This window comes from Methanolapillus ohkumae (assembly GCF_032594355.1).
Taxonomy (GTDB): Archaea; Halobacteriota; Methanosarcinia; order Methanosarcinales; family Methanosarcinaceae; genus Methanolapillus; species Methanolapillus ohkumae.
The window spans coordinates 1,038,085-1,499,457 of sequence record NZ_CP131061.1; the positions used below are offsets into that span (position 1 = coordinate 1,038,085).

The 461,373-nt window shown below is 41.2% G+C and carries 395 protein-coding genes, 13 tRNA genes, 1 other RNA gene and 1 pseudogene (1 of these 410 only partly in view); 161 read left to right on the plus strand and 249 right to left on the minus strand.

What is annotated here, in order from left to right:
- Window positions 1-2 carry a 2-nt sliver of a sensor histidine kinase gene (locus MsAm2_RS04485; RefSeq protein ID WP_338097071.1) on the minus strand. 727 nt of this gene lie to the left of the window's left edge, so only 2 of the gene's 729 nt are visible here; its start codon straddles the left edge of the window (only 2 of its three bases are visible, at window positions 1-2); the stop codon falls past the left edge of the window.
- A 617-nt stretch (window positions 3-619) separates the two neighbouring features.
- Between MsAm2_RS04485 and MsAm2_RS04490 the strand changes: the two genes are divergently transcribed.
- Window positions 620-2,125, plus strand: a complete 1,506-nt coding sequence (locus MsAm2_RS04490; protein WP_338097072.1) for a homocysteine biosynthesis protein — start codon at window positions 620-622, stop codon at window positions 2,123-2,125.
- Window positions 2,122-2,517: a 4Fe-4S binding protein gene (locus MsAm2_RS04495; RefSeq protein WP_338097073.1), complete on the plus strand. Its 396-nt coding sequence runs from the start codon at window positions 2,122-2,124 to the stop codon at window positions 2,515-2,517. The genes MsAm2_RS04490 and MsAm2_RS04495 overlap by 4 nt, the downstream gene beginning before the upstream one ends.
- 113 nt (window positions 2,518-2,630) lie before the next feature.
- On the opposite strand, the gene MsAm2_RS04500 is transcribed toward MsAm2_RS04495, so the two are convergent.
- The 3 genes from MsAm2_RS04500 to MsAm2_RS04510 form a co-directional block, all read right to left on the minus strand.
- Window positions 2,631-3,137, minus strand: coding sequence for a 3-isopropylmalate dehydratase small subunit (locus MsAm2_RS04500; protein ID WP_338097074.1), 507 nt, complete (start codon window positions 3,135-3,137; stop codon window positions 2,631-2,633).
- Between the two features lies 1 nt (window position 3,138).
- Window positions 3,139-4,401, minus strand: coding sequence for a 3-isopropylmalate dehydratase large subunit (locus MsAm2_RS04505; protein WP_338097075.1), 1,263 nt, complete (start codon window positions 4,399-4,401; stop codon window positions 3,139-3,141).
- 285 nt (window positions 4,402-4,686) lie between these two features.
- Complete coding sequence (locus MsAm2_RS04510) at window positions 4,687-5,685, minus strand: cation diffusion facilitator family transporter (protein ID WP_338097076.1); 999 nt, start codon at window positions 5,683-5,685, stop codon at window positions 4,687-4,689.
- Between the two features lie 359 nt (window positions 5,686-6,044).
- Between MsAm2_RS04510 and MsAm2_RS04515 the strand changes: the two genes are divergently transcribed.
- Window positions 6,045-6,128, plus strand: a tRNA-Leu gene (locus MsAm2_RS04515).
- A gap of 311 nt (window positions 6,129-6,439) precedes the next feature.
- Window positions 6,440-7,381 carry a hypothetical protein gene (locus tag MsAm2_RS04520; protein WP_338097077.1) on the plus strand — a complete coding sequence of 314 codons (942 nt, stop codon included), beginning with the start codon at window positions 6,440-6,442 and terminating at the stop codon, window positions 7,379-7,381.
- 856 nt (window positions 7,382-8,237) lie between these two features.
- Here the strand turns inward: MsAm2_RS04520 and MsAm2_RS04525 are convergent.
- Window positions 8,238-8,366, minus strand: coding sequence for a hypothetical protein (locus tag MsAm2_RS04525; RefSeq protein WP_338097078.1), 129 nt, complete (start codon window positions 8,364-8,366; stop codon window positions 8,238-8,240).
- A 184-nt stretch (window positions 8,367-8,550) separates the two neighbouring features.
- On the opposite strand from MsAm2_RS04525, the gene MsAm2_RS04530 reads away from it, so the two are divergent.
- Window positions 8,551-9,078, plus strand: a complete 528-nt coding sequence (locus MsAm2_RS04530) for a type IV pilin domain-containing protein (RefSeq protein ID WP_338098511.1) — start codon at window positions 8,551-8,553, stop codon at window positions 9,076-9,078.
- A gap of 93 nt (window positions 9,079-9,171) precedes the next feature.
- Here the strand turns inward: MsAm2_RS04530 and hypF are convergent, their stop codons facing one another.
- From hypF to MsAm2_RS04570, 8 genes are all read right to left on the minus strand, one after another.
- Window positions 9,172-11,793, minus strand: a complete 2,622-nt coding sequence (gene hypF, locus MsAm2_RS04535) for a carbamoyltransferase HypF (protein ID WP_338097079.1) — start codon at window positions 11,791-11,793, stop codon at window positions 9,172-9,174.
- Between the two features lie 240 nt (window positions 11,794-12,033).
- Window positions 12,034-12,531, minus strand: a complete 498-nt coding sequence (locus MsAm2_RS04540; RefSeq protein WP_338097080.1) for a hydrogenase maturation protease — start codon at window positions 12,529-12,531, stop codon at window positions 12,034-12,036.
- Window positions 12,532-12,778: 247 nt separating this feature from the next.
- Window positions 12,779-13,579, minus strand: a complete 801-nt coding sequence (locus MsAm2_RS04545; RefSeq protein ID WP_338097081.1) for a cytochrome B — start codon at window positions 13,577-13,579, stop codon at window positions 12,779-12,781.
- 13 nt (window positions 13,580-13,592) lie between these two features.
- Window positions 13,593-15,389, minus strand: coding sequence for a nickel-dependent hydrogenase large subunit (locus tag MsAm2_RS04550; protein ID WP_338097082.1), 1,797 nt, complete (start codon window positions 15,387-15,389; stop codon window positions 13,593-13,595).
- A 6-nt stretch (window positions 15,390-15,395) separates the two neighbouring features.
- A complete protein-coding gene (locus tag MsAm2_RS04555; protein WP_338097083.1) occupies window positions 15,396-16,541 on the minus strand; it encodes a hydrogenase small subunit in 1,146 nt (381 codons plus the stop codon).
- Between the two features lie 534 nt (window positions 16,542-17,075).
- Window positions 17,076-17,588: a hypothetical protein gene (locus tag MsAm2_RS04560; RefSeq protein WP_338097084.1), complete on the minus strand. Its 513-nt coding sequence runs from the start codon at window positions 17,586-17,588 to the stop codon at window positions 17,076-17,078.
- A gap of 409 nt (window positions 17,589-17,997) precedes the next feature.
- Entirely contained in the window at window positions 17,998-18,354 is a 357-nt protein-coding gene (locus tag MsAm2_RS04565) for a DUF2073 domain-containing protein (protein ID WP_338097085.1), read from the minus strand.
- 5 nt (window positions 18,355-18,359) lie between these two features.
- Window positions 18,360-19,004: an Era-like GTP-binding protein gene (locus tag MsAm2_RS04570; RefSeq protein WP_338097086.1), complete on the minus strand. Its 645-nt coding sequence runs from the start codon at window positions 19,002-19,004 to the stop codon at window positions 18,360-18,362.
- A 331-nt stretch (window positions 19,005-19,335) separates the two neighbouring features.
- On the opposite strand from MsAm2_RS04570, the gene MsAm2_RS04575 reads away from it, so the two are divergent.
- The 6 genes from MsAm2_RS04575 to MsAm2_RS04600 all read left to right on the plus strand — a co-directional run bounded on the left by MsAm2_RS04575 (window position 19,336) and on the right by MsAm2_RS04600 (window position 25,275).
- Window positions 19,336-19,629, plus strand: coding sequence for a chorismate mutase (locus MsAm2_RS04575; RefSeq protein ID WP_338097087.1), 294 nt, complete (start codon window positions 19,336-19,338; stop codon window positions 19,627-19,629).
- Between the two features lie 400 nt (window positions 19,630-20,029).
- On the plus strand, window positions 20,030-21,208 hold the full coding sequence (locus tag MsAm2_RS04580; protein ID WP_338097088.1) for a hypothetical protein: 1,179 nt from the start codon (window positions 20,030-20,032) through the stop codon (window positions 21,206-21,208).
- A gap of 325 nt (window positions 21,209-21,533) precedes the next feature.
- The gene (locus tag MsAm2_RS04585; RefSeq protein WP_338097089.1) at window positions 21,534-21,947 is read left to right on the plus strand and encodes a Mov34/MPN/PAD-1 family protein; all 414 of its coding nucleotides are present in this window, start codon (window positions 21,534-21,536) and stop codon (window positions 21,945-21,947) included.
- Between the two features lie 43 nt (window positions 21,948-21,990).
- Window positions 21,991-23,754, plus strand: coding sequence for an excinuclease ABC subunit UvrC (gene uvrC / locus MsAm2_RS04590; protein ID WP_338097090.1), 1,764 nt, complete (start codon window positions 21,991-21,993; stop codon window positions 23,752-23,754).
- Window positions 23,755-23,932: 178 nt separating this feature from the next.
- Window positions 23,933-24,442, plus strand: a complete 510-nt coding sequence (locus tag MsAm2_RS04595) for a methylated-DNA--[protein]-cysteine S-methyltransferase (RefSeq protein ID WP_338097091.1) — start codon at window positions 23,933-23,935, stop codon at window positions 24,440-24,442.
- A gap of 14 nt (window positions 24,443-24,456) precedes the next feature.
- Window positions 24,457-25,275 carry a DNA alkylation repair protein gene (locus MsAm2_RS04600; protein WP_338097092.1) on the plus strand — a complete coding sequence of 273 codons (819 nt, stop codon included), beginning with the start codon at window positions 24,457-24,459 and terminating at the stop codon, window positions 25,273-25,275.
- Between the two features lie 18 nt (window positions 25,276-25,293).
- Here the strand turns inward: MsAm2_RS04600 and MsAm2_RS04605 are convergent.
- The 4 genes from MsAm2_RS04605 to trkA all read right to left on the minus strand — a co-directional run bounded on the left by MsAm2_RS04605 (window position 25,294) and on the right by trkA (window position 28,535).
- Window positions 25,294-25,367: transfer RNA gene (locus MsAm2_RS04605), tRNA-Val, on the minus strand.
- A gap of 81 nt (window positions 25,368-25,448) precedes the next feature.
- A tRNA-Val gene (locus MsAm2_RS04610) sits at window positions 25,449-25,522 on the minus strand.
- A gap of 149 nt (window positions 25,523-25,671) precedes the next feature.
- Window positions 25,672-27,108, minus strand: coding sequence for a TrkH family potassium uptake protein (locus tag MsAm2_RS04615; RefSeq protein ID WP_338097093.1), 1,437 nt, complete (start codon window positions 27,106-27,108; stop codon window positions 25,672-25,674).
- Window positions 27,109-27,188: 80 nt separating this feature from the next.
- On the minus strand, window positions 27,189-28,535 hold the full coding sequence (gene trkA / locus MsAm2_RS04620; RefSeq protein ID WP_338097094.1) for a Trk system potassium transporter TrkA: 1,347 nt from the start codon (window positions 28,533-28,535) through the stop codon (window positions 27,189-27,191).
- A gap of 130 nt (window positions 28,536-28,665) precedes the next feature.
- On the opposite strand from trkA, the gene MsAm2_RS04625 reads away from it, so the two are divergent.
- Entirely contained in the window at window positions 28,666-29,379 is a 714-nt protein-coding gene (locus MsAm2_RS04625; RefSeq protein ID WP_338097095.1) for a uracil-DNA glycosylase, read from the plus strand.
- A 131-nt stretch (window positions 29,380-29,510) separates the two neighbouring features.
- Here MsAm2_RS04625 and MsAm2_RS04630 read toward each other — a convergent pair whose 3' ends face one another.
- From MsAm2_RS04630 to MsAm2_RS04645, 4 genes are all read right to left on the minus strand, one after another.
- On the minus strand, window positions 29,511-30,893 hold the full coding sequence (locus MsAm2_RS04630; protein ID WP_338097096.1) for an MBL fold metallo-hydrolase: 1,383 nt from the start codon (window positions 30,891-30,893) through the stop codon (window positions 29,511-29,513).
- A gap of 483 nt (window positions 30,894-31,376) precedes the next feature.
- A complete protein-coding gene (locus MsAm2_RS04635; RefSeq protein WP_338097097.1) occupies window positions 31,377-33,902 on the minus strand; it encodes a DNA topoisomerase I in 2,526 nt (841 codons plus the stop codon).
- Window positions 33,903-34,300: 398 nt separating this feature from the next.
- A tRNA-Gln gene (locus MsAm2_RS04640) sits at window positions 34,301-34,373 on the minus strand.
- Between the two features lie 103 nt (window positions 34,374-34,476).
- Window positions 34,477-34,884: a hypothetical protein gene (locus MsAm2_RS04645; RefSeq protein WP_338097098.1), complete on the minus strand. Its 408-nt coding sequence runs from the start codon at window positions 34,882-34,884 to the stop codon at window positions 34,477-34,479.
- A 318-nt stretch (window positions 34,885-35,202) separates the two neighbouring features.
- Here MsAm2_RS04645 and MsAm2_RS04650 point away from each other — a divergent pair, with 318 nt between their 5' ends.
- From MsAm2_RS04650 to MsAm2_RS04670, 5 genes are all read left to right on the plus strand, one after another.
- Window positions 35,203-35,706: a TrpY family transcription regulator gene (locus MsAm2_RS04650; RefSeq protein ID WP_338097099.1), complete on the plus strand. Its 504-nt coding sequence runs from the start codon at window positions 35,203-35,205 to the stop codon at window positions 35,704-35,706.
- 172 nt (window positions 35,707-35,878) lie between these two features.
- Window positions 35,879-36,274 (plus strand): 5-(carboxyamino)imidazole ribonucleotide mutase, encoded by a 396-nt coding sequence (locus MsAm2_RS04655; RefSeq protein ID WP_338097100.1) that lies wholly within the window; start codon window positions 35,879-35,881, stop codon window positions 36,272-36,274.
- A gap of 31 nt (window positions 36,275-36,305) precedes the next feature.
- Window positions 36,306-37,169: an epoxyqueuosine reductase gene (locus MsAm2_RS04660; protein ID WP_338097101.1), complete on the plus strand. Its 864-nt coding sequence runs from the start codon at window positions 36,306-36,308 to the stop codon at window positions 37,167-37,169.
- 61 nt (window positions 37,170-37,230) lie between these two features.
- On the plus strand, window positions 37,231-37,452 hold the full coding sequence (locus MsAm2_RS04665; RefSeq protein WP_338097102.1) for a hypothetical protein: 222 nt from the start codon (window positions 37,231-37,233) through the stop codon (window positions 37,450-37,452).
- Window positions 37,453-37,919: 467 nt separating this feature from the next.
- Window positions 37,920-39,596, plus strand: coding sequence for a sulfatase-like hydrolase/transferase (locus MsAm2_RS04670; protein ID WP_338097103.1), 1,677 nt, complete (start codon window positions 37,920-37,922; stop codon window positions 39,594-39,596).
- A 64-nt stretch (window positions 39,597-39,660) separates the two neighbouring features.
- Here the strand turns inward: MsAm2_RS04670 and MsAm2_RS04675 are convergent, their stop codons facing one another.
- The 4 genes from MsAm2_RS04675 to MsAm2_RS04690 form a co-directional block, all read right to left on the minus strand.
- Window positions 39,661-40,200 (minus strand): DJ-1/PfpI family protein, encoded by a 540-nt coding sequence (locus tag MsAm2_RS04675; protein ID WP_338097104.1) that lies wholly within the window; start codon window positions 40,198-40,200, stop codon window positions 39,661-39,663.
- A 372-nt stretch (window positions 40,201-40,572) separates the two neighbouring features.
- Window positions 40,573-41,259, minus strand: coding sequence for a DUF2110 family protein (locus MsAm2_RS04680; RefSeq protein WP_338097105.1), 687 nt, complete (start codon window positions 41,257-41,259; stop codon window positions 40,573-40,575).
- Window positions 41,260-41,346: 87 nt separating this feature from the next.
- Window positions 41,347-42,033, minus strand: a complete 687-nt coding sequence (locus tag MsAm2_RS04685) for a hypothetical protein (RefSeq protein ID WP_338097106.1) — start codon at window positions 42,031-42,033, stop codon at window positions 41,347-41,349.
- A gap of 255 nt (window positions 42,034-42,288) precedes the next feature.
- Entirely contained in the window at window positions 42,289-42,783 is a 495-nt protein-coding gene (locus MsAm2_RS04690) for a hypothetical protein (protein WP_338097107.1), read from the minus strand.
- Between the two features lie 121 nt (window positions 42,784-42,904).
- Here MsAm2_RS04690 and MsAm2_RS04695 point away from each other — a divergent pair, with 121 nt between their 5' ends.
- On the plus strand, window positions 42,905-43,141 hold the full coding sequence (locus tag MsAm2_RS04695; RefSeq protein ID WP_338097108.1) for a hypothetical protein: 237 nt from the start codon (window positions 42,905-42,907) through the stop codon (window positions 43,139-43,141).
- A 360-nt stretch (window positions 43,142-43,501) separates the two neighbouring features.
- Window positions 43,502-43,633: a hypothetical protein gene (locus MsAm2_RS04700; protein WP_338097109.1), complete on the plus strand. Its 132-nt coding sequence runs from the start codon at window positions 43,502-43,504 to the stop codon at window positions 43,631-43,633.
- Window positions 43,634-43,745: 112 nt separating this feature from the next.
- Here MsAm2_RS04700 and MsAm2_RS04705 read toward each other — a convergent pair whose 3' ends face one another.
- The 6 genes from MsAm2_RS04705 to MsAm2_RS04730 all read right to left on the minus strand — a co-directional run bounded on the left by MsAm2_RS04705 (window position 43,746) and on the right by MsAm2_RS04730 (window position 48,612).
- Window positions 43,746-44,252, minus strand: a complete 507-nt coding sequence (locus MsAm2_RS04705; protein ID WP_338097110.1) for a cupredoxin domain-containing protein — start codon at window positions 44,250-44,252, stop codon at window positions 43,746-43,748.
- Between the two features lie 43 nt (window positions 44,253-44,295).
- Window positions 44,296-44,751, minus strand: a complete 456-nt coding sequence (locus tag MsAm2_RS04710; RefSeq protein WP_338097111.1) for a cupredoxin domain-containing protein — start codon at window positions 44,749-44,751, stop codon at window positions 44,296-44,298.
- A gap of 164 nt (window positions 44,752-44,915) precedes the next feature.
- Window positions 44,916-45,461, minus strand: coding sequence for a cupredoxin domain-containing protein (locus MsAm2_RS04715; protein WP_338097112.1), 546 nt, complete (start codon window positions 45,459-45,461; stop codon window positions 44,916-44,918).
- Window positions 45,462-45,854: 393 nt separating this feature from the next.
- Complete coding sequence (locus MsAm2_RS04720; protein ID WP_338097113.1) at window positions 45,855-47,021, minus strand: tRNA (guanine(10)-N(2))-dimethyltransferase; 1,167 nt, start codon at window positions 47,019-47,021, stop codon at window positions 45,855-45,857.
- A gap of 1 nt (window position 47,022) precedes the next feature.
- Window positions 47,023-48,249: a signal recognition particle-docking protein FtsY gene (ftsY, locus tag MsAm2_RS04725; RefSeq protein WP_338097114.1), complete on the minus strand. Its 1,227-nt coding sequence runs from the start codon at window positions 48,247-48,249 to the stop codon at window positions 47,023-47,025.
- A 219-nt stretch (window positions 48,250-48,468) separates the two neighbouring features.
- On the minus strand, window positions 48,469-48,612 hold the full coding sequence (locus MsAm2_RS04730) for a hypothetical protein (RefSeq protein ID WP_338097115.1): 144 nt from the start codon (window positions 48,610-48,612) through the stop codon (window positions 48,469-48,471).
- 96 nt (window positions 48,613-48,708) lie between these two features.
- On the opposite strand from MsAm2_RS04730, the gene MsAm2_RS04735 reads away from it, so the two are divergent.
- Window positions 48,709-49,782, plus strand: coding sequence for an immunity protein Imm33 domain-containing protein (locus MsAm2_RS04735; protein WP_338097116.1), 1,074 nt, complete (start codon window positions 48,709-48,711; stop codon window positions 49,780-49,782).
- Window positions 49,783-49,784: 2 nt separating this feature from the next.
- Here MsAm2_RS04735 and MsAm2_RS04740 read toward each other — a convergent pair whose 3' ends face one another.
- Both MsAm2_RS04740 and MsAm2_RS04745 read right to left on the minus strand, forming a co-directional pair.
- Entirely contained in the window at window positions 49,785-52,172 is a 2,388-nt protein-coding gene (locus MsAm2_RS04740; protein WP_338097117.1) for a DEAD/DEAH box helicase, read from the minus strand.
- Window positions 52,165-52,842, minus strand: a complete 678-nt coding sequence (locus MsAm2_RS04745) for a hypothetical protein (RefSeq protein ID WP_338097118.1) — start codon at window positions 52,840-52,842, stop codon at window positions 52,165-52,167. The genes MsAm2_RS04740 and MsAm2_RS04745 overlap by 8 nt, the downstream gene beginning before the upstream one ends.
- 246 nt (window positions 52,843-53,088) lie before the next feature.
- Here MsAm2_RS04745 and MsAm2_RS04750 point away from each other — a divergent pair, with 246 nt between their 5' ends.
- Window positions 53,089-54,954: a DUF2075 domain-containing protein gene (locus tag MsAm2_RS04750; RefSeq protein WP_338097119.1), complete on the plus strand. Its 1,866-nt coding sequence runs from the start codon at window positions 53,089-53,091 to the stop codon at window positions 54,952-54,954.
- Between the two features lie 10 nt (window positions 54,955-54,964).
- Here MsAm2_RS04750 and MsAm2_RS04755 read toward each other — a convergent pair whose 3' ends face one another.
- Window positions 54,965-56,773 (minus strand): ATP-dependent nuclease, encoded by a 1,809-nt coding sequence (locus MsAm2_RS04755; protein ID WP_338097120.1) that lies wholly within the window; start codon window positions 56,771-56,773, stop codon window positions 54,965-54,967.
- A 182-nt stretch (window positions 56,774-56,955) separates the two neighbouring features.
- Here MsAm2_RS04755 and MsAm2_RS04760 point away from each other — a divergent pair, with 182 nt between their 5' ends.
- The gene (locus MsAm2_RS04760) at window positions 56,956-57,342 is read left to right on the plus strand and encodes a hypothetical protein (RefSeq protein ID WP_338097121.1); all 387 of its coding nucleotides are present in this window, start codon (window positions 56,956-56,958) and stop codon (window positions 57,340-57,342) included.
- 18 nt (window positions 57,343-57,360) lie between these two features.
- Here MsAm2_RS04760 and MsAm2_RS04765 read toward each other — a convergent pair whose 3' ends face one another.
- From MsAm2_RS04765 to frhA, 11 genes are all read right to left on the minus strand, one after another.
- Window positions 57,361-57,945: a hypothetical protein gene (locus MsAm2_RS04765; RefSeq protein ID WP_338097122.1), complete on the minus strand. Its 585-nt coding sequence runs from the start codon at window positions 57,943-57,945 to the stop codon at window positions 57,361-57,363.
- 246 nt (window positions 57,946-58,191) lie between these two features.
- Window positions 58,192-58,458, minus strand: a complete 267-nt coding sequence (locus tag MsAm2_RS04770; protein WP_338097123.1) for a hypothetical protein — start codon at window positions 58,456-58,458, stop codon at window positions 58,192-58,194.
- Between the two features lie 583 nt (window positions 58,459-59,041).
- The gene (locus tag MsAm2_RS04775; protein ID WP_338097124.1) at window positions 59,042-60,241 is read right to left on the minus strand and encodes an NAD(P)/FAD-dependent oxidoreductase; all 1,200 of its coding nucleotides are present in this window, start codon (window positions 60,239-60,241) and stop codon (window positions 59,042-59,044) included.
- Complete coding sequence (locus MsAm2_RS04780) at window positions 60,238-60,414, minus strand: indolepyruvate ferredoxin oxidoreductase subunit alpha (RefSeq protein ID WP_338097125.1); 177 nt, start codon at window positions 60,412-60,414, stop codon at window positions 60,238-60,240. Before MsAm2_RS04780 ends, MsAm2_RS04775 begins: the two co-directional genes overlap by 4 nt.
- 291 nt (window positions 60,415-60,705) lie before the next feature.
- Window positions 60,706-61,425, minus strand: coding sequence for a 2-phospho-L-lactate guanylyltransferase (gene cofC / locus MsAm2_RS04785; RefSeq protein WP_338097126.1), 720 nt, complete (start codon window positions 61,423-61,425; stop codon window positions 60,706-60,708).
- Window positions 61,426-61,497: 72 nt separating this feature from the next.
- The gene (locus MsAm2_RS04790; protein ID WP_338097127.1) at window positions 61,498-62,286 is read right to left on the minus strand and encodes an ABC transporter permease; all 789 of its coding nucleotides are present in this window, start codon (window positions 62,284-62,286) and stop codon (window positions 61,498-61,500) included.
- Window positions 62,287-62,399: 113 nt separating this feature from the next.
- Complete coding sequence (locus tag MsAm2_RS04795) at window positions 62,400-63,530, minus strand: restriction endonuclease (RefSeq protein WP_338097128.1); 1,131 nt, start codon at window positions 63,528-63,530, stop codon at window positions 62,400-62,402.
- A gap of 925 nt (window positions 63,531-64,455) precedes the next feature.
- Window positions 64,456-65,313: a coenzyme F420 hydrogenase subunit beta gene (gene frhB, locus MsAm2_RS04800; protein WP_338097129.1), complete on the minus strand. Its 858-nt coding sequence runs from the start codon at window positions 65,311-65,313 to the stop codon at window positions 64,456-64,458.
- Between the two features lie 2 nt (window positions 65,314-65,315).
- Entirely contained in the window at window positions 65,316-66,044 is a 729-nt protein-coding gene (gene frhG / locus MsAm2_RS04805; RefSeq protein ID WP_338097130.1) for a coenzyme F420 hydrogenase subunit gamma, read from the minus strand.
- A gap of 30 nt (window positions 66,045-66,074) precedes the next feature.
- The gene (gene frhD, locus MsAm2_RS04810; RefSeq protein ID WP_338097131.1) at window positions 66,075-66,596 is read right to left on the minus strand and encodes a coenzyme F420-reducing hydrogenase, FrhD protein; all 522 of its coding nucleotides are present in this window, start codon (window positions 66,594-66,596) and stop codon (window positions 66,075-66,077) included.
- Window positions 66,597-66,671: 75 nt separating this feature from the next.
- A complete protein-coding gene (frhA, locus tag MsAm2_RS04815) occupies window positions 66,672-67,904 on the minus strand; it encodes a coenzyme F420 hydrogenase subunit alpha (RefSeq protein WP_338097132.1) in 1,233 nt (410 codons plus the stop codon).
- 675 nt (window positions 67,905-68,579) lie between these two features.
- Here frhA and MsAm2_RS04820 point away from each other — a divergent pair.
- Window positions 68,580-69,299 (plus strand): DUF169 domain-containing protein, encoded by a 720-nt coding sequence (locus tag MsAm2_RS04820; protein WP_420846958.1) that lies wholly within the window; start codon window positions 68,580-68,582, stop codon window positions 69,297-69,299.
- A gap of 413 nt (window positions 69,300-69,712) precedes the next feature.
- On the opposite strand, the gene eno is transcribed toward MsAm2_RS04820, so the two are convergent.
- The 7 genes from eno to dph5 all read right to left on the minus strand — a co-directional run bounded on the left by eno (window position 69,713) and on the right by dph5 (window position 76,390).
- On the minus strand, window positions 69,713-70,990 hold the full coding sequence (gene eno / locus MsAm2_RS04825) for a phosphopyruvate hydratase (RefSeq protein WP_338097134.1): 1,278 nt from the start codon (window positions 70,988-70,990) through the stop codon (window positions 69,713-69,715).
- Between the two features lie 362 nt (window positions 70,991-71,352).
- Complete coding sequence (gene amrS, locus MsAm2_RS04830; RefSeq protein WP_338097135.1) at window positions 71,353-72,444, minus strand: AmmeMemoRadiSam system radical SAM enzyme; 1,092 nt, start codon at window positions 72,442-72,444, stop codon at window positions 71,353-71,355.
- A gap of 122 nt (window positions 72,445-72,566) precedes the next feature.
- Entirely contained in the window at window positions 72,567-73,253 is a 687-nt protein-coding gene (locus MsAm2_RS04835; RefSeq protein WP_338097136.1) for a diphthine--ammonia ligase, read from the minus strand.
- Between the two features lie 108 nt (window positions 73,254-73,361).
- The gene (locus MsAm2_RS04840) at window positions 73,362-74,315 is read right to left on the minus strand and encodes a carbohydrate kinase family protein (protein WP_338097137.1); all 954 of its coding nucleotides are present in this window, start codon (window positions 74,313-74,315) and stop codon (window positions 73,362-73,364) included.
- A gap of 206 nt (window positions 74,316-74,521) precedes the next feature.
- Window positions 74,522-74,860 carry a DUF555 domain-containing protein gene (locus MsAm2_RS04845; RefSeq protein ID WP_338097138.1) on the minus strand — a complete coding sequence of 113 codons (339 nt, stop codon included), beginning with the start codon at window positions 74,858-74,860 and terminating at the stop codon, window positions 74,522-74,524.
- Between the two features lie 264 nt (window positions 74,861-75,124).
- A complete protein-coding gene (locus tag MsAm2_RS04850; RefSeq protein WP_338097139.1) occupies window positions 75,125-75,406 on the minus strand; it encodes a DUF357 domain-containing protein in 282 nt (93 codons plus the stop codon).
- A gap of 180 nt (window positions 75,407-75,586) precedes the next feature.
- A complete protein-coding gene (gene dph5, locus MsAm2_RS04855; protein WP_338097140.1) occupies window positions 75,587-76,390 on the minus strand; it encodes a diphthine synthase in 804 nt (267 codons plus the stop codon).
- Window positions 76,391-77,056: 666 nt separating this feature from the next.
- Here dph5 and MsAm2_RS04860 point away from each other — a divergent pair.
- Window positions 77,057-77,488, plus strand: coding sequence for a Fur family transcriptional regulator (locus MsAm2_RS04860; RefSeq protein ID WP_338097141.1), 432 nt, complete (start codon window positions 77,057-77,059; stop codon window positions 77,486-77,488).
- A gap of 374 nt (window positions 77,489-77,862) precedes the next feature.
- Window positions 77,863-78,381: a rubrerythrin gene (gene rbr, locus MsAm2_RS04865; RefSeq protein ID WP_338097142.1), complete on the plus strand. Its 519-nt coding sequence runs from the start codon at window positions 77,863-77,865 to the stop codon at window positions 78,379-78,381.
- Between the two features lie 375 nt (window positions 78,382-78,756).
- On the opposite strand, the gene ileS is transcribed toward rbr, so the two are convergent.
- The 8 genes from ileS to MsAm2_RS04905 all read right to left on the minus strand — a co-directional run bounded on the left by ileS (window position 78,757) and on the right by MsAm2_RS04905 (window position 91,371).
- Window positions 78,757-81,942: an isoleucine--tRNA ligase gene (gene ileS, locus MsAm2_RS04870; RefSeq protein ID WP_338097143.1), complete on the minus strand. Its 3,186-nt coding sequence runs from the start codon at window positions 81,940-81,942 to the stop codon at window positions 78,757-78,759.
- Window positions 81,943-82,437: 495 nt separating this feature from the next.
- Complete coding sequence (locus tag MsAm2_RS04875; RefSeq protein ID WP_338097144.1) at window positions 82,438-82,713, minus strand: hypothetical protein; 276 nt, start codon at window positions 82,711-82,713, stop codon at window positions 82,438-82,440.
- Window positions 82,714-82,733: 20 nt separating this feature from the next.
- Complete coding sequence (locus tag MsAm2_RS04880) at window positions 82,734-83,864, minus strand: AAA family ATPase (protein WP_338097145.1); 1,131 nt, start codon at window positions 83,862-83,864, stop codon at window positions 82,734-82,736.
- A 372-nt stretch (window positions 83,865-84,236) separates the two neighbouring features.
- On the minus strand, window positions 84,237-85,031 hold the full coding sequence (locus MsAm2_RS04885) for an MTAP family purine nucleoside phosphorylase (protein WP_338097146.1): 795 nt from the start codon (window positions 85,029-85,031) through the stop codon (window positions 84,237-84,239).
- Window positions 85,032-85,244: 213 nt separating this feature from the next.
- Entirely contained in the window at window positions 85,245-86,942 is a 1,698-nt protein-coding gene (locus tag MsAm2_RS04890; RefSeq protein ID WP_338097147.1) for a hypothetical protein, read from the minus strand.
- A gap of 477 nt (window positions 86,943-87,419) precedes the next feature.
- Window positions 87,420-87,683 (minus strand): DUF1294 domain-containing protein, encoded by a 264-nt coding sequence (locus tag MsAm2_RS04895; RefSeq protein ID WP_338097148.1) that lies wholly within the window; start codon window positions 87,681-87,683, stop codon window positions 87,420-87,422.
- Window positions 87,684-88,069: 386 nt separating this feature from the next.
- Window positions 88,070-88,432, minus strand: coding sequence for a DsrE family protein (locus MsAm2_RS04900; RefSeq protein ID WP_338097149.1), 363 nt, complete (start codon window positions 88,430-88,432; stop codon window positions 88,070-88,072).
- Window positions 88,433-88,746: 314 nt separating this feature from the next.
- Window positions 88,747-91,371 (minus strand): valine--tRNA ligase, encoded by a 2,625-nt coding sequence (locus MsAm2_RS04905; RefSeq protein ID WP_338097150.1) that lies wholly within the window; start codon window positions 91,369-91,371, stop codon window positions 88,747-88,749.
- Between the two features lie 162 nt (window positions 91,372-91,533).
- On the opposite strand from MsAm2_RS04905, the gene MsAm2_RS04910 reads away from it, so the two are divergent.
- Window positions 91,534-91,848 (plus strand): hypothetical protein, encoded by a 315-nt coding sequence (locus MsAm2_RS04910; protein ID WP_338097151.1) that lies wholly within the window; start codon window positions 91,534-91,536, stop codon window positions 91,846-91,848.
- A gap of 191 nt (window positions 91,849-92,039) precedes the next feature.
- On the opposite strand, the gene MsAm2_RS04915 is transcribed toward MsAm2_RS04910, so the two are convergent.
- Both MsAm2_RS04915 and MsAm2_RS04920 read right to left on the minus strand, forming a co-directional pair.
- The gene (locus MsAm2_RS04915) at window positions 92,040-93,989 is read right to left on the minus strand and encodes an ABC transporter ATP-binding protein (protein ID WP_338097152.1); all 1,950 of its coding nucleotides are present in this window, start codon (window positions 93,987-93,989) and stop codon (window positions 92,040-92,042) included.
- Window positions 93,986-95,827: an ABC transporter ATP-binding protein gene (locus tag MsAm2_RS04920; RefSeq protein WP_338097153.1), complete on the minus strand. Its 1,842-nt coding sequence runs from the start codon at window positions 95,825-95,827 to the stop codon at window positions 93,986-93,988. The genes MsAm2_RS04915 and MsAm2_RS04920 overlap by 4 nt, the downstream gene beginning before the upstream one ends.
- A gap of 435 nt (window positions 95,828-96,262) precedes the next feature.
- On the opposite strand from MsAm2_RS04920, the gene MsAm2_RS04925 reads away from it, so the two are divergent.
- From MsAm2_RS04925 to MsAm2_RS04935, 3 genes are all read left to right on the plus strand, one after another.
- Window positions 96,263-96,982 carry a 6-hydroxymethylpterin diphosphokinase MptE-like protein gene (locus MsAm2_RS04925; protein ID WP_338097154.1) on the plus strand — a complete coding sequence of 240 codons (720 nt, stop codon included), beginning with the start codon at window positions 96,263-96,265 and terminating at the stop codon, window positions 96,980-96,982.
- 203 nt (window positions 96,983-97,185) lie between these two features.
- Window positions 97,186-98,448, plus strand: a complete 1,263-nt coding sequence (locus tag MsAm2_RS04930) for a DUF373 family protein (protein ID WP_338097155.1) — start codon at window positions 97,186-97,188, stop codon at window positions 98,446-98,448.
- Between the two features lie 38 nt (window positions 98,449-98,486).
- Window positions 98,487-100,316 (plus strand): hypothetical protein, encoded by a 1,830-nt coding sequence (locus tag MsAm2_RS04935; RefSeq protein ID WP_338097156.1) that lies wholly within the window; start codon window positions 98,487-98,489, stop codon window positions 100,314-100,316.
- A 378-nt stretch (window positions 100,317-100,694) separates the two neighbouring features.
- Here MsAm2_RS04935 and MsAm2_RS04940 read toward each other — a convergent pair whose 3' ends face one another.
- Window positions 100,695-101,177: a hypothetical protein gene (locus tag MsAm2_RS04940; protein WP_338097157.1), complete on the minus strand. Its 483-nt coding sequence runs from the start codon at window positions 101,175-101,177 to the stop codon at window positions 100,695-100,697.
- A 623-nt stretch (window positions 101,178-101,800) separates the two neighbouring features.
- On the minus strand, window positions 101,801-102,301 hold the full coding sequence (locus tag MsAm2_RS04945; RefSeq protein WP_338097158.1) for a pyridoxamine 5'-phosphate oxidase family protein: 501 nt from the start codon (window positions 102,299-102,301) through the stop codon (window positions 101,801-101,803).
- A 125-nt stretch (window positions 102,302-102,426) separates the two neighbouring features.
- Here MsAm2_RS04945 and MsAm2_RS04950 point away from each other — a divergent pair, with 125 nt between their 5' ends.
- The 4 genes from MsAm2_RS04950 (at window position 102,427) to MsAm2_RS04965 (ending at window position 105,884) form a co-directional block, all read left to right on the plus strand.
- Window positions 102,427-103,041: a magnesium transporter gene (locus MsAm2_RS04950; RefSeq protein WP_338097159.1), complete on the plus strand. Its 615-nt coding sequence runs from the start codon at window positions 102,427-102,429 to the stop codon at window positions 103,039-103,041.
- Complete coding sequence (locus tag MsAm2_RS04955) at window positions 103,038-103,604, plus strand: magnesium transporter (RefSeq protein ID WP_338097160.1); 567 nt, start codon at window positions 103,038-103,040, stop codon at window positions 103,602-103,604. The genes MsAm2_RS04950 and MsAm2_RS04955 overlap by 4 nt, the downstream gene beginning before the upstream one ends.
- Before the next feature lie 140 nt (window positions 103,605-103,744).
- Complete coding sequence (locus MsAm2_RS04960; protein ID WP_338097161.1) at window positions 103,745-104,947, plus strand: potassium channel family protein; 1,203 nt, start codon at window positions 103,745-103,747, stop codon at window positions 104,945-104,947.
- A gap of 619 nt (window positions 104,948-105,566) precedes the next feature.
- On the plus strand, window positions 105,567-105,884 hold the full coding sequence (locus MsAm2_RS04965) for a hypothetical protein (protein ID WP_338097162.1): 318 nt from the start codon (window positions 105,567-105,569) through the stop codon (window positions 105,882-105,884).
- 107 nt (window positions 105,885-105,991) lie between these two features.
- Here MsAm2_RS04965 and MsAm2_RS04970 read toward each other — a convergent pair whose 3' ends face one another.
- Both MsAm2_RS04970 and MsAm2_RS04975 read right to left on the minus strand, forming a co-directional pair.
- Window positions 105,992-107,497: a geranylgeranyl reductase family protein gene (locus MsAm2_RS04970; protein ID WP_338097163.1), complete on the minus strand. Its 1,506-nt coding sequence runs from the start codon at window positions 107,495-107,497 to the stop codon at window positions 105,992-105,994.
- Window positions 107,498-107,535: 38 nt separating this feature from the next.
- Window positions 107,536-108,462, minus strand: coding sequence for a methanogenesis marker 8 protein (locus MsAm2_RS04975; protein WP_338097164.1), 927 nt, complete (start codon window positions 108,460-108,462; stop codon window positions 107,536-107,538).
- A 406-nt stretch (window positions 108,463-108,868) separates the two neighbouring features.
- Here MsAm2_RS04975 and MsAm2_RS04980 point away from each other — a divergent pair, with 406 nt between their 5' ends.
- From MsAm2_RS04980 to MsAm2_RS05010, 7 genes are all read left to right on the plus strand, one after another.
- Window positions 108,869-110,035, plus strand: coding sequence for an LL-diaminopimelate aminotransferase (locus MsAm2_RS04980; RefSeq protein ID WP_338097165.1), 1,167 nt, complete (start codon window positions 108,869-108,871; stop codon window positions 110,033-110,035).
- A 183-nt stretch (window positions 110,036-110,218) separates the two neighbouring features.
- Window positions 110,219-110,965, plus strand: coding sequence for a UPF0280 family protein (locus MsAm2_RS04985; protein ID WP_338097166.1), 747 nt, complete (start codon window positions 110,219-110,221; stop codon window positions 110,963-110,965).
- A 139-nt stretch (window positions 110,966-111,104) separates the two neighbouring features.
- On the plus strand, window positions 111,105-112,058 hold the full coding sequence (locus tag MsAm2_RS04990) for a mechanosensitive ion channel family protein (protein ID WP_338097167.1): 954 nt from the start codon (window positions 111,105-111,107) through the stop codon (window positions 112,056-112,058).
- Between the two features lie 271 nt (window positions 112,059-112,329).
- Complete coding sequence (locus MsAm2_RS04995) at window positions 112,330-112,644, plus strand: phenylacetate--CoA ligase family protein (RefSeq protein WP_338097168.1); 315 nt, start codon at window positions 112,330-112,332, stop codon at window positions 112,642-112,644.
- A 27-nt stretch (window positions 112,645-112,671) separates the two neighbouring features.
- Complete coding sequence (locus tag MsAm2_RS05000) at window positions 112,672-113,631, plus strand: phenylacetate--CoA ligase family protein (protein WP_338097169.1); 960 nt, start codon at window positions 112,672-112,674, stop codon at window positions 113,629-113,631.
- A gap of 211 nt (window positions 113,632-113,842) precedes the next feature.
- Complete coding sequence (locus tag MsAm2_RS05005; protein WP_338097170.1) at window positions 113,843-116,095, plus strand: monovalent cation:proton antiporter family protein; 2,253 nt, start codon at window positions 113,843-113,845, stop codon at window positions 116,093-116,095.
- Window positions 116,096-116,586: 491 nt separating this feature from the next.
- Complete coding sequence (locus MsAm2_RS05010) at window positions 116,587-117,195, plus strand: DUF308 domain-containing protein (protein WP_338097171.1); 609 nt, start codon at window positions 116,587-116,589, stop codon at window positions 117,193-117,195.
- A gap of 163 nt (window positions 117,196-117,358) precedes the next feature.
- Here MsAm2_RS05010 and MsAm2_RS05015 read toward each other — a convergent pair whose 3' ends face one another.
- The 8 genes from MsAm2_RS05015 to MsAm2_RS05050 all read right to left on the minus strand — a co-directional run bounded on the left by MsAm2_RS05015 (window position 117,359) and on the right by MsAm2_RS05050 (window position 139,586).
- Window positions 117,359-118,237, minus strand: coding sequence for an IS30 family transposase (locus tag MsAm2_RS05015; RefSeq protein ID WP_420846959.1), 879 nt, complete (start codon window positions 118,235-118,237; stop codon window positions 117,359-117,361).
- Window positions 118,238-118,861: 624 nt separating this feature from the next.
- Entirely contained in the window at window positions 118,862-119,728 is an 867-nt protein-coding gene (locus MsAm2_RS05020) for a hypothetical protein (protein WP_338097172.1), read from the minus strand.
- Window positions 119,729-119,815: 87 nt separating this feature from the next.
- Window positions 119,816-120,865, minus strand: coding sequence for a metallophosphoesterase family protein (locus tag MsAm2_RS05025; protein ID WP_338097173.1), 1,050 nt, complete (start codon window positions 120,863-120,865; stop codon window positions 119,816-119,818).
- Between the two features lie 248 nt (window positions 120,866-121,113).
- The gene (locus MsAm2_RS05030) at window positions 121,114-124,656 is read right to left on the minus strand and encodes a hypothetical protein (RefSeq protein WP_338097174.1); all 3,543 of its coding nucleotides are present in this window, start codon (window positions 124,654-124,656) and stop codon (window positions 121,114-121,116) included.
- 511 nt (window positions 124,657-125,167) lie between these two features.
- Window positions 125,168-126,970: a bifunctional fructose-bisphosphatase/inositol-phosphate phosphatase gene (locus MsAm2_RS05035; protein WP_338097175.1), complete on the minus strand. Its 1,803-nt coding sequence runs from the start codon at window positions 126,968-126,970 to the stop codon at window positions 125,168-125,170.
- A 268-nt stretch (window positions 126,971-127,238) separates the two neighbouring features.
- Entirely contained in the window at window positions 127,239-128,846 is a 1,608-nt protein-coding gene (locus MsAm2_RS05040; RefSeq protein ID WP_338097176.1) for a replication factor C large subunit, read from the minus strand.
- 352 nt (window positions 128,847-129,198) lie between these two features.
- Window positions 129,199-134,151 carry an SdrD B-like domain-containing protein gene (locus MsAm2_RS05045; RefSeq protein ID WP_338097177.1) on the minus strand — a complete coding sequence of 1,651 codons (4,953 nt, stop codon included), beginning with the start codon at window positions 134,149-134,151 and terminating at the stop codon, window positions 129,199-129,201.
- A gap of 419 nt (window positions 134,152-134,570) precedes the next feature.
- Window positions 134,571-139,586 (minus strand): SdrD B-like domain-containing protein, encoded by a 5,016-nt coding sequence (locus MsAm2_RS05050; RefSeq protein ID WP_338097178.1) that lies wholly within the window; start codon window positions 139,584-139,586, stop codon window positions 134,571-134,573.
- Window positions 139,587-140,262: 676 nt separating this feature from the next.
- On the opposite strand from MsAm2_RS05050, the gene MsAm2_RS05055 reads away from it, so the two are divergent.
- From MsAm2_RS05055 to MsAm2_RS05075, 5 genes are all read left to right on the plus strand, one after another.
- The gene (locus tag MsAm2_RS05055) at window positions 140,263-140,961 is read left to right on the plus strand and encodes an energy-coupling factor ABC transporter permease (RefSeq protein WP_338097179.1); all 699 of its coding nucleotides are present in this window, start codon (window positions 140,263-140,265) and stop codon (window positions 140,959-140,961) included.
- Window positions 140,962-141,033: 72 nt separating this feature from the next.
- The gene (locus tag MsAm2_RS05060; protein ID WP_338097180.1) at window positions 141,034-141,507 is read left to right on the plus strand and encodes a hypothetical protein; all 474 of its coding nucleotides are present in this window, start codon (window positions 141,034-141,036) and stop codon (window positions 141,505-141,507) included.
- 26 nt (window positions 141,508-141,533) lie between these two features.
- Window positions 141,534-142,328 carry a cobalt ECF transporter T component CbiQ gene (gene cbiQ / locus MsAm2_RS05065; RefSeq protein ID WP_338097181.1) on the plus strand — a complete coding sequence of 265 codons (795 nt, stop codon included), beginning with the start codon at window positions 141,534-141,536 and terminating at the stop codon, window positions 142,326-142,328.
- A 186-nt stretch (window positions 142,329-142,514) separates the two neighbouring features.
- Entirely contained in the window at window positions 142,515-143,459 is a 945-nt protein-coding gene (locus MsAm2_RS05070; protein WP_338097182.1) for an energy-coupling factor ABC transporter ATP-binding protein, read from the plus strand.
- A 624-nt stretch (window positions 143,460-144,083) separates the two neighbouring features.
- A complete protein-coding gene (locus tag MsAm2_RS05075) occupies window positions 144,084-145,934 on the plus strand; it encodes a thiamine pyrophosphate-dependent enzyme (RefSeq protein ID WP_338097183.1) in 1,851 nt (616 codons plus the stop codon).
- Window positions 145,935-146,185: 251 nt separating this feature from the next.
- On the opposite strand, the gene MsAm2_RS05080 is transcribed toward MsAm2_RS05075, so the two are convergent.
- Window positions 146,186-148,261: a beta-propeller domain-containing protein gene (locus tag MsAm2_RS05080; protein ID WP_338097184.1), complete on the minus strand. Its 2,076-nt coding sequence runs from the start codon at window positions 148,259-148,261 to the stop codon at window positions 146,186-146,188.
- 311 nt (window positions 148,262-148,572) lie between these two features.
- Between MsAm2_RS05080 and MsAm2_RS05085 the strand changes: the two genes are divergently transcribed.
- The gene (locus MsAm2_RS05085) at window positions 148,573-148,827 is read left to right on the plus strand and encodes a hypothetical protein (RefSeq protein ID WP_338097185.1); all 255 of its coding nucleotides are present in this window, start codon (window positions 148,573-148,575) and stop codon (window positions 148,825-148,827) included.
- A gap of 24 nt (window positions 148,828-148,851) precedes the next feature.
- Here the strand turns inward: MsAm2_RS05085 and MsAm2_RS05090 are convergent, their stop codons facing one another.
- Window positions 148,852-150,954, minus strand: coding sequence for a beta-propeller domain-containing protein (locus MsAm2_RS05090; RefSeq protein ID WP_338097186.1), 2,103 nt, complete (start codon window positions 150,952-150,954; stop codon window positions 148,852-148,854).
- A 279-nt stretch (window positions 150,955-151,233) separates the two neighbouring features.
- Window positions 151,234-151,305, minus strand: a tRNA-Arg gene (locus MsAm2_RS05095).
- A 221-nt stretch (window positions 151,306-151,526) separates the two neighbouring features.
- Here MsAm2_RS05095 and MsAm2_RS05100 point away from each other — a divergent pair.
- Window positions 151,527-152,465 (plus strand): damage-control phosphatase ARMT1 family protein, encoded by a 939-nt coding sequence (locus tag MsAm2_RS05100; RefSeq protein WP_338097187.1) that lies wholly within the window; start codon window positions 151,527-151,529, stop codon window positions 152,463-152,465.
- A 65-nt stretch (window positions 152,466-152,530) separates the two neighbouring features.
- Complete coding sequence (locus MsAm2_RS05105; RefSeq protein WP_338097188.1) at window positions 152,531-153,553, plus strand: type II glyceraldehyde-3-phosphate dehydrogenase; 1,023 nt, start codon at window positions 152,531-152,533, stop codon at window positions 153,551-153,553.
- A gap of 202 nt (window positions 153,554-153,755) precedes the next feature.
- Here the strand turns inward: MsAm2_RS05105 and MsAm2_RS05110 are convergent, their stop codons facing one another.
- The gene (locus MsAm2_RS05110) at window positions 153,756-154,559 is read right to left on the minus strand and encodes a DUF3307 domain-containing protein (protein ID WP_338097189.1); all 804 of its coding nucleotides are present in this window, start codon (window positions 154,557-154,559) and stop codon (window positions 153,756-153,758) included.
- 135 nt (window positions 154,560-154,694) lie between these two features.
- Entirely contained in the window at window positions 154,695-155,420 is a 726-nt protein-coding gene (locus tag MsAm2_RS05115; RefSeq protein ID WP_338097190.1) for a SatD family protein, read from the minus strand.
- Window positions 155,421-156,103: 683 nt separating this feature from the next.
- Between MsAm2_RS05115 and MsAm2_RS05120 the strand changes: the two genes are divergently transcribed.
- Complete coding sequence (locus tag MsAm2_RS05120) at window positions 156,104-158,131, plus strand: sodium-translocating pyrophosphatase (protein WP_338098512.1); 2,028 nt, start codon at window positions 156,104-156,106, stop codon at window positions 158,129-158,131.
- A gap of 309 nt (window positions 158,132-158,440) precedes the next feature.
- Here MsAm2_RS05120 and gatD read toward each other — a convergent pair whose 3' ends face one another.
- The 7 genes from gatD to MsAm2_RS05155 form a co-directional block, all read right to left on the minus strand.
- Window positions 158,441-159,715 (minus strand): Glu-tRNA(Gln) amidotransferase subunit GatD, encoded by a 1,275-nt coding sequence (gene gatD / locus MsAm2_RS05125; RefSeq protein ID WP_338097191.1) that lies wholly within the window; start codon window positions 159,713-159,715, stop codon window positions 158,441-158,443.
- A 274-nt stretch (window positions 159,716-159,989) separates the two neighbouring features.
- The gene (gene argH, locus MsAm2_RS05130; RefSeq protein WP_338097192.1) at window positions 159,990-161,462 is read right to left on the minus strand and encodes an argininosuccinate lyase; all 1,473 of its coding nucleotides are present in this window, start codon (window positions 161,460-161,462) and stop codon (window positions 159,990-159,992) included.
- Between the two features lie 547 nt (window positions 161,463-162,009).
- Window positions 162,010-162,651 carry a phosphate signaling complex protein PhoU gene (gene phoU / locus MsAm2_RS05135; RefSeq protein ID WP_338097193.1) on the minus strand — a complete coding sequence of 214 codons (642 nt, stop codon included), beginning with the start codon at window positions 162,649-162,651 and terminating at the stop codon, window positions 162,010-162,012.
- Between the two features lies 1 nt (window position 162,652).
- Window positions 162,653-163,441, minus strand: coding sequence for a phosphate ABC transporter ATP-binding protein PstB (gene pstB / locus MsAm2_RS05140; protein ID WP_338098513.1), 789 nt, complete (start codon window positions 163,439-163,441; stop codon window positions 162,653-162,655).
- A 219-nt stretch (window positions 163,442-163,660) separates the two neighbouring features.
- The gene (gene pstA / locus MsAm2_RS05145; protein WP_338097195.1) at window positions 163,661-164,737 is read right to left on the minus strand and encodes a phosphate ABC transporter permease PstA; all 1,077 of its coding nucleotides are present in this window, start codon (window positions 164,735-164,737) and stop codon (window positions 163,661-163,663) included.
- 2 nt (window positions 164,738-164,739) lie between these two features.
- Window positions 164,740-165,717, minus strand: coding sequence for a phosphate ABC transporter permease subunit PstC (gene pstC / locus MsAm2_RS05150; protein ID WP_420846960.1), 978 nt, complete (start codon window positions 165,715-165,717; stop codon window positions 164,740-164,742).
- The gene (locus MsAm2_RS05155) at window positions 165,717-166,574 is read right to left on the minus strand and encodes a PstS family phosphate ABC transporter substrate-binding protein (protein WP_338097196.1); all 858 of its coding nucleotides are present in this window, start codon (window positions 166,572-166,574) and stop codon (window positions 165,717-165,719) included. The genes pstC and MsAm2_RS05155 overlap by 1 nt, the downstream gene beginning before the upstream one ends.
- Window positions 166,575-167,324: 750 nt before the next feature.
- Between MsAm2_RS05155 and MsAm2_RS05160 the strand changes: the two genes are divergently transcribed.
- Together MsAm2_RS05160 and MsAm2_RS05165 are read left to right on the plus strand one after the other, a co-directional pair.
- Entirely contained in the window at window positions 167,325-168,188 is an 864-nt protein-coding gene (locus tag MsAm2_RS05160; RefSeq protein ID WP_338097197.1) for a CBS domain-containing protein, read from the plus strand.
- Window positions 168,189-168,335: 147 nt separating this feature from the next.
- A complete protein-coding gene (locus MsAm2_RS05165) occupies window positions 168,336-169,040 on the plus strand; it encodes a 2,5-diamino-6-(ribosylamino)-4(3H)-pyrimidinone 5'-phosphate reductase (protein WP_338097198.1) in 705 nt (234 codons plus the stop codon).
- 29 nt (window positions 169,041-169,069) lie between these two features.
- Here MsAm2_RS05165 and MsAm2_RS05170 read toward each other — a convergent pair whose 3' ends face one another.
- Window positions 169,070-169,792: a precorrin-8X methylmutase gene (locus MsAm2_RS05170; protein WP_338097199.1), complete on the minus strand. Its 723-nt coding sequence runs from the start codon at window positions 169,790-169,792 to the stop codon at window positions 169,070-169,072.
- A gap of 574 nt (window positions 169,793-170,366) precedes the next feature.
- Between MsAm2_RS05170 and MsAm2_RS05175 the strand changes: the two genes are divergently transcribed.
- Entirely contained in the window at window positions 170,367-171,638 is a 1,272-nt protein-coding gene (locus MsAm2_RS05175; RefSeq protein WP_338097200.1) for a homocitrate synthase/isopropylmalate synthase family protein, read from the plus strand.
- Window positions 171,639-172,412: 774 nt separating this feature from the next.
- Here the strand turns inward: MsAm2_RS05175 and pfdA are convergent.
- The 12 genes from pfdA to MsAm2_RS05235 all read right to left on the minus strand — a co-directional run bounded on the left by pfdA (window position 172,413) and on the right by MsAm2_RS05235 (window position 180,578).
- Window positions 172,413-172,826: a prefoldin subunit alpha gene (gene pfdA / locus MsAm2_RS05180; protein WP_338097201.1), complete on the minus strand. Its 414-nt coding sequence runs from the start codon at window positions 172,824-172,826 to the stop codon at window positions 172,413-172,415.
- Window positions 172,827-172,828: 2 nt separating this feature from the next.
- A complete protein-coding gene (gene rpl18a, locus MsAm2_RS05185; RefSeq protein WP_338097202.1) occupies window positions 172,829-173,005 on the minus strand; it encodes a 50S ribosomal protein L18Ae in 177 nt (58 codons plus the stop codon).
- 130 nt (window positions 173,006-173,135) lie between these two features.
- A complete protein-coding gene (locus MsAm2_RS05190; protein ID WP_338097203.1) occupies window positions 173,136-173,771 on the minus strand; it encodes a translation initiation factor IF-6 in 636 nt (211 codons plus the stop codon).
- A gap of 135 nt (window positions 173,772-173,906) precedes the next feature.
- On the minus strand, window positions 173,907-174,182 hold the full coding sequence (locus MsAm2_RS05195; RefSeq protein ID WP_338097204.1) for a 50S ribosomal protein L31e: 276 nt from the start codon (window positions 174,180-174,182) through the stop codon (window positions 173,907-173,909).
- Between the two features lie 114 nt (window positions 174,183-174,296).
- Window positions 174,297-174,452, minus strand: coding sequence for a 50S ribosomal protein L39e (locus MsAm2_RS05200; RefSeq protein WP_133517669.1), 156 nt, complete (start codon window positions 174,450-174,452; stop codon window positions 174,297-174,299).
- A gap of 100 nt (window positions 174,453-174,552) precedes the next feature.
- Window positions 174,553-175,164: a DUF7411 family protein gene (locus MsAm2_RS05205; protein ID WP_338097205.1), complete on the minus strand. Its 612-nt coding sequence runs from the start codon at window positions 175,162-175,164 to the stop codon at window positions 174,553-174,555.
- Between the two features lie 109 nt (window positions 175,165-175,273).
- Window positions 175,274-175,624: a DNA-binding protein gene (locus MsAm2_RS05210; protein ID WP_338097206.1), complete on the minus strand. Its 351-nt coding sequence runs from the start codon at window positions 175,622-175,624 to the stop codon at window positions 175,274-175,276.
- Between the two features lie 91 nt (window positions 175,625-175,715).
- Window positions 175,716-176,165: a 30S ribosomal protein S19e gene (locus tag MsAm2_RS05215; RefSeq protein WP_338097207.1), complete on the minus strand. Its 450-nt coding sequence runs from the start codon at window positions 176,163-176,165 to the stop codon at window positions 175,716-175,718.
- A 706-nt stretch (window positions 176,166-176,871) separates the two neighbouring features.
- Window positions 176,872-178,194: an adenylosuccinate synthase gene (locus MsAm2_RS05220; RefSeq protein WP_338097208.1), complete on the minus strand. Its 1,323-nt coding sequence runs from the start codon at window positions 178,192-178,194 to the stop codon at window positions 176,872-176,874.
- A 67-nt stretch (window positions 178,195-178,261) separates the two neighbouring features.
- Window positions 178,262-178,915, minus strand: coding sequence for a ZPR1 zinc finger domain-containing protein (locus tag MsAm2_RS05225; protein WP_338097209.1), 654 nt, complete (start codon window positions 178,913-178,915; stop codon window positions 178,262-178,264).
- A gap of 350 nt (window positions 178,916-179,265) precedes the next feature.
- A complete protein-coding gene (locus MsAm2_RS05230) occupies window positions 179,266-179,643 on the minus strand; it encodes a cell division protein SepF (protein WP_338098515.1) in 378 nt (125 codons plus the stop codon).
- Window positions 179,644-180,092: 449 nt separating this feature from the next.
- A complete protein-coding gene (locus MsAm2_RS05235; RefSeq protein ID WP_338097210.1) occupies window positions 180,093-180,578 on the minus strand; it encodes an RNA-binding protein in 486 nt (161 codons plus the stop codon).
- Window positions 180,579-180,982: 404 nt separating this feature from the next.
- On the opposite strand from MsAm2_RS05235, the gene MsAm2_RS05240 reads away from it, so the two are divergent.
- Complete coding sequence (locus MsAm2_RS05240) at window positions 180,983-181,315, plus strand: hypothetical protein (RefSeq protein ID WP_338097211.1); 333 nt, start codon at window positions 180,983-180,985, stop codon at window positions 181,313-181,315.
- Between the two features lie 143 nt (window positions 181,316-181,458).
- Here MsAm2_RS05240 and MsAm2_RS05245 read toward each other — a convergent pair whose 3' ends face one another.
- The 9 genes from MsAm2_RS05245 to MsAm2_RS05285 all read right to left on the minus strand — a co-directional run bounded on the left by MsAm2_RS05245 (window position 181,459) and on the right by MsAm2_RS05285 (window position 191,566).
- Complete coding sequence (locus tag MsAm2_RS05245; protein WP_338097212.1) at window positions 181,459-181,884, minus strand: hypothetical protein; 426 nt, start codon at window positions 181,882-181,884, stop codon at window positions 181,459-181,461.
- A gap of 175 nt (window positions 181,885-182,059) precedes the next feature.
- Window positions 182,060-182,578, minus strand: a complete 519-nt coding sequence (gene cyaB / locus MsAm2_RS05250; RefSeq protein ID WP_338097213.1) for a class IV adenylate cyclase — start codon at window positions 182,576-182,578, stop codon at window positions 182,060-182,062.
- A 35-nt stretch (window positions 182,579-182,613) separates the two neighbouring features.
- Window positions 182,614-182,886 (minus strand): hypothetical protein, encoded by a 273-nt coding sequence (locus MsAm2_RS05255; protein WP_338097214.1) that lies wholly within the window; start codon window positions 182,884-182,886, stop codon window positions 182,614-182,616.
- Window positions 182,887-182,913: 27 nt separating this feature from the next.
- Window positions 182,914-183,324 (minus strand): hypothetical protein, encoded by a 411-nt coding sequence (locus MsAm2_RS05260; RefSeq protein WP_338097215.1) that lies wholly within the window; start codon window positions 183,322-183,324, stop codon window positions 182,914-182,916.
- 113 nt (window positions 183,325-183,437) lie between these two features.
- A complete protein-coding gene (scpB, locus tag MsAm2_RS05265; protein ID WP_338097216.1) occupies window positions 183,438-184,769 on the minus strand; it encodes an SMC-Scp complex subunit ScpB in 1,332 nt (443 codons plus the stop codon).
- 163 nt (window positions 184,770-184,932) lie between these two features.
- Window positions 184,933-186,129, minus strand: a complete 1,197-nt coding sequence (locus tag MsAm2_RS05270; RefSeq protein WP_338097217.1) for a segregation/condensation protein A — start codon at window positions 186,127-186,129, stop codon at window positions 184,933-184,935.
- A complete protein-coding gene (gene smc / locus MsAm2_RS05275) occupies window positions 186,126-189,647 on the minus strand; it encodes a chromosome segregation protein SMC (protein WP_338097218.1) in 3,522 nt (1,173 codons plus the stop codon). The genes MsAm2_RS05270 and smc overlap by 4 nt, the downstream gene beginning before the upstream one ends.
- Window positions 189,648-189,743: 96 nt before the next feature.
- Entirely contained in the window at window positions 189,744-190,835 is a 1,092-nt protein-coding gene (locus tag MsAm2_RS05280; protein ID WP_338097219.1) for a hypothetical protein, read from the minus strand.
- Between the two features lie 218 nt (window positions 190,836-191,053).
- Window positions 191,054-191,566, minus strand: coding sequence for a YqaA family protein (locus tag MsAm2_RS05285; protein ID WP_338097220.1), 513 nt, complete (start codon window positions 191,564-191,566; stop codon window positions 191,054-191,056).
- 206 nt (window positions 191,567-191,772) lie between these two features.
- On the opposite strand from MsAm2_RS05285, the gene larAH6 reads away from it, so the two are divergent.
- Window positions 191,773-193,038, plus strand: coding sequence for a nickel-dependent malate racemase, LarAH6 family (larAH6, locus tag MsAm2_RS05290; RefSeq protein WP_338097221.1), 1,266 nt, complete (start codon window positions 191,773-191,775; stop codon window positions 193,036-193,038).
- Window positions 193,039-193,586: 548 nt separating this feature from the next.
- On the opposite strand, the gene MsAm2_RS05295 is transcribed toward larAH6, so the two are convergent.
- Both MsAm2_RS05295 and afpA read right to left on the minus strand, forming a co-directional pair.
- Complete coding sequence (locus MsAm2_RS05295) at window positions 193,587-193,844, minus strand: hypothetical protein (RefSeq protein ID WP_338097222.1); 258 nt, start codon at window positions 193,842-193,844, stop codon at window positions 193,587-193,589.
- 263 nt (window positions 193,845-194,107) lie between these two features.
- The gene (gene afpA / locus MsAm2_RS05300) at window positions 194,108-194,725 is read right to left on the minus strand and encodes an archaeoflavoprotein AfpA (RefSeq protein WP_338097223.1); all 618 of its coding nucleotides are present in this window, start codon (window positions 194,723-194,725) and stop codon (window positions 194,108-194,110) included.
- 303 nt (window positions 194,726-195,028) lie between these two features.
- On the opposite strand from afpA, the gene MsAm2_RS05305 reads away from it, so the two are divergent.
- The gene (locus tag MsAm2_RS05305; RefSeq protein ID WP_338097224.1) at window positions 195,029-195,178 is read left to right on the plus strand and encodes a hypothetical protein; all 150 of its coding nucleotides are present in this window, start codon (window positions 195,029-195,031) and stop codon (window positions 195,176-195,178) included.
- 87 nt (window positions 195,179-195,265) lie between these two features.
- Here MsAm2_RS05305 and MsAm2_RS05310 read toward each other — a convergent pair whose 3' ends face one another.
- From MsAm2_RS05310 to hisI, 4 genes are all read right to left on the minus strand, one after another.
- A complete protein-coding gene (locus MsAm2_RS05310) occupies window positions 195,266-195,634 on the minus strand; it encodes an MreA family transcriptional regulator (protein WP_338097225.1) in 369 nt (122 codons plus the stop codon).
- 740 nt (window positions 195,635-196,374) lie between these two features.
- On the minus strand, window positions 196,375-197,076 hold the full coding sequence (locus MsAm2_RS05315) for a hypothetical protein (protein ID WP_338097226.1): 702 nt from the start codon (window positions 197,074-197,076) through the stop codon (window positions 196,375-196,377).
- 587 nt (window positions 197,077-197,663) lie between these two features.
- Window positions 197,664-199,916, minus strand: coding sequence for a PINc/VapC family ATPase (locus MsAm2_RS05320; RefSeq protein ID WP_338097227.1), 2,253 nt, complete (start codon window positions 199,914-199,916; stop codon window positions 197,664-197,666).
- Between the two features lie 312 nt (window positions 199,917-200,228).
- On the minus strand, window positions 200,229-200,600 hold the full coding sequence (gene hisI / locus MsAm2_RS05325) for a phosphoribosyl-AMP cyclohydrolase (protein ID WP_338097228.1): 372 nt from the start codon (window positions 200,598-200,600) through the stop codon (window positions 200,229-200,231).
- Window positions 200,601-200,697: 97 nt separating this feature from the next.
- Between hisI and MsAm2_RS05330 the strand changes: the two genes are divergently transcribed.
- The 4 genes from MsAm2_RS05330 to MsAm2_RS05345 all read left to right on the plus strand — a co-directional run bounded on the left by MsAm2_RS05330 (window position 200,698) and on the right by MsAm2_RS05345 (window position 204,424).
- Window positions 200,698-201,429: a hypothetical protein gene (locus MsAm2_RS05330; RefSeq protein WP_338097229.1), complete on the plus strand. Its 732-nt coding sequence runs from the start codon at window positions 200,698-200,700 to the stop codon at window positions 201,427-201,429.
- Between the two features lie 117 nt (window positions 201,430-201,546).
- Window positions 201,547-202,716 (plus strand): methanogenesis marker 9 domain-containing protein, encoded by a 1,170-nt coding sequence (locus MsAm2_RS05335; protein WP_338097230.1) that lies wholly within the window; start codon window positions 201,547-201,549, stop codon window positions 202,714-202,716.
- Window positions 202,717-202,768: 52 nt separating this feature from the next.
- Complete coding sequence (locus MsAm2_RS05340) at window positions 202,769-203,773, plus strand: triphosphoribosyl-dephospho-CoA synthase (protein ID WP_338097231.1); 1,005 nt, start codon at window positions 202,769-202,771, stop codon at window positions 203,771-203,773.
- Window positions 203,774-203,818: 45 nt separating this feature from the next.
- On the plus strand, window positions 203,819-204,424 hold the full coding sequence (locus tag MsAm2_RS05345) for a DUF447 domain-containing protein (protein ID WP_338098516.1): 606 nt from the start codon (window positions 203,819-203,821) through the stop codon (window positions 204,422-204,424).
- A gap of 142 nt (window positions 204,425-204,566) precedes the next feature.
- Here the strand turns inward: MsAm2_RS05345 and MsAm2_RS05350 are convergent, their stop codons facing one another.
- Both MsAm2_RS05350 and nifB read right to left on the minus strand, forming a co-directional pair.
- Window positions 204,567-205,658, minus strand: a complete 1,092-nt coding sequence (locus MsAm2_RS05350; RefSeq protein WP_338097232.1) for a methanogenesis marker 2 protein — start codon at window positions 205,656-205,658, stop codon at window positions 204,567-204,569.
- 34 nt (window positions 205,659-205,692) lie between these two features.
- Window positions 205,693-206,688, minus strand: coding sequence for a nitrogenase cofactor biosynthesis protein NifB (gene nifB, locus MsAm2_RS05355; protein WP_338097233.1), 996 nt, complete (start codon window positions 206,686-206,688; stop codon window positions 205,693-205,695).
- 477 nt (window positions 206,689-207,165) lie between these two features.
- Here nifB and MsAm2_RS05360 point away from each other — a divergent pair, with 477 nt between their 5' ends.
- Complete coding sequence (locus tag MsAm2_RS05360; RefSeq protein ID WP_338097234.1) at window positions 207,166-208,236, plus strand: MBL fold metallo-hydrolase; 1,071 nt, start codon at window positions 207,166-207,168, stop codon at window positions 208,234-208,236.
- A 275-nt stretch (window positions 208,237-208,511) separates the two neighbouring features.
- Complete coding sequence (locus MsAm2_RS05365) at window positions 208,512-209,207, plus strand: HAD family hydrolase (RefSeq protein ID WP_338097235.1); 696 nt, start codon at window positions 208,512-208,514, stop codon at window positions 209,205-209,207.
- A gap of 154 nt (window positions 209,208-209,361) precedes the next feature.
- Here the strand turns inward: MsAm2_RS05365 and MsAm2_RS05370 are convergent, their stop codons facing one another.
- Together MsAm2_RS05370 and MsAm2_RS05375 are read right to left on the minus strand one after the other, a co-directional pair.
- Entirely contained in the window at window positions 209,362-209,529 is a 168-nt protein-coding gene (locus MsAm2_RS05370) for a hypothetical protein (RefSeq protein ID WP_338097236.1), read from the minus strand.
- A gap of 145 nt (window positions 209,530-209,674) precedes the next feature.
- Entirely contained in the window at window positions 209,675-209,977 is a 303-nt protein-coding gene (locus tag MsAm2_RS05375; RefSeq protein WP_338097237.1) for a hypothetical protein, read from the minus strand.
- A gap of 357 nt (window positions 209,978-210,334) precedes the next feature.
- Here MsAm2_RS05375 and MsAm2_RS05380 point away from each other — a divergent pair, with 357 nt between their 5' ends.
- Complete coding sequence (locus tag MsAm2_RS05380; protein ID WP_338097238.1) at window positions 210,335-211,198, plus strand: hypothetical protein; 864 nt, start codon at window positions 210,335-210,337, stop codon at window positions 211,196-211,198.
- Window positions 211,199-211,267: 69 nt separating this feature from the next.
- The gene (locus MsAm2_RS05385; protein ID WP_338097239.1) at window positions 211,268-211,693 is read left to right on the plus strand and encodes a DUF805 domain-containing protein; all 426 of its coding nucleotides are present in this window, start codon (window positions 211,268-211,270) and stop codon (window positions 211,691-211,693) included.
- Window positions 211,694-211,980: 287 nt separating this feature from the next.
- On the opposite strand, the gene MsAm2_RS05390 is transcribed toward MsAm2_RS05385, so the two are convergent.
- The 5 genes from MsAm2_RS05390 to MsAm2_RS05410 all read right to left on the minus strand — a co-directional run bounded on the left by MsAm2_RS05390 (window position 211,981) and on the right by MsAm2_RS05410 (window position 219,607).
- Window positions 211,981-214,656: a hypothetical protein gene (locus MsAm2_RS05390; RefSeq protein ID WP_338097240.1), complete on the minus strand. Its 2,676-nt coding sequence runs from the start codon at window positions 214,654-214,656 to the stop codon at window positions 211,981-211,983.
- 2 nt (window positions 214,657-214,658) lie between these two features.
- Window positions 214,659-216,566, minus strand: coding sequence for a DUF7408 domain-containing protein (locus MsAm2_RS05395; protein ID WP_338097241.1), 1,908 nt, complete (start codon window positions 216,564-216,566; stop codon window positions 214,659-214,661).
- Window position 216,567: 1 nt separating this feature from the next.
- Complete coding sequence (locus tag MsAm2_RS05400) at window positions 216,568-217,446, minus strand: DUF58 domain-containing protein (RefSeq protein WP_338097242.1); 879 nt, start codon at window positions 217,444-217,446, stop codon at window positions 216,568-216,570.
- A gap of 68 nt (window positions 217,447-217,514) precedes the next feature.
- The gene (locus MsAm2_RS05405; RefSeq protein WP_338097243.1) at window positions 217,515-218,555 is read right to left on the minus strand and encodes an AAA family ATPase; all 1,041 of its coding nucleotides are present in this window, start codon (window positions 218,553-218,555) and stop codon (window positions 217,515-217,517) included.
- A gap of 140 nt (window positions 218,556-218,695) precedes the next feature.
- A complete protein-coding gene (locus tag MsAm2_RS05410) occupies window positions 218,696-219,607 on the minus strand; it encodes a DUF7502 family protein (RefSeq protein WP_338097244.1) in 912 nt (303 codons plus the stop codon).
- Window positions 219,608-220,017: 410 nt separating this feature from the next.
- On the opposite strand from MsAm2_RS05410, the gene MsAm2_RS05415 reads away from it, so the two are divergent.
- The 3 genes from MsAm2_RS05415 to rnpB all read left to right on the plus strand — a co-directional run bounded on the left by MsAm2_RS05415 (window position 220,018) and on the right by rnpB (window position 221,325).
- Window positions 220,018-220,581 (plus strand): tRNA (cytidine(56)-2'-O)-methyltransferase, encoded by a 564-nt coding sequence (locus tag MsAm2_RS05415; protein WP_338098517.1) that lies wholly within the window; start codon window positions 220,018-220,020, stop codon window positions 220,579-220,581.
- A complete protein-coding gene (locus MsAm2_RS05420; RefSeq protein ID WP_338097245.1) occupies window positions 220,550-220,819 on the plus strand; it encodes a hypothetical protein in 270 nt (89 codons plus the stop codon). The genes MsAm2_RS05415 and MsAm2_RS05420 overlap by 32 nt, the downstream gene beginning before the upstream one ends.
- Window positions 220,820-220,962: 143 nt before the next feature.
- Window positions 220,963-221,325, plus strand: an RNA gene (gene rnpB, locus MsAm2_RS05425) — RNase P RNA component.
- A 143-nt stretch (window positions 221,326-221,468) separates the two neighbouring features.
- Here the strand turns inward: rnpB and MsAm2_RS05430 are convergent.
- Genes MsAm2_RS05430 through MsAm2_RS05440 form a run of 3 tightly spaced genes read right to left on the minus strand, consistent with a single transcriptional unit; the run spans window position 221,469 to window position 223,603 of the window.
- On the minus strand, window positions 221,469-221,984 hold the full coding sequence (locus MsAm2_RS05430) for a ribonuclease HepT family protein (protein WP_338097246.1): 516 nt from the start codon (window positions 221,982-221,984) through the stop codon (window positions 221,469-221,471).
- A 49-nt stretch (window positions 221,985-222,033) separates the two neighbouring features.
- On the minus strand, window positions 222,034-222,732 hold the full coding sequence (locus MsAm2_RS05435) for a DUF116 domain-containing protein (protein WP_338097247.1): 699 nt from the start codon (window positions 222,730-222,732) through the stop codon (window positions 222,034-222,036).
- The gene (locus MsAm2_RS05440; RefSeq protein ID WP_338097248.1) at window positions 222,722-223,603 is read right to left on the minus strand and encodes a DUF116 domain-containing protein; all 882 of its coding nucleotides are present in this window, start codon (window positions 223,601-223,603) and stop codon (window positions 222,722-222,724) included. Before MsAm2_RS05440 ends, MsAm2_RS05435 begins: the two co-directional genes overlap by 11 nt.
- A 420-nt stretch (window positions 223,604-224,023) precedes the next feature.
- Between MsAm2_RS05440 and MsAm2_RS05445 the strand changes: the two genes are divergently transcribed.
- From MsAm2_RS05445 to MsAm2_RS05470, 6 genes are all read left to right on the plus strand, one after another.
- Window positions 224,024-224,428: an ATP-binding protein gene (locus tag MsAm2_RS05445; RefSeq protein WP_338097249.1), complete on the plus strand. Its 405-nt coding sequence runs from the start codon at window positions 224,024-224,026 to the stop codon at window positions 224,426-224,428.
- A 158-nt stretch (window positions 224,429-224,586) separates the two neighbouring features.
- The gene (locus MsAm2_RS05450; protein WP_338097250.1) at window positions 224,587-225,870 is read left to right on the plus strand and encodes an anhydromevalonate phosphate decarboxylase; all 1,284 of its coding nucleotides are present in this window, start codon (window positions 224,587-224,589) and stop codon (window positions 225,868-225,870) included.
- Between the two features lie 105 nt (window positions 225,871-225,975).
- Complete coding sequence (locus tag MsAm2_RS05455; protein WP_338097251.1) at window positions 225,976-227,169, plus strand: phosphomevalonate dehydratase large subunit; 1,194 nt, start codon at window positions 225,976-225,978, stop codon at window positions 227,167-227,169.
- Entirely contained in the window at window positions 227,166-227,618 is a 453-nt protein-coding gene (locus tag MsAm2_RS05460) for a DUF126 domain-containing protein (protein WP_338097252.1), read from the plus strand. Before MsAm2_RS05455 ends, MsAm2_RS05460 begins: the two co-directional genes overlap by 4 nt.
- A 108-nt stretch (window positions 227,619-227,726) precedes the next feature.
- Window positions 227,727-229,013 carry a TIGR04013 family B12-binding domain/radical SAM domain-containing protein gene (locus MsAm2_RS05465; protein WP_338097253.1) on the plus strand — a complete coding sequence of 429 codons (1,287 nt, stop codon included), beginning with the start codon at window positions 227,727-227,729 and terminating at the stop codon, window positions 229,011-229,013.
- A 316-nt stretch (window positions 229,014-229,329) separates the two neighbouring features.
- Window positions 229,330-230,133 carry a hypothetical protein gene (locus tag MsAm2_RS05470; protein ID WP_338097254.1) on the plus strand — a complete coding sequence of 268 codons (804 nt, stop codon included), beginning with the start codon at window positions 229,330-229,332 and terminating at the stop codon, window positions 230,131-230,133.
- A 31-nt stretch (window positions 230,134-230,164) separates the two neighbouring features.
- Here MsAm2_RS05470 and MsAm2_RS05475 read toward each other — a convergent pair whose 3' ends face one another.
- Window positions 230,165-230,503 carry a hypothetical protein gene (locus MsAm2_RS05475; protein ID WP_338097255.1) on the minus strand — a complete coding sequence of 113 codons (339 nt, stop codon included), beginning with the start codon at window positions 230,501-230,503 and terminating at the stop codon, window positions 230,165-230,167.
- Window positions 230,504-230,847: 344 nt separating this feature from the next.
- Here MsAm2_RS05475 and MsAm2_RS05480 point away from each other — a divergent pair, with 344 nt between their 5' ends.
- The 3 genes from MsAm2_RS05480 (at window position 230,848) to MsAm2_RS05490 (ending at window position 232,991) form a co-directional block, all read left to right on the plus strand.
- Complete coding sequence (locus MsAm2_RS05480; RefSeq protein WP_338097256.1) at window positions 230,848-231,441, plus strand: hypothetical protein; 594 nt, start codon at window positions 230,848-230,850, stop codon at window positions 231,439-231,441.
- Window positions 231,442-231,565: 124 nt separating this feature from the next.
- A complete protein-coding gene (locus tag MsAm2_RS05485; RefSeq protein ID WP_338097257.1) occupies window positions 231,566-231,952 on the plus strand; it encodes a DUF5683 domain-containing protein in 387 nt (128 codons plus the stop codon).
- A gap of 166 nt (window positions 231,953-232,118) precedes the next feature.
- The gene (locus tag MsAm2_RS05490) at window positions 232,119-232,991 is read left to right on the plus strand and encodes a DUF7714 family protein (RefSeq protein WP_338097258.1); all 873 of its coding nucleotides are present in this window, start codon (window positions 232,119-232,121) and stop codon (window positions 232,989-232,991) included.
- A 102-nt stretch (window positions 232,992-233,093) separates the two neighbouring features.
- Here MsAm2_RS05490 and MsAm2_RS05495 read toward each other — a convergent pair whose 3' ends face one another.
- Window positions 233,094-233,696 (minus strand): shikimate kinase, encoded by a 603-nt coding sequence (locus tag MsAm2_RS05495; RefSeq protein ID WP_338097259.1) that lies wholly within the window; start codon window positions 233,694-233,696, stop codon window positions 233,094-233,096.
- A 351-nt stretch (window positions 233,697-234,047) separates the two neighbouring features.
- On the opposite strand from MsAm2_RS05495, the gene MsAm2_RS05500 reads away from it, so the two are divergent.
- Together MsAm2_RS05500 and MsAm2_RS05505 are read left to right on the plus strand one after the other, a co-directional pair.
- The gene (locus MsAm2_RS05500) at window positions 234,048-235,079 is read left to right on the plus strand and encodes an inorganic phosphate transporter (RefSeq protein WP_338097260.1); all 1,032 of its coding nucleotides are present in this window, start codon (window positions 234,048-234,050) and stop codon (window positions 235,077-235,079) included.
- A 393-nt stretch (window positions 235,080-235,472) separates the two neighbouring features.
- Window positions 235,473-236,174 carry a TIGR00153 family protein gene (locus tag MsAm2_RS05505; RefSeq protein ID WP_338097261.1) on the plus strand — a complete coding sequence of 234 codons (702 nt, stop codon included), beginning with the start codon at window positions 235,473-235,475 and terminating at the stop codon, window positions 236,172-236,174.
- Between the two features lie 392 nt (window positions 236,175-236,566).
- On the opposite strand, the gene MsAm2_RS05510 is transcribed toward MsAm2_RS05505, so the two are convergent.
- The 8 genes from MsAm2_RS05510 to MsAm2_RS05545 all read right to left on the minus strand — a co-directional run bounded on the left by MsAm2_RS05510 (window position 236,567) and on the right by MsAm2_RS05545 (window position 244,108).
- The gene (locus MsAm2_RS05510) at window positions 236,567-237,070 is read right to left on the minus strand and encodes a hypothetical protein (protein ID WP_338097262.1); all 504 of its coding nucleotides are present in this window, start codon (window positions 237,068-237,070) and stop codon (window positions 236,567-236,569) included.
- A 614-nt stretch (window positions 237,071-237,684) separates the two neighbouring features.
- On the minus strand, window positions 237,685-237,993 hold the full coding sequence (gene rpsJ, locus MsAm2_RS05515; RefSeq protein ID WP_338097263.1) for a 30S ribosomal protein S10: 309 nt from the start codon (window positions 237,991-237,993) through the stop codon (window positions 237,685-237,687).
- 40 nt (window positions 237,994-238,033) lie between these two features.
- Window positions 238,034-239,305, minus strand: coding sequence for a translation elongation factor EF-1 subunit alpha (tuf, locus tag MsAm2_RS05520; RefSeq protein WP_338097264.1), 1,272 nt, complete (start codon window positions 239,303-239,305; stop codon window positions 238,034-238,036).
- Between the two features lie 558 nt (window positions 239,306-239,863).
- Window positions 239,864-242,056: an elongation factor EF-2 gene (locus tag MsAm2_RS05525; protein ID WP_338097265.1), complete on the minus strand. Its 2,193-nt coding sequence runs from the start codon at window positions 242,054-242,056 to the stop codon at window positions 239,864-239,866.
- Window positions 242,057-242,221: 165 nt separating this feature from the next.
- Window positions 242,222-242,785, minus strand: coding sequence for a 30S ribosomal protein S7 (locus tag MsAm2_RS05530; protein ID WP_338097266.1), 564 nt, complete (start codon window positions 242,783-242,785; stop codon window positions 242,222-242,224).
- Between the two features lie 4 nt (window positions 242,786-242,789).
- Window positions 242,790-243,218: a 30S ribosomal protein S12 gene (locus MsAm2_RS05535; protein WP_338097267.1), complete on the minus strand. Its 429-nt coding sequence runs from the start codon at window positions 243,216-243,218 to the stop codon at window positions 242,790-242,792.
- A gap of 113 nt (window positions 243,219-243,331) precedes the next feature.
- Window positions 243,332-243,760 (minus strand): NusA-like transcription termination signal-binding factor, encoded by a 429-nt coding sequence (locus MsAm2_RS05540; protein WP_338097268.1) that lies wholly within the window; start codon window positions 243,758-243,760, stop codon window positions 243,332-243,334.
- Window positions 243,761-243,814: 54 nt separating this feature from the next.
- The gene (locus tag MsAm2_RS05545; protein ID WP_338097269.1) at window positions 243,815-244,108 is read right to left on the minus strand and encodes a 50S ribosomal protein L30e; all 294 of its coding nucleotides are present in this window, start codon (window positions 244,106-244,108) and stop codon (window positions 243,815-243,817) included.
- A 677-nt stretch (window positions 244,109-244,785) separates the two neighbouring features.
- Between MsAm2_RS05545 and MsAm2_RS05550 the strand changes: the two genes are divergently transcribed.
- Window positions 244,786-245,310, plus strand: coding sequence for a hypothetical protein (locus MsAm2_RS05550; protein WP_338097270.1), 525 nt, complete (start codon window positions 244,786-244,788; stop codon window positions 245,308-245,310).
- A gap of 113 nt (window positions 245,311-245,423) precedes the next feature.
- Here MsAm2_RS05550 and MsAm2_RS05555 read toward each other — a convergent pair whose 3' ends face one another.
- From MsAm2_RS05555 to MsAm2_RS05600, 10 genes are all read right to left on the minus strand, one after another.
- Window positions 245,424-245,573 carry a 30S ribosomal protein S27ae gene (locus MsAm2_RS05555; protein ID WP_338097271.1) on the minus strand — a complete coding sequence of 50 codons (150 nt, stop codon included), beginning with the start codon at window positions 245,571-245,573 and terminating at the stop codon, window positions 245,424-245,426.
- Between the two features lie 5 nt (window positions 245,574-245,578).
- Window positions 245,579-245,887 (minus strand): 30S ribosomal protein S24e, encoded by a 309-nt coding sequence (locus MsAm2_RS05560; protein ID WP_338097272.1) that lies wholly within the window; start codon window positions 245,885-245,887, stop codon window positions 245,579-245,581.
- Between the two features lie 208 nt (window positions 245,888-246,095).
- On the minus strand, window positions 246,096-246,716 hold the full coding sequence (locus MsAm2_RS05565) for a GTP-dependent dephospho-CoA kinase family protein (protein WP_338097273.1): 621 nt from the start codon (window positions 246,714-246,716) through the stop codon (window positions 246,096-246,098).
- A 1-nt stretch (window position 246,717) separates the two neighbouring features.
- The gene (spt4, locus tag MsAm2_RS05570) at window positions 246,718-246,906 is read right to left on the minus strand and encodes a transcription elongation factor subunit Spt4 (protein WP_338097274.1); all 189 of its coding nucleotides are present in this window, start codon (window positions 246,904-246,906) and stop codon (window positions 246,718-246,720) included.
- A gap of 71 nt (window positions 246,907-246,977) precedes the next feature.
- Complete coding sequence (locus MsAm2_RS05575) at window positions 246,978-247,580, minus strand: DNA-directed RNA polymerase (RefSeq protein ID WP_338097275.1); 603 nt, start codon at window positions 247,578-247,580, stop codon at window positions 246,978-246,980.
- Between the two features lie 213 nt (window positions 247,581-247,793).
- Window positions 247,794-248,243 carry a type II toxin-antitoxin system VapC family toxin gene (locus tag MsAm2_RS05580; protein WP_338097276.1) on the minus strand — a complete coding sequence of 150 codons (450 nt, stop codon included), beginning with the start codon at window positions 248,241-248,243 and terminating at the stop codon, window positions 247,794-247,796.
- The gene (locus MsAm2_RS05585) at window positions 248,221-249,447 is read right to left on the minus strand and encodes a translation initiation factor IF-2 subunit gamma (protein WP_338097277.1); all 1,227 of its coding nucleotides are present in this window, start codon (window positions 249,445-249,447) and stop codon (window positions 248,221-248,223) included. The genes MsAm2_RS05580 and MsAm2_RS05585 overlap by 23 nt, the downstream gene beginning before the upstream one ends.
- 626 nt (window positions 249,448-250,073) lie before the next feature.
- Window positions 250,074-251,237 carry a formate--phosphoribosylaminoimidazolecarboxamide ligase family protein gene (locus tag MsAm2_RS05590; RefSeq protein WP_338097278.1) on the minus strand — a complete coding sequence of 388 codons (1,164 nt, stop codon included), beginning with the start codon at window positions 251,235-251,237 and terminating at the stop codon, window positions 250,074-250,076.
- A 148-nt stretch (window positions 251,238-251,385) separates the two neighbouring features.
- Window positions 251,386-252,186, minus strand: coding sequence for a stage II sporulation protein M (locus tag MsAm2_RS05595; RefSeq protein WP_338097279.1), 801 nt, complete (start codon window positions 252,184-252,186; stop codon window positions 251,386-251,388).
- A 17-nt stretch (window positions 252,187-252,203) separates the two neighbouring features.
- Window positions 252,204-253,070: a DUF63 family protein gene (locus tag MsAm2_RS05600; protein ID WP_338097280.1), complete on the minus strand. Its 867-nt coding sequence runs from the start codon at window positions 253,068-253,070 to the stop codon at window positions 252,204-252,206.
- Between the two features lie 430 nt (window positions 253,071-253,500).
- Here MsAm2_RS05600 and MsAm2_RS05605 point away from each other — a divergent pair, with 430 nt between their 5' ends.
- The 4 genes from MsAm2_RS05605 to MsAm2_RS05620 all read left to right on the plus strand — a co-directional run bounded on the left by MsAm2_RS05605 (window position 253,501) and on the right by MsAm2_RS05620 (window position 257,509).
- Complete coding sequence (locus MsAm2_RS05605) at window positions 253,501-254,616, plus strand: NAD(P)-dependent glycerol-1-phosphate dehydrogenase (RefSeq protein WP_338097281.1); 1,116 nt, start codon at window positions 253,501-253,503, stop codon at window positions 254,614-254,616.
- Between the two features lie 160 nt (window positions 254,617-254,776).
- Window positions 254,777-255,223 carry a UPF0179 family protein gene (locus MsAm2_RS05610; RefSeq protein ID WP_338097282.1) on the plus strand — a complete coding sequence of 149 codons (447 nt, stop codon included), beginning with the start codon at window positions 254,777-254,779 and terminating at the stop codon, window positions 255,221-255,223.
- A 60-nt stretch (window positions 255,224-255,283) separates the two neighbouring features.
- Window positions 255,284-255,904, plus strand: coding sequence for a DUF2150 family protein (locus MsAm2_RS05615; protein ID WP_338097283.1), 621 nt, complete (start codon window positions 255,284-255,286; stop codon window positions 255,902-255,904).
- 252 nt (window positions 255,905-256,156) lie between these two features.
- Complete coding sequence (locus tag MsAm2_RS05620) at window positions 256,157-257,509, plus strand: urease accessory protein UreH domain-containing protein (RefSeq protein WP_338097284.1); 1,353 nt, start codon at window positions 256,157-256,159, stop codon at window positions 257,507-257,509.
- Between the two features lie 58 nt (window positions 257,510-257,567).
- Here MsAm2_RS05620 and MsAm2_RS05625 read toward each other — a convergent pair whose 3' ends face one another.
- Together MsAm2_RS05625 and thsA are read right to left on the minus strand one after the other, a co-directional pair.
- Window positions 257,568-257,723 (minus strand): hypothetical protein, encoded by a 156-nt coding sequence (locus tag MsAm2_RS05625; RefSeq protein WP_338097285.1) that lies wholly within the window; start codon window positions 257,721-257,723, stop codon window positions 257,568-257,570.
- A gap of 184 nt (window positions 257,724-257,907) precedes the next feature.
- Window positions 257,908-259,563, minus strand: coding sequence for a thermosome subunit alpha (thsA, locus tag MsAm2_RS05630; RefSeq protein ID WP_338097286.1), 1,656 nt, complete (start codon window positions 259,561-259,563; stop codon window positions 257,908-257,910).
- An 853-nt stretch (window positions 259,564-260,416) separates the two neighbouring features.
- On the opposite strand from thsA, the gene MsAm2_RS05635 reads away from it, so the two are divergent.
- On the plus strand, window positions 260,417-262,813 hold the full coding sequence (locus MsAm2_RS05635; RefSeq protein WP_338097287.1) for an autotransporter outer membrane beta-barrel domain-containing protein: 2,397 nt from the start codon (window positions 260,417-260,419) through the stop codon (window positions 262,811-262,813).
- 173 nt (window positions 262,814-262,986) lie between these two features.
- Here MsAm2_RS05635 and MsAm2_RS05640 read toward each other — a convergent pair whose 3' ends face one another.
- On the minus strand, window positions 262,987-265,158 hold the full coding sequence (locus MsAm2_RS05640; RefSeq protein WP_338097288.1) for a DHH family phosphoesterase: 2,172 nt from the start codon (window positions 265,156-265,158) through the stop codon (window positions 262,987-262,989).
- A gap of 202 nt (window positions 265,159-265,360) precedes the next feature.
- Here MsAm2_RS05640 and MsAm2_RS05645 point away from each other — a divergent pair, with 202 nt between their 5' ends.
- Window positions 265,361-266,065, plus strand: coding sequence for a slipin family protein (locus MsAm2_RS05645; RefSeq protein WP_338097289.1), 705 nt, complete (start codon window positions 265,361-265,363; stop codon window positions 266,063-266,065).
- 479 nt (window positions 266,066-266,544) lie between these two features.
- Here the strand turns inward: MsAm2_RS05645 and MsAm2_RS05650 are convergent.
- Window positions 266,545-266,742: transfer RNA gene (locus MsAm2_RS05650), tRNA-Trp, on the minus strand.
- Window positions 266,743-266,992: 250 nt separating this feature from the next.
- Here MsAm2_RS05650 and MsAm2_RS05655 point away from each other — a divergent pair.
- Window positions 266,993-267,217 (plus strand): hypothetical protein, encoded by a 225-nt coding sequence (locus MsAm2_RS05655; protein WP_338097290.1) that lies wholly within the window; start codon window positions 266,993-266,995, stop codon window positions 267,215-267,217.
- Window positions 267,218-267,508: 291 nt separating this feature from the next.
- Here MsAm2_RS05655 and purL read toward each other — a convergent pair whose 3' ends face one another.
- The gene (purL, locus tag MsAm2_RS05660) at window positions 267,509-269,698 is read right to left on the minus strand and encodes a phosphoribosylformylglycinamidine synthase subunit PurL (protein ID WP_338097291.1); all 2,190 of its coding nucleotides are present in this window, start codon (window positions 269,696-269,698) and stop codon (window positions 267,509-267,511) included.
- A gap of 293 nt (window positions 269,699-269,991) precedes the next feature.
- On the opposite strand from purL, the gene MsAm2_RS05665 reads away from it, so the two are divergent.
- The 3 genes from MsAm2_RS05665 (at window position 269,992) to larC (ending at window position 272,268) form a co-directional block, all read left to right on the plus strand.
- Window positions 269,992-270,147, plus strand: coding sequence for a hypothetical protein (locus tag MsAm2_RS05665; RefSeq protein WP_338097292.1), 156 nt, complete (start codon window positions 269,992-269,994; stop codon window positions 270,145-270,147).
- 40 nt (window positions 270,148-270,187) lie between these two features.
- Complete coding sequence (gene larB / locus MsAm2_RS05670) at window positions 270,188-270,958, plus strand: nickel pincer cofactor biosynthesis protein LarB (RefSeq protein ID WP_338097293.1); 771 nt, start codon at window positions 270,188-270,190, stop codon at window positions 270,956-270,958.
- Window positions 270,959-271,026: 68 nt separating this feature from the next.
- Window positions 271,027-272,268, plus strand: coding sequence for a nickel pincer cofactor biosynthesis protein LarC (gene larC / locus MsAm2_RS05675; protein WP_338097294.1), 1,242 nt, complete (start codon window positions 271,027-271,029; stop codon window positions 272,266-272,268).
- Between the two features lie 550 nt (window positions 272,269-272,818).
- Here larC and MsAm2_RS05680 read toward each other — a convergent pair.
- The 3 genes from MsAm2_RS05680 to ppdK form a co-directional block, all read right to left on the minus strand.
- Entirely contained in the window at window positions 272,819-273,256 is a 438-nt protein-coding gene (locus tag MsAm2_RS05680; RefSeq protein WP_338097295.1) for a PPC domain-containing DNA-binding protein, read from the minus strand.
- A gap of 188 nt (window positions 273,257-273,444) precedes the next feature.
- The gene (locus MsAm2_RS05685; protein ID WP_338097296.1) at window positions 273,445-276,135 is read right to left on the minus strand and encodes a calcium-translocating P-type ATPase, PMCA-type; all 2,691 of its coding nucleotides are present in this window, start codon (window positions 276,133-276,135) and stop codon (window positions 273,445-273,447) included.
- Window positions 276,136-276,404: 269 nt separating this feature from the next.
- Window positions 276,405-279,056 (minus strand): pyruvate, phosphate dikinase, encoded by a 2,652-nt coding sequence (gene ppdK, locus MsAm2_RS05690; protein WP_338097297.1) that lies wholly within the window; start codon window positions 279,054-279,056, stop codon window positions 276,405-276,407.
- An 862-nt stretch (window positions 279,057-279,918) separates the two neighbouring features.
- Here ppdK and MsAm2_RS05695 point away from each other — a divergent pair.
- Entirely contained in the window at window positions 279,919-280,173 is a 255-nt protein-coding gene (locus MsAm2_RS05695) for an H/ACA ribonucleoprotein complex subunit GAR1 (protein WP_338097298.1), read from the plus strand.
- Window positions 280,174-280,340: 167 nt separating this feature from the next.
- Window positions 280,341-281,348: a transcription initiation factor IIB gene (locus MsAm2_RS05700; protein ID WP_338097299.1), complete on the plus strand. Its 1,008-nt coding sequence runs from the start codon at window positions 280,341-280,343 to the stop codon at window positions 281,346-281,348.
- Here the strand turns inward: MsAm2_RS05700 and MsAm2_RS05705 are convergent.
- From MsAm2_RS05705 to MsAm2_RS05715, 3 genes are all read right to left on the minus strand, one after another.
- On the minus strand, window positions 281,338-281,514 hold the full coding sequence (locus tag MsAm2_RS05705) for a hypothetical protein (RefSeq protein ID WP_338097300.1): 177 nt from the start codon (window positions 281,512-281,514) through the stop codon (window positions 281,338-281,340). The genes MsAm2_RS05700 and MsAm2_RS05705 overlap by 11 nt on opposite strands.
- Window positions 281,515-281,738: 224 nt before the next feature.
- On the minus strand, window positions 281,739-282,758 hold the full coding sequence (gene cydB, locus MsAm2_RS05710) for a cytochrome d ubiquinol oxidase subunit II (protein WP_338097301.1): 1,020 nt from the start codon (window positions 282,756-282,758) through the stop codon (window positions 281,739-281,741).
- Window positions 282,751-284,091 carry a cytochrome ubiquinol oxidase subunit I gene (locus MsAm2_RS05715; protein ID WP_338097302.1) on the minus strand — a complete coding sequence of 447 codons (1,341 nt, stop codon included), beginning with the start codon at window positions 284,089-284,091 and terminating at the stop codon, window positions 282,751-282,753. Before MsAm2_RS05715 ends, cydB begins: the two co-directional genes overlap by 8 nt.
- 471 nt (window positions 284,092-284,562) lie before the next feature.
- On the opposite strand from MsAm2_RS05715, the gene MsAm2_RS05720 reads away from it, so the two are divergent.
- Both MsAm2_RS05720 and pheT read left to right on the plus strand, forming a co-directional pair.
- Window positions 284,563-284,841, plus strand: coding sequence for a hypothetical protein (locus MsAm2_RS05720; protein WP_338097303.1), 279 nt, complete (start codon window positions 284,563-284,565; stop codon window positions 284,839-284,841).
- Window positions 284,842-285,011: 170 nt separating this feature from the next.
- A complete protein-coding gene (gene pheT / locus MsAm2_RS05725; RefSeq protein WP_338097304.1) occupies window positions 285,012-286,643 on the plus strand; it encodes a phenylalanine--tRNA ligase subunit beta in 1,632 nt (543 codons plus the stop codon).
- Window positions 286,644-286,938: 295 nt separating this feature from the next.
- On the opposite strand, the gene MsAm2_RS05730 is transcribed toward pheT, so the two are convergent.
- The 4 genes from MsAm2_RS05730 to MsAm2_RS05745 form a co-directional block, all read right to left on the minus strand.
- On the minus strand, window positions 286,939-287,415 hold the full coding sequence (locus tag MsAm2_RS05730) for a peptidylprolyl isomerase (RefSeq protein WP_338097305.1): 477 nt from the start codon (window positions 287,413-287,415) through the stop codon (window positions 286,939-286,941).
- A gap of 79 nt (window positions 287,416-287,494) precedes the next feature.
- Window positions 287,495-287,579: transfer RNA gene (locus MsAm2_RS05735), tRNA-Ser, on the minus strand.
- 301 nt (window positions 287,580-287,880) lie between these two features.
- Window positions 287,881-288,591: an FKBP-type peptidyl-prolyl cis-trans isomerase gene (locus MsAm2_RS05740; RefSeq protein WP_338097306.1), complete on the minus strand. Its 711-nt coding sequence runs from the start codon at window positions 288,589-288,591 to the stop codon at window positions 287,881-287,883.
- A gap of 392 nt (window positions 288,592-288,983) precedes the next feature.
- Complete coding sequence (locus MsAm2_RS05745) at window positions 288,984-290,171, minus strand: argininosuccinate synthase (RefSeq protein ID WP_338097307.1); 1,188 nt, start codon at window positions 290,169-290,171, stop codon at window positions 288,984-288,986.
- 274 nt (window positions 290,172-290,445) lie between these two features.
- Between MsAm2_RS05745 and MsAm2_RS05750 the strand changes: the two genes are divergently transcribed.
- On the plus strand, window positions 290,446-290,580 hold the full coding sequence (locus MsAm2_RS05750; protein ID WP_338097308.1) for a hypothetical protein: 135 nt from the start codon (window positions 290,446-290,448) through the stop codon (window positions 290,578-290,580).
- A 30-nt stretch (window positions 290,581-290,610) separates the two neighbouring features.
- The gene (locus MsAm2_RS05755) at window positions 290,611-290,754 is read left to right on the plus strand and encodes a hypothetical protein (RefSeq protein WP_338097309.1); all 144 of its coding nucleotides are present in this window, start codon (window positions 290,611-290,613) and stop codon (window positions 290,752-290,754) included.
- Window positions 290,755-291,071: 317 nt separating this feature from the next.
- Here MsAm2_RS05755 and carB read toward each other — a convergent pair whose 3' ends face one another.
- Entirely contained in the window at window positions 291,072-294,293 is a 3,222-nt protein-coding gene (carB, locus tag MsAm2_RS05760) for a carbamoyl-phosphate synthase large subunit (RefSeq protein ID WP_338097310.1), read from the minus strand.
- A 2,010-nt stretch (window positions 294,294-296,303) separates the two neighbouring features.
- Here carB and MsAm2_RS05765 point away from each other — a divergent pair.
- Window positions 296,304-296,687 carry a hypothetical protein gene (locus tag MsAm2_RS05765; protein ID WP_338097311.1) on the plus strand — a complete coding sequence of 128 codons (384 nt, stop codon included), beginning with the start codon at window positions 296,304-296,306 and terminating at the stop codon, window positions 296,685-296,687.
- Window positions 296,688-297,046: 359 nt separating this feature from the next.
- On the opposite strand, the gene gatE is transcribed toward MsAm2_RS05765, so the two are convergent.
- Complete coding sequence (gatE, locus tag MsAm2_RS05770) at window positions 297,047-298,960, minus strand: Glu-tRNA(Gln) amidotransferase subunit GatE (protein ID WP_338097312.1); 1,914 nt, start codon at window positions 298,958-298,960, stop codon at window positions 297,047-297,049.
- Between the two features lie 930 nt (window positions 298,961-299,890).
- Between gatE and MsAm2_RS05775 the strand changes: the two genes are divergently transcribed.
- From MsAm2_RS05775 to MsAm2_RS05795, 5 genes are all read left to right on the plus strand, one after another.
- A complete protein-coding gene (locus MsAm2_RS05775) occupies window positions 299,891-301,699 on the plus strand; it encodes a PKD domain-containing protein (RefSeq protein ID WP_338097313.1) in 1,809 nt (602 codons plus the stop codon).
- Window positions 301,700-301,848: 149 nt separating this feature from the next.
- Window positions 301,849-302,127, plus strand: a complete 279-nt coding sequence (locus MsAm2_RS05780) for a ferredoxin-thioredoxin reductase catalytic domain-containing protein (protein WP_338097314.1) — start codon at window positions 301,849-301,851, stop codon at window positions 302,125-302,127.
- 157 nt (window positions 302,128-302,284) lie between these two features.
- Complete coding sequence (locus MsAm2_RS05785; RefSeq protein WP_338097315.1) at window positions 302,285-302,482, plus strand: hypothetical protein; 198 nt, start codon at window positions 302,285-302,287, stop codon at window positions 302,480-302,482.
- Between the two features lie 169 nt (window positions 302,483-302,651).
- A tRNA-His gene (locus MsAm2_RS05790) sits at window positions 302,652-302,723 on the plus strand.
- A 188-nt stretch (window positions 302,724-302,911) separates the two neighbouring features.
- Complete coding sequence (locus tag MsAm2_RS05795; RefSeq protein ID WP_338097316.1) at window positions 302,912-303,355, plus strand: universal stress protein; 444 nt, start codon at window positions 302,912-302,914, stop codon at window positions 303,353-303,355.
- A gap of 273 nt (window positions 303,356-303,628) precedes the next feature.
- On the opposite strand, the gene MsAm2_RS05800 is transcribed toward MsAm2_RS05795, so the two are convergent.
- Together MsAm2_RS05800 and MsAm2_RS05805 are read right to left on the minus strand one after the other, a co-directional pair.
- Entirely contained in the window at window positions 303,629-304,888 is a 1,260-nt protein-coding gene (locus MsAm2_RS05800; RefSeq protein ID WP_338097317.1) for an amidohydrolase family protein, read from the minus strand.
- 321 nt (window positions 304,889-305,209) lie between these two features.
- Window positions 305,210-306,031: a hypothetical protein gene (locus tag MsAm2_RS05805; protein ID WP_338097318.1), complete on the minus strand. Its 822-nt coding sequence runs from the start codon at window positions 306,029-306,031 to the stop codon at window positions 305,210-305,212.
- Between the two features lie 363 nt (window positions 306,032-306,394).
- On the opposite strand from MsAm2_RS05805, the gene MsAm2_RS05810 reads away from it, so the two are divergent.
- The 4 genes from MsAm2_RS05810 (at window position 306,395) to MsAm2_RS05825 (ending at window position 311,629) form a co-directional block, all read left to right on the plus strand.
- Window positions 306,395-306,712, plus strand: coding sequence for a DUF5611 family protein (locus tag MsAm2_RS05810; protein WP_338097319.1), 318 nt, complete (start codon window positions 306,395-306,397; stop codon window positions 306,710-306,712).
- Window positions 306,713-306,992: 280 nt separating this feature from the next.
- A tRNA-Thr gene (locus tag MsAm2_RS05815) sits at window positions 306,993-307,064 on the plus strand.
- Window positions 307,065-307,350: 286 nt separating this feature from the next.
- Window positions 307,351-308,994 carry a DNA-directed DNA polymerase II small subunit gene (locus tag MsAm2_RS05820; RefSeq protein ID WP_338097320.1) on the plus strand — a complete coding sequence of 548 codons (1,644 nt, stop codon included), beginning with the start codon at window positions 307,351-307,353 and terminating at the stop codon, window positions 308,992-308,994.
- Window positions 308,995-309,172: 178 nt separating this feature from the next.
- Window positions 309,173-311,629, plus strand: a complete 2,457-nt coding sequence (locus tag MsAm2_RS05825) for a DNA topoisomerase (RefSeq protein WP_338097321.1) — start codon at window positions 309,173-309,175, stop codon at window positions 311,627-311,629.
- A gap of 189 nt (window positions 311,630-311,818) precedes the next feature.
- On the opposite strand, the gene purB is transcribed toward MsAm2_RS05825, so the two are convergent.
- Window positions 311,819-313,171 carry an adenylosuccinate lyase gene (purB, locus tag MsAm2_RS05830; RefSeq protein ID WP_338097322.1) on the minus strand — a complete coding sequence of 451 codons (1,353 nt, stop codon included), beginning with the start codon at window positions 313,169-313,171 and terminating at the stop codon, window positions 311,819-311,821.
- 508 nt (window positions 313,172-313,679) lie between these two features.
- On the opposite strand from purB, the gene MsAm2_RS05835 reads away from it, so the two are divergent.
- The 3 genes from MsAm2_RS05835 to MsAm2_RS05845 all read left to right on the plus strand — a co-directional run bounded on the left by MsAm2_RS05835 (window position 313,680) and on the right by MsAm2_RS05845 (window position 316,638).
- Window positions 313,680-313,829 (plus strand): 50S ribosomal protein L40e, encoded by a 150-nt coding sequence (locus tag MsAm2_RS05835; protein WP_338097323.1) that lies wholly within the window; start codon window positions 313,680-313,682, stop codon window positions 313,827-313,829.
- A 7-nt stretch (window positions 313,830-313,836) separates the two neighbouring features.
- The gene (locus tag MsAm2_RS05840; protein ID WP_338097324.1) at window positions 313,837-314,592 is read left to right on the plus strand and encodes a phosphoglycerol geranylgeranyltransferase; all 756 of its coding nucleotides are present in this window, start codon (window positions 313,837-313,839) and stop codon (window positions 314,590-314,592) included.
- A 255-nt stretch (window positions 314,593-314,847) separates the two neighbouring features.
- Entirely contained in the window at window positions 314,848-316,638 is a 1,791-nt protein-coding gene (locus MsAm2_RS05845; protein ID WP_338097325.1) for an ATP-binding cassette domain-containing protein, read from the plus strand.
- A 95-nt stretch (window positions 316,639-316,733) separates the two neighbouring features.
- On the opposite strand, the gene MsAm2_RS05850 is transcribed toward MsAm2_RS05845, so the two are convergent.
- The 12 genes from MsAm2_RS05850 to MsAm2_RS05905 form a co-directional block, all read right to left on the minus strand.
- The gene (locus tag MsAm2_RS05850; RefSeq protein ID WP_338097326.1) at window positions 316,734-316,871 is read right to left on the minus strand and encodes a hypothetical protein; all 138 of its coding nucleotides are present in this window, start codon (window positions 316,869-316,871) and stop codon (window positions 316,734-316,736) included.
- Between the two features lie 521 nt (window positions 316,872-317,392).
- Window positions 317,393-317,875 (minus strand): hypothetical protein, encoded by a 483-nt coding sequence (locus tag MsAm2_RS05855; protein WP_338097327.1) that lies wholly within the window; start codon window positions 317,873-317,875, stop codon window positions 317,393-317,395.
- A 544-nt stretch (window positions 317,876-318,419) separates the two neighbouring features.
- On the minus strand, window positions 318,420-318,815 hold the full coding sequence (locus tag MsAm2_RS05860) for a DUF1699 family protein (RefSeq protein ID WP_338097328.1): 396 nt from the start codon (window positions 318,813-318,815) through the stop codon (window positions 318,420-318,422).
- A gap of 810 nt (window positions 318,816-319,625) precedes the next feature.
- The gene (locus tag MsAm2_RS05865) at window positions 319,626-320,405 is read right to left on the minus strand and encodes an ABC transporter ATP-binding protein (protein WP_338097329.1); all 780 of its coding nucleotides are present in this window, start codon (window positions 320,403-320,405) and stop codon (window positions 319,626-319,628) included.
- Entirely contained in the window at window positions 320,406-321,194 is a 789-nt protein-coding gene (locus tag MsAm2_RS05870) for an ABC transporter permease (protein WP_338097330.1), read from the minus strand.
- A gap of 393 nt (window positions 321,195-321,587) precedes the next feature.
- Window positions 321,588-322,487 carry a methanogenesis marker 12 protein gene (locus tag MsAm2_RS05875; protein ID WP_338097331.1) on the minus strand — a complete coding sequence of 300 codons (900 nt, stop codon included), beginning with the start codon at window positions 322,485-322,487 and terminating at the stop codon, window positions 321,588-321,590.
- A 35-nt stretch (window positions 322,488-322,522) separates the two neighbouring features.
- The gene (locus MsAm2_RS05880) at window positions 322,523-322,867 is read right to left on the minus strand and encodes a DUF2103 domain-containing protein (protein ID WP_338097332.1); all 345 of its coding nucleotides are present in this window, start codon (window positions 322,865-322,867) and stop codon (window positions 322,523-322,525) included.
- A gap of 168 nt (window positions 322,868-323,035) precedes the next feature.
- Window positions 323,036-323,464 (minus strand): ACT domain-containing protein, encoded by a 429-nt coding sequence (locus MsAm2_RS05885; RefSeq protein WP_338097333.1) that lies wholly within the window; start codon window positions 323,462-323,464, stop codon window positions 323,036-323,038.
- Between the two features lie 256 nt (window positions 323,465-323,720).
- Window positions 323,721-325,019 carry a phenylacetate--CoA ligase family protein gene (locus tag MsAm2_RS05890; RefSeq protein ID WP_338097334.1) on the minus strand — a complete coding sequence of 433 codons (1,299 nt, stop codon included), beginning with the start codon at window positions 325,017-325,019 and terminating at the stop codon, window positions 323,721-323,723.
- 147 nt (window positions 325,020-325,166) lie between these two features.
- Window positions 325,167-326,459 (minus strand): (Fe-S)-binding protein, encoded by a 1,293-nt coding sequence (locus MsAm2_RS05895; RefSeq protein ID WP_338097335.1) that lies wholly within the window; start codon window positions 326,457-326,459, stop codon window positions 325,167-325,169.
- Window positions 326,459-327,295: a respiratory nitrate reductase subunit gamma gene (locus MsAm2_RS05900; protein ID WP_338097336.1), complete on the minus strand. Its 837-nt coding sequence runs from the start codon at window positions 327,293-327,295 to the stop codon at window positions 326,459-326,461. The genes MsAm2_RS05895 and MsAm2_RS05900 overlap by 1 nt, the downstream gene beginning before the upstream one ends.
- Before the next feature lie 572 nt (window positions 327,296-327,867).
- On the minus strand, window positions 327,868-329,166 hold the full coding sequence (locus MsAm2_RS05905; protein WP_338097337.1) for a leucine-rich repeat domain-containing protein: 1,299 nt from the start codon (window positions 329,164-329,166) through the stop codon (window positions 327,868-327,870).
- A gap of 285 nt (window positions 329,167-329,451) precedes the next feature.
- Between MsAm2_RS05905 and MsAm2_RS05910 the strand changes: the two genes are divergently transcribed.
- The 3 genes from MsAm2_RS05910 to MsAm2_RS05920 all read left to right on the plus strand — a co-directional run bounded on the left by MsAm2_RS05910 (window position 329,452) and on the right by MsAm2_RS05920 (window position 331,898).
- A complete protein-coding gene (locus tag MsAm2_RS05910) occupies window positions 329,452-330,468 on the plus strand; it encodes an RNA methyltransferase (protein WP_338097338.1) in 1,017 nt (338 codons plus the stop codon).
- Window positions 330,469-331,220: 752 nt separating this feature from the next.
- Window positions 331,221-331,361: a hypothetical protein gene (locus MsAm2_RS05915; RefSeq protein WP_338097339.1), complete on the plus strand. Its 141-nt coding sequence runs from the start codon at window positions 331,221-331,223 to the stop codon at window positions 331,359-331,361.
- 123 nt (window positions 331,362-331,484) lie between these two features.
- Window positions 331,485-331,898: a hypothetical protein gene (locus MsAm2_RS05920; RefSeq protein ID WP_338097340.1), complete on the plus strand. Its 414-nt coding sequence runs from the start codon at window positions 331,485-331,487 to the stop codon at window positions 331,896-331,898.
- A 339-nt stretch (window positions 331,899-332,237) separates the two neighbouring features.
- Here the strand turns inward: MsAm2_RS05920 and MsAm2_RS05925 are convergent, their stop codons facing one another.
- From MsAm2_RS05925 to MsAm2_RS05945, 5 genes are all read right to left on the minus strand, one after another.
- Window positions 332,238-333,203 (minus strand): polyprenyl synthetase family protein, encoded by a 966-nt coding sequence (locus tag MsAm2_RS05925; protein WP_338097341.1) that lies wholly within the window; start codon window positions 333,201-333,203, stop codon window positions 332,238-332,240.
- A 161-nt stretch (window positions 333,204-333,364) separates the two neighbouring features.
- The gene (locus tag MsAm2_RS05930) at window positions 333,365-334,708 is read right to left on the minus strand and encodes an RNase J family beta-CASP ribonuclease (protein WP_338097342.1); all 1,344 of its coding nucleotides are present in this window, start codon (window positions 334,706-334,708) and stop codon (window positions 333,365-333,367) included.
- 239 nt (window positions 334,709-334,947) lie between these two features.
- Window positions 334,948-336,039, minus strand: coding sequence for a type 2 isopentenyl-diphosphate Delta-isomerase (gene fni / locus MsAm2_RS05935; RefSeq protein ID WP_338097343.1), 1,092 nt, complete (start codon window positions 336,037-336,039; stop codon window positions 334,948-334,950).
- A 357-nt stretch (window positions 336,040-336,396) separates the two neighbouring features.
- On the minus strand, window positions 336,397-337,191 hold the full coding sequence (locus tag MsAm2_RS05940) for an isopentenyl phosphate kinase (protein ID WP_338097344.1): 795 nt from the start codon (window positions 337,189-337,191) through the stop codon (window positions 336,397-336,399).
- 114 nt (window positions 337,192-337,305) lie between these two features.
- Window positions 337,306-338,256, minus strand: a complete 951-nt coding sequence (locus MsAm2_RS05945; RefSeq protein WP_338097345.1) for a mevalonate kinase — start codon at window positions 338,254-338,256, stop codon at window positions 337,306-337,308.
- A gap of 528 nt (window positions 338,257-338,784) precedes the next feature.
- On the opposite strand from MsAm2_RS05945, the gene MsAm2_RS05950 reads away from it, so the two are divergent.
- From MsAm2_RS05950 to trxA, 4 genes are all read left to right on the plus strand, one after another.
- Window positions 338,785-339,396 (plus strand): methylenetetrahydrofolate reductase C-terminal domain-containing protein, encoded by a 612-nt coding sequence (locus MsAm2_RS05950; protein ID WP_338097346.1) that lies wholly within the window; start codon window positions 338,785-338,787, stop codon window positions 339,394-339,396.
- Window positions 339,397-339,533: 137 nt separating this feature from the next.
- Window positions 339,534-340,427: a methylenetetrahydrofolate reductase gene (locus tag MsAm2_RS05955; protein WP_338097347.1), complete on the plus strand. Its 894-nt coding sequence runs from the start codon at window positions 339,534-339,536 to the stop codon at window positions 340,425-340,427.
- Window positions 340,428-340,585: 158 nt separating this feature from the next.
- Entirely contained in the window at window positions 340,586-341,380 is a 795-nt protein-coding gene (cofE, locus tag MsAm2_RS05960) for a coenzyme F420-0:L-glutamate ligase (protein ID WP_338097348.1), read from the plus strand.
- 149 nt (window positions 341,381-341,529) lie between these two features.
- A complete protein-coding gene (trxA, locus tag MsAm2_RS05965) occupies window positions 341,530-341,799 on the plus strand; it encodes a thioredoxin (RefSeq protein WP_338097349.1) in 270 nt (89 codons plus the stop codon).
- Between the two features lie 418 nt (window positions 341,800-342,217).
- Here the strand turns inward: trxA and MsAm2_RS05970 are convergent, their stop codons facing one another.
- A complete protein-coding gene (locus MsAm2_RS05970; RefSeq protein WP_338097350.1) occupies window positions 342,218-342,481 on the minus strand; it encodes a PRC-barrel domain-containing protein in 264 nt (87 codons plus the stop codon).
- 294 nt (window positions 342,482-342,775) lie between these two features.
- Window positions 342,776-345,343: a CDC48 family AAA ATPase gene (locus tag MsAm2_RS05975; protein WP_338097351.1), complete on the minus strand. Its 2,568-nt coding sequence runs from the start codon at window positions 345,341-345,343 to the stop codon at window positions 342,776-342,778.
- A gap of 234 nt (window positions 345,344-345,577) precedes the next feature.
- Here MsAm2_RS05975 and nadE point away from each other — a divergent pair, with 234 nt between their 5' ends.
- Window positions 345,578-346,498 (plus strand): NAD(+) synthase, encoded by a 921-nt coding sequence (gene nadE / locus MsAm2_RS05980; protein WP_338097352.1) that lies wholly within the window; start codon window positions 345,578-345,580, stop codon window positions 346,496-346,498.
- Window positions 346,499-346,610: 112 nt separating this feature from the next.
- Here nadE and MsAm2_RS05985 read toward each other — a convergent pair whose 3' ends face one another.
- The 5 genes from MsAm2_RS05985 to MsAm2_RS06005 all read right to left on the minus strand — a co-directional run bounded on the left by MsAm2_RS05985 (window position 346,611) and on the right by MsAm2_RS06005 (window position 352,751).
- Entirely contained in the window at window positions 346,611-347,114 is a 504-nt protein-coding gene (locus MsAm2_RS05985; protein WP_338097353.1) for a hypothetical protein, read from the minus strand.
- A 501-nt stretch (window positions 347,115-347,615) separates the two neighbouring features.
- On the minus strand, window positions 347,616-348,623 hold the full coding sequence (gene ilvC, locus MsAm2_RS05990) for a ketol-acid reductoisomerase (protein ID WP_338097354.1): 1,008 nt from the start codon (window positions 348,621-348,623) through the stop codon (window positions 347,616-347,618).
- A gap of 174 nt (window positions 348,624-348,797) precedes the next feature.
- Window positions 348,798-349,313 (minus strand): acetolactate synthase small subunit, encoded by a 516-nt coding sequence (gene ilvN, locus MsAm2_RS05995; RefSeq protein WP_338097355.1) that lies wholly within the window; start codon window positions 349,311-349,313, stop codon window positions 348,798-348,800.
- Window positions 349,314-351,026, minus strand: a complete 1,713-nt coding sequence (locus MsAm2_RS06000) for an acetolactate synthase large subunit (RefSeq protein ID WP_338097356.1) — start codon at window positions 351,024-351,026, stop codon at window positions 349,314-349,316.
- A gap of 207 nt (window positions 351,027-351,233) precedes the next feature.
- Window positions 351,234-352,751 carry a (R)-citramalate synthase gene (locus MsAm2_RS06005; RefSeq protein ID WP_338098518.1) on the minus strand — a complete coding sequence of 506 codons (1,518 nt, stop codon included), beginning with the start codon at window positions 352,749-352,751 and terminating at the stop codon, window positions 351,234-351,236.
- Between the two features lie 151 nt (window positions 352,752-352,902).
- Here MsAm2_RS06005 and MsAm2_RS06010 point away from each other — a divergent pair, with 151 nt between their 5' ends.
- Complete coding sequence (locus MsAm2_RS06010) at window positions 352,903-353,316, plus strand: acyl-CoA thioesterase (RefSeq protein ID WP_338097357.1); 414 nt, start codon at window positions 352,903-352,905, stop codon at window positions 353,314-353,316.
- Between the two features lie 40 nt (window positions 353,317-353,356).
- Here the strand turns inward: MsAm2_RS06010 and MsAm2_RS06015 are convergent, their stop codons facing one another.
- The 7 genes from MsAm2_RS06015 to dapA form a co-directional block, all read right to left on the minus strand.
- Window positions 353,357-353,755 carry an iron chaperone gene (locus MsAm2_RS06015; protein WP_338097358.1) on the minus strand — a complete coding sequence of 133 codons (399 nt, stop codon included), beginning with the start codon at window positions 353,753-353,755 and terminating at the stop codon, window positions 353,357-353,359.
- 36 nt (window positions 353,756-353,791) lie between these two features.
- The gene (locus MsAm2_RS06020; RefSeq protein ID WP_338097359.1) at window positions 353,792-354,232 is read right to left on the minus strand and encodes a VOC family protein; all 441 of its coding nucleotides are present in this window, start codon (window positions 354,230-354,232) and stop codon (window positions 353,792-353,794) included.
- Between the two features lie 44 nt (window positions 354,233-354,276).
- Window positions 354,277-354,876, minus strand: coding sequence for a TIGR00296 family protein (locus MsAm2_RS06025; protein ID WP_338097360.1), 600 nt, complete (start codon window positions 354,874-354,876; stop codon window positions 354,277-354,279).
- A 135-nt stretch (window positions 354,877-355,011) separates the two neighbouring features.
- Window positions 355,012-356,259: a phosphoglycerate kinase gene (locus MsAm2_RS06030; protein ID WP_420846961.1), complete on the minus strand. Its 1,248-nt coding sequence runs from the start codon at window positions 356,257-356,259 to the stop codon at window positions 355,012-355,014.
- 171 nt (window positions 356,260-356,430) lie between these two features.
- The gene (pheA, locus tag MsAm2_RS06035) at window positions 356,431-357,372 is read right to left on the minus strand and encodes a prephenate dehydratase (RefSeq protein ID WP_338097362.1); all 942 of its coding nucleotides are present in this window, start codon (window positions 357,370-357,372) and stop codon (window positions 356,431-356,433) included.
- 161 nt (window positions 357,373-357,533) lie between these two features.
- A complete protein-coding gene (gene dapB, locus MsAm2_RS06040) occupies window positions 357,534-358,340 on the minus strand; it encodes a 4-hydroxy-tetrahydrodipicolinate reductase (RefSeq protein ID WP_338097363.1) in 807 nt (268 codons plus the stop codon).
- 1 nt (window position 358,341) lies between these two features.
- The gene (gene dapA / locus MsAm2_RS06045; protein WP_338097364.1) at window positions 358,342-359,223 is read right to left on the minus strand and encodes a 4-hydroxy-tetrahydrodipicolinate synthase; all 882 of its coding nucleotides are present in this window, start codon (window positions 359,221-359,223) and stop codon (window positions 358,342-358,344) included.
- Window positions 359,224-360,046: 823 nt separating this feature from the next.
- Here dapA and MsAm2_RS06050 point away from each other — a divergent pair.
- Entirely contained in the window at window positions 360,047-360,859 is an 813-nt protein-coding gene (locus MsAm2_RS06050) for a helix-turn-helix transcriptional regulator (protein ID WP_338097365.1), read from the plus strand.
- A gap of 133 nt (window positions 360,860-360,992) precedes the next feature.
- Here the strand turns inward: MsAm2_RS06050 and MsAm2_RS06055 are convergent, their stop codons facing one another.
- The 5 genes from MsAm2_RS06055 to MsAm2_RS06075 form a co-directional block, all read right to left on the minus strand.
- A complete protein-coding gene (locus tag MsAm2_RS06055) occupies window positions 360,993-361,613 on the minus strand; it encodes an NTP transferase domain-containing protein (protein ID WP_338097366.1) in 621 nt (206 codons plus the stop codon).
- Window positions 361,601-362,518, minus strand: coding sequence for an adenosylcobinamide-GDP ribazoletransferase (locus MsAm2_RS06060; protein ID WP_338097367.1), 918 nt, complete (start codon window positions 362,516-362,518; stop codon window positions 361,601-361,603). The genes MsAm2_RS06055 and MsAm2_RS06060 overlap by 13 nt, the downstream gene beginning before the upstream one ends.
- The gene (gene cobZ, locus MsAm2_RS06065; RefSeq protein ID WP_338097368.1) at window positions 362,515-363,186 is read right to left on the minus strand and encodes an alpha-ribazole phosphatase CobZ; all 672 of its coding nucleotides are present in this window, start codon (window positions 363,184-363,186) and stop codon (window positions 362,515-362,517) included. Before cobZ ends, MsAm2_RS06060 begins: the two co-directional genes overlap by 4 nt.
- A gap of 83 nt (window positions 363,187-363,269) precedes the next feature.
- Window positions 363,270-364,364 carry a cobalamin biosynthesis protein gene (locus MsAm2_RS06070; RefSeq protein WP_338097369.1) on the minus strand — a complete coding sequence of 365 codons (1,095 nt, stop codon included), beginning with the start codon at window positions 364,362-364,364 and terminating at the stop codon, window positions 363,270-363,272.
- Window positions 364,365-364,577: 213 nt separating this feature from the next.
- A complete protein-coding gene (locus MsAm2_RS06075) occupies window positions 364,578-366,149 on the minus strand; it encodes an aminotransferase class I/II-fold pyridoxal phosphate-dependent enzyme (RefSeq protein WP_338097371.1) in 1,572 nt (523 codons plus the stop codon).
- 619 nt (window positions 366,150-366,768) lie between these two features.
- Here MsAm2_RS06075 and MsAm2_RS06080 point away from each other — a divergent pair.
- Window positions 366,769-367,533, plus strand: a complete 765-nt coding sequence (locus MsAm2_RS06080; protein ID WP_338097372.1) for a phosphoglycolate phosphatase — start codon at window positions 366,769-366,771, stop codon at window positions 367,531-367,533.
- Window positions 367,534-367,641: 108 nt separating this feature from the next.
- Here the strand turns inward: MsAm2_RS06080 and MsAm2_RS06085 are convergent, their stop codons facing one another.
- On the minus strand, window positions 367,642-368,310 hold the full coding sequence (locus tag MsAm2_RS06085) for a zinc-ribbon domain-containing protein (RefSeq protein WP_338097373.1): 669 nt from the start codon (window positions 368,308-368,310) through the stop codon (window positions 367,642-367,644).
- A 256-nt stretch (window positions 368,311-368,566) separates the two neighbouring features.
- On the opposite strand from MsAm2_RS06085, the gene MsAm2_RS06090 reads away from it, so the two are divergent.
- Window positions 368,567-369,103: a nitroreductase family protein gene (locus MsAm2_RS06090; RefSeq protein ID WP_338097374.1), complete on the plus strand. Its 537-nt coding sequence runs from the start codon at window positions 368,567-368,569 to the stop codon at window positions 369,101-369,103.
- A gap of 249 nt (window positions 369,104-369,352) precedes the next feature.
- Here the strand turns inward: MsAm2_RS06090 and MsAm2_RS06095 are convergent, their stop codons facing one another.
- From MsAm2_RS06095 to MsAm2_RS06105, 3 genes are all read right to left on the minus strand, one after another.
- Window positions 369,353-369,844: a ferritin gene (locus tag MsAm2_RS06095; RefSeq protein ID WP_338097375.1), complete on the minus strand. Its 492-nt coding sequence runs from the start codon at window positions 369,842-369,844 to the stop codon at window positions 369,353-369,355.
- A gap of 103 nt (window positions 369,845-369,947) precedes the next feature.
- The gene (locus MsAm2_RS06100) at window positions 369,948-371,204 is read right to left on the minus strand and encodes an ABC transporter permease (protein WP_338098519.1); all 1,257 of its coding nucleotides are present in this window, start codon (window positions 371,202-371,204) and stop codon (window positions 369,948-369,950) included.
- A 14-nt stretch (window positions 371,205-371,218) separates the two neighbouring features.
- Window positions 371,219-372,637: a COG1361 S-layer family protein gene (locus tag MsAm2_RS06105; RefSeq protein WP_338097376.1), complete on the minus strand. Its 1,419-nt coding sequence runs from the start codon at window positions 372,635-372,637 to the stop codon at window positions 371,219-371,221.
- Between the two features lie 306 nt (window positions 372,638-372,943).
- On the opposite strand from MsAm2_RS06105, the gene MsAm2_RS06110 reads away from it, so the two are divergent.
- Window positions 372,944-373,762 (plus strand): ABC transporter ATP-binding protein, encoded by an 819-nt coding sequence (locus MsAm2_RS06110; RefSeq protein ID WP_338097377.1) that lies wholly within the window; start codon window positions 372,944-372,946, stop codon window positions 373,760-373,762.
- Between the two features lie 281 nt (window positions 373,763-374,043).
- Here MsAm2_RS06110 and arsB read toward each other — a convergent pair whose 3' ends face one another.
- The 5 genes from arsB to MsAm2_RS06135 form a co-directional block, all read right to left on the minus strand.
- On the minus strand, window positions 374,044-375,306 hold the full coding sequence (gene arsB, locus MsAm2_RS06115; RefSeq protein WP_338097378.1) for an ACR3 family arsenite efflux transporter: 1,263 nt from the start codon (window positions 375,304-375,306) through the stop codon (window positions 374,044-374,046).
- A gap of 2 nt (window positions 375,307-375,308) precedes the next feature.
- Window positions 375,309-375,599: an ArsR/SmtB family transcription factor gene (locus MsAm2_RS06120; protein ID WP_338097379.1), complete on the minus strand. Its 291-nt coding sequence runs from the start codon at window positions 375,597-375,599 to the stop codon at window positions 375,309-375,311.
- A gap of 231 nt (window positions 375,600-375,830) precedes the next feature.
- On the minus strand, window positions 375,831-377,048 hold the full coding sequence (locus MsAm2_RS06125) for an ABC transporter permease (RefSeq protein ID WP_338097380.1): 1,218 nt from the start codon (window positions 377,046-377,048) through the stop codon (window positions 375,831-375,833).
- A gap of 114 nt (window positions 377,049-377,162) precedes the next feature.
- Complete coding sequence (locus MsAm2_RS06130) at window positions 377,163-378,383, minus strand: ABC transporter permease (RefSeq protein WP_338097381.1); 1,221 nt, start codon at window positions 378,381-378,383, stop codon at window positions 377,163-377,165.
- Between the two features lie 37 nt (window positions 378,384-378,420).
- A complete protein-coding gene (locus MsAm2_RS06135) occupies window positions 378,421-379,725 on the minus strand; it encodes a COG1361 S-layer family protein (RefSeq protein WP_338097382.1) in 1,305 nt (434 codons plus the stop codon).
- A gap of 359 nt (window positions 379,726-380,084) precedes the next feature.
- On the opposite strand from MsAm2_RS06135, the gene MsAm2_RS06140 reads away from it, so the two are divergent.
- Window positions 380,085-380,615 (plus strand): GNAT family N-acetyltransferase, encoded by a 531-nt coding sequence (locus tag MsAm2_RS06140; protein WP_338097383.1) that lies wholly within the window; start codon window positions 380,085-380,087, stop codon window positions 380,613-380,615.
- A 79-nt stretch (window positions 380,616-380,694) separates the two neighbouring features.
- On the opposite strand, the gene rnhB is transcribed toward MsAm2_RS06140, so the two are convergent.
- Complete coding sequence (gene rnhB / locus MsAm2_RS06145) at window positions 380,695-381,363, minus strand: ribonuclease HII (protein ID WP_338097384.1); 669 nt, start codon at window positions 381,361-381,363, stop codon at window positions 380,695-380,697.
- Between the two features lie 235 nt (window positions 381,364-381,598).
- Here rnhB and MsAm2_RS06150 point away from each other — a divergent pair, with 235 nt between their 5' ends.
- Window positions 381,599-382,162, plus strand: coding sequence for a bifunctional nuclease domain-containing protein (locus MsAm2_RS06150; RefSeq protein ID WP_338097385.1), 564 nt, complete (start codon window positions 381,599-381,601; stop codon window positions 382,160-382,162).
- Between the two features lie 147 nt (window positions 382,163-382,309).
- Here MsAm2_RS06150 and MsAm2_RS06155 read toward each other — a convergent pair whose 3' ends face one another.
- The 3 genes from MsAm2_RS06155 to MsAm2_RS06165 form a co-directional block, all read right to left on the minus strand.
- On the minus strand, window positions 382,310-382,765 hold the full coding sequence (locus tag MsAm2_RS06155; protein ID WP_338097386.1) for a hypothetical protein: 456 nt from the start codon (window positions 382,763-382,765) through the stop codon (window positions 382,310-382,312).
- A gap of 582 nt (window positions 382,766-383,347) precedes the next feature.
- Window positions 383,348-383,554 (minus strand): hypothetical protein, encoded by a 207-nt coding sequence (locus MsAm2_RS06160; RefSeq protein WP_338097387.1) that lies wholly within the window; start codon window positions 383,552-383,554, stop codon window positions 383,348-383,350.
- 4 nt (window positions 383,555-383,558) lie between these two features.
- The gene (locus MsAm2_RS06165) at window positions 383,559-384,164 is read right to left on the minus strand and encodes a hypothetical protein (protein ID WP_338097388.1); all 606 of its coding nucleotides are present in this window, start codon (window positions 384,162-384,164) and stop codon (window positions 383,559-383,561) included.
- Window positions 384,165-384,598: 434 nt separating this feature from the next.
- On the opposite strand from MsAm2_RS06165, the gene MsAm2_RS06170 reads away from it, so the two are divergent.
- Genes MsAm2_RS06170 through MsAm2_RS06180 form a run of 3 tightly spaced genes read left to right on the plus strand, consistent with a single transcriptional unit; the run spans window position 384,599 to window position 386,464 of the window.
- Window positions 384,599-385,297, plus strand: a complete 699-nt coding sequence (locus MsAm2_RS06170; RefSeq protein ID WP_338097389.1) for a phosphatidylserine decarboxylase — start codon at window positions 384,599-384,601, stop codon at window positions 385,295-385,297.
- Between the two features lie 50 nt (window positions 385,298-385,347).
- On the plus strand, window positions 385,348-386,055 hold the full coding sequence (pssA, locus tag MsAm2_RS06175) for a CDP-diacylglycerol--serine O-phosphatidyltransferase (protein WP_338097390.1): 708 nt from the start codon (window positions 385,348-385,350) through the stop codon (window positions 386,053-386,055).
- 49 nt (window positions 386,056-386,104) lie between these two features.
- Window positions 386,105-386,464: a dihydroneopterin aldolase family protein gene (locus tag MsAm2_RS06180; RefSeq protein ID WP_338097391.1), complete on the plus strand. Its 360-nt coding sequence runs from the start codon at window positions 386,105-386,107 to the stop codon at window positions 386,462-386,464.
- Window positions 386,465-386,513: 49 nt separating this feature from the next.
- Here MsAm2_RS06180 and hisC read toward each other — a convergent pair whose 3' ends face one another.
- The 3 genes from hisC to MsAm2_RS06195 are packed head-to-tail and all read right to left on the minus strand — an operon-like array spanning window position 386,514 to window position 389,509.
- Window positions 386,514-387,665, minus strand: coding sequence for a histidinol-phosphate transaminase (hisC, locus tag MsAm2_RS06185; protein WP_338097392.1), 1,152 nt, complete (start codon window positions 387,663-387,665; stop codon window positions 386,514-386,516).
- Window positions 387,640-388,812: an aspartate aminotransferase family protein gene (locus MsAm2_RS06190; RefSeq protein ID WP_338097393.1), complete on the minus strand. Its 1,173-nt coding sequence runs from the start codon at window positions 388,810-388,812 to the stop codon at window positions 387,640-387,642. The genes hisC and MsAm2_RS06190 overlap by 26 nt, the downstream gene beginning before the upstream one ends.
- A gap of 58 nt (window positions 388,813-388,870) precedes the next feature.
- On the minus strand, window positions 388,871-389,509 hold the full coding sequence (locus MsAm2_RS06195; RefSeq protein ID WP_338097394.1) for a flavin reductase family protein: 639 nt from the start codon (window positions 389,507-389,509) through the stop codon (window positions 388,871-388,873).
- Between the two features lie 267 nt (window positions 389,510-389,776).
- Here MsAm2_RS06195 and MsAm2_RS06200 point away from each other — a divergent pair.
- The 5 genes from MsAm2_RS06200 to MsAm2_RS06220 all read left to right on the plus strand — a co-directional run bounded on the left by MsAm2_RS06200 (window position 389,777) and on the right by MsAm2_RS06220 (window position 398,624).
- A tRNA-Thr gene (locus tag MsAm2_RS06200) sits at window positions 389,777-389,848 on the plus strand.
- A 414-nt stretch (window positions 389,849-390,262) separates the two neighbouring features.
- A complete protein-coding gene (locus tag MsAm2_RS06205) occupies window positions 390,263-391,930 on the plus strand; it encodes a SulP family inorganic anion transporter (RefSeq protein ID WP_338097395.1) in 1,668 nt (555 codons plus the stop codon).
- Between the two features lie 677 nt (window positions 391,931-392,607).
- Window positions 392,608-394,683: a DNA topoisomerase (ATP-hydrolyzing) subunit B gene (gyrB, locus tag MsAm2_RS06210; RefSeq protein WP_338097396.1), complete on the plus strand. Its 2,076-nt coding sequence runs from the start codon at window positions 392,608-392,610 to the stop codon at window positions 394,681-394,683.
- A 13-nt stretch (window positions 394,684-394,696) separates the two neighbouring features.
- Window positions 394,697-397,453 carry a DNA gyrase subunit A gene (gyrA, locus tag MsAm2_RS06215; protein ID WP_338097397.1) on the plus strand — a complete coding sequence of 919 codons (2,757 nt, stop codon included), beginning with the start codon at window positions 394,697-394,699 and terminating at the stop codon, window positions 397,451-397,453.
- Between the two features lie 301 nt (window positions 397,454-397,754).
- The gene (locus MsAm2_RS06220) at window positions 397,755-398,624 is read left to right on the plus strand and encodes a beta/alpha barrel domain-containing protein (protein ID WP_338097398.1); all 870 of its coding nucleotides are present in this window, start codon (window positions 397,755-397,757) and stop codon (window positions 398,622-398,624) included.
- A gap of 66 nt (window positions 398,625-398,690) precedes the next feature.
- Here MsAm2_RS06220 and MsAm2_RS06225 read toward each other — a convergent pair whose 3' ends face one another.
- The 5 genes from MsAm2_RS06225 to MsAm2_RS06245 all read right to left on the minus strand — a co-directional run bounded on the left by MsAm2_RS06225 (window position 398,691) and on the right by MsAm2_RS06245 (window position 401,188).
- A complete protein-coding gene (locus tag MsAm2_RS06225) occupies window positions 398,691-398,864 on the minus strand; it encodes a hypothetical protein (protein WP_338097399.1) in 174 nt (57 codons plus the stop codon).
- A 139-nt stretch (window positions 398,865-399,003) separates the two neighbouring features.
- Window positions 399,004-399,285, minus strand: coding sequence for a hypothetical protein (locus MsAm2_RS06230; protein WP_338097400.1), 282 nt, complete (start codon window positions 399,283-399,285; stop codon window positions 399,004-399,006).
- Window positions 399,282-399,617 (minus strand): hypothetical protein, encoded by a 336-nt coding sequence (locus MsAm2_RS06235; protein ID WP_338097401.1) that lies wholly within the window; start codon window positions 399,615-399,617, stop codon window positions 399,282-399,284. Before MsAm2_RS06235 ends, MsAm2_RS06230 begins: the two co-directional genes overlap by 4 nt.
- A 374-nt stretch (window positions 399,618-399,991) precedes the next feature.
- A complete protein-coding gene (locus tag MsAm2_RS06240) occupies window positions 399,992-400,645 on the minus strand; it encodes a hypothetical protein (protein WP_338097402.1) in 654 nt (217 codons plus the stop codon).
- Window positions 400,646-401,059: 414 nt separating this feature from the next.
- Complete coding sequence (locus tag MsAm2_RS06245) at window positions 401,060-401,188, minus strand: hypothetical protein (RefSeq protein ID WP_338097403.1); 129 nt, start codon at window positions 401,186-401,188, stop codon at window positions 401,060-401,062.
- A 25-nt stretch (window positions 401,189-401,213) separates the two neighbouring features.
- Between MsAm2_RS06245 and MsAm2_RS06250 the strand changes: the two genes are divergently transcribed.
- Entirely contained in the window at window positions 401,214-401,465 is a 252-nt protein-coding gene (locus MsAm2_RS06250; protein ID WP_338097404.1) for a hypothetical protein, read from the plus strand.
- Between the two features lie 24 nt (window positions 401,466-401,489).
- Here MsAm2_RS06250 and MsAm2_RS06255 read toward each other — a convergent pair.
- A tRNA-Leu gene (locus tag MsAm2_RS06255) sits at window positions 401,490-401,572 on the minus strand.
- Between the two features lie 175 nt (window positions 401,573-401,747).
- Window positions 401,748-403,241, minus strand: coding sequence for a DUF92 domain-containing protein (locus tag MsAm2_RS06260; protein WP_338097405.1), 1,494 nt, complete (start codon window positions 403,239-403,241; stop codon window positions 401,748-401,750).
- 317 nt (window positions 403,242-403,558) lie between these two features.
- On the opposite strand from MsAm2_RS06260, the gene MsAm2_RS06265 reads away from it, so the two are divergent.
- On the plus strand, window positions 403,559-406,465 hold the full coding sequence (locus MsAm2_RS06265; RefSeq protein ID WP_338097406.1) for a U32 family peptidase: 2,907 nt from the start codon (window positions 403,559-403,561) through the stop codon (window positions 406,463-406,465).
- A gap of 168 nt (window positions 406,466-406,633) precedes the next feature.
- Here MsAm2_RS06265 and ribB read toward each other — a convergent pair whose 3' ends face one another.
- Window positions 406,634-407,428: a 3,4-dihydroxy-2-butanone-4-phosphate synthase gene (gene ribB / locus MsAm2_RS06270; RefSeq protein ID WP_338097407.1), complete on the minus strand. Its 795-nt coding sequence runs from the start codon at window positions 407,426-407,428 to the stop codon at window positions 406,634-406,636.
- A gap of 77 nt (window positions 407,429-407,505) precedes the next feature.
- A complete protein-coding gene (locus tag MsAm2_RS06275; protein WP_338097408.1) occupies window positions 407,506-408,171 on the minus strand; it encodes a winged helix-turn-helix domain-containing protein/riboflavin kinase in 666 nt (221 codons plus the stop codon).
- A gap of 358 nt (window positions 408,172-408,529) precedes the next feature.
- Between MsAm2_RS06275 and MsAm2_RS06280 the strand changes: the two genes are divergently transcribed.
- Entirely contained in the window at window positions 408,530-409,267 is a 738-nt protein-coding gene (locus MsAm2_RS06280) for an HVO_0476 family zinc finger protein (RefSeq protein WP_338097409.1), read from the plus strand.
- Window positions 409,268-409,696: 429 nt separating this feature from the next.
- Here MsAm2_RS06280 and artA read toward each other — a convergent pair whose 3' ends face one another.
- The 3 genes from artA to hisF form a co-directional block, all read right to left on the minus strand.
- On the minus strand, window positions 409,697-410,557 hold the full coding sequence (gene artA, locus MsAm2_RS06285) for an archaeosortase A (protein WP_338097410.1): 861 nt from the start codon (window positions 410,555-410,557) through the stop codon (window positions 409,697-409,699).
- Window positions 410,558-410,586: 29 nt separating this feature from the next.
- Window positions 410,587-411,786, minus strand: a complete 1,200-nt coding sequence (gene pscS, locus MsAm2_RS06290) for an O-phospho-L-seryl-tRNA:Cys-tRNA synthase (RefSeq protein WP_338097411.1) — start codon at window positions 411,784-411,786, stop codon at window positions 410,587-410,589.
- A 331-nt stretch (window positions 411,787-412,117) separates the two neighbouring features.
- Window positions 412,118-412,936, minus strand: coding sequence for an imidazole glycerol phosphate synthase subunit HisF (hisF, locus tag MsAm2_RS06295; protein WP_338097412.1), 819 nt, complete (start codon window positions 412,934-412,936; stop codon window positions 412,118-412,120).
- A 520-nt stretch (window positions 412,937-413,456) separates the two neighbouring features.
- Here hisF and hemA point away from each other — a divergent pair.
- From hemA to MsAm2_RS06335, 8 genes are all read left to right on the plus strand, one after another.
- Entirely contained in the window at window positions 413,457-414,719 is a 1,263-nt protein-coding gene (gene hemA, locus MsAm2_RS06300) for a glutamyl-tRNA reductase (RefSeq protein WP_338097413.1), read from the plus strand.
- A gap of 154 nt (window positions 414,720-414,873) precedes the next feature.
- Window positions 414,874-415,272, plus strand: coding sequence for a hypothetical protein (locus MsAm2_RS06305; protein ID WP_338097414.1), 399 nt, complete (start codon window positions 414,874-414,876; stop codon window positions 415,270-415,272).
- Window positions 415,273-415,546: 274 nt separating this feature from the next.
- Window positions 415,547-416,539 (plus strand): porphobilinogen synthase, encoded by a 993-nt coding sequence (gene hemB, locus MsAm2_RS06310; RefSeq protein ID WP_338097415.1) that lies wholly within the window; start codon window positions 415,547-415,549, stop codon window positions 416,537-416,539.
- A gap of 12 nt (window positions 416,540-416,551) precedes the next feature.
- Window positions 416,552-417,826 (plus strand): glutamate-1-semialdehyde 2,1-aminomutase, encoded by a 1,275-nt coding sequence (hemL, locus tag MsAm2_RS06315; protein WP_338097416.1) that lies wholly within the window; start codon window positions 416,552-416,554, stop codon window positions 417,824-417,826.
- A gap of 107 nt (window positions 417,827-417,933) precedes the next feature.
- The gene (gene hemC, locus MsAm2_RS06320) at window positions 417,934-418,875 is read left to right on the plus strand and encodes a hydroxymethylbilane synthase (protein ID WP_338098520.1); all 942 of its coding nucleotides are present in this window, start codon (window positions 417,934-417,936) and stop codon (window positions 418,873-418,875) included.
- 11 nt (window positions 418,876-418,886) lie between these two features.
- Window positions 418,887-419,861 (plus strand): dihydroorotate dehydrogenase, encoded by a 975-nt coding sequence (locus MsAm2_RS06325; RefSeq protein ID WP_338097417.1) that lies wholly within the window; start codon window positions 418,887-418,889, stop codon window positions 419,859-419,861.
- A complete protein-coding gene (locus MsAm2_RS06330) occupies window positions 419,861-420,679 on the plus strand; it encodes a dihydroorotate dehydrogenase electron transfer subunit (protein WP_338097418.1) in 819 nt (272 codons plus the stop codon). Before MsAm2_RS06325 ends, MsAm2_RS06330 begins: the two co-directional genes overlap by 1 nt.
- 198 nt (window positions 420,680-420,877) lie before the next feature.
- The gene (locus MsAm2_RS06335; protein ID WP_338097419.1) at window positions 420,878-423,151 is read left to right on the plus strand and encodes a P-loop NTPase family protein; all 2,274 of its coding nucleotides are present in this window, start codon (window positions 420,878-420,880) and stop codon (window positions 423,149-423,151) included.
- A 494-nt stretch (window positions 423,152-423,645) separates the two neighbouring features.
- Here MsAm2_RS06335 and aglJ read toward each other — a convergent pair whose 3' ends face one another.
- Together aglJ and MsAm2_RS06345 are read right to left on the minus strand one after the other, a co-directional pair.
- Window positions 423,646-424,620 (minus strand): S-layer glycoprotein N-glycosyltransferase AglJ, encoded by a 975-nt coding sequence (gene aglJ, locus MsAm2_RS06340; protein ID WP_338097420.1) that lies wholly within the window; start codon window positions 424,618-424,620, stop codon window positions 423,646-423,648.
- Between the two features lie 319 nt (window positions 424,621-424,939).
- On the minus strand, window positions 424,940-425,491 hold the full coding sequence (locus MsAm2_RS06345) for a TATA-box-binding protein (RefSeq protein WP_338097421.1): 552 nt from the start codon (window positions 425,489-425,491) through the stop codon (window positions 424,940-424,942).
- 538 nt (window positions 425,492-426,029) lie between these two features.
- On the opposite strand from MsAm2_RS06345, the gene MsAm2_RS06350 reads away from it, so the two are divergent.
- Window positions 426,030-426,533 carry a hypothetical protein gene (locus MsAm2_RS06350; protein WP_338097422.1) on the plus strand — a complete coding sequence of 168 codons (504 nt, stop codon included), beginning with the start codon at window positions 426,030-426,032 and terminating at the stop codon, window positions 426,531-426,533.
- A gap of 14 nt (window positions 426,534-426,547) precedes the next feature.
- Here the strand turns inward: MsAm2_RS06350 and MsAm2_RS06355 are convergent, their stop codons facing one another.
- The 5 genes from MsAm2_RS06355 to aroC form a co-directional block, all read right to left on the minus strand.
- On the minus strand, window positions 426,548-427,240 hold the full coding sequence (locus MsAm2_RS06355; protein ID WP_338097423.1) for a precorrin-2 dehydrogenase/sirohydrochlorin ferrochelatase family protein: 693 nt from the start codon (window positions 427,238-427,240) through the stop codon (window positions 426,548-426,550).
- A gap of 76 nt (window positions 427,241-427,316) precedes the next feature.
- On the minus strand, window positions 427,317-427,775 hold the full coding sequence (ahbB, locus tag MsAm2_RS06360) for a siroheme decarboxylase subunit beta (protein WP_338098521.1): 459 nt from the start codon (window positions 427,773-427,775) through the stop codon (window positions 427,317-427,319).
- 262 nt (window positions 427,776-428,037) lie between these two features.
- Window positions 428,038-428,553, minus strand: coding sequence for a siroheme decarboxylase subunit alpha (gene ahbA / locus MsAm2_RS06365; protein WP_338097424.1), 516 nt, complete (start codon window positions 428,551-428,553; stop codon window positions 428,038-428,040).
- Window positions 428,554-428,673: 120 nt separating this feature from the next.
- On the minus strand, window positions 428,674-429,873 hold the full coding sequence (gene ahbD / locus MsAm2_RS06370) for a heme b synthase (RefSeq protein WP_338097425.1): 1,200 nt from the start codon (window positions 429,871-429,873) through the stop codon (window positions 428,674-428,676).
- A gap of 53 nt (window positions 429,874-429,926) precedes the next feature.
- Window positions 429,927-431,048 carry a chorismate synthase gene (gene aroC / locus MsAm2_RS06375; RefSeq protein ID WP_338098522.1) on the minus strand — a complete coding sequence of 374 codons (1,122 nt, stop codon included), beginning with the start codon at window positions 431,046-431,048 and terminating at the stop codon, window positions 429,927-429,929.
- Between the two features lie 108 nt (window positions 431,049-431,156).
- Between aroC and MsAm2_RS06380 the strand changes: the two genes are divergently transcribed.
- The 9 genes from MsAm2_RS06380 to MsAm2_RS06420 all read left to right on the plus strand — a co-directional run bounded on the left by MsAm2_RS06380 (window position 431,157) and on the right by MsAm2_RS06420 (window position 439,586).
- Complete coding sequence (locus MsAm2_RS06380) at window positions 431,157-431,666, plus strand: hypothetical protein (protein WP_338097426.1); 510 nt, start codon at window positions 431,157-431,159, stop codon at window positions 431,664-431,666.
- A gap of 332 nt (window positions 431,667-431,998) precedes the next feature.
- A complete protein-coding gene (locus tag MsAm2_RS06385) occupies window positions 431,999-433,219 on the plus strand; it encodes a (Fe-S)-binding protein (RefSeq protein WP_338097427.1) in 1,221 nt (406 codons plus the stop codon).
- A gap of 269 nt (window positions 433,220-433,488) precedes the next feature.
- Window positions 433,489-435,084 carry a lysine--tRNA ligase gene (gene lysS / locus MsAm2_RS06390; protein ID WP_338097428.1) on the plus strand — a complete coding sequence of 532 codons (1,596 nt, stop codon included), beginning with the start codon at window positions 433,489-433,491 and terminating at the stop codon, window positions 435,082-435,084.
- A 120-nt stretch (window positions 435,085-435,204) separates the two neighbouring features.
- Window positions 435,205-435,789 (plus strand): hypoxanthine/guanine phosphoribosyltransferase, encoded by a 585-nt coding sequence (gene hpt / locus MsAm2_RS06395; protein WP_338097429.1) that lies wholly within the window; start codon window positions 435,205-435,207, stop codon window positions 435,787-435,789.
- Window positions 435,786-435,950: a hypothetical protein gene (locus MsAm2_RS06400; RefSeq protein ID WP_338097430.1), complete on the plus strand. Its 165-nt coding sequence runs from the start codon at window positions 435,786-435,788 to the stop codon at window positions 435,948-435,950. The genes hpt and MsAm2_RS06400 overlap by 4 nt, the downstream gene beginning before the upstream one ends.
- A gap of 18 nt (window positions 435,951-435,968) precedes the next feature.
- The gene (dph2, locus tag MsAm2_RS06405) at window positions 435,969-436,991 is read left to right on the plus strand and encodes a diphthamide biosynthesis enzyme Dph2 (protein ID WP_338098523.1); all 1,023 of its coding nucleotides are present in this window, start codon (window positions 435,969-435,971) and stop codon (window positions 436,989-436,991) included.
- Window positions 436,992-437,020: 29 nt separating this feature from the next.
- Window positions 437,021-437,647, plus strand: a complete 627-nt coding sequence (locus MsAm2_RS06410) for an METTL5 family protein (protein WP_338097431.1) — start codon at window positions 437,021-437,023, stop codon at window positions 437,645-437,647.
- A 154-nt stretch (window positions 437,648-437,801) separates the two neighbouring features.
- On the plus strand, window positions 437,802-439,049 hold the full coding sequence (locus MsAm2_RS06415; protein ID WP_338097432.1) for an exosome complex RNA-binding protein Csl4: 1,248 nt from the start codon (window positions 437,802-437,804) through the stop codon (window positions 439,047-439,049).
- A 243-nt stretch (window positions 439,050-439,292) separates the two neighbouring features.
- Entirely contained in the window at window positions 439,293-439,586 is a 294-nt protein-coding gene (locus MsAm2_RS06420; protein WP_338097433.1) for a DNA-directed RNA polymerase subunit L, read from the plus strand.
- A gap of 195 nt (window positions 439,587-439,781) precedes the next feature.
- Here the strand turns inward: MsAm2_RS06420 and mutY are convergent, their stop codons facing one another.
- The 5 genes from mutY to MsAm2_RS06445 all read right to left on the minus strand — a co-directional run bounded on the left by mutY (window position 439,782) and on the right by MsAm2_RS06445 (window position 445,759).
- Window positions 439,782-441,074 carry an A/G-specific adenine glycosylase gene (gene mutY, locus MsAm2_RS06425; RefSeq protein WP_338097434.1) on the minus strand — a complete coding sequence of 431 codons (1,293 nt, stop codon included), beginning with the start codon at window positions 441,072-441,074 and terminating at the stop codon, window positions 439,782-439,784.
- 149 nt (window positions 441,075-441,223) lie between these two features.
- Window positions 441,224-442,303 carry a suppressor of fused domain protein gene (locus MsAm2_RS06430; protein ID WP_338097435.1) on the minus strand — a complete coding sequence of 360 codons (1,080 nt, stop codon included), beginning with the start codon at window positions 442,301-442,303 and terminating at the stop codon, window positions 441,224-441,226.
- Window positions 442,304-442,305: 2 nt separating this feature from the next.
- Window positions 442,306-442,863, minus strand: a complete 558-nt coding sequence (locus MsAm2_RS06435; protein WP_338097436.1) for a DUF4240 domain-containing protein — start codon at window positions 442,861-442,863, stop codon at window positions 442,306-442,308.
- A 368-nt stretch (window positions 442,864-443,231) separates the two neighbouring features.
- Complete coding sequence (locus MsAm2_RS06440) at window positions 443,232-444,554, minus strand: DUF1266 domain-containing protein (protein WP_338097437.1); 1,323 nt, start codon at window positions 444,552-444,554, stop codon at window positions 443,232-443,234.
- Between the two features lie 272 nt (window positions 444,555-444,826).
- A complete protein-coding gene (locus tag MsAm2_RS06445) occupies window positions 444,827-445,759 on the minus strand; it encodes a tetratricopeptide repeat protein (RefSeq protein WP_338097438.1) in 933 nt (310 codons plus the stop codon).
- Between the two features lie 297 nt (window positions 445,760-446,056).
- Here MsAm2_RS06445 and pyrH point away from each other — a divergent pair, with 297 nt between their 5' ends.
- The 4 genes and pseudogenes from pyrH (at window position 446,057) to amrB (ending at window position 449,338) form a co-directional block, all read left to right on the plus strand.
- Window positions 446,057-446,752 (plus strand): UMP kinase, encoded by a 696-nt coding sequence (gene pyrH / locus MsAm2_RS06450; RefSeq protein WP_338097439.1) that lies wholly within the window; start codon window positions 446,057-446,059, stop codon window positions 446,750-446,752.
- Window positions 446,753-446,890: 138 nt separating this feature from the next.
- Window positions 446,891-447,061 carry a hypothetical protein gene (locus tag MsAm2_RS06455; RefSeq protein ID WP_338097440.1) on the plus strand — a complete coding sequence of 57 codons (171 nt, stop codon included), beginning with the start codon at window positions 446,891-446,893 and terminating at the stop codon, window positions 447,059-447,061.
- Between the two features lie 44 nt (window positions 447,062-447,105).
- On the plus strand, window positions 447,106-448,221 hold the full coding sequence (locus tag MsAm2_RS06460) for a D-aminoacyl-tRNA deacylase (protein WP_338097441.1): 1,116 nt from the start codon (window positions 447,106-447,108) through the stop codon (window positions 448,219-448,221).
- Between the two features lie 244 nt (window positions 448,222-448,465).
- A pseudogene (gene amrB / locus MsAm2_RS06465) lies at window positions 448,466-449,338 on the plus strand (AmmeMemoRadiSam system protein B).
- A gap of 536 nt (window positions 449,339-449,874) precedes the next feature.
- Here amrB and MsAm2_RS06470 read toward each other — a convergent pair.
- Window positions 449,875-450,834 (minus strand): hypothetical protein, encoded by a 960-nt coding sequence (locus tag MsAm2_RS06470; protein ID WP_338097442.1) that lies wholly within the window; start codon window positions 450,832-450,834, stop codon window positions 449,875-449,877.
- 532 nt (window positions 450,835-451,366) lie between these two features.
- Between MsAm2_RS06470 and MsAm2_RS06475 the strand changes: the two genes are divergently transcribed.
- On the plus strand, window positions 451,367-452,059 hold the full coding sequence (locus tag MsAm2_RS06475; RefSeq protein ID WP_338097443.1) for a peroxiredoxin: 693 nt from the start codon (window positions 451,367-451,369) through the stop codon (window positions 452,057-452,059).
- A gap of 162 nt (window positions 452,060-452,221) precedes the next feature.
- On the opposite strand, the gene MsAm2_RS06480 is transcribed toward MsAm2_RS06475, so the two are convergent.
- The 5 genes from MsAm2_RS06480 to MsAm2_RS06500 all read right to left on the minus strand — a co-directional run bounded on the left by MsAm2_RS06480 (window position 452,222) and on the right by MsAm2_RS06500 (window position 455,278).
- Entirely contained in the window at window positions 452,222-452,656 is a 435-nt protein-coding gene (locus MsAm2_RS06480; RefSeq protein ID WP_338097444.1) for a hypothetical protein, read from the minus strand.
- 281 nt (window positions 452,657-452,937) lie between these two features.
- Window positions 452,938-453,780, minus strand: coding sequence for a TatD family hydrolase (locus tag MsAm2_RS06485; RefSeq protein ID WP_338097445.1), 843 nt, complete (start codon window positions 453,778-453,780; stop codon window positions 452,938-452,940).
- A 189-nt stretch (window positions 453,781-453,969) separates the two neighbouring features.
- Window positions 453,970-454,185, minus strand: a complete 216-nt coding sequence (locus MsAm2_RS06490; RefSeq protein ID WP_338097446.1) for a hypothetical protein — start codon at window positions 454,183-454,185, stop codon at window positions 453,970-453,972.
- The gene (locus MsAm2_RS06495; protein WP_338097447.1) at window positions 454,163-455,023 is read right to left on the minus strand and encodes a hypothetical protein; all 861 of its coding nucleotides are present in this window, start codon (window positions 455,021-455,023) and stop codon (window positions 454,163-454,165) included. Before MsAm2_RS06495 ends, MsAm2_RS06490 begins: the two co-directional genes overlap by 23 nt.
- A gap of 111 nt (window positions 455,024-455,134) precedes the next feature.
- Entirely contained in the window at window positions 455,135-455,278 is a 144-nt protein-coding gene (locus tag MsAm2_RS06500; protein ID WP_338097448.1) for a hypothetical protein, read from the minus strand.
- A gap of 231 nt (window positions 455,279-455,509) precedes the next feature.
- Between MsAm2_RS06500 and lpdD the strand changes: the two genes are divergently transcribed.
- From lpdD to MsAm2_RS06525, 5 genes are all read left to right on the plus strand, one after another.
- Complete coding sequence (lpdD, locus tag MsAm2_RS06505; protein ID WP_338097449.1) at window positions 455,510-455,896, plus strand: prenylated flavin chaperone LpdD; 387 nt, start codon at window positions 455,510-455,512, stop codon at window positions 455,894-455,896.
- A gap of 52 nt (window positions 455,897-455,948) precedes the next feature.
- Window positions 455,949-456,551: a UbiX family flavin prenyltransferase gene (locus MsAm2_RS06510; protein WP_338097450.1), complete on the plus strand. Its 603-nt coding sequence runs from the start codon at window positions 455,949-455,951 to the stop codon at window positions 456,549-456,551.
- A gap of 225 nt (window positions 456,552-456,776) precedes the next feature.
- A tRNA-Pro gene (locus tag MsAm2_RS06515) sits at window positions 456,777-456,851 on the plus strand.
- 67 nt (window positions 456,852-456,918) lie between these two features.
- Window positions 456,919-456,996 (plus strand) — tRNA-Pro (locus MsAm2_RS06520).
- A 362-nt stretch (window positions 456,997-457,358) separates the two neighbouring features.
- Entirely contained in the window at window positions 457,359-458,906 is a 1,548-nt protein-coding gene (locus MsAm2_RS06525; protein WP_338097451.1) for a class I adenylate-forming enzyme family protein, read from the plus strand.
- Between the two features lie 321 nt (window positions 458,907-459,227).
- Here the strand turns inward: MsAm2_RS06525 and MsAm2_RS06530 are convergent, their stop codons facing one another.
- Window positions 459,228-460,967, minus strand: a complete 1,740-nt coding sequence (locus tag MsAm2_RS06530; protein ID WP_338097452.1) for a right-handed parallel beta-helix repeat-containing protein — start codon at window positions 460,965-460,967, stop codon at window positions 459,228-459,230.
- Between the last annotated feature and the right edge of the window lie 406 nt (window positions 460,968-461,373).

The window sequence follows — 461,373 nt, forward strand, 5'->3', positions numbered from 1 at the left end:
ATGGGATCAACCTATGAAAATTATAGTTAATAAATAAATATATTTCGTTGAAAGAAAGTAAATTTTTTGTTTCTTTACATTTAGACGAAATATGAAACGAAATTTTAATTCCCAATCCGGTTAAATGACTTTATAATATTCATTATTTAAAAATGATTCATTGTTTAAAAATGATATGCTTCATCATTATTTAAAAATGATATGCTTCACAAATGTATTTTTTAAATAAATTTCAGAATTTTAAAGTTTGAATTATTGAAATATAACTATAAGTAATAATCAATAACCAAATTTATATAGAATAATAACATTTCAGATAAAATCCGGCTGAAATAAACGATGGTCAAATTCACAATGCTTAAATGAGTTCATTCCCTAGGAATGAATTAAAGAAAATTGAAATATTAAAATTGAAAAATGAACAATAATCGAAAAAAATAAAAAACCAAAAATAATTTAACAAAATAAAAAACCAAAAATAATTTAACAAAACAAAAAAATAAAAATAATTAAACAAATAAAAAATAAAAATAATTAAACAGAATAAAAGATTAAAAAATTAAAACAAATCAAAACGAAAAATAAAAAACGAAAAATCATATTGGGAGAATCAAAACTAATGGTTAAAACTATTGCTGAAATTAATCAAAAAATCGCTGCCGGGAATGTTTGTGTTGTGACGGCGGAGGAAATGTCGGACATTGTTGACGACATTGGCGCAGAAAAAGCGGCTAAAGAAGTGGATGTGGTCACCACCGGAACCTTTGGCGCCATGTGTTCCTCGGGAGTTTTTTTCAACTTCGGGCACTCCGAAACACCGATTAAAATCACCAAGATGTTTATGAACGATGTCGAAGCGTACGCCGGCGTGGCGGCGGTTGACGCGTACTTGGGAGCGACACAATTCTCTGAAAAAGAAGGATTAAAATACGGCGGCGCTCACGTTATTGAGGATTTGATTGCGGGAAAAGAAGTTACCATTTCAGCATATTCATACGGCACCGATTGTTATCCGAAAAAAGAATTAACGACAACCGTAACACTGAACGATTTGAATCAAGCCATCATGCTCAATCCAAGAAACGCTTACCAGCGGTATGACGCGGCGACAAACGGCTCGAAAAAGATTCTGCACACATATATGGGCGAACTTTTGCCGGACTTCAAAAACGTAACTTACTCCGGCGCCGGCATTTTGTCTCCGATTTCCAACGACCCGAACTACCGGACCATTGGCGCCGGCACCAAAATATTCCTCGGCGGTGCGCAAGGAATGATTGTCGGAGAAGGAACGCAATGCTCTACCGGTGGCGGTTACGCAACGTTGATGACCACCGGAAATCTCAAACACATGAAAAAAGAATACTTAAACGCCGCTTCATTTAACGGGTACGGTATTTCCTTGTATTTGGGACTTGGAATTCCAATTCCGATATTAGACGCCGACATGGCCAAATCCACGGCGGTCCGCGATGCCGATATTTCCGTCGGCATTAAAGATTATTCCATAGGAAGGCGCGACCGTCCGGTTTTAAGAACGGCAACTTACGAGGAACTCAAATCCGGAAGCATCGAACTCAACGGAAAGACTGTCCCGACGTCCCCCCTTTCTGTTTTTAAAACGGCAAGAAAAGTGGCGGAGGAACTGAAAAATTGGATTGCGAAAGGAACATTCACGCTCAGCGAACCGGTATTACCATTGCCGGCCGGGCAAAGTACGAAACCAATGAAGGAAACAAACAAAATCCCGCTTGTCAAGGACATCTTGGGAGATACACGCCTCGTATCAGTTGAAAAAAATCAAACGGTGGTGGACGCCGCCAAAATCATGCGGCAAAACGAGCGAAATCATCTGCCGGTCGTTTCCGATAAAAAATTGGCTGGAATTATCACCTCCTGGGACATTTCAAAAGCGGTCTCGGAAAATCATTTGGGAACAATTGAGGCATGTATGACCAAAAATGTGATCACGTGCAGCCTGAATGAGCCGGCCGATGTTGCCGCCAAAAGAATGGCGGAATATCATATTTCCGCAATGCCTGTGATTGATGAAAACAGAAATGTCATCGGAATTATTACCAGCGAACATATCAGCAAATTATTCACCCGGGGGAAATACGAATGAAACTTAAAATCACATTTCCGGAAGAGCGGGTCAGCTCACCGATTTTATCGGAAGTTATCCTCAAAACCGGCGTCTTAGTCAGCATTGTATCCTCTGTTGTGAATCCCAACGGCGGGGAAATGATTATCGAGGTCATTGACCAAAGTTTTGAGAATATCAAAAAAGAATTGTGCGCCAAGGGCGTCAAAGTCGTTCCGGTCTATGACCTGATTAAAAGAAAAGAAGATGAATGCGTGGAATGCGGCGGCTGTATTTCGGTTTGCCCGGCCAAAGTCTTTTCATTTGATCCGGATTGGAATTTAAAAACGGAAACGGACCGGTGCATTCGGTGCAAACTGTGCATCAGCATGTGTCCGCATCAGGCGCTTTTTATTGAAGGGCAAGAAGTATAAAGGACAAATGAGTCAAAAAAGATTTTAAAAAATAAAAACAGAAATGAGAGACATTTCTGTTTTTTATTATACTATTTTTTTATTATACTGTTTTTTTAATATCCATTTTTCAATTAATCAATATTAAATCCGCCGTTCTTTTCGATATGTGCCACAAGACCGCCGTCATTTAAAATTCGGATCATTGCATCCGGGAGCGGTGAAAAGGTGAGCGTGATTCCATTCGTTAAATCTCGAATGGTTCCGCCGGCCAAATCGACTTCTAACCGGTCACCGTCGCATATTTTATCCGTGTCACAAATCAGAACCGGAAGTCCGACATTGATTGCATTTCTGTAAAAAATACGGGCAAACGATTTCGCCAAAACCGCGCTCACACCAGCCATTTTAATAATGGTCGGAGCGTGTTCCCGAGACGAGCCGAGACCGAAATTGTTTCCGGCAACAACGAAATCGCCTTTTTGAACTTTTTTGGCAAATTCCGGATCCGCGTCTTCAAGAACGTGTTTGGCAAGTTCCGGTAAATTTGTTCTTAAGTGGAAAAGCCGGCCGGGAGCGATATGGTCCGTGCTGATGTCGTCGCCGAATTTGAATGCTTTTCCTTTGTAAATCGTATCCATTTTAAATCACCTTTCTTGGGTCGGTAATGACGCCGTAAATTGCGGTTGCGGCCGCGGTTGCAGGTGAGCCGAGGTAAATAAATCCTTCCGTGTTGCCCATCCGTCCTTGGAAATTGCGGTTCTGGGTGGCTAAGCACGCTTCGCCATCAGCGAGGGCACCTTCGTGAACGCCGACACATGGTCCGCATCCGGGCGCCATGATAATGGCACCGGCTTTGATAAATGTTTCAATATATCCTTTTTGAACAGCTTCTAAAAACACATCTTTAGATGCCGGAACAATAATTAACCGGGTGTCCTGGTGGCGCTTTTTACCGTCCAGAATTTTGGCGGCGATTTCGAGATCGTCAATCCGGCCGTTTGTGCAGGTTCCGATAAAGACCTGATCGATTTTCGTTCCTTCGATTTCTGTCACGACTGCCGTGTTGTCGACGGTGTGTGGCTTGGAAATTGTCGGCTGGAGTTGGGAGGCGTCAATGTCGATGACCCGTTCATAAGTGGCCCCTTTGTCGGCTTTGATTTCCAAATATTTGTCGCCGCGGCCATGTTCTTTGAGGTAAGCACGGGTTTTTTCGTCGGTTTCAAAAAGACCGGCTTTGGCACCGGCTTCCACAGCCATGTTGGCCAGCGTGAACCGTTCGGACATGGTCATGTTTTCAATGGTCGGCCCGCTGAATTCAAGCGCTTTATAGGTGGCGCCGTCGGCGCCGATGAGGCCGATCAAGTGAAGAATCAAGTCTTTGGCATAAACGCCTTTTTGGAATTTTCCGTTCACGTTGACGCGGAACGTTTCAGGAACCCTAAACCATGTTTTTCCAAGAGCGATACCGACCGCAACGTCGGTGGAACCCATTCCGGTTGAAAACGCGCCAAGAGCGCCCGACGTACAGGTGTGAGAGTCGGCACCGATGAGGACTTCTCCCGGGTTGACATATGTTTCCACGAGTCTTTGGTGGCAGACGCCTTCGCCGGCTTCCGAGAGCTGAGCGCCGGTCTTTTTAGAGAAGGTCCGAAGGATTTGGTGCGCGTTGGACAAGTCTTTTTGCGGGCTGGGTGCCGCGTGGTCAATAAAAAGAACGGTTCTTTCCGGGTTCGCCGCTTGAACAAGGTTCATTTTTTCAAGTTGCTGAACCGCGAGCGGTCCGGTTCCGTCCTGAACGGCGGTTACATCAACATTCACAAGCGTAATGTCGCCGGCATAGACATCTTTACCGGCGCGTCCGCTAATTATTTTTTCGGCTAAAGTCTGAGGTTTTTTTACCATAGTAATTCCCAAAAATACATTTTTTTAATTTATCAAACAATTCAGAAATCAATCAATGAACAAAATTATGAAATAATATAAATTATATATCCAATCCTCTTTTTTGAGATTTATTTTTCAAAAAAGTGAAAAGATAAAAATTGTCAAATAACAATGCGTTTACACAACTAATTTTAAATATAAAATATTATTGACAAAAAAACAAGTTTTAAAAAATTTCGTATTTAATTTTTGTTCAACATGATTTAAATCATTCATTGAGTTTAACCATTTGAGTTTAACCATTTAAAGCTCCGCCTTTTTATGTTCTTCTAAAACGGAATCATCCGGCAAGTATTTTTCGACTTTGATCATGACAAACGTGTTGGCGCCAAACCGGTCTTTAAGGCACTTTTCCACTTCCGTTTGGATGCTGTCGGCTTCTTCGACGCTTAAATTGCCGTCCAGCATAATATGAATATCAATGGCCTTTGAACTGCCGAGCTTTCTGGTTTTTAAGGAGTGACAATCCTGAACACCGTTTTGTCCGGAGACGATTTTTAAAATTTCTTCGTTCACATCCGGACTGAGTGACGCTTCCGCCAAATCATTCAGGTTGGAATAAATGATTTTAAAGGCGATGTAGAGAATGTAAAGCGCAAGTGTCACCGCCATAATCGGGTCTAAGATGACCCAAAAGCCGCCGAGTAAAACGGCGGCGCCGATTCCGGCGGCAACGCCAATGGATGAAAAGGCGTCAGAACGGTGGTGCCAGGCGTTGACTTCAATGAGTTCGCTGTCCAATTTTTTAGCGACACGGTGTGTGTATTGGTAAAGCAATTCTTTAATAATAATCGATGCCAACGCCACATAAAAAGTGAACATGGATGGGGATTCGATCGTGATTCCGTGAAGGAATTTGTAGATGGACACCGCACCTTCATAGAATATGAAAATGCCGGCGAAAAGAAGCATGAGTCCGACGACAACCGATGCCATAGTTTCTACTTTGCCGTGACCGTAATTGTGAGATTTATCTCCCGGTTTTGCGGAAATTTTGAGGCTGACAATGACCACAATATCGCTGAGCAGATCCGACATCGAGTGAATTCCGTCCGCAATCAACGCCTCACTGTTGCCGATAAATCCGGTCGTGATTTTAAAAATAGTCAGGATGATATTGACGGCCATTCCGATAACGGTGACACGGATTCCTTCTTTGGACAGAGAGGCCAAAGCGGAGGCTGATCCGGCATGATCATGGGAAGCGGCGTGCTGCGAATCGGGAGAGTGTTCTTGTGTCATAAATCATCCATCCAAAAGATTGATTGAACAATAAACAATAGGCTGTAATAGTATTTAAAAAACAAATCAAACCTTTTTGAAGAATATGAATAATTTTGAGTGGCACAAAAAACAAACGTAGAAACAAAATATAAAAATCTAAAAAACAAAAGAAGAAAAAAGCAAAAGCCAGGAAAAAATGAGAAAACAAAAAAATAAAAAAATGAGAAGCCCAATGAAAAAAAGCGTTTTTTAGAATAACCTTTAAATACAATCGTTATGATATTTCGATGCCGAATTTGGTTCTTCTCATTTTTTCATAATCGGGAAAATCAATCGACCGGACAAATTCCAACATATTTTTTCATTTTAAACATTGGGCGAGGGTTGTCGAGCTGGTCAAAGGCGTTGGACTTAAGATCCAATTTCGAAGGAATTCGTGGGTTCAAATCCCATCCCTCGCATCTCTATATATTTATTTTTGGGTATTTTTTCTTCTTTTTTCTTTTTAAAATTTAATTCAACCTAAAATTATATGATTGATTTTAACTGATCCTTATTCAATACTTTGATTAATTTTTAGTATTATTTTTATACATATATATATTAAATAAAATAGAAAGGCGTATATAATATTGAGTTTAACAAACTAATAGAGATGTCTGTAAGATGACATTTCTACTTTAAGAAGTTCATAAAATATTTACAATAAAATGAAAATTGAGGTGAAAAATTACATACTAAATTCATAATAAACAAATAAGGAGATAAAAAAATGATAAAAAAATATTTAATATTTTTCGTAGCTTTAACTCTCATTTCTACCTTGTTTATCCCAGGAGTTATGGCACAAGAAAACAAAAAAAATTCTTCCAACTATATAGTCAAACAACTTGATGACTCGGAAGCAACTTATCTTTCCCAGGAAGATTCATTAGAAATTGAAGAAATTGCTTATATGTTACTTGAATCTGATGGGATTATTATTGAAAATTTAGATTTAAGTAATATCAAAAAACTTGAAAAAAATGATGATTTAATACTAGCAGGTAAAATAACATATGATGTAAAATCTATAAATGGCAAGCCACATAATTTATCTTCTTTGAATTCACAAGAAATCGAGTTATATACTTGTTTCAATAAAACAGAAGGTACTTTTAAATTAGAGTCATCTTCAAATAATAACCAATATTATGGATTAAACCTCTACAAAGAAATAAGTTCTAACGGTGAAAGTAAGTATGTGTCCGAAGAAAAATACACCGTCAATGGTAACTTAAATGCAGCTAAAAATATAATTTTCGCTCCGGATTATTCTATATCTGATTCAAGTGATAATTTCATAACTTTAGCTTCCTCCGGATGGCAATACCCTCCAAGCAATCCTCCTTCCGGAAGTTTATTAGCTTATAGTGATGCAAAGCTAAGTGACATAATTGCAGCTACATCTATTGTTGCGGGTGTTGTGACAGCTATTATAACAACTGCAGCAGGTGCCGGAATTATTGCTTCTGCCACTTCAAGTTTGGTAATTTCTCTAGCAACACTTCTTATGACAAGTGTTTTGCCTGATGAAATTTCTGCGGACTATGTGTATGTGGATTTCTATTTCACAATCTACCCCCGTCCTTTTTATAATGCCAGCCCCGCTATAGGTTCTGCTCATCCGACAGCACCCATATACATAGAAGCTAATAGATACTATGTAATGTAAATTTAATTTTTTATAAATACCATAAAAATTTTCTTGAAAAAATTGGTTTTTAAAGGAGGGGTTTTATGAAAAATGATAAAAAATATGGTATTTTGTTTATTTTTTTAATTATTATTTTGTATTCTTTTGCATATGTTTTTTCCCGCTTAACCAATTATAACATATCTGATTCAATCATGTTTTTTGTGTCTTTTCCTTTAATAATTATAATAGCTTTAATTTCTCAAATACCAAAAATATGGAAAATCATTACTTTTCTATTTTCTCTTGCTTTATTGTATATTGTACTTTATGCGCCATTCGACTTATTATTCTTCAAATTTTTATTTTTCATTTTTTTAATAATATACATTATTTTAATTGCCTATTTCAGTGAAAAAAATCGGAAAAGAATGGATTGATGTACAGAATTTGGTATTTTGCATTTATATGTACCGTACAAATCTCATTCTCTGTTCTAACATATTTCATTCATGAGATAGCCTACTGCATACGCATATGACAGATAATTAAAAAAACAAAATCTAACCATTATTTTCATATTTATCTGTTTCTTTTTCATTAAATTCATTTTTTACTTCATTTCAATTCATTTTTATTTCACATTTTATTCCAAGCAAACCTTCCCGAAAATTTAGACGCGTACCCGCGTCCGAATTTCTCGGATTGTTATTATGAAGAGATGTTGGCGGAAAAAGATTGCAGCAATACTCAAAACAGTAAACGGGTGCAGCAATTCCAAAACAATTGCAGCAACACAAAAACTGTAAACAGTTGCAGCAGTTGCAAAATAGTAAATAGTTGCAGCAAATTGAAAAATGAATGCATCACCCGCCAAAAATAATATCATTATATTTTATGGATCTTTCACAAAATACAAACGTAAACGTTTGATTTGCGGAAGGGGATGCTTGTATTTTTTAATGGTTTTTGTTGTTTGCTGTTTGTTGTTTGCTGTTTGTTGTTTGCTGTTTGTTGTTTGCATTGCGCCGCCGCGCACGTTACGGCATCAAATTTTTTAAATAAACAATAAACCACCCTCTTGTTTTTGTTTTTATCATTATTTCAATTTTCATGACAATTTTATTTTTTCAAATAATAAACAATTCGAAATTATTTAAAAAGAACTTTAACCTTTGGCTGTTTTTCTTTCGCCGGAGGTTATTTTGATGAAATATATCGAATGGATAAAAAATCATTTTGTATCGCCCAAACTCAATTTCCTGTCCGACAAGCGCGGCATTTCTCCGGTCGTCGGCGTATTAATGCTGCTTGCGATCACGGTGGTTATGGCCGGCTATTTGGGGTCGGAAGTCTTGAGTTTTGAATTTGAAAAACCGGCACCGCCGGTCAGCATAAGCGCACAGTACGAAAAAACGGACAACGGGTCCGTTCAATACGGCACCGTCCGGCTGCAACACATCGGCGGGGCGACGCTGAACGCTTCCGACATAAAAATTTTGGCGAACGGCTCCGAAGTCAATCTGTCCTACTGGAAAAAAGATTCGTGGGGAATCGGCGAGTCCGTGATTTTGGCCAATATCGGAAATCAACCGGCAGCGCTGGATTATCCGGTGTCCAAAAGCACAAAAAAACCAAGCGCTCACCTTTTGTCCGCGGGAGAGGAAATCGAAATCACGGTCGTGAATGTGTCACACAACCAAATTTTATACAAAACAACCGTCCGATGCTATTGAATTAAAAAATAAAAGAATAAAATAAATGAAAAAAAGGAGTGAGAAAGAAGGTGAGAAAGAGTAAGAAAGAGTAAGAAAGAAGTGAGTAAAAATTTATTCATTTTTTTCTTTTTCAAGCATCAAAAGCCGTGCAGTCATGCTTGCCGTCTGTCCGTGAGAAATACATCCGTCGCCGGGCGGCAAATTTTTGTGCGTCAGAACATGGATACCGCGTTCTTTTAAAGTGGAAGAAATAACGGAAACGATATAATCGTTGTTCGCAACACCCCCGGAAATCCCGACGGTGGAAATGCCGGTTTTTTGGGAGGCGTCCAAGGCAAGCCTTGCGATTCCGACAGAAAATGAATGAACCGCCATTGCGGCCAATTCGTTGACGGAAAAACTTAGGGTTTGTGCCGATGGCGGCGCCGTCATTTCCCGGTAAACGGCATACAAAAGTGCGCTCGTATCGAAAACGTCCTTGCCGTCAACGGTTTTGAATTCAGGAACAAAACGCGTCAAATCCGGCGACTCCAAAAGACCGCAAGCAGCTGCGGATTCAAGAATCATGGATGGCTCGCCGTCATATGTCCGCTCCCGGCAAAGTCCCAAAAGGGTGGAAATCGCATCTAAGACACGTCCCGAACCGGTCGACAAAAAGAGATTGAAATTGTTTTCCAGCTGCGACAACACAGCTTTTTTTTCGGCGTCTCCATGCTTGAAATAAAGATCCAAAGCAAAAAGTTCCTCTTTTGAAATCAACCCTTGCCGAACATACGGAAAAAGCATGCCAAAAACCATTCGAGAGGGATAGTAAGACGCCAAATCGCCTCCGGGCATCGGCTGCGGCAAAAGCGATGCCAGCCGCGTGTAGGAAACATATCCGCACCGGAGAATTTCACCGCCCCAAACCGTTTGGTCGTCGCCGTAGCCGACCCCGTCAATCGCAATTCCCAAAATTTCAGACTCAAGCGGAAGCATGTTATCCGCCATAACGGAACAAATATGAGCATGATGATGCTGAATCCGAACCAAAGAATCAATATCGAATTCGGATTTCGGAATAGATTCATATTTTTGAACGGATTCGGATTTTTGAACAATTTCTTCCGCAATTTCTTCCGCAAATTTGGTCGTGTTAAATCCGGGATGCAAATCGCATGCAATCTTCTGAGGAGAAATACCGGTCAGTCGCCGGAGGGTCTCATAAGCCTCCGCATGATATTTTGCAGTTTTTAAGTGTTTGGTGTTTCCAATGTACTGGGACAAATACAGATTCCCGTCTTTGGCAAAGGAAATGGAGTTGTTCATTTCCGCACCGACCGCAGCCGTTTCAATGCCGGATGAAAACGGCAGCCGAATTCGTTCCGGAACAAACCCGCGGGAGCGGCGGAGAAAGATCGGATTTTGATTCACGAACCGAATGACTGTGTCATCTGTCCGGTTTTCAATCGTTCGGTTGTGGAACAAAAAATAATCGCAAACATGAGAAAGCTCCAGGACCGCCTCATCGTTGTCAATCACCATCGGAAGACCAGGAAGATTGGCCGACGTCATAACAATGCAGTCGGTTTTGAGGGACTCAAAAAGAACGTGATGCGTTCCCGAATACGCCAGCATGATTCCAATATTATGAAGGCGAGGAGCGACAGAGGGTGCCAGCGGATAAGAATCCGATTTGTCTAAAACGACTATCGGCCGCCGGATATTTTGAAGAAGAGCCAAAGCGTCCGCACCCCCGGATTTCAAGGAGGCGATTTTTTGAGCCGTCGCTTCATTTCGGACCATCACCGCAAACGGTTGACTCGGCCGGTTGAGCCGGCATCGAAGCGCGGAGACTGCATCCTCAGAAAAAGCATCGCACACCAGATGAAAACCGCCGTACCCTTTAAGCGCGACAATAAAACCGTTATCAATCGCTTTTGCGGCATCTTTGAGCGCATCGTTTCCAAACGATTGCGGCGGCAAAGGATTCACTGGGTTTTTGGAGCCGGATGATTTTTGAAAAGAATGACGAGGTCCGCAATCCGGACAGCAAACCGGTTGTGCGTGATAGCGGCGGTCGGCGACATTTGTGTATTCCGCGAGGCAAAAATCGCAAAGAGGAAAATCATCCATGGATGTGTTTTTCCGGTCATACGGCAATCCGCGGACCGTCGTATAGCGGGGACCGCAATTGGTGCAAACCGTAAACGGATACATATACCGCCGATTACTTTTGTCATGGATTTCAGACAGGCAATCGCTGCAAATCGCCGTATCCGGCGGAATAATGGAATTTCCCGCGCCGGACGCACCGGAATCCGCGCCGATTTGGCTTTCCAAAATAAAAAATTCATTTGAGACCGCCAAACACACGGATGTCGGATGAGAAGAATTTGTCGAATGTGTCGGATGGGATGAATTCAAAGGACATGAAACAGAAGATGAAGGCAGCGAAGAATTTTTGAATTTTTGGAACAAAATTTCAAATTCTTCCGATTCGGGAACAATGTCTGAAATTTCAAGCCCGTCGATTCTGGAAAGCGGCGGATTGAGCGTAATCAAATCCGTCACAAATGACTCAAAATCAAAAGCGTTTCCGGCAGCGGCAATTTCAACCAAATTTCCCAGATTAATCACATGTCCAAAAATTCCATAAGAGAGAGCAATCCGGTAAACAAACGGACGAAAACCGACACCTTGAACAACGCCTTTGATTCGTATTTTTTTCGCGATGAAATCAGTTCTAGTCATTTGAAAACTCCGCCTGATTGAAATGATTAAAAAATAACAACAACAATAACAACAACAATAACAACAACAATAACGACAACAAAAAAAATAATGACAAAAAATAACACAAATAACAAAAAACTGAGCTTTAATTATAAAAAGTTAATTTTAACAGGACGGTAAACGTTTTTAAAAAACTGTTTTGATTGTTTTTCCAATTGCTTGCTTTTTCAAATCTATCATTTGCGATCATATTTATTTTCAAAAGTTTTCAATTTCCAAAAGAATCAAAGAAATCACTTTATCAATTGCATTTTCAACCGCCGGATGCATATCCAACGTCAAATTGACTTCATCGCAATGTTTGTCAATTTCAACACCAAACACCACGATTTCCGGCAATTTTTGAATTTTTTCGGCAATTAAAAGAACAGTTGGAACTGAAACATCATGAGAGGACATCATTTTACCGACATCATCTCCCAAAAGTAAGTCTTCCCCTTTAACTTTTAAAATGCTGCCGGTATTCTCGCCGCTTTTAATCGCGTCAACAATAATGATTTTGTCGATTCCTTCCAAAAATCCAAGCATGTCCAATCCGGAAACACCGGCGTCAATGAGGTCCACGTCCTGAAGGAGAGAAAAACCGTCTTCTTTCATCTGCACCAATTTTTCAACGGTCCGGATGCCGACGCCATCATCGCCCATCCATAAATTGCCGCAGCCTATAACCCGAATTGATTTTTTTAAATGAGCCATTTTTGAAAAACCTGAGAAATGATTTTAATATTTTGAAAAAAAATGAAAAACAATAGGAATCAAAAACACAAATTATAACAATTAAAAATCATAACAATTAAAAACACAAATCATAACAATTGAAAAATCATAACAATTAAAAACACAAATCATAACAATTGAAAAATCTAAAATAAAAAAGAAAATGGTCAGAAAGAAAAGAAAAAATTGAGTTTTTTAAAACTCAATTTTTATTTTAAATCTTATTTTACTTGTGGTGCTTGTTTTCGACAATTTCCACAACCGGACCATCGAGATCTTCTTTTCCGTTGATGAAAATGGATTTCCAATACTTGAAAACCTTGGGATCGAATTCCAAGATAAAGACGTGGACAATCAATTCAAAGACGAAGAAGTACGTCAAAGCCAAGTGGAGCCAGCGGGCCAGTTCAAGCCCGTTCATGTTAAACCATTGTCCGATCCAGTTGAAGATGGAAATCAACCATTCTGCAATTGGAAGGCCAAGGATCGCCCAGTCCACTTTGTAGAGGACAATACCGGTGATAAAGATCAAGAAGATGCACATTCCTTCGATGACAATCAAGATCTTAAACATCGGGTGAAGCTTTGTAACGTAGTGGCCGGAAGTTTTGTCATAGACAGTAAACGGCGGATATTCGGCTTTCTTTCCGAAGAAGTTGAGAATCATACCTTTTAAACGGAGGTAGTCATCTTTTCCAAAGATGTAAGCGTTTTTAAAGTGGCTGATAACCCCTTTAATGCCGCCTTCAGCATATCCTTCGGAAAGGATTCCATAAGGAACCAAAATCCAGTTCGTCACAATCAAGACCGGAACCGCAACCATGTGCCAAGCTCTTGCGTTGTGAAACGTTATGAAGTCCCAGCGGAAATAAATCGCAAAGCCTGTAAAGAGAAGAATCAACATGGCAAGAGCGTGGAAAGTGTGTGTCCATCTGGAAACCCAGTTGTAACGCTCTACCGTTGCCTTTTCTTCAGCAGTTGCCTGAACTTTCTTGGCTGTTTTTGTATCCTTTACATTTTCGGTCATTTAAACAACCTCCTTAGAATAATTCGTATTCCTTTGGAGCATTCTTTCCGGTCGCATCAATGGTGTGAATCGCACAAGCGATACACGGGTCATAAGATCTGCCGACATGCATAATGGCGACAGGATTGGTGTAATCAGCACCAAGAACGTTGTCAATTCCGGAAATTGCATTTCCGATCAAAGCCTGTTCGACCGGGCTTGGAATTCCGTTTTCGTCTCTTGGGCCCAAGTTCCAGGTACTCGGAACAATCGCCTGATAGTTCTTGATTTTTCCGGAACCGTCACCGGAAACCCAGTGACCGAGCGCACCGCGCGGCGCTTCCCAAAGTCCCATTCCTTGTCCGTCTTTTGCGGCATTAAAGTCAAGGCTGGTTGCGAATTTGCGGTTGGCGGTATCAATGGATCCGAGCCAGTTCACGATTTCATTGGCCAAGATGGCGGTCTCGTGCATACGGGCCAACATCCGGGTGTAAACGTTTGCCGGGGACATTCCCGCGCCGGCGAATGCCTGAGCAAGACCGATAATTAACGGGTCTTGGGCGACAATCAAACGGGCCAGAGGTCCGACTTCAGCCGGAATGCCGTTGTAACGCGGAGCTTTAAGCCAGCTGTACTTGGAGGTGACCGGTCCTTCATAATTAATTAAAGCCGGGTCTTCCACCGGGACAGTGGTTCCGTCGTACGGGTGGCGGGAGGCGACATCGTCATTGTAGAAGGCACACTGAATGCTTTCCGTAATCTTGGACGGGTCGAGTTCTTCATATTTTAAGTTTCCGGAAACGACACCGGAGGTGAGGAAACGCTCGCCGGCTTTGCTTTCCGGAGTATATCCATCTTGTCCGCTCTTATAGTAAGCACCATAGGAGAGGAAACTGATTTTGCTCGGGTCGGTATAGCCGCCGATTTTATCGAGTCTTAAGCTGGCCGGGAGTCCGAGAATTTTTTCTCCGATTAATTCGGAACCAAACGCCGCAAAGAGTTCGACATCTTTCCAGCCGTTTGCACGGGAGAAGTCATTGTTTTTCGTCTTGCTGACCAAGTTTGCCAAGTGGTCGGCAACGAATTTAACGGCCGCTTCCGGGGATTTTGCTTTGGATGTGTTGGCCACCCATTGGTCCACCGGAACGCCGAGTGTGTAAGTGTTGACGAAGTCCATCACTTTTAAGTAGATCGCTGCGGCTTTTGTAATTTCCGCATCGGTTGGGGTACAAGTCACACCACCGGCACGGGTGACGGCTTGGTGAGGCATTTTACCGCCGAAGAGGGCGATGGCTTCTTGAAGTCTTTTCTTTTCCGGAATCGCATTAATGTAGCTGCTTCCGACCGGGACTGCTTTGCCGTCAATCTTGTAACTGATGGGCGCAAAACGACCGACCAATTCGCCCCAGACAGCTTGTCCGGTGGCACCAAGACCCAATGTGGAGCTGGTTAAAACATCTCTGTATCTTGGGTTGGCCAAGTCGGGACCGAATAAAATGTAGATGTGGGTTGCGTGGCTCGCAATCATGTTGGCGGCCTGGATGAAATTCCGGACAGCCAATGCGTTTGCCGGAATGCTCTCGGCGACACCGTAAAGGTCATCCAGCGCATTGGTTGCGGTCATGGAGTGAGAAATCGGACAAACACCGCAAATTCTGGCAACGTGAAGGGATGCGTCCCTGGGGTCTTTGCCTTGAAGCATGCGTTCGAATCCTCTAAAAAGCATGCCTGCACTTTGTGCGGATGAGATGTATCCTTTGCTGTCGACTTCAGCGGAAACCCTCATGTGTCCTTCAATTCTTGTTAACGGGTCAACTGTAACTTTTACCATTTTTCATCACTCCTTCTTCATTCTGCGAACAGCGTGAACACCGGCGGCGACAACGGCCGCTCCAATCACAAACGCTGCGACCATTCCCATGTTGACGCCGAATAAGATTTCGACGCGTTCCTTTTCTTCATAGAAGGGCATGGATCCGTTCGGGAAGATGGGTTCAACACAAGCGATACATGGTCCGCCGGCTTGCATACACAAGCTGGTTCCGTCGTTCCATTTACGAAGGGCGCAGTCCGAGTGGACGTACGGGGCCTTACAGCCGATTTTCCAGAGGCAGCCGCCTTGTGCGATGTCTTTGTCCAAAACTCCGCGGTCATAGTATCCGCGGCGCGGGCAGTTGTCGTGCAAAACAGCGTCTTGCGGGAAGAACATGAGCGGTCTTCCATCGGCATCCAGCCAGCTGGGGTCGGTTAAGTCCAATTTTCCGAGGAGAATTCCCGCGACGGTCAAGAAGAGCCAGTCAGGGTGGGAGGGACATCCCGGTAAGTTAACGCACGGTTTATTAATCTTAAGAAGTTGGAGCATACCATCATTGCGGTCTTGCTCGGTTTGCATGACACCTTTGAAGTCGCAGTATTTCTTGGTGGCCGCGTCGGTCACGGTAATTCCGCCGTAGGTGGCACAGGTTCCAAGAGCGATAATCGCGTTGGCGTTCTTTGCGGCGTGTTCGAACACGGATTTGAATGTGTTTCCGCCGTACATACAGATTTTTCCGGTTCCGTCCGGACCGTTTCCGATTGAGCCTTCCACAACCAAGATGTAGTTGCCGGCTTCAATCAAATCATGGAGAAGAATTTCGGCGTTTAAGTCGGATGTGTTGACGAGTTTTCCGTCGTTGAAAATACCCTGTTGCGCCAAAAGTGTTTCGTGGTAGGTCAAGCTGATGTTCAGTTCGCGAAGTGCGTCCGCAAATTCCGGTTTTTCACCGTTGAGCGCGGATTCTGAACAGCCGGTGCATTCTGCGCCGTGAAGCCACAAGACTTTGGTTTCCGAGAAAGTCAACGCGCTTGCGAGTTGATTTCCGTAAACGGAAACGAAACTTGTCGCTCCGAGGGCGGCAACCGCCTTTAAAAACGTCCGGCGGTCCATCTTGAGGACATCAAGATTTTTGAATTGTTCAATGATATTTAATTTTTCACTAGCCATTTGAAAACCCTCTACTGTAAACATTAATGAATAGTAGCTTGGAACTATATTTAACATGCTGTATATAAACGTTTTCCACTAATCGTAATTATAAAACGTGTTGAATTGGCGGATTTTCATGAATATTATACTCATGGAAATATAATAATCGCATTCATATTTTATAGGCGAAAAAGAGAATCCGTCGGATGAAAACGCATGAACAAAAAATAATTTGAGGCGGCGAAATATTTCGGTTAATCCTGAACATTTGTCGGAGGGATTAACTTGAATTTTACATTTTTTTCCGATTTTTTTCTTGATTTTTGCATTTTTTCGCTTGATTTTTAACTGTTTTTTGTTTTTATATTTAGATGGTTGAAAATTCAAAATTATAATGTTCAAAATTTAAAGAACAAAACATGAAATAAGCGATAAAATAAACGATAAAATAAACAACAACAAAATCGATGAGAAATCCGACAAAATCCCCAAAAAATAAGTGAAGCGAAGAAAATGAATTGAATTATTTCATTTTCTTTTTTCATACTCTTTTTACTGTTCTTTGTTTTTAATTAATTTAACATCCCAATTTTCGATGTCTTTTAATTTGAAAAAAAGCCGGACGATATCGCTGTCTTTTCCGTTCCAATAGAAGTCTTTTTTGAGTGATTTTTGCTTTTCCAATTCTTTGAAAAAAGAAACGGTCAAATTGTAAAGCGCTTTTTCGGAAGAGAACGGAATGTTAAAAGTAACCCGGTATTTTCCATTATACCGGCCGTACGTGACCAGTGTGTATCCCATGGTTTGATAGCCCGGAATTTCATCAAAATCACACAGGATTTCCATCTCGTGTGATGTTGAATTGTCCACGTCGGAAATGCCTTTGAGAATCCGCCCGATGTAGTAATCGGTCACATTTTTGTTGAGAACCAAGGAAATTTTCCCATAAGTACAAACAAGTGTGATGTTTTCATTTCCCATTTCAAAAGAAACCAAGTTCTGGGGAATAATACCGGGAATCTTGGTATCGGTTTTTTCCGGGAATGAGCTTTCTTTTTTGAGCAAAATAAACACCGTCGAAATGATGGTTAAAGCCAAACGCAATTTGTAATAATTGATCTGCAATCCATGCGAAACGTTAAGGTTGAAAATTATATGAAACGGGCAATGATAACGAAAGATAAAGGAGATTAAATTTGAGATTGAATTTGAGATTGAATTTGAGATTGAATTTGAAACGAATAATCAAACATTCATAACACCTTCATAGGACAAACGGATTTAAAAATATTACCGATAGGATCCTAACAGTTTTAAAAAATTGAGAGAAGTGGCGGGAGGAATAAACAAATAAGAATGTTTTGAAAAATCTGAAAATAAAAAATGGATGAAACAAAATAAAAAAGGGGTTGAAAGACAAGAAATAAAATGGAAAAAATAAAAAAGGGGTTAAAAAAATAATGCGTTTGACGCATTATTTCGTCGACACCAATGTGCTGATTAAAGAATTATCCTTCCGGAGCGTTTTAAGCCGATTGGCGGGACCGATAACGGTTAATTTTTGCTGGCCGGAATCTTTTTTCAATAATTTGCCAAAAAAGGATGCATTGCTCTCCCGCGGGTAGCTTTCGATTTCAAGGCCGACAAAATCATCATGGATTTCGCTCATAGTCATTTCAATCAGTTTGGCTTCTTCCATCGGGTCAAGTCCTTTTTCAAGAACCATAATTTTTCCTTTCCGAACCTCATCAATGATGTAGCGCACTTTTTCAGTGGACCCCATCTTGGAAAGTTTGGCGTCGGAAACTAAATCGAGTTGTATGTCGCTCATGTCAATCACCCGAATTGTTTGGCAACCGATTCATAAAACGTTTCCATATTGGTTCCATCAAGTGCGGAAATCGCAATGAACGGGTGTTGCGGGAACGCTTCCCGAATGGCATCCGGGTTAGAAGTCGGCAGGTCGATTTTGTTGGCGACAATTAAAAGCGGTAATTTGCGGGCTTCCATGTTTCCAATCACCGTGACGTTGACTTGGGTGTATGGGTTTTCCGTCGCGTCCATCACCAAGATGACGCCATCCAAATCGTCCAGCCATTTGACGGACTCAATCACGCCTTCCGTGGCTTCTTTGGAGCGTTGTTTGGATTCTTTTTCGGTCAAGCCTTCTTTCATAAAGTCGTGAAAATCAATTTTGGTCGCAAGACCCGGGGTGTCGACGACATCCAGGCAGATTTTATTGCCTTTGGATTCGATTTCTAATTTGTGGTGGCGCTGTGCTTTTCGGGTCTCGTGGGCAATGTGGGAAACAGATCCGAGCGGCTCATCGGAATTGTCACTCCAATCTTTAACAATACGGTTTGCCAATGTGGTTTTCCCGGCATTCGGCGGGCCGTAAATACCAATGCAGGCATTTTTTTTCTTGAATAATTTTCCAAAAAATTTTGAAAATCTACTTTTGACGCTGGTAACAACACTCATACTTTTCCTCCAATCGGAAAAATTGTGACTCAATAATTGCTTAAATATTTTTGAAGAAATGTTTGTAATTTGTTTGTTTTTGGCCCAATTTCAAAGAAACATAGAAATATAGACAATCAAAAATGTTAAACCTAGTATTTATAAATTTCATGAGAAACAGAAAATCTTTGAAAAAATATTTTTTTGATAATTTCATTTCAACCGGCTGAAAAATAAATGAAATGAATGTCAATGAATTTTATATAATATGCCGATTCATAGAAAAGAAGTAATGTTTTGATGTTGATTGATAATTGTTGATAATGTTTAAATCTGTAAAGAGATGGTAAAAATGGCAACCGGTAAATTGGAATCCGCCCGAGAAAAGATGAGATTAATTGACCGAGAGATCATGGATTTGATTGAACTCAGAACGAATTTGGCCGGCGAAATCCTGTCGTCCAAAAAAGAAATGAATAAGCCGATTCGGGATGAAGAGCAAATGCAAAAGGTGTTGGACCGGGCATCCAGCCTTGCCGTTGAAAAAAATCTGGATGTGGAATCGGTTCGAAAGATCTTTGAAATTCTCATTCAAATGAGCATCGACAAGCAAAACGAGTATAGTGGAAACACCATCTTAGTTTAATGTTTGATTTTTGAATTGATTTTTTTCTTTTTTCTTTTTTCTTTTTTTTCATTTGTGCGGCCGCTTGCGCGCATTAAAGCGACATATTTTTGAAATGAGTTCAATAAAACCAACCGGCTGTTTTTATTTATCAAATAAACGCTGTCTGTTTACGATCATTTCAGTATTGCTGCATATGTTTATTAATTTTCATAATAATCTGAGAAATTCGAAATGCGATGTGTGTCCGAATTTTTAAGGGGATTTACCGGGATTGGATAATTGCCGTCAATCATAATTTTTGAGATCAAAGAGAGTTATTTGGATAACAAAATTGATTGCGGATGTTTTCGGTCCTTTGAAAAATTCCGAAGCGAAGCGAAGGAATTTTTATATAGAAAAAGTGTCATCATTTCCGATTATGGAAACGATGACTATTGTATTGGGAATTTTAGGCTTTATTGTCCTCATGATTGTTGTTGCTGCTGTTTGTTGGTACATCGGCAAACGAAAATTCGACCGGATGAACGGTTTGGTTAAAGTGAAAACAAGCAAAAAGGAGAAAGCAAAGAACGAAAAAGCAAACAAAAAAGAAATGGCGGCTTCTAAAAAAGAGACTGCGGGTGCCTCCGGCGTAATTCCATCTATTTCCGAAGACCCAAAATCCGGATCAAAAGCCGAAGAATTGACAGAAGAAGATGAAAAAATTCCGGAATGGAAACCACCGAAACGTGAAGAAAAGCAAACATCGGTGTCGTCTTCCGAATCCGACCCAGGCACATTCGACGCTGCACCGGCTGCTTTAACTGCGTCTGCCGGTTCTGATGCTTCAAATTTACATGCACCGTCTTCGACATCGTCTTCTGATTTAGATTCATACGTTCCGCCGAAATCACGACAGAAACAATCATCGGCTTCCACATTAAGTTCATCCAACATTCCCCGGGACCCAAGCCGTCCGATGGATCCGGACGCAAAAATCGGAATTGTCGGGTCGACCATCACAAAAAAACCAGCTGTGGAAGAAGATTCCGAATTTATCGTCCCATTGAAGAAGGGAGAAAGTCAAAAACCAAAGCCGCCGGTTTATGATGAACCGGAAAAAGAAGTTTTTGAAACAAAAAATATGAATTCTTCACCGGTGCCGGCTGCGCCATCGACACCGCCTGCCCGACAGGAATCGACCCCGACGCCATCAAAACCGGCAACTTCTTCCCCTTCCGAAGAAAAGAAAAAATTCAATCACAAATATTCATATTTTGACACCGTCATGGCAACCGAGAAGGAAAGCGAACCAGCCGTAAAAGAGCAAGATGCCCCAAAAGATGCACCGGTTCCGCAAAAACCAAAAATGACCGAGCCGGCTGCTGCGATTGTCCATGAAACAAAAACAAGTGAAGAAGGACAAAAGAAGTTCATCGACATGAATGTGTTTGAAGACGATGGCGAGATTCAAAACGAAAGTGTTGCCGCAAAATACACATTTGAAGGCGATGCCGAAGAAGAATTGCCCAAAAGAAACGAGATGAGTTCTGATTCCGAAAAAGAAAAAACAGAAAAGAAAAAAGATATTTTCGATTACGAAGAGCCCGAATATTAATTCGGGCTTTTGAAGATTCAACCAAAAAACCGTTCAAACACTTTGTTTTAATTTATTTTTTATTTTGTTTTTATCTTTTTTTTCATTTTTGTTTATTTTGTATTTATAGTTTTTATTTTTTCATTTTTGTTTCATTTTCACGTCATTTTCGATTCATTTTCGATTCATTTTCGATTCATTTTCGATTCATTTTCGATTCATTTTGAATTTTTTCGGATTTCACATTCCGATTCCGAACTTTTGACCCGTTCCGGACGTTACAGCATTTATTTATAATAAAAAAACTTTTATTTTCTAAATCGACAGAATGATTGAGGAAAGAAAAATGACCGCCAAAAAAATTGCTTCCGAGACCTTAGATTTTATTTTAGCTTCCTGTAAAGCATCCCATCCCCACGAATTCGGCGCCCTTTTGGAAGCGGACGGCGATGTGATTACGAATATTATTTATTTGCCGGGTACCACCGCAACCGATGAAAGCGTCAGCCTCAACACATGGATGCTTCCGAATATGAAACATGCCGGATCTATTCACAGCCACCCAAACGGTGCCATTTACCCGTCCGAGGAAGACCTCATTTTTTTTCAAGCCGGAGACATCAATCTCATCGTCGGACATCCCTACAACCGAACTTCCTGGAAAGCATTTGACCGCAGCGGGAATAAAGTTTCAATTGAAATTGTGGATTATGATTTTCAAGACGATTTGATGGATGACGAAATGGATGATGATTTTTAAACTTTTTTAAGATTTCAAAATTAAAAGGATTTTCTGAGGCCCTATGTCCGCTATTGACCTTTCCGCCATCCCGCAGTCTCCCGGATGCTATATTTACCGCAACAAAGATCAAGAGATTATCTACATCGGCAAAGCAAAAAATTTAAAAAAACGGGTCTCCAGTTATTTTCAAAAACGAGATCATGATCCAAAAACCCGTCTTTTGGTGAAAAATATTGATTCCGCCGAATACATATTAACAGAAAACGAAGTGGAAGCACTGATCCTGGAAAACACACTCATTAAAAAGCATACGCCCAAATACAATATTGATTTAAAAGACGCCAAAAATTACGCTTTTATCTATTTGACAGATGACGAATTTCCCAGAATCGGAATTTTACGGAAAGCCACAACCCGCGGAAAATTGTACGGCCCGTTTGTCTCCGCCGCCGACCGAGATGTTGTTTTGGATGTTGTTAAAAAAACATTCAAACTCCGGTCCTGCCGAAATCTTCCCAAAAGACCTTGTTTACGGCATCACATCGGGCATTGCAGCGCGCCTTGCGTCCGAAACATCAGCCGCGAAGAGTACAAAAAAAGTATTGAAAAAGCGGATTTCGTGTTGCGTGGAAACACGGACGAACTGATTTTCGCCCTTCAAGAGGAAATGGAAAAGCATGCCAAAAATCAGGAATTCGAATTCGCGATGGAACTCAGGAATCAAATTTATTCGTTGGATTATTTGAAAAACCGGCATGCCGTTCGAAAAATTAAGCATGAGGAAGACGTGGTCAATTACATCATCCAAAAAAACAAGATCTATATCATGGTTTTTAATGTTGTCCAGGGAACGTTGGTCGGAAGGGAAGAATTCGCGTTTGATTACAGCCGAAATTTCCTGGAAGAATTTTTGGTTCAATATTATTCCGGGCATGAAACGCCGGCCGAACTTATTTTACCGGAAGAGTCCGAAATTTTGGAAGAGGAAGCTTACACGGAAAATGAAACGGACGCCCTCATGAATGAAAAACAAAATTCGGACGGGAATAAAAAGAAAGAGGAGAAGAAAGAGAACAAAAAAGAAAACAAAAACAAAGATAAAACGGGGACAGATGGTGAACCGCAGACAGACAACGAAATGTGGACGGAGGATGAAGCCGATGAAAAACCGACGCGAATCAGCCGGTCTCTTATTGATTTTTTGTCTCAGCGGCATGGAAAGCCTGTAAAAATCACGGTGCCCAAAAGAGGCGCAAAAAAAGAATTGCTCATTTTGGCGGAGAAAAACATTGAAAACGCGTTCTTCGGCTCTATTTCAAAAGCGGAAGAGCTCGGCCGACGCCTGATGCTTCCAAAAGCGCCAAGTGTCATTGAATGTTTTGATATATCTCATTTGTCCGGAACGAATACGGTGGCGTCCATGGTTCAATTCCGAGATGGAAAAGCCGATAAATCCAATTACCGGCGGTTTAAAATCAAAACCGTGGACGGAATCAATGACTTCGCCTCCATTGCCGAAGTTGTCCGCCGGCGGTATTCCCGGATTTTGGAGGAAGAAAAAGAACTCCCCGACCTCATTGTAATTGACGGCGGAAAAGGACAGCTTTCTTATGCCGTTGCCGAATTAAAAAAATTAGGAATTAAAACGCCGGTGATTTCCCTGGCGGAGCGTGAAGAAGAGGTTTTTGTCCCGGGAATAGCGGATCCGCTTCCGATAAAAAAAGATGAGAAAGCTTCTCTTTATTTGCAAGAAATCCGAGATGAAGCGCACCGCTTCGCAATTACGTACAACCGGCTGCTGCGTGAAAAAACGCTGAAAGATTAAAACAAATCATTTTTCACCATAATTTTTCGCCATAATTTTTCGCCATAATTTTCATTCATTTAAAATTTTTACTTTCACCCGGCTTGTCAAAGATTTATATGTTCGCATCTCTTTTTCTTTTAAAATATCAGATTGTTTTTAGTGTTAAAGTCACTTCAAATCAATGAATTTTTTAAAAATGAAAAGTAAGAAGAGGAGAGCGGAAATGATTTGTTTTAGGGAAACATCCATTGGAAGAATCGGAATTGGAGTTGATGATGGCGGTAACACTGTTACTCATCTGTTTTTTGAGAATTATTCTTATGATTTGTCAAAGGTGGCGGACAGTTCTTTGGAAACGCCGCTTCACAAATCCGCATTTTCCCAGCTGGAAGAATATTTGGACGGACGCCGGATGGAATTTGATTTGCCGCTGGCCCCAAAAGGATCCGAATTTATGACAAAGGTGTGGGATGCGCTTTTAAAAATCCCCTATGGAGAAACAGTATGTTATCAGGAAATCGCGGCGGCGGCCGGAAACATTAAAGCCGTTCGGGCGGCCGGAATGGCCAACAACAGAAACCCGATTCCGATATTTATTCCATGTCACCGCGTCATCGGCAAAAATGGAAAACTGGTCGGCTTTGGCGGCGGCCTGGATTTGAAACAAAAATTGCTGGATTTGGAAAAAAATGTCAACCAAAAATGAGAAGGGATGAAAGGATGGCTTCCAAAAAAAAGGATGTGACGGCGGAAGAAATAATTTCGGAAATGGAAAAAGATGCCGATCCAATAAAAGCGGTTCATCATCAACGTTTTTTCAGAACCGGACCCGGTGAATACGGAGAAGGCGACACTTTTATCGGGATTATTGTTCCCAAAGTCCGGGCCGCGGCAAAATCCTATTACAAAGACATCCGCTTCTCAGAGCTTGAAATACTTCTGACGTCGCCCGTTCATGAATTCCGGCAGGCGGCTCTTTTCATGATGGTGGAGAAGTATAACGCGGCTGAGCGGATGGAAAACACAAAAACAGATGCAACAGATGATGCAAAAATCAAAAAAGAAGCTGCCCGGGAAAAAAAAGAAATTGTGGCGCTTTACCTGGATCATTTGAAATACGTCAACAATTGGGATTTGGTCGACGGCTCCGCATCTTACATTTTAGGGAATTGGTTTTTAAAAACAGACCCGAAAAACCTGGGAAAAGAGACAATTTCAAAATTGTCCAAGTCCGATGATTTGTGGGAAAATCGGATTTCCATCCTAACAACGCATGCCTTTATCAAAGCCGGAATCTTCCAACCGACTTTGAAATTATGCGATTGCTTTTTGGACAGCGGGGAGAATTTGATTCACAAAGCCACCGGTTGGATGCTTCGGGAAATTGGTAAAAAGGATGAGGCGGTTTTAAAAAAATATTTGGATGAAAACGCGGCATTAATGCCCAGAACCATGTTGCGCTATTCGATTGAAAAACTGAGTCCGGAAGACAAGAAAAAATACATGGACGCGAAAAACAACAAAAAGAAAAAAGATTAATAAAAAAGATAAAAGAGATGGGCCCGCTGAGATTCGAACTCAGGACCTCCGCCATGTGAAAGCGACGTCATAACCGGCTAGACCACGAGCCCGCCTACCTCTTTTCTTTTGGTGTAAATATTCCTTTTTGTATAAAACTATGTTGCATACGAAAAGAAATGAAATGTTTCGGATGGGCCCGCTGAGATTCGAACTCAGGACCTTCGCCATGTAAAGGCGACGTCATAACCGGCTAGACCACGAGCCCTTCCTTGTGAAAGTGAAAAATAGAAAACTTACTATAAATATCTTTTTCTCATAAATATTATTATCCAATATCAAAAAACATAAAAATTGTGATGACAAAAACCGCGGACCGATTTTTGTTTGGAGTTGAGTCCGGTTATCTTTTCGGGGTTATCTTTTCCAAAATTCCGAGGTGAACAGCAACAAAACGGTATAGAGTTCCATACGTCCGATCCACATATTGGCGATGAGAATGATTCGGGAAAGCGGTGGCAAGACGCTGAAATTATCTAAGGGTCCGATCATCCCAAAACTTGGACCGACATTTCCAAGCGTCGTGATGGAAGACGTGACCGACGTTACAATATCAAGTCCCAAAATGCTGAGAAGAACGGAACTGATAATGAAAACAAACAAATAAAGTACCATGAATGACAAAACGGAATGGACAACATCTTCCGACAAGCTTTTTCCGTTGTATTTAATCGGTTTGACCGCGCTCGGATGCAAAACTTTAAAAATATCGCGGCGGGCGTGCCGGACAAAAATCAGCCACCGGACAATCGTCGGACCACCGGCGGTGGACCCCGAACATGCGCCGGTAAACATCGCAAGCAAAAGAATCATTTTGGCGGAATCCCCCCAAAGATTGTAATCAATACTGGAAAAGCCGGTTGTCGTCATAAGAGATGCAATTTGAAACGACGCATAGCGGAAAGATTCCAAGATGCCGTAATCCATATCCCGGATGAGAAGAATGGATAAAAACCCGACAATAATTGCGAAAAACAAAATATAAGCTTTAAATTCCTCATCCCGAATCAGCGATTTGACATTTTTCGTAAGCGCCTTATGGATGAGCGCAAAGTTGGTTCCGGCAATCAGCATAAAAATTGTCAAAACAATCTCGATTTTATGATTGGAAAAAATAATGATGCTGGAATTGTAAGGCGAAAAACCGCCGCTGGCCATGGTGGAAAAAGAATGAACGAGCGCATCGTAAAAGGACATTTTCATGACCAAAAGAAGAACAACCAAAATGACGGTCAACCCGATGTAAAGACCCCACAAAATTTTGGCGGTGTTGCTGATTTTCGGACTGATTTTATCTTCGGTCGGCCCGGAGAATTCCGTTTTGTAAAGCTGGCGTCCGCGCATATTGACTTTGGGAATGACCGCGATGAAAAGCGCGATAATTCCAAGACCGCCAAGCCATTGGGTAAAACTGCGCCAAAAAAGAAGACTTCGGGAATAAGATTCAATATCCGTCAAGATGGTGGCGCCAGTGGTTGTTATGCCCGACATGGATTCAAAAAAAGCGTTGATCGGAGAGAGACCTTCAAATAAAAAGGGAATCGCACAAAAAATCGCACAAAAAAACCAGCTAAAAGCAATGACGGCGTAACTTTCCCGAATTACCCATTCGTCATTATTGGGTTTTGAGAAGTGGTTCAGCATAAAACCAATGACCGCCGCCGCAAACATTGAAACAAAAAACGGAAGGAGCGGTTCCTGATAATAAACGGCAACAAGAAGCGGTATGAGTTGAACCCCGGCCAAAATCAACAGAACTTTGCCGAGAATGGAAAAAACGTTATTAAAATTCATTGTACCGTCGCCGATTGTTTAAATAAAATTATTATGTCATTTGAAAAATTGTTGCGATAATTGTTGATAATTGCTTGATGTTATTTGAATAAATTATTCAATTTGGAATAAGCTGCCGGTTTTGAAAATAGAATGACCCGGTCTTCCGGTTGAATGATTGTGTTTCCGTTGGGGACAATGAGTTCTTTGCCGCGGACAATCATACTGATAATAGCATCCGCGGGAAAATCCAAGTCCCGAAGAGGCTTTCCGACGATGTTGGATTTTTCGGTTGCATGATATTCCAAAACTTCAGATTTGGCTTGTGGTACCGCCCGAAGCGTTTCAATTCCGGTTCCGGCCGTCAGGCGCAACACTTCGTTGACGGTTGCGTTTCTGGTGCTGAGCGCAATGTCGACGCCAACCATTTCAAAAACAGGAATGTAATCCGGATGACTTGTCCGGGCAATGACTTTTTGAGCGCCGAAATGTTTGGCCATGAGACCGCATAGCAGATTTTTCTCATCGCTGTCGGTGACGGCGACCACCACATCGGAATCCCCCGCGCTTTCCTCCCGAAGGAGATCAATGTCGGTCGCATCTCCTTTAAGAATGAGGGAATTTGGAAGCATATCTACAATCTCAAGGCAACGGTCTTCGTTTTGCTCGATAATTTTCAAATCCACATTGGGATCTTTGTCAATCAGATTGGCCAAATACAAGCCAACATCACCGCAGCCGATCAACAATATTTTTTTCCGTTTTTTCTTTTTGTCGGATTCCGGATCTTCCGGCGCAAAACAAGATTGAATGAAGTCAATATCTTCGGTTTTACAGATAATGATTGCGTTGTCCCCGGGCATCAAAAAACTGTCGCCGTTGGGGATAATCACATCGCTTTGACGCATCAGCGCGCTGACAATGCAATTTTTGGAAATATCGAGTTCTTTGAAAGGTTTTCCAATCAGCGGGTTGTTTTCGGAAATTAAAAAAACGACCATTTCTACTTTTCCGTCCGCGAAAAGCTCGGCGTCGACGGCACCGCGCAAATACAAGAGTTCTGCAATTTCAGATGCGAGCGATAGTTCCGGGCAGACCATGACATCAATGCCGACTTCCGTTCGAGAGGAAATCGGTTTTTTGATGTAATCGGGATTGCTGACACGTGCGATTGTTTTGGCTTTTCCTTTGGAGACCGCTTTCGCGCCAAGGCAAGCTAAAATATTGATTTCGTCATTGTTGCTGACGGCAACAAACAAGTCAAACGCCGGCAGCTTTTTGATTAAATCGACATTTGCGCCATTTCCAACCACAACACCGACATCTAATTCATTTGCGCGCGCGGCTCGGTCCGAGTCTTTGTCAACAACAATCACGTCATTTTTTTCCGACATGATTTTGGCGATGTTGTAACCGACTTCACCGGCTCCGACAACAATCACTTTCAAATTAACACCTTTTGTATCTGTTTTTTATTAAAAAGAACGCAGAACATGAACCAAATATCACAAACAATATCACGACAATGCTTGAATATATTGCTCGAATATATATAACTTAATCACCTAATCAGGCAATATGAACCTTTCGCCTGTTGACAAAGACGATTTTGAGAAAAAAAAGCACAAAAACGATAGTGGAAAAATGAACAGATCCTTAAATGACTGGGTCCATGAAAAGCCGGATACGAAACAGAGTGAAAAGCCGGATACGAAACAGAATGAAAAACCGGATGTAAATACAAAAGAAACAATAATGGAAACGTTTCCCGGCATTGAAAAACTTATCTTGGATTGCAAGCGCTGTGATTTGCACAAAACGGTGACCAACAAAGTCATTTCAAAGGGATCGACGCATCCTAAAGTTGTTTTTATCGGCGAGGCGCCTGGGAAAAATGAAGATGAGACCGGTATTCCTTTTTGCGGGCGGGCGGGAAAGCTTTTGGACAAAATGATTGATTACATGAAACTCAAAGAGGAGGATTGGGCAGTCATTAATACGATTAAGTGCCGGCCGCCGGAAAATCGGACGCCGACCGTAAAAGAAATAGAGATTTGCCGTCCGTTTTTGACGGCACAGCTGAATTTAATGAATCCGGCCGTGATTATTTTGCTTGGAAATACCGCGGAAAAAGCATTTGGAGAAAGTGCCGGCTGGGGAGAAGTCAAAAAGACAAAAGACGGCAAAAATATTTTAAAAATATTCCATCCGGCCGCCATGATTTACAAACGGGAACGCGAACAAGAGCAATATGCATTTTTGGACAAATACAAATATTTGTGGGCAGATTAAGCCAACTCAATCCATTTTTTCTTTTTTTCATGATTTTTATTCAATTATTTTTTTCAATTATTTTTTTCAATTATTTTTTTCAATTATTTTTTTCAATTTTATTCATTTTTTTTCTGTTTCATATTTCAGGTTCAAATAGAGAAACGGTTGCCGATTTCCGGTGCGTACGCGTCCACGCCGACATTTTCAATAATCCATTCGGCAAATCCGGGCGTGTCATCCCCATGAATGCAAAAGACTTTTTCCACCCCGTTTTTGCAAAAACTTTTTGTGAATTTTTTTAAGTCCGAATCGCCGGAATGTGCGGAAAAGTCATACCGTTCTACTTGCATGCTCAGGCGGTGAATTCGGCCATCCTTTTCAAATGATTTGGATTCTAAAATCCGGCGCCCGTTTGTTCCTTCCGCCTGAAAGCCGGTTAGCATCAATCGGGAACGCGGGTCATTTTTTAATTTTTCCAAATAATAAAGCGCAGGTCCGCCTTCCAGCATGCCGGACGTGGTTAAAATGACGGAACCGTTCAGTGGCGCATGACGGATGTGTTGATGGCTTGCGTATCCGCCGGAACCGCCGTTTTTTCTGCTGCTGCCACTGTTTCTGCCGGTTCCGCAATTTCCGGCATTGCCGCCGGGTTTTCCTTGCGGCGATAAGCAAATCGAATTTTGAAAAGCGGAGACGAGTTCTTTTTTGCTTTTGTTTTTCAGATAGTCCGGAAATTGAATCAGCCGGCTGTAAGCTTCAACACCCATTCCTTCGATGTAGGGAGAAATGCCGTATGCGTGAAGCAGCAAAAGGATTTCTTGCGTCCGCCCGATTGCAAAAGCCGGAATGAGCGCACATCCGCCGCGATGGAGGGTGTCTAAGATGTCGTCGATAAACTTATTCTCCGTTTCGCCGCGTGGCGGATGGTCACGCCCGAAATAGGTACTTTCGATGATCAGCGCATCCGCATGAGCCGCTTGTGTGGCTTTCCCGACCAGCCGAGTGTCCTGTTGATTCAGGTCGCCTGTATAATAAACACTTTTTTTAGAAAAACGGTCTTTTAAAAAAATGGAAACTGCTCCCGGAATATGTCCAGCGTCAAATGTGCGTGCCGTGTAATTCAAGGATGAATCGTAATCCGACAAATCTATCGCTTCACCCGGCCGGATTTCCACGGTTTGGCGAAACATTTGAATCAAATCGTCTTCAGAAAACGGACAAAACCCGCAAGCATCCCGTCCCCGGTCAGCTCGTGCGATTTTAAGGGTATCCTTGGCAAGCATTTCCGAAAGAGAACGTGTTGGCGGCGTCATAAAAAGAAGCGGAGATTTCCCATATCCGAAAAGTCCCGGAACCGCCCCCGTGTGATCCAAATGCCCGTGAGAGACAAACACCGCTTTCGGGTCAACCGACCCTTCCGGGTATTCGGTCACCTCGCCGACTTGGATGCCGTAATCCAAAAGAACGGCCCCGTCCACCAAAACAGCGGAACGGCCGACATCCCGGCATGCGCCTAAAAATTGAAGTTCCATAACACTCCCGAAAAATAAATCTGAGACAAAAATAAAACAATATGAAATAAAACAATATGAAATAAAACAATATGAAATAAAACAATATGAAATAAAATAAAAACATGTTTACAAAGTACGGTTTTCAGATAAGAATTGACTGCACTTTTATTTTTGAGCCGCCGCCGTCGCGCGTTATGGCACAAGTTTTTGAATTGTATTCAACAAAACCGACCGGACGGCTTTATTTATAAGTTTACAAATAAGGGCATCTGTTTTTTAGTTTATGGTTTTACAGTTTGCTGCGTCTGCTTGCAAATTATCACTTGCTGCTGCATTTTGCTAACAAATCCTTTCCGGATGAACAATCCGAGAAATTCGGACGCGGGTACGCGTCCGAATTTTCGGGATGGTTTTCCAAGAATAATTATTGTCGAAACTGCTGCTGAAAACTGTTGCTGAAAATTGTTGCTGAAAATGATTTTCTGTCGCCAATGCCTTTATTCAGCTGACGGACTCTTTCCATTTCTCAATATTTTTGGCACTGATTCCTGTCTTTTTTGCCAATTTTTCCGTATCAGCAACTTTTAGATCATTGACCGTCTTGACCTTGGCTTCGTTTAACTTCTGCAATGAAACGTCACCCAGTCCTTTGATGTCGGAAAGCTCCCGGACGGAAGATTCCGACGCCGGCTTTGATTTTGAAGAAGAACTTGATTTTTCGGCTTTTGCTGTTGTTTTTTGTGCGGTTTTTGAAAGAGAAGATTTTGCTGCGGTTTTTGCGGTTTTTACGGTTTTTGCCGTCCTCACCGACTTTGTGGCTTTTGCCGCCACCGCCACGTCCGCTGTTTCCGAAATCTCTGCCGCTTTTGCTTTTCTTTCTTTGTCCTTTTCCTTCTTCTCTTCCTTCTTTGCTCGCTCTTTCGCTTTTTTTGCGGCTTCCGAATAAGAAATGATGGTCTGGCCGTTCTTTTCCGCCTCTTCCTTTTGGCGCTCCCAATCATTTAAATTACAGACCGGACAGCCGAATTCCCAGGGGCGTTTCCCTTCGGTAATGATCTTAATTTTGGCAATTTTGTGCTCGTCACACATCTTATCGGTCACAACCACCTGACCGGTTCTCGGAAGCGGGAGAGAATAACTGCACTCCGGATAACCGCTGCAACCGATGAAACGGGAACCTTTTTTCGATTTCCGGATAATCAAATCAGAATCACAAAGCTGACACCGGCCAACGATTTTGTCTTCCAAAAGACCGGACTGAAGTGACTTTGCGATTTCCTCATGATTCTTTTCCAAATCCTTAAAAATATTGTCAAGCATCTCCCGAGATTCCGCCAACACATCGCTTTCCTTAATTTTTCCGTCCGAAATCTTATCCATATCCTCTTCCAGCTGCCGGGTCATGTCGGGTTTCACAATGGTGGGCGTGTACCGCTCAAGCGTGTCCACGACGGCATACGCCATTTTTGTCGGCTGAAGCGGATTTCCGTGAACATAATATCGGGAAACAAGTTTGTTGATAATGTCGGCACGTGTCGCTTTTGTACCGATTCCCATATCATCCATCATCCGGATGAGACGGCCTTGACCATACCGGCTTGGCGGCTGGGTTTCTTTTTCAAAGAGTTCCTTGTGCGTCACGGAAAGGACATCCCCTTCCGCCATCGGCGGCAACAGGCGATCTTCCGGCTTATTGTACGGATAATACCAGCGCCAGCCTTCATTTTTTAAACGGGAACCGTTGACTTTGAAGTCCTCTTTGTTTTCCCCCTCATTGATATCGATTTCAATCCGGAGCGTATCCCATTCCGCCTCGCCCGCGAATGTCGCAAAAAAGCGGCGGACGACCAACTCATAAACTTTCCATTCATCTTCTTTGATGTCAGACCGCTTGGCCGGTGCCACCGGATGAATCGGCGGATGTGCCGGATCTTCCTTTTTTCCTTGCGTCGGCGTGAGCGTTTTTTGTTTCAGCAACTCTTTCGCGTAAGAATCAAATTCGGTACCGAGAAACATTTCAATCAAGGAACGAAGCTCCAAACTTTCCGGATAAATCGTGCTGTCTGTTCTTGGATAAGACAAATAACCGGCTTCGTAAAGCGTCTGATACATGCGTTTGGCGTTGTTTACGGAAATCCCAACCGCCGATGCCGCCACATAAAATTCGGTGGTGTTAAACGGAATCGGTGGATGTTCTTTTCGCTCTTTGGCTTCAACACTTGCGACTTTAGCCTTTCCGCCGACAATCACATTTTTAAAAATCCGGTCTGCCACTTCTTTTTCAAAGATTCGGTTCATATGGTATTCCGATACAAACGATTCTTTCTTTTGCGTCTCCAGTGTCGCTTCGATTTCCCAATAATCCACCGGAACAAACGCTTCCCGTTCTTTTTCGCGCTCGACGATCAAAGCCAATGTCGGGGATTGAACCCGGCCAACCGATAAAAAGAGTTTTCCAAGGCGGCCGGCGCAAAGAGAAATATAACGTGTCAAAGAAGCGCCCCAGACCAAATCAATGACTTCTCGGGAGTGTCCGGCATCAGCCAAATTGAAATTGACGGTCGTCAGGTTTTCAAACGCGTGGGTGATGTCTTTAGGAGTAATGGCGCTGTAAAGCGCCCGATTGTATTTCACATTCGGATTGACGGATTGAATCAGGGAAAGTGCTTCCACGCCAATGAGTTCTCCTTCCCGATCGTAGTCGGTGGCAATCGTGACCAAATCGGCATCTTTTCCAAGAACTTTCAGCGCTGTCACAATTTTTTTGTTGGTGGTGGTCACGATGATGTTGGCATCAATCAAATCCCGGGCTTCATTTTTCTGCCAGTTATTATATTCCTTCGGAAAATCAATGCCGACAACATGCCCGGAAAGTCCCATTACAACTGTCCGCTCATGTTTTTTGTAGGAAAACTCATACGTCTCAATCCCAAGTTTTGGATACCGTACTTTTTTGACTTTGTTTTCCGCCAAAATCGCCGCGATTCTTTTAGCCGCAGTTTCTTTTTCCGTAACAATCAGATACAAATTATAAACTCCGATTTTGATGATTTGTTGATAAATTGTTGATAAATTATTTTAAGATGTTGATTTTGAAGATGTTGTGTTAATGTGAAACTGTGTTATTTATATTTTTGTCCGATAAATTTCCAAAAAATTAAAAAAATAATCAGTATCCAGAAACTTTGTCATTTTTTCAAAATGTCCTCATGGGTGGCGAAAACATACGGTCTATCAAGAAATTAAAAAAAATTAAGATGTATCAAAAGAAAAACAGTATAAAAACAGTATAAAAACAGCATAAAAATTGTATAAAAACAGCATAAAAATCGTATAAAATTGAAAATATTAAGAACCATGAAGAAAAAAAAGAAAGAAAAAAAGAAATAGAATGAAATATAAAAAATGAAATGAAAAATAATAAGTAGCCCGGCACGGATTCGAACCGAGGTTACAGGATCCAGAGTCCCGTATGATTGACCACTACACTACCGGGCTTTGATGACCTTACCGCGTTTTAAGTACGAAAAACACGAAAATCAAGTCCTACAAGTGAAAAATGATATATATACTTTTCCGATAGACAACGATTTTTGAAAAATTACAAATCTCCCGAATCCTCTTCGTTTCCCAAAATCGCTGTCCACCACCAGCGGGCCATGTCGATTAAATCTTTGGAGAATTGTCCGGAAAGCCGATACTTTTGATTTTTAACAGAAATCAAACCAGCCCCCATGAGTTTGTTACGCATCGAATAAAAAGAAGCGCGGCTTGTGCCGAGTTGCTCAATAATCATTTCCCATTCATCGGTTCGAAGGGGATTGCCGGATTTATGACGTTCTTCAACCATGTTTAAAAACTTTTGGCCGCGAACGGCTGTCGCGTCTTCCTGAAAAACACGCCGCATTAAACTGTAATACGGATCTCTGGAATGACTGACACGCGCACTGGAATCCGAACGAATAACGATCGTAGTTGCGGTCCGGGGGGCATTTTTCACGGTAGACATATTCATTACAAAGACTTTATGAATAATAAATATTTCGGAAGATCTGCGGAGATGGATTTATATTTTTCATTCGACAAACTATAGGAAAAAACATTTACACCGAAATTTCAACAATTCAATAAAATAACGATGATATAAAAATGATATAAAAATGAAATAACGATGAAATAACGATGAAATAACGATGAAAATAACGATGAAATAACGATGAGATAAAATCGACCGTTTGAATCATTTAGAATCGTTTATATAATACATAAATGTACAACTATAATCATTTACTGCGGTTTTTGTACAGAGGAGTGCAGAGGGAAAATTATGTGGGAACCGATCCGTATTCAATTCGAAAAATATCCGGCTCAGGAAAAGGTTGTCAAGCTCCTTTTCGAACGTGGTTTTCAAGTCAATGACGCGGGAAAAGTCGTTTCCGGAAAAATTGAAATTCCACACGTTCAAATTGGAAAAGAAATTCATGTTGACCGCCGCGTGGTGGACGCTGCGACAAAACACATCCGAGAAGATGAAATGTTGTATGATATTTTTAAAAACGTCAAGTCGGTTCCGTTTTTGGCGGATGTGGCGCCACATTTGAATTTGGGAGTCGTTGTCATCACACCGGATGATGGTGCCGATATCGGAATTATTTCAAATGTCACTCGTATTATTGCGGATGCGGGACTCAGTATCCGGCAAGCCGTGTCGGACGACCCATATTTTACGGAAAATCCGAAGCTGACCATTATTACCAATGAAAAAATTCCGGGAAATTTGGTCGAGCGGATTTTAAAAGCGAAAGGTGTTCGTGGTGTCAGTATTTATTAAAATGTGAAAAATTAAAAATCGTCTGTTTTTTGCCGATTCAGACAAAAAATTAAATGTTATGAATCCATTTTTCTTTATCTATACTCAAGTTTTCTTGTCCCAGTAACTTTTTAATCAATGAAAAGCAAGATTTGAGCATCTTAATTTTTAATAAGTGACCGGTGGAATAAAATTGGTTCAAATTTCAATCATTATGGGATCCGAGTCGGATCGGGCAATTGCCGACCGAGCCGTATCTGTCCTTGAAAAAACAAATTATACGTATGAAGTTGTGGTCATTTCCGCGCACAGAAACCCGGATGACTTGGACGCTTACATCAAAAAAAGCGATGCTTTGGTTTACGTCACCATTGCCGGTCTTTCGGCAGCGCTTCCGGGTGTTGTTGCCTCTAAAACCAAAAAACCTGTCATCGGAATTCCGGTCAGTGCCAAACTTGGTGGATTGGACGCACTTTTGTCGATTGCGCAAATGCCGCCCGGCGTTCCTGTGGCCAGCGTCGGTGTCGACAATGGTGCTAATGGTGCTCATTTAGCGGTTCGCATCTTGGATTTGGTGACCGGCAAATAAAAGCGATCGATCAGACGACGGAAGGGGTCCAATGAAAACTTTGTATCAGTTTCTTTTGGAAAAACAAAAGAACCATCTTCTGCCGGTATTTGGTTTTGCCGAAACAAAACTCTGGGAGCTTGAAAAAAAGTATCCGATTCATCCGGATTTTTTCCCGGAAAATATTTTTCCTCTCGCAAAAACCGCAATTGTCATCGGGGTTCCGGTGAATTTGCCGATTTTGGAGACGACGCCATCTGTTTATTACAATGAGCATTATAAGACCCTCAACGCTTTTTTAGACCATCAGGCGTTGGAAATTTCTCTTTTCTTGAATGAAGAAAATATGCCAAGTATGCCGGTTTCGCGCGACGGGTACGCCGGAATTTCCGCGCTGCTAAAAAATCCGGTGGCGGCCTTTTCTCATAAACATGCCGCCTACCATGCCGGACTTGGGACATTTGGGCGCAACAACGTGATTTTAACCAAAAAATACGGACCCCGGATTCGATTCACGACGGTTTTGACCGCTGCCGCTTTGGACGAATTGGGTGTCGATCAATCGGGAGTCGGCCAAATACCTGCCCAACCGGAAATGGAATTGTGTATTGAATGCCTGCTCTGCGCGCGTTTATGCCCGAAAGGCGCGATTTGCGGCGATAAAGAAATCCCGTACCCCCAATCGAAAATTGACAAGCAAAAATGCACCGCCCAAAGTGAATATTTGGCAAACCGCGGGATTTCTCCGTGCGGTGTTTGTATCAAAGTTTGCCCAATTGGCGAGGATAGAAAGGCATTCGGGCGGACAAATATCCGTATTTATGATGATGAAAACGAAAATATCACAAAGACCGGCATGGATGAAAGCAAATGGATCCGGTCATGGAACCATATCCGAAAATACGGAAAAAAATGATCCTTTTAATACCTATTTTTTAAAAAAGAACGGCGGCCGGTTTTATTGGCATTCACAAAAAATGAGTTCTATAACGCACGCGGTGGGCGTCATCGGTTGCAAAATCCGAACAATTTATTCCAATCCCAGAAAAACGTTTGTCTGCAATTATCCAATTCAAACAAGCCTTTCGATTTTGGATTCAAAAGTTGAAGTACTGGAATCGTCTGTAATTATCCAATTCAAGCAAGCCTTCCCGAAAATTCGAGATGCTTTGCATCTCGAATTTCTCGGATATCATTAAAAGAAAGATATGTTGGTGAGAAGTACAGCAGATGGAATAGAAACAGATTGCAGTAATATTAAAACAGTTAACAGTAGCAGCAAACTAAAACCATAAACAGTCGCAGCAATACTCAAACCATAAACAGATTGCAGCAAACTAAAACCATAAACAGTCGCAGCAATACTCAAACCATAAACAGATTGCGGCAATTTTAAAACAGAAAAACGACACAGCAACTTGTAAAATAATGACCCGGACATGGAAAAACTTCAAAATTAAAATTAAAATTAAAAATATTTGAAATCAAATTATAAAACAGAAGTTTATGCCTGATTTTTTCAACGATAAAAAGTTTCTGTTTTAAAAAACGAATCGACTAATGATTTTGAAATATTTCTGCAGAAAAATTATGATTTGTCTTATTTAAATTGTTTGATTTTTAAAATTCCAAATTATTTATAAAGATGGGGATTCTGCTTTGTTTCATGTCACAAAAAAATCAATTTATTCACAAAAATACGTTTTTAGAAAACAAAACAAACAAAACAAATAAAACAAATAAAACAAATAAAACAAATAAAACAAACAAAAAAAGCAAATCGGAAAAACCAATTCGTTTGATTTTTCCGGCCTTGTTTTTGTTCGTGGTTTTGTTTCTATTTTTGCTTGCCATACCGTTTGCTTTGAATACCGCCGGTGCTGCCGCCTCTGACAGCTATTCCACCGATTTGTCCGGCTCCGCTCCACAAGGTGGCGTCCTACTCATTGTCGACGGAATGGGATCGTATTATATTTATCCGGAATTGACCGCCGGAACGCTCACCAATGAAACCGGAAACCACGCTCTTGTCAAAACCCTTCCCCGGATTTGGGGGGACGGGTATCGGATTTCGCTCATGAAATCCCCGCATCCGGTCACTGAACTCGGACACTCCACCATCGTTGCCGGAAATACAGCGGCCGACTCTGAAATGGTTGGGTACGCCGGTTCAACCTTGATGGACGTTTTTGCAGATGAAGGATTTTTGTGCATCGGTGTTATGCAGCGCGGCGATTTTGCATCCATGCGACAAAAATTCGATCTCATTCTGTATGATGAAACGAATTCCGTCAACAATATGAATTTCACGATTCAGCGGAATGACAAAGGCGAAGGAGGCGGAGACGGCGACAACTCAACCGCCGAAAAAGCGGTCCGGCAAAAAATGATTCGGGAAATCGAAGTTGAATTTGAAAAACTCAAAAACAACGCATCTTCTTACGTGTCTTCCAAAGACACAGGCGACAAATATGCCGGATACAACCGCCATGCGCTTGACGCCGCCTGCGCCGCTTTGTCGGTGATGGAAAAGTACCCCGGCCAAAAGTTTGTGATTGTCATCAGTGTCGGCGCGGTTGATTCCACCGGACATTACCGCGGATATTACGCATATTTGGATGCGGTGGAGCGTTTGGATAAGGATATGGAAAAATTGTTCAACCAATGCAAAAAAAACAATTTCATTTTAGCGATTACCGCCGACCATGGCATGTCTTTTGAAACATTGGACAAAAAGGGCGGCGGACACAGTTCCGGAAAGTATGCCAAAACCAAAGAAGCGACAAACATTCCGTTCATCATTTGGGGGCCGAATGTGAAATCCGGTGTCATCGACGCTGCCGAAACCGGACAAGAGGACATCACGCCGACCTTTTTGTCTTTGTTTGGAATCGGCACAGCTCCGCGTTTTTCCAAAGGAAAGGTTTTGCCGGCCAAAGAAAAACCAACGCTCACAATTGAATTTTCAAAACCGGAAAACGTCCGGATTTTAAAAGATGGTACTGAAATATTTACCGCATCGGGATACGCCAAATATTCGATTTCAGGACTGTCTCCCGGCAATTACAAGGTGATGTGGACCGCTCAAAATGAAAAATATACGCAAACGGAATGCCAAATATTCATGGAAAAAGATACGGTTTTGAATGCAACGCAATACGTTCAAAAATCCATTTTTTCAAAATCTGGAGTGGATTCTTCATCCGAGTCCGAACCAAACCCCTCGGGAACGGATTTTGGATGGAACAAAACGGTATTTACAAATAAATATGTGGTTGCCGCGTTGATCCTTCTGATCAATTTAACCGGCGGTGTTTTTGCTTACCGGATTTACAAAAAATAACAATCAGAAATGAAAAAACAGAAAAAAACAGAAAAAAACAAAAAATGAATCAACGGATTCATTTTTATGCGTTTTCCAAAATAGCTTTGATGATTTCTTCCCCGAAATCGTAAGAAGCCTCCGGACCGTCACCGGTAATGATTTTTCCATCCCGGACAACGTGTTCCGGATTTATTTTCGAACGGGCGGCGTTCATTTCGGCAATCGCGTCGGAATCATTAAAAACGGTTGCGTTTTTGCCGGACAAAAGACCCGCTTTGGCTAAAATCACCGGAGAAATACAAATCGCGGAGACAATTTTGTTTTTGGAGTAAGCGTCATTTAAAAGCGCATGAAGGGTTTTGTCGTTCCACAAATATGCTTTTGAGCCGGCACCGCCGGAAATCACAATCGCGTCATAGTCATCGGCTTTGACATCTTGAAGGGTTGCGTCCACTTTGTAAGAACCACCTTTGGCACCTTGGGCGACCCCAAGTTTTGTCGAAGCAACCGTCACCGCAAAGTTATTTTTTTCAAAAACCTCTTTAGGACGGAAAAATTCCTCATCCCGAAAACGCTCAGGCGCAATTACCATGAGAATTTTGTTCGTCTGATTTGTGTTCATTTGGAGACCTCCGATGGATTATGAATTTTGGCCGTATTTTATTTGCAACTGTGTTTTAAAATTTACAGTTTTCAGCTGTGTTTTAAAATTTACAATTTGCGGCTGTGTGCCACTCACTTCTTATCATAATTATTAATCCGAGAAAATCAGACGCGAAAGCGTCTGATTTTTCGGGATGGTTTGCATGTTTTAATCAATAAATGAAATCTGGGATTTCAATTCAAAAATTCAATTCAAAAATTCAATTCAAAAATTCAATTCAAAAATTCAATTCAAAAATTCAATTCAAAAATTCAATTCGGATTTCAATCCGATATCAATATTGATTGAATAATTTCATAATTTTTAAGCTTTATGTTATTTAACTTTTCGTTATTTCTTTGACCCGATCATGACGCCCATTTGCGATGACAACAGTTTTCCGATGGATGCGACAATTCCGGGACCGTCCGTTTTTTCCGTACAAACAATCACTGATTCCATGAGTCCCAACTTTTCCACGCCGTAAACATCCCGGCCGTGCTTTTTTTTCTTGATCGCCGCTTTTACTTGGGAACGCGTCGCGTTGTTCACAAAAATCCTGTCGGTCGACGATTTTTTCCACGTCCACCATTGGTCGATTTGCTCTTTTGAAAAAAGAGCAAATTTGGATTCTTCAGGAATTGTAAACGTGATGGAGAGATAGGGAATCATTCCAAACCGCGCCGCGATTTGCTCGGCGTTTCCGGTCCCAAGAACGCTCAACGCAGACGCCGGAATCACCGTTTCAAATCCGGCCTGGATGTGAATTTGTTCCGGTTCAATTTTGGAAATATAGCCTTTGTAAACTTCGCCGGGGACGATATCCGATTTTTGAAGCGGCTTTCCAAAAGCGTTGTACAAAAAATTCGCACAAACTTCTTCATCTTCGCCGGAAAGTGAAATTGAGAAATGCTTTCCCTTAGGAAGAATGTCATAAGAGACATCCAAATCTTTTAATTCGGTATCTATAAACGCTTTTAATGCGTTTTTCGCGTTTTCCGGATGACCGTAAACCGGCTGTAATAATTCAATAATCATATTTTAATCCTTCAGACATTGTTTTTAAGTTATTTTCGGATACTGTTTATTTCCCAATATTGTTTCCCAATATTGTTTATTTTTCCATTATTTTTCATATTCCTTTCCCAAGTAGAAAGAATATTTCATAACGGCAACCCTATATGTTTTTACCAATTTCGGGTCCGGATTTTCCATCTGTTCGATTTCTTTTCCAATCATTTTAAGTTCCCGGTCATAAGGTCCTAATTTTCGGAGAAGAACACCAGAATCGGCTTCCGCCATCGTTTGTTCCTCATAAATGTCTTGAATATTCCCGCAAAAAATCTCCAACCGGTCGTCTAATGTGAGCGGGCCGACATAAACCTTTTTTTCCCGAATCCCCCGGTTCTCTTTTTTATGAAAACTAACCGCCTCATACGTTATTCCTGTGTCGGTGTCCAAGGAATGAGCAGGCAACTCCATTGTTTTTTCTTCCGCTTTTCGCACCGGCGCGTATCCTTCCGGAAATTCAAAATATTCATTGGAAACAGCGATCTTGTAAGCGTTTGTCAAATGCTGCGCATAATAATAGCCTTTGGGTGTCAGTTTAAGAAAGCGCGTCCGCCCTTCGAAAAACGTGGAAATAAATCCGAGTTCATCCAATTTCTTGATGATTTTATTGGTATGGGAAAAAGTCGAATCAATATTTTCCGCCACTTCCGAAATGTATGTCACCTCTTTTTCATAAATAAAAAGAATGGAAAGACAGGTTTTTTCCTGAAATAATAATTTTTCCAAATCATTCAACATCATATGAAAATCCTCAAAATCAGTTTTGTTAAAGACAAAAGTGTTTCTCTGTTTAAATATGTTTCATGGAAAATATGTGTTTTGACAAACATAAATCGAGAAAAAAGAAAAAGAAAAAGAGAAAGAGAAAACCATTTATTATTTCTAAAATTTATTCCGGCAGCATGCGCGCGACGGCAACACTTTTTTGAATAAATTTTCAACTAAACCGCAGGCTGTTTAAAAAAAATAAAATATAAAAAGAGGAGGAGAGGGATTTTAGGTGACGGACACCGTCAAAACCCCGCCGTCCGGCATATAAAATGTTCCTGTGTCCGGGTTGTAAAGGTCAATATGGTAAACGCCGGGCTGGTTGAACGTGAAATAGATTTCGTATTTGGCATCCACTTTGACATCCTCAAAAGCATTTTCTTCCGAATGGTAAAGGTGGTTGTAAGGAATATCCATTTCCCGATTCCAAATGTGAAGAGTGTCTCCAACAGAGATGGAGGTGTTGTGCGTCAAAAATTCGCGGTTTTCCGCCAAAATCGTTTGCACAGGCGTTCCGGTAAATTCGCCGGGGCGAGAAACCGTGACCGAGCCGGGACCGGGACCGGGCGGTGCTGTGTTTGCGGGCGGTGTCGTATTGTTTGCAGGCGGCGTTGTGTTGTTAGCGGGCGTTGTGTTGTTGGCGGAATCGTCGACGCAACCGCAAATTCCAACAGCTACAGCAAAAATTATGAGTAAAAATGTGAAATATTTCATGCGTTTCATCATATCACCTTTATTATAAAAATTACAAAATTAAAATAAGTTTTATAGTATTTAAGGAATTGGATAGTTGTTAAAAATATTTTGAATTGATAGAAATTGACAGAAATTGACAGAGATAGATATGAAATTAAAAATCATACTTTTAGGAATCATAGTTCTTGCATCTGTTTTTGCACCCGGATGCGTCGACAATCCATCCAGTCAAAATGAAAAAACGGCAGCCTATCCGGTAAATAATAATGAAATGAGTTTATTGGAGGCAAATGAATCCGGTTTAATAATGGAACAAGAAAAACTTCAATATTCTTATTCAAAACCGACTGTGAAATATAATACCAATTCGGAAAAATTGCCATAGGGTGACACGATTATTTATTCCCGAGTTCAACATTTTGGTCCGATTGTCGATCCAGCATATTACACTCAAATAAATATTGAAGAAAAAGCCGATTTAATCGTCTATGCAACCATAAAAACAATAGAACCTTCCCAATGGTCAACACCGGATGGAAAAGAGCCGAAAAATGCCGAATATGGAACAGGAATAGCAGGAAACGAAACAGGAAGTTGTTATTATCCGATTCTCTTTACAAAAGGAGATTACATTTATACGGATGTCATTTTCACAACAGATGAATGGGTTAAAAATTGTGGTCCAAAAGAAATCAAAGTCCGATTATACAGCGGACAAGTTGAAAATGTTGTCATGTGCGATGAAATGATACCAAATTCCTGGGAATATGAAATTGGAGAACAAGTTCTTTTAGGACTGTTTAAGGATGAAAACGGCGGATATACAATTATGCCGGGAGAAGGCATTCGAAAAGTCGTTCTTGAAAAAAAAGATTAAAAGTTTAAAAAACGATTAGAGTCATACAATTATTAAGATAATGGCTTTTTATTGAAAAAACAAAAAGCCATTCTTCTTATTTATCCGTTTTATATTTTATTTAAAATCCATATCAGTTTGTCACCGTCACCGTCAACGTTCTGTTTCCGGTTGTGTCATAAAATTCAACGGTGTCCGGATTATACAGGTCAAAGTGATAAGTTCCCGGTTTGTTGAAAGTTATGTAGAGTTCATATCTCGGGTTAACTTGAACATCTTCAAAAAGGCCTTCTTGGGAGTGGTAGAGGTGTTTGTAAGGAGACACATCTTCCCGGTTCCACATGTGAAGAGTTTCACCGACTTTAACTGTTTTTTCGCCGGCCGCAAACTGGCGATTTTTGTTGAGCATGGTAATGGCTTTGTCCTTGTCGCCCGGGAATTCTTCCGGTTTTTGGACGGTAATCGCGCCGGTGTTGGTTGTATTTGTGGTGTTGGTTGTGTTCGTGGTATTGGTTGTGTTGGATGTGTTCGTTGCGTTGGTGTCATTGGTTTTGTCCACACAGCCGGACATGCCGACCGCGAGCACAAGAACCGCAAGCGTAAACAGAACCAACAAAGTTTTCGTTCCTGTCATTTTCATGAAGCTTAACTCCTTTTTAGAAAAATAAAATGATTCGTGTGATTTATTTGGTAACCGTCACCGTTAATGTGGTATTTCCGGTTGTACTGTAATAGGAATTGGTTGCCGGATTGTTCAAATCAATGTGATAAGTTCCGGGTTTGTTGAAAGTTAAAAAAGTATCTCCCAAAGCTTTCACATAAATGTCGTCAAAAGCATCTTCTTGCGAATGGTAAAGATGATCGTAGTGTGCTGAAACTTCTCGATTCCAGATACGAACGGTTTCACCGGATTGAATGGTGATGGACGTATCGACAAATTGCCGGCCTTTTGCCAAAACCGTTTGGTCCGGCTCTCCTTCAAAACCGGATGCAGACCAAACTTTCACCGAATCCCCGGTGATTTTATCGGAACCGGATGTGTCGGCATCATTGCCAACACAGCCGGAGAAGCCGGCAACGGAAAGGAAGAGAACAATTAAAAAAAGAAAGAGAAATGATTTTGAATAGATCATTTTCATGAAGGTTCCTCAATCGCTGCTGAAATATTTGTTTATTTTGTTTATTTTGTTTATTAGTTTATTTTCTATTGTTAATCTTTTTTCCATTTTTTTTCTGTTTTTGTTTTACACCTATTCCTGTTTTTGAGGTATTGTTATCGTTTTTTATTTATTTCGTGTTTTGTTTACGAGACTTTCACGGTCAAAACCGCGTTGGTCGGGTAGGGTTCTCCGGTGTTGGGATTGTAGATATCAATCTTGTAGGTTCCGGGTTCGTTAAATGTGAAATAAACATCGTATTTAATGTTGACTTTGGTGTCAGGAAAAGCGCCTTCTTCGGAGTGGTACATGTGCGCGAAGTTGACATCTTCTCTGTTCCAGATGCGGACGGTTTCACCTTTGCTGATGTTGACGCTGCTTACGGAAAATTTCCGGTCTTTGGCAACAACCAAGTGTTTGGCGGTTCCGTCAAATTCGGATTGGTTTTGAACAACCACTTTTTCGCCGGAGGAAACGTTGGCCGGCTCGGACGGGGTCACGTTCGTGGGCTCAGATGGGGTCACGTTTGTGGGTTCGGATGGGGTCACGTTTGCAGGTTCGGATGGCGTTTCATTTGTTTTATTGTCGGTTCCGTTGGCAGCCGGTTCATCATCGACACAGCCGGAAATTGCGACGGCGCCAACGAGCAAAACCAATGCCAAAAGAAGCATTAAAGTTTTTTTCATTTGCATAATAATTCCTCTTTGAAATGGACTGTCAGTTTACCGCAAATAAACGCAACAATAAACTGAGAGATAAGAAATAAATGAGACTTTTATATATAAACATTTTTCAATGGCATATTTTTTAAAAAAATGAGAGCAGAAGACTTAAAAGAAGAATAATAAAGGATTATTCATATTAAATAAAAATAGAGAGATAATATATAAAACATATAAAATTGGATGCAAAAAAATGGAACCATAAATAAAAACCGGTCGGCATTTTTGTTGAAAAATTAGAATTTTCAGTCATAATATGCGCTGTGGCGGCATAAAATACAATAAACAACAAACAATAAACAATAAACAACAAACAATAAACAATAAACAACAAACAATAAACAACAAAAAAATAAAAAGTAATTATTCCAGCAATTTCTTTTTGATTACGTCTGCCGGCGCGTCTGTTTTAAAGGAGGTTCCCGAAAAATGCGTCCGGGTCGCGATAAAACCGGCCGCTCTTAATTTTTCTAAAAAGGGATCAATTGGTGGCGCCGAAATTTTGAGTTCTTCGCAAAAGAGATGCTGGTCATAAAAAAACGCAAGGTCGGCTTCGTTTTTGCAGGTGACAACCAATTTTTTAGCGGCCTCTTTTTTATTCAGCGGGAGACGGTCTAGTTCCGCAACAACCGCGTCACAGAATTCTGTTTCCCGAAGCGGACCCAGCCAAACGGGACCGGCGATTTTACGGTTTTTGAAACAATTGGGACACTTCTCATCCAGAAAAACAGATAGGCCGGTTTTGGTTTCACGTGAGCCGCAGGCGGGACACCATGCCAAAAATCCAATGTGTTCGACGGTTTTGTCCGCGTTTTTCGCGCCGTGAAGAATTTCGGCGTAAACCCGCACATAATGGCGGGTCGCATGCGACAACAAGGGGCGGATTCCTTTGTCATATTTCGCGGTTTCGCGGGCAATGCTCCCGAGAAGAACACGAAGCCCCATTTCGCTGTGGAATTCGTTGTTCAGCGGAACGGATGAATACTTCCGGACGCCGGATTTCAAATGCGCGCCACATAGGGGCGCAGTGTCGGTCGCGGTCACGCCGAGCAAAAATGTGGCGGACGCGGCGGCAGCATCTAAAAATGGGGACGGGGTTCCAAACGGGTCAATATCAACAATCGCAAATTTTTCCCGGTGCAAAAGAATGTTGGCATTTTCGCAGATGGCGGCAGCGGTCCGGTCAAGATCATTGCGGGAAATGTTTTGCCGGATAAGTTCGACGGCTTCCGGTTTGATATCGTTGAGAACGACCGAAATTCCGGTTTCTTTGGAAACTCGAAGACCACGGATGCCGGAAGCGGAAAATGCGTCCAAATACCGGATGTTTTCCCGTTCGAATCCTTTTCGTTCAATTAATTTTTGAACAAAAACAGATGTCGCGGCGACGTTGATGTCGCGGTTCATTTCCATTTCCGGATTGTAAAAGACGGAGGCGGAAGCGGTCGGGATTGAATTATTTTCGTTTGGAACCAAAATGTCGGTCTGCCCTTCCAAAACCTGTAAAAACCGCTCCGGTGACGGAATCATTTTAATCCTCAAAAATTTTGTTCACGAACCATTCGGCGTCAAACTTCATCAAATCATCATAGTTTTGGCCGACACCGAAGAAGAGAATCGGCTTTTGCGTGATGTAGGCGATGGAAATCGCGGCGCCGCCTTTGGAGTCGGCGTCCAATTTTGTGAGAATGGTGCCGCTGATGGCGACAGCGTCGCTGTACTGCGACGCGCGCTCGACCGCATCGTTTCCGGCGGTCGCCTCGTCGACAAAAATGATGAGATCGGGAAGGCCGACCCGGCAGATTTTTTCAAGCTGCGCCATCAAATTGACATTGGTATGCATACGGCCGGCGGTATCCGAAAGGAGGACGTCGACTTTGTGGGCTTTGGAATACTGAAGCGCGTCATAAATGACGGCGGCCGGGTCGGATCCTTCCTGGTGCCGGATGACTTTAACGCCCAGGCGGTCGGCATGGATTTGGATTTGGTCAATGGCACCTGCGCGAAACGTGTCTCCGGCGGCGATCGTCACGGTTTTTCCTTGTTTTTGAAGGCGGTTTGCGATTTTTGCGATGCTGGTCGTTTTTCCGGTGCCGTTGATGCCGACAAAAACGATGTGTGCCGTCGTTCCTTTTTTAGACGCGATAAATTCGTCAAAGTCAAAAACGTTGGCGGACATGACTTCAAGGATGGCTGTCTTGAGCGCCTCTTCGACGATATTTCCGGTATTTTTCCCGAATTTTTTGCGTGTGCCCGACAGCTGGTCTTTAACGGATGCCACAATCGCTTCCGTAACGGACAGCGCGAGATCGCTTTCAAGCAGCGCGATTTCAAGGTCCATGAGCGGGCCTTCCAAGTCGTCGGCATCGAGAATGACTTCATGGTCAAAAATAAGGGCTTTGGCGCGTCCGAAAAAACCGACTTTTTCCTTTTCCTTCTCCTTTTCTTTTTTCACGTCTTTGCCGGTCTCATGTTTTTGGGGGTCGGCAACAACAATTTCATCCGTGATTGTCTCTTCAATAAAGACTTCTCCGGACTCCTCTTCTTCGATAATAATTTCTTCGATAATCGTTTCTGAAATGATTTCTTCTGGATTGTTGGGGACGGTTTTTGTGTCCGTTGTTGTATCCGTTGTCAAGAGGATTTGTTCCTCTGTTTTGACGACTTCGGGTTTGTCGAGCTCGACCGCCTTTTCGTCAATCGTTTTGTTCAGGGATTTTGTAAAACCTTGAAGCTTTTCTTTGAGTTTTCCAAACAAAAAAATGTCTCCTTAATTTGTGATTTTTTAAATTTACTTTGATTTGAAATATAAAGTAATGAGATTTGAAATATAAAGTAATGAGAAATCGAATATAAATAGAATCTTATTTTATCATACCACTTCAAATACAAAAAAGGTGAAAGATAGGGAAACATCATCCATTCTTGATTTACAATACTGAATTCTCAAAAATATCCATCCAAATCCACTTGAACTTTAACTTTTGGATTGCTTTCGTATTGAATTGTGAAGAATTAAATCAATCTTTCCGGCAGCAATTTCATACATTTTATTTTTTGATTGAATTCCTTTACCGGACGTTTTCTGATTCCTCCATTCACGACCGGCGAAGCCGGTCATGAAGGAGGAATGTTTTCGTTGAAAAAGAAAAAACAATCCTGTCAAAAAATCAAAAAAATAAAATAAATTAAATAGGTTGGGCTTATTGATTGGTTTATGACAAAGGAGATGAAGGGCGAAAAAAACGACGAATTCAGCGAATTTTCGCCCGAGCTTTACGAAGAAGATGAAATAAATGCGGTTGAAGCCCACATCGAACAATATTTCGGTCCGTTTGAATCTGTTTTTCATGAGATTGTCTCTCCCGACATTCACGTCGACATTTGCGTGATTCCGCCAGACAACGGTGCCGGCCGGGACTTTTACACGCTCGTCACAACCGGCATGGGCGCGCATCTCATGAATGTGCCCCAAGAACTCGACGACATGAAACTCAAGCGCGCGGAAATAATGGTCACCCTGCCGGCGGATTGGAACCTTCAAAGTGATGACGAGAAATGGTATTGGCCGCTGCGTTTTCTGAAAATTCTCGCCCGCCTGCCGATTGAAAGCGACACGTGGCTCGGTTGGGGACACACGGTCTCAAACGGCGGCCCGTTTGCCGAAAATACAAATCTTTCCGGCGTTCTTCTTTTAAATCCGTACACCGACAACGGCCATGTTTGCACGCTTCCAAACGGCGATGAAATTAATTTCTACCAGATGATTCCGATTTATGAAGACGAGATGATTTACAAAAACGAAAATGGGACAGAAGCGCTCACCGGTCTTTTTTGGGGCGATGACGTGAACGATGCGGACTTTTTTGATCATGTCGTCAACCTCAGCCGCCGCAATGTTTGCAAAGTTGAAAACCCAAAGGCGCCCGGAAGAAAAAAGAATTACAAAATTCCGGCATCCGAAATGAAAAAATTGTTGGATTTGGACGGTCCGATGGGCTGCATCGCAACTGACCGAATTGTGGTGGACGGTTTTCGTGTCGGGTTTATGTACCGCGAGGAATCGGGTGATTCGGAAGACAGCGGGTGGCGGTTTTTTGCAGGGGATGAAACTGATTCATATTTAGGGGATTCTTTGAATTTGGGGGTTTATTCGTTGAATACGATTGCGAATTATGATGTGGGGATTATTGAATTTCTTAGAGAGGAGGTTGGAGCGGCTTTTTTTAGGGGTGAGAGTGGTGGGTTTGTGAGGGATGAGAAGTGGAGGAAAGAAGAAGGAGAGAAATAAACTCATAATAATATTTTACTCAATTCAAATTTATAGAAATCATCAGCAAATTCAGCATATTTTAAAAAATCATCATTTCCACTAAAATTACCATTTTCATCACGAATTATATTTCCTAATTGGTTATCATTAATTAGTTTATTGATAATATCAATTGTTAGACCCATTTTAACTAAATTTAGTTTTTTGGGGTCATTGGTTCCATACAAAATTTCATTATATTCCGACTCTTGGATTATATCGTAATCAAATAACAATTGAACAAACATGTTTAATTTAAAACTTACAAAATCCTCCTCTATTTTTTGCTTAATAATTGAAATATTGACTAATTCTTTTTTTGTTTTTCCTTTCAAATCGATATACACCTCTTTACCCCCACCAAGAGATATTTCGCCAAAACTTTCCCCAATATATAAATAGGCTTTTTCTGTCAGTTGCCTTTTTTGAAAATAACTTACATTTTTATTAATTTTATAACTCAGTGGGTAATGCCTATTTTCCAGAAACATTTTATAATAATTAATTGCCGGATCATTATCTAATCGGCTAAATTCTTTGTCTTCTATTTTCAAATTGGAAACAAAAATTATTCTTATTTTATCCATTATATGAATTGAATCGCGCATATAATTATTTTTCATATTATGGATTCGGATATAAATATCATCACAGAGGGAATCAGTAATGATATATATGTTAAACATTCCTAATTCCAGCATTTTTTTCTTTAATTGTTCTTTCGGATCATTAGATTTTGAGAAAAATGATTCTTCGTTATCTATAATTATTTTATCTGTTTTATCCGGCTCTTTTTTAAGGATGGGATTTTTTACATCATCTGTAATTATATTTGTTTTTAATTCTTTAATTTTATTAGACATATTTCCTTTTTTTCGATTATATGCATCACTATTTACAAAATGTATTTGAGGATTTAATTTTTCTAAATTTATCGATTGAGAACCGAATATTTGGTCAAGACGATTTACTCGACCAATCAAATTTGTTAAATCTTTTTTATTCATATCCTTAACACTAAGAATAAAAAGAGAATCTATTGGCATGTTCATGCCTTCTAAAATGACATGATTGGCAACAAGAAATGTAATATTCGGAATTTGAATAAATTTAGAAACTAAGTATTCTTTTACATTATCTGGAATTTTTCCATGAAGGTATATTATTCCTTTTTTTAAATAATCAATAATATAAAAATCAGGATGTACATACTTTTGAAGGTTACCAACTACATCAAGTATTTGTTCAGATTTACTTACGTCCTCAATCTTGCCACATAATTCCTTTGAAAATTGTTCTATTTTTTGTGGCCTATATAAATATATAAAAGTTTTACTCGTTTTGTGCTTTAAAATGTATTCCCACATATTTTCTTGAGTTCCGATCTCATAAAATGTGTCTGTGAATCGATTATATTTATGAATTGATTTATCGGTCCTGTATTCAAAATATTCAGGTTCTTTAATATTAAAACGAATCCTATATTCTTTAGGTTCAGGGATTTCAGAATTATTAATTTTAAGATTAGAACTGTCAGAAATTAATGGTGACAAATAAATTATTTTTTGCTTTTTATTACGCATCTTATTTAATCTTAATAATCGAGACAAGAGGACAGATCTTGAGTCTTTATCCAACAAGAGATGAGCTTCATCTACATAAAGAATATCAAATGAGATTACTTCGGATTTTCCCATTAATCTTAGTGCACGTTCTTGAGTAAAAATTGCAATAAAACGTTCTTCTGAATTATACATATCATCATGAATCAGAATTTTATAATTTAATTTTGCCTCTTTAATTTTCCTATATGTCTGGATCAGTAGTGATTTTGTTGGAACAATAATCCCAATTTTATCATTATTTTTAGAATTTAAGATTATATGTTCAATAATGATAGTGCTCTTTCCAAACGAAGTTGGTGCTATATAACTAATCTCATTATTTGAAGATTCTAAAACTCCATTTCGAATTTTCTTTTGTTCAAAGGTTTCGATAATTCCTTCATGATCATACAAAGAATCAATTTGACTACGAATTAAATTATGGTTTATACTTTTTAAAAAAAATAAATCAGTTCTTGTTATTGATTGAGCAATAGGATAAAAGCCAAAATTAACAGAAAAATCATAAAGCGGCTCATAATCAGAATAATTTATAGAATACTTTAAAATTATGTAATATGCAAGCTCCATATAACTTGTATATCTGTTATCAAGTTGATATTTTTTGATCAAAAGAATAGCACAACTTAATAGGAATGTCTTTTCATTACTTGTCATATCGTTGTCGTTTAAAATCAATTTTTTAATTGATTTTTCATAAAACTTATTTTTTTTGAAGTCTTGAATGATGCTATTATTATCCATTGTTTAGCTCTGATAAATTTATGTATTCTAAAAAGATGTCTATTGATTTCTGATTTACACATATTACATGCAATCTGTTGCACTGCAATTTGGTGTTACAAACAGACTTGATTATATCTGCTTCACTTCTTGGAATGCCACCTCTATGATAAAATATTGTAGCACACGGAATAATATTAAATTGATCAATTGTAGAAAAACTTTTATTAATAAAAGAATCAGATAAAGATTTGATATTTTTCTTGATGTCTTCTGCAGTTCCTACATCGCAGTGACACGCATGATTGTATGCATTTTTCCAGGGATTGTTGGGGGTATTTCCAGAAACTTTATTTTTAATATCAGAATAAGCTTCTTTTATTTTATCATTGTGAGTTTTTTTGTGACTTCCAGATTTACTTTCCATAATCCATTCACTATTATTCAAAGAATAATAACCATCAAACCCTTTTTTTATGGATCCTTCTTCCATATTTAAATAAAGAAATTCTTGCTTAAAACCTACGTTATTGAGATACAAATGAATAAAAAATTCAGAAATTGCCCCACATCTCCATTTTTCATCTTTATTATGGAATAAATTTTTAACTTCTTTTTTTACAAATTCAAGATTAGAAGATGAATTTCCAGAACAAATTTGAACAAAATAATCATCAAAGCAGTTGCGCACCTAGCCATTCAAAGCACTTACTTCAATGATACTAAGTTTACCACCAGATAAATCAAACTATTTTTTTTGGAGTGACATTTTGCCCTCAAAAATAAAAGATAAATTAAATGTTAAAAATATATATGATTATAAAAAACTTTTTGTATAAATTCATTATAAATAAAATCAGATTCAATTCCAAATCATTTTATAAAATAAAAACAATTGAATGCAAAAATTGTTTTTATTTCCATAAAGTGATTCTTCATGATTTTATACAGCAGCAACGTCACCGGATTCAAAAAAGACATCAAAAGCTTCCAAATCGTCGACAAAATTGAAAATTCGTTTGTCGACTGTTTTGGAAAGAACCCGTCTCCTTCTGAAAAAAGATCATGGAATAACTCCATGCAATTCATGTCCCAAATTGTCGATGGATCAAACGTTGCCGATGACTGCGGTGTTTTGATTGAATACAATATTCCGACATCCAGTAAGCGCGTCGACTTCATTCTTTCCGGACAAAACAAAGAGGAAGAAGACAATTTTGTCATCATTGAATTAAAACAATGGGATTCGGCGGAGCCGACAGAGAAGGAAGATATTGTCAAAACTTTTGTCGGGCAAGCGGTGCGCGAAGCAGCACACCCCTCTTACCAAGCCTGGTCTTACCAACAAATGATTCACGACATGAACACGGCCGTTTATGAAGGAAACATCAAATCACATTCATGTTCCTACTTACATAACTACAAAGAAAAGAATCCCGAGCCGTTAAAATTGCCCCAATATGCGGAATGCATCCGCCAAGCCCCTGTTTTTTTAAGAGACGATTACAAAATGCTGGAAGATTTCCTTTATTGCCATGTCGGGCGGGGCAAAGGAATGGAGATTCTCTACCGAATTGAAAACGGCAAAATCAAGCCGTCAAAGAAATTAATCGACCACGTTTCCGGTTTGTTTCGGGGAAACAGCGAATTCATTTTGATTGACGAACAAAAGGTTGCTTTTGAAACAATCGTCAATGTCGCAAAAAAGGACGACAACAAGAAAAGAACAATTATTGTGACTGGCGGTCCGGGAACCGGCAAATCCGTCATTTCCATGAATGCTTTGGGAGAATTGTTGAAAAACGAAATGAATGTTCAATTCGTCGCTCCAAATGCTGCTTTTAGAAATGTTCTTTTGGAAATGCTGACCCAACAAATTCCCAAAAATAAAAACCGGATTCGAAATTTGTTTTCCGGTTCCGCCAAATTCTATAACACTCAAGAAAATGTGTTCGACGTTTTAATTGTGGATGAAGCACACCGCCTGAAAAAAGCCGGCGCGTATCAATATCAGGGAGAAAATCAAATCGAAGATATCATAAAAGCCTCCCGAATCAACGTGTTTTTTGTCGACGACTCCCAGCAAATTCGGCCGGAAGACATCGGTTCTGTTCAAGCGATTCGAGAAATCGCTCAAAAATATAATTCCGAAATTGAGGAAATCGAACTCAAAGCTCAATTCCGGTGTTCCGGCGCCGAAGGATTTATGAATTGGCTGACAACGGTTTTGCAAATTGAAGACACCGCCAATTTTGATGGCTGGGACAAAGCGGCTTTTGAATTCAAAATCGCAGACAATCCAAATGATTTGTTGGAAATGGTAAAAGCCAAAAATTATGAAGGATACAAAGCCCGCATGTTGGCCGGTTATGCTTGGAAATGGTCGTCTGAAAAAGAAGGAAACAAAAATGGAGAAATCGAAGACGTCATTATTTCAGAATGCGATTTTAAAATGCCGTGGAACAGCCGGTCCACAACGACATGGGCCATTGATGAAAACGGCGTCAACCAAATCGGTTGTGTTCACACATCACAAGGGCTTGAATTCGATTATGTCGGAATTATTGTCGGAAATGATTTGAAATTCAATCCGGAAACGAAAGAGATCTATGCATCCTATAACGATTACAAAGATATGGTTGGAAAAAAAGGATTAAAAGAAAAACCTTTGGAATTGACGCGTTTGGTTTCCAATGTTTATAAGATTTTAATGTCAAGGGGCATGAAAGGATGTTATGTTTATTGTCGTGATTCGGAATTGCAGGAATATTTGAAAGAGAGATTGGAAAGGACGAGAGAATGAAAAATAATTCTCATGCCCTTTCATATTTTTCAATATTTTCATCTAATTTGATCAATAAATCATAATATGAATCTTCAATATCCGAAATTGAAATGTTTGAATAAAGATTACTTTTGATTTCCGCCAAAATATCTTTTTTTACTTTACTATCCTTAGTATATTTAATAACCCATTTTTCAATAAATTCCAATCTCTTAAATCTGGTTGTTGAAAATGTTTGATAGTCGAATTTTTCTGTTAATTCTGGATGGTTTTTTATTGCATATTCAATTGAATTTTTAAAAGATTGAGGATATATGAAATCTTCAAGTGTATACATACCAGAAACCAAGTTTTCATATTCATACCATGCACCGAGACATTTTTGTTGTTCCTCATATTTTTTATGCGATTCTTTTGCCGGTTTATCAGAGTCACTAATTACAAAATAATTTCGATCTCCTAGTTCCAATATCTTTGCGATTGGCGCAATGTCTGAAACACCATTTGCAAAAGTTCTCCCATACTCCTTTAAATTGTCTGGTATTCTTGAGTCTTTGGAAGATAAAACAATATCGAATACTCTTTTATCCCACCAACCTTCAAAGATTAAATTATTCATTTTTAAAGTTTCAAAAACCGAATAACCCAATGCTCTGAAAATAACTTCATCCTCAGTGATGTTTGATTTATCCACTTGTTTTACGATTGTTTCTTCCTTGGATTTTTCGACAATAAAATGGCGGTTTGGTTGACTTTTATCAATCATAAAAATTGAATGAGTTGAATAGAATACAAGATTTTTTTCAGACATCTTTATAAGTTCTTCTGTCAGATATTTTTGACCAGAAATATGAAGACCGATGTCAGGTTCATCAACGATAATGATTGCATTTTGAATTTCTCCATGCTTTACCTTTGCTGATAATGCCAATAAGAAAGTAATAAATCTTTTGAAGCCGTCACTTCGTTGGTCACAATCATATTTATTTTCCTCATCTTGAATACGAATATTTAAATTGTCACCATCCATCGACAAAGAAAATTCTATATGTTTATAATCTCGCCAGATATCGTTTAAATATTTTGTACTTTTTTGTGCAACCTTTTTCAAAAGATTTTCTAATGCATTCCTACGACCATTTCGTGTATCTGCTAAAGCTTCATTTATATTTTTATATCCTGCTAAATAAAACATTGACTGGAGAGGGAGACAAATTGATGAATTTGCTTCAAATTGAGATAAATTGATACTACTTGGAAGCAAATATTTTTCATCATATTTCCAATAAATAATTTCAGGGACATTCTCAGAGACATATTTGGAAACTGAATCTGCCAATAAGCTGTAAAAATAAAGTACCAATTCTTTGAGTAATTCACCCTCTGTATTTTTTAGATAAGAAGAATTATAAAGAGTCGAATAATAGTTTATTTTTGTTTCAGAACTTTTTAAATCCCTACGAGCATAAGTATCTGTATTTAGCATTATTTCAATTATAGAATTTTCTTGATTTTTAATAACCTCTATTAAAGTTGAATCAAATGCATTAGACCCAACAGTCTTAGAAAGGGCATCTTTAAAATTTTTTTTTGCTGTGTTTATATTTAATTTGAAATAAAAACATATATAAGATTCATCGATAAGTTCGTCTTCCTTTTCATAACGAATATCATCATGATTTACATTCTTACTATTATCTAATAATGAAATTGCTTTTAAGATATTTGATTTACCACTTTCATTTATTCCAACAAAAACCTGACATCTTGGATTTGGAATTATAGTCAAATCTTTAATCGACCGGAAATTCTTAATTTCTATTTTTGAGAGTTGCATTTATTAATCTTCCATATTTATTTTATTGAAGAAAAGAACTATAATTATTTCAATCTTGTTAATCCCCAAAAACCATTTCTATTTTTTAATTCATATAAAGTCCAAAAGTTTTCACCATTATTGCCCATCATCCAAAAAAATTATATACAACACTTAAAATATAACAAAAGAGTTGGTCTATAATGAAAAATCTCCTCATAAAATCAATAATAACAGCTGGTTACTTCCTCGCCCTTTTCCTCATCGGCTCCCTTCTTACCGGAGGAATAACCTACCTCTTCATCCAAGTATTCCCCGAAAAAAATCCTCAAGAAATTACAACGATTGCAGGAATCCTCATCTTCTCCACATTAACGATCATCGACATGCTTCTCATTTACCACAAAAAGATTTCTCCAAGCATCATCGTCATGGCTCTCCCATTTATTATCGGAATCCTCATAAAGTCCTTCCTTCAAAAAACATCCAAGCCGGCCGCCGGAATTATCCAAGACACCTTCAAACACGTCGAAGACAAAATCCGCATGTACGGCATCCGCTCGATTGTAAAAGAGACCGGTCCGATTTGACCGGTTTTTTAAAAAATGTTAAAACAAATCCGACAATTCCGCATACGCCTTTAAAATTTCTTGATAAATCTTGTTGGAATTATTTTCGACCCACACCGTTTTAAACAATTCTTCGCCGGACTTGGAAGAACAGACGCGGGAAATCTCAAATTCAAAAGAAGGGGGATTTGGAAAGATATTTTTCATGACCGTTTCCAAATAAAATCCAATTTTTTCAACATCAGCGCCCGGCTTTAATTCGCCTCCGATGATTTGTTCCTCCGGGAAATAATAAAAATGAACGGCTTTGGATTTCTCAGATTCAAAAAAAGGATCTTCGAGATCAGACGGAATCTGAGGAGGAAAATCCGCTTCGCTCAAACAATAAAATTTGCCGCGAACATTGTCACCCCGATACGTATATTCTTTGAATTCGAGAAAAAGAATTTGACCAAAATGAGGCAAAGCAAATATTTTTTGAATCCTATCCGGATTGCTGAACCTCAACTCGTGACGATACTCATCAATGACGTCCATAAAAGGAAACGGCTCTTGATCTAATTCACACAAAACACGATAAAAACCAACCTGACGCTCTGCGAATTTCACATTTCCTTTTCCCATAAAAATCCCATTTGAATATTTTTGAATAAGACCCATTGGCAAGGAGTTCTATTATTAGTTTTGCCCGAACGTGCAGAAAATGTAAATGAAAACGAAAAACGAAGAAAAATAAAGAAAAACGAAGAAAAGCAAAGAAAAATAAAGTCAAAAAAGACAAAATGAAGAAAAATCAAATCAAAAAAGAATTTGCTGGAAATAAAAATTCAAATCCGGCAAAAACATTAGAATTCAAATCCGGCAAAAACGTTAGAATTCAAACCCGGCTTCTTCAAAAGTTGAATCGTTGGAAGAAGAATCGCCTTCGTTTAAATCAAAACTGCAATCCGTCACATAATAACTGTACTCGGTTGCGTTCGCAACCGTATTATTTTCCAGAGAATAAGAAGCAGCGGCATAAGTTTGCTTGTTTTTTTCACCGCATCCGTACACGTCGGAAGCAAAAATCGGAATGGAAAGCGCCGCAAGCAACAGAAGAGCCAAAACAGCCAGAAATGCGAACTTTCTCGTCTTCATTTATATTTGTCCCCATTTATTAATTCAAGATTATTTGCCGATATTTATTAAATGATATGTATTTTAAAGAATAACTTTTTAATATATATACTTTCTTATGTTTAGAATATTTTATTATACGATTCATAAAATAAATTATAATGGTCATTTTTCATTTAATTCAATCCTTATGATCCCGATTTTTTAGATAATTAAAAGATATTAACCCGAAAAGTATTGAAAAAACGTTTTTAAAAATAAAAACAGATATCAGAAAACTTTAAATTTTCAGCTGGCAGGATCCAAAAAACAAAAAAAATGTAAATAAAAAAGAAAAGTTATGATTTATTTAACAAGGAGATATAATAAATTCATAAATATAAATTTATAAAATAAAAATAAAATAGATAAAATAAAAATCGGGTTCAAGAGAATGAAAAGAAAGTCCGCCGTTTTTATCAAAATTCTCAAAAACGGGTGCCATAACGCGCGCGCATGCTGCCCGGATAGAAAAACAAAACAACAACAAAACAACAAAAACTAAAAAAAGAAAGAAAAAGAAAAGGAAAAAATAAAAAAAGAATGGAAAACGCCAAACCGGACATTAAAATCCGATATAGGCGGCTCCAAGCTTTAACAACAATTTCTTATCGACCGAAGATAAAACTTTGACCAATTCCGGAATTTCCATGACGCCCGTGAAATCCTTTTTCGCAAGCTCACGTGCCAATTTGTTAGCTTCCTCATCCGTCATGTCCACATAATAATCTTTCAAAATCAGATTTATACGCATGTAACGGCCATACATTTTGTCCCATTCGGTTTTGTATTTGGACAGCGCTTTTTCCGACCAGTCCCCGGAATTGACCGCGTTTGCCGCCACTTTTCCCGCAAATTCTCCGGAAAAGAGCGCGCATTTAATGCCGCCGCCCGTAATCGGATCAGTGAGTTGCGCCGCGTCCCCGACAATCATCACGCCTTTGCCGTAAATCGGAACATTTCCACCCGACACCGGAATTCCGCCAAAATTCATTTCTGCGATTTTGCCGTTCGGGAATCGTTCTTGGACAAACTTATTCAAATAATCAATCGGTCGCTCTTCTTTTATTTTGCTGGCCAAAAGACCGATTCCGACATTCGCCCGGTCTTTGCCTTTGGGGAAAATCCAAACATATCCGCCCGGAGCATACCGGTTTCCCATATACAATTCAATGTTGTCCGGATCAATATCAATGTCGGTCATCAAGTACTGAACACCGGATTCGATATCTTTTAATTTAATGGCGGACACAAGCCCCGCCCAGCGGGCGACTTTGGACTCTGTCCCATCCGCGCCAATCACAATTTTGCACCGGATTTCCTTTTCTTTGTCCATGCGAGACACCCGGACGCCGACAACCGTTCCTTTTTCAATGATCAGGCCCAAAGCCGACGTTTTGGTAAAAACGCTCGCTCCCGCACGGGCGGCTGCTTCCACAAGCGACCGGTCAAAGACTTTGCGTTCCAAAATGTAGCCGGCTACTTCATCATTTTTAGAGCGGAGCTTCATGGCGGTTCCGTCCGGCGCGTAAATGGTTGCGCCTTTAATCGGCTGGGAAATATGCCGGGGTTCCAAATCCAAAAACCGGTCCATATCTTTAAGACCGACACCTTCAGCGCAGCGGACCGGCGTTCCGATTTCCTGACGCTTTTCAATCAACAGAACGGATAAACCGCCGGCTGCCGCATATCGAGCCGCCATCGCACCGCCCGGACCCCCGCCAATCACGACAACATCGTATTCATCCATCATTTCGACACTCATCTTTTCACCTCAATCGCGCCGACCGGACACACTTTTTTACAAAAAGAGCAATGATTACAAAGTCCTTCATCCACTTCAATTCGGACTTCTTTCAATTCAAGAGCAAGCGTACTGCAAACCGCGACGCAGGCCCCGCAATAGCCGCACTTATTTCGGTTGATTGTGACTGTCACTGGTATTCACCTGGAATTTCGGGGGTTAAAAAACGGTTACCCGTCCTGAAAAAATATTCAATAATTTTTAAAAATGAAAACAAATAATTTATAAATGGAAAGAGATATAAAAGGTGTATAAATATCATCTGCTATATATGATTTATCCCTAAAAAGCCTTTGTTGCTTTTAATTTGCAAATTTGCTTTTGTACTTTTACAATTTTGTACTTTTACAATTTTGTGTTTTATTTGCACTTTTACTTTTGTGTTTTACACATTGAATCGTTTCTATCATTTCCACATTTGATTTTTACTTTTTATGTTCAAATCGGTTTCTTCCGTTGGTCTCCAAAAGACTCAGCGTTTTGTCGGCAAATTCCCGCAACGGCCCCTCCCCATGAATCAAAAGTTCCGTTAAATCCCCCGGCTCGTCAATGTCAATGGACGCATAAAATGAGTCATAAATTTCCAAACACAGCCCGAGATCTTGGGCTTCATCCACATGTTTTTTAAAACTTTGTCCGTGATATTTGACATCAAAAACATCCGGCGCGCCGATAAAAATCATATTCGTCCCCCCGCCTTTTCCGGGAGCGACGCGAATGAGCCGGCCATATACCTGCGATTTTTCCACAGGCGGACGAACCATTTGGAGAATGTTTTCAGGCCGAAGAAGCGCCAAGTCCGCCATCACAATAAGAATCGGTGCCGCCGATTTTTTTAAATAAGCGTTAACCGCCGAGTTCAAATCCCGCTCGTCGGTTAAGAAGGAAGCGAAACTGTCACCGTTACCGCCATCACTGCCGTTGCCGCTGTCACAAAAGAGAGACAAAACAGATGTTTCGATGGATTTGGAAAGAGCGGTGGTTGACAGCAAATCCAGCTGTGAAATTCCGGCACGCTTCAGAACAGAAACAACATGTTCAAGCATGAGTAAAAAAAGCGTTTGGCGTTCCTCTTCCGATAAGACCGGAGACAACCGCGATTTAGGATTGTCGGGGCGCAGCGGAATCAAAACTCTTGGAATCATGCCCGAGAATTACAAATGAAAAGCATATAAGAATAGCGGACAAAAAATGGATTGAGATGGATTTGGATGATTTTAAATAACTATTCCTTTTTGCCATTTTAAAATTCTGTTTGAAATGAAATGCCGGAATAGAAAATCCAAGAGAAGACCCAAAAGTCCCAACAGAAGCATGTAAACAACAACATAATCCATTCTTTGAAGATTGTAATAAAACCAAAGATTATACCCAATTCCAGAGTTACTGACCCCAAACATTTCAGCCGCTGCCAAACACATCCAACCAACTCCCATTGAAATCCGGATTCCGGAAAGAATCATGGGAGATGCGGCTGGAAAGGCAATGTAGCGGATCAATTGTTTATTTTCCGTGCAACCGAGAACTTTTGCGGCTTCAACATATACTTTCGGGACATTTTTAAATCCGGAATAAGTGTTTAAAACAATCGGAAAAAACATGCCTACAAAAATAATGAATGCTGCTGCAGCATGTGTCAATTTCAGCCAGATTATTGAGAAAGGAACCCAGGCCAGCGGAGGAATAGGGCGAAGAATTTCAACAAGAGGCGAAATGATCCTGTTTATCTTTGGAAACCACCCCATGCCGGCTCCGATTGGAAGACCAAACATAAGCGCCATAAAAAAACCGCCGGCAAAATGATAAAGACTAGTGGCGGTATCTTCGATGAGTGTTCCATTTTGAACTAATTGTACAAAAGCAAGAATAACTCCATGAAAGCTTGGCATATAAAATTGATTTTGAACAATAAAACCCGCGACCAGTTCCCAGATAAAAATAACAAAAAGCAGGGATAAAATCTCAATGTCTTTGGATTTTATTTTTTCATAAAAACGTTTTTCCATAATGAATCAATTTATTTCATTATTTTAAATTAAAAAATAATCTTAGTATTCTGTTGGATTTATATTAAAATTGAAAACAAAAAAATAAAAAATAAAAAAAAGAAATTCGGGGTTTACTTTCGAACCCCGGACGCCTCATTTAAGTCAATGATTTTAATTCCCTTTTGTTCGGCAAAATGGCGGACGTCGGCTGAGACATCGCCTTCGGACACCAAAACGCCGAAATCACACCGGTTAAAGTCACGTGCCTCCGCAATTTCTAAAACATCGGTGGTTGTGACCACGCGTTCTTTTCCAATGACTGATGCGGCATACCGCTGTCCGTCCCCGGAAAGAATCATATCGGCGCCTTTGCCGTTTTGAAGTGTCGTGATGTCAAATCCAAGTTCCGTGAATACGACTTTCACTTGGCTCATGAAATCACCGGCTTCGCCGCCCAATTGTTTGACTTCGGAAGCCGAAATTTGTCCGGTTTTGCCGCCGTCAATGGATTTTGCGGAACTGCCGGAAATGGTTTTGGCATTATTGCCGCCGATGCGTTGGGTTGAATCGCCGGAGAGCTGAGATTTTTGTTGAGAAGCCGCGTTGTTGAGCGCGAATTCGTAATTGGATTGGTTGAACAGAACCGAGCGCATCTTGTCAAAGTAGCGGTTTTCGGTTTCTTCCAAATACAAATCTTTGGCGTCTTGGACGGACATGCGGAATTCATCCATTTGGCTGCGGCGCCCGCGCAGCAAAAAGCGGTATTCTTTTCCGTCTTTGGTGGACATCATAAATGTGGTTCTTTTGTAAAAGAAGTAGGCGAAGATGTCATAAAGCGCACCCAAAATCAGAAGAGCGGCGATGATGTAGATGAAATAGCGGACAATATCCACATAAAATACGATTTCGGACGCATCGATGGAATAATTGCCGACCAAAAAGGAAGACAAGGAATCCACAAGTGCCGGCGTAAAGTAAAGTAAAACGGCGGCGATAATCAAATTGAGAAACATTCCAACGAGGCGTCCCCATTGCGGATGATATACCCAGCCGGTCGACACCACATCTTCCAAGCGGAATTCCCGCATGCTCAAGCCTCTTTTGCTGAGCGAAAAGAAACGTTTGTTGGTCAAAACAAGTGTCGTCCAACTTTTCCATTCGGCCGCTGCCGGGTTGTTGGATGTGTAAAGAGATTCATCTTTCATGTCAACGGAATTGAGCACACGCTCTTCCTTTCCTAAATATTTTGAAAAATCGGCCATCATATCACCTATTTTTAAAATTATTCATTGAATAAAAACTAAACCGACTAAAAATATAAAATAACGAATGTTAAAACAAAATCAAAGATTATAAAGTTATTTTATTCACTATATGATATTATATTCAAACTATTCTAAAATAGGATGAAGATAATCCATTTATAAATTATTAATGAGCCCAAAGCTGCTGAATTGTTATTGTCGCGACTGTATATTTAGATTTAGATTTGCCGCGACCGTTTACAGTCTCAAAATTACTGTAACTGCTTACAGTCTCAAAATTACTGTAACTGCTTACAGTCTCAAAATTACTGTAACTGCTTACAGTCTCAAAATTACTGTAACTGCTTACAGTCTCAAAATTACTGTAACTGCTTACGGTCTCAAAATTACTGCATTTTCCCACCATTTTCTGCGGTTTTGCTACATATTTTTGATCATACGCGTATTTTTTTTCCGAAAAATTCGGACGCGATGCGCGTCCGAGTTTTCCGGAGTTTGATTGAGTAGAATAATTTGTATTTTGTATTTTATGTTTTGCATTTATATTTTACATTTTACATTTTGCATTTATATTTTGCATTTATATTTTGCATTTATATTTTGCATTTATATTTTGCATTTTGCATTTTATGCTTTATAATTTTGTATTTTTTTGTGTTTTTTTACGTTTTTTGAAAAAAAATGCCCACCGTTTTTGCTGAAAAATAATCCAAAAATGTCGCTATAACGCAATGCTTGTGCCGCCACAGAAAGCAAAAAGAAAAAGCAAAAAACAAAAGCAAAAGATAAACAAAAAAATAAACCACCGACACTTTTTCCAAAAAGAAAGAGAAAATGATTAAATGATTTTCTCTTTTTTCCTTTTGAGGTGATTTTTGAAATGAATGCGTAAAACTTTGTCGCATTGAAAAAGTTTTTCCGTTTAATACGGAACCGGAAGCCCCATGGCAACTCTGTGCTCGATTTCCTTGGCGTTTCTGGTCTTTTTATCCACGGATAATTTTTCAAGAAGCGGGAAACCGACTTTTCCTTCCATGTCAATCGGCTTGGTTTCAAGCTTGCCGTCGGCAATCATTTTGTCAATGAAATCTTTACCGCGCTGGTTGCGGATAAGAACCGTGCTCCAGCCGTCCGGAGAGCCGACCGATCCGGTCGAAAAATCCGCATATTCCGATGTGTAATCCATACAGACGTGACAAGCTTTTTGCTCATACGGCATGGTTTCCTTAATCGGGATCGTACGCGGCTCACTGCCGTCTTTGGGATAGACAAAGAGCTTTCCTTTTCCGATATCGGTTTTTAAAACGTCGTTCATTTTCACATCAGCATACTGCTCGATCAAGGTTTTCATTCCTTCGTACGGGAAATTTTCCATACAGAAAATACCAATCACAAGACCGATATTTCCGGCGGTCAGACGGAATCCGGCGGGGTACTGCATCATTTTGCGCATGGCAATAATCTGACACGGCGTTCCGACAAATCCAACTTTTTCAAGCGCGTATTCACGAACGGCACTTTTAACCATCGACACATTCGGGCACAAGGAATATTTGGTTCCGCTCGCCGACAAAATTTCAGCTTTGGTCCGGGCGATTTTGGGTTTTGGAGAAAATCCGTCTTCGGTGTTGGCCACAATGACCCCGTCCAAAAGACCGTTTTCCAAACCATAAACATACGCGGCCGATACAATTCCGCCGTCTTGGGATCTCTTTAAGATTTCAGGATCCGTAGACCGGGCGGCAATAACGGAAATAAATTCTCCAACCGGTTTTGACATATTTAAACCCCCAAAATTCCCTTTGCCTTTGGCATTCTGATTCTCGGACATTGCATGATACAAGAGCCGCAGTTAATGCAAAGCTCCATCCGAACGTCCGGCTTTCCGTCAAACATTTCAATCGCACGCACTTGACAGGACGCGGAACACGAACCGCAGCCCATACAAAGACCCTGGCTGATGACGCGTTTCCACAAGTCATCTCCACTGGCATCTTTGTTTTTCACGAATTCGGCATATGGCTCCAAGTAGTCCGTATCGCCTTCAAGCGCCGCCACGACGAACTTCACAATCGCGTCGGTGGACGGCGGGCATCCCGGAATCGCAAAGTCCACCGGGACAACCGCAGAAATCGGCACGAACGCGGCATGTGTCGGCTGCGGATTTTGTCCACCGCGACTGAACCGGGTCACACACCCGGTCGTTGCACAACCTCCAAGAGCGACCACGATTTTTGTTTTCGCGCGCACATCTTGAATGAGTTCCACCGCATGATGATCATCCAAACAAACACTGCCTTCCACAAGCGCAATGTCAACATTTTCCGGATAAGCCCGCTCAATCGTCAGTTTATCCTCGCTTTCCGTGACCCGTGTGAATTCATCCGCCAAAGTCAGCGCATAAACCAAGTCAACCATTTGCAAAATATCCAAAAGTTTTTCATAAGTGTCTGCAAAAGAAATGAGACACCCCGTACATCCGCTTAAATGGACGTGTGAGACTCTTACCAATTTATCACCCAATTTTTTATCAATCAATCCTTAATCTTTCAAACAATTCAATTCTTCCAAAACCATGTCTGCCGCTTTTTCCACCGATAACGAAACTTCATCGGAAAGGTCCATGCAAATGTCCGGCGCCGGCATATTTTTGTACTGACAGCCGATGACCACGACATCAATTCCAAAATCACGATTCAAATCAACCAGCATTCCCGCAAGCGGCATATCATGCGCATCAATTTGATATTTCGGAATTTTTGGCAAATCTTTAGGATACAGCCGAATCATTTCCCCGGGAGCCAACCCGTAATCGACAATGTCGACAATGATTATTTTTCGAATCACTGTGTTTTCGTCAATCAAAGAGAGAATGAAATGAGACGCACCGGTTCCGGCATCAATAATTCCGAGTTGATCGGAACTTAACGGTAAAGCGTCTTTTTTGGTCGAATTTTTTATTTCGTTGAGCCGGTTGACGACATGAAAACCAAATCCGTCGTCTCCAAACAGGATGTTTCCACACCCCAGCACAAGAACTTCCTTTTCCAAATATTTTGGCAACTCTAAACCCTCTCTTTCATCCTTTAATTTTCATCTCTTTTTTGACGCGCGTTTTGGTAATGGATGGGTCAAACTTTACTGAAACACCTTTTCGTCAATGATTTTGTCATCTTGGTCTTTGACAATCATGTGAGTCGCACATGAAACGCAAGGGTCATAGGCCCGGGCAACGTGTTCAGCAAACTTGTAATGTTGTCCGATGGTTGCGGTTCCGATAATCGGAATGTTCCAAGTGGTTGCGACAATGGCGGTGTAGTCCACGATTCTTCCGGTCCGGTCAATGACCGCCGTGTGAACGTTGTGGCCGCGGGCGGCTTCAAAGGGTCCGACACCGACTTTTTCGCCGTCGCCGACAATCGGGCTTTCCGAACGTGGAGCGCCGTTTGTGTTGAGGGCGTCGAGAAGGTCAAGTGCGCGCGGGGCGTAGTGGCACATTTCAAGCGCGCGGGCTTTGTGAATGCCGAGCGTTCCTTTTTCTTTGAAACCTTCGAATTTTGCCATCCGGGCGCGAGGTCCGACTTCAACCAAACTGCCTTTGTATTTGGGAACGTTGGTGCAGGCATGGAGGGCGACTTCTTTGGGGAAAATTTCAAACGGCGACACTTCGACGGTGTCGGCGTGGTTATACAAGGAACGGTCACGGTAGGTCAAACTGGTGGCCAAGGTTGGGAAATTGTGGTAACCGAGTTTTTCGGGAATGTCTGTTCCGTCTGCCAACTTTCCTTTGTTAAAAAGATTCATCATGTATTCGGATTGTTCTTCCGCGAGCTTTTGGTAGGCTTTGCAGCGGTCAATCAATTTGTTTTTGGCTTCCGGTGTGATATTTTTAGCCATTCCGCCGATTTTGACGTTGGGCGGGTGAATCGCTTCGCCGCCGATCGTGTCCACGAAATATTGACCGATGCGTCTCATTTCCTGGATTCTTTTGATGACTTCCACGCGGTCTTTTTCCGGAACGTAGTCCGGAGAAATCAAGAACTGGTGAAGCGGGTGGGATTGCATTTTGTTTCCAATGCCGGTGAGTTCCCTTAAAATTAAACCGTCTTTTGTGGGTTCAATCCCGCAAGCATCTTCGATACATTCGACGGCGGAGACGGAGTGGGAAGTCGGGCAAATGCCGCAGAATCTGGAAACGGCAATCGGTGCGAATTCGGCAACTTTTCCGGTCAAAAACTTTTCAAAACCGCGAACCGGCGTTACGCTGTGGTAGGCACCGTATTCGACAATTCCTTCGTCGTCGACCGTTAAGACCAAATTGGTGTGTCCCTCATGTCTTGTTGTTGGTTTATACTCTACTGTTTTACTCATTCAATCACCTGAAAAAAAGCATCTGTCCTGCAAAAAGCATGACCGGATGTTTTTTGTTCGTTTTTTGAAAAATAATGATAATATGAAGCTCTTGAACCGTATTTTTACTTTTAAGATGTTTTTACAATACGATTATGTAGTTTTTACAATTTTATGTTTATACGGTATGTTTCTACATTTTTCTTGCATATTTCTCATGTATTATCATTAAAATCGGCTGATTCTCTTTTTGAAGGCCTTTTCTGTACTAAAACGAGGTATTATAAGAACATTATGGATGATTCCTATTTTTTTGAGGATTTCGGGACCGTTTTTTTAAAAAATCATACAATAAAAAACATAATGGGCCGACAATATTTTTAAGAACTGAAATGAGATTTCTAAAATCGGAGTCCTATGTCTGACTTTATATAATAATAGAAAAATATATATACATTTGGCAATTTTAATGAGGATTTCATTTTAAAAAAAGGAATAGAAATGATAATCTTTTTTCATTAAGTTTACAATTATTTCAAATAAAAGAATGTTAAAGGATATTAAAAAAGAATTTTGTTAAGAGATTAAAAAAGAATCCTGTAAAGGATATTAAAAAAGAATTTTGTTAAGAGATTAAAAAAGAATCCTGTGAGATTAAAAGATTTAATATACAATTGCAATGAAAACGGATTTGAGGTGGAAATTTTGAATCCAATCGATCAAAGAAAGTTAAATGACTATGGAAATGAACTGAAAAGCCTTTTGAATTTGAAAGGGTCTCCTGTCGGCGTTAAATTGATTTCTCCGGGAAAGGAATCCGAGATTCCCGCCGGTATGGAAAAAATAGACAAACAAATGCGTCACTGCCAAATGACAGATTATGTCCGGCGGACCAAAGAGAGTTTTTCAACCGGTTATGAAGATCATCAATGCAAAGGCGGCGCTGCCGCATTGGGTTTAGGAGAACTTCCGGACAAAGTCCGAAGCGGACAGTTTTATTGTGACGGCCTCCATCATTTTAAAACCGTGGAAAGTGCCAAAAAAACCGTGGATTTGATTACGTTTTTGGGTCCGAAGACCCGGATTTCTGCGCTTTACGCGCCCTTGGAATCCACAAAATTCATTCCGGACGTTGTGATTTTTATTTGCACGCCCAAACAAGCCATGTTGCTCACCCAAGGATATGAATTTGAGGACGGCGGGCGGATTGAAGCGGCTTTTTCCGGAAAACAAAGTGTCTGTTCCGATGCGGTTGCCCATGTGATGAAGACCGCAAAGCCAAATATGACGATTGGATGCAGCGGCAGCCGGGCATATACCAAAATCACCGACGACGAACTTTTGTTCTCCATTCCAACAAAAGACATCGAGAAAACGGTCATCGGATTGCGTTTGATTTTAAGCGACAAAACGTAACAAAAACCTCTCTGTGCGGGTTTTTCAAAGGATGAAAAAGGACAGAATGCCGCCAAAATTCATTGCGCAAACGCCACTTTCTTCGGTCGCGAAATTTTTGGAGGAGGGATTGAAATTATCCAATCCCAAGAAAATCCTCCCAAAAAATCGAGATGCTTTGCATTTCGATTTTTTCGGATTTTTCATATGAAACAGATGTCGTAGGGGATATTTTGGAAATATTTGGTTGAAAAATTCAGCAATGCCGGAAAAAAAATAGAAAAACGATGCGGCAAAAATCAAAAAATATGATAAAATCAATATGCTATTTTTACAGAATTGTTAAAAATTGTTGTCCTAATGCACATGGCAGCGGCATAAAAAAGAACAACAAATGGCAAAAAATTAAAAATTAAAAAAATAAAAATGCCGGCTTAAAGCCGGACATATTCAGCCGCGTCTCCCAATTCTTCTTCAATCCGGAGAAGTTGGTTGTATTTGGCGGTCCGCTCTCCGCGGGCCGGCGCTCCTGTTTTAATCATGTCGGCCCCAAGCGCGACCGCGAGGTCAGCAATCGTTGTGTCTTCCGTCTCAGCCGACCTGTGGCTGACAAATAAGGAGAATCCGTTTCGGGTGGCCAGCGTTGCGGCATCAATCGCTTCCGAAAGTGTTCCGATTTGGTTGACCTTTAACAAAAGACCATTTGCGGCACCGCATTCAATTCCTTTGGCAATTCTTTCCGGATTGGTGACAAATAAATCATCGCCGACGATAATGGTTTCCCAGAGTTCTCCGGTTAAGTTTTCAAAGTCCTCAAACGATTCTTCGTGGAACGGATCTTCAATGGACAAAATCGGATAGTTGTTCACAAGTTCAATATAAAAAGCGGTCAACTCTTCCGGGGTCATGACTTCGCCGTCGAGTTTGTAATTTTCGCCGTCAAAAAATTCAGAAGCTGCGGCATCTAAACCGATTTTAATGTCTTCTTCGGAATAACCGGCACGGTCAATCGCAATCATTAAAGCGTCCATGGCTTCGGTTGTTTTTTCCATTTTCGGGGCGTAACCGCCTTCAAAACCGACGTTTGCCGAGGATGCGCCATAGGATTCCTGAAGGTATTTTCCAAGTGCGTGATAGGTTTCGGCGCCCATTTGAATCGCCTCTTTAAAAGTTTCGGCGCCGACCGGCTGAATCATAAATTCTTGAATCGCCAAATCGTTTCCGGCATGTTTTCCGCCGTTCAGCACATTTAATGTCGGAACCGGAAGGCTAAACGAGTTGGAGCCGCCCAAATACCGGTAAAGCGGAACATTTAAGCTGTCCGCCGCGGCTTTTGCGACCGCCATGGAAACGCCCAAAATCGCATTTGCCCCCAGATTGGATTTGTTGTCGGTGCCATCCATTTCAAGCATCAACATATCGATTTCACGCTGCTTTCGGACATCCATGCCGATAAGAGTGGAGGAAATTTTTCCGACATTTTCCACCGCTTTTAAGACACCTTTCCCCATGAACCGGCTTTTGTCTCCGTCGCGCATTTCCAAAGCTTCATGCGTTCCGGTGGACGCGCCCGACGGAACGGCGGCCCGGCCGAATCCTTTGTCGGTAAAAATATCTACTTCCACAGTCGGATTGCCGCGTGAATCTAAAATTTCACGGGCGATAATTTTTCGAATCGCAAAGCGGTCTGAACTGTTTCCTGAATACTTCATAAAATCACCATGAAAAAAATGAATCCTACCAAGTCAAATAAAAAATAAAAGTTTTTAATTATTTTCTGGTAAAACAACTCAAACCTATAAAGCGTTTTTCAAAAAAATATTCAAAAAATAATGAACCTCAAAAAATGTCAAAAATAAAGAAAAAATCCTGAAAAATTTAAAAACACATGAAGAAGATTCCGAAAAATTTAAAAACACGTGAAGAAGATTCCGAAAAATTTAAAAACATATGACTAATTTTTCAAAAAAAATAAAAGAGTTGGCTTTTTTCAAAAAAAATAAAAGAACTGGCTTTTTTCAAAAAAAATAAAAGAGCTGGCTTTTTTGAAAATAATAAAAAAAATAATAAAAAATCAAGGGTCAAAAAGATAAATTTCCCGGCCGCATTTTTCACAAATATGCTTTCCATTATCCTTTTTTAAATTCACAAAATCCGCAAGCGAATAACTTCGATGAATCAGCAAGGTTTTGCAGTCCGGACAGTATGTGTTTCTGTATTTGGATTCGATGTTTCCGATGTAAACGTAGTCCAGTCCGGCATCGTTTAATATTTTTTTGGAATTCTCCAAAAGAGACAGCGGTGTGTGGGAAACATCGGTGAACCGGTAATCCGGATGAAACGCATTGAGGTGAACCGGCGTTTCTTTTCCGAGATTTTGAAAAATCCAATCCGCCATCTGTTTTATTTCTCGCGGGTCATCGTTTTGCCCCGGAATCAAAAGCGTGACAACTTCCACATGCAACCTCAATTCTTTAGCTTTTTTGGCGGACAGTAAAACCGGCTCCAAATCGGCTTGGGCGATTTTTGAATAGAAATTCGTGTTGAAGGCTTTGATGTCCACCCGGTAAACATCAATAAACGGCGCGAGTTTTAAAAGCGCCTCCGGTGTCATGTATCCGTTGGTCACCAAAATTACATAAAGGCCGTTTTCTTTGGCCAAAACAGCGGTATCGTAGATGAATTCGTACCAAAGAGTCGGCTCATTGTACGTAAAAGAAATGCTTTTGGATTCCAAAAAAAGAGCGCGGAAAATAACTTCTTCCGGCGTTATTTCTTCGTCATACTTCTCCGGACCATAACATAAAAAACCGGTGTCCGAATCCAAATCCGAATTGTTTTTATTTTCAAACAAAACTTGGGAAATCCGCCAATTTTGGCAGTGCAGGCATTTGAAATTGCAGCCGATGGTTCCCAAAGAATAGGTTGTGGTGCCCGGCAAAAAATGATAAACCGGTTTTTTTTCAACCGGATCGATGGCTTTGGAGGAAACCATCCCGTAATTTAAAGAATAAAGTTTCCCGCTTATGTTTTTTCGAATACGGCAAAACCCGGTTTTCCCCGGAAAAATCAGACAGCGGCGGGAACAAAGATGGCATTTGACTTTGTTGTCGGGCAACGGCTCAAAAAACATCGCCGGTTTTGGACCAACTCCGGATGAATTCACCTGTTTCTCCTCCTCTTCATTTCATACGAATTTCATAAGTTTCATGATTTCATGAGTTTCATGCAGATACGCGGATGTCATACTTTTCGCATGCCTCATCATATGTAACTTATTTCTGATTTTTACGGTTTGTCATCCAACCGTGTTTCCAAAATACGGAAACATCCGCGGTTTTTCAGCCAATATTTTTTCGTATTCACCGGAACGATTTTCTTTTTAAAAAAAGGGGCATCCAAAACAGCCGTTTCAAATTCGCCGCCCTCGCCGGCGATATGGACATATTTTAATTCATGCAGCCGCTTTAAATCCAAAAGAGCGTCCGCATTCAATTGCCGTCCCAGCCACTTTTCATCCAAGCCATCGGCGGCAACCGCCGCAAAAATAATTTCCATCCCGGAATGAATCATCTCCGAAATCAGTGTTTCCGGGTCGAATTTCCACAGCGGGGAAAAGGATTGCAAATCACATTTCCGGCAAGCGTCATCCACCCGCTTCTTTTGATATTCCGACTCAATCGCGCCCGAACATATTCCGGAAATTCCATATTTGGATTTCGCATCCATTAGCGCGCTTTTCAAGTCGTCCAATTCTTTTTCTTTGACACCGTTTGTGGATTGGTACAAAAGAGGAATTCCGGACGCGTCGGAAATGTCTTGGACCAAGCCCATATTGATGGAATGAAACATATAGGATTCTTTATTTTTTGGAACCAAACAAATCAGGCAGACAACATCATGTCCGGCCGCTAACATTTTCCAAACGGCAAAAACCGAATCTTTCCCGCCGGAAACCAGTGCGCCGAGTCTCATAAATCCCTCAAATTTTAAATGAATTGGTTTTTACTTTTAGTTTTGTTTTATTTTACTTTTAGTTTTGTTTTACTTTTATTTTACTTTTAGTTTTGTTTTATTTTACTTTTATTTTAAAACCAACTCTGATTCCAAAAAGTGTTCTTTGTACCGCTTTTCCATGGCAACCCAGTCCGGCAAATTGGTTTGGCATCCGATTTTTTCCACCACGAAAGATGCGGTGACGGCACCTATTTTTCCGCAGACCGGCAGGGAATATCCTTTGGTAAACGCGACAAGAAATCCGGCTTTGTACGCGTCCCCGGCTCCGGTCGGGTCGACCGATTGAACCAAAACCGGTGGGATTTTTATTTCCGTTTTTTCACGGCGCTGGCCGATTTTAATATTTTCCCCGTCAAACCCCACATTTCCGCAAGAATAAAGAATACTGCCTTCTTTGTCATAAGTCACAACAATGACATCAATCATGTTTTTGAGTTCCTCAAACGTATATCCGGAAATGTCGCAAACCATTTTGATTTCATGGCGGTTGGCGAAAAGAAGATTCGTATTTTTCAAAATCGTTTGCAACGGTTCTTTTTTGTAAGTGACCAAATCTTGTCCCGGGTCAAATGAAACAAATCCGGCCGACTCTGAAATTTTTGCGTTGAAAAAACAATCCGCCGTTGACATGTGGACAAAATCCACATTTGGCGGCTCCAAGCTGCTCAATTTTCCGGCGGCGCCCCAATAAAAATAAGTCGACTGATTGGAAAAGCGGTCGGTGATGACAAATGCTTTGGACAGCTGCTCGTTTTCCATCCGGTAAAGTCGGGATAAATCCACGCCCAGCTCCGACAGATGCTTTTCATACTCGGATGACACAAAATCATCCCCAACCGGTGAAATCAACTGAACCGCTCCCCCCAATTTTGCCATCCCGGCCGCAACATTTGCCGCACCGCCGCCAAAGTTGGTTTCACATTTTAAAATGGGAGAGGACTGATTCGGGCCGATGATTTTTTCCACCGTCAGCAAATAATCCAAAGAAGTGTGTCCGGTCACGGAGATGAGTTTTACCATTGAAAAACACCTGAAAAATTAAAAAAAATGAATATAAAGTAAAATGAAATGAATTAAAGTGAAATGAAGCGAAATAAAATAAATTGAAATGAAGCGAAATGAAATGAAGCGAAATGAAATGAAAAAACATCAATCATTTTAAAAATCAAAAATAAAAGGGATAAAGAATTGCCGGAGCCGGCAATTATCCGATAACCGAAAAATCGTTAAAACTCTTCGACTTCGACGACTTTAAGCGGAACATCCCGCAGCGCCTTTCCGATTACGGATTTGGCAATTCGAGACGCGTGTTCTTCCGTTTCGGCTTCATATACTTTCATTTGGAAAAGCAAGCCGACGATTGCGGTGTCCGCCACCAAATACGCACTCATGAATTCTTCACCACACGCTGCACAGCCCATGGTTCCGACCTCTACGTCTACATAATCCAATTTCGGATTTAAACGTTTTCCGGCTTCAGCCAGCGCAATTCCGATAGCGTCTTCACCGGTTGCGACATCTTTCACCAGCCAGGCTCCCTCAAGATAAACATTATAATTCGGCATTTTTTAAAGCTCCGTTGTATTAAATTTATTAATTGTACTTATGTTGTTATGTTGATTTTTATAGTTCGTTATAATTTTTTATAATTTTTTATAATTTAATAGTCGGCTCTATAATTTTAATTTTGTGAATTTTATAAGTTGAACATTATTGGATTTTTTGTGTAATTTGTAGAATTATTGTAGAATTATTGTAGAATTTATAACTGTTGTTGTCTTATTGAAGTTTTATAATCGGAGGAAATGCGGAAGCGCCGCATATTTTTATTAAATCGTGAAAAGGATATTGTCATCCACATCAAAGACGCCGAGTTTTGCGCCGGCATCTAACCAGGCATGACCGTAACTAAAAGATGCCAAAGCATTGACGTAATCTTTTTGGTCCATAAAATGAAGACCGTCTTTATGATAGGAATCCGCCATTCTTTTGAAGTCTTTGGCGACATTCATCATGTGAGAAGATTCAATCGGAGATGGAACCGCTTTTTCAAGAGCTGCGGATAAAAGCCGTTCATATCGGAAGGTTTTTTCTAAAAGATCGGCCGGCATAAAATCACCCAAAATTGTTTTCTAAAATATCCTTAATTTTTCCATATCTTTAATTTTTCCATATCCGTAATTTCCCCAAAGATTAGAAACTGCCCTTTAAATAGTTTCTTCTCTCTTTTTCTCTTCTTTTTCCCTTTCTTTTTCCCTATTTCATTCTTTTTTCATTTTTCGGATTCTTCTTTACTTTTCCGAATCTTTTTGGATAGACTTGGGAGCGCCCGCCAGTTTCACCAAGGCTTCCGCCTCCACAAAATGAAGATCCCCGGGAATGACTAATATTTGAAGCGGCCCGCCAAGTTCGAAATGATCATAATTATCTGCAAAATCCGCTTGGACGTAAACATCATCGGACCCGGCACGGGCAATTCCAACGGCAATTTGATGGGTCATAACCCCTTCTTTTCGCTTGTTTTCCACTTCCAAAAGCAAACACAGCGCATCAGACACTTTCATGTATCCGAGTTCGGCGTGAATATCTAAAAAAACTAAGGTATGAAGACCGTTTTCTTTGTTTTTGGAAATGGTATCGTACGGTGTTTCCGTAACAACACGGTTGCCGCGGGAACTGGTGTAGGGAAACGGAATACTGACCGATTTTCCGAACCGGTAATTTTGAAGGCCGGACAGGCCATAAACAGCGGAAATAATGGAAGATCCATGAATGAGCTTTGTTTCAATTCCGAGGTCAGCCGCTCGGATTCGAAGATCAATGTGGGTGGTTGACGTCATGGTGTCGCCGCCAGTTAAAAACACAATATTTTTATCACGGGCATTAAGAATCCAATCCGGATTTTGCTCCACATCTTCCCGCAAAAGCACATGAATCGGCTTTTTATAAAGCGCTTCCATTTTTTCAAGCGTTGTTCCCATCAGGCGGGAGGTGTAAAATTCCAGATAAATGAGGTCCGCCGCCAAAATCGCATCCAACCCCTTTAAAGAGATGTCTTTTTCATCAAAAAGGCCTAAGCCGACAAAAGTAAGCATAATCTTCTACATGCCGTCGGGAAGTATTTAAAAATTCCCAAACTCAAAATCCTAAATTAAAATCAAAATCCAATCAAAATCACTTAAGTCCAAATCAAAATCCAAGTTAAAATCACTTAAAATCCAAGTTAAAATCACTTAAAATCCAATCAAAAGTCCGTTTATAATTAAAATCCAATCAAAAGTTCTTTTAGATTTAAAATCCAATCAAAAGTCCGTTTATAATTAAAATCCAATCAAAAATAGTAATTTTATAAATTCCATTATATTATATTATATTTGCATATTAATATAAAAATATATTTAAATATGTGAAGGTTTATTATTTGATACCTAGTTTTAAAAAAGATACTTATTTTAGAGAAATTTGCTCTAAAAGAAATATCTTATATAAATACATTTAAAAAATATAAAAATAAGATGTCAATCTGTTTCAATGAGATATCAATTATTAAATTAATAATAGTTACTTTTAATAGATAATTTTTACTTAAAAAAATTAAAATGACTAATGTTAAATATGTTGAGTCTCTAAATGAAAGATATTATTACTAGCATAATGTTTGTAATAATTGTTTGCTTTTGCAAACAAAAAACGAGAAAGCAAATAAAATTTTTCAAAAACAGATTTTTATTTTTGGGTTTTTAAGGTTTTAAGGTTTTATCATGATTAAGAGAAATACTGTTCAGAAGATGAAAATTTTGGATTATCTGGTCAATACTAAATCGCATCCAACCGCAGAAGAAGTTTATGCGGAAGTTTCTAAGGATATTCCAACGATTAGTTTGTCAACCGTTTATCGAAATTTGAATATGATGGTTGATAGCAGCGAGATTGTAAAATTTGAAGTCGGAAATGAAGCACATTATGATGCTGATACCAGTTTCCACCACCATGCATTTTGCAAATCATGCAAATCCGTGTACGATATTTTTGATGCGGACATTTCAAATTACATTACGGAAAATGCCATTATTCCCAATTTCGAAATCGAAACCGCTCATTTAATATTCCAGGGCCGCTGTGCCAAATGTTCCCCAAAGATTGAGGTGGATGATTTTTCATTAGCAGCGACCGAAATTGAAGAATTAAATTAAAAATAAAAAGGCGTGTTGAACAAAAGACAATTTTTTCTTTTTTTTCAACAACCCCAATCATTTAAGATATGAGAACGGGTAGTGTTTCATATCTTAAATTTTAAAAACCAAAAATCAAAAACAAATCGAAAATGACTGAAAATAAAGAACGAAAAGAGTCAATTCAATATTATTTTTATGAGTTTTGAAAAATCTAAAACTCTATCCAACAAAAACATTTCAAATTGTTAAAAAACGAAATTTCAACCGAAAAACCAATCCAAAAAACATAAAAAATATTTAAAAAATATTAAAATATTTAAAAAATAAACTAAATTTAAAAATAAAAACGAGATGCTTTTTCAGTAACAAACATAAATGAGAGGGATATCTTTATGTCAAGAACAGAAGAAAATTTAAAAGCCGCATTTGCCGGTGAAAGTCAAGCCCGAAACAAATACGATTATTTCGCCAAAGTCGCCCGAGAAGAAGGTTACCATTATGTTGCCAAAATCTTTGAGGAAACCGCCTTAAATGAGATGCAACACGCCAAAGATGAATTTAAAAAATTAAACGGCATCGGAACCACCAAAGACAATTTAAAAGCTGCTATGGATGGCGAACAATACGAAACTTGCAGCATGTATCCGGAATTTGCCAAAGCGGCCGACGAAGAAGGATTCACCGATGTGGCCCGCCTCTTCCGTCAAATCGCAAAAGTTGAAGAACACCACCGAGTCCGGTATGAAAAACTTCTCCAAAGATTGGAAGCCGGAACACTTTACAAAAGAGATGAAGCCATTACCTGGAAATGCTTAAAATGCGGTTATGTCCATGTCGGAAAAGAACCGCCCGGAAACTGCCCGTCCTGTGGGCACGAAAGAAATTATTTCGAACCGGACGACATTTTTTAAATGAAGATTTGAAATAAAATGAAAAACAGGATTTTTCCTGTTTTTCATCTCTTGTATTCTTTTTTTACTTTTTTTTCGGGTCTTCTTTTACGTTTATTTTTCAATTCTTCTTTTATTTTTATTTTTCAATTCTTCTTTTACTTTTATTTTTCAATTCCGTGATTTCATTCTGCGTTTGTTCTTTGCAATGCCGCCCAAACCGCATTATGGCGTCCGTTTTTTAAAAAATTTAAATAAAACCGATGAGCAGTATTTTTTTTCAATAAAATGGATGCCCTGTTTGAAAAAAAATTCAAAATCCGCCCAACGATTTTGATTTATTTTTCTAAAAAGGTGTTGCTGTAACGCATGCGGCGGCGCATAAGAAAAAGAAAATCAGGAATTCGATTTCGAAATCCCAATCGTCATTAAAATGCCTTCGACATCCCACTCTTTTGAAAATTCTCCCTCCGCCGGTTTGCCGGAAATCAAACTTAATTTCTTGGAACGGACTTCCGATTGGATTTCATCTTTCATCTTTTCAACCAAGGCAAAAACCCGCTTATCCGCAATTTGAATTTGCGCATCAATTGGAGCATCCACCGCCAAATCCATCTCTTTTCGCATATCTTGGACCCGGCGAATGACTTCACGGCCATATCCTTCCGCTTCAAGTTCCGGCGTAAGGCGTGCGTCCACATACACCATTCCGGCAGTGGACTCGGCACCGGCAATTCCTTTCGGGATGAGTTCCTCAAAAATCACCATGTCTTTCGTGACGACCACCGTACTTTGATTTTCAAGCGTCAGCTCCATTTCATCCACGCAATCAAATGCTTCCTTTAACGATTTGGCACCGGCCTCAATAAGAGCGTCCGCCACACGTTTCGCATCCTGCTTAAACCGGGGACCGAGAACACTTTGGTTGGGCGTCATTTGAACGTCCAGTTCACCCCAGGATTCCGCTTCACCGATGACTTCCACATCTTTCGCGTTGGTCTGATCCAAAAAGACAGATCTCAGGCGCACAAGCGCCGTTTTTATGTCCTCATTTTTCGGAGCGACCACGATTTTTGAAATCGGCCATCTCAGCTTGCGGCCGGCTTTTTGGCGCGCGTTGGAGGACGCTTCCACAATCGTTCGGACAATATCCATGTGCTTTTCAAGAACCGGATCCATGAATTCTTTTTTGGGCGCCGGCCAGTCCATCATATGAACCGACAATTTCGCATCCGGATTGACATGCCGAACCAAATTCTGATACAATTCTTCCGCCAAATACGGCATAAACGGCGCGATTGCTTTGGAAAGCGTCACATACGTCTCATAAAGAACGCTGTACACCGCCAATTTGTCAGGATCATTTTTCTCCGTCCAGGTCCGGGGGCGGATGAGCTGAATGTACCAGCGGGAAAGGTCTTCCAAAATAAAATCCAAAGCGCAGCGAACCGCCTTGTGAAGCATTTTAGCATCCATCGCCTCTGTCATCTCCGCAACCATGGTTTGCAGCCGGGACAAAATCCATTTATCCTCTTCCCGCATGTGTTTAACCATAGATTCTGCCGGATATTTCGCCGGGTCAAAGTTGTCCAAAATCATATAGGGAAGCGGGAATTTATACACATTCCATAAAATGTTAAGCGTCCGGCTGACGGTTGCCACTTCTTCCCAATTGAATTTTAAATCATCCCACGGCGCGCTGGACGACAAAACATAAGCCCGAAGCGTGTCAGCACCGTATTTTTCAATGACTTCATCCGGCGTCACCACATTTCCCAAGCTCTTTGACATTTTTTTGCCGTTGGTATCCAAGGTAAACCCATGCATAAGAACGCTTTTATAGGGCGTTTTCCCAAAAGCAACGGTGGACGCGCCTAACTGAGAGTAGAACCACCCGCGAGTTTGGTCATGACCTTCCGCAATGAAATCCGCCGGCCAAAGCGCATCGAATTGATCCGTCCGCCCCGGAAAGCCCAGAGTTGCGAAAGAGGCCATCGCGGAGTCAAACCAAACATCAAAGACATCTTTCGTACGCGACATTTGACCGCCGCAGCCGCATGGAATTTTCACATCGTCCACATACGGGCGGTGAAGTTCGATGTCACCGGCAATTTTTGCTTTTTCCCTTAATTCTTCTTTGGTTCCAATCACCAATCGTCCATGGCAGTCACCACATGTCCAAATCGGAATCGGAATTCCCCAGTACCGCTGGCGAGAAACACACCAGTCACGGGCGCCTTCAATCCAATCCTTAAAACGGGCGGAACCGGCCCAATCCGGATACCATTCCACGTCATCGGAAACAGCGGAAAGCATTTGCCCTTTGATTTTTTCAATGTCGATAAACCACTGTTCCGTCGCCAAAAAGATGATTGGGGTTTTGCAGCGCCAGCAGTGACCGTATCGGTGATTGATTCTTCCGGATTGAAGCAACAAATTTTTGGCTTTTAAATCTTCAATTACAATCGGATTCGCGTCACGGATATTCATGCCCGCATATTTTCCCGCTTCTTTTGTGTAGGCGCCGGCTGGTCCGACCGGACAGAATACAGGCAATCCGTACTTGATGCCGACATTAAAGTCATCCATTCCGTGCCCGGGCGCAATGTGGACACATCCGGTATTGTCGGCCGTCACATAATCCGCCAAATAGACCGCGTGATTCATTTCCGATTGGATCGGAACTTCCCCCGCCAGCGGACTTAAGTATTCCATGCCGGAGACTTCCGTTCCTGTTTTTTTGTCCGTGATTTCAAAAGATTTGTATTTTCCTTTTTTCAGTACGGCCGATACGGTGTCCGCCGCAAGAATCAATGTTTCTGTTTCATCCGCCGGATTTATGGCTGACACGACCGCGTATTCAAAATCGGGATGAACGGCAACAGCGACGTTGGACGGAATGGTCCAGGGGGTTGTGGTCCAAATCACCAAATATGTTTTTTCAGCGCCTTTGATTGGGAATTTAACAAAAATGGAAGGGTCTTCCCGATCGGCGTATTCAACTTCGGAGTCGGCAATCGCCGTTTCACAGCGCGGGCACCAATTAACCACACGCTTTCCGACTTCCAAAAGGTCTTTCTCTTGCGCCTTTTTAGTAACCCACCAAGCCGATTCAATGTATTCGTCTTTGAGCGTCATGTAGGGGTTGTCCCAATCCATCCAAACTCCAAGGCTCTTAAATTGTTCCGTCATCGATCCTTTTTTCTCAATCGCGAAAGACTTGCATTCCTGAATGAAGTTTCCGACACCGAATTCCTCAATGTCTTTTTTCGACTTAAAACCAAGTTTTTCTTCCACTTTCACTTCAATCGGGAGGCCGTGCATGTCCCAACCCGGCCGGTCGGTAACGGCAAATCCGTTCATGGAATAATAACGCAATACCGTATCTTTAATCACTTTGTTCCAAGCCGTTCCCATGTGAATATGTCCGGTGGTGTATGGCGGACCATCCACGAAAAAGAATTTTTTCCCGGCTTTTCGTCCTTCCCGGGTTTTTAAATACGCATCATTTTCCCGCCAGAACTGATTGATCTCCTGCTCAATCTTTCCCGTATCGTATTTATCTGAAATTTCCTGAAACATAAACATCACCTGATAAATTGACAATTAAAAAATTAAAGATAATTAAAAGATGAACGATAAAATAATTGATTTTACAAATAACCTGTGGTTTAGCACACCAAAAAACATCAAACAAGTTCATAAAAGTTTATGCCTGTTTTTTAAAAAAATAACAAAACAAAATAACAAAACAAAATAACAAAAAAATAACAAAATAAAATAACAAAAAAATAACAAATCAAAAAAAAATTAGAATTCCAATCCAAAAAAAATCATCCCGATTCAATTAGATGCAAAAAGCATCTGATTGAATCGGATTATTATGAACGGAAATATTACGGAAAAGTACAGCAGCAATCTAAAACAGTAAACAGATGCAGAAAAGCTAAAACAATAAACAGCCGCAGAAAAACTAAATGAATTGCGGCTGAAAAGGAGCGGTTTTGCGTGAGCAAACTTTGGCGGCAAGTTGTCCCTGCCATTTAAAAAATTCCGATAGCGTTGCGTAGGAATTTTTTAGTAAATCAGTGTCCAGTCCAATTTCTTATCATTTTCGTCATAGAGGTAAACCTCCATGCTTCCTCGGGTTCGATCTTCCCCAAGTGGTTTTGCACCGATGTAAAGAACGTCGCCGATTTGTACGTCAAAGTCATTCGGCACTTTTCCGAAATACACCCGGCCGCCTGAAAAAGTATCTTCTACCGTGACACCTTTGTAATTCATCGTTTTAATCACGTTGACAACCACACAATCAAAGCGGTCGGTCTCTAAAAGTTCAACATTTTGGTCCATGTTTTTCCCTATGGCGTTCATTAAACATAAAGTCTTTGACAATCCGACGTCGGATCGGATTTTTTGAGTTCCGCCAAAGCTTCTTTAAAATTGGCGGCGGCTACGATTTTTTCATCTTCGATAATCGCACGGTGAAGTGCTGTTTTCAGGATTTTGTCTGTCAAATCCCGGCCGGAAAGACCTCTTGCCTCTTTGGCAAAATTCTTGACATTGAAATTCGGGTCAACCGGAAGCGGAAATGTCGCAAAATTGGACCGGATAATTTGTTCGATTTCATGCTCATCCGGCAGAACAAATTCAATTTCTTCTTCAAAACGGCTCCTTACGGCAGAATCCAAAGATTGCGCCCGGTTGGTAGAACCAATCGTACAAACCCCCTTTCGGTCCGACAAGCCGTCCATTTCCGTAATCAGAGCATTGACAATTTCAACAACGTCTCCCCGCAGTTCTTGGAATTTGCGGTCCAGCGCAATCGCGTCAATTTCATCAATAAATATGATGCAAGGAGCCATTTCTTCAGCGCGTTCATACAAATCATGAATTTGACGGGCGCCTTCGCCGACGAATTCCCCGATGAGTTGGGTGGCTTTGATCGGGATGATGGGAACTTTCACTTTCCCCGCAAGTGCTTTTGCAAGCATGGTTTTTCCGGTTCCGGACGGCCCGTAAAACAAAACGTTTCTTGGCGCCCACTTTCCGAAGGATTCCGGATCTTCCAAGTAACGCTCAATCAGCCGGCATTTCTTTTTGGCGGCGGACTGCCCGATAATGTCGTCAAATAAAACAGACGGATTTGTTTTTTCCGTGGCGGATTCCACCACATCTTTGGAAGGCGCAATAAGAATCCGGGTTTGCGGCCCAATCGCGAGACCATCGGGTTTTGCATCGATGACCCGGTAGGCAAATCCTTTGAACAAGTCGCGGTCAAAGAGATAGGTACCTTTTCGGACTTCAAACCCTTCCCACTGCTCGCGCACATAAGCTTCAAAAAGTTCCAAATCTTCAATAAACGGATCGTCATCAATCAGCCCGATGAGAGGATAACCGGCCGGCTTTAGCACAACTTCCCGTGTAAATTCAGTCCCGGACCCCTCAAGACCGGAATCGGATCCTTCTTTTATTTTTGAATTAGACTTTAAAACGGCACGCATATGACCATCTCGGAACTTTCAAATCGTTTTTGATTTAAATTATTTGAATTATTGAATATTATTGAATATTATTGAGAATATTATTGGTTATTGAATATTGGACAATATTTGAGATTATTTTGAATTATTGTTTGTTTTTGATTTTATCTTTTTGCGTATAATCAAAATCATAGATTTAAATCTTCTGAAATGAATCCGAATAAAATCAGAAATGTTACCTCGTCATTTTGCAATCTGTTTTTATATATTCAGTTTACTGCATCTGTTCACTGTCTTTAACTTGCTGCAATCTGTTCACTGTCTTTAACTTGCTGCAATCTGTTCACTGTCTTTAACTTGCTGCAATCTGTTCACTGTTTTTTGGTATTTGTTTTAAATTTCGCTATTTTGAACAGCTTCCCGACAGGAACAGGCTCCAAATCCATGATCGGATTCAGTATCATTTCCCAATACTTTAGCTAGCGCCGTCACCACCTCCAAAACCTCTTTTTGATTTTTTACCACACCCTCTTGAATTTCATCCACCGTCAGAATCTCCGGACACAATCCGGCCGCCGGGTTTGTAACCAAACACAAAGATGCGTAACAAAGTCCGGCCTCTTTGGCCAAAACAACTTCCGGAACACCGGTCATTCCAACGACATCCGCAAATTGAGAATACATACGGATTTCCGCTTTTGTTTCAAACCGCGGACCTTCCGTGCAAGCATAAACACCTTCGGTATAACATCTCTTCCGGCCTTCCAAGACAAATCCCAAAATCCGGCGGAGACGGCAGCAATACGGATTGGACATGTCGACATGGACTGCTCTTTTATCATAAAATGTATTTTCACGGGATTTGGTCAGATCCAAAAAATCATTCGGGATTACAAATTCTCCCGATAATATTTCCGGCTTCATCGACCCGACGGAATTGACGGACAGAACCGGCGCGCCTATTTTTTGAGCCGCGGCGATCAATGCTTTGTAATTGACTTGATGTGGCGGAACATGACGTTTTCCTTGATGCCGTGAAATCAAAACAATCTTTGCCGACTTTTCCGGATGAAGGATTTGAATTTCAACATTCCCATATTTTGTTTTGATTTGGATTGCGTCCGTATCCGAAATATTTCCATAGCCGACGCCACCGATTACGGTTAATGCGATTTTTTTGAGATTCATGCGCTCACCTAAAAAAAACACAAAATCAAAGGATAAAGAAAGAATTTAAAGAATTAAAGTAAGAATTTAAAGTAAAAATTTAAAGTAAGAATTTTTAAAGAATTAAAGTAAGAATTTAAAGTAAGAATTTAAAATATAAATAAGAACGGTTGAAATAAAAAAGACAAAAAAGAATAAAAAATTAACCGAAAAAAAAAACATGGAGAATTCATTTTAAAGAGATTTTCGGAGATAGTTCCACATGACCATTCCTGAAATTAAGACAACGAGAACGGAAAAGAGGGAAAAGTGTCCGTTGATTTTATGAAGGACCGTTTCAACTGTGCTTCTGACCGGATTATTCACAAGTGGGGTGATCGTTTGAGGCGGACGTTCTCCCGAAATGGAGGTATTTTCAACATATTGAACGGACCCGCTCGGCTCAAAAGACGAGGCTGCCGGTTTTTCAATGAGCATGGCAGCAAATGGTGAAAAACTTGTCGTGTAGGCGGTAACGATAAAATTGTCAGCATCGGATGTGCTATCAATTTCAAGTTCTAATTTTTCCATTCCGGACTCGGTTTTGTGGAAGATGGTAATTTCATCCCGGTTTACAAGTTCGCCATCCATGACTTTGGGAATTTTAAATATCAATCCGGCTTTAAGATTTTTTTCTCTTAAAGCGGAATTGATTTCGTTTCCGACCGATAAGTCAAAACAAGAAACAATCGTCGTGCCATCGTGAGACGCGCCTGTTATTAAAAATTCATGTTCATCCGATTCAAAATCAATCATCATTTGTTGTCCTCTGAAAATATCTCCCAATTCTTTGGGAAACGACAGGGAGGAGAGTTGTGCTTGGTAAGAGGATGAAATCGGCGTTGGGACCGATATGATATAGTTGTTGCCGACCAATTGAGTTTGCATCGGAATATCATTGCCAAGAATGAATTTAAATGGAACAGTGTACTGAGAATGATCATCCGGATAAAATTTCAATTCCAACTCAGGGGATGGCGCATTTATTAGATAGTGTTGAATTTGACTGATTGGCAATCGGGCAGCTGTAAAACGAGCGTTTACACTTTCAAAATAATCGTTATTACTTTGAGAAACACCATCCGTCGAAACATTTATTGCATTGAAAAAACTGCAACTGCTGTTAAAAGCAGGAATTCCGGTATCCTTTTCAAAATCATGATTCGAACAAAGAAAAACACAATTTAAATCCAAAAATTCCGGATATGACCGCTCCGAATTGATAACAAATTCCGGAATATAATTTTCAACATCTTCTCCGGTCAAAAGTGGTTTTGAGAAGATGATGTCCGGAATTTTATACCAATAATAAGATTGAAGTTGTTTATCGCCGTAGAAATAAATGGCATTAATCGGCCTGTTTTCGGTCAAAATTGATGAGAAATCCGAGGAAAAATAAAAATTATCCGCACGCATAACGACATCAGTGGGATAAAAAACAGATGAACTTTCCCACGGAATAAAGGTTACCGTATTTACAGCATCGTTGTGTTCAGACGTCACCGGTTTAAATGAAAATGTCTTTTTTTCAAGGCCATTGGAACCGTCATAATTAAGAGTGATGTTAATCCGGCTGCTCTCACTGTATGTAAAGTAATTTCCATAAAAAGTAGCGGAATTATCAGACGAATAAAATATTTTTTCCACATTCACCGGCAGTTGTCCGTCCGCCTCCGAAATATCATAACTGGCGCTGATAATGTGATAATTTGTCACAATGGATATTTGATCAAACCCGGAAGTGTATATCGTTTCTGTAAGATGGACCGAACCGGATCCCAGATCCGGAGTTGAATCCGAATTGGATGGGGGAGTCAACGGAAAAGCAACAGCTACCGGAATGATTCCGACAAGGAATATGCCGGTAATCAGAAGAAAAATGCAAAGCATCATGCATTTTTGAATGCTTTTTAGAGGGGTTGATTTTAACATATGTCGGGAAATGTTATTTTCGACTTTTATTTCTATTTTGTTGATTGGCACTTGAATGAACAATTGCATTTTTTAAAAAAACCAATCATCTGAAATGGATAAATCAAATGAATAAATTCATTTAAACTCATTATATTCATTAATTAATTTTTTTTATTGCATAACTTGTGGTTTAGTTTTATAGAATTATACTAATGAAATATCATCGGTAGTATATATCTTTTTTTATTCTATCTAAGTTATTATGCTTGAAATTATTTTTTAAACTTAAAATCAGAGTGAAGAGCTTTAAAATCATATATCGGAAAGAGTCTTATTTGATTATATTTCTTAAATATTATTTTTCAAATATAATGAATGAAACAGCATCCTCCGGAATGAAGGAAATCTCTAATCAAAATAAAAAATTAATGAATGAATTCCTCTGTAAAATAAAGATCAGAAGAATGCCAAAAAGGCAAAAACAACCACGTGAATAATCATGAAAAGCGGAACCATCCAAGTGAATGGTTTCTTTTGAGTTTTGTGCCGGAACACCAACATGCCGGCATAAGCGCCAAACGGCCCAAAGAAAGCCAATGCCAAAAGAGTGGCTTCCGGCGTTCGCCATTTATCCATTTTAGCTTTTTTCTTGTCGATTCCGTATGCTGCAAATGAAACAACATTTAACAACAAATATATTATCAAAAATACATTCTCCATGAAGAAAGGATTTGATTCAGAATATATATAGATTTTGATAAATCGCAAACAGAGGACATATTTAAATAATAATTATAATATAAAAGAAGAATAATTATAATAAAAAAATAAGAAAATAATTATAATACAAAAATGAGAATAATATGAATTAACTTTTTTTAAAAAATATATTTACTTACCCGATAAATTGAAAAATAACGAAAGGCAAAAAAATGGATTTCAATAAATAAAAAACAACATAAATAATTAATTATTTCCATCAAGCAATCCCTTTTCCAAAAATTAGAATCGAGCCATAACGCACACACATGCGCCCAAAAAATGAAAAAAAGATTTGAAAAAAAGAATTGTTGAAAAAAAGGAGGTTTTTTTATCTTTCTTTTAGATTACAAGTACATAATCAATTGACCTTCTTCCGTGTATTGCAAAAGCATATCGGTCAACTCTTTTGTGGTAATCATTTCGGTTCCGGGAATCATTTCATCTGGCGTCATTCCGATAATAGAGGCCGCAAGTTCGCAGCACTTGATTTTAACGCCCAAATCCAAACATTCCTGAACTTTCGCGTCATAATTTTGAGTTCCGGTTTTATTTTTCTTCATCAAAACCGCGCCCATCGGACCCCATGACAAAATTGTGGCTTCAAGGCCGCGTTTTCTGTAGCAACGCGCAAACCGAAGCGCATGCAACGGCGCCGTACTCTCATAAACCATGTCATTGAGCAACAACAACACCTTTGTTACTTTCAAATTTAAAACCTCGACATTTTTCCGCTTAATGATTATTCATTGAGAAATGAATGCAAGTTTACGTATGTATATTTAAAATTATCCCTTTTATGAAAAAGAATTATGATAAATATTTCATAAAAAATAAAGAAAATGAGGATAAAAATAAACATTTCAAACAAAAACAAATAAAAACAAATAAAAACCAAATAAAGATCAATGATTTTTAATATTTCTGCAAAAACCATCCCATCGATATTGAAAAATTAAAAATTGGACATTGTAACGCATGCGGCAGAATATCCCAAAAAATTATGAGTAAAATTCGGTTGTGATTATTTTATAATCACAACAACCGCATCACCGACATGAAGAATATCCACTTCACGTCCACCCGAAACCATTTCTTTTTTAATTTCAACGGCATTTTCGGGAAGTTCCAGCGTTTCACCGCCCACGTTCACAACGATTTTTCCGGACTGCTTCATTTGATCCGCCTCTTTGGGAGACAAAGCTTTAATCGCCGCGGAAACAGCACCGGCTTTTTCCCGGTAGGTCGGACCGATAAATCCTTGGTTCGGCTTGACTTCCACCGGAATCATGTCACATGAAAGTTCGCCCGTCATCAATTCCACCGGGGATGTGACGGCGCCGGAAATATCGGCCGTGTCGATTTGAACGTTGTAAATTTCAATCTTTTTGAGGGGGGCGTTAAGCGCCATTTTTCGGTCAGATTTGTAACTGCGAATCTCACCGGTTATGTTTTTGGGAATGTCTCCGGCTTTTTCCGCTTCTTCCGACAAGAACCGATTGTCGGCAACCGGCCAGCTCTGCTCATGAACACTTCCCATTCCGATTCTGGAATACATCTCTTCCGCCAAAAACGGTGTAAAGGGCGCGAGAAGCTTGGAAATTGTCAGAATGGCGGAATAAAGCGTGTACCGGGCAGCATTTTTGCCGTCAGCGTCGCTGCCGTAAAGGCGGCCTTTGACGAGTTCTAAATAATTATCGGCAAGGATTTCCCAGGCAAAAACACGAATGCTCTTAAAGGCTTCGTCAAACCGCGCATTTTCCATCATGTCTGTCGCATCCGCAATGAGCCGGTTGAGTTTGGACAGCAGCCATAAATCAATCAAACGAAGCTTTTTTGTATCATACGCTTTTTGATCAACTTCGGAGAAGGTATCCAAATTCATGAGGGAGAAGCGGTAAATGTTCCAAATCTTTTGAATCAAACGGGAAGCGGAAACCACATCTTTCCAGCGGAACATCACATCGGAGCCCACGCTGCCACCCAACGCCGCCCACTGCCTAAAAGCATCCGCGCTGTGTTCGACAAGCACATCTTCCGGAGAAATGACGTTGCCCAAAGATTTGCTCATTTTATGACCATCGGGTCCAAGAACCATGCCGTTAATCATGATCGATTCCCATGGAATTTTTTCTTCAAGCGCTATGGACCGCAGAATCGTGTAAAACGCCCAAGTCCGGATAATATCGTGTCCTTGCGGGCGGATTTGAGTCGGCAGGCGCAATTTTTTATCGCTGTCCCAACCACTGACGTGAAGCGCGGTGAGTGAGGAGTCCATCCAGGTGTCTAAGACATCGGTCTCCCCGAAAAACTCTTCCGAGCCGCAAGAACAAGCTTTTTGCGGCGGTTTTTGAGTCGGATCGATGGGAAGCCAGGATTCTTCCGCAATCATGATTTTTCCGCACTTTTGGCAGTACCAAACCGGAATCGGTGTCGCAAAAATACGCTGGCGGGAAATGCACCAATCCCATTCCATCGTACCGGTCCAGTTTTCCAAACGCACTTTCATATATTCCGGAATCCAATCGATTTTATCGGCGGCGGATAGGATTTCCTGCGGTTTTACTTGGACGAACCATTGCGGTTCGGACAAAATTTCAATCGGTGTTTTGCAGCGCCAGCACAGGCCGACGTTTTGGTCCAATTCTTTTTGGTCGTACAGGTAATTTTCGGATTTGAGGTCCTCGATGATTTTCTTTTTGCAGTCAAGAATCGTCATTCCGGCATACCGCCCGGCGGCGTCCGTCATTTTGCCATTCCTGTCGATTGCTTTTGTAATTTTCAGGTTATGAACTTTTGTCCAGCGGATATCTTGTTTGTCTCCAAACGTACAAATCATGACAACACCGGTTCCGAATTCCGCTTCAACCGCGCTGTCCGCGATAATCGGAACCAGCTGCCCGAATATCGGGACAATCAGATGCTTGCCGATGTATTTTTGGTAGCGTTCGTCTGCGGGACTCACGGCGACGGCGGCACACGCACACAAAAGTTCAGGGCGGGTGGTGGCAATGCTGAGCCGGACATTTTTGTCTTCCGCAAGTGAAAAGTGTAAGAAATTTAATTTCGTTTGGTTGAATTCGTATTCCACTTCCGCAAGCGCAATAGCGGTTTCGCAGCGGGGACACCAGTTGACGGGATGCTCTTCATGGTAAACATAATTCTTTTGGTGCATTTTCAGGAACGATTTCTGTGTTTTGACAAAGTAGGAAGGTTCCATCGTGATGAATTCGTTGCTCCAGTCGTTGGAAAATCCAAGGCGAAGCATTGTGTTTCTCATTTTCACGATGTTTCCACGGGTGTAATCTTCGCACATTTGGCGGAATTGTGTACGTGGAACTTGATTTTTCGTGATGTGATTCATTTCTTCGACTTTGACTTCGGTCGGAAGGCCGTGGCAGTCCCAGCCTTGCGGGAACATGACATTGTAGCCACACATGCGTTTGTAGCGGGCGACGAAGTCGATGTAACACCAGTTTAAGGCATTTCCGATGTGAAAATTTCCGGTCGGGTAGGGCGGCGGTGTGTCAATAATGTATTGCGGGCGCACGTGATCCGCCCAATCAAAATGATACATGGATAAATCCCATGTGTTCATCCATTTCGTTTCAATGTCATTTGCGATGTAATCTTTCGGAATTTCAGACATAATAACCCCAATTAAAAAGTTGAATCAGTAAATTTTAAATTCAGTAAATTTTAAATTCAGTAAATTTAAATGCGTTGGATTTTATGTAAAACATCAATTTGTTATAAAAATGTTTTACCACCGAAAAATACATCCGAAATAAAGTCGGGACAAACGAATACCATGAATTCCAAAATAGATGAGGAAGTGACCGCTGAAATCAGCCGGCGGGTCCGGGAACTCAAAGCCATCCGTGACGAAAAAGAGGAGCTAGAGGAACTTGAAGAAATTCAAAAAGGGGAACTGATTGAGCTTTTTAAGATTCACGGCTTGAATTCATATGAAGGCGCCGGCATTCAAGTGAATTTGGTGGAAACAAAACTCGTCAACCGGCTGGATACGAAAAAATTAAAAGAAAATGCGCCCGATTTGTACCAACGCTATTTGATATCAAGTGAACAGCGGGAACACTTAAGATTTAAAAAAATCGGAGAATAAAGTTTTAAATTCAACGAATAGGAATTTTTTCTTTCTTTTTTACTTTTTTAAAATATTTATGATTATTTTTAATTTTGTGATGCCGGCACGTCGTGAGAGCGGCACATTTTTGAAAAATTATTCAAAACCGGATGGAGTTTTCCAAAAATGTGTTGCCCTACGCACACCTGCTCCTTTTGCGCAAAAACCCCTCACAAAGCCGCTGCCGCGAATTTTTGTTCCACTTCCACAAACGTCTCATCCAAATTCGTATCAGTAAACTGGCTGTTGTACAACTCGTAATAAAAGCCCTTCTCCTCCATCAATTCCCGGTGGGTGCCCTTTTCGATAATCTTTCCTTTGTTGATCACCAAAATCAAATCCGCATTTTTAATCGTGGAAAGACGGTGCGCAATTACAAAACTGGTCCGGCCGCTCATGAGTGTCGTCATCGCTTCCCGGATTAAACTTTCCGTTCGCGTATCTACATTGCTGGTCGCCTCATCCAAAAGCAAAATCTCCGGGTCGGACAAAAAGGCACGCGCAATCGTCAAAAGCTGTTTTTGTCCTTCGGAAATGTTAGACGCTTCCTCATTAATGACCGTATCATACCCCTCCGGCAATGTCTGAATAAAACTATCCGCATGCGCCATTTCAGCCGCTTTTAGGATTTCCTCATCGGTTGCACTACTTCGACCATATGCGATATTGTCTCGAATCGTCCCGTTAAAGAGCCAGGCCGACTGAAGCACCATCCCAAAAAAATTTCTCAAATCCCCGCGGCGCATCGTCGAAATGTCAACACCGTCCACATAAATATGACCGCCGCCCACATCATAAAACCGCATGAGAAGATTCAAAATTGTTGTTTTACCGGCCCCTGTCGGACCAACAATCGCAATCATGTCCCCGCTGTTCGCACGCAGCGACAAATCTAAAATCACCGGAACCTTGGAATCATACCCAAACTCCACGTTCTCAAAAGAAACATTTCCTTCCGGTGCCGAAATTGTCTTAAAGTCAGCCGGGTCTGGCGTTTCCTCGTCCTCGTCCAAAAGCCGGAAAATGTGCTCTGCCGCCGCAATCGTTGCCTGAATGCTGTTGAGCACAGATGACAATTGAATAATCGGCTGGGTAAACTGTTTGGAATAAATAATGAACGACTGAATATTTCCAATCGACATGGTTCCTTCCAAGACAAAAATACAGCCCACAATACAAATGATCACATATCCGATATTTTGAACAAAATAAAGAACAGGCATGACAATTCCGGAAATGAATTGAGATTTTTGGCTGACCTGCGCCAAATCCGCATTCATTTTATCAAATGTGTCAATCGACGATTTTTCCTGTCCAAACGCCTTGATAATTTTGTGCCCCGTATACATTTCTTCCACGTGGCCGTTCATCCTTGCCGTATACTCTTGCTGTTTTTTGAAATATTTCTGAGACTTTGACGCGATGCCTTTGGTCAAAAGTGCGGAAAGCGGAATCGTAATCAAACACACCAGCGTCAAAATCGGATTGATGTACAACATTATGACTAGAATTCCGACCAATGTCACAACCGATGTAATCAATTGCGTCAGGCTTTGTTGAAGCGTATTGCTAATGGTGTCCACATCATTGATGATGCGGCTCATGGTTTCTCCGTGCGGGTGGGAATCGTAATATCTCAGCGGCAAACGGGATAATTTTCGGCCGACATCATTTCTCAAATCAAAAACGGTTTTTTGAGAAATTACCACCATCAGATATTGTTGAATATAACTAAAAAGACTGGACGCCAAATAAATAACCAGCATCAATCCCAATATCTGAAGTAACGCGCCAAAATCAATCGAACCGGTACCGTCATAAGCCGCCATTGCCCCATCATACAAAACGTTGACGGCGTCTCCGATAAAAAGAGGCGCCAAAACCGTAAAGATCGTACTTAAAACGGTTGCCAAAATGACAAAAATCAACTTGAACCGGTAAGGTTTCAAATATTTTAAAAGCCGGCGGAATGATTTTTTGAAATTTTTCGGTTTTTCATGAGGGATCCTCGCCCCCGGACCGCCTTTGTAAAACCCCTGCCGGTTGCGTCCCTCTTTGGTTTCTTGAACGGCTTTGTCCGATTTGCTCATGCTGCCACTACTCATACCATTTTCGCTCATGCCGTTCCCTCCTCAAGTTGTTGTGAAGCAACGATTTCTTGGTAGACGGTGCAGTTTTTCATCAATTCGGCATCCGGCCCGATTCCGGCAATTTTTCCATTATCCAAAACAATGATTTTGTCGGCATCTTTAATCGTGCTGACCCGCTGGGCAACAATTAAAATCGCCGCGGATCGGATCTCTTTTTTCAGCGCCCGCCGTAAATCGGCATCCGTTTTGTAGTCCAGCGCCGAAAAATTATCATCAAAAATATAAATTTCCGGATGCCGCACCACCGCCCGTGCAATCGTCAGCCGTTGTTTTTGGCCGCCCGATATGTTTGTCCCGCCTTGGGAAATGTAAGAATCCAGCCCATCATTCATTTTTTTGACAAACTCATCCGCTTGGGCGATTCTGAGCGCCTCCCAAATTTCATCCACAGTCGCTTCTTTTTTGCCGTACCGGATATTATCGGCCACCGTTCCGGAAAACAAAACCGCTGTTTGCGACACATATCCGATTTTTTGGCGCAAATCCGCTTGCGTCACATCCCGAACATCCCGTCCATTCACCAAAACCGTTCCCTCATTGACATCATAAAAACGCGGAACCAAATGAATTAAAGCGGTTTTTCCGGAGCCGGTTCCGCCGATGACGGCAACGGTTTCTCCCGGATTGACGGTAAATGAAATATTTTCCAAGATATTTTTGCCGGATTTTTCAAACCGGAAAGAAACCTCCTTAAATTCAATCGGAGGATACGACTTTTCAGAAACGGTCACTGGTAATTTTTCTGTTTTTTCTGTTTTTTCTGTTTTTTCTATTTTTTCTGTTTTTTCTGTTTTCCCCGCTTTTTTCGCCCATTCCGCATTATTTTCCATTTTTTGTTCGGCCGCCGGAATCGGGTCTTTAATTTTCGGGTCAACCCCCAAGACTTCGGTGATTCTTTCCGCCGATACTTTTGCGCGCGGCAGGAAGATAAAAATCATCGCCATCATCGCCAGTGAAAATAAGATCAATGTCACATACTGGATAAAAGCCATAATGTCGCCGACACTCAAATCCCCGCTTTGTATGCGGTATCCGCCAAACCATAAAACACCGATGATCGTAAGATCCATAATCAGCATCATTCCCGGCATGATGTAGGCCAGAATTTTGTTGACTTTTAAAGAAATGTCGGTTAAGTCCGCATTGGCGTCCAAATACGTTTGATTCGCCGCATCTTCTTTGTTAAAGGCCCGGATGACACGAACACCGGTCAGCCGTTCCCGAAGAGTCAAACTCAAATGGTCCAATTTGGTTTGGGTTTTCTGAAACAACGGCATGCTTTTTTTCATAATCCCGTAAATCAAAAGTCCCAAGAGTGGAATGGCGGCCAGAATAATGAGCGACAGAATCGGGTCTTTGGAAACCGTCATGATCACGCCACCTAAAAACATCAGCGGAGAAATGACAAAAATCCGAAGCATCATAATCAAAATGTTTTGGATTTGATTGACATCGTTTGTCGTCCGGGTGACCAAGGTAGATGTTTCAAAATTTTCGAATTCTTCCATGGACAGGTTTTCCACTTTGGTAAAAACATCCTGCCGCAGATTTTTGGAAAATCCGGCGGATGCTTTGGACGCGTAGTAGCCGGATGCGATCGAGCTGACCATGCTGACGGCCGATAAAATCATCATCAGAATACCTGTCCGGATGATAAAATCCATGTCTTTTCCGACAATTCCGACATCGACCATATCTCCCATCAACGTCGGCAAATAGAGCTGGGTCAAACACTGGACAAATGTCAAAAGAATCGAAACCGCAACAATGACGCGAAATGGTTTTAAGTATCGGCTGAGTTCTATCATTTCATCTCTCCCGGAAAAAAAGGCGGCTGCGCCCATTTTATGGGTATATTTTGAATAACGGACATATTTAGATTAATTTTGGAATTTGGACAAATTTGAGGTCGTATAATTTTTACATTTATTCGGAAAAAATGCCCATGTAAATATTTAAGTGATATCAAGTCATTTGATTTTTCCGTTATTTGAAATTAAATGAGCTATATAATGCTGTTGTTACTGCCTTGGTGACACATTTTTTATTTTGGCCGGCATTTTTTTTTTCAACCCATGCGGCAAATATATGAACCGAAAAATCATAAACCGGCAAATCATAACATATCTCAACAAATCAACTCAATTGATAATCAATTAATCAACCAATTTCCAACCAACCAATTAATCAACCAATTTCCAACCAACCAATTAATCAACGAATTAAAGTGACCGGGACCGGATATGAATTTTGAAGAATGGGCGCCTTATTATGAAAAAATTCTTACTGAATTTGGTTTTTCCAAAGAACGTGATGAAATGTCGGCCACCTATCTTTCCGCTTATTCTCTTCAAAATTTCGGTCCGGCTCTTTTGAATTTGGACCAAATCCGGGGACGAAATGTGCTGATTTGTGGCAATGCGCCGGCACTTGAATCGGAGCTTTTGTCATTTTTTTCAAAAAGCGAAAACAATCCGGATTTTTTTTCCTCTCCGATTTTTATTGCGGCCGACGGTGCGGCCTCTGTTTTAATGCAATTCCGGCAGCCGGACATTATTGTGACGGACCTGGATGGAAAACGTGAGAGGGACGCGGAAAATGAAATTTCTTGTTTTGCGTCCGGCGCAACGATTTTGGTTCACGCGCACGGAGATAATAGGGACAAACTGGAAAAATACCTTCCACAATTTAAAAAAGGAACCGGATTCTTTATTCCGACGTGCCAATGCCGGCCGCCGCGAAATATTTATAATTTTGGCGGATTTACGGATGGAGACCGGTGTATTTTTTTGGCGGACGCTTTTGGCGCCCGAAATATTCTGCTGCTCGGATTTGATTTTAATGACCAACAGGTGACGGATTTTAAAAAGAAAAAGCTGGGGTGCGCTAAAAAATTGATTCAAAAGGTAAATCAAAAAAGAATCAATCGCGGGGACTCTGAAATTTTATTTTTCAAAAAATAAATGATTGAAAAACGGAAAAATTGGAAAGGAAAAAAAGAATCATTTGAAAAATTAAAAAATCCATATCTGACCTATAAATATATTAGGAATAAATCAAATTTATAAATCTAATCGATAAATCAAATTTAAATCAAAATTAATACAATTAGATAATTATACAATTATTCATATTTTTAAAAAGATTCTTTCCCGGATTTGAAAAAATGGAGACGCTTGTCATTTGTATTGACCGAGACAATGATCTTGGAGAAAAAGCCAAAGTGATTACGCCGGTGGTCGGGCGCGGCGCAAATATTGCGGCCGCCGTGAGTTTGGCAACCGCCGATCCGGAAGATTCGGATACGAATACGATTTTTGGCGGCGTCCATATTTTGGATGAACTTCGAAGTCTTGGCGTGGATGCTGAAATCGTTTCCTTTGCGGGCGACAAAAACGTCGGGACGATTTCGGATAAAAAAATCGCCGACCAATTGGATGATTTCTTAAAAAAGCAATCGGTAAAAAGTGCAATCTTTGTCTCCGACGGGGCCGAAGACGAATCTCTTCTTCCACTGGTTCAGTCCCGGATGAAAGTGGATTCCGTCCGCCGCATTATTGTGATGCAAAACGAAAACTTGGAAAGCACGTACTATATCATTAAAAATTTCCTGCGTGATCCGAAATTTCTTCAAACTTTCTTTGTCCCTCTCGGTTTGGCTTTAATTATTTATGCGGTGGCGATGGCAGCCGGCTATCCGGGTCTTGCCGTTATCGGAACGCTTTTCATTGTCGGCCTTTACATGATTCTGCGCGCTTACGGCTGGGATGACCGGGTCACGGTGTTTTTTTCGGATTTGAAAAAAGCCTTTCGAGGACGCCAACTCTCATTTATTACAACGATTGCCGCCATGCTGACATTTTTGGTCGGAACAGCGATTGGCAGTGTCAGTGTTTGGGAAATCAGCAACATGAACAGCCTTGCGTTTTACGGCATTGTTCCGATGATTTCGCTGTTCATCAAAAAGACAATCCTTTGGTATTCCGCATCCATTTTCCTGTGGATTTTAGGTAAAATCTTTGACAGAATCGGTGCTCGGCAAGAATATACGGACTTGATTACGGAACTGCTGTTTACGCTTTCGGGAACGCTTCTTTTTTGGAGCGCCGGCAGTTATGTCCTGTCCGTTTCCATTCCGGAAAGCGGCTATGTCTTCCCGATAGAATATTTCATCTACAGCGTCGTTTTGGCGATTATCATCGCCATGGCCGGCATTTACTTCTCCTTTGACGCAAAAGTCAACAAAATTAAAAAGGAAGAGACCGACTCATCAAAACCTGCGGTTTTGGAAAAAAACAAATCAAAACCGGAAGATAAAATTGTGACAATTCCCATGGGCGGCCAAGACAGTGCCGGACAAAATGAACCGGATGACACCGATACGGAGGATATGGGACCGGTCTCGATCAATATTGGAAATCAAAAATGAAGCAAATTTCTATTTTTTTCATACAGGGGGTTTTAAAAATGAATTCAGATCAAAATAAAAAAACACTCATTTCTCTTTTTTTGACGCTAATCGCCGCTTTGGTTTTGTTTTATTTTCTCTTGCCGGCGATTAATATTAAGTCCACCGGCTTTTATATGTATCTCATCATGGTCGTCGCCTCTTTTATTTTGATCCACTTGCTTTTGTCCGGATCGGGAAGCAACCTGAAATTCAAAAGAGAAATGATGGAAGACGGAACGTTTAAGATTGTTTTGGACACAAACGGCAGTTCAAAACAAAAGCAAGAGGGACGGCAGAATTTTTCTCAAAATCCGTTTGAAACGTATGATCAAAAAACATCCGGCGGCAACTTTGAAGATTTTGATAAAACTTTGAAAAAATCAAAATCCAAAGCATTCAGTTATCCGGTCATGCTCATCATTTTGCTTCTCGGTATTGTTTTCATCGGCGGATTCTTGTCGGGACCCCTGATTTTTACCGACGAATACACCCGGCTGATTCATATTGAAACCGGCAATTTTGAAGAAGAAGTGGCGGAGATTTCCTACGACCAAATTCCCTGGCTGGACAAAGCATCCGCGCAACGCCTCGGGGATCGCAAACTCGGAGAACTTGCGGACATGGTGTCGCAATTTGAAGTGGCGTCGGATTATACGCAAATCAATTACAAAAGCCGGCCGGTCCGAGTGACCCCGCTTCTGTATGGGGATGTTTTTAAATGGTTCAACAACCGCGAAAACGGAATTCCGGGATACATTCAAATCGATATGGTTACGCAGGAAGGCGATGTGGTCCGTCTGAGCGACGGTATCAAATATTCACGGTCGGAATACTTCGGGCGGTACATTGACCGGTACATCCGATTTAATTATCCGACTTTTATGTTTGACACGCCGATTTTTGAAGTTGATGACAACGGAGATCCCTATTGGATTTGTCCAAAAGTCGTCAAAACAATCGGCCTTTTCGGCGGAACCGATGTGGATGGGGTTGTTGTTGTCAATGCGGTGACGGGAGAACATACATATTATGCGCCAAATGAAGTTCCGCAATGGATCGACCATGTTTATCCGGCGGAACTCATTATTGAACAGTATGACTATTATGGCAGCTACCAAGGCGGTTTTATCAATTCCATTTTCGGGCAGCGTGGCGTGACCATGACGACGGATGGTTACAATTATTTGGCGCTGAATGATGATGTTTATGTGTACACCGGAATCACGTCGGTTGGAAATGATGAATCCAACATTGGTTTTATTTTGGTGAACCAGCGGACCAAGGATTCCCGATATTATTCCATTCCGGGCGCGCACGAATATTCCGCGATGAGTTCGGCGGAAGGCGCGCTTCAGCATTTGAATTATGAAGCAACGTTCCCGCTTCTTCTCAATATCGCGGGGGAACCGACATATTTCATGGCGATGAAAGACTATTCCAACTTGGTGAAGCAGTATGCGATGGTGAATGTGAAAAGTTACAACATTGTGTCGACCGGAATGACGGTGGCGGAATGTGAGGAAAATTACATTCAATTGCTGTCCCGGCACTCGGGATCGACGATTGTGTCAACGCAAGGCATCAATGTAACGGGTGTGATTTCCGACATCCGGGTGTCTGTCATTGACGGCGACTCTCATTACTACATCCGATTGGAAGGATCTCCGAAATATTATGTGATTTCAGCATCCGGCGACAACCGGGCAGTTCTTCTGAATGTCGGTGACCGTGTTATTCTCATAGCGGCCGAGACAAACAAGATGATTGAGCCGATTCGGTCATTTGAATGGGTGACGGCACCGCCGGCCACAGACAATTCATCGGTGTCGACAACGGTATCAACATAAATATTGACCGGCAAAAAACAACCGTGTGTGCCGGAAACAATTATCAGGGCCGGCACACACACGCGTTATGGCAACACATTTTTGAAAAATAAATCAAAACTGTGTGGGCATTTTTTGATGATTTTTCAAATCCGGGGTGCATTTTATTGAAAAAAACATGCAAACCCTCCCGAAAATTCGAGATGCTTTGCATCTCGAATTTCTCGGAATAGTCATGATGAATAATCGAATTGACCGAAAAAATGCAGCAGTGGTGTAAAATTAGAAAACGCAGCAGCAATTCCAGAATAGCAAGCAGTTATAACAGTACAAAAATAAAAATTGCGACTGAAAAGAAGCTGTTTCACATCAGCAAACCTTGGCGTCAAACTTTCTCCTTCATTTTAAAGATTCAAAGAGCATTGCGGAGGAAATTTTCAGCAATCTGTAAACTAAAAACCATCCATTTTTTTCAGCATATTTGTCTACAATTTTTTGAATTTGTTCTAAATCATTCTGAGTAATTTTACTACGCAATTCCTGGTCCGTTTGAATGATAATATACCCTTCACTACACGGTCCATAGCCAATTATAGAACCACCGTTTCGGGCAAGATATTTTCCAAAAGCCTCATCTTCAGCGATTTCATCAACAGTGTTGCTAATGGCTAGCCACCATTCATACGATTCTACACCCTTGTTTTTCAGGGGAACTTCTCCATAAACTGCAAGAATATTATCATTCTTTGAGTAAGATAAAAAGGCTGTCGGATTTGTCTGTTTTGTTGAGTCGATAATTAGTTTTGTTTCTTCTTCCGTGTATGGATTTTCTACAGATTTTCTCAGATCTTCTTCCCCTAAAACAGGAGAAATCAAACTCACTAAAATGAGTAGAATGAATAAAATGCCAACAATTTTTGATTTTTTATCATATTTTTTAGCTCCATAAATAATTGATATCTCACCATAGATATCAAAAATAATTTAACACAAGATATATTTATATTATGTTAGATAAAATATTGTTTTGGAAGACTTATTCCTTTTGTTGATATAATAATTTGTGATTTTATTAACAAAAACCAATATTTAATTAAGTTATTGAAAAAAATGATCTCAATTCATTTTATTTCATATTCAGCTTACTTAAGTTCTCAATTAATCAAATCATCTCGGGTAAATCAGATTCATTGCATCTGATTTACTCATTTTGTTTTTGAAAAAATATATTGGTGGAAAATGTAACTTCAACTAGAATGGAAACAAATTAAACCAATCTGAAAAAAATAATACAAAAGATCCATCCGCTGTTTTTTTAAAATCTTTTAAAAATTGGTCGCTATAATGCGCGCGGCGGCAGCGCAAAAAAAATGAAAAATGGTTAACAAATTGCAGAAATCTGAAAAATAATCAACAGATTGCAACAATTTGAAAAATTGTCAACAAATTGCAGCAAACCATCATTGAAAATGTGTATTTAGATATTATTTAGGAATATATGGATTTTATTTGTAATATTTGCCGGTACATTCCTGAATTGAAATTTCAATGACGGCTGTTGCTTTAATTGAATTTCCAAACTCTTGTCCAAAAAGAGACGGCGTATATTTTTCAACGATTTTTCGAAGCGCGTGTTCTTTTTCTTTTTCATCCGCAACTGTTTTGGCGGTTCCTTTGATGATAACGCTTTGGTAGACTGTGTTGACACCACACGGGTCATTGTCATCCGGCACCACGAATTTTTCAAATTTATCCACCTCAAATCCAACTTTCGGATTATTTCGGATATTTTCAAGCTTCTCACCCTTGATTAATCCGTGAATGTAAATTTTACCGTCCCCATTATTGCCGTTCTCGTTTTTATCCTTCTCGTATACGAAATGAACCGGAACAACATAGGGAAATCCCGATGAATCCGCCGTCCCCAGACGGCCGACCGGTTCGCTTTTAAGAAGATCCCGGATTTCATTTTCAGACAACTGATGCGTTTTCATTCGATTTTGCATTTTACTTCACCCTTTTTACAATGATTCAATTCAAATCGTTCAATTCAAGGGTTTAAATCATCAAAAAACTTTTGTCTGATATTCCTTGCTAATATTTTAATAATATCCCTGCATTATTTCAGTTCATGCCTCACCGAGACCGTGAAAACGATGACTCCGACGTAGGTCAATATCTCGGAGAATACGCGAGCATCTCGTCCATTGTCAAAGAGGCATTGCCTTTTGAACTCATCGCCGTGGTCGGGGGTATTGTTTCCGGCGTGATTTTGTCCGGCATGACATCAGAAATTGAGATGATTCCGGGACTCTTGATAATTATTCCGGGAATTATGGGGCTTCGCGGAAATATCTCCTCAGCGCTTGGATCCCGGCTCGGAAGTGCCATTCACATGGGTCTGATTACGAATATTGATTTCAAAAACAAAGAATTATCCAACAACATCGTCGGTTCCATGATTTTAACGATTCTCATCTCCATCTTTTTGGGATTTTTAGGACATATTATTTCTCTTCTATTGGGACTGGAAAGCGCCGGCCTCTTCTCTTTAATTTTAATTTCCCTTCTCTCCGGATTTTTCTCCGGAATTTTTTTGTCTTTCCTATCCGTGTTCTTAGCAATCGGAACCTTCAAATTCGGATTGGATCCGGATAACGTCGTCACACCATCTATCGCAACGATTGGCGATATTTTATCCATGATCATGATTTTCATAATTGCGCGGCTGGTGATCATGTTATGACGTATTATACCGTCCGCGGTCTTGTTAAAAACGGCCTTCCGATTCTTTTTGTCACCTGTTTCATGGCAATTTTTGTCGGCCTCCTCCTTCGTTATCAGGAAGACGTGCTGATTGAATATCCGACACTCTTAATCTTGATGCCGGTTTTGCTTAAAATCGGAGGCGATACCGGAAGCATGCTGGCATCCCGGCTGTCCTCCGCTTACCATTTGGGTCTGAGCAGCAAAATCCGTAAAAATCCGGTCGTTCGAAACAGTGTGATTGCGGCGGTTATTGTCGCTGTTTTTTCCGGGATTTTTATCAGCCTGGTCATTTACGTGATTAACATCTATCTCGGATACGGCACATCCCTTTTTCTCATTATGAGCGTGAGCGCCATCGTTGTTACATTTGATATCCTTATCGTTTATTCGGTGACGGTCGGACTTTCTTACATTTCCCACAAAGCCGGACTGGATCCGGACGACACCGTCATTCCGGTGGTCGCAAGTCTTGGGGATTTGGTCGGTGTCGTCGGGATGATGATCTCCGCCATTCTTTTCGGCCTTTACTTCCTGAATTGAAATCTTTCAAATTTTTCGATGAGACGATGATATTTATTCATATTATAAAATTTTATAAAAATAAGATTTAAAAGCAAAAATAACAATTTAGCAAATACAAACAATACTTAATCAAATTCAAACGGATGGTTTATCAGGTTATGACAAAAAAGCGGTACAAGTATGTGCCCAAAAATCTCAAGGAATTGCTCGTTGAGATGAAGGACACATCTGAGCTGATGATTGATTTGGCTTACTCGGCGATGATTTACGATGACGAAGACATTGCCGAAGAAGTGATGCATCTGGAAGAAAAAATGGATATGCTGGACTATCACGTCAAAATGGGAGCCATGCTCAGCACGCGCCGGATTGAAGATGGCGAGCAGCTTTTGGGAGTTTTGGAAGTTGCGGCCGCTTCCGAATATATTGCAAACGCGGCGATGGAAATCTCCAAATGCGTTTTAATGGACATTTCCATTCCGGACCGTCTTAAAGTCGCACTGAGAAACGCCGATGAAACCATTGTCAAAGTCCGGGTGAATGAAGAATCCGAGATGGTCGGCCAGACACTTGGAGATTTGGAATTAGATATCGAGGCTGGCATGTGGATTATTGCCATCCGGCGCAACGCGGACTGGATTTACGCGCCAACCAAAGAAACCCGCCTCCGGCAAGGAGATGTTTTGATTGCGCGTGGTCATGATGAAGGCGTTCCGCTTTTCTTTGAGAAAGCGACCAACAAAATTTACACGCCCAGAAAAGTGATCGATTGCAATGAAACCGCCGGTTTTGAGCAGGCGATTGAAATCATTGTTGAAATGAAAAACATGTGCGAACTCTCCGTCGGTCTTGCGTATTCAGCGCTTTTGTTGAACAATAAAGATATCGCTCAGGAAGTTCAATCCATTGAGCAAACGCTGGATGAAATGAAATACGAAGTCCAAGAGCTTGTCCTCGAAGCCGCCTGTTCCATGGAATCGCCGTCCGAACTCAAAGGTGTTTTGATTTTGGCGAGCGCGTCTGAAAAGATTTCCAATGCGGCATCCGACATTGCCGATCCGGTATTTCGGGAAATCGGGCTTCACCCGATTATCGCGATGGCCGTTCGTGAATCAGACGAAATCATCATCAAAATCGAAGTCGCCTCTTGTTCTCCGATTCTTGGAAAATCCCTCAAAGAACTTCGCTTGGAAACCGAAACCGGAATACATATTTTGGCGGTAAAACGGGACAACCGCTGGATCTATTCCGTCAGCGGACGAATTACAATCCATGAAAATGATATTTTAATCGCACGCGGATCCCGGGTCGGTGAAGAAGCGTTGATTGAAATGTGCACTTGCCCGGTGGATTTGAAGTAAAAAAATCCGCAGGCTGTATTTTTTCATTTTTCTTTTTCATTTTTCATTTTTGTTTTTCATATTTTATCCTTTTTGTTTTTTTATTTTTGTTTTTTTATTTTTGTTTTTTATTTTTGTTTTTTGCTTTTGCTTTTATTCAGGCGGCATGCGCGCGCGTTATGGCAACACATTTTAAAGAGGATTAAAAATCGAAGGATCGCCTTTTTTTGACAACTATTTTTCCGGCAACAAATTTTCCGGCAACAAATTTTCCGGATCAAGCACCCCTTCCAGAAAATCCGGATACGTACCGCATCTCGAATTTTCGGATTTTGGAGGAATGGATGTGTTGAAAGAAAACAGATGCAGCAACCATAAAATAAAAAACAGATGCAGCAATCATAAAGTTTTAAAAGTTGTTTTTATATTATTATTCTAATTTAATCAACAATTATATATATTTTGATAATTATATTAAAGATTTAATGTACCTGCCCAAAAATACAATGTTATTTGTTTTTGATAAATTAAAAAACAAGGATCATTGGCGACTCGAATTTTGGCAGCCGCTGCATTGTTCATTTCAGGCATTTGCCTGATTTTTTGTCCGTTATTGTTCAAAATACAAAAGAGGTTTTTTATGAAAGTGACGATCACCAGTGAAAAAAGCCCGCTTCCGGGAGAAAAGCACCGCTCAAGCATTAATTTTACAACAGAAGGGCTTGGCAAAGAATCCAACATTAAAATTAAAGTCTTTTACGACTACGAGAAACCCAATCCGGTCGAAGCCACCGGTGTCACCTTTGACATTAAAATCGACAAACTTGGTCCCGATGGCACTTGGATTCCGGAAGCTAAAACCGGCGCGTCCGAAAAGAATACGTCTCACCGCAATCTCTACATCGCAAACCCAAAGAATGCGGAACGGAAATTCACGGTCGAGCTTTCCAACGCTTAATTTTAACGGGATTGTAAAAAATCAAATCATTTTGGCGGAAAAAAACTTCCGCCTCTTTTTTTTAAATTCATTTTTCATTCGTTTTATTTTGTATAAACAAAATCGAATCAAACCAAATTTTTCAAAAATACTTTCATTAATTTCATCATTTTAAAAGCCTGTTTGGAGAACATGATTTTTCGAATCAGAATGGACGGATGGTCCATGTCTCCGTATTCGGTAATCATCGCTAACATCTCCGGATTATTCATTTCTTTAAAAATGCCGTCCATGTCAGCATCACTCATTTTTGTCCGGTATTTGTGCGCCAGCATTCCAATATCCAGTTCCTTTTGAAGCTCGGTTTTCCACTGTTTTTCATATTCCGCCATCTTTTTTTCCGAGAAATTGTTTTCGACTACCGCTTGACCGGCAACTTTTCCGGCAATTTTTGCCGCGACGGCGCCCGGATAAATTCCGCCTCCTGAGATTGGTTTGCATTGACCGGCAGCATCTCCGACTACTAAAAACCCGGTCGCATACGTTTTTTTCATGGGGCCGAGGGGAATATTTCCGGCGGTTAAATTTGATGGCTCAGATTGGATTTTAGAAGCGATTTCCGGCCGTTTTAAAAATTCCATCAAATATGAATGGGCATTGACCTTTTTCCCGGCGGTCTGCGGAGAAATCGGATTGTATTTTTCCGCCGCTTCTTTGTCAATCGCCAGACCAATTCTTGAAACCGAATCTGAAATCGGAATCGTCCAGGCAAAAAACCCCGGGGCGGCGCTTCCAACAAAAACCTCAACCGCTCCCGGATTTTTGGAATCGTACTCCACATCTACCTGAATCCCGGACAACAATTTTTCGCAAGGGGAAAGACCGGCCCATCCGGCGGCACGCCCGTTGGCGCCGTCGGCGGCAATAATCATTTTTGCAAAAAGAGTCTTTATAATTCCGTTGCCGGCCACCGTTAAAATCCAGCCGTCCTGCTCTTCAAATTCGGCGTCGATTATCGGACCGGAACCAGCTGCCTGATTTTTCGGGGGGGTTATTTCAATTTTTTCTCTATTCGTACCGGTTTTGTCTTCATCTGTTCCTTTTTCGTCCGGTTCATTGTTTTGGATTTTTATTCTTTTTCGTGGATCCGGACCTCTTTTCATTCCGATAGCTTTTGTTTTCAGCCAAATTTCAACCCCCGCTTCCTTCGCTTTTTTTGCGGATTTTTGGTCAAACGCCGACCGGGAAACAACGTAAGCCATTGTGCTTTTTCCGCGAACAGGAAGGAATTTTTCTGACGGCGGATAGACATCTGCTCCGGAAACAGAATGAAGAACAAACGAATCATCCGGCTCAATTTCAGCTTCCCGCACAGCCGCAACACTGAGAAGACCGGCACATTGCACGGGAATCCCGATACTTGAATTTTCTTCAATCATCAAAACCCCGGACGCGCCGTTTAATTTGGCGTAGCGTGCGGCAATGGAGCCGGAAGGACCGCCGCCAATAACAATCACATCAAAACAATTATTATTAGTAGGAAGAGGAGCAGTTGCAATAGGAGCAGTTGCAGTAGGAGCAGTTGCAGTAGGAGCAGTTGCAGTAGTATCATAATTTTCAAGAGCAGAATCCAAAAAAATCCCTCGACTTTTATTTTAAACATGAATCCTTGTCAGACCAACTCTTTCGGTTGCTTTTGTTCCGGCAAAACAGGTAGCGGCATTGTGTTTACCAAAAGAGTGCTGTTCACATATTTGGCCCGCTCCAGCAACAATTCCCTTCCGGCTTGCGTGAGCGCAATCAGCGGAACAGCCGTTCCGACCTGCAGCAACGGTTTTATTTCCCTCAAATGTTTGGATGCGCACAGCGTGACGATGTCAGCGTATTTTTTCAATTCTTCCGATTCTTCTTTTGAAATACCGGTGGTATGAACGGCAATAATTAAAAAATAGATTTCATTGTTCCCGATATTATTTTTTTCATTGTTCCCGATATTATTTTTTTCATTGTTCCCGACATTGTTTTTTTCATTGTTTCTTTCATTTTGAAAATTTCTTATTTTTTCAGCGGTTTTCGCATCTGCGACCGTCACCGCGATTTTTTTAAATCCAAGATCCGCCGCCGTTTTAGCCCCCAAAAGAGGATCAATGGCCGCTGTTTTTTCATCCGGAATAATTCCATCTCGGTCTTTTATTTTTTGAATAATTTCCGGAATCGGCTCCGTGTAAACCAGCCCCGACATCCGGGCGCCCATGCCTTGAACCAAAGACGGATTTTTTGTCACAACTGTCCCCGCCCCATCGCAAACACTGACGGAAGCATCGATAATCCCGTGCTTCAATCCGGACATCATGGTTTCGGATGCGCCAAAACCGACAAAATCCTCAAAACCATCCAATTTGCGCTCCGGCGTAAAAAACCCAAATTCCCGAATTCGAAACTCCATATTTTTTTTGACTTCGGCCGGGTCGATTTTTTGAATCCCACGCGCTTTTTCAAAAAGCGGGCACCAATAAATATCCGGATTAAAAACCTCAACAACCGCGCCATCTTCAATGACAACGCGCGTTTTTCCAACCATTTCCATGATGTGACGCATAACTCTCAAAATGAAAATGCTTTTTCAGTTATAAATTTCCTTCCAATCCCAACAATTCCAATCCCAACAATTCCAATCCCAACAATTCCAATCTCAACAATTCCAATCCCATTCTTGTCAAGCCGGCTTTTGACTGTCCATAGATTGGATTTTGATTTTTTTTCAATAGGAACGGCTATATAGAAAAATCAAGTTGAAATAATAGTTTTCAGGAATATTTTTCAAAATTTTTTAAATAAAATTAAATTAAAATTAAAATTTAAAAATTCTAAAGAATTCTATTCAAAAATTTCATATTTTAAAGAATTCTATTCAAAAATTCCAAATTCTAAATAAATACATTATGTAAAAAAGATCAGCAATATTTTTATATCCCACGACGAATTTTAAAAATGGAGTGATATATATGAGTTATTCGGAACGCATTTTGACTTTGCCGCCCTATCTTTTTGCGGCGATTGATGAGGCTAAGAAAGCAATCATTGACAAAGGAGTCGATGTCATTGATTTAGGCGTCGGCGACCCGGACCGCCCGACTCCACCCCACATTGTCGAATCAATGGTAACAGCGGTTCGTGACCCGAAAAATCACCAATATCCATCCTACGTCGGTCTTTTGGAGTTTCGGGCGGCAGTTGCCGAATGGCTGAAAAAAGAGAAAGGTGTGACGGTGGACCCAAAAACCCAAGTCTTGTCTCTCATCGGCTCCAAAGAAGGGGTGGCCCACGTCCCGTTCGCATTTATCAACCCAGGGGATATTGTTTTATGTCCGAATCCCGGCTATCCGGTGTACAGCATCGGAACGAAATTCGCATGCGGCATTCCGTATGATATGCCCCTTCTTGCGAAAAATAATTTCCTGCCGGATTACGATGCGATTCCCAAAGATGTTCTTAAAAAAGCAAAACTGCTCTTTATCAATTATCCGAACAATCCGACCGGTGCCGTTGCAACTCCTGAGTTTTTTGCAAAAACCGTGGCCTTCGCGAAAGAAAATAACCTGGTCGTCGTCCATGACAACGCATATTCCGAAATGGTTTTTGATGGCTACAAAGCGCCCGGCTTTTTGGAAACGCCGGGAGCCATGGATGTCGGCATTGAGCTTTTCTCCATGTCCAAAACATACAACATGACCGGCTGGCGTCTCGGATTTGCGGCCGGCAACAAAGATTTGATTGCAGCGTTTGGAAAAGTGAAGTCCAATATTGACTCCGGCGTTTTTGACGCAATCCAGCGAGCAGGCGTCACTGCTTTGACATCTTCCCAACAATGCGTTTATGAAATGAACGCGGTTTACAAGGAGCGGCGGGACAGTTTGGTCGCCGGCTTAAAATCTATCGGCATTGACGCAGTACCTCAAAAAGCCACATTTTATTTATGGGCACCGGTTCCCAAAGGCTACACATCGATGGAATTTTCAAAATTGCTGTTGGAAGAAGCCGGAATCGTCGCGACTCCCGGAAACGGTTTTGGCGCAAGCGGTGAAGGATTCCTGCGGTTCGCGTTAACAAAAGAAGTCGACCGCATCAACGAAGCGGTGGAACGAATGAAGAAAATAAAATCCAAAATTTAACATTTTCTTTATTTTCTTTCTTATTTTATTTTTATGTTTATTTTTTATTTTGGTTTTATGTTTATTTTTTATTTTGGTTTTATGTTTATTTTTTATTTTGGTTTTATGTTTTTCATCCGGTTGTGTTTTATTGGTCTTGAATTTTAGAATTGTTGAAACTGCTGAAAAATGGGTGGAAGATTCATGATTAAATGTCATTTTGAATGGAAAGAAACCATCGTCACCATATTGGCGGATTCCGATTTTTTTGTGGAAATCGCCCGAAAGGAAATTGCTGCCTGCCGTTTCATTTTGGAAAACTACATTTCCAAAAATCCGTTTTTTAAAACCACGTTGGAAACATATGGAAAAGACCCATCGGCACCTCCTCTCATTCAACGAATGATTGAGGCCGCAAATACATTTGGAATCGGACCGATGAGCACCGTTGCGGGCACTATTGCCGAATCCGCGGTTTTGAAAATGAAAGAAGCAGGCGCGGTGATTGCGGTGGTGGACAACGGCGGAGATATCGCTCTTTACAACGCCGGCGAAAAACCACTTGTTATCGGCATTTACGCCGGAAAATCTGATTTTAAAAATTTGGGTTTTTCCATAGAACCCGCGCCGGATATTCTTGGAATTTGCACATCTTCGGGAACGGTCGGACACTCCATCAGTTTTGGGATTTCGGACGCCGCCATTATTTTTTCAAAAAACGTTGCGTTATCGGATGCAGCCGCAACGGCATTGGGAAACGCCCTGACAACGACCGGAGCCGAAAATATTAAAAAAGCGCTCTTCGTCATTCAAGTTCCCGGAATTGACGGCGCTGTTTTGGTGGAAGGAAAAGACATCGGATTTTGGGGAAAAATTCCGGAAATTGTCAAAGCTCACATCGATTATGATTTAATTACAAAAGGAAAAAATGTAAAAACGGTAAACTTTTAAATAAAATCCGCTCATTTATCGTTTTAATTATATTTTTTGACAGAATATTCGCCGAAAAATCAGAACCGGTTGAATTTGAATTTTTTTTGAGAAAATGAGGTCGATCCGAATCTTATTTTCATAAGCCGGAGGATTTAAATTGATAGAAAACACGCTCAACTCACTCTACATCGTCCTTGTCAATACATCCAATGCGGTTTTGGACAACTTGGGAACCGTCTTTTATATTCTTGTGATTCTTATTTTGACCGCGGTTGTTGCGCGTTTTGTGGGCAAAAAGTTTCAATCTTACTCCGAAAGCGTTGAAAAAAGCATGAAGATGGATGTGACCCGGTTTACGATGTTTCGGCATGTTATTGTCGGCAGTATTTATTTGGCCGGAATTGTTCTTGTGTTGTATACTGTTCCGCCCCTTCGGGCTTTTTCATCCACCATTTTGGTGGGGGCCGGTGTCATCGGAATTGTCATCGGCATTGCTGCCCAGGACACTTTCGGGAACATTATTTCCGGAATCGCGCTCACCTTTTTCCAACCGTTTCGGGTCGGCGATTTGATTACGACAGACAATGTTTACGGAGAAGTCATCGACATCAATCTGAGACAAACCACGATTAAGACCTCGGACAACCGCTTGGTGATTATTCCCAACTCTGTTTTGAACAAAGCGACTGTCACCAATTGGACATTTGATGACCGCAGCATTCGGTGGGTCGTTCCCGTTCAGATTTCATATGAATCCGATGTCGATCTTGCCCGAAAAATCATGACCGAGGAAGCCCGCAAAAACAAATATGTGATGTCGCCGGAATTGGTTTTTCGAATGCATCCGGAAGTGACGGAGGATGTCCGCGTCCGAATGACAGGTCTTGCGGAGTCCGGAATTAATTTGTCTCTTGATTTTTGGGTGGCTGACCGGGATGATGCCTACTCGGCCGAATGCGCAATCCGGGAAGGAATTAAGAAAAGATTTGATGATGAGCCGAAAATTACAATTCCATACCCGCACATGATGATTATTTCGGATGATTCGCAGCGGATGCGCTTCTTGAAAAAAAATCAAACGGATGAGGAAAGAGACGAAAACTCAAATTGAATTGTTGAGATAATTCCGAAATGAAATAATTAAATTTTGAATCGGGATTGATTTTTTTCTTTTTGACTCAATTTTATATACTATGAACCGCTTTGATAGTACTACCATTTGTATGACACGCTTTGACATGGCACACCGTGCTTATTGTATGACCATATACAAAATGCATGATCTTGCGGCGTGTTTTTTATTTGTTTTATTTGATAACAAACATTTGTTTTATTTGACAACAAACAATTATTTTTATTCAAATTCAGGTTATGATGAATTTATGGCATTTTGGGATCCTCAGATTGAAACGATGAATCGAAAAGAGATGAACGATCTTCAGCTCAAACGTCTTACAAAATCCGTCCAAACGGTCTACCGGAATGTTCCGTTTTATAAGAAAAAATTCGATGCGGTCGGTGTAAAGCCGCAAGACATCCGCTCCCTTTCCGATATTTCCAAGCTTCCGATGCTGACGAAGCAGGATTTTACGGACAATTATCCGTATGGTCTTTTTGCGGCGCCGATGGAAGACATCATCCGGATTCATTCGTCGTCCGGAACAACCGGAAAACCCAAAGTAGTCGGCTACACATAGAATGATATTGATATTTGGGCGGACCTTTTGGCCCGAAATTTCGCCATGGTCGGGCTGACAAAAAAAGATATTTTTCAAAATTCGGTGAATTACGGTCTTTTCACCGGCGGTCTTGGAATTCACAACGGAATCGAGCGTCTGGGCGCAACGGCTGTTCCGGCCGGTGTCGGGCATACGCTCCGGCAACTTGAGATGATGATTGATTTTGGTGTGACCGCAATTCACTGCACGCCATCTTACGCGCTTTATTTGGCGGAAACTGCGGTCGAACATGATATGGTGGACAAATTAAAGCTCAAAGTCGGCTGCCTTGGCGCAGAACCGTGGTCGGACAACATGAGAAAAAATATTGAGGATATGCTCCACATCAAAGCGTACGACTCCTACGGCCTTTCCGAAATGTTTGGTCCCGGCATCGCGTTTGAGTGTCCGGAACAAAACGGGCTTCACATTTGGGACGACCACTTCTTTGTAGAGGTTTTGGACAAAAACGGCGAACAAGTATCGGAAGGCGAGAAGGGGGAGTTGGTTCTCACCTCTCTCACCAAAGAAGGACTCATCAGCATCCGATACCGCACCGGCGACATCACCCGGCTTTTGGAATCCGATTGCGAATGCGGCCGCCACTCGACCAAAATTTCCCGTCTCATTGGACGGGTGGATGACATGGTGACCGTTCGCGGAATTAATGTGTATCCGACGCAAATACAGGATGTCATTTCCAAAATTCCGGAAGTGAGCAACCAATTCCAAATGATTCTCACCCGCAATTCCAAAAAAATGGATGAGATGACCGTGCAAGTCGAACTTGAAAAAGATGCGTTTACGGACGACTTGATCAAGTTGGAAGCCATCCAGCAGAAAGTGATTTCCGAATTGATGAATGTCTTAAATGTCCGGACCAGTGTTGATTTGTTGGAATTCGGAAGCATTGAGAGAACGGGCGGAAAGTCCAAAAGAATTATTGACAAAAGAGAGCCGATCTAAGCTCTTTTTTTGTTAATTTATTTCATCCGCCGCGTGCGTTATGGCGACACCTTTTTGGAAAATAAATCAAAACCGATTGGCATTTTTGGTGAGTTTTTTCAAAAACAAATGATTGCTTTTTGAAAAGATTTTTTTGCAATTTTGAGCAAAAAATATCAACAATTATTTAAATCATGTCCGCAAATATTTCGTTAAAATATTGTGAGAAAACATGTCCGGACTTGCCCCACTCATTTCTGATTTGGCTTTAATATTAATTGCGGCAGGGGCGGTCACACTTATATTCAAATGGTTGAAACAGCCTCTTGTTTTGGGTTATGTGGTTGCGGGTCTTCTCATCAGCCAGCATTTCGGATTTTTCCCTTCGGTTTCCGACTTAGAAAACGTAACGCTTTGGGCGGACATCGGAGTCATTTTCTTATTATTTGGTCTCGGATTGGAATTCAGTTTTAAAAAACTGATGCGTATCGGCGGCCCGGCATCGGTGACAGCCATTACGGAAGTCATTTCCATGCTCACCATCGGCTACTTTGTCGGCTATCTGATGGGATGGTCGCACATCGACAGCATTTTTTTAGGCGGTATGCTGGCCATGTCATCCACCACCATCATTATTAAAGCATTTGACGACTTGAACTTACGGTCCCAGAAGTTCACCAGCATTGTTTTTGGAACACTGGTCGTGGAAGACTTGGTCGCCATTTTAATGATGGTTCTTCTCCCGACGCTTGTGATTAGTCAAACCTCCGTCGGCATCGAAATGATTGAAAGTTTCGGACGGCTTGTCTTTTTCCTGGCACTTTGGTTTGTTTTTGGAATTTTCCTTTTGCCGACGCTCCTCAAACATATCCGCAAATTCATGAACGATGAAACCCTTTTAATCGTCTCCGTGGGATTGTGCCTTGGAATGGTCGTTCTTGCCAACAAAACTGGATTTTCATCCGCTCTTGGCGCCTTTATTATGGGATCCATTCTGGCGGAAACCATTGACGGCGAAAAAATTGAACACTTGGTCAAGCCGGTCAAAGATTTGTTCGGTGCCATCTTTTTCGTATCGGTCGGCATGCTTGTGGACCCGGAAATGCTGGTGACATACGCCATCCCGATTATTATTGTAACGCTTGCAACCTATTTTGGAAAAATGATTTTTTCAAGCTTGGGTGTTTTAATTTCCGGGCAAAATCTCAAAGTGGCAATCCAATCCGGATTTTCACTGGCGCAAATCGGTGAATTCGCCTTTATCATTGCCGGACTCGGTATGAGTTTAAAGGTGACCAGCGACTTTTTGTATCCGATTGTGGTAGCGGTCTCCGTGATTACCACGTTTACAACACCGTACACGATTAAATTAGCTGAGCCGACATATAATTTTCTCAAAAAAATATTGCCGGACAGCGTCAACAGCTTTTTGGATAACTACGGGTCAGGCGCACAAACCGTGAACCGGCAAAGCGGCTGGAAAAAAACATTATTCTCCAACGTAATGGTCATTTTGGTTTATTCCGTCGTGCTGGCATTTATTGCCATAGCGTCCGTTCGCTACGTATCTCCGTTTTTAAAGACAGAAATTCCGGGAACTCTCGGGTCTGTGATTTCCGTTGCCGTCACGGTTCTTTTGATGGCGCCGTTTTTAAGCGCACTTTTGGTGAGCAAATTAAAAACGCCGGCTTTTATGGAAATTTGGAATAATAAAAAATTCAATCGCGGACCATTGCTCCTGATTGTGCTTGCCCGTGTGGTTTTGGCTGCTTTTTTTGTTGCGTATGTCGTGTTCAGCGAATTCACAACAAAAATTGGAATCGTGATCATCCTGACGGTTTTAGTCATTATTGTCGCGTTTTTCTCAAAAGTTCTTCGGAAACAGTTTACTCACTTCGAAAAACAATTCATGACAAATTTGAATGCCAAAAACCTCAGCAAATTGAAAAAGGAAGACAAAAATGTTGCTCAAAGTTTGATGGCACAAAACGTTCACCTTGGAACGTTTGACATTACGGTGGAGTCGGTCGTCGCCGGAAAAACCTTGGCGGAACTCAATTTCAGAAAAAAATACGGCGTCAGTATTGTATCTATTATTCGCGGCGGAAATCATATCAATATTCCGGGCGGCCTTGACCAATTGTATCCGGGCGATCAGATTGTCGTTTTGGGAACCGACGAGCAGATGAAACTCTTTAAAGCCGAAATTGAAGACCATGCCATCCTGCCGGAAAAGGATGATGAAGTTGTGTTGGAACAGTTTGTCGTGGGCGAAAATTCATATTTGGTCGGAAAAGATATTCGGGAATGCGTGATTCGCGACAAGGCTCAATGTTTGGTGGTTGGCGTGGATCGGGACGAAGAATCCATTATGCACCCTGATGCGACTTTTATGTTTAAGGAGGGCGATGTGGTGTGGGTCGTTGGGGAAAGGGAAAACATCCGGACGCTGACAAAAAAGGATTCGCATGACACGCACATTTAATTTTTAAAAATCTGCAGCTTGATCCTGTTTTTTTATTTCCGTTTCTTTTTTTCACTTCTTTTTTTTCACTTCTGTTTTTCACTTCTTTTTTTCACTTCTTTTTTTTCACTTCTGTTTACTTCTTTTTTTCATATTTTTTTCTTTAGGCAGCCGCATGCGTGCGTTATGGAAGCAAATTCTGCAGATATTTCGACAAAACCGGAGCGGTTCGTTTTTCTTTTTTCACTTCTCTTTCTCTTTTTTCTTTTTTTCTAGTTCTTTTTTCAAAATTTTTTAGGGTTTTTAGAGATGAAAATAACTTTCAATTTCATACCCCCTATTATACAATACATTTAATAATAATATATATATAGATGAATTTCCAATTATGTTTTGCAATTTTATAATTGCAAATAAATTAAATTACCATCAAGCAAAAGCGGTTTTATTGATTTTGCTTGAAATATTAGAATGTTATTTTTGTAATATTTATCAAAAGATCAGGTGAGTTCATGGAAACCGTTATTGAAGAAACCTCCGGCCCGGTTCGGCATTGGTGGATTGTCCTTTTGGAAGCATTACTTTTTATTGCGGCGGGTTTTATCTTTTTCTTTTACCCGTTTGAATCCTACACCATTTCATTTTTGACCATCAACATTGTTGTCAGTGTTCTCTTGGTTGTCATTGGTGTTCTTGAAATTGCGTTCGCGTTCACAACCCGGAACATATTCGGAAGTTGGGTATGGGGTTGTGTCCTGGGTATTTTAACATTGATTTTAGGTTTGATTTTGATTTTCAACCCGCAAATCAGCGAACTGGTTTTGCCCTACATTTTAGCCATCTGGATTTTAATTGAAGGTATCAGCATGATTGGAACATCCATCAACATGAAAGATTCCAAGCAAGGCGGCTGGATGTGGGTGTGCCTCGGCGGTATTTTAGTTATCCTGCTCGGCATTATCATTATATTTAACTTTGAATTGGCCACATTGACCTTTGTCTACTGGGTCGGATTTTCCTTCCTTTTTGCAGGAATTACGGATGCTTTCGTATCATACAAACTCTACAAAGCCAAGAAATTCATCAAAAAGACAACCGTGGTTGAAGGAGCTCAAACTTAAAACAAAGAAAAATAATAAACAAAAAGAAATTAAAAATCGTATGCCGTTGGTTGAAAAATCAACGGCTTTTTTTATTGAGTTTTTTTGATGGAATTTTTTTCGTTTTTGATTTCGTTTTTGATTTTGTTTTTGATTTTGTTTTTATTTTATTTCTTATCTTCAATCAAGAAGTGCATAATTTCATGACTTCCAAAGGAGTCATGAAATTTAAACACTTTCTTGGCCTGTTATTCAGCCACTCTTCTAATTCTTTCACTTGTTTTATTGAAATCAATGAAAAATTTGTACTTTTAGGGAATATTCTTCTAATTATCCCGATCGTGTTTTCCACCGTTCCTTTTTCCCAACTGGAATAGGTATGACAGAAATAAGTATCAATATCCAACTCATCCTTCAATCTCATATGAGCAGCATTCTCTGTCCCATTATCGAAAGTGATTGTTTTTCTGAATGCCGGATCCAGTTGTTTTAAAGTAGCAATCGCCTTTTCCATCATTTCATGAGCAGATTTATCATTCAACAAATTAATCCAGGTATATCGCGTAACCCGATCCACAATTACCTGAAGGCATGATTTAGATTTTTGTGACCCCAAAGTGTCAATTTCAAAATCGCCCACTCTGATTCTGAGATTTACAAACTCGGGTCTATCCTCAATTGAAACTCTGTTTGATATCTTTCCTTCATGCTTTTTTGATTCCTTTCCTCTTTTCCTTCTGATTCGATGATGTCTTGGCAGATACTGAATTAATTCTTTCCCGACAGAATAGATGTATCGATAAATTGATTCATAATTGGTCTTGAGATTTGGATAATCCATGGATATTCTTTTAGCAATTTGTTCCGGCGTCCATCGGTTTTTCAATTTTTCATGAACGTACCGGCGAATATATCTATCCTTCAATATTTCCTTCTTTGCAGCATCATACTTTCGTTTTTCGCTTCTTTTATGTGCTTGGAGAGGATTATAGCACACATCATTATGTGGTGGTTGATTCCGCTTTAATTCCCGGGAAACAGTTGATTGTGAACAGCCAATCACGGTTGCAATCTGAGTTTGAGTACATTTCTATGATTTGTACATTCCAATGTCTATTCGTTGTTCTAATTCTAGGTGCGAATATTTTTTATCTTTCAATGTGTTTTGCATCATGGGTGCTTTCCTCTTCTTTTTGTGCAAGAATTAGATAAGTTAAGCACCCACATTATTTTTTCGGAGATTATGCACTTCTCCATTGAATGTGGGTTTTTATTTTTTCATTTTAGTTTCATTTTATTTTTGTTTCACTTTTGATTTTATTATATCCTGATGCTCTGATCATTTTATTTATTTCGCCGCCGCGCGCATTACGGCACCATATTTTTTAAAAATAAATCAAAATCAATGGACATTTTTTTGATTTTATTTTCAAATAGAGGAGATATTTTATTGAAAAAAATAAGCAAACAAAAAAAACAAGCAAACAAAAAAAACAAGCAAACAAAAAAAAACAAGCAAACAAAAAAAACAAGCAAACAAAAAAAAACAAGCAAAACCGCCCGAAAATTCGAGATGCTTTGCATCTCGAATTTCTCGGAATTGTTTCTATAAGGAAAAGATATGTTGGCGAAATGCAGCAATCCTAAAAACAGTAGACATTGCAGAAAATCCTAAAAACTGTTTACGTTAGTTCAACACTTTTTCTTCATCTTTTTCAAAATTCTCATACGATTTTGCCAGTTTTGCCATATTTCTCATTTTTCCGGCGGTGTAGGAAATCAATTCCGGAGTCATTTGAACCAATTCCGAATTTTCCGCCGGTTTTTGAGGAAGATCGGATGTAAACCGGTAAACTTCATAGCACGGCAGGAATTCAAAACAGATCCGGACAGCATCAATCGTAGAAATTAAGAGATATTTAAAATGAACATAATCCATGTCCTGAATTTCATTCATTTCCGGCGCGTCAATTTCATCCATCAAAAAATCAAAAATCATATTAACAGACATAATATCGCTGCTTTTCGCAAAAATCCGGTATTTGGAATCAATCAGGCTTTCCACCGAAAATCCGGGATTTGATTTCCTTTTTGAAAGTCCTGACAAAATCCCATCCCGAATAAATTTGTAATTGGAAACGGCAAGACTCTTTCCGATAAAGGATTCCAATTCATCTAAGGTTTGCAAGCTGTTTTTGGCGGATTGCTCAAATTCTTTAATATTGGACATATAACGGTCAATTCCGTTTTTGGTCCATTTTTTGGATGCCGGAAGGTCTCGGGCTTGTGCTTTGAGTTTATTTTCGGCAATTTTTTTTCGGGCGGAATTTCGGATGGCGGCAACCGTATTTGGATTATTCTTGCCGACAAGAGATGTTTCCATCCCCGATTCCATGTCAGTCACTTCTTTAAATAGATCATCCATGACGGCTTTGACATTTTCGGAAAAACGAACAAAATAAAAAAAGGATTCCTGCAAATCGTTTTGCCGGGATTTTTGATAAGATTCAAGCTCGGACTGCGCAGATTTTAACCGGTCATAAATTGTTGCCATGACAAAGAAAAGGGGTTGAAGGGTTTTATATTTATCTTAATATTTTGTTTATTTTGAATTTGTTTTATTTTGTATTTTGAATTTGTTTTATTTTGTATTTTGAATTGAGTCGGTTGTTTTTGAATTTTTTCGAAGTTTTTGTTTTCGTTCCGCCGATTCCTTTTTCGTCAGCCTCTTCCATTTTTCCATATCTGTTTTTTGCCGGATTTTTCCGCGTTTTTTACATTCCGGTGCGGCCGGCATTACATTTTCCGAACCGGATTGTTCAGCTGTTTTTTCTTTTAAAATCGGATGAAGCGCGAGCCTGCTGGTTTTATATTCCCAAACGAATCCGTTATCGTTTTTCTTTTTATCTTTTCTGTAGAAGAAAAATTCCACAGACTCCGGACTTGCCAAACAAACCGCCGCCCGAATATCCGGACCCGCACATGGCAAAGCCGAATAAAGCGACACCAGGGTTTTGTCAAACCAGAATTTAACGCCGCATTCCAGTGTCGTATGTCCACGAATCACGAGTTGAAAATTGTTTTTTTGAAGAAAAGATTGGACAACATCCGGACCAAATCGCTTGACACGGATTCCGCGCGGGGACGCGGACCAGCCTTTCACATCGGCAGGGTCGCTCCATAAATAAGAAAAGGAATCTTCGGCGGATTTGGAAATTTCCAAAAGCGGACTTTCGGAAAGCCCGCCATGCACACAAAAGACTTTTTCATTTAAAACCACCGCAACCGGCAACTCTTTAAAAGCGTCGTTTGCCAATTCGAACAGGTCCGGCTCTTCTAAAATTGAACTTTTGAATTCCGACAAATAATTCACGTCTTTCGTTTCATGATTTCCACGCAGCAACACAACATTTTTGGGGGATTGGATTTTCAGGTCAAAAAGACGGTTTAAAACACCGACGGAATCGGGTCCTTTATCAATGTGGTCGCCCAAAAAAATCCAGGCGTCCGCCTTTTTTTCCAAGCCGAGCGCCAGAATGAAATCCAAAATATCCGAGTTGCCGTGAATGTCGGTTGCAATCAACGCTTTTTTGGCATTTAATGAAAAGACAGCCTCCTCCGCCTGAAGAATCGGAAGAATCTGTTCCAGATTCCGCCGCAACCGTTCTTTTTCACCGCTGTCGTCTGCCAAAAAACCGCCCCGTTTTTAAAAACTGAAAAATAAAAGTAAAGACATATGAAAATTAAAAGATTGAATTAAAATGATGACACCATTATTACTTGTTGATATTTAAAATTTCAGATGAAAAATAAGAAACAAAAAGAAAGATCAAAGAAAGATCAAAAAGAAAAAAACAAAGAGAAAAAAATGAAATTGAAATATTTAAAAAATGAAATTTGAGAAAAAATGATGGAAATCATTTTTCTCAAAAACTGTTTTTACTGGTAAATTGCGGGAACCGTACGGCCTGCTTTTGTGTAGATGTAAGTTCCGAATTCTTTTCTGAGTTTTAAGAGATTGGGATCTGTTATGCCTGCCGGATAAATTTGCCACTTCGCGGTGCCCAAAATAGTCACGTTTGTCGTGTAATAAGTTGTTGCTTTATCAAGTGTTTTGATGTCACCACTAAAAGTCGCCGTTGCATAGGAACTTCGTCCATCTAAATTGTCAACAAATAATGTAAATCTCTTTTGTTCAGACCGGTCTGGGTTGCTGTAATATTCAGCAAATGCGGTTGAAACATTCTTATTAACAACATTTTTCGAACTACTCGATGAATTAATTGACATAATCATTGAACCAATATTCACCGCATCCAAGTCGGCATACATATCCTCCTGAGAGAAAACTCCAAAGTTACGCTTTCCAATTCCATCCGTGGTACCTCCGGCAGCTGTGTTGTAATAGCTTTGCAGATCGCCGGCCCATCCCAAAAGATCATCTTGCTCATACGTTGTGTAAACAGTAATGGAAAAAACAACTGTTTTTTGGGGAGCTTTGGTAGAAACAATTCCATTCAATGGCGCATCCAAGTGAATGAAATCAATGACACCGTCTTTTGTGTAAGTGTCGGTGACAAAAATATCTGCACCGGATGAAAAGATAGAATGCACTTTGGTGGAATTTGCCGCCATATAACTTGTAAAAGATGCATTCGGCTTTTCAATCATAACGTCCCAATTTCCGCCATTGTAGCGAACATGGCGAATATATCCAAGCGTATGCATCGCAATCGTTGTTTTGTTGTTTTTGTTGCCGTCGAATTGGTTGGCCTGCGCCTCAATTTCCGCAATCACATTTGCCATTTTATCCGGCGAAAACACCCAAACGTTGTTCACTTTACAGTAATCCAAAGACGTCGTTTGCGGCGTTGTCGTAAAGGCATTTCCATAATAGTTATTGGAAAGACTGTCGTAAGACAACGTTAAATCTTTAAACGTTCCGCCAACGGTCGGGCCGAATAAACTCTGGTATTTCACAATGTTTCCATCGTCTGAATCTGCTTTTGAAATAAGGCCGCGGATGGTTTTGCTGTTTCCGTCAAAAACCCCGGCAAAAGTTTGTCCGTCGGCACCGACCGGAATCCAAGTGTTTGCCACGGACGTGAAATCGATGTCATTTTCCATTCTGTAATAGAAAGCGTTATTTCCTTCTTCCATGTCGTCATTGATTCTTTGGATGTCCTCAATGTTTTTAATCAAAAGCGGGGAGCTTGAGTCCGCACCCGTATGAATGGACGAAATTTGATACGTTTCAACAGCCGACCGTCCTGCATTGTCTTGGGCATAGAAACTGTAAACGCCGTTTCTGTAAAAAGTCAATGTTTCGGGAAGCCATTCCCCGGAAATACTTCCGCTTTCAAAATCATCAGCGGTATGCGTTCCTTTGGCCCACAAGGACGCGGACGTGTTCACGCCGCTTTCACCGGGGTCTGAAATTGTAACAGTGAGTGTTTCCGAATAGCCGGAAACGGTGGTATTTGAAAATCCGAGTTGCGGAATATTTTCATCAATCATCGAAACCGTGACGGTTTTGACAACTCTGTTTCCGGTGGCGTCCTGCGCAAAAATTGTGTAAACGCCGTTTGCTGTCGCATCAAACGAATAATCATGGCTGACTCCGGCTCTAAACAGTTCCGTTCCGGAAGTGGTGTCAAACGCATCTTTTGTAAACGTGCCCATCGCATATTGAACCAAAGCCACTTCCTCATTGTCCGTCACCGTAAAAGAAACCGTTTTTACGGTTTTCCAAGCACTGACGTCGGAAACCGCCGGCTCCGAAATAACAGGAGCTTCCGTGTCAATCGAATTGACATTGATGCGCCGGATTCTATCATTGCCGACATTGTCTTTTGTATAAATAGTATACACATTCTTTCCGGATTCAATATCAAAGGAATATTTGCCGCCGGATTCCGTTAATACCGAAATGCTGCTGAAATCCCCGACGTTATGATTTCCGGACAGATATTTAACAACGGCAACGCCGCTTTGACTATCCGTGACTTTAAACAGAACTTTGTTGGGCGTAGGATCTTGATCCATAAAAAGATCGGAAACGGCCGGTGCCGTTTTGTCAATTCCGGAAACGGTTATGACTCTGATTTTTTCATTGCCGACATTGTCTTTGGCGTAAATCGTGTATTTTCCATTGGTGGTGGCTGTAAATTCATAATCGCCGCCGGATTTATCCGTGGCGGTACTGCCGGAACTTGAGAAATCCGAAACAGATTTTTTCCCTTGCAAATATTTTACCTCGGAAACGCCGCTGAGATCATCCGTCACCGTAAAAGAGACGGTTTTTTGATCAAAGTCTGCCGACAGCATCGGAATGAAAATGACCGGCGCCTTAATATCAATACCGGAAACGGTAATCACACGGATTTTTTCATTTCCGGCATTGTCTTTCGCATAGATGGTGTATTTTCCATTGGCATTTGCCGTAAATTCATAATTGCCGCCGGATTTGTCCGTCGCTGCATCTCCCAAAATTGAAAAATCAGAAACACTCATCGTTCCCTGCAAATATTTTACTTCAGAAACACCGCTGAGATCATCGGTTACCGTAAAAGAAACGACTTTTTGATTAAAATCCGCCGACAAAGAGGCACCGGAAATGGCCGGTTTTTTGGCATCCGCATTTGAAATAGAAACGATGGAAACGATTTCATTTCCGGCATTGTCTTTGGCGTAAATCGTATATTTTCCGTTGGCGGTCACCGTAAAGTTTCCGGTGCCGGCTCCATCCAAAAGAATGTCGGTTGCCGTATCAACAGGGAAAGTTGCCGCTTTAAAATTTCCCTTCGCATATTTCACGGCCGCAACGCCGCTTTCCAAATCTGTAACGGTTGTTTCGATTTTGACTTGGGTTCCCCAAATCCCGGCTGCCGGAATAAGAGAAGCGGATGTGATTGTTGGGGCAATATTATCAATTTTTTCAAGGGTTAAAACGGACACATTTTTAAATCCCTGTGTGTCTTGCGCGTAAAGGGTGATATTCCCATTGCCGCTCACTTTAAACGGACCGGTATATTCGGATGCAATCGGGGTTGCCGGAAAGGTATCCGCCGTAAAATCACCGGCTGCCCAGCGGATGTATTGGACCGGATATTTGGTTGCTGTTGCTTGGATTGTCACTGTTTTTTCAAACGACCACTCCCGAGGAGAAAAATCCCCGGAAACAAAAACGTTTTGTGCAACCGTTCCGGAGCCGCCCGGCGTCACCCGAACCGGATCCGATCCGGCATTTCCCGCATTAAATCCGCTTCTGTTTCCGGAACCGCTATCATTTCCGGTGCCATTTCTATTTTCAAATCCTTCCGCTTCATGAGACACGGAAGATTGTGAGCCGGAAGATGAATTGGATGCCGGAATGGGTAAACGTTCGTCGTTATGCAAAAAGGTGTACGCTGATACGAAAAGCAGAATTAAAAGAACTGCTGCAATCGCAATAAATAAAATATTTTTTGTGTTTTTTTTCATAAATTCACCATGAAGTGAAGTTTTTATATTCCAGATATATTGACTAAACAAATATTATATTAAGAAAAAAATATAGACTACACAAGTAATAATTATTTATTAGAATAACTTACGAATATCTATAAAAAACTAATGAAAATAATGCTTGGAAAATTAAAAAAGAAACACAAATTAAATATATTTATGAAATATATAAAATTGGGTATATTTATAAAAATAAAATTAAAAAAGAAAGTAAATTGAGTAAAAAATTAAGATCAAAAATTAAGATAAAAATTAAAGATCAGAAATTAAAATTAAAAAAATAGAATTCAAATTGAAAAAATGGATTGAAATAAGTGTCATTTTAAAAATGTATTGAAAAAGCCGGCCCACAATTTTTTGTTTAAATTTTAAAAATCAGACCCCATAACGCGCACACGCCGGCCGCGAAAATCAAAAAAGTGAAAATGAAAACGTAAAAATAAAAACGTAAAATGAAAATAAAAAATTAAAAAAGCATATCGGGAACTTATCCCAACTTTTGCCGGACCGTATCATAGAAACAGGCATTTGAAAATTTCACAAAGCGTCCCGGATATCGTGCTCTTTTGATTGTGATTGTATCATGTTCCGTCACCTTCAGATGTGTTTCACTTTCAAGAGACGGCTTTTCCATATCCGGTTTTAATCCGGCGTCGATGTCTGATTTTTCAATCACTTTTCCGTCCGTCACCAAAACGATTTCTTTTGGAATCTTCAGCCGCAGCGTAATTTCGCTGTCAAATGGAATAATCCAGGGGCGAGAAGAGAGTTGGAACGGCGCGATTGGGACAATCAAAATCGCATCGACTTCGGGAGAGACAATCGGGCCGCCGGCACTCATTGCATATGCGGTCGATCCGGTCGGCGTTGAAAAAACAATGCCGTCCGCCCGGATTTCATTTAAAAATTGCCCGTTGACCAAAACCTCATACGTCATCATTTTGGCGGGGTACGCCGATGTGGCAACCACTTCATTAATCGCGGTCCCGAGAACTTTTCCATTGAGAGAAATTTCAAGACGGGGACGCTCGTCATACATAAATCCGGACAAGGCTTTTCCAATCGATTCAATCGCGTCTTCCGGCTCCACGTCCGCCAAAAAACCGAGACGACCCATATTGACACCTAAAATCGGAATCGGGTCTTTCATTTTAGACATGTTGCGCAAAATCGTGCCGTCGCCGCCAAGGGAAACAATGAAATCTATGCCTTCCTCTTCCATTTGCGTAACTGTCATTCCCCGGTCCTCCATACCCAAAAGGCGGGCGGGAGAAGACGAAAGAAAAACTTGCACCCGGTCCGAAAAGGCTTCAATGATATAGTGAACCATATTAAGTGCCGCCGGGCTGTCACATCGTGAAACGATTGCGATTTTTTTCACGTCACCTTTGTAATAATAGCGGTCGCCGCGACACGAAATTTCCGGATAAGTCAGCAAATTTAAAATTTCCTGATGAATCACGCCATTTGAAGCCACCAAATTCAGTGGCTTGATGTGATTGTCCGGTAAAGATAGCGGTTTTCCGACGCCATCTGTCACAATGCCGCCCGCTTCTTTGACAATCAGCTGACCGGCGGCGATATCCACCAGCCGCAGAGCCATCCGCACATCAATAAACGCATCAATTTTTCCGGCAGCCACATAACACAATTCGAGCGCCACACTTCCCAAAACCCGAAGCTTTTGGACGCGGGAACATATTTTGGTGGCGCGGTCCGTATTTTGGCGGTAGCCGTAAGCGCTAATCGTTAATTCCCGAATGGATGAAGCGGTGGACGAGGCGATTTTTTTCCCATCCATAAAAGCGCCCCTGCCTTTTCCGGCATAAAACTCGTCACCATTGGCAAGACTTGCGACATACCCAAAGAAAACATCATTGGATCCGGGATCTGAAAACGCAATAGAAAGACTGTAAAACGGGATGTTTTGAACCGCGTTTGTGGTTCCGTCAAGCGGGTCGATAATGACCGTAAATTCCGGATTTTCACCCAATACGACACGCCCGCATTCTTCACTGATAATAATCATGGACCGACCGGTAGATTTCAAATAATTGACAACGGCATCTTCCGCCGCCAAATCAATGCGTTTTGTGTCTGTCCCGTCATCCCCGACAAACATAAAGTCGCCGGCCTGCAGAGTTCCCCGCAGAGAAGAAATTGCAAAGACAACCTCGGAATGAATCCGACGGCAAAGCTCTAAAAGTTCCGGATATGGGGAAATATCGGCGGAAAAACCTTCGGAAGAAGAGCCTTCGGAAGGAGTAATGGTCACTGATTTTTTTGTCATAAAACAACCCGAATCTGAAAATAAATCTGAGAAATAAACTTGAAAAATAAAATTAAAACAAGAGTTGATGATTATAATTATTTCCAGATATAAATAAGCATTACAATTGAAAAAATCATTGAAAAATCAACATGCATCATAAACATCAATGTCAATAAACATCAATGTCAATAAACATCAATGTCAATAAACATCAATGTCAATAAACATCAATGTCAATAAACATCAATATCAACAAACAATAATTCAACAATCAGAATTTGAAAAATTAAAAGTCGAAGAGGCTTTTTTGATTTTTGGGCGGCTCATTCTTTTCCTGTTTTGATACCTTAGACTTTTCGTCCGCCTCTGCCTTTTGTTTACTTTGTTCAAGTTCCTGCTGTTTTTTAAGTTCCTGTTGTTTTTGGTCACTCTCTTTTTTCTTTTCCACCGCGGCCGCCATTTCTTCAATGGTCGCCTGACCTTTAACCGCTTCCCGCCCGCCTTCGTTTCCTTTTTCTTTTCGGGAGAGTTTTCCTTTAAAGAATTCCGGCTCTTCCGATTTGTATTTAGCGGCGATTTCCTGGGATTTCTCATAAATTCCTTTGACTTCTTTGGTTGCGGATTTGGCACGGAGCAGGTAAACCAGTTCATCCAAATCAAAATCCGATTCCCCGGAGAGTGAAACGGCATACGCTTCATTTTCCATGAGCCGCATGTAATACGGAATCAATTCATTTCGGGAAACACGTAAGGAAGCATGGTGCCGGCGTGATATTTTTGCGGCAATATTGTCGCGCATTGTACGCATGGATTTGGAGGAGCCCATCCGTTTCCACCGCGATGGCGGGACGTACTTAATAAATCCGGAATAATCGCGGGTGCGAACCGACATCGGTCCGACCGTCATCAAATAATTCGCATACCGCCACAACCGGTAATTTTGGCGCAGGCGGACGCGTCCCAAATAAAGATCGGCCCTTGCCAGCACGGCAAATCCGCCGGAAATGTCCGGGTTGATTTGAGCCGGAAATATTTTTTTGTCATCGGGAAATTGAAGCGGCAAGTTCTCGTCAATCCATTGGATGAGGTCATCCGGTGTTTCATCCAGCGTCCCGACCGCGTCAAGCGCTTCCTGCCGGTTTTTGCCTTTGAACACTTTAACAAGCGCCTTAAAAACCGTTTCTTTGACATCACGTCCGGACACTACGATGTCGGCTTCCGTCAATTTTGTTTTTCCCAGAGCGCACGCCTGCAAATCGTTCATGGCGCTTCGGAGGTCTCCGCCGGCGTTTTCCGCGATTTTGAGAAGGGCGGATTCCTCACAGGACAGTCCTTCCGCATCACAAGCCCGTTTGAGCGCCGGCACAATGGAGCGGCTTTGAATGCTTGAGAAGGAAATTTCAAGACACTGAGAACGGATGGTTTGCGTGATGCCGTAAACGTCATTGGCAATGAGAATAATCGGGTGCGTGGTTTTTGAAATCACATCGGAGATGGCTTTGCTTCCGCCTTTGTCATACGTTCCGTGAAGGTTATCAGCTTCATCCAAAACAATCAGCCGTTTTCCAAGAAGTTGGTTTTCCGATATTTCATGAGAAAAAAGTGTTTTCATCCGGGAGGCCGAGCCTGCAATTTTATCAATGACGTCGGCTGTTCGTTGATCTCCGGCGTTGAGTTCGATGAGTTCCCAACCCATTTCCCGGGAAAGCGCGTGAGCCGATGTTGTTTTTCCGACGCCGGCCGGACCAAAAAGAATAACGGCACGATTTTCCGGAATTTTGGAGGCCCAAGAATCCGCCCATTCGCGCAGCTCGTGAAGGGCTTTTTTGTTGCCGATAATTTCTTTAAAGGTTTGCGGGCGGTACTTTTCCGCCCAGTCGGAGGAGTCCATCATCTGAAATCAAGGAAGATTAGGAATTAAAAGTATTTAAAAAAATTCCCGTTGCGTCCGGGAAAATTTTGCCGAAACAATGCGGAAGAATTTTTTCAGCCATCCGAAAACGAAAACACCCCGCCGGAAATTTTAAAACCATAAACAAGCCCCATGACTTAAAATTTTAAAAAACTGTCCACCGTATTTATTGTAAAGCGTTGAAAATTTGTCACCATAACACGTGCGGCGGCCAACAAAAATAAACAAAACCAAAAAACAAAAAAAGAGAAAAAATAACAGCGAATTTTTTTCGCTGTTATTGGTTTTACAAATTTCTTAACCATCAATTTCTTAATTTTAAACTTTGTTTGGTTCAAATTTTCCCGTAAGCTTTTGCCGTAAAAAGAATTTCAATTAAAAAGACAACGGCAAGCACGATATCATAAGCGTTATAGGAAACAGGATCTCCGCTTAAATTGTAAAAGAGGAAGAAGAGAACGATAACCAGAGCTGCCGCAAAAACAGCGAGAATGTAAAAAGTTGCCTTCCTTTTTCCCTTTTCGGATTGAATTTGATAAATACGAACCAATTGCGGCAACGCTAAAACGATGGCCAGCACCATCAAAATAAGCCCTGCCCAAGAAAGAACTCCGGTTGGCATTTCTGAATCCTGATGCTCATACGGAACAACATGCGTATGCGGCGTTTTGTCCGGATCGGTCCCGTTCATCAATCCCGGCGGAACCACCGTCGCGTTTCCAACCGGACCGCCGGACTCCGAACCGGACTCATCCGCATAATAGAAACCGGCATTTATGTTTCGGAATTGAAGATCCGCCGGCGTTATGGTGAGGAGGTCGGATTTGAAATCATCGCTTTCATGAATCTTTTGATCGAATTGGAACGCAGACGCGTGATTAAAACCAGCCGGAAGTTCTACCTGAACATAATAACCGGACGCTTGAACTACATTCGGGAAATAATAATAACCGTTTTCATCCGTCACCGTCGTTTCCATAAGGCCGCCCGACTCATTCAATAAATTCACCTCGGCGCCGGAAATAAACGGCTCCGGATCGATTTGACGGTCAAAAATACTGTCCCGGTTTTCATCGCTCCAAACAAAGCCATCAATGAGCGGCGCATCATCCGGGTCCCCGCCTGTTTTGACCAGGTCGACATTTCCTATTGAAAACTCCGCCGTCTGCCATTCCAAAGACATGCCGCCCGGAATGTCGAATTCGCTGCCGGTTGTAGGTTTGTAGCCGGGCTTCATCGTCGCGGCCAAATAATAATTTCCGGACTCAAACCAACCGCTTCCCGCCTCCTTTTCAAACAAGAAATAATCCCGAAAAATCAGATCACTGCTGTTGATTTCTTGGACTTTAATACCGCTTGAATTGTAAAGCGCCACCGATTCCACCCAAAGATCCGGATTGGTAAACGTTACATTGATGGTTACCGGATCCAAGTCAAAATCTGCCGTCGGAGCGCCGCCATCCGACGCATTAGCAATTCCGTTTTGAGTTGCCGGCGCCGGAAGTTTGAGTCCGGCCGGTACACTGCTTAAAGACACGGAATAGCTGACATTTTTCGGGTCCGCTTTGACGGCGCTGAGCGGAGAGGAATAATATCCGAAACTGTCGGTCGTTGCCGGCGCCGCATTCACCATCACCGGCAAATTCATAACAGGCACTCCGTTTCCGGTGACATTTCCGGACAATTCCCCGTCATATTTCACCGCGACGGAAACCGTTGCATTGACATAATTGTTGGCACTGTCCGTGTAATTGTACACCAAAACATAATTTTTCGGTGTATTTATGTCAAAAATATCCCCACTTCCGTATCCTTCAAACCGGATGTCGCCGGATGACAAAGCCAATCCCGAGTCCGTTCCGCTGACAAACATTTTGTAATAATCTTCCCAAGTTCCGTTGTTTTCGGGCGTGGATGGAATATTGGATTTCCAAAAGATTTCTTTGTCCGCCCCGGTCAACAGAATCGTTCCCGGATCTTTTTGAATGACAAAAGTCCGGGTACCCATTCCGGTTTGCCGGTCATCGTCCTCCGTTGTGAAATAAGTAATCACATAAGTTCCCGGATTGGAAACATTAACGATCGACCGGTTGGCTTCCGGAATTGTCAGTTTAAATCCGGTCACGTAGTTCAGATCCGGATGGCCCGTACTGTTGAGAGGAACAAAGCTTTCCGAAGAAAAATCGGTGACGTTGTTATCAGACGCCAAAGAACCGTTCGCCGGCGTGAAATGAACGTTGACTTTGAACAGACGGATATTTTGGGTAAAATCGTCATAGGTAAAAACAGTCCACCAATCCGGGATTGTTCCATTGGAATGATTGACATTTGATAATGTTCCCAATGCGGTCGGTTTGTTTTCAGAAACATTGTATCCCATAATATTTGGAACGTCCGATTGTTTCAGTTTGACCGCTCCCGTAAAACCATGGTCACTTTTGAAATTGCTGTCAAAATAATAAAGTGTTTGCCCGACCGCCGTGTCTCCGTAATTGACACCGGATCCGACTTTGGGGAGCTGAAACGGCAGGTAAACTTTCAAATTGGAATCCGTTTTCAGCGTGTCAAATTCAATTTTAACCGCCGTTATGTTGTGCAATTCGTCCATACTTGTCGTCGATTGATTGTTGTTTAAACTCATTTCCACCCATGCGTAATTTCCAAAAAGGTCTCCGCCGGTCGTTAAATTTTCCGTTCCGATCACATCTTTTGTATAATAGACTTTGTAACTGTTGTTTGCCATTCCAAAAGGCTCAAACCGAAGCGGATTATTGACCGCCGTTTTCCAGCCGGTCCCTTTGGGCAAAATGAAATAAACGACGGCATTCGTATAGGTTGAACTTCCTCCATTGTTGATATACATTTTAAATTCTTCATTGGAACTACCGGCTTTGAGTTCGGGATAAGAATCCGGGTTTGCCGGATTGTAGGAGGAGTAGCCGCCGGATGTCTTTGTACTGACATACGCTTGGACGACATGAGAACTGATGATATTAAGATCCCGGCTCTGCATATTGGATGTGTAGGATCCGGACGTGACATGAAGATCGGAAACGGTGGACGTATTGATGCCGGCGCTTGCCAGCGAATAAACATTTCCGCCGGCTCCGCCGGTCTTCGCGTCCGTCGCATTAGGATCCCACGTTGTCAGTAAAACACTTTGCGGCGGGAAAATTACTTTGTCGGCGCCGGCATAATCGGCCGGCACTTCCAAATCCAGCCGGACGGAATAATTGGCATTGCCGTTGTAGCCAAGCCAGAAATTATTTTCGCCATCCGGTATGCTTTTTTTCAGTTTGACCTCCACCAGTTTTCCACCGTCGGCGCCCCAAATTCCGGCATTGGGAAATATGTTTTTTTCAACCGTAATCGTTTTTCCGTTAATATCCGTCACCGTTGCCGCTTCATTTTTATTTAAACCCAAATGAACGTCTTTAACCGTCATATTCGGCGGGACGCTGAAATACACCACGGGATTTGGGAACAAAACGGTATTGGACGGGCTTTGCGGGTTTTGACGGTGGGCGGAATAATAGGGATAGACGGAGACGTTAAACACATTGTAAAGACTGAATGTGTCTCCTTTGTTGACGGTTTTGGCATCATTGTAGAGGACGGTCTGATTTGGGGTTTTTAGATAAGTGGTGGCGACATATTTGTCAATGGCCGTGAAGGAAGAGGTATTGTTATAGGTGTTTTGTCCGGTGATTTTGGCGGTAAAATTTAATTTGTTGCCGGATTGGACGGAGGCATTGGTGGTTCCGACCAGATGAATCAGATTGTTGTAGGAATAGGAGTTGGTGCCTCCTGCAGCCGATTGCATTTTAAGAAGTCCTTTTATCTCCAAATGCAAGTCTTCGCCGGGACCGAATGTAAAGCCTTCGGTGGATAAATTAATTTGATGGGAACTGTTGTTGTAGGTTTTGCTGTGACCATGTGTATCAGACACCGTAATCGTCGTAAATGTCGTCTCGGCCGAGCGGGTGGATGAACTTGCCGGCAAACGTACATGAGTCAGCATTACGTTTTCCGGGATGTCTAAAGTAACGTTGACATTTTCACCGTTTCGGACGCTTCCGAGAAATCCGAGTCGGAATAATTCTTGATAATAAAAGTGGTCGCGAACGGTATCTTTGTACTGGAGAGAATTGGCCATGATGTAATCGCCGCTGCCAGTCGCGCGGATGAAATTAATTTTTGTAATATTGGCGGACTCGGCATTGTACTTGGAGCTTGTGGTTTGGTAGGGGAACAGTTCGCCGGCCTGCCCGGTATTCAATTGTTCAATCGGGCCGCGGTTGTTGATTCGAACGTTTGCCGTTGCGTTAAGTCCGGAAAAATCAATTGCGGGAATTTTTCCGTTTTCGAGTTTAAAACCATCTGTGAGTTGAATTTGAAACGGCATTCTGTAATTCCAATTCAAGGTGGAGAGGTCGCTGTTTGAAAAGGTGAGTTTATTATCGGCCGTAAGCGGACCGCCGGTTTTTGTGGTAAATATAACCGGCGAATTTGCGCCCAACGACGAAATCATATTCGAATAACTTTGTTGGCTGCCGTTTATTGTAATGAGAACGTTGGAGAAATCCAGGGTGTAATTGACATTGTTGACGATTGTCCCGGAATTATTTAATGTCAGCCAGGTGGATTCCGAATAGAAAATATAATCGATGTCCACGGTTGTGTTGACGCCGGAAGGCAAAAGTGTCGGGTTGATGAGGATAAAGTCTCCACGGCTGGGCATTTGAGGATAGATGCAGACGGTCTTTATCACCACGTTTTCCGTGACCGGTGTTCCATCTTTTTTGGTCAGGGTGGCTTTGATGAGGGCTTCTTCGCTGTTGTAGACTTTTTTGGAGTCGGCCCAGACCAAAACATCCAAAGAGAGCCGGGTCGGATTGGTCAGAGAATACGTAATGGAAGTGCCGGTGCTGTCAAAAACGGGTTTATTGCCGTTAAGCACATCTTCCATTCCTGCCGGAATTTTATCTTTGGCGGTGCCGTCGGAAAATTTAAATCCGGAAATTGTGTCGCTCGTATTGTTATTTTGAAGCGTTATTTTTAAAATATAGTCTCCGGCGCCATCCGATTCGGAAACATTGATTTGAAAGGAGAGCATGCTTCCGGTATTTGGGGAAATGATTTGCGCGCCGCTTGCGGAAGGTGACGGATTTTTCCATTGGGGCGTCATTGTGCTGTTGTAATCAGCTGATGCCGGAGATACAAAAACCGCTGTCAAAATAAGAATACTTAAAACAATCGTTGTCCATTTACGGTTCATTATTTTCATCCGCATGCACCTTTGCTGTTGTTGAAAAAGGATAGAGTTTTGGAAAAAATATAAAAGAAACATTAAATAAAACGAATATATTTCAAAAGCATAATACAATAACACCTATATAACATAATAGTAATTTATTAACAATATATTTATACAAATGAATTTCAGATAATATACGAATTCATCTGTATAATATAATAAAATTAATTATAATAAAATTAATTAAAATATAATACAATTAATTATAATAACATTAATTATATTACATATATAAAAATAACTATAATATTAAAAGGTTAGAATATTTTTAACCAAAAATAACCAAAAAACAGATATAATTCGTAAAAAAAGAAACAACAGCGGCAAAAGCCGCTGTTGACCGAGATGTTAAAATCCGGATTTTATTTTGGTTAAAAATTATTGTTTTTTTAAATTTTACCATAGGCTTTGGCTGTTAGGAGCGCCTCAACAATAAAGGCGGCTGCCAAAACCAAGTCCGTTGTATTGTAGTAATTCATTTCTCCGCTCAAACTGTAGAAGAGGAAGAAGAGAATCAATATAATGACCGCAAGGACAATCGCCAGAATATGGAAAGTCACACTCTTTTCTTGTTTTTCGGATTTGATTTTGTAGATACGCAGCAGTTGAGGCAAAGCCAGCAAAACTGACAACAAAACAAAAATCAAGCCGAGCATTGAGAAACTCTCCGGATTGACCGGGGGGTTTTCGTCAAAGGGAGCGACGACAACTTCCGGCGTTTTGTTTTCTTCCGGCGGTTTTTCTTCCGTGCCTTTCATCGGCTCCGACATTGGGACAATGGTCGCGTTTCCGACCGGACCGCCCGATCCCGGGTTGTCTTGGGCGTAATAGAAACCGGCGTTGACACCCCAATATTGGATTTGTTCACCCATGTTTTCGGAGATCAAAATCAGTTCGGATTTGTAGTCATTGTCCTTATCGATCATTTGGTCCAATTGGAAGTCGGACGCGTGGTTAAATCCGGACGGAAGGTTGATTTGGACAAAATAACTGCTGCCAATTTCAACATTGGGGAAGTAGTAAAATCCGTCTTCGTCTGTGTTTGTCGTTTCAACCTCGGCGCTGTCGCTGTTTAATAATTTGACTTCCACCCCGGAAATCAGCGGTTCGATTTCAATTTCTCTGTCCCATATGCTGTCATGATTTTCATCATCCCAGACATGTCCGGCAATAATCGGCGCGTCGGCTGAATCTCCGCCAATAATGGTTATGTTTTCATTTGCCATCGTAAACGCAGTTATACTCCATTGCATCGCCGAATCTTTTTGAGTGAATTCGCTGCCTCCAGCCGGTTTGTATCCGGGTTTGATATTGACGGTGATAGAATAATCATCTGCCGCAAACCAGCCCTGTCCGGCTTCTTTTTCGAACAAGAAATACGTGTCGGAACCAATGTCACTGATATTGATTTCTTGTATTTTAGATCCGCTGCTGTTGTAAAGCGACACCGAGTTTATCCAATTGCTTGGGTCGGTAAATGTCACATTAATGGTTACCGGATCCAAAACAAAATCCGCCTTTGGGGCGCCGTTATCCGACGCCTTGGCAACGCCGTTCTTGGACGGAATCGGACTTGGAAGGATTAAGCCGGCCGGAACAACGCTTAAAGACGCGTTGTAACTGACATTTTTCGGGTCCGTTGTTGTGGCGCTCAATGCGTAAGTGTATTTTCCACTGCTGTCGGTTGTTGCCGAACTGACCGACCCGGTATCCACGGAAACACTTTGACTTCCGACAGGTTGTCCGTTTCCGGTCACATTTCCGGACAACGTCCCGTTGTATTTGACATGAACCGTGATACTTTTATTGACGGTGTTGTCACCGCTGTCCGTGTAATTGTAGATCAAAACATATGTTCCAGGCTCACTGATGTTAAAAGCTCCACCGGCCCCATGACCTTCATATTTGAATTTGTCAAGAGAAATCGGGACATTTGTATCATTTCCGGTCATAAATGTTCTGTAATAGTCTTCCCAAGTTCCATTGTTTGCGGGTGTTGTCGGAACAGAGGATTTCCAAAAGATGTCTTTTGCGGGAACAGGATCTAAAACGATTGTGGAAGGGTCTTTCTTAATAACAATTTGCCGTGATCCGGTTTGAATCTGATTGTCAAAATCATCCGTTGTGTAATATGTAATCGTATAGGTTCCCGGGGTTGTTACATTTACAAGAGATGAAGCATCCGGGATGATGACCTTATTTCCGGCGACATAATTCGGGTCGGGAGAAGAAGCTCCCAACATTTTCACATAGCTGGCATTTGTAAAACCGGTCTCAATTGTTGTATTCGTCGGACTTCCAACCTTCGGTGTGAAATTAACTTCCACCTTTGCCAAGTGGATATCTTCCGTAAAGTCATCATAGGTATAAACGGTCGTCCAATCCGGAATGGTACCGGTTTCGTGGGTGACATCCACCGAACCGCCAATTGCCACCGGCGTTCCGGCATTGTCTCCCATGATCACCGGCTTGTCCGATTGAATCAATTTAATGGCGCCCGTAAAACCTTTATCGCTTTTAAAGCTGTTGTCAAAATAATAGAGAGTTTGACCAGCCGCTGTGTCTCCATAATGTACCTCCTCATCGACTTTTGGAAGTTCAAACGGCAAATAAAGTTTCAAATCCGTTCCTTTTTTCAGGGTGGTAAATTCAACCCGAACGGCTGTAATATTTTTCAACTCATCTGAGACTGTCGTTGATTTATTGTTGGCGTCAAAATTCATTTCCGTCCATCCATAACCTGCCAGGTTTCCGGAATCAAGTGTCTGGCCTGTCGTAATTGTCGTGTTTGTCGTGTAATAGACTTTGTAACTGCCGGTTTCCATTCCCGAAGATGGCTCAACCGTCAGCGGTTTATTGATTGTTGCTTTCCAACCGGTGCCTTTGGGCAAAATAAAATAAACGTATGCGTTGGTGTAATCCGTTTCTCCGGCATTGTTGACATACATTTTAAACTCTTCATTGGAACTTCCGGCTTTGAGTTCCGGAATGGAAGCCGTATTGTCGGGATCATAAGAAGCGTATCCGCCAGATGTTTTTGTGGAGACGTACGCCTGAACGGTTTTGGCGCGCACGATGTTTAATGCTGTCTTGTCACTGCCATAAGGTGTAACGGTACCCGTTTTTACATGAAGATCATTGACAGGTGGATTAGTAATGTGAACATTGCTTAATGTAGCCAAACCGCCGCCGGATCCGCCTGAAGAGGCATCAATAGCTTTTGGGTCCCACGTTGTCAATAGAACGGATTGGCGAGGGATCAAAATCTGTTCAGGACCGACATAATCTACGGGAACTTCTACATCCAGTTGGACGGTATATCTGGCAAGGCTATTATTGTAAATAAGCCAAAAATTATTCTCTCCATCGGATACTTTCTTTTTCAATTTCACTTCCACCAATTTACCGCCGTCGTCTTTCCAATATCCGGCGTTGTCAAATATATTTTTTTCAAAAATAATTTCATTGCCTTGAATATCTTTTATCGGAGCGGTTGCACATTCTTTATTCTGGAGGTGAGCATCTTTTACGGTCATTCCCGGAGGAATACTGAAATAAACCACCGGATTTGGAAATAGACTGGTTTCTAACGGATTTAAGGGATTTGTGCGATGTGCGGACCAATAAGGATAAGTAGAAGCGTTAAACTGACTCAAAAGAGGGAATGTTTCTCCTTGATTCACAGAACTACCGTTAACATAATTAGCAGATGTTACGTAGGTAGTTGCTTTGTATTCATCAATCACAGATACGTTATAGAAAGTCTCTCTTACCTCGGCTCCGGTAACCTTTCCTTTAAAACTTAATTTTTTCGATGTCGGTGAGCCTGTATTCACGCTTTCGTTTGTCGTACCGACAACATGAATCAAGTGACTATCAGAATATGAAGATCCACCCATCGAATTCGGCGTCATTTTAAGCAATCCCTCAATTTCAAAAGTAATGTCATCTCCGGGTCCGAAGTTGAAATTACCCGTGAGATTATTGTCCGGATGCTCGGTAGAGAGGTTGATCCCATGAGAAGAAGAATTGCCATATTTTTTATAATTTCCATCCTTGTCCATAAGAGTAATATTTTTAAATACAGTATCATCGCCTTCTTTGGGAAGACGAAGATGTGTTACTGTCACACCGTTTGGGATTTCCACATTAACAATGACATTTTCCCCATCTCGGATCGCTCCTCTAAATCCGATTCTGAATAACTCTTGATATTTAAAATGGTCGCGGACTCCCCCGCCATATTGCAAGGAATTCGCCATAATGTAAGAAGATGTTTGTGAAACAGCAGATATGAACACTGGTTTCGTCATTTGATCTTCTTCAGCGACGGCGATAACTCCCGGCGGAGTGTGCGGGAAGAGCTCACCGGATGCGCCTGTGTTCAAATGCTCAACCGGACCGCGGTTATTTATTTTTACATCGGCGGTTTCTTTGAGTCCTGTAAAATCAATAGAAGGCGCATTTGAACCGACATATTTAAACTCATCCGTTAATTGGATTTGAAATTTCATTGTGGCGTTATGGTCTAATTTGGATAATGCCGTGGAGGAAAAAGATAATTTATTTCCATCTTCCAAGGGCAGTCCGCCCTCCGTTAAAAATGTAACCGGTTTAGGGTTTGGAAGTTCTGAATATTTTGTCGGAATACCATTAATTGTAATGATAACATCTGAAAAATCCAATACATATCCTTGGTTGTAAATTCTCATACTCGTCATTCTAAATAAGTTATAATAAGCGGTACCGCCAAAAAATCTGCAACTTACATTGACGGTTGTATTAACACCGGAAGGTAATAGAGCCGGATTCATCAAATAATATCTTGAATAGGAATCTAACGTCGGATATTGACAAACGGCTTTTGCTGAAATATTTTTGATCTCTGTGTCCGGATTGCTGTCCACTCCTTCTTTAAATAAGGTGGCTGTGATAACCGCTGTCTCATTATTGTAGGCCACTTTACTGTTTGCCAAAACAAAAACACTTAAAGACAATTGTTGAGGGTTTTTCAAGGTGTAGTTCACATCGGTTGTGCTGAATGCTGGCAGTGTATTATTCAGCTGGTCTCCCAATCCCTCCGGAATACTTCCCTTTGCAGTGGCGTCCGAAAACTGAAGTCCTGATGTTGAATCACCGGAATCATTGTTCTTTAAATGGATTTTTAAATAATAAGTACCGGCAGACAATCCGGCCCCGTTTATGTTAAATATTATTTCGCCGGTTGCATTGGCCTCAATAATTTGCGCGTCGCCGGAAGGGGTTGGGCTCTTCCACGAAGATGTCAATACATCAACCGGATCTGCCGCCACAGGCATGACAAAGCCGGCCAGAAGTATCATCATAATAAGAAAAACGGAAGTTCCCGCTTTCATAATCTTTGTACTGATTTTGTTATAATTCATAAATATCAACCCATAAATTATCATGTTTTTAATAAGATCAAGGCGGGATCTGATAATACAATCAAATTTAAAATTTATTTGAATAAAAACGGTGTTACCAGATTCCCTTTTGATTAACATAAAATATTGTAATCAAAGGTATATAATAATATGCATAGTATACTAATATCTTAAAAATGAACAATATTATAATAAAAGACATATATATTATTAAGATATAATTATATGACTTTTTAAAAGTTGGTGAGATTTCAGAATGTAAACCAATCCGGTCAAAAACAAATAAAAACAACACCAAACAATTATTCCGATTCAATCTAACCGGATCCAATTTTAATCTGACTGTTTCCAATTTTTCAGTACTTCCTCATTTTTTTGGGTTACGATAATTATTCCGGCACCGCTGTCACCGCAACATTTTTTAAAAATAGCCATGCCGGGAATTTTAAGACCGATTGGAGGAGTCCTGATTCATAATATCGGATCTATGCTGGTGATTATCAATTCGGCGCTGCTCTTGGACATGGAGGGAAAAATAAACGCACCTCCTCTGAATTATAATTTGACACTGATTTTTGTTGTTACAAAATTTCAAATTCGTAACAAACATTAAATAGGGTGACGACATTTGGAGTTTTCGAAAAATAAATTAAAAACAATTCAGGAGTCTGTATAAATGCATATTTCAGAAGGTGTTCTCCCGGAATGGCTGCTTTTGGCCGGCTGGGTTGTGACCATTATTTTATTGGCCGTGAGTCTTTGGTGGGGCAAAAAGCATACCGATGACATGACAAAGAAAATTCCCCAAATCGCAGTTACGACCGCCGCCTTTTTTGCGGCATGCATGGTCCGAATTCCGCTTCCTCCGACATCTCTTCATTTGGTTTTGGCGGGACTCGTCGGCATTCTTCTCGGGCCGTTTGCGTTTGTTTGTATTTTTGTCGGCCTTTTGCTTCAAGCCCTTCTTTTGGGAAATGGCGGCCTTTTGGTTTTAGGCGTCAACACGGTTGTCATGGGACTTCCGGCTCTTCTGGCCTACCCGGTTTTTGTCGCGCTGTCCAAAAAAACAAATTACGGAATTTCAGCGGCTGTTGCCAGCGTCTTTGCGATTCTTTTGTCCACGCTTCTTTTAGCCGCCGTCTTCATTGCCGGCGGAATTACATTTGGAAGCATGGAAAGCGTAACTGAATTCGCATCCAAATTCATGGTTTTGTCAAGCATTATTCAGACTTTTTCAAATTCACCGTGGTTGCTCACGTTTGTTCTTTTGATTGTGATGAATCTGCCGCTTATGATTGTCGAAGGAGTCATTTGCGCGTTTATCGTTCCATTTATCGCGAAAGTTAAACCGGAAATGCTTCCTCAAAATAAATAAACTAAAAACAAAAAATAACAAAAAAAATAACAAAATAAAAAACAAAAAATAACAAAATAAAGGAACTATAATATGAAAATTCAAAAAACCGTGTCCCTTTTCATCTTGATTTGTTTGATGATTGCCTTGCTCTCCGTTCCGGCTGCCGCTCATGGAACATACATGAGTTATGAAACCGGAAACATCAAAGTCAAAGCTTGGTACCAAGGCGGGGAGCCAATGGCAAACTGTGATTATGAAGTTTATTCGATTATTGCAAGCAATGGAAATGAAAACGAAACCCTTTATTTGACCGGAAAAACAGATGAATCCGGTACTTTGACATTTGAGCCAAAGGACAGCGTCAGCATTTACCGGGTGAAAGTCGTTTCCGGAGAACACGCCGCCCAACGGCGTATTGATTTGGCGGACGGCGCCGCAAATGCCGCCGGGGACCATGGAATTTCCTGGTTGAATGTATTTGCCGGACTCGGATACATTGTCGGAATCGCCGGAATTTTGATGTATGCGCTGTCCAGAAAAAATATGAATAATACAAAAAAATAAGCAAGTAAAAAAATAAGCAAACTGAAATGAATACAATTTGTCGTGACAAAATGAAACTGCCGGCCGAAATCTACTCAACTTTGAATTCACCGATTCACCGAATGAATCCGATGACGAAAGTCATTGTTTTTTTACTGCTTGTGTTTTCGGTATCGATTGTCCGGTCCGCCGAATCGGCGGCATTCATTTTGATTTTGGCCGTCGTCATTTGGGCGTTCTCAAAACTTCCGGCCGGATACGTTTTAAGAACGATGGCAATGCCGTTTTTATTTATCTTTCTTTTTGTTTTGGCGCTTTTGGTGAGCGTGGATGGAGAAAACATTTATTCCATATGGATTTTTAATGTGACAGCGGAAGGAATGGAACAAGCCGCGCTCATACTGATTCGAGCGACTGCGGCACTTTTATTGATGACAATTCTTTTGGGAACAACCAAATTCGATATGATTGTTAAAGTTTTGTATGACTTAAAAGTCCCGGCATTTATCCTTCAAATTTTGATGTTTTCCTACCGCTACATTTTTGTTTTTTCAAAAGAATCGGAAAGCATGAAGCATTCGATGGCATCCAAAGGGTTCACGCCTAAAATTTCCATGCGCTCCCTCTCATCGGTTTCTAACACAATCGCCATGCTGTTTATCAACAGTTTTGAGCGTGGAGAAGCCGTTTTTCAATCCATGGCCTCCAAAGGATATTCCGGAAAGCCGGGTATTATCACGAAAAATAAAATGTACGCGAAAGATTACATTTTCGTCGCGGCCGGAATTATTGTCGCCATTGGAATTCAAATACCGGTGATTCTGCCGATGATTTTAAATTGAACGAAAATCAGAAATAAAAAACCAAAAATGAATAGAATAGAGCCAATAAAAATTAGAATTAATAAAAGTAGAATTAATAAAAGTAGAATTAATAAAAGTAGAATAAATAAAAGTAGAATAAATGAAAGTAGAATAAATGAAAGAATAAATAAAAAAGTAGAATAAATAAAAAGGAAAGGAAAAGACATGGAAGAAAAGAAAGGATCAAAAATTGAAAATCAAATTCCGGCGCTTTCCCTTTCTCATTTAACCTACATTTACCCAAACAAAAAAACAGCACTTTTTGACATTTCCTTTGACGTTTTCCCGGGAGAAAAAATTGCCATTGTCGGACCAAACGGTGCCGGAAAGACAACGCTCTTTCTTCATCTCAATTATACTTTCAAGAGCAAGGGCAGTATTCAAATCAACGGAAAAGACATTTCGGATTACAAAAATGCAGACCGTGTCAAAGAAATCGGAATTATGTTCGCCGATCCGGACAACCAATTGTTCATGCCGACCGTTTTTGACGACATTGCTTTTGGACCGCTCAATTTGGGACTCTCGGAAGATGAGGTTAAAAAGAGAGTTAAAGACGCAATGGAAATGACCAAAACGACCGACCTCAAAGACCGGGTTCCCCACCACTTGAGTTTCGGGCAAAAGAAAAAAGTGGTTCTCGCATCCATTATCGCGCTCCGGCCAAAAATTTTGGTGCTCGACGAGCCGACCGCCAATTTGGATCCGAAAAGCAAGCGGGATGTTCTTGCAATCATTGACCGGCTCAACCAAGATGGCATTACAACAATTGTGGCGACACATGATGTTAATTTGCTGTCGGAACTCGCCGACCGGGTGATTGTGCTGAATGAAAGAATTATTGAAACGGGAACGCCGAGGGAGATTTTTTCCGACATCCGGTTGCTTCAAAACAATAATTTGGAAGCTCCCGAAGTCTTTAAGCTGTTCCAATTGTTGTCTTGCATCGGATTTAATTGTGAAGAACTGCCGCTTAATTTTGAAGAAGCCGTCAATGAGATATTATCGCAAATTAAAAACGGAGAAGGACATATTCATTTGCATTCTCATTCAGAATCTCATGAGCACATTCACCAATTAAAAAAGAATTATGGAAACGGGAAACATTAATTTTACCGATTTTGTATCTTTTTTATTTTTTTTATTTTTGAGGATTTTTATTTTTTAGTTTTTTATTTTTGAGGATTTTTATTGTTCTTGAGAATTTCGCTGATGAGGTATTGCTGCTCCCATTTCCGATTTTTATTTGAGCAGTATGCACGCGCGTTATGGCACCCGATTTTAAAAATGATATAAAAATGACGAAACGTTTTTTTTTCAAAAAAATAAAAAGTCATGTCTTATTTAAAATTTTAGCGCCGCCGCATTTGTTTCAAATTTTACAATCCGTGGTCATTATGTTTCAAACATCCACATCATCCTAACAAATTCGAAAAATTCAAGATGCAACGCATCTTGAATTTTCAAGTGGGTTTGCTTGATTTGGAAAATAAATTGAGAAGAATTAGAAATAATTGGGAGGAAGATCAAATATTTTCGTGACCAAAGGACGTATCATTCGCATGGAAAATTTTAGAAAAAAGTGACCTTACCACTGAAAAAATAAAAAATGGAAAAATTGAAAATTTTAAGTTGTCTCCCCCTTTGAAAAATTACAAAGGCAAAGCATATGAATTTTTACAAAGAAATGAATGGACGGTATTTTTTTATATATCTATTTGGATAATTTAATGCATGAATCAAAAAATCGAGGAGTCGGATTCGCCTTCGTCTTTTATTTCCGGAAGCGCCGCGTTTCTTTCAGCCGCTAAAGACTGCCGGGTCTCCTTCGCCTTTGGAGTCCCCGGATTTCCGATAACGGATCTTGCGGAAATGTTATTTTCAGATTCGGATTCTTCTTGTTCTTCGGATATGTCTCACTCTTCCGATTCTTTTTTAAAACCCGGCTCCGGTTGGTTTTCGAATGAAAAAACCGCTTTTGAATGGGGACTGGGCGCATCTTTTTCCGGCCGGCGTTCCCTGATTCTTGTGAAACACGTCGGACTCAACATTCTTTTAGATTCCCTCATGACGGCTATGACCCACACCACCGGCGCCGGTCTTGTCATTGTCGCCGGCGACGACCCGGAAGTTTTAGGGTCTCAAAACTGCCAGGATTCCCGGTATTTTGGCGCGGTTGCCGGGACAGCTGTTTTTGATCCGTCCAATCCCCGCGACATTTACAATTATGTCTGCCAATCCTTTTTATTATCAGAGGAAATCCGCGCGCCGGTAATAATCCGAATAACGGCGGACGTTTTAAACCAAACCATGAACGAAAAACTGGTTCATGCCCGCCAAGAAGAATTCCTTTCGAATTTAAACCCGGCTGGCCCGGCAAATCCGAAAGAAGAAAAAACGCGGCTGTCTCCGCTTTATGACAAAACGATCTGGAATTTGAAAATGCGGGGAAAACACCAACGATTTCATCTCTTCAATGATCCGATTTTACAAAAACTGTCCGAAGACCACTGTTTTAGCGATTCCGAATCCTTTCATTCCGGAGCACCGGTCAAAATTAAAAAAATATCTCTCCCCGGCAAAAAAATCCCGGCATCGGTTCTGACGGCCGCCCCGGAAACCATACCGTCTGCCGCCTCGGCGACAATTCCGGTCATCCCCTCAAAATTCACGGAAACCCTGCCGGTCTGCCCGGAAATTGGAATCATCACCTCCGGCCAATGTTTCCCGGAAGTCTTTTCGACCTTTGAATTTCAGTCTTCCATTTCATTTATGAAAGTCGGAATTGTCTCTCCACTCCCGATTCAAAAAATCAGGAAATTTTTGTCGGAATTTTCCAGGGTTTTGGTCGTTGAGGAATCCGAGCCGGTTATTGAAGACCAAATCCGAATATTTGGAAATGTTTTGGGAAAGCGCACCGGACACGTGCCATTTGGAAAAATCAAGCCGGAAGATATGATTTTTGCGGTTGAGAATATTTTCACCGACCACGTTTTCAAAGACATTTTTTTGCCGGCCCGTCCGCCCCACAGCACCGCCGGCGCCAAAAAAGAATTTTGCCAAGAAAGCATTTATCCCGCATTTTTCGACATGCTGGCCGAAATCAAAGAAAAAACCCACCTTTCCATTGTCGGAGACATCGGGTGTTCCATGTACGGCGCCGTTCCCCCTTACAGCGTAATGGATGCCGCCGTATCGCTGGGCTCTTCCATCGGCATCGGCTCCGGAATCAGCACATCCCTTTCCAAAAAAACAATTGCCGTTATAGGGGATTTTTCGCTGTCGCATTCCGGCATTTTAAGTTTGACCGAAGCGGTCCGAAAAAATGTTCCGCTTTTGATTTATGTCATGCAAAACAATGCCGCCGCCATGACCGGCGGACAAACGGCACCGGACCTTGAAGATCAAATCCGGTCAATCGTTCACGCCGACAAAAAATCATCCTGCACCTCCTATTTCTGGCCTGAAAAAGAACAAGCGGCGGAAAATAAAAAGAAACAATTTTTTGACGAATTGAAAAAAATAAGTCTGGAAGAACTTGAAAAAGAAGGAATTTCAATCATTTTAATCAAAATGAGCGATTAAATCGAAAATAAAAAAACAAAAAAAATAAATCCAAAATAATTGGAAATAAAAATAAATCCAAAATAAAAAAACAAAAAAAATAAATCCAAAATGATTGGAAATAAAAATAAATCCAAAATAAAAAAACCGCAACGGAAAAAAAATGGATAACTAAAATAATCCTTTTTTTCAATTGCGGTTATACGTTTTTAACTTATTTTCGTTTGTTGTTTTACTGTTTTTGTTTCAAATTTTATTTTTCAAATTTCTTTTTAGTAGTATGGCATCGGATACGGCCGGTACATATTTTCCGGATATTTGGGCTGCGGAATCTCAATCTTCTTGGTCAAATCCCAGGTGTCCTGATTCAGGATATGAATCTCTTTGTCTGAGAACGTGTACAAGAAATTGTTGATGTATACTGAGCGGATGACCGATGCTTCTTTGTGGACATCATCCTTGACCATGGTAATGTCGCCATCCTTGATTTGCATGACATAAGCATGCTCATACGTCGGAATCACAAGCAAATTCCGTCCCGCATCCCACATAAACGCATGGTGGTCATAAAGGGCGGAAGAGCCGGAATAGTTGCTGAACACATAACTGTCGAGTTCGGTTGGGTTTTTCACATCCGTCACATCAAAGAGCGTCAACTTCATCTTCCAGTCATCCGCATATCCGAGACCGACCACCAAGTTTTCACTCAACGGGTGCAAGTAAGTCGAGTAGCCCGGAAGCTTGAGTTGTCCGAGAACTTCCGGATTTTTCGGGTCGCTCAAATCAATGACAAAGAAGGGATCGACTTGCTTGTAGGTGACCAAGTAAAGACGGTCTCCCGCATACCGGGCGCTGTAAATCCGCTCGCTTTCGGCAAGACCGGTGACACTTCCGACAATGTTCATCTTTTCATCCAAAACATAAACCCCGTTGGTCATTTCTTCCCGGGTTAACCAGCTGTTTCCAACCGTTGTCGCCACCCGGAAGTAGCCGTCATGTTCATCCATGGAGAACTGGTTGTTAATCTGTCCCGGAACAACACCGGTAGTGACAGCAAAGTTGTCCAAATTGATTCGGGTGATTGTTGTGGTTTCGCTGTCTTTGATGACTTTAGCGAGGTAAGCCGACCAGGCTTCATTGTAAGTGTTGTAATAATTCTCCCGCTCTTCGTTGGTCATTTTTTCCGTGTAGTTGTAAACAACTTCCATGACAGCCATATACTTGACATTTTCACTCAAGTAGTCGGTACCCATCACTTTATTGATTTGGCTCATGACATCTTGCGGATAATATTCGGAACCGTGCGCCTGAATGAATTGAAGTTCAATCGCTTGGGTATCCGGATAGAAATAATTGGTCATGTACAAATTATTGCCAGAGGCGTACATGATTGTGGAGTAAGAACCAATCAAAGCAACCGTGTCCTCAAAGTCTCCGGTCTTCATGTCCACAGCGGAGACAAAGTAAGTCACATCGGTCGACGGGCGGATAATCGTTGGTCCGACCGGATAGTAGCAGCGGTCAAAACTCATTTTGGCGTTCATATAAATAATCGGTCCGCCGGATCCGACATCTGATTTTTGGACAACCATGTACAATTTCCCATCAATCATCCGGGATTCGATGTAATATCCGTCCAGCGTTTTGCTCCAGGTTTGAACCGGTTTTGCCGGGTCGGAAACGTTGTAAGAGGTCAACGCGTTGGATGTTATCGTAATCAAGGTATCATTGAGCAAGTAAAGGCTGCCGCCGGGTCCGATGTTGGAAATAATGGAGGCCAATTCGGGCGGCAAGGAATCAATGACAAAGGTGGTTTGGAATTGCTCATATTCGTAGTAGCCGCCGTAGGAATTGTTGACAAAAGTCATATTGGTCGGGTACCAAAGCTGTGGCGTGTAGTAAATGTAGTTGCCGTCGGTTTTGACCAGGTCGGCTTCATCCACACCGACCACTTGAACATTTGTTCCGGAAACGCGATCCACCGAACTGCGATCTTGTGCGCTTTCTACGTAGTCGGTCGCCGGTGCGGTGGGTGCTATTGGCATTGGCGTTGGCGTTGGCGCAGCCATTTCCGCAGACACCGTTGCATTTCCTGTTGCTCCCGACATTTTGCTGCCGGAATCCATCATCACTCCGCCACGAATAACGTTTGTGCTATAGGAGGAAACATGGCCGTCATAATTGGCGGAGAAATATTCTTCCATTTGTTTTTCGGAAGTAAACGGAATCATGCCGACTTCTTTGGCCGTGCCGGTCTGATTGTTCGATGACAAGCATCCGCTTGCGAAAATTGAACTCATCAGGACCAGAACCAAAATGGCCGGCGCCGCAATTTTCATAAATTTCATAAGAGAACCTCTTTTCTTTTTGTTTTTGACAGAATTGTCAAATGTTTGAGAACATTTTTGATGTATTCGTTTATTCAATAATAGTATCTGTTCTAATACGTTCATCAGCTCATCCAATAATTGATACAAATCCCGTATCAAGCGTATTTTTAAAAAACGCGTTTATTGGCGTCCGTGATAAGAAGAAGGTTTCTGTCTTATATATACGTTTATTAAACTTCAAATGCAGTTGAAGTATTCAAGAAAAAATATAAATGAAAAGGCATGGCAGCGGAAAAATAAAACAAAAGAAAAATTAAAAAAACAATCCCATGGTTTTGGTTGAAAAAAAGAAAAGCAACCCAGGGCTTGGGTTGAAAAAAAGAAAAGCAACCCAATGGCTTTGGTTAAAAAAAAGAAAAGCAACCCATGACTTTTTGGAAAAAAGAAAAAATATACGCGTTCTTTTGGAAAAATTAAAAAATGGGTGCCATAACGCGCGCTGTGGCATCCACCCCAAAAAATCAAAAAGTAAAAAAGAGAAAAAATACCACCCGCAAATAAATATTTGCGGCGGCATTCATTGATTTTATTTCCGTCATTTGCACAGTTTATTTCACCGGAACCGCCGAGACCGGCGGCGGTGATGCCGCCGTCGTTGGTGTATTTGCCGGCATATCCGGTACCGGTTTTCCATAATACGGGTACGGATAGGAAGAATACGGATAGGTCGGCTGCGGAATGGAAATGACTTTAACCAAATCCCATGTGTTTTGGTCCAGAATGTGAACTTCCTTGTTGGAGAATGTATACAAGTAGTTGTTGATGTAAATGGACCGGATGACAGAGGATTCTTTGTGGACGTCGTCTTTTTTCATGGAGATGTTGTTGTTTTTAATTTCCATAATGTACGCGTGTTCATACGTCGGCAGCACCAGCACATTGTATTCCGGATCCCATAGGAAAGCATGGTGGTCGTACAAGGCTTCCGAGCCGTATGTGTTTGTAAAGACATAGCTGGAAAGCTCAATCGGCGCGCTGACGTTGGTCACATCAAAGAGAGACAACTTCATTTGACCGTTATCCGTGTAGCCCAGACCCAACACAAGCGTGTCGTTGATCGGCTGCAGGTAAGTCGAGTATCCCGGAAGTTTGAGTTCTCCGAGAACGGACGGCTTATTAGGATTGCTGACGTCAATCACAAAGAACGGATCCACTTGCTTGTAGGTGACCATGTAAAGCCGGTCGTCGACAAAACGGGCGCTGTAAATCCGTTCCCCGGGGGCGAGGCCGCTTAAATTTCCGATGGTTTTCATTTTTTCATCCAAGACATAGACCCCGCTGGACCGGTCATCGGACAGCCGCCAGTAGTTGCCCACTGTGGTTGCGACACGCAAATTGCTGTCGTATTCATCCATGGAGAACTGATTGTTGATGAGACCTGGAACCGTTCCGGTGATGACGGTAAAGTTGGTTAAATTGATTTTTGAAATCAAGGTACTTTCGCTGTTTTTAATATATTCTTCCAAGTAAATCGAATAGGCTTGGTCGTATTCGTTGTACAGATTGCTGCGCTCTTCCGATGACAGGGTGTTCATGTAATCGTAAATGGTTTCGGATACGGCGGTGTATTTGACATTCTCGCTTAAATCCGGGTTGTCGACAATCCGCCCGATTTTGGCCATGATGTCGCTTGGGAAATAATCGTTTCCATATTCCGTAATAAATTTCATGGAAATGGCCGTCTCATCCGGATAGTAATAGTTGGTCAAATACAAATTATCCAAGGAGGAATAAACAACCGTGGAAGAAGGTGAGCCGATGAGTGCGATTGTTTTTTCAAATGTGCCGTTTCCGACATTGATTTGGGAAACGAAATAAGTCGAATCGGTTGCCGGGCGGGTGGTCACGGGTCCAACCGGGTGGTAGTAATCCGTGTACGGAATCGGATTTCCCATGTAGATGACCGGATAGACGGCGCTGTAATTTTGGGCGACAAGGTATAATTTTCCGTCAATCAGCCGTGATTCCACGTAATATCCATCCAAATCTTGATGCCAAATCATAACGGGTGCGGCCGGGTTGGTGACATTGTAAGCGGAAATGTCTTGATAGCTCACCGCCACCAGTGTGTTATTGATCAGATAGAGTTCTCCGGTCATTCCGATATTGGAGAGCACGGCCGCGGTTTCCGGCGGGAGCGCGTCAATGACAAAGGTGGACGGATATGTTTCGTAGTTGTAATACATGCCGCCGTAAGAATCATTGACGGCTGTCAGGTTGTAAACGTAATAGTTTTGCGGAGTGTAGTAAATGGTATTGCCATCTGTTTTGACCAAATCGGCTTCATCGACCCCGGCGACCTGAACGTTTGTTTCGGAAACCCTGTCAATCGACCCGGAGCCGTCGGCTGGTGCCTCCGGAGATGCCGGAACATTGGGCATTGCGGGGGTGGTCGGTGTTGCCGAACTATCGGATGGCGGCCGAGGCGATGGATTCGCGGTTTCGGGGACCGGCTGAGCCTCACCGGAGATGGAAATTCCACTGCGATATGAATAATCCGGCTGGTAAACGGTTTCAAAATAGGTTTGCATTTCTTTTTCAGAGCCAAACGGAATCATGTCCATTTCCGTATCAGATGTGGGAGTGTTTGACAAACAGCCGCCGGCAAAAACCGCAGCGCTGAGAATCAAACAGGAAAGCAGTAAACTCATGAATTTCATTTTATCACTTCTTAAGTTTAAATAAACATTAAATGAAAATTGAAGTCACATTTTAATCAAATTTTTAAAAAACAATTCATTCATAAAATCAAAACAATCTAAACACTTCTCTTTAATATATATAAATTTGTCAATAAAAATAAGTTCAATTTTATAATAAAATCATTTCTATTTCAGTCAAAAAATAGTACTAAAAACAATGAAATAACTGAAAAAAAACGAAAAATAGCACTAAAACCAATGAAATAACTGAAAAAAAATAAAAAAAAGCGGGCCTATTGCGATTCGAACGCAAGTCGACGGATTCGAAGTCCGTCAGGATATCCGCTACCCTATAGGCCCAAAAAATTCAAGCACGACGAAGAACTAGAATTATCATCTTTGGTTTTAAAGGTTTTGATTTCGTTTTAAGAATGGAAAAAATGTCAAACAGAAACCATTTAATAATTCAATTCCATTTTGATTTCATTGATTTAATATATTACGATATTTGATTCCATGATTTGTTTGATAATGTTTTTTCATGTTTTTTCATGTTTTTGAGGGTTTTTTGAGGGTTTTTCATGAAAATAAGTCCGCGTTGCCCATATTGTTTATTGTCCCGCGTCCATTACCAATGTGGATTATCGACCAATGATCCCACTCTAGTCGAAAAAGTAATGAAAGAGTGTCTTTTGGTGATGAGCCGGGAATACAGGGGGGACAAGACATCGACAGATATCGCAACAGCGGTGCATCGAAAATGCTATGAAGTCTTAAATGACAACGACCCGTACCGGGAAGTTAAAAAAATCAACAACGAAACGGCTCTTGAAATTTTGCCGTCGGTTTTAAAATTAATTTACGGGACCGACCCCGCCGGAAATGCCTACACGGTCGAAAACAGTCCGTATCCGATTGAGATTCTTTTTAAGAATGCGGTTTTGGCAAGTGTCATTGGCAATTATTTTGATTTCGGCGTGATGGGACACGACGCGTCGGATGCGGATTTCAAAAAAGAATTTTCCACACATTTCCAAAAAGGATTGGCGGTCGATGACACGGATGACATGCTCACACGGCTTTCCAACGTGGTTTATTTAGCGGACAACTGTGGAGAGATTGTTTTTGACCGGGAAGTTTTGCGTATCATTCAAAAGATTCAGCGGCAAATGAACTCCCTCAAAATCCCAACAAAATCTATTTTTGTTGTCCGGGGAAAACCAATTTTAACAGATGTCACCTTAAAAGACGCGGAGGAACTTCATATCGGAGAACTGGCCGATGAGATTTTAACAACCGGAACGAATACGGTCGGTCTTTCCGTTTGCGAAGCACCCCAAGAAACGATTCAGGCCATGAAAAATTCCACCTTAATCATCAGCAAGGGAATGGCGAATTATGAAAGTTTATCCAACGAATATTTCGGACCGATTGCTTTTCTTTTGAGAACAAAATGCGAAGCTGTGGCAGAATCATTGGAACTTTCCATGGGCGTGTCGGTCGCAAAAGTTATTCTGTAACTCGAAAAGGTAATAAATATAAAAACTGTAAACAAAATTTAAATTTTTATTGAGGATGATGGACGATGTCAAAGGTTAAAGTTGCAATCAATGGGTACGGAACAATTGGGAAACGTGTTGCAGATGCTGTTTTCCTTCAAGACGATATGGAAGTCATCGGCATTTCCAAGACAAAACCGAATTTTGAAGCGCGAACCGCTGTTTTAAAAGGATTTCCGGTTTATGTTCCGGAATCCAGCATGGATGCCTTTAAAAAAGCCGGTCTTCCTGTTGCCGGAACCATTGAGGAAATGGTGAAAAAAGCGGATATTGTTGTGGATTGTACACCGGGAAAAATCGGCATCACCAATAAAGAGCTTTATGAGAAGGTCGGTGTCAAAGCCATTTGGCAAGGCGGGGAAAGTAAAGATGTCTGCTCCCTTTCATTTAATGCTGAGGCGAACTACGATCAAGCGTATGGCGCGGATTATGCGCGTGTCGTATCTTGTAACACGACCGGCCTTTGCCGGGCGATTTACCCGCTTGATCAAAAATATGGCGTGGAAAAAGTCCGCGTAACGATTGTTAGGCGCGCGGGAGATCCGGGAGACATCAAAACCGGACCGGTTGATGCTCTTGTTTTGGACCCGGTCAAATTGCCGTCTCACCACGGTCCGGATGTCAAGACGATTATGCCACACATCAATATCACCTCGGCCGCCATTAAAGCGCCGACGACATTTATGCACTTGCACGTGCTCAACATTAAATTGAAAAAAGAATGCACAGTTGACGATATTAAGAAGTTGTTCGTATCCCGCCCAAGGATTAAACTCATTTCAGACGGCATTTCATCCACCGCTGAAATCATTGAATTCGGACGGGATTTGGGAAGAAGCCGAAATGATATGTGGGAAAGCTGCGTCTTTAAAGATTCGATTTCAATCGACGATGGAGAGCTTTATTTCTTCCAAGCGATTCACCAAGAATCCGATGTGATTCCCGAAAACATCGACGCGATTCGAGCGATGACAAAACTGGAAAAGGACAATTTAAAATCGATTGAAAAAACAAACAAAGCGTTGAGAAAAATCGGAATGGATTTCTGATTTTTCTATTTTTTCTATTTTTTCTATTTTTTCATATTTTTGTTTTCATTTCCGAAGGCAGCATGCGCGCGCATTATGGCAGCCAATTTTAAAGATTGAAAAAACATCATAGTTGGCTTTTTTTGTATTTTTTTGAATTCATTTCGATTTATTTCATTTTCGATTTATCTTGAATCATTTCATTTTCAATTTTATTTTTGATTTATCCGAATTTGAATATCAAAAGATAAGCTGCCAGCGTAATCAACATGCTGTACAGCGTTCCAATCAAATAATATTCCGCAAAAGATGGATCTTTGGAAATTTTATCATAACGGGCAATGGACTTCGCCGTCATGATTAAACCGACGGCGGCGAATTGACCCATTATCATAAAAAATCCCATAAGGAGACGTTCTAAAGAACCTATTGTAGCGCCGGCTCCGGCAATTGTTACATCGTTTTCCGATTCTATTTTTAAGGGTTGATATTTTGAAAATATTTTTTTAAAACTAATGTTGGTCGGCTTTAACAAAATGAGGAGGTACAAGAGAATCTGTATTCCCAAATACAAATCTTTTGAAATAAACCATGGCCTGGGAATTATTTGGATAGGATTAGAAATTCCGTACGAAACAATGAATATAATACCAATGTGCAGCAACTGATCCCAAATGAAATAATTTTTATTTTTGTCGGGGCTTAATCCGTTCTCACCAGCTACCTTTGTTTCCGCTCTACATTTTACCAGGTCAATAATCATGTGGGAAATAATTATGAAAATCGTAGCAGAAATAATGATTTCCCAGTTCCATTCTCTGATTAATGCGTGGGGACCATATTTGAAAAAAAAGAATCCGGCGGCAATCATTACCAAAAATGGGACAGCATAAAGAATACAATGAATCAGCGTTTTTTGATAATTGCCGGTCTTTTTTTCCGCCATTTGGCTTGTTTGCAAATAAAAATCACCCATGAAATGACAAATCAGAAAAATAAACAAATAAAATCTGAATATTTCAAACATTCCGCTTTCTCCTCATGTTTTTATAATCTTTACCATTTACTTTGTTTTTTATCATTTACTTTATCTTTTTATCATTTACTTTATTTTTTTACAATTTACTTTATTTTTTTACAATTTATTTTATTTTTTTATCATTTACTTTATTTTTTTATTTTCCTTCCCATTTCTCTTATCATTTCCCCACATCTCCTGTAATGCTTCGCAAATAGATTTTTTTGTCCGAAGATAGTTGTAATAACCTGTGTTTTTAATTTTGAAATTGACACTTTGGACAGACAAATTTAAGAGAACGGACAATTCTTTTTGAGTTATTTTTGTATCGTATCCGAAATGAAGAATACTCTCCTTAATTACATTTTTTTGTGTTTTTCTCCATTTACTTTCCATATAATCACAAAGGTGTAAGCTTTCATTCACCACATTGAGAAATTCATTTTCATTTTCATCTTCTTCATTCAAGCCGGCTTGAATCATTATTTTGGACCGTTTGTAGTCATTGTGATCATGAATAATATTGATTGCTTTTCGAGCATTCCAAAAAGCCGGACCATCTGCCCCAACACTGGATTCTTTGTTAATTTTTGTTTCAATATTACCGATTCCGATGCCAAACCGAATTTCAACCGGCTCCATCAAAAATTTAATCCGGTCAGTTATTTCAAGTAACCGTTCTGCTTTTATTAACAGTCCTTGAAACTCATCACCCAAAGTTATGACAAATTTGGATGCAATATCCTTTGCATATGTTTTATTAATATCATTCAATACGTCATTTAATCTCTCTTGAAGTTGATTTCTGTCCGTTGCTTTTTTTGAAGAAATAATATCCCCAATAACCGCAAAATATGTCTTTTCAGTCAATCGTCATCCCTCAAATATTTTTTGTTTTGAATTCATGGATTATCATATATTTTATCAAAAACGTGAGATATGGGCATTACAAACATTCATTTGTAAATCCATGTTTTACCATTTATTTCTTAAAAATCGATGTTTTATCATTTATTTCTTAAAAATCAATCTTTTACCGTTTATTTCTTAAAAATTAATGTTTTACCGTTTATTTCTTAAAAATCAATCTTTTACCGTTTATTTCTTAAAAATTAATGTTTTACCGTTTATTTCTTAAAAATTAATGTTTTACTGCTTATTTTTTAAAAATCAATGTTTTACCGTATATTTTTTAAAAATCAATGTTTTACCATTTATTTTTTAAAAATCAATGTTAAACCGTTTATTTTTAAAAAATCAATGTTATTTTATTTATAATTATCTGATTAAAAATGAGTTGAAATGTAATTTTGCTTTATTTCAAAAAATAAAGAGTGTATAGCTTTTCAACCCCGTGAAACAATGATGTGAAACAATTATATAGGTAAATATCTAATTCCATGCAAAACATGCTGTTTCTCCACCAATTGTTTTGAACAATTTATAGAAACTGTTTGTGATTTTTACGTCATTTTTATCATATTTGTCAATTTGTGAATTGTCTTAAAAATATGAATTTATAAATTTCATTTTTCAAAAAGAGGTTTACCATGATGGAATATTTGATTTATCTTGCGCCCATCTCCGGTATCATCAGTCTTCTCTTTGCAGGTTATTTGGCCAAAAAAGTTCTCAGCGAGGATAAAGGGTCCAAAGAAATGCAGGAGATTTCCGGTGCTATTCAGGAAGGGGCAATGGCTTACTTGAATCGCCAATACAAAACCATCGCCATTGTGGCGGTCATTTTAACCATTTTAATCGCGGTCCTTTTACCGGATGGAATTAAGATTGCGATCGGATTCGTTTTTGGTGCGCTTTCATCAGCTGCCGCTGGTTATATCGGCATGAATGTTTCCGTTCGTGCGAACGTCCGAACCGCAAGCGCTGCACGCCAAGGTCTTGAAAAAGCATTGGGAGTCGCTTTCCGTGGCGGTGCCGTTACCGGCCTCTCCGTTGTCGGCCTCTCCATTTTGGGAGTCAGCATCTTTTATATTCTTTTCGGCGACGTCGACCTGGTTATCGGATTCGGTTTCGGAGCCAGTTTAATCAGTCTTTTCGCCCGTGTCGGCGGCGGCATTTATACCAAAGCCGCTGACGTCGGTGCGGACATTGTCGGAAAAGTCGAAGCCGGAATCCCGGAAGACGACCCGAGAAACCCGGCCGTTATCGCCGATAACGTTGGCGACAACGTCGGAGACTGTGCCGGTATGGGAGCCGACTTGTTTGAAACATATGCGGTCACTTTGCTTGCCGCCATGCTTCTCGGATCCTTGATTATTACATCCCTTCCCAATGCGATTTTGTACCCGATGATTTTAGGGGCAACTGCCATTTTGGCAACCATCGTTTCCATCTATTTTGTCCGCCTCGGAAAGAGCACAAAAATCATGAACGCTCTTTACAAAGGAGTTGCGGCCGCCACAATAATTTGTGCCATTCTCTTCTTCTTTGTGACCGATTATCTGGTCGGCGACTACCACTATTATTTGGCAACATTAGTCGGCATGGTCATCACAGTCTTAATGGTTGTTTTTACGGAATACTACACCTCTACCAAATACCGTCCAGTCAAAGACATTGCAAAAGCATCTCAAACCGGTGCCGGAACTAACGTCATCTCTGGTTTGTCTTTCGGTTTTGAAAGCACGGCTCTTCCGGTTATTGTGATTATCCTCGGCATTTTGATTTCATATTTCATTGTCGGCGGCGCTTCTGATCCGACAACCGGTCTTTACGGCATTGCAATTGCAGCCGTTGCCATGTTGTCCACCACCGGAATGATTGTCGCACTCGACTGCTATGGCCCGATTACGGACAATGCCGGCGGCATTGCTGAAATGTCCAAGCAACCGGAATCGGTTCGTGAAATTACGGATGCGCTTGACGCCGTTGGAAACACCACCAAAGCTGTCACCAAAGGATATGCGATTGGATCCGCCGCACTCGGTGCCCTTGCACTTTTCGCGGACTTTAAAATTAAAACAAATTTGGATTCCGGCATGCTTGCCATTGACAATCCGTTGGTTCTTGTTGGCCTTCTCATCGGAGCACTTTTGCCATTCGTGTTTGCCGCCGTCACCATGCGTGCGGTGGGAACAGCGGCAATGGGCGTCGTTGAAGAAGTACGCCGCCAGTTCCGGGAAATTCCGGGAATTATGGAAGGTACGGCAAAACCGGAATACGGAAAGTGTGTCGATATTGTGACTTCTGCGGCGCTTCGCCAAATGGTGGTTCCGGGAATCTTGGCCATCGTTGTTCCGTTCTTGGTCGGCATATTATTTGGTCCTGCGGCACTTGCCGGTCTGTTGATCGGAATTATCGTAGTCGGACTCATGCTTGCGATGACCTTAAACAACGGCGGCGGTGCTTGGGACAATGCGAAAAAGTTAATTGAATCCGGCCTTTACGGCGGCAAAGGTTCTGACGCACACAAGTCAGCCGTTGTCGGTGATACCGTTGGAGACCCCTGCAAAGACACCTCCGGTCCGGGCTTAAATGCTTTGATTAAAGTCGTGAACATGGTTGCCATTTTATTTTCAACGCTGTTCCTCGGCGGCGGACTTCTCGGCGGATTGTTCTAAATAAAACATAATAAAAAATAAAACAAAAATAAAAAACCGGCATTCGCCGGTTTCTTTTCTTTTTTTTCAGTTTGTCTATCGAATGCTATTATTGCAATCAGCTTACGGTTTCCAGCATTGCCGCAATCTACTCGTGGTTTTCCAGCAACTGCAATCTACTCGTGGTTTTCCAGCAACTGCAATCTGTTGATGGTTTGAACACTATTGTTTTTTCGACAAACATAAAAATTTAAAAATAGGGGCAAATCTGATTTTTAAAACCGAGACCAAAATCTGATTGCCATACAATATTAGAACCGATTTTTAAATTTAATCAATAATCATCGATGAGATTTCGCCGCGTAAGTCCTCAACCAGTTTTTTTTGGACGGTTTCATAATCCAATCCTTGCCCGAGAAGCCACATCATTTTAACAAAAACAGCTTCCGTGGTTTGGTCAACCGCTTCAATCGCGCCGGCTTTTTTCATGTTCTGACCGGTTTCATACGTATCGATTGCCGTTGCTCCAAAAATACATTGAGACGTGACAATGACCGGAATTTTCTTGACGGCCGCTTTTTGAATGACAGAAACCCAATCATCAGAAACGTGACCCAAGCCAACGCCCTCCAAAACAATTCCTTTGTAATCGTTTTCGAGATAATAGTCCAAAATATCGGGGCTGGAACCAGGGACGAACTTAACAATCGCGCATTTGGTCTCAAGTTTGGGAGAGAGAGAAAGTGTCTTTTCACCGCGTTTTGAGTAAGCCGTGTTGTCAGACATTAATTCAAACCGGTCGGATTTGTAATCGATTCGGGCCAGCGGCGCCATATTTATGGATTTAAACGTGTCCCGCCGGCTTGTGTGCATTTTTTTCGCTTTGACGGCGCGGTGAACAAAACAAAAATCATCCGATATGCTGCCGTGCATCACAATCATGACTTCCGCGATGTCGCTTTTCGCCACTTTGGCCGCACAAATCAAATTCATGTGGTTGTCGCTGCTGGGGCGGTCCGGACTTTTCTGAGCACCGGTAAACACAATCGGAACAGGAGTTTCAATCATATAGGAAATCGCGGCGGCCGAATAAGCCATCGTATCGGTCCCATGCGTTACGATAATTCCGTCGGCGCCGTTTTGAATTTCCTCATAAATCGCCTCCGCCAATTTAATCCAGTGCTGAGGGCCCATATTTTCAGACAGCAAGCTAAAAACTTCCCGAGCAGTAAAATCCGCAAAACCATCCAGTTCCGGAACTTCCGACAAAATATCGGCGGCCGAAAACGAAGGAATGACGCTTCCCGTTTCCGGATTAAAGTAACACGCAATGGTTCCGCCGGTAGAGAGAATAGAAATCTTTTTACCGGATTTGCTTTTTGAAAATGCCGGCGCATTTTTCGCAGACGGCCGGACTAAAAAAATCGGCGGGTTTTTTGGCGACTCCAAAACTTCAACACGGACCGCGTCTTCTAAAAAGCCGGAAATATAACCACCGCCGGTCATTTTAAGCGTGATGTAACCGGGCTCCCCCGAAATAATATGCCCTTCAAAAAAAGCGCCGTCCTTTTCGATTCTGACAAAATCTCCAATTTTATATGACATTTTTCGCAATCCTCTCCCTGATTTTTCAAACAATTTCAATTTTAAACATAAATATTCAATCAAATTAAAAACAAAAAGATAAAACAAAAAGATGAATGAAATATTTAGAATTATGAGATTATAAAAGAAAATGATTTCAATCCGATATATTATATTTTTTAATAATTATTTATTGTGATAATTGGCATCCGTTTCGGATGCCAATTTATTTCGTCAAATTTGAATTCATTTTTAAAAATCAATTTAAATTTTAATAAATTTTAATAAAATTCACTTAAATTTCTTTTTTGACTTCGGCAATCAAATTATCAAGCGCATCTTCAACCGAAGAATGCAGCGCCGAGATTTGAGATTTAAACATTGAAAGCTGCTTTTCTTTATCCGAAATCGCTTTTTTCATTTGAACCGGCGCGGGACCTCCAAGAACAGCCCGCCGTTCAATATTTTTCATCGGGATGAGTGCCTCTTCGATCGCCTCTTTGGAAAGACCGCGCGCTGAGAGTTTTTCGCCGATGACCGTGACGGCGATGGCATCAATTTCTTCAAGCGTCGGCTCAATGGAAGAACTTCGGCTGAGTGTTCCGACAATTTGGTGGGCCGTCCGGAAAGGAATTTTCGCGTCCCGAACCATCGTGTCAGCAAGTTCGGTCGCGCTTGTAAATCCAAGAGGAGCTTGCTTTTCCATGACATCCGCATGAACAGTCATCGTTTTAAGCATACCGGCCATCATTCGAACCGACGCACACGTCACCTCCGAACTTTTAATGATATTCGGCGTCGCTTCCTGCAAATCTCGGTTGTAGCTGAGCGGAAGACCTTTGGCGGTAACCAAAAGCGCCGAAAGCGCCCCAATGACGGTCCCGGATTTCCCGCGCATTAATTCGGCCGTATCCGGATTTTTCTTTTGAGGCATAATGGATGAGGTGGACGCATAAGTGTCATCCAGTTCCACAAAATTAAATTCCTGACCGGACCAGATGATAATTTCTTCCGCCATCCGGCTGAGATGGATCATAATATTGGAAAACACGGCCGCGCATTCAATTAAAAAATCACGGCTGCTGACCGCATCCATGGAATTGTTCATCGGTTTAAAAAATCCGAGCAAACGGGATGTTTTTTCCCGGTCCAGATTAAAACCGGTCGATGCAAATGCCGCTGCTCCGAGCGGGCACAAATTGACACGGGAATATGCGGAAATCACGCGCACGATATCGCGCTCCAACGCATCGGCGTGCGCCATCATGTGATGCGCGAATGTGGTCGGTTGCGCATGTTGCAAATGCGTAAAACCCGGCATGATGGTTGTCAAATGTTCTTGAGAAAGCGCCACCAAGACCCTTTGCAACACCATTAAGTCGTCCATAAGAGACAGAAGTTCCCCCCGCAACGCAAACCGGATGCAAGTCGCCACCTCATCATTTCGGGAACGTCCGGAGTGCATGCGGCCGCCGGCCTCCGCGCCGATGAGGTCAATCAGCCGGGATTCCAGAGAAATATGAATGTCTTCATAACTGAAATCCAGAGATTCCATCCCCTCTTCCCGAATTTGTAAAAGTCCCGACAAGATTTTCGCACCGTCTGATTTTGAAATGATTCCCTGACTGGAAAGCATCAGCGTATGCGCTAAATCGACATGCAGATCCGCTTCAAAAATCCATTTGTCCGCCGCCATCGACGACGTGTAAGCCCGCATTTCCTCATCCGGGCTTTTGCTTAAACGCCCGCGTCTTAAAATGTCACTCATAGTTGATTTTCCTTTAAATAATTTGATGAAAAGAATTCATTCTTAGAATTAAATGCTTACGATTCAATTTTTTTAAGAGTTAAAAGAAAAAGAGGGATTTTTTGAGAAAAGAAAAAGAGGGATTTTTTGAGAAAAGAAAAAGAGGGATTTTTTGAGAAAAGAAAAAGAGGGATTTTTTGAGAAAAGAAAAGAGGGATTTTTTGAGAAAAGAAAAAGAAACCATAGACTGTTTTTTAGTAATGAAAAGGAGCCAAGAAACGGGTTTTGGACGAAATCAACAAATCGGATGCCGTAACGCGTACATGCCGTCCTCGAAAATGAGAAGCGGAGCAAACATCAATGAGAGATGCACCCGCCCTTGAAAATTCCGAAGCGAAGCGGAGGAATTTTTGCGAAGCGGAGCGGAGCAAACATCAATGAGAGATGCACCCGCCCTTGAAAATTCCGAAGCGAAGCGGAGGAATTTTTGCGAAGCGGAGCGGAGCAAACATCAATGAGAGATGCACCCGCCCTTGAAAATTCCGAAGCGAAGCGGAGGAATTTTCTTTTAGTTCAATTTCACATGTTCGTATTTCACCAAATAGACCACTTCCTCACAGATGTTGGTCGCATAATCAGCAATCCGCTCAATATGTTCCGCCAAAATTAAAACTTGGAGCGGAATATCATAGGGATTTCCGTTCATGATACTGGTACGCATATTCCAAAAAACAACATCGATTTCATCATCCATTTCAGCGATTTTGTAGGCCAGCTCCACATTCCGGGTTTCATATGCTTTCATGGCTCCCAAAAGCATATCATTCGCCGTCTTTCGGATTCTTGTCAACGATTCCATAAGTTCGCCGCTGACCTTATTTCTGTGCGCGTAAAGCGCATATTCGGAAATATCGACAGCATGATCGCTGACACGCTCAAGATCAGTCGCAATCCGAATCGCGCAAACCACTTCCCGGGTGTCCCGCGCAAGCGGCTGTTGAAGCGAAATCAAATGAACCGCCAAAATCTCAATGGATTTTTCCAATTGGTCCGGCGTATTGTCCATTTCCGCAACTTGATTGGCAAGCTCCGAATCTTGATTCCAAAAGGAATCCATACTTTTTTCAAACATGTCAAGTGCAATATTCCCCATCTGAAGAATGATTTTTTTCATCCGGTTTAAATTATCGTCATAATTTCGTCTGAGCATTTTAACCAAACCGCCCTGTGATGTATTTTTCCGTCCGTTCGTCTTTCGGATTTTCAAAAATTTCTTCCGTCCGCCCGGTTTCAATGAGTTCGCCGGACATAAAAAATGCCGTATAATCCGAGATCCGCGTTGCTTGTTGCATGTTGTGTGTCACAACAATAATTGTATATCGGTCTTTTAATTGAATCATCAATTCTTCAATTTTTCCGGTTGAAATCGGATCGAGTGCACTGCACGGCTCGTCAAAAAGAATAATTTCCGGGTCTACGGCAAGCGTTCTTGCGATACAAAGCCGTTGCTGCTGGCCGCCGCTTAAAGAAAGAGCCGGCGTTTTTAACCGGTCTTTAACCTCGTCCCAAAGCGCCGCCTGTTTAAGCGCCCGCTCCACAATTTCCGGAATTTCCTTCTTGGAAACACCGTGGATACGCGGGCCGTAGGCCACATTGTCAAAAATAGACATTGGAAATGGATTGGGTTTTTGAAAAACCATTCCGACCCGTTTTCGAAGTTCCACCACGTCCGTATTCTTGTTATAGATATCAATGTTGTTGATTTTGACCTTTCCTTCAATTTTACAATTCAAAACCAAATCATTCATCCGGTTAATCGTCCGAAGAAGTGTGGATTTTCCGCAACCGGAAGGACCAATAAATGCGAAAATGCAATTTTGGGGAAGCCGGAGATGGATGTTTTTAAGCGCCCGGGAAGAGCCGTACCACAAATTCAACTCTGAAATTTCAATGGAGACCGGACCTGTATGAGGTGCCGTATGAAGAGGAAAATCTTCCATGAAAAAATGAGGATTTTTTCCGGAAGAATTAAATGTTGTTGGGTTTTCTATCATTTTAATGACCTCCTGATTCTGAATTTTGGAAATAATCGATGGGATTATTGTTGAGAGGGTTGTAGAGAGGGTTGTTGCCGCTCAGGTTTGCGTCGCTCAGACGTGCACGAAGAGTTGTAGAGAGGGTTGTAGAGAGGGTTGTAGAGAGGGTTGTTGTATAATTATTTAAACGGATTTTTTCCGATAGTGGCGCCGGACTCCGGCCGCCATGAGATTCATGGAAAAAACGATAATCAGAAGGATGAGAGCCGTTCCATATTGAAGGGAGCGGGTCAACTCAATGTTCATGCTTTCGGTTGCCATCACATACAAATGATAGGACAGCGCCATAAAGGGAGAGAACACCGTATCCGGAATTTTCGGATAGAAATAAACCGCCCCGGTAAACATAATGGGCGCCGTCTCTCCGGCCGCACGCCCAATGCTTAAAACAACGCCCGTAATAATTCCCGAATAAGCCGACGGCAGAATAACATGCCGAATCGTTTCCCACCGGGTCACACCAAGCGCATAAGAAGCGTCCCGGAGTTCTTTTGGGACCGACAACAGAGATTCCTGAGTGGTCCGGATGATGACCGGCATAATTAAAACACCCATCGTCAGCGATGCCGTTAAAAGCGAGGACGGAAGGCCAATATATTTGATAAAAAGCGCCATCCCGAAAAGCCCGAAAACAATCGATGGCGTGCCGGCTAAATTGTTCACCGCCTGCTCAACCGCCCACTTAATTTTTCCATCGGACGCGTATTCTGTCAAATAAACCGCAGAGATAATTCCCGCCGGAACCGCAAAGAGAAGCGATAAAATTACAAGTTCGACCGTTCCGACAATGCACGGCAAAATTCCGCCGGCGGTCATTCCATTTTGCGGCATTTTCGTCAGGAAATCAAGATTTAAAGCCGTCCAACCGTTCCAAACAATATCTAAAACAATTCCCGCCAAAATGAAACCCGCCAAGACCGCCGACAATTTCATCAACAAAAATGCAACCTTCTGATACAAGTCGTGTCTTTTTCGAGAGACGCTTTTGGCGGAGGAAAAGAAAGAATTGGAAGGAGAAGACAGGCCGGCGAAATCCGTGGAGTCAACAGCGGAGTCAACAGCGGAGTCAACAGCGGAGTCAACAGCGGAGTCAACAGCGGAGTCAACGGCGGAGTCAACGGCGGAGTCAACTGTGAAGATAACTGAATCCGCCGATAAATCATGACTCTGTTCGTTGCTCATTTTGTTTGTGTCCGGCATAATTACACCTCAAACCTGTACTTTCTTTTTACAGCATCCGCTGTTAAATTAATAATCAGCGTCATAATAAATAGGACTGCTCCGACCGCAAAGAGCGCATAATAGTGTTCCGTTCCTTTGGCAACTTCTCCCATTTCAAGCGCGATTGTCGCGGTCATCGTTCGAACAGATGACAAATAGGCGTCAGCGCCTGGAATAATAGCCATGTTTCCGGTTACCATCATGACCGCCATGGTTTCTCCAATTGCGCGTCCGATTCCGAGAATGACCGACGCCGATATTCCGGAAATGGCCGCCGGCAAAACAACTTTGTAAATAGTCTGCCAATGAGTGGAGCCCAAAGCCAATGAACCTTGACGGAGCGAATCCGGAACCGAAGAAATCGCATCTTCGGAAATTGAAATGATTGTCGGAAGAGCCATAATCGCGAGAATAAACGACCCTGTGAGTGCGGTTTGCCCGGTGGTCAAATCAAACATATTTTGAACCCATGGGACCAAAACGACCAGCCCGAAAAAACCAAGAACAATGGAAGGAATTCCGGCCAGAAGTTCAACCATCGGTTTGAGAATTCCGGCGGTTCTCGGGCTCGCCAGTTCCGCCAAATAAATGGCGTTGAAAATTCCAATGGGAAGAGCAATGACAATGGCACCGACAGTAACTAAAACGGATCCGTAAAGAAGCGGAATAAGACCGAAAAGTTCCGGGGACGTGCCCGGTTTCCATTCGGTCCCGGTTAAAAAGTCAAAAAAACCATAAACGGAAAAGAAAGAAAGGGCCTCGCTGAATAAAAAAAGGCAGATGAGGAGGAGAATCAGAATGGTTCCGATTCCCGCACATAAAAAAAGAATTCTCATCATTTTTTCTTTCAAATACCGGAAAGAATTCTTCGCGGAGAGATTGAATTTCATCATGTTTTTTCCGGCCTTTTTCATTTGAAATTTTGTATTTTGCATTACCCGTTGCATTTCCTGCTGCATTACCCGTTGATATTTACCGGTGCGTAGCCGACTGTTTTTACAATGAATTGTCCGTTGGGACTCATAATGTAGCTGATAAAGTTTTCAGCAGCAAGCGTCGGATTTTGTGTGGTGTACAAGTAAAGCGGACGGGAAAGCGGATAAGTTCCCGTGAGAATATTTTGTTCGGCTGGGTAGACAACGGTTCCATTCACCTGGATTCCAATTGTTTTGATGCGGGAATCTTGGTAAGCGGCTCCGATGTATCCGATCGCATTTTTATTTTGAGCGACTTCTTGGGTGACGGCGCCGGTTGCCGCCTGCGTAATCACATCATTTCGAAGAGATGTGTTTTTCATAACGGCTTCTTTGAAATATTCCTGAGTTCCTGATGCGGAATCGCGGCAAATGACCGCAATCGGCATGTCATTTCCGCCGACTTGTTTCCAATTCGTGTATTCGCCGGAATAGATTTTTGAAAGCTGTTCAAGAGAAAGAGAGTTGACCGGATTTTCCGGATGAACAACAATGGTCAAACCATCCCATGCGATGATGGTTTCAACCGGCTGTATTCCGTTGGCGTTGGCGTTCGCGATTTCTTTGTCATTGATTTTTCGGGAAGACATCGCAATGTCATTTGTTTTGTCAATTAATTCTGCCAGGCCGGTTCCGGAACCGCCGCCTTTGAGGCTGATAATGACGTCCGTGTTGTCGGCCATGTATTCTTCAGAAAGAGTTTGGACCAGCGGAAGAACCGTTGTCGAACCGCTCACGGTAAGAGTGTCATGGGATGAAGAACCTAAGCATCCGGAACCCAAAACAAAAGCAATCGATACGAAAAATAAAATAAATAATGCAAAAGATATGGTTTTTTTCATTTTATTGAAACTCCTGTTCTTTTCAAAAAAGAACATACGGATTTGAATTATATTTTTAAAATTTATTTTTAAAATTGTATTTTTTTGGAATTTATTTTTGGAATTTATTTTTAGATTTTTTAATCTATATAGATTATATAGAAATAATAGACGTAACCAACATTTGTTTTAAAATTTAAAATTAAGGATATATATTTTAAATTTTAACCCGGATTGGTTGTACAGTGACAAAAAAAGAATGGAATATATTTATAGATTCTACCAATAACTTATATATTCCTAAATAAAATATGATTTTTACAAAATCTATATAGATTTTAAAAAACCGGAACAGCACAACCAAAAATAATTTTTGAAAAATTATCATGCCTATTCAAAAAAATGATGGATGGAAAAAAAAGAAAGAAAAATAATCAACAGATATTTATTCAATCCGAACATGTAAGTTGTGAAATTTCGTTTTTATATATATTATAAAATAATAATTTTAAATGAATAATTTAAATGAAATGAAGCTGTACGGACTGAAAACAAAAAGAAATTAAAATTTTTAAAAGTTTTTGATGATTTAAATAATTTGATTCATTATTTGATTCATTGTTTGATTCATTATTTGATTCATTGTTTGATTCATTATTTGATTCATTGTTTGATTCATTATTTGATAATTTTAATTCTTGATTCAATCGTTTTATGTACGTTTGTTTATTACGTTTAACTGTAATTTCATGGACAACAAAAGGTGTAAAAATGGTTCACAATTTGAAAGTGGAAGACGTCATGGTTAAAAATGTTGCCTGTGCAACGCTTCCGGGTTCTCGGGATGAGGTTTTGGCAATTTTAAAAGACAAGAAGGTGTCAGGAGTTCCGGTTTTAAAAGATAATAAAGTGGTCGGAATTGTTTCCCGAACCAATATTTTAAAAAACCCGGAAGAAGAACAATTGGCCCTTTTGATGTCCCGAAATCCGGTCACCATTAAAACCGGCGAAAGCTTAAAAGAAGCCGCCCGCGTCCTTTACGAGAAAAACATTCGGCGTCTCCCTGTTGTCAGCGACGGCGGCAAATTGGAAGGACTCATCACCACCGCCGACGTTATCGGCGCCATTGCTGATTTAAATATCGAAACCCCGATTAAAAATTATTTGTCCCCCAACGTATATGTTTTGTGGAACGAAACACCGCTTCCGGTTGTGTCCCTTCTCATGGACTTGGCGGATGTCAAAGCCTGTCCGATTGTGGATTCCGGGCTCAATTTGGTAGGAATCATTTCCGACCGGGACGTTGTCGGCGCAAGTATTATTGAGGACCGGGTGGAAAAATCCGATATGTCCGCCGGAAACGATGATGACAGTTGGACTTGGGAGTCCATGCGCGACACCATGAGCATTTATTACAGCGTGTCGAGTGTGAAGCTTCCGATGAATAAATTCGCAAAAGATATCATGGTTTCCGACATGATTACCGCGACCAGTTTGGCCAGTGTTGATTCTTGCGCGAAGAAAATGAAAAGAAATAAAATCGACCAAATCCCCATCATTGACGCGACCGGAAAATTAGAAGGTATGCTCCGAGACCGGGATTTGCTGCTTCCGCTGATTGAAATGAAAGATTAATTGAATTGAAAAATGTGAATTCATTTTTCAATTTATTTTTTAATTCATTTTTCCGCAATTTTTTTTCGTCTCTTTCTATTTTATGGGTATAATGAGTGTCTTTATGAGTTGTTTTTATTTAAAGACCCGATTTTCAAAGGAAAAAACATGAAATCCTCCGACCTTCCTTTCATTTTTATCAATTCCGCCATGTCGGCCGACGGCAAACTTTCAACCAAAGAACGCAAACAGGTGAAGATTTCCGGGCGCGCCGACTTTGAGCGGGTAGACACGCTTCGGGCCGCCTCCGACGGAATTATGGTCGGCATCGGAACCATGCTTTCCGACAACCCAAGTTTGACCGTCAAATCCGAAGAGCGGCGCAAAGAACGTGTTTTGGAGGGAAAAGAAGAAAATCCGGTTCGGATTATTGTGGACAGTCATGCAAAAACACCGACAGATGCTGATATTTTTAAGAAAGGAAAAGGCAAAAAGATTATTGTGGTTTCCAAAGCCGCGCCGGCGGACAAAATGAATTCTCTGGAAAAGAATCCGGACACCAAAATTATTGTTGCCGACTCGAACGGCTTGGGGCGTGTCGACTTGGTTGAAATGGCGAAACTGCTCCGAAAAGAAGGCATTAAAGCATTAATGGTGGAAGGCGGCGCGACGCTGAACGCCGGGATTTTGGCGGCCGGAATTGTGGATGAAATTTACACGTTTGTCGGAAATATCATTATCGGCGGAAAGAACGCGCCGACGTTTGCGGATGGCGCGGGTTTTTCGGAAAATGAATTGCTTCGGCTGGAACTGATTTCTTTTGAAAAAATCGAAGACGGGATTTTGTTGAAATGGAAAGTGAAGAATGAGTAAAAGAGAGAAAAATGAAAAAATAAAAAAAATCAATCTTTCGTCATCGATTGTTCATCATTCCAAATTTTGAAAAGCTCAACAACAACTGCCGCTGCAATCATAATTCCGCCTTTTGTTCCGCTTGATAAAATAAATGGCGTCTCTAATTTGTTATTTTCCAAAAATTCCTTGGATTGCTTTTGATTTTCAAAACCGGCGGGAAATCCTAAAATCAAAAACGGCTTGTTGCCTCGCTCCGCCAGCCGGCCGACCCCGAGAAGCGCAGAATCATCTTGGCCGATGACAACGATGGAATTTTTGATTTCGTTTTTCAACACCATAAACCCGGCGGCGGCCTTTGAAAGATTGTGTTTTTCAGAAAACTCTTTGGCTTTCGGATGGTCGGCCGCACAAATGACTTCCAGGTCAAACAAAAAGGCGGACGCCGATTTTTTCTCCCGCTCCTCCCGGATTTTGGAGAGAATCGCGTCTTTCATCAGAGGCGTGTCGGTGTAAATTTTAGAATTATTTTTAAAGGCTTTTATGCCGGCCGCAATCGGATGCATGCGAAAAACAAGGCGGTCACGAAAATCCAAATCTCCTGATTCCAAAATACACGCCAGCCGAATCTTATTTTCATTATTCACATCATGGATTTCCTCAAACTCCTCCGTTTTGACGGGAGGCTTGGGGGGCTCCGGCCGCTTTTGAAGCTGGTCATAAATTTCACTGATATTTAGGTCATACTCTTGTTTCTCATTTTGACCAGACATTTCTTCTCCTCCTGCTGAAAAATTTAAAATTTGATCCGATTGAATTTTTGGATAATTTTGTAGGTACACTTTTAGATTTTGTACTTTTAGATTTTGTACTTTTAGATTTTGTACTTTTAGATTTTGTACTTTTAGATTTTGTACTTTTAGATTTACACTTTTAGATTTGTACTTTTAGATTTTACACTTTTAGATTTGTACTTTTAGATTTTGGATTCTTAAATTCTTCCAAATTATAAATACCGTTTGTTTTCTTAAAAAACAATGATCCATTCGTTTTTCCGGAGATTGTCAACCATAAAATAGAATGTAAACCGAAAAGGGGATTTGTAAACAGTAACATATTTGAATGAGAAGCGGCTTTAAGAATTTTCAATTATCTGATTTATAATTGCTCATTTTACAAAGGAAAAACTGCAAAAAAAGAAACGTTTCCAATATTTCATTATTTCGTTTTTGATATATTTAATGAAATGTTTTTTCTCTTTTTTGATCCGGATGATTTCAACGATTAAAAAAGATGCTGCACAAGGAACTGATTGTAAAAAAATAGAAATAAAATGGTGGAAACATTATGACCCTTTATGAAAGTTATGAAGACATGCCCAAACTCAACAATTTGTCTCAAGATGAAATATTCATCAGCGATAGCACGATTCGCGACGGCAGCCAAATGCCGGGCATTGTCATGACCCGTGAATTTAAAGTCAATTGCTATGAATATTTGCACAAAATCGGGATTGAAAAAGTGGAAGCGTTTGTCTTTAACAAACGAGAAATTGATGCCGTCAAAACCATGCTCGACATCGGATATGAATGTCCGGTTGTTACCGGCTGGGCGCGCGCGGTTCCGGCCGACATCGACAAAGTATTAGCGGTCGACGGTCTCTCGGAGACAGGAATTCTCATGTCAGTCTCCGACTCCCATATTTTTGCAAAAATGAGACTGGCCGGCCGAGAACAGGCGGAAGAAAAATACCTAAACGCCCTTCAATACGCCGTCGATCACGGCCTTAAGACCCGCGCCCATTTGGAAGACATGACCCGCGCCGACAACCCGGGATTTACCTATCCGCTTGTGAAAAAAATATTGGAAATCGATCCGGACTGCATTCTTCGGATTTGCGATACGGTCGGCTATGGCTTGCCATTTGAACAATTCAATGAGCCATACAGCATTCCGGAAATGGTCCGATCGCTTAAAAAATTAGGTGCCCGGCATATTGAAACCCACGTCCATGACGATTACGGACTGGGCGCCGCAAACTCGCTGTCCGGATATTTGGCCGGCGCCGACTGGACCAGTGTCACGTTCCTTGGAATCGGCGAGCGGGCCGGAAATACGGGAATGGAAAAAATATTGCTGTTCCTTGCGGACCGTGTTGCCGGATTTAAAAAATATGACCTTTCCTGTTTGACCGAATTTGCGCACTACATGGAAAAAAGCATCGGAATCAAACTTCCAAGCAACAAACCGGTGGTTGGACGAAATGTTTTCGCGCACGAATCCGGAATTCATGCCGCCGGCGTTTTGAAAAACCCGTTCATTTATGAAGCGTATCCGCCGGAACTTGTCGGCGGGGAACGGTTTGTACTTCTCGGCGACTCTTCCGGCCTGGACAGTGTGAAATTCAAAGTGGAAGAGGCGATGAAAGAAATTCTAAAGGCAAATATTACGCTTGAAAAAACGGACCCGAGGCTGAAAAAAATCCAAGCCGAAATTCAAAGCTTGTACGACAACGAGCTTCGGACGTCCTGCATTTCGGATGAAGAATTGGTTTATTATGTTGAAAAATACTTCCTCACCCGCCCGATTCGGGAAGATGGGGAAGAGGAAATCGCATAATTTCAGAAAATAAGATTAAAGAGATTTTATTTTTAAAACAGATTTAAAAATTTTAAATTTTTAAAAAAATTAAAAAATCTAAATTAAAAACGTGCTTGAAGTATGTCTCAGCCGTGCGACGAACACGGCTGAGGTTCTTTTTTTGTGGTTTTTAGATACTTTACATTATGGATTCTCGTTTTTGAAACGGGCTACAGATTTTACAGTACGTTAGACGCCGCCGTTTCCATAAATCTCAAAAGATTTGAAGAAAAAAACGGCTTTTAAATCGAGACATTTTAGAAAGAGTTTGATAAAAAATGTCCGATTTAACAATCATTTATGTTTAAATAATATAAAAAACTATCTAAAATGAAAATAAATATAACCAGATAAGATAATATAAATAAAATGCAAACCGATTTGTAAAAATAATAAAATTTAGAAAAAAGAAAAGGAATAATGGGCATCATAACAAAAATAAAAACAAGTAAATTTGAGCAATTATATAAAAATTGAAAAAAGCCGGAAAAAAAAGTAAAATAAAAACAATATCAATAGAAACGACAGAAACAAAAGAAGCGACAGAAACAAAAGAAGCGATAGAAACAAAGAAGCGATAAAACAACAAAAACAACAAAAACAACAGAATTAAATTAAAAATGACCGTTGGGATTTAAACTTTTTTGAAAAAAAACGACTCAATAATTTTGTTGAAATCTTTAAAAAATGAACGTCGTAACGCAACCACGCGTGCGCCCCGAAAAAAAAGTAAAAAATGAAAGATTGAATTGTTTACTGTTGATTTAAAACAGCTTCAATCGATTGCATTTTTTGAACAAATGTGGTCAGTGAGGTATTCAAATCCTGAAGCATTTTTTCAAGTTTTCCTTTCCGTTCGTTGAGGAATTCCAAAGCCTCATCAACGTTTTTTTCGACATTTGCGCCGGAGCCGACATTGATAATAACCTTGGAGAAATTCTTGATTTCGGCATGAACAAAACAGCCGGAACCGACCGGAATGATGGATTCAAAGGCGTCCTTAGACGCCGCTTCCTTTAAGCCGCTGATTGTCCGAACCGAACTCTCACAACCGGCCAAAGTGTTTCGAACCATATTCATTTGTTCCTGAACGGCTTCGGCATTCCGCTGAAATTCCTGGTACTGAGCAACCAGCTGGCGGGCCTGCTGTTCACTGACCTGCGCCATGATTATACCTCTTCGACAGATGCGATTTTGATGGAACGTCTTTCAAGGTGGTGCTTGCTTCCGATGGTTGAATAAACCTTGTCAAGAGCATTCTTTTCATTTTGGCTCTCCACGGTTTTTGTGAAGGGAAGCCAAAAAAACCCGGGTTTGTAGGTTCCTTTAATAACATAATTTGGCATTTGGTATCACCGATTTATTTGCTGATTATTTATTGTAAGCGATTCTACGTATTAAAACATAATAAAATAAAACATAATAAAATATTAAAACGAAATAAAACGAATTGGTTAATTAAAACAAAAAATTTGTTCAAATAAAACCAAGAGCTGTTGAAATTCGTCCGAGTTCATATCCACTGGTTTCGGTTCCCGCCAAATATCCTTTCGAATTGGCTAAGATTCCCGACCCGACCATGCGCGATCCGAAATTGACACTGCCGATTGTCGGCGTAAATCCGAACAGGTCTTCCAAAACGGCCGCTTCCTCTTCGGAAATTCCCGGGCTGACCAAAAGGCCATTGTTTGTTACACAACCCGCCATTCCAACCGTTTTAATGCCTGCGATTGTACCCCGCCGGACATCAATTTTGAGCGATTTTGAAATAAATTCAATAACGTTGTCCGCGACTTCCGGGTGAACAAGCCCGGCCGTATCGTTGGCAAGCAAAAGATTGCCGACGGCATTTAATTTTCCGGGAAGGGAATAAACCGGCAAGCCGGTTCTCTTTTCAAGAACACGTGTGTCCGCCTTTCCGGGAATAATAAAACCGTTTGAATTTCCACGGCACATCGACCCGACCAAGATACTGTCGTTGACCAAACACGAATAAACGGAAACCTCAAGCCTCTTTTGAAGAGCGTCGATGACCTCCGGTCGCGTTCCGGTCGGAACCAGACAAATATTTTCCGTACATGTGGAAAAAGCCCCGATGACAGGGGTATCCATAATGTTAATGGTTTGCATAAATTCTCTTTTCTCTAAATATTGATTCCAAAAAGAAAACCCGTTTCAAACATGAAAAATTGAAAAATCATAAACAGAAAGATAAATCATGAGAATAAACTCATGAAATCATTGTGTTTAAGAGTTTTCGGCAAGTTCAGCCTGGACTTCGCCGTCCGCATATTTTGCGGCCCGAACGCGAATGAAAGATGGCGGTTTTTGGTTGCCTCTTTCCCAGATGCGTTCATTGATGGACTTGTCAATTTTCACTTTGGAGGGTTCTGCTTTCATGTGCTTTTCGAGATATTCCCGGATAATGGACATCGCTTTGTTCGCTCTTTTCCATTTGGGAACAACTTGGACTTCCCGAAGCGGGATCGTGTAAATTTGTTCTTTAACAATGTCTTCTGCCATTTAAATCACTTTTGAAAATCTTTATTTTATACGGTTCTTACAAAAGATTGAAATGAATTGTTTTAAAATATTTTTAAAAATAATTTGAACTATTTTTAAAAACCATTTTAAAAATTACTTCAATCTCATGCTGGATCTTCTCCAGTGGCGTCTCTTCGGGTGTGAAGTCACGTTTCTTTTGGTCTTGATAATAACCCAGACCGGCACTCTCGCATTTTGGACGTGTGCCTTTGCTAATCTTTTCTTTTGTCCTTTCAAATTTTTACTCATGAAAAACACCTGAATTTTTGAGGTTTATTTCGTCATTATTGTAAATATTTAAACAATAAACCACAACGCCGCGACTCATCTCTGAGAATTTATTTTCAATTCATTCATTTCTGATTCTTGAAATGACGCGGGATTGCTTGTGGGATTTGGGAAACAATTTATGTGTCGCCTCTTCTCCAATATCTTGATACAAATATTCCCGAAGCTCAGCTTCGTAATCGCATTTTAAGAGGACAGCGCTTTCTTCTTCCGTTATGACCAAATTGGATTCAATCATTTTGTTGATGGCCGCGCGCCCAAATCCCATGAGGGGGCTGCAATAGAGAACTTTGTTTTTATCTTCAAAGCTTTGAATTTCCGGCAAGGGAACGTGCGGAACACGGTCATCCCGGCGAAGTCCATCGGCAATCATGGACACCTCATCATTTTGAGCCAAAAGGGACAAAACTTGGCGGTGAACATAATTAATGGCATTGTTGGGAAATCCGTCTGTTTTCGCTGTTTTTGCGGCCGTTTTTAAGATTTCGATATCCGGACAAAGAATCTGATGAGAAAATCCCAATTCTTTGGCAATATCCTCGGCAACCGGACCGGTTTTTAAGATTCCGAAATTGCAAGTCACCAATCGGACGTCAAAAAACGGCTCAAGAAGCAGGGCCGACAAAGAACTATCTTTTCCGCCGCTGAATAATACATGAGCTTTCGTTTTCATCGAGATCACCAATGATTTTTGCAAAATTTTACAAAACCTTGATTCATTGAAATTTATTTGACTGAATTTGATTTTTGTTAATTGGATTGATTTTTATTGATTTTGTTTATCAAACTCTTTTGATGGATGTTTCGCGCTTAGGAGGCTGTATTTGAGCCAGAAGTTGCTTTAACTGTTCATCATCAATCATGTTTTGAATACGGCCGCTTTGAACCAGCGAAATGAGTTGCATTTCCAGCTGTTCCACCAAGGCCGGGCGGGACATTCGAAGGGTGGTCAACCGTTCGCGGGCTTCGGGCGTTAAGATTTTTCTCAGAAGCTCTTGTTTTTTAGCTTCCATTTCCGCCCGGGCTTGCTCTTGTTGGTAAGCGGCTTGCGCCGGATTTACTTGCGCTTGCGCTTGCTGCTCTTGCATCTGCGCGAGTCTTCGCCGCCGAATTTCTTCAAGCTCGTTGTCCATGTTCAAAACTCCTTTTTTTAATTTTTAACAAATTAAAAGATTCATTCAACAAAATTAAACGAAAATTACAAACCGAGTTGCTTCGTGCTGTTTAGTATTTCTTAAGTCCGGGATACTTGTCAAGGAGTTCGCCTTTGAGTTCGTAAGCCGTGTTGTCCAAAAGGGACCGGCCCGGACCTGCTGCGATTCTTCCTTCCTTGGTGGTTTTGACGTATCCTGCGGCTTCGAGCTGTTGGAGGGCTTTTCGAATAATTGAGCCGCTTCCTTTGGCGCGCCGGCCGGTTTTGGATCCGCGGTCTTGTTTGCCGCCGTAAACGGAGCAAAGTCTTTCGACGCCGACGGGTCCGTCGGTATAAACGGTCCGAAGGATTGCGGCACACCGAATGAACCACCAGTCATCTTGGACAGGCGGGAATTCTTTGTGAACGCCGGTTTTTACAAATTCTGCCCACTCGGGCGGGACGATTTTGTCATTTTCTTTCAATTTTTCCGCAACTTTCGCAATTAAATCCGCTGCGGGAACATCGTATGCAGTTGTCATAAATATCTCCTTTATAATTGTATAATCATCACGCAAATTCCAAAAATCAAAATCATGATGATTGGCGGATTTGCACCGATCAAAACAACAAATCAAAATAAAACAGAGAAGAGGAAAAGCAAAAGTAAAACAAAATTTTTCCGGGATTTTTTTTCAGATATTTTTCCGGTTTGCCTTTTAAAAAAGGAGTCACTTTAAATGGCAGCTCACCCATGGTTTGCAATTGATTTGTGAACTGAGACGGTCAACCGACAAATATTAAAAACGGTGCAAAAGCCGTTACGGAAAAATATTTGTATTTTTTCATGCCGCTGCATGATATTTAGGTTACCGTGATACGGTTTTATCCGTACCTTTTAAATTAAACTCCCCGCTTTTTTTCGCTGTCTTTTTTCAGACTCGATATTTTTATCGGTTCGTTCGGATTATATTTTTATTTTGTTTGATACGACGCTGGCTGAAGTACCAAACCTTTGATGTTTTTTCTAAAGCACCCCATGGCCGAAACGGGAAACTTTGAAAAGAACGTATGACTCAAATGGAACTTTAAACGCGACTGTTTGTATAAATACCTTGTCCTGATATCTTGTCCTGATACCGCCTAAAAATTCATGAAATTCAATGGATTTGACGGATAAAATTGTTCATCATTTGTTCCTCCCGAAAAAATAATTCATCTCGAAAAAATTGTTCCTTCCGGAAAAAATTATTTATTCCGCGCAAATTTATTACAATAAATTTCTTTTTCACGCGATTCCGCCATTTTAAATGTTTGATCGCGTTTGGGACCCACCGACACGTAACTGATGCGGACATTGCTTAATTTTTCAATCGTTAAAATATATTCTTTTGCGTTTTTTGGCAAATCTTCAAAGCACCGGACATCCGTTAAATCTTCCGTCCAGCCGTCCATTTCGGAATAAACAGGAACGCAGCGCTCCAAATCCTTGGTAAGAAGTGGGGGATAATCCATTCGTTCACCGTCAAGTTCGTACGCCACACAAATCTGAATCGGGTCAAGACCGGTTAGGACATCGATTTTGGTGAGCGCAAGTTCCGTATACCCGTTTAAATTGATTGATTTTTTCAGAAGCGGCAAATCAAACCAGCCGCAACGTCTCTGCCTGCCGGTTGTGGTTCCGAATTCCCGCCCGACTTGAACCAAATGCGTGCCGACCTCATCGGTAAGTTCTGTCGGAAGCGGACCGTTTCCGACACGGGTGATATAGGACTTGACAATCCCCATCGTGTTGCTGACGCGAGACGGGCCGACACCGAGACCCGTGCAGGCGGAACCGGCAATGGTGGAGGAAGAGGTGACAAATTTTTGAGTGCCGTGGACGACATCCAGAAGCGTTCCTTGGGCGCCTTCGGCCATGACTTTTTTTCCGGCCAGAAGAGCCGTGTTTATGACTTGAGAAACATCAACGGCGAAATCTTTTAATTTTTGCCCGATCGCCAGCATTTCCGAAATGGTTTTTTCGGACAAGATGTATTCGGGACTTCCACCCATCTTTGAAATGGTTTGAGATTTGGCCGGCCAAATATCTTTGATTTTGGCGCGAAAAACTGTTTCGTCCAGCAAATCTTCCAGCCGGATTTCATCCCGAAGCGCTCGGTCGGAATACGCGTGTGCAATTCCTTTTTTGGTCGTACCGATTTTTGATTTGCGGGAAACTTCCGACAGCGTGTCCAGCGCAATGTGGTACGGCATAATGATACTGCATTTCGCATCGATTCCAAAATTGTCGGGTGTCAGCACAACGCCTTTTTGTTCCAGCATATTTATTTCATCCATTAATGAAAATGGATTTAAAACGACACCGGAACCGATGAGAACGGCGGACCCGACCAAAATCCCGGAAGGGATTTGATGCAATTTATAAACGTCTTCACCGACCGTCACGGTGTGCCCGGCGTTGTCGCCGCCTTGAAAGCGCGCGACAAGATCATATTCGTTTGCCAAAAGGTCAACAATCTTTCCTTTTCCTTCGTCACCAAATTGCGCGCCTGTGATAATTGTAAACATGAATTCAGAAATGATTTTGATGGATTAAAAGGATTGTGTTTTTTAAAAACAGAAAAGAAAAAAATATTTAATCTATTTTTCCAATCGGCGCCGCTCCATCGGAAACGTGGTGGACCAATTCATCTTTGTCAATATCCAGCACAATCATGCCGGTTTTTAAGCATTCCAATTCGTCTTCCGTCAAAGGCCGGGATTTGGAATGGGCGGACAAAATGGCGCTGTTCCCGAGAGGGTCTTTGATTTCAAGTGTGATTTTGCATTCGGCCGTTTGCGGGTTTTCAATAATTTCATCAATTCTGGCCAAAAGATAAAGTCCGCGCTCCATTTTGTCCAATTCCCCATCCGCTTCCGACCAGCGGATTGTGCTTTCAATCACCGAACGGATGCGGCCAAGAACACCTTCCACGTTTGTGATGTAGGATTCCGAAATCGGACCCGGCTCAATCATAATTCCGAGTTCCTGAATGAGAATGGTTCCGGAAGTTGAGCGGATGACGCGGGCATCCAAATCCTCCAATGTTTGGACAGACAAAGAATAGCAGATGGGGTCTTTTCCGGTCAAAATCATCGTATCGGCAAACCGAAACGTGCATTTGGAGCAGACGGCCGTCGTGTACATAATGTCTCCGAAATAGGGAATGTTATCCCGCTGCCATTTCATGACCAAATCATTTTGGCAAAGCGGACAATTCGTTTTTGTTTCAAATGTTTCTTCAATCAAAAATAATTCACCTGAAACATTGTAAGCCTTATTTCCATATATAAATTCAACGAAAATGAAATGAAAATGAAAATGAAAATTAGAATGAATGAATGAATGAAAATGAAAATTAGAATGAAAATTAGAATGAATGAATGAAAATGAAAATTAGAATGAAAATTAGAATGAATGAAAAGAAAAAACAGAATGAAAAGAAATGAAAATAATAAAATTATGTTGTGCCGAACAGATAGGATCTTTTCAAAAAATGGAAAAAATCCGGCAAAGCCGGATTTTTGTAAGGCATGGAGGAGATAGGAGACAAAATATGAAAAATAAAAAATAAATATATGAAAATAATTGGGAGAAACTTAGTAGTTTCCGCCGAGTTTTCTCCGGTCAACTTTGATTCCGGTTGGGGTGACCAAAATGTTGTTGTCTTTCATGCCGACAATGTCGCCGTGAACGTCTAAAACCACGTCTTTGAGTTCATTGAAAAGATGGTTGCGGAGGCGCTCATCGGCCTTGATGTTGGAAATGTCGACGATGAGAATATTTCCGTCATAGATTTCCTTTTTCAGAGCGGTAATTTGGTCGAAATTTGTAAAGATGGCGATTTTGACATAAGTTTCCGCCGGCTCGTTCGCAGCGTCTTTATCAATGTCTTTTTCAAATTTGTCCAGATCAATGTATGCTGAATAGTCGTCCGCTTGCTTGGATTGGCCGGATCCGCCAAGGATTTTTTTCATGAAACTCACGATAGACACCTTTTATTTTAAATCTATTTGAATTGGATTTTAAAAGATAAAACAAAAATAAATAAAATGATAAGAAACAATCATTGAAAAATGTGTGTCAATAATTTTGATGGGATAAAGATTTATTTTTTTATGTATGGCTTAATGATTTATTAATCTGATTATTGAAAAATTATTCGAATAATCAATAGCTTAATGACTTCCTCATTTATAAACTTATATATAATAATTCCGAACGGCTCATATTTTTGAAAAAATTATGTTTTTTGAAAAAGAATTGAACAGTCGAACTTTGAGTCGTTAGCATGTGAACATGGGAACATTTAAACGTGTGACCATTTTGAACATTTTAACATTTTGAATATTTAAATATTTGAATATTTGAATATTTTTCCGATAATTGAATATTGTTTCAAATGGTTCTATTAAAGATATTTTCTTTAAATTTCCAAATCCCAAAGCGCATCTCCAACGTAGGCCAAAGATTTAACGGCTTTTCCGGAAGCGGAGGCGGTCATTTCAGTCCCGGAAATTAAAGCTCGTCCAATCGCGAGCGGTTTCTTATGTGTCTCGTCCACGACAACCACAAGATCTTCTTTTTGAATGGACGGGTCGGCCGACACGATTCCCGGACTCATGACATCCGCACCGTTGACAACGAATTTGACGGCACCCATATCGACAACAACCAGCCGTTTCTCCGGCGAAAGCAAAAGAGCGCCTCGAACCGTCGGGAAAATTTCGCCGCCGAATTCGAAAAACATTTGCTTTCCGTCCACAAAAATGACTTTGAATTCATCGGTTGTAATAACTTCAAATTTGGAATCGGAAAGAGCGGACATAGAATCCCCAAAAACTTCATGAAGAGACGCCACAATTTTATTTTTATCATTTTTCCTGAGACTGACTCTGGATTTAATTTTCAAAAAATCACCTGTGACAATCATATGAAATTGAAATATAAAAAGAATGCGAAAACCCGAGGACAATTCGCACGATTATTCTAATTCAAAGAATGTAGCAATCCGAAATTAAAAATGATTCCGAAATTTATACTTTTTTTGAAAAAAACCATGCGCCGGTTTTGTTGAAAAAATTAAAACTTTGTTGCCGTAACGCGCGCGCAAGGCACCGGAAAAAAGCAAAAAATAATGCCAAAACAAAAATCGAAAATCTAAAATCGGAAAGACAAAAATTGGAAAACGAAGATCTAAATTTTGATTTTTCCCTTTCGCCGGATTTCAGGTTCATTTCCGGAAAAATCTTTTTTAATTCTTTTTCCGGCTTGGACACACAACATTTATTAATTCAAAAAACCATTTCAGTAATTATGTCAGAACCCGCGCCATCTTTTTTATCAAGATTTACAACAAAACAATTCTATGTGTTTGTCGCCATCGGGCTCATGCTTCTTATTGTATTCTCGTTTTTTGCATACACATCCGGCAATAAATTTGAAAATGAAAGCCTGCCGCAAGAAGAAAGAGATACGCAAGGAACCATTTATGTCATTTCAAAAATCGGACAAATGGTCGGATTTTTAATCGCGCTCATCCCAAGTATCGGAATTCTGAAAAAAGAAATGGAAAAATATAAGGAAGAAAACCCGACGATGCTGATCGAATTTTCCGAAGATTCCGGCAACGAAAAAAAGAAGAAATAATCTTAAAAAAAAAAAAATAAAATAAATAAAAAAATGATTTCTCAATGATTTTTTATTATTTCATTTTTTATTTCAACAGCTCATTTTAAAACATTTTTTTAAAAACACCTATTTTAAAAATACATATTTTAAAAAAAATGTGTTTATCCGGTGTACGGATAAACATAAATGTCAAACGGCTGCTCTAAAATATTGGCTTCCAGCCGATGAATCGGTTTTGAAACATAATCACCGGCATTGCGTTGCATATCGCCGTTTGTGTCCACCCAAGCCGACACGGTGTAGATTCCCTTCGGATTCAAATATCCTTCATGAACCATCTCATAAGAGTAATGAGATTTAGAATCTCCCGAAATCTTCATTTTATCCAAGATGACGACACTTTTGGGGTCGGTCATGTCTTGGAGTTCAAGATAAATAGGCGCGGTTCCAAAAGGCTGAGACGCGTCCTCCAACAAAATCTTTCCTTCCATCGTGTAAGTTGTGCTCATGCATCCTGCGGTTGCGACAGCGGCCACGGTTGCCAAAAGAACCAAAGCCAAAAAAAACAAAGAACGAATTTGTTTCATAGATTTCTCCAAAATCTCTTTTTTTCTGTTTAATTTTAATTTTATGGAAAATATGATTTACGATATTTTTGAATCATTTATTTTTGAATCATTTATTATTGAATCATTTATTATTGAAATTAAGTGTTAAACTATTTTTAATTTAGCATTTCAAACCTTTATTTTTTGCCAAAACCTATTCCAAATAAGATTCTTGAATGGATGCGCTGCGCTCAATCCCAAGCGTTTCTAAGAATTTAAAAATGCTTTCCGTTGCTTTTTGAATATCATCCGGACCGGCTCCGTCGGAAACATCAGCCTCAACTTCCACATAATTCCCCAGGCTGAAAACCGCGTCAATCCCGATTAAAAAATTTTCCAGTTTGTAAACTTCCCGCCGTTTGGAAACGGCTCCGGACTCGAAAAACCCAAGCGCGCACAAGATACTTTTCATATTTTGTGCATCGACCGGACTGTTAAATTCTGTCCGCGTCTTGGAAACCTTATCCATTTTCGGTCCTTTGTATGTGATTTCACCGACACCGTCAATCACACGAACACGAAGCGCCTCATCCGTTTTTGAGAAATCCCGATCCGGCGCATTAAAATAAACATCCGTCTGTTCTTCGACACAAACAAATTCAGCCCCTCTTTGAAGAATCATCCGGCGGACAAAATCGTGGTCCGCTTTGACTTTCACTTCCACTTCAATCATAAAATAACCTCCGGAGTCATTATTATTAACAATACTTACCAATACGCATAGATTTTTTGAACGGTTCCCATATCCAAATAATTGTCACCTGCATCGAGGTCAAAGAAATAATCATCTTTTCCAAAAAGACCAATCGCCCCGGTTGTTTCCACATACATCATCCGCCCATCCGTCAAATGAAAAACATTCAGCATATGCGTGCCGCCGCCTTTGAAACACAACAAAAGAACGCCGCCTTTGATTCCGGCCGCTTCCGCATTAGTCGCAAGACCCGTCGCATAATTGGAACACACAAATTCACCTTCCACGTAGATGTTTTTATCCGTATCGTCCTTCTACAAAAACGTGCAAACCTCTTCATACGATTTATTTTCCGCCGACTTGTTCCGGACAATGACCGCAGCCGACCCGTTCGGATAAGTCGAATAATGTTTCTTACCCTCATAAACATACATCATGTTTTGATGATATGTATTTCCAAGAATGCCGACCGAATTTGAATTTTCGGAAAAATCCGGCGGTGGGGTTAAAGAAGAAACGGATGAGGAAGGAGAAGACGAAGCGGAAGAAGACGAAACGGAAGAAGACGAAACGGAAGAAGACGAAGCGGAATTCGGACTCGCCGCCGGCAAATCCGATGCCGGATTTTCGTTGTTTTGCCACGGATAAAAGAAAAAGGCAGCAGAAATCAACAGGCCGGCCAAAAGAATAAAAATGAAAACCAGAAGAATGGATTTTTTTGACATTTGAAAAACGGCCCAACGATTCTTAAAAATATGATTCCGATATTTCTCATTTACTTCAAAATTTCAATTATTTTTCAACACCGTTTTCTTTCTTTTCCACAGCGATTCTTTTTTTAGGATTGAGCATCTTTTTTCTCACGTTTTTCTTTGTCCGCCTCTTTCAGACCGGCAATGACCGCGTCGTATTTTTCACAGACCCGCTTGATGAGATTTCCGGACTGGCTCTTATGCGTCGGAAAAATGACAGTGCCTTTGGGAATTTTTTTCCCGGAAGACGATTTTCCGTAATCCGGAGAAACTAAAATACCATCCATCGAAATCCCGATACCTAAATCATTGATTAATTTCGCCGACATCTCGGTTGCCGGATTTGCTTTGGATTGAATCAGAAGCGCTTTTTTGCGGTAAATTTCCTGAAGCTCTTGCAAATCTTTGATATTTTCATCCGCCTTGGCCGCTTTTCCCAGGCGCGGGAAATCTTCCCCAAGCATTTCTCGAACAGCAACAATTCCATCCATTAAATCCTTAAATGTGGTCGAAGAAACTTCAACGATTTGACCGGAAAACGCTGGATTCGCATCCAAAACCTTATCGGAATATCCTTTCGCCAAAATCAAAATATTGGATTCCGAAATGATTTTTTGATCGGCTTCCGATGGAGTGTACGGATTTGCCACTTTGTAATTGGTCATGCCACACATTCGAGCAAGCGATTCATACATTTCCGTCACAACTACCCGCTTTTCCGGGCTGAACCGGGAAATATTGCTTTGACCACCCTGAGTTCTTAAAATTTCAACCATTTTGTTACGGATATCGGCGGTATTTGACGACGCCATGCCGAAATAGTCCGCAAAAAGACGTGTTGTCGTGATGATTTTGGTCCGTCCTTGCGGTTTTAAATCAATAAATCCGCGCTCGGAAAGTTCACCGATATGTTCGTACGCATTGCTGCCACGCATTTCCACAATGTCCGATTGTGTAATCGGCTGATGGTAAGCGATAATGGAAAGCGTTTTGAGCTGAGACGATGTCAACTCTTTGGGCGCCACATCCCGCACTTTTTCCGCAAAGTCCGGACGCACCTGCATGACAAAACGGTCGGACAAGTCCGAAATTTCAATGCCGGAGCCGCGGGACAAATATTCTTCCCGAAGCGCTAAAACCAGGTCGCGGACTTCCCGTTTAGATTTTTGGGAAATTTTCATGAGGGTGTCCACGGAAACTGCGCTTCCGGCCGCAAAAAGAGCCGCTTCAATCACTTGTTTTCCGGTGCCACCGACATTTTGGACGGAAACGGAATTTTTGGAAGATTTCTTTTTGGAGCCGACCGCTGCTTTTTCAGATAGAGCAGAGGCGTCCGTTTCAACGGACGCGTCTGCAAACTCTTCATCCTCAAAAGACAAGCCGTCCGCAAGGATTTCCGTCATGCTGCTGTCCGCCATAAAATCATGTCTCCGATTTATGAATTTAAATTATGAATTTGAAGTATGAATTAGAATTATGAATTTGAAGTATGAATTAGAATTATGAATTTGAAGTATGAATTAGAATTATGAATTTGAAGTATGAATTTGTAATTTAATTATCTGAAAAATGAGGGATGATTTAATTTTCCGCCGCGGATTCTTCAACATTTTTATTTTTCAATTTAATTTTTCCTTTGGATGCCGGAATGGCTTCATATTCCGGCCCGTTCGGCTCACCAAGAGCCGCCCCAAACGGATAAATAAACAAATCCCCGAAAATGACTTCTTGATACAATAAAATTTCCTTCATGGACGCCAAGAACAAAAGCGTAATGTAGTCCATAATTTTGTCCGATTTTTCAAGCGCGAGCACGTCCTCCCAAGTCACAAATTCCCGGGTTTTAAACATATGCCTTAAAATGTCCAGAAGCGAACCCGTCCGTTTTAAAATGGCTTCATCGTGCGCGATGTTCATCACATCTTCGGTCGTCAGTTCCACTTCAATGTAACGCTTTTGCGTTCCCAAAAGACGCTCTTTGCGCTGGATCACATCTTTTTCCGCTTTTTTAAGTTCTTCAATCAATTCTTTAAGTGTCACCGGTCGGCGTGCTTCCCGGCGAACCGGAAAGACCGGCGCCGGAAATTCGGAAATATCAAAATTAAATTCATCTTCTTCCCAAGCATCTTCTCCGTCTTCCGTCCACTCTTCTTCGATTTTTTCGTCCAGCAAAATTCCGGTCGATTTCATCCGAAGCAGCACACAAGAATAAAGAAGCGTCCGCCCGGAAATCCGAAGGTCCATCCGCTCGAGTTCTTCCACTTTGCCCAAAAACGTATCCGTCACATGAACAATATCAATATTCCACGGGTCAATTTTCCCGGATTTAGCCAATTCAACCAAAATTTCAATCGGCTCATTTCCGATAAAAGAAGAGAAATCCAATTGGTCCACATCAATCCCGCTGTCATCCAAACTGTCTCCCAAAGAATCAATGAAATACGAACGGGCATCATCATCATCTGACAAGACAAACGCGCTGTCACAGGAAATAAACCGGTCTTTTGAAGAAATTCCCAAGCGTCTGTTGTCCTCATAAGCCGACGCGTCTCCGGCAAATGATGAATCGACAAAATAAGAGGATTCAAAAACCGGAAGAGAACCTGTCACCGATGCCGACTTGGAACTTGATGCCGACGCGGCTTTGAGTTCGGATTTGCGGGACCCGGAGTTTTTAGGTTTATATCCGGAAGAGCCTGAATTTTTGGATTCGTACCCGGAAGAGCCTGAATTGGATTCGTATCCGGAAGAGCCGGATTTTTGATTTTTGAAACTCATTTGGATTTCACCCCCGTAATATTCGTATTTCCATCTTGCTGCGTGACACCGATAATCCGGTCAGCCCGCTCAAGCATGGGTTTTCGAAGAGAGATAACAATAAACTGCGCCGTCGGCGCGGATTTTAAAATACGGTCGGCAACTCGCTCCACATTCCAGCCGTCTAAGTTTTGATCCACTTCATCAAACACATAAAACGGTGCCGGACGATATTCCTGAATGGAAACGATAAAAGCCAAAGCGGTCAAACTTTTTTCGCCGCCGGACATGGATTCTAAGCGAATGATATTTTTTCCTTTCGGCTGCGCGTGAAGCGTCATTCCGCCGGCGAACGGATCCGCCGGATTTTCAAGAACAAGTTCTCCAAAACCATCGGCCAATTCGAAAAAGACATTTTTGAAATTGGCATTGATGCCTTCATACGCCTGCATAAACGTATCCCGCTTCAACTGTTCATACTGTTCGATGCGTTTAAGCAACTGCTCCCGCTCATTAAATAAAACATCCCGACGGCCGGATAATTCATCCTGGCGTGCCTTAACATCATCATACTCATCAATCGCGCGCATGTTGACCGGCTCTAATTCCGTCATTTGCTTTTCCAAAGATTCGATCGTTATGTAAACAGTCTGATAATTTGGAATATCGTCCCGCTCCTCAAGGCCGCGGTCTTTGACTTCCTGCAAAAGCGACAAGTATTGCGTTTCTAAAGAAGATTGTGTCAGCCGGCAAGATGCCGCGCTGCGTGAAAGCCCATCCAAATCTAAACGGGATTTGTCCAGCTGCCGGCTAAAACGTGTGCAAGCTTGATCCAATTCCGTTCTTTTGTCCTGAAGGTCTTTGAGCTCATTGGAAATTTCAATTTCACGCGCTTCATTTTGCTTTTGGCGCCGGGTAAATTCTTGAATATCCTCCAAAAAGACTTTTATTTTTTCTTTGCTGGTTGCCTTCTTTTCTTCCAAATTTGAAATATCCAGGCGGGCTTCCTCAATCAATTCAATCGCGTTCTTTTTCGACATTTCAATCGCGTTGACATCGGACTTAATGTCCGACAGCCGCGCGTTGAGATGCAAAATTTCATCGTCAACACGTGCAGATTTTTTGCGGAGTTCCTCCAATTCCGGATCGTTGAGCTCTGCTTCAATTTCCGAAATTTCCGCGTCTAATCCCTTTAAAACGCTGTCAACTTCCAACCGTTTTTCAATGACCGCATTCATTTCCCGTTTGAAAGTCTCCCGCTCCAAAAAAAAACCGTCGTAAGAACTCTTTTTGGCCGCCAAAACATCCGAAAGCCGATCTTCCCGGCCCTTGATTTCGGTGATTTGCATTTCTTTTTTGGAAATTTCATTCGAAATCGCATTAATCCTTTTGGCCGCCACGGATATTTTGCCATCCAAATCATCCAATTTGGAAATCAAATCGCCGCGTTTCTTATGAAGGTCACGGATTTCGTCGCTGAGCGCAACCAATCTTTCCCGCTCGGTCGCGGCAAAAGAAATTCTGGATTTTTGAGCGACCGAACCACCAATCATCGCGCCGCTTTTTTCAAGCGTTTCGCCTTCCAAAGTAACCATGCGGTATCGCCCAATCATCCGGCGCGCGTTTTGGAGAGTGTCAACAATGACGGTATCTCGAAAAACATACCAAAAGGCGGATTTGTATTCCGTGTCAAAATCAATTAAATCAATGGCGTACCCGACAAATCCTTCAAACGATAAATCCGGAAGAGACCGCATCGGCTCTAATTTATTCAGCGGCAAAAATGTTGCACGGCCTTGGTTTTTCCGTTTGAGATAGTTAATCGCGTGCTCCGCGTCCGCGTCCGTTTCAACGACAATGGCCTGCATTTTGGAACCGGCGGCAATTTCAAGCGCCGTTGCGTATTCTTTGCCGACGCTGCCAAGATTTGCGACCGCGCCACAAATACCGTACAATTCTTCTTTTTTGGACGCTTTTAATATTTCTTCAACCGCGTGCGAATATGTGCTTCCGACTTCCGTCGCCCGAACGCGCGCTTCAATTATACCGTACTCCCGCTCAAGCACTGCGGATTTCTCTTCAATTTTTTTCTTATCGTCCGACAAACGCTTCTGAGCGGACTCTAAATCATCCGAGTCCCGTTTTAATTTATCGGATTCTTCGGTTAATTTGGAAATATCATATTGAGCAATTTTGGTATCGCTTTCCGCGTTTTTCGCGTTTTCTTTCGCTTCCTCAATTTCATTTTCGATGTCTTTTATTTCGGAAGATTTGCGGCGAAGCGCATCCGTCAACCGGTCTTCTTCCAAAATCAATTGATTCTTTTCATCTTTGATTTTGTTGAGTTCCGATCGTTTTTGATTGGCAGCCCCCGCTTTTTCGGAAAACCTCTTTTCAATCCCGGCAATTTTTCCGGCCAAAATTGTTTTTTCCGCGCTTTTATCCGATTTGTTTTTTTGGACCGCTTCTTCTTTTTTGCGTTCGTCCTCTAAGGATTTCTCAAATCCGTCCACTTCTTTTTTACGGGCATCGATTTTAACAAACAAGTCTCTGCGTTTGGATTCAAAGTCGCTTTCTTCCCGCTCTAAAACCCCAATACTTTCTTTCGCGCGTGAAATTTCGCCTTTGATTTCTTCAATTTCCTTTTTAATCCGGATTTGTTCGTCTTCGCCTTTTTGACGGATTTCCAGGTTTAAAGAATCCAATTCAGATTCCATTGACGCCAGCTTTTCTTCCTGCTCCGCAACCTTTTGGGAAATCTGATCTTTCTGGGTTTCATATTTCAAAATTTCTTTTTCTATATTGGAAAGCTCTGTCTTGGCGTCTTTTAATTTGGATAAAATGAGATAGCCTTCATATTTTTGTTTTTCTTCCCGCAAGGACCGGTATTTAAGGGCTTGCTCGCGCTCGGAAGATAATTGATCCAGCCGGATTTTGACTTCATCGATAATGATGTCGATTTTTTCGATTTGCTCCTTAACGATATCAAGTTCCGCCAACGATTTTTGCTTCTTTTCATCAAATTCGGAAACGCCGGCAATTTCATCAATGATTTTGCGGCGCTCCACCGGACTCATTTTGGCGGTGATTTGAGAAACGTCACCCTGCATCACCACGTTGTATCCTTCAGGCGTCACGCCGGCTTTTCCGAGAAGTTCATGAACTTCGGTCAAACTGACCGATTTTCCATTGAAGTAAAAATAGCTGTAATAGCCGGTTTTGGTTTGTTTGATTTTTCGGGAAATTTCAAACGAATCGGCCTCCACCGGTGCTTTTCGGTCGGTGTTATCAAAAGTAATCGTCACCTGCGCGAATTCGGGAGATTTGGATTTGGCATCTGTAAAAATAAGGTCGGTTAATTTTTCCGCCCGCATGGTTCGGGAACTGGAAAGTCCGAGGGCAAAGAGGATTCCATCTATGATATTAGATTTCCCGCTGCCGTTGGGCCCGGAAATCGTCGTGAATCCTTCAAAAAATGGGATCTTTATCTTTTTTCCGAAGGATTTGAAATTGACAAACTCAATCTCCTTAATATGCACGCAATCGGGTCTCCTGACGTTTTTTCATAGACGGTTGACAATACTCACGAAAATCATAAAGTACAAAATCCAAAATAAAATGCAAAATCATAAAAATTACATAATGATTTCCGAATCTTCCTCATCGTTGGTGATCACACGTTCTTTTTTATCCGAGGAGGTCGAGGATGAAAACCCTTTTTTGGAAGGGAACCGGGATTTGGGTTTGGGCGCGGAACTCTCGGCGATGATGTATTCGCAATCTTTATTGTAATCCGTGTCGTCATTGACAGTTCCTGTTGTGTTTTTTCCGATCAGATATTCGCTTTTATCGGGGCCGGATTCGGCCAGCTTTTGTTTTTTTGAGGAATCGATGTAAGTATATTTTTCCGGCGGATATTCCGGCTCATTCGATTTTGGTTTTATCGATTCCACCGAGAAATAATTGGGTTTTGCCGGAGTTTCCGCGGATGGACTAAAAGATTCAGCCGGTGTCCTTTTTAAAGGACTGACATCCACCATGTCATCGGGATTTCCGAAATAGAAGGGATCATTTTTAGCCGGCGTTGCCCGGGCCGGAACAAACCGCTCAGGCTCCACATTCTTTTTTTGAGATGCCGGAACATATTCCCGATACTCCAAGCTTTCCGATCGGGGAGCCGGTACGTATTTTTCCGGAGGTTTTTCCGGTACACCGTGGCCGGTATTTTCCGGACGGATTTGCGCCGACGGATAGGGCGTGTGAGAAGAAAAGGAAGAAGCCGGCACATAACCCGGAACATGCGCGGGAGAAAGATGAGGAACATAAGTGGGGGAATCGAAGGGAGAATAGGGAAGAGAAGAAGGTGCCTGTTGTTGAGAATATGAAGTGGACGGCGACGGCTGTTGAACGTATTCCAGTGCAGGAGCATTATTCCTAAGGCGAGCGAGTTCTTTGGAAAGGGTGTTGAGCGTGGTTTTTATATCGACGATTTCACGCACGATTCCGTCTTGCGTGGTTGACAATTCGTGAATGCGCTGCTCAATCAGGCGGAGACGGTCATAAGGGACGGTTTCCGGCTGCAATTCTTCCCGAATTTCATAAAGGATCGACTCTTTCGTTTGTTCCGAAAGTTCCCGGAGGTGGGAATCCAGTTTTTCCTCAATGTCGTCGTAAATTTTCTTCTCAATCTTTTCCGTTCCATGGTACTTAACTTTTCCGTTCAACATATCCCTCAACATCGTTTCTTTGAATTTAGTGGCGTAGGTGTGTGATACTTCTTACAGATATGTTTTATATTCTATATAAATCTATATATCCGATATTATGTAATACGATTCGTCTTTTGGCAAAAATGACAAAGTCAAAAATGACCAATTCTGACATTTCGTCATTTTTTGACAATCCGATTTTGACAAGCCTGTTTTGACAAATCCTCATTAATTCCTTATTTCAGCGTATAAATGAAGAAAAGTGTGACTAAAAAATAGCGGACAAATTTTCCAACCGCCACCAAGATTGAAAATGGGGTGAATGGATATTTTAAAACGCCGGCGACAAAGACAAGTGCGTCCCCAATGATTGGAAGAGAAGAGAGAAGAAGCGTCCACGCCCCGTATTTTTCAAAATATTCTCCCGCCTTTTTGTATTTATCCGGATCAATAATGGTAATTCGGGTGGTGATTTTATGAATTCCCCAATATCCGATAAGATAAGTGGTTGCTGCGCCGAGATAGCCGCCTAATGTCGCCGAAAGGACAATGCCCCAAAAATTGTTTTCGCCGTTCACCACAAGTGCTGCGACGACCGCTTCGGGTCCGAGGGGAAGAACCGTCGCGGCTAAAAAGGAAGTCAGAAACAAGCTGATTAAACCGTAATCACTCAGAAAAGAATTCAAAACCGGAAAAAACTCATTAAAAAAAGAATATTCCGAAAGCAACAAAAAGAGCTTATCCAACATAAAATTCCTCTTAAAAAAATAAAATCCGGCGAATAAAGAATGATATGATAAACATTGACTAATATATAAATAGTCCCTTTCATTTATGATAGCAAAGTCAATTTTTAAAAAATTTACGCAAATATAAATCCGGTAAAAATCCAACCCGATAAAATCTAATAAAATTAATAAAAACCGATAAATTTGATAAAAAAGGAAAAAAGAAAATGATACAATTTAAAGAAATTCAATTGCCTTACGGAAGCGGTTCCGTTGATTTTAAAATTCCCGAACCGAATTTTTCGGGATATGTCCTTCCGACCGATGAGGAAGTTACAACACAGCCGTCCGATGCGTTGATCAAAAACGCTTTAAGAAATCCGGTCGGAACAAAACGGTTGTCTGAAATGGCGTCTTCTGCCGATAAAATTGCCGTGATTGTCAATGACGTCACCCGCCCGACACCGTCTCAGTACTTGCTTCCGTTTGTTTTAAAAGAGATTCAAGCCGCCGGTGTTCCAAATGAAAATGTAACTATTTTTTTCGCGCTTGGCCTGCACCGTGCGCAAAGCATGGAAGAAGTCAAAAAATTGGTTGGCGCTGATGTTTTTAACCGGTACAAGTGTGTCCAGCATGAAACCGGATCTTTCCCGGTCAAAAATTTCGGAAAAACATCCCGGGGAACGCCGATTGAAATCTATGAAGATGTGGTGAAAAATGATTTAATTGTCGGAATCGGAGAAATCGGTTTTCACTATTATGCCGGCTACAGCGGGGGTGCGAAATCTTTGCTGCCGGGGGTCAGTTCCAAGGAGGCGGTGATTGCAAACCATAAATTTATGATTGAAAAAAATGCGGCATCGGGGCGAACGGACAGTCCGGTCCGATTAGATTTGGAAGAAGCCGCCAAAATTGTGGGATTGGATTTCATTTTAAATGTGGTTTTGGACAGCCATAAAAATGTTGTCGCGGCTTTTGCCGGTGATTTTATATTAGCGCATCGGGAAGGCGTCAAGGTCGTGGATAAGTTATACAAAATTGAAACGGAACCGGCAGACGCAGTTATTGTCTCTTGTGGTGGATTTCCAAAAGACATCAATTTGTATCAGGCAAACAAGGCCCTGGACAATGCAACGCAAGCCGTTGTGGAAGGCGGCTCGATTGTATTGGTATCGGAGTGCCGGGATGGAATCGGAAACGCGGTGTATGATCAATGGAACAAAAGTTGTGCAACCGCCGATGAAGCAATTGCCCGGTTCAAACAGGAATTTGAATTTGGCGGTCACAAGGCGGCAACAACGGCTGCGGCATCCAAACGGTTTCATTTGTACTTGGTTTCATCTTTGTCCCCAGAGTCTGCAAGGGAAGCGTTTTTTGAACCTTGCAAAACCGTCGGTGACGCGATTGAGAGGATTTTGACAAAGAATCCGGATGCGAAAATTCAAGTCATTCCGTATGGCGGGCAGACGCTTCCGGTGATGAAAGAATCATAAAGTAAAAAATGAATTAAATGTTTTTTCATTTTTATTTTTTTTATTTTTTTCATTTTGTTCATATTTTTCAAGTTCATTTTTTGCGGGTGGCATGCGCGCGCGTTATGACGATCATTTTTTCAAAGATTTTTTTCAAATTCGAGGGACTTTTTTTTAATGATTTTTTTTCAATAAGAAAGTCCATTTTATTGAAAATAAACATGCAAACCCTTCCGAAAATTCGAAGACGCTTTCGCGTCTTCGAATTTTTCGGGCGGTTCGTATGGAAAAGAATAGGTTGGCGAAATGCAGCAATGCTAAAAACAGTAAATAGATCGTAGCAATGCTAAAAATAAAAACAAAAGAAAAACATAAAAAATGAAAGATTCAGGTGGTTCTTTCATTTTTTATTTATTTTTCCTTTACTTAATACTGTTTTTAAAATATTTTGGAGAAATTTTGGAGAAAAATGCGAAATAAAAACACAAATAAACATATAGGATGGTGATAGATGGTGATTTAAGACGGCAAAACCATTTTTTGAAAAATGGTTTTGAATGGTTTTGCTTTTAGAAAGCACCGATTTCGGATTGAATGTTAAAGCCGGAACAGGTGATTTTACTTCTTCGGTCTTCAAATTGTTCGTAATATTTTGCCCGCTCGACCAAGTTTCTGAAAAAGAGATCACCGCTTGGGATTTCCATTTTTCCTGCTTTTTGCTCGAAGCTTTCTGAAAAAGCAGCGGATTCCGCTTTAAACGGTGTCATTTTCATGCGGGTCATATCGGTGACCAATTCGATGGGTTCCATTGATTCTGTGGCGCTCATTTGAAATTTCCTCCTGTCTTTTTTTTCATCTGACAGTAAACCCAAAAAGGCATTCCTCCTTATTAAAAGAAAACGAAGCGGGGTGAAAGTATTAAAGTGACCGGTTTTTTAATAAAAAAAGAGATCTCCATATTGTTTCGATCCCAAAAATTGGCTGCTGTGACACATACGTATGCCGCTTCCGAAAAAAGATAAAAGAAGAAAAGAAAAAAAGAAAAGAAAAAAGAAAAGGATAAAAGATAAAATAATCTGAAAAAAAAGAGTTATTTAGATAATTTTTTGACGATTTTTTCCGGATTTTTGACAACGGTAATACATTCCATTTTGGAGACCACTTTTGTATTTTTCAAGTCGATTTTTCTCATCGTTAATTCAAATTCCCGTCCGTCCGGCGCTTTTGTTGTCACCGATCCTTTTTGAGAATCCACCGGGAAAATATAAATCGGAAGACCGGATTTTGCCGCCTGCGCAACGGCGTTGGTAAGCAACGTATCTGAAATTCCGTGCGCAATTTTCGCGACCGTGTTGGCCGTTGCAGGAGCAATCACAAGAGCATCATATTTTCCGGTTTGCAAATCGCCAAGAATAAAAGGAGAATTCGCCGACTTTTCCACGTGATAGGAAGAAAACGCCGATTTGAGATCTTCCGGCAACTTATACCATTTCAAAACGGTTTCGCCTTCCTTGGATACGAAAACATCCAGGGAGTAGCCTTGTGCTTTTAACAATTTCATCGCCTCCACGGTTTCCACAAGACGATCTCCCGCCCCTGAAATTCCCCATGCGATTTTCATCGTCTTTTGCGTCAAAGTTTGACCCTGAATCTTACAATCTTCACTTAAGCTGTCCTTTTTAACTTTTGATTTTTTGCCGGCTGCCATTAAATTCATTCTCCTTTTTTTAAGCATCTGATGATTGGAAAGATTATAAACATATCAATAAATAATCAAATAAAACGATCCAATTAAACGATCATTTTAATTATATCATCAATTAATCACGACTCTAATATATATAACATATACAATTATAAAAAATATTTTATATTATAAATATATTTCTTCGAAAATATAAAATATTGAAAACCTTAAATTTTTTTATAATATGAACAAAAATAATAAAATAAAAATGAAAAATTCGGATTTTAAAAAAAAGATTTTTTGTTGTAAAAATAAGAAGCTTCGATGAAATATGAAAACGATGAAAAATTACAAAACAGCCACAGCAATTTCAAAATAAGATTGAAAAAAACGAATATTTTAAAAACGAATATTTTAAAAACGAATATTTTAAAATACGAATATTTTAAAAAACAAACCGGTGAAGCTTTTTAAATTTAAAAGTTTTGCAACCGATACTGTAAACGGATCAAGACCGAACGCACAAACGGAATCAATACCGGATGCAAAATTATAAAATTTTTACTTTTTAACCAATTCCTTTAGTCTTTCGACGCATTCTGTTCTTTCGACAACTTCTTTCTTTGCGTTTTTCTCAATGGTTTCGTAGATTTCTTCTTTGGGAACCAAGAGCCGGTAATATTTTATCGGGCGTCCTGCTTTTTTGGATTTGACCTCTGTCACATTGACCCAATTGCTTTCTTCTAAGCATTTAATAGCGTTGCTGACTTCCGGCTGTTTTAAACCAGTCATTTGACAGATGGTGGTTGAAGAAACACCCTCATCGGTCGAAAGACACAAAAGTGTTTTGGAAACTGATTTTTTAATATTTAAATTCTTAAACATTTCAATTCGTTTATCATCCGTTTTAATTTTTTTGATTTTTTCCATTTTTTATCATCCCATATGCGTTTTAAAAAATATTGTAAAAAATAATTATTTCAAAAATGAATATTGTTTTTAAAGCCAAATCATATTCTAAGATTATATTCGTTACCATATTTTAAGGAAATAATAATATAATTATATGATTTGAAAATCCGTACATTGCTGCGTCGGCTATCAAAAAAATATAAAAACCACCCATTTCAATCTTTAAAAATATTGAAAAAGCGTTTCTCGATAATTTTTTGATTGAGCCGAAATGATGATTCAATTCAATAAAATTAAACAATGCCGTATGAGTGATATACCAATCACGTTTTTCAAAACAATACCGGTAAAGCATTTTCCGGATTGACCATTTTTTACAAACTTGTTTTTCTTTTGTTTTTGAAATAATATTAATGAGTTGTTTTTATTATAAATAATGAATAATATTTACAGTATATGATTTTCTCTTATGAAAGTGCCGCATATTCCAAAAAGACAGCTGTTTATGATTTTTCCACAATCAATCAAAAACAGAATCTAAAAGATACTCATCATATATAAAATTGATACGAGACGGCCGGAATATAAATCCGGAAAAAGAAATCCGAAAAACAAAAGCGGTCCCATAAAAATCCGTTATTTTTGATCATTTCGGCAGATAACGGATAATTATATGATTTTCAATATAAATCCCATATTATTTAAAGATTACTATAATTGACAGATAATGAAAATTATCTGCCAATTGTAAAAAAGAATTAGTTTGCTTTAGCATCTTTAATAATTGGTTTTGCAGTTGATTTTGCGTTCGTTGATTTTGCGGCTGCAGCCGGTTTTGCGGCAGGTTTTGCTGCAGGTTTTTTAGCAGCCGGTTTTGCGGCAGTCTTTGCAACAGGTTTCTTTGCAGCCGGTTTTGCGGCAGTCTTTGCAACAGGTTTCTTTGCGGCCGGTTTTGCTGCAGGTGCTTTTGCGGCGGTCTTTGCGACTGGTTTTTTAGCAGCCGGTTTTGCGGCGGTCTTTGCAACCGGTTTCTTTGCGGCCGGTTTTGCTGCAGGTGCTTTTGCGGCGGTCTTTGCGACTGGTTTTTTTGCAGCCGGTTTTGCGGCAGTCTTTGCGACTGGTTTTTTTGCAGCCGGTTTTGCGACTGGTTTTTTAGCAGCCGGTTTTGCGGTAGTCTTTGCAACCGGTTTTTTAGCAGCCGGTTTTGCTGCAGGTGCTTTTGCGGCGGTCTTTGCGACTGGTTTTTTTGCGGCCGGTTTTGCGGCGGTCTTTGCTGCAGGTGCTTTTGCAGCCGGTTTTGCGGCAGTCTTTGCCGCAGGTTTCTTGGCAGCAATCGTTGTTTTAATTCCGGTTGCGCCCTTTGTTATTTTTCCAACGAGACCATTGACAGTGCTGCTGACTTTCTCTTTCGCATTTGTCTTTGATTCAGTCTTTGATTTGCCTTTTCCATCGGTAACCATTTTAATTCTCCAAAAACAGTTTTTTTACAAAACACGTATATTAGATTTTATTACCTCTTTTAATTTCACCTGAATAAAGGATTATTACAATCAAATTCATTTAACCAGATTTTTGAAAATTGAATTCTTGGCAAAACCAATTCGATTGGAAAAATATAATCTAATATTTGCAAACATATTATTTATGTTAAATATATTTAAAATTTGCTTAAATTTTTGCCGACAAACACAGAATTTTGGAAAAAAAATGAACTCAAATCAAAACAAAAAAAATCATAAAAAAATGAAAAAACCGAAAAAACAATAACATATGACATAAAAAAAGAAAATAAAAAACGAAAAATCAAAATTTAAAAAAAATGAAATGAAAAGAAATATTCAAAAATAAATTGAAAAATTAAATAAAAAATAAAAAAAACGAAAAATCAGAATCGGAAAAATTAATATTAGTTTTTAAAAAAACGAAAAATCGAAAATAAAGCAAAAATAAAGCAAAAATAAAACAAAATAAAGTAAAAATAAAACAAAATAAAGCAAAAACAAAACAAAATAAAATAAAGTGAAAAAAAGAATGCTCTTTTTTTCAATCAATCCTCAGACAAGCGAATATCAATTAAATCCCCATTTCTGAATCCGCCTTTGATCATGTCAACCAATTCGGAATCAGACCGAAGTTTAATTTCGCCGGAGCGACCGACGGTCGCACTAAAAATCATTTCTCCGCCCATGAAAACATTGACATCCTCGCCTGCGAATTCCGGGATTTTTAAAATAAAATGCTTTTTGGTCTTCTCAAAAATCGGAATCACATAATCCTTTTCATCCATGTCCGCCAAATCAACTCTTGATTTTTTGGCATTTGGAACCGATATTTCATCGCTATATTCCCGACCATATTTTTCATTGTATTCTCCATCCTCATCGTATTTTTCATTATATTTCTCATAATATTCCTCACCATTTTCCCCGTCAAAAGAAAGATTGGAGGAACGGGAAGAGAATCTTTTGGCGGCTTTAGAATTTTCGGAAATTCCGGCCATCTTTGAATTTTTGCCGGCGCGCCGGTCAAAATGTGATAATTCCCGGACATCAATCCGGATTCCAAGCGCCGATTCAATCCGGTTGATCGTATCTCCGCCCCGACCAATAACTTTTCTTTTATCGGCCGACTTGACTTTGACCACCGCGCTTCTGTCTGAGACCATTTCAACATCCACCGGTCCGGCCACATACCGCTCAATTTCATCTTTGAGTTTTTGCTCCAAAAGGTCCCAAGATGGTTTTCGAACAGATTCATTGTCCTTAAACGTCTGCGCCGCTCCGACCGGCATGACCACGACTTGCTCACCGTATGTGTAAATTTCATATTCGGATACATGAGTCCTCATATCGGAAACGATGATGACCGGACGTGCCAGATCCGCTTCCATCATGCCGCTTGGAACTTTGACGGTAAATTCAAGCGTGTAAACTTGAGCGATTTTTCCTTTTTCAATGAAAATAACGGTGTCCACCACTTGCGGAATAATACCCAGTTCCACCCGCCCGATGAGGCGCTGAACAGCATCAATCGCACGGGTTGCGTGCACGACCCCAATCATGCCGACGCCGGCAAGCCGCATGTCCGCAAACAACAAAAAGTCCTTGGTTTTTCGAACCTCATCGTAAATCGTATAATCCGGACGTACCAAAAGAAGCAGATCCGCCGTATTTTCCATTTTGCCGTCTAAGGGCGCATACTGCGTGATTTCCGCCGGCACCTGCAAATCACGCGGCGACTCCATCGTTTTGACGACATTGCCGTTGGACAATAAAAATTTAGCAACGCCGGCCGCAAACGTTGATTTTCCGGCACCAGGAGATCCGGCAATTAAAACGCCGCGCTGTTCTAATATCCGGCTTTTTAATTCGTCGCCCGCCTGGTACTTTTCAAAATCAACCGATGCAATCGGCCGAACGATTGTGATTTCCGTGTCGTCTGAAAACGGCGCTTGTGTCACAGCAATGCGCATGTCACGGACTTGAAGCACCAGTGCGCTGAGCGGATCATCCGATTCCATTTCTATAAAAGAATCCGGATCATGCTTGGCAAACTCAACCAATTCGTTTCGGATTTGAGACAAATCCGATGTGGAGAGAATGGTATCCCCGATCGGAATGTATTTCATTTCTCCGACCGACCCTCTTTTCGCCATCGGAAGGCAATTGTTTTTCAAATGAACGGACAGCGTGGCCGAATCCAAATAAGACAAAACCGTCAAATCAAAATACGGATCAAAAAATGTGTTTTCGCGGTCCCGGCTTGCCGTCCAAAAGACAGGCGGGACATAATCGACATAAAGCCCGCGTGCCGCACCGACCGCCGCCTGCACTTTGTCCGACGTGACAAAAAGACCGCCGGACTCCAAGGCGGTTTCCCGAATGAGGGCGTCAACGGCGCCAAATGACGCTTCCCGGATTTGAGAGCCGGCGGGCCGGATTCCTGCGAATGTCAGCCGGATTTCTTCATCTTCATTCATTTTTTGAAGCCGCAGGATTTCAGACAAACCCAAAAATCCGGTTTCACGTCCGGAATTGGCTTGATGTTCAAGTTCCGCTAAAACCGCTTCCGGAATAATGACCGATGGTATTTTTGAGGAAACATACCGTCCGGACAAAATTCCTTTGGACAAAACGCCATCGATTGTCGCACTTGTGTCGGCGACCAGAATATCGGCAGAAAATTGTTTGTCGGGAGAAAACGCAAAGTCAAACCCGGAAATTTCATCCGATCCGTTGCTTTTTGATTTTATTTTTTTGGAGTTTTTAAAAAAAACTGATTTTTCGGAATTCTGATTCATAATTGAAAAAAAGAATTGTTTCTATAAAAATTCCTACGCTTCGCTTCGGAATTTTTTAAACGGTGGGGGACAACTTGCCAAGAAGGGGGCGGGCACAAACAGCTTCCTTCTATCATAAACCAAATGCAGCAATGCTAAAAATATAAACAGACACAATCTTCTAAAAATAAAAATCGGACTCGGGATGAGTTACCTATTTTAAAAAAAAAATCGCTGCTTTTTGGAAAAAATCAAAAACTTGATGCTATAACGCGCGAATGCCGCCATCCAATAAAAAACAAAAAAACAAAAAAAAAGAAAAAAATGATTTTTTTAATAAACATCCTTGGTATCAAAGACTTTTTCACCGACGCTTTTTCCATCCACCGTCCGGTAAAAACAAGACTTGTATCCGGTGTGGCAAGCACCGCCGACTTGGACAACTTGAAGCAAAAGGGCATCTTCATCGCAATCCACCAAGATTTCCTGGATGTACTGGTAATGTCCGGACGTTTCACCCTTTTTCCAAAGAGATTGCCGGCTCCGGCTCCAATAGTGAGCGATACGGGTCTCCATAGTCAGCCGCAAAGCTTCTTCATTCATAAACGCGAACATTAAAACCTCATGCGTCGTCGCGTCTTGAACAATCGCCGGAATGAGACCGTTATCAAATTTAAGTGCGGGAAGCAAAATTGAATCGGACATAAAGGTAAGGCTTCTGAGATTGTATATATATTTTATGATTTTGAAAAAATGAAAAGAGTTATTAAAGAGGCAAATCTTTCTGATTTTGTGAAATCCAATGATACAAAATTTCACAACAGGCATTCCCGAAATCGACCGCTTGACAGGGAGCAAAATCAAAAGCGGCTCATTTTTGGTCCTTACCGGAAATGACGATGAGGGAATGACATCTTTTTTGGCGGCGATTGAAAAATCAAATGGGAGGCCCGCCGAAAAAGAAGAAAAACAAAAGACCCCGATCAACCGAAACGAAAAAGAAAACAGCTGCCGGTTCTTAAAAATTCATCCGTCATCCTGGAAACCCGGCAGCCTTTTTCACACTATTTTTGTCATTGAAAATATCACCGCAGAAATGGAAACGGCGAAAAATCAAACCATGGAAAATCAAACCATGGAAAAGGAATCTGACCTTGTTTCTCAAATTATTCGTATTCGAAATGATTTGCTGGAAAGCCAAGAGACCTCTTTTTTAATCGGATGCCTTCCGGACGGAGTTTTGACCACCCGAACAGAAAACCGCCTCAAAAATATTGCCGATTCTCATTTTCGGCTGGAGATGCGAGAGCGGGGAGATGAATTTGAAAGATTGCTTCTTGTTTACAAATTTCGCAGTGGCCGGGAAACAGATTCGAGTGAAAACACAGAGAAAAAAGAAAAAAATGAAGAGAAAGAGGCAAAAAATGAAGAGAAAGAGGCAAAAAATGAAGAGAAGAAAATCAACGGAAAAATTTTTCGATATATAATAAAGGAAGATAAATTTCAAATTGAAAATAAAAAAAGAATTTATTAATAAGATGGGACTTTTATCTCTTTTCCAATCAACTTTTTAAAATTAAAAAATAAAGAAATAACAGAAATTAAAAAATAAAGAAATAATAAAAAAACAAATATCAGGAAAAGAGATTTTATGAATTCTTCAACAACAGGATTTCACATTGATGCGGGAGGCATTCCGATAAAAAACCCGATTGCGCTTTCTGCAATGGCAGGAATAACAGATGCCGGTTTTGTCCAAACAAATGCAAAAGGTGCAGGACTCGTGGTCATCGGCGCTTATAATTTAGATGAAACCGCCCGCGCAGCTGCTGTGGAAGTTCAAAAGCGGGGACGGGAAGAATTTATTGAGAAACTTTCAGATTTGGAAGACGATGTTTTTCAAACGATTGACTCCGGAATTGACCTCATCCAAAAAGAATCTCCCGGTACGGTCGTTGCCGTCAGCGTCCGTTCCAAAAATATGGAACCTCTTTTAAAAGCGGCTGAGCTCTTGAAGAAAAAAAACTCGATTTTGGAACTGGACATTCATTGCCGACAGCCTGAATTTTTGGACGCCGGATTGGGAGAAGCATTGTTAAAAGACACCCCGGCTCTTTTGGAAATTATTCAAAATATAAAAAAAACAGGCGTGGTTTTGTCGGTCAAGTTTCGGACAAGCACAGTCAATCCGGTTTTGGCCGCTGAATTCTTTGACGCCGCCGGCGCCGATATTTTGCACGCGGATGCCATGATTGAAAGGAAGGGCGGAGATTCCGGCGCCGTGACCAAAATCAGAAACACGACCCGAAAACTTCTGATTGCGAACAATTCCGTCGATGATTTTGACAGCGCTTTGGAATATTTCGCATCCGGCGCCGACATGATCTCGGTTGCCAGGGCAGCACGTGACGATCCGGAATTTATTCCATATTTGGTTCAAAAAATCGGCGAATACCAAAACGAAGTTGGCTGGTACAATACTCCCAAACACATTTGCAAACAAGGTGACAACCGCGGTCTCGCCTTTTGCTGCCCGCCGGTGAAATACTGCCGCCTGTCTTCTAAAATAGAAGAGATTGGTTTTTCCCCCAAAGAATTTACCATGCTTAAACAAGAATTTGCGTATGGAACACCTCTTGAAAAAGGAGAAGGAACCTGTTTCGGAAGTCTGGTCTGGTGCTGCAAATTAACAAAACCGTGTTTTTACAGGGACGGGGCCTTGGAACAAATCGGACTTTCCGGGAATGAATACATGAAATTAAAGCATACTCTGGCCGACCGGCTGGTGGACAAAATCGAGGAGAAAAAAATTCAAAGATAAAAAAGCGAAATTCTAAAATAAGAAATAAGAATCCGACAAGCGAGAAAACAAAATGCTTCCGACAAAAAAAGACAGGGATGCACGCCAAAAACCGGCGGAAGATATTGCCGTTTCGGCAAGCCTTGCCATGGCTCTTGAAGCGTCCGCTTACCCAAAACCCGGAAATGTTCATCGGCTAAAGGATTTTAAAAACACAAATTATGAACATTTTTTAGCATCGGCGATCGCGTCGGCGCCTGTTTTTATAAGAGCGGCGTCCGGCGGCGAAAAATTGGGAAACCTGTTGGAAGAGGCAGTTCAAAAAAGTGAGCGGCGACAATCCGGCGGCAATACGCATTTTGGGACATTTCTTTTGTTGCTGCCCCTTTCCATGGCAGCCGGAATTGAAAACGATGCGAAAATCAAAAAAGATGCCGGTGGCAATCAAGACTTCAATAAAACGAAACAAATTGTTCCGATAGCATTTGAAATTTGCAAAAAAACAGATTCAGAAGATGCTTTTTATTTTTACTCCGCCTTTGAAAAACTCAACATTCCGGCAAAAACCAAAATTTCCGGAACGGACATGAATTTTGATTTGGCCGACCCGGAATCGAAAAACAGAATTTTGGCACAAAAGACCGGACTTTTTGAGCTGATGGAATCGGCCGCAAGCCGCGATCTCATTGCAAAAGAATGGGTATCCGGATTTGAAAAAACAAAATGGTTTGCAAAGCGACTGATGGAAAACCATGCCTTTTTTTTGACACATCCGGAAAAACAATTCAAAAACGCAATCAATAGCTCAATTGTTTATACCTTTTTAGAGATGATGGCCTCCGTCTCCGACACATTCATTGAGACAAAAATAGATTCAAATGCGGCAGATAAAATCCGGGAAGAAGCGCGGGGAATTTTAAACCGCTTTCCGGAAAATGAAAAAGACTTGCAACAATTGATTCCATTCATTCATTCATTTGACGATAAACTGCATGAAAAAAGGGCAAACCCGGGATCTTTGGCCGACATTGCCGCAGCCGGCATATTTTTAGCGCTGATGGATGGACTTGTGTTTTAAAAAGGAGTTGGTCTTTTGAAGGAAACATCCGCAAATTTGAAAAGAATGACAGAATTCGGGATTGGAGAAGGAATTTCTGAAATTATTGTGGCGACCAAAAACAGTCCGTCCGGCGAAAAACCATTCAATGCCGCTCCGTTTGGGATTATTTGGAAAAATGACAAAATGTTTCTGCGGCTTTTTCGGGGAACAAAAACTTGCGAAAACTTAATGCAGGAAGACTTTTTTTCCGCAAACATCACCGCCGATTCCGTATTGTATGCCCGCTCAACTTTTTACGATTTAGACAGCCATGAATTTTCAACGCTGAATTTTTCAGGAACCATCGTCCCGGTTCTAAAAGAGGCTGACCGGTATGTTGTGTTTCAATGTAAAAACCGGGTTCTTGCAGAGGACACCATTCTCATAGATATTGAGCCGATCGGTTTTAAAATTCAAACCCCGACTTCCGGATTTTTGCCCAACCGCGGATTTTATTCCATTTTGGAAATTTGCATTCATCTGACGCGGTATGAACAAACCCGAGATCCGAAGTACATTGAATGGATTCGGCATCATTGGAGCTTAGCGCAGCGCTGCGGCCGAAAAAATGATAAAGAAGCTTTGGCGATTCTTAAAAAAAGAATGGCCGGATTTGAGGATGATTTTTAAAAACAAAAAAAGAGAAGACAAAAATAATCTCCAAAAAAGGATAAAAAATTACAAGTCGAATATTGTTCAAATTTTTAAATTCAGTTATTCTTTGCAAATTCGTTTTAAATCAGTTATTTTTTGAAAATTCATTTTAAATCAGTTATTTTTTGCAAATTCCGGTTATTTTATCCTTTTCAAAATCAAAGACAACCGCGGACTTATTTTTGGCGGTAATTTCAAGCGTTCGTATTTCCATGATTTCCCCAGCGGCTGCGGCAAAAATTCCGGCTTCTTTTAAAATATGAATAACTGCGTCTGCATTTTCTTTTTTTGCCGTGAAAACAAATCCGGTTCCGGGATGCATGAGAAGCCAGCGGTCAATAGAGAGATCAATGTTTGGCATCGGAAGTTTTGTCAAATCGACGATTGCGCCGACGCCTGACGTTTCAACAAGCATCCCCAACGTTCCAATCAGTCCAGGATTGCTGATGTCTTTTCCGGCGGTGACCAACCTTTTTTTCCCCAAAATTTGAGGCGCTTCATACATTTTTCGAACGACAGCCGGACTTTTCAATGAAAGCGATTCAAAACTATACGGGGAATTCGGCCCGGTCCGCCCGTCCAAATCCACCGCGAAAATGACAATATCGCCGGGTTTTGCCGTATCGCTTCGGATGAGTTCCTCTTTTTTGGCAATTCCAATAATCGCAACCGATAAAGAAGCCGCCCCTTCCGGATGTGTATGGCCACCAACCACCGGAACCCCGAACTTCTTGACACCTTCCGCCATTCCACGAAAGATTTCGGAGAACTCGCCGCTTTGGGAAGAGGAGACAACATCCACCATCGCGAGTGGTTTTCCGCCCATTGCGACAATATCATTGACGTTCGCCAAAACCGATGTAAAACCGGCCCACCACGGACTTTTTTCAATCAAACGACCCCAAATACCGTCCGCCGCAAGCAAAATAACATCTCCGCCTCCAATGTCAATCGCTGCCGCATCGTCCCCAAAATCAACGACGCAGCCATTATACATTTCCGAAACGGATTCAAAGATTTCGGCAATTTGAGTAATCGGTTTTTTGCGGGAAACACCCTCAAAAGAACGAATTGTTTTTGCCAATGCTTCCAAATCCAAATTGTTAAAATCGACGGCTGTTTTTTGTGAGTCCAAAAAGACACGCTCCGAAATATTTTTGTAAAATTTATAGCGGTTAATTTTTGAAATTGTGTATTTGTAATCATTCATTTTTGAAATATTGTTGTTTTATTTTTTTATTTTTTTATTTTAAAGCATTTTTAGCCGGCATGTTTTCATGCTTCAATTCAGCCGAGCCGGAACTTTTCACATCGCCCGACAAATCAATTAATTGGGGCGTCCTTTTTGCTTTGGATGCGGACCGCAATTCATCTCCGCGGGTTTTGCTGAGAAGGGAAAGATCTTGTCCAAGCAAGCCATACGCATCGGAGCGGCATTGCCGGCAGTGTTTCATTTGTTTGACATACGGCAGGCAGGCGTTTTGAAGGGTGTTGCGCTCCGCATCGGTTGGGGGTCGTCTGTCTTTGAATTTTGCCTGATTGATGAGCGGCATAATATTCATGATATAGACACCCATGTCATGGAATTTTTGGGCCATGTCCAAAATGTGGTTATCATTAATTCCGGGAATGAGAACCGTATTGATTTTAACGGCAAGCCCGGCATCTACCGCTTTTTGAATTCCGGAGATCTGTTTTTCAATCAAAATTTCCGCAGCTTCCCGTCCATGATAATGTTTTTTGTTGTAGACGATGTGGTCGACAATTTGCATTTGAATATCCGGATCCATTGAATTCATGGTAACCGTCAGCGTTTCGACATTGTATTTCAACAGGTCGGAAAAACGGTCCTCCAACATCAGTCCGTTGGTGCTGACGCAAAGCGTCAAATCCGGATATTTTTCCCGAATCAGGCGGAAGGTTTCAAAGGTTTCCTCATTTGCGAGCGGGTCGCCCGGACCCGCAATTCCGACGACATGAATAAACGGGTGCTGTGCCAAAACTTGGTCTGTCCATGCAAGAGCATCTTTTGGAGAAAGAACTACGCTGGTTACGCCCGGACGGCTTTCGTTGACACAGTCAAATTTCCGGTCGCAATAATTACATTCGATGTTGCATTTCGGCGCAACCGCCAAATGAAGGCGTCCAAATTTATGCTGAGCTTCACCCGAATAGCATGGGTGCTCTGAAATTTTACGCTTCATCTCCTGACTCATATCGTTTTTTTCATATTTTTCCATCCAAGTCCACCTCACTTTTAAGAAAAATCATATTAAAAATCACAATAAATTGAATATAAAATTACAAACTACTTAATAGGAATTGTTATGAATAATCTAATCATTCATATACCTTTAGTTTGAATTTGAATTTAATCCAAAAATTACAACTCAACCTTTCGATTTGACAAGTTCCAAATAAAAAACGCTATTCCCCTATATGAATCCCCACCATAGAAAAAACGGCGGAAGAAGAATGAATTCTATTCACTTAGTTCAAATAATAGGATTATTAATATATAAGATAGATTATAAATACTGAATCTCCTTTTAAAACTTTTAAAAAGATACATTTTAATTCATGAATTTATTTCATTTCAAATCACTTTAATTTCAATCAAATCATTTCAAATCACTTCATCCGTAATCATCTGTTCAAATCATTCGTTCAAATTTTCAGATCCGTTCGATTCATATTATTTTAAAAAGGTGTTATTCTTGTCGGTCAGATACATGGTCAATCCGGATTTACCCATTATTAAAGAAGATTGGAAAGGAAATCCGATGGTTGGAAACTCATTCATTAACGAGGAAAAGCCGTCGGCGATGAGCATGGTTCAATTCGTGAAGTGGCGGCTTTACAAAAACCCGCAGCGTGAAGAAAAAAAGAATGATACATTTCAAGCCGGCTTTCTCAAAAATGAATCATTTCCCGATTCCGACAAAGATATGATCATTTGGCTCGGACATGCGTCTTTTTTCATCCGTCTCGGCGGCATGACATTTTTGACCGACCCGTCCTATTTCAGTTTTCCATTCCGAACCCGGAAAATCCCGATTCCGTGCGATGTTTCCCGATTTAAAAATGTGGACTACGTATTGATTTCTCACATGCATCACGACCATGCCGACGTGCGTTCGCTTCGTAAAATTTTCAAAGACAACGACAAAACAGAAGCCCTTATTCCTCTTCGAAGCGGCATGTATCTGAAACATTTCACCGACAAATATCAGGAAGCCGGATGGTACCAGCAATATAAAACGTCTCCTGGTGTTGAAGTGTTCTTTTTGCCGACATTTCATTGGTCCCGCCTCCATGCGTTTGACGGAAACAAAACGCTTTGGGGCAGCTTTCTTCTCCGTGCCAACGGAAAAACCATTTATTTTGGAGGCGACACCGCTTGGGGAAATCATTTTTCTGAAATCGCCGAGATATTTCCGGAAGTGGATTACGCGATTATGCCGGTGGGCGGCTACAAACCACGTTCCATTATGAAAGACGCGCATATGGGACCGGACGAGGCTGTCCAGGCCGCTATGCTTATGAATTCAAAACATTTCATCCCGATGCATTACGGCACTTATCCAATCGGGCAGGAGCCGTGCGGAGAGCCGGTCCGCGAACTCAAAAGAATGGAATCCGCCGGCGAAATGACCGGATGCGTCAACTGTTTGAGCGTCGGCGAAGAACTCATTATCGACAGCGAAAACGGAAATAACATTATCCTTTCCAAGTGCGTTCTAAACGAGCCAGCCGGCCAAAATAATTCAACGCATATTGAAAATTAAGCCTTAGATTTTGAATAAAATCAATACAATAAAACAAAAAATTCAATAAAACAAAAACTTCAATAAAATGAAAAATTAAGAAAAAGATAGAAAGGTTTAAACAACTAAAGTGAATCATAATCAAAATGCGATTATAATCAAAATGCGATTATAATCAAAAATGCGATTTCAAATTGCAAACAGACTCTAATTAAAAATATGGTTCATAACTTTTCAATACGATTTTTCAAAATACCTTTTCGCTGTTTTGGCGAACGATTTTAAAGAGGCTTTGGATGGAAAAACCCGAGATTTGCTGTATTTTTTCGGATATGGATAACACCTTATTTGACTTTTACCATGCCAAGCTGGAAGCTTGTTCAGCCGTTGTCGATCATATCGGAACGGGCGATCCCGAAGAAATGCTTTCCTATTTCCTGCGCGGGATTTACGGGTTTGAAAATTTGGAAAATATTGAAGATTACCTGCGTGAAAGATATATGTTTTCCGACGGTCTTTTTGTAGACAGCTGCCGGATTTATGAAGAAACGAAAATCGAAAGCATTGTCCTTTACGAGGGCGTTGCCGAAACGATTGACGCCCTCAAAGATATGGGGTGCATGTTTGCGGTGGTCACGGACGCGAACACCGAGAACGCAACCAAACGGCTTAAAAAAGCCGGTATTTACAACAAAGTCGACCAAATTTTCGCGCATGACATGTCCGGCAAAAAAAAGCCGGATTTGGGTGTTTTTGAGTACGCGCTCAACAAAACCAAACGAAATCCCCAAGAATCCATTTTTATCGGGGACAGCTTGCGGCGCGACATTGCCCCCGCCAAAAAAATCGGTATGTGGACCGCGTATGCCGCCTACGGCGACCGAAATACACATGAGCGGGAATTCCGGTTCAATCCGGATTTTCATTTGGACAGCATTTCCGAAATGATCGACATTGTCAAAACAGGAACCAATCAAAAGCAGAACCGCTAAATTCCGCTTTTGACTTTTTTACATTTTATTTTTCAAAATAAAAGTTAAGAGATTATTGTTTTCCAAAAAAAGTTAAAAAGTTAAAAGATTAATTGTTTTTTCGTAATTTTCATTTTTTTGTTTTTTAGGACATTTTTGCGTCTAATTTATGATTTTATTCTTCAATTGTTTCAGTTGGCGCAGGCTCCGGAACCGGGTCTTCCGGCAAATCTTTTTTGTCAAACCATTTTCCGCAGCTTTGGCAGTAAAAACAATCCGTCACTTCTTCATTCAAAGCAAGTTTCTGACAGCTGGGACATCTTTTCGGTAAAACTTTCGGCATAAATCATTTCTCCATATCATTTTAAATCGTAATCATCAAAAAACACAATTGATGTAAGAATAGACGAATAATTCATTTGTAAAAATTGCAAAATTAAAAATATTTACAAAATTACAAAATTAAAGATATTTACAAAATTACAAAATTAATGTTCCATCCAGGCTTTTGTTTCCCGCCGCATGAATTCTTCCGCTTCCGTGACGCGGTCCAGCGGACCGCGAAGAGCAATCACCATGGTTTGGGCAACTTCCGGCTCTTTAATGGAAATGACACGTTCCGTGACTTCCAAATCAAAGATTTCCACCATGTCCATAATAATCGACATAGGAACGCCCATCGGAACCACCAAATCATAAAGGTCTTCGAGTTCTTCATCAATTTCCTCTCCCGAGTGCATTTCGTAAGATTTACGGTTGATTAAATCCTGAAGCGACAACACTTTTTGCATAATTCGTCTCCTTTTTAAATTGAAATGAAATTTGGGGGTTAAATGTCTTCATCTTATTAAAAGATGTATTTATATCCAAGATTGGAAATAAAATTATATCAGATGATATAAACCATAAACAATAAAAAATAAAAATCTAAAAAAGAGGAACTACATCAAAAGAAGGGATCTCGATTATTATTTAGAAACTGAAATATATAATTAATAACATATAAAAACATATATATTTTATAACTATTATAGTTTTTGTTGATGCCAAAAATTATCGGCATCAACGAATGAATCGAAACTTTTCCGAGGACCGATTCATTCACCTCATAATTTTACTTCTATATAAAGGATATTGGAGATGAAACTATGAGTAATAAATTAATGAGTGTATTTTGTGCATTCCTCATTGCGATAAGTTTTTCTATTCCTGTATTAGCAGAAGAGAAAAATGGCAATGATTCTATAACTACAGTAACGTTTAATGAATATGACTATTACATCCATCTCTCAAAGCAAAGTGATAAATCTCTCGAATCAAATGGATTTTCCAAATTGGAAATACAAGAAATCCGAAATTTTGAGGATAAATTCCATGAGCATGTTGAATACATGAATCAATCTTATTCCGATGAACAACTTGTAGGACTAGGATACACGAAAGAGCAAATCCAACTCATCCGCAATTTTGATGGAAGTACAGAATCTAGCAAGGCAATAGCCGCCACAATGACCCTAAACATTTGGCTAACAAATAAATCAACATCCGGATCAAATAGAACAGCGACAGTCAATTATAATTATTCATGGTCTGGAGAAACTACTGTAAGACTTAATGACACGTTTGGAGCCATTGTAGGTAATGGTTACACTGTAAGTCAATACCATTCAACATCCATCCAGTACTATGATCAAAATCGAATGACATGGAATACAGTGTCTTACTCACCACAAAATGCTCCAAGCTCGCTGGGAAACAATGGTTATGTAAAATTTCCCGTGTTTATTTATAACACGGGAGTTGCAATGAAAGGAAATGGCTCCATGAACATATACAAAAATACAATTGACATTTTCTCAGTTCCATATGGAGTGAGTTATGGTCATCAAGTGTATGCAGGAGGTTATTCAATTTCTGTTGGTTTAAATATAGGAGGGGTTGGGTCAGTCGGTGTTTCTTACACGCCTTCATCTTCAGTAAATAACTATCAAGAAACCGGCGTTTTCACCTGATTGATTCATTTTGATAAATCTAATAAGGCAACTTATTAGATTTATTTTATTATTCATGGAGGGAAAGATATGGAACTTTTCAATTTTATTGCCGAAACTTACACTTATGAAGGACGATTAAATCGGATGCCTTACATTCTTATGACAATTGGATTTTGGATACTTATAGCAATAAATACATTATTTTACATTTCCAGCATTTCATTTGTTGATAGCCATGAATTTAATATTGGTGGCATTCTGATCTTGGTTTTCATCTTTGCTGATATGGTTATTATTCTTTTTATCACCGTTTTTATATTTTTTCAGACTATTCGAAGATTGCATGATATGAATCAATCGGGATGGCTTTGTTTAATCAAATTGCTTTATATCATACCCTTTCTGAATATAGTTGCTATTTTATTTGATATTATTCTGTTTATCTTTGATGGAACCGTTGGTCCAAATCAATATGGAGAAGACCCCAAAGGAAGAATTCCTGAATTCGATTAAGAATAAGAACACCCATTGTTCTTTGACCAAAAATCAACATAGAATGATCAACATTTAATGTTTTTCAATGAACCTTGAAACTTAAAACTGCATATCGATTTTGAAAAAAATACTAAAAAACCATTTCAAACATTTATTAAAATTCTTAGAAATCAACCATGATTTTTGTTGAAATCTTTTAAAAATGTGCTGCCATAACGCGCGCGCATACCAAAAAAAAAGAAAACAGAATGTAAACAAAAAACTGAAAAAAATATGAAAAAAAGAAAACTGAAAAAAATAAAAAATTACTTTTTCAGCTGCTCCCTTTTCTGCTTTAATGTGGATTTTAATTTGGAATAGCTGCTTAAAATGCCCGGCTCTTCCTTTCCTTCTTCCTTGTCGGTATAACTCCACCCGTGCGCCTTGAAATAGGTGGGTGGAATACCATCGCCGCCTTCTTTTTCCGCTTTTTCATATTCATCATGGAGGCGGCGAAGCTCCTTGATTTCTCTCACGCGGCGGTAAACGATTTCCACAAGGAAAATAATCAACGCGAGCAACAGCAAATAAACGCTGAAATTAACCACTTCTTTGGTTTTGTAAGTCGTATCGTCCGTTACCGACTTGATGAAATATGCTTTTGCTTCCGCCGGCGTGTAAATGTCACCGCCGGTCGACTCAACCAGCCGTCTGAAATCCGGATTGACCCCGATTTCCTGATACTCAATCGGATAGTTAACCGAAATCGGATAGCCGGAAATATTGTAAAGGCCGGACTTGTTAAACATAAGTTCCGACGTATACACATTTTCCGATTCCATCGTCAGAATCAGCTTTTGACCGCCCAGCGTCAGCACCGGAATTCCCGGATCATACATATTCACCCGAAGAACAGTCGGAAGACCCACCGATGTGTCCGGCGCGTCAATCACAATTCCGCTTTCCCGGTTCGGGTCACCCATCACCCAATTCACGGTCGACGCCACTAATTTCGAGCCGGGCGCCGTGTACAAATCCGATGCCCAATAATTGCCGCGACCGACCCCATTGTCGGTGGTCAACGAAGCGACACGGCCAAGACCATACCGCCAAACCGTCAACACCGGCGCGCCATCCGACGCAATCACCAATTTGTCGGAACCGGCTTTCGGCGTCACGCTGTTGTAACCCGAAACATTCGTCTCCGTCAAATTCACATTTTGAACAATAAAATGCTTGGGGTTGGAAATATACAAACTCGATTCCGTCCGATTGGTATTGTTTTTCCCGGAATCACCCAACATTTCCTTAAAGTCCGGGTCCACCGGAAGACCCTTGTTTGACTGAATATAAACGCCTTTTTTACCGTAATCCGTCATCAATTTCTTCGCGTAAGGCGTGCCCGCCGAGTCCCGGAACTGGTCCGGACGAATCGAACCGCCCGTGTAAATATTGATGAATAAAATCGTTGCCCCGTAATCTTTCATTTTGTTGGTGGCCGCCAAAAGTTCCGCGTAAGAGTGACGTCCGACAACATTTCCATCCGACATGATAATAATGAGCGGCTGGCCGGACCGGTTGTCCAAAATTTCAACGGCATCCTCAAACGTATCCACCAAATCCGTATCACCGTCACCGGTTTTTAAGTTTTCGATTTGGTTTTTGAGTTCATCCGATTCCTTGGGGTTTCCGACATAATAAAATTCACCCGAAACCTCACGTTTTGGGTCGCCGATTGTTAAATAAGTGATATTGGCATCCTTGAAATATTCATTATCAATGATTTCAAAAGACGTCTTTTTGATATTCGACAACAACGTTTCATTGTTGGACGCAAAAGAGTTCCCACTATCGGAAACGTCAATAAAGAGCAAAACATCCTGAGTGCCTTCCCAATCCGACGGAACCGAAACCACCGGAAGTAATTTTTCAAACGACGTATTCAAATAGCTGTGCCCTTCCGGATAACCATAAGAACTCGTTCCGCCCACAACGACCAATCCACCGCCATTGGAAACATAATTTTTAAGCGACACCACTTGACTATCGGTAATGTTTCCGATGTAGACATTATCCATGACAACCGTTTTCGTAGACGAAAGCGCCCGGTCCAGATCTGTAAACTGAGACAACGAGGTCACCACCGTCACATTGTAAAGCGTTCCGACCACTTGCGTCAACGACGCGTTGGCTTCCGACGTCACCACAATCACATTCGGCTTCTCAATCACATAAACAGATTTGGTGAAATTGTTGTTAATTTTATCCGAATCCGCCGCCGACGAAATGGAAACACGCAACGTGTGCGCGCCCAACGTTGAAAATTTGGTGGTAAATGTCGTTGTTTTTTCCGACCCGTTTAATTTACCGCTTCCCCGTTCAATCAAAGAACCATCCGCATACACTTCATAATTATAACTGGCATTGGAATTTCCCGCCTGCCGGACCACAATTCCGAATTCCTGCTCGTTGCCGACAATGATGGACTTGTCCCCCGTCATTTCAACACTCATATCATTTTGAATCAAATCCGGAATGACCGCAGAAACCTGTGTGTTGGTCCCTTTGGAGAAATTAATGGCTTCCTCAAGGTCGGTGCCGTAATTGCTGTTGCCGTCGGAAACAAGCAATAATTTGTTTTTGCCGTCGGCATACTGAATAATTTTTTCACCCAGCGCCGTGTAATTTCCGGTCAACGTGTCATATTGAACATCAATCGTTCCGGAGAAATATTCATACAAATCCTGACCGATCCCACTTTTGAAATACCGCATGCTTTCGGTGGTGTCCGAAATCAAAATCAATTCCGGGTTGTCATTTGTCTTTGTGACGGTCATCATCACCATCGGACTGGCCAGCGACAAGACCAGCAAAGCCGCAATAATTCCACGCGTTGCAAACAATATTTTTTGTTTTCTCCCGGATGCTTTTTTGAAATACCGGACCGCCAGGAAAAGGACAGGGATCAAAAGAATCAAAATCCAGGGGTAGGCAAAACTCATCATTAAATATCCCCCCTCTTTTTCAACAAATAAAGTTCCAGCAAAATAAACAAGGACGCAAGAATCACAAAAATCACAAAAATTTCTTTTTTGACTTCAAAGAGCGTCGGAAGCTGTGTGCCTTCGTTTGCGCTTTCAACACCCGACAATTTTTGAAGAAGCGTATTGGATTCCTTATCGTTGTACATATTCACAGCAATTTTTTTGTTGTTGACAACATAAATTCCGGCCGTATCGAAAATAACCTTCGATGTCTGAATTGTTCCGGCCGGTGTCACCACAGACGTTTCGTTTCCAAGCGCCAAAACGGTTCCCGCCGGCAAATTATATTCGGAAACATCTCCTGTTCCCGCAAAGAATTCCGTCAGCCGAACCCAAAAAATGGGAAACTCTGGAAAACCGGCAAAGTTGTTCCATGCGTTTTCTCCGGCATGGTCATTGAGCCCGAAGAAGAAAACCGTTCCATTTCCATATGGTCCGTAAGCAATCACCGGAGAACCGTCCGGGGTGGCTACCAGATAAGAAGAATTGACCGTATCCCGAACTTCCGATTTCAGATAGGTCCGGACAAAAACATCCTCATAATTCATGTTATCCGTCAGTTTATTGGTGGAAAGAACATACAGCGGATAGCCGATCGGATCGGAATGAATGCCGGTAATTTTCACCGGAAGCATTTTAGAGATGTCAATCGTTTGGCTTTTCGGATCCAAATATTCGCCGGCGACAAAAACCACATTTCCGCCATTTTGCGTATAGGTTGCAAGCGCGGATGCCTCCGCGGATGTTAAGGACCGGTTTCCAAGATCCACCACAACGAAATTATAATCTTGAGACAAAGCCGGAACCGTCGAGGAACTCGTCACCGCAAGTTCCGGAAGCAGCGAGAGCGCGATGTAGCCCGGAAGACTTTTTCCGGATTCAGCGTCAGAAACATAAAGTGCTTTGGCCGATTTAGATTCGGGGAGGGAAATAAAAGCGCTGTTGTCGCCCGAGAGAGAATCATTGTTTTTAATTTTAATTTCAGTCGTTCCGCGACTGATTTGCGTAAATTCGAAAGATGCGACATCGTTTGCGGGAACCGTCAGTGTCACTTCCGATGAATTTGTTTTTTGACCGTTGGACTGAGTCGTTAAAACTTCAACCGAGACACTCTTTGTTGTTTTACCATAATTTCGGACCATAAAGTGGTAATCATAACCGCCGCCCGACTTTTCTAAGTAGCCGTTAACAATCGCAATATTGTTGTCTGTCGGCGTTCCGTACGCCAGATAAGTAATGTTCAGGCCGCCACCGACAAGGTTTTTCGCAACCAGCGGATTCATTCCGTCCCAAGATGTAAAGTCGGAAAGAACAACAATCGACCCGCCTTCGGACGACAAAAGATTTGCGGCTGACGCGACCGCCGACCCGATATCTACCGTTACGGATTTGGCTTCAGCGTCCCGAAGAACGTCTTTGGCTTTGGACGCGGTGACATTTTCCGCGAGAACGACCGGAATGGATTCGGCTGAAATAATCGTATTGGACCGGCTGAGATATTTCTCCGCATCTTTTTTTGCGTCATCAAAGCGGCCATTGGTTTGCATACTGCCGGACGCGTCTAAAATGATTACGGTATGCTCTTCGCTGTACGTGTCCATGGAGACGATAAACGGACCGGCCGCCGCAAGCGCCAGCATAATCAAAACCAAGAGCTGAACCAAAAAGAGCGGGTCTTTGACCAATTTGGTGAGGGAAGAATAAATTTTGTCGCGCGACTCTTCCACTTTCATCAAAAACATGACGGATGGAACGCTCATTTTAAACGGCTTGGGCAAAAGCATGTACAAAATGATGAGCGGAATGACCGATAAAAGACCAATCAGCGCCCACGGATAAATAAACGGGAGGGATTCCAGCAGAGGCATTTTAACCGCCTCTTTCCAGGGTTGTTAAGAAAGATTCCAGAATCGGAACGTCGGTCGTAAAGGAATAAAATTTCGCGCCGGATTTTTTGCAAATGTGGTCGATGTGCGCGATGTGGTCTTCCAGTTCTTTTTTATAATTTTTCCGGAAAGAGTCGCTCAAAAATGATTTCATTTGCATGCCGGTTTCCATATCATAAAATAAAGAATCACCCTTGACCGGCAAATGTTTTTCAAACGGGTCAAGGATTTGCACCAGCATTAAATCGTTTCCGGAGAATCGAAGAACGGTGGATTCGATATGGCGGATGTCTTCTAAAAAATCAGAAATTATGACAACAAGAGACCTGGATTTGATGAGTTTTTCATATTTGTGGGTACAGATGTCGATATCGGTGACTCCGGACAGTTCTTGCCCGGCCAAATAGGAAATGGTCGACAGCAGATTTTTAATTCCGCGCCGCGGCTGGTGAATATCAATGTTGTCGTTAAATGTAGAGATAGAATACTTATCGTTTTTGCGGGAAACCAGATACGCGACGCCAACTGCAAACATTGCCGCATATTCGAATTTGGTCGTTCCTTGTGCGGGATAGTCCATGCTTTTGCTCGCGTCAAGCAATATGTGTGCGGTTAACGTTTTTTCTTCCTCAAACTGGCGGACGTAAAGTTTTTCGGTTCTGGAATAGACTTTCCAGTCGATGTCCTTCATTTCGTCGCCTTTGTAATATTCACGATATCCGACGGTATCGATTCCTTTTCCAATTCGTGTGGACGGCCTGTTTCCGGCGTAAACGGTGGACACTCTTTTTCGAATGTACATGTTGTACCGGTCAAGTTGCCTTAAGAACTCAATATCGATTTTGTGTTTTTTATCCGCCATAGGGGTTCACTTGTGCCTGCGCCAATTCATTTTTCAAGTCCGGCCGGTTGTTTATTCCAATTCTGCGCTTATTTCTTTAAGGAACCGATGAGAGATTTGATGGCGTCATCCGGTGTCATTCCGGACCGTTCTGATTCAAATGTCAAGATAATTCTGTGCCTTAAAACCGGATACGCCATGGCGTAAATATCTTCTTCGCTGACAAAGTTTCGGCCGTTGATAAGCGCGCGGGCTTTGGCGGCTAAAATGAGGGCAATGGACGCGCGCGGGGACGCGCCGTATTCAATGAATTTGTCATCTCTTGTTTTCATGACCAATTGAATCGCCCTTTGTTTTAAGTCGTTGGAAATCGGAACTTCGCGGGTCAATTTTTGGAGGCTGAGAAGCGTGTCTTTTGTGATTCCGCGTTCGGTGGTCGGGTTGGAAAGCGATGTGTAGCGGTTGACGATTTCAAGCTCATCGTTAAAATCGGGATAGGGAACGAATATTTTGAGAAGGAAACGGTCCAATTGAGCTTCGGGAAGCGGATAAGTTCCTTCCTGTTCAATCGGGTTTTGGGTAGCGAGAACGAAAAACGGCCGTTCGAGCGGATGGGTGACACCGGCAACAGTGACTTGTTTTTCCTGCATGGCTTCCAAAAGAGCGGATTGGGTTTTGGGGGACGCGCGGTTGATTTCATCGGCCAAAACGATGTTGGAAAAAATCGGTCCTTTTTCAAAGCGGAAAACTTTGGAGCCGCCGTGTTCTTCGACGACGGTGGTTCCGGTGATGTCGGCCGGCATTAAGTCCGGCGTACATTGAATCCGGTTAAAAGATAAGTCAATCACTTTTGAAATGGTGGAGATAGTTAATGTTTTTCCAAGACCGGGATTGCTTTCCAAAAGCGCGTGTCCGTTACAAAGAATGGCAACCATGACTTGTTCAATGGTTTCGTTTTGCCCGACAATGACTTTTCCGATTTCATCAAAAAGCGTTTTAAAAACCCGTTGCGCGTTTTCATACGTTTTGGAAGACGGCACGTTTTCAATGTTGCCTTCCCGGGCAATGGGGTTTTCACGGAATTCCGATGATAAGTTTTGTCTTTCGATGGCGCTGTTGTCCGTATTCATAACATTTCCTCGTGGTTTTTAAATCATGGTTGAAGATTCATGTAAATTTTGACAAATGAATTGTAAAGGGCTTTTACGTTAATTTTTGACAGATGAATTTAAAAATTTATGTTAATTTAAATGAAAAAATTGAATTGCAATCAGCTGGTTTCCGCTAATTTTTCAAAATAATCTTTGATTAAATCGGCATACCCTTCCGGCAGAGTGTCATAAAAGTGTGTGGAGCTGAGACTTTCCGGGGGATAATATTTGGATGGCTCAAAGGATTTGTTTTCGCTTTCGTTGAGCTGCTCGCCGGGACCAAATCCGGAACCGGGCGGTAAAGTCACGTCAATGTCAATGCCGGGATCTTCCGAAATCGGCGGCGTTCCGACCGGAACGGAAGAGGAGCTATCATTCACGGTTGTGTTGTTGTCCGGGTCGACGTCGGGGCGGTCCATTGAAATTCGGGGAATTCTTTTAGTGATTTCCGATGCCGGTTCAATCGGAGACGCAAAACCGGTGAAGAAAATGCCGAGAAGAAGAATTCCGACGACCGCAATCGCAATGGCGCCGGAGCGAACTTTTTTCTTGTCACGGAGTTCCATTTTGGAAATGCCTTCGATGTCCTTTGAAACTTGCTGTTTGAGGTCAGCGGCAATGACGGTGTTGTCATCTAAATTGTCATACGCCGTCCGAAGGCGGTCTTTGAGTTCCGGATGGAGGCGCTCCATAATGTCAAACGAGTTTTCGTCTTTGGGCGGCTTTGCGCCGAACCACTTATAAATCCGGGAACGGTACCGCCGGTAGACTGTTAAACCAATAAATGTAATAAGAAGAGAAATCGCCAATAAAATAAACGTATCGTAACGGATGTGAAGGAGAGGAAGATCCGGAGACAATCCGACATACGGCTCCAGCGCCGGAATTAATTTAAATAAATCTCCGAGGTTTAAAAGAAGCATCAAGAGAAGCAAAAAAAGCGTAATGGATACAAAATCCAAAACCTTGTATAGCCTCTTGTTTTGACGAACACCGGATTCGTTTTCAAGAACAAATTTTTTGATATCCAAGGAAAATCACTTCTTGTGACAGTTGTGTGAATTGCGAAAAAGTGATGCGTGAATAAAATAAACATTCAGCAACACTATTTTCAAGCCGCCCAAAGGGGCGGTTTGAGTGGCCGATTTCATATATTAATAATTAAATAAAATTAAATTTTTGAAATTAAATTCTAAAACTTTAGGGACGGTATAGTATATAATTATTGCTCACTCCTTAAGCGCGCCGTCGTTCACATATATTTTTATGCACATGTAATTTCACAAAAATGAAAGGATCAAAAAATAAAATATCTGCCGACACTTTTTGTTTTAAAAGATTTGGCATGATCCATTCGTGATTTTTTAGTATCAAAATCTTTTAATTTTAAAGACGCGTTGGGAACAAAAAGATTTGAGTGAATTTTATGGAAAACAAAGAAATTAAGGAAATTGTGATTTTACGTTTGGGTCATCGGCCGGAACGGGACAAGAGAATTACGACCCATGTCGGACTTACGGCGCGGGCCCTTGGGGCCGCCGGGATGATTCTCGCGTCGGATGATCCCAAAATTGAAGAAAATATTTTAGAAATTTCTCCCCGCTGGGGCGGCTCTTTTTTCATCAAAAACAATGCCAACGCGATGGAAGAAATCAACCAATGGAAAAAGAAGGGGGGAAAGGTTTGCCATTTATCGATGTACGGCATTAATTTGCCGGAAGCGGTCCCCATCCTGAAATCAGAGAAAAAATTAATGTTTATCGTCGGCGCTGAAAAGGTTCCGGGAGAAATTTATGAGATTTCCGATTGGAACGTGGCGGTTGGAAACCAGCCGCATTCGGAAGTGGCGGCGCTTGCGATTGCCATGGACCGGATTTCTGACTCGGACCCGCTCTTAAAAACATTTGAAAACGCGGAATTGACGGTTATTCCGATGGAAAAGGGAAAAAAAGTCGTTCATGATAATGAATTGATTGAAAAGAATAAGCGGCAGGATAAATGTTGAAAAATTGGACAGAGGAATAAAAATATTTACATCTGTGAAGGATTTCATCTCACTTCACCCAATATTTAGAGATGATTTTGTGAACAATGTTATTACAAACAATACAAATGAATATTATTTGAGATTTCCTTCAATTTTAAAAAATGCTTTATGTGAACAAAAAGTTTCTTTTGATCACAATTTCTTTTATGAATACCAACCTGTTTTAGCCTATAGAGCAATTCCAATAAAAAAATGAATTTCAATAAAAAAAATGAATTTTGATAAAAACATGATTTTTGATAAAAAATGAATTTTGATAAAAAAATGAATTTCAATAAAAACATGGTTTTTGATAAAAAATCATAAATACTCTTGCCCCCTTTTTCCTTTCATTGACGCGGGAGCGGCAGGGCGGCTACGGGACACAAGTTCTGAGGAAAGTCTCCCCACCCTCTTTTTGAATTTGCGGATATTTGTGAAGAATATCTGACGAGAGTCAGGGCAATGGCACAGAAACGATTTATCAGGTCATGAATGCGATGATATGAAAAATTGAGATCTCATGACGCATGAATGCAACGGTCAATCCCCGCAGGTGCAAGTTAATCGGGATTTGGTGATTGATTCAAAAAGCACCCCCGAGGTAAATACGCATAGCTGAATGCTGCCGTTCGTTTTAGAAATCAAATTCTAAAATATTTCAAAATAAGATTGTTTTTGAAAAAAAGAACGAAAACAGAAGGGAGCTTACTCGCCGGACCCGCCTCATTTTTATTTTTGATCTTTCTTTTTTTAAGTATTTTTCAAATTTTTCAATATTTTTAATATTTTTCAAATTTTTAGTATTTTTCAAGTCGTTTTTTCGTCTTGAAAATCATTTTTTAAGGATTGTCAAGTTGCTTTATTCAATGATTGTGGCTGCACCCGTTGACAATCACATTTAAACTTCGGTTCAAAAATGGAACGTCCAGTCGAATCATATCCCAAAGCGTTTCCGCGTTAAGCCCAAGCACCGGATGAACCGCTTGATCTTGAATCGTTTGAAGAAAAGAAAAATCCGTTTTCGGATGCCGGCTGATAAAATCCGGGTCCAAGGATAGCGCTTTATTTTGAACTTTTTCCAAAATGGAAACAAGATACAATTGAAGAGATTCGTTTTTGATGAAATTGCCGTAAATCATTCCGGAGGTTGATTTTTCAAATTCGTCCAAAAGAATCATCATTTCAGAAACGGTTGCTTTAGACTCAGCATCCGCCGGACTGTCCGCGTGGAGACAAACGCATGCGTCTTCTTGTGAAAAATGATTCCCGCTATGCTCATATTCATGCTCATGTTTGCGTTCGTACTCATGTTCGTGCTCATGTTTGCGTTCATGCTTGCCGCCACAGCTGCAATTGTGTCCGTCTCCGGTTTTTTTCATACGGTATCCTCTCGAAAAAACATAATTTCTTTTCAAAATAGCGTTTTAATCAGATAAATGTTTCAGCGGAATCTTCCGCCAAAAAATCGTCCGGATAAAATTGTTTCAGACCGGAACCACAACGAAGCCGCTTTAAATCCTTTTCAAACCGAACCATGTCGATTTTCGTATTGAAGCAACCGCTGGATAAAAGCGGGACACCGTATGTGACAATTCCGGTTTTTCGAAGCTCACGCGCCCCTTTGTTCAATTCATAATGGCAACCGATTGCTAAGACGCCATCCGTTTCCGCCGCTTCCTGGCTTTTAAGAATGTGGCGGACAAAGGAAGAGCCGGTGACAATATAAAGCGTATAGCCGTTGGCTTTCGCAATTTTTTTAATGGGAGTAAAATCGCATTTTCCGCAGGAAACGCATTGAATTCCATGACGAGTGGTGCGCGCGGGACAGTCCGTATGCCGCATGCAATGGGGTGCAATAATGATTCTTTGTTCCGTTTTTTGGAATTTCTTGAAAGAGGCATCGTTTTTAAGCAAGGACAAATGCTTGTGAAATTTGTCCGGATTTTTAAATAAGGAGAGGTAAACCGCAAACGTCGGTTTATAGAAAAAATCCAAGATGCGGACGGCGAAATTCGCGAAAAATGAATTATGTTTGAGCCGGCCGGTACTGATGTAAAATGCGAATGCAATAAGAAATATGGAAAATCCCAGCAAAAATGTCAAAATTTGACCGATTTCAGAGTACATTTTTGCCGCCTCCGCGCGAAATGACCGAAAGTTGGTTGGGACGTGAAATAGAAGATGAAACGGAAGATGAAGTGGAAGGCGAAACGGAAGGCGAAACGGAAGATGAAGCGGAAGGCGAAACGGAAGATGAAGTGGAAGGTGAAACGGAAGATGAAGTGGAAGGCGAAACGGAAGATGAAGCGGAAGACGGAACGGAATGACCCGGACGGGAGTCGGAATGTGAATCAAAAAGCGAATCAAAACCCGCCAAATCCATCTTTTGGATAATGTCATCAATATTGACTTTTGTTTCAAAACATCCGTCATTAATCAAATAAACCCCTTGCGCCGGAATGACAGATGCTTTTTGCAAAGATTCGCTGAGTTCCATCGGGCACGCGACGCCGATGCAGGAAGTCGGTTTGTATTCCGTAAATATTTTTTTAACAAATGAGCCGCCCGGAATAACAAAAACTTTAAAGCCACGAGATTTGGCTTCCGAGCAGATTTTTCCGACGTCACACCGTCCGCATTCGGTACAGACAAAACCATACAGCGGATCGCAACGGGCCCGGCAATTGCTGTCCCGAAGGCATTGCGGCAATAACAAAATTTTCCGGTCATTTTTCTTTTTGAATTTATCAAGAGACACCGCATTCTGAATTTCGACTAGAATTTCGTCCACTAACTTTTCGTTCATGGAAAAAACCGAAAAAATGTATTTCAGCGGCGCGTAAAAAAAATAAAGGAAGAAGAGAACGAATTTCGGGAAAAGAATTTTTTTTCGCCGGATGTTGTAAACGCCAATCAGGATAGCCGAGACGTTAAAGATAATGAGAAAGGACAGCAAAATAATTGCCAGCCGGCCGATTGTTTCGTAATTAAATTCCATTTTTACATCCTGATTCGTTTTAACCGTATTTGGTTTTTGTTTTTTCAATTTATTTTTTCATTTTATTTTTTCAATTTGTTTTGAAAAACTTGAAAAATTAAAAAATCATATCAATTTAATTCAAAAACATTTTTTTTACTTATAAGTTATGTGGTATAAAACACAAAAATTCGAATACGGTTCCTATAATATAAAAAATATATTTTTAAATATATTCAAAAATAATTTTTGGTGGGATATTTTAAAGTAAAGATGATTTTGAAGAAAATATAACGAATAATTTCGGAATTTGATAAATATTTCGAAGAAGTTGTTTTGATAAAAAAGTAAGTATTAATAATAGTATCTTTAATATACTAAATCGATTATTTGCGGTTTAAAATTTCCAAAGGTGGATTTTTGGAAAAATGAGGGAAAAATATGGAATTAAATGTTGTCGGAAAGCCAGGCTCAACGAAAGTGGTTCGAAATGTTATTAAAATTGACGAAAAGAAGTGTAACGGTTGCGGAAAATGTGTTTCGCCGTGCGCTGAAGGCGCTATCCGGATTATCAACGGCAAAGCCAAAGTTGTGTCGGAAGAACTTTGTGACGGCATGGGCTTTTGTATCGGCGTTTGCCCGACCGGCGCTTTGACGGTGGAAAAAAGAGAAACGGTTCCCTTTAATGAGGAAAAAGCCATGTCGCAGCCAAAAATCACGGACAGTACAATTGCTTGTTACAAATGCAAAAAGGGAGAGTATGACGCATACTTGCTTCCGATGAGGCACCAAGGAGAAAGCGTATGGGTTTGTACCCGGTGTTTGCCCGCATTGATTCACGGATAAGTCCGATGCGGTTTTATCTTTTTTAATTATTTCAAGCCGTCGCATGCGTGCGTTACAGCAACAATTTTTAAAAAAATCGGCAAAACCGACGAACGGTTTTGCAGATTGTTTTTAATAACTTATTTATTCAACCTTTGCTTTTTTAGCATTCAGATACTATGAGTTTTCGAGAGTTTATTGAAAATTTAAGAAAGAACGGACGCCTGACGGAAATTAAAAATCCGGTTTCAAAAGACTTTGAAGCCCCGATTCTGGCACATCAAACCAAAGGACCTATTTTTTTCCATGATGTTTCCGGCTCCTTGGCGGTCATGAATTTGCTGGGAACCCGGGCGGAACTCGGGGCCATGCTGGGCGTTTCTGAATCGGAGATTATCCGAAAATTGTCCGACGTCGCGCCATCCGGTTCTGTTAAGATGGTGACCGACTCTCCCACCAAAGAAGTGATCGTGGATGAAAAAGATGTGGATTTGACAAAACTTCCCATCATGAAGCATTTTGAAAAAGATGGCGGAAGCGGCTACATTACGGCCGGAATTGTTGTGTCCGAATATGGCGGCGAAATGAACGCATCTATCCACCGGCTTATGCTTTTGGATAAAACCCGGCTGGCTGCCCGCCTGGTTCCGCCACGGCACACGTATGTCCTTCACAAAAAAGCGGCTGAAAAAGGAGAAAAATTGCCGGTCGCCATTGTAATTGGTGCCGACCCGGTCATTACTTATGCCAGCACGACCCGGGTTCCGGCATCCAAAGAATTTGAATATGCTGCCGCTCTTCGCGGCGCGCCGGTTGAACTTTTCGCTTGCCAAAACGGCATTTGTGTCCCGCACGCCGAATATGTTTTGGAAGGGTATGTCGACCCAACGGAACGTGTTCCGGAAGGACCGTTTGTCGATATCACGGGAACTTACGACCATATTCGGCCGGAACCTGTGATTCACATTACCCGGATTTACCACCGGAAAAACCCGATTTATCACGGCATTTTGCCGGGCGGCGCCGAACATTTGCTCATGATGGGCGTTCCGTACGAGCCGAAAATTTACAAAGCGGTCAGCGAAGTAACAACCGTGAAAAATGTCATCTTAACGGAAGGCGGCTGTTGTTATTTGCATGCCGTCATTCAGATTCAAAAGCAGACGGAAGGAGACGCGAAAAACGCAATGATGGCTGCTTTTGCCGCGCATACGAGCCTCAAACACGTCGTTGTGGTGGATGAGGACATTGACATTTACAACCCGGCCGACATTGAATTTGCGATTGCGACCCGAGTGAAGGGAGACATGGACATATTAATTGTCCCAAACGTGCGCGGAAGCTCGCTTGACCCGAGGGGCGCGCCGGACGGAACCACGACAAAAGTCGGCGTAGACGCGACAAAAGTTTTGGTTTGTAAAGAGGATTTCGAGCGGGCAAAGTTTCCCGTGTTGAAAAAATAAGAAGATCTGAAAATTAAAAAAATCAGAAATTAAAAAACTGAAATAAAAAGACCTGAAAATAACGAAAAGATTATTTTTGGTGGAAAAATAATCCGAGTGAAGAACATGTATTTGACAAAAGAGGAAGAAAAAACCCTGCGTGGTGACGATGGTGAAACGCTTCAAAAAGCGATGGGAATTTTAGTTGCTCTCGGGGACATTTATGGTGCCGACGCTTTAATTCCGATTAAAAGCGCGCAAGTTTCAGGCGTTTCTTACAAAACCATCGGAGACGCGGGTTTGGAATGGATTTCTGATTTGAAAGGAACGGTGAAAGTGCCATCCGTCCTCAATCCAGCCGGAATGGATTTGCAAAACTGGGAAAGAATCAACATTGATGTCCATTTTGCGAAAAAACAATTGGAAATCATCCAAGCGTTTAAAAATCTCGGAATCGATTCCAAGTGCACCTGTACGCCGTATTATTTGGATGGATTTGAGGTGGGTTATCGGGATCATTTGGCGTGGGGAGAGTCTTCCGCAATATCTTATGCGAATTCGGTTCTGGGCGCGCGAACCAACCGGGAAGGCGGACCATCGGCCTTATCGGCGGCGCTTGTCGGAAAAACGGCCGACTATGGCTTTCACAAGCCGGAAAACAGAATTCCGAATTTTGAAATCACCGTCGGATTTGAGTTATCCGGCTCCGATTTTGGAGCGCTTGGGTTTATCGCGGGAAAAATGATTGGAAACAAAATTCCAATTTTCCATTTGACAAAAGCACCCGCCTCCGATGAAATGAAAATGCTGGGCGCTGCGATGGCCGCATCGGGTGCGGTTGCGCTTTACCATATTGCCGGTGTGACGCCGGAGGCGCGGGATAAAAATATCGTTTTTGATCGTCCATCTGAGCGCATTGCGATTGAAAAATCTCAAATAGATACAGTTTACGCATCGGCAGACAATTCTTCGGCCGGGCGCCCGGACATTGTCACGGTCGGATGCCCGCATTGCTCCAAAGAGGAATTGGAACAAATCGCCAAACTGTTGACCGGAAAAACAGTCGTGAAAGAATTTTGGATCTTTACGTCACGGGAAGTGGCAAATAAAAACAAAAATTTAGTGTCTGAAATTGAAAAAAGCGGCGCCAAAGTGGTGTGCGACACTTGCATGGTGGTGTCTCCCGCCGGTGATAAATATTCCTGCATGATGGTGAATTCCGGAAAAGCCTATGCGTATGTCCCGGGCATGTGCGGCATGAAATCTGTTTTTGGAACGGTGGAGCGCTGCGTCAAAGAAGCATTGGGGGAAAACATATGACGGAAAGAGAATTTAAAAAATCGGCCGGCTCAACAAAATCCGCAAAAAATACAATCATTTACGGGCGAACAATTTCCAGAGGAGAAGCGTCGGGAACGGTTCTTTTAACAAAGGATCCGATTTCGTTTTTAGGAAATGTCGATCCGAAGACCGGAAAAATAGTTGATCCCGCCCATGAGCTTTTCGGGAAAAATATTCAAGACATGGTTTTGGTCTTTCCGACCGGAAAAGGATCAACCGTCGGCTCTTATGTGATTTACCAATTGAAAAAGAATCAAACCGCACCGGTGGCAATTATTAATTTGGAATGCGAGCCCATCGTTGCGGTTGGCGCCATCATTTCCGAAATTCCGTTGGTGGACAAATTAGAGAAAAATCCGTATGAAATTTTAAAGACCGGAGACCGTGTTTTAGTCAACGGGACGGATGGCTTTATTGAAATTTTGTGACATGCGAATGTCGAAAAATTTAAATTAAAATTGCATAGAATTGAAACATACCCTTGTAATTTAAATGTAATTAGAAATCGTATTAATATTGAAATTGAGGCGTCGTTTTTGAATCTGTCATTTCCGGTTAAAGAAATTAAAAAACAGACGCCTGTTTTTTTTCGTTTTTTAAAAAAGAACAGTTACAGTTTTTCAGCATTGGCACCGCTTCTTGCGGACGTGGAATTTTCAAATGAACCCGCCCCGGGAATAATGATTTACAGTTTTTTTACCCGGCAAAAGGAAGAAATCTTCTTGGAAGTTTCCCGTGCCAAAAAAGAATTTCAAGCGTTGGGAATTCCATCTTTTTTCATTGCCGGCGGGCCGCATCCGTCAGGTGTGCCGGATGAAACGCTTCAATATTTCGATGCCGTGGTTGTCGGGGAAGGAGAAGAAACGCTTCCCGAATTGGTTGCTTTTTTGAAAAATTCGGATTTGTTCTCGGAACAAAATCAAATCCAAAATATTCAAAATCAAATCCAAAACAAATATCAAAACAAAAGGAAGAGCCGGCAAGAATTCCCTGATTTTTTAGCCGGTCTTTCAAAGATTCCGGGAATTGCGTATTTGGATGATTTTGGAAAAATGGTTTTGACAAAGAAACGACCATTTGTGAATTTGGACACATTTCCCTGTTTTTCGCCGGACAATATCTGGCGCCCACTGGAAATTTCGCGTGGCTGCCCGCACCGCTGCAAATTCTGCCAAACGCCGCAAATTTTCGGGCACAAGATGCGGCACCGCAGCATTCCGGAAATTTTAAAATATGCCAAATATTACGACGATTTGCGGTTTATTTCTTCCAACGCTTTCGCATACGGTGGAAATGGCGTAACCCCAAACCCCGGCCCGGTCAAAGAACTTTTGTCGGCGTTGTCCGAAATCGGTGGCAAACGCATATTTTTTGGAACATTCCCCTCGGAAGTCCGCCCGGAATTCATAACGGAAGAAATGATGGAGTTGGTGACAACGTACTGTGCAAATGATTCCATCAGCATCGGCGCGCAGTCCGGAAGCGACGACATTCTTCAAGAAATCGGACGCGGGCACACCGCGGAAGATGTTTATTCGGCTGTGGAAATTTGTTTGGAAAAAAAGATTATACCGATTGTGGATTTTATAATCGGGTTTCCGAATGAAACGGAAAAAGACCAAGAAAAAACGCTGGAGCTCATTGATTGGATTTGCCAAAAAAACGGAGAAGTTCGGGCGCATTATTTAACGCCGCTCCCGTCAACGCCTTATGAAAATATAATCCCGGGAAAAGTCCATCCGGAAATTTCAAAAAAACTTGGGCAACTGGCCCTTGGCGGGAAACTCAAAGGGGTTTGGGAAAATACAAAACCGGAATACTAAAAAACTTTTTTTATTTTATTTTATTTTTGATTTATCTATTTTTCATTTCTGCTTTTATCTTAAATTTTTCATTTTTGCTTTTATTTTGCTTTTTTCAGTTGCAGTTTTCATTTCTGCTTTTAGTTCGATTTTCATAAAGTAGAAATCATAAAAGGAAATTTATAAATATTTTTCATAAAGTAGAAATCATAAAAGGAAATTTATAAATATATTAAAATATTAGATACGTTGATTTTTATTAATTTTATTAATTTTTTGATCTGTTTGATTATTTTTATTTGGTTTATTTTTATGAATCCGATATGAGTTGAAGAGTATGGAAGTATTTAAGCAAAGTATTAAAAAAGCCAATCATTCTTACAAGACCAATTTTGTATCTTATTTTGTTGGCGCCGCTGTTGTTTTAATTTTGCCGTTGATCATTTCGATCATTTATGCCGCTGCCGATTACACCGGTTTTCTGACGGATGCCGTGTGGTTTATTCTCGGGATTTTGGTATTGGTTGCTGTCCTCACATTTCCGCCGCTGCTTTACGGTCTTGCATACATGGGTGTGAAAGGAACGCGAAATCCGGACGTTGCGGCATCAGATGTGTTTTTTGCATTCCGTTCCAGCGCGCAATTGGCCAGAAGCTGGGCGTACGGAATTATTTTGCTGGTGACGATTGCCCTTCTCATCTTGATTGTCTGGGGCGTTTTTAATTTGTTGGGTCTTTTCTCCGCGGATTTGGGATGGTTCGCGGAAATTCTCATCACCATTTTATCGATTGTCGTGTCCGTGCCGATTCTTTACGCTGAAACAATCTACGTGATGACGGCGCCAAAAGGTGTGATGCATGCAATTTCGGAAAGTTTAAGCATCGCCAAAGAGAAAACAAAGGTGACCTTGATATCGCTTTTGTTTATTGTTTTGATCAATGCGATTATTTGCGCGCTCAGCATCGCTGCCGTTTGCGGATATTTGGATTTTATGGGCGGACACCTTCCAAACCCCGAAGAACTTGTGTTTATCGTGACCGTTATTTCCTTAATGTTCACCTTACCATACACGGAAACTTTCCTCGGGTACTTGATTAAAGATCTCCGGCCGACCATTCGAGATACTGCGGAAGATGTCTGATTATTAGACGATTCTTCATCTTTTCTTTTTTTCATTTTTTCTTTTTTTTATTTTTTTCTTTCATTTTTTCTTTTTCTTTCATTTTTTCTTTTTCTTTCATTTTTTCTTTTTCTTTCATTTTTTCTTTCAATTTTTCTTTTTCTTTCATTTTTTCTTTCAATTTTTCTTTTTCTTTCAATTTTTGATTTATAGTGTCACTCTCGCACGTTATGGTGATTAAATTTTTAAAAAACAATAAAACCGTGGAACGATTTTTGTTGTAATTTAGAATTATCCAATTGCTGCAATCTGTTTGCTGTTTTTTCTGGTTTTTTTCTGGTTTTTTTCTGGTTTTTTTCTGGTTTTTGCGTCTTCTGCCTTTGCTTTTCAATTATTATTATTTCCGGATTTCATTGTTCCGTTTTTAATTTCATCATATTAATTTTCTAAAAATTATATATCTATGAATATTTTTAATATATTTCACTTCTCCGACTCATTCTCATTTATCAATTAAAATTTGGTTTACCGTTGTCATCTGCCGATTAATTCATAAAAACATTTTAATAGAAGTATTTCGTATTTAAATTCACGGAAAGCATTTTCACGTCTTTTGAAATGTAATTCCTTGGAAAAACATGAAAAACGAGAACGAAATGCTTGAAGATATTTTGTAATTGTTATAATCGTTGTATAAATTTGTAGTTGTTTTGAAACATTTCAGGAGTTATCTTTATGGATTTTAATACAAAAATAATTGAAGACGGCCTCAAAAAAGCATGGGGCGCCTACATCGAAAACATCGTTGCGTTAATCATCGGCCTTTTAATCGCTTGGATCGGCTCAATCTTGATTGTGACCACAGCCCCGCTCATGTATGGACTTTATTACATGTGCGTCAAAGCATCCCGTGGCGAAAAAGTCGAAATTAAAGACGTATTCTACGGATTCAGTTCAGTCAGCATGTTCATCAGAAGCTGGATTTACTTCTTGGTACTCTTTGTGATCGTATTTGCCATCATTATTATTGTCAGCATTGTTTCATATATCAGTGCCATACTTGGAATGCTCGTCTACTTCATTTTGCTCATCATTTTCGCATTTGCTGTGTACTATTCAATGGCCATTTATGTCATGAGCCCGAAAGAAAATGTGATTTATGCTCTTAAAGAAGGATTTGAGATTTCAAAATCCAACCTGTTGGTAACAATTGTGGTTATGATTCTGGCCGGAATTATCAGCATGTTTGTCATTACAGCTCCGCTCGCATTCATCTTTGATGTCTACGTGTTAAAAGAATTAAAACCAACCATCAAAGACGAATCTTAAATTAAAAACCAATTATACAAATGTAAAAATGTCTGATTTTTCAGACATTTTTTTTTAGACATTTCTTTTTTATTTTTATCTAAAATATTTTGTTAAATATTAAATTCGGGAACAGATGATATTTATGTCAGAAGAAATAAATTCTATAGCCGTTCAAACAGAACAAAAAGGACCGGAGATTCCCCAAAATAAATTTTTGGCTTTGGTTTTTTCGTTCATTTGGCCGGGTCTCGGACAAGTGTATAACGGACAACTTTGGAAAGGTGTCGCAATATACATTGGCTACATCATCGGATTACTCTTATTTTTCATACCGGGAGTTGTTGTTTGGGTTTACGCCATGCACGACGCATTCTATGGAGCTGAAAAAATCAACAAAAGAGAAATTCCGTATATTGAGCCGAAGTTTACGGGAACAGCATTGTTTTTATTCGTACCGATCGTTATTTTTGTGATATTGTATTTCTTATTCGTCATGGTTTTTATGGCTTCTATGGCAGCATTCATGTAAATTGATAAAAGAGTCAATCTTTTGTTGACTCTTTTTTATTTCTTTTTCGTTATTTCTCCTGCTTTTTTTCAATTTTGATTTTAAATCAGCCACATCTTTTTATATTTCCAAATCAATTTGAAAGCTGTTTCATTTTTCCATTAATTCATTTCTCAGAGGCGCCCCCATGATTTTTCCGGAAGAATACAAAAATATCGGTTTTTGTCATCCGGATATGCCGCTTGCCTCCGAAAAAAATAAATCCGTCTATTTTTTGTCCAAATACCTTCTGGAAGAAAAAGAATCGGGCTTTTGCTTGTATTCCGTCACACATGAAAACGGCATCGGTTTTTTCAGAAACGTCAAAGGAAATGAATTATTAGCATCCGAAGATGAAATTGCCGTCTGTGACGAAATCTTAAACATCAAAAACCGGACGCTTTTGATTGAAAAAGCGGCCGACATTTGTCAAAAAACCGGAAAAAATACGGTTCTCTTCACCGGGATTGACCGCCATATCACATTTGTCCACAAGCCCGACCTGTCTGAAATTTTGGAAATTCAGGTGATTGACGTTAAACCGCCAAATCCACCTTGGCTTTCGGATTGTGTCCGCCGGTTGGACGCAAGCGGAATTTTTGGGGATTTGCAAATCAAGTTCACGGAAAAAATCATTGATATTTCCACATTCGAAGGCGAAAATACGGTATTCCCATGCCGGTCTTCCGGCCTGAAAGGAAAATTTTTGGATTCCGACAATATGAACGAAAATGAAAGCAAAACCGATCTTAGACTCGTCGGCTGCGATACTTCACGAACCGTTTTTGAAACGCTTTATCCATCTCTTGATTATGATTTCATAGAGCTTTGTCCGACGCGGTCAAGCCTCACAAAACCCGACAAACCGTTTATTATGCGGTGCTGCAAATCGGAAAATGCGGGAAAAATCATTGAAATCAATGGGTACAAAGGTATTATTGTCCATTGGGGTGCCGGCGAATATCAAATTTCCGAAAATATTCGAAAATTCGTGGCAGACCTTCAAAAGAACAAAAAATGATATAATTTATGTTTTAATTTCTGCTTTCATTTCTGTTTTAATTTCTGCTTTCATTTTATTTTGTTTTTCATTTCTTATTTTTCTATTTTTTATTTCTTATTTTTACTTTTTTAATTTCATGGCGATTTCTTCCACCATTTCTTCCACCGTTTTTTTGTCACCGGAAAACGTCAAATCCGCATATTTTTCGTAAAGCGGCCGGCGTTCCTCATACAAATCTTTTAAAGTTTGACCATCATGAAGAGCGATCCCGCGTGTGGAAATATTTTGAATACGATGCACAATTTCCGGAAAAGAAACATCAAAATAAATGATTGTTCCTATTTTTTTCAACCGTTTCATCGCTTTTTCGCTATAAATGACGCTTCCGCCTGTCGAAATGACGGCATTTTTCGGCTCAATGTCCAAAAGGATTTCTTCCTCCAGGTTCGTAAATCCGGAAAAGCCCAGCCGGTCAACTAAGTCTTGTAAAAACATTCCCGTTTTTTCCTGAATTATTAAATCGGTGTCCAAAAATGACATACAAAGCGTCTTTGCCAAAAGAACACCCGTTGTACTTTTTCCGGCACCGGGCATCCCGATTAAAACAATGTTGGAGAAATTGGCAAAACCATTGGAATTGGTGGAGGTGGAATTGGTGGAGGTGGAATTGGTGGAGGTGGAGGGGTCCGATTTTTCATTTGAATGGGTGGACTTTGAAGTCATAGCATCACGGCTGAATATTTCAGAATTTATTCTATTTCTCTTTTTTTACTTATTTTCTATTTCATTTTCTATTCATTTTCTATTTCATTTTCTATTTCATTTTTTATTCATTAAATTAACCGGATTCATTTTTTTCAAATAAAATAGGAGGATTCGAACAAATATATAATCTATATATTTTATGGAAATAAGGTATATAACCTATCCCGAAATATTACGACCTCAGATGATTCAGGTTTCATCGGTTGATTCTTGATCAACCGATCATTCATTTGTTTCCGATTGAAACAAATTTTTTGGAAAATATCGGATTTTGTTTTCGTTTTATTCGGCTTATTTTGGAGTTTTAGAATGGATCTTGTATTAAGTATTGCACTTGCATTGGCCGGTTTTTATATGGCGTGGAACATTGGCGCAAACGACCTTGCAAACGCAATGGGAACATCTGTCGGGTCTAAAGCCCTGACGATTAAACAAGTTATTATTATCGCGTCTTTTTTTGAATTAACCGGCGCACTTTTATTTGGCGGCGGTGTCACCGGCACAATCGCCAAAGGAATTGTCCCGCTGGACCCGATTATGGCGGTCAATCCCGACATCGTCGCGGTCGGTATGCTGGGTGCGATTTTGGCGGCCGGCTTTTGGATTACGCTTGCGACTTTATACAACCTTCCGGTTTCAACAACGCATTCCATTGTCGGGTCTGTTTTGGGATTTGGAATTGTCTGCGCAATTTTAGGAATTATTACTTTTTCCGAGATTCACTGGAGTGTTATGCTCGGAATTGTCGGAAGCTGGCTGCTGTCACCCCTTCTTGGCGGCATTGTTGCGTACCTGATTTTCTATGTGGTTCGAAAAAAATTCCTTCAAAATTCAGATAAGGTGGCAGGGATTGAGAAAAAATTTATCCTCTTCCAAGTAATTACGGCCTGTTTTGTCGCGTTTTCCCACGGATCCAACGATGTTGCCAATGCGATCGGTCCGCTTTATGCTGTTTATGAAATGTACGGACCCTATTCATTTAATTTAATGAACGCTCTTCTGCTTCTCGGCGGCCTTGGAATCGTTATCGGTCTTGCGACCTGGGGTTATAAAGTGATCGACACGGTCGGCAACAAAATCACGGAACTCACCCCAACCCGCGGTTTTTCGGCACAATTTGCAACCGCTGCTGTTGTTTTGGGGCACAGTGTAATTGGTCTTCCAATTTCAACCACACATGTTTTGGTCGGTGCCGTGATTGGAGTCGGCTTGGCCGGCGGTCTTTCCGGAATCAATCTCAAGGTGCTTAAAAACATCGTATCCTCTTGGATTGTAACAGTTCCGGTCTCAGCCATCACGTCAGGAATTTTATTCTATGTGTTGTCTTTCATTTTCCTGTAAGAAAGTGAAAAAATAATACATGAATAAATTTCTCTTCATTTTTCACAATTCATTTATTATTCATTCGCTTATTATTCATTTGCTTATTATTCATTCGCTTATTATTCATTCGCTTATTATTCATTCATTTATTATTCATTCGCTTATTATTCATTCGCTTATTATTCATTCGCTTATTATTCATTCGTTTATTATTCATTCGTTTCATTTTTGCGGCAGTTCAAGAATTCAAAAATGCAAGTCTTATATAACTGATATGTGGATAAGGTCATAATAAGTTCATAATTATTTCATTTTTCAATTCTTGTAATTTTATTCTAACTTAAAATAAATTATCAAATTAAATATTAAAATATAAAGAGAAGTCAACTTGAGTAAAAATGGTGGTAAATAATGCCTTTCATGCGTTCGGTTTTGGATATTTTTGTCGATTCTCCGATGGTTCCTTTAGAGCAGCATGCTGCCAAAGGAATTGAGTCGGTTGAAGCGCTTTCTGAGATGATGAATGCTTACTTGGACGGAAATGACCAAGAAGTCGATCGCTTGTGTAAAAAAATCGACCAATTGGAGCATGAAGCCGACAAGATCAAACAGAAATTCCGGACGGAACTGCCGGCTTCTGTTGTAATTCAATTGGACACAACCGCACTTCTTAATTTCTTAAAATCGCAAGATTCCATCGCCAACAATGCCCAAGATGCGGCGTATTGGATGACGCTTCGGCATGGCGGTGACCTTCCGGAACAAGTCAAGGACGAATTTAGAAGTTTGATGATAAGAACCGTGGAATGCATCAAAGCCTATGAAACCGTCATAAACGGTCTTAAAACGCTGGATTCAACGTCATACAGCAAAATAGAAGTATGCAAACTCATCGACATTATTCCGCCGATTGAAGAGCTTGAGCATCAAACCGATTTATGCGAAACAAGAATCCTGCGTGAAGTGTTCCGGTATGAAAAAGAGATTGGAGGCGCCGGCGTCTATCACTTGTCCCATTTAACAAAATCCATCAGCTCCATCGCCGACAAAGCGGCCAGTGCGGCAGATTATTTAAGACGAATTTTGTCAAAGAAAATCGGCACAAAACCATAATATCGGTTTTTTAAAACCGGTTTTCTTTTTTCTCTTTTTTTATTGTGCTGCGTCCTGTTTTTAGATTTACTGTTTAAGCATTGCTGCAATCCTATGGTTTTGAGCATTGCTGCATCTGTTTACTATTTTAAATTTCTGCATCTTTTTAATTCACCCACCCTTTCTTTCTCAATGTTAACAATTCCGAAAAATTCGGACGCGTGTCACGTCCGAATTTTTCGGGAGGGTTTGCTTGAAAAGAAAAAGACGAAAGAAAAATGAAAAGAAATGAGATTGAAAAAAAATGACCCCTGTTTTTTGTACAACCTTTAAAAAATGCCGCCATATCGCGCGCGATGGAAAGGCTCAAAAAAGAAAAAAGGAAGAATAGAAAAAGAGTGAAAAATCACTCTTTAAACCGCCGGCCTCAAAGACAATGGGCGGCTCTTGCTCTTTAATTTTTTCTCTTCCGATTTTAAGTGGCCTTTGTCGATGCTGACGAAAAGCCCGTGATCCAAATCAAAAAGCAACGCAATGATTAACAGAACGGTCACTTCAAAATAACAGGCGGCTGCGAGACAGACAACTGTCATCAAGAATAAAAACAGGCAAATCCATGTGGAAGAAACCGGTTTAATATTCAGAGCACTAAATGTGTTGTGGGACGACAAAAATTTTTCCGGATTGAGCGGGCTGTTTTTGTCCATGAATGTTTTTTTCAAATCCGCCGATATTTTAACATGATATAAAAATAAAACAGCTCCGATCAACGGTGTCAAATACACCAAAAATTTCGGAATGAAATGGATATTCCATAAAATCGCATACATCAGGACAATATAAAATCCCAAAAACGCATTAATCACTTCCAAAACCCTGAATTTAGAGAGAAGTTTTTCTCTCAATAACGTTTTCATAATCATAATGATTCTCACAAAGATAACTTAAAAGATAATTCAAAAAGATAACAAAAAGATAACTCAAACAAATATAATAACAATATCAGTAAATACAATAATAATTGCAACAAACGAAAATACAATACCGGTAAATGAAATAAACAAATTTCACGACAATAACACAATAAATTGCAAGGATTCATCTCATTCGCAAACGATACCAACACTTGCAAATAAAATGAAATAAAGCCGAATTAAAATAAAATTAAATCAGACTTAAACGAGTAGAACCGCAAAGTATAAAACCTTATTGAAAAAAATCAAATTTTGCATGAGACTGCACCCGTTTTAGGATTTCTGAAAAAAGAAAACCTTTAAAAACAAAAAACGGTTATCTCTTCGTTTTATATATTATGTATTATTAAATTAGAGATTTTCAAAAAAAAAGATAACAAAAAACGAAGTGACAAAAATCGAAAAAAAGAAGAGTCGAAACAAAAGTTGAGAAAAACAATAGACTCAGAAAAGTATCTCAGAAAAGTAATAAATTGAGAAAACCAATAGATTGAGAAAAATAATAGATTGAGAAAAGTAATAGAAAAGAAAAAAAACAAAAGAAAAAGGGAAAGAAATTAATTTTCGAGAACAATCTCGATATTAATGTCTTTCGGCACCTGAATTCTCATCAATTGGCGAAGCGCGCGTTCATCCGCGGCCAAGTCAATCAATCTTTTGTGAACCCGCATTTCCCAGTGGTCCCAGGTTGCTGTGCCGTCACCGCTCGGACTTTTTCTTGTCGGAACGATAAGTTTCTTTGTCGGAAGCGGAACCGGTCCTGAAATACTGACACCGGTTCTTTCGGCAATGGCTTTGACCTGGTCACAAACACTGTCAAGGTCGGTCGGGCTGATGCCTGATAATCTGATTCTTGCTTTTTGCATAAATGTCGTCCCCCTTAAAAATAAGAGAAGAGGAAGGAATTTAATCCTTCTTCTTAACACTGAGACAGACACCGGCTGCAATGGTCATACCCATATCACGGACGGCAAAGCGACCGAGTTGCGGGATTTCTTTTGCAGGCTCAAGAACCATGGGTTTTGTCGGCCGGAATGTAACAATTGCTGCGTCACCGGCTTTGATGAACGGCGGGTTTTGTTCCTTGGCTTGACCGGTTTTCGGGTCAAGTTTTTGGTCAATGGATTGGAACATACAGGCCACTTGAGTGGTGTGGCTGTGGAAAACCGGCGTGTATCCGACGGTAATCGCGGACGGGTGTTGAAGAACCACAATTTGTCCGGTGAATTCGAATGCAACCGACGGCGGTGCAGCTTTCGGACCACAGACATCTCCGCGCCGGACATCGTTTTTACCGATACCACGGACGCTCCAGCCGATGTTGTCGCCCGGAACTGCTTGCGGAATTTCTTCATGGTGCATTTCAATGGATTTAACTTCCCCACCGGCGCCGCTGGGCATGAAAACGACTTGGTCGCCTTTCTTCATGATACCGGTTTCGACACGGCCGACCGGAACAGTTCCGATACCGGAGATGGTGTACGCATCTTCAACCGGAACTCTGAGCGGAAGGGCAGTCGGCTTTTCAGGCTCTTTTAAGTTGTTTAAAGCTTGAATGATCGCCGGGCCTTTGTACCACGGAGTGTTTGCGCTGTTTGTTTTGAAGTTGTCTCCTTCAAAAGCGGAGGTCGGAACGAACGGGATTTGATCCGGTTTGTAGCCGATCATTTTCAAGATTTGGGAAACTTGCTCGACGACTTCTTTGTATCTCTTTTCATCGTATTTCACAGCGTCCATTTTGTTCACGGCGACGATGAGTTGGTTGATACCAAGGGTTTTGGACAAGAAGATGTGTTCTTTGGTTTGAGCCATGACACCATCCGGCGCTGCGACGACGAGAACGGCCGCATCTGCTTGGGAGGCACCGGTGATCATGTTTTTCACGAAGTCTCTGTGACCCGGACAGTCCACGACGGTGAAGTAGTATTTTTCAGTGTCGAATCTCTTGTGAGCGATATCAATGGTAATACCTCTCTCTCTTTCTTCTTTTAAGGTGTCCATAACCCAGGCGAAAGCGAAAGATTCTTTTCCTTTCAATTTTGCTTCTTCTTTGAATTTTTCAATGATGTGGGGCGGAACCGCGCCGGTTTCGAACATTAACCTTCCGACGAAGGTGGATTTTCCATGGTCGATGTGACCAATAACGGCCAGGTTTAAGTGTGGTTTTTCTGCTGCCATAATTTAATTCTCCTTTAGTTGATTTTAAATTTATTCAATTGGATTGAAATAAAAATTTCAATATTTCGTAAACAATAAACGTACAACAAAAACACGCACAAGACATGACAAGAGCATGAGGATTGTGTTGGGTGTTTGTCGTACGGGTGAGTGATCATTTTAAACATGACATTTTAAACGTGATCGGTTGCCCGACTATTTTGCAGGCTTTTTGAATCGCCAAAGATTTCTTGCCGGCGGGACACGGACGTGCTGTATTGAAAATACATTTCAGTATTAAACTGTTTCGCCAAAAAGACTCTTTCAGGGGCTCTTCGAAATCAGGTTGTCTATAATAATCTCTCTAATATATATAGAATCTGTTTGTTCAAAGAAAATAAACAAACAAATTCATATTTTTTTAATTTTTTAAATATCTTAAGATTCAAATTTGATTTTCAAAAACATTAATTGTTTTTCAATTTAATTTCGAAACATTAATTGTTTTTTTACGATTTCAAATTTGAAAAATATTTTTCAAATTAAATGATTTGAAAAATATTTCAAAAATTACGTGTATTACATGTCGAGGAAATCGGAAGCTCTCGGGAGTTCTTTCTTCAATCCTTTTCTTTCTCTGATTTTAGAGACCACTTCGGACATCAAGCTGGCCGGAACGGTTTCAAAGCCGCCGAACTCCGTGCTCCACATGGCGCGTCCTTCCGTTGCGGACCGGATTTCTCCGGCAAATCCGAACAGTTCGGAAACCGGTGCTCTCGACTCAATGATAGTCAAGTCACCTTCACTTTTCATGTCAATAATGATACCGCGGCGTCCCTGAATTTCTTTAGCGGCGCCACCCATATTGTTTTGAGGAACCTGGATGAAAACTTTCTGATACGGCTCAAGGAGTGTGTCTTCCGCCATGAGCATGGCCGCCTGAATTGCTTGGCGAGATGCCGGAATTACTTGGGCGGGACCTCTGTGAATCGCGTCTTCGTGAAGCTTGGCATCGCGGAGAATCACTTTGACGTGAGAAACCGGTTCTCTGGAAAGCGGTCCGGCGCGCATGACTTCTTCAAATCCATCCAAAACAAGTTCCATGGTTTCATTTAAGTATTGAATACCTTTGGTCATGTCCAGATAAATGTTATTTCCATAAATCGCGGCAATACTTTTCGCTTCTTCTTTATCCATACCGGCCGCCATCAATTTATTCCGTCTTTCCAATTCTTCCATTCTCATGGAAATGTCGCCGTTGCGAATCAATTCGACAATAGCATCGTCAAGAGGCTCCACATCAATAAAGAATCTGTTGTGGCGGTTCGGAGATTTACCTTCGACGTTCGTCACTTTCTTTTTCAAAGTTTCACGGTAAACCACAATCGGCGGGTTGGTAATGATTTCAACGCCTTTGTCACGTTCGATTCTGTGCGCAATAACTTCCAAGTGAAGTTCGCCCATACCCGCCATTAAGTGTTCGCCCGTTTCTTCATTTAAAGTCACTTGAAGTGTCGGATCTTCCTTGGCCACCTGTCTTAAAACTTCGACAAGTTTGGGCAAGTCTTTGGTGTGTTTCGCTTCAACGGACACGGTAATCACCGGTTCGCTGACGTGCCGGATACTTTCAAAAGCCGTCATACCTTCAAGGGTGGTGATGGTGGATCCAACGATCGCATCTCTTAAACCGGTCACAGCCGCAATGTTTCCGGCCGGAATGGCTTCCACTTCAAGCCGCTCGGGGCCCATGAAAACACCGACTTGCTGAATTCTGCTCTTTTTGGCGGTTCCAGATGTGAAAACTTCAAGACCGCGGGTGAGTGTACCGCTGAAAAGACGGCCGGTTGCAACTTCTCCCGCATGCGGGTCCATCGAAATGTCCGTGACCATGAAAGCCAGGTCGCCGTTGGGGTCCGCTTTGTTCATCGCAATTCCGATCGGAGAGTTTTTGTCGCCGTGCCAAATCGCTTTCACACGGGTAGATTGCGCAACAAGTGGGTTGGGCAAGTGGCTGATGACCATGTCGTTTAAGGTTTCATGAAGCGGGCACTTTTGAGCCAATGTTTTCATGTCCCCTTGGTTACAATAATTGTAAACATCCGTGAACGTAATTTTGGTTTTTTGCATCATCGGAACGCTGATTGCCCAGTTGTAAAGAGCGGAACCAAACGCAACACTGCCGTTTGCAGCATCCACACGCCAGCCCTCTTTGTATCTTTCCGGGTTCATGTTTTTGATGAGTTTGTTCACGTGGTCGATAAGTTTTCCAAGACGCACCTGCATTTCCTGGGGATCCACCTGAAGTTCGTTAATCAAACGGTCCACTTTGTTGATGTAGAGAACCGGACGGACATACTCACGAAGAGCTTGCCGAAGAACGGTTTCGGTCTGCGGCATTGTTCCTTCGACGGCGTCAACGACGACGACCGCCCCGTCCACCGCACGCATGGCACGCGTCACGTCGCCGCCAAAGTCAACGTGTCCGGGTGTGTCGATTAAGTTGATCAAATATTCTTTGCCGTTGTAGGTGTGCACCATTGAAACGTTGGACGCGTCAATCGTGATACCACGTGCTTGTTCTTCCTCATCCGAGTCCATGAACAATTGTTTTCCGGCAAGTTCCGATGAAATCATTCCCGCACCGCTGAGTAAGTTGTCCGACAGCGTTGTTTTTCCGTGGTCGATGTGTGCGACAATACCGATGTTTCGAATCATTTCGGGGCTGCTCATCAGCGCTGTGACACGCTCAACCATTTTCTTCCTTTTTCCCATAATCCTGACCTGTAATTTGAGTTGATTTAATTGGTTTTTATTTTTTGATTAAATGAATAACAATTAAGACAAAATAAAGACAAAAAACAAACAAAAAAACGGTCTTTTGAAAATTCCCGAAAAAACAATTTCGGGAAAAATCCAAAAAACCGCTGCGTTTGTAATTTAACGGGCTGCCTTGGCCACTCTTTCTTTGGCATCTTTTTTGCCGACGGAGAAAGCTTTTGCGTCCCCGTTTGCGGCAGCGATTAATTCCGTTGCCAAACAATCCGCGACTGAGCGCTTGGATTTAAAGGAGGCTTGCAAGGTGCCGACCGCGATGTACCGGAGCGCGGAGTCCACCCGTCTTTGCGGGGCGGTGTCAACGGCTTTGGGAACGGAAATTCCGCCGTATTTTAACCGGACGACTTCTTCGCGGGGACCCGCATTTGCAATCGCGTCCACCAACACTTGAACCGGATTTTTCTTGGTCTTTTTGTGGATGATGTCAAAGGCTTCATCCACGGCTTTGATTGTGGTTTGTTTTTTGCCGGTGTTGTGTTCCGATCTCATGAGGTTGTTGACCAACCGTTCGACGATGGAAATTTCGGACTTGTTAAATTGCTGCCGGGCGTGTCTTCCACCAGAGTGGGGAACCGCAACCGGTTTTAAACTGACATATCTTTGAATTCCAAGATCTGTGACCTGGACTTCAGCCATGTCCCATTTTCCAAACATTTTTGCGTCCATTGTCTTACCTCCTCGGTTTTTCCATTCTTCCGATAACCATTTGGGTCAGCGGGACGTTGTTGACGGCAATCACTTTGAACCGAACGCCCGGAATATCTCCCATAGCACCACCCATGCGGCCACCGATTCTTTCCACGGTCACTTCATCGTGTTCATCGATGAAGTTAATGGCACCGTCTCCCGGACAGAAGGCAGAAACCTGTCTTCCGTTTTTGATTAACTGAATACGGACACATTTCCGGATGGCGGAGTTGGGCTGTTTTGCTTCCACACCGATTTTTTCAAGGACAATTCCGCGACCCTGCGGTGCACCACCGAGCGGATCGGCTTTGACGTTCAAACCGAGCATGCGTCTGTTGTATTCGTGGTCTTTCCATCTGGCCTTTAATCTTTGCTTTTTTAAGATTTGGCCGGCATAATTTCCGTTTGTCATACTTAAATCTCCGATTTTAATTTATAATTTTGAAAAATTTACGTGTTCATCATTTTCAACATTGAGGCGCTGACTTTTTACCTGTCATCTCTTCTTTTCATCTCTTTTTTCAATCATTTCAGAATCACATCGTCAATCCCATGGTGTCTTTGAACCAGAAGTTTGACTTTGGAGATGTTTTTGCCACCCTTTCCAATCGCGAGTCCTTTGTCCTTTGCCGCCACTTCGACGAACGCTGTTTTTTTGCTGTCGTCGTGGGTGATTGAAATGGATTTTATTGAGATGACCGGCCCGAATACGTTTTTGATAAACGTGACCGGATCGTCGGAATACTCCACAAGTTCGATGGGTTTGTCAATGGCTTTTTTGGCACGATTGATATTTTCCCCGCCTTTTCCGATGGCAAGTCCCATGTCTCCCTGCTGAATTACATTGATAATTCGATCGCTTTCGACGATGCAGTCCAGGACTTTCGCATTGGTAATATCTTCAAAGCGGGCAATGTATTGCATTTCTTCGAAAGTGATTTTGATTTCGCTCATGAGATGGGTCCTCTTGTTGTTGATTTTGATGATTTTTCAATGATTCAACTTTATTTAATTGCCTGCCAATGTCAAAATGTCGGATTCGCCGGCGTCTAAAATGGCCATGGCGGCAATAATAAAGGGCTTTCCACATACCGGTCCGAGTTCACGGCCGGTTCCATTGTAAACATAAACCGGAACATTGGATGCTTCGATCTTTGCTTTTGTATCTTCCGGGCAGTTCTTTGCAATAACAATCATTTTTGCGCCGCCAGACTCCGAAAGCTCGATTGCCTTCTTAGAGCCGATGACGACTTTTCCCGTTTTAACGGCTTTGATTAATGCTTTATCGACGTTGATATCCATTTTCTATACCTCTATCTCTGGAACTTTATCAAATTGCGCGATAGACCAGTCTGTCGACCAAAAGGAGTCACAGACGAGAGTCATAGACTTCCAAGCCTTTAACCGGCTTGACCCTCCCCGATTTTGCCAATCACGCGAAACGCTTGAGTCGATTCAAAAAGAAACAGCTTTAAGTGCGTCATGCGCTTCCCAAAAACATTTGGAAAAACGGCGCAAAATCGGTTCACAATCTATAAAGAATGGTCTTACATACTTTTTGAGCATATAAACCTTTTGAGAGAAAAAGAGAACGGACTAAAAACCGAAAAATAAATTCGGTTGCAAAAGATAAATATTTAAAAACGTCTATTTTCCCAGAATATACTTTAATTTTCCATATATTTTCAATATAACTTATTTCCATATATTTTCGATATAACTTATTTCCATATATTTTCGATATAACTTATTTCCATGTATTTTCGATATAACTTATTTCCATGTATTTTCGATATAACTTATTTCCATATATTTTCGATATAACTTATTTCCATATATTTTCGATATAACTTATTTCCATATATTTTCGATATAACTTATTTCCATAATTTTTTCGAAATTTAATTTCTATATGCTTATACCCATTAAAATATTATAAAATATGATAAAATCCGTAGTTAGGACAATTGAGGGTTAACATGGTTTTGGATAACAAAAATTTAGTTTTGGGGGGCTGGATTCTTCTGGTCATCGGTCTTGCCGGCAGTTTCATTTGGTCGGCTCTGTTTTTAGTGGCGCTTCTTGGAATGGTTTTTTGGACGGTCGCAATTCGCCGTGAAAAAAAGAAACCAAAAGAAGACCGCGTTTTAATTACCGGGTTTTATGATTCTAAAAATATTCCGCGTGTCATGTTTGCCGCGGCCGGAATTATTTTTGTGGTTTGGATCATTTTAGCAGCCGTAAATATTGACATTCCTGCGGCTTATTCCGCAACGGAGGGGGACATCATTCAAAAAATCGGCTATACGGTTGGCGCCATGATGGGATTTGATTTGGCTTATTCAGTCTATGCCTTATTGTTTGTATTGATTGATTTGATTCTGGCCGGCTACACCCGAAAACTGAGTATTGAGATGGTTCTTTTCGAAAAAGGACGGAAAAAACCGGTTCCCAATCCGGCCAAATTAAACAATTCCATTTACGGGTACAAATTGAAAAAATAAAAGTCAATCGTCGTCAATAAAAACCATAGAAGTCAAAAAGTCAATAAAAAAGCCCGGCAAGATAATCTTGGCCGGGCTTGATTTTTAAATAAAATTTATAGAAAAAGCGGGAATTACTTTTTATATTCGGTGTATCCGCATTTTCCGCAGCTGTTTCTGTTTTTGTGTTCCGAGAGGAAAACGCCCGGTCCGCATTTCGGACAGAATTTGTGGGTTCGGGTAATGGTTTGTCCTTCGACTTTGTAGTAATTCTTAACAGACATGCGACTCACTCCGCTTTTTCGGCGCCATCTTCAGCAGCCGGGTTTGCATTTCTTTTGAGCATGTATTCTCTTTCGACTTGTTTCATGCGGTCGGCAGAGTCATAAATTTTGGCGTATCCGCAGGCTTCTTGAAGACCGAAGACGGATTCCATTTTTTGAACCATGGTTAAATCCAAGTCGCAGTTCAAAAGAGCGGCTAATTTTTGTCGAACATCAATACGGGATGGGGTCGGACCTTCATATTTCACGGTGAAATCCAGTTCGCGACGATTTAACAATTTATTTTTTTCGTCTTTTACAATTATAATTTCCATGATAATCCCTCAAAACCAACGAAATGGTTTGTTGTTATTTGGATTAAGCGAATTTGAAAGGAGATTATCAAATATAAAGTTTTAGCATAAAAAATTAAAAACCAAAAATCTTTTAATTTGATAAAAATATGAAAAGAAAAATGAATAGAAAAGGAGAATAAAAAGAATAGAAAAGGAGAATAAAAAAAGAATAAAGAAGAGATAAAAATCAAAATATTTTTCCCAAAAATGTGTCCACTTCTGCGGAAAGAGCCTCTTTGGAAACCCCGGTTGCCGTTGTTTTAGCATTTTTGACGTCTAAAATTTGGCGGAAAAATTTGGTCATTTCCTCTTTTTTGACATCAGTCACCACAACCGCCACCATACCTTCATCCGGCTGCCCGTAAAGGACAACTGAATCGGGTTTGGAAAACGCGATGACCGGAATTGTCGCAAGATCTTCCTCGCCATCGACACAAATTCGAATATCCTCCGAAGAATTCAAGGCTTTTTGAACCGCCAAAACCATTTCATCTGAAATGGTACCGGCCGGATTTTTAACGCGGACATCGCAATAATTGGAATGAGAGGCGGGCGAAATAATTTCTGACACAGGAAGACGTTTTGTCAGACGATCGACCAAGCACAATTTCGGAAAAATACCGGCACTGATTAAATTGTAAGTCGTCACGTCACCAACGGAAATGACAGGCACTTTTTTGCCGGCTGCGTCCGTCAAAAGCGGACGGATTTGATTAATGACTTCCGGACCATTTCCAGGAAAGAGTTTACCGTACGGATTTTTTAAAAAAGGACGTAGTTCCGCCGGCAAATCAAAATACAGATTCAACTCACCGCACCTTCAACGCATATTTGTCGGCCAAATCAACATTCATACGCTTTGCGATTTCGGATCTTTTCGGATCGATGATGACAACAAGACCCATCCATTCGTCCGCCAAATCTCCGGAGCCGCACATTTCGCATGTTTCGGAATTGACAATCAACCTCATGCATTTTCGGCATACTTTTTCCGCCATAATATATCTCCTGTTATTGAATAATTTTGATTGATAAAATGTAAAATGAATAAACAAAATAAATCTTGGATTTAGTTGTTTTCTTCTTTTTTGCCGCCTTTTTTAGGTTTCGCGCCTTTGCCATCGCCTTTTTCGCGCGCTTCTTCAATCCATTGGAGTTTTCCAAGCGCGGTCTGACGCATCGTCATACCGATTTTGCTTTCGCGCGGGTCACGTTCATTGATGCTGACGGCCACAATTCTCGCACGGACATGGTCGCCTTCTCCCAATGATTTCTTACCGGTTTTTGCGATTAAGCGTCCGTTTTTGGCATCATAAGACATGAACTCGTCTGTGATTTGACTGACGTGCAAAAGTCCGTCCATCGGACCGATACCGACGAAAACACCAAAACTGACCGTTTCTAAGATTTCACCTTCGATAACTTCTTGATTTTCCGGCATGAACATAACCGCTTTAAACGTCACATCATAGTAAACGGCTCCGTCGCCATACAGAATGTGCCCTTCGCCAATCTCGTCCACACCACAAACAGCGACAAGACAGCCGATTTTTTTGTCGACCTTTCCTTCCAATTTGTTTTTCAGTGCTTTTTTGACGTTTTCTTCCACGTCTTCGCCAAGAAGAGTCGGATCAATACGGACCGTGTCGACGAGTGTCATTAATTTATACATAAATTGGTTCACCTGGATTTCTGCGCGAAAAATTCCCGTTTCTTAAAATGTAAATTTAAAATTTAAATATTAAATGTAATCAAAATCAAAATTTCAATTTTTGAAATAAATGAAAAATGGATGATAAATGAGCATAAATAAATGAATTGATATAAAAGAGTTTTTGAATTTGGATTTTTGGAAACTATTGAAAGCTGTTTGAAATTGTTGAAATTATTTTTGATCGATAAAATCCAGCCGGCTTGTTTGGCGCATGGAAATGACTGAAATTCCATTGTCGATCAATTGTTTTCGAAGATTTGCGTCATTGGTCAGCACCGGTAATTTGTACCGAGAAGAAATTTCCAAAATGATACGGTCCGCATATTTTTTTTGAGATTTTTGGAGATCATCCGCCACTAAAATATCACACAACGAACTTTTGGCCATGGACGCGGCCACCTTTGCCGCTTTTTTGTCAGCGCCGGTTACCTTTTTGGAAATATTTTCAAGTTCGGCGATGACGACCGCGGGAACGATGAATTTTGAAAATCCGAGCCTTTGAAGTTCCGAAAAAATGTCGATTCCGAATTGAACCGGAATCATAAAACCATTGGTGTCAATAAGAACACACGGCTTTTCCAAAATCATTTTTTCAAAATCAGTCTTCGATAATTCCGACACCGATTAAACGCCACCTGGAATCAATCCGTCTGCTGATGGCGACGTGCGCGCCGTTTTCCACGCAAACCGGCCGTTTTAATTTGACTTCCGCAACGCCTTTTCGGACACTTGTGACAACGCCGACGGTGGTCGCGGTTCCGATGTTGAGCATCAGCGGCTCACTGGTTTTAATTTCATTGATTTCCGCTTCGTTGGTCACGCCAACCACGCGTTTTAAAAGATCCAATTTCATTAAAAACCCGTCTCTTGTCGGGGGAAGTGTTCCCGGCTTTCCAACCACTTGTCCGGTTAAGGAGTCACCTTTCGTTAAAAACGGATCCAGGGTGGTCCCCAGCGCCAAAAGTCCGCCCGGAAGCGCTTTTTTCACTTTGGATTTGCCGGCGTGAATTTCGGTGATTTTGGTCTGAATCGGCTCCCAGCGGGTCATTCCATCGGATGTGATTTTAAGTCCCGGCCGGATTTCCACGTCGTCGCCTTCTTTAAAAGTGCCTTGAGTGAGTGTGCCGCCGATGACGCCGCCTTTGATTTCTTCATATGTAAAACCCGGGTGGTTGATGTCAAACGAGCGGGCGATAAGCATTTGCGTTTCTTTTTCCGCTTTGTGTTCCGGAACCGGAATGTAAGTGTCCAACGCCTGAATCAAGGCATCGATATTGATATTTTGCTGCGCGGAAATGGGAATAATCGGGGCTTTCTCCGCCACCGTTCCTTTAACAAACTCTTTGATTTCCTTGTAGTGTTCCAAAACCCGTTCGCGGGAAACCAAGTCGATTTTGTTTTGCACAATCACGACATTTTTAATGCCGATGATGTTGAGCGCCATTAAGTGTTCTTTCGTTTGCGGCTGTGGGCATTTTTCGTTGGCGGCAATGACCAGCATCGCGCCATCCATAATCGCAGCGCCCGAAAGCATGGTCGCCATCAAAGTTTCGTGTCCCGGCGCATCGACGAAGGAGACTGTTTTGGCTTCTTCTGTTTTTCCGCCGCAGTGCGGGCATTTTTTCTCAACGGAATAGCAATCCGGCTCCGCACACGTCGGGCATTTCCGAAAAACCGTATCGGCATAACCGAGACGGATGGAAATTCCGCGTTTGATTTCTTCGCTGTGGGTGTCCGTCCACACGCCGGATAAAGCCTTAACGAGTGTTGTTTTTCCATGGTCGACGTGTCCGACCATTCCGATATTTAAACTGGGTTGCGCCATGGTAATTTCCCTCCGGGGGCAAAACCGCCCGAATAAAATAAAGTTGATAATACAATGTGATAAACAATGAATAAAGTTAATGATAAATGAATAAAATATTGAAAAAGATGATTGACATCAAAAAATGAGACTCAACCGATTGAAAAAACAGTTTTTCAATTTAATTTTTCCGCATAACTGCGATGCTGCAATATTGTATTTGAGTTAATACTTGGGCTTTTAAAATATATAATGATTCTTAAAGGTTATGGTAAAATGAGACTTAAAAGATAAAAACGAAAAAGTTTAAAAAATCAATTTAGTTTAGAAAATCAAATTTAATCGACGTTTTAAACAGGTCAATTTTATGTATTAATCCAATAATGAATTCAAAGTTTGTCTGTTAAATTTTTCTTAATTTTTAAGTTTTTTTCAAGTCTGTTTGAATTTTTCATAATTTTTAAGTTTTTTTTAAGTCTGTTTGAAATTTTCATAATTTTTAAGTTTTTTTCAAGTCTGTTTGAAAGACAGTATAATTAATAAATTAAAAAAAATATAAAAGTGGAAGAAAAATAGAATAAAAAAACTAATAAAAACATGATCAAGTAAAAACAAAAATTAAATTAAAAAATAAAAAATTGTGAGTTTTAAGTCACAATTTTATCCAATTTGTCCGCTTCAATCGCGCGCCGGACCTCATATGCAATCCGGCGTCCGGTGCTCATCGGTTTTCTCCAGGTCGCGTTTCCATACGGGTGGCCGACCGACATGTGCACGTTGGTGCCGCCGCCGACACGGGGCGCCACATCATAAATGTAGAAATTCAAGTCTTTGTCCACACAGGTTTGCAGGCAGAACGGCCCGATAATGCCCGGATCGTAGTGTTTTTTACTCGCTTCGACAAATTTTTCCGCCATCTCAAACACATTTTCAAGCAGAGATTCACGCAGCGTTGCCGAGTTGTGTCCGCAAACGGTGTATTCCGGCGTGATTTGCGCGCCTTGAAGTTTCATTTGCTGCGGCGCCGGCAAGCGGGTGTGCCCATCCAGACTGGTTTCAAAGCGCCAGTCAATTCCCAAAATCTCAATCGGGCTCATTTCCTCTTCAATCGGGGAATAAAACATGTCGAAATTAAAAACGGGACCGATAATGTAGCGCTCAATCCGGGCACCGGACAATGCTTCTTTTGTGATGACGCCTTGCTGAATCAACCGGTTGGATTTCTCCAAATATTCTTCGTAGCTGGCCGCCGTGAAAAAGCCGCGCTCTAATTTTTTAACAGCATGCGGCAACTTGACCATCACAAGTGCGTCGATATCTTCCGGATTGTCAATTTTTTCCGGGAAGGGGAGGCCTGCTTTTTCCAAAATCCAGTAATAGCTTTGGGATTCCGAACGCTCTTCACTGCGAAGCATGTTGCGGCTGCCGAGAATCGGAACTTTAAAATCAGATTCAATCGCGTCAATGCTGCAATACGATGTAAAAGAGCGGTTGGGAACCATAAGGACGCTGTCTTCCAATATTTTTTGCTGGTTTTCCGGGCGTAAAATTTCATTGAAATTGTCGTAGACGACGGCCTCATCCACAATTCCACGGATGAGATTTCCTTGGGAATCGCGCTGTGACTTGAAATATTTGGAATACGTCAAATCGCGTCCTTTTTTACAAAACGCAACCGTTTTAAAATTTTCTTCAGCGGCGCCGTCGCACACATCCAACCCGGAGTGAGACGCAATGGTTCCGATTTTAATCTTTTCCGGATTGTTGTAATACTTGTCAATCGTTTCTTTGATTTGGTTTTTTGAAATCATGAAAAACACCTGCGATCAATCTGTAAATATTTGAAATTTGTAATCACTTATAAGAATTAATTTTTGGTAAATAAAAACCGACTTATAAAAAGGAATTGTTCAAACATCTTTCCTTTTGATTTTTGGAAATCTTTTCGAAAACAGACAATTACGGGACAAACAGGACATCAAGAAGCGTTCCCGTTACATAAACTTCAATGGCGGCCGCAACAAGCAGCATCGGAACAATCAAATAAAAATATCCGTACCCGGCCTTGGAGAGTTCTTTGAAAAATGAAGCCCATGTCACTTTCCGGCCGACTAATTTTGAAAAGACCACCGCTCCTAACCGGACCCCGACCCCCGCCGCCAAAACAATAGCCGGAAGTTCAAGAATTCCGTGCGGCAGAATGCCGACCAAAAGATAGGAAAGTCCTTGCGTTCGGACAATGTATTCGGACACAATACCAATCATCAAGCCGTTTGCGATTGCGATGAACAGGGGAAAGAGTCCCAAAACAATACCAAAAGCGATGGCAAAAAGAGCGATCCGCGCATTGTTGAAAAAAATTTGGAGGAAGAGCTGAAACGAATCATCCATGTTCATGCCGCTCATGGCTTGTTCAATCGTTTTCATCAATTCATCGGATAGTTCCGGATTAGACCCGGAAATGAAATAACCGACCGCAAAGCAAATTACAAGAACGACGGCCATCCAAATCGTATAAATCCGGTTGTCGCCCCAAAATTCGGAAATCCGCTCTTTATAGCCGATTTTTTTTTGAGGAATCGGGTCTCCCCAAGCCGGGTCCGGATAAAACGCGCCGGAGTTTTTCGAGCCGATATCCTCCGGATTTTTATTCATCGAATCGCCATTCTTCGAATCGTTTTGTACCGAATCCGAGTTCACCGGATTTATTTTTTCCGGTTCACTTGAAATCGGTTCGTGTCTGTCTTTGCTGCTGTCCATAATTTCCCTCCCGTTTTTTAAATTCCAAAGAATACACGCAAAGAATTGCGGATGGCCGGCGCAAGTCCGAGTATGATAATCACGAATTTGATCGCGTTTTTAATCGTTTCCAGTTGATCTTTGTCTTCGCCGGTACTTTCGGCATCCAGTCCCTTGTCCAAAATCCAAACCACAATCATGAAAATCGCGATTTTTAACGGATACATAACCAGGGCGGACCCGGTTAAATCAATAAGATAAGACGGAAGCACGTGTTTTTCATAATACCCGAAAACTTCAATTCCAATGACCGTTGACGTGGCATCCATCAAATGTGCCATTAAAATCGACAGGTTTAATTTGTCGGAATAAATGGTACTGCCCAGCTTCTTTGCGGCGAGACCGAAAAGCGCGGTCAATGTAAATCCGACACCGACAACCGCAATCGGAACCCACCAATGAGCAACATCGTTGGTGACAAAAAGAACGCCAAATACGGCAACCGCCAAAAAGCAGCCGATGGCGGCAAATGGCCGGTGAAAAGAGGGGACAAATTTAAATTTTTGAAGGAGCAGCGACACCAACAAACATAAAACGGTGACAAGAAAGACAAAGAAATAAATATTTGGCGTAATTAAAACGTAACTGTACGGCGCGGTAATGACACCGGAATCTCCGACCACCCGCAAAGACGCGCCGGCGACCACATACGGCAACGCCGCGAGAATAAAATTTTTATCGACGGAAATTTTCATTTTCCGAAGCGTGTAAATAATAAAATAGACAGCAATTCCGAGAATGATCGCCCACGTCAATGTATTAAAAACGTTGTAGCCGGAATCATAAAGGACCGGATTGATGTAATATGTATAAATAAAATCGGTCAGTGTTTCAGTAAAAGACATAATTTTTCCGTTCCAAGAAAGAATATCCAATAAAATCTAAAAGTACAATCTGTAATTAATGTAATTTCTGTAAGGATGACAGCATTAATACTATAAAAAGATACAATTTGAAAAGACACCATTTGAAAAGACATACATAATGAATACAACCCATGAGGACTGCAAAACATTATGAATCATGAGGACTGCAAAACATTACGAATCATGAGGACTGCAAAACATTATGAATCATGAGGACTGCAAAACATTACGAATCATGAGGACTGCAAAACATTATGATAACAAATGATTGTGTGTTTAAAATGAATTTATGGGACAGCATGCTTTATATTCATTCGTTCATATTTATTTAGAAATAAGGCAAAATTTTCACGTACGGATTTTCATGTGGATTTTAAAATTATTGAAAAACCAATCAGGAATCATGCAAATGAGCAATTTAAAAGAACAAAAGGGGCAATCTTCTTTTCCGGGAGGCCAATGGCGGGAGGATGAGCTTCGGGAATCCAAATGGATGCAGTTTCCACGGGAAGTCATCATCGGAAACGATGTTTTAAAAGAAACGCCGGCGGTTCTTCAAAAATTAAAATTGACCGGAAAGACATTCATCGTCACCGGAAAAAATACGGCGGATGTTGCCGGAAACCTGATTCTCGATATTTTGGAAAAAAGCGGGAACGACTGCTATGTTTATAAATCCGAAAGGGCCTCGATTGAGGAAGTGGAAAAAATTACGGCCATCGCACATGATTTTAAGCCAATGAGTTTTTTGGGTGTCGGAAGCGGACGGTCCATTGATTTGGCAAAATTGGCATCCAAACGCTGTGATGTTCCGTTTCTCAGCGTTCCGACCGCTGCGTCTCATGACGGAATTGCGTCATCCCGCGCATCGATTCATTCGGATGAAAAATCTGAATCTTATGAAGCCCAGGCGCCAATTGCCGTTATTGCGGACACGGGAATTATTTCCCGCGCCCCTTTCCGGCTTCTTGCGGCCGGCTGCGGAGATGTGATTTCCAATTGCACCTCTGTTTTGGATTGGGAACTCGCAAGCCGCCATCAAAATGAGCCTTTTAGTGACTCTGCCGCGCTGATGTCTAAAATGAGCGCGGAAATGATTATGGACTCGGCAGGGCTCATTCGTCCGGGGCTTGACAGTTCCGCGCGGTTGGTGGTCAAAGCACTCGTTTTAAGCGGCGTCGCCATGAGCATTGCGGGCTCTTCCCGGCCGGCGTCGGGCTCGGAACACATGTTCAGCCACGCGCTGGACCGGATTGCCAAAAAGCCGGCGCTTCATGGCGAACAGTGTGCGATCGGTGCCATAATGATGATGTATTTGCATGGCGGTGACTGGAAAAAAATTCAAAACGCATTGATTCAAATCGGTGTGCCGACATCCGCCACGGAAATGGGAATTTCAAGCGAGGAAATCATTGAGGCGCTGCTTTTGGCGCCGACGATTCGTCCGGAGCGGTATACGATTTTGGGAACAGGACTTGCCCCGTCCGCCGCGGAAAAATTGGCAACAGTGACACAAGTGATTTAATAATTCCGGATTTTCAAAAAAAATGACAAAAGGTCATGACAAAAGATTAAAATCAAATAAACCAATCAGTCATCAGTTAAGTTTTCAAATTAATGTGATTTATCAAAGGTTTGAATTATTCCAAGAAATTAAGTGATATGAGGGATGCGAGGGAGAGGAAATGGCGGCAGCTGTTAAAATTACGGTAATCGGTTCTCGTTTGGCGAAGCCCGGCGGTGAATTTTTCTTTATGCAGGAGACGGAAGAGTGCAAAAAATGCCAGGTGCGCGGCACTTGTTTGAATTTGGAATCCGGACGGAAATATAAAATCACATCCATTCGAAACACCAATCATTTGACATGTGCGCTTCATGATGATGGCGTGATTGCGGTCGCGGTTGAAAACGCGCCGGTGGAAGCGTATGTGGATTCCAAAAAAGCGGTTTTAGGATCCAAAGTTGTATATGAGCCGATTTTTGTCCGAAAAGAAGAAGATGACGGCTTAAACTATGCTTTGTTCGCGCCCAAAGGATTGTTAAAAGGAGACAAATGTATTGTGGTTGACGCCTTTGAAGGGTTTGAAAAGGACGGCAAAACATATAAACGTGTCAACTTAGTTTTAGAGTAATAAAATTTTAACAAAAAAATGAGAAAGACTGACAAAAAAATTTAACAAAAAGGTGAATCAATGGCTGAAAAAACACTTCCCTACTATGAATTTTATTCCAAATCCCGCTGGGACAATTGGATTTCTCAAATCAAGAGCAGCGGTTTTTCTCTTCAGGATGAGGAAAAAGTTGAAAAAAGCGCGATGATTTTCGTTAATATGGCGGATGATGTCATTTTGTCTTGTTTAAAGATTTCCGCGCGTTTTGATAAAGGCGCGCTGAATGAGGAAAAAGCGCTTGAAATTTTAGACAGCGTTCGGGAAATCGTGCTGACGGAAGTTCCACCGATATCGGAAGATGCCGATATGATGATTTTTTCCGTTCAGGATTCGCTGAGCTGCTCCATGGCGGCATTTGAAGCGTATTTCTTGGGTGACTACGATGAAAAAGCTGATTTTAAAGCTCTGATTAAAGACGCGGGTGCTGCCGAGCAAGATGAGCAGTTGGATATCGCGTTTTCGATTATCGCAACGCTTGGCGCGGCGGTCATTTCGGGACAGAACTTTGACGAAGAATGTTTAACGATTCTTCCGGAAGAGAGTATCGTTGCCGAGTGGCTGGACGGAATTGATTCGATTGCCGCGGCAATGGTCGGAACCGACAGCTACAAGAATTTCGATGAAGTCGATGATGAAGAATAAAAACAAAAATAAACAGATTTACCTTCTTTTTTAACTTTTCCTTATGTTTTTTTCATTTTATGCCGGCGCCGGCGCGCGTTACAACCGCCCACTTTTAAAACATTTATAAAAACAGCGGGATGGTTTTTTGTTTATTTTGTTGTATTGCCACACTTCATTTTAAAACTTTTAATTTTTAACTTTTAACCTTTTATTCTATTTTTTAAATTTTATCTAAAAACATTTAAATGAAAACAAACCCTGTTCGAATCCATGTCGTCTGCGTCTTTCCCATCTGCCGGATTTAAATCACGCCTTACGGTTTCATTTATTTTTTTAATTCTTTTTGCGGCGTTTTCCCCGCTTTTGTTCCATGAAGCGTCAGCTGCCGCCGTCGATGCGTCCGGACAGGAAATTGTTTTGGAATATTTCTTCCAGCCGGGATGCGGAACTTGTAAACAAACAACGCCTATCATCGACGAATTGGTAGAAAAATATAATATCACGGTTGTCAAATACAATGTTGACCGTCCGAAAAATTATGATTTGTTGAAAGAAAAAGGCTATCCACATGTTCCGGTAGTATACATCGGAACGGAGCGGTTTGAAAGCAACAAAATTTCAGACGGCTATTTAGAAAATTATATTATCAAAATCCTCCGAGGCGAAATTGTTCCCGATTACTCGACTTTGAAAAATTCAAGCGGCATTCCCGAAGGGTCTGCCGACATCCTCACACTTTTCCCATTTTTGTCCGTTTTTGGCAGCGCGGGAACTTGGCTGAACGATTTTGTCTCCGGATCGCCAAAGATTTTCGCGTACACGCTTGGCTTTTTGGCGGGACTTTCCACCTGTTTAATGGCTATGCTTGGCTTTATTTTTGTCTATACGGCCGAAGCGGAAGGACAAGCCTCCGAAAATGAAAAAGCCTTAAATGCGGAAAAATCCGCAACCTCAAAAACAATTACAGGCACAAAAAATCCTGAAAAATCCGCACATTTGGAAGACGGGAACAAAAATTCGAATTTTGCCGGATCAATTCGTTTTACGGATGCCAAAGAAAGCCTGCTTCGGGTTTTTGTCTTTGCCGCCGGTCTGATTTTAAGTTATTTGGTTTTGGGCGTTATTTTCATTTTGTTTGAGAAATCGCTTTCCGGAACACTTTTTTCCATTTTCGGGCATTCGGTTTCCGGAACGACTTTGGTCTCCGCCGTTGTCGGAATTCTTGTCATTGTCATCGGTCTTCATTTGCTCGGATTATTTAATTTGCCGAAATCCTGGGATGAAAAATACAAAACCATTTCCCGAAAATATGTCGCATCCTACCCCGGACTTTTTGTCCTGGGCATATTATTTTCCTTTGTGAAAGTCCCCTGTACATTTCCGTTTTTGCTGGTTCTCATCGACAAAACAGTTTCTGCCGGATCTGATGTCGGATTTTCCGTCTCGGCCTCCGATTTGGGCATGCTTCTCATTTTTTGCGTGGGTGTCATCACCCCGCTCCTGATTGTCGGATTTGTCGGCGGATATGCGCTCACCCAATTGATTCGAAAGTATAAAAAAGAAATCAGAATGGTCAGCGGTATTATTTCCATTTTGCTTGGAATTTGGGTTTTGTTTTATTAAAAGACTCAAATTTCTTCCCAATTCTTTTTTTATTTTTTTGAGCGGTGGCATGCGCGCGTTATGGCATCGGATTTTTAAAAACTTTCAACAAAAACAGTGGGTTGATTTTTTTAAAAATATGAAAACGAGTATTTGGTTTTTCAAATTTTAAAATTGCTGCACCGTATACTGTTTGAGCATTACTGCGTCTGTTTCCACCAACATATCTATTCATAATAACAAATCCGAAAAATTCGGACGCGACCCACATCCGAATTTTCGGGATGGTTTGTCCGGAATAAAAAAAAGCAACGAATCGAATAGAAACGAATCATAAGAGAAATGAATGAAATGAGACAAAAAATGAAATGAAAAAAAGAAATGCGGATTGATTTTTCATCAATCCGAAAAATATCAGCTCATCGCCGTTCATTTAATTGCGGCGGCGCCATTCCGCTGTAGCTGGTCGCCATGTGTTCGGGCTTGACATCCGGAACTTCACGGATGTGTTTGGCGCGCAGAACATCGTCAATCCGAAGAATCATAATTGCGGCTTCCGTCGCAGATTTAATAGAATTGATTTTGACACGCAGCGGCTCGACAACTCCTTCCTTTTCCATGTCCACGATTTTTCCGGAGAAAACGTTGACTCCGGCATTCTTATCTTTGAGATGGGCGGTTCGAAGCGCCAACGTTAAATCAATGACATCCAAGCCGCCGTTTCGAATCAGCGTTTTTGGGATTTCCTCAACGGCATCGGCATAAGCGGAAATGACCCGCTGCTCATAACCATCCACTGTCGGCGCAAAAGCGCGCAAAGCAAGGGCGACTTCGATTTCCGGAGCGCCGCCGCCGGCCATGACTTTTCCATCTTCGATGATGGATTTGACTACCCAAAGCGCATCGTCGACGGACGTGTCAACGCTGTCGGCATGCTGCAGTGTTTCGCCGCGAATGATAATCGTCGCCACTTTTGATTTTTTAGAATCACGGATAAATGTTTTTCCGCCGTCCGCCCTGGGATCTTGTTCCATGAGTCCGGCTTCTCCCAAATCTTGCGCGGAAATTTCACGCGGGTTTCGAATCACTTTCGCGCCGGTCGCATAAGAAACGTGTTCGGCATCTTTTTCTTCAATCGGACGGGAAACATAAATGCCGCGCTTGTCAAAGTATTCCAAAACAATCGGCTTGACCATTTTGGTGGAGAAAATCACATTGGCACCTGTGTCCGCAATTTGTTTGGCAATGTCGAGCATGTTTTGGTGCTCGTTTTCAATGATTTGGTTGCGTTCTTCGGGGGATCCGACCACCATTTTGGATTTGGCTTTGGTTTTATGCGCTTCAATTTCGGCATCGAAAATTGCGATTTTCGGATTTTGAATGATTTTGGGCGCTTTTTTGTTTAAAGAATTGGTGGACAGCGCGATTCCTTCAATCACTTCTGTTTCTTCAATCTTTTTATTGAGTTCGACAATGGAAATAACATCACTGCGGACATCTACAAAACCGTCTTTTTCAATGATTTCCGTGGCTTTGACACAGATATCGGCCAGCATTTCTTTGTGAACGTCGGGCGCTTTTCCGGTAATAGACGTCATTGCTGCTTTTTTAAGGATGGCACGTCCTTCCGGTGTTTTGAAATTGACGGAGATGGCGCGGTCGTTGAGAATTTCAAGCGCTTTGTCTTCCGCCGTTTTGAACCCTTTAACAATAACTGTTGGATGGATTCCTTTTTTAATCAATTTTTCCGCTTTGTCCAAAAGAGCGGCCGACAAAATGACTGAGCTTGTGGTTCCGTCGCCGGCCGTGCTTTCCAATGTCTTGGAGACTTCCACAATCATTTTTGCGGCCGGATGCTCAATGCCAATGTCTTTTAAAATGGTCACACCGTCGTTGGTCATGGAAACCATGCCCAGTTTGTTGATCAACATTTTGTCCATGCCTTTGGGACCCAGCGTGCTTTGAACAAGGCTTGCGACGGCTTTTGCCGCCGTGATGTTCATAAAAATCGCTTCCTTCCCTTTGGTTCTTTCTTTTCCCGGATCTAAAACAATAATCGGACCTGTTTTCGCCATAGAAATCAAATCTCCTGAATAATTCATGTAAGCTGTAATACCGTAATTATGTGATTCATGTAAAAAATGTAAATAGAAAATATAGATAAGAAATTAAAATTTACAATAATTTGTTCTTCACCTACTGTTTTGAGAACTGATTTTCAGATGAAATCTTACAAATAACTGATTAAAGTTCTATAAAAAACCGTCGGTTAAAAATTTCGATAAAAATAGGCAACAGCATGCAAAAAAGAGATAAAAAGAGAGGAAGCTGTCCTGATCAAAACCTTTCAAAAAGAATAAGACCGTTGGATGAATGGATAGAATAATTCATATTATTTCAAATGTTCAGTTTTGATTTTTTATTTTTGTAGGAAATAACGTGTACAAAATCAATCACAAAATCAATCATACTTAAAATCAATATAGAATTCATATAAAAATATAGAAATAAATAATTATTAAAAAATAAATAGTATCATTATATGGTCAATTATTATGAGAGTAATAATATAATTTATATATATTGACGTATTATAATCCAATAAATATTTCTAAATAATATAAATTCTGAATAAGAATATCATAAAAAACGCCTTGGAAATATGAAAAATAAAAGAAATAAAAATGAAAATAAAATGTATGAAATATAATATTGTACAAGAGATTTGTAGTATATTTTAAATATCATATTATAAATACGCTGATTATTTCTAATTGGTTTAATTTATTGATAATTTATAAAAATGATAATAAAAATAATCCAAAAAACAAAAATTTGAATAGAAAAGGGGTTGAACCGTAGATGAAATTAAAATATTCTATTTTATTCGCAGTTGCTGCAATACTTTTACTTTTAGCTGTTTTGCCGATGAATGCAAGCGCAGATGAAATACAAGTCGGAACAGGCGCACCGATTTATACAAATGATGGAACTTATGACACAAGTTTTGCGAAAGCTGTTGCTAATTCAGCAGATGGAGATACCATTGTTGTGTTAAATGATATTACCATTGTCGACCGGGCATATGTTGTCAATAAAAACATAACAATTCAGGGAGTGGATCCAGCCGTTAGGGTCATACGCGGAGCGAATTTTAATACAACTTCGGACACATGGAGAGGTTTTTTTAATCCGGGAATGCTGGAAGTTGCCATCCATGATGATAAACCAAATAAAATTGCAAAAGTCACACTAACAAACATTACTTTCGACGATGCGAATAATCCGGATAATGCAACACAGACAAATAATACACCCGGCTGGTCTAATAGTTCTAACCCCAATTGGAGGAAATGTGTCTATGATTCTGTTTTGTCCGCGTATCATCCAAATGCCACGATTGTCATGGGAGAAGGCTCAAAAATTATAAACACCGGCGGTTACTCGGCAATTTATTTGACCACTGGTGCAAATTGTATTTTGGAAGAGGGGAGCACAATTGGAGGAGATAATGTAGTTGGAAGAGCTCTTATTAACATGAACAACTCAGCTTTGACTTTTAACGCAACAATCACAAATTTTAACAACCAAAATAAAGAGATTATTATTGCAGCTACAAGTTCTATTGATTTTTATGGAAACATTTCTAATTCTAAGGTGTCACATGCCATCTATTCAAATGGAGCGGGTGCTAAATTAAATCTGAAAGAAGGAAGTAAAATATCAAATAATACAATTGCTTCGAACGGAGCTGTTTATATTCAGAACACGAAGAATTCAACCAACCCCTCTGAACTTGGTACAACTATTGATGGCGAAATCTCAAACAATGTTTGTAAAAAGGGAAATGCTGGTGGAATATATATAATTGAAAGTGTTGCAGAAATTACGAAAAATGGAAATATTTCAAATAATACTGTAGAACATAATGATGGCGGTGCAGGCGGTGGTATTTATCTCAATAGCAATTCAATACTTACAATGGCAGGAGGAATCATTTCTGGAAATGAAGCAAAAGGTCTTTTTGATGTAAATTCTGGCTCAAGTAATTATGGAGGTGGTGGCATATCCATCCTCAAGTCCAGCACATTTATAATGAATGGCGGCACGATTTCAAACAACAAAGCTGCTGTTGGTGGCGGTGTTTTTGTTACAGGAAGAACAGACGACGGGAAAATCGGTCCAAGATTCATATTTAATGGTGGAACAATCAAAGATAACATCATTACAGATACCACAAACGCCAGCTATGGAAAAGATATTGCAATTGGAACAACTAAAGCAAATGCATCTTCTGAAAGTTTAGTTGGTACTACAGGCGGTCATTCCATTCTCATCGGAAAAAATGCGATTTTAGGAGATCAGTTAATTGGTGTTTCTATCAGAAATGAGACGGCTCCAACCGAAACCTTGGGCCTCCATCAAGCAGTTAATGTCAGCAATCTTCAATCCACGATGATTTTTGGAACGTTGAATAAAACACAATCCGATACGCTCCAAAGTGCAATAATCGGTCAACATACTACATACAGCGGTGCCATCAAAAACAGTCTGTGGGTAGACTCAAAAACATCCGGAACCTCATTCAGTTTTGTGACCATTCCATACCTCCCACCTTTGCCGCAAGACATTGACAAATTTGAATACCAGGCCGTGGCAGCACCTTTAGATGTAAACTCGGTGATTACAGGCACAAACCAATTTATAACGCCAACCCGTGTTTCAAACGGCTTGGAATTAAAAATTGATACGACCGACGCTGAAAAACAAGGATATGCGGTTGTCATCTTGGCAAAACAAAAATCAGGACCTCTTGACTTGGGAATTTCTCACGAAGGACAAGGAGAATTTTATTTAACAAGCGATCCAACAAAGCCATCCTCCGTCACCCTTAAACCCTCCCCGGAAACGCCATCCAGCGTTACGCTTTATGCAAAAGCGGCTGGCGGCTGGAACATTAAATCCATTACATTAACGGCCGGAGATGGTACTCAAACCCAAAAAACTGTTGTCGGGGATGAAGTAACCGTTGATTACTACGAGCTCGCGTCCGGAACCAACACCATTCATGCCGTCTTTGAAAAACCGGCGGAACCCGGTGGCGGAACCGGCAATGCGACTGTGAGAGACCCGCAAAAGACAGAAGAAATCAGAGGATTTGAACCGCCGACCGAAAACAACTCGACCCCGGTCTCAAAAACATGCAATCCGGTCCCGATTGAGCAGAAAGACAAATGGATGTTTGCAAACATTGCTCTTCTGTTGGCTGCGTTTCTTTTGACAATTCTTTTACTTCTGCTCCTTCGAAAAAGAAAAAAAGAATAAACGAAAAAATTTGAAAAACAAAGATTTAGAAGACAGAAAAACTAAAAGCTAAAAACAGAAAAACTAAAAGAAAAATGAAAGCCGGAAAAGAAAAACTTTTCCGGCTTTTTTTATTTTGAATTTTTTAAAAGACTTTTTTAAATAATTATTTTGAAAAATGATTTCATTATACGTTACTCATTTTCAACATCCGCTTCGCCTAATTTTTCAATCAGCCTGGAAATGACAACATCAGCCGCACCTTCGACGAATTTGATGCTGCCGACCACCAAGTGTCCGCCGCCGTTGACACCCGAGCCGACCAATTCTTCCCGAAGTTCACGTACGATTTGCGGGATGTTCATCAGAACTTTTTTCGACCGGATAACCGCAAAATCGGGACCCAGTCCCAAGGTAATCACCGGTTTGTCGGGATAGCGGACATTACACATAATGTCATGAATTTCCCCCGACGTTTTTCCCGGCGGCGGGAATGTAAATTTGTGGGCAAACTTTTCCACGTCAATCGTATTCAAGACAGCACCGCTTTTGAGCGTTGTCGATTGGACATTGGGAAGACTCACATCCAACTGGTCGCGAATCATGCCGCTTGCCTGTTCGCAAAGCATTTTCACCAGACGGAGATGGATGTCATGGTCGCGCATATCTAAAATATCATCAATAATTCCGACACCACTTCCGAATTTGAGCCAATACTGTTCATAATCCAAAGCAAGCGCCATTTCTTTTAAGTGTTCCAATGTGTATTTTCCCAAAACTAAATCCAAATACTGCTCAAATTCGGGAGCTTGCGAACGGTCGCCGACACCGGCCACCGCTGCCAAATGATAAATTTGGTCCGACACGTCCGGATTAATCATTCGCGCCACTTCCGTACACAGCATGCCGGCCGTCAGGCCGAAATCGCCGCCGACTTTATACGGATTGACATGTGCCAGCAAATAATCATCCGCCGCGTCGTCCGGATGGTGGTGGTCAATCACAACAATGTCCATGCCATACACTTGCGTGTGTTTGTAGGCCGGAACATCCTCTTCGGTGGAACCGTTGTCCACCATCACGACCAGCGGCATTGGTTGACCGTAGCGGATTTCATCTTCCACCGCGTAGGATACATCTTTGACAACGTCCATCAGTTCGTAAAACGGCGCTTTTGACGGCGACCGCTTGTAAGTTTTGTATTCAGCATCCGAGCCGCCGATTTCACGAATCAGCGGCAAAATAGCTTTTTCAATCGCAATTGCCGACGTGATTCCGTCCGCATCTGCATGATGGCGCAGAATAATCGGCCGGGAGCGAAAGATTGCTTTTCGGATTTCTTTTGCGGCCTGAAGCATCGCCGGGCGAAGCTTTTCTAAAACATCGCTTTGAACCAAAAAAGAGATATCATGCGGCTCAGCCCGAACATCAATCGCCGCGTCCACGCGCTGTAAAAGAGACTTTGTTTCGTCATCCGAGAGCTTTTTTAAACTCAACAATTCGATTTGAATGGAATTATCTCTCAGATTGACTTCCCCGACGGCGGCTACAGCCATTCCGGTCATAATTTCAACATAAGAGCGCTTGCCTGCGCTTTCAAAGCCGGCGCAGGGAACAAGACCGCTTTCATCAGCGATGGTAAAAATCGTCGGCCCGCCGGTTTGTTTGATTTGCAAAACTTCGCCGAGCATCTTGATGACCTTGCCGTTGTCTTTTGCCGTCAAATCTCCGATTCGGGAGAGAGGAATTTCTTTTTCTACATCAATGATTTGATAATCCAGCGGTTTTTTGGGCACCAGATCCAATTTTGTGTCCCGGCCCTGCCGGCTGATGTTTTTGAGCTGAACAATCAAAGAATCGCCTTTTTGAAGACTTGCGTGTCCGGCTTCAAAGTTTTTCTCATGCATGAGTCCTTTGATGCCGTCGTTGAGTTTGACAAAAGCGCCGAGGTTTGCGACAACGCCGTCCACACAGCCTTTGTAAAGCCTTCCGCTTTCCAAATCATCGTAATCACAGGAATTATCCAAAACATAAACAACCGACGATGATAAACAAGAATTGCAGATTTCTTCCCCATTGGAATTGAGGTAGGGAATCGGACGCCCGCACCGGCTGCAATTGAGAGTTTCACCTTTGCCGCGGCATTCATCGCACTTTTGTTTCTTTTCATACGTTTTGGTGCCGCCGCACACATCGCAGGTGCCGCTTACAAAAGAACTTAAATTTTTTTCCGAGAGGTCCATTAAGTTGATGGATTTGGTTTTTCCCGAGCCGGTTGAGCCGACTGTGCCGCTGCATTTCGGACAGGGACCGGACTCCAAAAGAAGAAAACCTTCGCCCCGGCATTTTGAACATTTTTCACTCATAATTCTCACTGGGAAGTAAAAACGATATTAGAATATAAATTATTGCAAAAAACGAAATAAATCAAAAATAATATTGAAAAATAATATTGAAAAACAGCATCAAATATAAATGAAAAATATTATCCTTTTAAATATTTGTATTTTGTATACATTGTGTTCATAGATTTTGAAATATTTTATTTTGCAAAACGGAGGCTAAAAAATGATACATGTCATTAAAGAATACGAACGTGTCGTTATTTTCAGAATGGGACGGTTAAACGGCGTCAAAGGACCCGGTGTTTTTTTTACAATCCCGGTTCTGGACAAATATGAAAAAATCGACATGAGAACCGTCACGATTGATGTCCCGAAACAAGATATCATTACCAAAGACAACGTGACGATTACGGTGGACGCGATTGTTTACTACAAAGTGGTGGACCCGCAAATGGCCATTACGGAAGTGGAAAACTTCAAATATGCGACATCGATGCTTGCGCAAACGACACTGCGCGATATTTTGGGACAAATGGAACTCGATGAAGTCTTGACGCAACGTGAAAAAGTCAATGAGGAACTTCAGAAATTGCTGGACCGGGATACTGACCCATGGGGAATTCGAGTATCTTCCGTGACGATTCGGGATGTGAGTCTTCCGGACTCGATGTTGCGCGCGATTGCAAAACAGGCGGAAGCCGAACGTGAAAAGCGTTCCCGGATTATTTTGGCGGAAGGCGAGCATATTTCCGCAACAAAAATGCGTGACGCTGCCGTGTTGTATGATGAAATTCCGGTCGCAATCCGCTTAAGAGAACTTCAAACGCTTTCCGAAATCGCTCGGGAAAAGAATTTAATTGTGGTGACAAACACAACAGGTGCCGCAGATATGATTGCAATGTCGGAAGCAGCAAATAAAAAGAAATAAAAATGAAGACAAAATGAAAAAATAACGAAAATAATTGTTAAATCTTGTTGCAGCTACTCTTTTTAATTTTTATGACGGCTGCAACTATTTATAATTATTCTGTTTTGGATGCTGCCGCCGCACGCGTTATAGCGACACATTTTCGAAAAAGTTAAACAAAAACTAGAGACGAATTTTTTAGATTTTGCAACTGCTGCGACTGTTTACAGTATTTAGCATTGCTGCGATAGTTTACAGTTTTTAGCATTGCTGCGACCGTTTATAGTTTTTAACATTGCTGCGACCGTTTATAGTTTTTAACATTGCTGCTGTATTTTACCACACACTTCCTATCAGAATAGTGTTTTCCGAAAAATTCGAGACGCGGAATGCGTCTCGAATTTTCGGGACAGTTTGCCCGAATATGAGCAGAAGTGGAAAAAACAGAAATGAAAAATAAAAAAATGGAGAATAGAAATTCTCATTCAAAAATAAAAACGTGGGGCCGGTGAGATTTGAACTCACAACCGACGGGTCTCTCCGAATTGCCGTTCTCCGGCGACTCTGTACCGCGCAAAAACTTCAGCGCTCCAACGGCTCCTCATTGCATTTTCCCGTCGGAAAACGCTCGGTTGACCCGTTGCTCATCATAAATATCCGCTGGAGCCCATCGCCCTACCAGGTTAGGCCACAGCCCCGATTATGTTTATTTAAATTGACCTCATGAATGAAATAAATAATATTTAAATCGTCCTTTGGGTTGTCTGCTACAAATGAAATAATTCAATATATCCTTAACGGTCAAACAATCCAATTTTTAAAAAATTTTCACCTCAACCGGATGAAAAACTGCCGGGTATTTATAGGATTTAAGCTATTTTTCTTTTCAAAATAAAGAAGGAAAGGAAAAATAAAAAGTAAATAAAAGGAAAATAAGAAGGAAATAAAATGGTTCTGGAAGACTTAGACCTCTGGCAAAAATTATTCCTCGTTTTGATTGTCGTGATGCTTCTGAAAATCATGTTTGATGTCAACCGGCTCATGAGAAAAAGAAATGAAGCGCAAAAAAAAGAAGCCATCAATAGAACCGAATCCAACGCTTCATGCGAAACCTTGCAACACCAAATGGAAAGAGAAAATGCGATTGATGCGGAATTTGAGGAAAATAAATAAATGAATAAATGGAAGCAATCAAAAGACAAAAAAATAAAAAAACAACTGTTAAAATAAAAACCACGCATGGAAATATTAAAAGAAAATATCTTAAAATGAACCGCTATTTTTTGATTTTTTTAAAAAAATGTGTTGCCGTAACGCGCGCCCGCCACCGCCAAAGCCAAAAATAAATTAAAAAATAGAATAAATTAAAAAATAAATGAATGAAAAAGAGATGAAAAAAGAGAAATGAGAAGACTCATTTCTTTTTAGTTTATTTCATTCATTTTCATTTTAATTTTTCAAAAATCAGTAAGATTTTTGCGTATATCCTTTTTTCATGGCTTTTTCAATTGTAGAAGATGCTTCATCAATTTCCGCTTTTGTCAAAACAACTGTTCCGGCATTGAGTTTGAGGCTCAAGTCGGCGGATTTCTTTGTTTTTCCGATTTCAATTGCCGGAATTCCGTTTAAAAGTGCCATGACTTTTTCCGGAGATTTAGTCGTAAGAATAGCCCGCGCCGGAGATTCTGAGAATAAGATTTCATCGGAAAGACCGTTCATTTTGGACAAATCCACATCAGCTCCAACATTGGAAACCATTTTAGTCAATGCCGCCGCAATGCCGCCTTTTGAAATATCATGCGCTGTTGTTACAAATCCGGACGCGCACACTTCCGCGATTTTGGCGACAACTTTTTCGTAATCCGCCGGAACAGACGGAACAACGCCGGCCATTTCCATTTTAGAAACACGGTAATATTCACTGCCGCCCATTTCCGGATTAGTGGTACCCACCATAATAACGGTTTCATCCGCCGCCTTAAAGAAGGAAGAGGGGACCGGTTTTTCAAAAGAAACAATTCCCAAAACACCGATTGCCGGCGTCGGAAGAATGGCGGTGTTGAATTCATCACTTTCATTGTAAAGAGAAACGTTTCCGCCGACCACCGGAATGTTGAGCTTTTTGGCAGCATCTGCCATTCCCAAAACGGATTGTTTTAAAACCCAGTATTGTTCCGGTTTTTTGGGATTTCCGAAGTTTAAATTGTCTAATAAACAAAGACCTGGTGCCCCTTTGACCGCAACATTCATGGCATTTTCAATGACCGTGATCGTCGCACCGATATACGGATCCAAAAGAGAAACAGCCGGCTCGCAGCCGCAAGTCATTGCAACTCCCTTTTTGTCGGTCACTTTTATAATTCCGGCGTCTCCGCCGCTTTCGCCGACGACACTCGGAAGAGTTGTTTCTTTATATTTGTCCCAAACCCATTTGCGGGAAGCTAAGTTGTAAGAAGAAATCAACGTCAAAACGGATTTTTTAATTTCATCCGGCGTTTGCGGCGACTTGGGTTTTTTGGAAATCAAATCCGCCGGTCTTTTTGCCGGCTCTTTGGACGGCAACTCAAATTTAGGAACACCCTGGACCAAAAACCGAAGCGGAAGCTCTACTTCTATTTTTCCTTTGTATTCAACCCGGTAAACCGGTTCTTTGGTTAAATAACCGATATCTGCCGCCGGAACATCGTGCTTTTTCATAATGTCCAAGACTTTTGGGACATTCTCGGGTTTGATTTCCGCAAGCATTCTTTCCTGAGTTTCCGCAAGCATAATTTCATAAGCGGTCATGTTGTCGTATTTGACCGGAACGGCGTCCGCCAAAATCAGTGCGCCAAGGCCACCTTTGTCCGGAAGTTCAGAAGTCGCGCCAGCCATTCCGGCCGCACCCAAATCACGGCAAGATTCCACCAATTTCTTTTCAATAATTTCAATTGTCGCGTCAATCAGGCGTCTTTCCAAATCTGCATCTCCGGCAGGAATTGCTGATTTCTCCGGCACGTCTTCGTCCTCCGCCATCGCGTTGGATGCAAACGATGCGCCTCCAAGCCCGTCTCGGCCTGTTTTTGAGCCAAAGAGAATCAACCGATTTCCGGCGGCTTTGGGAATGGAAGTCATGATGTTTTCTTTTTTGCCGACGCCGACACACACCACATTTACCAGAGGATTTCCGTTGTAACGCTCGTCAAAATAAGATTCACCGCGAACGGCTGCGACTTTTATGGTTTTGGAATAGTCTGCTGAGCCTTGTAAAATGTTATCAAAAAGCCAGCGGTTTTTCTCGGAATCCAAAGGACCGATATAAAACGGAGCCAAAACGGCAACGGATCGCATGCCCATGGAAATGACATCGCGGACAATTCCACCGACTCCGGTTGCGGCACCGCTGTAAGGATCAACATAAGAAGGATGGTTGTGGCTTTCCATAGCAACCGAGAGAACGTACTCATCGTCGAATTTAACAATCGCGGCATCGTCCCCGGGACCAATGATGACATTTTCACCATCGGTTTTGAAATTTCTCAAAAGAACGCCGCTTGAGCGGTAGGAACAGTGTTCGCTCCAAAGATTTAAAAAAAAGCCTTGCTCTAAAGTGTTGGGCTCGCGGCCTAACTTTTCAACGATCAGTTTGTGATCTTCTGCAGGTAACATGGACATGGATATCAGCCTTTCCAATAGGTTTTTAACAAGTACCGTTGCTTTTTTTATGAAAACTGAATTTTGAAATATTTCAACTCATCTTGAAATTTAATTCTTTTGAATCATTTCAACTCATTTTTTCAATTATTTTCATATTTTTAGATAAATCTAAAAAACAACTCATTTATGGAAATGAGCGATAATTTAAAAGTCTTGTCATAGACAAAAAAATAAGATAAATTTGTCATGGATTATATTGATAAAAAGAGAAGGAAAAGAGTTTTTTGAAGAAAAAAATCCTTAAAAATATAATGAAATATCATGAACTTGTGTTTTTGGATTTGGATTTGGATTTGGATTTTGATTTGGATTTGGATTTGGATTTGGATTTGGATTTGGATTTTGATTTGAATTTGGATTTGGATTTGGATTTGGATTTTAATTTTAATTTGGATTGTTTGAGATAGATATAAAAGATTTAAGCATATTGATAAAAGCAGAAAACTTATGGATATTCAAAAAATTCTCAAACAATATCGGGCGGGGGAAATAGACTTGACCGCGGCCGAAGAAAACATCCGCTCCATGGGATTTTTGGCCGTGTCGGATATTGCTAAAATCGACACGTACCGGTGCAAAAGAACAGGAGTTCCCGAAGCGGTTTTGGCCGAGGGGAAGAAAACCAAGGATTTAATCAAAATTGTCCGGGCACAAATGGAATCTAACGGGCGTGTCTTGGTGACGCGGGTCTCCAAGAAAAAATTAAAGGCCCTTCAGTCTGAATTTGAATTTATCGAAAACGGAAAAAGTGCATCGGTCTGCATTGTGCATGACGGAAAAACAAAAAGAAAAGAAAACGGTGGTCTTGTCGCTTTTATTTCGGCCGGGACGGCTGACATTTCCGTCTTGGAAGAAGCAAAAATGACAGCGGAAGAGATGGGATGCCAAACGATTGAGATTTACGATGTCGGCGTGGCCGGTTATCAACGCTTATTTTTGGAAGCGGACAAGTTAAAAGATGCAAAACCGGATGCGGTGGTTGTTGCCGCGGGACGGGAAGGAACGCTGCCGACCGTTGTTGCCGGAATCATCGACGCGCCGGTCATTGGCCTTCCGGTTTCAACCGGATATGGCGCCGGAAAATCAGGACAAGCCGCTCTTTTGTCTATGCTTCAATCGTGTTCTGTTATCAGTGTCGTGAATATCGATGCCGGGTTTGTGGCCGGGGCCTATGCCGCCCGCATCGCAAACCGGATGGAAAAACTCCGGCGGAAATGAATGAAAAGAAAGAAACAAAAACAGACATAGATGAATAAGGGAGACAAAAAGTCGGAGGGGAAAATAAAATGAGAGTTCTGGTATTGGATCCGTTTTCAGGGGCTTCCGGAGATATGATTTTGGGAGCACTTTTGGATTTGGGCGCATCCCCCGAATTTATTCGGGAAAATATTTCCGCGGTGGCCGACGTTTCTTTTTCTGTCCGGCCCGTATCTAAGCAAGGGATGGGCGCATCCAAAGCAATCATTGAAGAAGATCACGAAAATAATGCGCGGACATATTTTGAAATTGTGGAAGGGATTCAAAAAGCACCCTTAAATCCGAAAATTAAATCCGATGCATTATCCGTTTTTGAAAGGATTGCGACAGCCGAATCCAAAATTCACAAAAAGCCGTTGGATCATCTTCATTTTCATGAAACTGGACAAAATGACGCGATTGCGGATGTTGTCGGGGCTTGCGCCGGTTTTTATGATTTGGCTCAAAATAAAAAAACCACCTACGAACAGATTTTTTGTAAAAATATCAATGTCGGTGGCGGTTTTGTCAAGTGCGCGCATGGAGAGCTTCCGGTTCCGGCGCCGGCGACGCTTGAGATTCTTCGGGCCGGACAACTGCCTTTTTATTCCAAAGGAGAAATTGAACTTTTAACGCCGACAGGCGCCGCTCTTTTGACACATTTCTCAAAACCCGCCCAACTCATGACCGGAACAGAAATTTTAACCGGATACGGTGCCGGGTCTGCTGACACGGCTTTGCCGAATGTTTTGCGTTTATCGCTCATGGACTTAAAAGAAAAAACAGAGGAAACCGACACTTTTGCCCACAGTTTTGAGTTTCCGAAAGAGCAAATCGAAATTTTGGAAACAAATGTGGATGACGTGACCGGTGAAATCCTCGGCTGTCTTACGGATGATTTGATGGAGATGGGGGCTCGGGACGTTTCGATTGTGCCGATTTTCATGAAAAAGGGGCGTCCGGCTCATTTGATTCGAGTCATCGCAAAGCCAAAAGATTCGGAAAAATTGGCTCGAAAAATCATAATGGAAACGGGATCTTTGGGGATTCGGGTGATTCCATCCAGGCACAGGCTGTCTGTTTCCCGGGAAATGAGAAACGTTGAAATGGAGTTTGCCGGAAAAAAATACCAAATTCCGGTCAAGATTGCGCGGTTGCCGGAAGGCGAAATTGTACATATTTCAGCCGAATATGAAGATTGCCGAAAAATCGCGAAAGAAACAAAGATTCCGCTTCAAAAAATTATTCAAAAAACGGAAGTGGAAAGCTTAAAAAAAGGAGATTTCCGGTAAGAGATAAGTATATATATCCCTTAAAATATTAGGAGACCGGAATTAAGAGAAAATAAAATTGCTTTACGATTCTTTTTTGTCTGAAAAATCAAACCTCCGTAAAACATCATTCATCCAATTCCAATACTTTTCAGAAAATGTTGACCCCCAACAACATTTTCTAAATTTAATATTTAAAAACTGAATTCTTATTCAAAAAAATTACCGATAAGATATTTGATTTTAAAACCAAATTTTTTAAAAAAACATAAATGAACAACATCGTCAAAAGGATTTGAGAAACAAGAACCTTCAAATTTTAAAAACAAATTAAATTGATGTCATGCTGAATTTTTATAAAATATTCAAACCAATTTATAAAAATTTAAAATTTTTTTGTTTTGTTCGTTCTCATTTTTTATTTTCTTTTTTATTTTCATTTTTATTTTCTTTTTTATTTTCTTTTTTATTTTCATTTTCATTTTCATTTTTGTCCGGGCGGCATATGCACGCTTTACAGCATCCGATTTTTAAAGATTTGAAAAAACAATCGATTGGTTTTTAATGTTCGTTATAAAAACCGTATTTTAGAATAGCCTTCTTCTTCAAACCACAAACGAACGCCATCAAATCCGGTCAGTTCATACATAAAAATTTCCGTGACCATGAAAGCAATGTTTTCTTTTCGAACGCAACCGACGAATGCATTCGCGCCTTTTCCAAGACCCGCATGTAAATGAATGACAGGAACATCATTTTCCCAAAAGAGGTTTCCGACACCGACAATTTCGTGCGCGTCATCGTATCCGACCCACATTTTATTCGGCGGGCGGACATTTTCTTTCGGGCCGACCACCAAATTTCCGGATTCCACCGCGCCCAACAGAACAAAGTTTGCCATCCGGACATTTTCAGATACGGCAACCTTCTTGATTGATTCCAAAATATCTTCCCCATGATCCACCCGAAGGACAAGAACACGGCCGATTTCTCCAACCCGATAATCCATATGAATTCTCCAAAAATTCTATCCAATTGATAATATTTAAAGAAAAGCATCCAATTAAAAAAATATTCAATAAAAAAATAAAAATCAGAATATAAAAACAATGCATGAGACAGCACCGCAAAAATAGGAGAACATGAAAAATCATTCCTCGAATAGAAAAATGATTTTTCAGTTGATTTTATTTCTTATCAGTTGTGTTCATGCCGAAGCCGTGCAATCCATTTCTGAAATTCCACAAACAAAAGCATGAGGATACACAAAATCAAAACTTCCATCCATTGCTTCATGTCCAAGTCGACCAGCCCGAAAATATCCCGGAGGAACGGAACTAAGACAACAACCAATTGAAGTGCGGCCGACCCGAAAAATGCCAACCACAAATACGGATGCTTCTTAGGTTGGATGGAAAAGATGCTGTGCCGCTCCGATTGGAAACCAACGGCGGCAAACAGCTGGACAAGAGAAAGCGTCAAAAACGCCATCGTAATGCCGGTTTCCGGAGAGACACGGCTGCCGAAATAATAAGCGCCCAGGGTCAAAACGGCTTCCACCAAACCGACTGTAAAAATCCGTCCCCATTCCTTTTTGTTGAAAAACGGAACGGTGTGATCACGCGGTTGCCGGTCCATAATATCTTTTTCCGACGGCTCAACCCCAAGCGCCAATGCCGGAAACGTATCCGTCACCAAGTTGACCCATAAAATATGAATCGGGCTTAAAAGCGTAAAACCAATGACCGTTGCAGAAAGAATCGCGATCACTTCCCCCATGTTGGACGACAAAAGGAAACGGACAGTCTTATGAATATTGTCAAAAATACTGCGCCCTTCCTCAACCGCCACCACAATGGTCGCAAAATTGTCATCCATGAGAACCATATCCGACGCGCTTTTGGAAACATCCGTCCCGGTAATTCCCATGCCGACGCCGATGTCCGCTTTTTTCAGTGCGGGCGCATCGTTAACACCATCGCCGGTCATCGCGACAATCTTGCCTTTTTTCTGCCAGGCCGTTACAATTCGAACTTTATGCTCCGGCGAAACACGGGCATAAACGCCGATTTTCTCAACAGAGTTGTCCAATTCCGCCTCACTCATGGCTTCCAAATCCGCACCGGTAATCGCAATCCGTCCGTCATCCAAAAGACCCAATTCGGTTGCAATCGCGACGGCTGTTGTTTTATGGTCGCCCGTAATCATCACCGGAATAATTCCCGCTTTGCGGCAAGTCTTGACGGTGTCTTTAACTTCCGGACGTGGCGGGTCAATCATTCCCACAAGACCACAGAAAACAAGTCCGTTTTCCGTGTTTTCCATGTCTTCCGCATGGATAGAGTCCTCGTCTTTGTACGCAAAAGCCAAAAGCCGAAGCGCTTTATCGGCCATTTCCTCATTCGCGCTTAAAATGGCGGACTTAAGTTCATCCGTCATCGGAATGACTTGACTGTCCTTGAAAACAAAACTTGACCGGCCGGCAATGGATTCCGGCGCGCCTTTGACATAAATTCGAAGTTTGGAATCCGGCTTTGCGGTACCGCTTGAAAAGATTTGGTCGGCCGCAACCGCAACTGTTGAGCGTTTCCGATCGGAATCAAACGGAATTTCTCCGGCGCGTTTCCGGCCACGAATTTGTTCCACCGTCCAAAGCTGATGGAAAGTCAAGAAATTTAAAAGAGCATTTTCAGTCGGATCGCCGATCGGATTTGAATTTTCGTCCAAACGGGAATCGTTGCAATGACCCAAAGCATCCAAAAGCGGAACGATTTCCGGAGAACGGACATCTTCGATGTCGCCGAAATTCCAAACCTTTTGAACCGTCATCTTATTTTGTGTGAGCGTTCCGGTTTTGTCGGAACAAATCACTTGTGTGGAGCCAAGCGTTTCCACCGCGGGCAGACGCCGGACAAGCGCGCCGCGTTTGGCCATTCGGGACATGCCCAGTGCTAAAACAATGGTCACCACGGCCACCAAGCCTTCCGGAATTGCGGCAACCGCCAATGAAACAGCGGTGAGGAAAATATCAATCATGTCGCTTCCGCCCAAGTAGCCGATTACAAAAACAAGTGCGGCAATCACAATAACTAAAACAGAAATCGCTTTTGAAATTTGATTGAGCTGCTTTTGAAGCGGGGTGATTTCCTTCACCGTTGACGTCAATTGATTTGCAATATGGCCGATTTCCGTTTGCATTCCGGTCGCCACGACGACCCCGCTTCCACGGCCATATGTAACCGCTGTTCCCATAAAAGCCATGTTGACTCGGTCGCCTAAGGAGGCTGCTTCAACCGCCATGATCTTTTTAGAAACAGGTTGAGATTCTCCGGTCAATGCCGCTTCTTCTATTTTTAAAGAACTCGACGTCAGAAGGCGAAGGTCCGCCGGAACCGAATCGCCGGCTTCCAAAAGAACAACATCTCCGGCAACCAAATCCGCCGCCGGAATCATTTGAATTGTCCCGCGCCGTAAAACGCGGGCATTGGGCGCCGCCATTTTTTTCAACGCCTCGATGGAAGATTCCGCTTTTGCTTCCTGAACAGTTCCAAGAACCGCATTTAGAATGACCACAATCGAAATAATAATACTGTCAATCGGAAGTTCGTGTTCGGTATAACTCAGAAAAGCCGTGATAATCGCCGCTGCGATGAGAACCCAAATCATTAAATTAGCAAATTGAGAAAGAAAAATCGAGAGAAGAGAGCGTTTTTTTCCATCATCCAATAAGTTGGGACCAAGTTCCAAAAGCCGTTTTTGAGCTTCTTCATGAGAAAGACCTGTTTCATTCGTATTCAGTTTAGATAAAATTTCCGCTTCCGGAAGAGTATACCAAGGAGGAGCAGTGTCCACCAGTATAGTTTTTTGTTCCGTCTTTTTTTTATTCATATAGGATAACACCTGTAATCTTTTGATTTTGGAAAATGAAAAGACATATCCAATAAAACGATGGTAAATATAAATTTATGGAAAATAATTAATCATTTATAAAGATGGTAAAATTAATTATTAAATGTAAAGACAAAAACTAAAAGAGAATGGAAAAATCAGAAAGATAATAAAACCAATAAAATCAATAAGAATAAACATAAATTGACATGAATCAATGGAAAAATGACATAATAATAAAACCGGCAAATGCCGGTTTTATAAGAGCCTTATTGTTTTTCTTTTGCAATCGTTGCCTGTGCCGCCACCAGCCGTGCAATCGGAACCCGGTAAGGAGAACAGCTGACATAGTTGAGTCCGATTTCATTGGCAAAAATGATGGAATTGGGCTCTCCACCGTGTTCGCCGCAAATTCCCATTTTCAGACCCGGTTTTGTCTTTCGTCCCTTGGCGATACCGATTTTCATCAATTCGCCCACGCCTTCCCGGTCAAGAACGGCAAACGGATCGTTGGCTAAAATATTGTCTTCAATATAAAGCGGTATGAATTTGGCAACGTCATCTCTTGAAAAACCGAATGTGGTCTGCGTCAAGTCATTGGTTCCAAAGGAGAAGAAATCCGCTTCTTTTGCGATTTGGTCCGCCGTAATGACGGCGCGCGGCAATTCAATCATCGTTCCGACACTGTATTCAATCTGAACATGATATTCTTTCATCACTTGACCCGCAACTTCTTGAACGTCTTTTTTAGTCAATTCCAGTTCCCGGACGTGCCCTACCAGCGGAATCATCAATTCGGGTTTGACAACAATTCCTTCTTTTGCCAATTCACACGCTGCTTCAATAATGGCACGCGTCTGCATATTGTAAATTTCAGGATAAGTAATTCCAAGGCGACAGCCGCGGTGACCGAGCATCGGATTGAGTTCATGCAAATTAATAACGCGGTTGATGACCGTCATCACTTGGTCGATTTCCTTTTGCGGCGCGTTTTCCGCCTGAAGTTCTCGAATCTTGTCTTGGAGTTCATAGACTTTGGGGAGGAACTCATGAAGCGGCGGGTCTAAATACCGGATTGTGACCGGTTTTCCGCGCATCACTTTAAAGATTTGCTTGAAATCTTCTTTTTGCATCGGAAGAATCTTTTTGAGATGAATTTCACGCTCTTCTTTGGTTTCCGACATAATCATCGCGCGAACCGCTAAAATCCGAGCTTCTTCAAAGAACATGTGTTCAGTCCGGCAAAGACCGATTCCCTCTGCCCCAAGGTCCAACGCCTTTTTGGCATCTTCGGGATTATCAGCATTGGCACGAACGCCAAGCCCGCGGAATTCATCCGCCCATTTCAATAAAACTTCGATTTCCTCACTGATTTCCGGTGCGATAAGCGGCATTTGTCCCATGATGACACAGCCGGTACTTCCGTCAATCGTGATATAATCCAGCTCTTTAATTTCAAGGCTGCCAATTCTGAAATTTTTGGCTTCCGGAGAAATCAAAAGGTCACCGCAACCGACGACGCAGGGTTTGCCCATGCCACGCCCGACAACGGCCGCATGTGAGGTCATGCCGCCGCGGACTGTTAAAACGCCTTCAGAAACATGCATGCCGCCAATGTCTTCCGGAGAGGTTTCCGTCCGAACCAAAATCACACGCTCCCCTTGGCCGACCCAATATTCGGCGTCTTCCGATGTGAAAACGACTTTTCCGACCGCAGCTCCGGGAGAGGCCGGAAGTCCTTTAGCAACCACTTTTTGCGGCGCTTTGGGATCAATCATCGGGTGAAGCAATTGGTCAATTTGAGCCGGTGCCAACCGCATGACAGCTGTCTTTTTATCGATAAGCCCTTCATTGACCATGTCGACCGCAATCTTTGTGGCAGCCGGGGCGGTTCTTTTACCGTTTCGAGTCTGAAGCATGAAAAGTTTGCCGTCCTCAATTGTAAATTCAATATCTTGCATGTCCTTAAAGTGCCGTTCTAATTTTTGGCAGATATCAACCAATTGTTTGTAGGCGACCGGAATGCATTTTTCGAGCGTGCTGATTTCAGACGGTGTTCGGATTCCCGCAACAACGTCTTCGCCTTGCGCATTGATGAGATATTCTCCAAAAAAGCGATTTTCGCCGGTTGATGGATTTCGGGTGAACGCGACACCGGTTCCGGATGTTTCGCCCATGTTTCCGTAGACCATGGACTGAACATTCACCGCCGTTCCCCAGTTGCGGGGAATGTTGTTGAGTTTGCGGTAAATTTCGGCCCGGGGATTGTTCCAGGAATCAAAAACCGCATTAATTGCCATGAAAAGTTGTTTGGACGGGTCTTGCGGGAAATCAAATCCTTTTCTTTTGGAAATGATTTTTTTATATTCTTCCACAATCACTTTTAAGCTGTCCACCGAAAGATCGGTGTCGGAAGAAACGTGAGTTTTTTCTTTTTGGGATTCCAAAACCCGTTCAAATTCATTAAAATCAATTCCTAAAACAACGTCGCCGAACATGGAAATAAAACGGCGGTAACAGTCATACGCAAAGCGCGGATTTTTAGTTTTTTCGGAAAGACCGATAACAGATTCATCATTAAGACCCAGATTTAAAACCGTGTCCATCATGCCGGGCATGGATACGCGGGCACCCGAGCGGACGGAAACAAGAAGTGGATCCTTTTTGTCACCTAATTTTTTTCCGGTGGCTTTTTCCAAATTTAAAACCGCTTTTTGGATTTCCGTCAGAATAAGATCCGGATACTCATTTTTTTCAAGATAAATTGTACAGACTTCGGTTGTGATTGTGAATCCCGGCGGGACCGGAATCCCGAGATTCGCCATTTCCGCAAGGTTTGCGCCCTTGCCGCCAAGAAGGTCTTTCATACTGCTTTTTCCTTCCGTTTGGCCGGCACCAAATGAGTAGACATATTGTGACAAAATTATCCTCCGATTAGACCGATTGGTTTTTTCTTTTAATTAATTTTATTTTTCAACGTTTTAGAGAAGATTAAAAGATTAAAAGATTAGAACAAATTAATGTCATTTTAAATTTTTGATTAATAAAAATAACGATGAAACGGAAAAATATTAATGAAAATATAAATTGAAAATAAATTTACTTGAAAAAAACATAATTTTTTGAAAAACTGGATTTAGAATATAATTTGAAATTAGATTTGAGACTATTGGAATATAATTTGAGATTAGATTTGAAATTAGATTTGAGATTATTGGAATATAATTTGAAATTAGATTTGAGACTATTGGAATATAATTTGAGATTAGATTTGAGATTAGATTTGAAATTAAATTTTGAAAAATAAGAAGATGAATTTAAAACCATGGGGAAAACGGGATTCTCATATATTAAAAATTCCCATACCGGCCGCAAAATTTATTCAAACTGTCTGTGATTTGGAATTTTCGAAAAAGAGAAAAATAAAAAGGTTTTCTGAAAAAAAAAAGAATTTGACCTGAAAAAAAAGAGATTTACCTGAAAAATTTATTGGGATAAAATCCAGGGGTTTTCTTTTTAAAAATAAAACACCATCCAAAGAGATTTTTTCAGGATTTATCGGGTGTGTTTTTTAAAAAATGTTTATTAATCTTTTCGATATATTTATATACCAAATATAGTGATATATGTCTATTTATCTATTTTGAGAGAAAAAGAATAAGAGACAAAATAAAAAATGCAAAAAAGCGTATCTAAAAGATTTCCGAAATCAAAACCATGAAACGGATATTATTTTACAGATAATCTCACAGCATTTTAATATAAATAGATTTTGAGGATTTCATGAAACGGCTCGGAACTGTTACGCATTTACACGGTCAATCTTGTTTTGTTGTAAAATATGATTCCGCCGATTCAAAAACACCTCTCGACGGAATGATGAACGCGCCGGTTATTGACAAAAGTGTCCGCCCGGTCGGAAAAGTCGTAACCATATTCGGGTCTGAAAAGCATCCTTATTTTCTGATTCGCGCATATCGGGAACTCAACGCATCCCAACTCAAAGGTTTGGTGAAAGAAAAAGTCTATATCAAATGATTTTTCAAAATTCATTATTTTGTCGTTATTAATTCATGTGAAGTATTCATTGTTATTCATTTCATTTAATATTCATTTTAGTGCTATTCATTTTCAGTATTCATTCAATTATTCATTAAAATAAATTTTTCAGCTTACTCAATATTAATATTCAACTTGGTGATGAAATGGTAGAAATTGAAAGAGTCCGGTATTCGGACACAATCAACCGTGATAAGATTAAAGAGATGATCCGGTCCAAAAAAGAAAAAGAGGTTACGAAGGACACGGAAATTTATTGTTGTCCGGAATGCAACAGCCAAAACCTGGTTCATGATTACGAACGTGCCGAATTGGTTTGCGGCGACTGCGGTTTGGTCGTTGACGCGGACTTCGTGGACGAAGGACCGGAATGGCGTGCCTTTGACCATGACCAACGCATGAAACGCTCACGTGTCGGCGCTCCGATGACATACACGATTCATGACAAAGGTCTCTCCACCATGATTGACTGGAGAAACCGGGACTCTTACGGAAAATCCATTTCTTCCAAAAACCGCGCCCAACTCTATCGTTTGAGAAAATGGCAGAGACGCATCCGTGTCAGCAATGCGACGGAGCGAAACTTGGCGTTTGCGCTTTCGGAACTCGATAGAATGGCATCTGCCCTCGGTCTTCCAAGAACCGTCCGGGAAACCGCGTCAGTCGTTTACAGAAAAGCGGTGGACAAAAATTTAATCCGCGGCAGAAGTATTGAAGGGGTGGCTGCCGCCGCTCTTTATGCCGCATGCCGCCAATGCAGCGTTCCCAGAACTTTGGATGAAGTCGAAGAAGTGTCCAGAGTCAGCCGAAAGGAAATCGGACGCACCTATCGGTTTATTTCTCGGGAATTGTCGCTTAAATTAATGCCGACATCGCCGATTGATTATGTTCCAAGATTCTGTTCGGGTCTTAATTTAAAAGGCGAAGTGCAAGCCAAAAGTGTTGAAATTTTAAGGCAGGCATCTGAAAAAGAGCTCACCAGCGGACGAGGTCCGACCGGTGTGGCAGCGGCCGCCATCTATATCGCGTCCATCCTTTGCGGCGAACGCCGGACACAGCGGGAAGTCGCGGATGTGGCAGGCGTTACGGAAGTGACGATTCGAAACCGTTACAAAGAACTCGCGGAAGAACTCGATATTGAAATTATTTTGTAAAAAATACCGCAATTTCAAGTATTTCAAACATAAAATGTAAAGGCAATTCTTCGCCCGAAGAATTGCTTTTTTTATATTTTTCGATTACTTCTTTTTCAATTACTTCTTTTTCGATTTGTTTTGTGATGCCGCCGCGCGCGTTATGGCAACACATTTTTTGAATCATTTTACAAAAACCGCCGGTCTGTTTTTTAAATTGTACAGTTTTAGGACTGCTGCATCTGCTTTTTGCAAAAAATAAATAAAAAAAGGCAGGCACATTCATGCCTGCCCTTCGTTTTGGAGGATTGGGGGTCTGTTTTTATTGACCATAAATGTTTTTAAATTAATTTTGCTAACTTTTTTTGAGTTAATTTACCGTGTTTTATTGGGTTTTCTGTTTTTGTCTTTTTAATTGATTTTGTCTTTGAACTTTGTGTAAGACCAAAGTTGGTAAACAATCACAATCGGAACAAAGACAAGCGCACCGTAAAGCATGAGCGACAGAGTTAATTGGCCGGATGCTGCGTCAAAGATGCTGATTCCAAAATCCGGATTAATGGCGGATTTTAAAATGCACGGGTAAAGCGTTACAACGCCTGTCGCCGCCCCAAAGAAGATCGTTCCAAGATTTGTGAAAAACGGATAAATCGGATGCGTTTGTCCTTTCAAGTGCGCAAGCGCAATCGTCGCAAGCGCAAAGATCACCGCGATGAGCGGAACCGCATACAATACCTGGAAACTGTTGTAGTTCACAGCAAATCCATCCGTGTTAAAAAGCCCGAGAATGTAAATGAGCGCAACGGCCGCAACGCCGATGGAGAAATATTTTCCCCATTTGGACGCGGTTGTTGAAAGTTCTCCAGCCGTTTTGTGCGCCAGCCAAAAAGCCGCGGACGTCACAAAGAACAAAACGAATAAAAGCGCTCCCAAAAGTGCATAAACGTTAAAGAGCCCAAGAAGCGTTCCGACATATTCGTAATTGGCTTCAATCATTAATCCGCGGAAGAAGTTGGTAAACGCAACCCCAAGAACCGCCGTAATGATTAAACTTCCGGCAAACCAGCCGTATTTGAAAACTTTTTGCAGGGTCTTGTTGTCGTCGGCATAAATAAACTCAATACAAATGCCGCGCAAAACAAGCCCGATCAAGAGAAGCATCATCGGAAGATACAAAAATGTAAACATCTTCGAAAAGATGAGCGGAAACGCCGCAAACGTGCCGCCGGCTGCCAAAATCAGCCAAACCTGGTTTCCGCCCCAAAACGGGCCGACCGATTTGACCATTTGAGATAATTGGTTGTCGGTTTTGGGCAAAAAGGGCGCCAAAAGTCCGGCACCGAGCGAAAAGGAATCCACCATCAAGTAAATCGCCCAAATGACACACCAAAGAACAAACCAAACGTTGACTAAAAGCGTGTGGTCAAGCATGTTCAGCCACCCCCTCGGGACCTGCGATGATGGATTTGCGGAGCAGATAGACATCCAAGACAAACAAAATCAAATAAAACAGAACCAAAAGTCCCATTGAGAAAATGATTTGAATGGCGGGAATTGGAGACACGGCATCAGACGTGCGGAACAAACCATACACAATCCAAGGCTGGCGGCCGACTTCCGCCACAGCCCATCCGAGCATAATTGCTAAATAAGGAAGTGGCAGGCTGTAAAGCATCAATTTCAGATACTTTTTTGCATTTTTGGATTGCATGGTTTTGTCCTTTCGAACAAAATAAAGACCGGCAAACGCTTCCAAAATGAAGAGCATGCCCAGCATCACCATGATCCTGAAACTGAAGAACGTCAAATCCACTGGCGGACGGTCTTCTGCCGGAATGTCTTTAAGCCCCGTCACATTTCCATGCGGGTCACCCGTCAATAGGAAACTACCCATGTAGGGAATCCCGATCAGTTGAACGATATTTTTCTCTTGGGATTCGGACGGAATTTGAATCAGATACATCGGTCTGTCCGGACCGCTTTCCCAAACCGCTTCCATGGAAGCTGCTTTGACCGGCTGAACTTCGCTGACATAATGTCCATAAATAAGACCAAGTCCCGGTAAAAGAAGGGAAGAAATCACAAGCGCGTAAACACCGATTTTAAGAGAGGTTTGGAAAATTTCCGCATTGGATTTTTTGTTCTTGACCAAGTGATAACCGCTGACAGCAATCACGAAAACGGATGACAAAAGATAAGCGGCCAAAAGAGTGTGAATCAGCATGTACCAAAGATAGGGATTTGTGATGACGTCTAAGAAATTCGTCATTAAGATTTTGCTGCCGCCCGCTGCCATTTCATAGCCGACCGGATGCTGCATAAATGCATTAGCGGTAATAATCCAAACCGAAGAAATCGTCGTTCCAATCGCAACCATGACCATGGAAAATGCTTTAAGCGCCGGTTTTTTGTGGCTTGTAAAAATCCAAATTCCAAAGAAGGTCGCTTCCAAGAAGAAAGCGATGAGTGCTTCAAGCGCAAGCGGAGACGCAAAAACGTCACCCATAAATTCCGAGTAGGGACCCCAATTGGTTCCAAACTGGAAAGTCATCGCAAATCCGGTCACGATTCCGAATATGAAATTGATTTTGAAAAGATTTCCAAAAAACTGAGCGGATTTTTTCCACTTTTCATTGAGTGTTTTCCAATAAGCCACCTCATAGCCGGCCAGCATCAGCCCAAGACCGATTGTCAGCGGAACGAAAATAAAATGGAAAAACACGGTTGCGGCAAATTGAAGCCGGCTTAACATAATGATATCCATAAATGTCACCTGTGTTCATATTTTTCAATTTACGTTGTATTTTTTACAATAACGACTGAAAATGATAATGAAGTAAACGTTTTTCCCCAAATCAATAAACAATATTTTAAACCATGTTTAATTTGTTCGTATGCTTGGTTATTCACTTTGTATTTGTTATTTTTTGGTTTAATTTGTACAATTTGAGATGTTTTGATTCATTTTTTCCAATAAATTAGGAGGTTTTTTGGAAAAAAACTGAATTTTGATGGAAATTAATCCATTATAATAATCCCAAATATAATACAAAGGAATATAAAAGATTTCTAAATCTTAAAATCCTTTTCATCTCTTTTCATTCATATTTTTGGAAAGAATCTTAAAAGAAATCTATGCTTAATAGGAACGTTTATTAAATATAAATAGTAATCGACTGCGAAATAAAAGTTTGAAAATATAATTCATTTTTAAAATAATGAAAAAATCAATTAAATGACGAAAAGTAAAAAACTTGGAATAAAAAGTAAAATTGAAAAAGATTGGAAAGAATTGGAAAGAATTGGAAAGAATTGGAAAGAATTGGAAAGAATTGGAAAGAATTGGAAAGAATTGGAAAGAATTGGAAAGAATTGGAAAGAATTGGAAAGAATTGGAAAGAATTGGAAAGAATTGGAAAGAATTGGAAAGAATTGGAAAGAATTGGAAAGAATTGGAAAGAATTGGAAAGAATTGGAAAGAATTGGAAAGAATTGGAAAAACTGTGTCTCATAAAGATGGAATTACGGAATAATTCATATATGAAAGAAGGGTTTATACTTTCAAATTTGAAAATTTCATGTATTTTTCATATATTTTTCATGTAATATTTCATATAATTATTTATTTTTCATAAAATTATTTTATTAATTATTTCATATATTTTTTAAACCGGATGTTTAAATATGCCTGTAATTACCGTTGATAAAAAAGATTTGGAGACGCTTTCTCAAATCGATTCCAAAACCATTATTGATAACGTGTCCATGATCGGTGCGGAAGTGGAGCGGCTCGAAGATGATTTTGTGGATATTGAATTTTTCCCAAACCGTCCCGATTTGTATAGTGTCGAAGGTGTTTCCCGTTCGATGAAAGCTTTTTTGGGAAAAAAACCGGGACTTGTCCAATATGATGTGGCGCCTCCTCAAATTTCAATTACCGTTTGTGAAGACGTCTTAAAAGTGCGTCCGGTTCTCGGATGTGCGGTTATCCGCGGCCTTTCTTTCACATCCTCGTCGATCAAATCTCTCATGGATTTGCAGGAAGATTTGCACTGGGCTCTCGGACGTGCCCGAAAAAAAGTATCGATTGGTGTTCATGATTTGAAAGGAATTGTCCCGCCATGTACCTATTCGACCGAGTCGCCGGATTTTGCTTTTGTGCCGTTGGACCACGCCGAAAAAATGACGATGGCAAATATTTTAAAAAACCATGCCAAAGGCATCAAATTCGCACATCTTGTTTGTGATATGGAACGATACCCGATCATTAAAGACATAAAGCAAAATGTGTTGTCGTTCCCGCCGATTATTAATGGAACACTGACATCGGTGACCGAAAACACGAAAGACTTATTCATTGATGTCACCGGAACCGGAAAAGAGGTGTATGTCGCCCTCAATATCGTGGCTGCCGCTTTAGCGGAACGTGGCGGAAAAATCGAAGCCGTAACGGTTATCCTGCCAACCGGCGAAAAAACAAATTATCCGAATATGACACCACGAACGCACCGGATTACGCTTGAAGAAATCGAGGAACACCTCGGATTCTCCTTAAAACCGGAAGAAGTCATTGCCTGTCTTGAAAAAATGGGACATAGCGCGTCTATTTTATCCAAAAATCCGGTTTCCTTTGAAATCAGTGTTGCAGCTTATCGCGCCGACATTATGCATAAATACGATCTGATTGAAGATGTGGCGATCGGATACGGCTATGCAAATATTCCATCTGCTCTTCCCAAAAATTACACAATGGGAAAAGCTCACCCGATGTCTCGTGCCCGTATTTTGTCATCGGACGCTATGGTCGGTCTTCAATTTAATCAAGTGATGCCGTTTACACTCACCAGTCCCAAAGTCCATTTTGAAAAAATGAGGCGGTCGATTACGGATGATATCACTTATGTGCTTCATCCGATTAGCGAAGATCAAACCATGGTTCGAACAACTCTGCTTCCGGGACTCTTGGAAATTTTGTCGCTGAACATGCACCGGGAGTTGCCGCAAAACATTTTTGAAGTGGGCGAAGCGGTGGTTGGCGGGAAGAACAAGCAAAAAATCGCAGCCGCTTCCATCCATCATGCCGCCAACTTTACCGAAATTTCGGAAATTGTGGATGCCTACCTTCGGGAAATGAAAATTGATTATGAATTAAAGGAGTCGGAAGATCCCGCATTCTTAAAAGGACGCGTGGCCGATGTTTATGTCGGCGGCAAAAAAGTCGGCGTCTTTGGAGAACTTCATCCGGGTGTCATTACGGCTTTTGAACTGGGCCATGCCGTAATCGGATTTGAAGCGGATTTAACGGAACTTTTCTAAAGCGATTCTAAAAACCGAATCGTAAAAAACAGAGAGTTATCCGGTTTTGCAGCAATAATTCTTCAATTTTGAAAAACGCTGCATTTTCCATTTTTTAATATATTTATTTTTCTGCATCTGTTGACGTTATTCTATTTTGGCGCCATTGCATGCGTTATGGCAACCCATTTTTAAAAGAGTTGAACAAAACCAAAGGTTGTTTTTCTTAATTAAAGATTAAAAAATAGAAAGGATTTAAAAAACGGAAAAAGGATTAGGAACCTTTTTCCGAAAGGATGTTTTTTTAAAAAATCTCTTAAATCATGGTGGCTTTGATGATTTTGACATCTTCCATGGGTTTATCATTTCTTCCGGTTTTGACTTTTCCGATTTTGTCAATGACATCCATGCCTTCGACAATTTCTCCAAAAACCGGATGTTTGGACGATGCCGGCGGTTTGTCCCAGTCCAAGTAGGTGTTGTCCACCAAATTGATAAAGAATTGGCTGCCGCCGGAATTCGGGCCGGCGTTGGCCATGGAAATGGTTCCGCGTTTGTTGGAAGATCCTTTGACAAATTCATCCGGAATTGAATATCCGGGACCGCCCATTCCGGTTCCGGTCGGGTCGCCGCCCTGAATCATAAAGTTCGGGATGATACGGTGGAAAATCACGCCGTTGTAAAAGCCTTGATTGACCAATTTTTTAAAGTTTCCGGCCGTAATCGGCATGTTGTCGTACAATTTGATTTTAATGTTTCCCAGGTTTGTTTCTAAAAGAACGGTATTGGACATAAATTTCTCTCCTTTTCATGTTCATGAAATAAACATCACATAATCACATAACATAAATCACATATATAGAATAAAAAAGCGCGGAGAGGGAGATTTGAACTCCCGGGGTGCTGTGCACCACCGGTTTTCAAGACCGGCGCCGTGGGCCGCTTGGCTATCTCCGCATATGGAAAAGTTAGAAAAACTTGCACACCATAAACCAATTATTGCTATATAATAATTTTGCAAAAATAAATGAGAAAGAAGCAAAAACTAACCATGGTTTTTGATACTTTTTCAAAAAGCTAACCCGTTTTTTTGAACAATCGACTGAAAAATGATTGCAGTAACGTGCGCGCCGCTGCCCAAAAATAAAAACAAACAGAAAAAAAATAAGAAAAAATAAAATAAGAAAAAATAAAATAAGAAAAAATAAAATAAGAAAAAATAAAATAAGAAAAAAAGAAGAGTATTCCCGTAAGGGAATTATTCTTCTTCGAGCGCCTGCTCCATGATTCCGTCGATTTCTTCTTGGTCTTTGGTGACACGCTCAACAAATCGGATTTCGGTCAAGTCGGTGTTGTCGAGGATTTCGCGTGCGAATTTTCCTTTGGCAATGAGCCATCTTTGGTTAAAGGTAATGCTTCTTGGGATAAAGATCTTGGCAATTGTTCCGTCAAACTCAATGACAATTTCTTTAATTCCAGTGTAAAGCGCCAAAAGTCCCCGGATTTTTTCTTCGTTGGTGGACAAAGCCGCTTCGATTTTATAGTCGTAAATGACGGTTTTTCCGGCAAGCGGGCTGTTAAAGTCAATGGTTGCGCGGCGGCCGACAACTTTTGTGACAACACCTTGGCGTCCTTCTTGTTCGACAACCATGCCAATATTGGCGCGTCCGTCTTTGAATTTGGAAGTGGACACGGATTGAATCAAATCTTCACGGGGCATTCCAAATGCGTTTTCCGGGCCGATAACAACACTTCCAACACACCCGATCTCTTTTCCTTCAAATTCGGCATCTAACCCGGCAATAGTGTGGCCGCATCCGACCACAACGATGTCGCCGCCGTAAACGCCTTGCTGCGTAAAAATACCTTCGGATTTTGCAACCGCTTCATCGGTTGTGTCAAAAACGCGTCCTTCCTCAAATTTACCGGTATAGCTGACCCGGATAAAATCTCCTTTCTTGAGTGCCATTTAATTTTCACCTGTTAAAAATAGGATAATATCAATAAAATTTACGGATAATCAATAAATAAACAAATTAAAAGTGTTTCTGTTAATGAAACGGTGAGCAATAAATAGAATATTCCTTTAATAATCTTTTCCTAAATGATGAAAAAGATTCATATTCAATATAAAGATCCATCATTCATAATTCTAAAGGGTCATAATTAAACTTATTTAGAATTTTTTTTGTTTTTAAAGGTTTTTAAAATATTTTTTAATATGCTTTTTAAAAAATGTTTTTTAAAAAAATTCTGAAAAAAAAGAGAATCGTGAAAAATCACGATTCAAAAATATAAAAAAATTATTTTATTTTATTTTATTTTATTTTATGTTATTTTATTTTTTCATGGATGCCGGATTTACTTTTGCTTTTTTAAACTCTGATACATCCGGGCTTGGAACCCGTGATATTTACAGTAGCCTTCGGCATCTTTTTGGTTGATGGTCTGGCTGTTAAACGACACCAAATCTTCCGAATAAAGCGCGAACGGAGATTTACGAGCCACCACAATCATGTTTCCCTTGTAAAGCTTCACTTGAACGGTTCCAGTGACACGTTCTTGTGTTTTGTCGATAAAGGCATTCAAATCTTCATAAAGCGGCTCATTGACCAATCCTTGGTAAGCCAATTCCGACCATTGCGCATCGACCATGGCTTTGAATTTGAGTTCCATACGGCTTAAAACCAATTGTTCCAAATCTTTGTGAGATTGAATTAAAATGGTTGCGGCCGGATGCTCATAGTTTTCACGGGCTTTAAGTCCCAAAACACGGTCTTCCACAAGGTCGGAACGTCCGACACCGTTTTTTCCGCCGATTTTATTGAGTTCGCGGATTAAGTCCAAGCCTTTCATTTTTTTGCCGTTGAGAGAGACCGGAACTCCGTTTTCAAATCCGATTTCAAGAAGTGTCGGTGTGTCCGGTGCTTTTTCCGGAGAAACCGTCCACTCATAAATTTCTTCCGGCGGAATGAAGTTCGGGTCTTCCAGGCGGCCGCCCTCGATGCTGCGGCTCCAGAGATTTTCATCCACGCTCCACGGTTTGTCTTTGGTCGCAGTAACCGGAATTCCGTGGTCTTTGGCGTATTCGATTTCCCATTCTCGGGTCAGATTCATTTCCCGCATCGGCGCAATGACTTCAAGACCGGTTGCGCGGAAAATGGTTTCAAACCGAAGTTGGTCGTTTCCTTTACCGGTGCAGCCGTGCGCAAATGCGGCAACGTTTTCTTTTTCCGCGATTTCGGCCACTTTTTTCGCAATCAATGGACGTGCGATGGAGGTTCCCATCACATAGCCTTCGTAATCGCCATTGGCCTTAATGAGCGGAAAAATATAATTTTGAACAAATTCTTCTTTTGCGTCAATCGTGTAGTGTTTGTCGCTGATTTTTTTGGCTTTTTCTTCCGCCATTTTGACTTCCGCTTCAGGCTGTCCGACATCAACAGAAACCGTCACAACGTTGTCAAAGCCATATTTTTCCTTTAAAATCGGAATACAAACCGATGTGTCAAGACCACCCGAATACGAAAGGATCGCTTTTTTTGCCATAATTTCACCCATTTTGCGAATAGAATTATAATTAAATTTAGATTTAGAAATTCGTTAAATTATATTAAATCATAAATTAGACAATTCAATTTCATATTTGAATTGAAAATTTGGGGAATATTTCAACGATTCATTATATTAACTTTGTCTTCACTTCTTTTTTGATAAACAAAACACCCCCAACACAAACAAGAATAATATTTTGTTTACAGATTGAGCAATGCTGCAACGGTTTGTGGTTTGAGCAATGCTGCAACGGTTTGTGGTTTGAGCAATGCTGCAAACTGTTTACGGTTTGAGCAATGCTGTAACGGTTTGTGGTTTGAGCAATGCTGCAAACTGTTTACGGTTTGAGCAATGCTGTAACGGTTTGTGGTTTGAGCAATGCTGCAAACTGTTTACGGTTTGAGCAATGCTGTAACGGTTTGTGGTTTGAGCAATGCTGCAAACTGTTTACGGTTTGAGCAATGCTGCAACTGTTTGTGGTTTGAGCAATGCTGCGACGGTTTATGGTTTGAGTATTGCTTCAACAGTCTGCGATTTAAGAATTGCTTCAAACTATACACACATTTCCAATATTTAGTATTCCGAGAAATTCGAACGCGAATACGCGTTCGAATTTTCGGGAGGGTTTGCTTGGACTGGAAAAAAATGAAATTGTTATCAAAAAATTAAATGGTCAAAATGATCAAAAATTTGCAAAAAAATGCCGCTGAAATATTGTTGTCAAAACAAAAAGCAACCCATATTTTTGAAAAAACTGTTTTAAATTGCAACATCGTTATTTTTACAGTTTTTAAAACTGTGTCACCATACGCATGCGGCGGCGTCACAAAAACAAAAAAAATAAAAAAATAAGAAAAGAAAAGAAATGAAATGAAATGAAAAAAGAAAAGGGACTTACTGTCCCTTGTTGTATTTCTGAATGGAATTAAAAACCATTTCCTTTTCTTTTGCCGCCGTGATGGCTTTTGCGGAAATTTTCGCGCTTTGAAGCGTAGTGATATATGGAATGCCGTAATCCACTGCCGAGCGCCGGATTCTGGAACCGTCTCTTTTGGATTTGGTTTTCTGCGTCGGCGTGTTGATGACCAAAGCCACCTCATTCTTTCGAATGCGGTCAATGACGTTTGGATTTCCTTCGTGCACTTTTAACACGATGTCCATGGACACACCATTCTTTTCCATAAATGCCGCCGTGCCCCGGGTCCCGATCATTTTCAAACCGGCCGCCGTCATTTCTTTCGCGATCAAAAGCATTTCATCTTTGTCCTTGTCACGCACGGACATAAAGACATTTCCGGACAGTGGCAACGCATTATCCGCCGCCATTTCCGCCTTGTAGAAAGCCAAATCAAAACTGTAATCAATGCCCATCACTTCACCGGTACTCTTCATTTCCGGACTCAAAAGAGGGTCGGCTCCGGTCAATTTATCAAACGGTAAAATAACCTCTTTAACCGCCACATGCTTTATGGAAGGTTCTTTTTTGGCAGTATAACCTTGTTCTTTGAGAGATTTTCCAACCATGACCTTCGCGGCGATTTTCGCAAGCGGAATTCCAACCGCTTTTGAAACAAACGGAACCGTCCGACTGGACCGCGGGTTCGCTTCAAGCACATAAACCTGGCCGTCTTTTTCCGCCATCTGAATGTTAATCATGCCTTTGACTTTTAACGCCAGAGCAATTTTTCGAGTGTAGTCGCGGACAGTTTCAAGAATGTCCTCCGAAAGCGTCTGAGGCGGAATCACACAAGCCGAATCGCCGGAGTGAATACCAGCTTCTTCGACGTGTTCCATAATCGCGCCGATAAAAACAGTTTCCGAATCACAGACGGCGTCCACATCAATTTCACGGGCCCCTTCCAAAAAGTCATCAATTAAAATGGGATGGTCATGCGAAACCCGAACAGCTTCCTTAATGTAACGTTCCAGTTCCTCCCGGTCAGAAACAATTTCCATCGCACGCCCTCCAAGAACATAAGATGGACGGACAAGGACCGGATACCCGATTTTTTCCGCCACTTCAATCGCTTGCTTTTCAGAGATCGCATATCCGGCTTCCGGCTGCAAAACATCCAATTTTTTCATCAAAATATTAAACTTTTCGCGGTCTTCTGCAATATCCATATCAGAAGGCGTTGTTCCAAGAATTTTTGTTGGAAGGTTCCGGCGTTTTAACTCCTCTTCCAGCGGAATTGCCAAATTTACAGATGTTTGTCCGCCGAACTGAACCAAAACCCCGTACGGCTTTTCTTTTTCAATGACATTCATGACATCTTCCAATGTGAGCGGCTCAAAGAAAAGTTTGTCAGATGTGTCATAGTCGGTTGAAACCGTTTCCGGATTGTTGTTAATAATGTGTGTTTCAAGACCCTCTTCCCGAAGCGCTTTGACCGCATGAACCGTACAGTAGTCAAATTCAATGCCTTGTCCAATGCGAATCGGACCAGACCCTAAAATCAAAACTTTCTTTTTATCGGAAGAGACAGACAAATTTTTCACATCATATTCCGTGTAATAATAAGGCGTAAAAGCATCCAATTCTTTGGCGCAGGAATCCACCATCCGATACGAAGAGAACATATTTTCCTGGATGCGCATGTTGTTAATTTCAACGCGTGATTTTTTGGAAAGTTCCGCAATTCTTTCATCCGTAAACCCGATCTTTTTGGCATTCAAAAGCAGGTCCTTCGGGAGGGGTTTTTGAGAATACGCCGAGAGCGTTTCTTCCATTTGAACAATATTCTTGAATTTTTCAATGAAAAACGGATTGATTTTGGTCATGTTGGAAATCGCTTCGACTGTGTATCCTTTTCGAAGCGCGTGAATGATTGCAAAAACACGCTCATCGGTTGCGACTTTAAGCAATTGGACAATTTCTTCATCGGTCCAGGAATATTCATCAATGCTCTTTCCTAAATCTAATCCCCGGAGAGCCTTTTGAAGCGCTTCCTCAACATTTCCGCCAATCGCCATCACTTCACCGGTGCTTTTCATGGACGTTGTCAATGTGCGGTCGGCGTTTGTAAATTTATCAAACGGCCAGCGGGCCATTTTTGCAACAACGTATCTGACATCCGGTTCATAATTGTCAGACCCGACTTTAACACCCTTAATGATTTCATCCAATGTTTTTCCGATTGCGATTTTTGCGGTAACGCGGGCAATCGGAAATCCGGTCGCTTTGGAGGCCAAAGCCGAAGACCGGGAGACACGGGGATTGACTTCGATAATCCGGTAATCTTTGGATTCCGGATTGTAAGCAAACTGGATGTTGCAGCCGCCTTCAATGTTTAAGGCCCGAAGGATGCGAATGGCTGCGGCCCGAAGCATTTTTTTGTCGTCTTCCGGCATGGTTAAAATCGGCGCGACCACCATGGATTCGCCGGTGTGAATGCCCATCGGATCAATATTTTCCATGGTACAAATAACAATACAGGTATCGTTTTTGTCCCGCATGACTTCGTATTCAATTTCTTCCCAACCAAGAACGCTTTCTTCAATGAGAAGCTGATGGATGCGGCTTTTCTTCAGGCCGCGTTCCGCGATTTCAAACAGTTCTTCTCGGGTATGGGCAATTCCACCGCCGGCTCCGCCTAAGGTGTATGCCGGACGAATAATAAGAGGAAGACCAAATTCTTTGATGGTGTCTTCGACTTCGTCGATTGAGGAAACCGCTTTGCTTCTGGGGACACGCTCACCAATGCTGAGCATGAGTTCTTTGAAAAGCTCGCGATCTTCCGCGATTTGAATGGATTTGACTTGCGTTCCGATGATTTTCACATTATATTTGTCGAGGATTCCTTTTTCGGACAATTCGGTGGTCATGTTCAGACCGGTCTGACCACCAATTCCGGCAATAATACTGTCCGGTTTTTCTTTTTCAATGATTTTATCAATAATTTCGGATTTGATGGGTTCAATATAGATGGCATCCGCCGTTTCCGGATCAGTCATGATGGTGGCCGGATTGGAGTTCACCAGAACAACTTGGAGCCCCTCTTCTTTTAAAGCGCGACAGGCTTGGGTTCCTGAAAAGTCAAACTCTGCGGCTTGGCCAATTGTAATCGGACCCGATCCGATTAATAATATTTTGTGAACGTCTTGTCTTTTTGGCATAGTTAATCCTCAATTCAATTCATGAATAGGAAAAAAGAAAATAGATGAACAGAGAAAAGAGAAAATAGGATTAGGAAAGTCAAAACCGGAAAAATAGTTTTTGAAAAATGAGATACGGGCTGATAACCACGTCATTTCATTCCGGTCAACATATTTGATACATGAAGGCGGTTTTGAGGGATAACTTCGGCTCACACCTATTTTAAAGTCAGATCCCGCGAATTCGTCTTTCAAGTGTACCCATTCCGATTTTAGTTGACTTAAAAATGATAAATACGCATAAATGCAGGTTTTTTTAAGCCTCTAAAAGTGCATTGATAATTCTTCAAATATATAACTCCTCTGTTTGAAAATGTCATGAATATGTATGTAGTAAAATGAGCCGGCCAAAAAAAGGAAATGACAAATAAAAAACAAAAAAATGAAAAATCAACTATGCCCGCTATAGAAGAAAATAATAGATAGATAAAAATGAATTTTAAGAAATTTTTAAAAAACAAGTAAACAAAAAACAAGAAATTAAAAGAATAAACAAAAACAAGAAATTAAAGAATAAACAAAACAAGAAATTAAAAGAATAAACAAAAACAAGAAATTAAAGAATAAACAAACAAGAAATAAAAAATTTAATGAAAGTGAAACCAAAAGCCAACGAAAATAAAAGAAACAATATAGAAATAAAATAGAAATAAATTAAGAAAGACTCAACAGAAGTAAACAAATGATTATAATTTGGAAAATTATTTTTTAAAACACTTATAAAATTGTCAATAAAGGGTTTTTAAGCAAAACTATTAAATAGAAACAGATATTAGAAGTGCAATACAATAACATCCTCATAGCGTAAATACGTTTATTCACTATTTGGAGTAATTTTTGAAAAGAGCTTAATATTTTAAAACGATTTTTAAAACTTTGAAATCAACTGAAAAAACAAGTTGAAAAATAGAAAGAATTAAAAATTGATTTTAGATTTATTAAGGATCTTGAATTTGTTTTTATTAATTAGAACGAGTAGAAAAGGATAATTCGCCACAAACTATCCTTTTCTCTTTCACACATTTCTTCCAATTCAAAGATTTTTGAGTCTCGTTGAGTTATTGAAAAATTTCAGCCCAACACTGACAATAACTCACTAGGTTTATCTCAAATATATACTTATCGTTCGGTTCTAGGATTTTATAGCAAACTATTCGACGATTGCTAGAGATTATCTATTTTTATCTACGACATTTTTTGACCGATTCAAAATGATATCAAAATATATCAAATTCGCTGTTTTTGCTAATAGTTTTCTGAATAAACGAGAAAGAATCAAAAGCAATAGAGTTTATTGGAGAAATAGAAGAAGAAATCGACAGGGATTTAGCAAAAAATAATAGATTCTAGATTTTTGCTAGAAAAACTATTGTTTAGGAATAAGAAGGATGATAAATCAGCACTTCTGCATCCATTTATAGAATATAGCAAATGATATCACACCCAACCAAGAAAAATAAAAGATCTTAAAAACATATTTCATTATTTTCATCGGCTTTTCCTTGCAGGCTGCAAAATTTTTATAGAATAAACCATAATCCCATGCAATTAAGGAAAATTGTGTAAAAATATCTATCAAAATTCTACCGGATTCTAGCCGGCGGTCTAGCACCAGCGAATTTTTAAACCAGCCTATTGGAACATACGGCCAGAGGTATAGCAAAAATTAGCTTTTGAATAGGAATTTCTAAGAGCGGCTGATAATTTGTATGAATTTGTATCATATTTTATAGGAGGCTTAACCCGCCGAACAAAAATAAAATATAAAATCAAGGCACTCACCTTTGTTATTATAAGTTTGCTCCAAAAATATGTAACTGGAAAATATGCAATAATGATAAATATAGAAAAAGCATATTGTTGGATAGATTTTTGATATCATAAAATAAACAGGCTTGACAAAACATGACAGATCCTACTGATTCAAATGATAGCAAATCCACAGAGGAAAAAAAATCCCTGCAGATGAGGATGTCGGCGGATGACGGCCGGTCCGGCGATGATAAAAAGCAGTTAAACGTGAGAATCTCAACGGAGCTCTATAAGAAACTTGATGCGGTCAATGAACCCAAAGGCATTGTTGTAACCAAAGCGCTGGAGAAATATTTGGAGCCGGAAGTCTCATCCGCCGTTTCCCAAGAATATTTGGACGCTCTTTTAAAACAACTCAGCGTAAAAGACGAGCAAATTGCTGCCCTTTCCAAACAACTCGGAACAAAAGACGAACAAATCATGGAGCGAGACAACACGACCAAAATGCATATCGCTCAAGTTCAGACATTGATTAACCAGCTGGAAAAGAAGCAATTGGAACTCGAAGGCGCAAAAAGTAAAAAATGGTATCACTTCTGGTGATACTGATTTTTTGGATTTTTCTATAATTATTAAGACATTTAGATCATTTTATAGATCATTTGATTTCATTTATATTTTAGATCATTTTTTTGGATAAATCATCAAAATCACTTCAATTTTTCTTTACTTGAAGAACTAATCAGAATTTGAAAAAAATGTGATACCATTCAACGCTGCACAATGGAATAAATGCAAAAGCCTGATTCAGCATTTAAAAAAAGATTGTGATACCATTCAACTATATGGTCTGGAAATGATATTAAAACTGATGTATTAAAGAAATAAATATTTAAAATATTAAATTTTGGGAATTAAAAAAAGAAGAAAGCCGCTTTTGCGGCTTTACTAAAAGTTAAAACTTAAATCATCTTCCCGATTTTTTCTCTCAAAAGGGCATTGACAACCTTTCCATCCACTTTTCCGCGGTATTTTTCCATGACAATTCCCATGAGCGGTCCTGCGGCGGCAAGTCCTTTTTCCGCAACAAAATCCTTCTTTTCGGCAACAATCTGTGCGACAAATGCTTCAAGTTCATCCAAGTCAATTTCCTTAATGCCCAACTTTTCCACCGCGCTTGCGACAAAACAGCCGGAATCGTTGCAGACGACAACCAAAATATCTCTTGCGGCATCTTTGGATAACTTTCCGGCGGCGATTAAATCAAACATGTCTTCAAACTGCGCGTCGGAAATGGAATCCGTATCCAATCCTTCCCGTTTTAATTCCGGAAGAACGCCGGTAAACGTACGTGCAAGAAGCGTCGATGTCACAAATTCACTGCCTTTGTATTTGTCAACCAATTTTTCAAAAAGCGCCGAATACTTTGAAAACACAATCAAGTCCGCAAACTCTTTGTTCAGATTGTATTCCTTCATGAAACGGACAGCCTTGTTCGTGAGAAGTTCGGGAACCGGATGATTTTCATACTTTTTGCGGCTGATGGGAAACGTGTACAAATCCGTTTCCGGATACATTCGGGCTGCTCCAGGGAGCGGACGCATGTACGATGTGTTGCCGTCCGGGAGGGCATGCCTAGTTTCATTCGGAATCCCAACAAGCAAATCATTTGCACGCTGCAAAACCGATTCCATCGCCTTTTTAACAACACTTTCCCGGCCGGAAATCATAATGACAGCATCCTCCGCTTTCGCCCCAACTAATTCCCGAAGAGCATCCACTTCCTCTTGCAAAATTCCATAATTTGGAAGCTCATCCGTATGGAACAAACCCGACACGCCAACAGCTTTTGCCCGCTCGGACAATTCCGTCCCGACCCGCCGTCCCGGCTGGATTTCCCGGCCGACAAAACCATCAAAACCATTGAGCCGGATGGCGATAATGCGCCGGTCTTTCGCGCTTTTTTGAATCACTTTCGAACTTGTGTTTTTAAAAATCTCGGTTGCGTCAAACATATCCGGGCAGACCGATGCTCCTTTCGCAAGAAGTTCATTCCGGATTTGAAGAAGATGAATCTGCCGCATGATTTCGCGGCGCACAAGCTCATCAATCATATTCAGTGCTTGAACACCTTTCATTTCGACACGGGCACCATCTCTGATAGAAACATTCACGTCCTGGCGAATCGTTCCAATCCCGCGCTTGACTTTTCCGGTGGAGCGCAGACACATACCCAAGTGGGATGCCACTTCATATGCCTGCTCCGGTGTTTTGATGTCGGGCTCAGTCGCAATTTCCACAAGCGGAATACCCAACCGGTCAAGTGAAAAAATGATATATTCATCCGTTTCCTCTACTTTGGGAGCCGATTCTTCTTCCAAACACAAACTCGCAATCCGGCAGCGTCCCGACTTTGTTTCAATCCAGCCGTTTCCCGCAATAAAAGATGTGCGCTGGTAGCCGGCCGGACCCGACCCGTCCACGATGATTTTGCGCATCGTGTGAACCCGATCCACCGGAACCAAATGCAATAACTTGGAAATTGAAAGTGTGATGTCAAGCGCCTCCGGATTGATCGGTGCAGGACCCGCTTCGTCAATGTCACCCAAACAGGTGGTGTCATAAACTTTATAGATATTTTGTTTGTTGGCTTTTGTCTGTTCGACCGCCGCTGCATCCATCATTCCCAAATTGTTGGCTTTTGGACGTAAATACCGCCGGATTTCATGCGTCGACTCCGACACTTCCCGGTAAATATTCGGGCAACGGCAGTGAAGTTTCTTCTCCGATGCCACCTGCTGGTGAATTTCAAGACCGACTTTCAGTCCGAGCGCTTCATAATCATATTCCACCGTTGTTTTTGTATCGTTTGTCATAGTTAAAAATCCTAAAAGTGTATCACTCAAAGATTAAAACATATTTGTTATAAACTTAACCCAAATTACAATTTTAACCAAAAATGCAATTGTTATAAAATCCCAATCATGAACGATCTAATTTATTATCACAATTTATTTTTCACAATTTTTGTAAAAAATTTATGTTATCACAGTTGTAAAAGATTATTGATTTTTTGCAGCATTATTGATTTTTTGCAGCATTATTTATTTTTAGCATTTTGTATTTTGTTTTAGCATTTTTATATTTTTGTTATTTATGAATTCATTTTCAAAAAGAATTTAATCCCCAATAATTTCGACAAGCGACTAATATGACCTTCGTCAGACTTATTTCGCCTTTATTTTTGAGAAAAAGTCATAAAAACACTACATAGGGAATGATTTTTAGAGTATAATTCCCTCCAAAAACTGAGTTTTATATGATTTTTTTGGTTTTCCAGAGACCACATCACTTATAAGAGGGAAACGATTTTTGACTTTTACCCAAGAGTATATTGGAAGTATTATTTCAAATGAATCAAATACTTCAATTGGATTAAGATACAGATTCGCAGGAATTTGGAAAAAAAGATAGAGAAGAAAGAATATAATAAATATCGGATAAAATATAAAAAAGAATAAATTTCAAAATAATTGCCGCATCTTTTCGGCAGATTTACCCGAACAATGCCGTTTCAATGGTAAGGTATATATTCTTCTTTTTATCTTATATTCAAGAAGTTATTTGATTATATTTTAGATAAGAATTTATATAGTCAAATAAAGGATTAAAGTAGATTCTTACGACAAAACATGTCTGATATACTCAAAATTACTGTTTGAATGAATAAAGCCAATTTAGGCATTTAAGCAAAAATCGTACATGAGCGTACAGTTTTAGATTTAACACTTGGAGTTTAGATATTTATGAAAACACATGGAAACCACTTCGGGAAAATTATGGGGGCTGCTCTCGTTCTCTGCCTTCTTCTCACATTACTCCCGGCAGCAACCATTGCAGCACCGGTCGATGGATACATCGAAGTCGGAACAATTCCGGTCCCTGATTTCACCGGAACACCGCTTCGCGGAAAAGCACCGTTAGATGTTGCCTTTACGGACTTATCCGCCGGTGCAAGACAGAATATGACCTACAACTGGAGCTTTGGCGACGGAACGTATTCTACCACAGCCGGTGATGTGAGACACACTTACACCAAAGAAGGAAACTACACGGTGACTTTGACCATCACAAACAACTATGGTACTAAGAACATGACCAAAACCAACTACATTTACGTTGGTGCCGGCCCGATTGCCAACTTCACCGCCAGCCAAACATCCAACAACTCCCCGATGAACGTGAAATTCACCGACCAATCCGGCGGAAACCCGACCTCCTGGTCCTGGAGCTTTGGTGACGGAACAACCTCCACCGAAAAGAGCCCGACCCACATGTACGACAAAGTCGGCGCATACACCGTTTCGTTAACAGTTAAAAACGAATTCGGAAACGACACAATGACCAAAACCAACTACATCAACATTGGTGTCGCACCGTATGTTTTCTTTACCGCAAACTCCACTTGTGACAATTCCAGACAAATTGTCTTTACCACCTACGGCCACGTCACCGATCCGGTGACCTACAACTGGAACTTCGGCGACGGAACAACTTCCACCGAGAAGAACCCCACCCACAACTACAAAGCTGCAGGCAAATACACTGTGATTTTAAACGTGACTGACAAATACAGCACCGTCAGCTACACCTTAAAAGATGTCATTGTTTCTGACACGGTTAAAGCCGACTTTACCGCAACCAACAACATGGGAAGCGCACCCTTAAAAGTCCAATTCAACGACGCATCCGTCGGCAGCGGAAATTTGACCTACCTCTGGAACTTCGGAGATGGAACCACGTCCACCGACAAGAACCCGAGCCACACTTACAACCAAACCGGCACCTACAGCGTTGCTTTGACTGTTGTCAGCAGCTGCGGTGTCAACTCAATCATTAAAGACAACTTCGTCAGTGTTGGAAAAACACCGGTTGCAGACTTCGTCGGAACCCCGACAGATGGCAGAGCAACCCTCTCCGTGCAATACACCGACAAATCCCAAGGCGAGAACTTGAAATATGCCTGGGACTTCGGAGACGGAACAACCTCCACCGAGAAGAACCCGAAACACGACTACACCAAGGGCGGCGTCTACACAGTTAAATTGACTGTCACGAACTCCTACGGTACCAACACCATGACAAAGGACAAATACATCACAGTCGGATCCGCCCCGCGCGCAGACTTCCAGGCTGACGTCCTCTCAGGAATTGCACCGCACCCGGTTCAGTTCACAGACCTCTCCACAGGTAACCCAACCTCCTGGTACTGGGACTTCGGAGACGGTGGCGCAACATCCACTGAAAAGAACCCGAAACACACCTACCAGAAATCCGGTTACTACAACGTCACTTTGACCGTCAAGAACCAATACGGTGAATCCACCCTCTTGAGACTCGGCGACGGACAAAAGATCTATGCAGAAGACCAAGTGAAACAACCTGTGAATGACAGCAATATGACAAATGGCACCAATGGAACCAACGGTACAAATGGAACCAACGGCACCAACGATTCAAAACCGGAATCTTCCATCCCCGGATTTGAGTTTGTCTTTGCAATTGCCGCAATCGCTGGTCTCATCGGTGTCGGATTGTACAAGAGAAGAAAATAATTGAAATGAAAAAAGAGGAGTAATCCTCTTTCTTTTATTTTATTTTTCTTTTATTTTTTTAGCGTTTTTCTCTTTTTCGTGATTTTATTCTTTTTTGGGATATTTTTTAAGGATCCCGAGTTTTTCAAAATCAAATAAGCGGTGATATGATGACACTTGAAGAAACAAAGGAAAAAGTCAGATCTTATGCCGAAAAATATGCGGCAAAGAAAGGTTTTCATCTGAATCCGAATTCGGAAGAATTGGATATGGTCATTGAGGGATTGGCCAAAAGAAGAGAACAGTACGGTGTTCAATACTGTCCATGCCGGATTATTCTGGGAGACAAAACAGAAGACCGAAAAATCATATGTCCTTGCATTTACCATGAAGAAGAAATCCAGCGAGACGGCTCATGCCATTGCGAATTATTTTTTAAGGGCGAATAAATCGATGGCAAATGTCAAATAATTGAAAAGGGCTTGTATCTTAAAAAAACAGAAAAATAATAAAAACGATTTTGGAAAATATAGAAAAATAATATTTAAATCATCATTAAAATTATTATTATAAATTATCATTAAAGTATCATATTGGGGAAGCACCATGGACGAAAATGAAAGACATTTACTTCAATTACAAGATAAAATGGAAAAAATGAATGACGACGACCTTTTAAAATTCATATTCGAAAACTACCCGGAAGCGGGCTGGTGCGGAAAACGAAAATTGGTGATTCGGAAAATTTTAACGTTTGAACGGTTCAGAATTTATGGAGATAAGGATCCATCAAAGCCGGACTAAAATCCGGGTCAATCATTTTTAGAAAATCATATTTTTAAAAAACGGTTTCTTAAAAATTGACTTTGTCGAAACATTTATATGAAAAAAAAGGATTTAAGGCAATGCTTTGGAAACGTCAATTAATTTAACGATTCCGGCATCATTCGTTTTTTCAAAAACAGTCTTCGTGGCCGGGGTGGGGTAAAGGTTATCCTGAAGCCCTGTGGAGGCTTTGACCCGAGTTCGATTCTCGGTCCCGGCCCTTTTTGATTCAAATTAAGATTTCTGATTTTTTAAGTTATTTTTTTAAGATTTTTTATTAATTCATGCATGCTTTTTTCATAAATGATTTTTTTCATGAGATGCTTATATAAATCATGAATTTCAATAATTCATTGACTTTTGAATTTGATCCGTTTACGGATTTTGATAAAACAGGATGTGTTTCTTATGGATGAGCTTTACCAAAAAATTATTGTGGCAACCGATGGTACAGAATATGTAAAAAAAGCGATTCATGCCGCCATAGACTTATCTAAATTAACCGGTGCGGTCCTTCATGCGGTTTATGTGGCGGATGTTTCAAACATCACCCCAACAAGCGCAGAATGGGTCTTGGTTTCCGAAAACATTAAAAAAGAATCCGATGCCACCCTGGAATATTTTAAAACCGAAGCCGACAAAGCGCAAATCCGGTATGAAACAGTCAGCCTTTCCGGGTCAGCCCCTACGGAAATTGTTCAATACGCCAACCAAATCGGCGCAGACCTGATCGTGGTCGGCGCGACCGGCAAAAAGACGCTGGAACGAATCTTGCTTGGAAGCGTTTCCGAAAAAATCGTCCGGACCGCAAAACAGCAGGTTTTGATTGTTCGAAATGATTCGGAAAAATAAATATTAACAAAAAAACATTTTCTTTTTTATTTTTTTATTTTTTCACTTTTTTCATTTTCCCCTTTTTATTTTTCTTTTATTTCTTTTTTTCTTTTTTTCTTTTTTGATTGTTATATTCATTTTCTGCTTTTGTGCGAGCCGACGTGCTATTGACAGCACATTAACGGATTGCAGCAAAACCGACAGACACCTTGAAAAGACATAATAAAAAAGAAGGAAAGGGGTTAAACAATACCAGCAAAATCTTTTGCTGATGTTATGTCTTCACATCGGTTAAACAATACCCAAAATATCGTCTTTTCCAGCACGCCGGACAAAACCGGCCAATGGGTCCTTAATATTTTTGAGGTTGAGGGATTTGGAATTGAGAACCAACATATCCGCTTTTTTTCCGGCTTCAATCGACCCTGTAAACCGGCACCCGAGTGCTTTTGCGCCGTTGGATGTCGCCATTTTAAAAACCGTACTGTCGGACAAACCGTAAAGCCGGGAAAGAAAATGCATTTCCTCAAACATATCAGGAGAATTCAGCATCATATTATCAGTTCCGATGCTGACGCAAATTTCTTGATCCAGCATTTTCAGGACGGGCGGCAAACCGACCCCGGTTGTCAGGTTTGACCGGACACAGATAGAAATCGGAATGTTTTTGTCCGCCGTTTTTTGCAGTTCATTTCCGCCGGCATGCGTCATGTGAATGAGTAAACCAGGGGAAAGCGACAGAGCTGCCTCAATGTCGCTTGCGTCTTTTTCGCCGGCGTGAATCGCCAGTTTTTTGCGCTTCATTTTGGTTTTGGACGCAATTTTTGTGAGAACGTATTCATCCATATCATTTGCCCCACTGAGACCAATTCCATCCGCAACTTCCAGAATATCTCGGATTTCCGTGAAGAAATCATCCATCGAGTGACCCTTGGAATCCGGCGAACGGGAGCAAGACAGATTTTGAGGCCGGCCGAAAACGAAAGGGAAAATATCTTTTCCCGTGTTTTGAACCGCTTTTAAAAGTGCGACCGAGCCTTCAAGCCCGCTTTCCCGAAAATCTGCAAAGACACCGATTCCGTTTTGGAAAAGTTCCCAGACGGCGGACTCCATAAACTCGACGGATTCTTCAAAACCGATTTGGGCCAGCATTTGATGTTTTAACCCATTGGGCGGACGCACCAGCGCGTCCAGATTTTTTTCAACCACATGTCCGTTGGGAACTCCCAGTGCCGGATCTTTGAGAAAAGAGTCGCCGATATGCGTATGTGTATTGATAAAGCGGGGAACGATCCAATTTTTGGAGTTGACCGGCCGCTCTTCAATTTCCTGAATAATTCCATTTTCGATGTAAATATTTCCGGAAATAATGTGCGGATCTTCTCCGGCAAAAATAATGCCGGAGACAACACAATCGTACAAGCAATCCTTGCCGTCTTGGCGGACCAAACGGGCTTCAAAAGAGTCGAAACTATCGCTTTTCGGATCCTTTTCGGTTCGGGCAATTAATTGGCTGACACGATCAAAATCGGATTCATCAAATCCGGACATGTTTTTTTCCTCGGACTCTTAAAGGGAGGACAAATTATTTATTCCTTTACCAAGAGATGAGGATTGTCGCATTGTATAGGTCCTGGCACAAGAACCGGAATTATCCGTCGATGAGTGATTCAGACAACCCCAATGCGGTACACAAAACCGTGCACAACTGCCCTTTACGAGGGAAACCGAAGGAGACTGCGAACCATCAGATGGGATGATCCTTTGGCGTTAGTGAAGGGCGACAGCACCACTTTTTACATTTCAATTACATCTTTCTATTTTTTCATTTCCACCTCTTTTGTTATATGGATCCATTTATGCTTCTTGTTTTTACTCTGATTTTTTATTTTTCCGATAAGCAAAAAATACAAATCCGGCACATGCCAAAAAAACAATTCCGGAGGAGACGGCTAAAATTAAAAGAATTCGGAAAAGGTTACCGGAATCAAAAAAATCATTTCGATTTTTGGCCGTATTATCCATTTCACTGGATTTTGAATTGGAGATATTTTCACCGGAGTTGGAAGACGTTGTCGGATTCGCATTTGAACTTTGACCGGATTTATTTTGACCGGAAATATTCAGATTTGATTCATTATTGGAAACCGTTGTTTTGTTTTGAGATTCATTCATTGAGCTTGTTGAATTGGAATTGGATGTGGAATTGGAATTTTTGCCGCCGGAACTATTGTGATTGCCACCGGTATTGTTTGTATTATTAGTGTTGTTTGTATTATTAGTGTTGTTTGTGTTGTTTGTGTTGTTTGTGCCGGACCCGTTTCCGGAATTCGAACCGGTTCCGTCAAAAAATGTGACATTTACCGGAATGGAATATCCGACTGTTGCGGATGTTTCCGGGTTTCGAAGGATTTTGAGTTTAACACCGGCATAATCCGATTCTTTTTTTGTGTTGTCCTTTTGAACAAAAACCGTCAACAAATGACTGCTTCCCGGAGCAAGCGTTAATTCGGACTCGGACAGCAAAAACAAAGGCAAAACCCCTGTTTTTGTGCCGGCCTGATCAATCATAAAAATGTAATTCAACGGTGTATTTCCCGTATTTTTTAAATAAACGGTTTTTGAGACAGATGTTGAATTTTCGGAATCAAAAAGAAGATCTAATTTCATCGGCGAAACTGAATCTTGAATCACAATTTCATCAGCGGACGAGAGTGATGAGACAAAAAAAAGGCAAAGGCTCAAAATTAAAAATGGTTTTAAGAATCTATAAAAAACGGATTTGAAGGACATTTTCATTGCTCCTGATCATATCTAGATATTGAATTTTTCAAAAAAATTAAATATTATCGAACGACAAGGAGCAAACCGTATGTTCATTTTTCATTTTCATATACGTTCCGATTTTTTCAAAATCAAAACATATTTATGGGACCGGCGGAGTTTTTGAATAAAAATCATTTAAAAAATGAAAAGATTTGGAAAAACTATATTTATGAAAGAGAACAAATACCGCCTCATTGTTTTTTCAAAAATAAAGAAAAAGTTGGGAAACTTATGCAAGAGTACAAGTTAAAACGCGGATTTACGCCGGATTTGGATCGGATGAGAGGATTGTTGACAGAATGTTTCGGAACCGAGATCCAAGAAAAAGACAAAAAGCTGACAACTTCTTACGGCGTTTTAAAAGAAATCACCGTCTGGATTGACAATAAGAAGCTCTGCGTGGAAACCCATGCCGACAATGCCGGTGCGTCGGATGACTCAATTTTGGACACCAACAAGCGATTTAGAACCTTTTTAGACAAATCCACCGGATACTCATCCAAAGACCGTGTGAAAAATGCGAAAAAGGATGTCGGCGGCGAAGACTAAAAACAAATCAAAATAGAAAAAAGTAAATTAAAAAGATGAGATCAAAGGAAAGCCGGCAAAAATGCCGGCTTCTCATCTTTCATTTAGATTTTTAAACGTAACCTGAATTTCTAAAATTAAAGTGTCCATTCTTGAAAAGATATCCGAAATATAAAAATATCAAAAATATTGAAAATTACCAAAAGATTAATATTTGAGATATTCCTTTTTGGACTCTGCTTTTTTGGAAAAAAGCTTCCAACGTTTTTCATTTCAATTTTAATTATTTAAAATGTCAGCCGCCTTGATGGCTTAGCGGTATAGCACTTCCTTGGTAAGGAAGAGGTCGCGGGTTCAATTCCCGCTCAAGGCTTGGAATTAGCGGTTCAGGTCTCGCACCTGGAACCGCACAAATCTGTTTTGTCGTTCATTGAATTCATTTTCAAATATTTTTGCATACCAATCCAAAGCCCAAAGATTATTTCTATATTTACGACTAATTTGCAGTCACACTACAAAATAGTCGGAACATGGAGTTTGTTCTTGTTTTTTATTCAAACAATTAATATTGGGCAAGATTCGACATCTGGCAATTATTTTTAGGAAATTGTAATCAACTATGTATAATTTAAGTATACATGAGAATTGGAGGTGAACAAATGGACGAATCCGCAATTTTAGAAAAAGCATCTCAAGCCGGCGTCATGATAAATGCCGAAGCCATTTCGCTTCTGATTGAATGCAATTTTCCGGGTTCCTGTCTGATTTCCCTCTTTTCCGAAGTGGACGAATCTGTTTTTGTCATCGGGCCGGAACATCTTCTTCCTTCCCTTCCAAAATATCATCAAAATACGGATGATAATGTTTCCAATGCGGATGCATTTTTGGGCATCGATTCAAATTCCGATACAGATTTAAATTCGATTTCTGATGCGGATACTAATTTAGCATCCGATACAAATTCGACTCTCAATTCTGTCGCCGGCTCCAATTCCACCGCATCTGCTGCAGATTCTGTTTTTCAATTCAAATATTCTTTTGAACAAAATCCGGTCCGTGTAATGGTGGACGTCAGCGAAAATTCCACCAGCATCGCCGAATATTCTCAATATGTTCAATATTTCCGGGACCGCTACACCTGCCTCAGTGAAATGATTCGCTCGCGTGTCAGTTCCCGTCCGATTGAAAGCGTTTCCAAAGGAAAATTCATCAAGCCGCTTTCCCGGGAAGAAGGGTCCTCTGAAATTTCCATTATCGGGATGGTATCTGAAAAAAGCACCACCAACAATCAACACGTGATTCTGGTGCTTGAAGACCCAACAAACTCCATGCCGGTGCTCATCAATCAAAAAGATACGGATTTAATTGAAACCGCCTCCAAATTGATTTTAGACGAAGTCATCGGCGTGACCGGAAATTTATCCCCCGATGGCGGAATATTACTGGCATCCAAAATTACCCAGCCGGATGTTCCGAACAGCTTGTCTTCCAAAAAGCATTCGGAAGGAATTGCACTATTCATTTCCGACATTCATGTCGGCAGCAAGGAATTTATGAAAGAGGAATGGGAACTCTTTTTGGATTTCTTAAACGGGCGAAATGAAGACCCCGTTTTGAAAAAAATCGCATCCGAAGTCCGCTATTTGATTGTGGCGGGCGACATTGTTGATGGAATCGGAATCTACCCGAACCAGGAGGAAGATTTGGAAATCTTGGAAATTTATGACCAATACCGAGAAGTAGCAAACTATTTCCATCAAATCCCAAAAAACATTCACGTCGTTATCGCTCCCGGAAACCACGATGCTGTGCGCCGGGCCGAACCACAGCTCACCTTCCCAAAGACCATTCGGGATATGTTTCCCAAAAATGTGACCTTTGTCGGAAATCCGGCTTTAGTGTCGCTGGATGATATTTATATTCAAATTTATCACGGCTGCTCTATGGACGATTTGGTGGCCAATATCAAAGGCGTTTCATACCAATCGCCGACCACCGGCATGCTGGAAATGGTTAAGCGGCGGCATCTGGCGCCGACTTACGGCAGCCGGGTAATGATTTCTCCCGAGAAGAAAGATTACCTGCTGATTGACCAAATTCCGGACATTATCCACTGCGGGCACGTGCATACGGTGGGCATTTCCAATTACAAAAATATTTTGCTCATCAACTCCGGAACCTGGCAGGCACAAACAGATTTCCAAAAGAAAGTCAATATTATGCCGACGCCCGCCAAGGTACCGATGGTGGATTTAAAAACAATGAAGACAAGGATATTGGATTTTAATTTGTATGAAGAATAATTTTTCAACATGTTTTCATCAGAAATTTAAATAATTTTAAGCCGGAATCATGAAAGTACTTTCACCCGGCGCAGAAGTTCTTTTTATGTGTGGGCTGTTTAATATCTAAATGGTTAAAACCATTGGAAAACCATTAAATTTTTCAAAAATATGAATCAAGAAACGAATCAAGATTTTTATGACCGTTGTTGCCTTTGCCGAAAAAAATAAAGCGGCCGAAGAGATTGCCAAAATTCTCGGCGGCGGAAACTATTCCAGAACTTATGTGGACGGAGCGGCGGCTTACAAATTCAAACGAAACGGCGAAGATTGGGTGGTTGCGGGGCTTTCCGGACACATTATGGGCTACGATTATCCGCCGGAATATAACCGCTGGAATGAAGTGGACCCGGGCATATTGTTAGACGTTGAACCGCAAAAATTTGTGACCAAAGAGAATTTGGCCGGCGCCATTGAAAAACTTTCCAAGGACGCGCACTTGATAATTTTGGCGTGCGACTATGACCGAGAAGGCGAAAACATCGGGTTTGAAGCAAAAGAATTGGCGCAGCGGGTATCCAACGCCCCGATTAAACGTGCCCGCTATTCCAGTTTTTCCAAAAACGAAATTGAAAAAGCGTTTGATGCGCCGGGAGAGCCGGATACCGGTTTGGCGATGGCGGCCGAAGCGCGCCAAATTTTGGATTTGAAAATGGGCGCGGCGTTTACCCGTTATGTGACACTGTCCGTTCGCGAAAAAGCATTCACGAAAGAAATTTTATCCATCGGCCCTTGCCAGACGCCGACGTGCGGTTTTGTGTATGAGCGGGAAAAATCCATCCGCGAATTTAATCCGAAAGACTTTTGGAAAATCATGGCGGATTTTGATACGGAATCCAACCCATCCGACACTGAAGTGAAAAATCCGGATGAAAAGAAATTAAAAACGGTGAAATCAATAAAAGCCGATTCGAAAACCGATTTGAAAACCGAATCGGAAAATGCATTTTCCGGCGTTCACCGATCGGGACAAATCACGGAAAAAGAGAAAGCAGACGAGATCTTTAAAAAAATAAAAGGCGAAAAAAAAGCTGTCGTCCTCAAAAAGTCGGTCAAAGAGCAAAGCTTGACGCCGCCGGTTCCTCTGAACACCACCGAGTTTTTAAAACGTGCCTCCTCATTTTTAAACATCAGCCCGGAAAAATCTCTTGAAATTGCCGAACAGTTGTACCTGTCGGGACTGACCAGTTATCCGAGAACGGAAACAAACATGTACGCGCCGGATTTTGAATTTGTCCCTATTTTATCGGATTTGTCCAAAAACCCATCTTATGCGCAAACCATCCGGCAATTGATGGCGGATTGTTCCGGAAAAGTGGTTCCCAAAAACGGAACTAAGGATGCAAAAGACCACCCTCCGATTTATCCGATTCGGGGCGCGGTTCAAGCCGACGTTGAAAAAATGGTGAGTTTACCCGGCGCGTACGCCGTTTATGATTTAATTTGCCGGCATTTTATTGCAAACTTAATGCCGGCGGCGATTTTTGAGAAAACACGGCTGGAAATTCAAATCCGAGATGAATTGTTTGATGTGACCGGCTCCATGAAAAAATCAAGCGGTTGGCTTTTGATTTATGATTATGAAACAAAAAAAGACAAGCTTCTCCCGCAAATCCGGGAAGGGGACATTTTGTTTGTCAAAAAGATTCAAAATACGGCGTCAAAGACGGCACCGCCGAAAAAATTAATGGAAAGCGAACTTTTAACGCTCATGGACAAAAACGGAATCGGAACCAAAGCAACAGCGCCGACTCATATTGAAACAAATAAAAAACGCGGTTATTTTGAGACCTCCGGAAAAACCATTTCCATATTGGACACAGGTTACATGCTGATGGAAAGTTTGGATTTTGCGGTTCCGATTCTGATTCGTCCTGAAATTCGAGCTCAGATTGAAGATTTGATTCAGCAGGTAGAAGATGGAAAAATTGAATTGAACGATGCGGTTTTGACCGGAACGGCGCTGATTAAAAAAATGTATGGCGACTTGACCGCAAACAAAGACCGTTTGGTTCAAAAATTGGCGGGCAGCATCAAGAGTGAGGCGGCGGAAAATGATAAAAAGAATTATGCCGGTGTTTGTCCGGTATGCCAAAACGCACTTCGGCTCATCACCACCGACAAGGGTCGTTTTGTCGGATGTGTCGGCTATCCGGACTGCGCGCAAACGTATCCGGTCCCAAAAACAGGCACTCTGACGTTCTTGCGTTCCAAAAAATGTCCGAAAGGCGGAATTGCCGTGATGGACGTCGGGAAAAAATACAATTGGGCAGTCGGTGTCGGCCCGTGTTTTAACTGCGACCAAAAAGATGTGTGTGACCCGCCCGAGACGGCTGGTCTTTGTCCAAAATGTAAAGAAGGACAAATGGTTTTAGTCCGGCTTTCCGACAGCCGATTTTTGTCCTGCTTCAAAAGATGCGGACATACGCAATCCTTGCCAAAAACAGGACGGTTGACGGTTTTGGATAAAAAATGCGAGATCTGCGGCTGGAATTTATTCAAAAATAAAGAGCAAGACAAAGAAGAAGAAACATTTTGCGCGAACCGGCGGTGCCGGGCCATCGGGCTGAAAAATGAGCACCAAAAGAATCCATAAATCAATAAATATGAAAAACAACCTCGGATTTTTTAACTTTTTTAAAAACGTCCGGTGCGGTTTTGCCGGCGCGGGTGGCGCTGAAAAATACAGGCTGCTGTTTTTAAATTAAAAAAAATGAGAGACGGCTTTAGTAAAAAAAAAGATTTAAAAAAGAAGAATAAAAGAAAAAATGAAAAGAACAAAGAGTCAGACTTTGTTCCCATGCTTTTTCTTTAATTTCAAAACCAAATTTTCAACTTGCGGGACAGCTGTTCCGATGTATTTATAGGGATTTACCAAATTTTCAATATCGTCTTTTGTCAAAACGGCTGAAATTTCCTTATTTTCCAAAAGAACCGCCCGGAAGTGTTTATTTTCTTCAACAGCTTTCATCGCAGATTCGCGCACCAGCTCGTGCGCTTCCTGCCGGCCGACACCGCGAAGGGTCAATTCGATCATAATCGCTTCGCCCATGTTCAGCCCGTTTAAAAGCTCCAAATTCCTTTGGATATTGCCGGAATTAAACCGGAGATTCTCTAAAACATTAATACTGAGATTGAGGATGTGGTCCGTAAGAATCGTGCATTCCGGAAAAACAATGCGTTCGGATGAGGAATTTGTCAAATCCCGCTCATCCCACAGCGTGTTGTTGAGAAGTTCGGTCTCAATAAAGCCGCGGACGATGCGGGCCAGGCCGCAGATTTGTTCCGATTTGATCGGATTTCTTTTGTGCGGCATCGTGGAGGAGCCGACTTGTTTTTTTCCAAAACCCTCTTCCAATTCCGCAATTTCACTGCGCTGCATGGAGCGGATTTCCGTCCCGATTTTGTCCAGCGTCGTTACGACATTGGACATCCACATGACGAATTCGGCATGGCGGTCACGCTGAATGAGTTGGTTGGACACCTCAACGGATCCGATTTCCAAATATTCCATGGTTTTCTTTTGAAGCTCTATGCCGTTTTTTCCAAAAGCCGCTTGCGTGCCGACCGCGCCAGTCATCTGGCCGACCAAAAGCCGGGGTTTGAGTTCGCCGAGGCGGTCAATATGACGATCCATTTCGGAGGCCCAAATCGCAAATTTAAGACCGTATGTCGTCGGAACGCCGATTTGCCCATGTGTACGACCGCAACAGACTGTGTTTTTATGTTCTTCGCCGCGGCACATTAAGATGGAAAGCAAGCGGTAGAGCTTTGCTTCAAAAATAGAAACGGCTTCTTTGAATTGAAGCGCGGTTGCGGTATCCAAAATGTCATTCGACGTCGCTCCAAAGTGAACCCATTTGCCGGCATCGTCTTTACATTTCTCGGAAATGGCTTTGACCACCGCCATCATATCATGATTTATTTCCTGCTCAATTTCATCCACCCGTTCCCATTTTACCAAGGGAAGAGTTTTTTCAATTTCCGTTGCAGCGCTTTTTGGAATCATACCCAAGTCGGCTTCCGCTTTGGACAAAGCAATTTCTGTTTTGACCAGCATTTCTAATCTTCTTTCTTGAGACCAAACAGCTTTCATTTCCGGGGTTCCGTAACGGTATTCAATCGGATGAATCGACATAATTTTAACTCCAAAAGATCGGATGAACAAAATAATTTATTGAATTTAAACATAAAATATTGAATTAAAATATAAAATATTGAACATAAAAATGCGGATCATGTAAATTTAGCATGATTTCGCATGAATTCAAATGACTTTTGCGAATGTAAGTAGTTGAAATGAAAAGGATTGTTTATAAATTTAATGAACGGTCAGCCCTCAAAAAGTCCCGGAAATGAACCGGTTTTTGGATTTAAATGAAAAAATCGGGACAGACAAAGAAAGAATTAAATATATTGGGTATGGTTTTTCAATCTTCTTACATTCTTATTCAATCTTCTTAAAGGGTTTGTGACGGATTAATCCAAAACTATTATATGTATTAAGTGTTAGTTTACATTCCTTTTCATCGTGAATTAAAAACAATCGTGAATCAACGTGCTTCATTCCGGTTGAAAATAACGATTACTAAGAACGATTTTCTATTTCATTTTATATTATAATCCATTAAAACAGGTGAATATTTATGGGAAAATTTCCGGAAGCAGACGAGAGATTATTAAAAAAGAAGATTTGTATGAAATGCAACGCGCGAAACTCTATTCGTGCAACCCGTTGCAGAAAATGTAATTACCCGAACCTCCGCTTAAAATCCAAAGACAAGAACGGAGCATGATCTTAAAATGACGGTGGAAGACTATCTCTCGAAAATTATTCAAAGGGATGGCGTTGCCCATATCACTTTAATTGATCCCGCCTCTCAAAAACCGGAAGAGTCCGTTCGTTTGGCAATCGCGGCCGCGCAAGGCGGCACCGATGCCATTATGCTTGGCGGCTCCACCGATGCAGGCGGCCAGCTTTTGGACATTACGGCCAAAATGATCAAAGAGAAAGTCAAACTCCCCATCATTCTTTTCCCTGGAAACACATCCGGATTTACAACAAGCGCCGACTGCGTTTTGTTCATGAGTCTTCTGAATTCCCGCGACCCGCACTACATTGTCGGGAATCAGGTTCAAGGGGCTTATACGTTGTATAAAGTCGGTATGGAATCCATCCCGATGGCGTATTTGGTTTGCGAACCCGGCGGCACTGTCGGCTGGGTCGGAGATGTCAAACTTCTCCCCCGCAAAAAACCGGAACTTGCGGCAGCTTATGCGTTAACCGGAAAATATTTCGGTATGCGGTACACCTATCTTGAAGCCGGATCGGGCGCGGAATCAGCGCTTCCGCCGGAAATGATTGCCACCGTCAAACACATTTTAAAAGAAAATGTTCTCATTGTCGGCGGCGGAATCCGAGATGGAAAAACAGCAGCGATTTGCGCAAAAGCCGGCGCGGATATTATTGTGACCGGAACAGCCATTGAAAAAGCGGGAAATGCAAAAGAATTGACTGCGGAAATTGTTCAAGGCGCCAAAGCCGGAAAAAAAGCCTGAAAAAGCTTTTTTTCAATTTTTAAAAACATTTCATATTTTTCGATTCATATTTCTATTCGTATCTCATTCGTATCTCATTCGTATTTCCATTCATCATATTCTAGTTCATTCATTACATTCATAATTTCATTTATATTCATATTTCCTAAATCTCAGTTCAAATATTTTCAAATAATTATCTGGAATTTTGTTTTACCGATGCCTTCGCATCGGTCTTTTTTTAACATATTAACATTCTTGGTCGGAGGGCTTTGTGTGCTGACAGTGTCTCAATTGGCAAAAGATTATCAAACGGCTCACGGAAAAAAACGTGTGCTTGACAGCATTTCTTTTACGGTATCCAATGCCGAAATTGTTGGAATTACAGGAAAAAGCGGCGCCGGAAAATCCACTCTTTTAAAAATTCTGCGCGGCGCCGAGTCGTTTGACGCCGGAAAAATTGAAATTGACGGCGAAGCGGTATTTCCGGATTCCGGAAAAGAAGGAGAAAAATTACTCAAACGCGCCACTGCGATTCATTTGCAGCGTAATTTCGGTCTTTGGGGCGGGCCGGCCATTGAAAATATTATCCGCCGCCTGAATTATCAAATTGTCGGTACCGAAGCGCTTCCGCTTCCCGATCATTACACGTATCCGGACCTTTACGATGAAGCGATGGATATTTTAAAATTGGTTCAGCTGGATAAAAAAGCGCTTCATGCGACCGACCAGCTGAGTGGTGGTGAAAAACAGCGTCTGGTTCTCGCCCGGCAAATCGCGGCGAAGCCGAAAATTTTGCTTTTGGATGAACCGGTAACCATGACGGGTCCTGACACAAAACAAGAGATTCTGGATGTCATTTTAAGCCTTCGGGACAAACTCAACATTCCAATTTTGGTGGTTTCCCACCTGCCGGAAGTTCATGCCTATCTTGCCGACCGGGTTTTGTTTATTGAAAACGGGAAAATCGTAAAAGAAGGCGATCCGATTCAGGTCCTTAAATATTTCCTCAAAGATATGGCCGAAAAAGAGCCGCTTTTGGCGGCAGAAGTCCCAAAAAGCTGCATCCGTGCCTGCGATGTGAAAAAACGGTACAGTCTCATTCGGGTCGGCGAGGTTTTGAATATTGAAAATTTCAACCTGGATATTTTTGAAAAGCAAATCACCACTTTGATTGGAAGTTCGGGCGCCGGAAAAACCACGATCATGAAAATGATGGAAGGCATGATTCCACCGACGTCGGGAGTTATTGAATTTATTTATCATGGGGAAGATTTCAAACTTAGAAAACCCAAAAAAGGCGGCGATGAAAAACCTGTTTTCGGAAATGAAAATTGGGTGGACATTGGCACTTACAATGAAAATCGGATTTATCTGCGCAGTGTCATCAGTATTATGAATCAGGAATTTTCCATGTCGGTCAATTCTACCGTTCGTGATCAGATTCGGTTCCGTTTGAGCATGAAGACAAGGCATGCGGTGGATTTTGCAAAGGTCAAAGCGGCTGAGCTTGGAATTTCGCCGCAGATTTTGGATATTATTTACCGGATTCCCGATATGACGACGGAAGAAAAAGACAAAGTGATGAATGAGTTGGGGGTTCCGGACAATATTTTTTCGGAATTGTTCCCGATTATTCCGTCAACCGATGTGGATAAATATGCCGCCCCGATTTTTAAATCGTTGAATTTGCCGTTGGAGATTTTGGATCAAAAACCGGATGAAATCAGCGGTGGCGAACATGTCCGTGCATTTATTGCGCTGAGTCTGGCAACAGCGCCCGACTATCTCTTCTTAGACGAGCCGTTTGGAGATTTGGATCCGGTCACTCTCCGTGACGTTACAAATGCGTTAAAACGCATTAATAAGGACTTTAACACGACGATTGTGCTGGTCAGCCACCACATGGACTTTGTGAAGGAAGTTTCTCACCGGGCAGTTTGGATAGATAAAGGACAGATTGTCATGGATGACAACCCTGAAATTGCATGTGCCGCACTCATTGAAAAAAGCCGGGCGAAATACTTGAACTTTGATATGGAAAAATTAATTCAGATGAATCCTTAACTGAAATTTAAAAAACATTGATAAAAAAACAGATAATTCAAGAATGAATTAAAAAAAGAAATAAAATCAAGGCGGAAATTTCCGCCTTTTTTTATTTATTTGATGTTATGTTCAAAAATGCCGGAAACACTTGATGCGTGCCAGCTTTTGACGTTTGTGCCGATATTTCGTTTGAGCTCAAGCATGTTCAGCTCTTCTTCGCCATCGACATCAAAAAACTTCTCGTCAAACATATTATCACCTTTTTCTTTGTTCTTTGACGAACAGTTTATTTCATCGATTTTTCAACAATCGAGTTGGTCTTTACATTTTGTCGACCCGGTCTGTTTTTCATCAACAGATTTCTTTGGTTCCTGACAATATGAACAAACAGATTCATCAAATATATAGCCTTTCGACATAATATATATAGATTTGTGAAAAATATATATTTCATTGTCTGAATCTTTTATTCAAAGGTTGTAAATAAAAGGCATATTATCTATTTAAATCTTCTTGATTATATAATTATATAAAAATTAATTATTGAATCGAATAAAAATATTAACCGGAATCTTCATAGAAAATTTTTGGATTTTGTTGATATAATATGAACAGCTCGAATTATTTATAGAGGATACGGGATGTATTTTCATCAAATTTTTGAAAAATCGTTTCTTTATTTTAAGAAAACATACGGTTGACATGAATAGAATGAATGCCAAAAAAAATACCTTTTTAAGATCCGAAACAAAAATCAGATATTAAATTTGGATTAATCCACGCCCCAAACATCCGGTTCGACATGGTAATCACTTTTTCCGCGCAAAATGGATGGATACGCTGAAATTTCCTCTATGGTGAATTTGAGGGATTCCGAATGAAATCGGCCATCAATATCTTTCCATGGGATGGCATAGGCTTCCCGGGAATGTCCGACACCATAGCGCAGTTCCACCGCCAAATATCCGCGTCTTCCTGAGCATTTGAGGAAATCCGAAATCCGGTCGATTTGATGAACGCCTTTTTTGTCGGTCGTAAAATGCTGGGTAAAGTAGAGGGCTTTTGTTCCTTTGTCGACGGAAATGCTTTTGCATTCGATTCCCAGGTAATAATCCGGATTGAGCGAGTCTACCAAAACGTCTAAGAACTGAGATGTAAAACGATGCTGTTTTAAACGGTAGGAGATCCCACGAATCTTTTTTTCCTTGAAATATTCGTTAAAGGAATGAACCAAATCTCTTTCAAATTCTGTCATTTCAAACAAATAGACCGGTTTCATATATCAGGGTTGACCATGCGGAGAGAAAGTAATATTCTATTGTTTTAAAAATCACCTCCTATTTATGAACAAATGCCGTCATGATATGTGCGGCGATTCTAAAACAACAAGCAAAAGCATCAACAAAAACAAAAGCAATCAACGAAAATAATAACAAAGAACATCTGTAATCTTATCCGGTCAACTCTCCGATTCAATCCGATGCGTTTCGTATCGGATTGAATCGGATTGTTAATAATGAGAGAGAGATTGGTGAAAAGTACAGCGGCGATGAAATAAACAGTTGCAGCAATACAGAAAAATGAAAATCGTTGCGGCAATACAGAAAAATGAAAAACGTCGCGGCAATGTAGAAAAACAAAACAATTTTTAAAAAGGGTATCCACTATTCTTTTTGGATAATTTCAGAAAAAGATTTTTTTGTATGAAAATAAAAATGTCGAAGCGAATGGTGTTTTCGGCTTCAGACACAAATTTGGATGGTGTATTTTTGAAAAAGAGACAAAAAAATTAAGAAATATCAGGCTTCAACGATGAATCTGATAAAATCTTCGCTTAATTTTGTTTCTTTTGTCACCAACGCAACAATATCATCCGTAGACATTTTTTCGGCTTTTAACTCATCAATTCTGTCCAGAACATGTTGGGAAACTTCGGAATATTCATTGATATCCTTTCTGTGACCCCAGACATCTCCTTCAAGAAGCGCAATATTTTGCATGGCCAAATACATTTGAACAGACTCGGACAAGGTTTTCTTGTAAGAGCTTGGAATGTGAATGGCTTTGATGTTTGGGCATGCCATAACCAAATTAAAAATATCTTTGTTGGACGGTCTGAATGCGAGGTGAATCACTTCGTCGGATGACTTCAGTGTTTCGATTTCTTCCTTGGAACTAACGACTCTGATTTTCATTTTTCCCCTACCTTTTGAAATAATTGCTTATTCCTGTTTGTTTTTTGATTTTCGTTTTTCGCGCCGGATTATTTAATGCTGAATCAATAATGAAACAGTATTAAATTATACATCCACGCTGATTAAATATGTATACTGAAACAAGGTGTATTAAATGTTTTGTTTAAAATACAAATGTTTTGTTGAAAATACAAATATTTTTTGAATTTACATATAAAATATGCAAGTGCATTTTCAATGTAAACAAATATGCCGGATGATTTGTAAGATGCCGGCAATTCATGTACAGTAAATTGTACAATCATGATGCATTGAAAATTTGCTTAAGAAAACTTAAACAAATTTGAGATACACTCACAAATAACTAAGTAACTTTATTTTATTTAATTGTTTTCACCAATATATTTTTAAAATTATTTAAAAGTGTATGATAATTTAATAATGGTGGCCCCGGACTGTGAATCTATGGATCACAGCTTCACAAATAAAATCCATCCTCTTTTATTAGTCATTCCAATAAATTATTCATTAAATAATTTTCAAGCAAAAACATTATTGTCAAAACTATTTCCCAAACTATTTTCAAATATGTTTGCCCAATAAAATCGAATAAAAGGATAAGTTGAATGAGATAAAATAAAAAACAGGCACATGATAAAAAACAGGCAAACAATAAAAAAACAGAAGAAAATAAAAATCAAAATAAGAGGTTACAAAAATAAAAATCAAAATAAGAAGTTACAAAAATAAAAATGAAAAGCATTTTTGCAAAAATATTCTGTAAACATTTTTGCAAAAATCCATAGTTTTTTAATCGATGGCACAGCGGGCATTATCCAACAGATGCAAAACTTCATTCCGGATTGCGTTTTCTTCCGGCCGAGTCCGGTCTCGCGGGCGCGGAATGGTGATCGGAATTTCTTTCTTGACCGTTCCAGGGCGGCCGCTTAAAATAATGATTCTGTCGGATAAAAAGACAGCTTCATCCACGCTGTGCGTCACGAACAGAATGGTTTTTTTCTCTTCCTGCCAAATGCGCAGCAACTCTTTTTGAAGATTATTACGCGTCTGCGCGTCCAATGCGCCAAACGGCTCATCCATGAGAATAATATCCGGATCATTCGCAAGCGCACGTGCAATCGCCACCCGCTGCTTCATTCCGCCGGACAATTCGTACGGATAGCTGTTTGCAAAATCCGAAAGACCGACCAGTTCAATGTACGGCAACGCTTTCCCCTTTGCTTCTTCCTTTGCCGCGCCTTGCATCAGCGGACCAAACATCACATTTTCAAGAACGGTTTTCCAGGGAAAAAGCGAATATTCTTGAAAAACCATGCCGCGCTTCGGGCTTGGCCCGGTTATTTTTTCGCCGTTGAGAATGATTTCGCCGTCGCTGTACGTTTCCAAGCCGGCAATAATTCTTAAAAGTGTTGTTTTTCCACAACCGGACGGCCCCAAAATGGTCACGAATTCACCGTCTTTGACATTTAAATCAATGTCCCGAATCGCCAAAACAAAAGAATCCTCTTCTTTTCCTTTTCCCTTTTTGAGAAACTTCTTTTCCAAATTTTCAATCTGTAAGCTGCCCATTTAAATCACTGTTCCCTTTTGCCATTTCAGAATTCGTTCCTGAACGAAGTGCCGGAACAAAAAGTCCAAAAGCAGGCCCAAAAGACCCAAAACAAGCATGTACACAACCACGTAGTCCATTCTTTGGATGCCGTAGTAAAACCAAATCTTGTAGCCGATTCCGGAATCGCTGACACCAAACATTTCCGAAGCCGCCAGGCACATCCAACCGACACCCATTGAAATCCGGATGCCGGACAAAATCGAAGGAGATGCGGATGGAATCGCAATATATCGAATCAATTTTTTATGATCGGTGCAGCCGAGAACTTTGGCGGCTTCCACATATACTTTTGGGATATTTTTAAATCCGGAATAGGTATTTAAAATGATGGGGAACACCATTCCCATAAAAATAATAAAGGCCGCGGCCGTGTGTGTTAATTTCAACCAAATGATGGCAAATGGAATCCAGGCGAGCGGCGGAATCGGGCGTAAAGTTTCAACAATCGGGGAGATCGCCCGGTTGATTTTCGGGTACCAACCCATCGCGACTCCAAGAGGAATTCCGATGATCAGAGCCGCTAAAAATCCGCCGGCAAAATGGTACAGGCTGATGGCGGAGTCCGAAAAAAACGAACCGCTTTGAACCACCTGGATAAAAGCCAAAATTACACTGTGAAAACTGGGCATGTAAAAGGAATTTCGGACAATAAAATCCGCAACAAATTCCCAAATCAAAATCACGGAAACAATCGATAAGATTTCAATGTTTTTGGATTTGATTTTTTCAATCAATCGATTTTTCATACATTCCCTACACGCTCATCATTTATAATCTTGTAGGAAATTTCCGGCCAAAAAAACAAGCGTGAGGTTTCATCAAGAAGAGTATATAAGGTTAAAATATGTTCCACTTTTATAATTGCATTTATGAACGAACATATAACGAATATAATATTATAGATCATTTATATAGAGATATAGACCCTTTTCATAAATTTTAATCTGTAATTCAATCATAAAACTTTCAATCCATATTGTCTAAATCCGGATTCAATCTTTTGGTGCCGCTGCGCACGTTGTGGCGGCAAGTTTTAAAAAATAAGAAAAATAACAGCAGCGGCTTGGTTATTAAATAAAAGCTTATAAAAATCTTATAGATTCGTGCTCTTGCTTTCGTTTTTTGCCTTGATTTTTAATTTAGACTTTCACGTTCATTTCAAAAATAGTTCGTTGGCCGCCGGCGATATCTTGCGCAATTTGTGCGCAGCCAATAGCTGCCGCCCATTTTCCGAGAGGTTCCGCCGGCTTTTGAATCAATGTGGAGACGGACTTAAAAATCTCTTCATTTTCAGCGCCCGTCCCTGAAATTAAAATATCGTAATTTGAAATTTTGTAGTCTTTCATCAAGACGTCCAGCGCCGATATTTCCATTGCGGCAAACAAAGAAATGACATCCAAACGGCTGCCGGCGCCGGCCATAGAAAACGCCTGATTTGCGGAAATTTCCCCGCGGTCAATTTTTCGAAGAGCCGCCACGTCCAGCGGTCCGTGCCGGGTTCCGGGCGCGAAAATACAAGCGTCAATCGCTCCCAAAATCTTGGGTGCCACCACCGCCATAGTGACCGTGTTGGATCCGATATCGGATAAAATAAAGTTTCGGTAGCCGGCTTTGCAAGCATGGTAAGCGGTTCCGATTTTTTCCGGACCGGCCTGGTGGGAAAAAAAAGACATGCGCCGGTCAGCCGGGCTTTTTTGGTGAAGACCCGGAAGAACAACAGCCGGGCAGCCCGCTTCCAGAAGGATATCAAATACTTTCGTTCCGGCACCCGTTGTTTCGCCGACACCGGACGTATTTAAAACGCCGCGGTTGGTCACCTGATGAATCGGAAGAATGTCTGAAATCCCGTCTCCCATGGAATAAGTCACACACGCCATTTCAACATCGGACAGAGGGATTCCCAAATTCTCTTCGATGACTTTTAAAAGCCTGGATTTCTCCATGGCGCCCGCAGACGGGCGCGGAATTTCAAAAAGTAAAGTTCCATTTGCGCAAATCAACGCAAACCGAATTGCCGATGTTCCGTGGTCAAATCCCAAAAATGCCAAAATAATTCCTTATCCTGTAAATTTTTTTATGTTTTTTCATCGAGTTCTTTTTCAATCATTTCGTTTAATTCCGCCAAAACTGTTTCTCCAGATTTCGGGTCGGCCGCCGTTGTGACCAATTGAATTTCCTGAACACTTGTTCCTTGAGACAACAAAAGCCGTAGATTTCCACGGTTGTCGGGCCGAAGGACTTTCGCCCGAAAACTTCCGCCAGATGGTCCTTTTATTTTAATAATTCCGGGAATGATTTTTTTAACTTGCGGATGAGCGGCAACAAGCGCAACAATTTTCTTTCCGGTTCGTTCCCCGATAATCGTTGTATGAACGCCGCCCATTTTTGTTTTTTTGGAGGAAGACATTTTAGACGGCATAAAAACAACCCAAGGCAGCGAAAAATAATTTTTCGTAATTGAATTGAAAAATAAAACAAAAACTTATGAGTGGAATGATAATGAATAATATAAATTTTAAATGGAATGATTGATGAATAAAATAATGAAATCAAAAAGAAAAATAAATAAAGAGGCGGAAAAATGGCATTAAGCCAAATCACCGACTTCCAAGAGCTTTAAATTTTTGGTTTTTAAGAATTCCACCGCTTTTTCCAACTCGCTGACACGGACAATTAAAACCGCATTTTGATTCCGTCCCAAAAAAGCATAGGCATAATCGATGTTAATGTGCCCTTCCGAAAAGATTTCCGCGATGTCGCGCAAGCCTCCCGGCTTATCGTTAATCTCAATTCCTAAAACATCTGTTTCAGATACCGTAAATCCTGCTTTTTTAAGCGCCTCATGCGCAATGTCCGGATGATCGACGACAATCCGAATTATTCCGAAATCTCCGGATTCGGCAATCGTAAACGCACGGATATTCACATTCACTTTCCCAAGTGTGTCTGCCACTTTTGCCAAGCGGCCGGGTTTATTTTCCGAAAAAAGGGAAATCTGTTTAATTGTTTTTGCCATTATCATCCAATCCTTGCCGATTTGTATTGATTTTATGATTCTACTTTTAGATTTTTATCGATTTTTTATTGTATTTTATGGATTTTTTATTGATTTATTCTAAAATATTACAGAATATTTCACTTTTTTAAGTCTCATATTTTTTTAGGTAAATGTTTTCATTTTAATATTTTAATGATTTTTATATTTATAATCTTGGGATTATTTTTGAAAATATTTTGCGATTATTTCAATTCTTTTTGATTTTTTTGATTTTTTAATATTTTCGGTTGTCAATGACTCTTTTTGCTTTTCCTTCCGAGCGCGGGATAAATCCCGGGTTGACCAATTCAACATCGGCCGATAAGTTTAAAACGGACCGAAGATCATGGGAGATCCGATTTCGAAGCCGGTTGTAATCTTCCACTTTATCCGATGCCATATCGTTGAGTTCGACTTGAACTTTCATGTCGTCCAATTCGCCGTTTCGATCAATAATGATCATAAAGTGCGGGGACACTTCCGGAATTTTAACCAAAACGGATTCCACTTGTCCGGGGAAAACATTAATACCGCGGACGATGGTCATGTCGTCGGAACGTCCTTTCAGCCGCATCAGCCGCGGGTGTGTCCGCCCACAGGAACAAACACCGGTTTCCATCGACGCCAAATCGCCGACACGATAACGAATGAGTGGCAGCGCTTCTTTTAAAAGCGTGGTAACCACCAGCTCCCCGGTTCCGCCGGGAAGGACCGGCTCAAGCGTTTCCGGATCTAAAATTTCCATAATAAACATATCTGCCCAAATGTGCATTCCGTGCTGGGCTTGGCATTCCGTAAAAAGCGGTCCGCTGAGTTCGGAGGTTCCAAAGACGTCATAGGCCTTAATACCGGCTTTTTCTTCAATGCGGTGGCGCAAAGATTCCGACCACGGCTCCGCCCCAAAAATCCCGATGCGCAAGTTTTTGTTATGAATCATGCTTTTGCCGGTTTTTTCCGCTACTTCAATCAAATAAGAAAAGTAAGACGGGGTACATAAAACCGCGGTGACGTTTAAATCTTCCATAAGGGAAAGTTGCCGCTCCGTATTTCCGGAACTAATCGGAATTGTGGTTGCGCCAATTTTTTCCGAACCGTAGTGGGTTCCAAGACCACCCGTGAAAAGACCGTATCCGTAGCCGATTTGAACAATGTCGTCTTCCCCAAGACCGACAGAGGTAAATCCGCGCGCGAGTGATTCTGCCCAATTGTCAATGTCGTTTTTCGTATATCCGACGACGGTCGGCTTTCCGGTGGTTCCGGATGACGCATGAATGCGGACCAAATCCTTATTTTGGACACAAAACATACCGGTCGGATAGGTGTCTCTCAAATCCTTCTTGTATGTGAATGGAAGTTTTCCAAGGTCGTCAACGGATTGGATATCCGACGGTTTGACTTTGTTGTCGTCAAACAATTTTCGATAAAAGGGCGAATTTTCATAAACATAATGAACCAGTTTGACCAGCCGTTCGCTTTGCATTTGACGAAGACATGCAAGGTCCATCGTCTCAATTTCAGGATTCCAATATGTCATTTTTGTTCTTTCCGGAATAAATATTTAAAAATAATCAAAAAGATGAGAGTAGTGAATTTGAAAGAATAAAAAATTAATGGAAAAAAAAGAAATCCCGAAAAAAAAATATTTCGGGATTTAATGCTGTTTTAATAACTTTTTTTCAAATTACTCTTTCGACGGGCTGAGTCCGAGTGCGCGGGCACTGATTTCAACAACGTCTTCAATAATAATATCGGCTTTTTCGTCCCCGCCTTGCTTTAAAGCATCCCGGCCGTCCGAGAGGTTTCTTTTACAGAATGGACAGGCTTGGGCAAAGACGTTGGTTTGCGTTTTTGTTTCGCCTTCCGGATAAAGAACCGTTTCAGCGTCGCCGACTCTGAGTTTGGCGATGGAAAGCGCAAGCTCGGGCATACCGGATTTGACACCGCCGCCGGCTCCACAGCATCTTTGGTAAGATTTGCATCTTTCCATTTCCACATAGTTCATTCCGGGCATGCTGTTGAGCACTTTTCTCGGCTCGTCATAAACACCAACGTGGCGACCCAAGTGACATGGGTCGTGGAAAGTAACGGTTTTGTCTTCTCCAAATGGTTTTTGTTTCCATTCAATTTCACCGGCATCAATTTTTTCCGCCAGGAATTGAGTGACGTGCATCACTTTAAAGGGAACTTCCTCGCCCAAAAGACGCGGCCAGTCCACAAGAGACGCACGGAAACAGCCGGAACAAGCGTAAAGAACAATCTTGGCGCCTTTGGCTTTGATGTTGTCGACGTTGGTTCTGGCAAGTTTTTTGGCCAAATTGTCTTCTCTGAAATATTGTCCGGTTCGGATTAAAACGGAACCGCAGCAGCATTCTTCTTCGCCGAGCATACAGAATTCAACGCCGAGTTTGTTCAAAACGCGGGCGGTTGAAACGGCTAAGTTGGTTTGTTTCATGCCGGCGGTACAGCCGCTGAAATAGAGAATGTCGGCTTTGTCCGCGATTTTAACATCTTTGGGGATCCAGATCAAACGGTTTTCCTTGGGCTCGTTGTAAGAGTTTTTGGTATCGCCGATGATTTTGGGCATGGTTCCTTGTTTTCCATAGGGACCGACTCCTCTTTTGACGAGGTTTGCGCGCATGCCTTCCCAGAGTTCAACGGTGTTAATTCCGGATTCACAAACGGTCGCGCAAATACCACAGGTGGTACAGCCGTGGACATCATCCTTGAATTGAACGAATTCTTCATTCGAAATCTCTTTGGGACCGAACAGAGTTGCGGAAATACCGAAGGAGCGGTCAACAAAGCGTTTCCAGCGGTAAATTTTGTCGCGTGGAGAAAGCCCCGGGAGGTAGCCTGAACCTTCATAGGTCGGGCACCATTCGGCACACTCGCCGCAGCGCATACATCCATCCAGTTCCATTGTCTGAACCATGGTGATATTTTTTAAATCCAGAGACGGTTGCTTTCTTGCCATTACTTCTCGCCTCCTTTGTTCACAAGAATCGTAAGCGGTGTCGTGATCATATGGATATATTTGCTGTACGGGATGAACGCAAATCCGATGAACAACGCAAGAACGCTGTGGGTCAACGCAATTTCTTTCACATAGGTGTTAAAGAATTGAACACCGCCGAGTGTCCAGATTTTATAATCGTAGAAGATCATGTCAAGACCGGAGAAATCGGTAACGCCCGCAACAATGTAGCGACCGGCGTGGGCCACGAATCCGGAAACAATGACGATGATTAAGGTGATCAACAAAACGGAGTCGTAAGAGTTTGTGTTTTGCCGGACCTTGGGGATGAAAACTCTGCGGCCGACGGCGATTAAAACACCGATTAAAAGGATATAACCGAGAATTTGGTTCGGGAACTGAAGCATTTCTCTGAACGCTTCAATATCGAAATGAACACCGAGCATGTGTGTAATTTCCGCGGCGAACATCAAGCCGGAAAGGGCAAAAAGACCCATCCATCCGACGAAAATCAACATGTGCATCAACCAGCGGCCTTTGCTGGCGCGGAAAGTTCTTCTTTGAAGGCAAACGTCTAAAATTAAAGATTTCCAAAACGATTGGCCATGGTGAACGCCTTCGTGTGATGTCAATTGTTTCCAATAGGCTTTGATGAAAGCGATTATGTTTCCCTTTTTTCCTTCTTCCGGTTCAAGACCGTAGCCGGTGGCACCCTGAGCCCATTTCCGGAGGTCTAAAATAAGGCCGAAAATCAGAAGGAAAATCGCAATGGAACAAACGCTCATCATGACGACGAATGTTAAGGAAACACCCGCAATTCCTGAAAAGTAATCCATTATTCATTTCTCCAGTATTTTTTGAAAAGCAAATAAAATATTATAAACACGTTTTTTTATAATTATAAAAACGACAAATTATTTTGAAATTATTTGTAATTTGAAATAATTGTTCATTTCAATTCAAATTTTAATCTCTATCGCTATCGTTCGCCGACTTTGCTTTTACGCGACCGGCGGAAAAAAAGGCCAAAAAAGAAGGCCAACGATAAGAATTGTTACACACTTTTGCACCGATTATATTTAAATATTCTCTTCAAAAATGTTGTATGAAACGAAAACAATAAGCCGAATCGAATAAACAATTATAATTTTTTATGTATAATTATCTTCAAAAATTTGAAATAGATCTATGTTGCAAAAGTTTGGGAAAATGTCTGAAAATGTCTGAAATATTTATGATAAATGCGCCTCTCTCAATTTCTGTAATAAAAGCAAAAAATGAACTGCACAACCTCGTTGACAGATAAAAAATGAGCTTTCCGCTGATATACAAAAATAATTGAATGGATGTCATTCATTTAAATCTTTGATGTTTGGGCTTATCTTTGGTTTTGAGGCTTACTTTGGTTTTAATCTTGTATTTCCACTTTCGTGCCCGTGTAGGAACTCCAAGAACTTGCGTACGTGGAATGATAATAAACGGTCACGGATGGGGATGACATGAAAACAGAAGTTGAATTCCAGGAGGTAGGCTGCGGACCTAAAAACTCAACCCGGGTCAAATTGGAACAAAGCGCAAAAGCATTATTTCGGATGGTGGTAACGTTTTTGGGAATCACAATGGTCGTTAAGTTCTGGCAATTTGAAAAAGAAAGATTTCCAAGCGTAGTGACATTTTTTGGAAGGATAATTTCACGGATGTTGGTGTGTTGAAATGCCTTATTTCCGATTATGGTCAGCCGGCTGTCATTTTCAAATGTCACACTTGTTAAGTAAATACAATCTTGAAAAGCTCCTATACCAAAATCATCGGCGACTTCAATGGTTTCCACATTTTTCGGAATCGTTATCGTGGTCAGACGAGTACCGGTGAAGGCTCCGCCACCGATCACCGTTAAATTCTGCGGCAGGGTTACGGTGGTGAAGTTACAATTAAAAAATGTGTATATGCCAATAGAAGAAACCGTATCTGGGATTTGAACAGAGGTTAAATTAAAATCAAAAAATTTGTCGCCGATAAACCACATCATGCTCGTGTTGTTCAAGCTGATTAAAATCCGCTCATCGAGGTATTGCGGAATATAAACCTCATATTCGGTAGACGGCGTTAAATTATATCTCAAAATATTGATGGTTAACGGTCCGGGCAGGCTGACTTTAAAATTTAATTCCGAGCTGTTGCCACACATCACGGCGTAAAGAGTCGTATCCTGTGAAATTGTGAATGTATAGGACTCAAGGGCGGCAACAGATGTGTTTGTATCAATTACGGCGGTTTCATAGAAATCATCGGTTTCGACCCATTTCATAAATTCATATCCTGGCGAAATTGGGGTTGCGGTTACCGTAACTTCTTGGCCGACATCAAAGGTTCCGTTTCCAGAAATCGTTCCGTAATGTCCATCCACCCCGCTTAAGTACAAAACCGTCAGATTGACTTTTTGACCGGCAGGAGATGTATCCGGACTGCCGCCGCCACTGGTTGTATGGTTGGCAACGATTACCGGGGGCAAAGAAATGTTGTTTTCCGATGGAGTATTTGCCGGATTTTCAGAAGGAATGGATTGAGGGTTAGAAATATCGCAGCTGCAAACAATATCGGTAGTTTTGCCGGCCATAGAACAAATGGTATAAATGAATAAAATAGATAGCAGGAGTACTAAAATAAGAAGGATTCCCATTTTCTGAGGATTGGATGTTTCCGGCATTATTATATTCCTTATATTTTTGATGGAGGCGGATGGTCAATTCATCCATTTTCAGAAAGGATTGGTTAATCAAACGCAATACTTATTCAATAATATATATTAAAATATATAAATATATTCGATATAATTCTCCAAACCCTCAAAACTTTAAAATTTAACGTTCTTAATCTTGATTTCAAATTCAAACCAAAATTCAGAATCAAAAATGCTTAAAAGTTACGTAAAAATCAAAAATGATTAAAAGTTACGTAAAAATCAAATACATCATTCACTTTTTCATTCCTTATGCAAGACCCGACCCCTTCTTTAACATCCATTAATAAAACAGGAACGGATTCCGTTGATTTTGAAAAACGAAATGAATCGGCGGATTTCAATGAATTTAATGAATTTAATGAATTTGATAAATCTAATGAATTCGATGAATTTAATGAATTTGATAAATCTAATGAATTCGATGAATCAGATTTTTCGGGTTTGGAAAAAGACTCGGCCGATTGGACGGATGAAAATCTTCCTCAAATTCGTATCATTCTGGTGGAGCCGCTTTACCAAGGAAATGTCGGGTCGGTTTGTCGCGTTATGAAAAATTTCGGATTTCTGGAACTTTTTTTGGTCAATCCCTGTCCGCTTGAAGGAGAAGCCCGCGCGATGGCATCACATGCGGACGACGTTTTAAAAAATGCCCGAATTTGCAAAACTATGGAAGAGGCGGTTTTGGGATGCGATGTTATCATCGGAACCACCGGGTCGCGCGCCTACAAAAAATGCGATCACATTCGAACTCCGGCGCTCTCTCCGCGAATGCTCAAAGAAAGAATGGATCAATACGCGCCGGATACCAAATTTGCGCTTCTTTTCGGCCGGGAAGATAAAGGATTCACAAACGAAGAATTATCTTTTTGTTCCGTGATTGCGACAATTCCGACTTCTCACATTTATCCGGTGATGAATCTATCGCATGCGGTTGGCGTCATTCTGTATGAACTGTCCGGTGCTGAAATGACCGGTGCCGGAAAAACGGTTGATTTTGAGAGTTTTAATGCGCTATGCACACATTTTGACGCGGTTTTGCAAGATATTGATTTTACGCCGCACAAAAAAGACAAAATGGTTTTAATGATGCGCCGAATTCTCGGGCGCTCAAATTTAACCCCCTGCGAAGCGCAGACGCTTCGGGGAATCTTTCGAAATATTCAATACCATGCCAAAAAAGGAAAAGGGGAAGACGTCGGTAAATTAAAGCTTGAAATAAAAAACCAATTTGAGAAAGATGATTTTTCATTTTTGGATGATTCTTAAAACAATAAAAAATAATTCATTGAAAAATAATTATTGAAAAAAACATTCATTGAAAAATATTATTTAGAATTCAAGTATGAAAAAGATTTATGAAAAATATCATGAAAAATATTATGAAAAACGTAATTGTTGAAAAAAAATGTTGAAAAAGGATTCAGAATGCCGTTGTTGTATTTTCCCGATAAAAAAAACGAAATTCAGGTTTTATCAAATTTTATCATCATAAACGTTGTTTGAATTTTGTGATGGAGAAATAATTCAACCGTTTGTAAACGAATTACCTTTTAAAAAGGCGGATGACAACTGGCAAACAGTTTTTCGTTTTTATCCCCATCACATCATTCTATTTGATATAGTTAGTATAAAGAATTTTTTATTAAATGGAATTTAAAATATAATGATTATGGAGAGATAACAAAGACTAAATAGTAAAAATTTCAATTTGATATTGAAGTTGATTGAATTGTTACAGGGATAATATATTAAATAAAAAATAGAAAAACTCAACCATTTATATTACTATAATTAATTCAAAATAAAAGCTTCAATATTTTAATCTCTGTGCGTTTTTCAATCACCTGATTTCCATATTATCTCAATTATTTCAATAATTTGAATAATTTTAACAATTGCAATAATTTCAATATGTATCTTCCGTATTTACTTCATATTCGTTTTATCAAAATACGCGACCCGGCATGAATTTGCCGGACAACGATCTCGCGGTTATTTTCCACCGGTGTCCGCTTTAAATGAAAAGCGGCAAAAACACCGGAAAAATCCTTATGGATGACAAAAAACGGTTAAGACAAAAAACCAACCGGCAAAACGAAAGAAAAACAAAAAATAAAAAACAACCCAAAAACATCAAAAACAGTAACGAAATCATATAAAAACAACAAGACAATAAAAAAACAAGGAGAGGGATTTGTCTGATAGACTATGAGAAAGCAAACAATAAAAAAACGCCGGTTTCGATATCAATCAGCGAAGATTTATTGTCCAGGATTAACCAGTTGGTCGAAACGGAAGATTTTGCATCGGTTTCCGACATCGTCTTTACATCATTGTGTTCATTTTTCGGGAAAATTTCCATTTATGAAAATGACCCGGGCTTCGAATACAAATCATTATTAACGATTGCAAAAGAAGACCGTACGCCTAAAAAACAAATATCGGTTTCACTCAACCGGTATTTAATCAAAGAACTGAAATTTTTGTCCCAAATTCTGGAAAAAAATCAATCTTTCATTATCCGGATTGCGATTGTAGATTTCATGGATGGATACGCATCCACACGAAAAATACACGAAAATACACTTCAACAATCCACAAAAACAAAACCGGATAAAATGATTTTAATTTCCGAAAAAGAGTTGGAGAAAAATATTCGGGAAATTATTGAAAAGATGTATAAAGCGAAAACTTAAAAAAACACGATGCAGCAAATAAAAACATAAAACAAATAAAAATTCAAAACTAATAAAAATACAAAATAAAAACACAATAAAATACAAAACAAATAGAAATATGAACAAAAAAACAGGTAAAAGAGAGTATAAACAAAAAAATAAAAAACAAAAAAAATAACAATAAAAATAAAAAAACAATAAAAATAACAATAAAAATAAAAAAACAATAAAAATAACAATAACAATAAAAATAAAAACAATAAAAAAGTACAGATCGAACGAAAAAATAAATAATAAATCGGAATCAATTTGAGGCGTTACTCCAGATTGATTTCCGTTTTTTTTGCACTTTTTTTTTCAGTAATTCCGATAAAGCATATAATCGGCAATATCCGATAGAATCTGTTTGGCTTTGCTGTCGGGCAGAATCTTTAATTTGGATTTTCCGTCTTCCACAAGCGAAACTGCCAGCGTTTTGACATAATCCAAAGAACCCGACGCCGTCAAAACACGGATGGCATCTTCAATTTCCGCAGGCGTCGCATCTCCTTTTCCAAATGCTTTTGGGGAAACGCCATGCTCCAACGCATGAATCATCAAAAGCGTGCGTTTGCCTTCCACAATGTCACTGCCTTGTCTTTTTCCAAGAATCTCCGACGGCGTAATCAAGTCCAAAACATCGTCATAAATTTGAAATCCAAGCCCGGTCAAACGCCCAAAATCATAAAGTGCTTGCGCCGTTTTTTCATCCGCGCCTCCGAGAACCGCACCGATTTGAGCGGCGGCGCCAAACAAAACCGCCGTTTTCTTTTCAATCATGTCCAAATATTCTTCTTTGGAAACCGTTTCCCGCTTTTCAAAATCAATATCCAACCATTGCCCTTCACACACCAAAACACAGGTTTTGGACAAAATGTTGGCCGACTTTAACAGACTTTTGGGGTCGGAATCCGATTCCGTGATGATTTCAATCGACTTGGAGTAAAGCGTATCTCCGGCCAGAATTCCACCGGCTTCTCCCCACAGAGTGTGAACCGCCGGAAGACCGCGGCGCACCGGATCGTTATCCATAATATCATCATGCACCAACGTAAACGTATGCATTAATTCCACGGCAACCGCCGCCGGAACTGCCTTTTTTGGATTGCCGCCGACAGCTTCCGCCGCCGCTAATAAAACAGCAGGACGAAGCCGCTTTCCACCGGCTTTGACAATGTGCCGGGACGCTTCATAAAGACCGACCGGCTCTTTGACCGGAAGAAGAGAATCAATCGCTTTATCCACAGGGACAGATCTGTTTTTTATTTCATCAATGATTGTCATTTATCAGACACCCGAATCATGATTTTAAAAATAATTCCAACAATACAGATTAAAATGCAAATTACAAAAAATGCATGAAATTAAAAATAACAAATTATAACTTGAAAATAAATTATAACTTGAATGATTTTTAACCTAAAATAAATTAAAAATCATTGAGCTTAGGGCTCAATGAAAAGAACTTCGCCGTTTCGAAGCAAATGAACCGTTTCTCCAAGGACGTAACCTGCGTCTTCCGCCATTTCAATGTAGGCGCTGTGCATTGCCAAATCGCCATGGGCCGGAATCACGTGATTGGGCTGAACCATCCGGAGTAATTCCCAATGATCTTCCCGGTAAGCATGTCCGGACACGTGAACATCATCATAAATCCGTGCGCCACGCATCTTTAATTTTGTTTCCAAAGCATAGCGGTTGGCGCGTGTCATCGGGCTTGGAATGATATTGGCAGAAAAGATCATACGGTCGCCGGATTCCACTTGGAATGGAGTTTCTCCATTTGCGATTCTGACCAAAATCGATCCCGGCTCCCCTTGATGTCCGGTGACAACCGGCAAATACTTTTCTTTGCCTTCCGTCATGATTTTTTTCAACGCTTTGTCGACATCCTTACGCTGTCCGTAAATTTCAACATTTTTGGGCAGATTGATAAATCCAAGTTCATGTGCCGCCATCAAATATTTTTCCATAGAGCGTCCCATGAAAACCGGGACACGTCCCATTTCTTCGGCAATTTCAATAATCGCATTTAAGCGTGCGATATGAGACGCAAATGTTGTCACAATCATGCCGACGTGGGATTCTTCCGTTCCGAGCAATACATCCCGCAACATTTCTTTCGCGATGGTTTCGGACGGTGTTTTTCCGGACCGGGCACTGTTTGTTGTCTCGGTAATCATGGCCAAGACTCCTTTTCGTCCCAGCTTTTTGAGCGCGTTGAAGTTCGGAGAGGCCCCAATTGTCGGCGCGCGGTCCAATTTAAAGTCGCAAGCGTACACGACCGAGCCGTACGGGGTGTGCAAAACCGCAATCACGCTGTCGATAATACTGTGCGGAATGCTGATAAATTCCACCGTAATCGAGTCGGTGATTTCGTATGAATCGCCGGCTTTGAGCGCCACAAGCGGGTTGTTCACTTTGAATTTCTTTTCTTCCTCTATTTGCTGGCGAATGAGTGCGGTTGTGTATGGTGTGGAAATAATCGGCGCGTTGTAGCGGTGCGCCAATTTCGGGATGGCCCCGATGTGGTCCAAGTGCCCGTGCGTACAAACGATGGCCCGAACGGTTCCATTAATGTCCCGCATGATGGTGTCATCCGGAATCGCGCCCATTTCAATCAATTCAAGGGAGTGCATGCGGTCGATTTCCGCATCTTCGTGAATTTGAACCCGGTCCAGACGAATGCCCATATCTAAAATAACAATTTCATCTCCGACAACAACGGCCGTCATGTTCCGGCCCATTTCATTATAGCCGCCGACGGCGACAATACCTATTTCTTCCATTTTTATGTTCCTCTATGATACGATTTTTTTAATTTTATTTTTAATAACTGTTTCAGATTTTATTTTTTACTGCTTTATTTTAATATTTTTAAATTTTTATTTGGATCCTTTTATTTAACCTGTTTAAATTTTAAGATAAAGGGATGAATGTGAGTAATTGAATGAATACGAAATAAATGAAGAATATGAATGAATGTGAATGAATGTGAATGTTTGAGTCCTAAATATCTTTTTAGGATTTAAAGCATCTCTTTATTGGCGTAATCCCGGACATGGAATCCGCGCTGGTTCAAATATTCGTAAGTCTTTCCGGTAATCGCGATATTTGCGCGGGAAAGGTCTGAAATCGTATCGCAGCCGGTCAAAAACATGGCAGCTTTTAATTCCTGCCGGATCATGTCTAATTTTTGGTAAACCGCGTCTGCGCCATCAAATGCGGCACCAACAAAGGGAAGTGCGGCGCTGCCGACGGTTGCGCCAAGCGCAATGGATTTGGCGACATCAATTCCGGTACGAACTCCACCGGTTGCGATGATTGGGACAGATACTTTACATTCCACAATGCTGGAAACGGTCGGGATTCCAAAATCCCAAAACAGTTCGCCTAAATATTCCCGTAAAGAATCAGCACTGGTTCGGGCACGGTAAACTTCAACGCCGGCCCAACTGGTTCCGCCGACGCCGCCGACATCAATCGCGGCAACTCCTGCTTTTTTAAGCATCAGCGCATCTTCCCGAGAAATTCCCGCGCCGGTTTCTTTGACAAAGACCGGAACGGATGATACGGAACAAAGTTCTTCAATTTTTTCAAGGCATCCTTTCGCGTTTCTGTCCCCTTCCGGCTGGATGGCTTCCTGGAGGAAATTGAGGTGAACCGCAATTGCGTCGGCTTTAATCATATTGACCGCGCTTTCAATTTTGGACAAACTGTATTCCAAAAGCTGAGCCGCGCCGATATTTGAATAAACGAATGCGGTCGGCGCGATTTCTCGGACGACTTGAAAGGAAGAGATTTGAGATTGATCATCAATGGCGGCCCGTTGACTTCCAACACCGATACCGATGCCTATTTTTTCCGCGGCTTTGGCCAAAGCGGCGTTAATGGATGTCGTTTCTGGGTGTCCGCCGGTAATGGATGCGATTAAAAACGGGAAGGAAAGTGTTTTTCCAAAAAAATCCACCGACATGTCAATGTCATTCATGGAAATTTCCGGGAGCGCACGGTGAATTAACAAAACATCTTCAAATCCTGCGCTGATTTTTCTTGATTCAACGTGATTGTGCGCACACAGTTCCAGGTGCTCGATTTTTCTGCGTGAAGTTTCTCCCATTTTAATTGCCCGCTGCTTTTGAATAATGATAACCGTGAATCGAAAAAGATAAAATGATCGCTCATAAAATAATAAACAATCAGATAAATCCTAAAATAAACAATGAATGCGGTGAAATCATCTGAAAAATCAGAGTTTATCATCGCCAAAATATAAAGGTTCATATCGAATTTTGATCTCATCTATTTCGGTAATAGTATATAAACAATATTACACAATTGCAATGCCGTCTTTCTTTTACGGATTTCGATGAATTTTATTTTTGATTTTATTTTGATTTTATTTTGATTTTATTTTGATTTTATTTTGATTTTATTTTGATTTTATTTTGATTTTATTGTTCGGATATATTCGGATTTAATCTCTTGAAATCAGGGTCCCGATATTTTTTCCGCTCAAATACGCGGCAACATTTCCGGGGGTGTTTGCATTAAAGATAGAGGAGTCGATACCGGCTCTTTTGGCCAAATCCAAGATTTCCGACACTTTTCCAAGCATGCCGCCCGTCACATCTGTCCCGGCAGAGCCGCCGATATGCATTTTCATGGAATCAAAATTTTTCGGCGTAATTTTGGGGATGACTTTTCCGTCCGCATCCAAAACACCGTCCGCGGCTGATCCAAGACCCACCCGTTTGGCACACAAAGCTTCCGCCACATATGGTAAAGATTGATCCCCGGATAAAATACAGGATCCGCGAACAGTGTCCATGCAAACGTCGCCGTGAAGAACCGGAACCAGACCGTGGTCCAGCATGAGTGAAATTTGGTCGACAAACATGGATTTTATCCGTCCGTCTTCGCAAACAGAAAAAGAAAACGGATGAAGTGGGACAGCCGGAATATTTTCTTCCCGAAGTCCCTTGACAATCATTTCATTCAAAAGGCGCACCGAATCATGCGTAATTAAGACGCCTTCTTGGTGAAATCCTTTGTCTAGGCCATACGCCTTCGCATGTGTATGACCGAAAGATCCGGCCCCGTGAACGATGACGATTTTGCCGGAAAAAGTCGCGATTTCTTTAAAAATCCGGCGCATTTCCTCTTCTTTGGCCAGCCCGGCTTTGGCATTCTTGTCGGTGACGGCGCTTCCGCCGATTTTTAAAACGGTAATGCCGGAATCCGGCTTGGATGAATTGTAAGGGGGTGTCATAAGCAAAACCTTTGGGGAAAATTTGAAAAGAGGTGGAAATGAATGAAAATGATTAAAATTATGTTAAAATTATGATTAGAATTATGTTAAAATTATGTTAAAATTATGTTAAAATTATTTGTCTTTTTCCACCCGAACGCCCGCATTGGAAGTCCGGCAAATAAACGCGTCTCCGCCGGCTCTTTTAATGGAGTGCGCCACGCGGGATAAATTTTTGTGTTCACACAGCGCAATCATACATCCGCCGCCACCGGCACCTGTGATTTTAGATCCGAGCGCGCCTGCTTTTCGAGAAGCATACACCAGTTCGGACAATTCATAGGAGCCAACCCCGATGGAATCTAAGAGGCCCTGATTAATGTTCATCAGTTCGCCCACGGTGGATAGGTCGTTTACGCAAACGAAATTGACACCGACTTCGGAAATGGTTCCAATCGCATCCATAATTTGATTAATAACCTGCGGATGCCGCTCTTTTAAGGAGGCGACGTTGGAAACCAGTTTTCGGGTGGAGGCAAATTTTCGGGTATTTCCGACAACAATCGGCGCGTCAAAGAAATCTAATTTTTTACGGTCAGGAATCCGGACCAAACCGCCATAGGTCGATACAAATGTATCGGTTGGGCTTGCCATTCCTTGAACTTCAAGCTCCACTTGGTGCCCCATGCGTGCGATTTCGTCCAACGGCAAATCCGTCCCATAAAAAACATCCAACGCTTTAATGGTCGCAATTGTGACCGCCGCCGACGATCCGAGACCGGAGCCGACCGGAATTTCAGAGTGAATATCGATGGCAATTCCTTTTCCGGATTTAGAGGAGGTATTATCGTCCGGCAAGTCCGCAAGCTTTCGGAATTTGTCAACAACCGTGTAAATATAAGGGTGTTTGCGCGGATTTAAATCCACATTGTTTCCCGGACCTTTCATTTGAACAGCGGGAACCAATATCTCTTCGACGGAAACTTGGGCGCGGATATCAATCGCGCAGGCAATTGCCGTTTTCCCGTACACAACCGCATGTTCTCCAAACAAAAATATTTTACCGGGAGCCGAACACGTAATCATTTCAAACACCAAAATCAAAATCAAAATAAAAAATAAAGCGTGAAAAATTAAATGAATGAAATAGGAATGACAAACTTAATTTATAAATCCATTCCCCATGAATGAATAAGATCAGCCGGATAAAATTCATGAATTTGAAGTTGAGAATCTTTTTATCATTATTTTTTCATTCTTCTCATCTTTATTCATCTTTTTTGTTTTGCATTTTTGTTTTGCATTTTTGTATCATTTTTGTTTTGCATTTTTGTGTCATTTTTGTATCATTTTTGAATTTTTGTATTATTTTTGAATTTTTTTGTTTTTACCTTTTTACATGTGTTTTTGCATTTTTTATATACTCCATAATTATATTTTTTAAAAATATATTTCCCTCCCTTGATTTTATATAGAAACAAAGCCTATAGAGTGATTGTTGCGATTTTTATTCTTTTCTCTTTTTGTGAGTTTTTAGAAATGTAAAATCGCATATTGCCGCTTTGACTTCACCGGCTTTTTGAAAAAAACGAGAAAAAAGGTCTGATTTAGTTTATGATTATTACAAAAGCAAAGCCGATTGAGGAGATTTTGCCGTTTTTGGAAGGAAAGGAACGTATCTTCTTGGTTGGTTGTAATGTTTGCGCCGCGAAAATGAAAACAGGTGGGGAGCCGGAGGTTTTGGCTCTTTTTGACTACTTGACGGGTTTGGATTACAATGTCATCGGATGGGCTGTCCCGACCGCCGCGTGCAGCGTCCGCTCTTATGAATCTTTGGTGGAAAAAAATGAAAAATTAAAGGAAGCGGATTGTGTTTTAGTGATGGCGTGTGGCAGCGGAACGTCTGTGATTGCGTCCATCTTGGATTTACCCGTTACCGGAACCAACGACACGTTGTCTTTGGGCGGCCAAATTGGATCTTCCGCCATCAATCATTTGTGTTCTCTTTGCGGCGATTGCAATATCGGCGATTACAGCGGGATTTGTCCCAACGCCTGCTGCCCGAAATCTCAAATCAATGGGCCCTGCGGCGGTTCTAAAAACGGAATGTGCGAAGTTTCCAAAACAAGCGAATGCGTTTGGTATATTATTGAAAAGCGGATGAAAACCGTTCAAACGCTTCCGATTCTTAATAAAATTAAGCCGCCGAAAGACCATTTTGTTTGATGGCCGTTTTTGCAATTTTTTCTTTCTATTGTAATTGATTTGGCTATGATTTGTTTATTTTATCTGACTATGGATTAGTTTATTTTATCGGATTATTGATTTGTTTGTTGCGTCTTAAATACTGATTGGGTGGCACAATGATATTAAAAAGTAAATTTCATGAAAAACTCCTTTCGGAGAAATTTCTCATTACGGGGGAAGTGTCACCTCCCAAAGGAACGGATGTTTCCGATGCTCTATTAAATGCCGAAAGAATTCATTCATTTACGGACGCGATTAACGTCACCGATAATCAATGTGCGACGTTGCACATGTCATCGCTTTCCTTTTCCCGCCTTTTGATTGAGAAAAAATACGGGGAGCCGATTATGCAAATGACCTGCCGGGACCGGAACCGAATCGGTCTTCAAGCCGATTTGCTGGGTGCATCCGCTCTCGGAATTTCCAATGTTTTAATTATGAGCGGCGACCATCCGGCAACCGGCGACCATCCCAAAGCCAAAGCGGTGTATGATTTGGATTCCGTTCAGCTGCTCAAAACCATCGATCAAATGAAAAACGGGACCGATTTGTCCAACAACCGCCTCAATCAAAGTCCTGCATTTTGTGTCGGTGTTGTTTCCAATGCCGACCCGAATGAAAAACTTCAATTGATGAAGTTGGAAAAAAAATTGCTTTTTGATGTCGATTTTATTCAAACGCAAGCCGTCTTCGATATTGAAAAATTTAAAGAATTTTTAGAAATCGTTGACGTTCACGGAATTCCGGTCATTGCCGGCATCATTCCGATTCGTTCGTCCAAAATGGCGGATCACATGAACAACAACATTCCAGGAATTTCAATTCCGGCGGAGATTTCCGACCGCATCAAAAACGCGGAAGACCCGATGGCGGAAGGAATCTTGATTGCGTCCGAGTTGATTTATCAATTAAAACCGCTCTGCAGAGGCGTTCACATGATGCCGGTCGGTCCGCACACCAATACACGGCTGATTCTTGAAAAAACAGGTATATTAAGTCCGATTTATTAACAAGTTTTTTTAACAAGTTTTTTATATTCTTATTAACGATTTAACCGGCATTAAACTACTGTCATTTTGGCGTTTTAAACCTCTGGCATTTATTCAGGCATTTATTCAGGCATTTATTCAGGCATTTTTCAGGCATTTACAATAATTCAGGTCAAATCATGTCTTCTTCAAAACGAATCGAACAAAATTTGCCGCTTACGATTTACGGATTGAAAAGCGTTCTGATTCATCCAAAGGATAATATTTTTGAAATATTATGTGATTCTTTAGATGCGGCCAATCTCTCTTTTGAAGACGGTGACATTTTGGTCATCGCCGAATCCGCGTTGGCCACATCCGAAAATCGGCTTGTTCTTCTGGATTCCGTCTCCCCAAGCGCGGACGCTTTTTGTTACTCAAAAACAACCGGACTTGACGCCCGGGAAGTCGAATTAATTTTGCAGGAATCCGAACATGTTTTTGGCGGCGTTTCCGGAGTCCTTTTAACTCTTTGGAACGGAATTTTGTGCCCGAATGCCGGCATTGATAATTCAAACGCACCGGAAGGGTATGTGATTTTGTATCCAAAAAATCCATCCAAAAGCGCACAACAGATTATGTATTCCGCTGCCAAAAGATTCAAAAAGAGAATCGGAGTCATTATTGCCGACAGCCGGACACAGCCGCTTCGCCTCGGATGCACCGGCGTTGCGATTGGTGCTGCCGGATTTGAAGCGGTTTTGGACAAACGGGGAGAAAAGGATTTGTTTGGCAAATCCCTTCACATCACCCGAATTGCCGCCGCCGATATTTTGGCGTCCGCGGCTGAGGCGGTCATGGGCGAATGCGGGGAATGCATTCCGTTTGCTTTGATTCGGAATTCTTTTGCGGTGATGAATCCAAATGCGGCCGGTGTTTTAACAATTCCGGCGGATGAATGTATGTATTTGGGATGTTTGAAAAAACAAGATTGAGCCGGCTGTTTTTGTTCCGAATTATTATTTGAATGTGTTCAATTGCGGAAATTTCATGGCAATATTTTATGAAATTTCAACAAGATTTATGTAGGATTAGATTTTATTACACATTATTATTCATTAAGTCAAATTAAAATGGTGATAACATGAGTTTAGAAGTTGTCGACTTTTCCGCCACATGGTGCGGTCCTTGCCGTATGCAAAAACCCATTATCGAAGAATTAAAAACGAAGTATGAAGGCCGAGTGAACTTCCGGGTTGTCGATATTGACGAATCTCAGGATTTAGCCCGGCAATTTAACATTCATGCCGTTCCCACCCTTGTTATTTTAGATGACGGCAAAGAAGTCAGCCGATTTGTCGGCGTCTCTTCCAAAGAAAAACTGGAAACCGAAATTGGAAAATATCTGAAATAATTTTTCAAATATTTTTTAATTTTTTTGCAGATTTTTTTGATCCTATTCTTTTTTGTTTTTTTGAGCAGCTGCCGTGCGTTACAGAAATATATTTTTAAAAAAGTTGAACAAAATCAACAGCCGGCTTTTTAGATTTTATGGTTTTGATCATTGCTGCATCTGTTTATGGTTTTGATCATTGCTGCATCTGTTTATGGTTTTGATCATTGCTGCATCTGTTTATGGTTTTGATCATTGCTGCAATTGTTATCCATATAAATTTTCCAATATTCATATTTTTGAGAAATTCGGAAGGCGGTACGCGTTTGGAATTTTCAAGAGGAGTTACCGGAAAAAATAGAAATAAAAAAGAGAAGATGGAAATGAAATAAAATAAGAAGAATGAAAAAAGAAAACTCTTTTTTCAAATACAAAAGAATTATTTCGGAATAAAAGATTTGGCTTTGTCTTTGTCGACAATGATGTAGTCTTTCACGGCGCTGACGGCGCTGAACGGAATTAAGATGTAGTTTTCATCTTTTCTGTATTTTGTCATATCAAGACCGGCGCTGGGAGACAGCACAAGCTCCGTAATGTTTCCGGTTTTGGCATCAATGTAGATGTCTTCCAAAGTTCCAAGTTCTTTGGCATCGGTGGACATGACTTGCTTGTTATCGAGAAGTGTTTTGGCGTAATATTTCATTGAGAGTTCCTCTGAATCGGATTTTAAATGAATTTTAATTGCGTTTAATTAATAGAAAATTGTGTGAACCGTTTTAAAAATATATTTTTCATATATTCTTTTATGGATACTGAATAATCGCTTTTGGTTTATATATATTTTTCATTTCATTTTAAAAATTCTCATTTTTTAGAGCTGATGCATGGAATTTTTGAAATGACGGATGAATTAAAATTTAAATTCAATTGATTTTAATTGAATTTTCGATTGGATTTTATTTCAATTGAAATTCAACCAACGGAGAAACGTTATAGATTAACGATAGGCCATGGAATGATCATCATCCGGCGCGTCTTTTCCGGTAATGTAATCCACAATCATTTTGTATTGGTCGTTGAGATCTTCGCTGACGGTCGGCTTAACAAATTCCAACGCTTCCTTAAAATCCGCCATATGAATGACTTCACGGCTAAAATCGGCGCGAAGCGCGATCATGACCGCTTCCCGGCAAACCGCCTCAATATCGGCGCCTGTATATCTTTCCGTCAATTCCGCCAGCTCATCCACATGAACATCCTTGGCAACCGGTATGTTTTTCAGATAAATGTCAAAAATGGCTTTTCTGCCGGACAAATCCGGCGCGCCGACATAAACCAACCGGTCCAGACGTCCCGGACGCAAAAGAGCCGGATCAAGCGTTTCCGGACGATTGGTAGCAGCAATAATGAAAACATCCTTCAAGCGCTCGATACCATCCATTTCCACCAGCATTTGATTGAGCGTGCTTTCCGCGACCGAACGAGTTCCGGAAACACTGCTGTCCCGAATCGTCGCAAACGCGTCAATTTCATCAAAGAAAATAATGGCGGGGGACGCTTGTTTTGCTTTTCTGAAAATTTCCTTAATCGCTTTTTCAGATTCTCCCACCCACTTGAGCAAAAGCTCCGTACTTTTGACGCTGATGAAATTGGCATCCGATTCATGCGCAACCGCCTGTGCGAGCATGGTTTTTCCGGTACCGGGCGGTCCGTAAAGCAAAATTCCGGTCGGCGGTTCAATGCCCATCCGAATGAATTTTTCCGGGAATTTAAGCGGCCATTCCACTGTTTCCACAATCTGCTGCTTGACATTGTCCAAGCCGCCAATGTCATCCCAGGAAATTTCAGGGATTTCGACAAAAATTTCACGCAAGGCGGACGGTTCGCATATTTTCAGCGCCTGTAAAAAATCATCCCGTGTCACCACCAAATCATCCATGACGGATTCCGGGATTTTTTCATCCAAATCCAAAAGAGGCGCGATTCTTTTGATGGCAAAAAGTGCGGCTTCCCGGGAAAGCGCCGCCAAATCCGCGCCGACAAATCCTTGCGTCTGCGCCGCCAATTCCTTAAACAATCTCTTTTTGTTGATTTCATAATCGCTTCGAAGGTCCGTGATTTCCTGTTGCCGGACAACCGTTTCGTTGGCGGATAATTTATTCTTTTGTTGAATTTCTTTAAAAGCCGCCTCCGCTTTCTTTAAAGCTGGAAAGCCTTCCAGCGGCATAAATCGTGTATGAATACTGATAATTTCTTCCCGCCCGATGACATCCGGCGCGCCGATTTCAATTTCACGGTCAAAGCGTCCGGGGCGGCGAAGTGCCGGATCAATCGTATGAATGCGGTTGGTGGCGGCAATTACAAACACTTGGGATGTGTCCATCATGCCATCCATCACGGTCAGCAACTGCGACACGATGCGGCGCTCGACCTCTCCCGAATTTTCACGTTTAGGCGCGATGGAATCGATTTCATCAATGAAAATAATGGCGGGTGCGTTTTTGGCGGCGTCTTGGAAAAGATTGCGGATCATTTCTTCACTTTGACCGTAGCCGCTGCGCACAATTTCCGGACCTGCGACATAATAGAAATTGGCGCCGATTTCATCGGCGACAGCGCGTGCAATCATGGTTTTCCCGGTGCCGGGGATTCCATGAAGAATCAAGCCTTTCGGCGGCTCAATTTTTAATTTCTTAAAGAGACGCGGCTGTTTCATCGGAAGTTCGACCGCGTCGCGGATTTCTTGAAGTTGTTCGGAAAGCCCCCCAATGTCTTCGTACGAGATATATTTTTTCCGGCACCCATCCGCGTTTTTTTCAAAAGAAATCTGTGTATCGTTGGTTACAATCACGACCGATTTGGAGGGCGTGACTTGGGTGACCATGAATTCGACCGTCTGCTTTTTCACCTCCGGCTCCGAAAAATTGTCGTAAAGCGGAAGTAAGTCTTTTCGGACCGGGAGGATATCTTCCTTGACAATATAGCGTTCCCGGATATTGTATTTGATGTTGTCTTCCATTTCCTTTGACAGCGTTATTTTTTCGCCTTCCAGCGGCGCAATGGTGATTTTTTTGGCCGGAACCGCCTTGACTTTTCGAATAAAAACCCGGTCACCGACCGATACTTTGGCGTTGGAGCGAATAAATGTGTCAATGCGAACGGATTCTTCGGTGCAGCCATCCAGAATATTCGCTTTCCAGACACGTGCCGCCGTTTTTCGCTCACCTTCGATTTCCACCGGCTCGCCGACACCGACACCCAATTGTTTCATAACATCCGACGTCAGCGGAATAATTCCTTTGCCGTATTCGTCGGTCGGATAAGCTTTTTCAACTTCCATTTGAATTTCAAGAACGCGGCCGGATTCTGTTTTATTGCTTTTGCCGATCTGTTCATCCGAATCATATTCCAAAGACGTTTCCGAGTCATTCACCGCGTCCGGAAGTGAAGAGATGTCGTGCGCCTCTTTTTTCGGACCCTGTTTTGCCGGAACTTCTTCTTCCTTTAAACCTTTTTCATACCGGACCAACTTGATTTGTTCCACATTTTTGTCGCTTTTTGCCATAAAATCCCTTGAATTTGAAAAATTGTTACGAATAAAATAATTGTATTAGACTTCGTTATCGGTTATATATTTTCTTTTTTATTATCCTGTTTTCTTCAATTCCCCAGGCTTTCTTTTTGTTTTTTCATGAATTTTCACTTTCATTTTTTCAAAATTTTTTATTTTTTTTCGTTTTTTCAATATTTTCATATTTTTTGGAAAAAGTATAAAACGAACTTCGAATGATTTTCGTTTATGAATTCTCTTTCATCCGCCCACCGGGAAATTAAAAAGCGTTTTTCGCCGGCATCTGCCGAATATCAAATTGTTTCCTTTATTCAAAAAACCGTCCGAAAAGCCGGCGCCAAAGGCGTTGTCCTTGGGCTGAGCGGTGGAATTGACTCGGCGGTCGTTTCCGCGCTTTGCGCCCAAGCCCTTGGAAAAGAGAATGTCTACTGCTTTTTTTTCCATACCGGAAACACTTATCAGTCCGATTTAAATGATGCATTGCTCCTGGAAAAACAGTTCGGCTTTCATTTCCAAAAAATAGATATGGGTCCCATATTTGTCTCCGCCAAATCTGTTCTCAGTGAGACGGATTCGCAAAATCCAAAGAATGCAGCGGAAGAATGGACGAATGAACGGAGAGATAAACGGGTAGATGAACAGGCAGACAAAATAGCGGACGAAAGAGCGAATGAAATGCCCGGCAAAAATTCAATTGCCGACGGAAATTTAAAATCCCGTCTTCGAATGTCACTTCTATACAATTTTGCCAACCAAAATAATTTATTGGTGATTGGTACCAAGAACAAAACGGAAAAATTAACCGGCTATTTCACAAAATACGGGGATGGCGGCGTTGATTTTGAGCCGATTTCGGATCTTTATAAAACAGAAATACGCCGGCTTGCCAAGCACCTGAAGCTTCCGGAATCGGTTCTTACGAAAATCCCGTCCGCCGGATTTTTTGAAGGACAGTCGGACGAGGCCGATTTGGGGCTTTCGTATGAAGAATTGGACGCTCTTTTGTATTTAATGGAGACGGGAAGGAGCAAAGATTGGATTTTGAAAAAATCCGGACTACCCAAAGAAGTTGCTGCATCGGTTTTGAAGAGAATGGACAGTGCAAAACACAAACAAAAAATGCCACCCGGATTGAAATTGAAAAGGTGAAATAAAAACCACCCCTCTTTTTTGTAAAATTTGAAAAAAATGTTGCCGTAACGTGCGCTGGCGGCCTGCCAAAAAAATAGAAAAAAGAAAAAAGTCGTGAAAGGCTTTCACCTCATTTCTTTTGCTTATTTTTGTAACCGATTCCAATCAAAGCAATCATGGCAAGCAAACCCATTGCCAACGTAAAACTTGGAAGGGCATTATTACTTTCATTCGTCTCGTTTTCAGATTTATCGGGCGGCGTTTCGGGCGGCAATTCCACCGTGACCGGCGCTGTTCGGTAGACGACAATCGGAACATTTTCGATTCCTTGCCTTTTTCCGACTTCTTGGACGATGCGCACAACTTCATCCAACTCTTTTTCCGTGATTTCACAATCAATGCAAGTTCCAATCATTATGTGTCCGTCTGCATTCGCCCCAAATCCTAAGTTGTATGGCTTTAGCAGCTGCTCATCATTGATGATAATCGTTATTCCAATTATTTTTTGCCAATTTTCCTTAGTCATTTCCTGTGTCCATTTTTCTCCCGATGTCCAAATGATGCCGGGCTCATGCACGGACAAATCTTGAACGGGCCCGAATGGAGATTCTTTTTCCAATTCTGATTTATTCATTTTACTTAAACCTACGACAATAGTTGTTAGTAAAATGAAAAAAATAAAACAGAATAAGATGAAAATGATAACTTTTTTGTTCATACATCTCACTTATTCCTAATTTTAAAATATTTATGTTCCTGATCTTGTTAATGGCATTACTCCAAGTTGAGATTGAATTTCCTCAACTGCTACGAATAAAGTGAATTTATTTTTATTTCTCCGTTCATTTTTCTCTGGTCTATATTTTTATATTTATAATTTCACAAAGAAATTGTAATTTTACGTCGGCAAAAGAATCACTCTGCCCATGTTATATATAATTATATGAATATAAATGAAAAAAATGTCAAGCACCCAAAATATCTTTGGAATAAAGATTTATTTTTGATAAAACAAATCGAATAAAAATGAGAAAGAAAAAGAAAAAAAGAAGCGAACCCATTTTTCCCGGATTCACTCAAAAAATGAAAGCAAGATTTATTCAAAAAAATAGAAAAAAAGAAATCAAATCTGAATTTAATCGGAATCGATTTCCTTGTTCAGCCACGGCATTTTGGAGCGGATTTCTTTGCCGACTTTTTCCATTTCCAGCTCTTTCTCATACCGCTCCATCGCTTTTAAAACCGGATGGTTAATCATGCCTTCCAAAATGAATTCTTTGGCAAATTCACCATTTTGAATGCGGGCAAGCGCTTCGTACATGGCGTCGCGCGACTCTTCGTTGATAATCGTCGGGCCGACCGTCATTCCGCCGTATTCGGCGGTATTGGACACGGAATGCCACATGCGCTCAAGACCGCCCTCATGAATCAAATCCACGATGAGTTTGACTTCATGAACAGTTTCAAAGTATGCCATTTCCGGCTGGTAACCGGCTTCGACCAAGATTTCAAACGCGGTTTTCATGAGGCTTGCGACACCGCCGCACAAATCCACTTGTTCCCCAAAGAGATCAGTTTCAGTCTCTTCCTGGAAAGTTGTTTCATAAACGCCGGCGCGTGTGCAACCGATTCCTTTGGCGTACGCAAGGCCCAAATCCAATGCTTTTTGGGAAGCGTTTTGATAAATCGCGACAAGACCCGGAACGCCGATGCCTTCCGAATAAGTCCGGCGGACAATGTGACCTGGGCTTTTGGGCGCCACCATGAAAACATCCAAATCCTTGCGCGGGGTGATTTGGTTGTAATGAATGTTAAAGCCATGAGAGAAACAAAGTGCTGCACCTTGTTTTAAGTTCGGCTCAATTTCCGCGTAATACAATTTGGACTGCGTCTCATCCGGAACCAAAATTTGAACAATGTCGGCCGACTTGACCGCATCGGCAACTGTCATCACTTTCATGCCATCCGATTCCGCCTTTTTCCAGCCGGACCCGCCGCGGCGAAGACCAACCACCACATTGAGGCCGGAATCCTTTAAGTTGCGCGCCTGAGCGTGACCCTGACTTCCATATCCGATGACGGCAATTGTCTTGCCTTTTAAGACATTCAAATCCGCATCTTTATCGTAATACATTTTTGCCATATCTGATTTTCCTGAATTCTATTGAATCAACGATTTTATTAAAGATATTTCATAAACTAGAATAAATTAGAAATTGAAAATCTGTTGAATTAATTCTGCCCTGATATTTATTTGATTCCCCAACCGATTGAACTGTCCGAAAATTAAATCATCCGGAAATTAAATTTCCCGGGATTAGTCTTCCCGGATTTTGGAAATATCTTTGACGCCACGCAACAACCCGACCCGTCCGGTTCGTGCCAATTCCTTGATGCCAAACGGCCGAAGGAGTTTTTCCAAAGCCGAAATTTTATCACCGCTTCCGGTGATTTCAATCATCATCGTATTGGTTCCGACGTCAACGACTTTCGCCCTAAAAATTTCCACAATCTGAAGGATTTCCGCCCGATTCTCTTTGTTCGCCGCCACTTTAATGAGCGCAAGCTCCCGGTCCACATACTCTTCCGAACTCAAATCCACCACTTTGATGACTTCAATCAACTTGTACAGCTGCTTAATCACCTGTTCGATAACGGCATCGTCCCCGCGGACCACAATCGTCATCCGAGAAATGGTCGGATCTTCCGTAACACCTACCGCCAAGCTGTCGATGTTGTAGCCGCGCCGCGCAAAAAGAGCGGCGACACGGGTCAGTACACCATAATGGTTTTCAACCAGAATGGAAAGCGTATAATTTTTGATACCGGACATTTACTTGCCCCCGTATTTTCTTTCATCGATAATTTCGTTAATAGATGCCCCTGCCGGAACCATCGGGAACACATTTTCCTTGCGGTCCACCATCACATCAATAATGGTCGGACGGTTTTCCCGAATCGCCCGCTCCACGGCTTCTTTGAGTTCCGATTTCTTTTCGACCCGGATTCCCAAAGCTCCGTACGCTTCTGCCAATTTCACGAAATCGACACTGTTTTGAATGTCGGTGTGCGAATATTTGCGGTCGTAGAATAATTCCTGCCACTGCCGCACCATACCCAAGTAGCCGTTGTTGAGAATCACGGAAATCACCGGAATGTCATTTGTAACAAGCGTTGCAAGTTCCTGGGAATTCATTTGAAAAGACCCGTCGCCCGCCACATCAAAGACAATTTGGTCCGGACAGCCGACTTTGGCACCCATCGCGGCCGGAAGACCAAATCCCATGGTTCCGAGACCACCCGATGTCACAAATTTGCGCGGTTCCTTGAATTTAAAGTACTGTGCCGTCCACATCTGGTGCTGGCCGACTTCGGTAGCGACAATCGCATCCGGCGCGATTTTAGATAAAGTTTCAATCACAAATTGCGGTTTAATTGTGGAGCCGTCATCCAAATAACCAAGCGGATATTCCTTTTTCCATTGGTTCACCCGTTTGAGCCACTCCTCCGTCTTTCCGGCCGTTATTTTTTCGGAAACCGTTTGAATAAGCGCCGCCAGCACATTTTTCGCATCCCCGACAATCGGAACGTCAATGTTGACATTTTTTGAAATTTCCGCCGGGTCCACATCAATATGAATTTTTTTGGCGCCAGCCGCAAACGATGATATTTTTCCGGTCACCCGATCATCAAACCGAACGCCGACCGCAATCAACAAATCGGAATCTTGAATGCTGAAATTGGCGTATTTTGTGCCGTGCATACCGGGCATTCCAATAAAGAGCGGGTGCTCGGTCGGAAACGCGCCCATGCCCATTAATGTTGTGGTGACCGGCGCATTAATCGCTTCCGCCAACTGGTACAATTCAGAGGACGCATTGGATAGCACAACGCCGCCGCCGGCATAAATCACCGGTTTTTTCGCGTTTGCGATGAGTTCCGCCGCTTTCTTAATTTGCTGGACGTTTCCGCGAACTGTCGGCTTGTAACTGCGCAAGTTCACGCTGTCCGGATAGGAAAATTTCATTTCCGCGGCGGTCGCGTCTTTGGTGATGTCGACCAAAACCGGACCGGTCCGGCCGGTGGAGGCAATGTAAAACGCCTCTTTAATGGTTTTTGGGATGTCGTCCGCTTTTTGAACCAGATAATTATGTTTCGTGATCGGAAGCGTAATTCCGGTGATATTGGCTTCCTGAAACGCGTCGTTTCCGATAAGGGAACTGCCAACTTGTCCGGTAAAAGCGACAATTGGAATGGAATCCATATGTGCCGTCGCAATTCCGGTCACTAAATTGGTGGCGCCCGGGCCGGACGTTGCCAAACAAACGCCGATTCGTCCGGTCGCGCGCGCGTATCCGTCAGCGGCGTGCGCTGCCGCTTGTTCGTGGCGTACCAAGATATGGCGCAAATCACAATCATAAATTTCATCGTAAATATGAAGCAAGACCCCGCCGGGATATCCGAATATTGTGTCCACGCCTTCTTTTTTAAGAGATTCGATGAAGGCTTTGGCGCCGTTCATGCGTTCTGTCGATTCTTTTTTCATAAAAATCTCCTGGAGATAAGTAGAGTGTTTAAGTCTGTTATTTTTGAATGAATAAATCAAATATGAATTATTTTATTTGAGTCTTGTTACTCAACCGTATTGAATATTTTGAAAAAAAATAAAAAATTGAATAAATAAAAAATAGAAAAATTGAAAAAAAAACGTTTTTTTTCGGATTTCTTTTTTTTATATTCAAAACCCCGGACATCATACAAGCCGGTTCATGCCGTTAATGACGGCTTCAACGGACGCTTCGATAATATCGGTTCGGGCACCGCGTGCTGTGACGGTTTTTCCATCTTTTGACAGTTTGACCATGACTTCAACCAAAGCATCGGTTCCGCCGGTAATCGCATCCACGTGGTATTCTTCCAAAATAATATCCCCAACAGAAGACACTGCCTTTCGAATGGCACGAATGGCTGCGTCCACCGGGCCGTCTCCCGTATCGACACAAATTTGTTCCGTTCCGGAAACATCCAAAACAACAGAGGCCATCGGAATAGATGGCCGTCCTGAAACCGCCGTAAACGCTTTTAAGCGGACGGTCGGATTGTGGTGAATTTCCAAAACGGCTTCGGCAATGGTCTGTAAATCCGCATCGGTGACATGTTTTCCTAAATCCCCGAGTTCTTTGACCCGGGAAAAAATTTCTTCCTTTTGGGATTTTTCCGCTGAAAATCCAAGTTCTTTGAGCGCAAGCTCAATAGAACTGGTTCCCGCATGTTTTCCAAGAACCACTTTTCGTTCCCGCCCAACAAATTCAGGGCTGATCGGCTCATATGAAGCCGTATTTTTAACCAAGTCATGCACATGAATGCCGGCTTCATGCGTAAATGAGTTGCCACCCACAATCGCTTTGTTGGGCGCGACCGGAATCCCAGTCAGCCGGCTGACCAGCCGGGACACTTTGTAGAGGTTTTCCGTTTGAATGCCGGTTCGGATGCCGTAGAGGTGTTCCAACTGAACGACAACTTCTTCTAAGGAGGCATTTCCGCTTCTCTCCCCGATTCCGTTTACGGTGACATGGGCTTCCGAAGCGCCGGCCCGTAGCGCCGCCACTGTGTTTGCGGTCGCGAGGCCGAAATCGTTGTGGCAGTGAATGGAGAGCGGAGCGCCGACACTTGATGCCAATTCTGAAAAAACGGTAAAGGCCCGCTCGGGTGTGAGCATTCCGACGGTATCACAAAAGCATAACCTGTCGGCGTGATGAGAGACCCCCGTCTTGTACAAGTCTTTGAGGAATTTCAAATCGGCACGGGACGCGTCTTCGGCGCTGAATTCGACAATGAGTCCGTGGGATTTGGCATATTCCGCCGTCTCGCCAGCAGCTGCCAGAACAAACTCCCGGTCGGCTGCAATGGAAATATCTTTTTTCAGCTTCATTTCAATATGAAGCGCGGAGGACGGAACCACCAAATGAACGGAATCGACGTCACACTCAATGGCAAGGTCGATATCTTCTTTTTTCATGCGGCAGTAGCTGCAAATTTCAGCCGATAATCCGATATTAGACACCGCTTTAATGGCCGCGCGTTCTCCGTCAGACGTGACGGCGGAGCCGGCTTCAATAATGCCGACGCCTAAATCATCTAAAGCGTACGCGATTTTTATTTTATCGTCGGTCGAAAGCGCCACACCGGGCGTTTGTTCACCATCACGAAGTGTGGTGTCAAGGATGTTGATTTTTCCGAATAATGTAATCCCCTTCTTTTCAGGTTTCATCAAAAGCCCGATACCGGACTTTTGTGAAGCAAGGAATTCATTAATCGGTTATATATTTTTTCATTAATTTATAACGATTTATAATTAATTTTAGATTTACAAATCTTTAAAATCCCAAATCTTTAAATATTTTTCATCAATAGTGACGCCCATGTTTACGATAAAAGTGACCCCGCGTTTTGGCGATGTGGACGGACTTGGGCATATCAATAATGTTGTCCTCGGCAATTGGTTTGAACTCGGGAGAAACCCGGTTTTCCGCCTGTTTGAGCCGAATCTGAATTTGTCCTACGACACTTGGACGCTGATTATGGCCCATACCGATTTTGATTTTTTGGACGAGCTGTTCTACCAATATGACGTTGAAATCCGAACCTATGTATCCCGGATTGGAACCAAATCCTTTACGACCTACCACGAAGCTTGGCAAGAAGGACGCCTGTGCGTGAAAGGAGAAGCCGTGGCTGTGCATTATGATTTTAAAAATAAGGTGACAATGCCGATTCCGGAACATATTAAAAAACAGCTTTTGGAACACTTCATTGAGTTGCCGGAAAAGAAATAAAAGAAAAAGGAATGATTTTACTTTTTTTACGTTTTCATTTTTACTTTTTCATTTTTTTCTTCGCTTCTTTTTCCATCAGCGCTTTTTTATTTTCCAAAACCCGAAACTGAACCATCTTTTGAATCAGTTCATGCGGAACCGGTTTTTCATACGGAAATTGAATGCCCCCCGGTGTGGTTTTGTATCCGGCCAACTCTTCTTGAAATTCCACAATCGTTTGCGGACCCGGATAAAAACCGAGATGTTTCTTTTGGGCGGCAAATTGCGCGACGTAGCCGCCATCTTGATAAAAAGAAGGCATTCCCCAAGCGATTTTTTCACCGGCGTTTGGCGCGGTTTTCTTCACCGTTTGCCGCACCGCTTTTAAAATGAGTTGAATATCGAGCGGGTACAGGGAGATGTATTCATCAATTGTTTCGGGAACAAGTTTTTCATTCATTTTGACCAACCTCTCGATTTTTTGAATTTTCACCATTTATTTGCGCATTCCCATTTGCTCTTCCATAATGCGGGCGCGTTCTTCAAAACTGATTTCCCGGACAATTTCATGAAACAGCCACAAATATCCAAACGGATCTGAGACCATGGCGTTAATAACACCCATTTCCGGCATTTCATGAAGCGGCTGAATCGGAATACATCCGGCGTTCATTGCGTTGTCATACGTCTTTTGAATGTTTGGAACAACAACATTGATCCACATCGGCTTTGGATCGCCCGGTTTTGGCGCAACCATCTGAAATTCCGGATTTTCATCCAGAAGATGGAAACGGGTGCCGTACACGGAAAAAATAACTTCGTTGAGACCCGTTTCATAATCGGTCATTTCAATTCGCTGCATTTCAAAAATGCTTTCATAAACCGCCAGCGCTTTTAAGCTGTCCGGCACAATCATATCAATTTCAACGCCGATCATAAAATCACCGATTTTTGAGTGAAAAAATTATGAAAAATTAAAAATTAGAGTTTTTCTTCCACAATTTCGCCTTCCGGCTCGACCTCGTGGAAAATTTGTCCTTCAATCCGATATACTTTTGCGCCATATTTCCAGGCCATCGGGATGAGTTCCGCTTTAATACATGTTTGGCACAAAAATTCAACCGGATCAAATCCATGTTCAGTCGCTACTTGCGGAAGTAAAAGCCCTCGGTTTTCCTGGTATTCCACCATAAGCCCATGCTTTCCAATTTGGATTTGGTTCGCGTACGACATAAACGGCGGTTCCAATTCTTCCGGAATCGTAAGTGCCGTCACTTCTACAATCATTTTTTTGAAATCTTTCTTCTCGACCGGGAAAAAACGCGGGTCTTCAAAAGCCGCGGAAATCGCGGCTTTCATAACCGCTTTTTCAAACGACATAATCGGATACGGATAGCCGATGCATCCGCGAAGTTCCCCGTCCAGCGTCAGCGTGACAAAAACCCCGCGCTCCTCTTGAAAGTTGAGCGGTAAATTTTCCATCCGCTTGGGCGTCTCATTGTTTAACATCGCTTCAATGGTCTGCCGGGCCAATTTGACCGCCATAATGCCTTCGTTCTTCAGAAGATGATACTTTGACATAATTCCTTTCCATTCCTTTCCGAGATTATTTTGTTGACCGAAGTATTTTGATTGAAAGTTGAAAGATTTGATAAAGATTTGATTGAAAAGATTTGATTGAAAAGATTTGATTGAAAAAGACTAGGAATAGAAATATCATTTCATTTCCTGTTTTGCCGCCGCTTTTTCCAGCGCCGTAATGCCCGGCAGTTCGACACCCGACAAATATTCAATGCAAGCGCCGCCACCGGTGCTGATGTGAGAGAATTGTCCTTCGATTCCGAGCCGGTTCACTTCCGCGGAAATGTGTCCGCCGCCGATAATTGAGAATTTGGACCGGGTTCCGGCACGGATAATTTCATGCGTCCCGATTGCGAAATCCGGGTTTTCGGAAACGCCGGCCGGGCCGTTTAAGATGACGGTTCCTGCGTTTTCAATTTCATTTGTGTATGCGACAATCGTTTCCAAACCAATGTCGTTGGCTGGATGCTCGCTCTTCCCCATTTCTTTAAGGGACGCTTCCACCCGCTTTCCATTCACATTGAGCGCGACATCCGCCGGATACTTAATTTTTTTGCCGTACTTGTCCAAAAGATCTTTCGCGATTGGAATTTGATTTTCGTATCCGAGTTTGGCAATTAAATCCATATTCGCCTTTCCGATTTTGTAACCTGCCGCCGCCAAAACGACATTACCGACAACACCGCTGAATAAAACAGAGTCCGCACTGCCGGTTGACAAAACGTTTTGCGCGACATGAAGCGAATCGTCCACTTTAGAGCCGCCCAGCGCATAAACACACGGGCGTTCGCCATTGAGACCGCGCTCCAAATTGACAATTTCGGACTCCATTATCCGGCCGGCGCCGCTTGGAATTTCTTCCGTAAAACCGACCACCGACAAATGCGAACGGTGAGACACCGCAAACGCGTCATTTAAAAAGAAATCCACGTAGGGTAATAATTTTTGAACAAAATAAGAATGCGTGTGTTCCTTGGGACTGCGTTCCAAAGATTCCTCCGAAAAAAAGCGTACATTTTCAAGCAAAATCACGTCACCCGGAACCATGGCGGAAATACAGGAGCGGGCATAAGACCCGAAAAGATCATCGACATACCGGACTTCTTTGCCGAGATGTTTGGATAAGATTTCCGCATGCGGTTTTGTTGTCGTAAAGTCCGATTTTCCGGGACGGCTTTGGTGCGCAAGAACAATCACTTTCGCGTCTTTTAAATCCAGAATTGTTTTGACGTGACTTCGAATGCGGGCGTCATCCAAAACTTTTCCTTCCGGACTCATCGGCGCATTAAAATCCACGCGCAAAAGAACTGTTTTTCCGGAAACATCAAAATCGTCAATCGTCAAAAATTTCTTTGTCAATTTAAATCTCCTCTGCCCTTTCATCCAAGATTTTATTGTTTTTAATCATTTTGCAATGTTCTTTTCTATTCAGGTTCCAACATTTATAATCTTATTTGAACCACAATCATCATTGAATTTTGAAAAATTGGTTTTTTGAAAAATTGCTCATTTTCTTTTTTAACCATTTCATTTTTCTTTATTAATTATTTCATATTACTCCGCCAACCGTCCGTATGTTCCCAATATTTTCAGCCGGTCAGAATGGCTTTTTGCTTCTTCGACCGCTTTTGAAACGTGTTCATCGGAGGTACTTCCCTCAAAATCAATATAAAAGCAATAGTCGCCAAGTTCTTTTTTCGACGGTCGGGATTCAATGCGCGTCAGATTTATGTCATTCTTAAAAAACGCACCCAAAATATGATACAAAGCCCCGGGCTTATCATTTTTCAAATAGGAAATAACCGATGTTTTCAGATACAGATGACCGGTTTCATCTTTTTTAAATTCGTTTTCACTCACATATTTAAAAACAGGATTAGAAAGACAATCCGACGGAGAAAATGATTGAAAATCCGGTTGGAAACCCGATTGAGAATCTTGTTTTTTATAAATCAAAACAAACCGTGTCCGGTTATTTTTTTGAGACCCGATTCCAGACTCTAAGACATTGAGACCATACCTTTTCCCGGCATCGGCCGACGCAATTGCTGCCGCGTGGAAATCCTTGGACGCAAGAAGCGCCGCTTTGGATGTGCTTTCCGTTTCAATGATCCGCGCATTTTTGAGACGACCTCTTAAAAACGGGCGGCATTGGTAAATTCCTTGCGGGTGGGAATACACCGCAGTGATTTCATCCATCGAATCGGAAAGCGAAAGCAGGCAATGGTCAATCCGAAGGATAATTTCCGTCGCGATGCAGGCTTCTTTTTCATTCAAAAGATCCATGCTGATGCCGACCGCACCTTCAATAGAATTCTCCAACGGAATGACGGCAAAATCCGGTCCGGTTTTTTCCCACAAACTCAAAACCGTACTTTCAATATCTGAAAAATAAACCATTTCATTGTCCGCTTCTTTTTCCAAGACTTTGGAAAAGAAAAATAAAGCCGCTTTTTCGGAATAAGAACCGGCCGGGCCCAAGACAGAAATTTTCATAGATTTTCCCACACGGACATGATCAAAAAAATAAATTTTTAAAAATATGAAAAAGATTGAAAAATTTGAAAAATTGAGATTTTGAAAAGATTGGATTGAAAAATTTGAAACAAATTTGAAAAACCATAAAAGTCAGACCGTAAAAATCAGGAAGGGATGGCTCAGAGATTGAGCACATCCGACATATCGTAAACAACTCCTTTCTTTTGCGCGCAAACCCATTTGGCTGCCATAACCGCGCCGCCAACAAAGATTTCGCGGGTGTGGGCTTGATGGCGGATTTCAATCCGTTCGGAATTGCCGACAAACATCACGGTGTGGTCTCCGACAATATCGCCACCGCGAACCGCATGAATTCCGATTTCCTTGCCGCGCGGACAGACGCCTTCCCGTCCGAATACCAACTCTTTGCCGCCGAGCGCTTGGCTGATGACATCGGCCGCGGTCATTGCAGTTCCGCTGGGCGCGTCCTTCTTTTGGTTGTGGTGCGCTTCAATAATTTCAATGTCATAATCGCCTAAATAGCCGGCCGCTTCTTTTAAAAGTTTAAAAAATACGTTAACCCCGATGGAATAATTCGAAGAGATGACGGCTGCGACATTATTTTTGGAAATTTCCGAGACAATGTTGGTTTTTTGTTCAGCGGAAAGACCGGTTGTCCCGATAATTAAATTCACGCCGACCGATGCCGCCGCTGGCGCATTGATTGCGGTCGCTGCCGCAATCGTAAAGTCAATAATGACATCCGTTTTGGATTCTTTTAAAACGGCGGCCAAATTTTTCGGGTCCGACACAGGAACCCCCAATTTTCCAACCCGGATGAATTCACCGATATCGGTGCCGATGTTGGCCACATCAAACGCGGCGGACAAGCAAATGCCGTCGGTTGCCATAATTTTTTGAATGATTAAAGAGCCCATCCGGCCGCAAGCCCCAATCACCGCGGCACGCACTTCCGTTGCGACCATTTTAAATCACTCCGGCCTTTTTGAGTTCATTTTTCAGAATTTCCAAATTTGCGGGCATCATGTCGACAAGCGGCAAACGGAGTGGTCCTGCGGCATGACCGGAGAGGCGGGCAGCGGTTTTAATCGGAACCGGATTGGTTTCAATAAATAAAGATTTCATGAGCGGTGCCAATTCATAGTGAATTTTCACCGCTTCGCTAAGATTTCCTTTTTGGTAGGCAGCAACCATTTGAGACATTTTTTGCGGCAGAATGTTTGCGATGACGGAAATCACACCGGTCGCGCCAATGGACATGAGCGGTAAAGTCGCGACATCGTCACCGGATAATAAAATAAAATCATCGTCTTTGGTTTTGTGAAGGATTTCGGTGGCTTTTCCCATATCTCCGGTCGCTTCTTTGATTCCGATAATATTCTCATGTTTCGCCAAATCGGCAATGGTAAAAACTGCCATGTCAACACCGGTGCGGGACGGGACGTTGTAGAGAATTATCGGAATATCGACACTGTTTGCGATTTTTTCAAAATGGGCTTTTAAACCATTTTGAGTCGGTTTGTTGTAATAAGGTGTAATGATTAAAGCGGCAGCAGCTCCGGCGTCTTGGGCGTGTTTTGTAAAAATGATGGCTTCTTCCGTGCTGTTGGAGCCGGTTCCCGCAATGACCGGAACTTTGGAGGATTCAATCGCGATGTCCACCACTTTCATGTGCTCTTCCGCGGTCATGGTTGCGGACTCGCCGGTTGTTCCGCACGGGACAATCGCGCTGACGCCGCCTTTGATGACGAATTCGATATTTCGTCTTAACCCTTCGACATCAATTTGATTGTTGCTTGTAAACGGCGTAATGAGCGCCGGGATCACGCCTTGAAATCTTTGATTCATTTTTAAACCCACCTGCAAACGATTTTAATTTAAATTCGATTTTTAAAAACCCTATATAAACCTGACATTTCGTTTTTTTAAAAATTGGTCAGGATGTAATTAAAATTATTGCTTAAAACTTGAAAAAATAAGGAATCCCTCCAAAAAATGAAAAATGAAAAGAAAGAAAACAAACAAAAACAAACAAAAACAAACAAAAACAAACAAAATCAAGCGGAATTGAACAAAAATCAGTGGAATTGAATATTTATAAAGGAAAAATAAAGAAATAATCAAAAAATAAAAAAAAGTAAAAAGAGTTTAAGGGAGTTTTAAGAGAGTTTTAAGAGTTTTTAAAAGAGTTTTTAAAAGAGTTTTTAAAATAGTTTTAAAAGATTTTAAAAAAAAGATTTAAAAATTAAGTGAAAATTCCAAAAAGTTAATTTTGAAATTAAAAAAATTATTTAAATAATAATATTTTTGTTTATTTCATATTTATAATTTTAAGATTTCTCACGAGAATGTTCTCATTTTTAGAAATTATAAACGAAACATTAAAATCATATTTTCTCCAATATACAAAGAGAATGTAAAATTAAAATACCTTAGTGATATTTTTGGATACAGGATAAAACATCGCAAAGTGTTTATAATATAACTCATAATGGTGGGTTTTTATCAAAGATGCCCAACCGGCATGACGTTGAAAATTTTACATTGTCTTTATAAAATCCGTTTAAAAAAGCGGTCAAAAAACAAAAAACAAAATGAGCGGGAATTTCTAAGGTTGCCTATTTGAGGAACTTTATGCTTGACCGGGGATATTTTTGGAGGCTATATATAAATGAAATCATGTCTTATTGATACGATTTTTCTTTCCGATAAGAGAAAAAACTTACTTCTCCTCCTTCTTGAGGGTCCGCAGACATCGGATGAGATCAAGGATAAGTTAAATGTCAATTGGGGTGCGATGATTCCTCAAATTAAAAAGCTGGAAGAATGGGATTTAATCACAAACAAAGACCGTGTCTATTATTTAACAGACATGGGCCGTGCCATTGCGAACAATTCCAAGCGGTTACTCAATATTCTGTGCGTTTACGAACACAATCACAAATATTTGGCAACCCACGATTTATCGGGAATTCCACCCCACCTGTTGGACCGCATCGGTGAACTCGGTCCGTGCAAATTGCTTGAATCGGATTTAGCGCATGTTTTTGACGCAAATGACGATGTCGTCGACGCGATGATTGACGCGACGTTTTGTGTGACGCCGTCTAACTTTTTCCAGCCGCAATACAACAAAATGTACAACACCATGCTTAAAAACGGGTGCGACATCGGCCTGATTTATTCCCAATCCGTTTACGAAAGAATCGTCTCGGAATATGTCTACGATGGAAAAGCCGAATTGGACGAAGTCCGGTTCTTGGACTGGAAAAAAGTCAAGTTCTTTGTCATTCCGGACGGTTTGGAAATTACGGAAATTACCGTGACCAACAACATTGTTCTTTTAGGATTATTTGACAGTGACGGCCGCTTTGACTCACGATATATTCTCAGTACCGGTGAACGTTCCAGAAACTGGGGACTTGAGCTGTACGAATATTTCAGCCGCAATGCCAAAAGAATCGAGACGGATGTCAAAGATTAAAAAAATAAAAAAAATAACGGGTTGTGACAAAATGTCGCAACTCCTTTTTGGATCCTTTTTTTCTAATTTTATTGATTGCTATGTATTTATTGCAGATTTCGCTATTTTTGTTTTATTGCATTTTATTGCAGGATTATTCTTCTCCGCAACTCTCGCCGGCCATTATTTTTTTGCATTTTTCCAAATCTTCCGCCGTGTTGACATTCATTGCCAGGCGCGGGTCATCAATAATATAATTGTAATCGGGCTGTTCGTTGTAAATGTCCGACGCGTCTAAAATATTGATTCCGGTCGGGACAATCAGTTTCGTGTTTTTATGAAAAACGGTATCCGGACGAATCCCAATTTTTTTGCACAGCGCAATCGGAACATAAACAGAGAGAGCCGGCTCATCACATTCGTTGTATTTTTCAATGACTTTGTCGATAATGTCGGATTCGACCAGCGGAATGTCGCACATGACAACCATCACCGGTCCCTTGATTTTAGCGTCGATGATGGATGCAATCATGTCTTGGACATAATTGCCTTCCGATGCGAAAATGACAGAAATGTCATCATAATTCTGCTCGATTAATTCTTTTGTTTTAGGTGTCGCGCTTGTGACCGATACAAAAATCCGGTCGATTTCCCGAGCGCCTGACAACGCACGGATGATGTAGGAAATGAGTGGATTTCCATTTAAATCAATGCATGATTTTTCCACTCGTCCGAGACGCTGGGCAAGACCGCCGGCCATAATTAAAGCATCCACGACAGACCACCTCCCAAAATCCAAATCGAAATCGAGATTGTACAAATTGCGGCGGCGCGCCCGATTTCATTGGCAGCGCCGATTCCGTCCCCGTTAAGGCCGGAAAAATGTTTGTTGCTGGTTCTTAAAATAAAACCGGCAACCAACGTTGTGACGAAAACGGCCAAAATTCCCAAAATCCCTAACAATCCCACTGAAACCAACAGTGAAAACACAATTCCGATTGCAAAATTTCGGGAGCTCCCGCCCTTAATGGTCATGGATCCCAGTCCTTCCGAAAAGGATTTTCCAAAAGTTGCGATGGTCAACATAGATTGTTTTGCCAAAATTTCGGCAACCCACACGGAAAATCCCATGACCAACGCAACCGATACGGCGGAAAATATTTCCAAACCGACATGTGCCGATAAAGATGAAAGAAGAATCGATAAAAATCCAAACCATAAAAATCCGTTTGCCATGCTGCCCGTCATGCCGATTGCCATCATATTTCCAAAAACATCTGCCCCGGATTCCAAAGCAAGAAGAGATGCATAAAGGAAAAGAAGAGAGAAGACGGTAAACGCAACGCCGCCGATTCCAAGTGCCATATCTTTAAGCGCTTTTCGTTTCTTTTCGAGAGAACCGTGAGCTGTCATTCCATCACCCATATCAGCAATTCCATCTAAATGATTAAACCACGTGAGTCCGTAAATCGCAAACATGATGAAAAGAATGGTCACCGGAGACGGCAAAAATAATTCAAAAATAAAAGCGCCCAGTCCGATTAGAATTCCCAAAAGCGCGCCGACGACCGGATACAAATAAAGACGGTTCATCAACTCCTCAATGCCCTCCATCGTGATTCCGACCGGAAGGACGGACAAGAATCCAAAACCGGCTTTAAGCGCCGACCAAAGTGTCATTTTTTCGCCCCCGGTTTTTGAGATGAAGCCGGAGCGGATTGGGTTAAAGACAATTTCTTTTCAGCCGATTTCTTTCCAACCGGTTTTTTTTCAGCTGATTTCTTTCCAACCGATTTTTTTTCAGCCGATTTCTTTTCGTTTTCAAATTCAAACATGGCACGGGAATACATGTTGGCCGACACCCCTCCCAAGAGGCCGCCGATAACGTCGTCCATAAACGGGCCGAGTGTTTTTAAAATGCCGGGCTTATTTTTGTCAAACCGGACGAATTCAAACCGGCCTTTGCTTCCGGCAATATAATCGGCAACGGCATCTCCTAAAATTTCGTCGGCGATAATAAACGACAAATCTTTTTCAAAAGATTCGCGGCTAACACCGGGAAGTTCCCCGGCCTCTCCTTCTTGTTCCAGCAAAACGCCCGCGTAAATCAACATTTGAAGATTTGGGTCTCCAATCGCGAAATAAAATTCCCGCTCAAAAACAGCTTTGGCTTTGTCCGTCGTTTCAATTCCCGGATGCGGCACATAAAATTCCATCGCCGTGTCCAGCAAATCCACATAACGGATTCCTCGCTTTTCAAGAATCTGCAGAATAGTTTTCGACGACTCCGTCTCAATTGCAGCGGGTTGATTCTTTTTAAACCCGTCGTCAATGTTGGATCGTTTCATCTTGTCCACCTTTTTTACAAAAATCATAAAATAAATCAATAAATAAAATTAAATAAATCAATAAAATAAATAAAAAACAATACTTAGAGCAATAATCCATACAAGAGATAAATCATATAAATAATCACGCAACAAACCACTCCGGAGAAGAGGGAAGTGACCAGAATCAAAACGGAGGCCCGGTCAATGTCTCGAATCACCGGTTCTCGATATTGTTTTCCAATCACATACATGTTCGGCTTTTCAAACCGGACATGCAAAGACCCGGAAGCCGCCGACATCGGCCATCCGGAATTCGGAGACGGCGTTACTTTGTGGTCCGAGACCGCCAGTGAAAACCCGTCTTTTGCATACATTTTTTCCATATCTTGTCCAACCGCGAAATTGGACAAAACGGATCCGGCCGCAATAAAAAGCGGGGACAAACGGGCGGGAATCCAGTTGAGAACATCATCAAAGCGGGCGGAAAACCAGCCGACATGAATGTATTTTTCGGTTTTGTAGCCGACCATGGAGTCTAGCGTACTTGTTGCCTTAAAAACGTAGGCGGCAACCAATCCGAAAGGCCCGAAAAATGTGAAAAACAAAAGCGGTGATAAAATGGCGTCCACAAAGTTTTCCGAAACGGATTCCAGTATTGCCGACATGATTTGGCTTTTGGTTAGATGGGATGTATCGCGACCGACATAGGTTTTAAGTTCGTCGCGGACAACGTCCAAATCTTCCAGTTTTAATTTTTCTTTCATTTCCTTTGCCGGCGACACCATGCACTTAATGGCAAATGTCGCTTTTAAAAACCAAGCTTGGATGATGACACTCACAAAAAACGGCATAAAGTCCAAATGGGAAAACCACACGACAACAAAAGCGACTGTTCCCGAAAAAATCATTGTGGAAAGTCCCAAAAGAATACCGTACAATTTTTGATGGTTTTTAGGGATTCTGCTTTTGAAAAACTGAATCACTTTTCCAATCCAAACCACCGGATGGATTTTTTCAGGCGGCTCGCCGAGAACCAAATCAATGAGCACCGCCAGCAACAAAATACAAATTAATTCTTCAAACGAATAGGAAAACATGCCGGAAAAAAGGGCGGAAATTTCCGAAAATGCTGCCGAAATTGAATCTGAAAATATAACGAATTCCCCTGTCCATTCATATTTACGATAATAAACCAATAACGAAAATTGCAATATAATTATGAATAAAAATTATGAATAATTTAAAAGCCGGAGATGTGTATTTTTTTTCCGGTTATGTTTTAGACATTCTCATCCTGTATTTTTTTTCCGATTATGTTTTAGACATTCCCATCCTGTATTTTTTTCCGATTATGTTTTAGACATTCCCATCCTGTATTTTTTTCCGGTTATGTTTTAGACATTCCCATCCTATATTTTTCCGTCTTTTATTTTCCGGCAATAAGAAAGAACAGAATCGTCATCTTTTTCTTCCAGAATCGGAAGGATGATTTCCTGCCATTCTTTTTGGAGCAATTTGTCCGTCTCTTCGTCTTCCATCAGCCCGTCCAATAATTTTTCCACCACCGATGTGATATGCGGGATGTAGCAGTCGGTACAGCTCCATATTTTTGCGTTGCGTTTGGAACTGTGAACGTATGTTCCGCCGGTCCGCTCGTCTTTGCACGGATAAAACGGGCAGTAGCAAAAGGTGCAATCTTGTCCTTCAAAGTGGCACGGGTAGTATTCACACGTTTCTCGCTCATTTTTCCGCCCTCCCGTCCGTTCACCGGTTTTGTGCGTTTTGAGCGTGTTTTGAAGTTCATTTTCGGCAAACTCTTTGGCCCATTCATCAAAAACTTTGGACACCGTTTGAATGAACCGAATGTTTTCTTCCCGGGTCCGGACAGCGATTCGGATAAAATCGGTGCCCAGTCCTTTAAATGAAATACAATCCCGAATGAGAATACCGTGGCGGGCAAACCGTTCGACCATTTCCGAAGAAGTGAGCGTCCTTTTTCGGATATCGATGAGCAGGAAATTGGTTGTGGCAACGCCGGGCTCAAATCCCCAAACTTTGGACAACTCTTCTTTGAGATAATTGGCTTCCGTCAAAATCATTTTTCGGGATTTCGTTAAGTATTCGGAATGAACGCCGCCTTTCATGGACAAGAATGCGGCGCCGGTTTTTTCTTGAAGCGGACTCAAATTCCAAGATAATCGCGCCCGGTTGAGCGCGTCTGCGACGTTTTTGGACGCGACGCCAAACCCGAGCCGGATGCCCGGAAGCGCGAAACATTTGGTCAGCGACCGCATGACAAAAACAAAATTGTTTTCGGCCGCGATGTCGGCCAAACTTTGGTCCGGGTCGGATAATTCAATAAAAGCTTCGTCCATGAAAAGAACGGTTTGCGCCCGCGCGCATTTTTCCGCCAATCGGAGCAGATCTTCCCGTTTTCGAAGAACAGCGGTCGGGTTGTTCGGATTGCAAATGAAAATAATTTTCGCTTCCCGGAGTTGTTCTTCCGTGAGTGTATACACGGATTCCGTCGGCACATAAATAATTTCCGCATTTTGGAGGCGGCATTGAATTTCGTATTCCCCAAAAGTCGGGTAGGGGATAATGACTTTGTCGCCGTCATTTAAGACACATTGGCAAAACAGACGGATGATTTCGGTGGACCCGTTTCCCGGAATTATGTTGTCGGCGGCAACATTTTTTTGATTTAAAAATGAAGCGGCGGCGCACCTGAATTCCAAGTAGCGGTTGTCCGGATAGTTGACAGACTCTTGCAAAGCTTCCGCTGCCAGTTGGGCGTAATCAGAAAGACCGGCTTGCCGTTCAAACGGCGTCCCGTACGGGTTGAGGTTAGCGGAAAAATCCAAAATATCACGTTCCGGAATGTTGTATTTTTCCGAACTTTCTTTGATGAGCCCGCCATGGAGACAGCCCTTTAAATTCTGAATATTTTCTTTGAGCGGGTTGGATGCTTTTTGCGTCACGGATTATCCCCGAAATATAGCGTTTAAACCTATATTAATCTGTTCGTGTTTGGTTGATTTTCTGTTCATTTTAATTGTTTTATTAATAGCCGCCATTGAAAATATTTGTTTTTTTAGTCCATTCTACTTTACATTTCGTTTTGGAAAAGGATAATAGATATTTTGAATAAATATTTCAATTCATATCTGAAAAGATAACAATAGAGATTTTATTTTTTTGAGCGACATGCATGCTCATCGTGGCAGCTAATTTTAAAAGATTTTACAAAAAAATTCGGGTGAGTTTTTTGCAATCTTCTTTCAATTTCAATTTCACTTTTTTTCCAAGCAACCCCATCCGATTCAAGCAGATGCGGGAACGTATCTGATTGAATCGGATTTTAATTATAAATAGATATTTTGTAGGAAAATGCAGCAGCAAAACAGTAAACAACCGCAGCAACTGCAAAACAGTATATACAGCAGATAAAAAATGAAACTAAACTTTCGGCGACCGGAGGGAGCATTTGCGAAGCGATTTAGAAAAAGATTGTCCCCCCGCCATTGAAAAATTCGCAACCGAAGGGAGCGAATTTTTGATTGTAAACCTTTTTATTGTTCCTCCACTCTTTTTAGATTCATGTCCGAAATTTCCAAAGAGTATTCTGAATTGGTCACCCGTCTTTTGCCGCACCGGGAAAACCCGTTTTTGGCAATTATTTCGGATATAGACGGCACTTTAACGGAAGATGACCGTAGCCTTTCTCCGCCGGCCTTTCAGGCCGTTTTGGATTACGCCAAAAAAATACCCATTATTCTGGCATCGGGAAACACACTTTGTTTTACCCGGACCGTGTCCAAAGTTCTTCGGACCAACGCGCCGGTCATTGCCGAAAACGGCGGAATCGTTTTGCCGGAATACGATGGGACTCCGATCGTCAACGATTCTTTTTTGCCGGAAATGAATCAGGCAATTATGGTTTTAAAGGAGCATTTCGAATTTGAGATTTTTGACTCTTACGATCGAAAGACCGACATCGCTTTTTCAAAAACGCTGGATGTGGAAAAAGCCAGGAACCTCATTTCCGGTTCCGGTTTTTCTGAAATATCCATTGTGGATGCCAAGTACGCCATTCATTTGGTCGGAAAAAAAGTCAACAAGGGAACCGCACTTTCCCAAGTCGCGGAAATTCTCGGGATTTCCCCAAAAAACTTTGTCGCAATTGGTGATTCCGCCAACGATATTGAAATGTTTCATGAAGCCGGATTATCTTTTGCGGTCGGAAACGCGCCGGATTTTGTCAAAAAAGAGGCCGACATCGTTTTAGAGGAAAAGTTCGGCGCAGGCTTTGCACAAGCACTTTTGTCTTTGGACAAAGCCGGCGCGCTAAAATTAAAAAAATAACCGATTTTTACGTTCATTTTTTGTTTTTTTGTTTTTTTGTTTTTTCGTTTATTTTTTTTTGTTTTTCATTTATTGTTTTTTCGCTTGATTGTTTGATTTTTACTCTTTTTAGAACGTGGTCATCATCATGCCGACCGGAATCATGAACATGAAAAAGGCCAAAACGACAATAGCTGCGACAAGGATGGGGAACAAAATAAAGACCAAAACTTCCCATAACTTTGCTTCCGCAAACGGAATTTCGCCTTTGTTCATCTTTTCAGCTTGCGTGTAGGCGTCATAAAGACCGTAAATCTGAATGGCAAGACCCGGGAAAATTAAGAAACAATATCCGATGGGAACCGCAATGGCAAATGCCATTCCGCGCCAGAATTGTCCGTTGTAAACCTGACCAAGACCGGGCCAGAAGAAAGACAAAATCAAGGACAAGAACGGAATTTTCTCGCCGGCAGGTTTTTGGTTTTGATTTTGACCTTTGTTTTGATTTTTGTTTTGCGAAGATGTATTTGAACCGGTGGTACTTTCCGTATTTTTGCTTTCGGATTGGGTATCGGATGAGCCGGATGAAACGGACGATCCGGACGTTTGGGGTTCATAGACGAGTTCCGCGTCCGCTGCCGGCGGGGCGGTCGTTGATGCGGCCGGTTCATCAGATTTCGGCGGCTGCGGCGGAACGCCGTAAGGTGTTTTTTTGAGCGGGATTCCGCAATTTGTACAGATGACAGCATCGGATTTTTCAATTTTGTTGCCGCAATTCGGACAGTAATTATAAGTCATAATATCTCCTGTTTCACTTTTTAAATAATTCATTCTTATGTCGATAAAATTGGATAATTTTGATATGTTTTTTGTTTCCTTTGTTTTTTGTTTGTTTCGTTTTTTTATTTGTTTCGTTTTTTTATTTGTTTCATTCTTTTATTTGTTTCGTTTTTTTCATGAACCCGTTTTCATTCATTTTAAATCAGCGGAGAGTCATTTAATATATGTACAGCCTTTTGAATATAAATTTAATTATGATGAAAATTGGTGATAAATGATGCCGAATGAAACCATTCAAACAATTTGTTCCCGAAAAAGCATTCGAAAATATTTGCCGGATCCGGTTCCCAAAGAAATGATTGAGACAATTTTGGAATGCGCCCGCTTCGCGCCATCAGGCCTCAACAATCAACCGTGGCGCTACATTGTGATTGAGCAAAAAAACACAAAAATTTCTTTGTCCAAACTGACACATTACTCCGAAATTATGTTATCCGCCCCCGTTTTGATTGCCGGATTTTTGGACACCGCCGCATCATATCACCGTGAAAAAGATATTGCCGCTATGGGTGCCAGCCTTGAAAATATTTTACTTGCGGCACATTCTTTGGGTCTTGGTGCGGTTTGGCTGGGCGAAATTCTCAAAAACAAAGATCAAGTCGCAAAAATTCTGAATGCACCGGACAATTTTGAATTAATTGCCGTGATTGCGATTGGATTTTTTGAATCCGGCCCCATGGTGTCTGGTGAGCGAACCGATCGGAAAAATTTGGATGAGATCATATTTTGGGAAAAATATCCGAAAAATTGAAAAATAAAAAATCGGTCCTTGTTTTTGTTGAAAAAATTAAATTCGAGTCACGGTTTTTGTTGAAAAATTAAAGAATTTGCCGCCATAACGCGCGTATGCCGGCTGCTCAAAAAAAAATGAAATAAAAAAATGAAATAAAAAGGAGTTGAAAAACGAAAATTAAAAGATGAATCCTTTAAGTCTCGTTTTTTCAGTTTAGATATTTAAGTTTCAGTAGTCTTTTTTAGTCTTGTTTAGTCCTTTTCGCATTTAGTCTTCTCTTTTGCTTAAGTATTTTCCAAGCATGAAGATGGCGGTTTTGTCGTCGCCGCAGAACTGAAGCGCTTCCACAATCGCTTGTGTTTGAGATTCTTCCTCAATCTGTTCGGTCACATACCATTGCAGGAAAATCTGGGTCGCATAGTCTTTTTCTTTAATGGCGAGATCGGTGAGTTTGTTGATGTAGTCCGTCACCATTTTTTCATGTTCATAAGCCTGTTTGAAGAAATCCAAAAGTGTTTTTCCTTTAATAGCCGGCTTCTCAACCGCAGCCAATTCCACCGTTTCGCATTGGTCATGAACATAATTGTAAATCTTCATGGCGTGCTCGATTTCCTCTTCGGCCTGTTCCTTTAACCAGTGAGCATAGCCGACACGATTCATTTCGGTACATTTGGAAGCCATGCCCAAATAAAGATAGGCAGCATAGAATTCACGGTTGATCTGGTCATTTAATTCTTTTAATACGGTTTTTTTTAACATATTTTACCCTCCTGCAAAAGCAGAAAATGTGCATAAGTGCATTTCTTATTATAATTTATCTTATATATATATCTGATTCGTGTTTTAAACGCCCGTATCCCCGTCAAATTTTTCTTAAAGCTTCCACCGGATCCATTTTCGCCGCTTTGTTGGCCGGATAAACGCCGGCAATAATACCGATGACGGCGGAAACAAAAATTCCGAGAAGAACGGTGGAAACCGGAATAATCGCCGGAAATCCCAAATAATTTGCGCCGACTTGCGCAACCGCCAGCCCAACTAAAACCCCCGCCGCGCCACCCAACGCACTGATGATGACCGATTCCACCATGAACAAAGACAAAACATCCCGGGAAGAATAACCAAGCGCCTTTAAGGTTCCGATTTCCTGGGTCCGCTCCGTCACCGTCACCAACATAATATTCATAATTCCAATCGACCCGACCACAAGCGAAATGCTGCCGATTCCGATTAAGAAATATTCCAGTGTTTTTGTCATGCTGCCGATTTGCTTCAACAATTCCGCCTGATTGAAAATAACGAAAGGAAGATCATCCCCGCCGCGAAACATTTGTGAAACGCCGGAATCATCTTCATACTTGTCCCGGAATTCTCGGTCCGAAATTCCGATGCTTCGTGCCAACCGTTCCTCAATGTCATCCGAAACTTCCGAAACATTATCTTCCGACTCCGTCATCACAAAAATCGTTTGATAATCTTCCCGCCCCGACAATTCCTTTAACGTCTGAATCGGAATATAAATGCCGGAATTTCCGCCATATCCGCCGACCAATGACGAATTTTCAGAACCGGTGATGCCGACGACTTTGAATTTCTTGGTGACATTTTCCTTGGTCACATCGTTATAAATCGTAATTTTGATTGTGCTTCGAGAACCTATTTCATTTTTAAATTCTTCTTCCGCCAATTTTTTCCCGATAACCGCCGAATAGGTATCCTGATCGCTGAAATAGTTTCCTTCAAACATAGGCAAGTTGGCGGCCGTCACATAATTTTCCGTCGTTCCAAAAATAGAGTAATTTTTGGATTCTCCCATGAATTCGACCACCCCTGATTTACTAAGAAGCGGCGACGCATACATGACACCCGGCGTATCCTCCACCACCGTAACCTGACGGTCATAAAAAATATTTTCCCGCATCGCGGAAACCGTAATGTAATTCGATCCATCGCCACGGATTTCACTTTCCATGTAGCCGCCAAAACTGGACCCAAACGTAAATGTCGCCACGACCGCCGCAATCCCGATAATAATACCAAGAGCCGTCAATGCCGACCGCATTTTCGAACTTTTCAAGCTTTCCACAGCCATTTTAGAGCTGTGCGCCAAACTAATCATATCTGCCACCGTTTTTATTTTTGATCTTTGCTTTGGTCCCGGCTTTGGTCTTTATTTTTTGTTTTACGTGCCGCCTTGTTTTTTGCCTTTTGAGACATTTCCTTCAAATAATCTTTCAGCGTCGTATCCTTCTTTTTCTTCAAATAATAATTCGCGCCGACGGAGAGAAGGAGAATGGCCGCTAAAACAAGAATGATATTTCGGAGGGAGAAGAGTCCGGGTTTTTGGGCGGGCTGCGGCATGAAAGCTCCCGAAGTGAATGAAACCGATGACACATCCTCATGTTTGTTGTCTCCGTTGTAATAGATGGTCTGAAACGTTATGTTTTTTCCGCCGGTATCATTCACTCCTGAAAAACCCATGCTGCTGACGTTGAATTTAGCAGTGTACAGATCATCCGGATCCATTTCTCCGATGAAATATTCCGACGGATAAAAGGTCATCCCCTCCGCTTGGGGAACAACAGCAACGCCGCGGACAGCTCCTTGGTGGTAATTGATAATATCCAATTCAATCGTTGTATTGGTCCCATTTGCCCGCGGTTCCCGAGATTGAATGGATTTGATGCCGTCGGAATCCACTTTTATTTCAACATTGCGTTTAATATTGTATTCATAAGAACTGCCGGTGACATTAAGTGTCAACAGGTAAGTTCCATCCGTCAGATTTTTCGGCAAACTGATGCGGAACGGAATTTTAATGCTGTCGCCGGCGGCAATAATTCCCAAATCATTGATAGAATCGCTGGTCACAACGATTTCATCCGCGGAATACAAATCCACGGACTGAATGCGGGCAGTTGTTTCATAGGTTTTGTTTCCAATCGTCACCGTCGGAGCCGTCGCATTGTTTTTCAGCGTGACCCAAACAATTCCCGAGTCTCCCGGCATAAACACCCCGGGATCGCTGGTCACGTTTTCCACAATCAACGTTCCTTTGCTGTTTTGGTCAATCACGCCGCCGACATTAATGGAAAATGTGGTTTCAATCCAATTTCCGTCATCAATCCGGTATTGAACTTTTAAATCCCGTGGCCCTTTGGTCGCGTCGTTTGCAACCGATAAAAAGAATTCGTTGTACACTTTGGAGCCGGAATAGATGCTGCCGTAGGTTTTAGACGCGTCCCCCGAACTGATGGCAAACGGGGCATTGGAAACAACCCGAAGAGTCACGTTTTCAAGGGTTCCCGACCCGATATTTTCCGCCTGAATCCAAACCCGGAGTTGAGAGCCGGGCTGAGCCGGATATGGATCTTGTTCAAGCATCGTTACTTTAAGTGCCGGCGTGGCCGCCCCCGCAACTCCCGACAAGCCGGAAAAACAAACCAAAAAAAGAAGAAGAATAACCGCAAAACAGGAGATTTTTTTCCCGTTCATTTTTTGTTTGGACTTATGTTTTTCAATTACAAAAGAGATGATTTTTAAATCGTTCATTTTTTCACCATTTTTATCAAAAATTAAATTCATCAATAATTTCATCAAATTTTCCCTGATTTTTGAATCCGTTATTGTTTTTAGCTGAAATAAATCCGTATTTTGAATGCATTTGTTTTTTTGTTCATCTTATTTATAGATTATTGTAAACTTTTAAAAATTTTAAGGTAAACAATAAAGTCTATTGAGTTTTTTTATGAATGAAAAAACAGGATGGATTTTGGAGATATTTTGGATACTTTTATCCTGTGAGTTTAAATATTATCAGAACTCTTCTTTCATAAAACAAGGAATGAGGTCTTATTTTTGACAAATGAAACAGCAAATTTAAAAAATTCAGATGCGGGAAAGATTTCCAAACCGGCATCCGGCTCGTCCAAACGTGCCGTCGTCGAAGTGAAAAACCTGTACAAGAGTTACTATTTGGGAAAAGAAGAAGTTCCGATTTTAAAAGGCATCAATTTTAACGTCTACGACGGCGAATTTTTGGCAATTGTCGGTCCGTCCGGTTCCGGAAAAAGCACACTCATGAACATGCTCGGCTGTTTGGACCGTCCGACCTCGGGAACTGTTTTAATGAATCACCAAGATGTGAACATGCTCGACGACAATCAATTGGCTTACTTGCGCGGCAAAGAAATCGGTTTTATATTCCAACAATTCAATCTTGTCCCGCGCCTGACCGCTTATGAAAATGTGATGCTTCCAACCTACGCCAGCAAAAAGCCGGGAATCGACTATCCCAAAAAAGCAAAAGAACTTCTCAAATTAGTCGGATTGGAAGAGCGGATGAAGCACAAACCATCGGAACTTTCCGGCGGACAGTGCCAGCGTGTCGCAATCGCGCGTGCTCTTGTCAACGACCCGACCATTATTTTGGCGGACGAGCCGACCGGAAACTTAGATTCCAAAACAAGCGAAGAAGTCCTCACATTTTTTAGAGAACTGAATCAAAAAGGCGTGACCATTATTATGATTACCCACAATAACGAATTGGCCCTTCGGACCGACCGTGTGGTAACGATTCGAGATGGGTTGATTACAAGCGATGAAAATGTTGAAGAACACGCGATTCACATGAAAGAAGCGCTGGAAGCATCTTTGCAAACGGAAATTCATGTTTAAATAATTATTTTTTGAAAAGCGGCACTCCTCTTTGTTCATAGATTAGCGCCGCATTTTGCTTTTTATTGTTGTTCGTTGTTTTTTATTGTTGTTCGTTGTTTTTTGTTGTTGTTCGTTGTTTTTTGTTGTTGTTCGTTTTTTTGTTGTTGTTCGTTTTTTTGTTGTTGTTCGTTGTTTTTTGTTGTTGTTCGTTGTTTTTTGTTTATTTCCTTTGTTTTACTTTTTTTGGGACCGCTGTGCGCGCGTTATGACAACGAATTTGACAATGAATTGCCACCGCCTTAAAAAATTCCGAAGCGAAGCGAGGGAATTTTTTCTTTGAATCGGCTTTGCGTACTCAATGCGATTTTTACAAGAATCAGCATGATCGGCACTTCGGTTAAAACCCCGACAATAGTTGCCAAAACCACCGGAGACGACGCACCGAAAAGAGCAATTGCAACCGCAACAGCCAATTCAAAAAAATTGGATGCACCAATCATTCCGGCCGGAGCGGCAATGTCATACGGAAGTCTGAGTATTTTGCAGGCGCCGTAGGCCAAAAAGAAAATCAAAAAGGTCTGAATGACCAATGGAACGGCAATTAAAACAATATGTATCGGATTGCTTAAAATGACATTTCCTTGGAAAGAAAAAATAATGATCAGCGTCAGCAAAAGTCCGGGAATTGTGACATGGTTCCATTTCGGGACAAAAGATTCATTAAAATAGGTCTCCCCCTTCCTTTGGATGACAATGTGGCGCGTTAAAATTCCAAGCACCAGCGGAACAACCACAAAAAAACCAACCGATAAAATTAAAGTATCCCAAGGAATAACAACCGAATTCATGCCAAGCAAAAACGCAACAATCGGCACGAAAGCAACCAATAGAATCAAATCATTGGTCGCAACCTGCATGACCGTATATGTCGCATTTCCGCGGGACAAAAAACTCCAAACAAAAACCATTGCTGTGCAAGGCGCCGCCCCCAAAAGCACAGCTCCGGTCAGATAATCTTGAGCCAACTCCGGCGAAAGAAAAGGTTTAAAAAGAACAAAAAAGAAAAAACCGGCAATCACAAACATCGTAAACGGTTTAATCAGCCAGTTAACCGTCCACGTCACATACAATCCTTTCGGATTTTCTCCGACATACCGAATGCTTTTAAAATCCACCTTTAACATCATCGGATAAATCATCAGCCAAATTAAAACCGCAATCGGAACTGAAACATGCGCATATTCGAATTGCCCGAGGGTGTGAGGAATAAGGGGGAGAAATTGACCGATAAAGATGCCGACAGCCATGCAAATCAAAACCCAAACGGTTAAATATTTCTCAAAAAATCCGATTCCGGATTTTTGATTGACATTTTTGCTCACATCAATTCCGCCCAAATTATTTTTGTCCACATCAGTTCTGTTCACCTTGTTTTTGTCCGCATCCGTTTTGTTCACCTTGTTTTCGTTCACACGGTTCTTGTCCGCATCCGTTTTGTTCACCTTGTTTTCGTTCACCTTGTTTTTGTCCGCATCCGTTTTGTTCACCTTGTTTTCGTTCATTTTCAAACACCTTTCTCATGATTTGTGATTTTTGTCAAAAATTGAATCAAGTCCTCCGTTTTTTCTTTATTCAATGTGTACCGCATCCAAAGACCATCTTTTCGACCATGGATCAAATCGCATTCCATCAGATTCTTCATATGGTACGAAAGAGTTGGCTGCGTAATATGAAACTCTTCTAAAATATGGCAGGCACATAATTCTTCTTCCGAAAGCATGCTTAAAATTTTCAGCCGTGTCTCATCTGAAAGAGCCCTGCACAACAAAGCATAATCCGCAAATGAATTTTTCATATGTATGACCTGTGTCTGATTTTTGAATGAATTAATATGTTTTCTAAGTTTTAATCATACATTGATATTTATCTATATATACATCCCCTCACGAAAAAAAAGATTTATGAAAGCACAATAAAATTCAGAATCTAAAACAGAATTTAAAAAAACAAACTGAAAAAGTTTTTGAAAAAACGTTTTAAGATAAAGAAAAAAAGAGAATATTGAGTTTTTCTATTATTTCAAAACTCAATCGCTTCTCAGCGCATCTACCGGATTCATTTTGGCCGCTTTGTTCGCCGGATAAACCCCGGCAATCACGCCGATAAACATAGACAATAGAATACCGACAACAATCACGGATGTCGAAAAGCCCATGGAAATTCCCATGATGGCCGACGCAATATAAGTAATAAGAAGTCCTAAGGCAACACCAATTGCCCCGCCGACCGAGCTAATCATAATCGCTTCCGTGACAAACAAAAGCAAAACATCTTTGGAAGAATAGCCCAGCGCTTTTAGAGTCCCGATTTCTTTCGTCCGCTCCGTCACGGTCACCAACATAATATTCATAATGCCGACCGACCCGACAATTAAAGAAATGCTGCCGATTCCCGCCAAAAACGTTTGAAGAACAGCAGTAATTTCCTGGATTTGTTCTAAAAATTCGGCTTGATTGAAAATCAAAAAGGGAATCAAATCCTCATTGTCCAAATTCCGCTCGGAAACCCCTAAATTGCGGGCTAAATTTTTCTTGACATCATCCGCCACCTCCTGCACATCGTCGCCGGACTCCGTCATCCCGAAAATCATATAATAATCGTCTCGCCCGGACATCCGCTTGGCCACATCCAGCGGAATGTAAATCGCATCATCAATGTCACCACCCGTAACGATATTGGTTTCATTGTAGCCGGCAATTCCCTTAACCTTAAACGATTCCGTCACATATTCATTGGTTTGCACATTATAAACCGTAATCATGATCGTGCTTCGCGTCGTAATTTGGTTTTTAAAATGATCCTCCGCGATATTTTTTCCAACCACGACCGCCGCCGTGTCTTTGTCCGTAATGAAATTGCCCGATTGCATCGGAACCGACGCGATGTCGGCATAATCCTCCGACACGCCGTAAATCGCCGAGATGTTCTTCTCTTCCCCCATAAATTCAACAACGCCGCCAGCCATAGAAACCGGAGACGCGCCGATGACACCGGCGGTGTTTCGGACAACCTGCACCTGCTGGTCATAAAAAAGCTGTTCCTTTTCGGAGATAATCATAATGTAATTAGAACCGGTCGCGCTGATTTGATCGGAAAAATAAGCGCCGAAACTGGCCCCAAGCGTAAAAGTCGCGACAACCGCCGCAATCCCGATAATAATTCCAAGAGCGGTGAGACCGGAGCGCATTTTTGAGCTTTTCAAGCTTTTGAGGCTCATGGTAACGCTATGGGACAGATTGATCATTTTATCTCCTTGAAATTTTTTGGTCTCTTTTTTCTTTTTCTTCGATCTTTTTTTTCTATTTTTATCTTTTTCGATCTTTTTTTCCGATTCTTTTTTTCTTCGAATTTTCTACCCTTAATCACTTCTCAACGCGTCAACCGGATTCATTTTGGCGGCTTTATAAGACGGCTGCGCCCCGGCCAAAACTCCAATCACAATCGAAAGTCCGACCCCGAAAAGAACGCTGGTGAACGGAACCGCCATCGTCAAATCCAAATAACTGACACCGACATATGCAATCGTCAGCCCTAATACGGTTCCGATAAATCCGCCAATTGCGCTGATAATAATGGATTCAATCACGAACAAAAGCAAAACATCTCGGGACGAATACCCAAGTGCCTTTAGGGTTCCGATTTCTTTGGTCCGCTCCGTTACCGTCACCAGCATGATATTCATAATACCGACAGCGCCGACGACGAGTGATATTCCACCGATTCCAAGCAAAAAGAGTTGCAATGTTGCCGTCAGGCTGCTGACCTCATCCAGAATCTCCGCTTGGTTGGTGGTCAAAAACGGAATTTTTTCATCATTGTCTTCATTGATGTCACGGTCAGAAACCCCTAAACTGCGCGCGAGCCGTCGGGTAATTTCATCGTCGGTTTCGTTGAGTTCTTCCCGGGAATCCGTCATCGCGTAAATCGTTTGATAATCATCGGAACCGGTCATAAGTTTCATGGTTTCAATGGGGATGATAATAAACGTATTTTCCTGGTTTTGCGTGAGAAGATTCGTATCGTTTGACCCCAAAATTCCCTTCACTTTGAAGGTTTCGGTGACATATTGTTTCGTATCTTCATTGTAAAGCGTCACATCAATGGTGCTTCTAATTCCGATTTCACTTCGGAAATCCTCAAACGCCACATCTTTTCCGATAACCGCGGAATACAAATCATTGTTTGAGATGAAATTTCCTTCATAAATCGGAAGGGATAAAATTTCGGCGATATTTTCATTCCATCCGAGAACAGACCTGTTTTTTTGTTCTCCGGAATACGTAATCACGCCGGTTTGGAAAATTTCTCCGGAAACTCCCGTGACGCCCGGAGTACTCGAAACAATGTTAAGTTGTTGGTCATAAAAAATGTTGTTTTTTGTCGCGGAAATTAAAACATAATTGGTTCCGGTGGTGTCCAATTCCTCCGAGAAATATGCGCCAAAGCTGCTTCCAAGTGTGAATGTCGCAATCACCGCGGCAATTCCGATAATAATACCGAGAGCCGTCAGACCGGAACGCATTTTAGAACTTCGCAGGCTATGGACAGCCATGTTGACACAATGCGTTAAACTAATCATTTGATTCCCGGTCCTGTTTTATATGTTTTTTCTGAGTTTAGTTCTCTTTCTTTTTGGGGAAACGAGCGTTCTTTTGTTCTTTTAAGTAATCCGTAAGACCGATATCCTTTGTTTTCTTCAAATAAAAGTGAGCACCAATCAATACAATCACCATAAGGACCAGAAGAATTGCGCCATATTTGAGCCAGCTTGGCGTGGACGGCGGAGCGGTGGCATTGACTTTAATATCCGCTTCATCTTCATGCAAATTGTCGCCGTTGTAATAAACGGATTTGATGGTGGCGGTTTCTCCCATTGTTTTGTCTTGTTTAATGGTGAATTTTGCGGTATACAAATCGTTTGGCTTCATTTCGCCGATGAAGTATTCGGCCGGATAGAATTCAACCCCTTCAACCTCTGGAACAACAGTCACGCCGCGAATAAGTCCTTGGTGGTAGTTGACGATATCGATTTCAACCACAATATCTGTACCGTTCATTTTCGGCTCTTTGGAAGGAATCGCTTTGATGCCGGTGGAATCGACTTTGATTTCAATGTTTCTCTTGATATTGTATTCGTAAGAGCTTCCCGTGACGTTTAATGTCAAAAGATAGGTTCCATCTTTGGTTCCTTCCGGAATGCTGATTTTAAACGGCAACGGAATGGTGTCTCCGGCGGCGATGATTCCCAGATCATAAAGGGCCGGACTTGTCACAACCAACGCGTCGGAGGAATACAAGTCAACGGACTGGATACGGGCATTTGTAAGATTGGTTTTGTTTCCGGTTTGTTGCGGTGTCGCATTGTTTTTCAGCGTCACCCAGATGATTCCTTCATCTCCCGGCATAAAAGCTTCGGGAGAACTGGTGACATTGCTGATAATGAGAGTTCCTTGGTTGTCCATGTTGACAATACCGCCGACATAAACAGTAAAGTTGGTCACAATCCAGTTGCTGCCATCCACTTGGTAGCGCAAGGAAAGATTGTGCGGTCCTTTTGTCGCGTTTTCATCCACATACAGGAAAAACTCGTTGTATACTTTGGTTCCTGCATAGAGGTCGCTGTAAGTTTTTGAGGAGTTGCCGGAACTGATGGAGAAGGGATAGTCCGCTTTTACTTGAAGCGTGATGTTGTTGATGGTTCCCGATCCGACATTTTCCGCTTGGACCCAAAGACGGAATTGCTGCCCCGGTTGAGCCGGATACGGAACTTGGTCGATCACAGTGACTTTAACGCCAGGGACCGCCGCCGAGGCCGAACTGATTAAAATTAAGAAAAGAAGGAGTGCCGGAATTAATATTTTGAGTGTTTTAAATGTTGTCAGGAATTCTTGACCTGATGAAGAATGAGGTTTTTGTATCATGTTTTAAATGCTCCTAAAGGCCGCATAATCGGATTTTCAATCGATTTTTAAAATAACAAATGTAAAAATCAAACAGAATAAATTTTAAAAAATGAAAGATTCAAAGTTTTTAAGATAAATTCCAAAGATTTCAAAATATGACCCATATTTTTATTCGATAGGTTTTATTGAATTCAAAGAGTGTTTCCCCTATATAATAATTTCTTAACCTTTTTTTAAAAAACAAGAAGGGGATATTTAAAAAATTACAATGTTAACGTTTTATTTAAAACCGGTTTACAAAAACAAAAAGGCAGCAAAACAAAAAAACAAAAAAAAGAAATATATAAACAAAATAAATAAGGGTTTGAGGAAAACTTATGCCGATTGAAATGATTCTCATCCATACGAAAGATCAGTGTATCGAAATCGCGAAACTGGCGCAGGAGATTTGGAAGGAACATTACACGCCGATAATCGGGGAAAAGCAAGTGGATTATATGCTTAACCGATTTCAATCTCCCGAAAAAATATATTCTGACATTTCCGACAACGGCTTTGTGTATTATGCGGCATGCGACGGTCCGAAATTTGTCGGATATTTGGGGCTTCGTCCGGATGAGAAGGGCATTTTTATCAGCAAACTCTATGTCAAAAAAGAAATGCGAAAGAAAGGAATTGCGCAGCTTTTATTTCAGCAGGCTGTGATAGAATCCCGCCGGCTTTTGCCGAAAAATCCGGTTCATCAAACGATTGACCATCCTTGTTTTTGGCTGACTGTCAACAAAAATAACAATGCCATCGGATTCTATAAAAAGATAGGATTTGAGATTTCCGACGAGGTTGTGACCGATATCGGTGAAGGATTCGTAATGGACGATTACATCATGACATGCCCGATTAAAAGGTAATGTGAAAAACAAAATGTGAAGAAATAAAATTTGAAGAAATGAAATGTAAAACCGATTTTTCTTTTTTTCCGGCTTTTCTTTACTCATTTTCTTTTAATTTTTTAGCGGTTTCCCAAGACTTTCGGACGAAATCCGGAAAATCTTTGTTTTTTTGGATGTGAGTTTTTAGATAATCTATCGTTTTGGGATCAGACGGATAACCGCTTCCAAAGTCAATACCTTCTCTTTTTTTGATTTCCTCAATCAATTCATCGCGCCGGACTTTGGCAAGAACGGATGCTGCAGATACAATTGGACTGATACTGTCGGCTTTGTGTTTGGCGATAAATTCAATGGATTGGGCTTGCTTGCATTTTTTGGCGCACTCTTCTTGGATTCGGGAAGAAAAACGTTCTTCTTTGACATCGGCCGCATCCAAAATTGCGACATCGATTTTCGTGTTTTTCGCCAACTCTTCAATCACTTTGGAGAAGCAAACCACCATAATTTCATTCATGGTCATGATGTTGCGCAAGTCATCGATTTTTTTCGGTTCGACTTCCAAAACATACCAGGAAGTGACATATTTTTGAATCAAGGGCGCTAACTGTTCCCGTTTTTTTGCCGTCAATTTTTTGGAATCGGCAACGCCCAGTACTTTTAATTTTTGTTCCTGCGCGTCGGTTGCGCAAACGCCGGCAATACACATCGGCCCGATGACCGGACCTTTTCCTGCTTCATCCACTCCTAATTTGATTTCATTTGACATGATTTCGGTTCCCTCTCAAAAATCCGGCTTTAACTTGAATTTAATTTTCATGATTTTCTATTGTTTTATTCTATAAATAACCGTTTTTTTAATTTCAAATTCTTATAAAATTGAATATTATTGTTTTTAGAATTATTTAAAAACCTTTTTCAGCTTTCGTTTTTTTCTGCTTTTGAAAAATGAATTCATTTCGATGGACGATTTTTTTATTGGAATAATTCATGGAGAAAAGAAAATGATAAACGGAAACAGAAACAGAAATGAAAAACCAAATGAAGACACAAACAGATCCGAGCGGACCGGTTTTCGCCCGTTTCGAAAAAAAGAATCGGGCGAAGAAGATATGGATTATTTGGAATTAAAAGTCATTCGCGCCGGCATGTTTAAGCATGGAGAATTTCCGGTCCCCGTTATCTTTTTGAAAGATTTGTCGGAAAATTTAATGCCGGTTTTTGTCGGATATTTTGAGTATTTATTTATCAAATACATGATGGAAAAAAAGTCTTTTCCGTCGGCCACCATGTATGATGTATTGCTTGCGATTTTTTCCGAATTCAACATATTGCTGGAAGCGGTCGAACTTGAAATTTGTGAAGGAAAACTTTGCTGCGCTTTGGTGACGCGCTCCAATTTTTTGTCTCACTTCGAAATCAGTCCCGGAGATGGAATCGCCTTAGCTTACCGGACAAATACGCCGATTCGGCTGACAAAAGAAAACGTCGATTTGAAATTTGTCAACTTTTTCAAAATTGAGGATTTTAATTTTGACCTTGACCCGAATCTCAATTTCAATCTCTAAAAGAAAAAGAAAAAAAATGAAAAAAATAAAATGAAAAGAAAAGAAAAAAATGAAATGAAATGAAAAAAAATGAAATGAAAAGAAATGATTATATTTGGAGCAAAATGGATTTTTTTAAATAAAAATCCATTTTGCTCAAGAAATAATTTATTCGTAAATGGTGAACACTTTTGTTTTGTTGGATTCGCTCTTGATGCTGAAAAGCGCGGTTTGGTCGTTGACTTTTACCGTGTAGGTTCCATCCGCCAAATCAAATACTTTTCCGACGGTAAACGTTTCATTGGTCCAGCTGATCATTAGCGTGCAGGCATCCCCTTCCACTTTCACCGGGATGTAGACGTCAAATACGTTTTCCGTAAAGTTTCCCGGGGTCGGTGCCGTGATGTTCGCCTTGTCTAAACTCTGGCATCCGCCATTGATGGTGACATTTGCGGTCGCGTAGATTGTTCCGTTGTCTTGAATAACTTTTAAGGATGCGATTTCAGCCGGTTCATATGTGATTTTGTCCGCGTCAGAACCCAAACATCCGGCAGCGGCAACAGCAAAAACAACCAAAACCAATAATGCAAAAACAGGTAATGTAAATTTAAAAATCTGTTTCATTTCGAACCACCCATATTTATGAAGCTTTTGAATTTATGTCTCATTTCGTCTCAATTTAACGTGTTATTCTCATCATTCATTTTTAATACGACTGAATGAAAGAATATATATCATATATTGATTGCTGAATGTATTTAAGGTTGCGCGTCTGTTATTATATTTTTTGAGATTTATATAATCAGGCATGCTTCGGATATTTAAAAGGATTTTTTGTTTTGCATTTTTTTGCATTTTTGTTTTGCATTTTTGTTTTGCATTTTTTTGCATTTTTTTGCATTTTTGTTTTGCATTTTTGTTTTGCCGGTTTTATTCTATTTGTTTTTGATTTTTTGGGGAGTTCTGTTGCGCCGCCGCACACATTGAGTCGTTCGTTTTTAAAAGATGATTGATACCACAGGTCAGACTCTTGGAAATTCTTCAAAAAAAACGATACGCTTTTAATTTTACCGTTTGCCGCAACGATTTATTTTTTAAAGTATTGCCGCAACGATTTATTTTTTAAAGTATTGCCGCAACGATTTATTTTTTAAAGTATTGCCGCAACAATTTATTTTTTAAAGCGTTGATGCAACGATTTATTTTTTAAAGTATTGCCGCACCTGTTGAATAGTTTGCAACTTTTAATATTACGGTTTGCTGTTGCATCTCACCATTCCGATCCTTCTTTAAAAACAGGTATTTTTCCGAAGAATTCGGACGCTGGTATGCGTCCGAATTTTCGGAAGTGTTGACGTGGATTGGAATAATAATTGATTGTGTTGTTTCTTTTATTTTAAGCGACGGAGTCATCGGATTATTGGGTTTGCAGAATTCCTTTCATCCGGTTGGCATCGGTACTGATACTGAATTTCGCTTCAACCCCGTTAATTATGACGGAATAATTTCCATCTTCCATTTGGTCAATGTTTCCCAAATTGAAATCTTGGAATCCCGGGCGGAGTTCTTGTGTGCAAACGCCTCCCTCCGTTTTGAGCTGGACATAACCGGTGGCGGTTTTGTCGGTTGAAACATTTCCGGTCAAGGTCGCATTTTCCTTGTCAACAAATTGGCATCCGCTTGTCAGCGTAATGTTGGCGGTCGCGACAATTTCCCGGCTGTTTAAGTGAATCATCACAGAATCCACTTTGGCGGCCTGATACGTCGCATTATCCGTACTTACCGTATTGGTTGTGTTATTCGTACCGTTGGTTGTGTTATTCGTACCGTTGGTTGTGTTATTCGTACCGTTGGTTGTGTTATTCGTACCGTTGGTTGTGTTATTCGTACCGTTGGTTGTGTTGTTGACCGTCGTGTTATTCGCATCCGTTGCGTTGTCATCCGAACCAAGACATCCGGCAAAAGCAAGAACTAAAACCATCAACAAAAGAAACGCAGCCGATATCAAGAATTTATTTTTCATCTTTCTCTCTCCTTTTTTTGATCATCCGACGTCTGAATTTCATTATAGAAATTTTCATATCCTATTGAAAAATCCCTATGAAAATCATCCTGTGAAAATCATCCTGTGAAAATCATCCTGTGAAAATCATCCTGTGAAAATCATCCTGTGAAAATCATCCTGTGAAAATCATCCTGTGAAAATCATCCTGTGAAAATCATCCTATGAAAATCATCCTATGAAAATCATCCTATGAAAATCATCCTATGAAAATCATCCTATGAAAATCATCCTATGAAATCATCCTATGAAAATCATCCTATGAAAATCATCCTATGAAAATCATCCTATGAAAACGGCGGATTCATCATAATTAAAGATATTATTGTTTTTATTTTATATAATATATTGGATTCCCCGGTTTGGGGAAGTTTTATAATTTATATTTTCTATTCATGTTCGTATTACACACTTCAAACGTAAACGAATCCGGAAAAGCCGGATCCGATCTTGACCGGGAATCTCTTATGTTGGCAAAAGGATGCGAAAAATGGCTGATGACAATACTTTTCATCTTTATATTATTATTTGCAACGGGTGCCGCTCTTAAAAATCCCTATTTGTTGCTGCTCTCCATCCTATTTTTATCCCTATTCGTATTTTTCATCTTCTTTTTCCGAGACCCTGAACGGTATGGAGAAATTTGTGAAACGCACATGCTTTCTCCGGCAGACGGACGCGTCGTCGACATTCGCGGACGCAAACTTTGCATTTTCATGAACATTACGGACGTTCATGTCAACCGGTCCCCGATTTCCGGAAAAGTCATATCCGTCCGCCACATTTCCGGCTCCTACAAGCCGGCATTTTTTAAAGATTCGGACCGCAACGAACGCTTCATTACCCTTTTAGAAACTTCACACGGAATGGTGGAAATCACACAAATTGCCGGAACCGGCGTTCGCCGAATCCGTCCATACATCACGCACGGAGATTCTGTTTTTCAAACCCAGCGAGTCGGGACCATTCTCTTCGGCTCCCGCGTCGATGTGACCATTCCCGAATCCTTCGGAATTCAAGTGAAAAAGTGGCAAAAAGTCAAAGCCGGCGAAACCATCATCGCAAAAATTCCCGCCACCGGAAACTCCCGTTAACAGCGTGAACGGACGAAGAGTTTATAAGTTTACAATCAGTATTGATTCTCGTGTTCAAGCTGATCAAACCACCGGATTATGTTTCATTGGCCAATCTCCTTTTTGGAATGATTGGAATTTTTTTAGCTTTAAGCGATGCCTTCAGCTTGGCTGCCGTTTGTCTGTTACTGGCTGCCGTTGCCGATGGAATGGACGGGTACATCGCCCGAAAAACGTCTTCCGGTCCGTTAGGAGAACACATTGATTCCTTGGTCGACACCATTTCTTTTGGTGTTTTGCCGGCCGTTATAATTTATTCCATGAGCAGTACCGCCGTCACCGCGGTTTTTGCGATATTTTATGTGATGTGCGGCGTCTTAAGACTCGCCCGCTACAACGCGTTTCCGCCGAAAAATCACGAATACTCCGGAATTCCGATTACAGGCGCTGCTGTTTTTGTGGCAAGTTTGGTGATACTCTTTGGGAAACTTCCGTTTTCATTCAATTTTCTGCCGGACCTTGTCGATTATTCCGCAGGAATATTTATTGTTGTGATTTTTGTGCTTTCCCTGTTGATGGTCAGCACGATTCCCTACACCAAAGTGATTCGGGCCAAAGTCTTTCTGTTCATTTTATTTGTGTTCTTTTTAACCCTCTTTTCCGTGTTTTTTACCGGCGTCGTCGCGGAAATTTGTTCCGGCGTTTTGTTCCTGCTCATGATGATTTATTTGATATCTCCCCTGTTCCGGTGGGTCGGAAAAAAGAAATTGGATCTCTGACCCCTGAAAAAACTTAAAAGATGAAAAAATAAAAAAAAGAAGGGAAGAAATGAATCATTCAGAAAAGGACAAAGAGCAGGCCCTTTTTGAAGCTGGGATAAAACTCGGATCTCTTTATCATCAGTTTGTCGGAACCCCGCTCACACTTCAAAATAAAAAAGCCGTTGAAGACGCCATTTCAAAAAGCATTGCGGCACAGCCTTTTGTGGAAAGCATCCGCGTCCAAATCCATGAGAAAATGATTGAAGAAGAACTCAATTCTGTATTTCAATACACGGAACTCAAAGGAAAAATGCTGGACGTCCGGCTGGTTGTCCGGTGCGGCAAATCTAAAGTTTTCGCATCCCTTCAATGGGATGAAAAACTCAAGTATCCGCTCATGAAAATTGATCAAATTGAAGAAGAATGAGACAATAAGGAAGAAGAGCAGGACAAATAAAAAAGAAAAGCTTTGAAGATTATTGGAATTGCTTCAAAGCGTCGATGACTTTTTGATTCATCTTTCGTGTTCCAATTGTGATTCGGATCGTATTTTTGCCGATGTTGTCAAAAGAATCACAACTGCGCACAATGATTCCTTTTTTCAGCAAGAAATCAACGGCTTCCTTGGAATTTTTGGGAGAAACATCCACAATGATGAAATTGCCGTTGGACGGATAGGATTTATAGGGCGTCTTGCTTGCGATTTCTTCTTGCAAAAATTGCCGTCCTTCTTTGGCCGTTTTAATGCTTTTTTGGAGATGCTTGGAATCACTTAACGCCGCAATCGCCGCAATTTCCGAAATCGTGCTGACGGAAAACGGCGGGATGACACTGAGCAGTTTTTGAATGATCCAGGCCGGCGCCGCAGCATATCCGATTCGCATTCCCGCAAGTCCAAATGCTTTTGAAAACGTTCGGCCGACAACAATATTTTCATATTTTTCCACGAGCGGCAAAAGGCTGGGAAAATCCGAAAACTCCACATATGCTTCATCCAAAAACAAAATACACCCCAATTGCGCCAACTCTTCAACGTCGGCCGCCGTCACAATATTCCCGGTCGGGTTGTTGGGCGTGCACACGTAAATGATTTTGGTCTTGGGCGTGATCGCTTCTTTTATTTTGTCAAGATCGATGGAATAGTCGGACTTTCGGCCGACATAAATCGGATTTGCGCCGCCGGCAGACGCCGAAATTCCGTAGTAGGTAAATGTCGGAACCGGAACAATGACTTCATCCCCGGGTCCGGCAAAGAGTTTGTTCATGCCATCGATAATGCTGTCCATTCCGGGACCTGCCGCCATAATTTTTTCTTTGGGAAGACCGGTGTGTTTGGACAGCTCCGTTCGAAGATCCGATGCGTCCGCAATCGGATACAAAGAGGCGGCTTTTGCATTTTTTTGAATTGATTTTTGGACCTTTTTGGATGGCCCGAGAGGGTTTTCATTGGAATTTAATTTGATGATTTTTTTCGGGTCGAGCCCGTATTCGGAAACGATTTGCGCCGTGGATTTCCCCGGAACATATTCGGGAACGGATGCAATGAACTTGTTCATCCGTTTTTGAAAAAATTCCGAATTCGTATTTTCGCTTTTGATGTTTTCATCCTTGTTTTGGGATGGATTCAATGACGGACACCACCTGATCGATTTCTTCTTTTGTAATATTCAGCGGCGGGATGAGACGCAGAACATTTCCGGAAATGACGTTGAGCAAAACACCTTTTTTAAGCCCCTCATCCATGAAATAACTGCATTCGTGATTCATTTCAACGCCGATCATCAAGCCTTTTCCGCGGACGGAAGACACGTCGTCTCGCTTCATTTGGCTGAGTTTATCCATGAAATATTTACCCATTTGGGTTGCATTTTCCAAAAGATTGTCTTCTTCAATCGTTTCGATGACCGCCAAAGATGCTGCCGACGCGAGCGGGCTTCCCCCAAATGTGGTTCCATGTTCACCTTTTCCAAACGTAAGTCCTTCCCGTGCCGCAAAAGCGCCCATCGGGATTCCGCCGGCAATGGCTTTAGACATGGTTAAAATGTCGGGTTGGACTCCGTAGTGGTCTTTACAGAACCATTTTCCAGTCCGCCCAAATCCGGTTTGGACTTCATCGACAATCATCAAAATATCTTTTTTATCGCAGATCTCCCGCACCTCTTTGAAATACTCGTTTTGGGGAATGTGAACACCGCCTTCGCCCTGAATCGGCTCTAAAATGACCCCCGCAATGGTTTTGTCAATTGCCTTTTCAATGGCGGACGCATCTCCATATTCCACAAATGTCGCCGGTTTGACCATCGGAACAAACGGGTCGCGGTACTTTTGATTGGCGGTCGTCCCAAGAGATCCGATCGTCCTCCCGTGAAAAGCGTGCAGTGTGGAAATGAAATTGTCTTTTTTGGTGTGCAATTTTGCCAATTTAAGCGCACCGTCATTGGCTTCCGCCCCGGAATTGCAGAAAAAGACGCGGGACATCCCCGTGATTTGAATAATTTTTTCCGCCAAATTCGCTTGCGGCTCATTGTAATAATAGTTGGAAATGTGAATTAATTTTTCCGCCTGCTCTTTAATGGCGTTGACCAACCGCTGATTTTTGTAGCCGGTCGCATTGACGGCAATTCCGGAAACGCAATCGATGTAATGCTTTCCATACACATCAATCAATGTGGAACCTTGTCCGTCCACGAAAAGAAGTGGCTTTCGGCCATACGTTTGCATCACATATTTGGCGTCCTTTTCGACGACCGATTTGTAAATTAAATCCGGATCCATGTTTTTTCCTTCAACTTTGAGATTTGATTTAAATAATTAATTTAATTGGCATTTCTTTTTATTTTTTAAATTCCTTTCCGATGGAAAAAGCTTTGCCGACAGCGTCTCCAAGAACATGATACATTTGGCTGTCCGGCGCGAAAGCGAGCGGTTTTAATTTGGAAACATCAACTTTTCCATGTTCATCCAGCACTTTTTCTTGTGCCCAAACGTCTAAAATTTCGCCGATGACGACGATGTGAGACCCGAGATTCATCCGGTCTTTTAATTTGCAGGCCAAATACATCGGAAATTCCGCGATGTAGGGCGCGTTTATTTTTCCCGCGCGAACAGCCGTTAGTCCGGCCGCTTCAAATTTTTCGGTCTCGCGACCGCTTTCAATGCCAAGGTAATCGGCTTCTTTGGCATATTCTTCCGAAGGGATGCATACAGTAAATTCACGGTTCTCCAATATGTTTTCATAGGTGTAGCGTCCCGGCCGGATGCCGACAAAAACGCAAGGAGGCGTAGAGTTGGCGATGCCGGCCCAGGCGGCAACCATCGCGTCCGGACGACCCGTTTTGTCATACGTTGCAATGAGCCAGACGGGTGTTGGAAAAGCGGTTGTAGACGCGCCGATAGATTTGAATTCTTCACTTTCCGCACAGTTTTTCGTTGTCGTGTCAATTTGTGTGTCTGTTGTCTTTTTTGCCGGCATATTCTCTTTTCCCTTGCTTATTTTTTAGATTTTGTTATTGATTTTGATTATAGGTCCTATTTGTTTGTCATTTGATTTTTATTTTTAATCGTAAAATCTAATTTTATAAAAACGCTTTTCCTCTTATGGCGCTTTGACTTATTAAATTCTTCTTCCCTTTCGTTTCGTTTTTCCCGTTTTTTCCTTTTTTTCTTTTTTTTCAAAAGAATAGTTTAAATATTTTAAACGACACTTACAAATCCTTCTTTTGTAATCTTTCAAAAAAGCGCCGTTGTGGCTTAGCGGTATAGCGGCTGATTCGTAATCAGCAGGTCGGGGGTTCAAGTCCCCCCAGCGGCTTTGAACTAAAAGTTCAGGTCCCACCAAAAAAGGGAGCGGGAACCATAAAAGAAGATTTTAAAAAACAAAACACACTCACTCTTTTACCGCAGTCGTTTAAATTCCGTAGGAGATTAGACGATGTCGATTTACAATCATGAACATGATTTAAAACTCACTGAAAAGCGTATTCAATAATCATAGTTATAATTCCACTTATTATCCGGAAATATTTTTTAAAAATCATTAACAGGCACACTAAGTTTGCCCAAAAAGAATTCAAAAGATCCTGATTTGGAAAAATTTAAAAATCCATTTTCTATCCATCCCTTCTTTTCTATGTTTTTATTAAAAAAATATTTATTCGAATAATAATATAATGATTTAAATATTAAATCGTTCGAAATAAATATAAAAATAAAAGCGCGAATTCTCATGTTCACCCGGTTTTTGATCACCCTCAAAGATTACAAAAAATCGTATCTCCGATACGATATCGTTGCGGGAATCATGGTCGCCGCTCTGACGATTCCGGTCGCGATGGGGTACGCCCAGATTGCGGGGCTGCCGCCGATTTACGGCCTTTACGCATCGATTTTGCCGCTTCTCGGCTACGCCTTTTTTGCCACCTCCAGGCATCTGATTATTACCCCGGATTCCGCCGCCAGCGCAATTACCGGGTCCGTTGTGGTCAGCCTTGGCTTTGCGCTCGGTTCGCCCGACGTTCTCTCCATCGCGCCCGTTTTAACTTTTTTTGCCGCCGCATTTTTACTTTTGTTTGCGGTGCTGAAAGCCGGACGCTTCGCAAGTTTTATTTCAACGCCCGTCATCAGCGGATTTTTATCCGGACTCGGTCTTTTTGTCATTCTCGGGCAAATTCCAAAGGCGCTTGGAATTGAAATTTCCGGCGGGACTGTTTTTTCCCAAGTCGGAGAAATCCTTTCATCTCTGCCTCTTGTCAATGTTTATTCTGCTTTGCTGGCCGGAAGCACGCTTCTTTTGGTTTTGCTGTCCAAAAAATTCCTGCCGAAAATTCCGATGGCGCTTATTGTTCTGGTTGTGGGAACAATCATGACTTTCCTTTTCGGACTGGACGGGTTTGGCGTCACCATTGTCGGAGAAATTCCGGGTGGGTTTCCAACCCTTGCCATTCCGGATATTTTGAATTTCCCGGACCTTTCGATGGGAATTTTATCCGGGTTTGTGATTGCGATTGTAATTTTATCAGATTCGCTGCTGACCGCCAAAAGTTTTGCGCTCCGGAACCGCACGAAAATTCAAGAAAACCGTGAACTTGTCGCGTTTTCCGCCGCCAATTTTCTCTCCGCGTTTTCCGGCGCGTCGCCGGTCAGCGCCAGCACCTCTTGCACGGCGGTAAATGAACAATATCATGGAAAAACACAAATGGCATCCATTGTCGCCGCCGGAATTATTGCGCTGTTGGTCACTTTTTTTGGAAGCCTTCTTTACTACATGCCGCAACCTGTTTTGGCTGGAATTATCATTGCCGCCGTTTCCGGCGTCGTGGATGTTAAGCGGGCGAAAATATGGGCGGCGGAGAGCCGGAATGAATTTTGGATTTGGATTTTGTCCTTAGCCGGCGTTTTATTTGTCGGCGTCATATTCGGCGTTTTAGTCGGTATTCTTCTGTCGTTTGCCGATGTCATCCGAGGAATTACAAAACCGGAAGAAGCTTATTTAGGGATAATCGATGGCAAAAGAGGTTTTTTCAATTTGAAAAATCACAGCAATGCGCATCCGCTTGAAAATATCATTATCTACCGGTTTGGGGCCCGCCTGTTTTTCGCAAATATTTCCATATTCGGCGCGGCGATTGAAAACGCCATTTTGCAAAATCCCAAAGCCATTATTGTCGACGCGTCCGGAATCAATGACATTGATGTGACCGCGGCGGAAACATTAGAATTTCTAATAGAATCGGCCCAAAAAAGCGGAATTGGCTTCTATTTCGCCGGCATTCGCGCAGACGTGGAAAGCGATTTAATCGACACCGGCCTGGAAGAATTTGTCAAAAGCGGACATACGCAAAAAACGATTGAGGATGCATTGACGATTTCTCAAAGAAATATCAGCGCAGCATAAACAAAAAAATGCGGCAATATGAAAACCATTAATCAATGCGGAATCTTTAAATTTAAAAAATGCCAACCCCGATTTTTATATTTTTTGTAAAAGAGAGGACTCAATCATTTTTGTTGAAAAAAATTAGAATCCGTTGCCATAACGTGCGCGACAGCGATGCAAAAAATAAAATAAAAAAATAAAAATGACAAAACAAAAATGACAAAACGAACAAAAAATTATGAATTTACTCTCTTTTCAAAAAATAAATTATATAGAAATTGAAAGATAATATATATTTTTGAGTTCCATAGAATCCGTAGATGTATATCGTTTTTTAAGAGAATCTATATATATGTTGAAACCCTTTTTTAGCCATTCAAAAATTAAAGAAACAACAATTTTTGACACCGAACATAAAACGTCAATTGACATCGATTATTCAGGTCCGTATTTCGATTTTTTGAAAAAATGATACTTTTTTTGAAAAAGGAGTCAAAGCACGTTTACAAAACAATGTTGGTTCAAATATTTAATACCGGTTGTTCATGTGTTTATTCCAAGATCATCCGTTTATCATTTTTAAATTCATTTCGATTCATTGTTTTTCAATTTACATTGTCACAAATTTATCATTTTTTGACATTATCATGAAATTATCACTGAAAAAAAATATCTGAACAATTCAGGAATTAACCATGACTGACAAAACAAAATATGACGCAAGCAACATTCAGGTTTTAGAAGGCCTCGAAGCGGTCCGAAAAAGACCCAGTATGTACATCGGAAGCACCGATTCGCGCGGCCTTCACCACTTGGTTTATGAAGTGGTGGACAACAGCATTGACGAAGCCCTGGCCGGATACTGTCAAAATATCCAAATGACCATTAACGAAGACGGCAGCGTGACCGTCGTTGATGACGGACGCGGAATTCCGGTCGACATTCAACCCAAATATAATAAATCGGCTTTGGAAGTCGTCTTAACGATTCTTCACGCCGGCGGAAAATTTGACAAAGACACGTACAAAGTATCCGGCGGCCTTCATGGCGTTGGTGTGTCCGTCGTCAACGCCCTGTCCGAATGGTTGATTGCGGAAGTCCGCCGCGACGGGAAACTTTACCGCCAAACATTCGCGTACGGAATTCCGACATCCGGCGTCGAAACTGTCGGCGAATCCTCCCACACCGGAACCACCATTCAATTCATGCCCGACAAAACCATCTTTGAGACCGTCGATTTCCGGTATGAAATTTTATTGAACCGGCTTCGGGAACTCGCGTTTTTGAACAAAGGCATCCGCATCGAAACCGAAGACAAACGAACGAAATCCGAAGACTTCGAAGAACTCAGTCCCATGCCGGAAGAATCCGAATTGGATGCGGATTTGGACCTGCCTTTTGACGGATCGGAAGATGAAGGTGACGATGACGGAGAAAGTGAAAAAGTATCGAAAAAATCCAAAAAATCCGGAACACATTCGTCTCATTCCTATTCCCTCAAAGAAAGAAAGCATATTCTGCATTACGAAGGCGGAATCATCGAATTCGTCAAATATTTAAATGCCGGAAAAGGAATTCTTCATGACAACCCGATTTATTTTGAAAAACAAAAAGATGGGACCGATGTTGAAATTTCCATGCAGTATACGGAAAATTTCAACGCCAACGTTTATTCCTTTGCCAACAATATCAACACGACCGAAGGCGGAACCCATATGGTGGGCTTTAAATCCGCACTCACCCGAGTTGCCAACGATTACATCAAAAAGAACGGTTTGGAAAAAGACGGATCGGGCTTAAGCGGCGAAGACATCCGCGAAGGTCTCACCGCGATTATCAGTGTTAAACTCTTAGAGCCGCAATTTGAAGGACAAACCAAAACCAAACTCGGAAACAGTGAAGTTAAAGGCATTGTCGATTCCTTGGTGTCCGACGGCCTGTCCGAATACTTTGAAGAAAATCCCAAAGTCGCCGTCGCCATTTTTGAAAAAGCGCTTCTTGCCAAAAAAGCACGTGAAGCCGCGAAAAAGGCCCGAGAACTCACCCGGCGAAAAAATGCGCTCGAAGTCAGCACGCTTCCCGGAAAACTTGCCGATTGTTCCGAAAAAGATTCACGCCTGTGCGAACTTTATTTGGTGGAAGGAGATTCTGCCGGCGGTTCCGCCAAACAAGGACGCAACCGCGCGTTTCAAGCTATTTTGCCGTTTCGCGGAAAAATCCTCAACGTGGAAAAAACCCGAATGGATAAAGCTCTGAAAAATAACGAAATTATTTCCTTGATCACCGCCCTCGGTGCCGGTCTTGGAGATGAGATGGACCTTGAAAAACTGAGATACCACAAAGTCATCATTATGACCGATGCCGATGTGGACGGCGCGCACATCCGAACTCTTATTTTAACATTCTTCTTCCGCTACATGACGGATTTGGTCACGGCGGGACACGTGTACATTGCGCAGCCGCCGCTTTACAAACTTAAAAAAGGAAAAGCGGAATATTATGCCTATTCTGATAAGCAAATGAAAAACAAAATCGAAGAAATCGGCGAAAAAGGCGTAACGGTTCAGCGGTACAAAGGTTTGGGAGAAATGAACCCGGAACAATTGTGGTCGACAACCATGAATCCGGAAACCCGGACCTTGCTTCAAGTCACGATTGAAGACGCGATTGTCGCCGACCAAATTTTCTCCATTCTGATGGGCGATGATGTTTTCCCAAGAAAACAATTCATCCAAGAACATGCCAAAGAAGTGGTGAATTTGGATATCTGAGGGAGGCAAAAAAATGGACAAACAACAGCAACCAACACTTGAAGCTTACTTGGAACGCGCACAAAACCCCGAGGATGATATTGGAAATATTGAAGAGATGTCCCCCCAAGAGCTGAACGCGCTGAGAAACAATGAATCCGCAACCGTTGCGGCCGGCAGCGGCAATAATGAAGACAGCAATGGTGGAAACGAAAATAATGACGGCAGTGGCGACAACTTTAATTTTGCCGAAGACGAAGAACGCGTTTCCGTTCGTCCGATTCTGATCAGCGAAGAAATGAAATCTTCGTACATTCAATACGCGATGAGCGTGATTGTCGGTCGTGCGCTTCCGGATGCCCGCGACGGCTTAAAGCCGGTTCACCGCCGGATTATGTTCTCCATGAACGAAACCGGAATCACATCCGATAAACCCTACCGTAAGTCGGCGCGTGTGGTCGGAGATGTTTTGGGTAAATACCATCCGCACGGCGATTCGTCAGTGTACGACGCGATTGTCCGGATGGTTCAGGACTTTTCATTGCGCTACCCGCTCATTGACGGGCAGGGAAACTTCGGATCTATTGACGGTGATTTTGCAGCCGCCATGCGTTATACGGAAGTCCGGATGGATAAAATTTCCAATGAAATGCTCGATGACATCGACAAGGAGACCGTGAATTTTCGGCCCAACTATGATGAATCGCTCAAAGAGCCGGAAGTTCTTCCGGCAAAGCTTCCGAATTTATTGATTAATGGGTCGACCGGAATTGCGGTCGGAATGGCGACGAACATGCCGCCGCATAACTTATCGGAAGTGGTGGACGCGGCCGTCATGCTCATTGACAACCCCGACGCCGACGCGCCGGAATTGATGACGGTCATCAAAGGTCCGGATTTCCCCACCGGTGCCGTGATTTTAGGAAACGAAGGTGCTGCGCAGGCTTACAAAACCGGTCGCGGAAGCGTCCGAATTCAAGCGGTGTCTTCCATTGAGGACATGAAAAACGACCGCCAAAGAATTGTCGTGACAGAATTGCCTTACATGGTCAACAAGGCCCGGCTGATTGAAAACATTGCGGAATTGGTCCGAGACAAAAAAATTACGGGTATTTCCGACATGCGGGATGAGTCTGACCGGGACGGAATCCGCGTGGTTATGGAACTGTCGCGCGGCACAAACGCGGAAGTGTTGCTCAACCAGCTTTACAAACACACCCAACTTCAAACCAGCTTTGGCATCATCAATTTGGCGATTGTTGACGGTGTCCCGCGGGTGATGGGACTGCGCCAAATCTTGAAAGTTTATTTAAAGCACCGGATGGATGTGGTGCAGAAGCGGACCCTTTATGATTTAAGAATGGCCCGAGAGCGGGAACACATCCTCAACGGTTTAAAAATCGCGATTGATCACATTGATGAAGTGATTGAACTCATCAAGGCCTCCAATGACGCGCAAATCGCACGGGAAGGACTGATCCGCCTTTATGGCCTGGACGAAATCCAAGCGAAAGCGATTTTAGAAATGCGGCTTCAGCGGTTGACCGGCCTTGAAATCCAAAAAATTATCGACGAACTCGACGAACTCCGCCAAAAAATCATTGACCTCAATAAGATTATTGAAAGCGAGGAGATCAAATACGGAATCATCCGCACCGAACTTTTGGAAATCAAGGATAAGTACGGAGATGAACGCCGCTCCAAAATTATTCACGGCGGCTTTGACGTTGACAACGAAGATTTAATCCAGCGGGAAGATGTCGTCATCACGATGACGAATCACGGTTACATCAAACGCATCCCGGTGAGCACTTATTCCCGGCAAAACCGTGGCGGAAAAGGAATTATTGGAATGGAAACAAAAGAAGAAGACATTGTTGAAAGTTTGTTTGTTTCATCCACGCACAATTATATTCTCTTTTTCACGAACAAAGGACGTGTTTATTGGAAGAAAGGATATGAGATTCCGGAAGGAAGCCGGACATCCAAGGGCAAATCCATTGTCAATTTCTTAGACCTTAAAGAGAATGAATCTGTCACGGCAACCATTCCGGTTTCCAAATTCAGCAGCGACCGATTCTTGTTGATGGCGACCAAAGAAGGAATTGTGAAGAAGACGGCGCTTTCGGAATTCTCCAACCCGAGAAAGACCGGCATCATCGCGACAACTTTGGCCGACAATGATGAATTGGTGAATGTGGTTTTGACAAACGGAAACGATGAAGTCGTCATGGTTTCCCGGGCCGGAAAATCCGTCCGGTTCCACGAATCCGAAGTTCGTGACATGGGGCGTTCCGCCCGTGGTGTAATCGGCATGCGCCTGTCCAAAGAAAACGATTGCGTTGTGAGCGTGGATGTGGTTAACCCGTCCGAAGCGCTTCTCACCATTACGGAAAACGGCTTTGGAAAAATCAGTCCGTTTGACGCGTATGTCACAAAGCACCGGGGCATTCAGGGCGTCATGACCATTGTGACCAATGAAAGAAATGGTCCGGTCGTTGCCGTCAAATCGGTCGGCAAACAAGATGAACTGATAATTACCAGCGCGGAAGGAATTGTAATTCGGGTCGGCGCAGGCGACATTCGAGAACAGGGACGAAATACACAAGGCGTTCGCATCATGAAAATGAGTGAAGGCGACATGGTTGTCGGTGTGGCATGTGTCAAGCCGGCGGAAAAAGAGGAAGAGGCAGACTCGGAACCAAAATCCGAATCTGTACACGGCATGAATTCCGATTTAAAACCGGAATCGGACCCTGAGATTTTGGACTTAAATAATGAAGAAGAATAATTCATTTTTGAATACTTCTTCTCATTTTTATTTTTATCCGTTTCTTTTTTATTTTAGTGCCGCCGTCGCGCGTTATGGCGGCAAATTATTCTGTTTTTCAAAAAAATCGAGAAGCCGGTTTTTAAATATACTTTTTAATTTTTCATTTTATTTTTTAATTTATTTATTTCTTCATTTCATCCCGTCTCATTTTATAGAAATATTATAATAAAATTTATATCATTTTGCAGATATTTTGATAACTATAGGTTTATGAATCCGATTGAAAAATGATGGATTAAATGAATTTGGAGGGAGAATTATGGTTGATTTATCAACTCTTCGTTTTGGAAATGAACTCATTCATCATGGTTTTGAAAAGCTGGGAGCCGGCGGCGTGATTATGGGCGTCAGCACGCCCGAACAAGCATTGATTGCACAAGACTGTGGCGCGATTGCGGTCATGGTGACGGATTCCATGTCGGCGGATTCACGTGCCAGAAGCGGTGTCATGCGTATGGCCAATGTGGAAACGGTGGAAGCGGTTTTAGCGTCTGTGTCCGTTCCGGTGATGGGCATGGTGCGTCTTGGTCATTTTGTGGAGGCGGAAATTTTGCAGGCGCTGGGCGTCGGCATGATTGACGAGTCGGAAGCGTTGTCGCCGGTCAGTTTTGATTCCGTCATTGATAAAACAAAATTTTCCGTTCCGTTTATTTCCGGCGCGACCAATTTGGGTGCGGCGCTTTGGTCGGTGTCCACCGGCTCCATGATGATTCGGGTGTCGGGACAAGCCGGCAGCGGCAATATTTCCGGCGTCGTTCAGAGTCAGTTTCAAATCATGAAACGGTTGGCGGAGCTTTCCGAAAAAACGGAAGAAGAGCGGGCGGCTTATGCGACGTCTAAAAAAATCCCGTTGGACCTTTTGACGGAAGCCGTGAACATGCGGCGGTTGCCGGTTCTTAATTACGCGGCCGGCGGGATTGCAACGCCTGCGGATGCCGCGCTTATGATGAAACTCGGCTGCGACGGGGTTTTTGTCGGCTCCGGAATTTTTAAAGCGGAAAATCCGGAATGGATGGGAAAAGCAATTGTGGACGCCGTGAAAAATTATGACAAGCCGGCCGTCTTGGCAAAAATATCCAAAGGAATCGGCAGCGGAATGCGTGGTGCCGAGCCGGAAAAGAAAGGATAAAAGAAGTGAAAGAAAGAATTTTTTAAAAAAACCGCTTTTCATTTTTTTGGGAAAATGGAAGCGGTTTTAAATCAAAAGAAGCAGAATTATTTTTGCAAAATACGGGTCTAAGATATGGGTGAATTCTTTGAGCGCAAAAAGAATTGCCAGGATGACAATGATTATTTTTGTCGACAGAAAAATGGCCCAATAAAGAAGAGGAACTTTGACTTTTTTCCCTTGAACTCTCATTTTCGGCATAATTTTCACGTAAAATTTAAAATATTTTAAAAAAAATGATGAATTTTAAAAAAATAATGAATTTCAAGGGATTCATGCGATTGAAAAAATTTATAGATTTCATTTAAAAGATATTTCATGATGAAAGAATCTGAATGATTTAATTTTTTCCGGAATCAGAGTAAATATTGACCAACATGCCTTTTGTCAATGAACACTCTATTAAATCGCGAAATTGCTGTTTGTCAAGATGCAATTGCTTTTGCATGGAGGATAAAAGACTTTCATCATATTCATGAAGACCATGGCTGATTTTTGTTTGAATTTCCGTCCGGCGGCCACCTGAATCCAAATAATAATAGTTTTTATGGTCGTCTCCCAAATCTTCTTCAAATCCTTTCCGTTTTAAAGCGGAAGCTATTTTTCGAGTTTTGTAGATCATGCTTCCACCGCATAAGATTGAATGAGTTTTTTGAACCGAAGACCACTTGGAGACAGTCTGTTTTCATGAATTAAAACATAATTTTTCCAAAGCGAGAGGAAATATTGTTCCATATCCAAAACCGCTTTTTCAAAATCCGAATCAAATGAAAACATTTTCAATTCATCATTTTCAAGGATGTAGCGATTGTTTTCAAATCGGACATTTAGTTTGAGCGGTTGAATCAGTTTCAACGGAATGGAATCTGAAAAATCTTCCAGTTCAAATGAAAACGGTATTTGTTGAACTTGAAACATTTCCATAATATTTTTGGTCATTGTATCTTGCATCATAATTTTTACAAAATATGTAAATTTATAAATACTTTCTGATTTTCTTTTGAAAATATATAAAATTATTTTGATAAATATGATTCATTAATTATGATTCTTAATTATGATTCATTAAAAATCATTATTTAAAGACAGAATAAATTTCAATCAATTTTTCTTTTGTCAAGAAACAGTGAATTAAATCTTCAAATTGATGATGATTCAGTCTCAATTGTTTCTTCATTTGACTCAATAAATCCCGGTCATATTCCATATTTCCATGACTTGTGTATGTCCGAATCATCGAATTTTCACTAAAATAATAATATTTGTGTTGGCCGCACCTTTTTTCTAAAAAACCTTTCCTTTTTAATGCGGATTCAATCTCCCTGGCCTTATAAGACATCGTATTCCTCCGCATAAGATTGGAGTTTCATTTTAAAATCAATGTCAGTTGGATGTAATTTCTCTTCGTTTACTTGGACAAAATCCTTCCACAATTCACAAAATTGAAGTTCTATATCTAAAACTGCCGATTTCAAATCCCGGTCAAACGAATATAACTTCAATTCTTCGTTTTTCGCATAATAAACGCCGTCATTTGACATGATGCAAATGTTAAGTGGCCGGATGAATTTAAGCTTTTTTGAAGAAATGAATTCATTGAGTTCGAATATGAATACCACCGACAAACTGTCGGAGCGAACGATATTGTTTTCTTCAACAAAAGATTGAAGCAATTTTTTGTATTCTGCAATTCCCGGTATAAGCTTTTCATTTTTTTCCAAGACATAATGTTCCCACATGCAGTAAACATGAAATTCCAGATCCAAAATGGCGATTTTCAAATCTTTGTGGTGGGAAAAGAGATTGAGTTCCTCATTTTCAACAATGTAATACTCCCCCGTATGGATGATGTTGAGTTTGAGCGGTTTTTTTAACCGAAGCAAAACGAAGAGATTGGAAAATGTTTCGTGTTCAAACGAAAATGAGACGGGCTGAATTTGAAACATTTCCATCGGGACTTGTGTCATTGTATCTTGCATCATAATTTTTACAAAATATGTAAATTTATAAATACTTTCTGATTTTCTTTTAAGAATATATAAAAATCATTTATATTTATAGTTTTCATAGACAAACAACGGCAAAAAGAATCATTTTTGCTGAATCGGAGTTAAAAAACATATTTTGTATAATTTAACGGTCTAAATTTAACATCGTTGTTATCTAGGAGATAAACAAAAATGGTTTTGTTGGATTTTAACAGATTCGTTTTTAATCATAAATTAAGTTCCAGGCATATGAATCTGAAATGATTTTAAATGAATTAAAATGAAAAAAATCATTGAAAATTGCAGGAGTTGACAGATTATGAACCTCTATCGAATATGGACAGGTATTTCATTTCTTGTATTGTGTATTTTCATTTACATTTGTTTAAGCGATAAGTCGGCTTTTTATTATCTGCCACAGTTGTGCATGATTGTTTTAATTTTTGTTTCTTCTTTCTTTTCCGGCAAAGAATACAAATCATCCGTTTGGACAATTATTTTCAATGTGACTGTTGCTTTTTTATGGATCATTTTCATAACTTACATCAAGCATTCAGATCTGTTGGATCCAAATGATCCCTATTCATTGGAACGGTTTGTTTATGTTTTAGGAACCGTGGCAATGACCGGTCTGATTGTATTTTTGCTCATGATGAATACATATTACCCGAAAAAAATAAGAAGCCTGAAAATAAAGATATTGAAACAAGAAAAACAGGATCAAGAAAAAGTAAATCATAAAACTGAATGTGAAAAACATAAAACTGAATGTGAAAAACATAAAACAAAATGTGAAAAACATAAAACAAAATGAAAAACATAAACAAAATGTGAAAAATGCAGAGGAAGGGAGTCGAACCCCTGAACGCCTACGCGAATAGATCTTGAGTCTATCACCGTTGACCACTTGGTTACCTCTGCAAATGAAAAAGTTTTATTTTTCTAAAAAAGGCAATCCAAATTGCAGGTTAAAAAACGATTTTTAATATAAATAAGTTATGATGGGCGGACATTTCATTTCAATCATTTTTTTAAAATTTCCATATTTTTTCATATTTATTCATATTTATTCATATTTTTCCCCAATTTTTCATCTTTACATGAAAAATTGGAGAATGAAATACAAAATCCCGGAAAAAAGCCCGCCAATTCCGGTTGAAATAAGATTCACACTGCTGTTTGTTAAAATTCCTTTCTTTTGCAAAGTTGCCCCAAGAAGGCTGTCGATATTGGTTCCCAAAAAACCGCCGACGATGGCAACCAAAAGAGCAAGCGGTAAGGATTCAACCATTCCGAAAAAGAAAGCCAAAAGGCCGATAATTCCGGAACCTAAGAAAGCTGCGCCTTCCCCAAGCAAACTGACGCCGCCATCTTGCCCAACTTTCGCGCGCTTGAATGTGGTAATCATGTATGTCGGTCCTTTGGACGTCGTTCCGATTTCACTTGCCATCGTGTCTCCCGTGGCGGTCGCAACCGCGCCGATATACGCAAAAGTGATGGGAACAGACAGCCAATCATAAGCCGGATACTGTGTCAGAACGCCAAACATCACGGCGAGAATGAGCGCGAAAAAGCTGTTCGCAAAAACATTTTCATAACTCCTGATTCCATTTTTGGATTCGGCCAGCCCGATAGATGCTTTGTACTTGATTTTGTATTTTGTAAATCCACCGCCGAGAATGAAAAACGCAACTAAGAGGATGTACCATTCAATCCCGCTGAACAAGATGATGAGAATGCCTAAAATCGCGGCGCTGAAAAGCGCGGAAAGGTCCGCAATTTTGGAGCGGTAGGCTAAAAAAGCCAACACAACCGAGAAAACGGCAGCGATGAGGGTTTGATTCCAAGGCGTCTCGTAGCCGAAAAGAAACAAAAGCCACATGGAAAAAACAGAGCCGAAGAACATGGAAACATTTTTGTCCATTTTCGACGGGATGGACTCAAACAAACTACCGACCAACGCGCCGATGAGCGAAATAAAAAGCAAGTGATTCAAAAGTTCAGGTGCCATTCCACCGAAAAGATCAAAACCACTGCTTGCGCCACCGGTAATGTAGAGAATCCACCAGCCGGTCAAAAAGGCGGCCGCCACGCGCAGAACAATTAATGCCAACTCATAAAGAAGAGACGCGTTTTGGAACCGTTCCGAGTGATCCCAATCAAAAGAAAGCGTCACCGGATGTGTCAGCGAATAAAAAGAACGTGAACTCAAAAGAGCAATGGCAAATCCTTGAAACAAAAGATAAGATTCAAATGAAAAATGAAATAAATCAAATGCCAAAACCGCTAAAAATCCAAATGTTAAAACGATGACGAAAGACTGGAAATCATTTCTCATCCTTTTGATTTGAGAATCATCCGTAATTCCAAAAAAGTGAGCCGTAAATTCTATGAACGGGGTGAGGGACAAAACGGAAAGCAGCAAAAATAACAGAAAAAAGTTACCGGCCGACAAAAATGGAGCCGCGAAAATGAGCAAAAATCCAAACGCGTATTTCATCCCGTAAAAAAACTTACAGGACAAAATATCTCTTTTTGAAAAAACGGGTTCGCTCATGTTCTCACTTTCGTTTTGATTTTTGGGTTCCATTCGTTTTAATTTGGCGCATTTTAAATTCGTGCATTTTAAATTCGTGCATTTTAAATTCGTGCAAGATTCGTGCAAGATTCGTGCATTTTAAATTCATACGAAAATTCATGCTTCTGCAAGATTCATGCAGAAATTCACATTTAATAAAATACTCAAATTCTGTTTTTCCTATTTATAACATTGCAGGAAAAAGAAGATTAAAGGCTTACCATTTTATTCTATCAATTCGTTTAACGAAATCAAAATCAAAAATCAAATACACAATATTTATCAAAAAATTTAAAAAATCATATTTTCAGGGATGGGGGGAATATTTTATGACAGATTTACGGATGCCGGAGAAAAAACCGGAACTTCTAGCGCCGGCCGGGACGCTGCTTGCGTTAATCGCCGGCGTTGAAAATGGCGCCGACGCGATTTATTTAGGTGCGTCTCGGTTTAACGCGCGCGCTTATGCCGGAAACTTTTCGGACGATGAAATCCAAATCGGGATGGATTTCGCGCATGCGTTCGGGAAAAAAATATTTGTGACATTAAACACGCTTTTTCGGGACGACGAACTGGACGATGTCATGAAATTATTTTTTGAGCTGTACGAGAGAGGTGTTGATGCCGTTATTTTGCAGGATTTGGGATTTTTGAATTTGCTGCAAAAATGTCCGGACATTCCCATTGAGCTTCACGCCAGCACGCAAATGACCGTCCACAACTCTTACCACGCTTCTTTTTTGAAAGGAAAAGGAATTTCAAGAATTGTTCCCGCCCGGGAAAATACTCTTTCCGAACTGTCCTCCATAAAGGAATCCGGTATTGAAATTGAAACATTTATTCACGGCGCACTTTGCATTTGCTACTCCGGACAGTGCTTGTTCAGCGGAACCGTTGGCGGTCGCAGCGGAAACCGCGGACAGTGCGCGCAACCGTGCCGGAAAAAATACACTCTTGCGGCGGATGGCAGAAATATGGCAACCGACGGCAAATATCTTATCAGCCCGCGAGACCTCAACGCATCAGAGGAATTGCATCAGCTCATCGACATCGGCGTCGATTCTTTTAAAATCGAAGGGCGCATGAAAAAATCGGAATATGTGGCAGGGGTTGTCTCCGTCTACCGGAAAATCATCGACCGGTACATTTCTCTGGATCGGAATTTTGACTCCAAAAGAAAAGAAAAAGGACAAGCCGTCAGACAATCCGCCGGACCAACTGCCGGAAAAACCGCCGGCCCGACCAAAGAAGAAAAAGAAATATTAAAGAAACTTTTCAACCGTGATTTTACGAGCGGATATTTTGTCAAAAATCCGAAAAACGAGCTGATGAGCCGGAGACTTCCGTACAATAAAGGAATTCTCATTGGAAAAGTCACCGCAATCGACCCGGATCGGGAACAAATCAGCGTTCTTTTGTCGGCATCTTTGTCGTCCCAAGATGGAATTTCCGTCGGAGATGTCGGGCGGGAAACCGACTTTTCAAAAGACCCGCGGCAAGGCTTTTTAGTGAAAAAGATGTATGTGTCCCGAAAAATAGTCAACCTTGCAAACGATGGCGAAACGGCCAATATTATCGCGCCGGTTCTTTTCAGCGGCGATGAAGAGGATTTCCCAAAAATCGGGGATTTCGTCTACAAAACATCGGACTTTAATCTTCAAAAGGAAATCCAAAAAACATTGCCGGAAATGCAAGAGGAAGACATCCGAGCCGGTATCAAAAACGCAAACCTCAATTCCAAATCCGAGCCGGAAAAAACAAAAGCAATTATGGAATGGATTGAAAAATTAGCGCCGCCGATTCCGATTCAAATTCCAATTCATATCAGCTGTGAAATCCGGGTCGGTGTCCCGATAAAAATTGCGGCAAAGGACGAAGACGGAAACGAAATTCAAATCGAATCGGAATATATTGTGCAGCCCGCTCAAAAAAATCCGTTTTCAAAAGAGCAGGCGGAGGACATTTTGTCCAAACCCGCAAGTCCCATCTACTCCGTTTTATCAGCCGCTGTTGACCTGACCGGAGATTGTTTTGTTCCGGTCGGTGTTCTCAAAGAAACACGAAATAAAGCACTGATGGAACTTTTAAGCGCACGGGTCGGCCGGTCAAGACCGGACCAGCAAAGTGTTTTGGAAACACAAGCTGTCTTTTTCCAAAAAATAGAATATGAAAATCAAACTCAAAATGCAAATCAAAATGCAAACCAAACTCAAAATGCAAATCAAAATGCAAACCAAATCAATTTGGAATTGAGCGGTCGGTCTTTGGAAAAACCGCTTTTGCTCACCGTGTCGGCCTACACAAAAGAGGATGTAAAGGGTGCACTTGCCGCCGGCGCCGACCGGATTTATGTCGGAGGCGATATATTTTCCGATCCGCTGACCGGAGAAAATTACGGGCTGAGTCCCGATGACATCCGAGAATTGATTTTGGAAATAGACCCGCAAGATGTTGAAAAAATTTGGCTCAAAACATCGTTTGTCACCAAAGAAGAGGACTTTGATGTCCTTTACAAAACCTTGTTTGAGTTCTCCGGCCTTGGAATTTCCGGAATTTTAGCGTCCAATCCGGGTGTCTATTATTTTGTCCAGACCAAATTAAACGAAAAATTCAATATCGGAACAGATGGCGCATTCAATATATTCAATGCCCGTGCCGCGGAAATGATGTCCGACGAAGGTGCTTCTTTTATCACACTATCATCCGAACTTTCCATAAAAGACATTGCAGCTCTGTCGGAAAACTTAAAGATGCGGGGAAAATATGCGGATGCGAATCTGGAATGCATTGTCCACGGCCGCGGACGTTTGATGGTGACTGAGCATCCGCTTTTGGAAACTTTGCTGAAGGATAAAGAAAAGGAAAACGAAAAAGTCCGCCATAAAAATGACCGGTGTTTGGAAGACCAAAAAATATTCCGGTACACGCTTGCGGATTCTAAAGACTTTGTCTTCCCGGTTTTAGCGGATACGCATGGACGAACATTTATTTTTAATTCCAAAGAACTCAACGCATATGATTTGTTGCCGAAATTAAAAAAATCCGGAATCACCGCCTTTAGAATTGACGGCGTCGGACACACCCCGGATGAAATCAAGGAATTGGTCACCCGTTACAAAAAAGAAATCGAAAGAATAGAAAGCCAGGTCGAAATTTTGGAAACCGGAAATGATTCGGAAGAATCCAAGGACGGCGCCGAGTTTACCCGGGGAAATTTTATCCGCGGGGTTTATTAAATAGATTTAAAAGAGAAAAAAGAAGAAAACAAAAGTAAAAAAACCCGATTCTCGAGCTTTTTTACTTTCATATTTTTTAGTTTAAGATTTCATCTTTAATTTTCTTTAGTTTTTTTATATCATATTTTATTTTCACATTTTTTATTTTCATTTTTAATTCTTCATCCTTCATTTTTGACAGGATTTCCACAAGTCGAAGGCTTCGACCACTTCGTATCCTTCAACAAAAACAAAGCCGTGTTTTTTCCCGTAATTTTTCGCGTCTTCTTTTGATAGCGCCTGCCCGTTTGTATCGTCCAGCATTTCACAAACCACCATCGCCGGATTGGCGCCGGCCATCATTGCCAAAGCAATGGAGAGTTCGGTTTGTCCGCGGCGGACATCCAAAAGACCCTCTGCCGCACGAAGCGTCGCGGTATGTCCGGGCGTTCGAAATTCGGACGCGAACTCTACCGAGTCTCCTGCATCTGTTTTTTTGGTCATTTCGCCGAGACGGTTGATTGTAAAGGCCCGGTCGTTATCGGGAATTCCGGTCCGGTTTTGCCGGTGGTTGACCCAGATTGAAAAGGAAGATTTTTTGTCATATTGAATGTCGCCTTCCCGCTCCACAACGGTTCCGATATCCAGTTTTGCATTCGGGTTTGTTGCCGCCGCATTAACAACGTCCGCCATAAACGGAAGTTTCATCGTTTTTGCGGCATTCGGGCCGATGGCGACACAAATAAGACCGCCGCCATCTTTTCTCATACGGCAGACATCCGCGGGTGTCACGGCGGTTGCGCTGATGACAAAATCAGTTTCCCCTTCCCGTTTATCAGAATCATAAAGAAGGAAAAAACGGCCTTCTTGGACAGCGCAAAGCGCTTGCTTTATGTTTTTGGAATATTCCGGTCCCCATAAATTCGGACAGCAGCCTGCGGAACCAACATCTGAAGATGTGGAAGATGTAGATTTTTGAACCATATTTTTTCCTTCTGATTGAAAAATGAAAATGAAAATGAAAATGATAAAATTGAAATGAACGAAATTGAAAATTAGAATCATGGACAAGCAGATTTTCCGACGAACACGGAGACGTCGTCCCCGTCTTTGAGGTCCAGCGTTTCTCGCAGGTTCACCGGCGCAATGATTTCAAGCAAATCTTCTTGGTAATGTGTCCGTTCCGGAACAATAATGGCGCAGCTGACACCTCGAATTTCGGAGGGATAGCAGTAACCCTCTCCAAATGTTCGTCCGCCGTCGGAAAATCCGTTGATTTTAACGGACGGCATTTCTTTTAATTTTTTTCGATGCGGGAGACAGTATTCCCGGACGCGGACGTTGAGCGTTCCCGGATAAGGCTGAAAACATAATTTTTCTTCAAATTGTTTCCGGTACCCGTCAATGGAAATATAATATTTACCTTCCCCGACTCCGGAAACAATGGTGCCGTCGATATCAATGGTTTGTACGGCATCGAAAATTTTCTTGTAGTCCGCAAATTCCAATTCCAAAAGCTTCAGGCCGCCGGGACGAATCATGATATTTTGTCCGGTGCCGGTGATTTCGCGGCCGATAAGACCGTCGTCTTCTAAAATTTTCAAGTTGCGGGAAATGGTTTTATCGCTTGTCTGCAATTCATTTTCCAAATCTTTGACCGAAATTTTGACGGACTTTTTGCCGCAACCGAGAAGCGCAAGCATTTTTAAATATCTGATTTGGTCCAAAGGATCGTCCCTTCTTTAAAATAATTGAAATAATATTTTAGAAATAATCTCAAATTTAAGATGTGTCTCAAATATGAGATAGGCATTCTATTAATAGTTTTATATTTGAAAAATCGGCAAAATCAAAAAAATAGAGATTTTACAATTCAAATAATATTTCAACATATTTCAAAAGGATTTCAAATATATTTTCAAATAATATTTCAAAAGGATTTCAAACAAGATTTCAACATATTTCAAAAGATTTCAATATATTTTCAAATAATATTTCAAAAGGATTTCAAACAAGATTTCAAATACTATTCGTGCAATTGTTCTGTTTTAAAATTGATTGTTCAATTTTTCAGGTGAATTCACAATGATAAATACAAATACAGATGACTTTAAAGAAGAAGTGGACAGCGTTGAAGAGGTCCAATCGGAAGAAAATATTTCCGAAGAATCCGGATCCGATTCGAATTCAGAATCCGAATTCGGAGAAATTGAATTAAAATGCCCGTCTTGTTCACCGCAGGATGAGACGTGGCACCAAATCATTAAATCGGGGCAGAGTCCTGTGGCACGCTGCATGGATTGCGGACAAATTAACAGTTACCGGATCAGCCGCCCGAAGAAGAAAACACTCAAAATTATTGTCAGCCAGATGGAAAACACCACTGTCTTTCAAACCACTTTTAACGAAGAAGAGCGGTTTTTCGTGGACGATGAAATCATTGTCGATGACGACATTTCCGGGACAGCGTATCCGATTGTGATTACGTCGCTTGGAATGAAAGAACAAAAAAGACCGGCCGCCTTTGCAAAAGATTTAGATACGATTTGGGGACGCGCAATCGATGAAGTGACCGTGAAAATTGCCATTCAGGACAAAGACATCACCAAATCATTTGACCAAAAGGTGCCGGGAGACTTTTCTTACATCGTCGGGCAAAATGTCAAAATCGACGGAAAAACCTATCCGATTGTCTCCATTAAAATCAGAGGCGGTGGATTCCGCTCAAAAGCGGGGGAAACGGTTTTGGCAAAAAAAATCAAACGGGTTTACGCCAAAAAACCGCACCGCATGTACGACAGCGGGAAGCGGGAAAACCGGTAAAATAAATGGATGAAAGAAATATTCAAGAATCGATGGATTTCATTTTTTCATATTTTTTCTTTCATATTTTTACATTTTTTTCTTTCATATTTTTACATTTTTTTCTTTCATATTTTTACATTTTTTTCTTTCATATTTTTACATTTTTTTGTTTTTTCTTTTTTGTGTTGTGCCACCGCGCGCGTTATGGCGGCAAATTCTTTAAAATTTTTGACAAAAACGATGAGGCGGCTTTTTTTAATTTTATAATCCCGGCGATTGTTTACTATTTTTAGGATTGCTGCATTTCCATCAACATATCTATTCGTAATAACAATTCCGAAAAATTCGGACGCGGGAACGCGTCCGAATTTTTGAAAGGGTTTGTTTGATTAGGATTATAATTGCTTTTTTGTTTTGCTTTTTTGAAAAACAGCCGATTAATTTTGCTTATTTTTGACCTTTTGTTCCGATTTTAAAAACGGAACGAATTTCATCGGTCACCAAATCCCAAAGGCCGGCAGCCATGTCCATTGTTTCGGGAAGCAATTTCAAGGTAACGTATGCCAAAACGATGAGTATGATCATGGATCCCGCTTTTGCGATGTAGTGGTGCGCAATAACAAAACTGTCCGCGCCAAACCACATGTCTCCGTAAGCAATCACCACAAAAACATTACGCAGCAGATTAAGAATGTAAATCACCGGAACGGTCAGCAAAAACGCAAATACTTTGTTTTTCGTATTTGAGGTCCGGACCGACAAAACAAGTCCTGTAAAAAAAGCAATGCTTTCAATGGCGGTGCATGCCAAAATAATAGTCACGGAAATGCCGTTGTATGAAATGGAATTGTATGCCGTATGAATCGCACCGTAGCCAAGCAGATTCAAAAGAGCGGTGGTCTGCGTTGCCACCATATCAATTAAAAAATAATTGACAGGCTCAATCATTTTAAACGGCATATAGATGATGCAAACCAAAGCGACCAGCTTGGTAACGTCAAAGAACAGGCGCACTTTTTTCTCCAATTCTTGGGAAACAGGATTTTGCGGGTCGGCCTCCCGGATTTTATTTTTAAAAGTCCGGCCGGCAAAAACCGCTAAAATCATACAGAAAAGGAAAAGGAGAAGGATGAGAACGATATTGGTAAAGTCTGAAATTTCATAATAATGCGAGATGAGAGACAGCCAATAAAAGCCGAATAAAATCCAAGCGACACCACAAAGAACCTCAAAGATCTTTTTTTCCTTGTACAGCAAAAGGGAAACAATCATCAAAGCGATTGAAATCCAAAATAATTCGTTTTCCAAGATTATTCTCCTGTTTTGTTTTTAATTATTTAAATTTCGTCATATTTTTTTAAGATTTCCTCAAAGGTGTCCGCCACATATTTTAAATTTTCTTTTCCGACGCCAAACGTACTGATTTTGAAATTTTTGGTCAGCCCCGGTTTGATGCCGTGAATCTTTTTTTCTTTGAGTTCTTGATACAAGAAGTAGCGTCCCTTTTTGATTTTTTCGGAAATGCTGTAAAACCCGGGCGCCTCAAAGAATATTAAATCGTGTTGATGTGGTTTTTGTCCGTAAAGAATAAACTTTCCGGTATCTTCCAGCCGTTTAATGAAATATCGGGCGTTTTCCACTTCTTTTTCCCAGTTTTCCGGTTTTGTCCGCCGGACAATTTCGGGAAAGGACGCCATTAAAGTCATAATCGGAGCGCCGCGGGAGGTGCATCCCAAAAGCTCCACTTCTTTAACCTTGTTGTATTTGGATTTTTGAAATAAATTTTTCGCGTAATCACTGTCGGCGTCCACGATCCCCATAACACCAACCGGACCGCATGCCGCCATGGATTTATGACCGCTGCCGACAATGAAATCTACGCCCAACTGTTTCGCATTCACCGGCATCCGGCCGACCGAATACGCACCGTTAAGCAGCACCGGAATTTCATATTCGTGCGCGATTTTGGAAATTTCTAAAACGTTGGCCAAATTTCCATAATTTCCGTCCGGATACGTAATTTGAACGGCGAGCGGCTTTTTTCCTTTTTCGGAAATGCCCGCCTCAATCGCATCCAAAAAATCATGGGGACGGATCAGATAATCCGGCTTCTCCGCGGGTTTTGTAAAAACGATGTCCAAGCCTGCACGCTCCGCCGCCACCTTGCTGGAATAGTGCGCCAAAGAATCCATGACAACATAACCGGACTTGGGACCGGATTGTCCGGAGGCCATGGCCAAAGAATGATAGATTGCGAATTTAGATTCGCGGGCACCGTTTGTGACGCGAGCGGCGCCGACTCCTAAAAATTCAGGGAGCATTTTGTGAACAAATTCTTCAATCGGCGGTTTTTTAATCAAATCCAAAACCCCGCCACAATAATCGCAAACGGAATAACCGTCCCCCCATTCCAGTAATGCGTCTTTGGCCGCGTCCGTGAGTTTTCCGCCGGTTTGGAGCGGGTCGATATTAATCGAATCCAACGCATCCCGTTTAATAAATTGAAACATTTGTAAAGAATTATCATCTAAAGACATGATTTTCCACCTGAACTGAAAATAAAACCGATTTGATTCGAAAAGATATTGCCGCTAAACTATAAAAATATGAATCCAACCCAAATAAAAGAAATGGATCGCAAAGAAAAAAAATAAAATCCATCCAAGATTATGGGGTTATTTTTAAAAGGCCGACCCGCTGTTTTTTGGAAAATTAAAAAAATGTTGCCATAACGCGCGCATGCCGCCGCCAAAAACAAAATAAAAACAAAAAACTGAAAAAAATAAAAACAAATCAAAAATAAATAAAATGAAAAAAAGGAGGAGAGGAGGAAAATACATAAAAGATTTTAAAAATAGAGGAAAAAGATTATTCGTAAACCGGAATCCCGTGTTTTTTGAATTCTTTTTTCACGTCGCCAACCGTGTACTTGTTAAAGTGAAAAACACTGGCCGCTAAAACGGCATCGGCTTCTCCGTCAATTACTCCTTTGACCATGTGGTCAATCGTTCCAACGCCGCCTGACGCAATTACCGGAATGGAAACCGCCTCAGCCACCGCACGCGTTGCCGGAAGGTCATACCCATCACAAGTGCCATCCCGGTCTTTGCTGGTCAGCAAAATTTCACAGGCTCCCAGGTCTTCCACCTGTTTCGCCCAGTCCACCACATCCATTCCGGTTCCGGAATTGCCGCCCATCACAACCACTTCATACCAGAATTTCTTTCCACCTTCTTCATAAACATGAACATTTGGGACGGAAACATCCGGATTTCGTTTGCAATCTACCGCAATCACGATTTTATCCGACCCGAATTTTTTCACCGCTTCCGCGATAAATGCCGGATTTTTGACACCGGCCGTATTGATTGAGACTTTGGACGCGCCTGCATCTAAGTTTTTTTGAATGGCGTCCAGTGTTGAAATCCCGCCACCGATCGTAAACGGAATGGAAATTTCAGACGCCGCGCGTTTGATGACGTCCAGAAGCGTTTCCCGTCCTTGAACGGAAGCCGTAATGTCCAAAAAGACAAGCTCGTCCGCACCTTGCGCTTCATATTTTTTGGCAAATTCAACCGGATCTCCGGCATCTTTAAGTTCCTCAAATTCGATGCCTTTCACAACTCTACCGCCTTTTTCGTCCAGAAGAAGGTCAAGACAGGGAATAATTCGCTTTTCCTTTGACATAGTTTTTCTTTTAAATGGAGATGGTTTATATACTTTTTTGATGAATGAATCACGCTCAATCGTTACATTTCCAAAAAGGATCTTATTTCCTCAAAAAAGGTTGTTTTTTGAAAAAGATACTTCTGCTTTTCGGATATTGACCCTTTTGAAACAGAAGTTTTTTATTTATTTTTCACATTTATTCGGGAAATTAATCTGATTCATCCGGATTCTTGAAAAACTTAAAATCTTTGGCAAAAAAAAGAATTAATTTTTAATTCCCGCCTGATTTTTCAGCTGACTTGGCGGATTTGACGGGTATTACATTTATATGATGAAAGTAATACGGTGTTTTGCAAATTTTGTTTTTCAAGATTTTTTAAGGATCATTTCAATTATTTTTTCAAAAATTAACTTAAAACCTTTTTAGAAAAACGGGTTTAAAAAAGTTAAACGAATTAAAACAAATTGTTTAAAAATTGTCAGGCTGTTTAAAACGGATTTATTCATTGAATCGAAAAATTAGGTGGATCGTTTTTCTATGAATGAAATTTCAAGCATGATCATCTCTCACAAAAAAGCCACGGTTGCCGAAATGGAATGCGCGTGGACGCTGACGGCCGAAGAGATGCTTCAAAAGCTTTATGAGAAAGAATTCGTATACGAGTGCGTTATTTTAAAAACATGCAACCGGGCTGAAATCTATGTCGTTTCCGAAAAAGGAAGCAGTGTTTTATTTAATTTTTCAAAAGAATTGGAAGTCGAAGCCCGCATTGTTGATTTTTATGACCATGAGGAATCGCTTATTCATCTTTTAAAATTAGCGTCCGGTCTGGAATCCATGATTGTTGGGGAAGACCAAATTTTGGGACAAATCAAAGACGCATACACCCTGGCGGTTAAACAAAAAACAATCGGCCGCATTTTGGACACGGCTTTTACCAAAGCGATTCAAGTCGGAAAACGGGTGCGGACCGAGACCAAAATCAATAAAGGTTCGGTTTCTATTGGGTCGGCAGCTGTTGATTTAGCGCAAGAATGTTTGGGCGGCCTGGAAGGAAAATCCATTATGGTTGTCGGCGTTGGAGAAATCGGCGTTTTGGTCGCGCGCGCGCTGGCCGATAAAAATCTGGACGCGATTTACATTTCCAACCGGACATTTAAAAAAGCACGGGATCTGGCGTATGAGCTGGGCGGAAAAGCCATTCATTTTGATGAAATTTTGTCTCATTTGGAAATCGCCGACGTTTTAATCAGTGCAACCGGTGCGCCTCACTATGTTTTAACAAAAGCGACCGTTGAAAAAAGCCTTCAAAAAAGGAATGGAAAACCCCTTTTTATGGTGGACATCGCAAATCCCCGAGATATTGAAGAATCCGTCGGAGAACTTCCGGGCGTCACGCTTTGCAACATCGACAACTTACGCATTATCAGCGAACAAACTCTTAAAATGAGAAACGAGGAAGTCAAAAAAGTGGTTGAAATTATTGACGAAGAACTCATTCTTTTAGATAAACAATTTAAACGCCAGAAGGCCGACTTTATCATTTCCGAATTGTACAAAAATGTTTACGGAATTCGGGAAGAAGAAAAATATAAGGCGGTCAACAAATTCCGTGTCAAACACACCATTGGTGAATTTGAGGAAAACATTCTTGAAAATCTGACCCATAGCATCGCCAATCAAATTCTGGCCGAGCCGACAAAGATTCTCAGAAATGCCGCCGAGCAAGACAATGACGAATTATTGGAAGCCGTAGCGCGCGTCTTTAACATCCAAACTGATTTGAAAAACGGAAAATGACTTTTTTGGTGAAAAAAAATAAATAATAGAAAAAAGAGTCAACATGAAAAACACAAATAAAATCTTTGTTATTTAAAAATATTCTACTCATTTGAATTTGTCAACTCGATAAAAAAGCAAAATCTATTTATAATTTTTAATGTTGGGATGGGACATGGACGTCAAATTAAAAGAGATCATAAACGAACAGATGAATGTTATTATTATTTCAAAGCGGGATGATGAGGATTACGGCATTTCCATTTTGACGGTTCAAGACGAGGACCCGATTTATCAAATCAAACTTTATCAGAATGCGTTGGACTTAGACGGCAAAAACTTTTCCAAAGCCATGGACGAACTCAACGATTATTCCAAAATATTTACCGAGGAATCCAACGACGTTTATGAAATTTTAAATGTTCATCGGGATTTTTGGCTGCAACCGGAAGCCACGCCGGACGAATTGGATAAAATCAGTGTTAAAGTCCTTCAAAATAATGCCGAATTTGAAAAAATATTGAAAAAAGGATTAAAAGGAATATTCAATTATTTCGTAATTGAAAGCATTTAATGAAAACGAATTTCAAATAATAAATCCGGAAATAAATCTTGATGCCGAATTGTTTGGTAACGAATTCATGAACAGATTCATTGAAAAAAAATTCGTTGAAAAAAACAATCTCTTATGCTCATTTCTTTTTCATTTTTTCTTTTTAACCTTTTTGATTTTAAGGATGACTTTAAGGATTTTTTTTGCAAAGGATTCGTTCATTTAATATCTGTTCAGTTCATTTTTATTTTCAAATCTTAAAATTTCAAGAAATCAAAATCCAAGGAGATTTCAAATGCCTTTTCCAATCCACCGCATGAGACGGCTTCGAACCGGCCTTCTGAGAGAAATGACGCGGGAAAACACCTTATCCATATCGGATTTAATCTATCCTTTTTTCGTAGATGAAAACGCGACAAAAAAAATTCCCGTCTCGTCCATGCCCGGCGTCTTCCGATGGCCGCTTTCTATGGCGGCTGACGCGGCAAAAGAAGCGTATGACTTAAAAATTCCGGCTGTTTTGATTTTTGGAATCCCCAAAAATAAAGACGCTGCCGGAACAGCCTCTTACGGCGACCACGACGTTGTCCAAGAAGCGGTGCGCCGTATCAAAGAAAAATTTGGGGACAAACTGCTGGTCATCACCGATTTGTGCATGTGCGAATACACTGACCACGGACACTGCGGCCTTGTGGATATGGATACGCATGAAATTCTTAACGACCGAACTCTTCCGATTCTTGGAAAAATCGCAGTCAGCCACGCCAAAGCCGGTGCCGATATTGTGGCGCCGTCCGGCATGATGGATGGCATGATTGCGGCGATTCGGGAAGCTTTGGATGAAAACGGTTTTAAAAACACGCCGATTATGTCTTATTCTTCCAAATACGCGTCCGCTTTTTACGGGCCGTTTCGAGAAGCCGCCGACTCCGGATTTAGTTTCGGCGATCGGTCCACATATCAAATGGATCCCGGCAACGGAAATGAAGCCGTCCGCGAAACACAGCTGGATGTTTTGGAAGGTGCCGACATTCTCATGGTCAAGCCGGGCATGCCGTATTTGGATATCGTTTACCGGATGAAACAAGAATTTCAAATGCCGCTTGCGGTTTATCAAGTCAGCGGAGAATATTCGATGATTATGGCGGCGGCAAAAAACGGTTGGCTGGATGAGAAAAGATGCTTTTATGAATCCATGCTTTCCATGAAGCGGGCCGGTGCCGATTTAATTATTACGTATTACGCAAAAGAAATAGCGGAAATGTTATCTGATTTATCCAAAAAATAAGGGGCGGTCTTTTTGAATTTTGATACATCCAAAGAACTCTATGAAACGGCAAAAACAATTATCCCAGGCGGTGTCAGCAGTCCGGTCCGCGCGATTAAGCCGTTTCCGTTTTATGTGGAGTCTGCCGACGGGTCCAAAATTTATGATGCGGATGGCAATGAATTTATTGATTATTGCATGGCGTACGGCCCGGCAATTCTTGGGCATAACCACCCGGTCATCAAACAAGCGATTGTCCGGCAATTGGACAAAGGCTGGCTGTATGGAACACCGACCGAATTGGAAATTAATTTAGCGAAGCGAATTTCCTCTTTTTACCCCTCCGTTGAAATGATGCGTTTTGTGTCATCCGGCTCAGAAGCGACGATGAGCGCGATTCGGCTGGCGCGCGGGTTTACTAAAAAGAACAAAATCATAAAAATCGAAGGCGGATTTCATGGCGCGCACGACGCGGTTTTGGTGAAAGCCGGCTCCGGCGCGACCACGCATGGCGAGCCGAATTCTCCGGGAATCCCAACCGATGTAACAAAAAATACGCTTCAAGTGCCGTACAATGACATTGAGGCGATGGCAAAAATCATTGAGAAAAACAAAAATGATTTAGCGGCCGTCATTATTGAACCGGTTTTAGGAAACATCGGACCGGTTCTGCCGGAAAAAAATTATTTAAAAGAATTGCGTGCGCTCACGGCTGAAAATGATTGTTTATTGATTTTTGATGAAGTCATCACCGGTTTTCGATTGGCGCCGGGCGGTGCTCAAGAATACTATCAAATTAAACCGGACCTCACGACGCTTGGAAAAATTGCCGGCGGCGGCATGCCGGTGGGCGTTTTTGGCGGCCGAAAGGAAATATTGGAACTTATTTCCCCGAGCGGTCCCGTCTATCAAGCCGGAACGTTTTCCGGAAGTCCGTGTTCCATGGCGGCGGGAATTGCCGTTTTGGATTACATGAAGCAAAATCGTATTTGGGAAACGCTCAATAAAAAAGGCGACGCTTTTAGAAAATCCCTGTCCGAAATTGTTGCGGACAAAAAACTCAATTATTATGTCAGCGGCATTGCGTCTTTATTTGTCGTGTTTTTCGGGGAAAAACCAACGAATTACCAAGAAGTTTTAAAGTGCGACGCCGCCGGTTATATGGAATTCTTCAAAAAAATGCTGGATGACGGAATCTTTTTGCCGCCGTCTCAATTTGAAACAAATTTTATTTCAACGGCACATACCGAAGAAGATTACGAAAAAACAATTGCGGCCTTTGAGAAAAATCTGCCGAAGAAGAAATAATTCATAATAAATTGAAAAAATAACAATAATTAAAGTAATTAATTAAAAAATAATTTTCAATATTTTTCCTGACCCTTAATTTGAATCAATACACAAGGATTTTCATGATGATTATCGGAACCCGCGGAAGTAATCTGGCTTTGGCTCAAACACGAAAAGTAGCTGGTTTGCTCAAAGAAAAAGGTTTTTTGACCACGGAAAAAATTATTAAAACGGATGGCGACCGCTTTGTCGACCGTCCGCTTTACCAAGTTTCCACCGGCGTTGGCGCATTTGTCCGGGAACTGGATGACGCGATGGTGGAAGAAGGCATTGAAATCGCTGTTCATTCGATGAAAGATTTACCGACACTCCGCCCGCCGGAACTCATTACGGCCGCCGTTCTTGTGCGGGATTCTCCCTATGATGTATTGTTGACCAAAGAGGGACTCTCCATTGACGAGCTGCCAAAAAACGCGATGATCGGGACCAGCTCCATGCGGCGCCGCGCGCAGCTGTTGCGTTACCGTCCGGATTTGCGGGTGGAAGAACTTCGAGGAAATATCGACACCCGAATCCGAAAATTAAATGAAGGACAATATGACGGAATTCTTTTGGCGGAAGCGGGCCTTGAAAGAATGGGCTGGGACGATATTGTTCGGGTTCGTCTTCCGATTGATGATTTTTGCCCATCTCCCAATCAAGGAACGGTGGCCATTGTCGCTTTGGCAAACACGCCGGCGGTGGATGCCGTTGCGCTTTTGAATCACCGCCCGTCTCAAATTGAAACCCAAATTGAGCGGTTGGTTGTGAAAGATTTGGAGGGCGGCTGCACGACGCCGATTGGTGCGTACGCGAAATTTGAGCTGGACGGCAAAACAATCCGGGTGCGGGCGGAAGTTCTTTCTTGTGACGGAACCAAAAGCATCAAAGCGGACCAAAAAATTTCGGCGGACAATTGGAAGGCGGAGGCGGAACAGATGGGAAAAGAATTGGCGTCCTCCGGTGGAAAAATGCTTGCGGATGAAGCAGTTTGCTACATTCAACAACTTCGGAATCAAAAATTGTGAGGCGAAGAATTTTGACATATTCAGTTGCGGGAATTACACTGCCCAACCCAACGCTTTTGGCCGCCGGTGTTTTAGGAACAACGGGCGCGTCGATGGTCCGCCAAATCAATAACGGCGCCGGCGGCGTTGTTACAAAATCGATCGGACCGACCCCGGTTTTCGGACATTCGAATCCATCGATGATTGCTTTAGAACATGGTTTTATCAACGCGATGGGACTTCCGAATCCTTCTTTTGAGGAATTTCGCGGCGAAATTTCGTTTGTAAAAAGCAAAACCAAAGCACCAGTGGTGGCCAGCATTTTTGGTGGAGATTCTTCGGATTTTGTCAAGGTCGCAAAAGGACTTTTGCCGTCAATGCCCGATGCTTTTGAACTGAATTTAAGCTGCCCGCATGCGAAAGGATATGGTGCGGATATCGGCAGCCGGCCGGAACATGTGCGCGAAATTATGGCGGCGGTAAAGAATGCTGTAAAGGATGCGGCTCAGCCGATTCCGGTGTGGGTGAAATTAACACCCAATGTGGCAAACATTAAAGAAATCGGTCTTGCGGCACAGGAAGGCGGGGCGGACGCGGTGGTGGCGATAAATACAATTCGGGCGATGGCCATTGATATCCATTCCGGCTGGCCGGTTTTAGGAAACCGTTCGGGCGGTCTTTCGGGACCCGCCATAAAACCGGTTGCGATTAAATGTGTTTATGATTTGTATGAAGCGTTGGACATTCCGGTGATTGGAGTCGGCGGCATTTCCAAATGGGAAGACATGATTGAAATGATGATGGCGGGTGCGTCCGCCGTTCAAATCGGCTCGGCGGTTTATGAAAATGATTTTGTATTCCGAGATGTTTGGGCGGGTGCCGAGCGGTTTATGAAAGAGAAAGGATGGGATGTATCGGAAATTATCGGGCTGAGCCATACGAAAAAACCGGCAAACGCCAAAAAACAAGAATCCAGCTGTGGTTCTTGCGCCGGAGGAAAAAAATAATGGACAACTGTAATTGTTTTTCAAATTTTACGGGGCGCCCGAAAAACGCCAAAATCGTGAAAATAATCGATGAGGCCAAAAATAAAAAGCGGACTCTTCTTTTTGATTCCGTTTTTGCGGGAATGACCCCCGGACAATTCTCCATGGTTTGGATTCGGGGAACGGATGAAATCCCTCTTGGATGTTCCCATTTAAACGGCGTGACGTTTCAAGTGGTGGGAGATGCAACAACCACCCTTTTTGAATTAAAAACCGGGGATTCGGTCGGCTTACGTGGTCCTTTCGGCCGTGGATTTTCAATCCCGAATGAGTTGGAAAATATATTAATTGTTGCCGGCGGAATCGGCGCAGCGCCGTTGGCACCACTTGCGGAAGCGGCCAAAGAAGCCGGTGCCCGTGTGACAACTCTTTTGGGCGCAAAAAGTGCGGATGATTTGATTTTTGAAAACCGGATGAAGAAGGCGGGGGAAGTTTATTTAACCACCGACGACGGCTCCTTGGGACGAAAAGGATTTGTCACATCCGTTTTATCGGAAATGGATTTGGAAAATTATTCCAAAATTTATGTCTGCGGTCCTGAAATGATGATGAAATTCGTGATGGATATTTTGATTCAAAAAAATGCGGTGGAAAAATCCGAATTTTCCATGGAACGGTATTTCAAATGCGGAATCGGTGTTTGCGGTGCCTGCTGCCTGGATGAGACGGGTGTTCGCGTCTGTAAAGACGGACCGGTTTTTCCGGGAACGGTTCTTTTGAACTCGGAATTTGGAAAACATCATCGAGACGCGTCCGGCAAAAAAATCAAATACGGATAAAAATCAAAACCGGATAAAAATCAAAACCGGATAAAAATCAAAACCGGATAAAAAACAAAACCAGATCGGAAATAAAACCGGTATTTTTCAATGAGACTGGCATAAGTTTTGAATTTTTTTGGAAGATTTATTAAAATACTTTTTTACTTTCACCCTGCTTGCCGGACCTTTATATTCTTTTTTTTCGTAAAGAGCGGTATGATCACGGAACCGAAACAAATGTCTTTTGTTTCTTCAATTCAGACTTCTCATCCGAAAGACAATCCGGAGAATGAAATGGTTTCATCTCTTCATTTGCGGGACATTGCGGGAATCGGGCCGATTCTTGAAAAACGGTTGATAACTCATTTTAAAAGTGAAGAAAAGGCGCTTTTTGTTCTTTTAAAAGGGGAAATCCGAGAACTTTGTTTGGTTGAAGGAATGACAAAAAAAGCAGCGCAGTCGCTGATTTCCAATGTTGTCAAAAGTCAAACAGGTATTTGCGCCGGGGATTTCTTAAAAACGAAGGAAGCTGAATCGTTGTATTTAGGCATTTTAAAGATTTTGAAAAAATATTGCCACACGGCTTATGCGTCGGATTACATGGACCTGTTCATCCCGTACCCGAAACAAAAATCGAATCGAAGGGAAGAGGTTTCTGCCAATATTCAAAGTCACATGGACTTGATTCATTCGTTTTCCGAGGATGAAATCGAATTGATTTCAAATTTATTGTCTCAAATCACTCCCGCAAGAACCGCTGCTGCCGCAAAAATTAAAGATAAAGTCATTTTAACATTTACCGAAAAAACATATTTGTCCGCCAAGGAAAAATTCGGCAAAAATCTGGCGGTTCATTGGGTTTTGGATCCGCAGGAAGCCGCGGATTTGTTGAGCGCGTATCCGTCTGTAATTTTGTTTGAGTTTCCGGAATTCGATATTCCGGACGGTTATGAATATTTCCGAAATTTTGAGAATTTAACATTGGAGCAGATTGTTCCGGAAATTGCGCTGGACTTTTTCATTCAAAATCAAAAATCGATTTTGGCTTCATTAAAATTAGCGGAAATTATGGCGGCGGGAACTTTGGGCGGCGTTTACTCCAAAATGACGGCGGAGGCCGCTTTGTCCCTTCGGACTCTTGTGTCAAAAATCGATGCGTCCGGAAATTTTGCGGCCGGGTTTGACCCGGAATCCGACCGGCTGAATTTGATTTTAAAAAATTGCGAGGAGATTTTTTTAAAATCGGCCGGCACGTTGTCCTCTAAAATCGAACAGTCGTTGTCGTCTTCGACGCTGACTTTGGATGGCGCTCAAATGATGAAAGTGATGTCCGGCATTGATTTAAAAGAGATTGTTTTTGAAAAAGTATCGAAAAACTGCCGGGGATTTTTTGCGGAAAGTTTAGCGGAAATATCGGAAAAATTAGCGTTGAAAAAAGATGAGGACATGCTTCTTTGGGATGTTTTTGGGGATGAGATTTCCTGCCCGGTTCAAATTCAGCCGGATGTTTTGTCTCGATTTAAGAAACATATTTCTTCAAAAATTACCGAGCGGAATCATTCTCACAAAAAATCTTTGTCAAAAGAATTGGCCGGACAAAAAGAGATGTGTGAATCATTAATTACCGCTTGTTTGGAATCGGATGTTTGGTTTTCGGTGGCGGCCTTTGCTTTGGCGCATGAGATGACATTTCCAAAATGGGAAGAAAGAGATGAAAAGGAGAGCAGAGGCGGCAAAGAAGGTAAAAGCGGCAGAGAAAATGGAAGCGGCAAAGGGGACAAAAATTTGTCATTTTCGATGGATGCCGGCAAAAATTTGTTTTTGTCTCAAAAATATGGTTTGTCTCATGTTGTTCCTGTTTCGTATGCGACAAATTCCGTGACAATTTTAAGCGGAGTGAATTCGGGCGGAAAAACATCGCTTTTGGAACTTTTGGGTCAATGTTTTATTTTGGCGCACATGGGGTTCCCGGTGCCGGCTCAATCCTTTTCCATGTCGTCCTTGGATGAGTTTTACTACTTCGGAAAATCCAAAGGAACGCTGGATGCCGGCGCTTTTGAGACAACGCTTCGGAATTTTGCGGCAGTTTTTAAAACAAAAAAACCTGAAAGAGAAAAGGCAGGTTTGACTTTTGATAAATACGAAAAGAAAAAAGCGGTTTTTGCCGATGAATTGGAAGCCATTACCGAGCCTGGGGCTTCCGCGAAAATCATCGCGGGACTTTTGGAAGCGTTTTGTGCCGACGGAAACGCTCTTTCCCTTTTTGTATCCCATTTGGCGGAACCGATCATGAAAAATTGTTCCATTCCGGTTCAAGTCGATGGAATCGAAGCCAAGGGCTTAGATGAAAATTTGAATTTGGTCGTGGACCGAAATCCCGTGAAAAATCATATCGCAAAAAGCACACCGGAATTGATTGTGGAAAAGTTGTTCTTATCGGCATCAGGAGAAGATGCGGCATTTTATGAAAAATTAAAAGCCAAATTTTAAAATTTAAAATTTAAAGTTTTTTAATTTTAATTTTTGGACTGCCGTGTCTGTTTATGGTTTTAGTTTGCCGCGTCTGTTTATGGTTTTAGTTTGCTGCAACTGATTCTGATTTTAGCTTGCTGCAACTGATTCTGATTTTAGCTTGCTGCAACTGATTCTGATTTTAGCTTGCTGCAATTGTTTACTGTATAATATCTATCCATAATTACAATCCGAGAAATTCGGACGCGCGTGCGCGTCCGAATTTTTGGGAGGGTTTTCTTGGATTGGGAAAATAGTTATTGTGTTTTTGTGTTTTGTTCCATTCTTAAAATACCGCCTCCGTGTTTCGAATAAAATTTTAAAAATCCGTACCATGTTCTTCTCAAATGCCGCCGCCGCAAAAAAATCCTGCTGTCCGGACTTAATAAAGAATCAGACAAAAGAAAAGAAAGAAAAAAAAGAATTTAAAAAAAGAATAAAAAAGAAAGCGGTGAAGCTTTCTCATTAAATTTTTAGAATTTATCGTATTCCTGTTCGGTTTGTTTTCGGTTGGCTTTGATCGCTTTTAATGTTTTGCGGTGCAAGGTGGCGTTGATGTCTGCGACAAATCCGGCAACAAGAAGCATGATTGCAACAAACATAAACCATCCGGTTCCCATCAAAAGCAGGTCGTTTTCCACATAAAACGCGTAGCCGGCGATAATGGCGGTAACAGCCGTGAAAAATACGGACCAAATGCCGAAAAAGAAAATCGGATTGTAAAAGCGGGAATATTTGTAAACGGCGGTGCTGATCCGGTATCCGTCTTTGACCGGATTTAATTTGGTGGCCACTTCTTTTTGCCGGGGAAGATACGTAATCGGAACCTCTATCAAGCGCTGCTCTTTCATTAAACACTCAACCGTCAACTCGGTTTCAATGACAAAACCGTTTTGTTTTAAATCTAATTCACGAATCGCCTCGCGGGTGAACGCACGGTAGCCGGTTAAAATATCATACAAGTCGGCATTAAAAGCGCGGCGGAAAATCCAATTCATTAACTGGTTTCCAAACAAATTGACCGGCTTAAACGCGTTTTTGGTCCGGCCGGCAATCCGATCACCGGCGACGTGATCGGCTTTTCCTTCCAAAACCGGATTTAACAGCAAATAAATTTCAGATGGAAGCTCGGTGCCATCCCCGTCAATCATCACAATATATTTTTCGTGGATCATGGAAAACGCCTGAATCATCGCCTGGCCTTTTCCTTTTCCGCTTTGAACAACCACACGGGCGCCGGCGTCTTGCGCAACTTCCCGGGTTTTGTCTTTACTGTTTCCATCCATGACCAAAATGTTGTTGAATCCTTCTTCTTTAAAGCCGCCTATCACTTCTTTGATGGCGGCTTCCTCATTTAAAACCGGAATAAAAATACAAACATCATTTTTGTCAAAAATCAGATTGTTCTTTTCAGAAATTCTCTCAGAATTATTTTTTTTCGATGGCATAAAAATCACTAAAATTACTCAAATGATAAATGCAACTTTTAAAAATTTAAATATTACAACAATTACAACAACAATTCAACGACAATTACAACAATAATTCAGCAACTTACCAATGGCAGATATTAATAAAAATATTTCGATAAAAACAACGTGTAATCGTAACAACAAAAGTTACATATTATCAAAAAAATATTATATTGTATAAAAAGGTATTGAATTTATTCCATCTTTTTATACAAATGACCATTTGAAAATTAAAAAAATAAAAATGATTCAAAAATGATTCAAAAACGAATCACGAACGGATCATTTTTGAATTTTACAAAAGCCCCATGTTATCGAGTTGTTCGCGAACAACTTCAACGCCGCGCTCGCAATCTTTGGGAGATTTTCCGCCAGTAACGACAAGCTTTCCGGAACTGAAAATTAAAACGACGACTTTAGGGTCATTGATTCTGTACACAAGTCCCGGGAACTGTTCCGGCTCGTATTCGATATTTTCAAGACCCAATCCGATTGCGATTGCGTTTAAATTTAAAACAGTTTTTAAGTCGGCGGACGCGACGATGTTTTGGACGGAAATTTCCGGCTTTGCAAGAGTTGCGATTCCGATTCCGTTTAATTTTTTAGCCATGTTTCCAATGACGGTGTGAACGTCTTCGACATTTTTCGCGCCGGTACAAACGACTTTTCCGGATGTAAAAACCAGGAAAGCCGCCTTCGGATCGGAAACACGATAAACGAGTCCCGGGAATTTTTGTTTGTTGTATTCGGCGGTTTGGAATTTCTCAACAATTAAGTTTAAGTCAAATTCATTCGCAAGCTTCGTCGATGCGACGACATTTTCAATTTTAATATTAGATTCGCTCATAAGGATACGACCGTTCAATCATTTTTAAATAAATTTATAAAATGCATAATATTGATAAATCTACAAATACAAAAAATAAATTCCAAATAATAATTTTAAAATAACTAATTTTAAAATAATTAATTCAAACAATTAATTTCAAACAATTAATTTTAAAATAACTAATTTTAAAATAATTAATTCAAACAATTAATATTAAATTAATTTACATTAAAATAATTAATTCTCCCGATATATAATATATCAAAGAGTGGCAAGGTTTTGCCGAAAATAAAAATCACAACAGTAATTCATATTTTTGCGGTGCACATGTAAATGTTTCACCACCTATATAAAGGTGTATATAAAATTTATATACTTTTTATACATTTTGCCTCTCTTTTTGGGAAGTTGCACAAATCCAGCCGCATTCTTTTAAATTTATTTTTAAATATTTTTAAATATTTTTAAATATTTTTAACGGTTCCGAATTTTCGGTTTTCATTGGTTTGAAATCATTTTTAAATCTTTTAAATAGGAGAAGCCCCTTCTTTTCTTCATGGAAATTGAAGATTCATTTTGTTCACTTGATGAAATTGCGGATTTACTTTCAGCCGGCGGTTTTTCCTTTAGAACGGGCTTTGATGATGACTTTGATGACATGGGAGATGATTTTGAGGATAAAAATGAAATGTTTCGAACCGGTTTAAATAAAAACACCGCCGATACGCAATTGTCCGCCGCTCAGTTTTCGGTCGAACTTTCCCCGGAAGAAATCCAGCGGCTGGAATTGGAATTGCCCGAACCGGACAGCGAAAAAAATGATGAAGAGGAGGAAAATGAAGAAAACGAATGGAACGAAAATTCTGATGAAAAATATCTTGAAAATTTTGAAAAATTCAATGCATCCTCATTTCAAAAAGAATTAGAGGCTGCCGAAATTGTTTATTTTGATTTGTTCAAATCCAAACGATATGTGAAAACGCTAATTTTTCAAAAAGAAGAGAAGGCTTATTACCTCATCGGATTTTGCGAAGCCCCGATGTGCCGGGTTAAAAATTAAAACAAAAAATGATTTTACACATTTTTCACAATTTCATATGCTTTCTTTTTGGCTTTTTCAAAATCCGCATCCGAATCACTTTTTAAGAGTTCCCAAATTTCATCGGAATCCATAATTTCCCAAAGAACCGCTTGCCGTTTCTTTTGGTCCGGAATTGTCTTTTTGAGTTCTTCCCGCATCTCATTTTGAATCAAAATCATTTTTTCAAAATCGGAGCCGATTGTTTTTTCAATTTGAATGCGGACATACTTCGTAACCGCAGGACTTTCCCCGCCGGAGGAAATCGCGATTGACAACCCGTTTTTTTCAATGAGGGACGGAATGACCACCGCGTCCGCACCGCCCGCGTGGTTGACCAAAATGCCGGTGGATTTCGCAATTTTGGAAATTCGGTCGTTTAAAGCGTTGCTGGGTGTTGCGGCAACAACCAAAAACACACCTTTCATAAGTGTTTTTAAATCGGCGTCGGACATTTTGGAAATATCTTTTTCAAGAATTTGAATTTGACCGGATTGGGCATTTTTTAAAAGCAGATCTGTAAATCGAAGGCTGACGACCGTGACAGGCGCACTCTTCATAAATCGGAGAGCTTTGCGTTCCCCGACGGTACCGCCGCCAAAAATGAGGACAGGCTTTTCGGAAAAATCAATAAAAAGAGGCAGATATGGATTGGAAATCTCTTTGTATTCATTCATATTTTCATTCATATTTTTCTCTCTTTTTTGTTCTATTCAGGATTATTAATCCGAGTTTCCATTCAGGATTTTAATCCCATGTTCTTTTTCATATACGAACCCCTGTTTTTTTGAATTCTTTTTCACTGAAAACAAGTTTGTAGTCCGCAATACCAACCGCTTCGGAAATTCTAACAGCGACCGCTTCACATTCCTCGGTGCTGCGTCCATGAATCATCGTGTACATATTGTACGGCCACTCCGCCGTCCGTGGACGTTCATAGCAATGACTGACTTCATCAAACGATGCCATGATTTTCCCCGTATCTGAAACTTTGCTTGGCGCGACATCCCAAACGCACATTGCGTTTGCGGTAAACCCGATCACCAGATGACCAATGGACGCGCCGAAACGGCGGATTTTTTTTTGTTCCGCAAGAGTCTTGATTCGGAAAACGACCTCTTCTTCGGAAATGCCCAGCACATTTGCGTATTCCAAAAATGGAGCGTGAGTAAACTCAATTCCATCTTGCATCAGCCGGATTAACTTTTCATCCGTATCATCCAACCGGGCAGACGGATTTTCTTTTCGGACTATGAGATTCTCCGCAATTTCTTTTGTGTTTTCCGGCACGCTTTTTTCTCCGAGGGATTCATGAATGGGATGGAATTGAATAATAAATTGTGATGGAATTATAATTTGGATGGAATTATAATTTGGATGGAATTGAATAATAAATTGTGATGGAATTATAATTTGGATGGAATTGAATAATAAATTTTGATGGAATTATAATTTGGATGGAATTGAATAATAAATTGTGATGGAATTATAATTTGAATTTGACTTGGATTTTAAATTGCCGGACCGTCGGCAGATTCAAAAGCGGACACTTTAATTTTTCCTGAATTTCCGATAAGATGGTATCCAGCCGTTCTTGTGTCGGCGCAGACACGGTAAACCAGATGTTGTATTCCTCATTTCGAAGATAATTGTGGGAAACTTCAGGATATTTGCTGATGACCGCTGCCGCTTCTTCAATTTGGACCGCCGGGACTTTAACGGCGGCGAGCGTATTGGAACCGCCCAGCCCACGCGTATTAATCACGGGACCTATCCGCCGGATTGCTTTTTCCTGCTGTAGCCGCTTTAATTTTTCAATCACGACATCTTCCGTGGTCCCGATTTTTTCGGCAATGATCTCAAACGGATGAACCGTCACCGGAAAATCCAATTGAATGAGGTTGATAATTTGTTTGTCGATGTCATCGAGTTCAATCGGGGACGCCGATGAAATCAGCGGTGTTTGTTCCATAATCCGTATCTCACGTTTTTTCATTTGCATTTTCATTGTAATCTGTTTTTACAATTCTGCAATCCATTTATTTTTATAATTGTTTGGAAACGACCATTTTAATTAATAAATATTTTCATGGTTCGGGTCGTTCTGTTTTGAATTCGGATATTATTTGCCGGTTTTGCGGGCTTGTTTTAAAGCATAGCCGGGCGGCACATAAGAACAGAGCGGCTCTTCTTCCATGTAATCGTTTGTCTCATGGTATGCGCGCGCCCGACAGCCGCCACAAACCGTTTTGTATCCACAGTCGCCACATTTTCCTTTGTAAGCGGCGTAATTTCTCAAATCGTTAAACACTTTTGCATTTTCCCAGATTTCCTTAAACGGTGTTTTTCGGACATTTCCTGCCAAAACCGGCAGGTAACCGCACGGGTTGACATCACCGATGCTGGAAATAAATCCGAAAGAAATACCGCCGAGGCAGCCTTTTGTCATGGCGTCAAGACCATGCGTTTTTGGCGTGACTTCAACGCCTTCTTCTTTGGCTTTTTGGCGTAAGATTCTGAAATAATGCGGTGCACACGTCGGACGGATTTGAAGAGTTGTTTTTTTGGAAATGCCGTAAAGCCATAACAAAGCGGTTTCGTATTCTTCCGGGGAAATTTCAAATTCGCTCAGTTCCGCCCCTCTTCCGGTCGGAACCAAAAAGAAGAAATGATGCGCTGCCGCACCGATTTCTTTGGTAAAAGCATGAACATCTTCCAGCTCCTCCACATTGAACCGGGAAACGGTGGTATTGATTTGAAATTCAACGCCCGCGCTATTTAAATTTTGAATCCCGCGCATGGAATCTGAAAAACAGCCTGGAATACAACGAAACGTGTCATGCGTCCGTTCCCGTCCGTCTAAACTGATGCTGACTCTTTGGATGCCGGCCTCCCGTATTTTTTGAGCGATTTCTTGGGTAATCATCGTCCCGTTTGTCGCAAGCGTCATCCGAAAACCCAGATCTGTCCCATAGCGGGCGATTTCAAAAATATCGGGACGCATTAAAGGCTCGCCGCCGCTTAAAATAATAATCGGAGTTCCCGTTTCCCGAATGTCACGAAGCATTTTTTTGGCTTCGTCCGTTGTCAATTCGCCGGTGGCAGAGTTGAGAGTCGAAGACCCTCGGCAATGTTTACAAGCCAGATTGCAAGCGGCCGTGGTTTCCCAAGCCAAAATCCGTGGCGGCCGGACGCCGGAGGTGTCATCGGCCGGAGGCAATCCTCCCGAATGTGTATTTTCGGAAGTTATATTTTTGGAATGCGCGGTCTCAGGATGTGTTTTTTCAGATTGCGGATTTCCCGGATGTTTCGATTGTTCCATTTTTCCCCCTCATTTCAATATGAAACCATTTTTATTCGATGTCTTAATTTTTTTTATCTCAAAGTTTTGTGATCTAAGGCTTTACGTCTCATGAAATGGTCTAAAATAACAATGGCTGCCATCGCTTCGCAGACCGGGACAATCCGGGGCGCAATCACCGGGTCGTGCCGTCCGGAAATTTCAATGATTTCATTGTCTTTTGTGTCCAAATTGACGGTGCGCTGCGGCCGCGCAATGGAAGGCGTTGGCTTCACCGCCGCCCGGAACCGGATTTCTCCGCCGGTAGAAATGCCGCCTAAAATGCCGCCGGAATGATTCGTTTTCATGGAAATTGTCCGGCCGGTGCCGTCATCCGTCCATTCCATTTCATCATTAAATTGGCTTCCCTGCGCGCTCCCGGCCAAAAATCCGTCTCCAATTTCAAATCCCTTGACGGCACCGATACTCATGATGGCTTTGGCCAAATCGGCGTCAAGTTTGTCAAAAACGGGTTCCCCAAGCCCTGCCGGAATGCCGCAAATTCGTCCCTCGACAATTCCGCCGACAGAATCTTTGTTTTCCTGCGCGGCTTTCACTGTTTTTTCCATGGCGGACGCGGCAGCAAAATCGGCGCACCGGACCGGATTTTCCTGAATTCTTTCTTTGATTTCGGGGAGGGAAAACTTGTCCAAAACGCATGAATCGGCATGAACCATTCCGATTTGAACGACATGGCAGACGACTTCGATTCCGGCAGCCGCCAATATTTTTTTGGCAACGGCACCGGCCGCGACACGCCCGACCGTTTCCCGTCCTGAACTTCGGCCGCCGCCACGGTAATCATAATTCCCGTATTTTTCAAAATAGGCCAAATCTGCATGACCCGGGCGCGGAGTTTTTTGAAGAGATTCATAAGCGGAAGAATGGGCGTCTGAATTTTTCACCATCAACGAAATCGGCGCTCCGGTCGTTTTTCCCTCAAAAACCCCGGACAAAATCACCACCGTATCCGGCTCTTTTCGAGGAGAGGACACGGTGCTTTGCCCGGGTTTTCGGCGGTCCAGCTCTTTTTGAATATCCGCGTCCGAGAGCGAAATGCCCGAAATGACGCCGTCAATAACAACGCCGACCGCATCACCGTGAGACTCTCCCCACGTCGTTATCCGAAACAATTCTCCAAAGCTGTTTCCCGCCATATTTTCGCCTGTAAATTTTTGGTTGGCGTCAAGTTGATTGGCTTGACGATGCCTACGAAATAATTCTAAATCCAAATAAAAATCATTTTGCTTGAAAAACCTAATTCTTTGGAAGTAGAAATATGTTTGGGATACGGATCGGATGATTTAAGCAACATTTCATTTTCAGCGTTTTTTCCAATCATTTCTTTTTCCAATCCAAGCAAACCTTCCGATTTTAGGATTGTTGCGACGGTTTATGATTTTAGGATTGCTGCGACGGTTTATGATTTTAGGATTGTTGCGACGGTTTATGATTTTAGGATTGCTGCGACGGTTTATGATTTTAGGATTGTTGCGACGGTTTATGATTTTAGGATTGTTGCGACGGTTTATGATTTTAGGATTGCTGCGACGGTTTATGATTTTAGGATTGTTGCGACGGTTTATGATTTTAGGATTGCTGCGACGGTTTATGATTTTAGGATTGCTGCGACGGTTTATGATTTTAGGATTGCTGCAACTGTCTCACTACACCCATTTCTTTTAAAATTCATATTTCGATTCAATCAGATGCGACCGCATCTGATTGAATCGGGATGTTTTGCCTGTATTTTTAAGGAGATAATTAAGAACTAATTTTGAAATTGTATTTTTTGGATTTTTGCCACTTTATTTTGGATGGAATTTTGGAATTTGATTTGTTTTGAAATTTTGAAACTTTTAGGAATTTTGGATTTGAATTTTGGATTTGAATTTTGGATTTGAATTTTGGATTTGAATTTTGGACTTGAATTTTGGATTTGAATTTTGGACTTGAATTTTGGACTTGATTTTTGTTTTAGATTTTTATAATTTTGATTTTTGTTTTAAATTTTTTATATATTTGAGTTTTGTCCGATTTTTGAAAAAAACTTAAATTTGAAAAAATACTTCTTTCTTTATTTTTCAGAAAAACCGGACTTTTTAAAATGGACTTTCTCTCAGAACATAAGAAAAATTGTGACCAATGCGGTCTTTGCATTTCGGTTTGCCCGAGCTATGGCGATTTGGGCATTTTGTCCGATTTGTACGGCTACTTGTCCGAATCCCCAAAATCAGAATCCGAACCGGTGTCGCTTCCCAAAAATCCGGACCATGACATCCGGTTGTGCTACACCTGCAATGTTTGCACTGTCACGTGCCCTCAAGATCTGGGCATTCGAAAACTCATTTCCCTGGCGCGCGAGAAGAAAACAAAAGAATTCGGGATTTCGGATGAGCAAAGATTGGCAGACCCATTTTCGGACAACAACATGTACAAAAAAATCGGAGAATGGGAAAAGCCGGTTGTTTTCAAAAATGAAGGAAAAGCGTGTGATGTAATCTATTTCCCGGGCTGTGCCGCATCCTGCATGAACAAAGTGGTCGGAAAATCCACCGCCAAAGTGTTGGATGCGGCCGGCGTTCATTATTCCGTCATGAGCGGAATTGATTACTGCTGCGGGTCGGTTGCCTTTGGCGCCGGAAACAAAGAACCGCTTCTTAAAATCGGACAAAAAAACATAGATGAAATCACCCGCCGGGGCGCCAAAATTTTGGTGACGACCTGTCCCGGATGCTATCGCGCCTTTAAAATAATTTACCCATCGCTTTTTGGAGAACTTGGCTTTGAAGTGCTCCAAACATCGGAATATTTCCTCCGGCTGATTCAGGAAGGAAAACTGACATTTAAACGCGATATGACGCAATATTTAAAAAAGTCCACGCCGCTCATTCTTTATTATCAAGATCCGTGCCATTTGACCCGGGCAGCCGGCATTTACAATGATCCGCGCCGTGCGCTCCAAGCTGTCCCACACGTATCTGTTGCCAACCCATCGCCTCAAGACTCCATTTGTTGTGGATTTGGCGGCGGCGTTCGGACAGTTTTTCCTCAAAAATCTCTTTCTCAAGCCGCAAAAATTCATGGGGCCGCTGAAAATTCAAACAGTGATGTCATTATTACCAATTGCGGCGGATGCATGAAAAATATTATTGAAAGCGGGTACAATTCCAAAAGCCGTCTTTTGGTTTACGACTTGGCGGAATTTCTATCGCTCGCGTGCGGAAACCCGCCAACTGAGCGGGATGATCAAAAACTCATCCGGCTGTCCAATACGGCACTGATTCATTGCCTTTCGAATTATGATTTTAATCCATACGATGGATAACGTCATAAATTAAAGCATTTTCAAATTATAAAAAACAAATCAAATATTATTAAGGACATTTTCAAATACAAAAGAATAAATCAAATTATAAAAGAATAGATCTAAGAATTCTTTGGAGGAAAGAGTCCGGAAAAGTCTTTTCCTCCTCATGACAAAGTTTTAATAAAAAAGAAGAGTTAGTCCCCTAAATTAATCCGATTTCATATAATCGCCGTATTCAAATTTAATTCAAATTTAATTCAAATTTTATTTTTTTCAAAGGTATTAAAATGACAGAAATTACACATTGGGCAGACGTTGTTGCAGAAGAAGTCGCCGCCAAAGGCGGCAAAAATATGATTTCCACCGGAATCACGCCGTCCGGTCACATTCACATCGGAAATATGCGAGAAGTCGTGACGGCAGACGCTGTTTACCGGGCCGTCAAAGATCTCGGTGAAAACCCCGATTTTTATTATATTGCGGACAATTACGACCCGCTCCGAAAAGTCTATCCTTTTTTGACCGAAGAAGCTTACGGCGCCCACGTCGGTAAACCGATTTCTGAAATTCCCTGTCCGTGCGGCGCGCACAAAAGCTATTCCGAACACTTTTTAGAACCGTTTTTACAATCCATGGAAACACTTGGCATTCACCCCAAAGTTCTCCGAACAGATGAACTCTACAAAGCCGGTGCCTTTGTCGAATCCATCAAAACCGCGCTGAAAAACCGAGACAAAATCGCAACCATTCTCAAAGAGGTTTCCGGAAAAAGCGTGATGCCGGAGTGGAGCCCATTTAATCCGATTTGTGAAAACTGTTTAAAAATCAATACCGCCAAAGTAACCGGATTTGACGAAACGGCGGAAACTGTCAACTATATCTGTTCCTGCGGCAAAAGCGGACAAGTTCCCATGAAAGGTGGCGGCAAATTAACGTGGCGGGTGGAGTGGCCGGCCAAATGGGGAATTTTGGGCGTGACGGTCGAGCCTTTTGGAAAAGATCACGGCTCCAGTGGCGGCTCTTATGATTCCGGCGTTCGAATCGCCCGCGAGGTCTTCGGGCACGAACCCCCGTATCCGATTGTTTATGAATGGATTATGCTGGGCGAACAGGGGGCGATGTCGTCTTCCGCCGGCGTCGTCGTATCTATTTCCGATATGCTTGACGTAGTCCCGCCGGAAACACTGCGGTTTTTGATTATGAAAACCAAACCGGAAAAACATATTAAATTCGACCCGGGACAGCCGCTTTTGAATTTGGTGGACGAATATGAACGTCTCCGGGACAAAGAGGACCCGACCGGTCTTGAAAAAAGAATTGTCGAATTGTCCAAAGCGGAAGGCGTTACACAATCTCAGATTCCATTTAAACAAATGGTCACTATTTACCAGGTTGCCGGTGGCGATTTAAAACAAATCGAAAAAATCGCGAAGCGCTCCGGCTTTAACGAAGATTCCGCCGTCATTCACCAGATGGCCAAAAATGTCGGCATTTGGCTGGATAAATACGCGCCGGTTTTTGCAAAATTCGGTGTGAAGGACACGGTTCCGGTTCAATGCGCCTCCCTGACAAATACACAGCGCGCATTCTTAATTGCGTTTTCGGATGAATTATCCGCACTTTCAAGCGAACTGACAGCCGAGGATGTCCAGCGAATTGTTTATGAAACAAAAACAGACGGCACAAAAATTTCAAAAAATATGATAAATTATGCCGGCGGGGCTCTTCCCGCGGATGAAATGGACCCGAAAAATTTCTTTGCCGCTATTTATTTGGCACTTCTCGGGCAATCATCGGGACCCAAAGCCGGATGGTTTTTAACATCTTTTGACAACGCTTTTTTGGTCCAGCGGTTTAAAGAGGCTGCAGCTTACCGACCATAACCGATTAATGAACATTTTGATTCAATAGATTTTAATTCATTCAATTAAAATCATTCCAATTTAAATTTAAAAAATCATCTGAATTTATAAAAATATTCGGAAAAAAAAGAGGTGGGACAAATGCTTGAAAAACTCAAACAATCGCTTTTGGAAGCCCCGGTCATTCAAAAGGAATCCGAGGGACAAATTTACAATTATTTTGTCCACCCGATTTCGGATGGCATTCCGGCGATTCCTCCTGAAATATTAGATGAAATTTCTGATTTTATCCTTCACTCTTTTTCCAAAAATTTGCCGGCCGATTTGATTGTAACGATTGAATCCATGGGAATTCCGATTGCAATTCCGCTGTCCATGAAATCCAAAATTCCAACCTGCATTGTCCGCAAAAGAAAATACGGGCTCCCTGGTGAAGTCGAATTATCGCAATCGACGGGATACTCCAAAGGAAAATTGTATCTCAACGGCTTGTCCAAAGGCGACCGCGTTTTGATTGTGGATGACGTCATCAGCACCGGCGGGACGCTTAAAGCGCTGCTCAACTGCCTGGATGAAATGGGTGTTGTCGTCGCCGGCGTGTTTTGCGTGATCGGGCGCGGAGACGGACAAAAGCAAATCTTTCAAGAGACCGGTCATAAGGTAACGGTTTTAGTAAATATCGATGTCACAAAAGATGGCGTGATTCTTCTTGGAGGAAACGAATGAACAACCGTCCGGCGGATTTGAATCAAGCGTTTCAAAAAGACAAATCCGAAAAACCGGATTTCGTCTCTTCCAATATTTTTGATTTAAGCCGCTTTTCTTATGATTTTGAAATCAATCAAATATTTGAAAAAATCAAAGAAATTCAAATTCGGAAGAATTAGCAGAGCCATCAAAACAATATTCAAAATAATAAAATTCAAAACAATATTCAAAATAATAAAATTCAAAACACATCCTCTAGTCCTGTTTTAATCGGCCTTCAATTTCCGGAGGGACTCAAAAAGCATGCGGTTCCGTTGTCCCTACTCTTGGAAGAAAAAACCGGCGCACAGGTTCTGATTTCCGCCGACCCGTGTTTTGGTGCCTGCGATTTAGATGTCTCTCTTTTGTCCCAAGTGGATTTGCTGTTTCATTTCGGGCATTCACAATTGGAACAAACCGATTTGGAAAAGAAGGTTTTTTTTATCGAAACCCGGTCCAAAGCGGATGTCGGACCGGCCGTGACAGCAGCACTGCCACTCCTTCCGGAAAAAAAGATTGGAATTCTCACAACCGTTCAACATGTTCATCAACTGGATACTGTCCGCCGCCTCTTGGAAAATGCCGGAAAAGAAGTTATTTTGTCCCGAGGAGACAACCGGATTGCGTATTCGGGACAGGTTTTAGGCTGTAATTTTTCTGCCGCCCGATCATGTGAAAATTCACCCGATGCCAAAAAGTGTGAGGCTTATTTGTTTATCGGCAGCGGTCGATTCCATCCGATCGGAATTGCGCTGTCCGCTCAAAAAAAGGTGGTTTGTGCCGATCCATTTTTGTCGGAAGCGTTTGAATTGGATTTTCGCAAATTTTTGATGCAAAGAAGTGCCGTCATTGGAAATTCGATGGAGGCCAACCTTTTCGGGATTATTGTGTCCACAAAAAACGGGCAGTGCCGGAAAAAATTGGCAAAAAGGCTGAAACAAAAAGCGGAGGAACATGGAAAGAAAGCCGTCATTTTGCAGATGGATTTGGTAACACCAGACCAGATGCTGAATTTTTCGGTGGACGCATTTGTCAACACTGCTTGCCCGCGGCTGGCGGTGGACGATTCGGGACGGTATCCGGTTCCCGTTTTGACGCCGCAGGAATTTGAAATTGTTCTGGGAGAACGCTGCTGGGAAGATTTGGTTTTGGATGAAATCCTGGAAGGTGAGCGGGAATAAAACAAAAAGGAAAGTAAAACCGGACCTCTATGAAACTGAAAAAATTAGAAATGGCTCTTGAAAAAGCGGAAGGGTTTGTTGCGCCCAGCCTCGCTCTTGAGCAATACAAAACCCCGGCACCGCTTGCGGCGTCTTTTCTTCATATGGCGTATATGAGCGGCGACATTGAAGACAAAACCGTCTATGATTTCGGTTGCGGAACAGGAATTTTGTCGATTGGTGCCGCTCTTTTGTCTGCCCGGCAGGTAACCGGTTTTGATATTGACAAAAATGCGGTGGTCTCCGCCATAAAAAACGCCGAAAATTTGAAAGCCGGGGATTGTGTCTCTTTTTTAGAAGCGGATGTTTCCGACATCCCCGAATGGATTTTGTCCAAAAAATTGGAGCGTGCCGACACAATTGTTATGAATCCGCCATTTGGGGCGCAAGAAAAAGGAAATGACCGGCCGTTTTTAAAAGCGGCGGTTGCGGCAGGTAATATTGTTTATTCAATTCACAACAAAGGAAGCCGGTCTTTCATAGAAAAATTTATAAGACCCGCAACAATTACGGATTGTTTTAAAGCGGAATTTCCGATTCGAAAAACATTCGATTTTCACCAAAAGGAAATTGAAACGATCGATGTGGAAATCTACCGGATTGAAAATCCAATTTAAATCAAAAGTTATTCATTCATCCCCTCATAATTTATCATTTATTCAATTGAATTGTCATTTTTCATGGTTGAATTTATCAAGGTTAAATTCCATTCATAAGATGTTTCAGAAAAAAAGTATCGTAATTTTATTTATTCACACAAAAAGGGATATTATGAGCCGTGTTCAAAAAAAACCGATTCGAAGAAAATTAAAGGACGTTTCTTCCGTTGCCGATGAGGCAAAAGACGCGCAGAATGCGCATATTTCAGAAAATGATTGTGCATGTGAATCCCCTGTTCGGGCTTCTCCCAAATCTCAAATTCCAAGAAAGCCGAGACCGCCTATTGAAAAGTCTTCCGAATCTGTATCGGATTTGGAAAGCAGCTGCCGGCCGGTTCGAGAACGCAGCAGCGAAAGAACGAATGACCGTGGTGGCGAACGTTATGTTGAGAAAAGCAGTGAACGCGGTGGCGAGAGAATGAGCGAAAGAGATGGAGAACGTGGCAATAGATATGATGAACGTAACGGTGGGCGCAGTAATAGCCGGTATGTCGAGCGCGGCACCGGAGAACGCAGCAGCGGAGAACGCAGCAGCGGAGAACGCAGCAGCGGAGAACGCAGCAGCGGAGAAAGAAGCCGATTTGGTGAGCGGAGCAGCGACCGTAACGGAGAACGTGGCGGGGACAAAAATCGGTATGGAGACCGCAACGGCGGCAAATTCGGCGACCGAGACAACCGCGGCAGAAATGACCGGGGCGGACGCGGCGGACGGGATGGCAGAGATGGAAAACCGCGTGAAAAGAAAAAGCGTCCGGAAAAAGTTTTGTTTGAGAACACCCGGCAGTTTACATTCCCAGGAGCCGTTATCGGAACTGTCGAAGAATACGGTCCGAGTTTTGGAGCCATCAGCGATGGCGGCTACATCCGGGCAACAGTGTCCGGTTTTGTCGGCATCAACAATGAAAAGCGATTGATTACGGTCATCCCGACAACCCATACGCCCAATACGATTTCAGACGGCGACATTGTGATTGCATCGGTGACGGACATTCGAGAATCCAGCGCGCGCGTGGAAATCGTGGCGGCGGAAAAGAATTTGGACGGCGAAGTGGTCAACAACGGAACCGCTGAAATTTATGTATCCAACATTCAAGACGGCTTTACAAAAGCGGTTTCCGATGAGTTTGCGGTGATGGACATTGTCCGCGCCAAAGTGATTGACAGTTCCAAAATCGGATTGTCCACCGTCGGAGGCGAATTCGGTGTGGTCAAAGCGTATTGTTCCAAATGCAAGGCATCGTTGGTTCGGGATGAAAACCGCCTGATTTGTGCGGTTTGCGGAAACAAAGAACACAGAAAGCTTGCCGACACTTACGGAAAAGGAATTTCCGGAGCGCCGAAAAAAGTTCTTCAAAAATAATCCGAAAAAAAAAAAAATAGATTCAGCCGAAATAAAAAAGAAAAAATAAGACATTCCGCTGAAATAAAAAAGAAAAATGGATAAAAATCAGATTTAAATGGATAAAAAAGAATAAATAGAGTATCTATGTTTATGTTGAAATCTATTATTTTTCAATTTTATTCAACTTTATTCAATTTGTCTTTATTTCATTTATTTCAATTTTATTCATATTTATTTTATTAAAAAATCAGAGAGATTTTTATGGAAATTACAATTCTGTCCCAGGGAAAAGACGAAATGGAAATTCTCGTCAAAGGGGAAACCCACACATTGATGAATATTATTAAGGCGACGCTTCTTGAAGATGATCGTGTCGAAACCGCTTTTTATGACATGAAACGATTGTCCAACTCTGTTGAGCGTGAGCCGGTTTTGTACATCAAAACAATGCCCGGCGAAAAGCCGCTTGAAATCTTAAAAGACGTTATGGCAACCATCGTGAGCATGTGCGACGAGTTCGCAGACGCATTCACAACCGCACTTTCAAAAAATTAAATCCGTAAAAAACGGATTTGCCATTTTTTTAATGGTTTTATGATTTTTTCATTCTTTTCTTCGTTTCATCTTTTTTTTCATTTTTCTTTCTTCGTTTTTCATCTTTTTTTTCATTTTTTTATTTTTTGCCGGAGCGGCATATGCGCGCACGATATCGTCTTAAATAATTTCAATAAAAATCGACAGTTGGCTTTTTTAAAAATCACTGATTTGTTTGATGATTTTTTCTGTTTTTGGTTTTTCTATTTTTAGTTTTTCTATTTTTGGTTTTTCTATTTTTGGTTTTTCTATTTTTGGTTTTTCTGTTTTTTTGAGATTCATATCTTTAAATTCTGTTTTTTTGAGATTCATATCTTTAAATTCTGTTTTTTTGCTTGCCATTTTCTTATTTTTCGCATCTTCCGTCTCGTGAATCACCTTTTTCATCAGCGTCGAAAACGGATAATCTTTAAAATCATTTTGGGGTACAAAACTTCCACCGGTCTTTTTTTGAAAAACCAAAAAATCGGGATCTTGTTCATTTGTTTTTGTCCGGTAAATGAAAAGACTCAACTGAATGTGCGTAAATGTATGGCGAATCGATTTTTTTGTAAAAATCCAATCGGACTCAAACGGGAAATTAAATGCCGGCGGCATATCTTTGGTTGTTTCTTCCGCCATCCACGGAAATTCCCAAAGCCCGGACAATAATCCTTCATGTCTTTTGCAAATGTAAACGCTGCCGGATTCATTTTCAATCCAAAAGAGAGGACCGGATTTTTGAACTTTTTTGAGCGGGACAATTTTTGGGATTTCCCCGACTAAATTTTTTTGCTTTGCTCCGCAATCCGATTGCAACGGACAGCTTTCACATACCGGATTTTTTGGCGTGCAAACCGTCGCGCCCAAATCCATGATGGCGGACGTGTAATCGGCCGCCCTCCTTTGAGGCATCATCTGCCGGGCACGCTTGGAGATTTCGGGTTTGATTTGGTCAAGTTCTTCCGTCATCGAATAAAGCCTCGAAATGACACGAATCACATTCCCGTCAACAACCGCTTCCGGCTTATCAAACGCAAGCGATGAAATGCTGGCCGCCGTGTAGGGACCAATTCCCGGAAGCTTGAGCAGTTCGGCATAAGTTTTGGGGAATTTCCCGCCAAAATCGGATACCACCCTCTGCGCGCATTCATGAAGCTTTTTCGCGCGCGTGTAATACCCAAGTCCCTGCCACAAAAGAAGAACATCCTCAATATCCGCGTCCGCTAATATTTCAATGGTCGGAAACCGTTCCATGAATTTGTAAAAATATGGAATTACCGTCTGAACCGTCGTCTGCTGAAGCATAATTTCAGAAACCCAGACGACGTACGGATTCGGATGCGCGCCAACAACCCGCCACGGCAAATCCCGTCCATAAACATCGTACCAACTCAGCAACTTGGACGAAATATCCAAAACAGAAGCCGAATCCGAAACGCTTGAAGTTGATATTGATTTTTTTGCCATAATCCATTCGTCTCAAAATTCCAACAAAGGTAAATGAAAGCAATGAAAATAATATGAAAACCTTATGAAATAAAATGAAAGCGAAATGAAAATTTATGAAAACGCCAAGAAAATGAAAAAGGGCGATGACCCGAAACAAGAGTAATATTTCAATATCTCAAATGATTCGGATTGCACACGTTTTCCCGCCGGTCATCCAAAATTTCGGGGGTTTTGTACCGGTTAAATTTGTCAAGCAGGTTTTCCGTCCCGTACTTGAGTTTAAATTCCAACTCTTCCGGATACAACGGGATTGCGGAATACACGTGAATCGTTTTGTCAGAAAGCTCGATTCGGACAAAATTATCAGGAACCGTAATCGAATAAACCAAAAGAGAGCTCTCAAAGGAAACAAAACCGGAAAACGGTGTCCCTCTATTGGAAATCGAGTGCCCCCACGAAACCCACGTATTTTTCAAAAACGGCAGCTGTGCAATCGTTTGAAGAATCCGGACCGGCCAATTGTTTTCATCCCGCTTCAATTCCTCCGGCAGCAGCGGCCAGTATTCCGGAAGAATCATCATCACTTCCGCATACTTGAAATCCTCACAGCCTTTTGGCGCATCCATTTGAAAAATGCTCATGCCGGCGGTCATTAAAATGTGGTACGGACGATCTTTGTTTGCCCAAACCACATAAATCCGGGAGAAATCAGAAGCGGTTTCGCGGATTAAGGAAATGTCTTTTTCGTCGTAAAACTGTTTCAAATGGTCCATAATTGTCCGGTCAATGGCGGATTTGGAAAAATCAAAGTCGGAAAAATCAAAATCCGGGAAATCCGTTTCTGGAGATTTGGATTCCGGCGTTGAGGAGAAGGATGACCTCTGCGTGCTGTTTTTGGCTCTTGCGTTTTCAGCGCCGGATACTTCAGCAACGATTTTTTCGGCAACAGATACTTCAGCCCCGGTTTTTTCAGCAACAATTTTTTCACCAACGGTTTTTTCACCAACGGTTTTTTCACCAACGGTTTTTTCACCAACGGTTTTTTCACCAACGGTTTTTTCACCAACGGTTTTTTCACCAACGGTTTTTTCAGAATCGTTCGCCTTATCGGTTCCGGCCTTCACCTCAATTTTGTCGCTACCGGATTTTCCACTTTTACCGATTTTGTTGTTTTTACCGATTTTGTTGTTTTTACCGATTTTGCCGCTTTTACCGACTTGTTCATTTTTTCCATTCTTATTTGTCATTTTTACAATCCGGACAACGTTTCATAAAACTTATCAAACAATTTCGGGCAAATGCTTTTGAGCGTTTTGGGATCATCTTCATCCCAATTTAACTCGATTTCCAAAATCATAAAATCATCTTCAAATGAATCAATGACTTCATAAAAATCATTTTTACCGGTTGCTTCTTCATAAGCGTCAAGCCCGGCGTAAAGGATTTCCTCGTTATCCGGAAACGTGTCATGTTCCGGGTCACCGAAAAGAGCGCACAACGAATCCGGGTCGGCAATCGCCTGCTCATAGACACTTTTTCCGCGGGAAATTAACCATGCCCGGAAATAATCAAATTCGTCATCGGAACATCCGCCACAAATAATGCAGGCTGCCGCCCACAAATCCGGGTTGTACGATTGCTCCAAAAATTTGTCCAATCGATAATCAAATCCTAAAATTTCCTCAACCGGACGGACACAAAGATCCGCAACCAAATTATCCAATTGGTCTTGCGGGTCATCACATTTTGTTTTTTCAATAATTTCCCAAAATAAGTCCTCCGACATCATATCTTTTCTTGAGACCATTTGATTTCCCCCGATTTTAATTTTAGTTTTTATTAATTGTTAATAGTTTATTAAAGTTTTATTAATAATTTCGTCAACAGGTATCAGATTTAGTTTTGCTAAAATTGTTAGAGATTCGTTTTGCTAAAAATGTTAGAGATTCGTTTTGCTAAAAATGTTAGAGATTCGTTTTGCTAAAATTGTTAGAGATTCATTTTGCCAAATTATCAGATTTAGTTTTATTTTTGGTGATAAATCATATTTTCCATAGCATTTAAGCTTACGTTTTTGAAAACCCTGACAAATAAATAAATTTTCATATCCGTTTGTTATTTTTTAAGTATTCATATTCATTTTTTGTTTTTTTATAATATAGCCGGGATAAAAATTTAATCCAATTCCAAACCCCACGGCAACGTTAAAAAAGGACTTTCCGGGCGTTGCGTCAAAAGCGTGTGATTTTTAAGAACCGCTTCCTGTTCCCGGTAAGAATTATTCCAAATGATGGCGCCGGTCAAATAAGAAACAGACAAATCTTCCCACGATTCAAACTCTTCTTGAAGAATCAATGCCGCCGGCATGATGCTGTCCCAAGCTTCTTCCTCCCGGATAAATCCGGCCGCAAAACCAAGCCGGCAGACATGAATAAAACAACCCAAATCCCATGCCAAAACAGACGGAACCGTTTCCGTTTGAATGATTTTTTCCTGTTTTAAAATGTAAAACGCGGTTTCCATGGATTCCAGATGGGGGATGAGCGTAAATGTGTTTTCCCCGTCTTCATTTTCTTGCGTAAATTTTTCAATTTCCGATTTCCATTCCGGCCACGGCAGATTTAAAACAGATTCCAGGACAAGATCATAATTCAGATGCTGCCCTTCATACCAAAGAGAATCCAGCGTTTGAATCAATTCTTTTCGGGATTCGACTTGCCAAAACATGGACAGATCCGCCCGTGCACGCTCTTCTCCGCCTTTCACTTGAAGGGAATCTAAATAAAAACCGTCCCGCAAAGAAATCGGAGCGGCGCAAGCAAGCGCCCAATATTGGGCTTCCCGAAGGGAAAAATCTTCCGCAAACAAAAATTCGCTTTTCGGATCCTTGTCCGGCAAAACAATCCACGCGTTCATTCTTTTTTCAATTTTTTGGAAGGAAGAAACGTGGCTTTTGCCGGAAAGGATCGTGTCTTCCAACCGGTCCAAATTTTCGGACACATCGCCGGAAGATGCGACAGCCCACTGATTTTTGCCGGAAATGTCTTTGAAAAACACAATTGTCTGCCGGCATCCGAATATTTTTAAAAGAACGGTCACGGGAAGAGAAAAAACCGGAGAATTAAAAAAATGAGCGCTGTCTTCTAAGGACTTCAAACTGCCAACGACCAAGGATTTTAAGAAATCATGGAATTCTTCTTTAGTCATCGACGGACCCACCGCGATATCATCCGTCCAATCTAAAAACAGTTCAGACGCCAAAAACAATGTTTCGCTGTCGGCATTTTGATCCATATACTCTTCAAAAAGTTCATCCGATAAATATTTCCGAGAAATATACCCGCCGTTTTTGACTAAAATGTTCATAAAACCTTCTTCGTAGCAAGCGAAGATTTCAATTTCATTGACCAAAAGGTCCGCATGATCCGTATTTAATTTTAAAAACATTCTCTCAAAAACATCTTTCAGCTTTTGGGAAATCATAGATATGTCAATCATAACTGTTTTTCCGGTTTTATTAAAAATCATGTTTATTTTTGCTTTTTTGATTTTGCTGCCGCTTCGCGTGTTATGGCCCCAAATTTTTTAAAAATGAAACAAAATTAATGGACCAAATTTTTTAAGAATGAAACAAAATTAATGGACCAAATTTTTTAAAAATGAAACAAAATTAATGGACCAAATTTTTTAAAAATGAAACAAAATTAATGGACCAAAATTTTATTCAACTCGTTTTGAATCCGAACATGTTTTTGAAACTTTTTTTGTTTTTAGGCTTTTCCTTCTTCAAAAGCTTTGATTTTTTGGTCGGTGCCGCTTAAAACATTTTTGAAATCCTCGTCATCCAAGAGTGATTTATAATCCACGTCTTCTAACGCCCACTCTTTTGCTTTCGGATTTGCCGTAATAGCCTTTTTCAAATACTTCAAACTTTTTTCCTTTTCGCCGACGACCGCCAAAATGCCGCCGATTCTAAACCACGCGTCCGGAAGGTCGGGAATTAATTTCAGCGTCATACTAAACGCCTCTTTGGCATCTTGGGTTTTTCCAAGTTTCATAAGCAATTGACCTTTATCGTACCAAGCTTCCCGGTTGGACGGATCGATTTGAATGACCGTGTCAAACGATTGAACCGCCGCTTCATACTTTTCCATTTCAACTTCCGTCAACGCTTTGTTGTAAGCCGCACCGAAATTCTTTTTGTCTTTTTTCAGGACAATCTCAAAAGCATTTTGTGCCTCTTCATATCTTTTAAGAGACATAAGAACGACCCCTTTGTTGAAAATTGCGTCAATATTTCCCTCATCCGCGAAAATGGATTTGTTATAGCTCTCCAAAGAATCATCCAAAAGCCCGAGTTCCGCTTGAATCAAACCTTTGTTGTAATAAGCGTCGCTATCTTCCGGATTGATTAAAACCGCTTCATCATAAGCGTCCATCGCTTCATAAAAACGGCTGAGCGAATGAAGCGTCAATCCCTTGTTGTACCAAGCATCTCCGTTTTTCGGCTCTTTTTCAATAACACTTTCATAATACTTCAACGCTTTCTCACGCTCTTCCATTTGGGAAAACATAAACCCCTTGTCTGCTGTTGATTCTCCGCCTTTGTTGGGAATCGATTGTTTAATATCACCATTGGAATGACATGCTTCCGAATGACATGCTTCTTGCTCTTCGTTGTTGGGAGATTTTTCGTTCATCATTTTTTCCTCGACCTCTTCATACATAAATTTCACAAAGATATAAAAAATATAAAAAAATAAAAATTAAAAATTGAAAAATTAAGATTACCGTCTGAAATTTATTTTATCTTCCAATTAAATGTAACCTTTTAATCCTTTTGGGTCATTTCCTTTTTCCATGAATATTAACAAATTATCAACAAGTTATCGACACATTTAAAAATTTGATTTCACTTGTTTTACCGATTATTAATTATTTTTTGTATTTATCGGAATCGTATTTCAAACCCTAAAAATCACAAACAGGAAAGACACTTTATGCTTATTGTCATGTCTCTTGGCGGCTCAATTCTTGCGGGCGACTTAGATGCCTCCCGCTTTAAAAAATATGCGGATGCGCTTTTGGAAATATCCAAAGAACACAAACTTTTAATCGTGACCGGTGGCGGCGTTTACGCGCGCAAATACATTGAAGCCGCCCACGGTGCCGGTGCTGACGAAGCCACTTGCGATTTTATTGGAATTGACGTCACCCGCCTCAACGCGAAAATCCTGATTGCGGCGCTTGGTTCGGCCGCGTACCCGGAAGTTCCGGTCAATTACAATGAAGCGGCAGTTGCGATGCAATTTGGAAAAATTGTCGTAATGGGCGGCGTCCTTCCGGGGCAGACAACGGATGCGGTTTCCGCCGCTCTTTCCGAATATTTAAAAGCGGACCTCCTTCTCATCCCAACATCAGTCGACGGAATTTACACAGCCGACCCAAATGTGGACAAAAATGCCAAAAAGTATTCCACCATGACCGCCGCCGAATTGGTTCAATTGTCCGCCGGAACCTCCCTCAATGCCGGTTCTAAATCCCCCGTCGACCCGATTGCCTGCAAATTAATTGAGCGGGGCAAAATCCGCACCATTGTCCTGGACGGACGAAAAATTGAAGATTTAATCCAAGTCATCCGGCAGGAAGCAAAAAAACCGCAAACCGCATGCTGCGGAACAATTATTATTCCCTAAAAAAATATTTCCGGCGGGAAGCAGCCGATTTTTCCGCCGGATTCTTTTTTTATTTTTCACTTACTGCTTATTATTCGCTCCGCCTGCCATTTATCCCTATTGTTTACATTTTATCATCAGTTGCTTGCGTTTTATTGTTTGCTGCTTGCATTTTATTGTTTGTTGCTTGCGTTTTATTGTTTGCTTCTTGCGTTTTATTGTTTGCTGCTTGCGCTTTTAAGCTATTGCTTGCGGGATGTTACGCCGGCCGATTTTGATTCCATTCTGCCGGCAGGTTTTGGTCCTGTCCGATATGTTTATATTTTCTGAAATGTCCAAAACAAGCAAGAAAAAAGGAAAGAGGAGAAAAAAATATGAAACCGGATTTAAAAACCGTCGCCATTATTTGTTCTTTATCGGATGCGGCCAGCGTCAATATTAAAGACAATCTTTTAAAATGCGTCCCGTGGGAGGAGAAAAAACGGCCTCCGATTGAAAAAATGACAGCCGCCCTTTTTCGTTTTCCACCATCGGTTCCGACCCTTGAGTCCATGCCATCAGCATCCGATTTTTTGGGAACAAATGAGATGACCGGCATTTACGAATTCAAAACAAGTGACATTCTTTTCCACCTGATTCTTCTGGACGGAAAGCATATCTTTCAAGACCGTCTGGATTGCCGCCTTTCTTTTTTAGATCTTCCGGCGGACTTGATTATTTTTGCGTCCAAGCATCGGAGCAAAAGCGAAACAAAAGCACTCACCGTCCATCCGACCGGAAATCCGGAAAAAAGCGCGCTTGGAGGCGAACCCTATTCTTTATCCGTTCCGGCACCGCTGGATATGAAAAAGATACTTTGGACAATGAATGTGTTGAATCAAAAAATGGGACTCGGCTTTGATGTCACCTTGGAAGTCACGCATCACGGACCGACCGAATTGTCGGTCCCATCTCTTTTTGCCGAAATCGGAAGTACAGAAAATGAATGGGGAATTCCGCTGGCCGGAGAAATTGTCGCAAAATCCATTCTGTCTCTATCGGTGGATTTTTCAGAAAAACAAGCCGAATCCAAATACGAATCGGAATCCAAATGCGAATTGGAATCCAAATGCGAATTGGAATCCGAACATGAATCAGAGCCCTCAAATTTAATTCCGGCAGAACTTCTTTTATCGGACCCGGTATTTGCGGTGGGATTTGGAGGCGGACATTATGCGCAGCGGCAGACCAAAAGCCTGTTTCGGACAAGACTGGCATTCGGTCACATTTTTCCGAAATATCAACTTGAATCTTTGCCGGAATCCGTTTTAAAAGACGCGTTTTTAAAAACAAAAACCCGGCTTGCTTTTTTTGACAAAAAATCGATAAAAGGAGAAGACCGAAAACGGCTGACGGAAATGATTGAAGCGCTGGGCTTTCAAATATTGAATGATAAAGATGCGGTTTTAGAGTACGGTTTTAAAGATTTTTCAGCGGGAGACGACGATTAAAAAATTAATGCCGACCATAAAAATCAGGTCTGTCCGAAAAAGAAAAACTATTTATAAAATTCCGAATTTTTATAAATAGAGTATTATTTATAATTTATAGATATATATTGGAATTCACAGGATAATTTGTAATTTTATAATTTTATAATTTGTAATTTTGCAATTTTGTAATTTTGTAATTTTGCAATTTTGTAATTTTTGATAACCTGTAAAAACCAAAGACAATTAAATTGGAGGACTTGATTTGACAATCAGAAAATCAACCGTTTCCGGCCTTTTTTATGAAGCAACTCCAGACGGTCTTTCAAAAACCGTGGATGCCGCCCTTTTGAAAGCTAAAAAAGAAGTGACTCCGTCCGATAAAACTTTTGGCGCAATCAGTCCGCATGCCGGATATATTTTTTCAGGAAATGTATCCGCGCTTGCCCTTGAATCCTTGTAGGATGCCGACACCTACATTATTTTGGGACCCAATCACACGGGACTTGGCCACCCGCTCTCCCTGTCCACCATTTCCTGGCAAACTCCTCTTGGGACGATTGAGGCAGATACGTTTTTGGCGTCCTATTTTGAGGGAACCGATGTTGTCGTCGACGAAGCCGCTCACACGCATGAGCATTCCATTGAAGTGATTTTGCCGTTTTTGCAGCGGAAATTGAAAGGACGCAAATTCAAAATCCTGCCGATTTGTATGGGTGATCAGAGCTCGGATGCGGCCGAACTTGTGGCATCGATTATTACCAATATTCTCATCAAAGATGTGACGGTTCAAAAGAAAGGATATTCCGAAAAATTAAGAATTGCCGTCATCGCGTCCAGTGATTTTTCCCACTATGTTTCACCCCAAGCCGCCCAAGAAACTGACCGTAAAGTCATCCGAAAAATAGAGGAGCTGGATGTCGATGGTTTTTACGAAACAATCGAAAAAGAGAACGCAAGCCTTTGCGGATATGGTCCGATTGCCGCTTTGATGATGATTTCAAAAAATGTATCCGCCAGCCCGAAATTTTTAAAATATATGACCAGTGACGCGGAAACAGAATCACGAACAAATGTGGTTGGATATGCCGCATTCAATTTTACATTGAATGATAAAAACAACTGCAAATGTGATTAAAAGCAGTTGTTAACAAAATATGAAATTCAAATTATGAGATTCAAATTATGAAATTCAAATTATGAGATTCAAATTATGAGATTCAAATTATGAGATTCAAATTATGAAATTCAATTATGAGATTCAATAAAAACGAATCTAAATTATGAAATAAAAATTATGAAATTCAATAAAAACGAATCAAGTAAATGTGAAATAGAACATTGGTTTAAAAACGAATCTGAAAAAAGCCGCTAAAAAATAAAGACAACCGCCGGAAACGGCGGTTGTTAATTTCTACTTACTTTTTATTTTTCTCTATTTTTTATTTTTCGCTATTTTTTATTTTTCTCTATTTTTTATTTTTCGCTATTTTTTATTTTTCTCTATTTTTTATTTTTCGCTATTTTTTATTTTTCGCTATTTTTTATTTTTCGCTATTTTTTATTTTTCGCTATTTTTTATTTTTCGCTATTTTTTATTTTTCGCTATTTTTATTTTTCGCTATTTTTTCGTGGTTTTAAAGCATGTTTGAGCTACTTGAATGATGTTTAAGATTACTGTTTTCGTCTCATGAACATGAGTCCGGCAAGGCCGACACATGCAACAATTCCCAAAAATCCGATTCCCGGCGCTTCTTTTTCATCCGCAGCTTCGGCACTTACCGGAAGAACGAAAACGGATTGGAAGTTGTCGCGGTCTTCGCCTTCTTCTTGGTTGACGGCAACGATTGCCCAGGCTTCTCCCATGTCAAATGTGAAGGCGTGAGTCATGTTGGCATCGACGTGAGCGGCAATTTCCGTGCCGGTTGTTCCGGCCGCAACCTTGGAGGGTTGCGCATAAGCTTCCGCGAAAATCGGGAACGGAGACTTCACCGGGACCGGATCTTCTTTTTCATTTAAGAACCAGTTCAAATCGCCGACGACCTTAAAGGCGAGAGAATCATTCACCGAAATGTCTTTGGGGCTGGCCGTCGGAACGACCATCACATTTGCGCCGGCGGTTTGTCCGTATTTTTCAAGGTTGTCCCATCCGGTTGTCTTGTTTCCGACAAACAGCGGAGAGAAAGAAAATCTTTCACGGGTCAACGTTCCGTTTTCATCATAGCCGCGCTGGGCACCCATCACATAATAAACACCTTCTTGGTCCAAAGTGACATTTCCCATGTACCAGTTGGCGGTCATCGTGGTGTTGTTGCCGACGTCGTAGGAAACATTTCCGGCGGAGCGGACAGCATCCACGGAAGTGATGGTGCCGTCGGGCGCAATGAGTGTCATGTTGATTTTAAAATTGGGACCGATTTCGGCAAATCCGGCTTCGGGGCTATGGATGATGTAGAGGTAAAGATTGGTGGAATCGCCGGCATTAAAATAAAAGTTGCCTGCGGTGACATTGATAGAATCCGGCTGATTGTCGGCCGGAAAAATGATTACGTTGTGAGCGGATGCAGGACCGGTCAAGGCCAATAAGAATGCCAAGACAAGAAAAATCGGAATTATTTTTTGGATTTGAATCATAATTTCACCTGAAGAATAATTTATTTGTTAATTTTTCGTATCCCATGTTTTTGCATAAATGATACGAATTTTTAAAAATAAATTTGAAATAGAGAGATTCAAAAAACTGAAAAAGCAATAGATATTGAATCGTTTTTAATTTTTCATCGTTTTTGTTATCTTAAAGCGAATTATTAAGATAAATAGATACAAAATAGATTAAATTTTAACAGATATTTTTAAATTTAACATATTTCGTATTACTTTCCATTCATAATTTATTATTCTTATATATATTTGACGACTATTAAAAAATAATTCGAATAGATTAATAAAAAGGATTAAATAAAATTATGATAAATAGAGAAAAAACAAAATTGAACGAATGCCGCATGTTGTCAAAATGAGCAACAAGTAACGACATATGATAGACACGATTTGACGATAATTTACGTCAATTTACATAAATTTACATCAATTTACGTAATTTACAACAATTTACATCAATTTACATCAATTTACATCAATTTACAACACAATGTAGGTGAAAAAAATGTCAGAAGAATGCAATTGCGGTTGTGTTTCCCTTCCGCTGATTGGAGACGACGCGCCGGCCTTTCAAGCCGAAACCACAAACGGTCCCTTAAATTTTCCGAAAGATTACAAAGGAAAGTGGGTCATTTTATTCAGCCATCCGGCGGACTTCACACCGGTTTGTACGACCGAGTTCATCACGTTTGCCAACATGGCAGACGATTTCGCAAAAATTAATGTGGAACTCATCGGGCTTTCCATTGACAGTATTACGTCCCACATCGCATGGCTCAAAGAAATCAAGGACCGGATTGAGTACAAAGGCTCAAAAGGCGTTGTTGTGAAATTTCCGGTAATTGCCGATATTAAAATGGATGTCGCCAAGAAATACGGCATGATCCAGCCCGGTGTTTCCGACACCAAGGCGGTTCGTGCGGTTTTTATCATCGACCCGGATGCCAAAATCAAAGCGATTTTGTATTATCCGATGTCGGCCGGTCGCAACATGGAAGAAATCAAGCGCTTGGTACAAGCGCTTCAGGTGAACTACAAAGATAAAGTGTCCACGCCCGCCAACTGGCAGCCCGGAGACGATGTGGTCATGGGCGCCCCGCAAACCTTTAAGGAAGCGCAGGAGCGCGATTCTTGGACGTCGGACGAGACAAAATGTTGCGCGTCTTGGTTCTTGGTGACGAAACGGTGCGGAAAATAAACAAAAACTGAAGTTTGATTTAGAAATCAAAATTCGCCGACGAATTGTTCATCGGAAAAGAAATCTTTTCCGATTCTTTTTTTATTTTCCATTTGTTCTCTTTTATTTTTCATTTGTTCTCTTTTTTATTTCTTTCTCTTCTTTTTTCAATTTCGATTGATTTTAATCGGCTCTTTTTGATTTGGATTCGATTTTATCCACGATTTTATCTAAATAAAAGCTGCAGCCAATACAAATCAGCCCGTAAACAAGACCAAAGAGCGCCATTCCCCAAACATACAGAAAGGCTGTGACCGGATCTGTAATGGTTGATGCCAATGACGGAACACCGTTCCACCAGCGGTAAGTTATGAAAAAGAAGAACAAAAGGAATGGAACGAAAATGATGATGAATCTCAAAAGTTGGTGCTTTTGTTTCGGTTCTTTTTTTCCGGCGAAGAACTCGGTCGCCGACCCAAATCCGAGGGCAAACGGTAAAAATGAAATACCGGAAAGCTCTGTCGGATTTAAGTACGCGTAAATACTAAAAGCGCAGATCAGCAAAATAAAAATCATGCCAAAAATACGCATGAGTGTTGTTTCTGTTTTTTTATCCATGAGATATTCCTCCAAAAAGCAAAAAGTTGTGGCAATTTATTTCGGAGATGACGTGAGTTAAATATTTCTTGATGGTATTTCTTGATGGTATTTCTTGATGGTATTTCTTGATGGTATTTCTTGATGGTATTTCATGTTATCTGATGTTAGTTCATGTTATCCGATGTTAATTTTATTATATTTTAATTTTTGTGTTTCTCATTTTTATTTGAATTCTGAAGGCTCGCTTTTATTTGAATTCTGAAGGTGCACTTTTGTATATTATTTTTCAAAAAAATCACTCAAATATCCACACCGTAAATCCGGCTCGGATTTTCCTGATGGATTTTCCAAAAAGGCTCTTCACCATAGATTTCAATGAGTTTTTTTGTTTTCTTCGGAACCGTTTTCGGGCCGAGAACAAAACCCGGACGGTTCGGATCGTCTACATAATCGGTTTCCATTAAGAACCGAGTGCCTTGTTCCAACGCCTTTTCAATAAAATCCTTGCCCGACGTCACGCTCGGGAAAATCCCGACTTTTTTTGCATCGGATACGAGCGGTGTTGCATGATGGTTGACAATTTTTTCCAGATTTAAGCCGACCGACTTTGCAAGCGACGCGATGTCGGACAGGCTTTCATGTGTCATGTCTTCGACATGAAGCTGAATCGCGCATTTGAGGTCTTTTGCGAGCTCAAACGCGTGACACATGACTTGGTTGGAGGCTTCCCAAATTTCGGGCGTCACCGGATAATGCGGGCGCCCGCTTTTAATCGCGACGGCTTTTCCTTCCAGCACATATTGGGCCGCCAAATCAAATCCGCCGCACATGACATCCACCGCTTTTTGGATGCCGACTTCTTCGGACAAATGCATGATTTCCACGGGATGAATCCCAAGAACCGGAAAAGCGGTGACATTGGCTTCTTTAATTTTGTCCGCCGTTCGAATGGTTTCTTCAAAAACAGAGAAATAGTCATGCTTATCTTTCACATGCACGCCCAAATACCAACTGGGAAGCGTGACCAAAAACATATGCGTTCCGCCGGCATTTTTAAATTCGGAAACAGCCGAAAGGCCGCGGCCGCGAACCAGATCGATATGAATGTGGTTGTCCGTAATCGGAAGAGTGGAGATAGGCATAATTATTTTCCAAAGAAGTGTTTTCCAAAGAAGTGTTTTCCAAAGAAGTGTTTTCCAAAGAAGTGTTTTTAAACATAAGTACTTTTAAACATAAGCAAAGGATTGCGGGGCTGAATTTAATCCAAAATCCTTCAATTCTTTCGGCTTTTTATATTTGCTGATTTTTCCCAACCGGTAAGCCACCGCCATCTACCGGTTCAAATAATACCGGTCATAATTTTTTTTTGAAATTCCGGCTTGGGAAGAAGTTAATTCCCAAACATGGCCCGGATTATCAACAATAACTTCCAAAACTTCGGCTTCTCCAACAACTTTCATGACGGGAGATGTTGCATAGATTATGATTTTGCTGACGTTTTCCCGACAGCGCACCTTTCGAAACTCAAATTGCTTCCGTCCGTTCATGATATTTTCCACATGTTCCGGATGAATCGATAATAACATCTTGCACACAAACATCACCCATTTCTAATATTTTGATAAATTCCGCCGGAGAATATTGTATTTGATAGGGATAGCCCTCAAACAAACCCGCCTCTTTTAAACGAATGTAATTAACATTGTGGCCTTTTCCAAAATAACCATTATACAGAATTTCAATGAGTATCAGATTTTTCTTCTCATGATACAATTTTCTTAAACCTTCTTCTTTAAAAATTGTTTTGTTACCAGCTAATTTGATAAAACCTTCTAAACTCATAACGGTTTTGCCGGATTTTTTAACCAAAGTCAAATTTGCAATCGTACAAAATGAAGTTGCTGCGGACTTAAAACTTGGACGATCTTTTCCGGTATATTTTCGATAAATAATCACCGGTTCCCCGATGTTGTAATGAAGAGAGGATATGGGAGATGCAATAAATACCTTCAAAACCCCGTTTCCCGCCGTTTCTTCCTCAATTTCAGTTTTATTTCCCTTAAGTTCAGAATAGGGAAATAAACTGTCATGAAATCCATCTTCAATTGGAATCATGCCCGCTTTTTCAAATTTCGGACAAATAAATGGAAATGATTTAAACGGATCAGAATAATCTATCTGTTTTTTGCTCCTTAAATATACTTGTTCTCCACGAAGATTTTGTCCTGCAAGTTTGAACCCAAATCGTTCAAATAAATGAATCAATTCCTGATGTTTTTCAAATATTGTAACATAAATTTCATCGGCTTCCGATGCTTGCCACTTCCACAGTGAGACCCCGAGAGCTCCTTCTCCTAATCGTTGTTTTCGGATTTTTTCTGCCAATCGAAAAGTTCCAATCTTAATTCGTGGAATGGGAGGTAATGTCTTGTCTGTTAATCTTATCTCTTCTTTTTCATTTTTAAGATAAACAAATGATTCGATTCCACCACGGTCCTAAAAAACCAAAGCATTTTCTTCCAAATTTCTTTTTTTCAAAAACCAATCAGAAAACTCTTCATAATCCTCTTTCAAAGGAGTAAAAAAATCATCATTGAGGTCAACTTCTGAGAATTTACACCATTTAAATTTTTCCGGCATGATTTCACCTAATTTCTGTTATCCCAATATAAAATGGGAACAGTTAAAATATTATAAATATTTGCCGATTTTATTTTGATTATTAATGCAAATTCTTGGTTTTTCGTTTCTCGGATTTCTATCGCAAACATTTAAATGAAAAAGTGTTAAAAGCCATGCATCAAATTTTTATTCTTTCAATTCTTTAATTTACTAAATATTATAATATTTAAAATTTATAATAATCTGAAGGTGAAATTTTTGAAAATTATAAAAACAATCGGCCGAATCACCCTCGTTCTGGAAAAAAAATGCGTCGGAGAGGACACTTTTATTTTGCTCACCGGCGGCGAGGAACACATCGGCGCGGTCGCCTTGGGTCATTATGATAAAGAAACGGATATCGCGAATTCATCCGTCATCAGTGTCGCCGGACACCGAGAAGAACAAATCGCCTTGGAAGGCGCCCGCCTCATCAGCAAGGAAACAAAAAAGACAACCTTGTTTACGGCCGGCATCCACCTCAAAAACATCACGCTGGAGGAGATTTCAGAAATTGAGAAAGCCTGCTCGGCCATGATTGGAGAGTGTGCCAAATACATCCGGGATGAAACAAAACTCAACCCAAAAATGGCATAATGTTGCGAAAACATGACGTTTGTGGAAAAACAAAGAAGGGAAAAGATCGGAAATGACCGTAGAAATCGTTATCGGAATCAGTGGCGCCTCAGGTGCCGGATATGGAATTCGTTTGCTTGAAATTCTCAACCGGATGAACAAACAGGCGAAAATGAATGCAACCCCGGCGGAAAAAATAAAAATTCACCTGGTGATGACGAAATCCGCGGAAGACATTATCCGGATTGAGACTGACAAAACGCCGGAAGATATCAAAAAATTGGCGGATTTTGTGTATGATGAAAAAGATTTTACCGCTCCGATCGCCAGCGGTTCTTACCGGGTTTTGGGCATGATTATTGCGCCGTGCAGCATGAAAACGCTCGGGCAAATCGCAAACGGCATTTCCGACAATTTACTTGCGCGCGCTGCCGATGTTTGCTTAAAAGATGAGCGAAAACTGATTTTAATGACGCGGGAGACTCCCCTTAATTTAATTCATTTGGAAAACATGGTGACCGCCAAAAAAGCCGGTGCCACCATTTTGCCGGCCTCCCCCGGATTTTACAGCCGCCCGCAAACGATAGATGATTTGTATGACATCATGACCGGACGGGCGCTGGATTTAATCGGAATTGAAAATGACGTCTACAAAAGATGGAAACACCAACCATAACTAAGAAGCATAAACGGCAACCATAAACCACAACGATTAAACAGCCAAACCTTAAAAAAATCACAACTCAAGCGTAAAGCAATTATTCCATCCTTTTTTGAAAAAAGACCAATTCGAAATCTTTATAATGGATAATGTGTTTTTATGTCCACTTGATTTGGGATTTACCATAAAAAACGAAGGGCAAAGAATCCATAATTCATAATCTATTATAAATATCATATCGGGGTAGTAGGGTAGCTTGGTCCATCCTTGAACGTTTGGGACGTTTAGACCGCGGTTCAAATCCGCGCTACCCCATCCATATATTATAAATACAATCATTTGCTTTTCGTTCTGAATTAAATTTTCAATTCATTCGCATCGTGGGATAGTAGGGTAGCCTGATCCATCCTCGGACGTTCGGGACGTTCGGACCGCGGTTTAAATCCGCGCTATCCCACCATAATTTTTTCAATCTTTTTAAATCTATTCAATCCTTCTCTGTATCATTTCTTTTTTCTTTTGTGATTTTTTGCGTGCGGCATCGTGTGCGCGTTACGGCGTCAAATTTTTAAAAAAAGGTTTTTCAAAAATCAGCGAGCCGTTTTTTTAGAAAAATATAAAAATCCGAACTTGACCTTTCAGGAATTATTATTTTTTATTTATGGATTTTTGTGAAGCGTAGGAATTTTTTTAAAACAACATTTATATCCAATGATTAAATTTGTACATAATAGATTTAAAAAATACATTATAAATGGAATGAATATATTAAATTTATTAAAATCAAAAACGACTAAATCCAAAAAATCAATCGGGAATAAAATGCTCAACATTACGACTTTTTTAGATGCCAATGCTTATCGCCTTTCCAAGCCGGTTTTTCATTGTCCGGAAAGAAATTTGTTTTACACATCATCTGAAATTCTGTCAATCGCGTCCGGAATCGGGCAAGATTTGCTCGGCATGGGCGTTCAAAAAGGTGACCGGATTTTGATTTATTTGAATAATTCTCCGGAATACTTATGCTCTTATTTCGCAATTTGGAGAATCGGCGCAATCGCCGTTCCGGCAAACCGGGTATATACAAAATTCGAACTGGCCTACATGATTGAAAATTCCGGCGCAACCGTGATTATTACAGATTTGGATGGCGCCGAATTTTTAAAACCGATGTTAGAAGGGCATGACATCGATATCGATATTTGTTTTTCCGGAAAAGTCGAAATTTATATTTCGTCCGAAATTGAAAATTTAAAAAACGGACCGGTTCTTCCGCCCGCTTTTGTGACAAGTGATGATTTGTGCCAAATCCAATACACCTCCGGAACGACCGGAAAACAAAAAGGGGCGATGCTGACGCACGGAAACTGGATGGCTGCGATTTCCAATGAATGCGATGTGATGGGCTACACGGAGTCCGACATCTATTTAGGAATTTATCCGATGGGACATGTCGGCATCAGCTGGGGAATTTCCGCACTGCGGGCCGGTGCGCTTTATATTATGATGGAACGTTACGAATTGGAAAAATATTTGCATCTCATAAAAACCCATCGTGTGACGGTTCTCTCCGGGATGCCCCCCGTCATTCATTCTTTGGACAGCTGCCCGCCGGGAACGGAAAATAAAATCCGAACCGTCCGGGAAATTATTTCCGGCGGCGGTCCACTGCACCATGAAATATGGAAGCGGTTTTACCTCCGGTACAATATTCCAATTGTCAACGCATACGGACTTTCGGAAACGATTGTCATCGGGACAGGAACAGCTATTCGTCCGCCAGACTACGCTTTTGCGGATAAATTTCAAAGTGTCGGGCATCCGGTTTGTTTTTCCGAAGTGAAAATTGTCGATGAAAATGATTCTGCGGTCACGTTGTCTCAAGGACAAATCGGAGAAATCGCACTTCGCGGACCTGCCGTCGCCAAGGGTTATTTTGGATATCCGGAAGAGACGAAGCGGGCATTTTTGGAGGACGGCTGGTTTTTGACCGGTGATGTCGGTTATTTGGACAAAGATTTCCGGCTGTGCCTGACCGACCGCAAAAAAGATATGATTGTCATGTCCGGCTGGAAGATTTATCCGACCGAAGTGGAAGAAACCCTCTACCGTTGCCCGATTGTCCAAGAAATCGCGGTCTTTGGCATGTCTCATCCGCACCGCGGAGAAGTGCCGGCTGCCGTTGTGATTTGGAAAGACGCCTGCAAAAATCCGCAGGATGAAGAAGAAAAAACCAAAATCCTTCTGGATTTTTCAAAAGAGCATTTGGCCGGCTATAAAATTCCCCGAAAAATCATTACGGTTTCGGATTTGCCACGTGCCGGCGGCTGGAAATTGCTTCGCCGGGAATTGCGTGAAAAATACAACTAAAAATTCGCTCCCTTTCGGTCGCGAATTTTTAAAAAGGCGGGGGGAACAACATGTTGCTATAACATACGGCAATACTAAGTTGTAAAATTAAAAAACCGTGTACCCGATTGCTAAATATAAAAAACCGCCTTTCCTTTTTGTTTAACTTTTTTAAAAACGTGTTGCCATAACGCGCGGCGGCGGCGCAAAAAATAAAATTTAAAAATTTGCAACAACAAAAAGATAAGAAAAAATAAGAAAAAGATAAGAAAAATAAGAAAAAGAATTGCTTTATTCCATGAATAAAGCAATCTGTTGTTTTTGATGTGAATATTATTTATTTTAGAATTTGTATTGCCGTTTCTTTCTGTATTGCATCAGGAAGTATGCGGATGCGGCCAAAAGGGCAATGACGACAACGGCAACAATGACATACCAAATCCAAGAGACTTTGTTTCCGCCGTCATCCGGCTTCTCGGTGTCGGTTTCGTTGGGCACGGATGGATCGGATTCATTGTCGGCCGGACTGGGTTGAGTCGGCGTCCCGGTACTTGTTCCCAAAACCGAGAGTGCCGGGTTGCTTGAACTGGAATTCAAAGCCACAGTGTAAACGACGGCCTGGCTTGTTCCGGCACGGTAGCCTGTGTCTTTTGTCAATGTCGGGTAACCGGACGATGTGTCAAAGACTTGGTCGGCGGTAATTCCGGCTGCGTCCGTGCTTGAAATCGGATATTTGCCGGTTCCTCTATAAAGACCGACCAAATTGTTACCGGTGCTTTGAACGGTTGCGTTTTCCTCGCCAAAGTCCACACTCTTAGGGTCCTTGTTTCCGACAATCACGTTGTTTCCTAAAACCGCATGTCCGCGGGAAACATTTAAGCCGCCGCCGGCGGATTGGTTGGTCCCGTTTCCATTGGCGGTGTTGTTGGTCAGAACGGTTTTGGTCATGTCGGTCGAACCATCATTCCAAGCCGCGATTGCGCCGCCAAAGAGTTTTGCGGTGTTGTTAATCGCGGTACAGGAAGTGATGGTCGCGTTTCCGATGTTAAAGACCGCACCACCATATCCGGCACTGTTGTTGTCAAAGGTACAGGTGTCCAACGTCGCCGTCGCGTTGCTTCCGATGTGGACGGCGCCGCCGTCATCCCCGGCTTTGTTGTTGGAAAAAATCGAATAGCGGATGGTTCCATGGGATCCGGAATCCAGCAAAATCGCACCGCCGGAGCCGACGGATTTTTCGCTGTCAAAAAGACAGTTGTCCACATTTACGGTCCCCAATGCGTAAATACTGCCCCCTTTTAAGCCGCTGTTATTTGCAAAGGTACAATACTTAAAAGTCAGAAGGGTTCCGGCCGCGCCGTTGATGGTTGAGCCGACATCGCTCACGGTGTTGCTGTTGAAATTGACGGCGTTTGCGTCAAATTCTCCTTTGACCACTTGGATGGTGTTGTTTTTTGCGGTGTGCGCCTCAACAACGCCGTTGGACATGGTGACGGTTCCGTTTTTAATATAGAACGCGCCGCCTTCCGTGATGGCGGAGTTTTTATAAACCGTTGTCGACCGCATGGTCACATTTCCACCGTCCAAATAAAGGGCGCCGCCATTGACGGCTTTATTTCTTTGAAGGGTACAGGATTCTAACGTCACATTGGCTTTTCCGGTGACCAAAAGAGCGCCACCGTTTCCGGTCGTCGTGGAACCGTTTTCAATGTTGATGCGGTTAAAAGTCACATTTCCGGCGGAGATGTTAAAGACCCCCATTTCCTGAGTAGCCGAACTGTTGCTCCGTCCGATAATGACATTGGCATTGTTTCCGGAAATCGTTAAGTCCTTCGCAATCGGAATTTCTCCGTAAATAATGTTCACGGCGGAAATATTGCTTGCAAATGTGATGGTGTCTCCGGACACTGATTTTTCAACGGCCTGGCGGAAGGTGAAATTGGCGCTGTCCGTGATGTTGGTATTTTTCGCGGTGTCTCCCGGTGTGGTGACCACCCATTCTTGCGCGCCGGCGATGCCAATCAGCAAAAGCATGGCGAAGAGGAAAATCATCGTGATTTTTGTCATTTTTGAATAATTCATAGTCTGTCACTCTTTTTTTGAATCAGAATTACTTTCTTTTCAACAGGCAAGAAGCCCGATTATATCAATAATTCCTTCAAAGATATATAAAATATTTGAAAATAAAAAATGTTATCAGTCTGATAACAATGCGTCAAGACAAACAATATCCGACAAAAGATTTAAACATTTTTTAGAAAATCTGCCTTATTATTTAAATCATAAAAAATAAAAGCCGGACAAAAAATATTGAAAGATGAAAATAAAAATCTGAAAATAAAAATGCAACAAAAAATAAACACAACAAAAAACAGTCCGTCCTTTTTGTTGATTTTTCCAAAAATGTGTTGCGATAACGCGCGGCGGCGGCGCTTAAAATAAAATAAAAAACAAAACAAAAAATAAAAGAATAAATCGACAAGAAATA

What these genes read in the sequence shown, in the direction of transcription:
- MsAm2_RS04495 (WP_338097073.1), top strand. Translation starts at nt 2,122, where the DNA reads ATGAAACTTAAAATCACATTTCCGGAAGAGCGGGTCAGCTCACCGATT.
- MsAm2_RS05490 (WP_338097258.1), top strand. Translation starts at nt 232,119, where the DNA reads ATGATTTTTCCGGAAGAATACAAAAATATCGGTTTTTGTCATCCGGAT.
- MsAm2_RS05940 (WP_338097344.1), bottom strand. Translation starts at nt 337,191, where the DNA reads ATGACACCCCCTTACAATTCATCCAAGCCGGATTCCGGCATTACCGTT.
- MsAm2_RS06435 (WP_338097436.1), bottom strand. Translation starts at nt 442,863, where the DNA reads ATGGTCTCAAGAAAAGATATGATGTCGGAGGACTTATTTTGGGAAATT.
- dapB (WP_338097363.1), bottom strand. Translation starts at nt 358,340, where the DNA reads ATGGTCGCAACGGAAGTGCGTGCCGCGGTGATTGGGGCTTGCGGCCGG.
- MsAm2_RS05885 (WP_338097333.1), bottom strand. Translation starts at nt 323,464, where the DNA reads ATGGCAAAAACAATTAAACAGATTTCCCTTTTTTCGGAAAATAAACCC.
- MsAm2_RS05105 (WP_338097188.1), top strand. Translation starts at nt 152,531, where the DNA reads ATGTCAAAGGTTAAAGTTGCAATCAATGGGTACGGAACAATTGGGAAA.
- MsAm2_RS06180 (WP_338097391.1), top strand. Translation starts at nt 386,105, where the DNA reads ATGAATCATTCAGAAAAGGACAAAGAGCAGGCCCTTTTTGAAGCTGGG.
- MsAm2_RS05775 (WP_338097313.1), top strand. Translation starts at nt 299,891, where the DNA reads ATGAAAACACATGGAAACCACTTCGGGAAAATTATGGGGGCTGCTCTC.
- MsAm2_RS05785 (WP_338097315.1), top strand. Translation starts at nt 302,285, where the DNA reads ATGGACGAAAATGAAAGACATTTACTTCAATTACAAGATAAAATGGAA.
- hemB (WP_338097415.1), top strand. Translation starts at nt 415,547, where the DNA reads ATGCCTTTTCCAATCCACCGCATGAGACGGCTTCGAACCGGCCTTCTG.
- MsAm2_RS04945 (WP_338097158.1), bottom strand. Translation starts at nt 102,301, where the DNA reads ATGCAAAATCGAATGAAAACGCATCAGTTGTCTGAAAATGAAATCCGG.
- MsAm2_RS05215 (WP_338097207.1), bottom strand. Translation starts at nt 176,165, where the DNA reads ATGACAACTGCATACGATGTTCCCGCAGCGGATTTAATTGCGAAAGTT.
- MsAm2_RS05905 (WP_338097337.1), bottom strand. Translation starts at nt 329,166, where the DNA reads ATGCCGGAAACATCCAATCCTCAGAAAATGGGAATCCTTCTTATTTTA.
- pscS (WP_338097411.1), bottom strand. Translation starts at nt 411,786, where the DNA reads ATGTCTTTAGATGATAATTCTTTACAAATGTTTCAATTTATTAAACGG.
- MsAm2_RS04955 (WP_338097160.1), top strand. Translation starts at nt 103,038, where the DNA reads ATGACGTATTATACCGTCCGCGGTCTTGTTAAAAACGGCCTTCCGATT.
- MsAm2_RS04890 (WP_338097147.1), bottom strand. Translation starts at nt 86,942, where the DNA reads ATGATGCTTTGCATTTTTCTTCTGATTACCGGCATATTCCTTGTCGGA.
- ahbA (WP_338097424.1), bottom strand. Translation starts at nt 428,553, where the DNA reads ATGCAAATGAAAAAACGTGAGATACGGATTATGGAACAAACACCGCTG.
- argH (WP_338097192.1), bottom strand. Translation starts at nt 161,462, where the DNA reads ATGAGTGACATTTTAAGACGCGGGCGTTTAAGCAAAAGCCCGGATGAG.
- fni (WP_338097343.1), bottom strand. Translation starts at nt 336,039, where the DNA reads ATGGGAGAAACTTCACGCAGAAAAATCGAGCACCTGGAACTGTGTGCG.
- MsAm2_RS05390 (WP_338097240.1), bottom strand. Translation starts at nt 214,656, where the DNA reads ATGAGTTTTGCCTACCCCTGGATTTTGATTCTTTTGATCCCTGTCCTT.
- MsAm2_RS05310 (WP_338097225.1), bottom strand. Translation starts at nt 195,634, where the DNA reads ATGGAAAAAATCAAAAAAATTAAAACGGATGATAAACGAATTGAAATG.
- MsAm2_RS06100 (WP_338098519.1), bottom strand. Translation starts at nt 371,204, where the DNA reads ATGATTAGTTTGGCGCACAGCTCTAAAATGGCTGTGGAAAGCTTGAAA.
- MsAm2_RS06265 (WP_338097406.1), top strand. Translation starts at nt 403,559, where the DNA reads ATGACAGATTTACGGATGCCGGAGAAAAAACCGGAACTTCTAGCGCCG.
- MsAm2_RS05380 (WP_338097238.1), top strand. Translation starts at nt 210,335, where the DNA reads ATGAGTAATAAATTAATGAGTGTATTTTGTGCATTCCTCATTGCGATA.
- MsAm2_RS04960 (WP_338097161.1), top strand. Translation starts at nt 103,745, where the DNA reads ATGACAAAAAAGCGGTACAAGTATGTGCCCAAAAATCTCAAGGAATTG.
- MsAm2_RS05315 (WP_338097226.1), bottom strand. Translation starts at nt 197,076, where the DNA reads ATGGTTACCGATGGAAAAGGCAAATCAAAGACTGAATCAAAGACAAAT.
- pfdA (WP_338097201.1), bottom strand. Translation starts at nt 172,826, where the DNA reads ATGGCGCAGGTCAGTGAACAGCAGGCCCGCCAGCTGGTTGCTCAGTAC.
- MsAm2_RS05840 (WP_338097324.1), top strand. Translation starts at nt 313,837, where the DNA reads ATGACGGTGGAAGACTATCTCTCGAAAATTATTCAAAGGGATGGCGTT.
- MsAm2_RS05175 (WP_338097200.1), top strand. Translation starts at nt 170,367, where the DNA reads ATGACCCTTTATGAAAGTTATGAAGACATGCCCAAACTCAACAATTTG.
- cofE (WP_338097348.1), top strand. Translation starts at nt 340,586, where the DNA reads ATGTCTTCTTCAAAACGAATCGAACAAAATTTGCCGCTTACGATTTAC.
- MsAm2_RS04840 (WP_338097137.1), bottom strand. Translation starts at nt 74,315, where the DNA reads ATGGTAAAACTCATCTCCGTGACCGGACACACTTCTTTGGATTATTTG.
- rbr (WP_338097142.1), top strand. Translation starts at nt 77,863, where the DNA reads ATGTCAAGAACAGAAGAAAATTTAAAAGCCGCATTTGCCGGTGAAAGT.
- MsAm2_RS06480 (WP_338097444.1), bottom strand. Translation starts at nt 452,656, where the DNA reads ATGGATAAAAAAACAGAAACAACACTCATGCGTATTTTTGGCATGATT.
- ilvN (WP_338097355.1), bottom strand. Translation starts at nt 349,313, where the DNA reads ATGTCCGGTATCAAAAATTATACGCTTTCCATTCTGGTTGAAAACCAT.
- MsAm2_RS04720 (WP_338097113.1), bottom strand. Translation starts at nt 47,021, where the DNA reads ATGATTCCGTCACCGGAGCGGTTTTTACAGGTTTTGGAAGGGCAGACC.
- MsAm2_RS05340 (WP_338097231.1), top strand. Translation starts at nt 202,769, where the DNA reads ATGCTTCCGACAAAAAAAGACAGGGATGCACGCCAAAAACCGGCGGAA.
- MsAm2_RS06030 (WP_420846961.1), bottom strand. Translation starts at nt 356,259, where the DNA reads ATGAAAGGGCAGAGGAGATTTAAATTGACAAAGAAATTTTTGACGATT.
- MsAm2_RS04915 (WP_338097152.1), bottom strand. Translation starts at nt 93,989, where the DNA reads ATGAGCGAAAATGGTATGAGTAGTGGCAGCATGAGCAAATCGGACAAA.
- MsAm2_RS05740 (WP_338097306.1), bottom strand. Translation starts at nt 288,591, where the DNA reads ATGGCACTCAAGAAAGGAGATTTTATCCGGGTCAGCTATACCGGTAAA.
- MsAm2_RS06150 (WP_338097385.1), top strand. Translation starts at nt 381,599, where the DNA reads ATGATAAACGGAAACAGAAACAGAAATGAAAAACCAAATGAAGACACA.
- cobZ (WP_338097368.1), bottom strand. Translation starts at nt 363,186, where the DNA reads ATGAAACGATCCAACATTGACGACGGGTTTAAAAAGAATCAACCCGCT.
- MsAm2_RS05210 (WP_338097206.1), bottom strand. Translation starts at nt 175,624, where the DNA reads ATGGACAACGAGCTTGAAGAAATTCGGCGGCGAAGACTCGCGCAGATG.
- MsAm2_RS06170 (WP_338097389.1), top strand. Translation starts at nt 384,599, where the DNA reads ATGTTCGTATTACACACTTCAAACGTAAACGAATCCGGAAAAGCCGGA.
- MsAm2_RS05605 (WP_338097281.1), top strand. Translation starts at nt 253,501, where the DNA reads ATGAGCAATTTAAAAGAACAAAAGGGGCAATCTTCTTTTCCGGGAGGC.
- MsAm2_RS04845 (WP_338097138.1), bottom strand. Translation starts at nt 74,860, where the DNA reads ATGCCGAATTATAATGTTTATCTTGAGGGAGCCTGGCTGGTGAAAGAT.
- MsAm2_RS05485 (WP_338097257.1), top strand. Translation starts at nt 231,566, where the DNA reads ATGTCAGAAGAAATAAATTCTATAGCCGTTCAAACAGAACAAAAAGGA.
- hisF (WP_338097412.1), bottom strand. Translation starts at nt 412,936, where the DNA reads ATGTCAAAGGAAAAGCGAATTATTCCCTGTCTTGACCTTCTTCTGGAC.
- MsAm2_RS06330 (WP_338097418.1), top strand. Translation starts at nt 419,861, where the DNA reads ATGGACAACTGTAATTGTTTTTCAAATTTTACGGGGCGCCCGAAAAAC.
- MsAm2_RS06080 (WP_338097372.1), top strand. Translation starts at nt 366,769, where the DNA reads ATGTCCGAAATTTCCAAAGAGTATTCTGAATTGGTCACCCGTCTTTTG.
- gatE (WP_338097312.1), bottom strand. Translation starts at nt 298,960, where the DNA reads ATGACAAACGATACAAAAACAACGGTGGAATATGATTATGAAGCGCTC.
- MsAm2_RS05685 (WP_338097296.1), bottom strand. Translation starts at nt 276,135, where the DNA reads ATGAATAAAAAAAAGACGGAACAAAAAACTATACTGGTGGACACTGCT.
- MsAm2_RS06460 (WP_338097441.1), top strand. Translation starts at nt 447,106, where the DNA reads ATGAAACCGGATTTAAAAACCGTCGCCATTATTTGTTCTTTATCGGAT.
- MsAm2_RS05085 (WP_338097185.1), top strand. Translation starts at nt 148,573, where the DNA reads ATGGTTTTGGTTGAAAAAAAGAAAAGCAACCCAGGGCTTGGGTTGAAA.
- MsAm2_RS05855 (WP_338097327.1), bottom strand. Translation starts at nt 317,875, where the DNA reads ATGACAGAATTTGAAAGAGATTTGGTTCATTCCTTTAACGAATATTTC.
- MsAm2_RS05695 (WP_338097298.1), top strand. Translation starts at nt 279,919, where the DNA reads ATGAAACGGCTCGGAACTGTTACGCATTTACACGGTCAATCTTGTTTT.
- MsAm2_RS06090 (WP_338097374.1), top strand. Translation starts at nt 368,567, where the DNA reads ATGATGCCGAATGAAACCATTCAAACAATTTGTTCCCGAAAAAGCATT.
- MsAm2_RS06025 (WP_338097360.1), bottom strand. Translation starts at nt 354,876, where the DNA reads ATGTCAAAGTATCATCTTCTGAAGAACGAAGGCATTATGGCGGTCAAA.
- MsAm2_RS06125 (WP_338097380.1), bottom strand. Translation starts at nt 377,048, where the DNA reads ATGATCAATCTGTCCCATAGCGTTACCATGAGCCTCAAAAGCTTGAAA.
- MsAm2_RS05850 (WP_338097326.1), bottom strand. Translation starts at nt 316,871, where the DNA reads ATGTTTGACGAGAAGTTTTTTGATGTCGATGGCGAAGAAGAGCTGAAC.
- MsAm2_RS04510 (WP_338097076.1), bottom strand. Translation starts at nt 5,685, where the DNA reads ATGACACAAGAACACTCTCCCGATTCGCAGCACGCCGCTTCCCATGAT.
- MsAm2_RS04625 (WP_338097095.1), top strand. Translation starts at nt 28,666, where the DNA reads ATGAACCTTTCGCCTGTTGACAAAGACGATTTTGAGAAAAAAAAGCAC.
- MsAm2_RS05640 (WP_338097288.1), bottom strand. Translation starts at nt 265,158, where the DNA reads ATGAGTGAAAAATGTTCAAAATGCCGGGGCGAAGGTTTTCTTCTTTTG.
- frhB (WP_338097129.1), bottom strand. Translation starts at nt 65,313, where the DNA reads ATGTCAAAACCGGTTGGAGAATTTATTTCCGTTATTGCCGCCCGGTCT.
- MsAm2_RS05335 (WP_338097230.1), top strand. Translation starts at nt 201,547, where the DNA reads ATGAATTCTTCAACAACAGGATTTCACATTGATGCGGGAGGCATTCCG.
- pheT (WP_338097304.1), top strand. Translation starts at nt 285,012, where the DNA reads ATGCCTGTAATTACCGTTGATAAAAAAGATTTGGAGACGCTTTCTCAA.
- MsAm2_RS05870 (WP_338097330.1), bottom strand. Translation starts at nt 321,194, where the DNA reads ATGAAAAATCGATTGATTGAAAAAATCAAATCCAAAAACATTGAAATC.
- MsAm2_RS04835 (WP_338097136.1), bottom strand. Translation starts at nt 73,253, where the DNA reads ATGAGACTCGGCGCACTGGTTTCCGGCGGGAAAGATTCGGTTTTTGCC.
- MsAm2_RS05350 (WP_338097232.1), bottom strand. Translation starts at nt 205,658, where the DNA reads ATGAATGATTACAAATACACAATTTCAAAAATTAACCGCTATAAATTT.
- MsAm2_RS05110 (WP_338097189.1), bottom strand. Translation starts at nt 154,559, where the DNA reads ATGTTTGAAATATTCAGATTTTATTTGTTTATTTTTCTGATTTGTCAT.
- MsAm2_RS04570 (WP_338097086.1), bottom strand. Translation starts at nt 19,004, where the DNA reads ATGAGTGTTGTTACCAGCGTCAAAAGTAGATTTTCAAAATTTTTTGGA.
- pstA (WP_338097195.1), bottom strand. Translation starts at nt 164,737, where the DNA reads ATGCCGGACACAAACAAAATGAGCAACGAACAGAGTCATGATTTATCG.
- MsAm2_RS05020 (WP_338097172.1), bottom strand. Translation starts at nt 119,728, where the DNA reads ATGGCAACAATTTATGACCGGTTAAAATCTGCGCAGTCCGAGCTTGAA.
- MsAm2_RS05470 (WP_338097254.1), top strand. Translation starts at nt 229,330, where the DNA reads ATGGAAGTATTTAAGCAAAGTATTAAAAAAGCCAATCATTCTTACAAG.
- MsAm2_RS05445 (WP_338097249.1), top strand. Translation starts at nt 224,024, where the DNA reads ATGGAATTAAATGTTGTCGGAAAGCCAGGCTCAACGAAAGTGGTTCGA.
- MsAm2_RS06410 (WP_338097431.1), top strand. Translation starts at nt 437,021, where the DNA reads ATGAAACTGAAAAAATTAGAAATGGCTCTTGAAAAAGCGGAAGGGTTT.
- MsAm2_RS05900 (WP_338097336.1), bottom strand. Translation starts at nt 327,295, where the DNA reads ATGGATTACTTTTCAGGAATTGCGGGTGTTTCCTTAACATTCGTCGTC.
- MsAm2_RS04765 (WP_338097122.1), bottom strand. Translation starts at nt 57,945, where the DNA reads ATGGGAAAAGGAAATGTGAAATTCGCAGAGCGTCAGGTTGGTTTTTAT.
- MsAm2_RS05080 (WP_338097184.1), bottom strand. Translation starts at nt 148,261, where the DNA reads ATGAAATTTATGAAAATTGCGGCGCCGGCCATTTTGGTTCTGGTCCTG.
- MsAm2_RS05615 (WP_338097283.1), top strand. Translation starts at nt 255,284, where the DNA reads ATGGCTGAAAAAACACTTCCCTACTATGAATTTTATTCCAAATCCCGC.
- rpsJ (WP_338097263.1), bottom strand. Translation starts at nt 237,993, where the DNA reads ATGCAAAAAGCAAGAATCAGATTATCAGGCATCAGCCCGACCGACCTT.
- MsAm2_RS04645 (WP_338097098.1), bottom strand. Translation starts at nt 34,884, where the DNA reads ATGTCTACCGTGAAAAATGCCCCCCGGACCGCAACTACGATCGTTATT.
- MsAm2_RS05765 (WP_338097311.1), top strand. Translation starts at nt 296,304, where the DNA reads ATGTCGGCGGATGACGGCCGGTCCGGCGATGATAAAAAGCAGTTAAAC.
- MsAm2_RS06120 (WP_338097379.1), bottom strand. Translation starts at nt 375,599, where the DNA reads ATGAAAAATTCATTTGCGGATTATGCTTTGTTGTGCAGGGCTCTTTCA.
- MsAm2_RS06500 (WP_338097448.1), bottom strand. Translation starts at nt 455,278, where the DNA reads ATGCCGGAAAAATTTAAATGGTGTAAATTCTCAGAAGTTGACCTCAAT.
- MsAm2_RS06280 (WP_338097409.1), top strand. Translation starts at nt 408,530, where the DNA reads ATGATAAATACAAATACAGATGACTTTAAAGAAGAAGTGGACAGCGTT.
- MsAm2_RS05550 (WP_338097270.1), top strand. Translation starts at nt 244,786, where the DNA reads ATGGTTTTGGATAACAAAAATTTAGTTTTGGGGGGCTGGATTCTTCTG.
- MsAm2_RS04750 (WP_338097119.1), top strand. Translation starts at nt 53,089, where the DNA reads ATGATTTTATACAGCAGCAACGTCACCGGATTCAAAAAAGACATCAAA.
- MsAm2_RS04760 (WP_338097121.1), top strand. Translation starts at nt 56,956, where the DNA reads ATGAAAAATCTCCTCATAAAATCAATAATAACAGCTGGTTACTTCCTC.
- MsAm2_RS04930 (WP_338097155.1), top strand. Translation starts at nt 97,186, where the DNA reads ATGGAGACGCTTGTCATTTGTATTGACCGAGACAATGATCTTGGAGAA.
- MsAm2_RS05495 (WP_338097259.1), bottom strand. Translation starts at nt 233,696, where the DNA reads ATGACTTCAAAGTCCACCCATTCAAATGAAAAATCGGACCCCTCCACC.
- MsAm2_RS05245 (WP_338097212.1), bottom strand. Translation starts at nt 181,884, where the DNA reads ATGAAACAAATTCGTTCTTTGTTTTTTTTGGCTTTGGTTCTTTTGGCA.
- MsAm2_RS05955 (WP_338097347.1), top strand. Translation starts at nt 339,534, where the DNA reads ATGATATTAAAAAGTAAATTTCATGAAAAACTCCTTTCGGAGAAATTT.
- MsAm2_RS05505 (WP_338097261.1), top strand. Translation starts at nt 235,473, where the DNA reads ATGCCTTTCATGCGTTCGGTTTTGGATATTTTTGTCGATTCTCCGATG.
- MsAm2_RS05160 (WP_338097197.1), top strand. Translation starts at nt 167,325, where the DNA reads ATGGTTCACAATTTGAAAGTGGAAGACGTCATGGTTAAAAATGTTGCC.
- MsAm2_RS04630 (WP_338097096.1), bottom strand. Translation starts at nt 30,893, where the DNA reads ATGGAACTTCAATTTTTAGGCGCATGCCGGGATGTCGGCCGTTCCGCT.
- MsAm2_RS05035 (WP_338097175.1), bottom strand. Translation starts at nt 126,970, where the DNA reads ATGACAAAAAAATCAGTGACCATTACTCCTTCCGAAGGCTCTTCTTCC.
- MsAm2_RS06195 (WP_338097394.1), bottom strand. Translation starts at nt 389,509, where the DNA reads ATGCCGGCAAAAAAGACAACAGACACACAAATTGACACGACAACGAAA.
- MsAm2_RS05610 (WP_338097282.1), top strand. Translation starts at nt 254,777, where the DNA reads ATGGCGGCAGCTGTTAAAATTACGGTAATCGGTTCTCGTTTGGCGAAG.
- MsAm2_RS05165 (WP_338097198.1), top strand. Translation starts at nt 168,336, where the DNA reads ATGAAATCCTCCGACCTTCCTTTCATTTTTATCAATTCCGCCATGTCG.
- MsAm2_RS04935 (WP_338097156.1), top strand. Translation starts at nt 98,487, where the DNA reads ATGAATTCAGATCAAAATAAAAAAACACTCATTTCTCTTTTTTTGACG.
- MsAm2_RS04995 (WP_338097168.1), top strand. Translation starts at nt 112,330, where the DNA reads ATGGCATTTTGGGATCCTCAGATTGAAACGATGAATCGAAAAGAGATG.
- MsAm2_RS05510 (WP_338097262.1), bottom strand. Translation starts at nt 237,070, where the DNA reads ATGAAAACGTTATTGAGAGAAAAACTTCTCTCTAAATTCAGGGTTTTG.
- MsAm2_RS05330 (WP_338097229.1), top strand. Translation starts at nt 200,698, where the DNA reads ATGATACAAAATTTCACAACAGGCATTCCCGAAATCGACCGCTTGACA.
- MsAm2_RS06155 (WP_338097386.1), bottom strand. Translation starts at nt 382,765, where the DNA reads ATGAAACAGATTTTTAAATTTACATTACCTGTTTTTGCATTATTGGTT.
- pstB (WP_338098513.1), bottom strand. Translation starts at nt 163,441, where the DNA reads ATGGAAGATTTTCCTCTTCATACGGCACCTCATACAGGTCCGGTCTCC.
- MsAm2_RS05500 (WP_338097260.1), top strand. Translation starts at nt 234,048, where the DNA reads ATGGATCTTGTATTAAGTATTGCACTTGCATTGGCCGGTTTTTATATG.
- MsAm2_RS05260 (WP_338097215.1), bottom strand. Translation starts at nt 183,324, where the DNA reads ATGTCAAAAAAATCCATTCTTCTGGTTTTCATTTTTATTCTTTTGGCC.
- MsAm2_RS05460 (WP_338097252.1), top strand. Translation starts at nt 227,166, where the DNA reads ATGACGGAAAGAGAATTTAAAAAATCGGCCGGCTCAACAAAATCCGCA.
- MsAm2_RS06060 (WP_338097367.1), bottom strand. Translation starts at nt 362,518, where the DNA reads ATGACACTTTGGTCGGCGCTTAAAGCCGGTTTTGGATTCTTGTCCGTC.
- dph5 (WP_338097140.1), bottom strand. Translation starts at nt 76,390, where the DNA reads ATGCTTACTTTTGTCGGCTTAGGCCTTTTTGATGAAAAAGACATCTCT.
- MsAm2_RS04575 (WP_338097087.1), top strand. Translation starts at nt 19,336, where the DNA reads ATGGCAACCGGTAAATTGGAATCCGCCCGAGAAAAGATGAGATTAATT.
- MsAm2_RS05910 (WP_338097338.1), top strand. Translation starts at nt 329,452, where the DNA reads ATGCAAGACCCGACCCCTTCTTTAACATCCATTAATAAAACAGGAACG.
- MsAm2_RS04700 (WP_338097109.1), top strand. Translation starts at nt 43,502, where the DNA reads ATGATACCAAATTCCTGGGAATATGAAATTGGAGAACAAGTTCTTTTA.
- MsAm2_RS04925 (WP_338097154.1), top strand. Translation starts at nt 96,263, where the DNA reads ATGAATTTTGAAGAATGGGCGCCTTATTATGAAAAAATTCTTACTGAA.
- MsAm2_RS04595 (WP_338097091.1), top strand. Translation starts at nt 23,933, where the DNA reads ATGAAAAGTAAGAAGAGGAGAGCGGAAATGATTTGTTTTAGGGAAACA.
- MsAm2_RS05810 (WP_338097319.1), top strand. Translation starts at nt 306,395, where the DNA reads ATGCAAGAGTACAAGTTAAAACGCGGATTTACGCCGGATTTGGATCGG.
- MsAm2_RS06490 (WP_338097446.1), bottom strand. Translation starts at nt 454,185, where the DNA reads ATGAACGGACGGAAGCAATTTGAGTTTCGAAAGGTGCGCTGTCGGGAA.
- MsAm2_RS05680 (WP_338097295.1), bottom strand. Translation starts at nt 273,256, where the DNA reads ATGGATTATCGGGTTGGAGAAATCGGCCGTGTTCTTGTCCTTCGGGTG.
- MsAm2_RS04675 (WP_338097104.1), bottom strand. Translation starts at nt 40,200, where the DNA reads ATGAACACAAATCAGACGAACAAAATTCTCATGGTAATTGCGCCTGAG.
- MsAm2_RS05560 (WP_338097272.1), bottom strand. Translation starts at nt 245,887, where the DNA reads ATGGAAATTATAATTGTAAAAGACGAAAAAAATAAATTGTTAAATCGT.
- MsAm2_RS06475 (WP_338097443.1), top strand. Translation starts at nt 451,367, where the DNA reads ATGTCAGAAGAATGCAATTGCGGTTGTGTTTCCCTTCCGCTGATTGGA.
- MsAm2_RS04985 (WP_338097166.1), top strand. Translation starts at nt 110,219, where the DNA reads ATGATTAAATGTCATTTTGAATGGAAAGAAACCATCGTCACCATATTG.
- MsAm2_RS05170 (WP_338097199.1), bottom strand. Translation starts at nt 169,792, where the DNA reads ATGTCTGGTCAAAATGAGAAACAAGAGTATGACCTAAATATCAGTGAA.
- cyaB (WP_338097213.1), bottom strand. Translation starts at nt 182,578, where the DNA reads ATGATTGAAGTGGAAGTGAAAGTCAAAGCGGACCACGATTTTGTCCGC.
- MsAm2_RS05055 (WP_338097179.1), top strand. Translation starts at nt 140,263, where the DNA reads ATGCATATTTCAGAAGGTGTTCTCCCGGAATGGCTGCTTTTGGCCGGC.
- MsAm2_RS04600 (WP_338097092.1), top strand. Translation starts at nt 24,457, where the DNA reads ATGGCTTCCAAAAAAAAGGATGTGACGGCGGAAGAAATAATTTCGGAA.
- eno (WP_338097134.1), bottom strand. Translation starts at nt 70,990, where the DNA reads ATGAAGTATTCAGGAAACAGTTCAGACCGCTTTGCGATTCGAAAAATT.
- MsAm2_RS04975 (WP_338097164.1), bottom strand. Translation starts at nt 108,462, where the DNA reads ATGCGTCACATCATGGAAATGGTTGGAAAAACGCGCGTTGTCATTGAA.
- MsAm2_RS04715 (WP_338097112.1), bottom strand. Translation starts at nt 45,461, where the DNA reads ATGCAAATGAAAAAAACTTTAATGCTTCTTTTGGCATTGGTTTTGCTC.
- MsAm2_RS05625 (WP_338097285.1), bottom strand. Translation starts at nt 257,723, where the DNA reads ATGAATAGATATGTTGGTGGAAACAGACGCAGTAATGCTCAAACAGTA.
- MsAm2_RS05375 (WP_338097237.1), bottom strand. Translation starts at nt 209,977, where the DNA reads ATGCAAAAAGTGTTGTCGCTTCAGGATTTAATCAACCGTAAATCTTAC.
- hisI (WP_338097228.1), bottom strand. Translation starts at nt 200,600, where the DNA reads ATGTCCGATTCAATTTTGCTTCCCGCACTTAAATTTGATAACGGTCTC.
- MsAm2_RS05365 (WP_338097235.1), top strand. Translation starts at nt 208,512, where the DNA reads ATGGAAAAACCCGAGATTTGCTGTATTTTTTCGGATATGGATAACACC.
- MsAm2_RS05370 (WP_338097236.1), bottom strand. Translation starts at nt 209,529, where the DNA reads ATGCCGAAAGTTTTACCGAAAAGATGTCCCAGCTGTCAGAAACTTGCT.
- nadE (WP_338097352.1), top strand. Translation starts at nt 345,578, where the DNA reads ATGAATTCTCTTTCATCCGCCCACCGGGAAATTAAAAAGCGTTTTTCG.
- MsAm2_RS05220 (WP_338097208.1), bottom strand. Translation starts at nt 178,194, where the DNA reads ATGTTTACAATTATCACAGGCGCGCAATTTGGTGACGAAGGAAAAGGA.
- MsAm2_RS04895 (WP_338097148.1), bottom strand. Translation starts at nt 87,683, where the DNA reads ATGGAGAATGTATTTTTGATAATATATTTGTTGTTAAATGTTGTTTCA.
- MsAm2_RS06205 (WP_338097395.1), top strand. Translation starts at nt 390,263, where the DNA reads ATGTTCACCCGGTTTTTGATCACCCTCAAAGATTACAAAAAATCGTAT.
- carB (WP_338097310.1), bottom strand. Translation starts at nt 294,293, where the DNA reads ATGCCAAAAAGACAAGACGTTCACAAAATATTATTAATCGGATCGGGT.
- MsAm2_RS04530 (WP_338098511.1), top strand. Translation starts at nt 8,551, where the DNA reads ATGAAATATATCGAATGGATAAAAAATCATTTTGTATCGCCCAAACTC.
- MsAm2_RS06305 (WP_338097414.1), top strand. Translation starts at nt 414,874, where the DNA reads ATGGACGTCAAATTAAAAGAGATCATAAACGAACAGATGAATGTTATT.
- pstC (WP_420846960.1), bottom strand. Translation starts at nt 165,717, where the DNA reads ATGCAGCAGGAAATGCAACGGGTAATGCAAAATACAAAATTTCAAATG.
- ileS (WP_338097143.1), bottom strand. Translation starts at nt 81,942, where the DNA reads ATGTTTCAGGAAATTTCAGATAAATACGATACGGGAAAGATTGAGCAG.
- MsAm2_RS06000 (WP_338097356.1), bottom strand. Translation starts at nt 351,026, where the DNA reads ATGAAAAAAGAATCGACAGAACGCATGAACGGCGCCAAAGCCTTCATC.
- ribB (WP_338097407.1), bottom strand. Translation starts at nt 407,428, where the DNA reads ATGGTTCAAAAATCTACATCTTCCACATCTTCAGATGTTGGTTCCGCA.
- MsAm2_RS04580 (WP_338097088.1), top strand. Translation starts at nt 20,030, where the DNA reads ATGGAAACGATGACTATTGTATTGGGAATTTTAGGCTTTATTGTCCTC.
- MsAm2_RS05890 (WP_338097334.1), bottom strand. Translation starts at nt 325,019, where the DNA reads ATGACATATTGGAATCCTGAAATTGAGACGATGGACCTTGCATGTCTT.
- MsAm2_RS05600 (WP_338097280.1), bottom strand. Translation starts at nt 253,070, where the DNA reads ATGTCTTTTACTGAAACACTGACCGATTTTATTTATACATATTACATC.
- gyrB (WP_338097396.1), top strand. Translation starts at nt 392,608, where the DNA reads ATGACTGACAAAACAAAATATGACGCAAGCAACATTCAGGTTTTAGAA.
- hemC (WP_338098520.1), top strand. Translation starts at nt 417,934, where the DNA reads ATGATTATCGGAACCCGCGGAAGTAATCTGGCTTTGGCTCAAACACGA.
- MsAm2_RS05240 (WP_338097211.1), top strand. Translation starts at nt 180,983, where the DNA reads ATGTCAGAACCCGCGCCATCTTTTTTATCAAGATTTACAACAAAACAA.
- MsAm2_RS05930 (WP_338097342.1), bottom strand. Translation starts at nt 334,708, where the DNA reads ATGGAAGAAATAGGTATTGTCGCCGTCGGCGGCTATAATGAAATGGGC.
- MsAm2_RS05720 (WP_338097303.1), top strand. Translation starts at nt 284,563, where the DNA reads ATGACGAAAAGTAAAAAACTTGGAATAAAAAGTAAAATTGAAAAAGAT.
- MsAm2_RS06165 (WP_338097388.1), bottom strand. Translation starts at nt 384,164, where the DNA reads ATGAAAAATAAATTCTTGATATCGGCTGCGTTTCTTTTGTTGATGGTT.
- MsAm2_RS05195 (WP_338097204.1), bottom strand. Translation starts at nt 174,182, where the DNA reads ATGGCAGAAGACATTGTTAAAGAACAAATTTACACGATCCCGCTTCGG.
- MsAm2_RS06130 (WP_338097381.1), bottom strand. Translation starts at nt 378,383, where the DNA reads ATGATTAGTTTAACGCATTGTGTCAACATGGCTGTCCATAGCCTGCGA.
- MsAm2_RS05010 (WP_338097171.1), top strand. Translation starts at nt 116,587, where the DNA reads ATGGAAACCGTTATTGAAGAAACCTCCGGCCCGGTTCGGCATTGGTGG.
- MsAm2_RS05230 (WP_338098515.1), bottom strand. Translation starts at nt 179,643, where the DNA reads ATGAAAAAAATCCTTGGCGGATCCGGCCAATCCAAGCAAGCGGACGAC.
- rpl18a (WP_338097202.1), bottom strand. Translation starts at nt 173,005, where the DNA reads ATGCCAAATTATGTTATTAAAGGAACCTACAAACCCGGGTTTTTTTGG.
- MsAm2_RS04790 (WP_338097127.1), bottom strand. Translation starts at nt 62,286, where the DNA reads ATGGAAAAACGTTTTTATGAAAAAATAAAATCCAAAGACATTGAGATT.
- MsAm2_RS05835 (WP_338097323.1), top strand. Translation starts at nt 313,680, where the DNA reads ATGGGAAAATTTCCGGAAGCAGACGAGAGATTATTAAAAAAGAAGATT.
- MsAm2_RS04660 (WP_338097101.1), top strand. Translation starts at nt 36,306, where the DNA reads ATGAAAACTTTGTATCAGTTTCTTTTGGAAAAACAAAAGAACCATCTT.
- larC (WP_338097294.1), top strand. Translation starts at nt 271,027, where the DNA reads ATGAGAGTTCTGGTATTGGATCCGTTTTCAGGGGCTTCCGGAGATATG.
- MsAm2_RS05945 (WP_338097345.1), bottom strand. Translation starts at nt 338,256, where the DNA reads ATGATTACGTGTTCGGCTCCCGGTAAAATATTTTTGTTTGGAGAACAT.
- MsAm2_RS05780 (WP_338097314.1), top strand. Translation starts at nt 301,849, where the DNA reads ATGACACTTGAAGAAACAAAGGAAAAAGTCAGATCTTATGCCGAAAAA.
- MsAm2_RS05405 (WP_338097243.1), bottom strand. Translation starts at nt 218,555, where the DNA reads ATGAATACGGACAACAGCGCCATCGAAAGACAAAACTTATCATCGGAA.
- MsAm2_RS06245 (WP_338097403.1), bottom strand. Translation starts at nt 401,188, where the DNA reads ATGAAAATGATCCATAAAAAAGCAACAGTCACATTGAAAATAATTGTC.
- MsAm2_RS05400 (WP_338097242.1), bottom strand. Translation starts at nt 217,446, where the DNA reads ATGGCGGATAAAAAACACAAAATCGATATTGAGTTCTTAAGGCAACTT.
- MsAm2_RS04650 (WP_338097099.1), top strand. Translation starts at nt 35,203, where the DNA reads ATGTGGGAACCGATCCGTATTCAATTCGAAAAATATCCGGCTCAGGAA.
- MsAm2_RS06445 (WP_338097438.1), bottom strand. Translation starts at nt 445,759, where the DNA reads ATGATGAACGAAAAATCTCCCAACAACGAAGAGCAAGAAGCATGTCAT.
- gatD (WP_338097191.1), bottom strand. Translation starts at nt 159,715, where the DNA reads ATGTCATATAAAATTGGAGATTTTGTCAGAATCGAAAAGGACGGCGCT.
- MsAm2_RS04615 (WP_338097093.1), bottom strand. Translation starts at nt 27,108, where the DNA reads ATGAATTTTAATAACGTTTTTTCCATTCTCGGCAAAGTTCTGTTGATT.
- MsAm2_RS04545 (WP_338097081.1), bottom strand. Translation starts at nt 13,579, where the DNA reads ATGACCGAAAATGTAAAGGATACAAAAACAGCCAAGAAAGTTCAGGCA.
- purB (WP_338097322.1), bottom strand. Translation starts at nt 313,171, where the DNA reads ATGTCGATTCATCCGATTGAATACCGTTACGGAACCCCGGAAATGAAA.
- MsAm2_RS05595 (WP_338097279.1), bottom strand. Translation starts at nt 252,186, where the DNA reads ATGGACAGCAGCAAAGACAGACACGAACCGATTTCAAGTGAACCGGAA.
- MsAm2_RS05865 (WP_338097329.1), bottom strand. Translation starts at nt 320,405, where the DNA reads ATGGGCAGCTTACAGATTGAAAATTTGGAAAAGAAGTTTCTCAAAAAG.
- MsAm2_RS05535 (WP_338097267.1), bottom strand. Translation starts at nt 243,218, where the DNA reads ATGACAAACGGAAATTATGCCGGCCAAATCTTAAAAAAGCAAAGATTA.
- MsAm2_RS05745 (WP_338097307.1), bottom strand. Translation starts at nt 290,171, where the DNA reads ATGGCAAAAAAAGCGATCCTTTCGTATTCGGGTGGTCTTGACACATCG.
- MsAm2_RS06530 (WP_338097452.1), bottom strand. Translation starts at nt 460,967, where the DNA reads ATGAATTATTCAAAAATGACAAAAATCACGATGATTTTCCTCTTCGCC.
- MsAm2_RS05040 (WP_338097176.1), bottom strand. Translation starts at nt 128,846, where the DNA reads ATGATGGACTCCTCCGACTGGGCGGAAAAGTACCGCCCGCAAACCTTT.
- MsAm2_RS04730 (WP_338097115.1), bottom strand. Translation starts at nt 48,612, where the DNA reads ATGACCGGCTTCGCCGGTCGTGAATGGAGGAATCAGAAAACGTCCGGT.
- MsAm2_RS04520 (WP_338097077.1), top strand. Translation starts at nt 6,440, where the DNA reads ATGATAAAAAAATATTTAATATTTTTCGTAGCTTTAACTCTCATTTCT.
- MsAm2_RS04920 (WP_338097153.1), bottom strand. Translation starts at nt 95,827, where the DNA reads ATGATAGAACTCAGCCGATACTTAAAACCATTTCGCGTCATTGTTGCG.
- larAH6 (WP_338097221.1), top strand. Translation starts at nt 191,773, where the DNA reads ATGATACAATTTAAAGAAATTCAATTGCCTTACGGAAGCGGTTCCGTT.
- tuf (WP_338097264.1), bottom strand. Translation starts at nt 239,305, where the DNA reads ATGGCAGCAGAAAAACCACACTTAAACCTGGCCGTTATTGGTCACATC.
- MsAm2_RS06235 (WP_338097401.1), bottom strand. Translation starts at nt 399,617, where the DNA reads ATGATGCAAGATACAATGACCAAAAATATTATGGAAATGTTTCAAGTT.
- aroC (WP_338098522.1), bottom strand. Translation starts at nt 431,048, where the DNA reads ATGGCGGGAAACAGCTTTGGAGAATTGTTTCGGATAACGACGTGGGGA.
- MsAm2_RS06415 (WP_338097432.1), top strand. Translation starts at nt 437,802, where the DNA reads ATGAGCCGTGTTCAAAAAAAACCGATTCGAAGAAAATTAAAGGACGTT.
- cydB (WP_338097301.1), bottom strand. Translation starts at nt 282,758, where the DNA reads ATGCTTGACCACACGCTTTTAGTCAACGTTTGGTTTGTTCTTTGGTGT.
- MsAm2_RS04755 (WP_338097120.1), bottom strand. Translation starts at nt 56,773, where the DNA reads ATGCAACTCTCAAAAATAGAAATTAAGAATTTCCGGTCGATTAAAGAT.
- MsAm2_RS04770 (WP_338097123.1), bottom strand. Translation starts at nt 58,458, where the DNA reads ATGAAGACGAGAAAGTTCGCATTTCTGGCTGTTTTGGCTCTTCTGTTG.
- MsAm2_RS05450 (WP_338097250.1), top strand. Translation starts at nt 224,587, where the DNA reads ATGAGTTTTCGAGAGTTTATTGAAAATTTAAGAAAGAACGGACGCCTG.
- aglJ (WP_338097420.1), bottom strand. Translation starts at nt 424,620, where the DNA reads ATGCCATCGAAAAAAAATAATTCTGAGAGAATTTCTGAAAAGAACAAT.
- MsAm2_RS06345 (WP_338097421.1), bottom strand. Translation starts at nt 425,491, where the DNA reads ATGAGCGAATCTAATATTAAAATTGAAAATGTCGTCGCATCGACGAAG.
- scpB (WP_338097216.1), bottom strand. Translation starts at nt 184,769, where the DNA reads ATGGCGGACAGCAGCATGACGGAAATCCTTGCGGACGGCTTGTCTTTT.
- MsAm2_RS05270 (WP_338097217.1), bottom strand. Translation starts at nt 186,129, where the DNA reads ATGAGTTTCAAAAATCAAAAATCCGGCTCTTCCGGATACGAATCCAAT.
- pyrH (WP_338097439.1), top strand. Translation starts at nt 446,057, where the DNA reads ATGCTTATTGTCATGTCTCTTGGCGGCTCAATTCTTGCGGGCGACTTA.
- MsAm2_RS05100 (WP_338097187.1), top strand. Translation starts at nt 151,527, where the DNA reads ATGAAAATAAGTCCGCGTTGCCCATATTGTTTATTGTCCCGCGTCCAT.
- MsAm2_RS04565 (WP_338097085.1), bottom strand. Translation starts at nt 18,354, where the DNA reads ATGAGCGACATACAACTCGATTTAGTTTCCGACGCCAAACTTTCCAAG.
- MsAm2_RS05120 (WP_338098512.1), top strand. Translation starts at nt 156,104, where the DNA reads ATGGAATATTTGATTTATCTTGCGCCCATCTCCGGTATCATCAGTCTT.
- MsAm2_RS05635 (WP_338097287.1), top strand. Translation starts at nt 260,417, where the DNA reads ATGAATGCAAGCGCAGATGAAATACAAGTCGGAACAGGCGCACCGATT.
- MsAm2_RS05430 (WP_338097246.1), bottom strand. Translation starts at nt 221,984, where the DNA reads ATGAAAAAAACCGGAGACGGACACAATTGCAGCTGTGGCGGCAAGCAT.
- MsAm2_RS05665 (WP_338097292.1), top strand. Translation starts at nt 269,992, where the DNA reads ATGAAATATCATGAACTTGTGTTTTTGGATTTGGATTTGGATTTGGAT.
- MsAm2_RS05800 (WP_338097317.1), bottom strand. Translation starts at nt 304,888, where the DNA reads ATGTCCGGATTTGATGAATCCGATTTTGATCGTGTCAGCCAATTAATT.
- phoU (WP_338097193.1), bottom strand. Translation starts at nt 162,651, where the DNA reads ATGCTCAGACGAAATTATGACGATAATTTAAACCGGATGAAAAAAATC.
- MsAm2_RS06135 (WP_338097382.1), bottom strand. Translation starts at nt 379,725, where the DNA reads ATGATACAAAAACCTCATTCTTCATCAGGTCAAGAATTCCTGACAACA.
- MsAm2_RS05975 (WP_338097351.1), bottom strand. Translation starts at nt 345,343, where the DNA reads ATGGCAAAAAGCGACAAAAATGTGGAACAAATCAAGTTGGTCCGGTAT.
- MsAm2_RS05700 (WP_338097299.1), top strand. Translation starts at nt 280,341, where the DNA reads ATGGTAGAAATTGAAAGAGTCCGGTATTCGGACACAATCAACCGTGAT.
- hpt (WP_338097429.1), top strand. Translation starts at nt 435,205, where the DNA reads ATGCTTGAAAAACTCAAACAATCGCTTTTGGAAGCCCCGGTCATTCAA.
- MsAm2_RS06420 (WP_338097433.1), top strand. Translation starts at nt 439,293, where the DNA reads ATGGAAATTACAATTCTGTCCCAGGGAAAAGACGAAATGGAAATTCTC.
- MsAm2_RS05285 (WP_338097220.1), bottom strand. Translation starts at nt 191,566, where the DNA reads ATGTTGGATAAGCTCTTTTTGTTGCTTTCGGAATATTCTTTTTTTAAT.
- MsAm2_RS04555 (WP_338097083.1), bottom strand. Translation starts at nt 16,541, where the DNA reads ATGGCTAGTGAAAAATTAAATATCATTGAACAATTCAAAAATCTTGAT.
- ilvC (WP_338097354.1), bottom strand. Translation starts at nt 348,623, where the DNA reads ATGGCAAAAATGTATTACGATAAAGATGCGGATTTGAATGTCTTAAAA.
- MsAm2_RS06385 (WP_338097427.1), top strand. Translation starts at nt 431,999, where the DNA reads ATGGACTTTCTCTCAGAACATAAGAAAAATTGTGACCAATGCGGTCTT.
- MsAm2_RS05295 (WP_338097222.1), bottom strand. Translation starts at nt 193,844, where the DNA reads ATGAGCGCCACAGAATCAATGGAACCCATCGAATTGGTCACCGATATG.
- MsAm2_RS06260 (WP_338097405.1), bottom strand. Translation starts at nt 403,241, where the DNA reads ATGGAACCCAAAAATCAAAACGAAAGTGAGAACATGAGCGAACCCGTT.
- cbiQ (WP_338097181.1), top strand. Translation starts at nt 141,534, where the DNA reads ATGAATACAATTTGTCGTGACAAAATGAAACTGCCGGCCGAAATCTAC.
- MsAm2_RS06005 (WP_338098518.1), bottom strand. Translation starts at nt 352,751, where the DNA reads ATGAAACCTGAAAAGAAGGGGATTACATTATTCGGAAAAATCAACATC.
- MsAm2_RS04505 (WP_338097075.1), bottom strand. Translation starts at nt 4,401, where the DNA reads ATGGTAAAAAAACCTCAGACTTTAGCCGAAAAAATAATTAGCGGACGC.
- MsAm2_RS06350 (WP_338097422.1), top strand. Translation starts at nt 426,030, where the DNA reads ATGGAAATTGAAGATTCATTTTGTTCACTTGATGAAATTGCGGATTTA.
- MsAm2_RS05950 (WP_338097346.1), top strand. Translation starts at nt 338,785, where the DNA reads ATGATTATTACAAAAGCAAAGCCGATTGAGGAGATTTTGCCGTTTTTG.
- MsAm2_RS04740 (WP_338097117.1), bottom strand. Translation starts at nt 52,172, where the DNA reads ATGGATAATAATAGCATCATTCAAGACTTCAAAAAAAATAAGTTTTAT.
- MsAm2_RS05440 (WP_338097248.1), bottom strand. Translation starts at nt 223,603, where the DNA reads ATGGAATTTAATTACGAAACAATCGGCCGGCTGGCAATTATTTTGCTG.
- MsAm2_RS06485 (WP_338097445.1), bottom strand. Translation starts at nt 453,780, where the DNA reads ATGCCTATCTCCACTCTTCCGATTACGGACAACCACATTCATATCGAT.
- MsAm2_RS06355 (WP_338097423.1), bottom strand. Translation starts at nt 427,240, where the DNA reads ATGAATGAAAATATGAATGAATACAAAGAGATTTCCAATCCATATCTG.
- mutY (WP_338097434.1), bottom strand. Translation starts at nt 441,074, where the DNA reads ATGGCAAAAAAATCAATATCAACTTCAAGCGTTTCGGATTCGGCTTCT.
- MsAm2_RS06015 (WP_338097358.1), bottom strand. Translation starts at nt 353,755, where the DNA reads ATGAATGAAAAACTTGTTCCCGAAACAATTGATGAATACATCTCCCTG.
- MsAm2_RS05795 (WP_338097316.1), top strand. Translation starts at nt 302,912, where the DNA reads ATGGATGAGCTTTACCAAAAAATTATTGTGGCAACCGATGGTACAGAA.
- MsAm2_RS05705 (WP_338097300.1), bottom strand. Translation starts at nt 281,514, where the DNA reads ATGATTCAAAAAATGTGTTGCCATAACGCGCGCGGCGGCATCACAAAA.
- MsAm2_RS05070 (WP_338097182.1), top strand. Translation starts at nt 142,515, where the DNA reads ATGGAAGAAAAGAAAGGATCAAAAATTGAAAATCAAATTCCGGCGCTT.
- MsAm2_RS05090 (WP_338097186.1), bottom strand. Translation starts at nt 150,954, where the DNA reads ATGAGTTTACTGCTTTCCTGTTTGATTCTCAGCGCTGCGGTTTTTGCC.
- MsAm2_RS04860 (WP_338097141.1), top strand. Translation starts at nt 77,057, where the DNA reads ATGATTAAGAGAAATACTGTTCAGAAGATGAAAATTTTGGATTATCTG.
- MsAm2_RS05455 (WP_338097251.1), top strand. Translation starts at nt 225,976, where the DNA reads ATGTATTTGACAAAAGAGGAAGAAAAAACCCTGCGTGGTGACGATGGT.
- frhA (WP_338097132.1), bottom strand. Translation starts at nt 67,904, where the DNA reads ATGAGTAAAACAGTAGAGTATAAACCAACAACAAGACATGAGGGACAC.
- MsAm2_RS06160 (WP_338097387.1), bottom strand. Translation starts at nt 383,554, where the DNA reads ATGACTCCGTCGCTTAAAATAAAAGAAACAACACAATCAATTATTATT.
- MsAm2_RS05820 (WP_338097320.1), top strand. Translation starts at nt 307,351, where the DNA reads ATGGACGAATCCGCAATTTTAGAAAAAGCATCTCAAGCCGGCGTCATG.
- MsAm2_RS04525 (WP_338097078.1), bottom strand. Translation starts at nt 8,366, where the DNA reads ATGCAAACAACAAACAGCAAACAACAAACAGCAAACAACAAACAGCAA.
- MsAm2_RS05590 (WP_338097278.1), bottom strand. Translation starts at nt 251,237, where the DNA reads ATGATTTCAAAAAACCAAATCAAAGAAACGATTGACAAGTATTACAAC.
- MsAm2_RS05575 (WP_338097275.1), bottom strand. Translation starts at nt 247,580, where the DNA reads ATGTATAAATTAATGACACTCGTCGACACGGTCCGTATTGATCCGACT.
- MsAm2_RS06440 (WP_338097437.1), bottom strand. Translation starts at nt 444,554, where the DNA reads ATGATTGACATATCTATGATTTCCCAAAAGCTGAAAGATGTTTTTGAG.
- MsAm2_RS04540 (WP_338097080.1), bottom strand. Translation starts at nt 12,531, where the DNA reads ATGGCTCATTTAAAAAAATCAATTCGGGTTATAGGCTGCGGCAATTTA.
- MsAm2_RS04550 (WP_338097082.1), bottom strand. Translation starts at nt 15,389, where the DNA reads ATGGTAAAAGTTACAGTTGACCCGTTAACAAGAATTGAAGGACACATG.
- MsAm2_RS05730 (WP_338097305.1), bottom strand. Translation starts at nt 287,415, where the DNA reads ATGTCCAATACCGTTCTTTTAGAAACAAACCTGGGAAACATTAAAATC.
- spt4 (WP_338097274.1), bottom strand. Translation starts at nt 246,906, where the DNA reads ATGGCGGAAAAAGTATGCCGAAAATGCATGAGGTTGATTGTCAATTCC.
- MsAm2_RS06400 (WP_338097430.1), top strand. Translation starts at nt 435,786, where the DNA reads ATGAACAACCGTCCGGCGGATTTGAATCAAGCGTTTCAAAAAGACAAA.
- MsAm2_RS04735 (WP_338097116.1), top strand. Translation starts at nt 48,709, where the DNA reads ATGACAAAGGAGATGAAGGGCGAAAAAAACGACGAATTCAGCGAATTT.
- MsAm2_RS05895 (WP_338097335.1), bottom strand. Translation starts at nt 326,459, where the DNA reads ATGGCAAGAAAGCAACCGTCTCTGGATTTAAAAAATATCACCATGGTT.
- MsAm2_RS06470 (WP_338097442.1), bottom strand. Translation starts at nt 450,834, where the DNA reads ATGATTCAAATCCAAAAAATAATTCCGATTTTTCTTGTCTTGGCATTC.
- MsAm2_RS04690 (WP_338097107.1), bottom strand. Translation starts at nt 42,783, where the DNA reads ATGAAACGCATGAAATATTTCACATTTTTACTCATAATTTTTGCTGTA.
- MsAm2_RS06240 (WP_338097402.1), bottom strand. Translation starts at nt 400,645, where the DNA reads ATGATGCAAGATACAATGACACAAGTCCCGATGGAAATGTTTCAAATT.
- cofC (WP_338097126.1), bottom strand. Translation starts at nt 61,425, where the DNA reads ATGATTCCAAGAGTTTTGATTCCGCTGCGCCCCGACAATCCTAAATCG.
- MsAm2_RS05825 (WP_338097321.1), top strand. Translation starts at nt 309,173, where the DNA reads ATGACCGTTGTTGCCTTTGCCGAAAAAAATAAAGCGGCCGAAGAGATT.
- MsAm2_RS06220 (WP_338097398.1), top strand. Translation starts at nt 397,755, where the DNA reads ATGGTTGATTTATCAACTCTTCGTTTTGGAAATGAACTCATTCATCAT.
- MsAm2_RS06085 (WP_338097373.1), bottom strand. Translation starts at nt 368,310, where the DNA reads ATGACTTATAATTACTGTCCGAATTGCGGCAACAAAATTGAAAAATCC.
- MsAm2_RS06225 (WP_338097399.1), bottom strand. Translation starts at nt 398,864, where the DNA reads ATGCCGAAAATGAGAGTTCAAGGGAAAAAAGTCAAAGTTCCTCTTCTT.
- MsAm2_RS04670 (WP_338097103.1), top strand. Translation starts at nt 37,920, where the DNA reads ATGTCACAAAAAAATCAATTTATTCACAAAAATACGTTTTTAGAAAAC.
- MsAm2_RS04875 (WP_338097144.1), bottom strand. Translation starts at nt 82,713, where the DNA reads ATGGACCAAAATGTTGAACTTTTAGAGACCGACCGCTTTGATTGTGTG.
- MsAm2_RS05525 (WP_338097265.1), bottom strand. Translation starts at nt 242,056, where the DNA reads ATGGGAAAAAGGAAGAAAATGGTTGAGCGTGTCACAGCGCTGATGAGC.
- hemA (WP_338097413.1), top strand. Translation starts at nt 413,457, where the DNA reads ATGAATGAAATTTCAAGCATGATCATCTCTCACAAAAAAGCCACGGTT.
- MsAm2_RS04665 (WP_338097102.1), top strand. Translation starts at nt 37,231, where the DNA reads ATGAGTTCTATAACGCACGCGGTGGGCGTCATCGGTTGCAAAATCCGA.
- ahbD (WP_338097425.1), bottom strand. Translation starts at nt 429,873, where the DNA reads ATGGAACAATCGAAACATCCGGGAAATCCGCAATCTGAAAAAACACAT.
- MsAm2_RS05200 (WP_133517669.1), bottom strand. Translation starts at nt 174,452, where the DNA reads ATGAGTAAAAATTTGAAAGGACAAAAGAAAAGATTAGCAAAGGCACAC.
- MsAm2_RS05985 (WP_338097353.1), bottom strand. Translation starts at nt 347,114, where the DNA reads ATGAATAAATCAGAATTGGAAAAAGAATCTCCATTCGGGCCCGTTCAA.
- MsAm2_RS04795 (WP_338097128.1), bottom strand. Translation starts at nt 63,530, where the DNA reads ATGGCCGATTTTTCAAAATATTTAGGAAAGGAAGAGCGTGTGCTCAAT.
- rnhB (WP_338097384.1), bottom strand. Translation starts at nt 381,363, where the DNA reads ATGTCAAATGAAATCAAATTAGGAGTGGATGAAGCAGGAAAAGGTCCG.
- MsAm2_RS05030 (WP_338097174.1), bottom strand. Translation starts at nt 124,656, where the DNA reads ATGAAAAAAAACACAAAAAATATTTTATTTATTGCGATTGCAGCAGTT.
- MsAm2_RS05155 (WP_338097196.1), bottom strand. Translation starts at nt 166,574, where the DNA reads ATGAAAAAAACCATATCTTTTGCATTATTTATTTTATTTTTCGTATCG.
- MsAm2_RS05750 (WP_338097308.1), top strand. Translation starts at nt 290,446, where the DNA reads ATGCTGCAAACTGTTTACGGTTTGAGCAATGCTGTAACGGTTTGTGGT.
- MsAm2_RS05915 (WP_338097339.1), top strand. Translation starts at nt 331,221, where the DNA reads ATGAAAAGCGGCAAAAACACCGGAAAAATCCTTATGGATGACAAAAAA.
- MsAm2_RS06140 (WP_338097383.1), top strand. Translation starts at nt 380,085, where the DNA reads ATGCCGATTGAAATGATTCTCATCCATACGAAAGATCAGTGTATCGAA.
- MsAm2_RS06525 (WP_338097451.1), top strand. Translation starts at nt 457,359, where the DNA reads ATGCTCAACATTACGACTTTTTTAGATGCCAATGCTTATCGCCTTTCC.
- MsAm2_RS04880 (WP_338097145.1), bottom strand. Translation starts at nt 83,864, where the DNA reads ATGCGTGCCGTTTTAAAGTCTAATTCAAAAATAAAAGAAGGATCCGAT.
- MsAm2_RS05715 (WP_338097302.1), bottom strand. Translation starts at nt 284,091, where the DNA reads ATGGATATCATTATGTTAAGCCGGCTTCAATTTGCCGCAACCGTGTTT.
- MsAm2_RS04710 (WP_338097111.1), bottom strand. Translation starts at nt 44,751, where the DNA reads ATGAAAATGATCTATTCAAAATCATTTCTCTTTCTTTTTTTAATTGTT.
- pheA (WP_338097362.1), bottom strand. Translation starts at nt 357,372, where the DNA reads ATGAAAATTTCTGTCTTGGGCCCGGCCGGTTCTTATTCCGAAAAAGCG.
- MsAm2_RS05280 (WP_338097219.1), bottom strand. Translation starts at nt 190,835, where the DNA reads ATGTTGAACGGAAAAGTTAAGTACCATGGAACGGAAAAGATTGAGAAG.
- MsAm2_RS04500 (WP_338097074.1), bottom strand. Translation starts at nt 3,137, where the DNA reads ATGGATACGATTTACAAAGGAAAAGCATTCAAATTCGGCGACGACATC.
- MsAm2_RS05305 (WP_338097224.1), top strand. Translation starts at nt 195,029, where the DNA reads ATGAAATATGAAAACGATGAAAAATTACAAAACAGCCACAGCAATTTC.
- lysS (WP_338097428.1), top strand. Translation starts at nt 433,489, where the DNA reads ATGACAGAAATTACACATTGGGCAGACGTTGTTGCAGAAGAAGTCGCC.
- MsAm2_RS05645 (WP_338097289.1), top strand. Translation starts at nt 265,361, where the DNA reads ATGATACATGTCATTAAAGAATACGAACGTGTCGTTATTTTCAGAATG.
- MsAm2_RS05050 (WP_338097178.1), bottom strand. Translation starts at nt 139,586, where the DNA reads ATGAATTATAACAAAATCAGTACAAAGATTATGAAAGCGGGAACTTCC.
- MsAm2_RS04965 (WP_338097162.1), top strand. Translation starts at nt 105,567, where the DNA reads ATGAAAGTGACGATCACCAGTGAAAAAAGCCCGCTTCCGGGAGAAAAG.
- MsAm2_RS04585 (WP_338097089.1), top strand. Translation starts at nt 21,534, where the DNA reads ATGACCGCCAAAAAAATTGCTTCCGAGACCTTAGATTTTATTTTAGCT.
- MsAm2_RS04775 (WP_338097124.1), bottom strand. Translation starts at nt 60,241, where the DNA reads ATGAGTGTCGAAATGATGGATGAATACGATGTTGTCGTGATTGGCGGG.
- MsAm2_RS05555 (WP_338097271.1), bottom strand. Translation starts at nt 245,573, where the DNA reads ATGTCTGTTAAGAATTACTACAAAGTCGAAGGACAAACCATTACCCGA.
- MsAm2_RS05190 (WP_338097203.1), bottom strand. Translation starts at nt 173,771, where the DNA reads ATGGATACCCCTGTCATCGGGGCTTTTTCCACATGTACGGAAAATATT.
- MsAm2_RS04910 (WP_338097151.1), top strand. Translation starts at nt 91,534, where the DNA reads ATGAATTCCAAAATAGATGAGGAAGTGACCGCTGAAATCAGCCGGCGG.
- MsAm2_RS05655 (WP_338097290.1), top strand. Translation starts at nt 266,993, where the DNA reads ATGGTTCTGGAAGACTTAGACCTCTGGCAAAAATTATTCCTCGTTTTG.
- MsAm2_RS04885 (WP_338097146.1), bottom strand. Translation starts at nt 85,031, where the DNA reads ATGAATCTCAAAAAAATCGCATTAACCGTAATCGGTGGCGTCGGCTAT.
- hypF (WP_338097079.1), bottom strand. Translation starts at nt 11,793, where the DNA reads ATGACTAGAACTGATTTCATCGCGAAAAAAATACGAATCAAAGGCGTT.
- MsAm2_RS04905 (WP_338097150.1), bottom strand. Translation starts at nt 91,371, where the DNA reads ATGTCTGAAATTCCGAAAGATTACATCGCAAATGACATTGAAACGAAA.
- MsAm2_RS06095 (WP_338097375.1), bottom strand. Translation starts at nt 369,844, where the DNA reads ATGTTAAAAAAAACCGTATTAAAAGAATTAAATGACCAGATCAACCGT.
- trxA (WP_338097349.1), top strand. Translation starts at nt 341,530, where the DNA reads ATGAGTTTAGAAGTTGTCGACTTTTCCGCCACATGGTGCGGTCCTTGC.
- MsAm2_RS05320 (WP_338097227.1), bottom strand. Translation starts at nt 199,916, where the DNA reads ATGAATCAGAATTCCGAAAAATCAGTTTTTTTTAAAAACTCCAAAAAA.
- MsAm2_RS05045 (WP_338097177.1), bottom strand. Translation starts at nt 134,151, where the DNA reads ATGAAAATAATGAACCGTAAATGGACAACGATTGTTTTAAGTATTCTT.
- MsAm2_RS04980 (WP_338097165.1), top strand. Translation starts at nt 108,869, where the DNA reads ATGAGTTATTCGGAACGCATTTTGACTTTGCCGCCCTATCTTTTTGCG.
- MsAm2_RS06050 (WP_338097365.1), top strand. Translation starts at nt 360,047, where the DNA reads ATGAAATCATGTCTTATTGATACGATTTTTCTTTCCGATAAGAGAAAA.
- MsAm2_RS04490 (WP_338097072.1), top strand. Translation starts at nt 620, where the DNA reads ATGGTTAAAACTATTGCTGAAATTAATCAAAAAATCGCTGCCGGGAAT.
- MsAm2_RS06335 (WP_338097419.1), top strand. Translation starts at nt 420,878, where the DNA reads ATGATCACGGAACCGAAACAAATGTCTTTTGTTTCTTCAATTCAGACT.
- MsAm2_RS05925 (WP_338097341.1), bottom strand. Translation starts at nt 333,203, where the DNA reads ATGACAATCATTGATGAAATAAAAAACAGATCTGTCCCTGTGGATAAA.
- MsAm2_RS06430 (WP_338097435.1), bottom strand. Translation starts at nt 442,303, where the DNA reads ATGACAAATAAGAATGGAAAAAATGAACAAGTCGGTAAAAGCGGCAAA.
- MsAm2_RS05620 (WP_338097284.1), top strand. Translation starts at nt 256,157, where the DNA reads ATGTCGTCTGCGTCTTTCCCATCTGCCGGATTTAAATCACGCCTTACG.
- MsAm2_RS05880 (WP_338097332.1), bottom strand. Translation starts at nt 322,867, where the DNA reads ATGCCGTCTAAAATGTCTTCCTCCAAAAAAACAAAAATGGGCGGCGTT.
- MsAm2_RS06510 (WP_338097450.1), top strand. Translation starts at nt 455,949, where the DNA reads ATGACCGTAGAAATCGTTATCGGAATCAGTGGCGCCTCAGGTGCCGGA.
- MsAm2_RS05205 (WP_338097205.1), bottom strand. Translation starts at nt 175,164, where the DNA reads ATGAAAACGAAAGCTCATGTATTATTCAGCGGCGGAAAAGATAGTTCT.
- MsAm2_RS05385 (WP_338097239.1), top strand. Translation starts at nt 211,268, where the DNA reads ATGGAACTTTTCAATTTTATTGCCGAAACTTACACTTATGAAGGACGA.
- MsAm2_RS05435 (WP_338097247.1), bottom strand. Translation starts at nt 222,732, where the DNA reads ATGTACTCTGAAATCGGTCAAATTTTGACATTTTTGCTGGGATTTTCC.
- gyrA (WP_338097397.1), top strand. Translation starts at nt 394,697, where the DNA reads ATGGACAAACAACAGCAACCAACACTTGAAGCTTACTTGGAACGCGCA.
- MsAm2_RS04685 (WP_338097106.1), bottom strand. Translation starts at nt 42,033, where the DNA reads ATGATGTTGAATGATTTGGAAAAATTATTATTTCAGGAAAAAACCTGT.
- MsAm2_RS06020 (WP_338097359.1), bottom strand. Translation starts at nt 354,232, where the DNA reads ATGATCGGCGTTGAAATTGATATGATTGTGCCGGACAGCTTAAAAGCG.
- uvrC (WP_338097090.1), top strand. Translation starts at nt 21,991, where the DNA reads ATGTCCGCTATTGACCTTTCCGCCATCCCGCAGTCTCCCGGATGCTAT.
- MsAm2_RS05545 (WP_338097269.1), bottom strand. Translation starts at nt 244,108, where the DNA reads ATGGATATCAACGTCGATAAAGCATTAATCAAAGCCGTTAAAACGGGA.
- MsAm2_RS06010 (WP_338097357.1), top strand. Translation starts at nt 352,903, where the DNA reads ATGTTTACGATAAAAGTGACCCCGCGTTTTGGCGATGTGGACGGACTT.
- dapA (WP_338097364.1), bottom strand. Translation starts at nt 359,223, where the DNA reads ATGAATCAAAGATTTCAAGGCGTGATCCCGGCGCTCATTACGCCGTTT.
- MsAm2_RS04680 (WP_338097105.1), bottom strand. Translation starts at nt 41,259, where the DNA reads ATGATTATTGAATTATTACAGCCGGTTTACGGTCATCCGGAAAACGCG.
- MsAm2_RS05480 (WP_338097256.1), top strand. Translation starts at nt 230,848, where the DNA reads ATGGATTTTAATACAAAAATAATTGAAGACGGCCTCAAAAAAGCATGG.
- larB (WP_338097293.1), top strand. Translation starts at nt 270,188, where the DNA reads ATGGATATTCAAAAAATTCTCAAACAATATCGGGCGGGGGAAATAGAC.
- MsAm2_RS05075 (WP_338097183.1), top strand. Translation starts at nt 144,084, where the DNA reads ATGAATCAAAAAATCGAGGAGTCGGATTCGCCTTCGTCTTTTATTTCC.
- MsAm2_RS05005 (WP_338097170.1), top strand. Translation starts at nt 113,843, where the DNA reads ATGTCCGGACTTGCCCCACTCATTTCTGATTTGGCTTTAATATTAATT.
- MsAm2_RS04695 (WP_338097108.1), top strand. Translation starts at nt 42,905, where the DNA reads ATGAAATTAAAAATCATACTTTTAGGAATCATAGTTCTTGCATCTGTT.
- nifB (WP_338097233.1), bottom strand. Translation starts at nt 206,688, where the DNA reads ATGGAAAAATATGAAAAAAACGATATGAGTCAGGAGATGAAGCGTAAA.
- MsAm2_RS05060 (WP_338097180.1), top strand. Translation starts at nt 141,034, where the DNA reads ATGAAAATTCAAAAAACCGTGTCCCTTTTCATCTTGATTTGTTTGATG.
- MsAm2_RS05970 (WP_338097350.1), bottom strand. Translation starts at nt 342,481, where the DNA reads ATGAAATATTACGCCAAAACACTTCTCGATAACAAGCAAGTCATGTCC.
- MsAm2_RS05540 (WP_338097268.1), bottom strand. Translation starts at nt 243,760, where the DNA reads ATGAGCGAAATCAAAATCACTTTCGAAGAAATGCAATACATTGCCCGC.
- MsAm2_RS05345 (WP_338098516.1), top strand. Translation starts at nt 203,819, where the DNA reads ATGACAGAATTCGGGATTGGAGAAGGAATTTCTGAAATTATTGTGGCG.
- MsAm2_RS05860 (WP_338097328.1), bottom strand. Translation starts at nt 318,815, where the DNA reads ATGAAAATCAGAGTCGTTAGTTCCAAGGAAGAAATCGAAACACTGAAG.
- MsAm2_RS04950 (WP_338097159.1), top strand. Translation starts at nt 102,427, where the DNA reads ATGCCTCACCGAGACCGTGAAAACGATGACTCCGACGTAGGTCAATAT.
- MsAm2_RS05395 (WP_338097241.1), bottom strand. Translation starts at nt 216,566, where the DNA reads ATGCCTCTGCTGGAATCCCTCCCGTTTATTTATCCGTGGGCGCTGATT.
- MsAm2_RS05755 (WP_338097309.1), top strand. Translation starts at nt 290,611, where the DNA reads ATGCTGCAAACTGTTTACGGTTTGAGCAATGCTGCAACTGTTTGTGGT.
- MsAm2_RS04850 (WP_338097139.1), bottom strand. Translation starts at nt 75,406, where the DNA reads ATGCCGGCCGATCTTTTAGAAAAAACCTTCCGATATGAACGGCTTTTA.
- MsAm2_RS06105 (WP_338097376.1), bottom strand. Translation starts at nt 372,637, where the DNA reads ATGAACGATTTAAAAATCATCTCTTTTGTAATTGAAAAACATAAGTCC.
- MsAm2_RS06230 (WP_338097400.1), bottom strand. Translation starts at nt 399,285, where the DNA reads ATGATCTACAAAACTCGAAAAATAGCTTCCGCTTTAAAACGGAAAGGA.
- afpA (WP_338097223.1), bottom strand. Translation starts at nt 194,725, where the DNA reads ATGGCAGCCGGCAAAAAATCAAAAGTTAAAAAGGACAGCTTAAGTGAA.
- arsB (WP_338097378.1), bottom strand. Translation starts at nt 375,306, where the DNA reads ATGAACGAAAACAAGGTGAACAAAACGGATGCGGACAAAAACAAGGTG.
- MsAm2_RS05585 (WP_338097277.1), bottom strand. Translation starts at nt 249,447, where the DNA reads ATGGCGCAACCCAGTTTAAATATCGGAATGGTCGGACACGTCGACCAT.
- MsAm2_RS04705 (WP_338097110.1), bottom strand. Translation starts at nt 44,252, where the DNA reads ATGAAAATGACAGGAACGAAAACTTTGTTGGTTCTGTTTACGCTTGCG.
- thsA (WP_338097286.1), bottom strand. Translation starts at nt 259,563, where the DNA reads ATGGCGAAAACAGGTCCGATTATTGTTTTAGATCCGGGAAAAGAAAGA.
- purL (WP_338097291.1), bottom strand. Translation starts at nt 269,698, where the DNA reads ATGTCCATGTTACCTGCAGAAGATCACAAACTGATCGTTGAAAAGTTA.
- MsAm2_RS06190 (WP_338097393.1), bottom strand. Translation starts at nt 388,812, where the DNA reads ATGGATCCGGATTTAATTTACAAATCGGTCGTCGAAAAGGACGCCAAA.
- MsAm2_RS05530 (WP_338097266.1), bottom strand. Translation starts at nt 242,785, where the DNA reads ATGGACGCAAAAATGTTTGGAAAATGGGACATGGCTGAAGTCCAGGTC.